Below are 461,373 nucleotides of genomic sequence, written 5' to 3'. Positions count from 1 at the left end.
CAGGATCGAGCAGGCGGACAGGAAAAAGCCGAAGCTGTTCTGCAGCGTCAGCGCGCCGCCGATCTTGTCGGCGGGACAGGCCTTCACGGACAGCGCCGAAAATTGCGGCGAATCGGCGATCACGCTGATGCCCCACACGAGTAGCAGCGCCAGTTGCGCGGCGGTGCCGAACCCCGTGGTGAGCGGATAAATCGCGCACAGCGTGCCCGATATCGTCAGCGCGAGAGCGGCGGTACGCGCGCTGCCGACCACCTGGCTGAGCCTGCCGCCGAACAGGCAGCCGAGCGCACCGATCGCGATGATCAGGAACGACCACAATGCGACGGTGCCCGGCGCCGCCGGCGCCCCGCTCGCGAACGCGCGCTGCACGAGCAGCGGTGTCAGCGTCCAGAACGCGTACAACTCCCACATGTGACCGAAATAGCCGAGCGCGGCCGAGCGAAACTCGCTGATGCGCACGACCTGCCCGACGCCCGCCGACAAACCGAAGCGTCGGCTGCCCGAGCGCCGCGCGTGCGGCCCTTCGCCGAGCACAAACACCAGCAGCGCGCCGATCACCGCGAGTCCCGACGAAGTGAGCACCACGGTTTGCCACGGCACGCTCGACAGCAACGCACGAATCGCATGCACCGACGCCGTGCCGAGCGTCAGCATCGCAACGAGCAACGCGAGCGTCTGCGCGGCGCGGCGCGGGTCCCACGTAACGAGCAGCTTCATGCCGAGCGGATAGATGCCGGCAAGCGCGACGCCCACGCCGAAGCGAAACACGAGCGCCGACGCGAGCCCGCTGCTGCACAGCGCGAACAGCGCATTCAAGGTCGCGCCGAGCACGCCGCAGACGGCGAACACCTTGCTCGCCGACACGCGATCCGCGAGTCCGGTGGTCGCCGACAGCAAAGTCCCGACGATAAAGCCAGCCTGCACCGCATTCGTCAGCCAGCCGATACCGGACGCGCTCAGATGCCAGGCGATCTGCAGATCGCGCATCGCGCCGTTCGCGCTGAACCACAACGACGTACCGAGCAATTGCGCAATCGCGATCACGAGCACCGCGCGTCTCGCGCGCGCGATGTCGTGCGCCGCGTCGCCGGACTTCGTTGCGTCGGCGTCCAGCCTGTTCTGCATCGTGGCTCCTCTGCGTCGGGACTGAGTCGGCCGCTGGGCGTGGTTATGGGAGCGCGGCCGGAGCGGCCATTGTAGACGACGCGAAGGTTTGCATCGGCAAAGGCGGCGGCTGCGGCGCGCCTGGATCGGGGAGTCAACGGAACACGAGCCGCGTCCACGTCACGCCGCTATCGCGGTTGGCCTTCTGAACCGACGACGTGCGCAACTCGCGCACGAGTCGCAGGCCGTGCTCGCTCGCCAGCCGGATCGTCTCATCTGCGGTAACGTCGAACATGCGGCGCCCGGCCGGAACCGGCCCATGCCGCAGCGACAGGATCAACACGCCGCCATCGCGCAACAACGACGCGACGCGCGGCATCGCTCGTTCGCGCTGCCGCGCATCGAGATGCATCCAGACGGCGGTGAGCATGACGAGGTCGAAAGCGGTGCGCTTCGGCTTCGCTAGCACGAGAGCGAGATCAGGCAGGCTGTCGTCGAGCCATTCGATGCGCGTCGACGCATGCAGCTCGCGCGCCGCGTTGCGCAATACGTCGACCGGTTCGACCGCGAGCACCGTATGCCCCATCGCCGCGAGCGCGGCCGCATCCGTGCCGATGCCCGCGCCGATATCGACGATCCGCGACGGCGCCTGCGGTATCCAGTCGAGAATCGGCCAATGCCGATCGCCGAACGACAGCGTCCGCCATCGTTCGATCAGCGCGGCGGCCTGCTCTACGTAGCCTTCCGTGCCGCTGACGTTGGCCGACATCGGCGCCGCCTCAGCCCTGCCGCGGCACCCTGACCCACCCCTCCATCAACACGCGCGCGCTGCGGCTCATGATCGCCTTCGTGACGACCCACTCGCCGTCCTTCTGACTCGCCTGGGCGCCGACGCGCAACGTGCCCGACGGATGCCCGAAGCGCACCGACTCAAGCTCGCCGCCGCCCGCCGCCTGATTGACGAGCGTGCCCGCGATCGCCGCCGCGGTGCCGATCGCGACCGCCGCCGTGCCCATCATCGCGTGATGCAGCTTGCCCATCGACATCGCGCGCACCAGCAGATCGACGTCGCCCGCGCGCACCGGCTTGCCGCTCGACGCCACGTAGTCCACCGGCTTCGCGACGAACGCGACCTTCGGCGTGTGCTGCCGCGTCGCGATCTCGTCCAGATGTTTGATCAGCCCCATGCGCAGCGCGCCATGCGCGCGAATCGTCTCGAACATCGCGAGCGCCTTCGCGTCGCTGTTGATCGCGTCCTGCAACTCGGTGCCCTTGTAGCCGATCGCCTCGGCGTCGACGAAGATCGTCGGGATGCCCGCGTTGATCATCGTCGCCGTCAACGTGCCGACGCCCGGCACTTCCAGGTCGTCGACGAGGTTGCCGGTCGGGAACATCGCGCCGCCCGCGCCTTCTTCGTCGGCGGCCGGGTCCATGAATTCGAGCGGCACTTCGGCGGCCGGGAAGGTCACGCCGTCGAGCTCGAAGTCGCCGGTTTCCTGCACCGCGCCATCGCTCATCGGCACGTGCGCGATGATCGTCTTGCCGATATTAGCCTGCCAGATACGCACGATCGCGACACCGTCACGCGGCACGCGGCCCGCATCGACGAGGCCCGCGCTGATCGCGAACGGCCCCACCGCGGCCGACAGGTTGCCGCAATTGCCGCTCCAGTCGACGAACGCCTTGTCGATCGACACCTGACCGAACAGATAGTCGACGTCGTGATCGGGCCGGCTGCTGCGCGAAACGATCACGGTCTTGCTGGTGCTCGACGTTGCGCCGCCCATGCCGTCGATCTGCTTGCCGTACGGATCGGGACTGCCGATCACGCGCATCAGCAGCGCGTCGCGCCCGGCGCCCGGTCGCTGCGCGGTCTCGGGCAGATCCTGCAGACGGAAAAACACGCCCTTGCTGGTGCCGCCGCGCATATAGGTGGCCGGAATCTTGATCTGGGGAAGTTGGGCCATGAAGGTGTCCTGAGGTGACATGTTCTTTGATGAAGGGCGATGCGGCCCGTCAAGCCGCCGCTCTGGTCGACTCGAGAAAGTCCTGCGCGAAACGCTGCAGCACGCCACCGGCTTCGTAGATCGACCCCTCTTCGGCCGTATCGAGCCGGCACGTCACCGGCACTTCGACGCGCTCGCCGTTGCGGCGATGAATCACCAGCGTCAGATCGGCGCGCGGCTTGCGCTCGCCGATCACGTCGAACGTCTCGGTGCCGTCGATGCCGAGCGTCAGGCGATTCACGCCCGGCTTGAATTCGAGCGGCAACACGCCCATGCCGACGAGGTTCGTGCGGTGAATCCGCTCGAAGCCTTCCGCAACGATCGCTTCGGTGCCGGCCAGCCGCACGCCCTTCGCGGCCCAGTCGCGCGACGAACCCTGGCCATAGTCGGCGCCCGCGATCACGATCAGCGGCTGCTTGCGCTCCATATACGTTTCGATCGCTTCCCACATGCGCGTGACCTTGCCCTCGGGCTCGATGCGCGCGAGCGAACCGGCCTTCACCTGGCCGTTCTCGACCACCATCTCGTTCTTCAGCGTCGGGTTCGCGAAGGTCGCGCGCTGCGCGGTCAAGTGATCGCCGCGGTGCGTCGCGTACGAATTGAAGTCCTCTTCGGGCAGGCCCATTTTCGTCAGGTATTCGCCGGCCGCGCTGTCGGGCAGAATCGCGTTCGACGGCGACAGGTGGTCCGTCGTGATGTTGTCGCCGAGCACGGCCAACGCGCGCATACCCTTCAGCGTTCGCTCGCCGGCGAGCGCGCCTTCCCAGTACGGCGGACGGCGAATATAGGTGCTTTCTTCGCGCCAGTCGTACAGCGGGTCGGCCTTCGCGCCGGTGTCGGGGGAGACCGCGAACATCGGTTCATACACTTTGCGGAATTGCTCGGGCTTCACGCTCGCGGCGACGATCGCATCGATCTCCGCATCCGACGGCCACAGATCTTTCAGCGTGACCGCATGACCGTCCGCATCGACGCCGAGCACGTCCTTCTCGATGTCGAAGCGGATCGTACCCGCGATCGCATAGGCGACGACCAGCGGCGGCGACGCGAGAAAAGCCTGCTTCGCGTAGGGGTGGATCCGGCCGTCGAAGTTGCGGTTGCCCGACAGCACGGCGGTCGCATACAGATCGCGCTCGATCACCTCCTTCTGGATCACCGGGTCCAACGCACCGGACATGCCGTTGCACGACGTGCACGCATACGCGACCACGCCGAAGCCGAGCTGTTCGAGTTCAGGCAAGAGCCCCGCCTCTTCCAGATACAGCGTGACAGCCTTCGAGCCCGGCGCGAGCGAGCTCTTGACCCACGGCTTGCGCACGAGTCCACGCCGGTTCGCGTTGCGTGCGACGAGGCCCGCCGCGATCATGTTGCGCGGATTGTTCGTGTTGGTGCAGCTCGTGATCGCGGCGATGATCACCGCGCCGTCCGGCATCAGACCGGGCTCGTTCTCGACCTTGCCGCTGACGCCGCGCGCGGCCAGCTCCGACACCGGCAAGCGGCGATGCGGATTCGACGGCCCCGCGAGCGTGCGCACCACGCTCGACAGATCGAACTTGAGCACGCGCTCGTATTCGGCGTGCTTCAGCGTATCGGCCCACAAGCCGGTGTGCTTCGCATACGTTTCCACGAGTTTGACGAGTTCGTCGTCGCGGCCGGTCAGCTTCAGATAGCGGACCGTCTGCTCGTCGATATAGAACATCGCGGCGGTCGCGCCGAACTCGGGCGCCATGTTCGCGATCGTCGCGCGATCGCCCAAGGTCAAATTCGCCGCGCCCTCGCCGTAAAACTCGAGGTACGCGCCGACCACCTTCTCTTTGCGCAAGAACTCGGTCAATGACAGAACCACGTCGGTCGCGGTAATGCCCTCGCCCGGCTTGCCGCTCAGCTCCACGCCGACGATATCGGGCAGCCGCATGTACGACGCGCGGCCGAGCATCACGCTTTCCGCTTCGAGGCCGCCGACGCCGATCGCGATCACGCCGAGCGCATCGACCATCGGCGTATGCGAGTCGGTGCCGACCAGCGTGTCGGGAAACGCGACACCGTCCTTCACCTGCACGACCGGGCTCATGCGTTCGAGGTTGATCTGATGCAGGATACCGTTGCCCGGCGGAATCACGTCGACGTTGCGGAACGCGCGCTTGGTCCAGTTGATGAAATCGAAGCGGTCTTCGTTGCGGCGATCCTCGATCGCGCGATTCTTCGCGAACGCGTCCGGATCGAAACCGCCGCACTCAACGGCCAGCGAGTGATCGACGACAAGTTGCGTCGGCACCACCGGATTCACGAGCGCCGGATCGCCGCCTTGCGCGGCGATCGCATCGCGCAGACCCGCCAGATCGACGAGCGCGGTCTGGCCGAGAATGTCGTGGCACACGACGCGCGCCGGGAACCACGGAAAATCGAGCTCGCGCTTGCGCTCGATGATCTGTTTCAGCGAAGCGGTCAGCGTCACCGGGTCGCAGCGGCGCACCAGGTTTTCGGCGAGCACGCGTGACGTGTACGGCAGCTTGTCGTAGGCGCCGGGCTCGATCTTGTCGACCGCGGCACGCGTATCGAAGAAGTCGAGCCCGGTGCCCGGAAGGCGTTTGCGGTTGGCAGTATTCATGACGTAGGGACAGGACGGTTATCGGCCGCCGGACGGTATGCCGGCGGCGTCGGGTGGCGCTTCGCTCGCGCGCCAGCCAGACAGTGCGGGTAGTTTAGCTCGCGACCTCAGCTCAAACGCGCTTCGCCAGCGGCACGAACGGCAGATCGTCCGGACCGGTGTAATTCGCGCTCGGCCGGATGATCTTGTTGTCGACGCGCTGCTCGATGATGTGCGCGCTCCATCCTGCCGTACGCGAGATCACGAACAGCGGCGTGAACATCGCGGTCGGCACGCCCATCATGTGATACGACACCGCGCTGAACCAGTCGAGGTTCGGGAACATCTTCTTCGCGTCCCACATCACCGATTCGAGCCGCTCGGCGATCGAGAACAGTTTCGTGTTGCCCGCTTCCTTCGACAGCTTCTTCGCAACTTCCTTGATGATCTTGTTGCGCGGGTCCGAGATCGTGTACACCGGATGGCCAAAGCCGATCACGACTTCCTTGTTCTCGACGCGGCGGCGGATGTCGGCTTCGGCTTCGTCAGGCGTCTGGTAGCGCGACTGGATTTCGAACGCGGCTTCATTGGCGCCGCCGTGTTTCGGGCCGCGCAGCGCGCCGATCGCGCCGGTGACCGCCGAGTACATGTCCGAGCCCGTGCCCGCGATCACGCGGCCGGTGAACGTCGACGCGTTGAACTCGTGCTCCGCGTACAGGTTCAGCGACACGTGCATCGCATCCACCCACGCCTTCAACGGCTCGACGCCATGCAGCAGATGCAGGAAGTGGCCGCCGATCGAATCGTCGTCGGTTTCCACCTCGATGCGCTTGCCGTTGTGCGAATAGTGATACCAGTACAGCAGAATCGAGCCGAGCGAGGCCATCAGCTTGTCGGCGATATCGCGCGCGCCGGGCAGATTGTGGTCATCCTTCTCGGGCAGCACGGTGCCCAGCACCGACACGCCGGTGCGCATCACGTCCATCGGATGCGCGGCGGCCGGAATCCATTCGAGCGCGGCCTTCACGTTGGCGGGCAGGCCGCGCATCGATTTCAGCTTCGTCTTGTACGCGGTCAGTTCGGCCTGCGTCGGCAGCTTGCCGTGGACCAGCAGATAAGCGATCTCCTCGAATTCGCACGCCTCGGCGATGTCGAGAATGTCATAGCCGCGATAGTGCAGATCGTTGCCGGTCTTGCCGACCGTGCACAGCGCGGTGTTGCCCGCGGTCACGCCCGACAGCGCGACGGATTTTTTCGGTTTGAAAGCGCCTGCGTTCGGCGTGCTGTTGTCTGCTTCGCTCATCGATTGTCTCCAGAAAGGGTTGGAATTTGGCCATTGCTTCGACTGGGCTGCCTTGTACGCAAAGAACGGGCCAGCCCGCTCACCGCCAGCTAAGTGCCTGATTTGGCGGGAGTCCGGCGAAGCGATGACGCGTCCCCGTCCGACGCTCGATTTCATTAATGAAACTCCGGATTTCAAATCGGCAATGAATGCTCGCATAATGGAGGTCCCGAACCATCCCGTTGCGAGCCGTCCGCCTTGAGCACGCCTCTTTATGAACCGCCGCAGCGTCCGCGCGTCTGGGCGCTCAGCATTAGCCGCCTGCGCGATCTGTTCTTCGACATCGCCGGCGAATACGTGGAACGCGCGGATGTTCGCATCGTGTCGCACGCCTTCGAAGACGCGGTGCGCGAAATCGAGGCCGCGGGCGCCGCGCGGCCCGACGTCGTGCTCGCGGGCGGCTCGAACGGCGCGTATCTGAAGACGCGCGTGTCGGTGCCGGTCGTGCGGATCAGTCCGACCGGCTACGACGTCATGCATGCGCTCGCCCGCGCGCGTCGGGAAGGCGCGCGCGTCGCGCTCGTCACGCACGGCGACACGCCCGACGAAGTGCGGCGGTTCGCCGCCGCGTACGCGCTCGATGTCACGTTCGCGTCGTATCAGTCGGCGCAGGACGCGGAGAGCGTCGTGCTCGATCTCAGCGATCGTGGCATCGACGTCGTGGTCGGCCCAGGCATGGTCACCGACCTCGCCGCGAACGCCGGCATGGGCGCGGTGTTTCTGTACTCGCGCGCGTCGGTGCGGGCCGGTTTCGACACCGCGCTCGAAGTCGCGCAGGCGACGCGCCACGAAACCGTGCGACGTCAGCGGCTCGACACGCTGCTGCAGCACCTGCGCGACGGCGTGGGTCGCGCTCGATGCGCAAGGCCGCGTCGAACTGATGAACCAGCGGCTCGCGAGCGTGCTCGGTATCGATGCCGCGAAGGCCGTCGGCCGCGCGCTGCTCGAACTCGCGCCCGACCTCGCGGGCAGTCTGCCGGACGCGGAGGGCGACAGCTTCTGCACGGTGCGCGGCGCCAGCTATGTCGTGCATCGCGGGCCGCTCGCAAGCAGCGGCGCGGCGCCGGGCACCGTGCTGACGTTTCAGGAATCGCGCGCGGTCGAACGGCTCGATCGGACGCTGCGCGCGCGTCAACGCGTGCAGCAGTTCACTGCGCGCTACCGGCTCGACGATATCGTCGGCGCGTCGGAATCGATCCAACGGGTGCGCGCGCTCGTCGTGCGTTATGCGAGGTCGGACGCGACCGTGCTGATTCTCGGCGAAAGCGGCACCGGCAAGGAAATGGTCGCGCAGAGCATGCATCAACTGAGCGCGCGACGCGACTTCGCGTTCGTCGCGATCAATTGCGGCGCGTTTCCGGAGGCGCTGCTCGAAAGCGAGCTGTTCGGCTACGAGGAAGGCGCGTTCACCGGCGCGCGCAAGGGTGGCAAGGCGGGGCTGATCGAGGTCGCGCATCGCGGCACGCTGTTTCTCGACGAGATCGGCGAGATGCCGTTGCCGTTGCAAAGCCGCCTGTTGCGCGTGTTGCAGGAGCGCGAGGTGGTGCGGCTCGGATCGACGGAGCCGATGCGCGTCGATATCCGCATCGTCGCGGCGACCCATCGCGCGCTGACCGACGCCGTCGCGGAGGGCAGTTTTCGTGCCGATCTGTACTACCGGCTCAACATCCTCAGCATCGCGCTACCGCCGCTGCGCGAGCGGCCGAACGACCTGCTGCCGCTCGCCGCCGAACTGTTGCGCCAGGCGGCCGCGCGCGAGCCGAGGCTGGCGGCGCGCGTGCCCGATGCGCAGACCGCCGCTCGCATGCTGGAGGGTTTGGGCGCGGCGTTGCGGCGCTATGCGTGGCCGGGCAATGTGCGCGAGTTGCAGAACGTGATCGAGCGGATCGCGGTTGAACTCGCCGATGGCGATGCGGACACGGATGCGAGTGCGGCGCTCGTCACGCGCGACATGCTGCGCGCGATCGCGCCGGAAGTCGTCGAGCCCATCGCGCGCGCGAAGCCGGCGGCGCTGACGCTGCGCGAGCGCAGCCGTCATGTCGAGGCCGATGAAATCCGCGCGGTGCTCGCGGCCCACGAGGGCGATCGCGATGCGGCTTGCGCCGCATTGGGCATCAGCAAGACGACGTTGTGGCGCAAGTTGAATGCGGGGCGGTAGAGATGGTTACGGTTTCACTGCCCGCACGATCACGCCGTCCCAACCGAATACGACGCGATGCGCATCCATGCGGAATACGGCCGCGCAATTGTCGCTGTCCAGCAGTAGGGTCTTCGGGGGCAAGCCCGTATCTTCGAGGTTGATACCGTAATAGTCCTTGAGCTTCGGCGCGGTATTGACGGTGCGGACGTTGAAACCGCCGTGCGGACGACAGCGCTCGCCTGCGAATTCGATCTGACCAGTCGATATACTCAGCACCTTGCCGAGCAGTCGTTTTGCCTCGGGTATTCCGCCCGAAACATCGCTGTATCCGACCACATCGGTGACGGTCCATTTTCCGTTGAATGATGACGGGGTGGCCGTGAGCCCGGCGGCAGAGCAGGTGGTCGCAATCAGGCAAATTACTAGCGCCGGGTACAGTGGTTTTAGCATCACGGCCACTGCTTCCCGAAAGGCGCCGATTCCCGTAGTCGCAGATTCACGAGTCGAATCGCCTACTCAGCGTCGATCTCGAGCGTCTCAAATTCCACAGCTAGCTCCGCGCCGGCCGTTGCGAGGACTAGCGCTACTTGAGACCCCGGCGTCTTCGAAAACCGCTCGCTTTTAGAGAGCATGGCGCGGGCGAGATCGTAATTCGTGTCCCCCGGCGTGAGGATCTTCATCTCAAAGACGATGTTATTGGACACGCTGAAATGTTCAACGGTGCAGCGACTGGTTCCGCTAAAAGTTGCCGTCGCTCGCTTCCCTTCATCCTCCAACATGACAATAAGTTTATGCTTATCCCGAACCACGAGAGCGTTGATATACCAGTCGTGGAAGTAACCAAATTCCTTGAGTTTGTCCATCAAAAAAATCCTTTACCAAGGTAGCAGCGAAAATGCATTTCCCTTATCTCTAACGCCATTTTCCCAATTATGGGAGTGTGGAACGCCAAACCCGTGATCGTGACCGAAATCAATATCGACGGCCGCGTTACCGTCTCCGTCATATAAGCGCCATTGTTTCTTGCCCGATGTGTTTTCGACCCATTGGTTAGGTGACCCTCCTTCTGAGGGAAGCCATGCCGTTTGCATTTCACCGCCCGTGGGAATGTCCTCGCTGTACTCAAACGGCTGAGCTTCGCCTAACGAACCAACACGGGGAGAATACGACGGCGTACCGGCACTCTGCGGCACCCGGGGGCTGTTGCCATAGAGGGACCTGAGCATGTCTGCGTCGTTCGGTTGCCGCGCGCACACGGGGCTTGACCGGGACGCCTTTTCCCGCTGCTCCCGTATCGCCTGCACGCACTTGAGCATCTCGTCCCGTCCAGGGACGAAGATCAGGCTACCGTCCTTCACTTCGTTGTACAGGGCCTTGGCAACCTCATCGTCTTTCATCCTGTACATATAAAAGCGGTTGTCACTCCGGCCGAGCATATCGCGTAACTCGTATGACTGGTGCGACAGCAGCACGGATGGGCTATGTTGCAGCCACGCCGCGCGCGCTTCCTCCATGCCCTGCACAATGTCATCGTGTGCTTCGCGGGCTGTGCTCGCCGGCAATGCAAAATGGAACCACCGATCCACGTCAAACAGCCAGCGAGACCTGATGTGAAGGTTGAACGATCTGTAAAGGCTGACCGAGAAGAGATGTCCGTGCCGCCTTTCACGGACCTCATGGTAAGAACCCAGGGAAAGTGAAGTCATCGTGCCTCACAGGCAATAAAGGAGGCCCGATTGTGCATCAAGGTACCATCCCAAAAAACCCCTGGTTAAGCCTTGCAGGAGGGGCACGCCGCGCCTGGCACGGCATGAACGAATGCACCACGAATAAAATAACCGCCACCACATCCCCAACCCAATTCTTCAAAGGAGAAGCCCAGCATGTCGAACAAATACCGGATTGCCGTCATCCCCGGCGACGGCATCGGCGTCGAGGTAATGCCCGAAGCGCTGCGCGTACTCGAAGTCGCGACGCAACGCTTCGGCATCGAGCTCGAATATCGGCACATCGAATGGGCGAGCTGCGACTACTACGCGAAGCACGGCAAGATGATGCCGGATGACGGGAAAGCGCAACTGCAATCGGCCGATGCGATCCTGTTCGGCGCGGTCGGCTGGCCCGACACCGTGCCCGATCACATCTCGCTGTGGGGGTCGCTGCTGAAGTTTCGCCGCGAGTTCGACCAGTATGTGAATCTGCGGCCCGCACGGCTCTTTGCGGGCGTTCCCTCGCCGCTCGCGGGACGCAAGGCCGGCGACATCGACTTCTGGATCGTGCGCGAGAACACCGAGGGCGAGTATTCGTCAGTGGGCGGCGTGATGTTCGAAGGCACCGAGCGCGAGTTCGTGCTGCAGGAGTCGGTGTTTACGCGGCATGGCAGCGAGCGCCTGCTGAAGTTCGCGTTCGATCTCGCGCAGCGCCGCGCGCGCAAGCAAATCACCGTCGCAACGAAGAGCAACGGCATCGCGATCAGCATGCCGTGGTGGGACAAATGCGCGGCCGGCATCGCGGCGCAGTATCCGGACGTCACGTGGGACAAGCAGCACATCGACATCCTGTGCGCGCGTTTCGTCCTGAACCCGGACCGTTTCGACGTGGTCGTCGCGACCAATCTGTTCGGCGACATCCTGTCCGATCTCGGCCCCGCGTGCACGGGCACGATCGGCCTCGCGCCGTCGGGCAACCTGAATCCGGACCGCAAGTTTCCGTCGCTGTTCGAGCCGGTGCACGGCTCGGCACCCGATATCGCCGGCAAGCACATCGCGAATCCGATCGCGATGATCTGGTCGGCCGCGATGATGCTCGACTTCCTCGGTCATTCGAGCGGCAAGGAGCGCGAAGCGCACGACGCGATCCTGAAGGCGATCGAGGCGACGCTGATCGAGGGTCCGCACACCGGCGACCTCGGCGGTAAAGCAAGCACGAGCGAAGTCGGCGAGGCGATCGCGGCAAAACTCGCCTGATATGAACGGCGCGCCAGGCCCATCAAAGCGCGCTGCGAATGCCTGGCCGCCGATCGTTCGACATGAAGGGATGACGGCGCAACGCCGGATGCGCCGCTATCGACAGTTGCGCCGCTCGTAGAGCGCTCGACGGCCACACGCTGCCTTTCGAGCAGGGCGAATTCAATCTCGCCTATGCGATGTGCGTGTTCCATCATATCGATCACGCCGAGCATGTTGATTTGTTGGGCGAACTGAAACGCGTCGTGGGTCCGCGGGGTACGGTCGTCATCTTCGAGCATAATCCGCTGAACCCGCTGACCGTCAGGGCGGTCAACACCTGCGAGTTCGATGTGAACGCCAAACTGATCACCGCGCGCAACATGAAGCGGGCGTGCCTCGATGCAGGCTTTTCCGACGTTGTCGTGCGCTTCCGGATTTTCATTCCTCACATGCTGGCCAAACTGCGTCCACTCGAAAAATATCTGACCCATGTTCCGCTCGGCGCCCAATACGCCGTCGACGCGAGCGCCGCATGAAGGCGGCCATTCGATGAACAGTCTACGCACGACAGCATCGCGTACCGAACCTCTTCGCCAGTTCATCAAGTAACTTCTGGTTGGCGGCCTCAATACGGTGATCTCGGCCGCCATCATCTTTATCGTGCAAGCGGCGGGCGCGATTCCTGTAGTTGCCAACATAGTCGGCTACGCGATGGGTGTGGGACTGAGCTTCGCGCTCAACAGCAGGTTCACGTTCAGGACGGAGGCCACGCGGCACACCGCCATCCGCTTTCTGATCGTCGTGCTGATCTCGTACCTGGCCAATCTCGCGACGATGGTTTCGGTGTTGCATCTCACGCACGCGCCCTATCTCGCGCAACTGTGCGGCATTCCCGTCTACGTGATCGTGGGCTTTCTCGGCAACCGGTATTGGGCGATGCGCGGGCGCGCACGCTGAAAATGCGCCTCGTATCCGCACGTCATTGATATCTGTTCACGATTTTGTCGACGTGGCGGGATACGGTAAGCACATGTCGGAAGAACATTTACTATCTTTTGCGGAAGGCGCCAGGAATAACAACGTCTTACGAAAAGATTACCAATGCCATTCACCGAGGACGCCGCCATGAGCCGAGAAGCCTATCCGATCGAAGTCGCATTTCCCGATATCGCGCCGCACGAGCCATCGTCGTCGGGCGTTGCATACGTCCACACGTTCGATTCGGGCGTGCCCGGCCCGCACGTGATGATCAATGCGCTCACGCACGGCAACGAAGTGTGCGGCGCGATCGTCGTCGACGAACTGCTGCGCCGCGCGCTGCGGCCGCGACGCGGACAGCTCACGCTGTCGTTCGCGAACGTCGCCGCGTACCGGCGCTTCGATCCGGCGAATCCGGACGCCGCGCGCTTCGTCGATCAGGACTTCAACCGCGTGTGGACGGCGGCGGTGCTCGACGACACGTCGCGCAGGTCGAGCGAACTGCAGCGCGCGCGTGCGATGCGCCCGGTGATCGATACGGTCGACGCGCTGCTCGACCTGCATTCGATGCACGAGCGGTGCAAGCCGCTGATAGTCGCGGGACCGCTGCAAAAAGGCATCGACCTCGCGGTGCGGCTCGGTACGCCCGCCACGGTGATCTGCGACGAAGGGCATCCCGAAGGCCGCCGCATGCGCGACTACGAAGGGTTCGGCGATGCCGCGAGCCCGAAGAACGCGCTGCTGATCGAATGCGGCCAGCATTGGGAGCGCCGTGCGGTGGCGGTCGCGCGCGATACGACCGCGCGCTTCCTGCTGCTGGCCGGCGTGATCGACGAAGCGGATCTGCCGCCTGGATGGCTCGCGCCATTGCCGCCCGAGCAGAACATCGTGCGCGTGACACAGCCGGTCGTCGCGACCAGCATGGACTTCAGCTTCGCCGCGGCGTACACCGGCCTCGAGGTTTTCGCCGAGGCGGGCGCCCTGATCGGCTGGTCGAACGGCGAAGAGGTGCGCACCCCCTACGACAACTGCATGCTCGTGATGCCGTCGCTGCGGCAGTTACGCCCCGGTGTGACGGTGGTCCGGCTGGGGCGAATCGAGCGGACGGTGGCCAATCCCGGGGTGACGGCCTGACGGGCTGATGTCTCGACGCCGTTCGCCGGTTGTTTTGGCGCGTTGAGCCTGGCGCGCCTCGTCCTTTCTGCGGCCCTATTGCAGCGCGCCGCCTCCCACGCATCGGCGGGCACGTCCGCCACTGCGAAGCTCGGGTATTCCCCCGTTGACCGCATCGATTTCATTCCTTACAGTGGCGCGCGTTCGCATAGAGAATCACAGTTCTTTATTCGAACAAATTCCCTCGCCCGACGCGATTCCGTCAAACCGATCCGTCCGGGATGATTCATTGCCGGTGAACGGCCAGTTGGCCCGCCGCAGGCATCGTACGCCGTTGCCAGACGGCGTACAGTCTTAGAGAAGAATAGCTCGTCGTGTCGGGCCTTTCGCTGCCAGGAGACCATCATGAACCGCAGCCCCGCTGTGAACGTTCAAACCTTCATCAACGAGCATCCGTTTTCGCCGTTCCAATGGCTGATCTTTTTCATGTGCTTCATCATCGTCCTGCTGGACGGTTTTGACACTGCTGCGATCGGCTTCATCGCGCCTTCACTGATCACCGAATGGGGTATCAACAAGCCCGCGCTCGCGCCGGTGCTGAGCGCCGCGCTGTTCGGCCTCGCGTGCGGCGCGCTCGGCTCGGGTCCGTTGTCCGACCGCCTCGGGCGTCGCTCGATGCTGGTCGGCTCGGTGCTGCTGTTCGGCGTCGCCTGCCTCGCGTCGGCGTTTTCGACCGGCATCGACCAACTGACCGTGCTGCGCTTCGTCACCGGCGTCGGCCTCGGCGCCGCGATGCCGAACGCGGTCACGATGATGGGCGAGTACTGCCCGGACAACCGACGCGCCACCGTGATCAACCTGATGTTCTGTGGCTTCCCGCTCGGCGCCGCGTTCGGCGGCTTCCTCGCCGCGTGGATGATTCCGCATCTGGGCTGGCGCAGTGTGCTGATCCTCGGCGGCGTCACGCCGCTGCTGCTGTTGCTGCTGTTGCTCGCGAAGATGCCAGAGTCGGTCCGCTACATGGTCGCGAATAACAAGCCGGCCGAGCGGATTCGCGCCGCTCTCGCGCGCATTTCCGGCGACGCGGTGCAGGCCGTCGGTTTCACGATGACCGAAACCGCGCCGCAAACCGGCGGCAAGGGGCTCGGCGTCGTGCTGTCGCGCTCGTACATCGTCGGTTCGGTGATGCTGTGGCTCGCGTACTTCATGGGTCTCGTGATCTTCTACGCATCGATCAACTGGATGCCGATCCTGCTGAAGGACGCCGGCCTCACGCCGCAACGCGCGACGCTGATCTCCGCTCTGTTCCCGCTCGGCGGCGTCGGCGCGGTAGTGGCCGGCGTGCTGATGGACCGCTTCAACGCGAACCGCGTCATTGCGGTGTGCTATGCACTGACCGCCGTCAGCGTGTACTTCATCGGTCAGGCGGCCGGCAACGTCGGCGCGCTCGTGCTGATCGTGTTCATTGCCGGCGTGCTGATGAACACTGCGCAATCGTCGATGCCGGCGCTCGCCGCCGCGTTCTACCCGACCGTGGGCCGCGGCACGGGCGTCGCGTGGATGCTTGGCGTCGGCCGCTTCGGCGGCATTGCGGGTTCGTTCCTCGTAGCCGAGTTGGCGCGCCGCCACTTCTCGTTCGGCGGCATCTTCGCGACGATCGCGGTGGCGGGTCTGCTGTCGTGCGTCGCGCTGCTGATCAAGCAGGCGGCACGGCCGCAGGCGGCGGAAGCGGGTGCGTCGAAGACGGAGTCGTTCGGCCATTGAGCGTGCAATGAAATGTGCGCGCCAGCGGACCGGTAACGGTTCGACCGAGTGGTGACCCGGAAGCCGCCCTGCGAATCGCAGGGCGGCTTTTTATTTCACTAAGCGCCTGGAATCTCTCGCTTACCTGAACGCGAGCAGTTGCTCGACACACAGCAGCACGGCAATCAGAACCATCGCCGCGCCTGAAACCTGGCTAAAGGATCGGCCGCTGCCGCTGTGACGCATCGACGTCCCACCCGTTCGCCTGCGGCATGTGATCCACGGCGGCAAAAGCGCCCCGGCCTACTTCCCTATACACTACGCAACAATTTTTCCGCGCGCGGCTCGGCGCGGCGATCACCGCCGCTTCCGCGCCGCCGCCGTCTCATGTCAGGACTCCGGTAATGAAACGCGTAGTCGTATCCGCGCTCGTCGCGCTGTGCATCGCGCAGCCGGCCGCTCAGGCCGTCGCGCAGACCGTCAGCGATCAATGTTTCGCGCTCGGCGATATCGCCGGCCAGGTCGCGTCGTGGCGCGCACACAAAAAGACCAAAGCTCAGGCGCTCGAGCAGGCCGCCCACTACTACAAAGACCCGTCCGACCGCGCTGCCGTCGACGCGATCATCGAAAAGATCTACAGCCCCGACGCGCCACACATGACGCCCGATCAGGCGAGCATGGCGATCACGTCGGACTGCGTGAACCAGCACAAGGGGCATGCATCGCCGGCACAGTGATGCCGGCGTGTCCCCATGCGCGTAGCGGCTGGCGCGCATTCGGCCGCGCGTCACCCGCGATGCGCTAGCGCCGCCGGAACGCATCCAGCGACGACAGTGCGTTGCCGTGGAAATCGAACAGCGTGTTGTTGTCCCACTGGTCGCCAGCGCCGACTTTCCACCCGACGTTCGGCGTCGGAATCCACTCGGGCTCCCACCAGAACACACCCTTGCCGTGTCCGTCGGGGATCCCCTTCACGATATCGGTCACCGCGCCGAGAAACTGCGCCTGGCCGGCGGGCGTCTGCGGGTACGGCGAGGTGCCGACGTTGGTCATCGAGTCCGGTTCCGGATCGCCGTCGCTGGTCGTCCACGGATACGCGGTCTCGACGACGATCACGTCCTTGTCGTAGCGCGTCGCAAGATCGTTCACATTGCCCTGCAGGTCGCTGAACGAGCCCTGCCATTGCGGGTAATACGACAGGCCGATCACGTCGAACGTGACGCCACGCTGCGTCATGTTGTCGAACCACCAGCGGCTCGTCGCGTTGTTGCCGCCGCTGTCGATATGCAGCATCACCTTGATGCGCCCGTCGACGGATTTGACCGCGTCGTGCCCGGCCTTCAGCAGCGCCGCGAGGTTATCGAGCTGATCGTACTTGCCGAGCGGCCACAGCATGCCACCGGTGATCTCATTGCCGATCTGCACCCACTCGGGATGCACGCCGTCGCGCTCGAGCATCCGCAACACGTTCGACGTATACGCGGACAGCAGCGCGCAGGTCTCGGTGATGTCCTTGCCGGCCCAGTCGTGCGGCGGGTACTGCTTGCCCGGATCGGCCCACCAGTCGCTGTAGTGGAAGTCGATCAGAATACGCAGGCCGAGCGCGGCGGCGCGGCGCGCGAGAATGCGCACGTGCCCGGCATTGTTCCAGCCGGCCGCGGGGCTCTGATTGGCCGGAAAGAAGTCAGGATTGCCGGGATCGTTCCACACCTTGATACGGATCGAATCGACGCCGTGACGCTTCAGAATATGCAGGCAGTCGTGCGCCTCGCCATGCTCGTAATACTTCGCGCCGTTCGCTTCGAGTTCGAGCAACGTCGAGACATCCGCGCCCATCGCGAAGCGGCTCGCGCGCGCGGCGGCGTCCTGCGCCGTGGCGTTGCCGGGCGCCCCACCTTGCTCCACCGCAACAGCGGGCGCGCCGAGCGTCGCGCCGACACCCGCCGCCGCAGCGACGCCCGCCAGCCATCCCAGCATTTCTCTTCGGTTCATCCGTCATCCTCCATCGATTAAATGGCGGCTCCTTGCGGGTCGCCTGGTCCTGGTTTGATGCGTCCGTGTTGCAACCTACGAGTTTTGAACTGCGAGTTTTCAGGCTGCTGCTACCGCTTCCTCCCTGGTTGACTTCCTGACGTGACGTGACAACCACACCACGTCACGCGTCTTTCCACGCGCAGACGTCGCCGGTATTCAGGCGCGGCTCGCCGAGCACGAACGTCGCATTGCGCGGTGCTGGCGCCTGCACTGGTTGCGCGCCGAAATTGAATGCGAAGGTCAAGCCGCCGCGGCGGCGCAGCCTCAGTCCGTCGGCGAGTACCTGCGTATCGAGGCCCGCGTCGCGCGCCGCCTGCCGCAACAGCGTGCGATGCAGTTCATGCGACAGCCAGCCGGCCACATAGCGCACGTTGCCGTGCGTCAGCAGCGCGGGCCAGGTATCGTCGAAGCGCGCGGCAATGCGTGTCTCGCCATTGGCGCGCACATGCTCGCGCCAGTGCAGCGCGTGACCGTCGGTGCCGTCGATCGACAGCGCGGGCGCGAGCGTCGAGCGCAGCGTTTCGACTTCGAGCACCTGGATCGGCAGCGCGCGCTGCAACGCACCGGGCGGCAGATTGCCGGGAATCGCGAACGCGTCGGTTTTCGAGCCGCTGCGTGGGCCGAACACCCATTGCGCGTTCGAACGCGCGATCTGCTCGACGAGCGCGGCGTCGATCACCGCGAGACTCGGCACCACGACTAGCTGGTAGCGCGAAAGATCTGCCCGGCTCGACACGATATCGATATCGAGCCCGAGTTCGCGCAGCGACTCGTAGTAGTCGAACGCAAGCGTCTGGTAGTCGAAGCCCTTGCCGTGACGCTGGATTTCGAACATCCACTGCGTCTCGTAGTCGAATACCAGCGCGGTGGCCGCGCGCGCGGGCGCGGCGAGCGTCGACAGCGCCGTACTGCCCGCGATCTCACGCGCGGCCCGTTGCACCTCGAGACCGCCCGGCGACAGTTCGTCGTTCGGCAGATTGAGCCCGGAATGCATCTGCTCCTGCGCATACGGGCACTGACGCCAACGGAAATACGACACCAGCTCCGCGCCATGCGCGAACGCCTCGTACGCCCAAAGCCGCACCATGCCCGGCGCCGGAATCGGATTCCACGACGCCCAGTTCACCGGACCGGCCTGCTGCTCCATCACCCAGAAGCGCCCTCCGCCAATGCCCCGGTAGCGGTCGTGATCGAACGCGGACACGTCGGGATGTCCGGTACGCGCGAAGCGCGCCTTCTGCTCCTCCGGCAACGCGATCGACTCAGTGCGCGCAATCGGATAGCTGTCCCATGCGGCGACGTCGATCGCGTTGTCGGCGGCGAAACGATAGTGATCGAAGGTCGTGAAAAAGCCCATGAAGTTGTGCAGCAGATCCGCGTTCGGCGCATGCTCGCGCAGTACGTCGATCTGCTCGCGATGGAAGCTCGCCACCTCGTCGGACATGAAGCGGCGGAAGTCGAGCAGATGGATCGGATTGGCGTCGGTGGGTGTCAGCGTCGGCAGCCCGATCGCGTCGAACGACGGGTACTCCATGCTCCAGAACACATTGCCCCACGCGTCGTTCAACGCGCCGATCGTTGCGTAGCGCCGCTGCAGCCACGCGTGAAAGCGCTGCAACGCCGAGGCCGAATAGCTCGGCACCGTGTCGTGGCAGCCGAGTTCGTTATCGGTCTGCCATGCGACGATCGACGGATGCCGGCCATAGCGCTTCGCCATCGCGGTGACGATGAGCACGCATTCGCGCCGGTACGTGTCGCTCGAAATATCGTAGTGACGCCGCGAGCCGAAATTCCAGCGCGTGCCGTCCGCGCGCACCGGCAACACGTCCGGGTGGGCGTCGACGAGCCACTTCGGCGGCGAAGCGGTCGGCGTGCCGAGCACGAGTTTGAGGCCCGCTTTCGCGAGCGTTTCGATCGCTTCGTCGAGCCATTGCCAGTCGAATTCGCCGGCGCGCGGCTCCATACGGCTCCACGCGAATTCAGCGATCCGCACATGCGTGATGCCGAGTTCGACCATACGTTGCGCGTCGTCGGCCCACATCGCGCGCGGCCATTGTTCCGGGTAGTAGCAGACACCAAGTTGCATGTGAAAGTCTCGTGGTGAGTTGACGTCGAGCCGTCGTTTCAATCGTGTTTCAAGCGCCGTTTATCCCTTGCTCGCCCCGAAGGTCAGTCCGGCGACGAAGTGCCTCTGCATGCCGAAGAACATCAGCACCGAAGGCAACGCGGCCAGCACCGAGCCCGCCGCGACGAGGTTCCACGCGGTCGTCCACTGCCCTTTCAGCGCGGCGACGCCCACCGTGATCGGCGCGGCGTCGTCGCCTTGCGTAAGGCACAGCGCCCAGAAGTAGTCGTTCCACACGAACGTGAACACGAGGATCGCGAGCGCGGCGAGCGCGGGGCGGATCAGCGGCAGCACGATGCGCAGATAGATCGTCCACTCGCCCGCACCTTCGACGCGCGCGGCCTCGATCATCTCGAACGGCAGTTGCTTGATGAAGTTGCGCAAAAACAAGGTGCAGAAGCCGGTCTGAAACGACACATGAAAGATCACCAGCGCCCACACGGTGTTGAACAGGCCGAACTTCAGCGCCATGTCGCGCACTGGAATCATCAGGATCTGGATCGGCACGAAATTGCCGGCGACGAACGCGAACAGCACGGCCGTGTTGCCCGGAAAGCGATACGTCGCCAACGCGAAGCCCGCCATCGACGCGAGCGCGATCGCGCCGATCACCGACGGCACCGTGATCAGCACGCTATTGGCGAAGTAATGCAGCATCGGCGTTTGCGTGAGCGCGGTGCCGTAGTTCTCCAGCAACGCGAAGTGTTTCGGCCACGTCCAGTAATCGCCTTGCGACAATTCATCCGTCGAGCGGATCGAGGTCAGCAGCACGGCGAGCATCGGCAGCAGCCAGATAAACAGCGCCAGCGGCAGCGAGGCCTTGTAAAGCGTGCGATTCAGCGGTTTCCAGCGTTCGACGGGAAGCGGATACATGACCGGGTACTCCTGAGGTTCAGAGAATCAGCGTTCCTCACGCAACATGCGGCGCAGATGGAACACGATATAGACGAGCATGATCGCGAACAGCACGACCGCAATCGCGGCGGAATAGCCTTCGCGGTAGTACTTGATCGCCTGGTCGTACATGAAATAGGCGAGCACGGTGGAACTGTCGAACGGACCGCCGCCACTCATCACCGCGATCAGATCGAAGCTGCGCAGTGCGCCGATCACGGTCAGCACCACCGCCATGAAGGTGGCGGGCCGCAATTGCGGCAGGATCACGTGCCACAGCAGTCGCAGCCCCTGCGCGCCTTCCATGCGCGCAGCCTCGACCACTTCGGGATTGATACCGGTGAGCCCGGTCAGATACAGGATCATGCAGAACGGCGCCTGCGGCCACAACGCGGCGAAGATGATGCCGAACGTGACCGTATGCGGATCGCCGAGCACCGGGATGCCACGGCCGACGATCAGCCGCAGTAGCCCGAACGTCGGATCGTAGAACCAGCTGAATACGAGACCGACCACGACGCCCGACAGCACGAACGGCGCGAAAAACAGCGACTTCACGACGCGCATGCCGCGCACCTGCTGGTTCAGATACAGCGCGAACAGCAGACCGAGAGGCGGCGCGAGCAGAAACAGCGCGAGCCAGATCAGGTTGTTCTTCAGCGCCGTATAGAACGTATCGGACTGAAACAGCTCGACGTAATTGGCGAGACCGGCGAAGGTCTTCGGCGTCATGCCGTCCCAGTTGTAGAAGCTCAGCGAAATGCTGCTGATGATCGGATAGATCACGCACAGCGCGAACAACGCGCAGCCCGGCAGCAGAAAGAAAAACGCGGCGCGATGCTGATGTCGGCGCGTCGTCGAGACGCGACGGTGCCGCGCCGCGGGCAGGCGGCGCGCTGCGGTATGAGACATGGAACGGCCTCGTCGGAAATCGAAGGCGGAATTGGGACCCGGAAGCCGGCCGCGCTCAGGCGGCCGGCGCGGCCGGACTTACTTCTGGTAGATGCGCTTGCGCGTCGCTTCGAGATGAGCGAGCACGCTGTCGAGTTGCGACGGATCGCTGTAGAACTGCTGCATGGCCTTCATGCCTTCGTCGGCCATTTCCTTCTGCATATCGCGATCGTAGAACTGCGCGATGCCGCCCTTCGTGTTCGCGAGCGTCTGGAAGCCGACCTTCGAGATCGCGTCCTCAGGCGGCGCCGCCTGGCTGTTCGACGGCAACTGTCCCCAGCCCTTCGCGAGTTCGGCGTTGATCTTCGGCGTCTCCATGAACGCGAGCAGCTTGCGCGCGTCGGCCTTGTTCTTCGCCTTCGCCGGAATCAGCAGCACGTTGACGGGGCCGTCCTCGGCCATCGGCACGTTCGCGTCGAGCACCGGGAAGCGGAAGAAGCCGATCTGGTCCTTGATCGACGGCGGGAAGCTCGCCGAGAAGAACGTGCCCATCAGCATCATCGCGGCTTTGCCGTTGTTGAGGATCGGGCCGATCGAATCGACGTCGTACGACAGCGCATTGTCGATAAAGTCGTGATTGTCGAGCAGAGTCTTCCACGTCGTGTAGACCTTCTTCACGCGCGGATCGGTGTACGGAATTTCGCCGGCCATCAGTTTCTGATGGAACTCGTTGCCGTTGATGCGCAGATCGAGATAGTCGAACCAGGCGGCCAGCGTCCAGCTGTCGCGTGCGGCCACCGCGATCGGCGCGACGCCGATCGCCTTCAGCTTCTTGTTGGCTTCGAGCAGTTCGTCCCACGTTTTCGGCTCGCTCTTGATGCCGGCCTTCTCGAACAGATCCTTGCGATAGAAGAAGCCGTACGCGTCATAGCCGAGCGGTGCCGCATACTGCTTGCCCTTGTACGTCGACGCGTCCTTGACCGACGCATACTGCTGCGACCAGCCATTCTTCGCCCAGTCCGAGCTCAGATCTTCGAGCAGACCACGTTGCGCGTAATAGGCCATCCGCTCGCCGTCGTGCCACGAGACGACGTCGGGTGGATCGGTAGCGAGCCAGCCGCCCATCTGCACCTTGTATGCTTCCTCGGTCACGTAGGTGATTTTCAGGTCGATGTCGGGATTGGCTTTCTTGAACTGGTCGAACGCATCCTGCCAGGTCGAGCGCTGATTACCGCGCGCCGATACGTTGACGTTCAGCGTGGCCGCGTCGACCGCGGCGCTGCCGAGCGCGCTGGCCACCACGGCGGCGGCGATCGACACCTGTGCAAAACGGCGAAGGCGAAGAGCAATCATCTGTGTCTCCTTGTCTACCTTGTTGACCGGCCTACGTAGCGTGGCCGGCGATGTAACCCGCTCTATGGCGGAATTCAGCTTGACGAACCGTTGAAGCAGGTCCGCCGTCGACGATCGATCAGGCGGCCGCGCGTTCCGGCTCGAACGTGCTACGCCGCAGCGCGAGTCCCTGTTCGTCGAACAGATGACAGGCAGCGGGCGGAACATGGACGCGGATGCGCTCGCCCGCACCGAGCGGCGTATCGCCGGGCGCCTTCGCGATCAGCGTGCCTCCCGCGTGGTCCGCGTGGATATAGCTGTGCTCGCCAAGCCGTTCCGATAGCACGGTCGCGCACTGAATGAACTGTTCGTCGCCATCGAGCCGCAGATGCTCGGGGCGCACGCCGAGCGTGACGCGCTGGCCGCGTTGCAGCCGTTTACCGTCGACGTGCGCGACCAGCTTTTCCGCGCCGGCCACGAGCGCCACCGTCACACGCCCCGGTTCGATCGACTCGACGGTCGCATCGACGAAGTTCATACGCGGCGAGCCGATAAAGCCCGCGACGAAGCGCGACTTCGGGTGGTGATACAGCTCGAGTGGCGCACCGCTCTGGGCGATGCTGCCGTAGCGCTCGGCATCCGCGCCCGCATGCAGCAGCACGATGCGATCGGCAATCGTCATCGCTTCGACCTGATCGTGCGTGACGTACACGACGCTCGCATTCGCGAAGCGCTGATGCAGACGCGCGATCTCGACGCGAGTCTGGCCGCGCAGCGCGGCATCGAGATTCGATAGCGGCTCGTCGAACAGAAACACGCCCGGCTCGCGCACGATCGCGCGGCCGATCGCGACGCGCTGCCGCTGGCCGCCCGACAGCGCTTTCGGATGTCGTTCGAGCAAGCTTTCCAGTTGCAGAATCCGCGCGGCTTCGCGCACCTTGCGCTCGATCACGTCCTTCGGCTGCTTCGCGAGCTTCAATCCGAACGCGATGTTGTCGAACACGGTCATGTGCGGAAACAGCGCGTAGCTTTGGAACACCATCGCGACCCCGCGCTCGGCTGCCGGCACGTCGTTGACGAGGCGGCCGCCGATATGCAGCTCGCCTTCGCTGAGGTCTTCGAGACCGGCAATCATCCGTAGTAAGGTCGACTTGCCGCAGCCCGAGGGGCCGAGAAACACGCAGAATTCATGCTGGGCGATCTCCAGATCCACGCGCCGGATCACCGGCGGATGGTCGCCGTAGGCCTTTTGCACATCGCTCAAGCGAATCGTCGCCATGCTGTCTCCGCCTTGATTTAACCGCTTAAATTTTCGCCGAAATAAAACGCCTTGGCCTTGTGCCGGCGGCATTTAATCGCTTAAATTCGAGTGCGACGGATAAAGTCATGGTGGGTGTCTCCGTTACGTTTTTGAGAAAGTTAGCAATGTCGCAGGCCGTTTGCAACATTTGAATTGATCTCCCCAAATATGGGATAACCCGACATGGTCACGTTGTCCGAAGTCGCGAAACGCGCGCAGGTTACCGCCGCCACGGTCTCCAACGTGCTGCGCAATCGCGAGAAAGTCCGCCCTGAAACGGCTGAGCGCGTGCTGCAGGCGATCGCCGAACTCGGCTACCGGCCGAACCTGAATGCGCGCGCGCTCGCCGAAGGCCGTTCGTCGACGCTCGCGCTCATGCTGTCGAACATCTCGAACCCGTTTTACCCGGAGTTCGTGCTCGCCGCCGAGCGCGCGGCGCGCAAGACCGGCCACTTCCTGATGGTCTGCAATACCGATGACGATGCCGAAATCGGCCGCGCGTATCTGAACCAGATCGCCGGCACGCTCGCCGACGGCGTGCTCGTGATGAACACGGACATCACGATCAACGACCTGTGCGCGTCTGCGACGCATAGCGCGCCGATTCTGCTCGCCATGTGGGAGCACCCCGAGTCGCCGCCCGAGCTACCGTGCATCGCAGTCGACTTCGCGCGTGCCGGCGAGCTGGCCGCGGGGCATCTGCTCGGACTCGGCCATCGCGAGATCGGCTTGCTGATCGGCGACGGCTGCGGCGGTTTGCAGGACGCGCGCTCGAACGGCTTTCGCGCCGCGATGCGCATGGCCGGCATCGAAGCCGATGCGGCCGCCGTGCTGCAGATTCGCGACTCGATCGACGCCGGATTCGCCGCCTGCATGGAACTGATGGCGAACCGCCCGCAACTGAGCGCGATCTTCGCGACCAACGACCTGCTCGCGATCGGCGCGATTCAGGCGTTGATCACGCTCGGCCGCTCGGTGCCCGACGACGTGTCGGTGATCGGCATCACCGACATTCAGCTCGCGCATCAGGTGCATCCCGCGCTGACCACGGTCGCGATTCAAACCGCGGCCGTCGCGGAGTTGTCGATCAAGAGCCTGATCCGTTTGATCCAGACGCCGGAGCGGCAGCCGTCGATGGTGCTCGGGCCACCGCCCGAGCTCGTGGTGCGCGCCTCGACCGGGCCGCGCAGGAAACGCTGACGCGTTAGTTCACGCGCTCGGTCGCCATCCGCGTGACGATGTCGAACGCCTTCTGCGTCGCGCCGACGTCGGCCTTGCCCTGGCCGTGGATGTCGAACGCGGTGCCGTGCGCGGGCGTCGCGATCGGAATCGGCAAGCCGCCGTGCACGGTCACGCCGCGCCAGAAACCCATCAGCTTCATCGCGATCTGGCCTTGATCGTGGTACATCGTGACGACGCCGTCGAAGGCCTTCTGGTCGCGCGCGCGCACGAAGATCGTGTCGGCGGGAAACGGTCCCTGCGCGTCGTAGCCGAGCTCGCGCGCGGCCTCGACGGCCGGCGCGATCACGTCGATCTCCTCGCGGCCGAACGCGCCGTTGTCGCCGTTGTGCGGATTGAAACCGCATACCGCGATACGCGGCTGCGGATGGCCGGCTCGCTTCAGGCCTTCGTGAATCAGCCGCACCGCGCCGACGATGCGCTCCTCCGACAGCTTCGCGCTGACGTCCTTCAACGCCATATGCGAGGTCACGCGCGAAGTCCATAGCTCGTCGAGCACGTTGAACTCGCAGAAGCTGCCCGTGTAGCCGAGCTGCTTCGCGAACCACTCCATCTCGTCGCCGGTTTCCATGCCGGCCAGATGCAGCGAGGTCTTGTTGACCGGCGCGAACAGCATGCCTTGGGTGACGTTGCTTTGCGTCAGCGCGAGCGCGTGCCTGAACGCGGCGAGACTATAGCGGCCGCCGCGCTCGGTCGCCACCGCACGCTCGAAAGCTTGATCGCCGGGCAGACGGAAATCGATCAGCGACGGCACGCCGTCGCGTTGAAACGCGGCATGCGCATCTTCGACCACCTCGTAATCGAAGCGCTGCTGCGCGATCTTCATGCCGGTTTCGAGCTCGCGCCGGTCGCCGATGATCAGCACCTCCGCGCGCGCCCGGTTCACCCGCTGCGCGAACAGACGCGCGATCAGCTCGGGACCGATACCGGCGGGGTCGCCAAGAAGGACTGCGATGCGTGGCTTCATGTGCTTTCCTCGGATCGGTCCACTCATTCGACGATGTTGAAGTCGGCAAGATACCTGTCGCTCAACTTGATGCCAAGACCCGGCACGTCGTCCGACAGTTGCAGATAGCCATTTTCCGGCTGCGGCTCGCCTTCGAAGATGTAGTAGAACAATTCGTTGCCAACTTCGACATCGAACACCGGGAAGAACTCCGACATCGGGCTCGCGGTGCTCGACATCGTCAGATGATAGTTGTGCATCTGTCCCGCATGCGGAATCACCGGCACCGACCACGCTTCGGCCATCGCGTTGATCTTGCGCGCCGCCGTGATCCCGCCCACGCGATTCGTGTCGTACTGGATCACGTCGATCGCGCGGCGTTCGAGCAGATCCTTGAAGCCATAGCTCGTGAACTCATGCTCGCCACCCGACACCGGCATCAGGTTCATCTTCTTCAACTCCTGATAGCCTTCGACGTCGTCGCCGATCACCGGCTCCTCGATCCAGCGTGGATTGAATTCGGCGAGGCGCGGCAGCATTCTGCGCGCGTATTCGAGCGTCCAGCCCATATAGCATTCGAGCATGATGTCGACTTCGTCGCCGACCAGTTCACGCAACAGACGCACCTGTTCGATGTTCTTCGCCATGCCTTTCGGGCCGTCTTTCGGACCGTAGCCGAAGCGCATCTTCATCGCGGTGAAGCCGCTGTCCAGATAGCTTTCCGCTTCGCCCAGGAAAGCGTCGCGATCGTCGTTGTTGTAAAGCTTCGACGCATAGCACCAGATCTTTTCTTTCGTGCGCCCGCCGAGCAGCTTGAACACCGGCTTTTTCACGGCCTTGCCCATGATGTCCCACAGCGCGATATCGATCGCGGAGATCGCCGCCATGCCGATGCCTTTGCGGCCCCACGCGAGCGTGCGGCGATACATCTTCTGCCAGATGTATTCGTTGTCGAACGGGTCTTCGCCGATCGCGATCGGCGCGAGGTATTCGTCGATGATCTGCTTCGCGATGCGCGGCGCGAGCGCGCAATTGCCGATGCCCACGGTGCCGTCGTCGCATTCGACTTCGACGACGAGCCAGCCGTGAAAGCGGAACGACCCCATCGCATCGCCACGCTCGTACAGAATATCGACCGCGTTCGTGCAGAAATGCGCTTGCGGCGGCACGACTTTGCCTTTCCACTCGAAAACACGCGTTCGGATATGCTTGATTTTCATGTTCGACGATTTCCTTCAGAGAGTCAGTGGCCCGGGCGTTCGCCGAGCGGGCCGCTGCGATGAGAGACGGAATGGGAGGCGGCCGGGGCGAAGCGGAACGTCAGCAGCAGCAATGCGCCGATCAGTCCGACCACCGCGAGCGAGAACATACCCGCCTGCGAAGAGCCGATCGCGCGCTCGGCCAGCCCCTTCAGATTCGGCGCGACGAAGCCGCCCAGATTGCCGATCGAATTGATCAACGCGATGCCGCCCGCGGCCGCGGCGCCGCCCAGGTAACCGGTGGGCAGCGTCCAGAACAATGGCTGCACGCAGACGAAACCGATGGCGGCGAAACAGAAGGCGGCAATTGCAAGCGTGACCGACGACGTCATCGCCGACGCGGCAATGCCGAACGCCGCGAGCGCGAGCATCGCCGCGGCCCAGGTGCGGTGATGACCGTGGCGGTCGGCGTAGCGCGTCACCCAGAACGTGCCGATGATCGCGGCGATCCACGGAATCGCTGTCAGCATTCCGACCTCGACGCCGACATGGCCGCCGCTTGCGAGCCCGGCGATGCGGGTTGGCAGATAGAACACGACGCCATACACGCTCATCTGCACCGCGAAGTAGATCAGGCCGCAGGACAGTACGCGCGAATCGCGCAGCGCCGCGAGCACCGAAGCCGGACCATGCGCGAGCTTCTGGCGGTCTTCCTGGCGCAACGCGTGATCGAGCGCGTCACGCTCTTCGGCATCGAGCCAGTGCGCCTGCACGGGCCGGTCGGTCAGATAGAAGTAAGCGACGACACCCACCACCGACGCCGCCAGCCCCTCGACGACGAACAGCCATTGCCACGGATGCATGCCGAACGGATTGCCCGCATCGAGCAGCAGACCCGAGATCGGGCTGCCGAGCAGGAGCGCGAGCGGGAAGCCGAAATAGAACATGCCCATCGTCTGCGAGCGCGTTTTGGCGGGAAACCAGTTCGACAGGAACAGGATGATGCCGGGAAAGAAACCGGCTTCGGCGATGCCGAGCAGCGTGCGCAGCACATAGAAGCTCGTGGCGCTGTCGACGAAGGCGGTGCACGCGGACACGATGCCCCACGTGACCATGATGCGGCTCATCCAGACGCGCGCGCCGAAGCGGTACATCAGCAGGTTGCTCGGTACTTCGAACACCGCATAGCCGATGAAGAAAATGCCGGCGCCGAACGCGAACGCCGCATCGCTCAAGCCCGTGTCGGCCTGCAGCACGTTCTTCGCGAAGCCGACGTTCGCGCGGTCGATGAACGCCAGTACGTACATCAGGATCAGAAAAGGCAGCAGCCTCGTGCGCGCTTTGGTAATCGCGCTGTCGAGCGCGGGGCTCGCGGTCATCGTCATGCGTCGTCTCCGGTTTTGTCTTGTCAACGCGAACGGCGTTGCGATTGCCGTCCTGCGATAACCGCTAGTGTGCGAAACTATCCGATAACTGACCACTGAATAATTCGAATCGGCCGATTCGCTAAAGTTATCGCTCATGATCCCGCCCGCCTCCACCATTCGCAAACGCTTGCGCCTGCGTCATCTGCAACTGATGGTCGCGCTGTCGGAAACGGAATCGCTGCGGCGTGCCGCCGACGATCTCGCGATGACCCAGCCCGCCGCGACCAAGGCCTTGCAGGAACTCGAAGACACGCTCGGCGTATCGCTGTTCGTGCGCCATGCGCGCGGCATGGAGCCGACAATCTTCGGCGAGGCCGTGATGCGCTATGCGCGCGTCGTGTTCCAGGATCTCGACGAGCTGCGCGAGGAGTTGGCCGGCATCGAGGCCGGCGACATCGGCAAGGTGCGCATCGGCGCGGTGATGGCGCCGTCGCCCGAATTGCTGACAAACACGATCGTCAAGCTGAAGGAAGCGCACCCGCGCCTGCAGATGGCGGTCACGATCGACACCAGCGACGTGCTCGTGCAGTCGCTGCAACAGGATCAGCTCGATATCGTGATTGGCCGGATTCCCGATGGCTTTCCAGCGCTCGATCTGAGCTTCGAGACGTTGGCGGAAGAGGCGTTGTCGATCGTCGTGCGGCCCGATCATCCGGCCGTGAAAACAGGCAAACAAACGGGCACGCGGCCGAAGCTCGCGGACCTCGCGCGCTATCCGTGGATCGTCCAGCCGCATCCGAGCCCGATGCGCCAGGTCATCGATCAAACGTTTCGCGAGTCGCGCGTTGCACCGCCGGTCAGCACGGTCGAGACGTCGTCGATTCTGACCACGCTGTCGTTGCTGCGCGATTCGGACATGCTCGCTGTGCTGCCGAGTTCGGTCGCGCAGTACTACGTCGCGCTCGATGCGATCGCCGCCATCGCGACACCGCTACGCGGCCGGCTTGCACCGTATGGGCTGATTCTGCGCAAAAACCGGCGCATCACGCCGGCGATGCAACTGGTCATCGATTCGATTCGCGCGGCGTGAGGTTTTCTGCGAAGCGCAATTCGCCGCCCGCATTGATGTCCGCGAGATCCGGGTGAGCGCGAGCCGCGTCGAGCGGAATATCCGGCCGCATGAAGAAGGTCGCGACGATGCCGAGCGCGAGCAGTCCGAGCGAGCCCGCGAAGGGCAGCGTCCAGCTACCCGTGCGGTCCACGATCAGGCCGAACACGATCGGCGTGAAAATCCCCGCAACCGCCGAGCCCGCATTCACGAGCCCGCTCGCGACACCGACGTGCCGCGGGCTGATGTCCATCGGCACGGCCCAGATCGGCCCGATCGTCATTTCGAGGAAGAAGAACGACAGGCTCATGCACGCTGCCATGACCGGCAGCGACTTCACGACCATCACCGGCGCGAGGAACACCAAAGCGCCGAGAAACGCGCAGATGATCACGTTGCGGCGCGCCGCGACGACGTTGCGCGTTCGCTTCAACACGCGGTCGCTGAGCACGCCGCCCGCGGTATTGCCGACCACGCCGGACAGAAACACGCCCGCGGAGAACATCGCCGAGCTTTTCAGATCGAGGCCGCGACCGTGCATGAAGAACGTGGGCAGCCAGGTGAAGAACAGCCAGCCGGTCCAGCCGTAGCAGAAGTAGACGAGCATCGTTGGTGCGATGCGTTTGAGCAGACGCCGCCACGGCGTGGGCTCGCGCGTCGCTTCGACCGCGGATTGACGGACCGGCGGCAATTGCGTTTCCTGCTCCGCGGTCATATGGCGATGCTTGCGCGGGTCGTCGGTGAAATACCATGCGTAGATCACGACCCACACGAAGGTCAGCGCGCCGACCGCGAGAAACGACACACGCCACGACGAATACGCGACCAGCAGCGCGATCAGCGGCGGCGTAATCGCATTGCCGAGCCGCGAGAACGAATGCGTGAGGCCTTGCACGAAGCCGCGCCGGTTCGACGGGAACCAGTTGGTCAGCGCCCGCGCCTGCGCGGGCAGCGCCGCGCCTTCGCCGATGCCGAGCAGCAGCCGCGCGCCGAACAGCGACGCGAGCCCGCCCGCGAGACCGGTCGCGACCGTCGCGACGATCCAGATGCTTGCGCAGGTCACGAGCGTGAGCTTCGCGCCGAAGCGGTCGCTGACCCAGCCGCCGATCACCTGGCACAGCGCGTACGTGTATGCGAACGCGGCGAACACGAGGCCGACGTTGGTATTGCTCAGATGCAGATCGTCGCGGATCAGCCCGGCCGCTGCCGACAGGTTGACGCGATCGAGATACAAGATGAACGACATCGCGCACATGAGTGCGAGAACCGCCCGGCTGACCTTGGGTCGCAGCATCGTCTCCTCCGGATTGTCGCGTGAGCCCGCGCCGATGCTCCGACGGTAGCGTCCGCTATGGCTTGTTTTGTGCGCACATTATCAGAAGACGGGTGATAGTTGACTAATGAATTGTTTGGATACAGCGATCACTGGGGGTTATCGCTTTCATCCTTCGCCCATAGCCGAGCGTTGACTATCAGGTATAGATTTGGGCTCCATGCGACCGACCCGCAGTACGGCGCAAAACTGATCAGCATCATTCGCTCACGCCATCTCGATCAATATGATGTTCGGTAAAACAGACAAAACCTTGAGGACACGATTGGTGACCTTCGCTCCGCTTCTCGCCAGCGTGCACGCAATGGCATCGGGGCAGACGACCGCCACAGCGGATCAGGCAGCGGACCGGGCAGCGAAAGTTACCCAGAGCCACCATCTATCCTCCAACCGCACCCAATGCCTGATGTTCGACGTATCCGATGAGAAGCGCTATTTCATCGTCGGGGTTCATGAGAAACACACCCCCGAATGCGGTGGCGATCCGGCTACCGCACCGGTGCTGTTCTTCCTGAAGATACGCAAGCGAGATGGCTACGTCGTCACCAATCAACGTGACGGGGATCATTTCGCGCCGCTCCCGCCGAAACAATGATCCCGGACCCGCCACCACCACGGCGGGTTCCGCCTCTGTTGCCTCGCACCCCGCACTGGTTGTGCTCGCTCTTGCCCAGCATGAACCTCGGGGCTCTACAGTGCTTCGTCATTCTCGCGGAGGTACTCAACTTCAGCCGCGCCGCGAAGCGGCTGCATACCGCGCAGCCCGCGCTGAGCCAGCAGATCCGCTCGCTCGACGAACTGCTCGGCACGCGGCGGCGTCGACCGCACGCGGCGGATCGACTCAATCACAACTTAACGCACATTGGATGTAAGCGCTATTGACCCGTACAACACTTGTTAGGACAATCGGGCTCAAACGATATTTCAACACGCCGGCCGTTTTCGACATCGTTCTTCGAATAGACGCGCGAACTGGTCTTTACCGTTCCACGCAAGAAGCCAAATTGATCCAGCACCGCTTTACCCGCTATCAGGCGAGCTTGGGCCAATTGGGTTGCGTTCTGTTCGCGTTCCTCAGCATGCCCACTTACTAGCGTTGTTTCCTTGACTTTGTGATTCGCATATGTAATCTTTTGATCGACTACCCAGTTAGCAAGCCTTAAAACCTCATCAGCGGGGATAACGGCACTATTCGGTGGAAAGTAGATATCGAAATTCTCGCCAGGCATACACGCAAAAACATGTCCCGATATCAGAGCCGAAATGATGACGTAAAGTTTACGCATGGTAGATAACGTATCCGGCGATGCTGTCAGCGTTATCGATTGCCTGTTCGGGATTCGTTCCTCCCCACGAAAGGCACTCGTTCATGAAGTACTTCCAATCTTTGGTTCCCATAGTGTCTTGAAAGTGACTCGCCTCATGAATGAGCGTAGAAACAATTGAATCCTTGTCCCAAGAGAAGTCACGCATTGAACAAAAATCCAGGTGTATAGCGATCGTGTGTGTTTTGGTGTCTGGCGCGCATACTTCAGCGACCACGCCAGATCTTACGGGGTTTGGTACGCATCCCACGTATCTCGACGTATCAGGTTCCCATCGGACGAAATTGTCACCGGATAACCCTCGCAACACGCGAACAATTGATGTTAAACCATTCGCAAGCCGGTTTCTTGCTGACTCGTCGCAATAGCCAAACCATGCTCGCACGCGGTCCTGATCTGATGCTGACCAGCGTGCCAAATCCCCCAGGCGAGTCCCAACGTAACCAACAGCACGATCCCGGTACTTCAGAACCATGTCGCGAAAAACTTTGTTTGACATTTTCGGGCAAATCTTGTCTGTATTGATTGTTACATGGACCATTGAACCGGGGTTTGTATTCGTAATAGCACCAGTGTGTACCTCGAACCATTCTTCATTTTCGTCGGTCTTGAACCCGTATTTATTCCGATCATCAAAATCATTCATCCCTGATTGCCTCTGCAATATAAAACCTCAAGCTCGATTCAAAAATAGTCGCGATACGCCCGGTTTTCCCTTGCGCATTCGTAGTTCCCGTTTTCACCCGCTCACCGTCAAGAATGATCCGGTAACGCACATTAGCGAGCGGTTTGCCGTCGCGATCTTTGAGCGCGTATTGCTCGTCGTGAGTGAAACGCTTCGACGCTGGCTCTAGCGCTGCCTTGCGTCCGCGGCAATCGCACGCCCATGCGTAACCGAGGGCTTCGGCCATATCGTAGCCGTTTGAATACGACCGAAGCCTATCCATCGGAAACCATTCGCCGGTTTCGACGTTCAGAGCCATTGCGGACGGCATTGGCGGGAAGTTTGAATATATTGGATATGTCACGCGGCAAAGCTGGCATTCTTCCTTGCCCCCGGCGTCTTCCTGTTTCTGTTGCTCCATTTGACCTCTGCTGGTTCTCCAGAACATACCCGACGAATTAACCATCTAAAACGAATCACAGTCAATGACTTTAATCTGAGATAAAACCGTTTTTACAGATATTCACGATCGTTGCGGGTATCTGATTTTCAGGTCCATCTTTCCGGTATCGCCGCTCAACAAGAAAAGACGGCATTGAGCCGCCTTCTCCGTCAGTGATCGACGCCGGTCAGTGCCAGCGAGAACCGCTGCCGCGCCCGCCGGTGTCAGTCGTCGGTGGGAAAGCCTCTCGGCCGCTCTGCGCGCCATTGCGCCGACCGATGTCGACGCGGTCATCGAAGGCGCGCGGCGTCAGCGGGTCAAGAAAGCGGCGGTGCTCGCGTCGATTGCCAGCAGCACGTTCGAGCGCGGCTGGGTCAACGTGCAGCGCGACCCGGATGATGAACAGCTTATGAGCGCCTTGCCACCAGCCACATGGCGCACTACCTGAACGCTGCAAGCCTTCTCGATCTCGCGCGCGCGGCGCAGCGGCGCCCGGTGCGACAACGCGCCGCCGCGCCTTGCGAATGCACGGGCACTCCCCTCGACGGCTGGCAATCGCAACCGCTGTCGCTCGACGAAACGCTGTTCGAGAAGACCGGCACACTGGTGCCGGGGGATGATCCCGAGCCGACCTTCAGCGAATATCTGTCCGATAAAACGAGCTACTGGTCGGCCGATGCGCCGGTCGCGCCGCGCTATTTCCCGTACAACCGCTGCGGCGTATGGCAGTGCTCGACCTGCGGGCGACTGTACATGCGCTATGTCGAAGCCGGCCGTATTTTGTCGATCGCAGGATTCGCGCGGTAAATGCTGATCTGATCGAGGACGTGCCACTGCCGGCATAACGCGGTTCGCCATAGCCGCGCTTCACGCATCGTCCTTCCCCGTGGGCGCGACGCTCAGCAGTTCTCTAACGCGTCGCGCGAGATTCGACAATGCGCCGCCGGACCGCGCGACGGCCTGCTGTCTGTGTGGCATACGTTGCAGATCGTGCCAGTCGTCATCGAGCGCTCTTGCGTGAGCGTCCGCGCCATATGGCCATTCGACCACCACCGCGCGCAAGCGGGCGGCGCGCGAGCTTCTGTCGGCGCGATCGATATACGCATTGATCTGCGACGCCTCGTACCGCGCCGATTCCTCCGAATCCACGGCAATGAAGTCGTTCAGTCCTTCGATATGGACGCACCATAACTGTTCGCTCACGTCGCGTCTCCTACGTTTTTTTGGCCTGCCCGATCAGCCCAGTGACAGCCGTGCAAACTCAGGTTCGGCCCTGAGCCGTTCCCAGTTCAGATCCGCGAAGCACGGGCCTTGCGTCGCCTCGCTGAATTTGACGTCGTTGTGCTTGCCGTTCCACTCCATCACCTTGACCTGGCCGTCCGCGTCGACCGTGAGATCCCAGCCGATGCAGCGCGCAAACGGAATCTTCCTGTGCAGGCGTAGCACGGTGGCCATGCATTTCTCGAAACATGGAATCTTCACGCCCGCAAAGCGCGCGCCCGAGTCTGGATGCGCGTCCACCGCGGCCCAGTCGCTCATATACCCCTCGTCACACAGTTCGCCTGTTTCGAGTTCGACCGGCACGCATACCTCGCGATCGCTCAGCACATGTGTATCGTCCGCCCTGCCGAGTCGCAAGTAGCAGGCTCGAATGGAAATTCGACCGGCCTCGTCCACCACGGTCGTGAAGCGCAATGTCGCCACCGGCTGCGCAGCAAACGTAGTGAACAGACTGTGCTGGTTGATGAACGTCTGAATCACGCCATTGCCGAGCGATCTGATGACCGCTGGGTCGAAGTTGGCACGGTCGAAGAAGTAGACGCCGTTGCCCTGTCCGGAACCGTCGAGCTTGAATACGACGCGTTCGGTATGCTCGAACACGACGTCTGTCAGATCGCGCTCGGGCACCACGACGCCTTTGTCGGTAAAGAACAGCCCATTGGCAAAGTACGCGACGTCCGGCAATTCGTCGCCGTCGAAGATCAGCCGTGAAATCGGCTTGAGGCTCGAAATCTTGCCGTACCAGCCTTGCATATGCGGCACGACGACGATGCCGTAGTAGTTGTCCGGAATCCAGCCTTCCTTGAAGGTGCCGCAAAACGCGGTATAAACGCGCAGCCAGGGTGCGTAGACCGGGTCGCCGAACACGTCTCGCGCATAGGTGTCCGCGAGCCGCAGTTTGTTCCGATCGGTCTTGCCATACCTGCTTTCGAGTCGCTCCAATATTTTTCTCGCCTGCAATTCGTGATCGTGGTGAAAGCGGTAAAGCGAGACCCGCTTCGCAGATCGTCTCACTATGTTTTCAACTCCGGATAGCATCATGCTCAGTACGCGTTTGGATGATGAAGCCCCTTGAAAATCGTGGCCAGAATGATCTTCATGTCGAGCCAGAACGACCAGTTGCGCAGGTAGTACAGATCGTGTGCGACGCGGCCCTCCATCTTTTCCAGGCGATCGGTTTCGCCGCGATAGCCGTTGATCTGCGCCCAGCCGGTAATGCCGGGTTTGATCCGATAACGGTGGATATAGCCCGACACGATGTTCTGGTAGAGATCGTCATGTTCGAGCGCATGCGGGCGCGGCCCCACCACCGACATATCGCCGCGCAGCACATTGAAGAACTGCGGTAGTTCGTCGAGACTCGTGCGGCGCAGGAACGCGCCGACGGTCGTGATGCGTGGATCGTCGCGCGTGGCCTGTTCGAGAATGCCCGGCTTCTGCTCGTGCAGGCGCATCGTGCGGAACTTGTAGATCGTAAATACGCGGCCGTCGGCGCCTTTGCGACGCTGCGTGAAGAACACCGGCCCGCGCGAACTCAGTTTGACGGCGATCGCGCAGCCCAGCAGTATCGGCGAGATCGCGATCAACGCGACGAGCGCGAACAGACGATCGAACAGGTCTTTTTGCACCAACGCCTTCGGCGGCAGCGGCGACACGGCAAGATTGATCGTCGGCAAGCCGAGCAACTCGGTCATGCTCCCTTCGAACAGCGCAAGCGAGCGCACGTCGGGCATGAAGCGCACATTGATCAGGTCGTTGCGAAACTCCGCCACCAGCTTGAGAATCGCGCGCTCCTCGGTGAGCGGCAGCGCCAGCCACACTTCGCCGATCTGCTGTTCGCGCACGTAGCGAGCGAACGCACCCTGTTCTTCGAAGACCTGCACCGACGAGCGCGGCGGAATGCAGCAGCCGGGGTGCAGGTTATACAGCGCATTCGCGCGAAAGCCGGCCGCGGGCGACGTCTCGATCTTATGGATGATCTCGTCGCAATGTTCGCCGCACGCCGCCACCGCGACCTGCTGCAAGTTCATCCCCGCATGACGCATGCGCCCAAGCAACGCATGCGTGACCAGCCGGCCGGCCATTATTGCCGCGCCCGAAATGCCGGTCCAGTACACGAACCAGAGTCGCGACACGAAATCGATCCGGTGCAGCGAGAACATCAGCACCATCGCGCAGGCCTGCACGACGAGCCAGCCGAGCGCCACCTGGCTCGCCAGCACTCTTTTCGAGCGGCCACGCCACGATTGGTAGACGCCGAGCGCCGGAAAGACCGCGAGAGCAAACGCCGCGGCAAAAGCGACGAAGGCGAAATAAAAGCTCCATTGCGAGCCGCTGTCGAAGCGGATCTGGGAGGCCGCAAATGCCCCAGCCACGATCATCGCGACGTCGAACGCTCTCGCCAGTAGACCAGTCAGCAATCGCATCACAGCTCCCTCATAGGACGTAGCAGGTCGACTCCGTCGCATCAGCCACAACGCCCGTACTTGTCGTCGAAACGAACGATGTCGTCTTCGCCGAGATAAGTACCCGACTGCACCTCGATGATCTGCAGCGGCACGCGGCCCGGATTTTCGAGCCGATGGCGAACACCCAACGGGATATAGGTCGATTCGTTTTCGCCAAGAAGAAACTGCTCTTCCCCACGCGTGACGTGCGCGGTTCCACACACCACGACCCAGTGCTCGGCGCGATGATGATGCATCTGCAACGACAGACGGCCGCCGGGCATCACGACGATGCGCTTCACCTGAAAGCGCTCGCCATGATCGATCGAGTCGTAAAAGCCCCACGGGCGACGCACTTTTCTGTGCGCATCGGCCTCCGGCGACTTCTCGGCCCTGATCCGCGACACGAGCCCCTTGATGTCCTGCACATGCGAGCGATCCGCGACGAGCACCGCGTCGTCGGTCTCGACCACGATCATGTTGTTGGTGCCGACGCAGGCGAGAAGCCTGCCTCCTTGCGAGCGTGCGTAGGTCGCGGTGGCCCCTTCGAACAGCACGCGGCCGCTCGCCGCGTTACCGCAGTCGTCCTTCTCCATCGCTTGCCATACGGCATCCCACGAGCCGAGATCGGACCAGCCTGCTTCGAGCGGCACCACCACGCCCGAAAACGCCGACTCCGGTTTGCCAAGCTGCTCCATCACCGCATAGTCGATCGAGTCGGACGGCGAACCCAGAAACCCCTCGGCGTCCGGCACGATGCATTCTTCAGTCTTCTTCGCGTCGCGGTATGCCTGAACGCAGGCCGCGTGCATGTCCGGCTGAAACTGCTCGATGATGGAGAGCCAAACCGACGCTCGCACGACGAAGATGCCGCTATTCCACCAGTAATTGCCCGACGCGACGTACTGGGCCGCGAGTTCCGTCGCGGGCTTCTCGACGAAGCGCTCGATGCGGCGCGCGCCGTCTGGCAATGCGTCGCCGAGCCGGATATAACCGAAGCCCGTGTCCGGCCGTTCGGGCGGTACGCCTAGCGTGACGATCGCGCCGTCGCGCGCATGCCTCGCAGCGATGTCCAGCGCGTGGTGAAGCGCTTCGAGATTCGCGATCGCATGGTCGGCGGGCATTGCGACCAGAATGGCGTCTTCGTCTTCCGCGCATGCCGTCAACGCGGCAAGCGTCAATGCCGGCGCCGTATCGCGACGCGCGGGTTCGACCACGATCCGCGCCTTCACGCCGATCTCGCGCGCCTGTTCGTAAGTGGCGAAATAATGCTCGGTTCCGCAGACGATCACGGGATCGGCCGCGACGTTCCATGCGCCATCAAAACCCGCCATGCGCCCCATGGTTGCTTGCAGCAAAGTCTGATTGCCGATCACGTCGATCAGTTGCTTTGGAAACTGTTCGCGCGACACCGGCCACAACCGGGTGCCGGAACCACCGGCGAGAATCACCTGCACCAGCGTCGGAAACTCCGCCTCGGCAGAATCCTGTCGTATCGTTTCGACATCCGCTGCGGCTGCTGCCGCGGTAACCTTGCCCATCGCTAACTCCTTCGCATTGAAACCGGCTGGGAACGCGTCTCCCTCGAGGACACCGCATAGCGCGGTGTGCCGCGATCCACGCAAATACCGTCTGATGTGATTGATGACAGGCGTCCGCGTCAAACGGACCAGACCAGTAGTTCAGTTCGCAGTGAAAGATGCATGCGCCTACGGCGAATCCGGCTCAATCGGGAAGTACCGAAACTGACTGGCCGAATCGCAATGGTCTGCTCGACAACGACGACCGGAAAACGATTGAAACGAAAGATCGAATGCGGCCAACGACCTGCATCGGATCTGGTCGACATCGTGCCCCGATGAATTCATCATAGTGAGACCGCATTACGACGCAGCCCATCTGGCGCGAAGCGCGGAAGTTTTGGCGGTGCTCGCGGACTGGATTTAACAAGCTTGCGAACGAGCTTGCACTTCTATTGCAGGGCGCGCGATTGGAAATAAGCAGCGACACGTGCTACCGTTTAATGAACGTCCCGTGGCATTCATGTCAAAGATACACTGCGGTGTGATCCCCGCGCGGGCCACACTGTGAGTTTTCCGCTGTTCCCAACCTCGCCATCATCCAGCGCATGGGCACAACCCCAACCGGCGCGCCACTCGTTTTTCTGGAGTTGCAATGGCCTATATTTCGCTACTCGCACTTTTCCTGACGGTCACGAATTTTGTGCCCATCAGTGCGATCGGCTTTGTCCCGTTGCTATTGCTGGCATGGCGCTTTTACGGCCGCAGTTATCCCGCGTTCATCGCGCCGCTTACCGCTTTCACGGTGCTCGCGACGGTCTCGACGCTGCTCTATGATCCGCAGTCGTTCCTCGACTTCGACTTTTATCGGCGCGACGGCAATTTTTTCATTTCCTATGCGCCCATTTTTGCGGGTTTCGTGTATGCGCACCGCTGGGATCTGAACAAGGTACTGCGTGCGCTGTTCATTTTCGCGGTCATCATCAATCTGCCGATGTACGTCTACTACATCGCCACGAACGGGCTGTTCAGCATCTTCGTTAATCCGACCGACAGTTTCGGCAGCTACTTCATTGCGCGCAACGCAGCCGGCGGCTTCCTGGCGATGCTGTTCTGTCTCGGCGTAGCGTGCTACCTGCAAAAACGCAGCAAGCTGCTGATCGCGCTGCTCGCCTGCAATGTGCTGATGCTGTTTTCGACCTACAGCCGTGGCTCGCTGCTTGGCGCGGCGGCCGTTCTGCCCTATCTGTACTTTGGCCGCAAGCGCTGGATTCTCGGCACGCTGATAGCCGTGCTGCTGCTCGCCTCGGTCGCCATCGCGATTTACCATACCCAGCCGAACGTCGACTACATGGGCTATACGTTCGCGATTCACGCCAATGACGCCAAGGTCAACAACCTCAACATTCGATACGAGTGGTTGTGGCCGCGAGCGCTCGCGTATTTCGTGCAAAGCCCGCTCGTCGGTCTCGGCTTCGGCTCCTTCGACGACCACATCGGCAGCCTCACCTCGTACTTCCATCTGTTCGCGGTGCCGTCCGACGTGGTGATCGAGCACAGCGACTCGCACGCTCACAACTCGTATCTGAATATCCTCGCCGAGCTCGGCGTAGTGGGCTTGACGCTGATCCTCGCGTTCTTCTGGAGACTGATCGAGTGGAGCAGGCAGGGGGCGGCGCATGCCGCGTTGGTCGAGGGCGGCCGCCAGTTCGCGGCGTTCCGCTTCGTCGAGATTTCGTCGGTTTGCCTGCTGGTGATGTCGGCAACCGAGCATCGGCTGGTCACGCCGTCGAATGTATTGATTCTTTCTCTGGTGATCTCGCTGCTGCTAGCCGCGCGTCCGCTGGCGGCCACCGCATTCAGGCCCGGCCCGCGCGGAGCGCGCAAGGCGGGCATCGTGGGCACGCGGGCTGCACAGCCCGTGCCCCAGCGCCCGACTCAGGGCGTAACGTCGGCAAGATGACGTTCTTCGGCCGGCAGCGACTGACTCGGTGCATAGGGAAGAAACTGTTCGACGCACGCATACGGGAGCCGCGCGTCGACAAAGCCCATCAGCGCCTTCTTGAAGTTCTCCGACGAAAACCGCTCGGCATTCTTGCGGCACACGCGTGCGTCGAATAGGGCTGCGTTGCTCTCGAACCGGGTAACGGCTTCGAGCAACGACGCGGTGCTTTGCTCACCGAAGAAAACCCCGGTGGGTCGCTCGAGCGGCAATCCCACCACCGATTCAAGCGCGCCACCGCGGCCGAAGGCGATCACCGGCGTGCCGCATGCCTGCGCTTCGACCACCGAAATGCCGAAGTCTTCTTCCGCCGCGAACACGAACGCGCGCGCGCGCCGCAAATGATCGACCAGCACATCGGACGGCTGATGCCCGAGAATCTGGACGTTGTCGCCGGCCACCGATTTGATCTTCTTCATCTCGGGACCGTCGCCGATCACGACCAGCTTGCGTTCAGGCGTTTGCGAAAAGGCCTGAACGATCAGATCGATACGCTTATAAGGCACCATCCGCGACGCCGTCACGTAGAAATCCTCTTTCTCCGTACCAATAGGCATGTTCACCAGATCGACCGGCGGATAGATCACGGTCGCTTCGCGCTGATAGGCCTTTCTGATACGCCGCGCAATGAACTGAGAATTCGCGACGAGATGATCGACGCCGTTCGCGGAGCGCGAATCCCAGCCTCGAATGTAATGAAGCAGCACGCGCGCCAACGCGGAGCGCAGCCCTGTGTCCAGATGGGATTCACGCAGGTATTGATGTTGCAGATCCCACGCATAGCGGATCGGCGAATGAATGTAGCTGATATGCATCTGGTTCGGCCCGGTCAACACGCCTTTCGCGACCGCGTGCGAGCTCGAAATGACGAGATCGTAGCCTGACAGATCCACCTGCTCGATCGCAATCGGCATCAACGGTAGATAGGCGCGGTATCGTCTTCGCGCAAACGGCATCTTCTGGATGAATGACGTGTTGACAGACTTCCCCTTCACGCAATCGCGGTCTTCGAGAAAATCGACAATCGAAAAGACGTCCGCATCCGGGAAGCACTCGATGATGTTCTTCAATACTTTCTCGGCGCCGCCGGACACTACCAGCCAATCGTGAACAATAGCGACTTTCACTTCGACCTCCTGTGACAATCCACCCAAACTCCCACACACTCACGCGCCACTTCAATCGTCCTTTGCGCCGTCCGCCTGCGTACGAAGCCCGCACACCACCCGCACCCGCTCGAGCGCCCGCTCGGCGCCGGGCACCAGCCCGACCAGCTCGAGGCGAATCAACACGCTGAGCAGCGTCACCGACAGCGCCGCTTCGCCAATCACCCGAGCAGAGGCCATGCCAATCGCGCCGAAACGCGGCGCGAGAAAGAGCGCCGCTGCGAGATTGACCAGCGCCGAGGCGACGCCGGCAATCGCGAGCACCCGGTCTTTCCTGCGCGGCACGAATACATAGAGCGCGACGAAATCATTGAAAGCCGCGAACGGGAACATCCATGCAAATACCTGCAATACGTGCACACTCGGCTCGAACGCGGCGCCGAGAATCAGCGGCAACACGAAAGGCGACAGCGTCAACGCGCCGCACAGCACGAGCACGCCATAGCCGAGCAGCAAGATGGCGCCGCGCCGCGTCGTGACATGCGCGCCCGCCTTGTCGCCCTGCGCGAGTTGCCGGGATATCGTCGGAATAAAGACTTGCGCCGCGGGGGCCATCAGGCTGAGTCCGATCGACGCGAAACGCTCGGCCGCGCCGAAATAGCCGACCTCCGCGGGCGTCGAGAACAAGGTCAGCAAATACGTCGACGATGCCGTCAGGACGACGGAGCCGGACGAATAGCAGAACAGCATCGTCGACCTGCGCACGAGCGGCAGGACGCCGGCAAACGCCAGACGCGGCCAGCCGAGTTGCCACGTCGTCAAACCGTGGGCAATGATCAAGGACGCGACACCCGCAACCAGCAGACTCGCCAACACCCATACGGCATCGTTCGGTCCTTTGACGAGAGTCAGCACCAGCACGAGACTCAGCGCGAAGCCGAACACTTCGATCACGATCGGCGTTCGAATCTGTTGCCGCCCCTGAAACAGCCAGCCGAGATTGCATGCCGACACGATACCTAGCAAGGTCGCGAGCAGGCCGATCAGCGGCCGCTCCGACAATAACGGTGAACAGAACGTCGCAATGATGCCGATGCCCGCGCCGATCACGGCGAGTGTCAGCCGCGCGCTGACCTGCAGCGAATAGATCGCATTGCATTCCTGGGTCGACTGCGCTTTCGCCACCTCGCGGATGCCGACGAAGGTAAAGCCGAAGCCGACGAGCATCCATATCACGTTCATCAGCGACATCGACGCGAGTACCCGGCCGTATTCGGCCACGCCGAGCACCCGGCCATAGAACGGCACGACAATCAGGAGGTACACGTACCTCATGAAATAGCCGGCGTAAACAAATACGATCAGGTTGGCGCTCGTTCGTCTATCCATGCCGTCCTCCTTCGCCTCAGCGTCCTGCGACGCGACGGCGCGCGAGCGGGTTCGCGATATAACGCACCGCGAAATCCGACAGCGGCGAATAAGGCACGAGACACAGGCTCGACAGTACGAGCGTGCCGAGCTTCTTCTTCAGGCTCCAGAACGGATTCGCAATGATCGTGTGCAGATAGTTGCGCGAATCGAGGATCATCCAATGCCAACGCCGGAACAGGGTCGCGCGATAAACGGAAGAGCAGAATGTCGCTTTCTCGTGTGAGAAGTCGAGAAATGTTGCCGGTAGTTCTATGTCGAGCCGGTCTTTGGCGATATTGCGCAGAATGGCCCAGCGCATGTTGAACGCGCGGGGCGCTTTCGTCAGTTGTTCCGAGTTCGCGAACGACACCGTTTGACTGCCCGCGTTATGCACCCGGTAGCCGCCTAGCGACTTCGACACGGTAGCGATCGGTCCAGCCAGCGCGACGCCATAAATCGCATAAAAGTCCGCGCCATAGCGATTCACGCCCTCTTCGGGAACCGGGAAGATCTGCTTGAGCGCGCTCACCCGGTATGCATTGCCAGACGCGGGCGGCGACGGATAGAGCCACCCGCCGCGCAGCAGCCTGCCGCAGTCGCGTGGCGGCTCGCTATTCGGCACGTAGGCACCCGTCAATGCGCCTTCGTTGTCCATCACGTCGAGCCGGAATTGCACCTTGGCCCACTCGCCGCCCTCGAAAAAGCGCATGACTTCGGTAACCGCGGATGGGTACAGCACGTCATCGGAATCGAGAAGGATCACATACTCGGTGGTGAGCGACGCGATTGCATAGTTGTAGGCGGATACCTGCCCGCCGTTTTTCTTGCACAACGTCAGTACGCGATCGCCATAGCTTTCGATGATCGCGCGCGAACCGTCGGTCGAGCCATCGTCGACGACCATGACGGTGGTCGCCGGATAATCCTGCGCGAGCGCCGAGTCGATCGCCGCGGCCAGATAGTGCTCGTAGTTGTAATTGCAAATCGCAATGGTGACCTGCTTCATGATGTGTCAACGCTATCCATCAGGTTCGATCCGCCGGCTCCCGGCGGTCGTCATGCTCGCGAAATATCGCTATGCCACTGCCTGCATCACACGACGTACCACGAGATAAGCCAGATGTTTGGGCGGATTATTACCAGCGCCGTTCACCTGGTCGGGTACCTTGAATCGCACGTTCATCAAATCGTTGTCCCAACTCAATGCAACCTTGTCCGGTGCGCTCGCCTCGCCGCTCAGCGCATCGATGAAATCGACCTGCACCGCGTGCGAGCGCAGCGGCTGCAGCCCGCCGATGGAAATGTTCTGCCAGCCCGCGCTGCTGCTCACCTGCATCACGAGGTCGTTGCCGGAAAGCAAGGCATTGGCAGCAACACCCGGACCGCATTGCAGCGGCTTCGAAAAACTCGCCAGATGCCCACCCGCTGTTTGACGCAACACGACCAAGCTTCGACCGGAAACGTTGTAGGTTCGTTCAGGCGGACCGGGATGCGTGAGACGAAACGGTTCATAGCCGTCCCAGTGATAGATCATCGACAGGTACTTGTTCGGGTCGTCCCAATTCCTGCCGAGCGCCCACACCGCGAAGTCGAAGAAATAACGCGGCAAATAGTGCGGGTCTTTCATGTACTCGTTGCCGATCTCCGTTTGCCAGATGCCGCGCGCGGGACCGCTCTTCACGTATCGCTGGTACAGCGATTCCATATCGGCAACCGGCAAATAGTGCGTGTCGATGTAGTCGACCCAATCGAGCATGCGCTCTTTCAATACCGGACTGCGATATTCGAGCCAGCGGTGGAAGTTATCGAGGCCGCCCTGGTCCGGCCAGCCGCCATACACCACATATGCGCGATAACTGCGAATGATGCGGGCCGCCGGAATATGAATCCGCTCGACGTAATCCTGCATCGCGCGCTCATACGGTTTCGAGCGTTTTTCGTCCTTGCTGAACTCCGGGCCGTGCCAGAACACGGACTGAGGCAAGCCGCCGGACAACTTGCCGGCCGCCTCGTTCCAGATCTGGAAATAGCGCAGGTTATAAGGCGGCGCCGAATACTTGCGAACCACCGCGTCGACATACTGCTTCCACGCATCCACGTCGACGGGTGCCGAATTGCTGTCGCCCGGCACAGTCGCATTCCATCTCGGCGTATAGCCGAGCATCAACAGCGAACCGATTCCATTGCGTTCGTTTCGCAACAGTGCCGACGGCAGATCGATATCGAACGCCGAGCTCGTTTTGTCGATGCGCATCGCCTCGCCGGGCCGATCAGGTTGGCCAGGGCCGACCGTGTCACGGCCCCAGCTAATGCCCATCGCTCGCCACATCTCGATGTCGGCGGCCGATCCGGCCCAGCCGTTCGTGCCGATCAGATCGGTCATCATGCGGGCGCGCGCGTTCGCGGGCGCTGGGTCCGGTACCAATGCGAGAGCGGGCCGAAGACTCGACAACGGCGCGGCCGCACCCGCCGCCAAGGCGGCGAATGTGCGCAATGCTCGTCTTCTGCCAGCACGGGTCTTCATGCGATCCATGTTCGTGCCCACCCATCGCTAGCTCGCGGACGCGCGCGGCGTCAGTTCGGGCAGCCGCTCGCCAGTCTTGACATCGAGGATTTCGAGCACCGTTTGCGCCGCGCGCTCCCAGCGAAACTCGCGCGCATGCAGCAGCCCCGCACTGCGATAACGTTGGCGAAGATCGGCGTCGCTCATCATCTGCGCGATCTTTGCGGCGATGTCGTCCGCGGAGGTCGCGTCGCAGTACATTGCGGCATCGCCGCACGCTTCCGGGATCGACGTGCGCGCCGACGCGATCACCGGACAGCCGCAATACATCGCTTCCAGAGGCGGCAGGCCGAAACCTTCGTACAACGACGGAAACACGAGGCAGCCAGCGCTCTCGTACAGTGCCTTCAGCTCCGCGTCCGACACGCAACCTGCCCACACGACCTGCCGCGAATGCACAGGATGCTCGACGCCTGCACCGCTGAAGATGCGCGGATACTGTTTTCCCACGATGACGAATTTGACGTCGCGCAGATGCCCGAGCCGCACGATCGCATCGAGCACGCCGCGCAGATTCTTGCGCGGATCGAGACTGCCGACGATCACGCAATAGGCGTCCTTGTTCAATTCGAGCCGTTGCAGCACCGATGGGTCGGCAACGATCCGGTCGAAATGATCCGCGGCGGGCGCCACCACTTTCACACGCGATTCGTCGATTTTCAGGTGATGGCAGATACGCATTTTCGAAAACGTCGAGACCGTCAGAACGATCGGATGCGTGCGCGGCAAGAACGCGAAACAGATGCGATACCAGAGCCGGAATTTCCTCGAAAATCCTTGCGGCACGTCAAAGACGGCCATGTCGTGAACCATCACAACCTGACTGTGCTTGAACAGCGGGTTCGTATTGCACAGACTCAGCAGCGTGATGCCGCGTGCGGCGATTGGCAGCGTGATCTGCTCCCACAGCGTGCCGCGCAGCCACGGAAAGCGCCGTTGCGGTTTGAGCAGCGCCCCCGGCTCGACGGCGTTTTGCGGCACGAACACTTCCGGTTCATCACCGGGCGCGGCGCGCATCTGCATGGCCCGCGTCAGCTCATACGCCACGCGTTGAACTCCCGTGACGGACTGCGAAGTAAACTTTCCGTTGATTGCAAAGGCCATCTGGTTCTCCGTTTTACGCCATCGCGAACGCGCTTTACCGCGTTGGGATCTCCACACGCTCAGGCGCCTCGCGGCGCTTGCTGCCCGACGTCGTTTTCGCCGAAATCGCTGGCATAGTTCGTTTCGTAGCCATAGTTCTTCGTGCTTCGACGCAGCGGAATGCCGTTGAACACCGCGCCCGCGATGCGCCCTTCCGCGCGTTCCACCTTTCTGATCGTGTCGGCGATCTCCTCCTCGCTTTGCATGCCCGAGCGCAGCACGAGCAGGGACGCGCCCGCCTCGTTCGCGACGATCGAGGCGTCGGTGACCGCGAGGAAAGGCGGCGTATCGATGATCACCAGATCGAACTGGCTCGACAGCCGCTCGAGTACATCCTTCAGGCGCGGCCTCATCAGCAGCGCGGCGGGGTTCTCCGGGCGCACGCCGCATGACAGGAACGTCAATCCGTCGATGCGGGTCGAGCGCAGCGCATTGCGGAGCGGCAGGCGTTCGGACAGTACTTCGGAAAGACCTCCACGATTGCTCTCGTTGAATAGCGAGGCGAGATGACCGCGTCGCATGTCGGCATCGATCAGCACCACCCGTGAGCCGATTTCAGCGTGCAGGATCGCCAGATTCGCGGCGACGAAGCTCTTGCCGGCCGATGGCGTGGGCCCGATGATCATCACAATGTTGTTGCGTGCATGCGCGAGATCGCGCGTGACGGCGGTCCGTACGCTGCGCAGCGCTTCGACCGACGTGTCGTGCGGAAAGCGCGCGGCGAGAATCCTGTTCTGAACGCCGGAATCGAACTGAATCTCGTGCAGACTCTTCTGCATCGGCGGATGGGCGCGCCCGGCCGCTGCCGGCAGCGATTTGCGCCCCGCGGTCGCATCGCGGTCGAGCAGCAGTTGCTGATGGCTGAACAGAATCTCGCCAAACACCGGCACGCTCATCTCGCGCTCGACGTAGCGCGGGTCGGTCACGCCGATCATCACGTGGCGGCGCATGAAGACCAACACGACGCCGGACACGATACCGAGCACCAATCCGCCGCCGAGCACGAGAATCGGCTGTGGCTTGACCGGCATATGCGGTCTGATCGCGCGATCGAGAATATGCGCGCCGCCCGTCGTGCTGGCGCGGCGCACCTGCAATTGCTCGGCCTTCTGCACCATGCCGAGATACACCGTTTCCGCGACCTTCTGCGCGCGGATCAGATCGACGCTCGCGCGTTCCGACGCGGGCATGCCGTTGAAATGGTCGGAGAATTTTGCTTTCGCTTCTTTCAATTGCGCCAGTTGCTCGTCGACGTTCTGCACCCAGCGGCTCTGTTCCGTATAGCGCTCGAGCATTTGCGTGCGCTGCAATTGCAGCGCCGCGATCTGCTTGTCGAGATCGAGGCCGCCCTGCAAATAGGCTTGCGCTTCGTTGGTCGGCTGCATCGATTGCGAGCTTGAGCGGAAGTTCTTCAGCGCTTCCTCGGCTTTTCGCAGATCGCCGAGTAGACGCGGGAGTTCGCCGTTAATAAACGCGAGCGTCTGCGTGTCGTTCGCTTGCCGGCTCGCCACCGCGTATGCGAGGTATTGCTCTCCCAATGCATTGGCGACGGTCGCGGCTTTGTCCGGACTCTTGTCGCGGTACTGGATTTGCAGCAGCCCAGAGTCTTTCACCTTGTCGCCAATCTTGACGAGACTGGTGAAGCGCTTGATGGCATCGAGCTCATTCCAGCGGATCACCTCGAACTTCGTGCCCGGCCGCGCAGCGAGTTCCTTCACGAGCATCGACACGCCGTTCTGCTTGAGCGGCATGCCGACCGTGCCTCTCGCCAGCAACTCGCCGGACGGGCCGTGCAATTCGAAGGCGCCATTGTCGAGCGCGGTCAAGGTCAGCTTCTCTTCCTCGAGTTCGCGCGGCACGTCGAGCGCGGCGATCTGCACACGCTCGCCGCCCCATGCAAACGATTTCAGCCCGAGCCACGGCGCCGCGGGCTGTCCCGGTGTAGCGAATTTCTCGGCGATGTCGCCGAGAACTGGAAGCTTGTGCGGCTTCACCGAAATGTCGAAACGGAACTGGTCCATCACCGGCTGCAAAACCGACCGGCTTTCCATGACCGCCATTTCGGTTACCGACGACGGCGTCGGTGGCGGCAACAGTTCCTGGTTCTGCAACGCGAGTCCGAGGGCATTTGGCTCGGGTGGGTCCACGCGAACGATTACGTCAGCGGAATAGATAGGCGTGGCAATCAGAAGATACGCGACCGCGAGCGTGAGGACGACGACCGTCGTCACCACGATCTCCCAGATGTGGTCGCGCATTAGCGTGAGCATCGCGCTGGCACTGAGTTGTCTACGCTCGGTATCAACAGCGGGATAGAGCGAGTTTTGCGGATAGTAATCCACCGGTCTGATCCTTGCAGGTTGATGAAACAAAACGATCGGTGATCGCTTTGCGTCGCCACGTCGCTATTTATGCCGCCGGCCGGATATACCCTCGATTGGCTGGCAGCACGGCGAAGCGACGTGCTGTGTCGGGTTAGGTCGGGGAGCCGTGTTCGGGGACCTCTCGAACCACGGAAGGCTACACACCTATTGCTTATCCACCGCGGCATTGCCGATTGTTCTTCTCACGAATCAGCGAATGCGAAACCCGCCATTCACGTAATCCGCGATTGACAATTTCTCTCTCGATGTTGCGGTGAAGCATAGTCCGCAAAGGATCGAGGCATTCGCCGGCGGCCCAAAGTAGGGTGCTATTGGCCGATAATGCGGAGCCTTTTACAAATGAAACAGAAGCCGGAAAGGCTTGTTGCGATCTGCAAGTGCTGTAACAGAGTTATACGACAGGTATCGTACATCGCGACAGAACGCCAATTGCACGGCTCAAGTGCCAAGAATGCCGTTGTTAACCCGCAAATCGCGCCGCATCCAGGCCACTCGGCGCATTCCGCCGATACCCCAGCGTTTCGCTTGCAAGAATCGCGCTAATTGATCGGGAAAAAAATTCCGCGCAACGTTAATTAGTAGCACGCATTTCCGCGAATAGCGAGGTAAGAATTTCTTGCATCCTGACGATTACGCCAAAACACCCACGCATGCCGGCCAAGCTCGTCTCGCACAAATCGATGCGCTAATCTCAATGCGTAGATTTTCCTGACTGGAGAAGCTCGCGTGATGAAGCACATTGGTCTATTCGTCTTTCAGGATTGTTCGATGGCAAGTACCGGCGCGATCGGCGACGCGTTCCGGCTTGCCAATGAGTCCAAGAGAACGGCTGGCGAAGAGGCGCCATACCGGTTTACCGTGGTATCCGACGGCGGCGGTCTGGTGACCAGTTCGTCCGGCATATCGATCTGGACGCAAGGCCTCGAACGCTACTGCCTCGCTGATTTCCACGCGCTCTTCGTGGCCTGCCGCGACGTCACCGAAGTCGCGGAATCCAACGACCGCTTTCTGTCGTGGATCTCGCTGCAAGGATCGATTGCATCTTTCGGCATGCAACAGGGTGCGAATCTCGCGGTCGTCTGCAACGATCCGCTGCAATCGATCGTGCCGATTTTTCTGTTCGACGACAGCGGTGACGCCGCGCGGACGCAAAGCAATGTGACGCCGACCGATCTCGCGCTCGCGCAGATCGAACGCGACATCAATACCGACACTGCCCGCAAGATCGGCCGCATCCTGCAAACCGGCTACGCCGAGAAAAACCGCTCCGAGTTCGACGACGTCAACATCACGACGACGACGGAGAAGATTCGCGAATCGGCGCGCTGGATCAAGGAAAACTACAGCAAGGCAATTTCGGTTGCGCAGGCGGCCGAATCGGTGGCGATGAGCAAGCGCAATTTCCAGCGCCGCTTCAAATGCGAGTTCGGCATGACGCCGCTCGAATATCTGCTGCGCACGCGCTTCGAGATCGTTCGCTCGATGCTGAAGAACACCGATCTGCCGGTCGACAAGATTGCGCGCCGCTGCGGAATGGGCGACGGTAATCGGCTTGGGCGGCTATTCAAGGAGCGTTATGGCATGTCGCCGACGCAATTCCGCGCGCAACAGCATGTGGATGCGGAGGAACAACGATGGCTGACGCCGGAGGAAAGCTGGAGTGCCGCGACCGAGATGTTGCGGCAAGCGCCGCTGACGCTTTGATTTCAATTCCCGTTACTCCGAGGACGACTCGTCGACTCGACCGCAAAGGGATTAGAACATGACGATCATCAAATCCGCCGAACTGGCCGCGCAGGACGCGGCCGTCGCGCCGGAAAACATGGCCTCCCTACAGCCCCGGGACAGTGCTCTGGCCGCGCCCTGCGGGCAGCCGGGCTTGCACAACGGTGCGCACGCGGCGCACGGGCAATCGCCATCTACCGCGAGAAAAATCAAGGAAGCGGCGAAAACGCTGTTGCCCGACGCCCTTTTCCTAAGCCTGTTACATCACAAATGCATTGGCCGCTATCCGAACCTGATTCGTCCGGTGACGTTCAATGAGAAGATCCTGCAGCGCAATCTTCATCCTGATCCGCGCTATATCGACCTGACCGACAAGCTTCTGGTGCGGGAATATGTTGCCCGGAAAATCGGCGACAAGCATTTGATACCGCTGATCGCAGTACCCGATGCATTCACGCCCGAAGTCTTCGACGCACTGCCGGATGCTTTCGTAATGAAAGCCAATCACGGCAGCAGCTACGTCGAAGTGGTGAGAAACAAATCAGAGACCTCGTTCGAGAAGCTGAAGAAGCTCGCCGACCAATGGTTGCGCGCCGAATTCTATTACGTTGGGCGCGAGCGGCACTATCGGACGATCGAGCCGCGCGTTTTTTTCGAGCAGCTGCTGCTCGATCGGCGCGGCCAGATTCCGGCGGATTTCAAAATGCACTGCTTTGGCGGCCGTCCTGGCGGGCCGATCATCTATATCCTCGTGATCTCGGATCGATTCGGCAACGCGACGCACGGCGACGTGTACGACGCCGACTGGAACCACCTCGATATCGCAATCGGCGACTACAAGCGCAGCGCGTTGCCCGCTCCGCGGCCGCCGCATCTACACGCCGTGCTCGATGTCGCGGCCCGTCTGTGCGAAGACTTCGACTATGTGCGCGTCGACCTGTATGCGCCGGACGACCTCGTTTATTTCGGCGAACTTACATTTACGCCCGGCGCGGGCGTGCTGCCCTTCACGCCGGACAGTATCGATTATGAGTGGGGCAAGCTGCTGGCTTGAATCCGCTTTCATTCGTAGCGTTTTGCCTCCTCCATCCGATCGGGCATGCCGGTCAGCGCTTTCAGCGTTTCGACGCCGAGCATGCGCTCACGCAAAGAGATGGAGGCGGAAGAGGCAAGGACACAAGCCTGGGCGGCGAGCGCCGCCCGCCATCAAGCCGGCGACATGCCGTTTTGCAGCTTTGCGCCGTCGGCCTCGCGCGAGGCCAGAAACGCCAGCAACGCCTGCGCTGCTTCACGCTGGCGCGCCACCGTGCAGATCGCGGCGGTGAAAGTCGTGCTGGACTGGGTGGCGGCCGGAAGCTCGCCGAGCACGTCGATGCCCGCCACGTGAATCAATTCGCTCATCTGCTGAAAGCCGAGCGCGACTTCTCCGCGCGCGACGAGCGTGCCGACCGGCACACCCGGCGGCGCCTTCACGATACGCGAAGCGATCTGCCCGGCAATGCCCCAGCGTTCGAACAGCTTCAGCAGATGCGTGCCACTCGGCCCCGTCGAGTAACCGATGCTGCGCGCACCGAGAATCGCGTCGCGCAGCGCTGCTTCGGACGCGATGTCCGGGTGCGTTTCTCCGGCCGCGACCGCGACCGCGATGCCCGAGCGCGCGAGCCCGACGCGGCTCGCCGCCTCGACACAACCCGTCACCACGAGCCGCTCGATCGCGTCGGCGGCAAGCACGACGATGTCGAAGACTTCGCCATCCTCGACCCGGCGCGCCGCATCGACGCCGCCGACCGATTCGATGACGACGCCTTGCCCCGTGCACCGCTCGTAGAACGCGGCGAGTTCGGCCAGCACCTGGCGCGTGGCCATCGACGAAATGCAGGTGATCGGCGCGCGCGTGGCTTGATCGTTGCTCATCGCGACCACGCCTGTCAGTCCTTGTAACGCAGTCCGGCCTGCTCGAGCGGCCCGCGCATGTTGTACATGTCGAGACCGAGCACCCCAGAGGCGAGTTTCGCGCGCTTCCCGGCTTCATTGGCCTCGCGCGCCGCAGCCTTGTCGAACACGGCTTGCGCCGCGGCCACCGGCACCACGACCACGCCGTCCTCATCGGCAACGACGACGTCGCCCGGTGTGACCAGTGCACCCGCGCACACGACCGGAATGTTCACCGAGCCGAGCGTCGCCTTGACCGTGCCTTTCGCGGAAATCGCCTTGCTCCAGACCGGGAAGTTCATTTCGGTCAGCACGCTGACGTCGCGCACGCCGGCGTCGATGATCAACGCATGAGCGCCGCGCGCCTTGTAGCTCGTGGCCAGCAGATCGCCGAAGTAACCGTCGGTGCTCTGCGTGGTGACGCCCGCGACGACGACGTCGCCCGGCCGGATCTGTTCGGCCGCGACGTGCAGCATCCAGTTATCGCCCGGTTGCAGCAGCACCGTGACGGCCGTGCCGCTCGCGCGCGCGCCGGTATAGATCGGGCGCATATACGGTTGGAGCAGGCCCGTGCGGCCCATGGCTTCATGCACGGTGGCCGAACCGAGCGCGCCGAGTTTCGCTGCCACCTCCGCATCCGCGCGCTGGATGTTGCGATAGACGACTCCGATTTCATACATGATCACAGCCCCTTCGTTTTCAGCAAGGCGTCGAGACGCGGATAGACGCGCCGCGCGTTACCTTCGTAGATCTTGTAGCGCTGCTCCGGATTCATATCCGCGGCTTGAACGTAGCGCTTCGTGTCGTCGAAATAGTGACCGGTTTCCGGATCGACGCCGCGCACCGCGCCGATCATTTCGCTCGCGAACAGGATGTTGTCCACGGGAATCACGCGCGTGAGCAGGTCGATACCCGGCTGATGATAGACACAGGTGTCGAAGAACACGTTGTTCAGCAGATGGTCTTTCAGCAAGGGCTTTTTCAGTTCCTGCGCGAGGCCGCGGAAACGACCCCAGTGATACGGCACCGCACCGCCGCCGTGCGGAATCACGAAACGCAGCGTCGGGAAATCGCGAAACAGGTCCGAGGTCAGGCATTGCATGAACGCGGTGGTATCCGCATTCAGGTAGTGCGACCCGGTGGTGTGGAAGCACGCGTTGCAACTCGTGCTCACGTGAATCATCGCGGGAATGTCGTACTCCACCATCCTCTCGTAGATCGGGTACCAGGAACGGTCCGACAACGGCGGGCTGGTCCAGTGGCCGCCCGACGGATCGGGATTCAGGTTGATCGCGACATTGCCGTACTGCTCGACGCATTTGACGAGTTCAGGAATACAGGTGGCCGGATCGACACCCGGACTTTGCGGCAGCATCGCGGCCGGCACGAAGTTCTCGGGAAACAGCCGGCTCACGCGATAGCACAGTTCGTTGCAGATCGCGGCCCACGTGCTCGAGATTTCGAAGTCGCCGATGTGGTGCGCCATGAAGCTCGCGCGCGGACTGAAGATCGTCAGATCGAGGCCGCGTTCGCGCATCAGTTTCAACTGGTTGTTTTCGATCGACTCGCGCAGCTCGTCGTCGCTGATCTGCAATTCCGACCCCTTCGGCAATCCGGAAGGACTCTTGATGCCTGCGATCTGGCGGTTACGCCACGTCTCCAACGCTTTCGGCGCGGTGGTGTAGTGTCCGTGAATGTCGATGATCACCGTGATTCCCCAGTAGATGAATTTATCCAGCGGCGCCCGCGAAACGCACGCGCGCAGCGTTGCCTCACGCCTCAATGCGCGATATTCGGCTGCGCCACCCTTTCGGCGCCGCCCACACGCTGGCTCATCAGGATGGCGATAGCGGCGAGTGTGGCGGGGATCGCGAGCATCGCCAGGATCGCGCCGAACTGCCAGCCGAAGCCGAGCAGCGCGCCGCCGATCGCCGAGCCGAAGATACTGCCGAAGCGGCCCATGCCGAGCATCCAGCTCACACCGGTCGCACGCGCAACGGTCGGGTAGCGGCCGGGTGCAAACGCGTTCAGACCGGTTTGCGCGCCGCTCATGCAGAAGCCCGCGGCAAACACCAGCAATGCGAGCGACGAAGACAGCGCGCCGATGTAGCCGAGCCCGAGCACGCACAGTGCGCCGCCGATATACGCGGCGCTGATGACCGGCGCCGGACGCGCCTTGTCCATGAGCCAGCCGACGAGGATCGCGCCGATCGTGCCGCCGATCTGGAACATCGCCGTGACGTTGGCCGCGGTCGTGACCGACAGGCCCGCATCCTTCATCAGCGTCGGCAGCCAGCCGGTCAGCAGATAGATGACGAGCAGGCCCATGAAATACGTGACCCACAGCGCGATCGTCATCGAGCCATAGCCTTGCGAGAACAGCACGCCGATCGGCTTGCGCGTCGGCAGCGGCGGTTCGTTCGACACGAACACTTCATTGCCTGCGAAGTGCACGCCGCACACACGGCCAAGCACCTTGCCGACGCGCTGCGCGGGCGCGCCGCGCACCGCGAGCAGACGGGCCGACTCAGGCAGAAGCCAGATCTGGAATGGGATCAGCACGAGCGGCAGTGCGCCGCCGAAAATCAGCACCGCGCGCCAGCCGTGAACCGGAATCAGCCAGCCGGCCGCGAAGCCGATCAATGCCGAGCCGAGATTGAAGCCCGTGAACATCACGGTGATCAGCAGCGCGCGCTTGCGTTGCGGTGCGTACTCGGACAGCAGCGTCGTCGAGTTCGGCATCGCGGCGCCGAGGCCGACACCGCTGAGCAGACGCAATGCTGCCATCGAAAACGGCGATTGCGTGAACGCAGTCGCGATCGTGAACACGCCGAACAGAAACACCGACGTAATCAGCACCCACTTGCGGCCGATGCGGTCCGATGCCGGACCCGCGAACAATGCGCCAATCACGAGACCGATCGGCGCCGCGCTCATCACGAGTCCGAATTCGGGGCGCGAAATCGCCCAGTCATGAATGATGGAAGGCGCGACGAAACCCATGATCGCGACGTCCATGCCGTCGGCGGTCACGATCAGAAAACACAGCACGACCAATAGCCACTGGTAGGGCGAAATCGACCGTTCGTCGATGAACTTCTTGATATCAATCCTGTTACCGCTGGAAGTACTCGTCATCAACACTCTCCTGTCTCCTTCATTGGTCTCATCGCGCGCTCGAAGCGGGTAGCTTCGCAAAGTACGTCGACTCCGTAACCATCGTGGCGATGGGCCCCTACACGGCTTACTCAAATAACTGGCGTGAAGGTACGTTTCGTCCTTCGCGGGCCAAAGCGCGGGTTAACCATAGGATCGATGCGAGTATCCGCATTCTCAGCGTTACGCATAGCATCGACGAAGCCCGTGCGATTCGCGCAAAGCCCCGCTGGACAATCGTTCAAACTAGAGTCACGGCCTTTCGAAGCGGGCTTTTCGAACGCCTGCTGGCGCACACCCTGATAAACAGAACAGATGAAGCGGGAATGAACTCGCATAGAATGGCAGTGAGACGCCCCGCTTTTCCGATCAACGTGGATGCGCCGCGCTGGTAGCGGATTTGCCCCGCGCAAAAAGGGCACAAAAAGAAAAAAACGGCATGAGCGTGCTACGGCCATTCCGCTTCGGGATGAGCGGCCTCGCGAGACCTGGACGCGGCGCGATCTTGCGTTGAAGCGCGCAATCGCACGCGTCGGCTTGCATACGCACTTCTGATTCAAGAAGTATTCGTGAATGGCCTGATGGGCGAATCCGCCCTTCAGGCCATTTTCATTTTGCGGCGGGACAACGCGCCCCATCGCCCGGTGAAACCACCGAACCTTCCGCGCTGCAACCTTCGAGCCAGCGTCCGCCCGTAGTCAGGAATGTCGCATGCTGCGTTTCCCATGCGGCGGGACGGCCTTCCTGCGCGATGTGCATCGTCATTGAAAGTCGATAGCAAGAACAAAAAGATTTCAGACACGACGGAATAACCATCGATCGATCGCGTTACCGCTTCGGGCGCAATGCCAGTCTGACGCTCGCAGCGTAACTCGTCGCCTGATCTTGCAAGCGCCCCCGGACCGGCGCCGACGGCATCCGCGTTGACGGCTCCAGCGGCACCGGAATGATTGTCAATGATCATGGAGTGGTCTTGAGGCACAACATGGTTCAACCCGGATGGGTGCGAATCACGCACTGGATCAATGCTGTCGCGGTCGTGCTGATGGTAATGAGCGGCTGGCAGATTTACGACGCGTCGCCGATCTTTCCCGCAATTGAGTTTCCACCTTCGATCACGCTTGGCGGCTGGCTCGCCGGAGCGCTGCAATGGCATTTCGCAGTGATGTGGCTCGCCATTTGGAAGTCGGTGCAGTTCCCGCTGCTGCGCACGCTGATGGGCGGATATGACAACGCGCGCGTGGTGCACTTCATGTGTATGAGCGTCCTCGTCGCGTTTTTCGTCATTCACGTCGCGATGGTTGCGCTCGTGCCCCGCTCGCTGCTGTTGATGCTACGTGGACGGTAAATCATGACGATCCGAAAACGAACCGCGCAACAAGGCACCTTCCGCGCGACGCATGGCGAATCGATCATTCGCGATGCTCAGCGCGAACTCAAATCGCCTGCGCGCCGGCTGTTCGGCCGGCGGCTGCTGACGTTAGGCGGCATCGCGTTGCTGTCCGGTTGCGATCTGACCGACGACAAGGCGGTGAACACCGCGCTGCGCCGCATCTCGTTCTTCAACGACGACGTGCAGGCACTGCTGTTCGATCCGAACAAGCTGGCGCCCACGTATCCGGCATCGATGATCACACGGCCATTTCCGTTCAATGCGTTCTATGGCGTCGACGAGGTGCCCGAGATCGATGCCGCGACCTACCGTCTGCAGGTCAGCGGCCTCGCGCACGGCAAGCGTACGTGGGCGCTCGACGAACTGCGCGCGCTGCCGCAGGAAAGCCAGATCACGCGTCTTATCTGTGTCGAAGGATGGAGCGCGATCGGTCGCTGGGGCGGCGTGCGCTTTTCCGAATTCCTGCGCCGCGCGGGCGCGGACACGAGTGCAAAGTACGTGTCGCTTCATTGCGCGGACTACAACTACTGGACGAGCATCGACATGCCGACGGCGCTCCACCCGCAGACGCTGCTCACGCTGACTTACGACGGCGACGTGCTGCCGCCGAAATATGGCTTCCCCATGAGGCTGCGCGTGCCGACCAAGCTCGGCTTCAAGAATCCCAAGCATGTCGTCGCTATCGAGATCACGAACCAGTATCCGGGCGGCTATTGGGAGAACCAGGGCTACAACTGGTTCAGCGGCTCGTGACGCAATGATGTTTTTCTCCTTCCATCAACCATCCAGTTGGGAGTTCCTATGTCGTTCCTCATCAAATCAGGCGCAGCCTTGATGACCGCAGCGCTCGTGAGCGCTGCTTTCGCGCAGGCGCAGGCCACGAGCCCCGCGCGCATCCGGGGCGAAATCATGTCGCACGACGGTGACACGCTCAAGGTCCATCGACGCAGCGGCGATACTGTGTCGATCGATGTGAAGCCGGCAGCGAGCGTTTCGGCTGTCAAGACGATGCAGCTATCGGATATCAAGCCGGGTACATTTATCGGCACGGCTGCAACCACGGGCGCCGACGGCAAGCTGACAGCATCGGAAGTGGTCGTGTTCCCAGAGTCCGCGCGCGGCACGGGTGAAGGACATTACGCGTGGGACCTGGGCCCGAAAAGCTCGATGACGAACGCGAACGTCGACACCGTCGTGCAGAGCACGAGCGGCCGAGATCTGAAGCTGTCGTACAAGGGCGGCAGCAATGTGGTGACGGTGCCGCCCAACGTGCCCATCGTCACGTTCACCCCCGCGGAGCGCAGCGACCTTACGCCGGGCAAGAAGGTGTTCATTGTCGCTACGCCCGCGTCGCAGGGGACTTACGTTGCGCAACGCGTCGTGGTCGAAAAGGACGGTGTGGCGCCGCCGATGTGAAGGCTGACCTGGGCCTCGGATAGCGCCACGCACGGCGTCATGTGTTGACGTGAAGCGGGCTGGGTCGTGTCAGGATCATTGCGCGCGGACCAATACGAGCAGTTGACGGGTTGACAAAATATTACGTTTTTCACTGTGGTAGATCGCGTAGCATAGTGGGGGTATGTCCTGCGAGCGCCCCCACTCGCATTCGTCATTCAACCGCGGAGATTTCGGAAATGAGTATTTTTGGTGACATCGTGCACAAGCTGTTCGGCAAAGCGAAGCCGGACCAACCTCCCCCCGCGACGGAACCCACCCCCGACCCGGCCGCCGCGCAAGCCGCGACGCCCAGCGCTCCCGCCGCGCCCGCGCCGCTGACCGACGTCGACGTGGCCGCCGTGATGGATCAGCTCGTCAGCGAAAGCGGACAGACGTTGAACTGGCGTACGTCGATTGTCGACACGATGAAGGCACTCGGCGTCGACAGCAGTCTCGAACACCGCAAGCAACTTGCGCAGGAATTGAAGTACAGCGGGGACATGAACGACTCCGCGAGCATGAACATCTGGCTGCACAAGCAGGTGATGCAGGCGCTCGCGGCAAACGGCGGCAAGCTGCCGCCCGATCTGGCAAGTTAAGCAGGACGAAGCAGGCGTTTCGCAGTAAGCGAAACGAAGCAGGCGTTTCGCAGTAAGCGAAGCGCAGTGGAAGTCGCGCAGTAAAAATCACGCAGTAAAAATCAAACACTCAGTCCAGGTTGCCCGGTCGAAGCACGAAACCGGGCAACCGGAAACTTCTCCGCTCGGCAATCAATGCTCGCACAATCGACTATCGAGAGCGCGCACTGCACGCGCCCGCGACAGCACGATTGCCATCAGCCCACGTATCGAAACGCGGGTGACGGAACCCATTGCGATGGAATATACGCGGCTATTGCGCCGCGGTGAGCTTGAGTCCCGGCCGCAACGGCTGGGGAGACTCCAGAGGAGCCTTGCGTTCGTCCGATACCTGTTCGATTCCCTTTCTCGTCACTTCTTCGAGGAAGGTCAGGCGAGCCCGATAGTAATCGGCACGCAGCTGTGCGTCGAGCACGAGCTGTTCGGCCTGAAACAGTTCCATGCGCAAGTTGTTCAGCGCGCGTTCGGCCTGTTTCTCGGGAGTAGGAGCATGTTGTGAAGCCCAGTTAGCAAGCCACCTTATCATGGTGAAGCCCTCCTTGAGTTCAATGCTCTGCTGCGACAAAGGCTATCAAATTATGGATGCGGCGTGTGTTAAATCGCTTCAGGCGTTGCTTATTGTGCGAGCTACCGTGGATCATCGCACGATCGACTTCACCGCCGCGCCTTACTACTGATACCACAACACGCGCGAGGCGAAAAAAGCCCGCACAGCAAAGGCGGGCAATCCCACTCTCTTTGAAAGCGTGTCACGAGGATGACACGCCACAAGTTTAGATCTCGTGCAACCCCAACGTCCGTGTGCTGGCGATCACTTTGCGCGAATATATCGATCTCCAATCATGCGTTGCGCGTTATTGCAGCTCTTGAAGCGCTGCCACATTTTTCGCAATGGCCCGCGCAAACTGCGCGATCTGCCGGCCCTGCTCGATCAGATCCATGGCGATCCGGAACGTGACCACGTCCGCCTTGTCCGCCAGCTGAAGCTTCGCAAGCACGACCTGACGCGCGGTCGCGGCGAGCTTGTCGATGCCGGCCTTTGCGTCGACGACCTTCGCGACCTCTTCCGGATCGCGCGTCTCGATCGTGCGGATCGCCTGCTCGAGATTGCGGATCACCGCCTCGGAAAACTGCGTGGTCGCCGCATCGCGAAGACGCAGCAGATCGATCTGCTGCGTCATTCGTTGTTGTCCGACCGTCATCAGCGTCATGCCGACAATGCCGCTGATGCTCTCCAGATGACTCGTGACCTGCGTGTAGCCGACCACCTGCTGACCTTCTTCCTCCGAGTGCTGCCGCTGCGACAGCCGGCCGATATATTGAAGAATCTCGAAGGCCAACCGGTCGCTTTCCTTGTCCTGATCGAGCATCTGATTGATCTCTTCCATCGTGCCGGTCGACACCATCTGCGAGCCGCGTTGCACAACGTCGAGCACCTGCGCGCCGAGCCGGGTCAGCTCGATACGCACGCGTTGCAGTGCAAGCGCCGGCACCGTCAGCGACGTCTCGTCGAGATACTGCGGATCGCCCGCGGGTTTGGCGGCCTTCGCGCGCTTCGGCACGACCAGTTGCGCGAACCGCGCGATCGGACCGGCAAACCAGATCAGCAGCAGCGTGTTCGCCACGCTGAAAAGCGTATGCACATTGGCAACCTGGCGCGGCGCCTCCGCCGCGAGGCGCGCGACGCCCTGCAGGTCCGCATGCGACGGCGATATCCAGCGCACGAGCTCCGCCATCTGCGGAATCAGGAAGAGCGCGATCACGACGCCGAGCACATTGAACACCAGATGCACGACGCCCACCTGCACCGCCTCCGGTGGCTTGCCGATGGAGGCGAGCAATGCCGTGCCGCAGGTCCCGACATTCGCGCCGAGAATCAGCGTGATGCCGGCTTCGAGCGGCATCAAGCCCTGGCCGCTCAACGCAATCACGACCGCGAGCGTCGCCGCCGAGCTTTGCACGATCGCAGTGAAGACCGCCCCCACGATGACGCCGACGAGCGGATTGCGCATGTCCTGCATCGCGTCGATGAACGGCTGATAGGTGCGCAGCGGATGCGTGGACTCGCCCATCAGCTGGATGCCCATGAACAGCAGTCCTAGCCCCATTACGACGCGGCCGAGCTGCCGCAGCAGCTCGCGCGGGGCAAACGCGTGCAGCACGAAGCCGATCGACAGCATGTACGGCGTCAGACGCGAAACGTCGAAGGCGATGATCTGCGCGGTGATGGTCGAGCCGATGTTCGCGCCCATGATCATCGGCACCGCCTGGGTCAACGTCATCAGGCCGGCGGACACGAAACCGACCATCAGCACCGTCGTGATGGTCGAGGAATTCAGCAGCGCGGTCACGACGGCGCCCGCCACCACGCCGCGAAACCGGCTTGCGGTCAGCACGCCGATCAGTGACTGCAGTTTCGATCCCGCGATCGCCTTCAGGCCGCCGGTCAAGAACTCCAGACCGAGAAGAAACAGCGCGAGGCCGCCAATCAACAGCCCGAAGATCCCAAGGAAGTTCAACCTGTCGGGATCGATGTCAGCAAGATAATCAGTCATCCTGATGTGCCTCTGATGATCACACGAATAGACGCGGGAGCGAGGGACGGCTTCGCGCCCCGCATCGACGACCGTGCAGGCAGTCTGCCGCACGGTGTCCGGGGCAGGTACTTAAGGCTAACGCTAAGGGTAAGAGGAAGATGGCGCGCAGGCAAGGACGGGAGGGCGGCCGGCAGTCTCGAGCGACCCCGGAGTTCGCAAAGCATGCAACCCGCAATCGACGTAATTCATTGCCCCGTCAAGCAACGATTCCCCCCTGATTTGGCAGTTAACCCGTAGGTGAAAATGCCCATCGTCCCAGCCATTGGCCGCTGCCAATAATAGGTCCATCCTCCAATCAAACTTGCTCAACTTACCCAAACAAGAAGGAGGACTTATGGCAAACCGTGTTGCATACGTAACCGGCGGCATGGGCGGTATCGGAACCGCCATTTGCCAGCGCTTGCACAAAGAGAACTACACCGTCATCGCGGGCTGCGGCCCGAACTCGGCGCGCAAAGCCCGATGGCTGGAAGATCAGAAAGCGCTCGGCTATAACTTCGTCGCATCGGAAGGCAACGTCGCGGATTGGGAGTCCACCGCGAAAGCGTTCGAGAAGGTCAGGAAAGAAGTCGGTGAAGTCGACGTGCTCGTCAACAACGCGGGCATCACGCGCGACGGCATGTTCCGCAAGATGACGTTCGAAGACTGGGAAGCGGTGATCGACACCAATCTCACGAGCCTGTTCAACGTGACCAAACAGGTCATCGAGGGCATGGTCGGCCGAGGCTTTGGGCGCATCATCAACATCTCGTCGGTCAACGGCCAGAAAGGCCAGTTCGGGCAAACCAATTATTCGACCGCAAAGGCCGGCATTCATGGCTTTACGATGTCACTCGCGCAGGAAGTGGCGACCAAGGGCGTGACCGTCAACACCGTGTCGCCGGGCTACATCGGCACCGACATGGTCAAGGCCATCCGTCCGGACGTACTGGAAAAAATCGTCGCGACGATTCCGGTACGGCGTCTCGGCACGCCGGAAGAGATTGCGTCGATCGTCGCGTGGATCGCGTCGGATCAAGCGGGCTTTGCGACCGGGGCGGATTTCTCGCTGAACGGCGGTCTGCATATGGGCTAACGGGAACGGCGCCGCGCGGTACGCGGCGCAGCCGTTTTCCGTTATGGACGTTGTCAGGTTCCGTGCTGGTGTAGCGGCCGGCGCGAGCCGGCCGCCTCAGTGAGCTTATGACCAGAAAAGCGAGCCCTGCTCGCGCTGCACCCGCGAAGTCGCAGCGCACGCGCCCGAAGGCTATGCTGCGCCCGATCGTACCTGCCAAAGCAGGCGAAATTTCGCTCGACTATCACATGACGCTCGAGGCATTACGCAGCGGCGTCGCCAATCAATATCACGTCGGCAGCATGGCGCAGGCCATTTACATGGCGATGCTGCTGAATCAGCGCGGCTATGGTTCGGCCGTACCCGAGCTGTTTCGCGACGCGGAGGGCGCGATTCTGCGCTGCCGGCAGGCGGGACTCGAAACGGGCATCTGCGTGGTCGATCACGACGCCTACGCGCTACTCGGTCAGGTTCTCACGCTCTTCGATCAGCAACTCGCGGCGGCGCCAGTACGGGAGTTGATCGCGGTCAATGCGAAGCTGAAGACGCTGTTCAGCGCCGCCAATGGCCACTGCGACGGCAACGAGAACACCGCATGACGAGGCGCGTTGGCATTTACTTGCGCAATGCGCCGCGCACGCTCGACACATCGTTTCGCGTGACCGGTCCGGCCGTATTTCCCCATGTGGTCCGAACAAACGTGAGCACGCGGGCCATTTCGGTGTCCGTCAGCTTGCCGGCGAAAGACGGCATCTTGCGCGGCTCCGGTCCCGACTCGGTATGCGGACTGCCCCCGCCTTCGACCAGCAAGCGCACCAATGACGCGCTCGACGCCGACAACACCGCGGGGTTGCCCGCGAGGCGCGGATACTTGTTCGGCACCCCCGCCCCATCCATCTGATGACAGCGCGCGCAATATGATGCGTAAATGCCCGCGCCGGGTCGTTCCACATCCCCGGTTTTCAGCGCCTGCACGGTTTGCTGCGCGGCGGCGGAGCGGGCGTTGAAATAGCCGCTTGGCGCGCGCGGTGGCAGGCTCTTCAAATACGTGGCGATCGCCGCGAGATCGTCGTCGTTCAGGTACTGCGTGCTGTCTTCGACGACCTGCACCATGCTGCCGAACGGGACGAGTCCGCCGCCGTGGCCGTTTCGAAGGAACTCGACGATGTCGGTCGCGGAACTGCGGCCGAGCCCCGAGCCCGGGTCGGCGCTCAGGTTCGGCGCGAACCAGTGATCGTTGGTGCCTCCCGTCAGATAGGCCGATGCCGACTCGTCATAGCCGCGCTCTTCGTACGCCGGTCCGCGCGGCGTGTGGCAGGCGCCGCAATGGCCGAGCGATTGCACCAGATACGCGCCGCGATTCCATTGCGCATCGCGTTTCGCATCGGCTTTGAACTGGCTTTTCGGCGCGAATGCCCAGTCCCAGAACATCAATACCCAGCGCTGATTGAATGGAAACGGCAAGCGCGTTTGCGGGGCAGGCGCCGCGACCGGTTGCACGCCGTGCATGAAGTATGCGTAGAGAGCATGCATGTCGTCATCGGTGATCTTCGCGAACGACGGGTACGGCATCGCCGGATAAAGCCGCTTGCCCCCCGGCGCGATGCCCTCGCGCAACGCGCGCACGAAGTCGTCATAGCTATAGCGGCCGATGCCGTATTGCGGGTCCGGCGTGATGTTCGACGTATAGATCGTGCCGAACGGCGAACCCATGCCGAGGCCGCCGGCAAACGGCGGTGTGGCCTCAGGCGCCGCGCCCGGATGCGGGACGCGCGGCGCGGCGGTGTGGCAACCGGCGCAATCGGCGGCTTTGGCGAGATATGCGCCGCGCGCGATCTGCGCGGCGTCGGTGGAGGCGCTGGCGGCGTTTGCGGTCGCTGCTATCGTCAGCGGGCATGCGGCCGCGATGGCGAACCTGACCGCGTTGAGAACGTCGCGCTTCATTACCACCACCTGCACGGCGACACGATCGCGACCGCGGCATCCGTTGCGAGCAATGCGAACAGAAACAGCGTGCTGCACATCACCGCGACGTGCGTCAGAAACCAGTCGAGTTCGGCACGCGTGCGGCGCTCGCCGTTCAGCGCACCGAACTTCAGGGGCGCGACGCGGCGCAGATTGCGCCACGCGACCCAGGTGCCGAACGCGCCCGCGATCAGACACACGGTGCCGAGCGCGACGAGCGCCGGACGCATCCACGAAACGAGCGGCGCGCCGAGCGGATGGTTGTACGGATAGCAGGCCTGCGCCGCGAGCGCTTCCGCGAGCATCATCTGCAACAGCCACGCGAACGGCGCCGCGAGCAGACCGATCAGCACGTAGGGCATCGAGATGTGCGAGTCTCTGGGCGCTGTCGTCATGACCACTCCCGGAACAGATACGGCGTCAGATACAGCGTGCTGAAAATGAACAGCCAGACGACATCGACGAAGTGCCAATACAGCCCACCGATCGACAGCGCCGCGCAGCGTTTGTCGTCGAAATAACCGAGCGCGGTCCAGATCGCCAGCAGCGTCAGCACGACGATCCCGACCAGCACGTGCGCCATGTGAAAGCCGGTAATCGTGAAGTACAGCGAACCATAGAGATGCGAGGTCAGCCCATACGGGTGGTTGTGCCATTCGCGCAACTGAATGCCCATGAAGATGCAGCCCAGCACGATGCCAACCGCCATCGACGCGACACCGAGCCGCAGCCGACGCCGACGCACGCAGCGCTCGCAGAACCAGACGAACACGCTGCTCGATAGCAGAATGACCGTATTCGCGCTGCCTAGCCCGAGCTTCGGCAATCCTTCCGGCGGCCAATGCTGCTGGCTTTGCGAGGCCAGATACAGATACGAGAAGATCAGATAGCCGAACAGCGCGCCTTCGGTCGCGATCAGCGTGAAGCAGCCCCACCAGCCGCTCGATCGCTCGCCCGCGCTGCCAACCGGCAACGCACGCGCGGTCTCGTCCGGTTCGCTCGACGAGCGATTGAGATCCAGTGCATCGCTCATGTCAGCCTCCCGCATCCTCGACCGCGACCGGCTCGCGCTGGATCAGCGCGCGCTCGGGCCACAGCCACGTGATGATCGAGACCGCGCAGCCGGCCAGCATCGCCCCCACGAACACCCAGGCGGTCAACGCGAGCCCCGCGAACAGTAGCGCGGCAAAGACCGCGAGCCAGAACGGCGCGTACGAATCTTCGGGCATCTTCAGGATCACGTCGGGACTCGCCTCGAGCGCGGTCGTGCCCAGCGCTTCGCGACCTTGCGCGAGCAGATAGCCTTCGTCGAGTCGCGAGCGTGTAAGAACCGCGTCGCCCGGCTCGTCGATCCGGCCTTCCCACAACGGATGCCGGCTCGCGAGCGTCGGCACCACCGCGAAGTTGTACGGCGGCGGCGGCGAGCTGATCGACCATTCGAGCGTCGGCGCGTCCCACGGATTGTTGCCGGCGAGTTTGCCGCGCTTCAGGCTCACCGCGATATCGATCAGAAACAGCAGCACGCCGGCCGCAAACAGGAACGAACCGAGCGACGTGACGAGGTTCACCGTGTTCCAGCCCATGTCGGCGGGATACGTGTAGATGCGGCGCGGCATGCCAAGCAGTCCCGCGATATGCATCGGAAAGAACGCGACGTTGAAGCCGATGAAGAGCACCCAGAACGTGAGCTTGCCGAGACGCTCGTTCGTCATCCTGCCGGTGAATTTTGGAAACCAGAAGTAGATGCCGCCGATCACCGGAAATACGTTGATGCCAAGCAGCACGTAGTGCAGATGCGCGACGACGAAGTACGTGTCGGTGAGTTGCCAGTCGAACGGCACCGCGGCCGTCATCACGCCGGAGACGCCGCCGATCACGAACAGCAGCACGAAGGCCGCGAAAAACAGGAACGGCACGCGATACACGGGGCGACCGGTCCAGATCGTCGCGACCCAGGCGAACGTCGCGACCGCGCTCGGCACCGCGATGACCATGCTGGCCGAGCCGAAGAACGACAGCGCGAGCGCGGGGATACCGGTCGCGAACATATGGTGAATCCACACGGCAAAGCCGACCACCATCGTCGCGACCGTCGCCAACGCGACCGGCCCGTAACCGACCAGCGGCCGGCGGCAAAAGACCGGCAACGCATCCGACACGATGCCCATGGCCGGCAACACGACCACGTAGACCCACGGGTGCGCGAAAATCCAGAACAGGTGCTGCCAGAGCAGCGGCCGCCCGCTATTGAGCACGTCAAAGAAATGCGTGCCGATGCGGCGGTCCATCCACAGCATCAGAAACGCGAGGCTCACCGACGGCACCGCCAACAGATTGCCGCCCGACGCGGTCAGCGTGCCCCACACGAGCACCGGCACGCGATCGAGCGACATGCCCGGCGCGCGCATCCTCAGCAGCGTGACGACGAAGTTCATCGCGCCGACCGTCGTCGAAATGCCGAGCAGCACCATGCCGAGCGCGTACACGTCGATATTCGGGCCGTTGCTGTACTCGAGGCCGGACAGCGGCACGTAGTTGAACCAGCCGGCGTCGGGGGCCTGGCCCGTCGGAAAACTCGCATACAGGAAGATGCCGGCGAACAGGAACACCCAATACGACAGCGCGTTCAGGCGCGGAAAGGCCATGTCGCGCGCGCCGAGCACGAGCGGCCACAGATAGTTCGAGAAGCCGGACAGAACGGGCAGCGCGTACAGAAAGATCATCGTCAGTCCGTGCATCGTGAACAGCTGGTTGTACTGTTCGGGCGTCAGCACCGTTGCGTTGGGGCGCGCCAGTTGAACGCGCATGATCAGCGCTTCGACGCCGCCCGTCAGCAGAAAGATGAACGCGGTCACCAGGTAGCGCAAGCCGATGGTCTTGTGATCGACCGTCGAGAACCAGCCGCGCCAGCCGGGCCGCGACTCCCAGATTTCGCGCAGCCGCTTTTCCTGCTCGCTGCCGGGCTCGACACGGCCGCGCCGCGGCGTGCGGGTCAGCGCGGGTAGCGAAGCGCAAGCGGGATGATCGGACATTGAACGGGCTCCTCGAGTGCGATGCGCTTCAATGCAGCGTCGCGAGATACGCCGACAACGCGGCGGCCTCGCTGGTGGTCAGCGCGATACTGGGCATCAATGCATCGGGTTTGATCCGCTGGGCGTGCTCGATCCAGTCGAGCAGATGGTCGGGCGTGTTGCTGAGCGCGCCTGCCGCGATCGTGCGACGCGAACCGAGATGCGTCAGATCGGGCGCCTGCACGCCAGTCGCCTTGGTGCCGCGAATCGTGTGGCAACCCGCGCAGCGCTCCTCGAACAGATGCTGGCCGGCCGCGACGGCCGCGTCGCCCGTGGGCACGGTGGCCGCGCGTCCCTGCGCGTCACGCCACGCGTTGAACGCCGCGGCGTCCTGCGCGATCACTTCGAACGCCATATGCGCGTGCTGCGCGCCGCAGAACTGCGAGCACTGCCCACGATAAATACCGGGACGGTCCGCCTGCAGCCACTGCTCGTTGGTTTGGCCTGGAATCGTCTGCGTCTTGCCCGCGAGTTGCGGTACCCAGAATGCGTGCACGACGTCCGCGCTTTTGAGCTCGATCTTCACCGGCTCACCGACCGGAATATGAATCTCGTTCGCCGTGCTGAAGTTGCGGGCGGGGTTCGGATCGTCGCGGTAATCGGCTTTCCACCACCAGTCGTAAGCGGTCACGGTGATCGTCAATTGCGGATACGACGCGGGCGACGCCACCGATTCGAGGGTGATCAATGCATAGACCAGCATCGCCAACAGTACGACCGACGACACCGCAGTACCGATGAACACCCAGCGGATGCCGCCGGGCTCGGCGCTCAGCGCATCCGGTTGCGCTGCGGGACGCTGGCGGACCATCGCGCCGATCAACAGGCCAGCGACGATCAGCGTGACCAGCGTCACGATCGCGGTGAAAACCCAGCCGAGGTACAGCGTCGGACGAGCCGCCGGGCCAGCCGCGTGCAGGAAGTAGTTCAGCGGCGCCACGGCGTCCGCGTGCGCGGCGTGCGCGGAAGCGATGGCCAGCGCTGGTAACCACGTGACGCTGCCGCGCGTGACGCGCCGCCTTGACGTTCCGGATGCTGCCGCTGCTGCCACTGAGGACCCCGCTGATAGTGATGAGCTTTCAACACGCGTCGTCCCCTGCGAACGAAGCGACGCCCAAGCAGGTCAGCAAAAATCAGGCCGCGTATGGCGCGGGTGCGGGGGAGGTTCGCGCTGACTGCGGCATGTCAGCAGAAGGGTGCATTCGCTCGGTTATGGGAATGCGTAAACCAGTCGTTGCATAGCCGTGGATTGCTGCCGCAAGATTTTATTTTGTTATTGGTCTTCTCAAAATAAATGGCCTTTAAAATGCGCGCTCGGCACAACTTGACTATCTATTAGTTCACTGTTATCGGTCGATCTGGAGGACTGATGTTTCAATGCTCGTTCGAATTGAATGGCAAGCCAATGAGCGAATTTCGGATTGGCGCGCTATCGTTTCCTGCATACTCTGGACAAGGGAGTTATATCAATAAAGCGGCGGGAATGTGTACGCCGACGTATGGTGCTATCCCCGTGGGCAGGTATTACATTTTTGACAGAAGGTCCGGAGGCGCTCTCGGCCGGTGGAAAGATCGGCTTAATCTGAATGGCAATAACAAGAGCGAATGGTTCGCGCTGTACGCTATCGACGGCGATATTGACGATGACAAACTCTTATGCGACGGCATCATTCGTGGCCGATTCCGATTGCATCCTAAGGGACGATTGGGGAAAAGCGAGGGCTGCATAACTATCGACCAACTCGCAGACTGGCATCATATACGTTCTATATTTACCAACACGCCGAAAGTATCCGTGCCTGGATCGGAACTTAAAGCGTACGGTGAAGTGATTGTGAGATGAAAAAATTCCTCATCTGCCTCTCGGTCGGCTTGAACTTACTGTTCGCAATCGTTGTCAATGCGCTGTGGTGGATGATGTATCCAGAAGCGCCGTTGAACTTTTCGAATCCGATATGGAAATGGGCGGTTCGCATGTACGGGGTCACGACGGCATATCAGGAATCCGACTTGGCGTTCTTCATGTCGTCGGCCGCTATCGTGCTAGGGTTCGCCGCAGTCGTGCTGGTTTTCCGATGGAGCATGAAGCGCGGTCAGCGAAAAGTTGGCGACTAGCCATCTCCGGTGGAAATAGTCGCTGCGTCAGCATCAAAAGATTCGCCCGAAGCCCGCCGCCCAGCGGGCTTCGCTCGGCTAGCCCTCTCGCACGTCCGGTCGCGCAGTTCTGAAAAACGTGTCGTGCCATTGCCGGCGCCCAGCGCTTTCGACAAGGCTTCTTGCGCTCGTCGACTGTGAACATTCCGCTTTCGACAAGGCTTCTTGCGCTCGTCGACTGTGAACATTCTTCAGGGTAGTTTTGCCTTGACACGGTCCCACCATGACGGCGGTAGCTCGATTTCTCCATCCTCGCTCGCCGCCGATGTGTCATATATCAGATAGTCGTCGGTCCATAAAAGCCTGATTCGCCCGGGATATCGATAGACTCGCTCGGCAAGCAACTCCTTCGGAGCAGTCCGGTAGAGCCTCAAGGCAATGCGGTCGCGGGGCGGGTATGCATAGCAGGCGATGTATTTCCCGTCATCCGATCTCTGATCATGAAAAGTGGCTTCTGTCATTTGCTTGACCGCGGTTCAATAGCCGAGCGCCGCCAGCGCGAGAATCACAGTCAGGGTGACGATCATCAGCCTGGCGGGAACCGACCGCGATGTCTTGATCTTGCAGACAAAAATTTCATTAGGCACGGTATAGCTTCTCGCTTTAGATTCAACGTTCGTCAATGACCTATGACCGGAATGCAGCACCACTGCTTCTAGCCACACGACATTAATAGCTAACTGACGGTTCGAAAGAAATCAGAGCACGCCTAAACGGCGATGATTCACAATCTTCTTCGCACGCTCGTCACCGCTCAACGTTCGCCCAACCACAAAAAGCCATGCGTTCGAACGTCTCTCTGCTCCGCCGCCTCGCCGCCCTGCTGATCGCCCTGCCCGTCGCCGCCGCTCTGCAAAGCTGCGCGAGCCCCGATGCGGACGACGTCGCGCACACCGGCCCGTATCGCGCCGATATCCGCCGCACCGCGCTCGGCATTCCGCACATCAACGCCGACAACTGGGGCAGCCTCGGCTACGGATACGGCTACGCGCAGGCGCAAGACAATCTGTGCACGATGGCCGAAAGCTTCGTCACCTATCGCGGCGAACGCTCGCGCTTCTTCGGCGCCGACGCGCGGCCCACGCTCGGCGCGACGTTCGGCCAGCCCAACAATCTCAATTCGGATTTCTTCTTCCGTTTCATCGTCGACGATGCGACCGTCGCGCGTTACCGCAAAAGCCAGACCGACGACATGCGCGCGTTGATCGACGGCTTCGTCGCCGGCTTTAACCGGTACGTCGCCGATCTCGCGCATGGGGATTTCCCGGGCGCGCATGCGGCCTGCCGCGCTGCTCCGTGGCTCGGCAAGATCAGCAACGCGGACTTGTACCGGCGTCAGATCGCGGCGAATCTGGCCGGTGGCGAGGCGCGCTTCGTCAACGCGATCGCGACCGCGCAACCGCCCCAGCCGATGCCGGTGCCGCCGCAAAGCGCGTTGCACGACGACGCCCCCGTCGATCCACCGCTCGCCGAATTCGGCGGCCATGCGGGCATCGGCAGCAACGCTCTCGCGTTCGGCGCGGACGCGACGCACACCGGCAGCGCGCTGCTGCTCGGCAATCCGCACTGGTTCTGGACCGGCCCCGATCGCTTCTACCAGGCTCAACTCACTATTCCTGGCAAGCTGAACGTCAGCGGCGTGTCGTTTCTCGGCGTACCGCTGATCATGATCGGCTTCAACGACAACGTCGCCTGGACCCATACCGTCTCCACCGCGAAGCGCTTCGGCCTCTTCAAGCTGACGCTCGAACCTGGCGCGCCAACCCGGTATCAGGTCGACGGCGACAGCGAAGCGATGACGCCGACGCGCGTGAACATCGAGGTACGCGCCGCCGACGGTTCGCTGCATACCGTGTCGCGCACGCTGTATCGTTCGCGCTTCGGACCGCTGGTCAATCTCGGCACGATGTCGCCCGCGCTCGCGTGGAATGCGCAGCAGGCGTTCGCGCTGCGCGATATCAATGCCGACAACTTCCGCGTGTTCGAAAACTTCCGCGCATGGAATCAGGCGGCCTCGCTCGACGATTTCATCGCCATCCAGAAGAAGAACGCGGCGGTGCCGTGGGTCAACACGCTCGCGATCGGCCATGACGATCCGCGCGTCTGGTACGCGGATATCGGCGCGACCCCGGACGTGCCCGACGAACTCACGCAGCGTTGCACGCCGCCGGTCGGCCGGGCACTGGCGCAGGTCATGCCCGGCGTGCCGGTCCTCGACGGTTCGCGCAGCGACTGCGACTGGCGCGACGAGGCCGGCGCGGTGCAGCATCATGCGTTGCCGGTCGCGCAGATGCCGTCGCTGCTTCGGCGCGACTATGTCGGCAATTTCAACGACAGTTACTGGCTCAGCAACCCGGCCGCACCGATGACCGGCTATGCGAAGATCATCGGTGCGACCGCGACGCCGCAGACGCTGCGCACGCGACTGGGCCATACGATCGCGGCGCAATTGCAGAGCGATCCGCATGGCGTTTCCGCCGATACACTCGGCCACGCCGCGCTCGACAGCCGCTCGATGTCGGCGTTGCTGTTCAAGTCACCCGTGCTTGACCGTCTGTGCGGCAGCGACGCGCTCGCGGCCCTGCCGGCCGGCCCGAACGCCGACCAGCAGCGCGCGGCGTGCAAGGTACTCGCCGCATGGGACGATACGGCCGCGGCCGACGCAGTGGGGGCAACCTTGTGGGACGAACTGTGGCGACGTCTGCTGACGATACCGCCCGCGCAGCTATACGCGGTACCGTTCGATCCCGCGAAGCCGTTGACCACACCCGCGGGCATCGCCGCCGATCCGGCGCTGCTCACCGCCGCGCTGCATGACGCGCTCGCGGCACTGCAACGCGCCGGCATCGCGATCGATGCACCGCGCAGCGCGGCGCTCTACGTGCAACGCAACGACGAGCGCATTGCGCTATTCGGGGGTTGCGACGCGGGCGGCTATTTCACCTCGGCGTGTGCCGCGCATCCCTTCGATGCGAGCGGCTATTCGATGAACGTAAAGCCAATGGGCGACACCTATCTGCAGATAGTGTCGTTCGCCGGCGCTCAGGTGATCGCGCGCACGCTGCTCGCACCGTCAGAATCGGATGACCCGGCGTCGCCGCACTATGCCGACGGGACGCGCGACTACGCGGCCCAACGCTGGGCGATTATTCCGTTCTCCGAAGAAGCGATTGCGCACGATCCGGCGTTGAGTGTGCGCACGGTAAGTTCGTCGGATTCTGAGGGAAAAGCGCAATAAATAAGCGGTACAACGGGCATCAGGCCCGTCGTACCGCGGAAAATCACAGATCGAGCACCAGCAGCGGCGATTTCGCGCGCGAGCAGCACGGCAGGAACTGATCGTTTGCCGCGCGTTCCTCATCGGTCAGATACGAATCCAGATGATCCGGCTCACCGGACAGCACCCGCGTCAAACAGGTACCGCACACGCCCTGCTCGCACGACGTGATCACTTCGACGCCATGCGCGGCCAGCGCCTGCACGACCGTGCATTCGGGCGGCACGTCGATGGTCGCGCCGCTGCTCGCGATGCGCACCTGGAAGCTGCCGCCCGTCGCCTCCTGATTCGCGGCCGCGCCGAAGAACTCGTAGTGCAGCCTGTTTTCCGGCCAGCCCTTCGCACGCGCGGTCTCGAGCACGAACTCCATGAAGCCGCGCGGACCGCAGACATACAGGTGGGTGCAGGCCGGCGCATCGCTGAGCGTCTGCTCGATATCGAACGTCGAGCCGCCCGGTTGGTCATCGTGATGAAGCTGGACCGACTTCGCGAAGCCAGCTTGTGCAAGACGCTCGACGAACGCCGTGCGTTCCTTCGAGCGCGTGCAGTAGTGCATGCCGAACGAAGCCCCCGTGGCGGCAAGCCGCTCGGCCATGCAAAGAATCGGCGTGACGCCGATCCCGCCCGCGAGCAGCAGATGATGAGCCGCATCGTCAGCGAGCGCGAAATGATTGCGCGGCGCGCTGATCTGCAGGCGATCGCCTTCGCGGACCAGATCGTGCACCGCTTTCGATCCGCCGCGTCCCCCTTCGTCGCGCAGCACCGCGATCAGATAGCGATGCGTTTCGCGCGGATCGTTGCACAACGAGTACTGACGCACGAGCCCGTTTGGCAAACGCACGTCGACGTGCGAGCCGGCGTCGAAGGCCGGCAACGCCTGACCGGTTTCGCTCGCGAGTTCGAAGCTCGCGATACCGAGCGCTTCGTCGCGCCGGCGCGAGACCACCACATTCAGCACGGGATGATTCATGTCGCCGTCCGCACGGGAATGACGCGCGTCACTTCAGCCTGCGGCGCGCCCGTCTCCGCGCGTTCCTGCGCGACGAGCCGATCGATCACGCGGCGGGACATCACGCCGCCCGCATCGATATTGAGCTTCAGCAGATTGCGCTCGGGCCAGCGCAACAGGTTCTGCTGCTGACGTTCGAGCATCTCCAGATCTTCACTGAAGATCTTGCCCTGCCCTTCGCGGATACTCGCGGTCAGCGCCGCATCGTCGGGACGGAAATTGCGCGCCATGCCCCAGAAATACCAGATCGACGTTTCCGTTTCCGGCGTGATGAAATCCACCACGATCGACGACGCTTTCTTGTCGGCCGGCGCGTGATAGCCACCATGCCCGGCATGCGCGACGCCCACCTCGATCAGCACGTGACTCGGCGGCGTGAAGTGGCAGATCTGCCAACGGTCGACGGGCACGTCGTCGGCGAGGCCATTGCCGCGCAACGCCATCTTCCAGAACGGCGGCGCCGCGACGTTTTCCATGAAACGGCTCGTGCGCACGGTATCGCCTTCGGCCACGGTTTTCGGCGCGGCTTCGTCGATCTCCCTTTGCCCGATGCTGTTCGCGTGCACATAGGTCTCGTGCGTCAGATCCATCAGGTTGTCGATCATCAGCCGGTAATCGCAACGGATGTGATAAAGACCGCCGCCGTACGCCCATTCGGCACTCTCGGCCCACTCCAGATGATGCAGCTTGGCGGCATCGGCTTGCGCCGCATCGCCGGGCCACACCCAGACGAAGCCATAGCGCTCGATCACTGGATAGCTGCGAATCGATGGAAAGCCGTTGACGCGTTGCCCCGGCATGCCGGTCGCCTTGCCCTGACAGCCCATTTCGAGGCCGTGATAGCCGCACACGAGCGTGCCATCGCGCACGGAACCGAGCGACAGCGGCGCGCCGCGATGCGGACAGAAGTCTTCGAGCGCCACCACGGCGCCTTCCGCGTTGCGATAGAAAACCATCGGCTCGCCGCAGATCTGCCGGCCGAGCGGCTTATCCGCGACTTCATCGGGCATACATGCGACGTACCACGCATTCTTGGGAAACATGTCAGTCTCACTCCCTGGATTATTCATCGATTGCATTCAGCCTACTCATTGAGATTCAGTATACTCAATGCGTCTTTAATGATTAAATGAAGGTTTTCCCCTAGACGAACTTTCAATCAGGTAACACGAACGCCGGTTCGCCATTTCCATTCGCAACGAAAAGGCGCGAGGTCTTCAGAACTAATATGGTCACTTCAACCGATACCAGCACTTCCGCGATCAGCATCGATCTGTACGACCAGCCCGGCCATTTGATCCGACGCGCGCATCAGATTTCCGTGTCCATGTTTCATGATCTGATCGGACGCGAGGTGACGCCCGTTCAGTATGCGGTGCTCAGAATGCTGCAGGAATTGCCCGGACTCGATCAGGTCACGCTCGCGCAGCGAGTCGGCCTCGACACGTCGACCACCGCCGATATCGCGGTACGGCTCGAAGCGAAAGGTTGGATCGTGCGCGAAGTTCTGCCGCGCCGCCAGCGTCGTCTATTGCTGACGCCGGCTGGAGAGCAGTTGCTCGACGAATTGATCCCCGGCGTCAACGCGCTCAATCACGGCCTGCTCGACGGGATGGGAGACGAGGATGCGCGAGAGCTATTGAGACTGTTGAGAAAGTTCGTGCATTTGAATAACGATCAGAGCCGCGCGCCCCTGCGCAGCGCGAGCGACGACACGAATCCGAACTAGCAGACAGCGCGCTCTCCCTACTACGACGCCACCTCCACCACGATCTTGCCGCGCACGTGACCTTTCGCGAGCCGCTCCAGCGCCTTGGCCGTCGCATCGAACGCAAACCGTTCGGCGACCACGACGCGCACGCTGCCCTTGTCGAGCAACGACGCGATCTCCGTCAATTGCCGGCCGTCGGGTCGCGCGGTATAACGCGTGGCCCGTGCGCCATGGCTCGACGCCTCGGTTTGCGACGGCTCGTTGAGCGTCGAGATCAGCGCGCCACCGGACGCGACGGCCGACCACGAGCGGCGCTGCGTATCGCCGCCGATCAGATCGAACACGAGGTCGATGTCGCGCGCGACGTCTTCGAAGCGCTGCGCGTGATAGTCGATCACGCGATCCGCACCGAGCGAGCGCACGAACTCGATGCCGTCGCCGGACGCCGTAGCGTACACTTGCGCGCCCTTTTGCTTGGCGAACTGCACGGCGAAATGTCCAACGCCGCCCGCGCCCGCATGGATCAGCACGCGGCCGCCCGCTTCGAGGCAGCCGTGATCGAACAGGCCCTGCCATGCGGTCAACGCGGCGAGCGGCACGGCGCCCGCGGACCCCACATCCAGTTTTTCCGGCGCATGCGCTAGCGCGCTCGCGGGCACGACGACGAATTCCGCGTACGCACCCTGTCCCTGGCCAACGAAGCCATACACCTGCTCGCCCGCGCGCCATTGCCCGACGCCCTCGCCGACCCGTTCGACCACTCCGGAAAAATCGCGCCCCAGCGTATAGGGCAGCTTCTCTTCGCGAATCAACGGGTACTGGCCCGAGCGCGTCTTCAGGTCCACCGGATTGGCGCTGGCCGCGCGCACGCGCACCAGCACCTGGCCGGCGCCAGGCTCGGGGATCTCGATCTTCTCGGCCTTGAACACCTCGGGACCGCCGAAGCGGTGAATGCGATATGCGAGCATCGTGCTCATGATGGCCTTCTCCTCGAAAGGTCCTGTGTCAGCAGCGCTACCTTGCGGGCTGCGCGCAAGCCGCGTTCCTCATCGCTGGGTTCTTTTTCATCCGCACGACGTGCGCGACGGGCACGCGTGCTGCTCGTGTGGACGTGACGGCCGTGTCCGGGTGATCACGACCACCGCGCGCCGAGGCACGACATATGCGACAGGTACCGGTAGGCGCGCAGTCGTGATGTACTCATTCAAGGAGGAACCATGTCACAGCACCCCGCCCATTCCCAGGATCACCGCCACCCCGGTCAGCCGAATCCCGCTGACGTCGAAAAAGCACTCAGTGGTGTGAATTACCCGACCACACGCGAAAAGCTGGTCGCGCAGGCGCGCAAAAATCACGCGAATACCGACATCGTCGATCTGGTCGACCGTCTGCCCGATCACAATTTCGACAGCCCGGCCGCGGTGGCGAAGCAAATCGCGCGTATTCAATGACGCTGCGATCCGTCGAGTCGGAGCCGGACTCCGAACGTCATTCCGCCGGACCCGACGCGCGAATGAAGAAAACCGGCGATGTGCGTATCGGCATTTCCGGCTGGCGCTACCAAGGTTGGCGCGGCAGCTTTTACCCAGAGGATCTCAAACATGCAGCGCAATTACAGTACGCGTCGGCGCTATTCGGCACGATCGAAATCAACGGCACGCATTACAGCCTTCAATCGCTCGATAGCTGGCAGCGTTGGTACGCGCAAACGCCTGACGGCTTCGTGTTTGGCATCAAAGGCGCGCGCTATCTGACTCATATGCTGCGGTTTCGCGATGCGAGCGCACGTGTCGGCATCGCGAACTTCTTCGCGCAGGGGCTACTCGCGTTGAACGAAAAGCTTGGTCCGATCCTATGGCAATTTCCGCCGTCGTTCCGATTCGAGCCCGAGGCAATGGAGCGCTTTCTGAGCGTGTTGCCGTCCGACATCGCGAGCGCATCGGCGCTGGCGAAGCACCATGATGCGCGTGTCAAGACGCCTTATGTCGACATCGATCGCAAGCGGAAGTTGCGTCACGCGGTCGAAGTGCGCCACGCGAGCTTTGTCGATCCGGCGTTCGTGACCTTGCTTCGGCAATACGGGGTCGCGCTCGTCGTTTCAGATTCCACCGAACCGTGGCCCGTCGCCGAAGATCTGACGGCGGACTTCGTCTATATTCGCCTGCACGGCAGCGAAGCCAAATACTCGGGTTCGTATGGGGACGACGCTCTGCAACGATGGGCCGAGCGAATCGATGCATGGCGCGGCGGCTCGCAACCGGCCGACGCGCGATTGATCGCGCCGCAACTCCGGCCGCCTCGCCGAGCCGCGCGAGACGTCTACTGCTACTTCGACAACGATGTAAAAGCTCGGGCGCCGTTCGACGCACAACGATTGATGAAAGGCCTCGGATTACGAGCGACGCACGCGCCGGCGTCATCCTGAGCGCTTGCCGCCGTGGGCCAGCTTCTGTGCGGTGCGCAACGCTGCGACGATGCGTTCGTACACCTCGCGACGCGTTTCAGGGTCCGGCGCGCGCAGCGCAAACGACGGATGGTACGTCGCGACCACGCGTTGCTCGCCGCGCTCGAGCGTTTTGTCGAACGCGTCCTGCAAGCGCGCGTGCGAGTCGTGAACAACCGCTTTCAACGCGGTCGCGCCCAGTGCCACGACCACGCGCACATGCGGCATGTCGAGTTCCTGCTCCAGCCAGTAGCCGCAAGCATCCACTTCACGCTGAGCGGGCGTTTTGTGCAAGCGACGCTTGCCTCGCGCGATCCACTTGAAATGCTTGACGGCGTTCGTCACGTAGACGTCGTTACGCTTGACGCCCGCTTCTTCGAGCGCGCTGTCGAGCAACGCGCCGGCGGGCCCGACGAAGGGCTTGCCCTGCAGATCTTCCATGTCGCCGGGTTGCTCGCCGACCAGCACGATCGACGCATGCCGCTGCCCTTCGCCGGGCACGGCCTGAGTCGCATTGCGCCAGAGCGCGCAACGGCGGCAATCGTCGAGCTTCGCCGGATGCTGATCGGGTTCGACATCCGCTGGCTCCGATTGCGGGTCGTCATGCGCGCGCTTTTTCTGCGGCCTGTCGGTCATGGGTACGACCGCGCGTGCTGAAGCAGCTCATTTCTCACTCTTCTTCGGAATCTTCGCGCCCGACTTGCGCGCCTGATTCAACGCGATCGCGACAGCCTGCTTGTGCGGCTTGCCATGCTTCGACTCGGTCTTGATGTTGTGCGACACGGTCTCTTTCGATGTACCTTTCTTCAGCGGCATGATCTTCTCCGGGTGTAGATGACAAGAGGAAAAATCAGGACCCGCACGGAATGGCGTCCCTGCACCGAAGCTACGCAGCATATGCTGTGCCCGGGAGCCTCGTAGGCCGGATCGGCCGCGTCGAAATCAACCGGAAACGCCCGCTGCCACCGCGTTCAACGCCAGCGACACGCCCCCCACCAGAATCAGACTCGACGCCCACACCGCATCGAGATTGAACCAGCTGCGCGACACGAACCTGAGCCCGAGGTAGCGATAAACGAGCCATGCGAGCACGCCGCCGGCCATCGTCATCGCGGCCGCATGCACCGCGGAGACCGACAGCGCCATGCGCAGACTCGCTTCGATCAGCGTTTGGGCGGCTTGGTGCGCGCTGTCCATTGCGTCTGCGCGGCACAGACCGAGGTAGATCGGCACCAGCATCAAGCCAGCGCCGTGCGCGATCGCCACCGCGAACGACCAGAGCGCGAGCCGCGACGGCGGAATTCTCGCCAGTACGCGCGGATGGCGCCGGCGCATCAGCAACACCAGACCGAAGCCGATCACCAGCACGCTGGCGCCGATCTGCATCTGACGCTGCCACGCGAGCACACCGGCCAGCATCGCGAACGGCAGCATCATCAGCAATATGGCGAGCGCGTGCCCCGCCGCGAGATAAAGAAGCGCTACGACCAGCGCTTGCGAGCGCCGCTGCATCAGCGCGTTCGACACCGCGAGCGGCCACCCCATCGCCGGATTGAGTCCGTGATACACACCGCTCGCGAGGACGGCCAGCCACAGTGCCGCTTGCGGCGACACCGCGCCGCTCAAACGCCCACCGAGGGATAGCAGAACGAATCGGTCGAGCAGTCGCCGCCTTCGAGGCGAATCTGGTGCGCGCGATAGCCGGTGGCAAACTCGACGAAGTAATCTTCGGCGAGCTCGAGACCGCCATTGGGGTCCGCATGCGCCATGACTTGCACGCCGGGCACACCATCCGGGTAGAACTGGTCGTCCCACGTCGAATAGAGCGAGTTGGTCCAGTAGATGCGCTTGCTGTCGCGACTGATCTCGACCATCTGCGGGCCGCCGGCGAAAGCCTTGCCGTTCGGATGCGGTGTGCAACGTTCGATTCCACCGATGTGCACCGAGCCCGTCAATTTCGGCTTGCGCGGTTCGCTCACGTCGTACTGGCGCATCTCACCGGTGCCCCAGCAGGAGACGTAGAGGAATTTATCGTCGATCGAAAGATCGATGTCGGTGACGAGCGGCGGCACCGCGCCGAAACCTTGCAGCAGCGGCGGCAATTCGTCGGCATGAGCGGGCTCCGGTGGAATGGTCGCGGTCTTTTCGATGTGGAAGTGGCCGCCTTCGCGCCACCAGGTCCAGATCGACCCTTCCAGATTCGTCGTATCGACCACGACGCCGATAAAGCCGTACTCGCGGCTCGGGTCGTGCGCGGGCCGCACTTCGAGCGCCATCTGATGATTCGCGCCGAGATCGAGCGTCTGCACGTTGCGCCTCGCGCGGAGATCCCAGAAGTGCACGCGGTGGCCGTATTTGTTTGCGAGCAGGTCTTCGGGCACGATGCCGTTTTCGAATTGCGGGGGCAGCGCCCATTCGGTCGACACCATGTAGTCGCGCGGCAGATTCCACCAGAAGTCGTAATGCTTTTCCTGCGCGCCACGCTCGATTTCCCAGCGGCCCAGCACTTCGAATGTTTGGCAGTCCATGATGAAGATTCCGGGCGGCCCGTCGGTGCCGTCCTTGCCCCCACCGCCGAGCGTGCTCACGTAGATGCCCTCCGGTCCGCAATGCACGGTGTGCGGGCGCGAATAGCCGGTCTTGCGGAAAATTTCCTCCGGCTCGATGATCTTGTGAATCTTCGCCTGGGTCGGATGCGGCTTCGTATCGACGATATAGATGCGCGACGAGCGCATGCCCGGAATGATCAGATAGCGACGTTCCAGAAACGCGTGGCCTGTCAACGGCGACAACGCGGACGAACACGCGTTCCAGCCAAAGTGATGGAATTCGTCGCCCTTGTTCGGCACCGGCACCGCGTGGACCACCTGGCTATAAGTCGGCGAACCGGGCTTCACGTCGATCACGGCGAGCGCGTCGGGCTGCGAGGAGTCCGGACTTAGCAGCACCGTGTACGCGTATTCTTCCGCCGGCGCATCCATCGCGAGCTTCGGCGATGCATGAAAGGTAGGATCGGGGCGCATTCCCATGACGGCACTCTCCCTGTCGTTCTGAACGGTTCTGAACGGAAGCCCGGCCCGCCAAAAATCGAGCCAGCGCGTAACTTTAGTTTGTAGTTCACGATAGCGACGGACGCAACCGCAAATATGCACCCGAACGCAGGTTCGATCCGACTGCCGGGCCGCATCGCACGAGAGCTGCCAATTTGGTGGGGGTGAAGAGGCGCGGGGAAGGCGGTATGGCGGGGTGGTATTGGAGGAATGAAGGATGCTAGCCGCTTGGGGATATCACGCTATCTCGCACGCCGAGCCTCGACAAAGGCCTCGACATAACGCAGCGCCTGTTCGCACTGCTCGGGCGTGAACGCGTGAATGCTCGCCGGAACCGGATCGAAGCCAAGCTCGGTCGCGACCCACCGGATCGCTTTCGAGCGGGCTTCGAACGCGTTGACACCATCGCGGCGCACCTTCCCGGCAACGAGCGGTTCGAGCGCATCGTGCAGCTTGCTCTTCGACTCGCGCAACGTCGCGTCGGCGAGGCGGCCCAGCGGCAGGTTGTGTTTGCTGCGCGAATAAATGCCGATCCACGCCTGACATGCGGTGCAGATCCACAGCGGCCCTTGATCGCTGCGATAGGGGTAGGACTCGTCGCCGTAACGCGCGAGCAACGCACGGTTGCCGCAGTAGTCGCATGACGGCTGCGGCAGTGCCTTGACGGGCTTGCCTACGCGCATGGGGAGTGCCCCGGGGAAAATTCGCCGTACTTCATCGCATCAATCGGACTGGCGGAAACGGGTAGAGCCACACAGTTTAATGGAATGGCCGTACCCGCATGCAAAACTTAGCCTCTCTCCGCGATCTCCATCACTACCCGGCGCCGCGCGGCCAGGCCTTCCGCCGACCGTCGCCGGACCAGTTCCACCAACGCTTGCGGCGCCAACGCCGGATCGCCCGCGTCGAACGGCGGGGCTGGCGCGTATTCGAGTTCGAGCTGGATCGCCTGCGCCTCTTCTACGCCCGCCAGTTCGGCCGCGACGGTCAACCCGAAATCGATGCCCGCCGTCACGCCGCCGCCGGTAATCAGATTGCCATCGCGGACCACACGCGCATGTGTCGGTATCGCGCCGAGCGGTTCAAGCAGCGAGTGAAACGCCCAGTGAGTCGTCGCGCGCCGCCCGCGCAGCAAGCCGGCCGCGCCAAGCAGCAACGCGCCGGTGCAGACCGACGTCACGTAGCGCGCGCTGGCGGCCTGTCGGCAAACGAAGTCGATCGTTTGCTCGTCTTGCAACAGGTCGGTCACGCCGCTTCCGCCTGGCACACAGATCACGTCGAGCGGCGGGCAGCTTTCGTAGGTCGTGCTCGGCGTCAGCACGAGCCCGTTACTCGACACCACGGGCTCCCGTGTCTTCCAGATCAGATGCATCGTGGCGCCCGGCAACGATGCAAGTACGTCGTGCGGGCCAGTCAGATCGAGTTGCTGTACTTTCGGAAACACCAGAAAACCGATTTGCAGGTTCATAGGGATACCTTATTCAGGGAGTCGAAACACGTGATCCGCCGCGTCTTCCAGGTGGACGGATTGATTCTATGCGCGTAGGCTTTGGCAAGACTGCTATAAACCCCAGTTTTTCTGCCACGCGCGCGCTCTCTCTCACAGCCCCTATTACACACGACATGTCCAGCGCTCCCCCCTCCATCGTGCTGCTCGCCTTCCCCAACATGCAACTGCTCGACGTCAGCGGTCCGCTGCAGGTATTTGCGTCCGCCAATGAACTCGTCGCGCAGCGTGGGCTCGACGAACTCTACTCACCCCGCGTCGTGGCAGCCGAAGCCGGGCCCGTCACGTCGTCGTCGGGACTTGCGGTACTCGCCGGTTCGCTACGCTCGGTGAAAGCGCGGGTCGATACGCTGATCGTTCCGGGCGGCTGGGGGATTCGTCAGGCATCGGCCGATCAGCGTCTGATCCGCTGGACGCAGCGCCATGCGCCGCATTGCAGACGCGTCGCCTCGGTCTGCTCGGGTGCGTTCCTGCTCGCCGAGGCGGGACTGCTCGACGGCCGCCGCGTCGCCACGCATTGGGGGCGTTGCGACGAACTCGCGCAGGCGTATCCGCAACTGCGCGTCGAAGCCGATCCAATCTTTATTCGCGACGGGGCTATCTGGACATCGGCGGGCGTCACCGCCGGCATCGACCTCGCGCTGGCCATGCTCGAAGAAGATCACGGACGCGCATTGGCGCTCGATGTCGCGCGCGAGCTCGTCGTGTTTCTGAAGCGGCCGGGGGGTCAGTCGCAGTTCAGCGCGATGCTGTCGCTGCAACATGCCGACGACCGTTTCGGCGAATTGCATGCATGGATGACGTCGCATCTCGCATCCGACCTGTCGGTACCCGCGCTCGCGCGAAGGCTTCATATGAGCGAGCGCAGCTTCATGCGCCACTACAAGGCGCATGCGGGCCGCACGCCGGCCCGCGCGGTCGAGCAGTTGCGCATCGAAGCGGCACAGCGCTTGCTAAGCGAGACATCCTGGTCGATCAAACGAATCGCGGCGCGGTGTGGATTCGGCAGCGAGGAAACGATGCGATGCAGCTTCGTGCGTCAGCTGCGCGTGGCGCCGCAGGTGTATCGCGAGCGCTTTTCGTCGACGTGACTCGTCGACGTGACATGCGCGGCCGTCCGACATCACTCAGTAGCGACGTTTGACGATCAGCGTCGCGCCCGTATCGTGAGAATGCAGAATCGCGACGCGCGCGGTGCCGGAGAACACCCAGTCGTCGATCGTCAAGGACAAGCGTCGCTGCGGTGACGCGCCAATCGACAACACTGAACTGTTCATCTGAACGATGGACAATTGCGGCGCGGTAGATGGACCCAGTTGCAAAGGATTCGAAGCATTTTGCGCGGCAGGTTTTGCACCCGGTTCGGACACCGGTGCGAACTCCGGTCCGGACGACACCAATGCCTTCGCCGTGCCGAGCTGGACATCGCGCGTCACGTCCACACTATAGTAATTCTCCATTTGCGCGAAGAACGGCTTGCCCTGATCCCCGTGATACTCCATCGCATAGCGCTGCTGCTCGAAGTAGCGCCGAGGCTCGGGAATCGGCGGCACGACTTCGACGGGCGACGCGACGATGTTGGCGACCATCATCGCTTGCGGCACATCGCCAAAGGGGCCGCCCGCAAACGCGTAGCCGCTCATCAAGACGAGTACCGCTCCGACAATCCTCTCGTTTTGGCACGTCATCGCATGCCTCCGGTGAAGGAATTGAAATGTCACATGACATGGCGCTCCCGTCGAACCGAGCGCCTTGCAGCGTCGCTTGCATTCAGACATTGTAGTCAGTCATTGGCGTACTGCTAGGTCAAAGTGTGAGGTATCTCGCGTGTGTGGCGAGCGCATGCGCCTTCGCGACTCAGCGCTGGAGTCGACGTCGAAGTGGACCGATTGAGAATGATTCCTGGCAACGCTCTCCGGCCTCGAAGACCGGCAAAAGCTTCTGGCGCAAGCCTCGTGAGTCGGTCGATCCCGGCAACTCTTGCGAGGTTTCGCAAGCAACTACGCGGCTCGATTGGATACCTGCACCTTCAACCGTTGCGGCGCCAACGGTCGCGCTCGCGTGAGTCAGTCGACTCGTGTCGGCCGGCTATTGAATGCCGGCGCGATGAGCAATACGATCGTTCGAATGCGCTTTCGCCAGGCGCGCGGCCATGCGAGAACGGCATCCGGCATGAAGCGCGCGACGAGCAGCAGCAACGCGAGCAGCGCTGGACACCAGCGCAGATCGGTCGGCACCGGTTCGCGGCGAGCGAAGCGCGCATCGAGCAGCGCATCGCCGAACGACGTCACGTTCAGCAGGCGCCGGTAGTCGAGGCCAGTCTGCCCCGCCACCGACGCAAGGTACTCGCCGCGCAATTCGGACAACTCCTCGTGCGTTTGCGCCTCGACACCGGAGCCTGGCGTCGGCGGCACCTGGATCACGTCGTCGGCCTGCCAGTAGCCGATCCGGTTACCGTTGGCGTCGGTCTTCGGAATGGCCGCGGGCTGGTCGCCGCCGACGCCTATCAGCCAGCCCCTGATTCGCGCGGCATTGATGCCCTCCATCAGCGGGCGCGACGCCGATACCGGCGGCGCCTCCTGACCATCGGTGACGAACGCGATGGCCGCGCCGCCGCCGACCTCCTGCGCGACCCGCACGGCCGAATACACACCGCCCTCGGCAATGCGGCTCCAGTTGGTCCAGCGCATGCGCCCGTCGATGCCCTCGAGCGACACCAGCAGCGCGTCGTAGTTGCCACAGACTTCGACCGGCGCCATCAGCAGCAACACCCGCTGCCCCGTGAACACGCTCCAGCCGACCTTCGAGCCGCACGGCAAGCGCCCGAGCGCGTCGCGCATCGCGGCCTGCGCGAATTTGAGCCGGCTGACCGGAGCGCCGTCGAGCACCACGTCCTCGACGTCCATGCTTTGCGTGATATCGAACGTCACGATGTAGTTGAACGTGTTGCGCGGCAAAGTGACATCCGGCATCGCAACCGCCGCGATCAATGCGACGAGCGCGAGCGGCGTCAACGCGTGACGCCATCTTGCGAAGCCGCGCTCGCGCGAGACGCCGCTCATGGCAAGTCCTGACTCTGCGGGTCACGCAGCTTGACGTTGTGCTGCTCTTTCACATCGGGCCCGGCGAGCGCGGACGGCGTTTCCGGCGCAAGCCACAGCGCGCGCTCGAGGTTGTAGCGCGCGTCCCAATCGTCGGGCGCCGCGCGCAGCGCGAGCCGGTAGCGCGCCTTGGCCTCACCGATCATCGCGAGAGACCTGACCGTCTGCGCCGTGTCGCCGCTGCCTTCGCGCAGGTACAGGTTGCCGAGATCGAACAGCGCCGCGCGGCCGACTTCGTCAGTCGGGCCGCCCTCGGGGATCAGACCGTTATAGAGCCGCGCCGCCGCGTCATACGCGCCCGCTTTCGACAGCGTTATCGCGCGGGCCAGTTGAACCTCGCGCGCGTCGTCGCCGGCAGCCTGGTCGCGCGAAGCGGCGTTCGTCGCGAGAATGGCCTGATCGACGCGCTCCGCGTGCTGCAGACGAACGAAGCCATACGCGGCCCACGCGGCGCAACAGATCGCCACGGTGCCGAACAGCGTATGGATCAGCGTGCGCTTCATGCCCAGCTCCTGACCTGCAACTGGTGCAGCAGCACCAGCAGCGCCGAACAGAACAGCGCGAGCGCGAAACAGTACAGACTCAGGTCCTGGCGAGGCAGATGCTCGACGAACGTCGTCGTCGCGTTCTGCTGCCGGTTGATCTCCGCGATCGCCGCCATCATCGCCTTCGGGTCTTCGGCCTGAAACAGCCTATACGGTGTCCTGAGCGTCAGAAAGAAGCGATGCAGCTGCGCTTCGGCCGAGGTTCCGCTGACGGGCTGCGTCGCGTTCAGATCGGGACTGAAGACGCTGCTGCGCAAGTAGATGAAGTACAGGGCGATCCGGTTGCGTCGCAGTCCCGCCTCGATGCGCCGTTGCATCGTTTCGTCGAGCAACGCGCCGCCATCGGAGACGAGCACGATCGCGCGGCGGCCCGACGACAGGCGCCCGTCGAACTGCGCGATCGCCGCGAGCATGCCGCGATCGAGCTCGGTGTCCGGCATGCCACGGCCAATCGCCGTCGCCGCGACAGCGGCCTCGATCACGCGATGGTTGTACGTGAACGGCATCGCCAGCACGGGGTTGGTGCCGAACATCATGAACGCGAGCCGGTCGTTGGGCCGCTGCTCGACGAAGCGCGTCAACGCGGCGCGCGCCACGTGGTTCTTGGAGTCGCCGCGCGGCGCCTCGACGCCCTTGCTGCCCATCGGCTCGTCCATGCTCGCGCTGCGGTCCATCAGGATCAGGATCTGCGCGCCGCTGCCGGTGCGCAGCACCTGCAACTGCGAGCGCCCCGGCCCCGCCAGCCCGACGACGATCGCGGCGATCGCCAGTGCCGCGCCGCCGCGTACGAGCCAGCCGGCCGCGCGCCCGAGATCGTCGGCGGGCAGCCACGCGACGCTCGAAAACACCAGCGTGTCGCTGCGTCGCCGCAGCAGCGGCAGCGCGGCGAGCGGCAGCAGCACCAGCATCCACGGCAGAGCGAAATCGAGGCTCATGGTCATCGCTGATGGCGCCTCTCCGCCCGATACAACGCACGGCACAGCGCGTGCAACGAAAGCTCGCCGGGATTCCCGACGGCCTTCGGCGCCGGTGTGAAAAAGCGCTCGGACGACGCCAGATAGAAACGTTCGAGCTGCGCGCGCAGCGGTTGCAGATAGGGCGCGCGCGCGAGCAACGCGGATAGCGAAGCCGCATGCACGACCTGGCCGGCGGTTTCGTTCAGTGCGCGATGCAGGCAGACCCACGCATCGTTCGATGAAGCAGCGGGCGCCTCCGGCAGCCGTTGCATCTGCCGCCATGCACGCGCGAACGGCAGCCGTGCCGCCTCGCGTCGGTTGCGCGCCCGCCACCAGCTCGCCCACGCGAGCAGGGTCACGAGCAGCAGGCCGAGCGCCCACGCGATCTGCCGACGCCAGCCGGCCGTGCCCAGCATGGGCGCCTGACGATCGGGCCGCAGCGGCTGCAAATCCCCTGCGGCGAACGCGGTTTGCGGCGTCAACGGTCCGATGCTCGCCGGCCATTCGGCGACCTGCAATTGCGTGCCCGCTGCCGACGTCAACGTCAACGCGGGCAACGTGATCTGCGTGAGCGTCTGCGGCGCGTTGACGACCTGATACGCGATCACCATCCACTTGCGGCCGTTGGCATCGGTTTCGAGCGTCACGGGCCGGCGTTCGAGCCACACGCCCGTGCGTCCGACCGAAGGCGGCGTGACCGCGCCGATGTCCCGATCGTTGGCCTCCAGCAGCACGCGCTGCGTCAGCACATCGCCGAGCACATAGCCGAACGCGCGCGGCTCCTGAACAAGCGCGGTCACCGCGGCGGCGCTGGCCGTCGCGCTCGCGGCGCCGCAGAGCGACGCGATCAGCATATGCAGCGCCGCCCGACGAGCGACGCCACCGCGCACACCGCGCGCGCTCATACCGTCATCTCCAGAAAGTAGCGCGACATCGCTTCCGGATCGAACGCGCCTTCGACATAGAACGGCCGGATGCCGCGCGCGCCGAACCCCGCGGCGAGTTCGTCGCGACGGCGCGCGACGCCTTCGCGCCAGCGCTCGCGCACATCGCGGGAAAGCCACACGCGACGCTCCTCGCCGGACTCCGCATCGTTGACGGCCAGCAGCGACGCGTGGTGCGGCGGCGTGATCTCGGCCGCGTCCCACACGACCATCGGCACCACGCACGCATGCACCAGCATGTCGAGTACCGACGACAGTCGCGCGAGCGGCCAGTGGAAATCGGACACGACGAACACGAGCGCCTGGCGTCCAGCGATACGGATCGCGCAACGCCGCAATCCTTCCACGGCCGCGCGTCCGGCCTGACGTTCTGCCTGACCATTCGCCTGACGATCAGCCGTTTCACCGGCGCGTTCGCGCAGCATGCTCGCGAGCAGCGAGCCGGTGCCTCGCCCCGTGCGCGCCGGCATGAACAGATCGTCGCGTTCGCCGCCATCGAAGGCCAGCATGCCGAGCCGGTCGCCGACCCGGAACGCGCTATGGCCGAGCGCTTCGACGAAATCGGCGGCGACCTCCAGCTTCGTTTTACGGCTGCCGAACCGCATCGACGCCGATACGTCGACGATCACGAACACCGGCACCGCGACGCGCTGCAAATGCACGCGCACGAGCCACTCGTCGCGCGCCGCGCGCAAGCTCGCGCGCAGATCGAGCCGGCGCGGGTCCGGGTAGTCGAACAACCGGCCGTGCATCGCGAACTGCTGACCCGAGCCGAAGCTCGAGCCCGGATGCGAGCCGGGCCGCGCGCCGGCCGCGCGCATCGGCAGACGGTAGTGGAATTCCGCGGTGTCGTTCATCGTGGTGCGCGCGCCGCCGGTCAGCGAGGCACGGCGACGTTCGCGACGATCCGCGCGATCAGCGCCTCGGCCAGCTCCTGGCGGCGTAGCTCGTAGATCGGCGTGAAGAACACGCGATGCCCCAGCGCCGGCAGCAGCACTTCGTGAATGTCCTCCGGAAGCAGATGCGTGCGTCCCGCGAGCCACGCGACCACGCGCGCCGCCCGCAGCAGCGCGCTCATGCCGCGCGGACTTGCGCCCGCGAGAATCAGCTGCTCCATGTCGACGCCGTCGAGCGCAATGCCGAAGCGCGCCGGCGTTTCCGTCGCCAGCCAGATGTCGTGCACGTAGCGCTCGATCGTCTCGCTCGCCTGCACGCCCTGCTGGATCGCCGCGCCGATCCGGTTCAACTGCTCCCACGGCACGGTCGACGGAGTCAGCTGCGCGAGCAGGCCGTCGACGTCGTGGAACCTCGTGTCGAAGACGAGGCTGCGCCGCGCCTCCTCGTCGGCCGGCGTCGGCATGTTCAGCTCGAACAGGAAGCGGTCGCGCGCCGCCGACGCGAGCTCGAAGGTCTCTTCCTTCTCGACCTTGTTGCGGTCGGCGTATACGGTCATGTGCGGAAAGCGGTGCTCGCGGTCGAACGCCCACACGGAACGTTCGGCCATCGCGCGCAACAGCAGCGATTGCACCTGCGGACGCGCGCGATTGATCTCGTTGAAGAAGAAGGTGGTCAGCTGCTCGCCGTGGCGCAGCAACGGGCCCGGTTCGATGCGCGGCTTGCCGTCGGCATCGACGTAGGTGTGATAGACGAGGTCGCCCGGCATCAGATCGATCGTCCCTTCGACGCGCTCGAAATCGCCGCCGACCACGCGCGCGAACGCCCGCAACACGGTCGTCTTGCCGACCCCGACGCCGCCTTCGAGCAGCACGTGGCCGCGTGCGAACAACGCGACGTTGATGAGCCTCAGCGTTTGCTGCTGACCGACGACGACTCTCGCGACTTCGTTTTCGATCTGCCGGGCGTGAGAACGCCAATCCTGGAGCTGCTCGCCAGAAACCATCGCTGCGATCCCCTTCCGTGGTGGCTGGCGTTTATTTGCACGACGCTGGAACGTCGACGCGCGCTTCAAGCGCTCGCCAGCCTTCCGTTCAAGCATGGTTTATGCCGATCGTGCGCAAGGGACCCAAGAGTTAAATCGAATGCGAAAAGTTGGCAGCCTGTCACGACAGCCGGGTACAGACTGTGCCATCGACGCTGCCTGGGACGCGTCGTTCACCAGCAAGCCGACGAGCGCAGTCGCGCAACGCGCGCATGACGCTACCGCTCCGCGCCGACCGGCGGTTTCGCAAACACCCCTGCAAACTGCGCATATTCCTGCTCCAGATGCACCGCCGCATGCTCGAGCAGAAACTGCCGGAACATCATGCTGGTCGGCGAAAGCTGCTTCGTGCGCAGGTGCACGACCTGCCACGTGCGTTCGATCGGCGTGCCGTTCACGTCGAGCAGCGCGATCTCGCCGGTGCGCAACTCCAGCTGCAACGTATGCAGCGAGATCAGACTCACGCCCATGCCCGCCATCACCGCCTGCTTGATCGTTTCGTTGCTGCCGAGCGTGACGGTTTTCGCGGGTGTGAACAGATGCTGCCGGAACATCGCCTCGGCGGCCATGCGCGTACCCGAGCCCGGCTCGCGCAGCAGGAAGGTGTCGCGGTGCAACTCCTGCAGATCGAAGCGGCGCGCGCCGCACAGCGGATGATCGAGCGGCGCGATCACCACCTGAGGATGACTCGCGAGCGGCTCGGCCGTCGTATCGAGTTCAGGCGGCGGGCGGCCCATGATCGCGAGATCGATCGCGTTGTCCTGCAACAGACGCAGCAACGCATCGCGATTGCCGACCGAGAAGTGCACGTCGACCTTCGGGTATAGATGCGAGTACATCGCCAGCAGTTTCGGCGCGAAGTAGGTCGCCGAACTGACGATGCCCACGTTGATCGAGCCGCTGTCGGCCTGCTTCAGCGACATCATCGCGTCTTCGGTGTCCTTGATTTCGCCGAGAATGCGGCTCGCGTGATGGGTCAGCACCTCGCCCGCTTCGGTCAGCGCGAGCTTGCGCGCGATGCGCTCGAATAGCCGCAGGCCGACCGCCTCTTCGAGCTGATGAATCTGCATCGACACCGCCGGCTGCGTCAGATGCAGCTCCTCGGCCGCGCGCGCGAAACTCGTATAGCGGCTCGCGACGACGAAAATCTGCAACTGCCGCAGGGTCAGCGTGCGAACGAAATTCAGCTTGACCCGGTTCGTCGCGAAACTCGCGTTCTGCATTTGATTCAGCGACTCGCTCGCGGCGCATTCGATGACGGTTTCGCCGGCGCCTTGCCCGAAGGCAACTTGTTCAGTGCCGATTGAAAGCTCAACGACTCCGTATGCGCCGGATGCGCAAAGTCGTTGTTGGGGCCCGGCACGTCGGTGCGGATCTGCACGACCTGGCCCGGCACGCCGTCTGCGAGCAGGAACGTGTAGCGCTTGCCCGTGTATTGTGCGAAGCGCTCCGCGTTCGGATCGTTCAGATAAGGCTGCACGACGATGCGCCGCGCGCTGACCGGCTTGCCGCCGACCTCGCTCGGCACGCTGTCGATCTGCGGCCCCGCGGCGAGCGCGAGACGCAGACGCTGCTGGAAATAGCGGCGCTGCCCGCCGGTGAGACCCTGCATCTCCGCGATGTCGTGTTCGAGAAAATAAATGATTGCCGGATTGCACTGCAGGCCGCCGATCGGCAGGTTCACGCTGCCGCTATGGTCGGACACCTGTGCGTCGCCTTTCGCGTTGTTCTCGCTCAGCACCAGCACCTTGACGACATCGGCACTGCGAGACGGTTGCCCGGAATCGATCAGCGCGTAGTCGAGTTCGGTCTGCGCGGCGACGCCGTGCAGATGATCGCTCAGAAAAATCAGCCGCTCGGCCGGCGTGATCTCGTCGCCGCCCGGCGCCGACGCCGGACTCGCCGCACGCGCGGCGGCTGGCGCGAGGCACAGCACACACAGCGTGCCCATCAGCGCGGCGCGTGCCGCGCGCAGCCAGGCGCCGCGCGCGCGCGTCATTGCGACGCGTCGCCAGGCTTGCCCGCCGGCGCGTCGACCGGTTTGAGCATCGGCACCTGGTAGGTCGCGAGGATGCTGTCGATCTTGTCGTGATTCGCGCCAATCCATTGATCCACCTTGTCCTTCCAGTCCTTCTCGCCGTAGCGCACGCCCATCGAAATCGTGTAGTCGAAGCGGATGCCCGGCCCCGGTGGGAACGGCACGAGTCTGACCGAATCACCGGCGCGCTTCGCGAAGTAGCCCGCAATCGGCCCCCATAGGAACACCACGTCCACGTTGCCCGCGTGCAGGTCGTGTTCGATCATCTGGCCCGGGTACACGGCCGGATCGCCGCTTTGCACCTGGTACGACACCGCCTGGTCGATCAGGTTGTGGCCGAGCAGCCAGTCCACCGCGGGGGTTTGCGAAAAGATGCCGAAGCGCAGCTTGTGCAGTTGATCGGGCGGCAGCTTCAGCAGGTCGTCGGGCGTCTTGATGCTCGCGAACTCGGGGCGGTTCGGCAGCACCATTGCGTAGGTCGAGCGCAGATACGGCTGCGTCGTCGACGTCATGTCATAGCCCTTCGGCACGCCGATGATCAGGTCGCAGCGATAGCGCTCGCTGCCATCCTCCTTCTCGCGCAGCGTGTGGCGCACGAAGCCCATGCGCTGCGGAAAGTACGTGTATTCGAGCTTGTAGCCGAAGTCGCTCGCCATCTGGGCCGCGATGCGGTTCTCGTAGCCCTCGCCCTTGTCGTTCGACAACGGCATGTTGTTCGGGTCCGCGCACACCCTGAGCACGCCGTCCGCGCCGTCGTTGTTCGGCAGCGCGGGGCCGTCCGCCCGGACCGCGGCGCTCGCGAGCGCCGCGCCACACAACGCGGCCGCGATCACGCTGACATGCACGGACATGCTTCTCTTATCACGCATCGTGAGCCTCCGGAAGAATGACGACACGGCGTTATTTGGCGTCGATGGCCTGCAGATCGCCCGGCTTGATCTGTCCATCGGAGCGCCCTTTCAGGTACGCGTAGAGGTTTTCCCAGTTCTTCTGCATCATCTGGCTCGTGCTGAAATCGGGCATGCCCTTGTCCACCCGGCCGCCGAACACCGTGCGATGAAACTCGGTCTTGTCCAGCGTCTTGAACGCGTCGATCAGCGACGGCCCGACCATGCCCTGCTGCTGCGCGCCGTGGCAGCGTTCGCAAGCGAGCGCTCGCCACGTCTTCCAGCCCTGCAGCGTATTACTGTCCACCTTGGTGCCGTCGACCACCTTGTACGCGACCTGCGCAATCGAAGGATTGTTCTGCGCGTATCCGACGGGCAGCGCGACGAGCGCTGCGGGCAACACGGTGAGCAACAGGATAGATCGGCCTTTCATGCACATGTCTCCATCTGGGAATAAGCCGCGCCCCGATGCGTGTCATCGACGCATCCATCAACGGGCGCGATCTGGGGGTGATTCAATGCTTGCGCGAGGCTGACGGGGCGGCCGTGCCTGTTCAAGCCGCCCCGCTCGTTCAGCCTTTCATTTCAGCCGTTCGTTCAGCTCTTTTCGCCAGGAATCGCGAACACGAACAGCGTGCCGCCGAGCGCGGTGTACTTCGCGAGATCTTTGTAGCCGCCGACCGCACCCAGACCTTCGGTCGGCTTCTCCAGACCCGCCGCCATGCCGATGCCGGCCCAGCCGCCGATGCCCGAATACACGCCGACGTACTGCTTGCCCTGATACTCATACGTGAAGACGTTGCCGATGATTCCCGACGGCGTCTTGAAGCGCCACAGTTCCTTGCCGTCCTTGATGCGCACCGCCTTCAGGTAGCCTTCCAGCGTGCCGTAGAACGCGATGCCGCCCGCGGTCGCCAGCACACCCGACCACACCGAGAACCTCTCCGGCTTCGAGTAGACGATCTTGCCCTTGCTCGCATCCCACGCGATGAAGTTGCCCATCGAGTTGCCCTCGTTCGGGCCCGGATACATCGACAGCGTGGCGCCGACATACGGCTGTCCCGACACGTAGTCGACATCGAACGGCTCATAGTCCATGCAGACGTGGTTGGTCGGCACGAGGAACAGATGCGAGTTCGGATCGTACGCCGCCGGTTGCTGGTCCTTCGAACCGAGTGCCGCCGGGCAGATGCCCTTCACGTTGTGATCGGACCCGGCCGCCTGCGTCGAGTACGCCGCGTTGCGGATCGGCAGGCCGCTTTTCAGATCGACACGGTCGGCCCAGTTCACCGCCGGGTCGTACTTCTGCGCGACCAGCAGCTCTCCGGTTACGCGATTGAGCGTATAGCCGAAGCCGTTCCGGTCGAAGTGCACGATCGCGGGCACCTGCTTGCCGTTGATCGTCAGATCGGACAGGATCATTTCGTTGACGCCGTCATAGTCCCATTCGTCGTGCGGCGTCATCTGGTAGACCCATTTGGCCGTGCCGGTATTCAGGTCGCGCGCGAAGATCGACATCGACCATTTGTTGTCGCCCGGACGTTGCGTCGGGTTCCATGTGCCCGGATTGCCAGTACCGTAGTAGACAAGGTTGAGTTTCGGATCCCACGCATACCAGCCCCACGTGGTGCCGCCGCCAAGCTTCCACTGGTCCCCCTTCCACGACTTCACCGACGAATCCGCGCCCACCGGCACCATCTGGCCATTGGAGTACGTCATCGTCTTTTGCGGGTCGAGCAGCATGTCGTTGTCGGGGCCCGTGCTGTACGCGGTCCAGACCGGTTTGCCGGTCTTGATGTCGTACGCGATCAGACGTCCACGCACGCCGAACTCGCCGCCCCGAGATGCCAGTCAGCACCTTGTCGCCGAATACGTGCGGCGCGTTGGTGTTGGTTTCGCCGGCTTTCGGATTGCCGTTCTGCGCGCTCCACACCACCTCGCCCGTCTTCGCGTTCAGCGCGACGAGCTTGGTGTCGGCCTGCTGCAGGAAGATCTTGCCGTCGCCATATGCGAGACCGCGATTGACGGTGTCGCAGCACATCACCGAGACGACCTGTTCATCCTGCTTCGGCTGATACTGCCAGATGAACGTCTGATCCTTCAGGTTGACCGCAATAACCTTGTTCGGAAACGGGGAGTGGATATACATCGTGTCGCCGATCACGAGCGGCGCGCCTTCATGGCCGCGCAGCACGCCGGTCGACATGGTCCATGCGACCTGCAGTTTGCCGACGTTGTTCTCGTTGATCTGCTTGAGCGGGCTGTAGCGGTGATTCGCATAATCGCCCGCCTGGGTCGCCCAGTTGGCTGGGTTTTTCATCAGTCCGTCGAGCTGCGAATCGGCCTGCGCAGCCAGAGAGCCAAAGGCTGCGGATGCGAGGATCGCGAGCCCAAGAACTACAGTGCGTAAGTTCATGTCCCCTCCAGAATTGTCCTGCTGTTCAACTCACGAATGACCCACGCTACCTCATCGCATCGTGCGCGCCTTCTCGAGTGCAGGTAACGATTAACGCGCTATCCCGATTCGATGTCGGGCTTCGCGACGCATGAACGGCCGACGCATATTCCATGCCGGAATAGCGGCAACGTTCGCCGCTATTGGCTGCGCTGGCCCGGCGACTCGGCACGCGCGACGTGTCGCGGCACTCGGGCGTTGCACGCCGATGCTTGCATGGCGGTAAGCTGAAGGGCCCTGCGTCACGCGATGCGGCACATACTGTGTCACTTGCGTGATACGAATCGTGTCCTTTGCGAATCACACGCCGCGGCACGGGCCTGTCACTTGCAACGATGCTTCGTTCGGCGATCGATTCGCGCATTCGAGGAGCAACAGCCATGGCAAACACCGAGCACGTCTATACCGACGAAGAGATCCAGCAGCGCCTCGTCGGTCCGCTGCAGCACTGGTATCTGGAAGATGGCTGGCTACGGCGCAAATACCGCACCGAGGGCTGGAAGGGAACGCTGATGGTGGTCAACACCGTCGGCCACCTCGCGGAAGCCGCCTGGCACCACCCCGATCTGACGGTCTCGTACGCATTCGTGACCGTGAAGCTGAAGACGCACAGCGCCAAGGGCATCACCGACAAGGACTTCGCGCTCGCGACGAAGATCGAATCGGTGGTCCACTGGCAGCCCGGGCTCGAGGACGGCCCGCTCGAAGGCACGCCCGCCGACGATCAGCGCTTCCGCTATATCAAGTACGACGCGCCCAAACCCGCGCAAGGCAGTTGACACGCGTTCCTGTCGCCGGATGAAACAGCGCGTGACACAGTGCGCCTTCGGCGTCACACAGCGTCCATGCGGCGGCGAAACCGCGTGGGGCGAGGCGTGCCCGTTTAGAGGTTCCAATGGGCCGAACCCGCGGCGGCGGCCGTTGCGCGTGCCTGGTACGGCTTTCGCTTGACGTCGCCGGGCGCACTATCGCTGGAACCCGCGACGCGTTGCGGACGCCTCGCGGCCGAACCCGGTCTTGTGCACCCGCAAGGACACCTGAGGACACTCGAGATGCCGCTTCAGCTCCGCCGCCTGCCGCCACGCGCCCCCATCACGATCGATGCGCCCGCGCGGCTGCATCTGGGCTTTCTCGATCCGAACGCGTCGCTCGGGCGTGCGTTCGGCAGCCTGGGGCTCGTCATCGATACGCACGGCACGCGGATCGAAGCGCGGCTCGCCGAACGCGAGCAGATCGGCGGCGTGGTCAGCGAGGCCGAGCGCGAGCGCATCGCGCTGAGTCTCGCGCGGCTGCAGGCCGCCTATGGACCGGCGACACTCGCGATCGACGTGCTGGAGGCGCCGCGCGCGCACACCGGCCTCGGCTCCGGCACGCAGCTGGCGCTGGCGGTCGGCACCGCGTTCGCGCGCCTTGTCGGCCAGCCGGCGAGGAGCGCCGAGCTCGCCAGTCTGCTCGGGCGCGGCGCCCGCTCCGGCATCGGCATACTCGGCTTCGAGTGCGGCGGCCTGCTGCTCGATGGCGGCCCGCCCCGCGATCTGCGCCAGAGCATGCCGCCGCTGCTGTCGCGCCAGCCGTTTCCGCAGCCGTGGCGCGTGCTGCTCGTCAGCGACAACAGCCGCGAGGGCTTGCACGGTACCGAGGAACGCGGCGCGCTCGCATCGCTCGCGCCGTTTCCGCAGCGGCTCGCCGCGCATCTGTGCCATCTGGTGCTGATGCAGATCCTGCCCGGCGCCGCCGAACATAACTTCGCACCGTTCGCGCACGGCCTCACCGAGCTGCAGCAGACCATCGGCGAATATTTCGCGAGCGCGCAAGGCGGCGTGTTCGCGAGTCCCGACGTCGAGCGCGTGCTGCGCGCGGTCGCCGCCGAACGCACCGCCGGCATTGGCCAAACCTCGTGGGGCCCGACTGGCTTCGCGGTGCTCGCGAGCGCGCGCGAGGCCGACCGCGCGCTCGCGACCGCGCGCGCCGTCGCGAGCGCGCTGCCGCATATTGAATGCAGCGTCGCCGCGGGCCGCAACAGCGGCGCGGCGATCAGCGGCGCCGAGGCGCGCGCGCCGCACATCGACGCCGCATGATGCGCTGCACCGCTCAGGCCGCCGCTTACGTAAGGCGCTGCCACGAGCGGCGCGGCTTTGTCTTGCGCCGTCCCCGAGATTGCCACTAAAACGAGCCCTGCCATGTCAGAAACCATTGAAAGGCCCTACATCCTGCACATGTTCACGGCCACGCCGCAGATGAGTCCGTTCGACGTCAACATGGCCGCCGACGCCGGCTATCAGGTCATCGTGCCGTATTGCAACGTCGAAGCGGGCATGGTCGCGAATCTGACGCAGGACGCGATCTTCTCGCGCGGCCCGAAAGGGGTGTCTCGCACCGGCATCTTCATCGGCGGACGGGACGTGATGCAGGCCGCCGACATGCTCGACACCGCGCGCCGCGCGATGGTCCCGCCGTTCGAGGTCTCGGTGTTCGCCGATCCGAGCGGTTCGTACACGACCGCGGCCGCGCTCGTCGCGCTGGTCGAGCGGCATCTGGGCAAACAGCACGGCGTGGAGCTGGGCGGCAAGCGCGTGCTGATTCTCGGCGGAACGGGCGCGGTCGGGCGCATCGCGGCGGCGATCGCCGCGTCGCGCGGCGCCGACGTGACGATCGCGAGCCACCACGACCGCAATCGCGCGCTCGGGGCCTCGGCCGAAGTCAACAAGCGCTTCGGCATCTTCACGAACGGCATCGGCGCCACGACGCCCGACGAACTGCGCGGCGCGCTCGCCGACGCGGAAATCGTGCTCGCCACCGCCGTCGCGGGCGCGCGGGTGGTCGGCAGGGACGACCTCGTGCATGCGAAGCGCCTGCTCGTCGCCGCCGACGTCAACGCGGTGCCGCCCGAAGGGATCGCCGGCGTGAACGTGATGAACGACGGCAAGCCGATCGACGGCGTGCCGAACGCGGGCGCGGTCGGCATCGGCGCGCTGGCGATCGGCAACGTCAAATATCAGGTCGAGCATCGCCTCTTCATGCGCATGCGCACGGGTGGTAAGCCGGTCTACCTGGGCTTCCCTGAAGCCTACGACGAGGCCCGCGCGGTCGCGGGCGGTCTCGGCTGAGCGCGGTCGTCATGAAGTCGCACCGCCCGCTCATGCATGCGCCGTTGGTCGCGGTCGTCGGGCAGTCCGCGCGCTTGCTCGCGCAGTCCGCGGCGCGCGCCGGCCTGCATGTCGCCGCGCTCGATATCTTCGGCGACCGCGACACGCGCGAGGCCGCCGAGCTATGGTTCGACATCGGCCGTGGTGATGGCGCGCTCGGGATCGACCGGGCGCGGCTCGTCGATGCGCTTGCGCGTGTCGCGCGCTTGCCGGGTTTGCTTGGCTGGATCGGCGGCAGCGGGCTCGAACCTTTGATGCCTCAGTTGTGCCGCGAATCCGGCTTGCCGCGCTTTCTCGGCAACGCTGCCGAGGCGATCGCGGCCGTGCGCGAGCCGCGGCGTTTCTTCGCGCTGCTCGACGCGTTGCGGATTGCGCATCCGGCTGTGTCGTTCGAGCGGCCCGCGACGGCCGAGGGCTGGCTGTTCAAGCAGGCGGATGGTTGTGGCGGTACGCATATCGAGACGGCCGACTCGTTCCATTTAACGACCGACTCCGCGCACGGCTACTTCCAGCGCATTGGCCACGGCCGCTCGCTGTCGGCGCTTTTCATCGGCGCGCACGGCAGCGCGCATCTGATCGGTTTCGCCGAGCAATTCATCTGCGCGATCGGCGATCTGCGCTTCGTGCATGCGGGCTCGATCGGGCCGATCGACTTGCCGCCAGCGTTCATCGCGCACGTGCAGCAAGCGCTCGACGCGCTGTGCGCAAACACCGGCCTCGTCGGCATCAACAGCTGCGACTTCCTGTCGGACGGCACCTCGTTCGACGTGCTCGAAATCAACCCGCGCCCTTCGTCGACGATGGCGCTCTACGAAACCGCGTCGCCCGATGCATGGCCTGCCGGCCTGCTCGCCTGCCACCTCGACGCGTGCCGCCACGGCCGCGCGCCGTCGGCCGCGAGCCTCGCGCTCGCCCGCGCGCCGCGCTGGCGCGCCGGTCAGCGCGTGCTGTTCGCGCAGCGGCCGTTCAGCGTCTCGGCCGCGTTCTCGGACGCCTGCCTGCGCGACCCGCAATGCCGCGACGTGCCGATGCCGGGCACTCGCATCGACGCAGGGCAGCCGGTCTGCACGCTGCACGCGCGAGCGGCATCGGTAGACGCGGTGCTCACCGCGCTCGACGCGCAGCACGAACGCGTCGTCCAACGAATCGAAACCTGCGATGAACCCGACCATGCCTGCCTCCACGCCCACAGCTGAGACTTCCCCGCCCGCCGCGTTGCCGAGCGTGAACGCGCTTTCAGAGCGCCTCGTAGCACGGCTCGTCGATCAAGCGGCACAGCTCGGCGTCGCGCTGACGCGCACGCGCGATGGCACCGTGATCGCCGACGCCGGCGTCGACGCGCGCGGCGGCCTCGACGCCGGCGTGCTGATCGCGCGCATCTGCATGGGCGGTCTCGGCCGCGTCGCGGTACGCGCGAACTTCGACGCCGCGCCGCTGTGGCCGACGATGCTCGAGGTCAGCACGTCGTCGCCGGTGCTCGCCTGTCTCGGCAGCCAGTACGCGGGCTGGAGCCTGTCGGCGACCAGCGAGCAAACCGGCGGCAAGAAATTCTTTTCGCTCGGCTCTGGGCCCGCGCGCGCGCTCGCGGTCAAGGAGCCGCTATTCGACGAACTCGGCTATCGCGACCGCCACGAGCGCGGCGCGCTGGTGCTCGAAGTGGACCGCCTGCCGCCGCAGGTCGTGATCGACAAGGTGCTGCACGATTGCGGCCTCGCGCCCGAACACCTGACGCTGATCGTCACGCCGACACACTCTGTCGCGGGAACGGTACAGGTCGTCGCCCGCGTCGTCGAAGTTGCGCTGCACAAGGTGCACGTGCTCGGCGTACCGCTCGATGAGATCGTCGCGGGGACGGGCTCGGCGCCGCTGCCGCCGCCCGCCCCCGACGGCATTCAGGCGATGGGCCGCACCAACGACGCGATCCTGTACGGCGGCCGCGTGCACCTGACCGTCCAGCACGACGAGATCGCGCAACGTCTCGCCGACACCCTCCCCTCCGCCAATTCGCGCGACTACGGCCGGCCGTTCGCGGACGTCTTCACGGCCGTCAACTTCGACTTCTATCAGATCGATCCCGCGCTGTTCGCGCCCGCCGAAGTGTGGGTCAGCAGCCTCGAAAGCGGCGCGACCTATCATGGCGGCCGGCTCGACGGCGGCCTGCTGCGCAAACAGTGGGGCGGCGAGTCCGTCGCGCGATGATGATCACATCAGGCGTGCGCATCGCGATCATGACCGACGAAACCGGCTGGCACACCGGCCGGCTGAAAAAGGCGTTCCGCGCGCGCGGCGCCGAAGCGCGTTGCGTCGATCTCGCGGATTGCCGCATCGACACCACGTGGCTGCCGCACGGCCTCGCGATCCCGGGCTTCGGCCGCACGCTGCCGGACGCGGTGTTCGTACGCGGCATCGCCGGCGGCAGCTTCGAGCAGGTGACGCTGCGGCTCGGCATCCTGCACGCGCTGCGCGAATCGGGCGTGCCGGTGTACAACGACGCGCGCGCGATCGAGCGCAGCGTCGACAAGTCGATGACGAGCTTCCTGCTGCATCGCGCGGGCGTGCCGACACCGGCCACCTGGGCCGGCGAATCCGCCGCGTTCGCGCAACGCGTACTGATGCGCGAAGCGGCCGCCGGCCGTCAGGTCGTGCTCAAGCCGCTGTTCGGCTCGCAAGGCCACGGGCTCAAACGGCTCGGCGTGCGCGGCGGGCTGCTCGCGCCGTTGCCGTCGCTCGCCCGTTATCGGCAGGTCGCTTATCTGCAGCGCTTCGTCGCGAGCAACCGGCCCGGTTTCGACTGGCGCGTGCTGGTGATCGGCGGCAAGGCGGTCGCGGCGATGCGGCGCAGCGGCGGCAAGGGCTGGATTCACAACGTCGCGCAAGGCGCGCGCTGCGAGCCCGCCGAACTCACGGTCCCGCTTGCACAGACGGCAGTGCGCGCAACCGCCGCGCTCGGGCTCGACTACGCGGGCGTGGACCTGATCCCGAATGCCGACGACGCCGCGCTGCCCCTCGTGCTCGAAGTCAACGGCGTGGCCGCGTGGCGCGGTTTGCAGTCGGTCGTGCCGCTCGATGTCGCGGCGGCGCTCGTCGACGATCTGCTCGATCGCAGGCTGGCCGAGCAAGCCGCTAGCGCCGGATTGCCTGAGCAGTCTCCGCAGCGCCGGGCTTGAGCGCGATGCCGGACACTCATGCGATTCCCGACGAGCACGCGCGCGCTGCCTTCCTCGAAGCCTGCGCGCTCGACATCACCACGCCGAAACCCGGCAACGTCAGCACCCAAAGCCCCGGCCACGGCATGCACGCGGCCCAGTTCCTCGCCAGCGCGGAGGCGTCACTCGACGCGCTATTCGCGCGCGGCGAGCGCGTCGGACAGCGCATTCTCGACGCGGTCACGCGCACGCGCGCGGCCGTCGGCTGCAATACGAATCTCGGCATCGTGCTGCTGGTTGCGCCGCTCGCCGCGGCCCTCGACGAAACCGGCGAACCGCCGGTGTCGGCGCAAGCGTGGCGCGCGGCCGTCGGCGACGTGCTGAGCCGGCTCGACGTCGAAGACGCTCGGCTTGCTTACCGCGCGATCGCGCTCGCCAATCCCGGCGGCCTCGGCGACGCGCCCGAGCAATCGGTCCACGCACCGCCGACGATCGGCCTGCGCGACGCGATGCGGCTTGCCAGCCGGCGCGACAGCATCGCGCGGCAGTACGCGAACGGTTTCGCCGACCTGTTCGACACCGGCCTCGCCGCTTACTTCGAAGCCTCGAGACCAACGCCCGAACCCGCGCCCGCCGATCCAGGCGAAATCGCGATGCTCAACGTGTTTCTCACGTTCCTCGGCGGCTGGCCCGACTCTCACATTGTGCGCAAGCACGGCCGCGCGCTGGCGCAGAGTGTCACGCTCGTGGCACGCGAACAGCACGCGCGCTGGCGCCAGGCGCGACCCGCCGCGCGCCGCCCGGCGGGCGATCCGCAACTCGATGCCTGGGATGCCGAATTGAAGGCCCGCGCGATCAATCCCGGCACCAGCGCGGACCTCGCGGTGGCCACGCTGTTTCTTGCGCGCTGCGTCGAAGGGCGCGGTTAACCCTGAATCGTCTGGACTGAAGAAGACCCGAACAGCCGCGTCAGCAGGCCCTTGGCGACAACTGGCACGGAACCTGTTAGTTAGTACCGCCGTGCATTCCCGCACCGCTCTCGCGATGCTGATCTGGACGATCGCGGGCGGCGCCTCGTTAGCAGGTCCATACCTACTCATTGGAGGAACAGAATGGCCAAGATCAACCGCGTCATGATCGGTGAATCGCTCGTCGGCGACGGCAACGAGGTCGCGCACATCGACTTGCTGATCGGACCGCGAGGTTCGGCTGCGGAAACCGCGTTCTGCAACGCGCTCACCAATAACAAGGACGGCTTCACGTCGCTGCTCGCCGTCGTCGCGCCCAATCTCATCACGAAGCCCAATACGATCCTGTTCAACAAGGTGACGATCAAAGGCGCCAAGCAGGCCGTGCAGATGTTCGGCCCGGCGCAGCACGCGGTCGCGCTCGCGGTGGCCGACAGTGTCGAGGACGGCACGATCCCGCAGGAAGAAGCCGACGATCTGTTCCTCTGCGTCGGCGTGTTCATTCACTGGCAGGCCGAGGACGACAAGAAGATCCAGCAGTTCAACTATCAGGCGACGCGCGAGGCCATCAAGCGCGCGGTCAGCGGCGACCCGAGCGCGGCTGAAGTGATGGCGAAGAAGGGCAGCGTCGCGCATCCGTTCGCGCCGAACTGACGGCGCATGCAAGCGCAGGAGACGCGGCGCCGTTGCCGGCACCGCCTCCTCGCGCCTCCCGTCGCCTCGCGGCCGCAAGGCACGCATCTCGCGCAGCGGTTCGCGAAGCAGGCTCAATGCTCTCGCAGAGGCATTCAATGACCAACAGATGTCGCGCGCTTCTCGCCTTTACCTCGCTCCTGCTCGCCGCGCCGCTCGCGTGGGCGGGCGGCTACAACTATCCGACCGAGGGTCGCGTCGAATACGTGCTCAGCTGCATGGACGATAACGGCCACGATTTCGCGAACGTCTACAAGTGCTCGTGCGTGATCGACAAGATGGCCGCGTCGTTGCCGTACGACGAATTCGTCGACCAGTCGACCTTCTCGAAGTACGCGACGCTAGGCGGCGAAGGCGGCGCGGAATTCCGCGTCGACCACGCTAAGGCGCAAACCAGGCACTTCCGCGCGCTGCAAACCAGCGCATATCAGGCGTGCGGACTCGGTCCGCAGAAAACGTCGACCGTGGCGAAATGACCACGGCCTGAAACACGCCGGGCGTTCTGCGCGCCCGGCTCGGCGCCCCCGGCTCGGCGCCCCCCGCTCGGCGCGCCCGGCTCGGCGCCCCCGGCTCGGTGCCCCCCTCAATTCGGCACCAGCCCCTCGCCCAGCGACGCGTACCGCGCGAGACCCACGGCCAACGCCGAGCCATCGCCGCGACGCCGCTCGATCTGCACGCCGACGGCCGCGAGGTCGGCGAACTTGGCCGGCTTCGCGAGCGACACGCGCACCCAGTGCGCGCCGAAGTCGGCGATCAGCAGTTGCGCAATCGTCTCGGCAAGCGCCTCCAGCAGCCGCACGCGATGCGACGCGAACAGCTCGAGCAGCGCCAGGCGCACGGCCGCGTAGTTGACCGTATCTTCGATCCGGTCCGTCGCGCAGGCGCGAATCGCTGGCACGCCGATAGCCAGGTTCACACGCACCGGTTGCGCAAACATGCAACTCACTGCTATCGATACCGATGACCGTCTGGCCGATGAAATTCTCGATGAATACGATGTCGAGGCGCTCGGGCAACGCGCCGACTTGCGGGCCGGGATTGGCGCCGAGGCTGGAAAATGCGGCAAGGCGAATAGTATCGAAACGATCCATGATTTGCTCTCCGCCGCGGCGCGGCCCAGGATTGAACAGCCAGTGATGACGAGCGAAACGATGCAACAGTAGAACAGTAGAACTGAACGACGCGCGGCACACTCTGTGCCGAAGCTGCGACAGGCATGCAACCTGCAAACCGTTTAACGCGTCGCGCATCGAGAAAAGCAAATTCCGGGCACAGTGAGGTAAACCCAGTGTGACTTTCTGTTGAACCAATCCTGCATCGGGCGTACAGTTTTAAACACCCGCCTCGTAGTAGGGCGCGGTCGGGAGGGCCCAGGCGAACCGAAATTCCGCCGCACCAGGGGCAGGCAGGCTTGATAAAGCGGCATTCGCGGCGTGCGAAGCAGTCACGCTTCCGAAATGACGCAACGGAGACAAATCCCATGTCGTTGCTCGCTGACAGCAGTACGCACGTCCGGGAAGTTCTGAAGGTGGTCAACCATCAGTTGACCACGCGCCCGACAAGCGAACCCGTAGCTCAGTCGTGGACGCGCTGCATCAACGAATTCCAGCTGGACCCCGCGCGTTTCGTGCCGCCGCCGGTGCTCACCGAGTACGAACTCAGCGCGCGCCGTGAGGCGCTCGGCGATCTGATCGCGTGTTCGAAGCTCGAGATGACGACGCTCTATCAGCAACTGGCCGATCCCGAGCTCGCGGTCGTGCTCGTCGATTCTGGCGGCGTGATCGTGCATCAGGTGTCGTCCGTGCCGTTCGCCGAGGCGGTCGCCGTCGACGGCTTTCGCGTCGGCGCGCTGTGGAGCGAACGCGAAGCCGGCACCAACGGCATGGGCACCTGCCTCGCGGAGCGCGACTGCATCGCCGTCTGTCAGCACGAGCATTTCTATCCGCGTTATACGTCGCTGACGTGCTCAGCCGCGCCGATCTTCGACGACGGCGGCGAAATCGCCGGCGTGCTCGACGTCACGAGCCGCTCGAAGCTGCTGCAGCAGCACTCGCTGGTGCTGGTCGGCATGTCGCGTCAGATGATCGAAAACCGTCTGCTCGATGCGCGCTACCGGCACGCCAACATGATCCATTTCCACAGCCGCCCGGAATTCGTGGGCACGCTGCACGGCGGCAAGCTCGCGGTCGGCGACGACAGCACCGTGCTCGCCGCGAATCGCAGCGCGCTGTTCCAGCTGGGCTTCCGCTCGCTGAGCGAGCTGCGCGGCCGGCGCATCGAGGAAGCATTCAACGCGTCGCTCGAAGACATGATCGCGCGCAGCATTCGCGGCTCGTTCCATCCGGTCACCGTCTACAGCGCAAACGCGACGAACCGCTTTTTCCTCGTCGCGCAGACGCCGCAAAACGCCACGGGGCGCGTGACGCGCGTGCTCGTCCCCGACTCCGCCATGCGCGCCAACGCCTCCGAAAAACACGAGAAACATCCGCCGGTGCCGAAGCTCGACGAGATCGCGCACCTCGAATTCGGCGACCCGCGCATGGCCTCGCAGATCCAGTTGGCCGCGCGCGTGATCCAGCGCAAGATTCCGATCGTGCTGCGCGGCCAGACCGGCACCGGCAAGGAAGTCTTCGCGCAGGCGTTGCATAGCATCAGCCCGCACGCCGACGGTCTGTTCGTGCCGGTCAACTGCGCGTCGCTGCCGGAGAACCTGATCGAGAGCGAGCTGTTCGGCTACCGCGCGGGCGCGTTTACCGGCGCGCAGCGCGAAGGACGGCGCGGCAAGATCGTGCAGGCCAACGGCGGTACGCTGTTTCTCGACGAGATCGGCGACATGCCGCTCGTGTTGCAGGCTCGCCTGCTGCGCGTGATCGAGGAGCACGAGGTCACGCCGCTCGGCGCCGAGACCACCGTCAAGGTCAATTTCCAGCTGATCAGCGCGAGCCACCGCAATCTGCTCGAACTCGTGCAAAGCGGGCAATTCCGCGAGGATCTGTACTACCGGCTCAAGGGCGTCGAGCTGAATCTGCCGGCGCTGCGCGAGCGCGTCGACAAGCTGCCGCTGATCCATCATCTGCTCGCGAACGAAACCGACGATCCGCCCGATCTGACGCCGGAAGCCGAACACGCGCTGCTCACCTACGCGTGGCCCGGCAACATCCGTCAGCTGCGTCACGTGTTGCAGATGGCCATCGCGCTGTCCGACGGCGAGCCGATCCGCTGCGAGCATCTGCCGCCCGAGGTCACGCAACGCACGTCGGCGGTCGACCTGCCGATCGCGCTGCGCCTCGCGAACGCGGACATGGACGGGCATCTCGCCGACGAAGCGGACATTTCTTCGCTGAACGCGATCCAGCTGAACGAGCGCGAAACGGTGCTGTCGCTGCTCGACGAGCACCGCTGGAACGTCAGCAACGTCGCGAAGGCGCTCGGCATCAGCCGCAATACGCTGTATCGCAAGATGCGCCGGCTGCACATCCGGCTGTCGCATGAAGGCTCGCCGCCCGACGGCATGCCGTTCGATCTCGACGCATGACCGGGTCGTCCCTCAGGTCCCCCAGCGAGTCTGCTCGCAAGGGCGCCCGCGATCTCGCCGACTTCAAGCCGGATGCGCACTTCGCGTGGTGCGTGACCGGCTCCGGTCATATGCTGGAAGAATCGATCGCGCTCGCGCGGCGCTTGCCGCGCGTCGATCTGTTTCTGTCCGCGGCGGCCGAGGAAGTGCTGCCGCTCTATGGCTGGTCGCTCGACAAGCTGCGCGAACACTTTCGCGTACTGCGCGACAACAGCGCGAGCGGCGTGCCGGTCGGCATGCTGTATCACGGCGTCTATCACACGGTCGTGATCGCACCCGCCACCAGCAACACGGTCGCCAAATGTGCTTACGGCATCTCGGATACGCTGCCGACCAATATGTACGCGCAGGCCGGCAAGCAATGCATCCCCGGCATCGTCTTTGCGTGCGACACCGAACCGAGCGTGATCACGCATAGCCCGGACGAATGGGTCGAACTGCGGCCACGGGCGATCGAACTCGACAACGTCGAGCGTCTGGCGCGCTTCGAATACACGACGCTCGCGCGCTCGCTCGACGAACTCGAAGCGGCGCTCACCCAACGCCTCGCGACCCTCGACCTCGCATGGACCACCTCCTCTTCCTGACCGGCCGGCTTGCCGAACCGAGCCTGCGGCGCGTGCTCGACGGCATGGCGCCGACGCCGTTCAGTTGGGAGGTGCGCGAAATCGGCCTGCAAGTGGCCGCGTTGATGACCGCCGACCTGATTCAGCGCCGCGTGAGCGCGCCGCTCGCCGCGCAGCGCGTGATCGTGCCGGGCCGCTGCCGTGGCGATCTCGACGCGCTGAGCACGCACTACGGCGTGCCGTTCGAACGCGGTCCCGAGGAGGTCAAGGACTTGCCGCAATTTTTCGGCCGCAAGGCGAAGCCGTTCGATCTGAGCCGCTACGACACGGAGATATTCGCGGAGATCGTCGATGCGCCGCGCCTCGACCTCGACGGCATCGCGGCAAGGGCGTGCGAGTATGCGACCCAAGGCGCGGACGTGATCGACATCGGCTGTCTGCCGGACACGCCGTTTCCGCATCTCGAAGACGCGGTGCGGCGGCTGAAGGCCGAAGGCTATCGCGTCAGCGTCGATTCGATGCGCAACGACGAACTACTGCGCGGCGGCCGCGCGGGCGCCGACTATCTGATGAGCCTGAACCTCGATACGCTATGGATCGCCGACGAAGTGCCGTCGACGCCGATCCTCGTCGCGCGCGAACCGGCCGACCCCGCTTCGCTCGACGCCGCGATCGACGCGCTGTCCGTGTGCGGCCGCGCGTTTCTCGCCGATCCGATTCTCGATCCGATTCCGTTCGGGCTGGCCGCGTCGATTGCGCGCTATGTGCGCTTGCGCGAGCGCTATCCCGACATCGCGATCATGATGGGCATCGGCAACGTGACCGAACTCACCGAGGCCGACACGAGCGGCATCAACGCGGTGCTGCTTGGCATGGCGGCTGAATTGCGCGTTGGCGCGGTGCTGGCGACGTCGGTGAGCCAGCATGCGCGGCGCGCGTTGCGCGAAGCCGATGTCGCGCGCCGCGTGATGCATGCCGCGCGCGATGCGCAGGTGCTGCCGAAGGGCATCAGCACCGAACTCGCGACGGTCCACGCGAAACGGCCGTTTCCGTACAGCGCCGAAGAAATCGACGAATTCGCGCGCGGCGTGCGTGACCCGAATTTCCGCGTACAGATCAGCGCCGATGGCATTCACGTGTACAACCGCGACGGCCATCGTCGCGGCGACGATCCGTTCGCGCTGTACCCGCAGTTGAAGCTCGAAACAGACGGCGGCCACGCGTTCTATATGGGCGTGCAGCTTGCGCGGGCCGAGATTGCATGGCGGCTCGGCAAGCGCTTCGATCAGGACCAGCCGCTCGACTGGGGCTGCGCGGTCGACCGGCCTGAAGAAGATCTCAGCGCATGGTGCGCGCCGGGCGAGACGATGAAAGAGCGCTGAAACAGCAGCGCCATCACTGCATGGCCGCCACCCGCGCGTGTTCGTCGACAGTAGCCAGTTCGCCGCGCATGCCGCGAATCGCCTGCGCGCGATCGCCCGCACCGAACACGGCCGACCCGGCAACGAACACGTCCGCACCTGCCGTGGCGGCACGCGCGATGTTCGACGCCTTCACGCCGCCGTCCACTTCGATCAGCAAGGGCCGCCCGGTGCGCTGCATCGTCGTGTCGACACGCTCGCGCAGCAGCCGCAACTTGTCGAGCGTTTCGGCGATGAATGCCTGGCCGCCGAAGCCTGGATTCACCGACATCACCAGCACGACGTCGAGCATCTCCAGCACGTGATCGAGCGCCGCGAGCGGCGTGGCCGGATTCAGCGCCAGCCCCGCGCGCGCACCGTGCGAGCGGATCAGTTCGATGGTCCGATGCACGTGCAGCGTCGCCTCCGGATGAAAACTGATCAGGTTCGCGCCGGCCTCGGCAAACGCCGACACCAGCGGATCGACGGGCGTGGTCATCAGATGCACGTCGAACGGCAGCGTCGTGTACGGCCGGATCGCCGAGCACACGAGTGGGCCGACCGTCAGGTTCGGCACGTAGTGGTTGTCCATCACGTCCAGATGAATCCAGTCCGCGCCGGCCGCCGTCACGTCGCGAATCTCGTCGGCGAGCCGGGCGAAATCCGCCGACAACAGCGACGGCGCAATCAGGAATTCGCGCATTGCGTTCTCCGTCCGGTGGCGTTAGTGGTAGCGGCTCGCCATCGTGTCGAGCGGCAGCGGCCTGATGCGCGCCGCCTGCCCCGCGCAACCGAACGCCTCGAATCGCTCGACGCAGATCGCGCTCGCCGCGGCGGTGGCGGCCTTCAATGCCGCGCGCGGATCGAACTCCGCGCGGGCATTGGCGAGCGACTTGCGCATCGCGCCGCTCATCGCGAGACGGATGTCGGTGTCGATGTTGACCTTGCGCACGCCCTGCGCGATGCCGCGGCGGATTTCGTCGACGGGCACGCCGTAGGTGGTCGGAATCTCGCCGCCATATTCGCGGATCAGCGCGAGCCATTCCTGCGGCACCGACGACGAACCGTGCATCACCAGATGCGTGTTCGGAATCCGCGCATGGATATCGGCGATCCGGTCGATCGCGAGGATGTCGCCGGTCGGCTCGCGGCTGAACTTGTACGCGCCGTGCGAAGTACCGATCGCGATCGCGAGCGCATCGACGCCGGTCGCGTCGACGAAGCGCCGCGCTTCGTCCGGATCGGTCAGCAGGTGCTCGCGTGTGAGCTTGCCTTGTGCGCCGACGCCGTCCTCTTCGCCTGCCGTGCCGGTTTCGAGCGAACCGAGACAGCCGAGCTCGCCTTCCACCGACACGCCGACCGCATGCGCGGCGTCCACCACGCGCCGGCTCACCTCGACGTTGTAGTCGTACGCGGCGGGGGTTTTCTGATCGGGCAGCAGCGAGCCGTCCATCATCACCGACGTGAAGCCCGAGCGGATCGCCTGCTGACACACCGCGGGGCTCGCGCCGTGATCCTGATGCAGCACGAGCGGAATGTCCGGGTGCGCTTCGAGCGCGGCGAGCACCAGATGGCGCAGATACGGCTCGCCCGCGTACTTGCGCGCGCCGGCCGACGCCTGCAGGATCACCGGGCTATCGGTGGCCTCGGCCGCGCGCATGATCGCGTGAATCTGCTCCATGTTGTTGACGTTGAACGCGGGCACGCCGTAGTCATGTTCGGCCGCGTGATCCAGCAGTTGCCGCAGGGTGATGAAGGCCATTGCGTGCTCCTCGATATGAAATGAAATCCTGGCGAACGGCGGGCTCAACGCGCGCGGTCCGCGACGCGCCGTGCTTCGTCGATCACCGCCTGCGCGTTCAGCCCGAAATGCCCGAACAACGCGGCGGCCGGGGCCGATTCGCCGAACGTATCGATGCCGACCACGCCACCCTCGAGCCCGACGTATTGCCGCCAGAACGCGCGCACGCCCGCCTCGATCGCGACACGCGGCACGCCCGGCGGCAGCACGACGTCGCGCCAGGCGCGCGGTTGCCGGTCGAACGCGGTGGTCGATGGCATCGATACGACGCGCGCGGCAATACCGGCGGCCGCGAGCGGCGCAATCGCATCGAGTGCGAGGGAAACTTCCGAGCCGGTGGCGATCAGAACGATGCGCGCCGGTGGCTCTTGCCCTTCTTCGGCGGGCCAATCGCGCAACACGTAGCCGCCACGCGCAATCGCGGCGACCTGTTCGGCGGAGCGCGTCACGAAGCGCAGGTTCTGCCGGCTCAGCAACAGACACGACGGTCCGTCCCGTTCCACCGCGCCGACCCACGCCTGCGCGGTCTCGACGGTGTCGCACGGACGCCAGACGTCGAGCCCCGGAATCAGCCTGAGGCTCGCCGCGTGTTCGACCGCCTGATGCGTGGGTCCGTCTTCGCCGAGTCCGATCGAGTCGTGCGTGAACACGAAGATCGAGCGCGTCTTCATCAGCGCGGCCATACGCAACGCGTTGCGCGCATAGTCGGAGAACGTCAGGAACGTGCCGCCGAACGGCAGGTAGCCGCGATGCAGCGCGATGCCGTTCATCACCGCGCTCATGCCGAACTCGCGCACGCCGTAGTGCACGTAGTTGCCGCCGCGCAGACCGTTTTCGTCACAGCGGATATCGACCGCGCCCGCCCAGTCCGTCAGGTTCGAACCGGTCAGATCGGCCGAGCCGCCGAGCAGCTCCGGCAGGCAGCGCGCGAGCGCGGCGATCGCTTTTTGCGAGGCCTTACGCGTCGCGATCGATTCGGCCGCGCAATCCGCATCGCGCAGCAGCGCGCGAACCGTGTCGTGCCAATGCGCGGGCAAGCTGCCTTCCATACGTCGTTCGAATTCGGCGGCCTCCATCGGATAGTGCCGGCGATACGCGTCGAAACGCGCGCGCCACTCGGCTTCAGCAGCGGCACCGCGCTCGCTCGCGTCGAAGTTCGCGCGAATCTCGCCGGGAATCCCGAACGGCGGATGCGGCCAGCCGAGCGCGCGGCGTGTGCGTTCCACCTCGTCGGCGCCGAGCGGCGCGCCGTGTACATCGTGCGTGCCGGCCTTCGACGGCGCGCCCTGGCCGATCACCGTGCGGCAACAGATCAGCGTCGGCCGGCCGGTGGCGCGCGCCGCGTGCAACGCGCGATCGACCGCATCGACGTCGTGGCCGTCCACCTCGCGCACCACGTGCCAGCCATAGGACGCGAAGCGCGCGGGCGTATCGTCGCCGAACCATTGCGCGACGTGGCCGTCGATCGAGATACCGTTGTCGTCGTAGAGCACCGTCAGCTTGTCGAGCTTCAGCGTGCCCGCGAGCGACGCCGCTTCGTGCGAGATGCCCTCCATCAGGCAGCCGTCGCCGACGAAAACGTAGGTGCGATGATCGACGATCCGATGCCCGGCCCGGTTGAACTCGCGCGCGAGCAAGGCCTCGCCGAGCGCCATGCCGACGCCGTTCGCGAGCCCCTGACCGAGCGGCCCGGTGGTCGTCTCGACGCCTGGTGTCACGCCCACTTCGGGATGCCCCGGCGTTTTGCTGTGCAACTGGCGAAAACGCTTCAATTCGTCGATCGGCAGGTCATAGCCCGTCAGATGCAGCAGTCCATAGAGCAGCATCGAACCATGCCCGTTCGACAAAACGAACCGATCGCGGTCGGGCCACGCGGGATTGCGCGGGTTGTGCTTCAGATGCCGGTCCCACAATGCGACCGCGATCTCGGCCATGCCGAGCGGCATGCCAGGATGTCCCGACTTCGCGGCTTCCACCGCATCGATCGCGAGCATGCGCAGCGCGTCGGCCATCGAGCGCGTGGCGGGTGCGTCAAGCGGTTGCGCGACTGCACTCATCGAATCTCTCCTTGCGAAATGAACCTCGGTATCCGTCTGGTACCGCTCAGGCGCGCGAGCGTCGGTCGATCAGTTGCAGGATCATCGGCGTGAAGATCAGCTGCATCGCGAGTCCCATCTTGCCGCCCGGCACGACGATCACGTTCGGGCGCGACATGAACGAGTCGTGCAGCATCGTCAGCAGATACTGGAAATCGATACCCTTCGGCCGCGCGAAGCGGATCACGACGAAGCTCTCGTCCGGTTGCGGAATCTCGCGGGCGGTAAACGGATTCGACGTGTCCACGGTCGGCACGCGCTGGAAGTTCACATGCGTGCGCGAGAACTGCGGGCAGATGTGGTTCACGTAGTCGGGCATGCGCCGCAGGATCGTGTCGACCACCGCTTCGTGCGTGTAGCCGCGCATCGTCTGATCGCGGTGCAGCTTCTGGATCCATTCGAGGTTGATGATCGGCACGACGCCGATCAGCAGATCCGCATGCCGCGCGATATCGACCCTGTCGGTCACCGCCGCGCCATGCAGCCCTTCGTAGAACATCAGGTCGGTATCGGGCGCGACCTCCTCCCACGGCGTGAAGGTGCCGCCGTCCTGCTTGTACAGTTGCGCTTCGCCCGCGTCGTGCACGTAGTGGCGAAACTGCCCGCTGCCGTTTTCGCCGTAGCGCGTGAACAGCGTTTCGAGTTCTTCGAGCAGATTCGCTTCCGGCCCGAAGTGGCTGAAATTCGGCACATCGTCGCGTTCGCGCTCCTGCATCGCCGCGCGCATGCCGTTGCGGTCATAGCGATGGAACGCGTCGCCTTCGACGATCTGCGCATTGATGTGCTCGCGTCTGAAGATATGCGTGAAACTCTTCATGACGGTGGTGGTGCCGGCGCCGCTCGAGCCGGTCACCGCGATGATCGGATGTTTGACTGACATGCGTTTGTCTCCGGATGACTGTGTTCTGTGCGCTGAGCGCGCCGTCAGTCGCTGATCACGCCGTGAAATCCGGCAGGAACAACGAGCGCGTGCCGAACAGCGGCGACGTGAACGGCTTGTCCTCGCCGCGGTCGTATTCGCCGTGATAGCGCGCAATGCGCTCGACCTCGTTCTTCGAGCCGAGAATCACCGGCACGCGGCCATGCAGCGCGCGCGGCGCGACGTCGAGAATGCGTTCCCGGCCGGTGATTGCGAGGCCGCCCGCCTGCTCGACCAGGAAGCTCATCGGGTTCGCTTCGTAGAGCAGGCGCAGGCGTCCTTCCATCGCCGGCGTTTTCGAGTCGCGCGGATACATGAACACGCCGCCGCGCATCAGGATGCGATGCACTTCCGCGACCATCGACGCGATCCAGCGCATGTTGAAGTCGCGCGCGCGGCAACCGCTGCGGCCGTCCTTGCACTCCTGCACGTAGCGGCGCACGGGCGGCTCCCAGAAGCGCTCGTTCGATGCGTTGATCGCAAACTCGCCGGTTTCCTCCGGAATCCGGATGTTCGAATGCGTGAGCACGAAGTTGCCGATGTCGCGCTCCAGTGTGAAGCCATGCGTGCCATTGCCGACCGACAGCACCAGCATCGTCGACGGTCCATACACGGCATAGCCGGCCGCGACCTGTTCGCAGCCCGGCCGCAGGAACGCGGCTTCGCTGGTTGCATCCGCTGCCGGGTCGCGCGTGCGCAGCACCGAGAAGATCGAGCCGACCACGCCGTTGATGTCGATATTCGACGAGCCGTCGAGCGGATCGAACGCGAGCAGATACTCGCCGCGCGGATAGTCCGGCGGAATCGCGTAGACGTGCTCCATTTCCTCGGACACCATCGCGGCCAGCAAGCCGTCCCACTCGCATTGCTGCACGAAGATCTCGTTGGTCGAGACGTCGAGCTTCTTCTGTTGCTCGCCGTGCGTGTTGAGCGTTTGCGCGGAACCGTAGTTGCCGCCTAGCGCGCCCTTGGTCAGCATCGCCGAGATCGACTTGATGGCCGCCGCTACGTCGATCAGCAGCCCGGAGAGTCCAGCAGTGTCGCGCGTGTCGTCCGTACACGGCGGGCGATCGAGCGTGTCGATCAGGAACTTCGAAAGTGTCGTGCGTCCGTCCTGCATGGCGTTCTCCGTCGATGGTGTCGTGATTCAGCCCGGTGGCGCCGTGACGGCGCGCGCGGTGGAAGGCGATTGCGAGGACTGCGGCGGCTCGTCGAACACGCGGCTCGCGCGCACGTCGGCGGCATCGATCAGCGTCAGCGTGGCGGCGTCGATCGGCTCGCCGCCTTGCAAGGCGCTCGCGAACAGGCGGTTCGCCTGGCGCAGCCGCGCGCGATCGAGCGCGTTGCGCACCGAGCGCGCGTTGGCGAAATTCGGTTGGCGGATGCGGCGCGCCAGATAGTCGGCGAACGCGCGGCGCGACGCGGCATCGAAGCGGTAATGCATGGTGCCGAGCATCCGTTCGGCGATTTCGAGCAACTCCGTTTCCTCGTAATCGGGAAACGTAATGTGATGCGCGATGCGCGAGCGGAAACCCGGATTGCTCTCGAAGAACACTTCCATTCGCGACGCGTAGCCGGCCAGAATCACGACCAGGTCGCTGCGCTGGTTCTCCATCGTCTGCAACAGAATTTCGATCGCTTCCTGCCCGTAGTCGCGCTCGTTCTCCGGGCGATACAGGTAATACGCTTCGTCGATGAACAGCACGCCGCCCATCGCGCGCTTGAGCACATCGCGCGTTTTCGGCGCCGTGTGGCCGATGTACTGGCCGACCAGATCGTCGCGTGTGACCGACACCAGATGATTGCGGCGAATGTAGCCGAGCCGGTGCAACACTTCCGCCATGCGCAGCGCAACCGTCGTCTTGCCGGTGCCGGGGTTGCCGGAGAAGCACATATGCAGGGTCGGCGCGCCGCCCACGAGACCCAGCGAAGCCCGCGCGCGCTCGACCAGCAGATGCGCGGCGACCTCGCGAATGCGCGTTTTCACGGGCGCGAGCCCGACCAGATCGCGATCGAGTTCGCCGAGCACGTCGCCGATGCCCGAGTCGCGGTACAGCGCCGCGAGGTCGATGTGGGGCGCGGCGGCGTCGCTGTGCGCGGTGGACGCGGGCAGTGCGTCCACGATGGCGGCGTCTGTCATGGTTCCTCCTCGCTGCGGGTCGTCGTGTGCGTTGTTGCGCGATCAGCGGCGTCAGCCCGCCGCGCCGTAACGCTCGCCCGCTGGCCGGTCGCCCGCGTAGCCCGTCATGCTGTAGCGCTGCGTGCGCCCCTGCGCGTCCTGCCGCAACAGCCGGAAGCCCGGCTCCAGGTCCGGCCGGTTGACGATGAACGACAGGCGCATCGTCTCGAAGCTACGCACCGAATCGAACGCGTTGACCTTGATGTAGTGCTGCGGCCGCGCCTCGCGGCAAGCCCTGACCTCCTGCAACACGCCGGCCGCGTCGTGCAGGTCGAACATCGGCAGACCCCACATTTCCCAGTAGGTGTTGCGCGGATGCGGGTCGTCGGTGAATTCGACCGAACAGGCCCAGCCCTGGCGCAGCGCGTAGTCGATCTGCAAGCCGATTTCCTCGTCGGTCAGCTCGGGCAGAAAAGAAAACGTTCCTTGAGTAATACGCATGACGAACCTCGTGGATGGATGTCGCGTTCGGAACGGCGTCAACGGTGCCCCGCGCGGTGCCGTTGCACCGCGTTGCGGATGCGCTCGTGAGGCGCTCGCGGGAACAGCTCGGCGTTGCTAGGCCGCCGTCGGCGTGGCGGCGAAATCGGGCGTATCGGTCGATGCGTAGTTGAAGCTCACGTCGCGCCACGTATCGAGCGCCTGCTTGAGCGGCGTGCACCAGCGTGCGGCGGCTTCGAGCACGTCGGGCCCTTCGCGCAGAAGGTCGCGGCCCTCGTTACGCGCCTTCACCATCGCTTCGAGTGCGACGCGGTTCGCGGTCGCGCCGGCCTGGATGCCGGCCGGATGGCCGATCGTGCCACCGCCGAACTGCAGGATCGCGTCGTCGCCGAACAGCTCGAGCAGCTGATGCATCTGCCCCGCGTGAATCCCGCCCGAGGCGACCGGCATCACCTTGCGCAAGCCGGCCCACGGCTGGTCGAAGAAAATGCCGCGCGACAGATCGACCGCGTTGTGCGCGTCGCGGCACACGTTGTAGTAGCCCTGCACCGACAGCGGATCGCCTTCGAGCTTGCCGACCGCGGTGCCTGCATGCGCGTGATCGACGCCCGCCATGCGCAGCCATTTGGCGATCACGCGAAACGAGATGCCGTGGTTGCGTTGCCGCGTGTAGGTGCCATGCCCCGCGCGATGCAGATGCAGGATCATGTCGTGCCTGCGGGCCCAGCGCGACATCGACTGGATTGCGGTCCAGCCGATCACGAGGTCGATCATCACGATGCACGAGCCGAGCTCCTTCGCGAATTCGGCGCGCTCGTACATGTCCTCCATCGTGCCGGCCGTCACGTTCAGGTAGTGCCCTTTGAGCTCGCCAGTCTCCGCCTGGGCGCGGTTCACCGCCTCCATCGCGAACAGGAAGCGGTCGCGCCAGTGCATGAACGCCTGCGAGTTGATGTTCTCGTCGTCCTTCATGAAATCGAGGCCGCCGCGCAAGCCTTCGTAGACCACCCGTCCATAGTTTTTGCCCGACAGACCGAGCTTCGGCTTGACCGTGGCGCCGAGCAGCGGCCGACCATACTTGTCGAGCCGTTCGCGCTCGACGACGATGCCGGTCGGCGGCCCCTGAAACGTCTTCAGATACGCGACGGGGATGCGCATGTCTTCGAGCCGCAATGCCTTCAGCGGCTTGAAGCCGAACACGTTGCCGATGATCGACGCGGTCAGGTTCGCGACCGAGCCCTCTTCGAACAGATCGAGTTCATAAGCGATATACGCGAAGTACTGCGGCTCGTCGGCGCGAGACACCGGCACCGGCTCGACGCGATACGCCTTCGCGCGATACATGTCGCAGGCAGTGAGCCGGTCGGTCCACACCACCGTCCACGTCGCGGTCGACGATTCGCCGGCCACCGCGGCGGCCGCTTCCTCGGGTTCGACACCGGGTTGCGGCGTGATGCGAAACAGCGCGATCACGTCGGTGTCTTTCGGTTCGTAGTCCGGTTGCCAGTACCCCATCTCGCGGTATTTCATCACGCCCGCCGCGTACCGCTCGCGCGGATTGTGCGGATCGCGCGCTTGAGGTTCGGGCTGGATCGGCGGTTGACTGAAATCGTTCATGACGTGTCCTCGAAGGTGGCAAGCGCACTGCCGGAAGAACGAAGCGCTTGAGTTGCACTGTAGGCACGGACACGCCCAAGGTGAATTCACGATTTTATTTGGCAGACTTAACGGATCGGTTATCGCTACCACATCGTGGGGTTCTTTTTCGAGCCGTGCGACGCGAATGGGAGCAGAATGTGTTGGTGAGCGAGGCGGGCGCGGCGTGACAGCGCAATCGAATCAGGGAATCGCGATGGCACACTTTGCTTCGTTTTCGCCACACCGCGCGGCTCTTTGCGTCTTGCAACCCGCGCGAGCGCCACGGCGTGGCGCAATTCGCCGAGCGCGGTATTAGCCCTCGAACGAACGCACGCCCGCCTGACCGGCCGGTACCCGAACAGGCATAAAGCTTGCGTGATGCCGGCTGCCGTCGACACCGGGCATTACGCCGGGCCGGCGGCGCAACGCTGTTCCACCCGGTGTTTCAACCGAAGGAGAAAGCACGTATGCAATGGACGACTCCGAGCTACACCGACGTACGCCTCGGTTTTGAAATCGTGATGTATGTCGCTACGCGTTAAGCCCGCAACCGGGCCGCACGCCGCGGCCCCTTTGCGGTTCCCGTTTGTGTTTGACCTCTGCTGACGGCCGGCCTTCCGGCGCTGTCGGGACACGCGTTCCCAGCCATGATCCACGAAACGATCGTCACCACGGCAGCGTGCGATGGCCGTCCACACATCGCGCCGATGGGCGCGCGCTACGAGGGCGAGCGCATCATCCTCGCGCCTTTCCGCCCGTCGGTCACGCTCGACAACGTGATCGCGACGCGCGCGGCGGTGCTGAACTTCACCACCGACGTGCGTATCTTCGCGGGCTGCGTCACGCACTGCGCAACCGATTGGCCGACCGTGGCCGCGAGCCGCGTGCCGAGCGTACGTCTGGCCGAGTCGCTGGCCCACGCCGAGCTCGAACTCGACGAGCTGCGCGACGACGCCGAGCGCCCGGTGCTGGTGATGAAATGCGTGCACCGTGAAAACCACGCGCCGTTCGCGGGCTTCAATCGCGCGCAGTCGGCGGTCGTGGAAGGCGCGATTCTGGTGAGCCGGCTCTTCATGCTGCCGGCCGACAAGGTCGATCGAGAAATGGCGTATCTGCAGATCGCGATCGACAAAACCGCCGGCGACAACGAGCGCACCGCATGGAGCTGGCTCGTCGCCGCGATCGCGCGATATCGCGCGAGCCTCGAAGACGCGGCGCATCAGGCCGCCGCTTCGGCCCATCACTGAAAACCCTTTCCTCCGCGGAGAACCCCGATGACCGCATTGCTCGCGAGCGTCCGCTCGGCTGACGAAGCATTCGACGCCGCCCGCGCCGGCGCCGAGCTGATCGACCTGAAAGAGCCGGACGACGGCGCGCTCGGCGGCCTGTCGATCGGCGCCATCACGAACATCGCGCAACAACTTCGCGCGCGCTACCCGGTCAAGCCGATCAGCGCGGCGATCGGCGACGTGCCGGCCGACGCGTTCGACGAGATCGCCGCGCGCGTGATCGACGTCAGCGATGCCGGCGTCGACTATGTGAAGGTCGGCGTCGCGCGCGGACCGGCCGCGCGCCGCTGCATCGAGCAGCTCGCGAATCTGCCGGCTAGCGTCGTGCCGGTGCTGCTATGCGACGGCGGCATGGACGACGAACTGGTCAGCCACACCGCGGCGCTCGGCTTCGCCGGTCTGATGTTCGATACCGCGAGCAAGGACGGCGGCACGCTGTTCGATCACGTCGACGTCGACTCGCTCGCGCGCTGGTTGCGGCTCGCGCGTCAGCGCGGCGCGATGGCGGGCATCGCCGGTGCGCTCGGCTGGGCGCAACTGCCGCAGATCCGCGCGCTGGCGCCCGACGTGGCCGGTTTTCGCACCGCGCTGTGCGCCGACGGGCGCCGCTCGCGGCTCGACCCCGAGCGCGTCGCGCAATGGGCGAGCGCGTTGCATCGGCCGGCTGGAGAGATTCGCGTCGATGGCGGCGCGCCGTTGCCGGGCACGAGCAACGCGACGCGGCTGTAGCAGCCGATCACATCACCGGAATATTCAGCAAACGGTCGCGCATCAGCGCGACGTTGCTCTTGTCGAGCAATTCGACCACATAGTTCGCATCGTTCACGTAGTCGACGAACTTGCGGTCGATCACCCCCGACGCGGCCAGCGTTTCGAGCGGATCGTCGACGGCGATCGGACAGGATTTGACGACGACCAGCCGCTCCGCGTTGAGCATCGTCGATAGCCAGGCGGCGAGGCTGTCCGAGGTCGTGTCCCAGTTGCTCATCGCGTCGGGCGTATCACGCATCAGTGCGGTCGGCGCCCACACGGCGACATGACCGTCACGCAGGGTGCGGCGAATCTTCGCCTCGCTCGACGCGATCACCAGTTCGGGCGAAACGCCTTGCATCAGCAGCGCATATTGCGTCATCGCGAGCAGACACATGTTGTGCGCGGCCAGATCGTCGAAGTTCCACTCGCCCTGGTACTGGCGGACCTTGTCCGCGAAATCGCCGCCGCCGGGCACGATCACGACCCGTCCGCCGCCGACTTCGCATAGCTCACTGAGCCAGTGGCGCAGTGCCGGGTCGTGACTCAGGCTGCCTCCGATCTTGACCACCCACATGACTGTTGCCCTCGCGTCCAGTTGAGTGCCCGGCCGGGTCGCGTCGTTTCGCAACCTCGTTCATCACCGAACTTGTCCCGCTCGCCTTATCGTGTCCCCTGCCCCTGTTTGCGCTACTCGTGCGCCGGCGCGCCGCGTCCCCGGATTGCGCGCCGCGCCTCTCACCTCATGCCGCGCGCGCCGCGATACCACGCGCGCCGCGCCGTTGGGCGCCCGGCTCGCGCGCCGCGAGCAGCGCGACCGCCACGCTCGGCGCGCAGGTCGCTGCCCATGCCGCGCAAGCATCGGGCACGCCCGCCAGCGCGCCGAAGTCGATATAGCCGCGCGCCTCGTCGCGCGCCAATGCGGCGACGAGGAAGCGGCCGCAGCCGGCGCCCACCAGCGGCGCGGCCGCGAGCGCCGGCTGCGCGGCGACCACCCGCATCAGGTTCGCGCCGATTTCGCGCACCTGCAGCGCGCGCCAGCGCCGCGCAAAGTGCAGCCATTCGACGTCCGACGCATCGTGCGCGTCGTGCCCGATCATGCGCGCGAGCCGCGCGCGGCTCGCCGCCTGTGTCTTCGGCCCCTGGTCGGCGCTCGGCTGCACGTCGTGCAGCGGGTCCAGTTCGCCCGTCAGCCGGTAGACGTCGGCGGTCGTCGCAAACCATTCGTTCATCACGTTCAGCATGGCGCCGCCGAATTCGATCCGATGCGCGATGCCGCACAACGGCGTGCGCACGACGCCGTGATACACGAGTTCGCCGGTCGCGAGCCGGCCCGCATCGGTCGCGGCACGCGCGACGACGCGGCCGTCGACGATCGGAATGATGTCGGTGGTGGTGCTGCCGATGTCGATCAGCAGCGCGTTCGCCATGCAGGTAGCGACCCAGCTCGCGGTCGCGAGCCAGTTCGCCGACGCGACGTGACGCCAGCCGGCCGCGCAGTCGGCGGCGGCGAGCCAGCCGGCGTCGCCAGCGTAGAAACGCAGTGATGGACCGAGCCGCTGCGCGAGCGCGGCCACGATCGCGCGCACGCCTTCGGCGCGATCCGCGAACAGGTCGACCATCTCGCCGGTCATCGTCACCGCATGCTGCGCGGCGTCCGTGCGGGCCTGCGGCCAGCGCTCGAAGACGAGGTCGATCGCGCGGTGCAGATGGTCGAGCCCCTGCCAAAGCGGACACGGCCATTGCACGACGTCCAGCACGGCGCTGCCGTCGACGAGCGACACCTTCACGTGCGCGCCGCCGACGTCCCAGCCGAACCGCGCCGCCGGGTTCGAACGGGCCGGGCTCAAGGGCGCACCTCGCACGTCGGCGAATTGGCGCGCGCCGCGCCGCAGCGCTCGATGCGCACGCCATGCGCGGCCAGCAGCGCGCGCGTCAGGCCGCTGCCGCGCGCCGCCGACAGCCCCGCATAAGCGACCGTCAAACGCGGATTCACTTCGATCACGACCGGCCCGAGTTGCGGATGCCACACGACATCGATGCCGACGAAGCCGCGCAAACCCGGGATGGCCCGCGCGACGCGATGCGCGAGCGTGTCGAGCGCGCGGCCCATGTCGCTGTGCTGGTCGATCTGATCGACCAGCACGCCGTCGAACTCGACGATCCGCGCAACATCACCCGACGCGTCGCCGCCGCTCAGCCCGATCTGCTGACGGTTGATGCTGAGGAGCTTGGTAGCGTCGCCGCGGCAGATCAGCGACAGGCTCAACGGCTCGCCATCGACCCACGCCTGCAGCACCGGATTGCGCGCCGCCGCCGCGCGCGCCTCGTACTCGGCGCAGGCATCGGCGAAGCGCTCGTACACGATCGTGTCGAGGCCGCCCGCGCCGTCGTCCGGTTTGACCACCCACCGGCCGTCGTGCTGCGCTGCTGAGTCGCCGGGTTCTAGCGCCGGCGTCGTGGCAATGCCATGCGCCGCAAGACACGCCGCGGTCGCGCTCTTGCTCGACGCGACGCGGATCGCTTCCTTCGCGCAGCCGAGCCAGCGCGCAGTACCGACCGCATCGTGAAAGCGCAGCAGCAGCCCGTCGCATTCCGGCGCGACGACCCACGCGTAATCGTGCTCACGCGCCGCGCGCGCGACGAACGCCGTCATCGATTCGCCGGGCGCGGCCATACAATGGGCCTCGCCCGCCCCTGGCGTTTCGAAGCGCGAGGTCGCGAACGTGACCTGCACGCCGTCGAGTTCACGCAGAGCGCCGACCAGCGCGTCGCGCATCACGCGTCCTTCAACGATCAGCGCGCTCAAATCGGCGAGACTGCCCGGGCCGGCGAGCTGGGGGTCGATGCCGCCGCCAGTGAGATACTCGTAGACAAAGATTCTGGTCAAAGGAAAGCGCCCCTATGCAGGTGATACCTGTTCTCGATCTGCTCGACGGCCAGGTCGTACGCGCGGTGCGCGGCGAGCGGAGCGCCTATCGGCCCATCCAGTCCCGCCTCGTCGCGACGAGCGACCCACTTGCCACCGCCCGCGCGCTGCTCGAAGCCAGCGGCGCGCGCACGCTCTATATCGCCGATCTCGGCGCCATCCTGCAGCGCGGCGCGCATGCTTCGACGCTCGCCGCATTGCGGGCCGCGCTGCCCGGCATCGAACTGTGGCTCGACGCGGGTTTCGCGGACTACGCCTCGATGCGCGCGCTATTCGAGCGCATCGACCACGCCATCGATCAACACGACAGCCCTGCTGCCGCTTCCCATCTCGCGACTCTCGTGCCTGTCTTCGGCTCGGAGACGCTGCGCGATATCCACGCACTGCACGCGGCTCAGCGCGCCGGCCTCGCGCCGATCCTGTCGCTCGATCAGCGGGCCGGCGAACTGCTCGCCGCGGCCGCGCTCGACCGCTCGTCGGCGTGGTGGCCGCCGCGCGTGATCGCGATGACGCTCGACCAGGTCGGCAGCTACGCCGGCCCCGATCTCGCGACGTTCGAGCACGTGCGCGCGCAAGCCGCCGCGCACACCACGCTGATCGGCGCGGGCGGCATCCGCAATCGCGACGATCTGGCCGCCGCGGCCCGCACCGGCGCAAGCGCCTGGCTGGTGGCGTCCGCGCTGCACGATCGACAGATCGACTACGCGCATTCCGATTCCGCGTAGGCCTTCCATACAATTTCCATGCCACGCGTTCCGACAGCGCTGTCGGTAAACGCAACGCAAGCCGGACTGTTCGCGTGTGACACTCTGCTTGACACTCTGCTCCAGAACGGCACACATTTTGTATGGCGCAGCGGGCCTTTGACGCCGCGCGACGACGCAGGATCAGGCACGCTTGCCGCAGGGACCCCGCGCAGGTTCATCCGCTGAATGCAAAGCAGTGCGCCCGTAGGCGCGGCCCGCTTCAACGCGGCGCTTGCCCGCCGAGGCGTGTCGAAAGATCGGCATGGAGTTTGCTAAACCTGCCCCATGCATAGCCCCTCCATCGATCCATCGACCCCCAGCCCGAGCGCAACGCGCGCCGCGGCGCTCACACGCGACTGGATCTGTCCGTTCTGCCCTCTGCTGTGCGACGACCTGGTCGCCGCTGCCCACGACGACGGCACGCTCGATGTGCCGGACACCGAATGTTCGCGGCTCGCTCACGCGCTCGCGCAGTACGGCGTGACGGACGCGCAATGCGCTTGCACCGTCGATGGCAACGAAGTGGACAAGGATGCCGCGCTGGCCAGCGCCGCGCAGTTGCTCGCGAACGCGCGCCGCCCGCTATTCGGCGGACTCGCCACCGACGTCGCCGGCATCCGCGCGCTGTATCCGCTTGCCGCCGCCTGCGGCGCGATCCTCGATCATCTGCACGGCGATGCGCTGACGCCCGCGACGCTCGCTTTGCAAGACCGCGGCTCGTTCTTTACGACGCTCTCCGAAGTGCGCGCCCGCGCCGACCTGCTGGTGTTCTTCGGCTGTCAGCCGTCGCGGCGCTATCCGCGCTTTTTCACGCGCGCGCTGGCGGGCACCGAACTCGCGCGCGAGCTGGTCGAGCTGGTCTTCGTCGGCTGCGAAGCGGACCCGGCCGCAGCCGGCTTCGCGCAAACGCGTATCGACACGCTGCTGCCGGACACCGATCCGTACGACACGCTCGCGCTGTGGTCAGCGCTCGCGGAAGGACGCGACGCCGCCGCGCTGAGCCACGGCGATGGCAGCGCAGCCAACGTGGCAACCGCGCTCGCGTCGTTGCACGCACGCATCGCCGGCGCGCGCTATACGGTGGTCGTCTACGAACCGGCCGCACTGCCCGCGCCGCACGCGGCGCTGCTGATCGAAGCGCTGAACCGGATCGTGAAGGCCGTGAATCGCACGACGCGCGCGGCATGTCTCGCGCTCGGCGGCGACGACGGCGCGTTGACGGTCAATCAGACCGTCACGTGGCTGTCCGGCTTGCCGCTACGCACGCGCGTGTCGATGCCGGCGCGCGCCGCGGGCACCGTGCCGCTCGATCACGATCCGTACCGCTATCGGACGGCTCGGCTGCTCGCCGAACGCGAAGTCGATGCGCTGCTGTGGATCGCGGGCTTCGCGCCGCACGCGTGGCCCGCGTCGCTCGATCCCGCGCTTCCCCTGATCGTGCTCGGTCATCCGGCGCTCGCCGATGCCGCCAGGGCACGCGGCGCGAACACCGTGTTCGTGCCGGTCGCGACACCGGGCGTCGATAGCGGCGGGCATCTGTTTCGCATCGACGGCACGGTCGTGATGCCGCTCACCGCCGCGCGTGGTGCCGCGCTGGAGTCGGTGGCGTCGATTGCCGCGAAGTTGAGCGGGCGATTGAGCGAACGCTCGAGTACGCGCGAGGATCAGCCATGACTCTCGTCCGGCTCAAGGGCGGCACGTTGTTCGACCCGATCCACAACGTCAACGGCGAGCGCCGCGACCTGACGTTCCGCGACGGCCGCATCGTCGACGTGCCCGCCACCACGCCCGTCGATCGTGAATACGACGCGACCGGCATGATCGTGATGGCGGGCGGCATCGACCTGCATTCGCATATCGGCGGCGGCAAGACCAATCTGTCGCGCCTGCTGCTGCCCGAGGACCATCGCGCCGATGCGCCGCGCGAGGCCGCCTACGAAGCCGCGCGCGACGGCAACGGCCGCTACCTGCGCCTGCCGTCGTGCGGCGTCTGCACGCCGGGCACGCTCGCGACCGGCTACCGCTACGCCGAAATGGGCTACACGGCCGCGTTCGAGCCGGCGATGATGCCGTCCAACGCGCGCCACACGCACCTCGAAATGGGCGACACGCCGATCATCGATCACGGCGCGTACGTGATGCTCGGCAACGACGAGCTGTTCCTGCGGATGCTCGCCGCGCGCGACGACTTCGAACGTCTGCGCGATTACGTCGGCTGGACGATCGACGCGAGCAAGGCGCTCGGCGTCAAGGTGGTGAATCCCGGCGGCATCTCGGCGTTCAAGTTCAATCAGCGCTCGCTAAACGTCGACGAGCCGCACGCGCACTACGGCATCACGCCGCGGGACGTGCTGCGCACGCTGACGCGCGCGCTGACCGAGCTGCGCGTGCCGCATCCGCTGCACGTGCACACGAGCAACCTCGGCGTGCCCGGCAACCTCGCCTCGACCATCGCGACGATGGACGCCGCCGACGGCCTGCCGATCCATCTGACGCATATTCAGTTTCACAGCTATGGCACCGAGGGTTCGCGCAAGTTTTCGTCGGGCGCGCGGCAGATTGCCGAGGCCGTGAACGCGCGGCCGAACGTGTCGATCGACGTCGGCCAGATCATCTTCGGACAGACCGTCACGGCCTCCGGTGACACGATGATGCAGTTCCGCAACGCGCCGCTCGCGCGGCCGCACAAGTGGGTGGTGGGCGATATCGAGTGCGACGCGGGTTGCGGCGTGCTGCCGTTCCGTTATCGCGAACAGAGCTACGTGAACGCACTGCAATGGATCATCGGCCTCGAAATCTTCCTGCTCGTCGACGACCCGTGGCGCGTCGCGATGACCACCGATCATCCGAACGGCGGACCGTTCACGAGCTATCCGCATCTGATTCGCCTGCTGATGGACAAGCCGTTTCGCGATGAGCAGCTTGCGAAGCTGCATCCCGAAGCGCAGGTCGCCAGCGCGCTGCCGGAACTCAAACGCGAATTCTCGCTGTACGAGATCGCGATCATCACGCGCGCCGGTCCCGCGCGGCTGCTCGGTCTGCGCGATCGCGGCCATCTCGGCGCGGGCGCGGCGGCGGACATCGCCGTCTATCGCGACGAGCCGGACCGCGAGCGGATGTTCACGTCGCCGGCCTATGTGTTCAAGGACGGCGAACTGGTCGCGCGCGACGGCACGCTGGTCGCGACGCCGACGGGCGGCATCCATTTCATCGCGCCGCAATTCGATCGCGGCATCGAGACAACGCTGCGCGCGTATAGCGACGCGAACCTCGCGAGCAACTTCGTGCACGCCGCGATCAGCGACGACGAAGCCTGCCGCTGCTGCCGCGGCGGACGGCTATTGCCCGTCGAATGTCTAACCTGACGCGTCCACGATGAACGCTCCCGCCCCGCTCGACATCAACGGCACCGCGATCGACGCGACCTTCGCCGAAGCCTTTCCGATGAAGGCGACCCGGCTCGTGATCACCGCGCACACGCCGACGTGGGCGATGCACGCGGCGAACTCGCTGGCGGGCTTCGCGACCTCGGTGATCGGTTGCGGCTGCGAGGCGGGCGTCGAGCGTGCGCTCGCGCCCGCTGCCACGCCCGACGGCCGGCCCGGCGTCGCGGTGCTGTTGTTCGCGGTGTCGTCGAAGGAGCTCGCGAAGCAGATCGGGCGGCGCGTCGGACAGTGCGTGCTCACCTGTCCGAGCACGGCCGTCTACGGCGGCATCGATCCGGCCACGAGCCGCGCGCCGCTGTCCGACCCGGCGCCGCTTGGCAGCGGGCTGCGCTTTTTCGGCGACGGCTGGCAGATCGCGAAGATGATCGACGCGGGGAACGGACCCACGCGGTACTGGCGCGTGCCGGTGATGGACGGCGAGTTCGTCTGCGAAGACACGGCGGCGACGGTCAAGGCCGTCGGCGGCGGCAACCTGCTGCTGCTCGCGCGCGACCTGGGCGCCGCGCTCGCGGCCGCCGAAGCCGCGGTCGACGCGATGCGCCGGCTGCCGAACGTGATCATGCCGTTTCCCGGCGGCATCGTGCGCTCGGGCTCGAAGATCGGCTCGAAGTATGCGGGCGCGACCGCGTCGACCAACGACGCGTTCTGCCCGAGCCTGATCGGCCTCGCGCGGCGCAGCGAGTTGAGCGCGGACGTTGGCTGCGTGCTGGAGATCGTCATCGACGGTCTGACCGACGCCGACGTCGGCGCGGCGATGACGGCCGGTATCGGCGCGGCCGCCGGACTCGGCCGCGCGGCCGGCGTGCTGCGCATTTCGGCGGGCAACTACGGCGGCAAGCTCGGGCCGTACCACTTTCATCTGCACGAACTGGCGGCGGGGCTCAACGGGAGTCACGCATGAGCACGACCACGTTGCGCGTGAAGACACCACCCGGCTTTCGCGTCGATGCCGCAGCGCTGTCACCCTCGGCGCTGGCCAGCATGAGCGTGGCCGAGATCGAGCGCATCGTGCTGCCGGCCGGCAACGAGCGCTGCGTGGTCGGCGACGTCTTCGAGGTTTCGCGCGACGACGCGCCTGCGTCCGGCGACGACATGGCCACGCTGCTGATCGACGACGCCGCGCGGTGGCTCGACCGGCTCGGCGCGCAGATGGATGGCGGACGGCTCGTCGCGCGCGGCTCGGTCGGCGACTACAGCGGCTTCAGAATGAGCGGCGGCTTGCTTGAAATCGACGGCGACGCGGGGCACTTCACCGGCTGCGAAATGCGCGGCGGACGCGTGACGGTGCGCGGCGACAGCGGCGACTTCGCCGCCGGCGCACTGACGGGCGATATGGAAGGCATGAGCGGCGGCACGCTGACGATCCACGGCAACGCGGGCGCGCGGCTCGCCGACCGGATGCGCCGCGGCCTCGTGCTGGTCGGCGGCAACGCGGGCGACTTCGCGGCGTCGCGGCTGGTGGCGGGGACCGTCGGCGTGGCGGGGCAACTGGGCGCGCATTATGCCTATGCAATGAGGCGTGGCACGCTGCTGCTCGCGCAACGGCCAGAGCCACTGCCGCCCCCTACTTTCACCGGCGGCGGACACGGTTTCGACGTATTCTGGTCATTGCTCATACGCAGTCTCGCGGCCGAAATCGCGCCGTTTTCGCAGTGGCGCGCGGACCGTCTGCCGGTCCGCTTCACGGGCGACCTCGCGGTCGACGGCCGCGGTGAAATACTGATCGTCGGCTGACGCAGCGCTATGTCAGCCAGGACTGAAACGGTGTTCGGCAAAAAGAAACGTCCCGCAACGATGTTGCATGGAGACAGGGCATGACGACAGCGGATTCTGCAAACGCGAAGCCTGATATCGACGTCAACGCAAATGCCAGCGCCGGCGGCCCGCGCTATGCCGGGCTGCTGATCGCGCTGCACTGGCTGATCGCGCTCGGCATCGTCGGGCTGCTCGCACTCGGGCTTTATATGGTCGGCTTGCCGAAGGGCTTGCCCGTCAAGGCGACGTTGATCAATCTGCACAAGTCGCTCGGACTGACGGTTTTCCTGCTGGTGCTTTTGCGCATCGGCGCGCGGATGGTCCTTCACCGGCCTCCGCTGCCGCCGATGCCACCGTGGCAACGCGCCGCCGCGCGCACTACGCAGGGTCTTTTATATGTCGGCATGGTGGCGATGCCCCTTGCCGGGTATCTCGGCTCGTCGTTCAACACCTACGGCACGCGCTTCTGGGGCATCCTGCTGCCGAAGTGGGGCTGGGACGACGCGCATCTGCGCGCGCTGTTCTTCGGCCTTCACCACGCCATCGGCTTCGCGCTGATCGTGCTGATCGTGCTGCACGTGGCGGGCGCGTTCAAGCATCAGTGGATCGATCGCGACAACCTGCTCGCGAGGATGCTGCCATGACGATGCGAAGCTTATCGCGCCACACGCAGGCGGCCGCCGCACTCGAAGTCCATACGCTGCGCACGCGCGACGGCCATCGCGTGTGGTACGCGCTCGCCGGCGCGCGCGACGGCGTGCCGGTCGCGGTGCTGCACGGCGGCCCGGGCAGCGGCAGTCAGCCCGGCGTGCTGCGGCTGTTCGATCTGCAGCGCTTTCGCGTCGTGCTGATCGACCAGCGCGGCACCGGTGCGTCGACGCCGCTCGGCGGCGTGCGCCACAACCGCACCGACTATCTGATCGCCGATCTCGAAGCGATTCGCGCGCGGCTCGGCTTCGCGCGCTGGGGCGTGCTCGGCGGATCGTGGGGCGCGGCGCTCGCGCTCGCGTATGCGGGGCGGTGTCCGCGGTCGGTGACGGGCGTCGTGCTGCGCGGCCTGTTCCTGACGTCCGCGCGCGAAGTGCGCGGTTTGTTCATCGGGTCACGCAAGCGTGCGCCGCGTGCGTGGTCGAGACTGCGTGCCGCTGCTCGCTGCGAGCAGCCCGCGACACTGGCCGCGCGTTGCGGCGACACCTTGCAATACGGCGCGAATGAAGCGCGGCAACGCGCGCTCGCGCTGGCCTGGCGCGGCTATGAAAACGCGGTGCTCGCGAGCGCATCGCCGCGAGGCGCCGCACAACGACGTGCGACCCTGCGAAACCCACGCGAATCCCAACGCCACGCGCGCAAGCTGATCGGCAAATACCGGATTCAGGCGCACTACCTCGCGCATCGCTGCTGGCTCGGCGAGACGCGTTTGCTGTCGCTCGCGCGCCGCGCGGCGGCGGCTGGGGTATCGATTGCGGCCGTGCATGGTGGGCGCGATCCGGTGTGTCCGCGCGGCAATCTGCGACGTCTGTCGCGCGCGGTTCCGTCGGCGCGCGTCGAGTCTGTCAGCGCGGCGGGTCATCTGGCGAGCACTCCCGCGCTGCATGCATGCGTCGCGCAGGCGCTCACCGCGATGTTCACTCCCACCGTCGAAGAGGGGCGCAGCAGCATGCGTCGCGCGGCATGAAGATCAAGGTACTCGGCTCGTCGGCGGGCGGCGGCTTTCCGCAGTGGAACTGCAATTGCCGCAATTGCGACGGAGTGCGTCGCGGCACGGTGAAGGCGACGCGCCGCACGCAGTCGTCGATCGCGGTCAGCGCGAACGGCGAGGACTGGCTGCTCGTCAATGCATCGCCCGATCTGCTCGCGCAGATCGCCGCGCATCCCGAACTTCAACCAGCGCGGCGCGCGCGCGACAGCGGCATCGCCGCGGTGCTCGTGATCGACGCGCAGATCGACCACGTGACCGGCCTATTGATGCTGCGCGAACGCGACACCCCGCTGCCGCTATACGCGACCGATGCGGTCTGGCAAGACCTCCGCTCCGGCTTTCCGGTCGCGCCGATCCTGTCGCACTACTGCGGAGTCGAGCACCGCCGTATCGCGCTCGACGGCGCGCCGCTCGCCGTCGACGCGCTGCCCGGCATCCGCATCGACGCGCTGCCGCTGTCGAGCAAGGCGCCGCCGTACTCGCCGCATCGCAATGCGCCGGAGCGCGGCGACAACATCGGACTCGTGCTGACGAACCTGCAATCGGGCCGGCGCTTGTTCTACGCGCCGGGGCTCGGCGCGATCGAGCCGCACGTGCTGGCGGCGATGCGCGAGGCCGATCTGCTACTCGTCGACGGCACGCTGTGGACCGGCGACGAAATGATCCGCCTCGGCCTGTCGAAGAAGACCTCGGCGGATATGGGCCATCTGCCGCAGAGCGGCGCGGGCGGCATGATCGAAACGCTCGATTCGCTCGGCGCGAAACGCAAAGTGCTGATCCATATCAACAACACGAATCCGATCCTGATCGAAGACGGCCCCGAGCGGCGCATGCTAGGCGAGCATGGCATCGAGGTCGCGTACGACGGAATGAGCTTCGAGCTTTGAGGCGCGCAGTGAAGAGTACGGAGCGATGCGGTAACGAGGCGCGGCTGTGAACGACGATAAAACGGAGACGGCATGAACGCGAAAGACATTCAGGACACGACACCAACACGCGACGCGAGTACAACGGGAACTCAAGGCATCGACCGACCCGCCTGGAGCCGTGAAGAATTCGAGGCGCAGTTGCGCGCGAAGGGCACCGCCTATCACATCCACCATCCGTTCAACGTGAAGATGAATAGCGGCGGCTGCTCGCGCGAGCAGATTCGCGGCTGGGTCGCGAACCGCTTCTACTACCAGATCAACATTCCGCTGAAGGATGCGGCCGTGCTGTCGAACTGTCCGGACCGCGAGACGCGCCGCCGCTGGGTGCTGCGCATTCTCGATCACGACGGCTACGATGGCGCGCAAGGCGGCATCGAAACCTGGGCGCGTCTCGCGGATGCGGTCGGCCTCACACGCGACGAACTGTGGTCGCTCGAACACGTGACGCCGGGCGTGCGCTTCGCCGTCGATGCGTATGTGAATTTCGCGCGCCGCGCGCCATGGCAGGAAGCGGTGTGCTCGTCGCTGACCGAAATGTTCGCGCCGCAGGTGCATCGCGACCGGCTCGCGAGCTGGCCCGAGCACTATCCGTGGATCGAACCCGAGGGCCTCGCGTACTTCCGCTCACGCATTTCGCTCGCGCAGCGCGATGTGCAGCACGGACTCGAGGTCACGCTTGCCCATTTCACACGACGCGATCAGCAGGAACGGGCGCTCGACATCCTGCAGTTCAAGCTCGACATTCTGTGGACCATGCTCGACGCGATCGAGAAGGCGTTTCCGCAATGAACGACTCGACACGCGCCGACCCCGCCACGCCGCTCGCGATCGCGAAGCCATTCCGCCTGCAATGGGAGCCCGCGCAGAACGCGCACGTGCTGCTGTACCCCGAGGGCATGGTGAAGCTCAATCAAAGCGCGGGAGAAATCCTCAAGCGCTGCGACGGCACACGCGACATCGATACGCTGATCGCCGACCTCGAACAGGCGTTCAACACGACCGGCATCGGCAGCGAGGTGCGGGCCTTCATCGCCGACGCGCATGGGCGCGGCTGGCTGGAGTAGCGCGATGACCGATCTTTCTCAACCTGGCTCTCAACCCGGCGCGCAAGTGCAAAGCGACGCGGCCGCCGTCGTGCCGCCGCCGCTGTGGCTGCTCGCGGAGCTGACCTATCGCTGTCCGCTGCATTGCGCGTTCTGCTACAACCCGCTCGACTACACCGATCACAACCGCGAACTGACCACCGGGCAATGGCTCGACGTGCTGCGCGAGGCGCGCGCGCTCGGCGCGGTGCAGCTCGGCTTTTCGGGCGGCGAGCCGCTGGTGCGCGACGACGTCGAAGTACTCGTCGAAGAAGCGCACAGGCTCGGCTTCTACACGAACCTGATCACGTCGGGCGTCGGTCTCACCGATCAGCGCCTCGGCGATCTGAAGGCCGCCGGGCTCGATCACATCCAGCTGTCCTTCCAGGATTCGACGCAGCAGTTGAACGACTTCCTGAGCAGCACGCGCACCTTCGAGCTGAAGCAGCGCGTCGCCGTTGCGCTCAAGCGGCACGGCTTTCCGATGGTGATGAACTGCGTGCTGCATCGCTACAACCTGCCGCATGTCGACAAGATCATCGAGATGGCATTGGCTCTCGGCGCCGAATATCTGGAGCTGGCGAACACGCAGTTCTACGGCTGGGCGCGCGAGAACCAGGCGCAACTGATGCCGACGCAACAGCAGCTCGAAGAAGCCGAAGCGGTGGTCGCGCGCTATCGCCGCACGCATGGCGAGCGCTGCAAGATCTTCTTCGTCGTGCCCGACTACTTCGAGCGCCGCCCGAAGCGCTGCATGAACGGCTGGGGCGCGGTGTTCCTCGGCGTCGCGCCCGACGGCGCCGCGCTGCCGTGTCACGCGGCGCGCGGCCTGCCCGGCCTGACGCTGCCGAACGTGAAGGACATGCCGTTGCGCGAGATCTGGTACGACAGCGACGCGTTCAACCGCTTTCGGGGTTTGCAGTGGATGAAGGAGCCGTGCCGCAGCTGCGATGAAAAGGACCGCGACCTCGGCGGCTGCCGCTGCCAGGCCTACCTGCTGACCGGCGACGCGGCCAACGCCGACCCGGTCTGCGACAAGTCGCCGTTTCACGACACCGTCGTCAAGATCGTGCGGCACGCGGCATCCGCGACCGAGGCGACAGCAGCGGCCCGCGAACAGCCGATCCTGTTCCGCAACGACGCCAACTCACGCAAGTTCGCGGCCGCTGCCCGCGAGCCCGACGCCGGCGGCGATAACCGGACGTCACCCGGAGTCCAATCATGAGTGCCGACACCATCTCCGTTCTGCTCGTCGACGACCATGCGGTCGTGCGCGAAGGCTACCGGCGTCTGCTCGAACTAAATGCCGACGTCGAGGTGTGCGGCGAAGCGGGCGACGCCGCGCAGGCCTACCAGCGTTTTTGCGCGCTGCGGCCCGACGTGGTCGTGATGGATGTGTCGCTGCCGGGCGCAAGCGGCATCGAAGCGATGCGGCGCATGCTCGCGCGCGAACCGGACGCGCGCGTGCTGATCTTCAGCGTGCACGAGGAATCGATCTTCGTGCGGCGCGCGCTCGACGCGGGCGCGCTCGGCTACGTGACCAAGGCAAGCGCGCCCGACGTGCTGGTCGAAGCGGTGCGCTCGATTGCACGGCGTGCCGGCTACCTGAGCCCGGACATCTCGCAGGCGCTCGCGCTGCGCACCGCGTTCAACGAAGGGCCGCCAGGGCGTCAGTTGTCGGCGCGCGAGTTCGAGGTGCTGCGGCTGCTCGTGCAGGGCTATACGCTGCCGAGCATCGCCGAAAAGCTGGGCTTGAGTCAGAAAACGGTGGCCAACCATCAATCGGTGATCCGGCAGAAGTTCGGCGCCGACAACGGCGTACAGCTCGCGCAGATGGCAAGCCGCCTCGGGCTTCAGTTCACGGGCTCGGCCAGCCCCGCCTGAGCGGGCACGCGCGCGCAGAACAGAAAACCGCGCTGCGGCTCGCTCGCGATGTGAAATTCGCCGCCGAGCGCCTCGACGCGTTCGCGCATACCGATCAGCCCGAGCCCGCTGCGCGGCCTGGTCAGATCGGTGCCGGGGCCGTCGTCGGCCATCGTGACGACGATCTCGTCGATCTGCGTGCCGTTGTGTTCGCGCGGCGCGCGCACCATGAACAGTTCGACGCGCGAGCGGCGCGCGAACTTCGACACGTTCGTCAGTCCTTCCTGCACGAGCCGGTACAGCGTGATCGTCAACGCATCGCTGAGGCCGCTGAAATCCCCTTCGATCGTCATCGAGAACGACGCCTCGGGCAAGCGCTCGCGCCAGCCGTCGACGCAATGTTCGAGCGCGGTCGGCAGGCCGAATTCGTCGAGACCGATCGGCCGCAGGCGGCGGATCATGCCGCCGATCTCGCGGTACACATGCGTCGCGCTCTGCATCAGCCCAAGCGCGATGCGATGAATTTCCGGCTCGCGCTCGCCCGATAGATCGCGGATGCGCGCCGCGTCGAGCGAGATCGCGTTCAGGTATTGACCCAGCTCGTCGTGCAGCTCGCGCGCCATATGGCGGCGCTCCAGTTCCTGCGCCTGCAGCGCCTGACAGGCAAGGCGCCGGTTGTCGGCGAGCAGCCGTTCGGCCTGTTCCTCGAGCATGCGGCGATGGCGCGCTTCGCGGCGCGCATCGCGATAGCGGCGCCACGCGAACCACGCGAGCGCGATCGACAGCACGAACAGCGCGCCCGGCAACTCGTCGAGCTGGAAGCGCTCCATGCCACGCGTGAACCGGTAGACCTTCTCGCTGAGATCGAAGGCGGCGCCGAGCACCGCCGCGAGCACGGTCACGGCGACGACCCAGCCGAGGTCGCGCCATATCGGCGACGATGGCGGCGCTCGGTCAGCGGAAGAGGGATGGATCGGTTCGCTTGACATGACGCTTGCATTCTACTCAGCGCCGGCACACGCAGCGGGATTTGCGCGAGTTTGGGAACGCTTCCCCGGCAGATCGGGAAAAGCTCCCGCGCGTCTTACAGACGCGTATGCGAAGCTTTACACCAACGTCAAACAACGCGCGACGCGCGTACAAATCAAGCCGGCAGGAGACAATAACGATGAGCATGCGATCACAAGCACGCCGCAAACGCCGGCTTCAGCGGCGTGCCGGCATCACCTTCTGCGTCGGCGGCGCGCTCACCGGTCTGTCCACGAGCGTATGGGCGCAGGCGGAGCCGCCAGTCGCGGCGTCGGCGCCGGCCTCGGCGTCTTCCGCCGCCTCTTCCAAGGCAGCAGACGGCAACGCCAACAGCAACACGACACCCACCACGACCCTCGCGCCGATCGTCGTCGTAGGCACCACGCCGCTGCTCGGCATCGGCACACCGCTCACACTGGTGCCGGCCAACGTGCAGACGGTCCACGCGGCCGATATCCAACGGCAGGGCCGCCAGACACTCAGCGACTACCTCGCGGCGAATCTGCCTAGCGTCACGATCTCCGACGCGCAGGGCAACCCGTATCAGATGAACCTGTTCTATCGCGGCTTCACCGCGTCGCCGCTGCTGGGCACGCCGCAAGGTTTGTCGGTATTCGTCGACGGCGTGCGCGTGAACGAACCGTTCGGTGACGTCGTGAACTGGGACCTGCTGCCGCAACAGGCGATCGACACGATGCAGCTGATCCCCGGCTCCAATCCGACTTTCGGCTTCAATACGCTCGGCGGCGCGCTGTCGATCACGACGAAAAACGGCAAGGACAACCCGGTCGGCGAGGCCGAAATACAGGGCGGCTCGTGGGGACGCAAGGCCGCGCAGATCGAACAGGGCGGCACGATCGGCCAGAACCTCGACTACTACTTCACCGCCAACGCCGCGAACGACAACGGCTGGGCCGAGCAGAACGAGAGCCGCATCCGCCAGGCGTTCGGCAAGCTGCGCTATACCGACGCCGACACGACGCTGTCGTTATCGGCCGGCGGCGCGGACAACGATCTGCACGGCGCGCAAACCATTCCGCGCTCGTTCCTCGGTAACCCCAGGCAACCGTACACATATCCCGATCAGAATCAGAACAGCGCCGGCTACCTGACGCTGTCGGGCGATCATTACTTCAACGACAATATCGAGCTGAGCGGCAACGCGTACTACCGGCACTTTCGCAATGCCAACACCAGCAGCAACGTCAACAACGACTACGGCAAGATCGGCGACGACGGCACCGTCGATACGTTGCAGGCGACCAACGTACAGTCCACCGTGACGACCGACAGCTACGGCGCGAGCCTGCAACTGACGCTGCTCGGCAAGCTCGGCGGCATGCAGAACCAGTTCATCGCGGGCATGGCCGTCGATGCCGCCGACTCGCGCTTCACGCAGTCGTCGCAGGACGCGACGTTTACCGATTCGCGCGCGACGGTCGGCATCGGGAATTTCGCACAGCAGACCAACGCGAACACGCACAACACGAACTACGGCATCTACCTGACCGATACGCTTTCGCTGACGCCGCAGTGGTCGCTGACGCTGTCGGGCCGCTACAACTGGGCCGATGCGACGATCGGCGACGAATCCGGCACGCAGCCGCAGCTCGACGGCCACCATACGTTCTCGCGCTTCAATCCGGCGGTCGGCATCAACTGGAATCCGACGCCGGCGCTCACCGCCTACGCGACCTACAACGAGGGCATGCGCTCGCCGACCGCGATCGAGCTGGCCTGCGCCGATCCGAACGCGCCGTGTTCGCTGCCGAACGACTTCATCTCCGATCCGTCGTTGCAGCCGGTCATTTCGAAGACCTATGAAGTCGGCGCGCGCGGCAGGATCGGCGGCAACACGACATGGAGCGCGGCTGCCTACAGCACGACGCTCGACAACGACATCGAGTTCATCAGCAGCAACGGCGCGGGCAGTTCGCAGGGGTTTTTCCAGAACGTCGGGCGCACGCGCCGGCAAGGCGTCGAACTGGCTGGGCAGACGAAGTACGGTCCGTTCACGGTGACCGGCAGCTATAGCTACGTCAATGCGACCTACCAGTCGACATGGGTCGAAAGCAGCCCCAGCAACTCGAGCGCCGACGCGAACGGCAACATCACCGTGCATCCCGGCGACCACATCCCGAGCATTCCGGCGACGACCGTCAAGCTGCGGCTCGATTACGCGGCCACCGCGAAATGGCGAATCGGCACGAATCTGACGTGGCGCGGCAGCATCTACGCGCAGGGCGACGAAAACAACCAGGACGTGAACGGCAAGATCTCCGGCTATCTGTTGATCGATATGGACACCAGCTACCAGGTGACGAAACAGTTGCAGGTGTTCGCGTCGGTGTCGAACCTGCTCGACAAGCGCTATGCGAGCTTCGGCGCGCTCGGGGAGAACTTCTTTACCGGACCCGGCAATACGTTCAACGGCGCGGCGCCGGTCAACGAACAGTTCGTCGGGCCGGGTGCGCCGAGGGGGTTCTGGGTGGGGATGAGGTATGCGTGGAAGTAGTGGCGTCTGGCGTGGCGGATCGCATGGCTTCGCTCTTTCCGCCGCCTGAGGCTTCGTCACGAGCGCAATGCCGGGGAACGCGGCGCGGATTTTGAGGAATATGTACGCCTCGTCGCGGCACCCGTGAGCCCGACGTCTCACAGGATCGAGTTCATGAGCGACGTGGCCTATGCTCAGTCGTGGTGGTGCCAGGTCGCTTCGTGACCCGGCTTTGCGGTGCCCCGCCGAAGTGAGGCATGGTTGGTGTGTGCATAGCTATGACATTCAACCCGTCTTGATCGAATAGAGGTCGCGCAGGAATTCGTTTTGCTGCTTGCGAATTGAATAATAGCAACGCGCCCCCATGACATCGTACATATCCACATGTGTTTTTGGCGGTTCTTCAATATTCCAATCGTAAGCTAGTTTAGGGGCTAGATCGCAAGCCTTTGCCGATTCATCTTGTGCGCGCATGTACCGGTCGAGCTCAGCCTTGCTCGCGCCTTTGATGCCACGTGCGGATTTAATTGAATTTGCCAGTTTCCTGTTGTCGACGTCAAGGGATTTTGCATGATGCTCATAGCAATCAAGATCTCCAAATCCGCCACCGCCCAGGTACTGCATGCAATTTGAATCGTTGATGACCTCATCGGCAAATATCGACCGAAAGTTACAAAGCGCCATGACTAGCAAGAAGCACTTCCAAAATTTATTCAATGTCGATACCTCTGCCATGTCGAGCATCACCTGACGATTACCAGGAATACCGGTAATGAGGGGACGCTCAGTGTCCAGTCTCTCCTTACGACAAGGACCAGGGATCGACCTTGCCACCCTCAATCACGAAATGCTTCGCATCGGGATTCGAGGGGAATAGGCGCCAGTCCTCATCATCAGGTATCGCATCCGCAAGAATGACTAGTCGCATATCTCTCGCCAGCAAAATGGCGGCATCACCGTTCTCGCCCGCCTCGATATTCAAAACAGCCGTTGGGCCATGTGCCACAAGGAGATCGCGGATTCGTTCCGTTGTCACTCTCGTACTCTCTTCAGACGCTGCGAAGTCCGAATAGGACGCAACGATCGCGTGTCCCTGCTCGATGCGCCAGTCGCACTGAATATGGAGCGCCCAATCGCCCAGATACTTGATGGTTCCTCTGCTGGTCTTTACCTCCCGAAGCGGACCGAACTGTAACGTAAGCATGTCGGCCGCGTGCGCCACTCCGCTAACGTCAAGCCCGATCAAGGCGGAAAGGTGAAGTCCTACCTGCTCTTTCGTATCGATCATTCCAATTTGTCTCCAAACAGGTCCAGGGCGCGCTCCATCATGCCGTGATACTCAAGATCGTCCATCTGACTATCGTAGTGAAGGCGGCGTGCTTGATTCCTGCTTAGTCCAAGTGCTTTGACCACCGCCTTAAATTGCTTGTTCTGCGCCTGATTGTTACCGGGACGACCATCGGCGCCGGCGAGCTGCACAGCGTCGCCGTCCGGCATGTCGGGCTGATAGACGAACGACTGAGCATTGCCGAGATTCTCCGGCATGCGCGGGCTGCTGCCATAGAGCGAGCTTGTCATGCTCGCGTCGTCCGCTTGTCGTGAGCGCCCGCGACAATCGCACGCCCATGCGGTGCCCAGGGCTACGGCCATCTCGTAACCGTTTGAATACGACTTCAGCCTATCGAACGGAAACCATTCGCCAGTTTCGATGTTCAGCGCCATTGCGGATGGCATTGGCGGAAAGTTTGAGTAGATCGAATAGATGATACGGCAAAGCAGGCATTCTTCCTCGTCCCCAGTGCCGTCCTGTTTCTGTTGTTCCATTTGACCTCTTATGATTTTCCAGAAAACACCCGACGAATTAACCATCCGAAGGAGTCACGGTCAACAGTTTTAATTTAAGATAGATCCGTTTTTACAGAAATTGACAATAAACGTTAAAAAAATGGCAGACCCGTGACTCCTGGCTTTACCACGACAAAACACTAACCGGTTCTGTCGGCATTCCAATGAAGGTGGCTTGATGGCGCCTTTTTCAATTACACGGCGAGCAGCAGACGTTTATTCGTTTGCATATCTCGTCTTCGCATAGTGGCGCTTTGCGTCCATCAGACAATTCCTGTTTTTGATTTCTGTTGTTGCTTCGCACTGCATTGACAATATTTAACTTACCCGAGCGGTGGTATGCGGTATTTTTCGGCAGGTTAAAAAAATACGCTACGCAGAATGAATAAGAACATGTTCAGGCTGGTTTTCAGCCGGTGCCGGAGTATGCTCGTCGCTGTTGCGGAAACCGCCATTGCCCACGGCAACGCAAGTCAGGGCGAGACCCATTCATCGGCCTCACGGCGCCCGATCACACTGTTCGCCGTGCATCACGCAGCATTCGCCGCGCTGGTTCTGTGCGGGCTCGCACCTGTTCTCGCGGATGCGCAGATCGTGCCCTCGGGCGCGCACGCGCCGAATGTCATCCAGACGCGCAATGGCCTGCCGCAGGTCGATATCAACAAGGCGTCGAATGCGGGTGTTTCGGTTAATACGTATTCGCAGTTCGATGTGCAGAAAAACGGCGCGATCCTGAACAACTCGCCGGTTATCACGAACACGCAACTCGCAGGACAGGTGAGTGGTAACCCGAATCTTTCGCCAGGCCAGTCCGCGCGGATCATTCTCAACCAGGTCAACAGCAATTCGCCCAGCCAGTTGCGCGGCTATCTCGAAGTGGCGGGCAACAGGGCCGAAGTCGTCGTGGCAAACGGTTCCGGGATCGTGGTCGATGGCGGCGGCTTCATCAATACCACGCGCGGCATTCTCACCACCGGTACGCCGATGCTCGACGCGGGCGGCAACCTGAGCGGTTTTAACGTAACTGGCGGCATGATTACCGTCCAGGGCGCGGGCCTGGATGCGACCAATATTGATCAGGTGGACCTGATCTCCCGCGCGGTGGAGGCTAACGCGGCCATCCGTGCCAACGGCCTGAATGTTATCGCCGGCGCAAATCAGGTCAGTCACGACACGCTGGCCGCGACGCCCATCGCAGGCCGCGGCGCAGCGCCAGGTGTGTCCATCGACGTGAGCCAGCTTGGCGGCATGTACGCCAACCGTATCCTGCTGGTGGGCACCGAGAACGGTGTCGGCGTATCGAATGCGGGCGTCATCGCCGCTCAGGCGGGTGACCTGACGCTCACGACGCAGGGGAAGCTGGTTCTCACCGGCAAGACAACCGCGAGCGGCAATCTTGCGGTGTCAGCGGCGGGCGATGTAGACAACGGCGGCTCGACCTACGCGCAGCAGAACCTGACCATCAGTGCGGAGAACGTCACGTCAACCGGCACCCTCGGCGCGGGCATCAATGCGGATGGCAGCGTTGGCCAGAGCGGCGATCTGAATCTGAGCGCGGCAGATACCCTTTCCGCAACCGGCCAGAACATCGCGGGTGGCAATGCCACGCTTCAGGGCAACAACGTAACGCTTGCGGGCAGCCAGAGCGCTGCTAACGGCGCGCTCACTGTTTCCGCCGCGCAGATGCTTGACACCAGTGCGGCAACGCTCAACGCGACGCAGCTATCTCTTGCGGCAGCGAACCTCACCAACCACGGCGGCACGCTAACGCAGACCGGCACCGGGCCGACAACCGTCAATGTATCCGGTACGTTCGACAACACGAACGGATCGCTGGCGACAAACAGTTCCAGCCTCACGCTCACGCCCGCTGCGCTCATCAACGACGGCGGCAGGATTACGGATTCCGGGACCGGCACCCTGTCCATTGCCACCGGTTCGCTGTCGAACAACGCGGGCACCATCGCCACGAATGGCTCGCTGGATGTCCACGGGGGCGTGGTATCGAACCGGGGCGGGACGCTGGCGGGGCAATCGTCCGCGACGTTTCAGGTGGCCTCGCTCGATAACAGCGCAGGCGGCTATGTCGGCGCACGCGACGTATCGATAAGCGGCACGGGCACAATGAACAACGAGGGCGGCACGGTGCAGGCCGACGACGTGCTTGACGTGTCAGCGCAGAGCGTTGCGAACGACGGCGGCACGATAGCGAACGGCGGCACCGGGGCTACGACGGTGAGCGCCAGCGGTGCACTCACGAACACCGGCAACGGTCTGATCGGCGGCAACGGTGACGTGTCCGTCGCGGGAGGCAGCGTCAACAACGCGGGCGGCACGCTCACCGCGTCCGGCGCGACAACTGTCCAGTCCGGCAGCACGCTCGACAATTCAGCAGGTCTGATGCAGGGCAACGGCAGTGTATCGGCCGCGGCATCCGGCGCGCTCGTCAATACCGGCGGCCAGATCGAATCGGACGGCCCGGCTACGACATTGCAGGTGTCGGGCGCATCGGTGGACAACACGAATGGCCGTATCGCCAATGTCGGCACAGGCGCGACGACCATCAGCGCGGCAACCATCACGAACGCCAACACGGGCGGCTTGAGCGGTGCCGGCACGATCGGCGGCAACGGTGACGTGACTGTGAACGCGCAGACGCTGTCGAACACAGACGGCGCACAGATTGTGTCAGGTCACGACCTGACGCTTGACGCGACGCAGTCGGTGAGTAACACGGGCGGCACACTCTCGGGTGCGAATAACCTCACGCTCGACCAGGCAGGCGCGACGCTGGTGAACCAGAATGGTTCGATCCACGCCAACGGTGCGCTCGGTCTGAACGTGGCGACGCTCGACAACACGTCGGGACGGATCGGCAATGACAACGGTAGTGGTGGCAGCGTTGCCATCACAGCTGGCACGCTGGCAAATCAGGGCGGCGCAATCGGTAGCGACCAGGACCTGAGCGTCGCGACGAACCAGCTGACCGGTGACGGCCGCATCGTGGCGGGCCGCGACGGCGCAGTAACCATCAATGGCGACTACACGCTCGACACCGCCAACCTGATCCAGGCGAATCACGATCTGAGCTTCACCACAGCAGGCAGCTTCACGAACCAGGGGACGCTCGGCGCGGTCAACGCGCTGACAGTCAATGCGGCGAACGTGGACAACCAGGCGGGCGCGGATCTCAATTCGGCCAGCACCACCGTCAACGCGGCGAACGCGATCACAAATGAAGGCCGCATCGAGGGCGACACCGTTACGACGCATAACGCCACGCTGACCAACACCGCCACCATCATTGGCAATACCGTCACGGCGAACGCCAGCCAGTCCATTGCGAACACCGGCCCCGCCGCCATCATGGCCGCCGCTTCGCAACTGAACCTGCACTCGCCCGGCGATATCTCGAACACGGGCGGCGCAAACATGTTCAGCCTGGGCGATATCAACATCGCCGCCGATGCGACGCGCGACGGTAACGGCCTGCTCGCGAACCGTAGTAATTCAGTCACCAACGACCAGTCCACCATCGAGGCGCAGGGCAATATCGAAGTCGCGACGCAGACGCTGACGAACTCGCGGCCCGCACCCACGGTTGAGACAGTGACAACCGATGTTGAGACTGAACACCAGACCAAGCGCGACAAGTACATCATCTGTCCGACCGGTGGTCCGATTCCGGCCTGTTCCGATCCCACCTGGAGCGATGGCTACAAGAGTCCGCTCGACGCAACGTTCAGCGCCTCGCAGATCGTGTCACAGACCTCGGGGGCGAATGCGACCGACAACGTGCTGGTCGTCAACGTCAACGGCCAGCAACAGACGATCCGGTACAACACGCTGACGAAGAACGCTGACGGTTCGGTCACCGTCAACTACTGGGACGACTACGACCCGAACATCAACTACCTGCCATCGACCGAATACCCGACGTTCAGCGGTGGACATAATGGTTATCAGGTCGTCGAGGTCGCGAGAGACACGACGACCACCACGCAGCGGGACCAGGTAACCGGTCCGCAGGGCCAGCAGGCGCAACTTCTTGCGGGCGGCAACATGACGCTGGCGAACGTCGGTACGCTCAACAACAGCTATAGTGCTATCGCAGCGGGCGGCTCGATCCAGATCGGCGCCAGCCAGCAGGACGGCGAGATTGCCAACGGGAGCGGCAATTACGGCGGCACGCTGGTGAACAATACCGGACAGACGCTGTACCAGTACCAGCGTCAGGACATCGTTTCCACCTATGCGTGGAACGTGGACACCAGCCAGGACCGGCAGACGGTGACGGAACCGTCAATCGTCCTGACGCCTGTGGCGATCGGAGGCACGGGCGGCACGATCATCGCGAATAACGCTGTCCAGATCAGCGGCACCGACATCAACAATACGAATGTTGCAGCGGCGAATTCGGCCACGGGCGCGACAGGCGGCACGCTCGGCGCGAATCAGGCGCTGACGGGCCAGCAGGCCAAGGCCCCACAGACGGTCGCGAGCAGCACCGGCGCGCTGAACGTCACGTTGCCAAAGAGTGGTCTTTACACGTATCAGACCGCGCCCGGCGCATCGTATCTGGTGGTGACCGACCCTCGCCTGACCAGCTACACCAGCTTCATTTCCAGCGACTACATGCTGCAGCAGCTCGGCCTGAACCCGCAGACCGTGGAGAAGCGCCTGGGCGACGGCATGTACGAAGAGCAGCTTGTACGCGAGCAGATCACCCAACTGACGGGCCGCGTGTACCTCCAGGGCTATACGAACAACCTCGACGAGTATCAGGCGCTGATGACGAACGGCGTAAACGTTGCGCAACAGTTCGGCCTTGAGCCTGGTATCGCACTGACGGCCGCGCAGATGGATGCACTGACGAGCGATATTGTCTGGCTGGTCAACCAGACCGTCACACTGCCGGATGGCAGCACGCAGCAGGTCCTCGCGCCCGTTGTCTATCTCGCGCAGACCCATGCGAACGACCTGCAACCGACCGGCGCGCTGATTTCCGCCGATGACGTCGAGATTCATGTGACCGGCAGCGCGACCAACTCAGGGGTCATCAAGGGCGGCACGCAGACGGTGATCACCGCGACCGATATCCTGAACCGTGGCGGCACCATCGGCAGCAGCGGAACGAACGGCACCACGGTTGTGGCCGCGACGAACGATGTGGTCAATGCGTCTGGGATGATCGGCGGCAACCGCGTTGCGGTGCTGGCGGGCAACAACATCATCAATACGACGCTGGTCGACACGGTGGGCGCCAGCAACGCGACCAGCGACAGCAGGATGAACACCACGCTGCTTGGCGCACAGGGCACGATTGCCTCGACCGGCGACATGGTGATTGCAGCGGGCAATGACCTGACCATGCACGGCGCGAATATCACCGCAGGCGGTGACGCGCAGATCACGGCAGGACATGACATCACAGTTGACGCGGTGCAGACCACAACGTCGCAGTCCGGGATGCAGAACCCGCAGCACCATTGGGAGGCCAGCAGCACCGTCAATGAGACGGGTGCAATCACGGCAGGCGGCAGTCTTGCGATGCAGAGCGGCAACGACACGACGCTCAGGGGCGCGACCGTTGCGGCGGGCGCCGACATGGCGGTGGTCGCGGGCGGCAACCTGACGGCTACCACGGTGACGGACACCGCCACTTTCAACAACGTTGCCACCGACGGTCCCTCCCGCAAGGAGGTTGACGATACGTACGACGAGCGGGCGGTCGGCACGACCTTTACCGCGGGCGGCAATGCGACGCTTGGCGCGGTCAGCACCGACGCGGGCAAGGGCAATGTGACGCTGACCGGATCGACACTCGCGGCGGGTACGGGGGCAGCGACGATTGCCGCAAGCGGCGACGTCACGCTGAACGAAGCCCGCGAGGAACATGACAGCTACGTGGCGACCGAATCGAAGCGCGGTAGCGCGTTTCACGGCTCGACCACGGACACGACACAGAGCACGCAGGCAAATATCGGCGTGGCAAGTATAGTGGCAGGCGATACCGTCAACATCGGCGCGGGCAAGGACCTGACCGTGAAAGGCTCGACGGTGGCAGGCACGAACGACGTGAATCTCGCAGCGGCTGGCAACGTCAACATTACGACCTCGCAGGATACGCAGACTACGTCCACGTACTACCAGAAACATGAGTCGGGATTCGGTACGAGCGGCGGCGTCGGTATCTCGGTCGGCAGCAAGACGCAGACCGATACCACCAATACGTCGCAGGTGACGAACACGGGCAGCACCGTTGGCTCGCTCGCGGGCAATCTGAGCATCGTCGCGGGCAACGATCTGCATGTGACAGGCAGTGATCTCATTGCTGCGAAGAACGTCACCGGTACGGGCGCGAACATCATCATCGACGCCGCCACCGACACCACGCACTATGACGAATCGCATGCGGTCAAACAGAGCGGGTTCACCCTTGCCGTGAAAGCGCCGGTAATCGATGCCATATCGAATGCGGTTGACCAGACACATGCGGCCAGCAACAGCAAGGATGATCGGGCGGCGGCATTGCACGGCATGGCGGCAGCGAGCGCGGCGTGGGACGCGAATATGGCCGCCGGCGGCCTGGCCAACGATCTTGCTACGGGCGCCACGCCTCAGATGAAGGTCGAACTCAGTTTCGGGTCCAGTAGCTCGAAAAGCACGTACGCGGAGGACTCCACGACACACGTAGGGTCGAACGTGACGGCTGGCGGAACAGCGGCGTTTGTCGCAACGGGTAACGCCACGCCCGGCAGCGGCAACGTGACCATCGCCGGTTCGAACGTGAATGCCAGCGACGTGATTCTCGCGGCGCAGAATCAGGTGAATCTCGTCAATACGACCGACACCGATTCGACGCGCAGCACGAACCAGTCGAGCAGCGGCAGCGTCGGCATATCCTATGGCAGCAGCGGTTTCGGCGTCGATGCCGCCATGTCGCGGGCGCACGGCGACGGCAATACCGATGCGGCCACGCAGAACAACACGCATGTGACGGCCGCTAATACGGCGACAATCATTTCGGGCGGCGATACGAACATCATCGGGTCCAACGTGAGCGGCCAGCAGGTGAATGCCAGCGTTGGCGGTAATCTCAATATCGCAAGCGTACAGGACACGATGACGAGCGCCGCGCATCAGGAAAGTACGGGCGGCGGATTCAGCATCAGCCAGGGCGGCGGCAGTGCGAGCTTCAGTCACACCGACGCGAACGCGAGCGGCAGCTATGCGGGTGTCAATGAACAGGCTGGAATCTCGGCCGGTGACGGCGGATTCAACATCAGTGTCGTGGGTAACACCGACCTCAAGGGCGGCCTGATCGCCAGCGAGGCCGATCCGTCGAAAAACACGCTTTCGACGGGTACGCTGACGTTCTCTGACGTTCAGAATTCATCCAGCTATGACGCACATTCCAGCGGAATCGGCGGGGGCATCACGGCGGGCGATGGTGGCGCGAACTACAGCACGCACGGCAGCACGTCAGGCATCAACGGGGGCGGCGTCGCGCCGATGCTAAGCCAGAACGACAGCGGAAGCGACAGCGCGACGACGAAAAGCGCGATCAGCGCGGGAACGATCATCACGACCGATACGGCGAAGCAGACCCAGGACATTGCAAGCCTGAACCGGGGCACATCGAACACGAACGGCACGGTGACGAAATTGCCGGACATGAACGACCTTCTCGACAGGCAGTCCGACATGATGGCGGCAGCGAGCGCAGCGGGCGAAGCCGTTTCCCGGCGGATTGGCGACTATGCGAAAACGAAGTATGACGAGGCAGCCGCCGCAGGCGATCAGGCAGGCATGGACGCGTGGAAGGAAGGTGGCACAGATCGCGCGATGATGCAGGCGGCGGGCGCGGCCCTTGTGACCGGCCTGGCAGGTGGCAATGCCATCGGTGGCGCTGCCGGCGCTGCGATTGCGTCGATTGCGGCCGGACAACTGAACAATCTGAGCGACGCAATTGCCGGTTCGAATCCGACTGGCAATGCGGCAATGAATGAAGCTCTCGGGAACATCGTGGCCAATGCGATTGCCACGGGCGCAGGCGCGGCGGTCGGCGGCAACGCAGGTGCAGTCTCGGGGTACAACGTGGATCGTTTTAACCGGCAACTGCACCCTGAAGAAAAGACTCTCGCCAAACAGCTTGCGGACAAGAGCGGCGGTAAGTACACCGAAGCGCAGATCGAAGACCAGATGCGTATCATGGGGGTGACGGTAAATGGTACCTACGAAACGGGCACAGCTACCACGTTAGTAGGGCAAGTCCCCACTGATTCGGGGGCTCAGTGGATTGGGGCTCCCGCAACGAGTGACGGACAGCCGGTTCTCACGCAGAAGACTGCGCAAGCAGATTCGCAATTGCAATCGTACATTCTTGCGAACTACAACTCTGCGTCGCCGGGTGGCGTGCCGAGTCAATTCAGCTATCAACAGAGCGGTAGCAGCTCTGTCAATATAACGGGACCGTTTACAAAGTTCGACCAATCGGATGCGCAATTTATGCGGGATACGACCGGCGCCATGGCTGGTTTCGGTGCAACTCAACTTGACCGCACGTCGGCAATTGCGACTACCTTGGCGGCTGCGGGCTCGTCGATTCCCTACCTGTCGATTCCGGCCGAAGGCATTGCAGTCGGAGCCTCGGTCGGTTCATGGTTGCTTAATGGTATTCAGCAGGCGGCCTCCCCGAACTTCGGGAACTATGCGGTTTCAACGGCAATTGGCCAAGTAACCGGCGCAATGACTGGACGTTACCCGTTAGCTGCGCCAGTAATTAACGAGTTCGGCAACATAACCGGCAATAGTGGACAAGCACAGAGCGCGCAGGACTGGGTGAATACGCAGTGGTCTAAGCTAAAAGGGAAGTTTCAGTGAGCAAGATTAGATTGATCGTCGACGGAAACATCGCGGAATGGGGACGAATTAGCCTCATAGTTTTGGGCATCGGAATGTTTGCCTGTGGTCTTGCGCTTGACTTTCTTCCACGCGTTATAGCCCTTGCATTGGTGATCTTAGGCTTGCCAGTTGCCGCGGTAGGCGGATACGCCTCACGCGCGAAAGCGTTAGGTCTAAAGCCCTTTGACAACAGCTACAAGAAGGCGCGCACGAGTTACAAGACGAAGGACGACAAGAATAATGAATGAAACGCAAAGTCAGCCAGCTTTTCGCCGCCATGTGACTAGCAGAATTCACGCTTGAACCAAAATGAAAGTTCCATGGAGTCGGTTTCGGTGCTGGTATCGGCGCAGGGAAATCCACTTCATCAACGTTCGTTGTTCCGTCAATCAATGACATTTTTGGACGCAAACAATGAAACCACGCGCCCTTCACCTAGTCGTCTATTGGGTCGAGCTTGCAGTAATCTATGCGATCGCGTTTTGCGTCGTCTACTCCGTGGATGCATCAAAGGCGGAATTCCAAGCTGGCTTGTCGTTATTCTTTGTAATCTGTGCATGTTTGATTGGTCGCCCCTCGATGCCGCATGAGTTGGCAAAGCTGCTGGCTCGTCCGATGGTTCTACTCATGTCGATTGTCGTAATGGGATTCGGAATATTTGGAACGCGTCAGCCAGACCTAACGATTCTCGCACCGGGGGTTGGCCTGTGTCTCTTGGGGGCGGCGTTCGCTGATCGCGTCGAACGTTCACGCACACGTAAGTAGTCGAAACAATATAGATGTATGAAAGTATGAAAATCAGAAAAAGGCTGGTGGCCCTGCCCCTCACGTCCTTGGCATCGCTCGCCTTCGCGCAACAAACGCCGACGCCAACACCAGCGGACGCCGCAGCAGCGGCACGCGCCAACGCAGAACAGAACCATCAGGTGCACCTGTAGCGCGCAGTGCACTGGAACGCAAGACCAGGGTGTACGCGCGTCCGGCATGCGCTCAACTGCACTGCAGAATAGGACGGGTTGTTTGTGCAAAAGAATACCGATTTTCCGCTGATTGTAGACCTGGACGGAACGCTGACATTGACCGACACGCTGGCTGAGTCCGTCATCAAGGTCGTGAAGCAGAATCCATTGAATCTCATCCGTTTGCCAATATGGCTGTTGAAAGGACGTTTGGCATTCAAGCGAGAGATTGCCGCCCGCTCCACTATTGCAGCCGAGCACCTGCCGTATCGCAAAGCGTTAGTCGACTATCTGATTGCCGAAAAAAAGCGTGGCCGTAAGATCGTTCTCGCCACTGCCGCGCACAGTTCGATTGCGGAACGCGTGTCCGCGCATCTGGAACTCTTCGACGCGGTGCTGGCCACGGAGGGCGACACCAACCTGAGAGGACGGACGAAGCTTGAGAAAGCGCGCCTATGCGTCGGCGAGCGGTTCGTCTACGCCGGCGACAGTCGTGCTGACCTGCCAGTATGGCTCGGTTCCCAGGCGGCCGTTCTCGCTGGCGTTTCGCCACGTCTTGCCAATCTGGTTCGCACGAATGTCCCTGTTGAGCGGGAGTTCCCAAACAGCAAAGCCGACCTTTCGCTCTGGCTGAAGGCGCTGCGCGTTCACCAGTGGCTCAAGAACCTGTTGCTTTTTGTACCCTTGCTGACGGCATTTTCCTTCTTTGATACAGGCAAACTGGTGATGCTCGCGCTAGCATTTGTCTCGATGTCGCTGGGCGCATCAGCGACCTACATCGCGAACGATCTCTGGGATCTGGATAGCGACCGACGGCATCCCCGCAAGCGGCAGCGGCCCTTCGCGAGCGGGGCACTATCGATATCGAGCGGCATCCTGTGTGCGGTTGCGCTACTCGTCACGTCGCTCGCGCTGGCGTTATCAACATCGGCAGCGTTTGCGGTGATGCTCTTGTTCTACCTGATCTTGACCACCGCCTACAGCCTGTTTCTAAAAAGGCGCGTGATGATCGACGTCATCGCGCTCTCACTGCTGTATACGCTGCGAATCTTCGCGGGATCGGTGGCGGTAAACATCAGCACGAGTCACTGGCTACTCGCGTTTTCCTTCTTCACATTCCTGAGTCTCGCGCTCGTCAAGCGCTGCGCCGAACTGGTGTCCCTGCGCATAAGCGCCGACGCCGTCACGGTGGGGCGCGACTATCGTGTTGCGGATCTTGAAGTGCTGTGGCCGCTGGGTATCGGCTCGTCCTTCGCGGCAGTGATTGTCTTCGGCCTTTTTATAAACGCGGCGGAGACGATCGACCGGTATGCGGTACCCGGACTGCTGTGGTTCGTCGCAATCGGCCTGATCGCCCTGTTCGCGCGCCTGTGGATCAAGACCGTGCGGGGCGTAATGGACGACGACCCGTTAGTCCATCTGATCGAAGATCACGGCAGCCTCCTTACCATTCTGATCATGGTCGCCACCATGATGACGGCCCACTTTGTGCAGCTTTGACAGGTCCCTGCAAAATGAATTTGAAAAACAGAAACAGGATGCTGGCGTTCTGCCGGTTCTCGATCGTATTCGTCCTGCTGCTCGTGTGCGCAGGAAACATCACGAACAGCGTGTTGCTGAAGTTCGGATTTCGCGACGATCACAAGCTGGACGGCTATGCGCAAAGCCTCACGCTGGTCAGCATGATCGAGGGGACGGCTCCGCGGCCGTACGTCTACCGCTCCACGTTTGCCAAAGCGGCGAAGTACATGGCCGGGCAATTGAACCCTGCGCTCCAGCAGAAACTGTTCAAGTCCATCAGTCGCTATGATTCGCTGCACCATAGCTACTTCAGCGGCGTCCCGGACACGTACTGGACGCCGATAGTCGCCATCACGTACCACATCGTCTATTTCTTCGTGGTGCTGTCGATGGCGCTTGCGCTATTACTGATCTACAAGCTGGCGCGGATGCGTGGCCTGTCGTTCGGGCAGGCACTCGGGTTTCTGGCTGGCTTCAGCTTCATCTACCCACTTACGTTCCAGGCGGGCGCGTACTACTACGACTTCATCGAAATACTGGGCGTGTTCAGCGCATGCTATTTCATGCTAAAGCGCTGGATGATCCCCTGCACGCTGGCGATTGCGTTTTTCTCGTTCAACAAGGAAACGTTCTTTCTTGTGCCACTTGCGTTGTTCTTCCTGCACCAGCGGGACGTCCCGATGCGCAGCCGGTTCGGCTGGCTGGCGCTCCAGTTGGTATGCTGTTTCGTCAGCCGGGATTTCCTCATGAACGGCTACGAAGCGAACAGCGGCGGTTTCATCGAGTTTCACGCGAAGGAAAACCTGCTGTTCTGGCTTAACCCGGCTTCATACGTTCGTTTCTATAACCTGGTTGCCAAGGGCATCCTGACCCCGAGCCTTCAGAATCCGCTGATCCTTGTGCCCACGATTGTGTTCTTTCGCCGTGCGTGGCTGGAGACCAGTGTGAGCGACAGACGATACTTCCTTGCCGCGTTCCTGCCGCTCCTCGTTCTGTTCGTGCTCTTCGGCTATACCGACGAGATCCGCAACCTTTCCCTTGCTTTCCCCGCGATCGTGCTCCTCGCATTGAATGGCGCGAGCCGTTTCGGGCAGATCTTCTCGAACGCAGAAAGCGATCAGGCGCACGTTGAGACGCGCGTGCGTTCCAACGTGGCGGGCTAGTCATGTCGTTGATCGCGTTGATTGCCAGCGGTATGTTGAGCGGACTGGCAAGTGTTCTGCTGCGGCTCGCCGCACTTCGGGCGGCGACACCGTCAGTAGGTGAATGGGTGCCGCTTCTGCTCCGCGTGGCCGCAATAGGCTCTTACGGAGTCGGATTTGTTCTCTATGCGCTTGCGCTTCGCAAGGCCAGTCTGGGCGTCGCCTATCCGTTGATGGTCGCTGTCTCGATCCTGGTCGCACTGGCGTTCACGGCGCTGCATGAGCAGGTGTTAAAGCCGACTCAGCTGGTCGGCGCGGTAGTGATTCTTGGTGGTGTGTGGTTAGTTACAAGGCCGGCATGACAAAACAACAACCTCTGCAGGTCAGCAGGGCGGCGCTGTCTGTCCTTCCGTTGGCGGCAGCGCTCTTTGCGCCAGGTAGTTCGACTTCACTCGCGCAGCAGGCGCCGACTCCGGCAGATACAGCCGCAGCGGCGCGCGCCAATGCCGAACAGTACCAGCAGCTCCAGCAGCAACGCGACGCGCAGCAGCGTGAGAAGACCGTCAACGCGCCTTCGGTACGCTCGAGCGCGCCGAAGGCCAGCGTCTGGCCGGAACTGCCTGCTGAAACGCCATGCTTTCGCATCGAATGGTTTTTGCTCGACGTACCTGCCACGTTACCTGATGCCGTTCGCAAACAGGGTGCATCCGCGTTACCGCTCGACCGCTTCGCCTTCGCCCGCGAATGGCTCGACCATTACCGGGGGCAATGCGTCGGCAAGGCAGGACTCGACACGCTCACCAAGGGATTGCAGCAGACGATTCTCGGTCGCGGCTACATCACGACGCGCGTATTGCTTCCCGAGCAGGACCTGTCAACCGGCACGCTGAAGTTTGCACTGGTGCCCGGTGTCGTGCGTGCGATCCGCTTCGCCGACCCCGCCACGCGCGGCACGTGGAAAACGGCTTTCCCGGCCCGCGGTGGCGACATGCTGAACCTGCGCGACCTCGAACAGGGACTGGAACAGATGAAGCGCGTCAGCAGCCAGGACGCGGACATGAAAATCGAACCCACTGACATACCGGGCGAAAGCGATGTGGTCGTCACGGTAAAGCGCGCGAAGCAATGGACGGTGGTCGCCTCGGTGGACAACTCAGGCACACGAGCCACCGGCAAGCTGCAAGGCAACCTGAGCCTCGGCATCGACAACCCGCTTGGCCTGAACGACATTTTCAACGTCGGTGTGAGTCAGGACCTCGAATTCGGTGACAAAGGTCTCGGCTCGCACGGCTGGAACGGCTTCTATTCGGTTCCATGGGGCTACTGGACCGGCACGCTATCGGCCTACACGAACACGTACTACCAGCAGATTGCGGGCGCGAATCAGACGTTCGTGTCGAGTGGCAACGCGCAGACCGTTGACTTCAAACTGCAACGGGTGCTGATGCGCAGCCAGAACAACGTACTTGGCGCGCAGTTCCGCCTGACGAAGCGCTTCGGTGAAAGCTTCATTGAAGACACCGCTATCCCGCAGCAGCGGCGCAACAACACGTTCATCGAGGCGGGACTTACCGATCGCCACTACTTCGGCGCGTCGCAGTTCGACGGCAGCCTCGCGTACCGTCAGGGCGTGGGCGGACTAGGGGCGACACCAGACTTCTACGAGAATGGCCCGACTTACCGCTTCCGCATGGCCATCTTCGACGCGAACCTGTCGGTGCCGTTCAAGGTCGCAAGCCAGCCATTGCGTTACGTGACGAGCGTGCACGGCCAGTTCACGAACAACACGCTGAACTATATCGATGACCTGACCATCGGCAGCCGCTACACGGTGCGCGGCTTCGACGGCGAAACGATGCTCGCGGCCGAGCGCGGTTTCTTCTGGCGCAACGAGTTGCAGCTACCGGTTGGATCGACGGGACAGTCACTTTACGCCGGCATCGACTACGGGCACGTATTCGGACCGAACGCCGCATATCTCGCCGGGACACAGCTGGCAGGTACGGTGATCGGTGTGCGCGGTAGTGGATCAGCAAAGGCAGGCGCGCTCGCCTATGACCTGTTCGCCGGGACGCCAATCTACAAGCCGTCAGATCTTCCCACTGCGCGCGTGACGATCGGTTTCCAGTTGACCGCTCAATTCTGAAATTCACCCCGTCGACGCTATCCGGGTTTTCGGCGTTTCAACAAAGAGGAAAACAAAATGAAGTTATCGAAAACTTATGGGCTTGGAGCCGTTGCTGTTGCCGTTGCCGTGGCACTGAGCGGCTGTGCAACTGAGTCGTCGCACTCACTGCCGGTGCCCCCCGTCGCCAGTGCGCAGAAGCCAACGGTGAGCCAGCCCATCGGCATTTCAGTCGGCAAGTTCGACAACCGGTCGAGCTATATGCGCGGCATCTTCTCGGATGGCGTTGACCGCCTGGGTGGGCAGTCCAAGACCATCCTGATTACGGCACTCCAGCAGACAGGGCGTTTCAATGTGCTCGATCGCGACAACCTCGACGAAATCCGCCAGGAAGCAGGCTTCCTCAAAAAAGCACAATCGATCAAGGGGGCGCGCTTCGTCATCACCGGGGACGTAACGGAGTTCGGTCGCAAGGAGGTTGGCGACCGGCAGCTATTTGGCATCCTCGGCCGTGGCAAGAGTCAGGTGGCCTACGCAAAGGTCAGCCTGAATGTCGTCGACACGACGACATCGGAAGTCGTGGCGTCGAGCCAGGGGGCAGGTGAATTCAGCCTTTCGAACCGTGAAGTCATCGGCTTTGGCGGCACCGCCGGTTACGACTCGACGCTGAACGGCAAGGTGCTCGATCTGGCGATTCAGGAGGCCGTCAATCACCTGGTCGAGCAGGTCGATGCAGGCACGCTCAAGGCCGCACAGTAAGTGCGCCGGGCCATTGCGGCCATCCACTTTCAACCGTAGCTGCAATAAACATAATGACGCGATTCACGATGAATCATAGCCGCATGATGCGGGGACTCTGTCTGCCAGTAATGGCAACAGCCATACTCCTTACGGGATGCGCGGCGAATCGCCCGCAGCCTCTTTACCAGTGGACCGGCTACCAGCCGGCCGTGTACGACTATCTCAAGGGAGAAAAGGCTCCGCAGGAGCAGATCGACGCGCTGGAAAAAGCCCTCCAGGACATCAGCGGCAAGGGGCACACGCCGCCGCCGGGATTTCATGCGCAACTGGGCATGCTGTACGCGAGTGTCGGGAACGACACCCAGGCCATGCAGGAGTTCGAGTCCGAGAAGCAGCTGTTTCCGGAGTCCTCGACCTACATGGACTTCCTGATGAAGAAACCGAAACAGCCCTGAGCGAGCCGCCATGTCCAAGATCCTTTCCTTCAAACTCTGGTTTGCGCTATCGACTGTTGCACTGCTGTCCGCGTGCGCGCAACCTGTGAAGCACGCCGACTACACGGCATTCAAGAACAGCCGGCCGCGCTCGATCCTGGTGCTGCCGCCGACCAATGAAACGGCGGACGTTCAGGCGACCAACAGCATGCTCTCGCAGATGACAATGCCGCTCGCCGAATCCGGCTACTACGTGGTACCGGTGGCGGTGATGGACGAAACGTTCAAACAGAACGGCCTGACGATGGCGGCCGAGATCGAGGCGACCTCACCCGCGAAGCTGCGCGAAATCTTCGGTGCCGACACGGCCCTGTATTCGAAGATCACACAGTACGGCTCCGTGTACCACATCGTCGACAGTGCAACAGTAGTAACGGCGTCCGCCAGGCTGGTCGATCTCAAGACCGGTGACGTGCTATGGCAGGGCAGTGCGAGCGCCAACAGCAATGAGGGCAACAACAATGCTGGCGGTGGCCTGATCGGCATGCTGGTCATGGCGGCGATCAAGCAGGTTGCGAATTCGCTGACGGACAGGGGGCACGATATTGCCGGAGTGACGAGCTATCGGCTTCTGCATGCCGGGCCGCCGAACGGGCTGCTTTACGGGCCACGGTCACCTCAATACGGCACTGATTGAACAATCCTCGATCAGCAGGGACAGGCTGTGGCGGCAGATGGCTCGTACGGTACTGGGTTGTCGAGTTAATACATGATCTGGAAGGCGTGCCACTACTCTTCGCGGGTCATACGGCGTGTGATCAGGCCGGCTAGCGCAACGTCCGCAAGACCGAAGCCGAGCGACTTAAAAATTGTCACGTCGCCTCGTGCGCGATCCGCAATCTGGGGATTCGTGAGTACCACGCCGAGTTCGACGACGCGGTCCCAGTCGACAACACCCGGCGCGGCCATCAGCAGACATCGCCGTGGACGATCGACGTCAATTGTCCGTCTTCGCTCGAGAAGAGCGGAACGACGAAATCGAACCGGCCGCGATGCGTCGAATAGATCTTCGCGCCGCACACACCCGCGCTCGGCAGGATTGCACCCATCGCACTGATCGATACATGCTCGCCCTTTCGTTCTGACGCGCGGCTGAACCGATGCACGGCCCGCGCCGTGTTCGATCAGCGCAAGGCGTAGTTCGGCAATTGCGTCGCGCATGGTGATCAGACGGCGCACATGGTCGTCGGTAATGAAATGCATGATGTTGTGTCGGCTCAGATGAGAGTTGGTCGTCAGGAACGGCGGTTTCAATAGCGCTCGAACGCGGCCTGCAACGTCTTCGTGTCGCAGCCTTGCGTGAGTGCCAACGTGAGAAGCAGTCGGGCTTTCTGCGGAACCTGGTCGTCGACGGTCAGCCAGCCATACTCGTCGTCGGGTTGCGCGCCGTTGCGCAGCACGATGCCGTTGCCGGTGCGCGATGCCCGAACCACGTGCACGCCGCGCCGTGCTGCTGCCCGAAGTGTCGTGAGCAGATGGCTGGCGACGTTGCCGTTGCCGGTGCCTACAAAGATCAGCCCGCGCGCGTTCGCGGCGATTGACGCGAGCGCATCGGACTCGAGTGCGCCGTATCCGTAGGCGATGTCGACTTTGGGCAGGCAGGCAAGCCTGTCGAGCGACCACGGCGTGTCGACCGTATGCGCGCGCGATGGGCGGCGATAGTAGTGCGGCACGCCTTCGATCACATATCCAAGCGCACCATAAGGCGAACGAAACGCTTCGAGCTTGAAGCTGTTGCTCTTCACGACATCGCGCGCAGTGTGTATTTCGCTATTGGCGACGACCAGCGTGCCGATGCCGCGCGACGACGGGTGCGCCGCGACCGCGATTGCATCGTAAAGATTAAGCGCCGCATCGGAACTCATCGCCGACGGTGGACGCATCGATCCGACTACGACGACCGGTTTTACGCTTTTGAGCGTCAGATGCAGAAAATATGCGGTTTCTTCGATCGTGTCGGTGCCGTGGGTGATTACCACACCGTCCACATCCTGCTGGGCAAGCACATTGTCAACGCGCTTGCCGATTGCGAGCAGATGTTCGTTATTGAAGTTCTCGGAGCCCGTTTGCAGCAACTGCTCCGAGCGCAGATTGGCCAGCGCCAGGGCATGAGGGATGGTATCGAGAACCTCGTCGATGCCAAGCACCGAGCACAGGTAGGCAGACGTGTTGACGGCGGCTTTGCCCTGGCCGGCAATGGTGCCGCCGGTGCCGATTACCAGGATGTTGGGCTTGGCTGTCATGCGGATTCGATCGGGTAAGGGGAACGCGCTCGCGAAACGCATCGCATCGCGGCATTAATTTGAAAGGGCGAACGTGCGACGCAGTTCGTGGCCGGCACTGCTTGCCAGCCAGTCAGCGAGCAGCGCGGCGGAACCCGTCGCGAGCGTGAATCCGAGCGCGCCGTGGCCGACGTTGAGCCACAGGTTGCGGTAACGTGTCGGTCCGACAATCGGCGTGCCGCGCGGGGTAGCCGGGCGTAGGCCGGTCCATTCGCGGGCAGTGATGGACCCGGTCAAATCAGGGAGCAAGGCGGCTGTCTCGGTATGCAGTGTCCCCAGCCGGATGGGATCGGCTTCGAGCGAATAGCCTTCAATGTCGGCAATGCCCGCAACGCGTAATCGATCACCCAGTCGCGCATAAACGACTTTGCGGCTGAAATCCGTGACGCTGAGGCGCGGCGCGACCGTCTCCGGTTGCAGATCGAACGTGAGGCTGTAGCCCTTGAGCGGATAGACCGGCACACGGATATGCAGCGCCTTCAGAAGGTGGGCCGCCCCGGCGCCCGATGCGACGACGATATGATCCGTCGCGAGCGGCGCGCCTTTCTGGAGAGCTTCCACGTCGCCGTTCGCGTTGAGTCTCAAAGTGTCGATCGGCGTATTCATCAGCAAGCGAACGCCGCGTTCGCGCAGCACGGCCGCGAGGCCTTCGCAGAAGCGCAAACAATCGGCGGTTTCCTCGCTCGGTGTATGAATGCCGCCCGCGAGAAGCGGCTTGACGTGTGACAGCGCCGGTTCGAGTTCGACGCAGGCGTCAACGCTCAGCGCCTGCTGTTCACAACCGAGCGCGCGCTGGAATTCGAGCAGACTCAGGGCATTTTGCATGGCGTTCGCGTCACGGTGCACCACGAGCTTGCCCGAGCGAACGAAGTCGAAGTCGAGCGTGGGTTCTGTGCCGATCAGCTCGTGCATGAGCGTTCGACTCAGGAACGAGAGCGACAGCAGACTTCGTGTCGTCAGTTCGCAGCGTTCGCGAGTGCATGCTGAGAGAAATTCGAAGCACCAGCGCCATTGCTCGAGGCTCAGCTTGGGCCGCAGACGCACAGGCGAATCGCGCTGCGTCAGCCAGCGCGGCAGCTTCGAGACGACGCCAGGGCCGGCGAGCGGCGCGACATAGCTGTACGACAGTTGGCCGCCGTTGCCGGAACTGGTCTCGCCCGCGACGTCCGCGTGCCGGTCGGCGACCGTCACGTCGTGGCCCGCGCGACTCAGGTAATACGCGCTCGACAAGCCGATGACGCCTGCACCGACGATCAATATCCGCATGCTGTCGTACTCGCTCTCTAGGGTGATTTGCGTTGGGCGTGTGCCACGCGATGCATGGCTTGCCCGATAACTACACTGTACGGTGGCATCGATGCAGAGGAATTGCACCGATCTGCCGGAAAATAGAAGAAACGCGACAGATGCCTGAGGGACGAGACGAAATGCGCCGCGCGCGGCCCGCGAGGGTCAGGCCGTGGCGGCGCTCCGCGACGCGCGTAGCTTGCCCGGCGTCACGCCATAAGCCTCGCGGAACACGCGGATGAAATGTGCGGAGTCCGCGAAGCCGCACTCGTACGCAATGTCAGTAATCTTGCGTGCCGTGTTGACGAGCATCCAGCGCGCGTAGCGCAGGCGCATGCGCCGATAGAACTCGTTCGGCGATGTGTCCATCTCCGCCATGAACGCGCGTTCGAGATTGCGCACGCTGGTGCCGATCATCTTCGCGATGACCGCAATGTTCAGCGGTGCTTCGAGGTTCTCTTCCATCAGCAGCACCGCGTGACGGACCGTGGCATCGTCGACGGAAAGGTAGCCGAGCGCCGCGCGCCGCTCGACAAACGAGGAGCCGCCCTGACGGCTCACTGTCATCTGATGAATCACCTTCGACGCGCGATCCGGCCCGCAGTGCAGGCTGATCAGGCGCGCGGCCAGTTCGACCACGGAAATCCCGCCCGCACAGGTGATGCGGTCGCCGTCAATCAGATAGTCGGCGTGCGTGATGACACGCAAGGCCGGAAACATGCGCCGGTAGTCGTCGAGATGGAAGCTGTGCACACAGGCGACGCGATCTTCGAGCAGGCCCGCACGCGCCAGCACGAAGCTGCCGGTGCACATGCCGACTAGCGGAACGCCCGCGTGGACGGCCTGTTTCAGATAGTCCCAGTAGCGACGGTCGACGTGATCGAGATGCGGCAGCAGGCCGCCTATCACGACCAGATAGTCGAATTGCGCGACGTCGGGAAACGCGGACTGCACCTGCACCGGAATACCGCAGCTCGCCTCGACCGATTCGCCTTGCACGCCGACGATCGTCCACAGGCAGCGCAACTGACGGCTCTGGTCGCCGCGATCCGCGGCATGGCGCAGCGCATCGCAAAGGCCGGCGAGCGACAGCATGGGAAAGCGCGGCCATAAGAGGATGCCAACGCTCAATTCCGCTTCGGAGCGGCTTGCGCGTTTCTGGAGCGTACGCGGTAACGCGTCCAACTGCTCGACCAGTTCGTGAGCCGCCTGCGTATGGGGCTGGGAAACGCTAGAAGGAGGGTCAGCAGTCGGCATGCGCGAACTCGTGGGCGGTTCGTTCGGATTATACGGTGACGGGTTGCGAATCGGTGTGGCTGGCACTTGCCGCAATTCTTCTATTTTCCGGCAGATCGATTCAATGCCGCGGCATTCTGGCTGCATAAATTTGTAACCGCTAACGAACGACGCCGCGCCCCGAGGTGCGGCTCGCTCCAGCGAAGGCAGGCATACCGGCCGCATTGAGACGCGTGCGGTTTGTGCGTCCGGTCGACGGACGGCGCTGGCCGCTCGTCCCGGCCAACCACAACTACTTTTTCGGGTGAAGCATGAGCAAAAGCACAGCCTTGGGTCGCGTCATGGCGACTGTCGGCATTCTGGGAACGTTGGCGGCCGCTGCAATGGGCGTCGCCCGTGCCGACGAGATGGTGAAAATCGGCGAAGCCGCGCCCGTGACCGGACCGGCTTCGTACCTGGGCAAGGACACCGAAAACGGCGCGCGCCTCGCGATCGAGGAAATCAACCAGAGCGGCCTCATGATTGGTGGACGCAAGGTGACGCTGGTGTTCGACGCACAGGATGATGCCGGCGACCCGCGTCAGGCGACTCAGGTTGCCCAGAAACTGGCGGACGACAAGGTTGTCGCGGTGGTCGGGCACATGCAGTCGGGCTCGACCATTCCCGCTTCAAAGATCTACAACGATGCGGGTATCGTGCAGGTCTCGCCATCCGCGACGAATCCGGCGTACACCCTGCAGGGATTCAAGACTGCGTATCGTGTCGTCGCGACGGACGCTCAGCAAGGTCCGACGCTTGCCGACTACGCGGCAAAAACGCTGAAGGTGAAAACGGTTGCGATCGTCGACGACTCGACCGCCTACGGTCAGGGACTTGCCGTCGAATTCGAGAAGCAGGCGAAGGCGGACGGCATCACGGTGTTGTCACATGACGCGAGCACCGACAAGGCGGTCGATTTTCGCGCGATTCTCACGAAAATCAAAGGCGAAAAGCCCGACGCGATCATGTACGGTGGACTTGACGGCACGGGCGGCCCGTTCGCGAAGCAGGCGAAGCAACTCGGCATTACGGTGAAAGTACTGGCCGGCGACGGCTTATGTGCCGACGATCTCGCGAAACTTGCCGGCGACGCATCCGATAACGTGATCTGCTCGATTGCCGGCGCGCCGCTGCTGAACATGGCCGAAGGACCAGCTTTTGTCGAACGTTACAAGAAGCGTTTTGGCTATGCTCCGGTCTTGAACTCACCGTTCGCATACGACGCGGTGGGCGTTATCGTCGCTGCGATGAAGCGTGCGGAATCGACCGACTCCGCGAAGATTCTCGCCGCGATGCCGGCCACCGACTACCACGGTGTGCTCGGTGAAACGCAGTTCGATTCGAAAGGCGATCTGCGGCACGGCGTAATTTCGCTGTACAAATATGTTGGAGGCAGACAGACGTTACTGGGCGTCGTGGAGAAGTAATCGCGTTTTAGCAGTCTTTTTGTTTCCTTATAACCCGCTTCCAGACTTGTCCCAAACTGGCTAGACGGAGGAACCGAGCTGTTGAGCATGCTCGGCATTCGTGAGAAAGCCGCCCTTCCAAGGCGGCTTCCTTGTGCCCATTCTTGTACAGCGGTACAAGACAGGAAGTTAATAGCAACTCGGCAAAGCTAACGGACCCCGGATCTGCAACAGCTCATTCGCCCGCTTGCTCAATGCGATTCGATCGAGCCGTCGCTGTGCGGATACGTGACGATGCCCCACGCGAGCGGCAGCTCACCGATCTGCTTGAGCGGCTGATAGCTCTTCGCGTCGAGCACGTAGACCGCGTCGGAGCGACCGCACGCGACCATCAGCTTCGAGCCGTCCGGCGTGAAGCTGAAATGCCAGCAGCGCTGGCCGACCGGCACATCGGCGACATGTTCGTACGTGTGGCCGTCGAACACCTGCACCACCTTGTCGCGCGCGGCGGCCACGAAAAGCCGCTGACCGTTCGGGCCGAACGCCACGCCATAGGGGCCAAGCTTGGTGTCGACGGTCTTGACTACCTCGAACGTGTGCGCGTCGATCACGACGAACTTGCTGAGCGACTCCAGCGTGACAACATAATGCTTGCCGTCAGGCGACAGCCGGATGCCGCGCGGCCGCCCGCCCGCCGCGAGCTTCACGGTTCGGATCGGCGCGCCGGTTCGTGCGTGATAGATCGACACCGTATCGTCGCCTTCGTTGGTGACCAGCATCATCTGGCCGTCGCGCGAGAATTCGATGCCTTCGGTTTCGTGGCCGCTCGTGACCGAACGGATCACGTGCCAGTTTTTCATATCGATGATCGCGATTTCGGCGGGCGGCTTGTTCGCGTCGTCGTCCGCGCCGGGCTTGTTGCCCGCGTTCGCTTCGGGCTTATTGTCCCCCTTCGCGTCGGGTTTGGCTCCCGGCGGCCCGCCGTCCTCGCCGGGCTCGTAGGTCACGTACGCGTAGCCGTTGCGCACCCGCACATATTCAGGGTTTTTGCCGATCTTCACGCGCTGGACGACCTTGCCCGTGGCGGTGTCGATCACCGCGAGATCGTTGGTGTTCTTGTTGGCGACCAGCAGACGCGTGCCGTCGGCGTTCAGGCTCAGGCCGCGCGGGCCACCGGCGCCGACCGGAAAGGTCTGCGTGAGCGTCATCTGGTCGAGATCTATCACGCCGACGCCGGCCTTCTCGCTCGTCACGTAGGCGAGCGGCGCGGCCGCGGCATGCGCGGCGCTCGCGGCCAGCACGAGCGCGCAGGCCAGCGCGAGGGAACGGCGTGGCGGTCGGGGGAAAATCCGTGTCTCCAGCATCGTTGTACTCCGGGTTGATATGGCGGCGCCGCGATGGTTCGCGTCATCGTTTCAAGGTAGCCCACCGGGCGATTGTTTGACAACGCGGATCGGCGGGAGATTTTCCCGAATTGCTTCGCGCCGGCCGTCGCGGGTTTGAAAAGCGGGGTCGGCGGGGGACAATGAGCGCGGAGGTGGCGATGATGCTGCAAGTTGCCATGGCGAACCCAAGAAGTCCTACCCATGCCGCGGCCGGCTACCGTCGCGCGGCCATCGTGCTGGGCGCCGTGATCGTCGCGCATCTGGTGCTGCTCGCCATCGCGTTGAGCGCGCGTAACCGGATCGTCGAGCGTCCGGTCGAGCCGCGCACGATCACCGCGTCGCTGCTGAGCCCCGAGCCTCCCGCTCCGGTTGTTTCACCTCCCGCGCCGCCCCCACCCGCCGCTGTCGTTCCGACGGCGCCAACGCCGCCGGTCACGCACCCCGCCGTGCGCGTCAAACCGGCGCCGCAACCTCGCGCGCAGGTGCCGCGCAGTGTGGAAAAGCCTCTGCCGACTCCGCCTCCGACACGCGAAAGCACCGCGCAGCCCGTCACGCAAGCCGCCGCCCCATCGGCTGCACCGCAGGCCGCCGTGCCAACAGCCGCCGCGCCGTCGGCGGCATCGGCTTCCGCCGTCCGTCCGGCGGTGTCCGCGTCGACCGAGCCGCGCAACGTGTCGCACGTCGACTGCTCGATTCCGAAGCCCGACTATCCCGACATCGCGAAGCGGCGCGGCGAGCATGGCACAGCGATCGTGCGCTTCGTCGTCGGGCTGAGCGGGCATATCGAAACGGCGCAGCTGCAAACCAGCAGCGGCTCCGCGCGGCTCGACGACGCGGCGCTCGCCGCCGTCCATGCGGGCGCCTGCCAGCCGTACACCGAAAACGGCACGCCGGTGCGCGCCGCGTACTCGCAGTCGTTCGTGTTCGGACTGACCGAGTGACGCAACAGGGTGAGCGCACCGCCAAATAGACCAGGGACACCAAACGAAGGAACTCGCCATGCAACACTACGGACTCGCAAACGTCTGGGATTCAGGTGATATCGTCACGCGCGGCATTCTGAGCGTGCTCGTGATCATGTCGGTGCTGTCGTGGACGGTGATCATCGTGAAGCTGTGGCAACTGATCCGCCTCAGGCGCGCAACCCAGAGCGACGCGCGCTTCTGGAGCGCGGACCGCTTCGACGACGGGCTGCGCAGCCTCGGCCATCCGGAATCGGGCGCGCACGACAACCCGCTGCTCGCGCTCGCGCTGGCGGGCCATGAAGCCGCGACGCACCATCGGCAGACGCAGCAGCATCTGCACGACCGTATCGACGTGTCCGACTGGATCACCCGGCGTCTGCAGGACACGATGGACGAGACGATCGCGCGCCTGCAAAGCGGCCTTGCGATTCTCGCGTCGATCGGCAGCACCGCGCCTTTCGTCGGGCTCTTCGGCACGGTTTGGGGCATCTACCATGCGCTGATCGTGATCGGCGAGACCGGTCAGACCTCGATCGATCATGTCGCCGGCCCGGTCGGCGAGTCGCTGATCATGACGGCGTTCGGGCTCTTCGTCGCAATTCCCGCCGTGCTCGGCTACAACGGTCTGACGCGCGCGAACCGCTCGATCGTCGCGCGCCTGAAGCGCTTCGCGCACGGCTTGCACGCGTACTTCGTGACCGGCTCGCAGTTGCCGTCGAGCGCCGGGCCGCAGATGCGCGTGGTGCCGCGCGGCACCAACGCGACGAACGCAACGCGCGACGGAGACCTCGAATGGCAATGAGCCCTTTCTCCGACGACGACGAACAAGGTCTGATGAGCGAGATCAACATGACGCCGCTCGTCGACGTGATGCTGGTGCTGCTGATCATTTTTCTCGTCACGATTCCGGCGCTGCAACACGCGGTCAGGATCGATCTGCCGCACGCGAGCAGTCAGCCGGAAGCGCTCAAGCCCGCGCACGTGGACGTCGTGGTGCAGGCGGACGGCACGGTGCTGTGGGACGGTCAGCCCGTGACCGACGACGCCTTGCGCGCGCGCATCGCGCAAGCCGCCCTCGCGACGCCGCAGCCGGAGCTGCATTTGCGCGCCGATCGCAAGGTGCCGTACGAGCGGGTGGCGATCGTGATGTCGGCGGCGCAGCGTGGCGGGCTGACGAAGCTGGGCTTCGTGACCGATCCGCAGTTGGGCAACTGACGCGGCGCGGCGTGCGTGTTCGGTGCGTGCCGGCACATAAAGTCCCGCTTATCGGCGGCGAAAGAATCTCTGAATTTGAATCGGCGGACGGCTCGGCTATCGTGGTGCGTGTCTGAACGGCACCCCACCCTCGCGAGGACCGCACGATGCAAGCCCTCATCTTCGACGTCGACGGCACGCTCGCCGACACCGAGACTGCTCATCTGCACGCATTCAACGCCGCGTTCGCGGAAGCGGGCCTCGACTGGTTCTGGGACGAAGCGCTCTATTCCAGCTTGCTGAAAGTGGCGGGCGGCAAGGAGCGTCTGCTGCATTACTGGCGCACGGTCGAGTGCGAGGAAGCCGGGGGCCCGCGAGCGCGAGAGGCCGTCGACGCGCTGCACGCGCTGAAAACGCGCCACTACACCGAGCGCATGCGCGAGCGCGGCGTGCCGCTACGACCCGGCATCGCGCGTCTGATCGACGAGGCGAACGAGGCCGGTCTACGCGTGGCGATCGCGACGACCACGACTCCCGCCAACCTTGACGCGCTGCTGCAAGCGCATTTCGGCGCCAGTTGGCGCCATCGCTTCGCGGCAATCGGCGACGCCGGCACCACGTCGGCGAAAAAGCCCGCCCCCGACGTCTATCGCCACGTGCTCGAACAGCTCGGCTTGCAGCCCGCGGCCTGTCTCGCCTTCGAGGACTCGCGCAACGGCCTGCTGGCGGCGCGCGCCGCGCGCGTGCCCGTCGTCGTCACGCCGAGCGCTTTTACCGCGCACGAGGACTTCGACGGCGCGCTGGCCGTGCTGCCTCATCTCGGCGATCCGCACGCGCCGATCGTTCCGATGGTGCGCGGCGAATGGCATCGCTGGGTGGATCTGGCGACACTGCGCCGCTGGCATCAAGACGCCACGCGTCGTCCCGATTCGGCCGCGCACGGCGCACTGAACGCGGACCAGGCGAACGCGAGCGCGTCATGGCAATGAACCGCGACTACCAAGCTGTCCTGATCGATCTCGACGGTACGATGGTCGATACCGCGCCGGACATCGTCGCGGCTGCCGGCCTGATGCTGACGGACTTCGGCGCCACGCCGCTGCCTTACGACAGGGTGACCGGCTTCATCGGCAACGGCGTGCGCAAGCTCGTGCAGCGCTCGCTGGATGCGGCGGGCCTCGGCGAGCGCGTCGAACTGGACCATGCGCAGGCCGTGTTCGAGCGGCATTACGCGGTGACCAGCGCGGAGCTGGGTCGGGTTTTTCCTGGCGTGATGGCCGGGCTGCGCGCGTTGCGGCAGCACGGGTACCGCTGCGCGTGCGTGACCAACAAGCCGCAGGCGCTGGCGGCGGCGCTGCTCGACAAAACTGGGCTTGCCGCTTTTCTGGACGGGCTGGTCGGGGGCGACACCGTGGCGAGCATGAAGCCGTCGCCCGAGCCGCTTTGGCACGCGTGCCGGCTGCTCGACGTCGAGCCCGAACGTTGCGTGCTGGTCGGCGATTCATCGGTCGATGTCGCGGCGGCGCGCGCGGCCGGTCTGCCGGTCTTCATCGTCAGCTACGGCTATGGCAGCGCGAGCGGCGCCGCCCTGCCGCGCTGCGACGCGCTGATCGATTCGCTCGAGACATTGCCGACGATTCTGGCGCAAGCGCGACCGGCATTGCGCGTGTGATTCAAGCCGCTAACCCGCCGACAACAACCCCGCGACGCGCTCCGACTTCGTCTGCACCGCGATATCTTTCGCGGTCATCCCGCGATTGTCCTTCAACGACCGGTTCGCGCCGCGCGCGAGCAACATCTGGGCGGTCTCCGCGCGATCGTATCCCGCCGCCCACATCAGCGCGGTCAGATCGTTCTTGTAGGTCCGGTTCACGTCGACGCCCGCATCGAGCAACTGACCGACGACCTTCGTTTGTCCCTGGCCCGCTGCATATTCCATCGCGGTCTTGCCGACGCGATCGGTCGCGAGCGGATCGGCGCCATGCGCGAGCAGCAGCGCGACGATCTCGTCGAAGCCGCCGTAGGCAGCGGCCATCAGCGGTGTATCGCCCGGCGCGTTCGCATGCTGCACGTTCGCGCCGCGCTCGATCAGCGTGCGCGCCATCGCCGTATCGCCCTTCTTGCACGCGGTGACGAGCGCGGTGTCGCCGATCCGGTTCATCGCATCGACCGACGCGCCGCGCTGCAGCGCCGCGACGACCGACTGCTGATCGTCGTCCTTCGCGGCCGCGAGCAGTTGGCGGTTGATTTCCCCCTGGTCCTGCGCGAGCGCCGGCACCCATGCGCCGAATGCGGTGGCGAGCAGAACGGCGGCCGCAAGCGGCCGAGCGAGCATGTCTGTCATGGTGTCTTCCCCGTGCTACTGCAGATTGTTGATATAAGCGGCCAGATGATGGATGTCGTCGTCGGTCAGATTACGCGTCACGCTGGTCATGTTGCCCGCATCATTGGTGCGTGTGTGCGAGCGGAAGTCCTGCAATTGCTTGACGATGTACTGATAGTGCTGGCCCGCGACGCGCGGAATCTCGTTCTGTCCGGAAAAGCCGCCCAGATGACACGTCGTGCACAGCACCTCGGCCGCCTTCTTGCTGCCCGCCTCGATGCTCGCGCCATCCGCGTTGAACGGCACCAATACGGGCTTCTGCGCGGCGAAGTAGTCGGCGAGGTCCTGCATGTCCTCGCTCGACAGGTTCGCCGCCATCGGCGACATGCGCGGATCGCTGCGCCGTCCCTGCTTGAAGTCCTTCAGCTCCAGATACAGATAGCGCGAGGTTTGCCCGGCCAGAATCGGATAGTCCGGACTGGTCGAATTGCCCATCGGCCCGTGACAGGCCACGCACACCTGCGCTTTCGTCTTGCCCGCCTCGGCGTCGGCGCGCGCGCCCGACGGCAGCCATGCGGCGATCAATCCGCCGCACAGCAGTGCCACCCTTGCAGCGCGCGCCCCACCCGGCGCTCCCCGCAGCGCCGGCCGCCTCATGGCACCGCGAACACGACGACGCTATTGCCGCGCTTGAAGTCGATCTGGGTGTTGCCGCCCGCTGCGACCGCGATGTACTGCTTGCCGTTGACCGTGTACGACACGGCCGGCGCGTTGACGCCCGCGCCGCACTGGAACTCCCACAGCTTCTTGCCGGTGGCGGCATCGAACGCGCGGAACAGGCCGTTGCCCTCGCCGTTGAACACGAGACCGCCCGCGGTCGCGAGCACGCCGCCGATCAGCGGCTGGTCGGTCTTGTAGTCCCACGCGACCTTGCCGGTGTCGACGTTGACGGCCGACAGCTTGCCCCATTGCGCCTCGGACGGAATCACCTTGAAGGCGCCGCCGAGCCACAGCTTGCTGCCGCCCGGATAGGCGGCGTCCTCGACCTGGTACGTCATCGGCTGATGCAGGTTGGCCGCGTAGACGAGACGCGTTTGCGGATCGAACGCGATCGGCGACCACTCGACGCCGCCGTTCGCGCCCGGCAGCATGCGCGCGCCGGCTGCTGTCGGCAGGGTCCACATGTTTTCCTGCGGAATCATCGCCTGCGAGAAGCGGATCAGACGGCCGGTCGCACGATCATGCACGTACACGTGACCGGTCTTGCCCGCATGCACGATGCCGGGGATCATCTTGCCGTCGTTGTCGCGCACGTCGATCAGCACCGGCGGGCTCACTGCGTCGAGGTCCCAGACGTCATGCGGCACGTACTGGTAGTGCCATTTGTACTTGCCGGTGTCGAGATCGATCGCGACGAGCGAATCCGTATAGAGGTTGTCTCCCGGCCGGATCGCGCCATACAGGTCCGGCGACGGGTTGCCGACCACGAAGTACACCGTGTGCGTTTTCCGGTCGACCGTCGGCGTCATCCACACACCGCCGCCGAGCGTCTTGTAGAAGTCGCCGCCCTTGTCGGCCAACTGCTTCTTCTCCGCGTCGATGTCGCGCTTCTCGTCGCGGCCGGTCGCGTCTTTGGTGGCCCACACGCCTTCCTGGCCGGTTTCCGGAATCGTGTAGAAGGTCCACAGCAACTGGCCGGAATTCGCGTCGTACGCCTTCACGAAGCCGCGAATGCCGTACTCGCCGCCGTTCGTGCCGATCAGCACCTTGCCGTCGACGACCGTCGGCGCCATCGTTTCCGAGTAGCCCTCGTCGGGATTGGCGATCTGGCTTTGCCACAGCACGTTGCCGGTTTTGGCGTCGAGCGCGACGAGCTTGGAGTCGAGCGTGCCCATATAGAGCCGGTCACCCGAAATCGCGACGCCACGATTGTTCGGCCCGCAACAGAACGTCGTGACCGGACCCATCTTGTGCTTGTAATGCCAGAACTCTTTGCCCGTCGTCGCATCGATCGCGTAGACGTGATTGAACGACGTGGTCAGGAACATCACGCCGTCCTTCACGATCGGCGCCGTTTCCATCGACTCGTTGACGGCCGTCTGGAAGATGAACGCCGGCCTGAGCTTCGCGACGTTCGTCCGGTTGATCTGCGAGCCGGGGTAATAGCGCGTCTGCGCGTACGAGCCGTTCGAATGGAGCCAGACCGCCGTCATGCTGCCGGCGCGGTCGAGCTGATCCTGGGTCACGGGCTGAAGCGTCGATGGCACCGGCGCGGCGGTGGTGGTCGAGCTGTTCTGTACTTCGTCGGCGGCATGAGCCGCAGGCAAGCCGAACGCGATGGCGAGCAGTGGCAGGCCGACAATTCCCTGAATACGGTTGAATGGCATGAGCGTCTCCTAGCTTTTTATTGTTCCTATGAATTGCAGCGCTGGAGTGCGACATGGATCCACGCGGACGACAGCGTGAAAGAGCACGATGGCGCAACCCTCGCAGACAACAAAAGCGTACGACTTCGAATCGTTGTTAGCTTTGTCAGGACGGGTCGGCTTCGCAGAGTGGGGAGAAGCAATGCACGGGTCCGCGGAAAACCGGCTCGATTAAGGGTAGGCGATGTGTTGTGGATTTTCTAGATTAAATCGTTAAGGAATGGGAATCGACCAGCGTGCACCAGCGGGTTCATCACGAGGTTGCCCGCGAATCAAGCCTGGCCCGGCAGTGCGCCGGGCGACATCAGAAACGGCCGCCGCGCGAATCGGCACCCTTCAGATAGTTCCGGTTGGTCTGTTCCGGATTCCGGTTCACCAGCGCTCGCGCGTAGAGCGGATGATGCAGGCTCCGCACTTCGTGCTCGAGCCTGAAGCAACGCTCTCCGGACGACAGATCGACGAGGTCGGCAAATCGGTATTGGTGTGGCTCTTCTCCATATACGAGGCCTTTTGCGTTGAGGCGCTTGAACGGCTCCGAAAAAGCAGCGGTGTAAATGGCGATGTGGTGTCCGTCGTATTCAGGAATGGGCTCGGTCGTTTCCGCATACAGCAGCTGCTGATGCGTGCCGATGTCGATCACCGCGCGGTGCAATCCATGCTTCTCTTCGATGTCGACGGTCGCATCGAACATATCGCGGTAGAAGCGCGCGATCGGCAACGCGCTGCCGACCGGTACATCGATCTTCACGAACGCGATGCCAAGATCGATTTCCGACCAGGGGTCCGACGCGGATCGACTGGAGGGATTGAGACACTCGTAACGGTTGCCCCACGGACAGGTGACTTCTATGCTGCCGGCGCGCTCTGTCCATCCGAACCCGGTGCCGGCCAGCAGTGGCTCGACCGAGCGCAGACGCATCACGAGCGCTTCGAGTTCGCCCACCACAAGACCGACACTGCCGCGCAGACGTTGCGCCACCCCGTGCGGCAGGTGAATCTGCGACCGGCCAATGTTGATCCACATATTGTCGATACCGGTCATCACGAACGGGTCGCGCGTGAGCCCGAGTCCGGTGACGTAGAAGGCGGTCGCGAGTATCTGGTTGGGAATCTTCAGGTTCACGTGCTCGAGCAGGATCAGATTGCCGGTATCGTCGTTAGCGTAAGAGTTTTCCATGTGTTTGCCTTGTGCATGAGCCGCGAAACGCTGGACAATTATGCATCAACCTGGCAGGCATTTCGGGGACAGCTCGCAGTGCGCCGTCGCTCACGACTCACTAATGCGGCGGCCCGCGTTGGCCGATAGCAGCTGTGCATTTCCTTGCCCTGTTGCGCCAGCTCGAATACGAGCAACGCTCCGACAAGCTAATTGAGCTTGCTCTTGCATCGCACGTTGTGTTCCAGCTTTTCCGCGAACATCGCCGCGGCGTGCATGCGCCGGGTGGCATCGGACCACCCTCGCGCGGCGACCAGGGGATTACTCGCTCAGAAGGCGCTTCAACTCGTCAAGGAATGAGGCTGCAGTGTGGCCCCACAGATTGGGATCAAACCCTGAACCGTAATCTCTTTCGAACGCAGAATCCAGGTCGGACGGATGTTCATTGATGAACGAATTTATTTCATCAATTATTTCTTTTCGATATTCCAGTGGGATAACACTTTTATAGCATGAGACAATTTCAGGGATCGTGTTTCCCCACAAATCGTAATCCTCATTGAAATACGCGCCGAAAAGCTCGTACATTCTAGGGTAGCGCTCTGATAACATTGGTTATCCTTAGCCGACGTGGGCGGTCAATATGTAGTACGGCATATTGTTATATACCTGAAACTTCAGAATTACGGTTACTTCGTTCATCTTAGTCAGTTTATTGGTTTTTCTTGTTACCCCGTATCCTATATCGCCAGAAACTTTCTTGACTAATGTAAGAGGGATGCGGTTTCTCGGAGATTGTACCCAGCTCTGAATTTTCAAAGTATTTGAATTCATTACATCAGATATCGCCAATTCTGCCACCTGAAGACTATGAAACGATGAAGCAACCCTTTTTTGGGGTTCCCGTTCGAGGCGCTCCCGTAGCCATGCCTCATCCTTCTCAACGTGTTTCAGAATCGTATGCCCACCAAGCCTTGGATTAATGGCCTTTGCCTCATGCATTTGCAGATTGATTCGGCCCATCGTGACGCTGGCCACGCGTGCAGCCTTGATCGAGCCAGCGAAGCCGAACGGCACGATCATATCAACTGACAGGCCGATATTGTTCGCCATGTCAGGACTGGCCTTCATCGCCTCGGCCAGTTTCGTCGTACCTTGCTGGGTCAGCGTGGCCGTATCCCGGCCCGTCCAGATTTGACGCACACCTGCCGACGCCGTATCTGAGCCATGCACGCCGAACACGACACATCCGGCCTTGCTCGCCATCGTCGGTTCCGGCAGCACACATAGAGCCGCCGCCCCGACCATTTCCAGCACCCCGCCCACAACCTGCAAACCGCCCCATAGCCGGTTGGAAAGCATCTCGGTGGGGCTGATCGACTGGCGGGAGAGTACCGCCGCCAGTTGCGGCGCACTGAGCACCACGCGCACGCCGTCCGAATCCTGTTGATACGACATTCCGAACTCCTCTGTAGCTGTTGGGCCTGCCAAACTAGCAGGCGACCACAGGGGTATGGAATGGGCGATGGATGATTTTAGGGTCTCGCTGCGATCAGCGAAATGTCAACATTTGTCCGCGTGGGAATGCACATCGTGACGCGTGTGGAGCTTCGGCAGGATGTGATCGACCACGCTAACCGTGTTGGCCGCAATATGGCCATGTGCCCACGCCCATTGCATGACGGCGTGCATGCGTTGGCGGGTGCCACTCAATGCAACAAACACGGCAATCGCCGCCGGGGCACGATGCTGCCTTCCACCTCAGTCTTCGCGATAGCCCCGGACGTCCCGTCTGTCACGCTCAGCACTTGCTCGGCGTCTCCTGCCCCGCCGCGTGCCTGTGCAACTCGGGCGGCGTCGCGTTGCCGCCATGTTGTTCGAGGTATTGGCACGCGCTGACGATGTCGTTGGCAAGCAGTCCTTCCACGGTCCGGTTGACGTGCGGCCCCACCACGACCCGCAGACTGTTGACCGATTCCGCGTCGGGCGGCATCGAATAGGCCGAGAGCACCCAGCCTTTTTCGCGCACCTTGTTCGAAACGTCGAACTCGTTGAAATTTTTGATCTTGCTGTCGAGCGTCACGGCCACGACCGGAATCCGCTGCGTTTCGTTCATCATCGTGAAGTATCCGCTTTCGACGAGAACCGCCCGCAACGCGATCGCGTTATCGAGCGTGTGCTGCATGATCCTTCGATAGCCTTCGAAACCGTGCCTGAGGAACATGTAGTACTGCACGGCGACCTGAAACGCGTTACGGCTGAAGTTCAACGTCGCGGTCGGCATTTCGCCGCCCAGATAGTTCACGTAGAAAACCAGCTCTTCATTGAACACTTTGCGTTCGCGAAACACGACCCAGCCGAGGCCCGGCGGCACGAGCCCGTATTTATGCCCCGATGCGTTGATGGACTGCACGCGCGGCAGCCGGAAATCCCATTGGTAGTCGGGATAAAGGAACGGATTGACGAATCCTCCCGATGCGCCGTCGATATGCATCGGAATCGAAATGCGGGTGCGCTTCTCCTAGTCGTCGAGCCAGTCGTGAATGCCCTGGATATCGTCGTCCTCACCGGTGAACGTTTGCCCCGCGATTGCCACGACGGCAATCTTGTTTTCATCCACGTACTTGTCGAGATGTTCGGCCGTCAACCGGTAGTTGCCTGGCATCAACGGCACGATGCGCGGCTCGACATCGAAATGACGAAGGAATTTCTTCCATACGATCTGCACGTTGCCGCCCGTCACCATGTTCGGTTTGCTGCCGTCATTGCCCTGCGCTTCCCGGTTCTTGCGCCAGTTCCATTTGTGCGCGAGACCAGCCAGCATGCAGGCCTCCGAGGAACCCACCGTCGCGGTGCCATACGGCTCGACGCCTTGCGGTCCGTTCCATAGCTGATGCAGCCATTTGACCATGCGCGCTTCCATCGCGAACACCTGCCGGTATATGTCATGGTCGATATAGTTCTTGAAGATGTTGCGCTTCGCGGTCTCCGCCGCTTCGGGTTCGGCCCACGTCGTGACGAACGACGACATGTTCAGCATCGGATTGGCGTCGGTCCATTCCGAGCTGATCGCGATGGCGGCCGCCGCGCGCGCGGACATTCCGTCCTTGGGGAATTCGTTTTCTGCAATTGCGTAGTTGAACTCGTCATACGGCGTAATCTTTTCGATTGACGTGGTGATGTTCTGCTCCTCAGTTCGCGGGCGTTTCATGCGAACGCCGGAGTGGCTCGCGTGAAACGCCCGGCTGGCTCCGGTTCGAGATCTACAGGACCTTGTTCTTGTCGAGGGTGCTGCCGGTCGCCGCGTTGTAGCGTTCGACGTAATCGCCGAGCAGTGCGCGGATCGCCTGGCCGATCGCGCGGTAGTCCGACTCGTTCAGATTCGCGAGCGATACGCGGCCGGACGGATGCTGCGTGCCGAATCCGCGTCCCGGCAGCAAGACCACGCGCGCTTCCCGCGCGAGTCTGAACAACAGCTCGGACGGCTCCGTATTCTTCAGCAGCCACTCGACGAAATCGCGTCCGTACGCGCGCTCGCCCAGATATTCCATGTCCAGAATCGTGTAGTAGTCGACCTGGTTGATGTCGACGTCGTCGAACGTAACGCCCATCCCGTCGTACAGAGCGCGCTTACGGCTGCGAATCAGACGCTTCAGCGCATTCTTGTACGCGTCCGGCGTATCCATCAGCGAGAACAGCGAAAACAGCACCATCTGCACCTGCTGCGGCGTCGAGAGCCCTGCGGTGTGATTGAGCGCCACGGTGCGGCTATCGGCCACGAGCCGATCGATGAACTTGAGCTTGTCGGGCTCCGTCGTGATCGACTCGTAACGGTGATGCAGTTCCTTCTTCACGTCCTTCGGCAACTCGGCGATCAGCCGATCGAAGATATTGTCGCGGTGCGTGGCGATCGTGCCGAGACGCCAGCCGGTCGCGCCGAAGTACTTCGAATACGAATACACGAGAATCGTGTTCTTCGGCGCCAGCGCGAATAGCGACACGAAACCGTCGGCGAACGTGCCATACACGTCGTCGGTGAGCAGGATCAGATCGGGCCGCTCCTTCACGATTTTGGCGACATACTCAAGGCTCTCGTCGCTGATCCGCACCGAGGGCGGATTGCTCGGATTGACGAGGAAAAACGCCTTCACGGCCGGGTCGCGCAGCTTGTCGAGTTCCTTCTTCGAGTACTGCCAGTTATTTTCGACGTCGGCATTTACCTCGACGACTTTGAGCTGGTAGTCGTTCAGCGCCGGGATCTCGATATAGGGGGTGAAGATCGGCATGCCGAGCGCGATCGTATCGCCCGCCTTGATCAGGTGGTTCTGGCGCATCGTGTTGAAGATGTAGGTCATCGCGGCGGTGCCGCCTTCGACCGCGAAAATATCGAACTCGCCGATGAACGGATGCTTGCCGACCATCTCGCGGCGCAAATACTGCCCGACGATGATTTCCGACAGCTTCAGCATCCGGTCGGGCACCGGGTAGTTCGACGCGAGAATGCCCTCGCACATCTCGTACAGAAAGTCGCTCGCGGACAACCCGAGCTGATCGCGCACGTACGAGACGGCGCTCGCGAGAAAGGCGATGCCCGGCACGCCCTTGTTCTCGCGCAGGAACAGGTCCAACCTCTCGACGAGCCCGTCACGCTTCGGAAAGCCGCCGACGCCTTCGGGCATATAGGCAAACGAGCGCTCGGATTCGCGCATCGCAAAGAGGCCGAGTTGCCAGAACCCGTGGCGTGGGATCGTCGCGACGAAGTTGGGATTGCCGCGTCCGGCGTTGAGCATCGCAAGGTTCGCGGGCCGCTCGACCGCACCGCCGCCCGCCGCCTTGATCAACTCGTCTTTCAGTTCGAACGGACTGAGTGCCGCCAGCTTCGCCTTGTCGGCGTCCTGCTTGTCCCGCTTGCTCATGTCTCCTCCTGAACCATGTTTTGCGCGCCGTGTTCCGTGCGCAGTTCGCCGATAGAGCATCGCCGGCAGCGACGCCCCGGGGGTCAAGCCAGCATCATCACGACGACCATGCCCCAGATCGTCAGCAGCGTATTGCCCACCGCATTGGTCACGGTATAGCCGAGTCCTGGGACCTGGCTTTGCGCGGCATCGCAGACCGTGCCGAGCGCCGCGGTCGTCGTTCTCGAGCCCGCGCACACCGACGTGAGAGCGGGTGTGTCGTAAATGGGTAGCGGCCGCCCGGTTTTCTTCAGAGGTCAGTCGACCTCCGGAATCGGTCTCTTCCGGTGAATACGTCTCTTCCGGTGAATACGTCTCTTCCGGTGAATACAATGGTTCTTCCGGCGAGGCAAAACAATACGACCTTGGTCTCACGAAAATTTACGCACTGATTACGCGCGCGTCCTTATTTCTTGAGAACCTTCCACGGCCCATTGCCAGTCTTGCAGGCGACCGGCGTCCAGCTCTGGGTCTGCCCTTTCGCGACCGCGACGAGCGTCGCGGTCCGGCAGGTTCGATCGCCTTCCTTCGTCGTATCCCGCGGCGTCACCGTGCCCGTGATCGAAACGGGATTGCCGGTCCCCGCATTGCTCCAGTCGAGCGATTCGCCATCCTTTTTTGTGTCGAGTGCCTTTTGCGCCGCATTGTTGAGCGCTTTACGGTCGGCGTCGCGCATGTACGTAATGGGCGTGTCTTTCAGAAAGTTCAGGTTCGATGCATGACCCAAAACGGGGCCGGCTAGCAGCGCCGCCGCGAGCCACCGCGTGAGCGCACGCGCGCCGGGACGAAATTGGCATGACATGGGTATCTCCTCGATTTCATCTGGACTTCGCGTCGTCCGCGAAATCGCCGTTTTGCTGGAATGCGTCGACGACGTCGGCCACCGAACCGCGCCGGCCGATATGGCCGACACGAACTTCGAGCCCCTCGGCGCGCAGCATGTCGCGCACGTCCGCGTGCGCGCCGACGACCTTCATCGCGGCGCCCGCGGCCTCCAACGCGCCGTGCATCGCTTCGAGCATGCGCGCGCCCGCCAGATCGACGACCGCCGATGCGGACAGATCGCAAATCACGAGCCGGACCGGTTCGGGTGCGGTGTGGATCATGCGCCAGATCGTCTCGCGCACGTGCTCGACGTTGAAGTACAGCAGCGACGCCTCGACACGCACCGCCAGCACATGCGCAATCGTCTCGTTCTCGGCATGACGTTCGAGATCCGAGAAATAGCGCGTGCCGGGAATACGCCCGAGCATCGCGACGTGCGGATGCGCGGCGCGGCGGATGATCAGCAGCATCGACACGAGCACCGCGACGATGACGCCCTTCAGGATGCCCAACAACAGCACCGCCGCGAAAGCCACCATCGAAATCGCGAATTCGAAGCGGCTCACGCGCCACACATGACGCAGTTCGCCGACGTCGACGAGGCCCTTCACGGCCACGAGCACGATCGCTGCCAGCACGACGTTGGGCAGATTCGCGAGCAGTCCGGTGAGGAACATCAGACAGAAGCCGATCGCGAGCGACGCGAATACCAGCGCAAGCGCGCTTTTCGCGCCGGCCTTGTCGTTCACCGACGATTGCGAAAGCCCTCCCGCAACCGGGAAGGCCTGGAACAATCCCGTGGCCAGATTGGCTGCGCCAAGACCCAGCAATTCCTGGCGGGCGTCGATCTCGTAACCATGTGCCTGCGCGAGCGCGCGCGCGGCCGAAACGCTCTCGACGTATGCCAGCAACAGGCACGCGAACGCGAGCGGAACGATGCCGTCGACATCGCGCAGCCGCAGCGCGGGCAGACGGAATTCAGGCAAGCCCTGAGGCAGCGCGCCCACGAGCGTGAAGCCGCGGCTGGCCAGCGGCGTGACGGACAACACGACGATCGAGGCAGCGACGACGGCGAGCGCCACCGGACGCCCCGGCAAAAACTTTTCGCCGAGCAGCAGCAACGCGATGCAAACGAGGCCGAAACCGAGCACGCCGAGGTTGGTCAGCGGAAGCTGCCCCCACAGCACGGCGATCCGTTCGAAGAAGAATTCGCCGCCGCCTTTCACCCCGAACAGCTTCGGCAGCTGGGTCATCGCGATCGTCAGCGCGGCGCCCGCCTTGAAGCCGAGCAGGATCGTCTCGCTGATGAAGCTGACGAGCGAACTCAAGCGCAGCAGCCAGCCGATCACGCACATGCACGCGATCAGCACGGACGTGAGCGCCGCGATCGAAGCCCAGCGCGACGGGTCGCCCCCGGCCATCGGCACGAGCGTCACGCCGACGAGCATCGAGATCGCCGAGGTCGGGCCGATCGCGAGCTGGCGCGACGAGCCGAACAGCGCATAACAGAGGCCGCCGACCAGATAGCAGTAGATGCCGTATTGCGGCGGCAAGCCCGCGAGCGACGCATAGGCGAGCGATACCGGAATGCCATAAGCCGCGAGCGTCACGCCGGCGACCGCGTCCTTCGCGAGCCATCGAGGCTGATAGCTTCGCAGCCACTGCGCGGGAGGAAACGCGGAGCGCCACCCGCGCGCGGGTGGCGTGGAAGACGCACGGCCGGTGACGCTGGGTGGATGGTTCAACTTGGCGCCTCGAGTACGGAAGCGGACCTGACGGAAGCACGGGCGCGCTGTACGGCCATCGCCTCAGCCAACCCGGAGCGGCTCAGAGCGAATCCTTGACGCGCTGCCACGTGTGATCCGGATTGAACTCGGTCACAGGCGGCGCGTGCGCGCCACGGTCCTTCTGGTAGATGACGCCGTTGTTGCTGACCACGAAGGTCATCACGCCGCTCGTGCCGTACTGCGCCGGATAAGCGACCATCGCGAAACCCGCGATCATGTGGCCGTTGATCACGTAGCTGAACGCGCCGCCCGGCGCGTTCTTGCCCTGCCGCGTCAGGATGTGGAAATGGTAGCCCCGGTAAGGATCGCCCGCCGCGTGGCCTTTCAGATATTCGGAACTCGCGGCGACGAGCGGGCCGAACGGACTCTCTTCTTCGGCGCTGTTTTCGTCGCTGTGCCAGTAGAGACCGTCCTGCTTGCCGGGTGTGCTGGCCAGCTTCTGCGCGTATTCGAGCAGGCCGTCGTGGTTCCGGTCGCGCGACGCGTACTGACGCTGCGCGTCGATATAAGCGTGCAGCACCTTGATCGCTTCGAGTTCGTTGGCGCCGATCCGTCGATTGATCAGTTCTTCTTCGCCCTGCTCGGTGGCGAAGCGCCAGGTGCCGTCCTCTTTGACGATCGGTATCGGCATCGGCCACGCCTCGTCGCCGACCAGCAGAATCCGCCGGTTCGGTCCCCTGTCGTCGAGCACGTGATAGGCCTCGAGCTCCTTGCTCGCCCTGGCCCAGTTCGCCTCGTTCTCCGCCTGATCCGGCGATACCACGAGGCTCTTGTGCGCTTCGCCGAAGATCGCGACGAGCGACGCTTCGTCGTCGGTCTTCAGTGCGCTGGACAGCGCGGCGACCGCGTCTTCCGGGGTGGCGAAAGTGCGCTGCCCCGCGGCGAGCGCGGCCAACGGAACCGACAGCGCGAGCACCATCGCGCACAGCCGGCGCGATCTGGCCACACGTCGCCGCGAATCGTCGCGTGCGCGCTTTCCGGTGATGCTTTGCCCGCTCATGGCTGCTCCTTATCGCCGTCCGCCGCCGCGGCCGCCGCCGCCACCGCCGGCCCGCGGCGAGAATCCACCACCGCCACCGCCGGAAAATCCGCCACCACCGCCGCCACCGGAGTATCCGCCGCCACGCGTCGATTGGCGGCTCGCCGCGCCGCGCGCGCTATTGGCTTGCGCGTCGCGCGCCGAGCCGTAGCCGCTGAACGCATCGCCGCCGCCCGCAGGCGCCGCGCGCTGACTCACCTCGCGTGTGCCCGCCGACGCCGTCGGACGCTGGGACGGCTGCGGCCGCCCTTGCGCGCCAGCACCGCCGCCTGCGAAGTTTGCGCCGGCGCCGCCACCCGCGCCGCCACCTGCATAGTTTGCGCCGCCGCCCGCGCCGCCGCGGTTGCCGCCCGCCACCCCACCGCCCGCGCCCGCGCCTGCACCCGCGCCGCCGCCGCGCGACGGCGGATCGCCGACCCGTTGCGTGCGCGCCGAGCGATCCGAGATACCACTGACCTGGCCCGGCTTCTTGTCCGAGGTCCACGCGGAGGTGCCCCCTCCCTGCCCGCGACCACCGCCGCGGTTGATGTCGCCCGTGTTGATATTGCCGCGCTCGACGTTTCTATCGCCCCGCTCGACGTTTCTATCGCCGCGCTCGACGTTTCTTTCGCGGTTGATGTTGATGTTGTTGTTGCCGCCGCCTCCGTAATTCGTTTCATAGTGCCCGCCGTTCCAGGCGGCGGTAATCGCCGCGCCCCAGATCAGCCCCGTCGCGAGCGCGGCGCCGGGCGCGTACGGATAGTAGTAGGCCGGATATGGCGTGGGCGCGTAGGCGTAGGTCACGGGCGCACTGGCCACCACGATGGTCTGCGGGTTGTACTGCGGCACGTAGATCACCTGCGGATCGGCCGGCTGGATCTTGATCACTTCCTTCTCGACGACCACGACCTGCTTGTCGTCGGATTTCAGATGCCCCGCCGACTGCGTTTGCCGCCGGAAGCGCTGAATCGCTTCGAGCACCGAGCCCTGATCGGCAACGACGGCCTCGCCGAGATCGATCGTCCAGTCGAGATCGGTGCTCATGTTCTTGACGATGTCGGGGTAATTCAGCAGCGCCTTCACCGGATCGTGCCACGCGTCGTTGAGCTTCAGCGACTTGTTGTTTTTGTACTGATCGAGAAAGCGATCGGCCTGCACGACTTCCACGGGATAGGTTGAGGCCGGAAGAATGATCGCGATCAGGTCGTCCGGATATAGCGCGATCGGTCCGACGAGCTTGTCGAGCGTCGCCGCGGAAACGGGTGCGTTCGGGGCCGCGTTCGCCGGGGCGTTCGCGGCCGGCGCCTGCGCCAGCGACACCGCAGTGGAGAACGCGCCGCAGCACGCCAGAAGCGCGGCACCCAGTACATGGCTGACGCGTCGCGCGCGCTTCGCCTCGTCGTCGAGCGCCGGCATGCGCCAGCGCCTGTCGAGCGCCGTTGCAAACGGGATGATGCGTGTACGAGCACGCGAATCGCGGTCCATCGATGCTTCCCCTTGCGCTTCGTCAGCGGCCCCGGGCTGCATGGCCAGGCGGCAGTCCACGGCCATGATCTTTGACAGACAGTTGTCCGAAGCAATGAAAACGACCTGCACCTGTTGCATGGATACAGTTTGGAAACCATGGACGATATTGCAAATACGACCTTGGTCCGATTGCGCGCGACAGGCCCGCGACACCATGATGAAAGCGAACCTGCCATTGCTGCGCATCCACCGCGCGGCAACCGGTCCCACCAGAATTCCCATTCACGGGTGCCGGTTGCGCCCTCACGCCTGAGCAAACAGGCAGCCGGCGACTCGCACCCGCGTGTGCCCACGCAAGGAGCTGTCGTGAACAAGTCTACGAAATATGCCGTTATCGCCGCGTTGAGCGCGTCGCTATCGCTGGAAGGCCTGGCGCAATCGAGGCCGATTGCCTATCCGGCCAAAGGGCAAAGCCCGCAGCAACAGCAGCAGGACGAAGGCGCCTGCTATTCGTGGGCGAAGAGCAATACCGGCATCGACCCGACCATGGTCGCCAATGCCCCGCCCCCGCCTTCCGGCCCCGCGGTGGGAGGCGGCGAGCGCGTGCAGGGCGCCGCGCGCGGCGCGGCGGGCGGCGCGGTCATCGGCGCGATTGCGGGCGACGCCGGCAAGGGCGCGGCGATCGGCGCGGCGACCGGCACGATGGTCGGCGGGTCGCGCGCGCGGCAGAACCGGCGCGCGGCCGCGGCACAATCGCAGTCGCAAACGCAGGGCTCGATGGACACGTTCAATCGCGCTTTCGCCGCCTGCATGTCAGGGCGGGGTTACACGGTCAATTGATCGCGAAGGAGAGCAGCATGATTAACCGCAAACTGATCATCGCGGGGGCGCTCGTGTGTCTCGCGAATACGGGGTTCGCTCAGACGGAGTCACCACAAGTCACGGTCAAGAGCGAGCCCGGCAAAGTCACCGTGTCGGGCACGGTCAAAACGACCGCGACGGTCGTCGGCATCGAGCCGGCAACGCGCACCGTCTTGCTCAAGGACCCGAAGGGCAAGGTCGTGCAGGTCGTGGTCGGAGAGGAAGCGCGCAACTTCGATCAGATCAAGGTCGGCGACGTGGTCAAGGCCGAGTATTCGCAGGCTCTGACCATCATGCTGAAAAAAGGCAACGCGCCGCTGACCGCCAACGAAACGCAGACGCTCGAACGCACACCGGCGGGCGCGAAACCCGGCGGCTCGGCCTCGCGCGAAGTCACGATCATGGCTAACGTCATCGCGGTCAATCGCCAGAGCGGCGTGGTCACGCTTAAGGGACCGCAAGGCAATACGGTGGATCTGATCGTGCAGGATCCCGAACAGCTCAAGCGGATCAAAAAAGGCGACCAGATGCAAGCGGTCTATACCGAGGCCGTGGCCATCTCCGTGGAGCCGGTCGCAGGCAAATAGCGGGCATGACTCGCGTCAGATCAGGCGGTGCGCTTGCGCGAGGCCGCTGAGGGGAGGCGTAAAGTCCGCGCGTCGAAAACGCACCGTCGAGAAAACCCGTATCACATTGGGACTCGCCGGCAGACGCGCAAGGCGAAACTCGATTTCGTGCGCGGGCCGCGTATCTCCCTCTTCCAGGACGACGTTCATCCGGTCGAGCCGGTACATGCTCTTGCGCACGTAGAAATGCGCATCCGGCGCCCCCAGTACACCGCACATCACGTCGAGATGCCGCTCCAGCGCCTCTGTCTTCAGGCCCAACTGCGCCAGAGCCTGATCGTTCTCTTCGATCTGCGCCTGCAGCTTCGCCACTTCCGCGTAATTCGACGTCGCGTCGCTACCAAGCAGCGAGCGCACGCCCGCTCCTTGCCGTTCGAGAATCGTCAGGCGCGTTTTCAGCAGCGCCCTTTCGCGTTGCAATTCGTCCTGCCGCGAGGTGTCGGCCTCGATCTTGCCGAGGGCTTCGAGCACGAGCTGATCGACGATCCGCAACACGATTTGGCGCCGCAACGCGGCTTCGGATTCTTCGCACACGCGCACCTGGTGATCGCTGAAGTTGATGGTCGTCTGCGCGAGATCGGTTTGCGTCGTTTCGCCGTGTTGCCCGACGCCGAAAATACGCCGCTCGTCCATGGCCATGCCGAGCACCGCGAATACCTGATCGGCAGCGGGATGGTCGCTGAAGAACGTGTTCAGCTCGTGTGAGCGGTTGAAGACCGGGCAGACGTCGTCGGGTGTGGCGAAAAAGGCGTGGATATACGGGTCTGTCGCCCACGCCGCCGCGTTCGCTTCGCGCGTCGGCGGCACTTCATCGGCGAGCCGGAGCAGATAGGCGGTCGTGTGTTGCACGGCGGGCCGCAGGCGCGACGCATAATTGCGCGCAAGCCGCAACGACGGACAGAGCCCGACGATCCGCTCGACGATTTCCTTCGTCTGCTGATCGTCGCTCTCTTCGGAAGCGGTGCGCCTGGTCAGCCACCGCGACAGCAGACCCATGCCCGGCTCCCGTCGCCCGTCACGATTCGTCGCGCTCCGGCAGCAGCTGCGCGACGATCGTGTGGTTCTTCCAGAACAGGTTATGGACGCGGTTTTGCAGTATGCGCAGCCCGTCCGTGGGCACGTCGTCGAAGACGACCACCGCGCCTGGCCGCGAGCCGGTGCCGTGCACCCGTTGGATCGAGCTGAAGCGCGGGAACCCGTAGCGAATCAGGAACTCGCCGATCTCTTCGTCGGAGACGCTTTCCTCGACGTTTCCAAGAAACAGTTCAGCCATGATGCTTACTCCTCCAGATCCTAGGCCACGATGTTCAATCCGCCGTCGATATACAAGGTGGAACCGGACACCCGCCGGGCATACGGCGTGGCCAGAAACGCACAGGTATAGCCGACGTCCATGATGTCGACGAGTTCGCCGAGCGGCGCGCGCTGCACCGCTTCGTTGAGCAGCAGCTCGAAATCCTTCAGGCCCGAAGCGGCTCGGGTCTGCAGCGGCCCGGGAGAAATCGCGTGCACGCGGATGCCCCTCGGTCCCAGCTCGAACGCCAGATAGCGCGCGCAGGCTTCGAGCGCCGCCTTGACGGGGCCCATCAGGTTGTAGTTCGGCACGACCTTGTTTGCGCCGTAATAGCTCATCGTCAGCATGGTGCCGCCGTCTTTCATCAGCGGCGCGGCGAGGCGCGCCATCCGCACGAACGAATGGCAGGAGATGTCCATCGCGCTCAGGAAGCCCTCGCGCGACGATTGCAGCAAGCCGCCCTGCAGATCCGCTTTCGGCGCCCATGCAACGGCGTGAACGAGAATATCGAGGCTTCCCCATGTCTTCTCGATCCGGTCGAACACGGCCTCCATTTCGTCCTCGCCCGTTACGTCGAGCGGCATGAAGATCTCGGCATCGAGTGCTTTGGCGATCGGTTCCACATAAGGAGCCGCCTTGGCGTTGGCATAGGTGAGCGCAACGCTCGCGCCGAGGTCGTGAAACGCCTTCGCGCATCCGTACGCAATCGAATGCTCGTTGGCGACGCCGGTCACGAGGGCCTTCGCTCCTCGCAGAATCAAACTCGGTTGCTCGACAGACATGGTGAAACTCCTCTATGGGGCGACAGCGCGCGTATGGCTGGCGATCATCAGTTCCTCGTTGGTGGGCACGACCCAGACCGGCAGTTTGCTCGAGGCGCGGGTGATCAGCGGGCCGCCCGCCCGATTGGCCGCTTCGTCGAGTTCGGCGCCGAGCCACGCGGCATCGCGCACGATGCGCTCGCGGATCGCGACGGCGTGCTCGCCGATGCCGGCCGTCAGCACCAGTGCGTCGAGACCTTGCATCGCCGCGGCGAGACTGCCGAGTTCGCGCCCGATGCGGTACGTGTAGACGTCGATCGCAAAGCGGGCACGCGGGTCGTTGCTGTCGAGCAGCACGCGCATGTCGCCCGAGATGCCCGACATGCCGAGCAGCCCCGAGCCCTTGTAAATGAGGTCCGCGATCGACTGCGTATCCATCTTCAGCTCGTCGAGCAGATAGAGCATCACGCCGGGGTCGAGGCTGCCGCAACGCGTGCCCATCGGCAGGCCTTCCACCGCCGTGAAGCCCATCGTGCTCGCCACGCTCTTGCCCGCGACCATCGCGCACATGCTCGCGCCGTTGCCCAGATGCGCGACGACGGTGCGCCCCGCCGCCGCGGCCGGCGCGATCTCCGGCAGCACGCTCGCGATGTATTCGTACGAAAGCCCGTGAAAACCGTAGCGCCGCACGCCGTGGTCGGTAATCGAGGGGGGCAGCGCATAGGCCTGCGCGGTCTCGGTCTGCGTGCGATGAAACGTGGTGTCGAAGCACGCGACCTGTGGAAGGTCGGGACGCAGCTGCGCGAGGATGCGGATCGGGGTCAGGTTATGCGGCTGATGCAGCGGCGCGAGCGGGCTCAGGCTGTCCAGCTGGTCGATCACCTCGGAGGTCGCGAGGACGGGGCCGGCAAAGCGCTGCCCGCCGTGCACGACGCGATGCCCGACCGCCTTCAGTTGATTGCCGCCGCCGTGGTCGTGCAAAAAACCGCCCAGATATTCGATCGCGCCCTGATGGCCGAGCCGATGGCCATCGCCCCATTCGTGCGAGCTGGCATTACCGTCGCGGTCCGTCACGCGAAAACGCGGGCTCGTGTAGAGCGCTTCGATCTGACCGCGCAAAATGAGCTCGAGTTGCGCTTGTTGCGCGTCGAAGGCGCTGAACTTGAGGCTCGACGAACCTGCGTTCAATACGAGGATCACATCCGCCATGACGTCACCCGACCACCTTGCCGGCCTCGCGCCGTGCCTTGGCCACCAACGCGGCGACCGCGCACGACGCGAGACGCGTCGACAGCGAATCCGCGCGGCTCGTCAGAATGATCGGCACGCGCGCGCCGAGCACGATGCCCGCCGCGTCCGCGCCGGCGAGAAACGACAGGCTTTTCGCGAGCATGTTGCCCGCCTCGAGGTCCGGCACCATCAATACATTGGCGCGACCGGCCACCCGCGACTCGATCTGCTTGATGCGCATGGCTTCGATGCTGATCGCATTGTCGAGTGCGAGCGGACCGTCGACGAGCCCGCCGGTGATCTGCCCGCGGTCCACCATCTTGCACAGCGCCGCCGCTTCCACCGTCGATGGAATTTTCGGATTGACGCTCTCGGTCGCGGACAGGATCGCCACGCGGACTTCGTCAAATTTCAGCGCGTGCCCGAGATCGATCGCGTTCTGCAGGATGTCGACCTTCTCTTCGAGCGTCGGCAAGATGTTGATCGCGGCGTCGGTGATGATCAGCGCGTTCTCGTACCCGGGCACGTCCATCACGAAGCAATGGCTGATGCGCCGCTCGGTGCGCAGGCCGGTGTCACGGCGAATCACCTCGGCCATCAGCTCGTCCGTATGCAGGCTGCCTTTCATCAGGGCCTCCGCCTTGCCTTCGCGCACCAGTTGCACGGCTGCTGCCGCGGCGGCATGGCTATGCGGCGCATCGACGATCGTGAAGTTCGAAATGTCGATGCCGTGTTCGGCGGCAATCGCTTCGATGCGCGCGCGCGGCCCGACCAGCAGCGGCGCGATCAGTCCCATCCCGGCTGCTTCGACCGCGCCATTCAGCGAACTGTGGTCGCACGGATGCGCGACCGCTGTCGGCATCGCCGGCAGCGTCCGGCAGAAATCGATCAGACGTTGATACTTCGCGTGCTTTTCCATCGGCGTATTCCTCGTGTGTACGGTGCGTTGGATTCGTGACGCGTGGCACGCCATGCTGACGGGCGCTGTGCACACGGGCGCCGTGCATACGGGCGCCGTGCATACGATTCCGCCACGCTTGCGTCGTGCCGCGCATCGCGCCGGTTGCTCACGTGCGAGCGGAGTCAGGCAAACGTGCGTTGCGCTGGCGGCTCACGCGCGAATCCAGCACCGCGCGGAGGCGTTCGAACGCCTCCTTTTGCGCGGCGTCGGGCGCGGTGTTCAACACGCGCTCGTCGCTCGCCAGCTTGTCGAGCAGTTGTAGAAAGCGCTCGCGGTCCTCGCTGTGGGAAAGCAGCTTCGGCAGCGTGGCTATCGCCTCGTCCGGTTCGAAGCTGACGATGATTTCCTGCTCGCCCCGGATCCGCCGCCAGTGATCGGGGCTGATGTCGGGCAGGTACTCCGCGTAACTTTCGGCGATCTCCTTGCGCATCTCCAGGCGCGCGAGCGGCAACGAGCCGCCCTTGCGCGACAACAGATAGGCCGCGCGCGCGAGCGCCTCCGTGTAGCCGCCGTCGCCGATCGCCTGCAACGCCGTGCGCACGAACGGCAGCTCGCGCGGATCGACCGCGCCGGCTTGCGCGGCCACGCCATCGGCGGCCGGCTTGCTCAGATACGTCGCATACAGATTCGCGTACACGCTGAAGAAGCTGGCCTCGGTCGCCGCGTCGCGCATCGCGCGGTAATACTCCAGCGACGCGCTGATCATTTGCGAGCCGTTGTGTTCGAGCTTGCTCCACGGGTTATCGGCGGCGGCCCGCTGGCGATTCTCACGAACCGACTGCGCGGTCGCCGGCAGCCAGCCAAGCCACGGGTTCATCGCGGACACGGCCCAGCGCTGCCAGCGCAGCGGATGAAACTGGCGCAGCAGGCGGGCGCTCGTTTCGTTCGACATCGCCTGTACGAACGGCTGCGCGAGCAGTTCATACATGCGCTGATTCAGATTGGACACCGCGGCGACCGCTTCGAACGGCTTTTCGTCGATGCGGCCGAAGCGGTTGTAATGCGCGGAAATCTCCTCGAGCCGCCGCTCATGAAATTCGACTTCGTATTCGATCTCTCCGGCCGCGTTCCTGGCCTCGTTGATGGTCATGCCGTAGAGTCCCGGCGGAAAGGTTTCGATGGTCTCGAGCACGGACATGATCTGCTTGTGCTCTTTCTTCGCGACTTTCCCGGACACGAAAATGCCCAGATGCCCGATGTTCTGGTGCGTCAGACCGACGATCACCTGGCCGCGCGCCTTGATCTCCTCGGTGCTGCCGTACAGGTCCGCCACCCAGTTGAACGCCTGTTGAGGCGGCGTGATGTTGTCCCCCATCGACGCGAACAGGATGATCGGCGAGCGGATTTCACGCAGATCGAAAGCCTGGCCGCTGCTGTTCGTCACTCCGCCCGACCACAGCTTGTTGCCGACGAACAGGTTGCGCGTGATCCATTCGATCTCCTCGCGATTCATCAGGTAGTAGCTGCCCCACCAGCGCTCGAATTCCAGAAAGCGTGGCGGCTCGGTATCGACGTTCGAGAACAGGTGGTAGTACTTGTCCCAGAACGTGTTGGCGGGATTCAGGTTCTCGAAGTTCTCCACCAGATACGCGCCGTCGAACTTGCCGTTGCCAAGATCCGCCGCGTACGACGCGAGCCACGCGCCGCCCAGCATGCCGCCCGCGTAACGCATCGGGTTGTCGCCCTCGCCTTCGCTCCAGGCCGCGCTCCAGTAAGACATCGGCGCACCGTTGATGACGATCGGGCCGGTCTCCTCGGGGTCGGAGCTGGCGAGCATCATGGCCGCCCAGCCGCCCTGGCAATTGCCGATGATCGCGGGCTTCGGACTGTCGGGATGCAGCGCGCGCACCTTGCGCACGAATAGCTGCTCGGCGTTGCACACGTCGAGCAGGGTCTGACCGGGCTCGGGGTCGCGAAAGAACACCACGAAGTAGACGGGATAGCCCGCGCGCAGCGCGATGCCCGCCTGCGAATCGTCCTTGAAGCCGCCAATGCCGGGGCCGTGCCCCGCGCGCGGATCGATGATCAGATACGGACGTTTGCGCACGTCCACGCCCACGCCTTCGAGCGGACGAAGTTGCAGCAGCGCATAGTTGACCGGCCGCTCGAACTTGCGGCCGTCCAGCACCATGTCGTACTCGAAATGCAGCACCGGCGTGGGGCCGCTGACGCTGCGTTCGACGAACTCGTTGCCGCGCCGGTACAGCGTGTCCCAGAACAGCAGCGAGCGCTGCGCGGCATCCACCGTGTATTGCCACGCACTGAGCGGATCGAACGGTGCGGGCATCGCGCTTGCGGTCGGCGCGCCATCGTGATCGAGCCCCAGCGTTTCGGTGACCCGTTCGTTCAGATGCCGCTGGGCGATTTGCGTGCGCTTCTGCAGCACGTGGGTGATTTTCGAGGCAATGTCCTGGCTTTGTGACAACAACGTTTCAGCGTCCATCGGGAGACTCCTGAAAGGTGCGCGTCACGATCGGTGCCGAGGCACGCGCCGTGCATTGATTGAATCGTGGAGTTGACCCAGAGCTCTAGCAATCGGACCAAGGTCTTATTATGCGCGCGACCCGGTGCAGCGCACGGGTTCGGGCGCGGCGCGTGTCGACGTGACGCAGCGCGACGTCTCATTGATCGGGTTTCGCCTGCACCGCTGCGGCGATATCGCGGCTCACCGAGGCGAGCGCGCGATCGTGGGCGGCGATGATCGGCTCGAATCCGGGACCGGACACGCTCTCGCGCGCGACCGAGCGGCCGGTGACGGCGCGGACCTTGCCGGGCGGCCGCACGGCCCACAGCACGTCGACGGTGACGTCGCGCCCCGGCACGGACTCGAAGCGCATCACGTCGATCCGCACGCGCCAGACGACGGACGGATCGCGTACCGCATCGAATACCGAAATCTGCTGCGAGTTCAGCAGCGCGCCGAGATCGGCCGCGATCACGCGGCCGATGTCGCCACCGAGCGGCTGCGCCCAGCGGTCGAATTCGTTGACCGCGACCTCGTTGTTAGCGATCCGCGTGACGATCTGCGGCCGGTCCACGATCTCGGGTATCGTGACCGGACCGATCACCGCCGCGATCGGCCGGCTCGCGCCGGTGCTGCTCAACGACTCGTCGGGGCTCAGCGTGTAGAAGTTCGTCGCCGGCGACTTGCAGGCGCCGAGCAGAGCGCCGGCGAGCGCGAGCATCAGGCCGGCCGCGAAGCGGCCCATCGCATCTGTCATGGCTTCTTGTCCTCGGACTTGCCGCGCACGAGCGATTCCGGATGCTGCGCCAGATAGTCGGCCAGCGTGCGCAGCGAGGCCGCGGTGCGGGTCAGTTCACGCATTGCGTCCTCCGTCGATTGCTGCAGCGACGAGTCGGGCTGCAGCGCGGCGTTCGCGGAATCGAGCGTGGATTGCGCGGACAGCAGCGTGTCGAACGCTTTCGGCACGACCTGCGTGTGGAGCTGCCCGAGCATTGCGTTGGTGGTGCGCAGCGTCGAGCGCGCGTCTTTGCCGATATCGTCGAACGGTATGTTGTTGATCTTGGCGAGCAGTCGCGTGACCGATTCCTGCAGCGATTGCAGCGTGCGCGGAATCGCGGGCATTTCGGGCGGCGTCTTGCTCCAGTCGATCGACGCCTTCGGCGCGTCGGGGAAATAGTCGAGCGCGAGATACTGCTGGCCGGTCAGCAGATTGCCGCTTCTCAACTGGAAGCGGAAGCCGTGCTCGACCAGATAGTTCGCGAGAGCGCGCGGGTCGTCGGTGAGGTGTCCGCCGGCGCCGTCGTTCTGATAGCGCGACGTGAACCGCTCCGGATAGATATTGATCTGGACCGGAATGCTGAAGCGGCGCGTCTGCGGGTCAAAGCGCGTGTAGATCGCCGTGACTTCGCCGATCTCGACGCCGCGGAAATCGACGGGCGCGCCCACTGCCAGACCGCGCACCGAATCCGTGAAGTCCACCACGTATTTGACAACGATGCGATCGTGCATCTTCATCGCGTCGGCGCGCGTGGTGTACAGCTCGAACCGGGTGCTGGTATCGGCGCTCGTCTCTACCCGCGAATCGGGCGGCGATTCGAACGCGATCCCGCCGATGATGATCGACACGATCGACTGCGTTTCGACGCGCAAGCCGCTGCTGTCGAACGCCATATCGACACCGCTGGCGTGCCAGAAGCGCGTGTCGGTTCTGACGAAGCGGTCATACGGCGCGTTGACGAAGACCTTCACCGTGACGCCGTGGCCGTCCGGGTCCAACTGGTACAACGCGACCTGGCCCACCTGAATTCTGCGGAAAAACACGGGCGTACCCACGTCGAGCGAGCCGAGTTCCGTGCCGTGCAACGTGTACTCGTGCCCCGGCACGTCGCTTGCGATCACGGGGGGCTCCTCGAGGCCAACGAAACTGCGGCGCGCTTTTGGCGAATTGCCGACGTCGACGTCGATATACGAGCCCGACAGCAGCGTGCCGAGCCCCGACACCGTACCGCCCGAAATGCGCGGACGCACGACCCAGAAGCGCGTGTTGTCGACGAGCAGGTCCGACACGTCGCGCGTCACCTCGGCCTTGGCCACCACGCGCTTGTGGTCCGGCGTCAGCGAGACCGCTTCGACCACGCCGATATCGACGTCCTTGAACTTGAGCTTCGTCTTGCCCGCTTCGAGACCGTCGCCGGTCTTGAAGCTGATGCTGATCTGCTCGCCGCGCTCCATCACCGCCTTCACCGCCAGCCAACCGCCGATCAGTATCGCCACGATCGGCACGAGCCAGACCAGTTGCATCCGCCAGCGCGAGCGCGGCACCGGCTCCGCGGCGGGCAGCTCGGGCTCTTCAGTCGGAGTGGACACGTTCGGTCTCCAAAGCGTCCCACATCAGGCGCGGATCGAACGCCATCGCGGCGAGCAAGGTCAGCACGACGACCGCGCCGAACGCGATCGCCGCCGGCCCGGCCTTGATCGTCGCCAGCGCCTGGAATTGCACCAGCGCGACCAGCATCGTGATCACGTAGATGTCGAGCATCGACCAGCGACCGATCAGCTCGATCAGGCGATAGATCCGCGTGCGCTGCCCGGGCAGCCATTGCCAACGAAGCTGGGTCGACAGCGCGAGATACCCGATGCCGAGAATCTTCAGCATCGGCACGACGATGCTCGCGATAAATACGAGCACTGCGAGCGGCCACGAGCCCGATACCCACAGATACACCACGCCGCTCAGGATCGTGTCCTTCTGCGTGCCGAACAGCGAACTCGTGTCCATCACGGGCAGCACGTTGGCCGGAATGTAGAGCACCATCGCGGCCACCAGATACGCCCACGTGCGCGACAGGCTCGCGGGCTTGCGCTGGTGCAACGGCGCCCTGCAGCGCGGACAGACGTGCTTGACCGCGCCGCTGGGCTGCTTGAGCAGCAGGCCGCATTCTTCGCACAGCACGAGCCCGTAGGCAGACGCCGTGATGGCGTCGCGGCGCGCGCGGATCGGCGGTAATGGCCATGGCTGCGCGCCACGCGCTGCCGTGATGCGCGCCCACACCTCGCGCGGATCGAACGTCGCCGCCGCGGCCGCGAGCAGCAGCATTAGCGCGATGAACGACCACAGCGCAGTGCCCGGCACCACCTTGGCGATATGCGCGAGCTTGACGAGCGCGACCAGCAAGCCGAGGATCAGCACCTCGGTCATGCCCCACGGCCGCGCGAGCTGAAACAGACGAAAGCACCCGGCCGGCCGCCACGGCACGCGCCCGAAGCGCAGCGGCAGCAGCAGCCACAGCATCGCCGCGGTTTGCAGCACCGGCGTGACGATCGTCGTAAGGCCGACCAGCAAGGCGAGCGGCCACGAGCCGTGGCTGTACAGCATGCGCACCGAACCCGCGAGCGTCGTCTGCACGACATGGCCGTTCAGCGACAGACCGACGATCGGAAACACGTTCGAAATCACGAGCAGCACCGCGGACGCGCACGAGAATGCGAGCGCATACTCCGGCCCGTTCGAGCGTCCGCGCCTGAGCTCCGCGCGGCAACGCTGGCAGCGCAACGCATTGCCGGCGGCGGGCGGCGCGCCGAGCTGAAGCAGGTCGCACTCTTCGCACGCCATCAGCTCGTTGCCCGTCATCTCGCCTCCACTGCACCCGACGTTCCAGCCGGCGCGGGCGCGTTCTGCGAGACCGGCGCGATCGCCGGCGAGTTTTGCTGCGCGGGCGGCGGCGCCGTCAGTTTTTCCGCCTCGGCCACCCAGCCACCGCCCGTCGCCTTGTAGAGCGTGACGTACGAGGCCAGCACCGCGCCTTGAGTTTGCGCATAGTTCAGTTGCGCGTTGAACAGGCTGCGCTCCGCATCGAGCACTTCGATGTAGCTCGTATAGCCGCCTTCGTAGCGCTGCCGCGCGAGGTGCGCATAGGTGTGCAGCGCCTCGACCTGGAGGTTTTGCGCATCGAGTGCCTGATGCGTCTTCTGCACGGAGATGAGCGAGTCCTCGACCTCCTGGAACGCTACCTGGATCGCCTTCTCGTACGAGTACAGCGATTCCTGCTGGCGCGCTTCGGCCTGGTGCACCTGGCCGGTGATGTTGCCCGCCGTGAAGATCGGCTGCGTGACGCTACCGGCAAACGACCACACGCGCGCCGGGCCGGTGAACAGATTCGAGAACTGCGCGCTGACCGAACCGAACAGCCCGGTCAGCGAAATCGACGGAAAGTACAGCGCGCGCGCCGCCCCGATCAGCGCGTTTTGCGCGACCAGCGTCTGCTCGGCCTCCAGCAGGTCGGGACGGCGTTCGAGCAGATCGGACGGCAGCCCCTCGGGAATCGGCGGCGTGCCCATCTGCGACAGCTCACGGCCGCGCAGTATCGCGCCGGGATTCCTGCCGATCAACACCGACAACGCGTCTTCCTGCTGGGCGATCTGCGCTTCGAGCTGCGGAATCGTGACTTGCGCGGCTTGATACTCCGACTGGCTTTGCGCGAGTTCCATCTGCGAGACCTCGCCGTAGCGGAAGCGCGCCTCGAACACGCGCACCGATTCCGCGCGGCTTTGCACGGTCTCCTTCGCGATCTCTAGCTGCCGGTCCAGACTGCGCAGATTGATGTAGGCCGACGCGACCGAGCTCACCAGCGTCAGAATCGTGGCGCGGCGGCCCTCTTCGCTCGCGAGCAGATTCGCGCGTGCCGCCTCGGTTTGCCGGCGCACCTTGCCGAACAGATCGAGTTCCCAGGACACCGCCAGCGTCGCGTCGAACTGGTTGTAGACGGGGCTCACGCCCTTCGGCACCGGCACGCCTTCGTCCTGCGAGACCCGTTGACGCGACGCGTCGGCGCCTGCCGAAAGCTGCGGGAACAGCCCGGAGCGCGTGGTCACGAACTGCCCGCGAAACTCGTCGACCCGCGCGGCCGCGATCTTCACGTCGCGATTGTCCTGCAGCGCGGCGGCGATCAGCTGATCGAGCACCGGGTCCTGAAACTGCTCCCACCACACGGCGTTGGCGATGCCCGCGGCCTCGCCCTGGGCGAAACGATAAGTGGCCGGCACGTCGACCGCCGGGCGCTGATAGTTGGGGCCTAGCAGGCATCCGCTCAGCGCGAGCAGCATGACGGATGCGAGCAAACGCGCCGGTGCCGTGCCGTGCATGTCATTCACCTGCCTGCGGCGCGGACGGCGCCTCGCTCGACGCACCGGGCCCCGGCACCGCCGAGGGTTCGCGTCCTGCGCCACCGCTGGGCTCGACGCCCGGCGTCGGCTTTTTGCCTCCTTTCGAGCGCGACGACATGGTTTCGAGCAGGTAATAGAACATCGGGATGAAGAATACGGCGATCGCCGTCGCGCCCAACATGCCGCCGATCACACCGGTGCCGATCGAATGACGGCTGTTGGCCGACGCGCCCGTCGCGATCGCGAGCGGCACGCAGCCCAGAATGAACGCGAGCGAGGTCATCACGATCGGGCGCAGCCGTTCTTCCGCCGCAGTCATCGTCGCGTCGAACACCGAGGCGCCGGTCTCGCGATTGAGCACCGCGAACTCGAAGATCAGGATCGCGTTCTTCGCGGCGAGCGCGACCAGCATCGTCAGCCCGATCTGGAAGTAGACGTCGTTGGACAGGCCGCGCAGCATAATCGCGAGCAACGCGCCGAACAGCGCGAACGGCACCGCCATCAGCACGCCGAACGGCAGCGTCCACTTCTCGTACTGCGCGGCGAGGATCAGGAACACCATCACGAGACCGAATACGAAGACGAGCCCGGACGTGCCGCCCGACTGCCGTTCCTCGAATGCTTCGCCGCTCCATGCCACGTCGTAGCCTTCCGGCATCTGCGCGGCGATCTGTTCCAGCGTCGAGATCACCTGTCCGGAGCTGTAGCCCGGCGCGGCATTCGCCGTGACCTTGATGGCCGGGAAATTATTGAATCGCGTGACGAGGTCTGGGCCCGTCGTAAAGCGGTAGCTTGCCACCGACTTGATCGGCACCATCGTGCCGTTCGTGCTGCGCACGAAGATCTGATCGAGATCAGTAGGCTTCAGGCGATACCGCGGGTCCGCCTGCAGGATCACCTGCCACAGCCGGCTCGAGCGGTTGAACTGCGATACGTACAGCGAGCCGAACATCGTCTGCATCGAGCTATAGACGTCTTCGACCGGCACGCCGAGCGTCTCCGACTTGTCGCGATCCACGTCGACCAGCAGTTGCCGCGACGCCGCATTGAAGGTCATCGTGACGCCGGTCAGCTCCTTGCGCGCCCGCGCTTTCTGCACGAACTGGTCGGCCACGCCCGCGAGCTGTGCGATGGAAGCGTCCCCCTTGCTCTGAATCCACACCTCCGTGCCGCCTGTCGTGCCGAGCCCCGGAATCGACGGCGGGTTGACCGGCACAATAATGCCCTCCTGGACGTTCGCGAAGTGGCGATACGCGTCGAGCAGCACCTGGCGCGCGTTCTGCGTCGCGCGGTTGGCGCGCGTATAGCGTTCGTCGAAGCTCTTCAGGCCGACGAAGAAGGTGCCGGCATTGTTCTTGTTCTGGCTGTCGAGCAGGCTGAAACCATCGACCGTGGTGATGCTGCCGACCGCCTCCTGTTTCATGAAATAGTCAGTGATGACTTGCGACACCTGGCCGGTGCGGTCGAGGCTAGCCGCGTCCGGCATGATGACCGCGCCGAGCAGATAACCCTGGTCTTCAGGCGGCAGGAACGCCGACGGAATCGAGCGCATCATCAGCACTGCCAGCACGATCATCGCCGCGAAGAACACGAGCCCCATGACAAAGCGCTTGATGATGAGCTTGACCGCGCGTGAATAGCCCGACGTCATGCGGGCGAACTGATTGTCGAACCAGCGGAAAAAACCCTTCTTCTCGTGGTGCGCGCTTTTCAGCAGCAATGCGGCGAGCGCCGGTGACAAGGTCAGTGCGACGATGCCGGACAGCACCACCGAAATCGCAATCGTGATCGCGAACTGCTTGTACATCTGACCGGTGATGCCGCCGAGAAACGCGACCGGCACGAACACCGCGCACAACACCAGCACGATCGCCACGACTGGCCCGGCGACTTCGTCCATCGCCCGTTTCGAGGCCTCTTTCGGCGAGAGCTTGTGCACCGTGATGTTGCGTTCAACGTTCTCGATCACGACGATCGCATCGTCGACGACGATACCGATCGCGAGCACCATGCCGAACAAGGTCAGCATGTTGATCGAAAAGCCCAGCGGCAGCATGAACATGCAGGTGCCGACGATCGACACCGGCACCGCGATGATCGGAATCAGCGTCGCGCGAAGGCTTTGCAGGAATACGAACACGACGATCACGACGAGCACCAGCGCTTCGAAGAACGTATGGATCACGTCCGAGATCGACGCTCGCGTGAACTCGGTCGTGTCCATCGCGATTTCGTAGGTCATGCCTTCCGGAAACGACTTTTTCAGTTCCGCGAGTGTCGTGCGCACCTGCTTCGCCACGTCGAGCGCGTTGGCGCCCGGCTGCTGATACACGGCGAGCACGGTGGCCGGCTTGCCCTGGAAGCGGCTGCGAATGGAGTAGTCTTTCTGGCCGAGCTCGGCGCGGCCGATGTCCTTGAGCCGCACGATCGCCGCGCCGCCGCTCGCGGCGCGCACGATGATGTTGTCGAACTGCGAAGGCTCGGCGAGGCGCCCCGTGGTCGTGACCGCGAACGATTGCTGGACCGCTCCGCTGGTCGGCGACTGTCCGATACTGCCCACCGCGAACTGCTGGTTCTGGTTCGCGACGACCCGTTGCACGTCGGCGGCCGTCACGCCCAGCTGGGCCATCCGGTCGGGCTTCAGCCAGATCCGCATCGCGTAGTCTGGCGTGCCGAAGATACTCGACTGGTTCGCGCCCGGAATCCGCTTGATCGCGTCAAGCACGTAGATGTTTGTAAAGTTCGCGATATACGTCGCATCGTAGCGGTTGGTGGGCGAATAGATCGCGATCACCATCATGAACGCCTGCGACTTTTTCTGTACCTGAATGCCCTGCGCCTGGACCGATTGCGGCAGTTGCGGCAGCGCGAGATTCACGCGGTTCTGCACGTCGACCTGGGCCAGTTCGGGGTTCGTGCCGATCTGGAAGTACACGTTGAGCGTCATACTGCCGGTCGACGAACTCGACGAGTTCATGTAGATCATGTTGTCCGCGCCATTGACCTGCTGCTCGATCGGTGCGGCGACGTTGTTCGCGACGACCTCGGCGCTGGCGCCCGGATAGGTGGCGGACACCGTGATCTGCGGCGGCGTGATGTCGGGGTATTGCGCGATCGGCAGCGAGAACATGGCCAATGCGCCGCCGAGCGTGATGACGATCGAAATGACTGACGCGAAAATCGGCCGATCGATGCAGTAGCGCGAAATGTTCATGGCGACTGCCCCGTCACTCGGCGGCGGGCGCTGCCGCGGCGCCTTGCGATGCAGCCGTCGCCACCGCCGCCTGGCTTTTCCCGCCGGCCGCGAGGGTTTTGATGATTTTCAGCTGCGAATCCGCGGTAACGCGCTGCGCGCCGTCCACGACGATGCGCTCGCCCGCCTTGAGTCCGTCGGAAACAAACCAGTTATCGCCCTGCCAGTCGCCGACTTCGACGACGCGCTGATGCGCCTTCGAGTCGCTATCGACGACCCACACGAAGTGGCTCTTCGCGCCCTGCAACACCGCGCGCTGCGGCACGAGCGTCGCATGGGGCCGGATCGCGCCGGAAACGCGGGCCCGCACGAACTGGCCGGGGCGCAACGTGCCCTTCGGGTTTTCGAAGGTCGCGCGCACGAGGAAGGTTCCCGTTTCGGTATTGAACGCCGGGTTCGCGAAGTCGATCTGGCCTTGCTCGGCATAGGGCGAGCCATCGGCGAGAATCAGATGCACGACGAATTCGTTGTCCGCGGGAAACCTCAATAGTCCTGCCGCGATGTCGTCGCGGTACTTCAGCATTTCGTTCTCGGAGATGCTGAAGTTCACCCACATCGGATCGAGCTGATACACGTAGGTCAGCAAGCCGTTCGAGGTGGCCGTCACGTAGCTGCCATCCTGTAGACGCGCGAAGCTCGACAGGCCGTTCAGCGGAGACTTGATCGTCGTGTAGCCGAGGTTCAGCAGTGCGGTGTCGACTTCGCCCTGGGCGGCGATCACCGCGGCGGCGCTCTGCTTCTCGTTGCCGACCGCGTCGTCGAGATCCTTCTTGCTCAACGCGTTCTGCGCCGCCAGCGGCTGCACGCGCCCGAGATTGGCCTTGGCGACTTCGAGACGCGCCTCCTGCTGGGCCAGTTGCCCTTTCGCGGTCCGCAGCGCGGCCTCGAATGGCTTACGGTCCATCTGGAACATCGTTTGTCCCGTCTTGACCAACCCGCCTTCGGTGTACATGCGCTTGTCGAGGAAGCCGTCCACCCGCGAGCGGATCTCGACTTCACGCGAACTCTGCGTTTGCGCGGTAAATTCGAAGTCGACCGGCGTGTCCTGCTGCGTCACCGTCATCACGGTCACTTCCGGCGCGGCGACGACCGGCGGCGGTGGTGCCTTCTTGCACGACGCGAGCCACGTGAGCAGCGTCAGCGCCGCGATGATGGCGAGCAATGGGAGAGCGCCGCGAGAATGTGGCCGCGGCGAGGCCAGGGACACGGGTACGGTTTTCATCGCGCACTCCGTCTGATCACAAAGGCGTGCAATTGCCGAACAGCACGAAGGCATCATTTCTGTTGGCAATCGTCAGCGTCATCTCGCCGTCCGTCGAATCGACGACCAGCGTCCAGCCAAAGCCCAACTCATTGCCGAGGATCAGGAGCTGATCCGCCTCCTTGGTGACCGACAGCATCGGCGTCGTGCGCGCGGGACCGACGACCGCGCGTTTGTCGAAATCGAGAGTCAGGAATTTCGGCAGACCGAGATCCGCGGGCAACGCGCGCGTGCAGGCGATGCCCGGATCGCAGGCGTGCGCGTCGATCGTCGCGCAGATCAGCCGTTTGCTGCCGTCGAAGTCCGCCGCGCCCACCTGCATTGCAGCGGTACCGAGAAGAATCGCGAGACAAACCGAAATTGATTTCATCACGTGCGCTCCCGCTTTTATCCTTGAACGCTGCCGCACTCCGCGCGGCGCATCGCACGCGCAAAGGCACGCACGCGCCGCAACCTGTCCGGTTTCGAGTTCGGTGCGGCGCAGCCGGCATTCGGTTCGACGCGTTGACTGAGTTCAGTTTGGTGGTCCGAAGAAACGGCGACAATCGGACCTTGGTCTCATATCATCCGGCGCGAAGACGCGCGTTCAGGGTGTCGGCGGACCGCCGATGGCCACCTCGACCGCCTTGAACAGAATCGCGCTGGTGAAAGGCTTGCGCAGATACGCGGCCGCACCGGCCGCGAGCGCGGTCTGGCGGACGGAGAGATCGTCATAGGCGGTAATCACGATGACCGGCACGCCCATTTGCGCGAGCTGACGCTGGACTTCCAGGCCGTTGGTTCCCGGCATCTGGACATCCAGAATCACGCAGGCTGGCCGATACGACGGAATTGCCACAAGCGCATTCAAGAACTCGTCGCCGCTGCAAAACGTCTCCGCCCTGATACCTTCGGAATGCAGCAAACGCTTGATGGCTCGGCACACCGACTGGTCATCGTCGACCACCGCAACGAATTGGTTAGGGTTGACCATATGACAGCGCGAACGCGCAGTCGCTCCGGAAAGTGGACCACTGATGCCTTAGCGTACTGGTTGAAACCCCGATGAGATATAAGACTTTGGTCCACTAGCGGTGTCGGCCAGCACCGCTGAAAGCGGCGCGCAACGCGGGAGTCGGCGCCTGGTTCGGGCGATTATTCTTCGTCGGCCGTACAAACGCCGCCCTTTCGCACCAGATGAACGAGGTCGACGATCGATCGGGCCTTCATCTTCTCCATCACGCGGGCCCGATGAATCTTGATCGTTTTTTCGGCCGCGCCCAGATCGCTCGCAACCTGTTTGTTCAGGCGGCCAGTCACGACGAGTTCCATGACTTCGCGTTCGCGGCGGGTCAGATGCCGCATCCGCTCTTCTATTTCCTCGCGTTCGTGGCGCCGCCTGCTTTCCATACACGCGCGCGCGAGCGCGCGATCCAACGCGGCGAGCAACAGCGAGTCGCGCACCGGCTTGGGCAGAAAGTCGACCGCTCCGCCTTTCATCGCGTCGACGCTCGAGCCGATGTCGCCGTGCCCGGTCAGGAACACGATCGGCAGCCGCTGATCGAGCTTGCGCTGCACTTCGAGTCCCGACATGCCCGGCATCTGCAGATCGAGAACGAGGCAGGCTGGCATGCTCGTCAAATCGGCTCGTTCGAGAAAGGCCTCAGGACTGTCGAAGCATTCGACCTGGTAGCCGGAGGCGCGCAGCAAGCGGGCGAGCGCGCTGCGCACGCTGTCGTCGTCGTCGACGATGAAGACGCGAGTGTTGGTCTGGTTCATGATGATCAGGGCACGAGTCTCTGTCGGATATCGGTCGCGACGGGAAGCGTGACGTGAAACGATGCCCCTTTGCCCTCGTTGTTTTCCGCCCATAGCCGGCCGCGGTGCGCCGTGACGATCGTGCGGCTGATCGAAAGACCCAGTCCGAGTCCCTGCGGTTTGGTGGTGAAAAATGGCCGGAAAATCCTTTCCATGCTGTCGACGTCGAGGCCCTGGCCGCGATCTTTTACCGTTATCCGTATCAGTCCGTCCGATTCCTCACGCGCTGTCGTTTCGACGAGGCGGTCCGCGGCAGGGCAATCCTTGACCGCGTCGAAAGCGTTGAGCAGCAGGTTCAGGATCACCTGCTGAAGCTGAACCTTGTCGCCGCAAATCAGCGCCAGATTCTTCGGAATGTCGAAGCTCGTGCGCACGCTGCGCGTCAACGCATCGCTGTGCACGAGGATCGCGATGTCGCGCACGACGTTGCCGACGTCCAGCAACTGCAACTGGACATCGCCTTTGCGCACCAATGCGCGAATCCTTTGCAGCACCTCGTTCGCGCGGCAATTGTCGGCCACGATGTCTTCGAGCGCTTCGCGCAGCTCCACTACGTTGGTCGTCTCCGCATCCATGAATTTGCGTGCGGCTTGCGCGTTGAACAGGATCGCGGTAAGCGGCTGCTTCAACTCGTGCGCGAGCGATCCGGCGAGTTCGCCCAATGAAGAAACGCGCGCGAGATGCGCGAGATCCCTCGTATTTCCATCGACTTCGCCGCACGCACTGCATTCCGATATCGCGGTGATCCGCAATTCCTGATTTTGCACGCGGCATCGCGTGGTTTCCGCCTCCGCGTGAAAGCCGCCGCCATCGCGCCGCCGCGCGATCAGAACCTGCGTGGTCGTGACGCCGGGGATTTGCATCTTCGCGCCGTGATTGCCGGGGCCCGACCGATCGGCATTGATGCCGTCGATCGGAAACAGCTTGGCGGTGGGCGCGCCGATCAGCTCTTCCCTCGTGTAGCCGAACAGTTGCGCCGCCCGCGCGTTCGCGAAGATGATCCGGTCCCGCTGATCGACCGTGACGATCGGAACCGGCAACATTTCGAGCGTCTCGCACAGCGGCATTCTCGTGTCGAGCATGCGCCGCGTGCTGCTATCGCCTTCGCCTCGCAGCCACGACGCGCAAGCGGCGACATGGCGCCGCCATGCCGGCAACGCGTACGGCGGCTCGCGGGTATCGCGGGTACTCTGTCGGCTCGACACGCCGGAGATACTGCGAGCGCGCTGAAACCGGTGATGCCTGGGTGAAATCTGTCTGGAACGGTCGTGCCCGGATAGTGGAGCACCGTCGTTGCGCGCATTGTCGATCTGTGACGGGACGCTTTGACCCATGTGGCGCGGTTGCGCGTGCAGCGCCGTGAGAAATCCCGCTACCCCGATCGCCAGGTGTCTGCCGTACACGATCAGATTAATCATTGGCACCTCCGGGTCCAGTGCGAACGGATTCCGTACAACTGCGATGTCTTTATCTTTGGGCTTCGAACCACATAATTGACTTCACAATCGTTACTTCGCACGTCTGGTGGCTGGAAGTCAGTATAGGCTATCCAGAATCACTTACCGAAGGGTGACCTTAATTTATGCCGCTTACTCGGGAAACTACTCAATAGTGTTCTGCGTTGTCCGCCATCAATCGGAAAATGGCGACAGAGTTTGTTAGGCAGTTAATTCTTGCCGGGCGGGGCAGTGTCCGTGCCGTCCGTTTGTACGCACAGGAAGGTTAGCAAACTGGCAACGTCGCAGTAGGAGCCATAATGTTCCCCTGCGCCGTGACGGATTTGCACTAGCCCGTGAAGCCCGGCGAGATAGCGCTTTCAGATGAAAACTTCCAACCGTAAAGCTTTCATGCATTGCGAATCGCAGAGTCAGCGGGTATACCCAACGCTAATTCTCCAATTTAATTAATTGGTCGGCGATAGGTATTTTTGACGCAAGTCAACGCTTTTATCGCCCGCTATTCCAGTGCGAATCATTTGCATTCATCGACCACAAAAAATAAAATTATGCCAGGCAGATGACTAAACGCAGCACCGCGGCGAGAACGCTGTTTCGGCTTCGTCTTTTCTACCGGTATTGAATAAACAGGACGGTCAGTGCAGATTACAGGCAGCGTCGGTGCGAGTCGCCGTGCCAAGGCACGCGTAGCGTGTCGCGCGGCCTCGCTGTAACGAAACCGCGCAACACGCGATAGACGCGCCACCGTGTGACAGCGCCATGACAAACGATCGAATGCCCTGCTTGCCTCGCCCTGCTACAGATTCATGGGTGTAACCTTGGTGCCGGCCAGCGACAGGTCGGCCATCAAGCCCGTATTGGTCAAGACCATCGCGACGACCGCGGCGGTCGCCGACGAGGTATCGACCGTGCCGGTAGCTCCGACTTTCAGCAGTGAAACCGTAGCATCGGCGCCCACCGCCCAGCCCTTCGCGTTGCGGAATTTCTCGAGCGAATCTTTCGTCATGAACAGGAAGAACACGGCGGTCGACTGCGCGCCGGCCTGCAATCCGAACGATGCCGTGGCGGTGCTGTAAAAGCCGACCGTCGCTCCGCCGACGCGCAATGCCCCTTCGCCGTACTCGCCACCGACGATGAACGCCGCCTTCCTCACCGAAGGAAACACCAGCACGCCCTGCGCCTTCGATACGAGCTCGTGCGAGCCTTGCACCGTATCGAACAATTTCGACAGCGCACCGTTCACGGCCGCGTCGATCTCCTGCCGTTTGGCGGCGTCGGTAGTGGCGCTCTGGCCACTGCCTCCGGTCGTCGTGCAACCCGCCAAAGCCAGACTCGCGGCCATGGATGTAAGCGCGAGCGTGTGCACAAAGTTCCGTCTGTTCACTATCGACTCCGTTCTGGTTACGATCCGAGTCGCCAGTCCTGATGGCTGGAAGCCTCGATCTTTTTTCTCCGCCGTGAAGCGGCATAGCCGCCCAAGGAACCATCAATGCCATCGCCGCGCGTCGATCTTCTTCGGTATCCGGATGCGACGACTACAACGCTTGCAGATACATGATGTCACGCTGAAACCGCCGCGGAATCGGACCTTGGTCTTACAGGTAGCGCGGTGTCGATGATGAACGAAACGCGAAGCCAGCGAAGCTGATTGGCCGGGCCGGCCTCGATCATCCGCCGAGCGCGATGATCGCCACGGTGAGCAGGACGCCGACCGCCGCCATCGCAAGGCCGGCCTGCCAGCCGCGAAATCCCGCGTAATGCCCCAGCGCCATGCCGCTGCCGAATAGCATCGCGACGGTCAGGACACGGGAGACGATCAGCGCCGTCGGAACGTTCGCGAACAGCACGAAGGGCAACGCGACCGGGAATGTTGCGGCTACTACGAGCACAAAGATAGCCGCGGCGGCGATGAAATCGTCGCGCACGAATACTGCTTGCTGCGGCAGATCCGGCCGCGCCGCAACACGCCTGCGGATGGACTCGAGCTCCGTATCGCCGATCAACGGTCTGAGCCACGCGGCCATTGCGTCGCGAAGCGTCCGAACGCCCGCGGCCGCATTCGGCTGGTTTCGCACGGAATGCGCAAGCGTCACACGCCTGCCGCGAGCCACCAGCGTACGCACGAGGAACATCACCGCGTCCGCGAGGCCCCATGCGAGATTGCAGCCGAGCGCCGTGTAGAACATCTTGTGCCCCGCGTCGGCACCCGCGCCGACGGCCGAGACGGTGCCGACGAACGTCAGCGCCATGAAGAGGCCGAAACATAACTCGCACACTCGATCGACGACATCGAGAACCGGCTCCCTATCGCCGAAGTTTTCCTGCTCCGTGTGACCCGTGGCATCCATGAGGCCTCCCGTGGCGATGACGTGAACCGAACCCGCCCGTTGCTGGCATACGGATGAGGCGCGACGAGGACAGTCGGATCGGGCAGGCGCGAGCAGACGCCCGCAGCATACAGCGCGCCCTGTACCGACGATATTGGACCAAGGTCGTATGGCCCTGCTTCGCGTCGCGCTCTACCGTGGGAATGGATCATTGCGTAGTACGCTGGAACAGTCCGCGCTGGGGAGAAGATAATGGCCAAAACGAAGTCGGAAAACGAGCAGCCCGAGCAAGACAGGGCGCTGTCGTACAAGGAATATCGCAAGGCGCTTTTCGATCTGCATGTCGAGCTCGTCAAGCTGCAGGAATGGGTCGTGCAAACGGGAAGCAAGGTCTGCGTCGTCTTCGAGGGACGTGACGGCGCGGGCAAAGGCGGCACGATCAAGGCGATGACCGAGCGCGTCAGTCCGCGCGTCTTCCGCGTCGTTGCATTGCCCGCGCCTAGCGAACGTGAAAAAAGCCAGATGTATGTGCAGCGCTACGTGCCGCACTTGCCGGCCGCGGGCGAGATCGTCATTTTCGACCGCAGCTGGTACAACCGCGCGGGCGTCGAGCGCGTGATGGGTTTCTGCTCCGAGGATGACGTGCAGACGTTCTTCAAGGCCGTGCCGCTCGTCGAGCGGGCGATCGTCGAATCCGGGATCATCCTGCTCAAGTACTGGCTCGAGGTCAGCCCCGAGGAACAGACCCGACGTCTCGAGGCACGCATCCACGACGGTCGCAAGATCTGGAAACTGACCGAGATGGACCTGAAATCCTATAGCCGATGGTATGACTACTCGCGTGCCCGCGATGAGATGCTCGCGGCGTCGGACACCGACTATGCTTCGTGGTTCATAGCGAATTCAAACGACAAGCGGCGCGCGCGACTGAACATCATCAGCGACATGCTTCAGAGGATTCCGTACAAGCAGCCTGCCCGCAAGAAGGTCTCTCTGCCGAAACGGCAAAAGCCCGACGGTTATAAGGAACCAGACTATCCGTTTAAATACGTGGCCGAGCGGTATTGATCAGGCAGGTGTTGCTCAAGCTGACTTTCAGACGTACGGCAGCGTTGCCTCGCACCCGGCTTCAACGAGGCTGCGGCGATAAGCGAAGGCCGCGAGCGGGTAGTCGAAGAAGAAGCGGCCCGTCTCCCGCTTCTCCACATAGAACGTTTCCGCCTCGCATTGCGGCGTCGCAATTCGCAGCGTGCGCGCCCATGCGAACGCCAGCAGCATCCAGCCAAGCATCGCGAGATAGTCGTCCGCGACCCGGTATGCCGTCTCCGGGTCTTGCGCGTGGCGTGCCTTGATCGACCGTGTCGTGCTCTCCACTGTCTGTGCGAGCTCTGCGAGCTTCGCGCCGGCGGCACGTACCGGCGGATCGGACTCCTGGCACAGCCGCGCTTCCCCGCGCACGTGGCGAAGCAGCATATCGAACGCCACCGCCCCATCGGGCAGCACCTTCCGAATCAGCAGATCGATCGCCTGAATTTCGTTGGTGCCTTCGTACAACATCGACACGCGACTATCGCGCAACGTCTGTTCAATGCCGTACTCGTGGATGTAGCCGTAACCGCCGAACACCTGCAGCGCGTTCGATGCAGCGCCAAAACCGTTGGCCGTAAAAAACGCTTTTGCAATCGGAGTCAACAGCGATGCGAGTTGCGCCGCCTGCTCCCGTTCGGCGGCATCGGCATGACGTGCGGCGATGTCGAGCCAATGCGCGGTCCAGTAACCGATCGCGCGCTCGCCTTCGACGATCGCGCGCAGCTCCATCAGAATCCGCCGCATGGCCGGATGAAACGCAATCGGCGCAGCCTTCCCCGGTGCGACGTTCGCACCGGACGGCACGCTCACTGCACGCATCTGCGCGCGTTCCTGCGCGTAAGCGTGCGCGCGTTGCCACGCGGTGTGCGCATGCCCGAGGCCCTGCATCGCAACCTGCAGCCGCGCCGCGTTCATCATCACGAACAGGCACGCGAGACCGCGATGCGCTTCACCGACGAGCCAACCGAATGCGCGTTCGAAGCGCATCGTGCAGGTCGGGCTGCCCTTCAGGCCCATTTTCTTTTCGATGCCTTCGCAATAGACACCATTGCACGAGCGCCCACCGTCGCCGTCTTCCAGCCATTCCGGCACCACGAACAGCGACAACCCTTTCGTGCCGGGCGGCGCATCGGGCACTCGAGCGAGCACCAGATGAACGATGTTCTCCGTCAGATCGTGCGCGCCGCCGCTGATAAAGATCTTGCTGCCGTCGATGAAATACCCGTCGGTGCCCGGTGCTTCAGTCGCGCGCGAACGGATCAGGCCGACATCGCTGCCGGCCTGGGGCTCGGTCAGACACATCGTCGATAGCCACTCACCACTCGCGACTTTCGGCAGCAATGCCTTTTTCACGCGTTCGCTGCCATACGTCTGCAAGCATGCCGTCGCGCCGTGCGTGAGCCCGGGCGACATCAACCACGCATGGTTGGCGCCCGCGAGCATTTCCTGAAGTGCGACGTCGAGAAGCTGCGGCAGGCCCTGTCCGCCGTGCCCGGTGTCGAGCGATAATGTCGGCCAACCCGCTTCGACGAATTCCGCGTAGGACTCGCGAAAGCCCGCGGGCGTCGTCACCTTGCCCGTGTCGAAACGACATCCTTCGAGATCGGCGCTCGCATTGAGCGGCGCGATGCGCTCCTCGACGAAACGCGCCGCTTCCTCCAGCACCTGCTGCGCGGTCTGCGAGTCGAGGTCTTGCCAGTCGGGCACGTCGCGCCACCACGAAGTGGCGTCGAGCCACTCTTCCATCACGAAGCGCATGTCGCGTAGCGGCGCCTTATAAGTCAACGTCATTTTCTTCCTGTCCTTGGACTAGCTGCCTCTGCGCGCGTGGATCACGGTCGCGTCGGCGGCGTCGGCTTCGTGCATCGCTTCCACGAGCGCGGCCCGGTGCTGGAGCACGGCGCGCTGATTGATCGAGCCTTTGTCGGTGATCTCGCCGAGGTCGAGCGACGGCGGCACGCTCAGCAGGTGCATGCGGGCAATGAACGAGGCACTGCCTGTCGCACTCCGATTCAGCCGCGCGACGAGCTCGCTGAAGAAAGCGCGCACGGCGGCCGTGTTGAGCACGTCCTCGGCGCTCGCATCCGCGGGCAAACCCGCCAACGAGCGACACGCTTCGAGGCGCGGAAAAATCATCGCGCCCACTTCGTCGCGATTCATCCCCGTAATGACGGCATCCTGAACGTAGGGCGCCCCTTCGCTGATGATGCGCGCGCGCATCGGCCCGACGCTGACGAACGTTCCCGACGCAAGCTTGAAGTCCTCCGCAATGCGGCCATCGAACATCAGGCCCAGTTCGGGACGTTGCGGGTCGACGAAACGGACGGCGTCTCCTGTGCGGTAGTAGCCTTCATCGTCGAACACGCTGCTCTGAAGCGCCGGCGATGCTCGCCAGTATCCGCCCATCACGTGAGGGCCGCGAAAGCGCGCTTCGAATTTGCCATCGACGGGCGCGACCTTGACCTGGCACCCGGGCGGCGGCAAGCCGATATAGCCGGCGCACGATACTGGTCCCGTCGTGAACAGACACGACGGCGCGGTCTCGGTCATGCCGAGACCGGCCATGATGCGGATGCGTTCTCCGCAATGTTCGAGCGTTACGCGCTCGAGACGCTCCCACGCCGCCTGCGACAGACCAGCGCCCGCGAAGAAATACATCTTCACGCGCGAGAAAAACCGCTCGCGCAGCGCCGCATCCTTTTCCAGCGCGATGGTCAGTTCTTCCCAACCCTTCGGCACGTTGAAGTAGATGGTCGGCGCGACATCACGCAGATTGCGCAGCGTCTCGTCGAATTTGCCGGCCACGGGTTTGCCGTCGTCGATGTAGAGCGTGCCGCCGTTGTACAGCACGATGCCGACGTTGTGGCTGCCACCGAACGTGTGATTCCACGGCAGCCAGTCGACGAGGACCGGCGGCTCGATGCCGAACTGCGGAAAGGTTTCGAGCAGCATCTGCTGGTTTGCGCCCAGCATGCGATGCGTCGTCGGCACGGCTTTCGGCAGGTTCGTCGAGCCGGACGTGAACAGGAACTTCGCAATCGTGTCGCCGTTCACGCGCGCGTTGGCAGCATCGACGTCGCGCGGGGCCGTGTCGAACAATGCGTCGAAGCGCGTCACTCTCGACGCGTTTGGCGCGGGCACCGCGCTGACACGTTCGACGTCGCTTCCCAGCGCGGCATCGAGCGCCGCTGTGTATGCGCCGATATCGTCCGCGTAGACCAGACCCGGTTTGAGCAGTTCGAGGACATGGCGCAGCTTTCCGTAATCGCCCGACATCAACGGAATAGGCCGGCGAAACGGGTGCATAAGCGATACCCGCCCACATCGCGCCGAGCGCGAGTTGCATATGTTCGACGCTGTTGCCCGAAAGGATCACCAACGGGCGTTCCGCGCTGAGATCGCGATCGAGCAGCGCCTGCCCGATCGCACGCGCGCGCTCGAGCATCTGCGCATACGTGATGCCCTGCCACGCGCCGCCGGCATCGCGTCGTGCGACGAGCAGCCGGTCGGGATGCGCGCGTGCGCCGCTCAGCAGGCGGTCCGTAAAGCGCTCCGGAAACGGACCCAGAGGTTCAAGTGTCTCGAGGTACCAGCAGTCGCCGCGTTTCTCGATCCGCGCTGAAGGTGCTCCGATGGCGACGCTCCGGTATCCGGTCGCCAGAGAGCTTGCGTGGCTGTGCTCCGATTCCAAAACCTGTCTCCTGTGTCGACCAGAGTTAGCGCTTTAGCGCTTACTCTGGTCCCATGTTGCTTGTATTCCCTTTCTCCCGCGCTGTGGAGCAAGGAGAAACGGCGTCGCTTTCTCATGCAAGGATGGGCTGGCCGCAATCGTTGCGGCCGCGAGCCGACGCCTAGATCGGATAGTGACGCGGACTCGTCTGCACCGTGATCCAGCGCAACTCGGTGAACTCGGGAATCGACGCCTTGCTGCCGAAGCGTCCATAACCACTCGCCTTCACGCCGCCGAACGGCATCTGCGCCTCGTCGTGCACGGTCGGGCCGTTGATGTGGCAGATGCCCGACTCGATCCGTTTCGCGACGTTCATCGCGCGCGCGATATCGCGGCTGAACACGGCGGCCGATAAGCCGTACTCGCTGTCGTTGGCGACCGCCAGCGCCTCTTCGTCGCCGTCCACGCGCTGCACCGTCAGCACGGGACCGAACGATTCATCGGCATAAAGCTTCATCTCGCGCGTCACGTTCTCGACGATCACCGGCTGCATGATCGCGCCTTTCACCTCGCAACCGAGCGGCAGCTTCGCACCCTTTTCGCGGGCGTCTTCGACCAGCGCGCGAATGCGCCGCGCGGCGGCTTCGCTCTCGAGCGTGCCGAGGATCGAGCCCGGCTGTGTCGGATCGCCTGCCTTCAGCGTGCGCGCTTTCGCGACGAGCTTTTCGACGAACGCATCGGCAACCTTGCGATCGACGATCACGCGTTCCGTCGACATGCAGATCTGCCCTTGATTGAAGAACGCGCCGAACGCGATGCCCTCGACGGCAGCGTCGAGGTCCGCGTCGTCGAGCACGAGCACCGGCGCCTTGCCGCCCAGTTCGAGCAGCGCGGGTTTCAGATGGCGCGCGGACAGCTCGGCGACGATGCGGCCGACACGCGTCGAACCGGTGAAATTCACACGCTTCACGGCAGGATTCGCGATCAGACGCTCGACGATCGCGGGCGCGTCTTCCGGCGCATGCGTGAGCACGTTGACGACGCCTTCGCCGAGACCCGCGTCGTTCAGCGCTTCGCCGATCAGCGCATGCACGCCGGGACAACCTTCCGATGCCTTCAGCACGACCGTGTTGCCACACGCGAGCGGCATGGCGAGCGCGCGCGTCGCGAGAATCACGGGCGCGTTCCACGGCGCTATGCCAAGCACGACGCCGCACGGCTGGCGCACGGCCATTGCGAGGCTGCCCGGCACGTCGGACGGAATCACCGCGCCGTCGATCTGCGTCGTCATCGCCGCGGCCTCGCGCAGCATGTTGGCCGCGAGCATGACGTTAAAGCCGTACCAGTTCGCCATCGCACCCGTTTCGGCCGCGCCGATCTCGATGAACTCGGCCGTGCGCGCGTCCATGCGGTCGGCGGCGGCGAGCAGGCGTTTGCGGCGCTCCGTGGGCGTGAGCGCCGCCCATGCCGGGAACGCGCGCGCCGCCGCGGCGACGGCCGCATCGGCATCCTCGACGGTAGCCGCCGCGGCGCAGGTGGCCACCGCGCCCGTCGCGGGATTGATGCGCTCGAAGGTCTTGCCGTTCGACGCGGCACGTTTCGCGCCGCCAATCAACAGGTTCGTTTGATGCATGTGTTCGTCTCCTCGGTCGTCCCGCTGAAGTGCGCCGCTTAGCGCTTATAGGTCTGCAAGCCCGGCTTGATGCTCTTGTCGTCGAGGAACTGCTTGAGGCCCTGTTCGCGGCCGCCTTCCGGATCGCGATAGTTCGCCTGGTCGAGCTTCGCGTACAGGTAGTCTTCGTTCTGCTCCCACGTGAATTCGCGCGAACGCTTGAAGCCGTGCTTAGCGTTGCGCAGCACGACCGGGTTCTTGTTCAGCAGTTTCGCCGCGAGAGCGATCGTTTCGTCGCGCAGTTGCGCGAGCGGCACGCTTTTGTTCACCAGACCCATCTTCGCGGCTTGCGGACCCGTGAAGGTGTCGCCCGTCATGATGTAGTACAGCGCTTCACGATGACCGACGGTATCTGCCATCGCCTTGCTCACGAGGTTGCCCGGCGGAATCCCCCAGTTGATTTCGGACAGGCCGAACACGGCTTCGTCCGCGGCGATCGCGAGATCGCAGGCGACGAGCGGAGAGAAGCCGCCGCCGAAGCACCAGCCGTTGACCATGGCGATGGTCGGCTTCGAGTACATGCGCAGCAATTGCCATTGCCAGCGGCTCGCGTCGCGGCGAATCCGCTCCTGCAGCACGTCCGGGCCCGCGTCCACTTCGCGGAAATATTCCTTCAGATCCATGCCGGCCGTCCATGCACTGCCTTCGCCGGTCAGCACGAGAACCTGGGCTTCGGCGTCGAGTTCGAGCGTCTCGAGAACGTCGATCATTTCCTTGTTCAGCGTCGGGCTCATCGCGTTGCGCTTGTCCGGACGATTGAACGTGACCCAGGCGATTCCGCCTTCCACCGCGACCTTCACCGTTTTCCAGCGTCCTTCGTAACTCATCTGCTTCTCCGTATCAATGCCGCCCTCGCGGCCTGAACTCAATTTAATATCAGGCGACCTGATAAGTAAAGTACAATATAGAAGTCTTGGTACAAACCCCTAACCGCCTATGCCGACGATCACGAGTAAGCCGTCAGGGTCTGAAACGACACCGCGCGCCACGGCGCGGCGCAACCTGCCCGATCGAAGGCACGCTGCCGCTCCGGTGCGTCTCAGCTACCTGGCCGGGCAGCTCGACAAGATTCTCACGCGGCAGCTTTCCGAAGCGCTTGCCTCGCATGGTCTGACGTTGCCGCAATACACCGCGCTGTCGGTGCTGCGGGCGCGCGCACGTTCGTCGAACGCACAGCTCGCGCAGCGCTCGTTGATCACGCCGCAAGCGGCCAGCGCGGTCGTCAAATCGATGGAAGCGAATGGATGGGTGACGCGTGTGGCCGATCCGCTCAACCGTCGCGTCGGGCTGCTGTCGCTGACGAAGGCCGGCGAAACATTGCTGGCTCAGTGCGACGGTGCCGCTGACAGGGTCGAGCAATCGATGCTAGGCGAAATCGATGAACACGGTTCACAGATGCTGAAAAACCTGCTGTCGACGTGCGTGCGCAATCTTCGCTCAGCCTGACGCATCAGCGTTAATTACACATAGGAGACCCCATTGAACATCGATCAACTGAAGGCCATCGACACCCACGTGCATGCCGAGGTGTCGTGCTGCCAACCACCGGACCTGTTTGCAAAAGAATTCGACGAAGCCGCCGACAAATACTTCGGCACCGTGCTCAAACAGGGGCGCCGCCCGACCATTCCCGAAACGATCGAACACTATCGGGAGCGCAATATCGGCTTCGTGATGTTTACCGTCGACTGCGAAGCGAACATCGGGCGCCGTCGCATTTCGAACGAAGAGGTCGCGGAGTTCGCGCAGAAAAACTCCGACATCATGATCGCGTTCGCCAGCATCGATCCGCACAAAGGCAAGTTCGGCGCGCGCGAAGCGCGGCGGCTCATCGAGGAGCACGGCGTGCGCGGTTTCAAGTTTCACCCCACGATGCAGGGTTTTTTCGCCAACGACCGCATGGCATACCCGCTCTACGAAGTGATTGCCGAGTACCGGCTGCCGGCGGTTTTTCACAGTGGACACTCGGGCATGGGCTCGGGCATGCGCGGCGGCGGCGGTTTGCGCCTCAAGTATTCGGAGCCGATCTACCTCGACGATGTCGCCGCCGACTTCCCCGACATGAAGATCGTGATCGCGCATCCCTCCTGGCCCTGGCAGGAGCAGGCGCTGTCGATCGCGCTGCACAAGCCGAACGTGTATATCGATCTGTCGGGCTGGTCGCCGAAGTACTTTTCGCCCGAGCTGGTCAAGTATGCGAACACCCTGTTGCGCAACAAGGTGCTGTTCGCGTCCGACTTCCCACTGATCCGCCCGGACCGCTGGCTCGAAGACTTCGATACGCTCGACATCAAGCCCGAAGTAAAGCCGCTCGTTCTGAAGGAGAACGCCGTCAGGTTGCTTGATCTGCGGGCCCGAGGCACGACGAATCACGAATGACGCATGAAAAATGGCCCGGCGCGAAAACGCCGGGCCAGCTGGGTCCATCAACGAAGAGTTAGCGTTTCGCGGCGTTGGAGCGAATGACGAGCAATGCTGTAATCGCCGCGATGACCGTCACCGGCACGCTCGCGCCGATGACGAGCGTCGAGCTCTTTCCCATCGCAAGCAATTGCCCGGCGGCTACGGGGCCGACAATCGAGCCGACGCGTCCCACCGCCACCGCGGCGCCGACTCCCGTACCACGCACGCTGGTCGGATAGCTGGCGGCGGACAGCGAATACAGCATCGACTGCGCACCGACGACGCCCATTCCGGCAAACAGCACGGCAACGGACAGTGTCTCGATGCTGGCGACTTGCGAAAGCGCGACCAATGCACCGACGATGCACGCATAGATTGCCGTGACTGACAGGCCTTGTCTGAAGCGGTCCATCAGCAGACCGATGCCCAGTACGCCGATTACACTGCCGACGTTGAAAAAGATCTGGGCAATCCCCGCCTGCGAACGGCTCATGCCGCGCCCCACGGTCAATGAAGGCAGCCAGTTCAGCAGGAAGTAAAGAACGATCAGCGTGCAGAAGAAGCTGAACCAGATACCGATCGTCGCGGCGGCGCGCCCCTCGCCGAACAGGACTTCACGCGTCGAAAGGAGCGGTTTGTCCGCCGTCGCGAATTCTCGCGATTCGGTGGCGAATTCGCGCGATTCAGGCAGCAATGCCATCAGCAGCGGAATGATGATCAGCGGTCCGGCTCCGCCCACGTAGAAGATATGACGCCACGCGGTAGCACCCGCGCTCAGTACGGCGATCAATGCGGCAAGCGCGCCGCCGAGCGGCATACCGCAATACATGACGCTAACCGCGGTGTTGCGGTGACGCGGATCGACCGCCTCGGACGACAACGCGATCAGGTTCGGCATCGCGCCCCCGAGCCCGATGCCCGTCAGCACGCGAGCAATCAGCAGACTTTCGAAACTCCAGACTTGCGCGGTCGCGATCGAGAAGATGCCGAAAATCGCCATCGAGATCATCAGAACGCGCTTGCGGCCGATCCGGTCGGCGAGTCTGCCGCCGATCATCGCGCCCGGCAAAAGCCCCAACATGCCGGCGCTAAAAGCGAGCCCCAACTGGCTGACCGACAAGCCGAACTCGTGCGCCATTCGAGGCGCCGCAACGCCAGTGGACTGCAGGTCGATACCCTCCAGCACCGCGACGAGAAAGCACAATGCCAACGTTAGTGCAGTACTGGAGCCCACCGCACTCGACCGATTAGCAACACTTGACATGACGTCTCCTTCACCTTTGATTGAATTGCCAGAGGCGAGCCACGCTTCGTTCTTCGACGAAGCGGCCATGGGAAGGAGAAGATTTCTGACAATGATCTCGCGCCACTTATCAGAATCCTTCCCACAGCGCCCCCGGAATTGATGATGAGTCTAGTCTCAGGAGGCCTGATATTGAAAGTAGAATATGATATGCCTGGTAGAAACACCTAAGGCAAACCTGATAATGATCAAGACAATGGAGAAGCGGCGAACGCCCCTTGCCAAACAGGCCGGTTCAACGAAAACCGGTGCGCCACCTGCCCGCGTTTCCTATGTGGTCGGCCAACTCGACCGCCTGCTCAAACGCAGTTTGATCGATGTACTGGGTGAATTCGGGTTGACCTTGCCTCAGTTCACCGCGCTCTCCGTGATCAGCGCCAGCGGCGCGATGACCAATGCGAAACTCGCCGAACGCTCGTTCATCACGCCGCAGTCGGCCAACGAAGTTGTCAAGACGATGGAAGCCAACGGTTGGGTCGGACGCGTGGGACATCCTACCCACGGTCGACTGATTCATCTGTTTCTGACCGACGAAGGGCGTCGGGTACTGCAGGAATGCGATTCGGCGATCGACGCGCTCGAAGCGTCCATGCTGGACGGAGTAACGGAAATCCCGGTCGATACGCTGCGCAAGGTGCTGCAGCGATGTGTGTCGAATCTGCGCGGTTGAATGGACGTTCCCAATGACAAAAGAGTCGCACTCGAATGGAGCGCGACTCTTTTTCTTTCGCCTGATGGAAGTAGGAAAAACTCAGTGACCGCCAGCGTCGATCTCGCTGAGACGCAGGCCTTTGGTTTCCCTTACCGAGCGCAGAATCACGATGGCCGCCAGAGCCGCAACCACCGTGAAAACCGCGATGCCGAGGCTGTTCGGCCAGATCATGGCGACACCGATCGCTCCACCTACCGCGATCGTCTGCCGCATTCGGGCTGAGTTCCGTTCAGCTCAGTGAAAACCCTGGTCGGCATTTAGCCGCGTATTACCTGGCCCACTGCGTCGATCGCTATATTGCTTCTCAACGGCCGCCGCCTTCACACCGCGATATAGCGCGTCCGCCTCGCCATTTCCCACCCCATTCGAGAGGAGACGAAGCATGTCAAAGCGCATTCTTATCATCGCCGGCGATTTCGTCGAAGATTATGAGCTGATGGTGCCGTTTCAGGCACTGGCGGCAGTCGGGCATTCGGTGGACGTCGTCGCGCCCGACAAGCGCGCGGGCGACGCGATTCGCACCGCAATTCACGACTTCGAAGGCGATCAGACGTACACCGAAAAGCGTGGCCATAACTTCACGCTGAACGCCGATTTCGCGTCGGTGAACCCCGCACAATATGACGCGCTGCTCGTGCCCGGCGGCCGCGCCCCCGAATATCTGCGGCTCAACGACGAGGTGATCGGCTGGGTGCGCCAATTCGCCGAAGCGAAGAAGCCGATTGCCGCGGTCTGCCACGGCGCGCAACTGCTGGCTGCGGCGGGTGTAATCGAAGGCCGGCGCATCTCGGCGTATCCGGCCTGCGCGCCCGAAGTGAAGCTCGCGGGCGCGGAGTACGTGGCGCTCGACTGGCCTGACGCGATCACGGACGAGAACTTCGTGACCGCGCCCGCATGGACCTCGCACGTGAACTGGCTTGCGCAGTTCCTTGCGCTGCTGGGCACGCGCATCGCGCATTGACGGAGCGCGCCTCGACCGAGGCGCGGCATCGCGGGCGACCAACCGTGTTACGCTCGATCACGACGGCATGAGCGCCCGCGCCGCGCGCTTCGCGTCCTGCGTCATCATTCGCGAGAAAGGCTGAACGTATGTGCAACGTCTATGTCAACGCTGATCCGATCCTCTACGAGTCGCGTACGCGCGCGCTGCGCATTCATGGCGTCGTGACCACGGTGAGGCTCGAAAATCTCTTCTGGGACGTGCTTCGGGAAATCGCCAACCGCGAGAACGTGACGACGACCCAGTTCGTCGTGAAGCTTCACGACGAACTGGTCGCCTTGCGCGGCGAAGAGCCGTTGAATTTCGCGTCTTTTTTGCGCGTGTGCTGTTTGCGCTATCTATCGACGAGCGCCGCCCGCAACGAGGCCGCTGGCGACGTGCCGCTCAACGCCCCGTTTCAACCCAGAGTCGTGAAGACGGCTGTTTGACGGATTCCGTCGCCTGGCCGTCGCCACGGCTGGCTAGCGCGGTGGGCTCCAGTCACGCGACGTACTGTCTCGACGCGTCAGTCAACCGACGCATCGCAGGCGCAATCAAGAGAAGCCGCCGTGGCCGGTCGTTCCAATACAGCAAGCCGTTGCAGTGTCACGAGGCCCAGTAGCGCGAGTCCAAGTCCCAGCGTGAAGTCAGCGTGAACGCCCGCACGGTCGACAATGGTGCCCCCCACTGCCGAGCCCACCGCAATCGCCACCTGGATGATGCTGACGAACATGGCCGACCCCGCTTCGGGCAGGTCTGTCGTGCCGCGCTGAATCCACACGCTGAAGCAAAGCGGAAGCGCTCCGAACGCGATTCCCCACAGCAGCATCCCCGCGGTCTCGCCGATCGGCGAATGTTCGAGCAGCAACATCGACGACATCGCGCCCAATAGGAGCAGAACCATCGCGGCGACGGATTTCTTTAGATGGTCCGAAATCACCATCGATGTCAACGCATTGGAGAAGAAGCCGATCAGACCGAATCCGAACAGCAGCAGCGTGATGGCGCTCAACGAGAAGTCGTGTTCGAGCAGCGGCGCAATATACGTATAGGTCGAGAAATGCGCGCCGAAGACGAGCGCGACCATCACCATGCTCAACCTCGTATGAGGCCGGCCAAGCAGGGTTTTGAAATCGGCGATCCGCAACGCCGATGCCGACGGCAACGAAGGCACGAGGAACGCCTGCGCCAGTAAGGCGAGCGACACGAGGCCCGCGGTGGCGGCGAACGCCATGCGCCACGATGCAAACGACGCGATGAACGTCCCGAGCGGCACGCCGATCACGGTTGCGCAGGTCACGCCGGTCAGAATGGTCGCGGTCGCTTTGGCGGCATCCTTTGCTTGCACGAGTCGAGGAGCCGCCGCCGTCGCCAGAGTCCAGAACCCACCCAGCGCGCCGCCAAGCAGAGCCCGTCCTACGAGCATGATCGCGAGGTTCGGTGCGATCGCACACACGACGTTCGCGATCAACAGTACCGCAGTGAGGAGCAGGAAAACGTACCGGCGGTCCATGCGGCCCGCGCTGACTATCAGCGTAGGCGCCAATATCGCGGCCATCACGCCGGGCGTGGTGACCATGAGGCCGGCGACACCGGTCGACACGCCGAGGTCGAGTGCGATTTGTGGCAACAGCCCGACAGGCAAAAACTCGGCCGTGACGAAGGCGAATGCGCTTACCGCTACAGCGATGACGGATAGCCACTGGGCCGCCGACGTTGAATTTGCTTCCAGGGATGCTGGATTAGTAGGTGTATCGATGTGCATGATGACCCTGATGCCAGGTTGAAGTCTGACACTTTAGACGGGGTCTCACGTCGGAAAAAGAGTCGTCCGCTGAAAAGACTAGCTAACGCGGCTGAACAATGCGCAGAGGGTCACGGCCGCGTCGTCTCGTGACTTCAGCAATTCATGTCGCCACCAGGAGCGTTGGCGCGGGTAACGTGCCGCGCCATCAGCGTTGAGCGAAGCGGGAAGCCGCGCGCATCATTCGAGGCGCTGCACCGCGAACACGAGCCCGTGCTCCTCGTTGACGATGTGCCGCCGATAGCGTTCGGGAAGCAACGCGCTGACGGCTTGCCAGACGGGCAGTGCATGATGCCCGATGTCTTCCACCACGACCCAACCGCCGCGCCTCACATTTTTCAGCCCGAAGATCAGCGTCTGGATGTTGGCATTCGGAGAATGCAGACCGTCGTCGATGATCAGATCGCATTCGCCGTCCACCGATCGTGCGAGCTGCTCGAAAGTGGCGGACTCGGTCTGGTCGACGAAGAACGTCTCGATGCGCTCCTCCTTGAAGAGGACCCGGCGGTCGATGTCCGCTCCATAGATCCGCGCGAAAGGCAGAAAGTCCCTGAACGCCCTGAGCGATCCGCCGGGCTTGCCCGCGACCATATACGAAACGGTGTCGGAATGTTGGGTCCCGATGCCGATTTCGATCACCGAGCGCATGGCTTCGCGATTCGCAAGGATCGCGCCGTACAGGTGGTGGTAGCTGTGGTGGTTCGACTTGTCGCTGCCTTGAGCGTCGAAGTGCTGCTTGAGCGCGTTGGCGGCCTGCCGTTGTTCGTCGTTGGCCGGAAAGTCGACGATTTCCGTGACGGGCGTCTTTGGCTTTCCGACGGAGGCCGCCAGCTCGCTCAACAGGGGGATCGTCTCGTTGATGGCCTGGACCGTGAGCTTCGATCGGGCCTTTAGCTGCCTTCGCTGTACGGAATGAACTGCGGGAAGGTGCGCAGCACGTTCAGCACGCTGAAGTTGCTGAGCCTGCGTTGGGCGGCGCGCGCGTAATGATCGACGAGGGCGAAACTCGAATTGTGGGAATTGCTGCGGGAGCGGGACTCGGTGCTAGCGACGGTATCACGCATGGTCGACCTCCTCAGTCGGGTAATCGTGTCGTGCATGGAGTAGCAAGCCTTAAGAGGATTCACGCAAGACTCGACCATGAACTACTTAGTCGCCCGGCGCAAGCCCTCGCATGTTCCGGGCCAACATGACAGCGGCATTGCGACGACCGCGTGAAGTACAGGGCCGTTTTTCGCTCACTCCTGAGATTGCCGGGCGCGGAGGCCGCGCGGAAGTTCCGTACTCATTCCAATGCAATCCAGACGTCAACTTTCGCTAAGCGAATAAAACACAGCTGCAGAGAAAAAGTCACAGCAATTTAGTAAAGACCATGTCCGTCTCGTGTAGAGAAATCGGAAAATTCGGGCGCTCATCTGCGAAATCGTCTCGTCTTGCAATCTGCGCTCAGTAACATATGCTCCTTGTCAGAGCGCTTTTCAGGTCCTTTTTCCGGGGCCACGGTGCAAACGGTCGTCCACAGGCGCGAGGCGGTCCGACAAAGCAAAACAGCGCCGTCGCAGCGCGCCTGACGTTTCTCCGTTCACCCCGGGTCGATGCTGTGTGGGCGGCACCATCTTGAGAGCCGAGATGTCACGCGCAACGAAACCCGTTTTGCGCATACCGGTGACGAGCGCGACCTTATTTGGCTTTCCTGAGTTTCTGTCACCGACGCTTTTGTAACGTGCGCCGCTCACAAGTGGGTGAGCGGCGTGAGCGGCAATGGTGCCGACCGCACGTGTGAATGTTGCGCTCACGCGGCTCGAGTCGAGCCACCTCAGGCGAGCGTCAATGTACAAGGAGTCTTGGCGATGAAAGCTCCTCAGCGTCCTCAGCGCATCGGGTTGATGGCGCCACTGTCGGGCGTACTGGTTCCTCTCGAGAGCGTGCCCGATCCGGTCTTCGCCCAGAAGATGGTCGGCGATGGCGTGTCGATCGATCCGACCTCGGATGAACTGCTGTCGCCGCTTGCCGGCAAGGTCACGCAACTCCACAGCTCTGGCCACGCCACGACGATCACCGGCGACAACGGTCTGCAAGTGCTGCTGCACATCGGGCTCGACACCGTGTTGCTGCGCGGCGAGGGCTTCATGCCGTTGGTCAAGGAAGGCGACGCCGTCGCGACGGGCACGCCGCTGATCCGCTTCGACCCAATCGTGGTCGGCGCAAGAGCAACCAGCCTGCTCACGCAAATGGTGATCGCCAATGGCGATCTCGTCACGCGCTACGTTCCCGCGAAAGGGCTCGTCGTCGCCGGCACCGACGTCGCGCTGTACGTCGAGCTGGTCGGCAGCATGGAGGACAAGGACACGGCGAGCGCCACCGGCGCGATCCTCTCCGACGAGATCACGCTGCCGAATCCAGTGGGCCTGCATGCACGGCCCGCCGCGGTCGTCGCGGTCGAGGCGAAGAAATTCAAGTCCGAGATCCGGCTGCTGCGAGGCGATGCCAGCGCCAATGCCAAGTCCGTCGTCGCGATCATGGGGCTCGCAACGAAGTTCGGCGACAAGCTGCGCGTCGAGGCCCGCGGTCCCGACGCGGCGGAGGCGGCCAGCACCGTCGCGCGTCTGCTTGCCGAGGGATCGGGCGAAAAGCCCGGCGATGCGCCCGCACCCGCGGCGGCTGCGCCAACCGCACCGGCTGCGCCGGTGCCAGCGCCGACCGAAGCGGCTCCCGCCGACACCAACGAATTCATCGGCGTATCCGCTTCGCCAGGGCTTTCGGTCGGCAGGATCGTGCAGTTCCGCCAGCAGGTCATCGAGGTGAACGAAGCGGGCGAGTCGCCGCAACGCGAACGGGCGCAACTCGAAGCGGCCCAGCATCAGGCGCGTCAGCAGATCGAGGCGCTCAAGGCGACGCTCACCGATCCGTCGAAAGCGCAGATTCTCGACGCGCATCTCGAACTGCTGGACGATCCTGACCTCAACGATGCCGCGATCAGCAGCATCAGCGCGGGAAAGGGCGCGGGGTTCGCGTGGCGCGATGCGTTCCAGAACCAGGCAAGCACGCTCGAAAGGCTCGACAATCCGCTGCTGCGCGAACGCGCCGGCGATATCCGCGACGTCGGCCGCCGTGTACTCGCGCTGCTCGCCGGCGTGAAGCAGGCGCAGATCGACGTGCCGGACGAATCGATCCTGATTGCCGAGGAGCTCTCGCCGTCCGACACCACGTCGCTCGATCGCAGCAAGGTGCTCGGCTTTTGCACGACGAGCGGCGGCGCGACGAGCCACGTCGCGATCCTCGCGCGCTCGCTCGGTATTCCGGCGATCTGCGGTATCGACGCGCGCGCGCTGCAACTCGCCGACGGCACGCCCGTCGTGCTCGACGGTTCGCGCGGCAGCTTGCGGCGCAACCCGAGCGCCGAGGAACTCGAGAAGGCGCGCGAACGCATCAGCCGCCAGGCCGCCAAACGCGAAGTCGAAAAGCTCGCGGCAACCAAACTCGCAATGACGGCCGACGGCCACCGCGTCGAAGTCGTCGCGAACATCCGCAATGCGCAGGAAGCACGCGATGCGGTCGCGGCCGGCGCCGAAGGCGTGGGCCTGTTGCGCTCCGAGTTCCTGTTCGACGCGCGAGACACCGCGCCAACCGAAGACGAACAGGCCGCCGAATATTGCGCCGTCGCCGAAGCGCTCGGCCGCGAGCGGCCGCTCGTGGTCCGCACGCTCGACGTCGGCGGCGACAAACCGCTGTCGTATCTGCCGCTGCCGAAGGAAGACAACCCGTTTCTCGGCCTGCGCGGTGTGCGCGTGAGCCTGGAGCGTCCCGACATCTTCCGCACGCAACTGCGCGCGATCCTGCGCGCGGCGCCGCTTGGGCATCTGCACGTGATGTTCCCGATGATCGCCGCGATCGAGGAGGTGCGGGCAGCGCGCAAGATCCTGCTCGAAGAAGCCGGCGATCGCGCGGCGAGCGTGAAAGTCGGCGTCATGATCGAAGTCCCCGCGGCCGCGCTGATCGCCGAGCCGCTCGCACGCGAAGTCGACTTCTTCTCGATCGGCACGAACGATCTCACGCAATACACGCTCGCGATGGACCGCGGCCATCCGCAACTCGCGAAGCAGGCCGACGCGCTGCACCCGGCGGTGTTGCGTCTGATCGGCATGACGGTCGACGGTGCGCACAAGCATGGCAAATGGGTCGGCATTTGCGGCGGCATCGCGTCGGATGCGATGGCGGTGCCGGTGCTCGTCGGCCTTGGCATTGACGAGCTGTCGGTGAGCATTCCGGCGGTCGGTTCGATCAAGGCTCAGCTTGCACGCGTGACGACCGAAGAAGCCAGGAAGCTCGCCGCCGAGGTGCTGTGTCTGGGCACCGCCGCGGAAGTCCGCGCGCATCTGTCGCGCTTTGCCGAGTGAGCGGATCAACAGGAGATCAGCCATGTTCTCGCATGCCTTCGGAGTCTTGCAGAAGATCGGCAAATCGCTGATGCTGCCCGTCGCCGTGCTCCCGGTGGCCGGCCTGCTGCTCGGTCTCGGCGCCACCGACTTTCACGGTTACGTGCCGGTCGTCGTGCTCGCGCTGATGAAGAACGCGGGCGACGTGATCTTCGGCAACCTGCCGCTGATCTTCGCGATCGGCGTCGCGCTTGGCTTCACCGAGAACGATGGCGTCTCGGGCATCGCCGCAACGATCGGATATCTGGTGATGACGGCCACGTTGGGTGTGATCGGCAAGCTCCAGGGCGTCGAAACCGACACGATCATGGGCATACCGTCGATCCAGACTGGCGTGTTCGGCGGCATCCTCGCCGGTGGTCTTGCGGCATGGATGTTCAACCGCTACTACCGGATCACGTTGCCGGCCTATCTCGGCTTCTTCGCCGGCAAGCGCTTCGTGCCGATCGTGACCGCGATCGGCTCGATCGTGCTCGGCGCGATCCTGTCTTTCGTGTGGCCGCCGATCGGCAGCGCAATCAAGGCTTTTTCGCATTGGGCGGCGGTTTCCGACCCGCGGACCGCCGCGACGGTCTACGGTTTCGTCGAACGTCTGCTGATTCCGTTCGGCCTGCATCACATCTGGAACGTGCCGTTCTTCTTCGAAATGGGCAGCTACCTCGACCCGACGACCGGCAAGACGGTTCACGGCGACATCACCCGTTATTTCGCGGGCGACCGGACCGCGGGCATCCTGGCGGGCGCGTTCCTGTTCAAGATGTTCGGCCTGCCGGCCGCGGCGATCGCGATCTGGCATTGCGCGAAGCCGGAGAAGAAGGTGGCCGTCGGCGGCATGATGGTCTCGGCCGCGCTGACTTCTTTCCTCACCGGCATCACCGAGCCGATCGAATTCGCGTTCCTGTTCGTCGCGCCGGTGCTTTACCTGATTCACGCATGCCTCGCGGCGTCGGCGCAGTTCGTGGCGAACACACTGGGCATGCGCATGGGCTTCACGTTTTCGCAAGGCGGCATCGATTTTCTGATGTTCAACCTGATCGGCGGGAAGGCCACGCACGCGTGGTACGTTTTCATCCTTGGTCCAATTTACGCGGTGATCTATTACGGCGTGTTCCGCTTCGTCATCACGCGCTTCAACCTCAAGACACCCGGTCGCGAGGACGATGCGGCGGAAACAGCGGCGGTTGCCGCGAGCGGCGCGGGAGGACGTTCGCGCGAAGTCGTGCTCGCCTTTGGCGGCCGCTCCAATATCACGAGTCTCGACGCTTGCATCACGCGCCTGCGCATCTCCGTGAAGGACCCGGCGCGCGTCGACGAACACAAGCTCAAGGCGCTCGGTGCCGCGGGTGTGGTGCGCGTGGGCAACGGCGTGCAGGCGATCTTCGGGCCGTTGTCGGAGAACATGAAAACCGACATGCAGGACTATCTGAAAACAGCGGGCGCCGAAGCGGATTTGCCGGCGGCCGGGGTGCCTGGTGTGGAAGGCGCAGCGGCGGCGGCTCCAGCGGGTGTGGCCGCCTCGGTGCAAAACTCGCCGCAAGAAACGGAGCGCGCGGAAAAGATTCGTGCGGCGCTGGGCGGCGCGGCCAACATCAGGAAGCTCGACGCGCTGGCGGCCACGCGGTTGCGTGTCGAGCTATCGGACGCGTCGCGCATCGACGCGGCCGCATTGAAAGCGGCGGGCGTGGTCACGACGCAAGCGTTGAAGAACGGCGCACTCGATCTGATCGTGGGTCTCGGCTCGGGCAACCTCGCAGGCGCAATGCGATAGCAGCAACGAGTATCGTCAGCAACTGCCGCGCGTCGAACGCGAGTCCTGCCCGGAGGAAGCGCTCAGTCGCGTTGCTTTGTCCACCTATAGAGGGCGGCATGGAAGCAGTCAGAACTTTCCTCGAAACTCAGCCGCTGTTCGCGCTTTTTCTGACCATCGCGCTCGGCTACCTGGTCGGCGAAATCACTATCAAGGGCGTGGCTCTAGGCTCGGGGGCCGTGCTGTTCGTTGGACTGGCGCTCGGCGCGTTCGCGCCGAAATCCGCGCCGCCGGCGTTGCTGGGCACGCTCGGTCTGCTGCTGTTTCTGTATGGCATCGGCATTCAGTACGGCGCGCAGTTCTTCCGCGGACTCACGAGCCGGGAAGGCGTGAAGGCCAACGCGGCCGCATGTCTGGGCGTGATCGCTTCGGGTCTCGTGGCGTGCGCCTTCATCCATTTCGGCATCACGCTCGCCGATGCGCTCGGCATGTTCGCCGGCAGCGGCACCAGCACGGCGAGCCTGCAGGTTGCCATCGCATCGATGAAAAGCAGCAATGCCGCCGTGGCTTATAGCGTCACCTATCCGTTCGGCGTGGCCGGGCCGATCCTATTCCTCTATGTGCTGAACTCAGTCCTGAAAGCCAAAATACCGAAACCGCCCGCGAAGGTGCTGGAGACCGCGGAAATCGCGCTGCGCAATGCCAGTCTGTTCGGTCTCAAGCTGTCGGAGCTCTCGACTCGCCTGCCTGCCGGCGTAGTGATCGCGGCCGTGCGGCGCGCGCATCACAATCAGTTGCCCAGCGACGACTTCACGCTGCGCGCCGACGACGTCCTCCTTGCCACCGCCACCGAGCGCCGCCCGCTCGACGAAGCAACGGCGCTATGCGGCGAGCTACAGCCCGGGCGCATCTCGAGTCATCGGGAAGACCTGGACTATATGCGCGTGTTCGCATCGAGTCCGTCAGTCGTCGGCACGGCGCTCGGCAATCTGCGCTTTCCGGATGGCGTGAACTGCGCGATCGCGCACGTGCGGCGCGGCGACGCCGATCTACTGTCGACGCCAGACCTCATTCTCGAAGCAGGCGACCGCGTCGGCCTGCTCGTCAGTAACGCGCATCGCGCGAGGGTCCGCGCGTTTTTCGGCGATTCGATCAAGGGCACGGCCGACCTCAGTTTCATCTGTCTGGGCATCGGCGCGGCAGCGGGGCTGCTGGTCGGCGCGATCCCGCTGCGCGCGCCCGGTCTCGGCGCGTTCAGCCTGGGTCTCGCGGCGTTGCTACTGGTCGCGCTGTGCCTCGGCAATGCGCGCCGCAACGGACCGTTCGTGTGGGTGATGCCGCTCTCTGCAAATCTCGTGCTGCGCAATCTCGGGCTGACGATTTTTCTCGCGCAGGTGGGCCTGTCTTGCGGACCGAAATTCGTCGCGACCGTCGGCACCGCCGGACCGCTGCTGCTGCTTTATGGCGTGATCACGCTGCTCGTGCTCGTCGGCGTCACGGCTGTGTGCTGCCTGTGGGTCTTCAGACTGTCTTTCGATACATCGGTCGGCGTGATCTGCGGGGCCACCGGCAATCCCGCGATTCTCGCCTTCGCCAACCGCATCGCGCCGACGGATCAGCCCGACGTCATGTACGCGATGATTTTTCCGTCGATGACCATCGTCAAGGTGCTTTTCGTGCAGATCGCCATCGCGATCGCAGCCGGCTAGGCGAGACCGTTATCGCGACCTGCCGCTGTTCGACCCTAACGCTTCCGTCCTCGTAGACAGCGGCCAACCGCGGAGCGGCGGACAGCCGCAGACTTCCGTGAATATCAGGAACGCCGCTTGCGCCACCTGGAGCCGCGCGACGTAGTCTGGAACCATGATGCGGACGGCTCGGCGATGGAGGCTAGATGAAAGGACGGGTGGCGAGTGCAGGCGTGGCCGTTGTTCTGGTTGCCCTCATGGCCGCATACCGCGGACCCACCGCGCATGCTTGGGAGCCCGCGCCGGCTGCCGTGACCGCACCCTTCGCGGCCGGCAGCGATACCGCGGCCGCGGCGCGCGGCGCGAAGCTCGCGGCCGTTGGCAATTGCGTCGCGTGCCACACCGCGACGGGCGGCCTGCCCCTCGCGGGCGGACTGCCACTGCATACACCCTTCGGCATCATTTACTCGACCAACATCACCCCGGACAACGAGACGGGTATCGGGGGCTGGTCGCTCGACGCGTTCGCGCGCGCGATGCGGCGCGGCGTGTCCAGCGACGGCCATCTGCTCTATCCCGCGTTCCCCTATCCGCACTTCACGCACATGAGCGATGCCGATATGGGCTCGCTGTATGCGTGGCTGATGAGCCGCGCTCCCGTCAAGGCGCCTGCGCCGCACAACGAGCTGATCTTCCCGCTTGGCTTCAGGCCCCTCATCGCCGTGTGGAATCTTTTTTACCTGCATACCGGTACCGAAGCAGCGCCGGCCCCGCCCGAAGCGCCGGACGTCGCACGCGGACGATACCTGGTCGAAAGCCTCGGTCATTGCGGTGCGTGCCACACGCCGCTCGACCGCCTCGGTGCCGAGCGCCGCGACCGCAGGCTGCAAGGCGGCACGATCGACGGATGGGATGCGCCCGCGCTGACGGACCTCGCTTCACGCCCCACGCCCTGGACGCAGGCACAGCTCGTCAGCTATCTGCGCACGGGCCTCGCGAGCGCCCATGGGGCGGCGGCGGGTCCGATGCGCCCCGTCACGCGCATGCTCGCCGACGCATCCGCCTCCGACGTAGAGGCAATTGCCGCGTATCTGCTGGCGTTGACGTCCGGGGGCCCAGGCATGCCGGAGCATCCGGTCGCCTCGCCCTCCGCTTCCGCCGCGCCCGTGTCCACCGCGCCCGGCGGCGGCGCGAATCTATTCGCCGCGGCCTGTGCATCGTGCCATGCCGAAGGCGCGCCGATGTCGAGCGGGGATGCTCGACCGTCGCTGTCCCTTTCCACGGCCGTCAACGCCGACAGCCCGCGCAACATGGTCCGTATCATCCTCGATGGAATCGACTGGCACGAAAGCGATAGCGCGCCCTTCATGCCATCATTCGCCAACACATTCACGGATGCCCAGATAGCGGAGCTCGCCAACTACACGCGCGAACGCTTCACCGCACGCGACGCGTGGCCTTCGCTCGACGCCGGCGCGGTCGCTCATTTTCGCAAGGACGGCCTGCCACGATGATCACGCTCAACGTCAACGGAGTCAGTCATACGGTCGATGTCGACCCGTCAACGCCGCTGCTCTACGTGCTGCGCAACCAGTTGCAGCTCGATGGCGCGAAGTTCGGCTGCGGTCTCGGTCAATGCGGCGCATGCACGGTCAGCGTCGGCGGCGAACCGGTGTTCTCGTGCCTCATGCCGGTCGTGGCCGTTGGCGACCGGCCAGTGCGAACCGTCGAAGGACTTGGCAGCGCGGAACATCCGGGACCACTTCAGCAAGCCTTCATTGACGAGCAAGCCGCGCAATGCGGCTATTGCATCGCCGGCATGATCATGCGCGCGCACACGCTGCTGGAGCGAATCCCGCACCCAGGCGATGAACAGATCCGCCGCTACATGCAGCCGAACCTGTGCCGCTGCGGCACGCACATGCGCATTCTCGCGGCGATCCGGCAAGCCGCGACGGGTTCGCCGCGAACGGACGAGGGAGCGCAGTCGTGAGCGACGGCCACCCGTCCTCCGTCGCTCACGGCAGCGGCCCCGATGACCCCGCGCGGCGCCGCTTCCTCGTTGGCGGCTCGCTGATGGTGAGCTTCGCGATCGTGCCAGGCATGGCCGCGCTTGCGCAAACCACCACCGAAGCGGGCACCCTCAACGCGAGCGCCCCGAAGCTGCCGGGCAGTCTCAAGAGCACGCCGTTGCTCGATGCGTGGATCAAGGTCGCCCGTGACGGCCAGGTGAGCGTATTCACGGGCAAGGCGGAGCTTGGCACGGGCATTCGCACCGCGCTGCTGCAGGTCGCCGCGGAAGAGCTGGATCTCGCGCCTCATGCGATCGAGCTGATCACCGCCGACACCGCCGCAACGCCGAACGAAGGCTACACCGCAGGCAGTCACACGATGGCGGACAGCGGCACCGCGATCCTCAACGCCGCCGCTCAGGTACGCGCGCTGCTGGTCGCGAGCGCGGCGTCGCAACTGGGCGTCGACGCAGCGGCCCTCACGACCCGCGACGGCGCCGTCATTGCCGCCGACGGAAGACGCGTGAGCTATGGCGAAGCCGTGCAATACGCGGACCTCCATCAGAACGCGCAGCCCGACGCGCCGAAAAAGCCGCCATCGGCCTACGCGCTGATTGGCCATATGCTGCCTCGCGTGGATATACCGGGCAAGGTGACGGGCGGCGCGAGCTATGTCCAGGATCTCCGGCCGCACGGCATGCTGCATGCCCGCGTCGTGCGGCCGCCGTCTTATGGCGCGAGCCTCGTCGCAGTCGATAGAGGGCGCGTCGAGGCGCTGCCCGGCGTCATCAAGGTCGTGCGCAACGGCAACTACCTCGCGGTGGTCGCCGACGACGAATGGCGCGCGATCCTCGCGATGCGTGAGCTTGCGCTTGCCGCGCAATGGCAGGCCGGGCCGCCGCTGCCCGATCCGGCGAACGTTCACGCCTTGCTGATGAGTCTGCCTTCACAGGAAATCGCGGTGGCCGATCAGGGCACAGCGACGGGCGCGGCCGCGCCTGTGGCGACGCTGCGGGCGCGCTATTCGAGGCCGTATCTGACGCATGGCTCGATTGGGCCATCGTGCGCTGTCGCGCAGCTCGACAACGATGTGATGACCGTGTGGACGCACACGCAAGGCGTCTATCCGCTGCGTGCGGGCATCGCCGAAATGCTCGCGATGCCACCCGACAAGGTGCGCTGCGTGCATGTGGAAGGTTCGGGCTGCTACGGACACAACGGCGCGGACGATGTCGCGGCCGACGCCGCCCTCGTTGCACGCGGGCTGCCTGGCCGCCCGGTGCGCGTGCAATTGATGCGCGAACAGGAACACATGTGGGAGCCGTTCGGCCCGGCCATGACAGTCGAGGCGAATGCAACGCTCGATGCGGCAGGCAAGATTGCCGACTGGCGTTACGAGCTATGGAGCAACACGCATAACAACCGCATCGAGAATGCGGGCCGCCTGTTGCCCGCGCAGCTCCTTGCGCAACCGTTCACCCCCGCGCCGCCGAAGCCGATTCCGATGCCGGAAGGCGGAGGCGACCGCAACAGCATTCCGCTTTACCGCGTGCCGGGCCTGCACGTGCAGCATCACTTCGTGCCGACGATGCCGATACGCGTCTCTGCCATGCGCTCGCTCGGCGCGCACATGAACGTGTTCGCGATCGAGAGCTTCATCGACGAGCTCGCCAGAGCCGCGCACGCCGACCCCGTGGCGTTTCGCCTCAAACATCTCGATGATCCACGCGCGCATGGCGTCATTGGCGCCGTAGTCGATCAATTCGGCTGGCGAGCCCGCAGCGCGCGAACGGGCGACTCGAGCCCGCGCTCGCACGGTACCGGCTTTGCGTTTGCCCAATACAAGAACCTGATGGCCTACCTTGCCGTCGCGATGGACGTGACGGTCATGCGCGATACCGGCGAGCTCAGCATCGAGCGTGTCGTAGCAGCCGTCGATTGCGGACAGATCGTGAATCCGGACGGCGTGCGCAATCAGATCGAAGGCGGCATTTTGCAAACCACGAGCTGGACGCTCTATGAAGAAACGCATTTCGACCCGCAACGCATCACGAGCTATGACTGGAGCACTTATCCGATCATGCGCTTCTCGTCCGTACCCAAACGCGTGGACGTGCTATTGATCGACCGGCCGGGCCTGCCATTCCTCGGGGTCGGAGAAGCGGCGCAAGGCCCGGCCGCCGCGGCGCTCGCGAATGCGATCGACGACGCGACCGGTGTGCGGATCCGCGACTTGCCGTTGCTCGGGACGAAGGGGAAGAACGTGCTCAAGGCATGAGGCTTTCGTTCCGCAAAAGTACAGATACTGGCGTGTAAAAGCCAAATAAGCCTATGGCTGGGTCCAGGCCCCTGTCAAACGAACGCGACGCGCGCGACCTTCGGCGCGGCGTCGGGACCGCGCTCAGTGGGTGGACGGAAACGCGAACGTCGCACGCGCGCTGCCATTGCCGCGGACGTTCACGGTCTCCCTTCTGGTCACGCTGCCGTAAGTGGCGTTGACCGTATAGCGCCCTTGAGGCAGCCGCACGAGCATGTACGGCCCCTTCGACGTGGCCTCGAACACGCTCGCGCCGCCAGCTTTGGCAATCTTCACCTGGACGTCGGCCACATAGCTCGACCCGGGACCGGTGAACTGCAGAGACAACGGCCACTGCCTTCGTGCCTGCCGCAGCGCAGTCGACTCGTCGCGACCGACTCCGCCGGTCACGAACGATATGTCGCCCTGCTGCTGCGTCTCTGGCATGCCGGTCCTATGGATCTCGCTGGCGCTCTGCGGAGCAGCCGTCTGCGACACTGCGACGCCTGCCTGAGCCAGTGTGAACGCCGCGGCGAGCATCATGGACGCGATCCGGGGAGCGTTTCGTTGCATTTTCATCTTGACTGCTCCTTACAGTATTGCCGACGGTTCGTCGGACGGAAGAACGCTTGCAATAGGTTGGAAACGCAATGCGCGCCGGGTATCGGCCACGAGCGAGGGTGCCTCACGACTCGAGTAAGAATACCCGTCAATTCTGTTTGGCGTCTCCATGGACCGGAGTTGGGGGGCCGCCTGCCGTTGAGGTCCCGGCTTGCGCAGGAGGGACGCGTGGCATGCGGATACCCGCGTAGGCGATCGCCACCGTCAGTAGCGGACTTACCACGCAAAATACGGCAAAGGGCGCATAGCTGAGCGTCGGCACGCCAAGGGTCACTGCCATAAACGCGCCGCAACTGTTCCAGGGGATCAGCGCGCCTGTGGTCGTGGCCGAATCACCCACGGAACGCGATAACACGATGGGCGCATACCCGCGTGCCGCGAATGCACTCCTGAACATCCGGGCCGGCAGCACGGCTGCGATGAACTGGTCTGCCGTAACGATGTTCGTCGCGATGGTCGCCAGGACCAGGGAGCCGACCAGCGCCCCACCGCTCCTGGCCCAATCGACTACCGGGGCAATGAGGCGTTCTATCGCACCGCACTTCTCGACCACCCCTCCGAATGCCAGTGCCGTGATGATCAGCCAGATAGTATTCAACATGCTGTCCATACCGCCGCGAGTGAGGAGCGTATCAAGCACTGGATTTCCAGTCGTGGACTTGTAGCCGCTCCCAAGCGCAAGCCATACGCCTTTGAGCATCGCAATCGGGATCGGCACGCCCTCTCGCGCGGCGGCAAATGCGAGGACTCGCGCTGGCTCGACGAAAACGGCAACCACGCCACCCGCCAATGCGCCAAGAAAGATGGTGGTAAATGGCGGAAGCCGGAACAGCGTCAGCACGACGACAAGAATGAGCGGCAGGAACAGCACTGGCGATATGTAGAATGCGCTCTGCATTGCAGCAACCTCCGCGCTCGCATCGAAGGCGCCCGGGCGGCCAAGCAGATAAAACACGGCCAGCGTGATGACAATCGCGACGAGTGATGTCAGCAGCGTCTCGCGCACGTGTTGATACAGATCGACACCCGCGGCAGCGGCCGCAAGATTCGCGGTGTCCGAGAGCGGCGAAGACTTGTCGCCGAAATAAGCGCCGGAAATCACTGCACCGGCCGTTATGGCGGGGCTCAGGCCCATGCTGTGCGCAATGCCCATCAGGCCGATTCCGATCGTACCCGCGACAGTCCACGAGGTCCCAATGGCGAACGAGATCACCGCGCAGATTCCAGCCGCCGTGACGTAAAAGTAGTCCGGGCTCAGCAATTTCAGCCCGTAATAGACCATGGCGACGATCGTGCCGCTGAGCGCCCACGTGCCGATCAGCGCGCCGACTGCGAACAGGATGAGAATCGCGCCAATACCGGAACTGACACTGGCATTCGCGGCCTCGCCCAGCGAAGCGAGCGAATGACCGCGACGCCAACCGACAAATACGGCCAGCATGGTCGCCACGACGAGTGCCACCTGGTTCGGCCCGTTCGCACCACCATCGCCGAACAGGTAGAAGGACAGACTGACGAGAAAGACGAGGCCAGCGATCGGTATCAGTGCTTCGAGCATCGTGACCGGCTGGGGTGACCCGCTCCGCTTCATCGCCACGCTCCGTTCGTTTGCTGGGTAGCCCAAACGTTGCCATCCAGACCGCCCGGTAGCCGGTGAATCATCGAAACATGCGCGAACGGCTGCTTTGATTCGATGTCACGGCGCAGGCGTGCGGCCCTCGGTCCTGCGACTCGGCAATGGCAGCTCCGGCGGGCTCGCCGTTGCTTCAAGCATAGGAAAGAATCGTCGCTGCGTGAAGAATTGCAGAATTCGTGCCGAACATCCCGCCTGCGGTTACAGGCTGCCGTACCTACTCTCCCTCAGCGCGAGACCTGCAGTCAACGGCAGCTCACCAGGCGTAGCGAAAACCGACGTCGCCCCAGACGCCCTTTTGGCTGCCACTGACCGAATCGTTGATCGAGAACTGATAGCCGAACTGTCCATACAGGCTCATACGCGTGTTGAGCTTCGCCGTCACGCCTGCGGCGAAGTCCATACGCGTGAACTGCTGTCTGAGTGGCACCTGCTCGGCGCCGGAGTATGTCGTCGCAGCCTGAGCCCCCCAGTCCCGCCAGAGATTGGTGCGCACGTATGGCTGCCATACGTCTCCGCCGGCGCGTTCGATGGTCCACTGACCACGCAGCCCGAGCCGCCCGGTCACGCCTGACGTGGAGCCGGGATCGACCGGACCCAGCCCGTCATTGGCTTCGTTCAACCCGACGTGCTGCCAGATAACCTGCATCTGAGGTTCAAGCACGAAGCCCGGTCCAAGCGGCAAGGGGAACGGATAGCCAGCTTCCAGCGAAGTGGCGAACCCCGAACCCGAGACGGGCAACCGGGCGTCCTGTGTCGTCGCATCCCCGTCGTAATAGGTGCCCTGCAGTACCGCGTCGATATACCATCCGCCCGGGCCGTAATGTGTCCAGTACGCGCCGCCGGAATATCCATTGAGATTGACCGAGCCGGTGTGGTTCAGCACATAGCCAGTCGCAGCCGCATTGGTGACGAGGCCGTCCACGTCGGCGTTACTGTTGCCGTAGGCAAAGTAGATGCCCGCTGAATCGTGATGGCCGGACATGAAGCTGCCGCGCCAGAGATCGACGCCGGCCTGAACGCCGAGCACATGGCCGTTAGCGCGCGCATCGGTGAAGGTCTGGTACCGATTGTCGATCTGCTGGCCGAATAGTCGCGCCCACGCCGAGCGGCCCACCCCTTCGCTGCCGGTACCGCCCGCGGCCTGTGTCAGCGTCCCTTCCGACTGCAAGTCCAAGGCTTGCCGCCCCTACACAACCCAGCCGAGGTTTCAAATTTTCATAACCGATCGTGGTTATTCATGCCTTGCAAGGATTATGGTTTTTCGTTAATTAACTGTGCGCTGATTGTGTGGGTCTACCCGCATAGACAGAACAACGACGGAATAATCCGACACTAATTCGAGAAAAAAACGACCGTTTTTTTCACCAGGCAGAAGTGAATATCCATCGGGTAACCGCAAAATTCCAGGTCAGTGAAATTCCATTTTCAATGATCCGCGGCGGCAGAAAAACTCGAACTCGCCAATCGTTCCGGCCAGTAACAACTGGCCGGTTTTAATGGCGCGATTCATTTGGCATAAAGCGGCCGGATTGAGTTAATCGGCCGTCCCGCGAATTTTGTCGGCGGCGCATCCGCGTTCGCAGCGAGGAACTCCCGTGATCGCTGACATCACCCAAGCCGTCACCAAAACACCAAATCGATTAACTTCCAGACGGAAGTTTTATGATTATCCGGTTCAAGTCGATGACTCTCACCGGTCGACGTATCCAATATAGTCAACGGGGTGCGGCGGACTTGCGCTGCTGCTTTGGTAAGAGCAAAGCGGGCGAGCGCCATGCCGCAACCATGTCGCCCGACCGCCCACGTGTTGGACGCAGAGGGTAGTCGAACAGGCAGCGAGCGCTACTTAGGTATGCCGCTTGCGCAACCCAGTAGGATCCTTCCAACATGTCGTGTCATGTCCACCGTACTGCTCATCGACGATGACCTTGAAAACCGATGCGCGCTGCAACTGGCGTTGGAGAGCCGCGGACACCGTGTTGTGCTCGCGGAGAACGGATGGGACGCACTGCAGAAGGCCCACACGGATTTTCCGGAACTCGTTATCACCGATTTGGAGATGCCGGAAATGGACGGCAAGGAGCTTTGTCGGCGTCTGAAGTGTCAGGCGGTATTTTCCGGCTTACCGGTGGTGCTGCTGTCGGCTATGCCGGAACCTACGGAAGAGATTCGCTGCTGGACAGCGTTCCTGCGAAAGCCGGCCTCAATCGCGGCGTTGCTTGACGCCGTCGACAGGTTCATTGCAGCGCGCCTGACCTATGCGCGGGCGCCACGCGACTCCGAGTACCCCGTCCCGGCGCGCTGGCGAGCCATCGATTCGCGATGCTGGCCCTAAGCCCAAGCTGTCGGAATGCGAAGCCACAGGTTACACATGCAGCCAGGCGGTGTTTGCTGGACGGCCGGTCCCGTTCTTAGCGGATGGCCTGCAAAGCGGCGAGATTGCTGAAACCCGGGTTGAGCCATCCACCTGGTTTTTCAGATTTGACTGGAATGATGCAACGGTCGTGACCCATCACGTCGTCAGCAATGAGCCCGTACAGGCACCGTCGCTACAGAGCAGCGCCTGCACGCTGACACAAGGTAAAAGATGGCAAGAGATTTCGATCCCCTTCTCGCGGGCGGCAACAGCGCACGCTTATTGTTCGCCACTTCCTCCGGGCATGCGTCATGCTGCACGCAGGTCAGAGATGGAAAAGCAGGTCCCGAACGGGAGACGATCATGAAGTTGATAATGGCAGGAATCAGCGCAATTTCCATCATCGCTAGCACTTGCGCATTTGCGCAGACCAACACCGGCAACGCTGCGCCAGCACACCGTGATACTCAAAACGCGCAGCCGGGTGCCGCTGGCCAGAGCATGGGCCGTGCTGCGGACGCCGGCAACAGCAAGCCCGCCAGTGGCACATTGATGCAGAAGCGTGAGCACGCGATGTCGCCTCAAGGCGCGTCAAACTCGAACGCAACTGGCGCGATGAAACAATAATGGCGACGCAAGACCCCGTTGGCGGCGACTGACACCTTGGTCTTCCCGCTTCAGCCGTTGCGATCCTTGCTGCGCGGTCGGGCACTTCCAGGCCGAATGCCGTGAGCCGGAGTTCGTCCGCGCAACTCCATCCTGGTCTGATATGACGGCGAAGCGTGCACGAGCGCGTTTTCTCGATGAGATCTGACCGGGTTTTAATGATCGCGGCTGATCGCGCGCATGGAGCAGCACGAACCGAATAGGTAATCGGGGCGCGCACCCTTGCTATTGCCACGATGCTGCGGATTTGCTTCATGCGGTCGTGGTCGGTCTGTGAGGACCGGCGATGGAATAGGCGCGTCTCGGCAGGTGTAAAACCACCAGCAGATCCCCACATAATTCGTGGCATGCCCGTTTCCAAGCCGGGCTCCCCTGCTACGCCCGGCGCGGCAGACGTACGGCGAATGCGGTCTCTTCTTTATCTGACCGCGCCTCGATCGCGCCGTGATGCGCCTTGGCGATTTCGCTCGCGATATACAGCCCGAGTCCAAGGCTGCCTTGCGCGTCCTCGTTGATTTTTCGCTCTGGACCTCGCTGAAGAGGATCAAAGATGCGCTCCAGCAACAGTCCCTCGATGGCTGGTCCGCTATTGCAGACTTCGAAGCGCACCTCGGCCTCCTCGCCAGTCACCACGACGCGAACGGGCGCGTCGCGCGCGCCATATCTGAGCGCATTCAGAACGAGATTGCCGAGCAGTTGCTGCAGACGCGGACCGTCCCAGACACCCTGAACGTCACCGTGCACCTCAAGCTCGATCTGCCGGTCTGGATGGACTGCGCGCAACTGGTCCAGCTCATCAGTGAACACGTTCGTCAGATCAACGGGAGCAGGTATGACGTTAATACCTAGCCCGAGCCTTGTTCGGTTGAAATCGCACAGATCATCCAGAAGTGCCTGCATCCGGGCGCCGCTGCGCACCAGACGGGCTGCAGCTTCTGAAACGCGCTCCCCCGCATTGAGCGCGGACAGATATGAAGCTGTCACCTGGATCGTCTGCAGCGGGCTCCGCATGTCGTGTCCGAGCATCCCAAGCAACAGATTGCGAGCCTGATCGACTTGTGTGCTGAAAAAACCGAGTGATTCGGCCAGCGCCTGATCGATGGCCTCGTTGAAGCGGATGATGTCATCCAGATGAGGCGCATCGGGCTGACACTCATCCATCCACAAACGCAGCACGCTTGCACGCAAAGCGCGGTATTCCGCGGCCAGCTGGTTGATGTTGAAACCGCCTCGAGCGCGCAGGACCGCATGGGATTGCGCAGCTGTCTCCGGCGCATCCGTCAGCCAGGGTGCCCTCCCCAAGGATTTTTCGTGCTGCGCTTCCCTGGTCTGCGAAGTCTGCAAATCCCTGGCTACTGCTTCCAGAATCTGCTGCGCGTGGTCGCGCAACGCGAGGGAGCCCATGTTGCCAGCGGCTGGCAGCAGCGTGGCGGCAAACGCCTCCCACTGCGCCAGAATGGGCTCCATTTCCTGCACGATAAAATCGGACAGTCGCATGCCTACTCCGGCGAAGAAATTGAGGAGATTTTTAGCCGAACCGATATTACGCGCCAGTTCGTCGCGGGATCCATCGGGTTTACACCGTCTTGGACTACCCGGAGGTAGTCCATGTACTCGTAATCAACCGCCTGGATTTTCTGGACAGTGGTGAGCGTTCGTGTCCGGCCTTTCATGAAACGCCACAACGATTCGCCGCACACCCCTGAGCGGGGAGAACTGGAGCGGCAGGTCGAATCGCTTCGACGCGATATCCGCCAATTGCAGCTTGAACACGACATCCTGGAGAAGACCAATCAATTGCTAAAGGAGACCTGGGCGTCAACCTGCAGCTCCTGACCGACCGGGAGAAGACGTTGCTGGCCGGGGTGGCTCTCACGTATGCGCGACGCGAAGCTGATTCGGTCGATGTCGCGCAAAGGGTGCTCGTCCGACAATGCGGCCCACGCGGTCCCGCCGATACGCTGTGTGCTCGCTCTCGTTCCGACGGCTCTTTCTCTTTAGACCTGACGCTTAGGTGATCCGATGTCCGTACGGCCCCTGCTATTCGAGTTCTACTCTCTCGGGTACTGTGGCCGTCAAGCAGAGGCACCGGTTTACCAGAACCGATGGGCAAGCGATTGGATCGAAACGCGTGACCAACATCCCGCTGCATCTTCCTCTGATGGCGAATGGCCGGCCTGCACGCCAATCCCTCTCTCGTTGCGTCCGTAGGTGAGACGTCTGTTACCCGAAGCACGCGTGCAGCCAGTCCTGCGCCCAGTTCTTCGCATAGGCGATCGCGTCCTCGCGTGCGTCGAAGCCTGCCAGATCGCCACTCGAATGAATCTCGTACCCGGTGCCGTCGGCACGGCTGCCGCTGATGCGTGCGTGGGCCATGTACTCGCCGTCGGCCCGCCGGGGGGTGGGGTCGATAACGATCAGGGTGGAATTGAAGCGCATGGTATTCCTTTGGGGTTATCGCTCGATTGCGACTGTCTCAGAGGGGCGTCGAAAAGCGCGGAACTTAGGTGCTCAGCATGGCCATGATTTGTCCGGCCTCGCGATCCGACTCGCAGCTTGCCATGCCGCGTTCGCATAGAAGCGCACGAATCGACATGAACATCAGAAACGCGCCCGCATCGATCTCGTGACGGCGGTCATGGATGAGGCTATCCAGTTCGCCCTGCGCGCCGGGCGGCAGAAACCGATCGACGATGTCATCACCATTGCACCGAATCCATTTCAGCAGGTCGTTTCTTTCCATACCAAACTCCAATGTTTGCAACGGCTCTGAGTCAACCACCAGCGGATGAAGTTCGAGCCTGCGGTAGAGACGGGAACCGGTCGTGATCGGTACCTTTGAGGCTGTCTCATTGTGTAGCGGAAAAGACGGAGCGTAGCGACGTGTGCCACTGCGTCCGCTGCCCTTCAGGAAGTCGGCCACGTTTCGGTTTTGGGTGAAAGCGGATCTCCGGTTCCGTCGGGTAAGCAGCTTAGGGACGCGAGGACCGGTCGCAGGTCGAGTGACGATTTCATGCTACGCCCATTGATGGATTTGTACAGAACAACCCGTGCTCCAGGCGCCGTCAGAGAAGCACAGGGAACATGCAAGTCAACCCGGCACTTACGTACCGCAGCGCCGGTAGGCGGCGGCGATCCGAAGATCCACATTGGACTGCCTCTCTTCTCCGGTTCATCATGTGGCGACGCAGAGTGCGCCTCCGACATGCGCGGCAAGCAGTCTCGACGTCAACAATTCAACGACGGCGAAACGAAGCGCGCGAAACTGCATTGCAGCCCCGTTCGCCCTTTTTGGCGGAAATCGATTCACCCTTTCGTCAGGTCATAAGGAGTTCCAGCGTTACCCGACCGCCTGCGAGGAGACCAATGCGGTGTTTGCGCCTCTGGCTCGACGCGGACGCACCCGCGACCACGCGATTGCCGAGCGTGACACGCAACGGCTATCCGGACCGACTTCATTTCGGGGGTATGTGTTCGTCGCGGAACAGCCGGGAACGCGGGGCCCGATTGGGCGACGAGACGGCGTGAGCCAGCGACGCCAATGGCTGCTCGACTTGCAGGTCTGCGGTACGTTTTTGCAGCCGGCCACATCGAATCTTCGGGGAAGGCAAAATCGCGAATCGTTCGGGAGGGTGATCGCCGGCGAGCGTCCCGAGTAGCATGTCGATCGCAGCCCTGTCCCGCTATTCCGGCAATGAGGTATGCTCACCGCCGGGTAAAGGGTCCGTTGCGCAGCGGAATGCGGCCATACCGGTCGCCAAAAGCTGGAGGCGCTGGCCGCCTTTTATGTGGGAGCGACGGTCAGATCAGCCATCAGGCAGACAGCAATTCGTCGCACGATCGAGCACATCGATGAATGCTGTCCGTCAGCGGCGTTTTCATATGTCGATGACCGAAGCGCCGCTCACCTTTCCATCGACGATGTCCTTTCCCTGCTGCCGGGCGGCTCGCCTTGCCGTACCGAAGTCAGAGAATGTATGCGTTTGGTTCAGCCTGAAGACCCGGCTTGCGGAGGGAATTGCTGTCGCCGCCGGACGACATATCCGTACCGCAATTTCGTAACCTTCCGCGTAACGGGAATGTCCGTCAAAGCGACTGAATGTGCGGGGAAAGACAAGGGGATGAAGTTCGTACCCCTTGTAGAGAAGAATCGGGTGTGTCGACATGTTGGTCACTCCACAGGGTATGGCTCACTATACGCTGGAACGGGTTACATCGGGCGGCGCAGACGCAGAGACTGTTACCAGAATTGTATTGACCGATAGTACTGTCGCGCGTACCTTGAAACGTGGGGTCGGCAAAGCGGGGCACTGCCCGGATTGTCATAGCGTTGGCTTAGATGGCCGGCGACGGCTGTCTGCCTAGTTCCACCTCCACGCTTACGTTGCAAACTCTTCAAGAACACCACGATCAACAGCGTCTGCTTGCCACGCGCGATGAGGCTGGCCAAGGATACGGGAGCGACCCACTTCGTGAGTTCGGGACAGTGCGGTGCCCGATCGGACAAACGTGAGCGGAATGCCGGGTGAGGGAACGCTTGCGGACGTTAAGCGCGAAGCTCGGGTATCCGCGTACCGGACAGCTAGCCAGGAAACTTCGTTCCGGTCGCCTCGTCGGTGTGGCTCGGGGCGTATCTCCTTCGGCCAAACCTGCACAACGATCAAAAACGTGCTGCTTGCTGCGGCCAAAAGGAGTGACCTGATGACAACCATTCGCCATTATCGCGGTCTCGATATTTCCTTACTCGTGTATCCGCATCGCACGACTCAACCAGGATATGGTCACAATTACGAGGAAGGATTCGATGCGTCGATTCGCATCAGCGACCCGGATTCCATGACGGACAACCCGCGAAGTCGCTTATTCCGTGTGCCCGGCAAGAGGCCCTTCGTGAATGCCGGCGACGCAAGGCGCGCGTCGGTGGCCTACGCCGAAATGCTGATTGATACTGACGGCTTTGATCGCGCCATCCTGGAATCCCCCTGAGCGCTAGAGCCAGAACCCGAGTCTATGCAGAAGGTACCCGTGTTCGCGCGCGCCAGCGGCACGCCATCAACAATGTGTGTGATAAAGAAGTTGACCTTCTGATCGTCAGTCGCCACATGCTCGGCAGGCTATGCCAGTGCGACCGCATTGCTGCCAGTTCCTGTCATCGCCTCCTCAGGCGTCGACCACGAAGTAGATACCGTCATGCCCGAAGGGAAGCCATGTCCATTCCATCTCGGCCGCATAGTGACCGATGGGTGATTGCCGTCCGCCCGCGCCTGCGTTCACACTTCGACCCATTCTGAAAGCTCAAGAGCGTCGTCGACTTCGATGCCGTGTGTAGAATGCCGAAGACGTCGATAGAGAAAATCCAGAAGTTCGCACTGAGCGCCCGGCTCAAACCGGAAGGTAACCGATCGATCGCGCGTGATGGTTGCGGGCGCCTAATTGCACGCGTCCTGACACCTAAGATGCGTTGAGCGTGCAGAACTGGCGCGTCTCCGTTAACCGCGCGTGTCGACCCAGTTGCGTGCCCAGCGTGTCGAGTGCTGCAACGCCTGCTCCTCACTCGTGAAGTAATCGAGCGAATAGAACTGGTATCGGCCGTCCGCGCGCTCGCTATCGGCGCGTTCTAGCAGCAGGTTGGAGGAAAAACTGCCGTCGGGCAAACGATGCGCCGAGGGCTGGACGGCATAGCCGTTGTATTGTTGAATTTGTTTGTTCTGCATTTTAGTTTTAATAATGTCGAGTGCGCGCGCGCCTTGCGAAATGTGCACAGGTACGCCGATTCAAAGGCATCTCAGGCCGAATCTGAAGCAGTCGGAAAGCGAAGACGTGGCGCTAATGCCAGAGGGGAAAATGAGCGCAATGAGACGTATGGCGCTTGGCAAGCTGCCGGCGAAACCGATGCAGCCAGGAGGGAACGCGCCACTTCAGGAAACAACGCTCCGTAAGGATGTCCCTGCAACCCGGCGTCCGTCGCGGAACGCCGGGCTCTTCAAACTTTACAGCGGCTTGATGTTAGCTGCCTGCAGACCCTTCGGGCCTTGCTTCGTTTCGAAGCTCACCTTCTGATTTTCAGCCAGCGTCTTGAAGCCGTCGCCGCTGATTTCGGAGAAGTGAGCGAAAAGGTCGTCACCGCCCTTGTCCGGGGTGATGAAGCCAAAACCTTTGCTATCGTTGAACCACTTAACGGTACCGGTATCCATGAAGAATCCTTGAGAAAAAACGGGAAAATGTGCTCCGTTGAAGAGCGTATGAAGCGTCAAGGAGGGAGAGGACAACGAATACCGCTGAGGAGCGAGCAATTGATGAACAGCAATCGAACTTCTTGAACTTCATGCGACACACTAACCGCCAAGTGGTACCAGCGTCAATACTTATCTTGTAACTGTTTCACGAGGCGGGGCCGTTTTGCAGACGAAGCGATCCAAAGACCGGGTGCGCTGCACGAAGCTGCGAACCGGCACGCCTCGAACGATTTACGGATTGGCATACGATTTCGCTGTGCCTGTATGGCCGACATGCTCCATATGCAGAACGGACGCCATGTTGTCGCAATCGCAGTTAGCACGAGACACGCTCCCGAGCAAATTGAACAGACGCTATCGTTGAAGGGCTGTCCCCCCACCCGTTACGGCTTGGCAGCAGAAATCTGCGAACGTCCCAAGCTGGACACAACGCATACACCTTCTGAATTTTTGAATTCGCGCAGTCACAGCTACTGCGCCATCTGCAGATCCACGATCGCCGCGGCGAGAAACCGTGCTGCTTCGCCGCCCGTGACGACCCGATGGTCGAACGTCAGACTAAGCGGCAAGATCCGATGCACGGCCGGAACGCCACTTACCGCCACGACCTGCTCGTGAATGCGCCCCGCTCCAAGGATCGCGACAGTGGGCGGCACGACCACGGGAGCTGCGTATTTGCCGGCGATCATGCCGAAGTTCGACAACGTGATCGTATTGCCGCGCAGTTCCTCAGGTGGAATCTTGCGCGCCCGGATGTCGACACGCATCCGGTCGAGGCCGCCGCGCAGATCCGCTGCGTTGCGGTGCGCAATGTCGCGCAATACCGGTACAAAGAGGCCATCCGGTAGATCGACGGCGATGCCGAGGTCGATCTTTTCCAGTACGTGGCGCCGTCCCGCATGTCCGTCGAACCATGCGTTGAGCCCGGGTTCGGCGCTGCATCCTGCTACCAGCGCACGGATCAGACGGATCGTCACATCGGTATGTGGCGGCCACTCATGAATGTCGGCGTCGTCGATGACGGTCGCGGCCGCCACTTCGCTCTGCGCGCGCGCCATGTTCTGCGCCATCGCGCGCCGCACGCCGCGCAGCACTTCGGGCGGACCGAGCTGAGCGAGTATCTTCGCGACGCGCTGCACGTCAGCCGCCGTGATGACACCCTCCGCCCCCGACGGTGTCACCATCGCAAGATCGACATCAAGCTTGCGCGCGAGCGCCCGCACCGCCGGGATCGCCTTGATTGTGCCGACACCCGTGCCCGGGCTGCCGCCGAGCGCCGCCGGCGCTTCGTGCACCACATGCTGGCCGACCTCCATATGACCGACCACGGTACCAGCATCGGCTTCGTCGGCCGCTCCTTCAAATGCGACGAGCGGCGCCCCCAGATGCACGATATCGCCGGGCTGGCCGAACAGCTTCGCGACTCGGCCGGATTGAGGCGACGGAATATCGACGATCGCCTTCGCCGTTTCCACCGACAGCAGCCGTTGATCAGCGCGAATGTCTTCGCCGCTCCTGACGTGCCACTCGACGATCTCCGCTTCCTGCAAACCTTCGCCGAGATCAGGCAGTTTGAAGATTTTCATGGCATCCCTACGCTTCCAGCGCCTGCCTGACCGCGCCAACGATGCGCTCAGTGCCTGGCATGTATTGATTCTCGAGTCTGTACAGCGGCACCACCACGTCGTAACCGGTGACGCGCTGCACCGGTGCGAGCAGCGAGTACAGTCCGCGCTCGGCGATGTTGGCGGCGATCTCCGCGCCGACCCCTCCGGCATGCGAGCCCTCATGCACGATCACGCAGCGTCCGGTTTTCGCCACCGACGCGAGAATGGTGTTCATGTCGAGCGGCTTGAGCGTCGCCACATCGATCACCTCGGCCATTACGCCTTCCTGCGCGAGCAGATCGGCCGCGGCCTGCACGTCTTGCAACGCGCCTCCCCAGCCCACCAGAGTGATGTCTGCCCCATCGCGCAACGTAAAGCAACTGTCGAGTGGCAGCGCTTCGCCGTCATCCTCCACCGGCTGCCTGAAGAGCCGGTACAGCCGCGTCGGCTCGAAGAAGATCACCGGGTCCGGGTCCCGGATCGCCGCCAGCAGCAAGCCGTACGCGCGTGCTGGCGACGACGGCGTCACGACGCGCAGCCCGGGTATGTGGGTGAACAGCGCTTCAGGGCTTTCGGAATGGTGCTCCGGTGCGTGAATGCCTGCGCCGCATGGCGCACGGATCACCAGCGGACACGTCAGTCGTCCGCGCGTTCGATGCCGCAGACGCGACGCATGATTCAGGATGTGATCGATGGTCGGATAGACAAACCCGGCGAACTGGATCTCCACAACGGGCTTAACGCCCATCGCCGCCATGCCGATCGCGCAGCCGGCGAGGGCGGTTTCGGCCAGCGGCGTGTCGATCACCCGCTGAGCGCCAAAGCGCGTCTGCAACCCGACGGTCGCGCGAAATACGCCGCCGTTCACGCCAATGTCCTCTCCGAGCAGCACAACGGCAGGGTCGTGCGCCAGTTCATATGCGAGCGCCTGATTGAGGGCGTCGACCATGTTGAGATCAGCCATCGCCGTTCCCCTTAGCCGGCGCGAAACGTTGCGCCATCGCCAATTGCTCACGCATCGCTGGGGGCAACGCCTCATACAGGTGATCGAACATCGCGGATGGGCCCGGAGGCGGTATCGCAAGGTACGCGTCGACGGCCTGCTCGACCTGCGCACGGCACGCCTTCCCGAGTTCCTCGTCCTGCGCCTTGGTCCAGACGTTCACGTGCATCAGGTAGGTGCGCAAACGAAGCAGCGGTTCGTATTCCCATTGCTTGCCGATGACCTCGGCGTCGCGATAGCGCGTCGCGTCATCGGCCGTCGTGTGATCACCGAGGCGATAGCTGAGCGCCTCGATCAGCGTCGGGCCATCGCCGCGGCGAGCCTTGGCGAGCGCCGCGTGGACAACCTGATGCACGGCGATCACGTCGTTGCCGTCGACCTGCAGCCCCTCTATTCCTGCAGCGATCGCTTTTTGCGCGAGCGTTTGCGCAGCGCTCTGGTGGTTGCGTGGTACCGAAATCGCCCACTGGTTGTTATTGACGACGAGCACAAGCGGCGCCTGCCAGACGCCGGCCATGTTCATCGCCTCGTAGAAATCGCCCTTGGATGTGCCGCCGTCGCCGAAGATCGCCACCGCAACGCGCGGCTCGTGACGCAGCAGGAACGCGTAGGCTGCGCCGGCCGCATGGCACACCTGTGTGCCGATCGGCACACAGTTCGGAAAATCGTTACGGGGCACGCTGAAATCGCTGCCGCGCTCGTCGCCGCCCCAATACAGGAGACTTTCCGTCATCGTGACGCCGCGCAGCAATTGCGCGGCGTGATCGCGATACGAAGGGAACAGCACGTCGTCGGGCTGCATCGCGCTGGCGACACCGACACCGATCGCCTCCTGGCCAACCGACGACGCAAAGGTGCCGAGCTTGCCGGTACGCTGCAGGGCGACCGCCTTCGTGTCGAACGCCCGTGTCAGCACCATCGCGCGATAGAGCGGAATCAGCGCCGCCGGGTCACGTGCGAAGGCTGGCAATGACTGGACAGGCTCGCCATCGGGGCCAAGGTATTGCGTATAGCCGATATGAAAGCTGACAGCCGTCGTCATGTCCGCCCCCCATGTTCTTTCAGATTTCAAATACGTGCCGGAGTTCGCGCGCGAGCGCTACCGCGCTTGTGCCGTCAGAGTTCGGCGCGTACCAACTTGAGTTTAGGCAAGGGAAACACGTACGGGGGGCCAATTCCTCGCGGCCTCAACCACACGCAGCACGGCAACCAGGAATACGAACGCCCGATTGTCGCAATGCAGCAGCGGGTGGCCGGTTGCGCGGCCCCGGAAGCAGACGGGAATTGGGCCGGCATCCCGCCGGCCGCGGCCGCTCCAGGCGAATATCGGCCGGGCAGAATCGGACGAAGACCGGAACGCGCTCGCTCAGAGCACCTTGCATCCAGCGAGGAAGATGCGGACCGCCTCACGCGCGATTCTGTTGCGCTCCGATGCGCTGGGGCGCCTCCTGGTGGCGCCAAGCAGCAGCCGCGCGCGGACCCCGCCGAGTACCAGGTGTAGAAACTGCTCGGTAGCCAGCGCAACGTCATCGAGTTGCAATGCGCCATCGGCGACTGCCGAACGAAGATAGTCCGAAAGCGGCTCCATGCCGCGTAGTCCACCCGCCTTGTTGTAATACCCGCTGATGAGTTCGGGAAAACGATAGGCCTCGATCAGAAGCAGGCGATGCAATGCGATCATGTCAGGCCGCGTGCACACATCCAGCAGATGGAGCGCGACCTTCTCGAGGACGTGCTCTGGACGGCGCGCATCGAGCACGATATCGCCGAGCTGCGTGATCCATGAACGACGCAGCGTCTCGACGATTGCGCTGAACAGGCCTGCCTTGCTGCCGAATCGATCGTACAGCGTTTTTTTTGCAATACCCGCCTCTCGCGCGATGGCTTCAAGGCTGGTCTCGCGATATCCAGCGGCAAGAAAATGGCGCTGCGCAACATCGAGCAGGCGCTGCAGACGAATTTCGGACTCTCGCAGCGTAGGACGCCCGCCTGATCGGATAGGTTGAATCTGTGTTTCGCGCGTCACGATCAAGGCCTATTGACAATGTCTACCGACGGCGGAAACTATACCGGCGCGTTTCCGTCAAGCTACCTGGGACTCGGGGCGAGGTCAATGGTCGATTTCTTTATCGAGCGTCCGATCTTCGCATCGTCGATCGCCATCATCATGGTGCTCGCGGGACTCATTGCCTGGTTCAACCTGCCGGTGGAGCGGTTTCCGCAGATCACGCCGCCACAGGTTCTGGTCAAGTCGACCTATACGGGTGCGAGCGCGCAGGTCGTGGCGGACACCGTCACCGCGCCGCTCGAAGAGCAGATCAACGGCGTGCCGGGTATGAGCTACCTGTCGTCGGTGAGTGCCAACGATGGCACGTCCACGATCACCGTCACGTTCAACGTCGGCTACAACGTCGACATCGGCGCGGTCGACGTGCAGAACCGCATCTCGCAGGCGACAGCGCAACTTCCCAGCATCGTCAATCAGGCCGGCATCACCATCCAGAAGCAGAACCCGAACTTTGTTCTGGCGGTGAATCTCTATTCGCCAGACGGCTCGATCGATCCTGTCACCCTCAGCAACTACGCTTATCTCCAGCTCGTCGACTCGCTCAAGCGCCTGCCCGGCGTGAGCGATGTCACGATCTTCGGCGAACGCCGCTACTCGATGCGCATCTGGCTCGACCCCAACAAGCTCGCCGCGCTCGGCATGACAGCCACCGATGTCCAGCATGCGATCGCCGAGCAGAATGTGCAGGTCGCCGCAGGCAAGTTCGGCGAGGCGCCGGCGCCGTCGGGCACGACGTTTCAATACCAGATCAACACCCACGGCCAGTTGGCGGACGCGCAGCAATTCGGCAATATCGTGCTGCGCGCCGGCACGGCGAGCGACGCAACTGTGTATCTGCGCGACGTGGCGCGCATCGATCTGGGCGCACTTCAGTACACCTCTAGCGCCTCTGTGAACGAACACCCGGCGGCGCTGCTCGCCGTCTTCCAGTTGCCGAGCGCTAATGCGCTCGACCTCGACCAGCGTGTCAAGGCCACGATGCAGACGCTTGCAAAGCGCTTCCCGAAAGGGATGGCGTGGGGCATCACCTACGACACCACCATGTTCGTGTCCGCCTCGATGGTCGAGGTGATGAAGACGCTGACCTTTGCGCTGCTGCTGGTGCTGGGCGTCGTGTTCCTGTTCCTGCAGAGCTGGCGGACCACGTTCATTCCGATGATCGCCATTCCAGTGGCGCTCATCGGCACCCTCGCGATCATGCTGGTGCTCGACTTTTCGCTGAACACGGTCAGCCTGCTCGGCATGGTCCTCGCTATCGGCCTCGTCGTCGACGATGCGATCGTCGTGGTCGAGAATGTCGAACGCCAACTCGAGAGCGGGCTTACGCCCATGGCTGCGGCCAAGGCGGCGATGCGGGAAGTGACGGGGCCGATCGTTGCCACCTCGGCAGTGCTCGGCGCCGTGTTCGTGCCGATCGCCTTCCTGCCGGGCGTGACGGGCCGTCTCTACAATCAGTTTGCGTTGACCATCGCCATTTCGGTGGCGCTCTCGGCGTTCAATTCCCTGACGCTCAGTCCGGCGCTCTGCGCGTTGCTGTTGCGACGGGACAGGCCGCCACGGTTCATCCTGTTTCGCAAGTTCAATCAAGGCTTTAACTGGGCGCGCAACCACTACGCGAATTCGCTGCGCGGCTTGATCCGACTGCGCTGGCTCGCGCTGGCGGTCTTCGCGTGTGGCCTGGGTGTGACCTGGCTGCTCCATTCGACGATCCCTTCCGCCTTTTTGCCGGTTGAAGATCCCGGCTATTTCTATGTGATTACGCAACTCCCGAACGGCGCTTCGCTGCAACGCACCGAAGCCGTGGTGGAGAAGACCCGCGCGATCCTGAGGGCGACGCCCGGCGTGGCGAACGTGCTGTCCATCAGCGGTCTGAATTTCATCACTCGCAGCACGACGTCGAACAGTGCGGCCCAGTTCGTGATCCTGAAGCCGTGGGACGAGCGAGGTGCGAAGCAGAGCGTCGCCAACCTCATCGCCACGGTACAGCCGAAGCTCAATCAGATTCCGGAGGCGGTGGCGCTTGCACTGATTCCACCGACTATTGCCGGCCTCGGCACCTTCGGCGGCTTCGATTTCGAAATCGAGGACCTGAGCGGCCGGGGCAGTGCCGCACTCGGCGAGGCGACCCAGGCCTTTCTCGCCCAGGCGCGGCAACAGCCTGAACTCGAGCGGCGCACCCTGCTCACCAGCTACAACACGTCGACGCCGCAATACGATTTCAATCTCGACCGCGTGAAGGCGAAGCTGCTCGGGCTCAACCTGAGCGATGTGTTCAATACGATGCAGATCTATCTCGGCTCGCTGTACGTGAACAATGTGACGCTGTTCGGCCGCACCTTCGAGGTGTTGCTCGAGGCCGACGACAACGCCCGCGGGAACCGCAGCGACCTGTCACGGCTCTACGTGCGCAACGCCGCGGGAAGCATGGTGCCGCTGGGCACGCTCGGCCGGCTCGAACCGACGGTGGGGCCGGACACGGCGCCTCATTACAACCTCTACGGTGCCGCGGAGATCACCGGCAGTGCGGCGCCGGGCTACAGTTCGGGCCAGGCGATCGCGGCGATGGAGCGCGCGGCGCGCGTTTTGCCGGCGGATTTCGGCTATGACTGGACGGGCATTACCTATCAGGAGCTGCAGGCCGGCTCGGTCGCGGGCATGGTCTTCGCGCTCGCGCTGTCCTTCGTGTTCCTGTTCCTCGCCGCGCAATACGAGAGCTGGACGTTGCCGTTCACCATCATCCTCACGGTGCCGCTAGCCCTGTTCGGCGCGCTGGGGCTGCTGTGGCTGCGCCACATGCAGGTCGACATCTATGCGCAGATTGGTTTCGTCCTGCTGATCGGGCTGGCGGCGAAGAACGCGATCCTGATCGTCGAATTTGCCAAGCGGCGCCGCGAAGCCGGCCTCGATATCGTCGCGGCGGTGACCGAGGCGGCCCGCCTGCGTCTGCGCCCGATCCTCATGACCGCGTTCGCGTTCATCTTTGGCGCCGTCCCATTGATGATCGCCGCCGGCGCGGGCGCCGCGAGCCGCCGGTCGATCGGGACGACGGTGGTAGGCGGCATGCTCGCCGCCACCTTGCTCAGCCTGGGATTCGTGCCGATCTTCTACACGGTGATCGAGCACTTGCGTGAGGCCGTGCTCAAACGTATCGGTCGCGCGCCTCGCGATGGCGGCGAGGCGGCGTCCGGGGATTGATCGGGGAGCAACGGCGCAATGAGAGTCGGCAAACTTCGCGTTGTAGCCACAGGCCTGGCGATCGCTGTAGTCGTCTGCGTCCTGTCGTTCACAGGTGGGGGAGCGCGACAGGCTACCGGCCGCCCGCCCGCGCCGGACCCAGCCGCCCCCACCGAGGTGCCCGTAACCCAGGTGGTCGAGCATACCGTGCCGGTTTACCTCGAATATGTCGGCACCACGGACGCGATCCGCACCGTCACGCTTCAGGCGCAGGTGACCGGCTACCTGGCGAAGCAGGGGGTGTCCGATGGCTCGGACGTGAGCAAGGGCACACTCCTGTATGAGATCGATCCGCGCAGTTATCAGGCGGCGCTCGATCAGGCGAGGGCGCAGGCGGCAAAGGATGCGGCGGCGCTCGAATATGCCATCGCCAGCCATCGCCGCAATACGCTGATGAGCGAGACGGGAGACGTGTCGATCGATACGCTGCAGCAGTCCGCGAGCACCGAGCATCAGGACCTGGCCGCACTCGCGGCGGATCGTGCGCTCATCGAGACGGCGCTGCTCAATCTCGACTTTACGAAGATCCGCGCGCCGTTCTCCGGGCGTCTCAGCCTGAGTCAGGTGCATGAAGGTGCGCTCATCAGCAGCACGGGGACCCAGCTCAACACCCTCGTGCAGCTCGACCCGATCTATGCCACCTTCAATCCGCCGGACACCGATCTCGCCACTATCCAGCAGGATCAGGCGAAGGGGACCATCGCGGCCGAGGTCATCGTCGGTCAGGGCGCGAGCCCGCAGTACCGTGGCAGGCTCACGTTTCTCGACAACAACGTGGGGCGCAGCAGCGGCACCATCACCGCGCGCGCGACCGTCGAGAACCCGGATCACACGTTGCTGCCGGGGCAATTCATCCGCGTGCGCCTGCACGTCGCGGACGCACCCAACACGCTGCTGGTGCCACAAGTGGCCGTCGGCTCCAACCAGCTTGGCAAATACGTCTACGTCGTCGGCGCAGACAAGCGGGTCGAGCAGCGCTACGTGACCCTCGGCTCGGACTACGGGCCACTTGTTGCGGTCAGGAAGGGCGTCGTTCGGGACGATTCGGTCGTTGTCGGCAATCTCCTCAAGCTCAGCCCCGGCATGGCCGTGAAACCGGTTGCGGCGAAGCCTTCGTAAACGGCCCGTAACATGAGGAGCGCGCAGCAATGACATCGAACCCCGGCTTTGCGCGTCACCCACGGGCAGCATGTTGCCGCAGCGCCGCCTGCGCGGCGCTTTCGGCGGCGACGCTGCTTGGCGGCTGCGAAGTCGGACCTGACTTCGCGCCACCCGGGCCGCCGCAGGTCAGCGGCTATACGCGGGAGCCGCTGCCGGAGCGAACCGTCGCGTCGGACGTCCACGGCGGCGAGGCGCAGCGTTTCGTGCAAGCTCTCGACATTCCGGGGCAATGGTGGACGCTATTCCACTCGGCTGCGCTGAACGCACTCGTAGAACGTGCGCTTGAGGCCAACCCGAGCCTGCAGGCGGCGCAGGCCACCCTTCGCGAGGCCAACGAAGCGCTTTACGCAGCACAAGGGGCGCTGTTCCCGACGGTGAGTGCGGACATCTCGACTGCTCGCGAGAGGATTTCGGGCTCGCCGTTCGGGATCTCGACCACGGTGCCGGTCTTCAGGCTCAACAACGCCTCGGTGAGCGTCACCTACCTGCTCGATATCTGGGGCGGTACGCGCCGGCAGATCGAATCGCTCGCCGCGCAAGCCGAGTACGAACGCTTCGAACTCGAGGCGAGCTATCTGAGCTTGACGTCGAACGTCGCCACGGCCGCCGTACAGGAGGCTTCGTTGCGGGCGCAGATTGCAGCCACAGAGGAGATCGTCGACATCGAGACGCAGCAACTCGCGGGATTGAAACGGCAATTCGCGATCGGCGCCGTCGCCAATGCGGCGGTACTCGCGCAGGCGGCCACGCTGGCGCAAACACGCGCGCAGTTGCCGCCGCTGCAAAAGCAACTGGCGCTGACCCGCAATCAGCTCACGGCCTATCTTGGCCGCTTCCCGAGTGACGAGCTGGTCGAGACGTTTGATCTCGCGTCGCTGCAGTTGCCCGACACGTTGCCGGTCAGCCTGCCGTCGACACTCGTCGAGCAGCGTCCGGACATTCGCGCGTCGAAAGCGCAACTGCACGCCGCAAGCGCAGAGATCGGCGTCGCCACCGCCAATATGTTGCCGCAACTCACGCTCAGCGCCGCCTATGGCAGCGAGACCAACGATGCGCTGTTTTCGCCGGGAAGCGCGATCTGGAACCTGGGAGCGGGACTCACGCAGCCCCTCTTCGAAGGTGGAACGTTGCTGCACCGGCGCCGCGCCGCAATTGACGCTTTCGATGCAGCAGCGGCGCAGTATCGCAACACCGTCATCTCGGCGTTTCAGAACGTGGCTGATGCGTTGCGAGCGCTGCAATCAGATGCGGACGCAGTGGTGGCCGAGGCAGCAGCCGAGCGGGCGGCGGCGGACAGCCTCGCTGTGTCCCAGCGCGAGTTCCACGTTGGCGCGATCAGCTATCTTGCGCTGCTCGACGCGCAGCGGACGTACCAGCAGGCCCGCATCAGCCTCGTCCAGACTCAGGCCACCCGGTATTCCGATACCGTCGCACTCTTTCAGGCTGTCGGCGGCGGATGGTGGAACCGCAGCGATGTGGTGCGTGACCGCGGCTAATGATCCTCATCGCGGGCGTGCCCTCCCGTCGCCCGGAACCATGCGGCACAGTCATGGTCCCGGCAAGCCATTCCGGACGGCTCGGATTGTCATCCTGTCGGCCCGCAAGCAGACCGTGGCAAATCTGGTTCGAGTGGTTCAGAGTGGCCGTAAGTGGAGGGTCGACCTTCTCTATAGCGGCCGTTCGCTGCCACGCAAAATCATGGCTTCTCGAATGGCCGGATTGGCCGATTATGCAAAGCTCGTGATTATGCAAAGCTGCCTCGGAAAGCCGCAAAATCTGCCGAGGCGGTTCGACTAACTGGCCTCGTATGCTTTGCATAATCGCGGTGTCTGTCGTAGCCGGGACCGCGATCGGAGCTGACGTCAGACGGCTAATCAAAGCCCTCGAATTTCGGAGCCGTCGAAGTTATGCGTATTTTTGCCGGGCTTTGTGAAATCAGCTGTAGCTCGAAGCTCTTGGAACGTCGCGGACGCATCACCGCCGACAAAACGCAAATTGTGGCGCCCAGTGAAAGCCGAATCAGGAACGCCATGCTCACCGCACGGCGATCCGGGAATCAAACCTCAATCGGCGTTTGTGCCATCAAACTCCACGAGTTCAACCCAGTTCGCGCCCTTGCCGACCGGATACTGTCCGATCGCACTCAACTTGCCAGTCTTGCGATCGATGTTGTAAACGCTAAGGCTCGTCGATAATTGCCCGACAGCCAGCAAGTACTTGCCGGACGGATCGATATTGAATCCACGCGGTTGCTTTTCGGTCGGGTATGTACCGATACGCGTCAGCTTGCCAGAGGCAGCGTTCACCTTGTACGCCGCGAGCGTGCTCGATGTGCGCTCCGATGCAAACAGGAATCGCCCGTCCGGGGTCAGGTGGAGATCGGCCCCCCACGGATTGCCGCCGGAAAAATCGGGCGGCAGGATCGAGACTGTTTCGACCGGCTTGACGGTGTCGCGGGTGCTATCGAAGGCGAGTACGTGCAGCTTGCCGTCGAGTTCATCAATCAGGTACGTGAAGCGATGATCCGGCGAGAATACGAAGTGACGTGGTCCCGATTTCGGCGGCAACGAATAGGCGGGCGCGGTGTCCTCCGTCAACTGCCCATTCGAGGCGTCGAACTTGAGACGAAGCCAGGCATCCGCGCCGAGAACCGACGCGAATACGAAACGGTTGTCCGGAGCGTTGCGGATCGCATGAGCCATCGGGCCGGTCTTGACGGTCTGCTGTACGTTGCCGACCACACCATCCGCGCCGACCTGGTTCACCGCCAGAAGATTGCCGCCATATGACGCGGAAAAGAGGTAACGGCCGTTTGCGTCCGTCGAGATATACGCCATGCTATCCGCAAGCGGCGCCCTGCCGAGTTCGATCAGCCGGCCATCGAGCGGATTGACCGCAAAGCTCACCACGCGATAAGGCTTCGAGCGCAGTCCTGCGTAGAGCCGAAGGTGATCCGGCGAAAACGCCATCGGCATCACCGTTGCACCGACAGACACAGTCTCCACGGGCGCAAGCGAGCCGTTCGACTTGTCGAAACTGAAAACCGAGATATCCTGACTATCTGCATTCGATACATATGCATACGTCGCGGCCTGTGACATGCCGGAGACGGAAGCACCGAAAATCAGAATTGCGGTGGCGCCCAGCACGCCTTTAACGTTCATGTTCATACCCCAGCTAGAAACGGTTTAGATTGTCTGAATCGACCAGCGTTTTGCGTCGGTCAATCGGAGCTTCTATTGCGCGGCGAGGCGGAATGCCGAGACTGCATTCGTCATTGACTGCGCCTGCTGTTCGAGCGCGCTCGCGGCAGCGGCGGCTTCTTCGACGAGTGCCGCATTCTGTTGAGTCACCTGGTCCATCTGCGTAACCGCCTGGCCGACCTGTTCGATGCCCGTGCTCTGCTCGATCGTTGCTGCCTTGATTTCATTCATGATGGTGGCCACGCCGCGCACGGCGCTAACAATCTCCTTCATCGACTGACCCGCCTGCGCGACCAGACTATTGCCGTTAGCCACGTCCTCGACCGAGGCGCCGATCAAGGCCTTGATTTCTCGGGCGGCGTCCGCGCTGCGCAGAGCTAGACTGCGAACTTCGCTTGCGACCACGGCGAAGCCGCGTCCCTGCTCACCGGCCCGTGCCGATTCGACCGCCGCATTCAGCGCAAGGATATTGGTCTGAAACGCGATGCTGTCGATCATCCCGGTGATCTCGGCGATCCTCCGCGAACTCTGGCTGATTGAATTCATTGTCTGGATGGCGCGCTCGACCACTTCGCCGCCATGCTCGGCGACATCGGCTGCGCTCGAAGCCTGTGCACTTGCCTGCTGCGCGTTATCCGCGTTCTGTTTGACGGTGGACGTCAATTGCTCCATGCTGGCCGCGGTTTCTTCCAGTGCCGCTGATTGCTGCTCTGTGCGGCTCGACAGATCCACATTGCCCGCGGCAATCTCGCGCGCGCCGCCGTGAATGGCCTCGCAACTGTTGCGCACGTTCGCCACTGTCTGAGCCAAACCACGCTGCATCCGCTGCATCGCCGCGAATAGCTGACCGATCTCGTTGCCGCTCGCCTCGGGGATGCGCGCTGTCAGATCATTCGCCGCGATTCGATCGAGCAGATTGGCGGCGTCGTTCAGCGGAGTCGTCACGATGCGCCGCAGCGCGAAATGCGCGGCGACGATCAGGACCAATGCCGCGCTCACTCCGAAAATGACCAGGCTGACGACCCACGTATATTCGCGATCGACCTGCGCGATGGCATCGTTCGACAACGTGTTAGCCATGCTCTGGAATTTCTCGACATTCACCGAATACGCCACACCGGTTGACGTAATGTCGTGATCGTTGATAGCGGCGTAGGCGTTCGTATCGCCGGCACGCAGAGCATCGGAGGCTTTCTTCAGAATCGCGGCGAGGTTGACTGACGATTCGATCAACTGCTGCTTCAACCCGTCGTCCTGGCCACGAAAAACGGCGGCGCTTCGAAACGACTCGGTTTCCGCAGCCGCCCGGTTCATCGTCGTTTCGGCGCTCTTCAATGCCGAGTCTCGCGTCGTCTCGTCATTGCGCTCCTTTAGAGCTGAGTAGGCTCGTGTCAACGCGGCTCGAGTGCGTGTGGAGTCCTTGTATGCGTCGTTGACGAGAATTTCCTGCGTCGCAATCTGATGGATGCGGTTGAGATTGGCATTCGCGCGGCTGAGCGTGGCGACACCGATCACGCCGCCCAGCAAAATCATCGCCGCAAAGATCAGGAAGACAGTCAGGAGACTATTTCGAACCGATACGTTTCTCATGCCGCTTTTCAACCCGGTGTTGTACGATGACCTCTTTATCGGCAGATTCCGCGATCTCTTTAGAAAATGGGCATGCAGATAAACTTTATGCCGGGACATCAGACTTCTGGTGGAGCGCTTCAAGGGTCTTCGTTGCCCCCGTGCGGCGCTTTGACCAGCGGACCGATGACAGTGCGGTACCCGCTTGCCCCGAAGCCGCCTGACGCGCTGCGGTCATTCGGCTCAGCCTGCCGAGCGTGTGATCGCAGGTGGTTCAACGGGGCTGCGCTACCCGGTAGATAGGTCACCTCGGACAGCACAAGTTCGCGATCACTGCCAGACATTGGTATGCGTTCAAGCACCCTCCGCGTGACACCTTGAAACCCGCTCGCCCGGGTATTGGCAGGATTGACAGGCTCAGACATGGGAAAACTTCTTCAGATACCGTCCTCGGCTAACGTATGCAGTTCGTGGGAAACTGCAATGGCGATAGTCAGATACTCGTTCTCTCGTACCTGCGCAATTGCTACGCCTGATTCGCCTCGCCAAATCGACGCGAAGGGTTGCCCTGCCAATACAGGTAGCTTGTAAGCCGAGATGCGCCGTATCCCTTCGCCACTCGGCCCGCTTTTCAGCCCACCATTTAGCGCTTATCGAATCAGGATTTCATAGCCGACATGCGAAACGCGCCATACATCAAAAGCCGACTGCTGATCGTCGCGGCGTTTGCATTGCCAGCGTTCGCGTTCACCAGCGGCTGTAAGTCCACGGTGACGCCGCCCTTGACAGCGCCGGGGAAGATCGCCACTGATGACGCTGCGCTCGCCGCCCGGGTGAAGCAGGCGCTCGTCGCGACCCCGGAACTGAGACCCTTGCCGATGAGCGTCGCGACATACCGAGGCGTCGTGCAGTTGTCAGGATACGTGGATTCGGAGGCACAGATTCAGAAAGCGCTTGCCGTGACGCGCGGCGTGCCGGGGGTGCAATCCGTGAGCAACGATCTGCACCTCAGGCCGCAATGATACGGTGGCTATTGCTGGACCAGATCGTACGCCGCAAGCGCCGCAATCTGCGTCACGCCACCGTCCACGGGTAAGCACGTGCCAGTAATGAATCGCGATTCGTCGCTGGCGAGAAACAGCGCGGCGGCCGCGACGTCCCATGCATCTCCCTCCAATGGGAGGGGCGCGATCTTGCGGCGACGTTCGCGAGCCTTATCGTCAAGCATGCTTTCCACCATTGGCGTAAAAATATGCCCCGGAGCAATCGCGTTGGCACGAACCTGATCGCGGCCGTACATCACCGCGAGTTCACGCGTAAAGCCGACCATTCCCGCCTTTGACGAGCCATACGCGGCCGACCCGTGGCTGCGGATGCCTGCGACCGAACCGATGTTGACGATGGCCCCGCCCCCGCGCGCCACGATCTTCGGCACCGCACTTCGGCTCATCAAGAACGCACTTTTCAGATTGACGTCGATCACACGGTCCCAGGACGCTTCGTCGACGTCCTGCAATCTCCCCGGCGCGCCTGAGATACCGACGTTGTTGATGAGAATGTCCAGACCTCCATACCGCTGAACGGTCTCTTCGACAATGCGCGCACAGACAGCGCCGTCCGTGATATCGCCGGTCGATACGAACGCTCTGCCGCCCGCTTCCGTGATCAGCGCGAGCGTTTCCGCCGCCCGCTCGTACTGCTGATCGACGAGACAGACGGACGCGCCCTCCGCCGCAAAAAGACAGGCAATGGCCTTGCCCGTGCCAAAACCCTGACCGAGCGATCCTGCGCCGGTCACGATCGCGATCTTGCCGCTTAAACGTTGATGAAAGATTTTCGGAACAGGCATGCTGTAATCGGTTGATGAAATTCGATTGTCATCTTGAACGTTCGAGCGAGCACCTGCACGTTCAAGCCATAACTCGCCAGGAGGCTGCCGATGGTCGAGCTTAGTCTCCCTATGCCAATAATGCAACGTACGGTTGCATTATTGGCTTAGATCATGTCGATTCGCCCACCGTGCCGTGATCCACCAACGCCGCGCCAAAGCGGGCCGCATACGCGGTGTTCACTGCTTCGGTCTGGAAGCGGGTTTCGTTAATCGCAAAGATGAAGTATCCATACGCGAGATCGCGTCGATAGTCGTTCCACGCTTCGTCGAAATCGGGCGCCTCGACCCCGCCAATCGCCAGCTGCGAAAGATAGTGTTCGAGCAGCGACCGCTCCCATGAGCGACGGTCCTCGATATCGAGTGCGCACCCTATGTGATAGGCGACCTCGAGGCTCCAAGGCGCCCGACTGACCTGGGCATCGAAAAAACCTGGCGTCCCGTCAGCTTCGACGTACAGATTTCCCAGATGCGTATCGCCGTGAATGAGGCATACCGGTTTGCTCTTATGTTCGCGCGCAATGCGCGCGAGAGATGCCATCATCCAGTCCCGATCGTGCAGATACCGACTTACTGCCGCTCCTCTCGGCAGCGATATGTAGTGGGCCCAGACGTCCGGTTCGAGGTATCGGTTCTGGTATTCCAGCGACCAGTCCGAAAAACGCTCTCCGACCCATTCGAGCCGACCGCCCTTGTCGAACTCCCGGCTGTTCCATGTTTGCGCGTGATAGCGCGCCATCGCACTCAACCGTAGGGCGACTTGTTCGTAGCCCTGCGATTGCTGAGCACGGCAAAACTGAACGTTACGCTCGCTCAGGTCTTCCATCACTACGACCGATTGCCAGGCGTCAGGATCCGTGCCGGCAAAAAAGCATCCAGGCGCGTTCATGTTGATGAACGGTAGAACGTCGCGATAAAAACGCATTTCGTTGCGATACATGTCTCTCATCGAAGGACTGTGATCCTCGAAACCGCCCTTGACGATCATGCGCGCCGGCAGCGCCATTGCCTGTCCCGCCTCGTTGTACTCGAGTGCGACGCGTACCTTGGTCGACGTACCCGGCAATACCTCCACGTGCCTGCACGAAGTTACTTCGGCGCCGGGAAATCGGAACGCGATCGCGGAGGTCAGCCACTTTGCGGTCACTTCCTCAACAGCGACAGGCATCGCCATGTCACTTACCACACCAGATTCCGACATGGTCCCTCCCGAAGATTGCAAACAAAAAGACGCGTGCGCATCGTCGCGCATACCTGCTCCCCGTCGCAACATGGGGAAAACCACACCTCGCCTATCGTTGCATATTTCGAATGGCGTGCATATAGTTGCCTGCAAATGCAGCTACTTTTTTGGCAGGAAATCGATGAATCTACCCGACTCCGTCACGCTCGAGCGAGAACCGGCTGGCGCCGAACTCGCACAGAGACTTGCGCCAGAGGAATACCGTACTGAAGATAGTGTCGCGTTCAAGATGAACCTGGTTCATCTTCTACTTGGGGCGGAAATCGACGGAAAGCTCGCTGCGAGCGAGCTCTCAGCAATACAGTGGGGAATCCTGAAAGCACTGTACGACCGACGTGCTCGCACACCTACTGCCTTGTGCCAGATGCTGCTCGCTGACAGCAGCATCATGACCCGCAAGCTCGATTCGCTTGAAAAAAGAGAATTGATTGAACGAATTCGCAGCACTTCCGACCGACGCTGTGTCGAGCTCACACTGACTGCAAAGGGCCGCCAGTTGTTGCGCGGAACCCTGCCGCACATCGTCGATGCAAGCAATCGGCAGCTTCGCGGCTTCACGGTCGAAGAAGTCCGAACCGTCAAACATTTACTCGATCGGATGATCGTCAATCTGAGCTGACTAGCGATAGCAAGCTCGGAATCGACCAGCGTCTGCGCCCGAAGTCAACGCGTATCGATATTTGAAAAGGAGCTTTTATGGAGCACCCCGAAACAACAGAAAGGCAACGCGGGAACCCGGCGCAGGAGCCCAGCCTCGTGCCGCTGCCGGTTCCTCACGTATACCGCGGTCGCACTGTCACCGGAAGCGCCATCAGGCACGTGTCGCGTGATCTTGGCCAAGGTTTCTGCACACCCAGGATCGACCTTGACGACCTCGTGTGGCCGCGAGCTGAGTCAGGCCCCGCCTTCGATATGCCGATTGCGAAGGTTATCGACTTTCTTGTCGAGCTGGGGCCGCGTTTGCATCTGGACGTCAATCCGCTGATGCAGGCCGCGCTCGAGTCAATGATCAAAGTGAGTCCGCTCGGGCGACGGATTCTCGAAAACTGCTATCGCGACATTCCCAATGCTTTTCGCACGCGAGGTGATCGAGGACGAGTTGCGCGTAAGTCTTGGCGACGCGCGCCTCGTCGACGGTTGGGTGGCACGCACGCTGCGCGGGCGCCCGAGTCGTCTGCGCGCGTTTCCACCGCGCCTCGTACATGTGCTCGCCGGCAACTCGCCGATGGTGGCAGCCATGACGGTCATGCGCGCGGCGCTGACGAAAGGCGTCCACCTGCTCAAGCTGCCTTCGAACGATCTGTTCACGGCCACTGCGGTTCTGCGCACGATGGCCGACATCGACCCGGATCATCCCGTCACCCAGTCGTTTTCGGCTGCGTATTGGCGCGGTGGAGACGAAAATGTCGAGTCGATTCTTTACCGTCCGCAGTACTTCGACAAGATTGTCGTATGGGGCGGCGACAGTGCGGTTCGGCACGTGATGCGCTACGCTGGCCCCGGGCTCGAGCTGGTCGCGTTCGATCCGAAGGTATCTATCTCGCTGGTCGGCCGTGAAGCCTTTGCATCCGACGAGGTGCTGCGCGACGTCGCGCGTGCCGGCGCAGCCGATGTGCTGTCGTTCAACCAGGACGCGTGCAATGCGAGCCGGTATCAATTCATCGAAGGCGACGAAGACGACGCCGACCGCTATGCCGAGCAACTGGCGCTGGCACTCGGCCAGGACTTTCGCTATGGCGACGGCCAGGGCCCGCTGGTGCCCAGCGACATTCGCGAAGCGGTTGATGTGCTGCGTGAGATGGAGCCGCTCTACCGGGTGTTCGGCGGATACGACGGCAAGGGGCTCGTCATTCGCTCCGAAGAAATGGTCGATTTTCATCCCATTTGCAAGACCGTCAACGTCGTTCCCGTGGCAAGCCTGCGCGACGGTGCGCGCTATGCGACCGTCGCCACGCAAACGGTCGGCATCTATCCGCCGCACCGGGTCACAGAGGTGCGCGACGCGCTCGCGTGCGCTGGCGTCCAACGCATCGTGGCGCTGGGCGAGTCGATTTCAGATGGGGTTGGCGGCTATCCGCATGACGGCATGTTCCCGATCCATCGATTCATGAAATGGGTCTCGGAGGAATCGGGCCCGAATCCGGAGGAGACGCAATAATGCAAGCCCTTTCCACGCTGCTTCACCTCACGGATCTTCGAGACCCCTTCCGCAATGCGCCGGAAAGCCTCCATGCCGCGCAACTGCAAGCCGTGCGCGAGCGCTTCGCGCAGCGGCGGCAGCAGATTCGCATTCTCGACAGGCGGGCCAGCGAAGCCGGCGTGACGGAAGTGAAGAGCATGAGCGACGCCGTGCCATTGCTTTTTGCCGACTCCGTCTACAAGAGCTATCCCGATTCGTTCATCGAGCAGGGAAAATGGCGCCACCTCACGGCGTGGCTTCAAACGCTCACAACCCGCAAGATCGACGGACTCGACTACGGCACGATCGCCGATCTCGACGACTGGATCCATGCGCTGCGTCGAAACGGCCATTATGTGATGAGCTCGAGCGGAACCTCGGGCAAGCAGTCCTTCATTTACCAGAGCGAAGCCGACCGCGAACTCGGCTGGCGCCTCCTCTCCCAAGGCATTCGCTGGGCGGCGAGCGGCATGCGCGATCCGTCGCGTCGCTATCCCGTGTTCCTTCTGACGCCCTCCTCCGGCTCTTACACCGGAACGGAGCGCATGGCGAAATTCGCCGAATCGATTGCGATGCCGGGCGACCTTCATTACATGTCGGATGTGCCGCAAAGCGCCGCGCACACCACGCGCATGGCGCGCATGCGGCGGGCCATCGCGGACGGCACCGCGCTCCCGAGTGAAATCGAAGCCTTCCAGAACGAAAGTCGAGAACGCAGCGAACGCGTACAAGCCGATTTCCGGAAGTTCATCGACCAACTGCTCGAACGGCGTCACGAGCGCATGTTCATCATGGGCATGATGGGCATGCTTTATCAGATCGTCGCCACGGCACGCCAGCGTGGCATTCCCGACGCCGACTTTCACCCCGACACGATCATTAGCATCGGCGGCGGCAAGAAAGGTGCGAACCTGCCAGAAGATTTCCAGCAACAGTGCGAGCGCTTCTTCAACTTCAACGCGACCAACTTCAACGACGGCTACGGCATGGGCGAAGTATCGGGCTTTTGCCCGTGGTTTCACGAAGCGAAGGCGTGGGCGGTCCCGCCCTGGCTCGTCCCGCTGGTGCTCGACTCGACCGGCGAACAACTGCTTAATCCTGCGGACGGGAAAGGCATCGTCGAGGGACGGCTCGCCATGATCGACCTGCTCGCGGATGGGCGCTGGGGCGGCGTGATCAGCGGCGACAAGGTCACCGTGGAGTTCGGTCACGGCATCGACGGCGTACGCACGCCCATCATTCGCGACGTGGTGCGCTACAAGGATTTGCCCGGCGGCGACGACAAGCTGTCCTGCGCGGGAACGATCGACGCCTACGTCCGCGGAGAGATCGCCGACATGACCGAGGCCCGCACCGCCAACTAAATCGATGTTTGCTACTCATCTGAAGGCCAATCGACAATGACTGAAACACAGACAAGCCCAGCCGTGTGGTTCATTACCGGCGTTTCGTCCGGCTTCGGCCGTTCCCTTGCGCAGGCGGTCCTCGCCCGTGGCGACAAAGTGGTCGGGACCGTTCGGAATGACGCACAGATCACGCCGTTCGAAAATCTCGCACCCGGACGCGCGCACGGCGTGCTGCTTGACGTGACCGACGCGGCAGCGGTGCCTCGCGCCGTCGCGCAGGCCATCGAGCGCGCGGGCGCCATCGACGTACTCGTCAACAATGCCGGCTACGGTCTGTTCGGCGCACTCGAAGAGGTCTCCGACGCGGAAGCACGTCAGCTGTTCGATACCAACGTGTTTGGGACGGTCAACGTGATACGCGCCGTACTGCCTCATTTTCGCGAGCGCAACCACGGTCATATCGTGAACTTCTCGTCGGTCGCGGGCGTGATCGGCATCGCGGGCTGCAGTTTCTATTGCGCTTCGAAGCATGCGATCGAAGGGCTTTCGGAATCGCTCGCTCGTGAACTGAGCCCGTTCGGGATTCGTGTGACCGTGGTCGAGCCGGGTGGCTTCCGCACCAATTTCGCAGGTGGATCGCTGAAGTGGAGCGAGGTCGAATCACCCGTCTATACGGAAACCGTGGGCAAGATGCGTCGTTACATGAGCAGCTACCACGGCACGCAAACGGGCGATCCGGCAAAGGCTGCCGACGCCATCGTGCGCGCGGTTTCCGCAGACACCCCACCGCTGCGGCTACCACTAGGTCCGGACGCCGTCGACATCGTTCGGAAGAAACTTTCGTCCGTGCAACACGACCTCGAAGCCTGGCTCGACGTGTCGAGTTCCACCAACTTCGAGCACTGACGCCTGGCAACTCATAGCCCTGGAGACGACATGTCCGCTTTGGACCCGTTCTACGCAATGCTGCGCGGTGAAAGCGACCCGTTTCGCAATCACCCCGAGAACCTTTGCGAGCTTCAGCTCGCTGCCATGAAAGAGCGCTTCGCCGAGCGCCGCGAACAGATCAGGCTACTGCGTCGCAGAGCGGAAGATGTCGGCGTCAACGAGGTGACCCGCCATGAAGATATGGTGCCCCTGCTGTTCGCGCATCAGATCTACAAGAGCTACCCCGAGTCATTCATCGACAACGGCCGCTGGAAGCATCTTTCGGCATGGCTGCAAACGCTATCGAGCAAACGGGTAGCCGAAGTCGATCTGGACGGCGCGGACAACGTCGACGCATGGATGGACCGTCTGCGCACAGCGGGACACCATGTTTTCAGCTCGAGCGGCACATCCGGCAAGTGCAGCTTCATCAGCCAGACGCAAGCCGATCTCGACAATGTCACCGAGTCGTGCGTGAAGCTGGGCGTCTACGGCAATGCAATGATCCGAAGAGATTTCGGCAAGCGCCCGGCTTTCCTCATGATGCCTCCTGCCGGCGCGCATCGGCATATCGAACCGGTACTGAACGCAGCGCAACGGCTCGGCGCGGAAACCACGCTGATGTTCGACGAACCGGTGCTCGCATCCGCAACGATTTCGATGGGCCGCATGCGCCGCGCAATCGCCGACGGCTCCGCGAAACCGAGCGAGGTCGCGGCGTTTCAGGAGCAGGCGGTGGCGCGCCAACGTCATACCGGCAAGATGATCGACCGGTTTCTCGACAAGCTAACCGCGCAGCGCGAAGTTCCGGTGCTCGTCCAGGGTAACTGGTCGTTGCACTGGACGCTCGTCGAGCGCGCCCGTCAGCGCGGCATCGCCGATGGCATCTGCCATCCGGATACGGTAATCACCGCCGGTGGCGGCTTGAAGGGCACCTCGGCCCCCACCGACTATCGGGAGCAAATCATCCGCTTCTACGGTATTCGTGCCGAGAACGTCCAGAACAGTTATGGCATGTCCGAGATGATCGGAACCGGCCCCTGGTCGGAAGTTGCGCAGGGCTATGCAGTCTGCCCGTGGATCGTCCCGTTCGTCCTCGACAAGGCGGGAGAGCAACTGCTGAATCCTGCGGATGGACTGGGCGTCGTTGAGGGGCGCTTCGCGTTTTTCGACCTGCTGGCCGAGGGATACTGGGGTGGTTTCATCACCGGCGACAAGGTCGTGGTCGACTTTTCACCGGCGGGGAACACCGACGGCCTGCAAGGGCCGCTGGTCCGTCAAGTCGGCCGCTACGCCGATCTCGAAGAAGGCGAAGACAAGCTCTCGTGCGCCGGCACGATGGAGTCGTATGTACGTGGCATGATCAACGTTTGAGCCCTGCTGCGCGCGGTCCGAGCCCAAGGGGGCGCCATTACTGGCGCCCCCTTGGGCTCATGAGTATACTGATGTCCTGATTCCGTCATCAAACACTCCCCGATGTACAAACCTATGTCAGTTCAGGCTCCCAACGGAGCCTCGCGGCTCGCTGCGGCGGACAAACCTCGAACGGCTGGCCGGCCCACCCACGACGATGCAGTTCAGTTGCGCGAGCGGCTGCTCGACGCCGCCAAATCCGTGTTCATCAGAGAAGGTTTCGGCGCCGCCAGGGTCGAGGAAATCGCATCGCTGGCTGGCGTCAGCAAAACGACCGTGTATCGCCAGTTCGGCACAAAAGAAGAGCTTTTTCGCTCCATCGTCTGGCGCGGGATGGCCGATCTGCGCGGCAAGATCTCGGAGCACCTGGAACCGGGCCGCGATTTTTCGACGAATCTGGCATCCCTTATCGATGCGCTTGTCGAACACATGGCAATACCGGACAGCATGCACACTTCACGCATGGTCATTGGCGAAGCGATTCGCTTTCCCGATGTCGCAAAGCAGTTTCTGCGGTTCGTGGTGACGATGCTGGAGCCGCTAACCGGCGTTCTGGAAGCCGCCGCGGTCAGCGGCGTAATCGCCATCGACGATCCCTCGAACGCGGCGCGCGATCTTCTCACACTGGTCACAGGCGCGCCCGAAGTGCACCTCGCGGTTCAGACCACCCGTTCCGAACGGAAACGCCGGGCTGAGCGGATTCATCGGCTTCTGTTGACCGCGTGGAGGTACCGTGCGGCACTGGATAAGGTTCGAGCCCGGTCAATGCCGTAACGTTCGCGCGGCCATCCAGGTCTCGCAGACGCACTAGTTGTCAATTTCACCCATCACCTGGAATTGCCCCGACGCCTGGGCGATGCATTTTGCATTCGCCCAGATCTGGCAGTCGGAGAAAATCACCCGCTTTCCCGAACGTAGAACGTCGACGTGTGCTTCCACCCAGTCGCCGGGCTCCGCGTTTCCCATGAAATTGACCGTCAAGCCCGTCGTCAACACCCTGACGGCCGGTTGACGCGAATACTTGCTCGCCCACGTGATGGCGGTGTCTGCCAGCATGCAAACAGCGCCCCCGTGCATCATCTGGCCAAGGTTGCGATGCGCTTCGCGAACGTACATGCCGACGACGTGTCCGCGTTCGCTCTTGCGAAAGTAGGTAGGTCCGAACATCCGATGGAAGGGACCGAACTCCGGCATCAATGCAAAGCCCTCCGGGATGAGCTTTGCGCCGCTCTCTTCGAGCGCGTCTACCGCCAATGAGTCTGCTTGCTCCAATGCAATCCTCCTGTTCAACGCCGCCTGCGAGACGGCGCCAATAGTGCTTTTTCATCGATAGAACATAGCGTATCATTATCCGCACACAAGTCAACTATGCGAATGACCAATGGATGCCACTTCGCTCTTTTCGCCTCTCACCGTGCGCGGGGTCACGCTTGCCAACCGTATCGTCATGTCACCCATGACTCGCGGCTTTTCGCCGAACGGATTGCCCGGTAGTGACGTCGCCGCCTACTACAAGCGGCGTGCGCAGGGCGAGACAGGCCTGATCATCACAGAAGGCGTCGGCGTCGATCACCCGGCGGCGCTCGGCGAAGCCGGACTCGGAGAAAATTCGATTCCAGTGCTCGCCGGAGAGGAATCAGTTGCCGCTTGGCGACGCGTGACGGACGAAGTTCACGCTAGCGGCGGAATCATCTTTCCTCAGTTGTGGCATATGGGACCCATGAAAGAGGCGAATACGGGCCCCTTCCCTGCCGCCTCGCCACTGCGCCCATCGGGACTGTGGGGACCGGAAGGACGAACGACATCGCTGAACGCAGGTTACATGGAGCGCGTCATGCCGCCAACCCGCCCCATGACCGATGCCGAGATCGCGGACGTCATTGCAGCCTATGGTCGAAGCGCGCGCTATGCGACGGCCGCCGGCTTCGACGGCATCGCGATTCACGGAGCTCACGGCTATCTGATCGACGCTTTTCTGTGGGCAGAAACCAATCAACGCACGGATCGATGGGGCAAGGATCTCACGGCGCGCAGCCGCTTTGCCGCCGAGGTTGTCCGTGCCATCCGCGAAGCGATCGGCGCGACGATGCCGATCACGTTCCGCTTCTCCCAGTGGAAGCAGCAGGATTTCCGCGCGCGTCTCGCCAACGACCCGCACGAACTCGAGCACATTCTCGCGCCGCTCGCGGATGCTGGCGTCGACATCTTCGAGGCGAGCACCCGCTATTTCAACCGGGCGGAATTCGCGGGCTCAGAGATGAATCTCGCCGGTTGGGTGAAGAAGGTAACCGGCAAGCTTTCGATGACTGTTGGTGGGATCGGCATTAACAAGGGCTACTACGATTCAATGGCCGGGGCCGCGACAGCGGCGCAGCCCGACCTCACCGCCCTGCTCGATCGTTTCTCACGCAGCGAGTTCGATCTTGTTGGCGTGGGACGCTCGCTCCTACATGATCCGAACTGGGCGCGGCGCGCACGGCTTGGCGAGCCGTTCCTCGGGTTCAACAACGACTCGCTCGCACACCTCACCTGAAACGCGATTTGCAGTTGGCGCCGTTGACTCGGGCGTCAACTGCTATTTCCGGTTCGGGATCTTTACGTACGCCCGGTGACAGGAATCAAAGCACCGGTCACCCCCGACGCGGCGCCAGACGCGAGAAAGAGAATCACCTCGGCGATTTCTTCAGGCCGCACCCAGCGGGAAAAGTCAGCGTCGGGCATATCCTCGCGGTTCTGTGGCGTATCGATGATGCCTGGCAAGATAGCGTTGACGGTAATGGAACGGCCTTTGAGTTCTTCGGCCAGCGCCTCGGTCAAACGCATCACCCCCGACTTCGAGGCCGCATACGCTCCCATGCCCGCGCCCGCCTTCAGCGCAGCGCCGGCTCCAATATTGATGATGCGTCCGCCCTCCGCGCTGTCGGCAATATGGTCGAGTGCCGCTTTCGACGCAGTCGCCGCCGTGCGCACGTTCGTCCGGTACATCAGATCCCAGGTGTCGAGACTGCCGTCCGCCAGCGTTTCCCAGCGAAAGCCTCCCGCTACATTAACGATCGCATCGAGCTTGCCAAGCTGCTCGACGACCGCGGAGAGCGCCGAGCGCGCCGCATCGAGATCAGTCAGCTCGACGCCTCCTCGCCACCAGGAAGCGTGCAGCTGCTCCGCGCTCGCCTTCTCCGGCTCGAGCGCCTTGTCGATCAGCGCGACCTTCCAGCCGTTCTCAGCAAACACGCGACCAACCGTGCGCCCAAGCGTGCCGAATCCACCTGTTATCGCCACTACCCGTTGCATGTGCATCGCTCCCTCGCCGCGCCCGGCGCCGCGGGTATCGCTAGCGCCGGACACTGTAAAAGCTCAACGTCCCTTGAACACCGGCTCGCGTTTCTCGCGAAACGCGTTGACCGCCTCTTGATGATCTTCCGTCAGGTTCGACAGCGCCTCGTATGCAATCGACGCGTCGAGAATGGAATGCGCAAGTTGCTTCAGGCCGATGTTGATCGACGCCTTGGTCCACTGGATGGCGCGCGAAGCGCCGTTTGCGAGACGCTTCGCCATCGCGTCGACCACGGCATCCAGCTGGTCGGCCGGTACGGCATGATTGATGAGACCCAGTCGTGCCGCCTCTTCCGCGGTGACGAGATCCCCCGTCAACAGGTATTCCTTGGCCTTCGCATAGCCCACGAGCTGCGGCCAGATCACCGCGCCACCATCGCCCGCCACGAAGCCGATTTTCACGTGCGGATCGCCAATCTTTGCATGATTGGCCGCGTAGCTCAGATCCGAGAACAGCGCGATCGTCGCGCCGAGACCAATTGCATGACCGTTGATCTTGGCGATGACCGGCTTCGGACAATCCAGCATCGAGAAGACAATTTTCTTTGCACGCTGCATGCCTTCGAGGAACAGCGTGGGGTTGTCGATGACCTGCTGCATATGCTCGATATCGCCGCCCGCGCTAAAAGCCCGCCCTGCGCCCGTCAACACCACGACACGGGTCTCAACATCCTCGGCGACATCGAGAAAAAGCCGCGACATCTCAATGTCCATTTGCTCATCGAACGCGTTCAACGTTTCCGGGCGGTTGAGCGTAACGGTCAAGACGCCGCCTTCGCGTTCGAGCAATAGCGCCTTATAGTCCGAAATATTCATGGCTAACCTGTTCATAATGAAGAAATCGCGCGGGACGGACAGACCGTCTGCCGCCGTCGACCGGTGCAAGGCCGATTACACGTGCAGCGGAATGAACCGGCGGCCGTTGTCGTACATGATCTTGAGCGTGTCTTCTTCCGAGAGCCCATTGCATGCTTCCGACGCGAAGTCCTTCGGTTCGGGCACGCCTTCCGCGTGCGGATAATCGGAGCCCATCAACAGGAAGTCCGACGATCCCGTTTGAGCGATGATCTGGGCTATGTCGTCCTCCGGATACGCGACCACGAAGACATTTTCCTTGAAGATCTGGCTCGGGCGTTTCTTCAGCTGACCGCACGGCCAGTAGCCATTCTTCGCCATCCCCCGGCACTTGTCCATTTTGACGAGCAGCGAAGGCACCCATTCGGCACCGTTTTCGGCGCTGCACAGCTTGACCCGCGGGAAACGCTCGAAGAAGTTGTAGAAGATGAACGACGACAGCGTTTCCATGACCGGCCGCTCGCCGTAACCGTGCATCCAGACAAAGGCGGTCTGACGCTGGCGCGACTGCTGCACGGGCTCGCCCCACACCGCCATATGATCCTTCATGTAGATCGCTTCCGACACATGGAAGGTGACTCGCACGCCCGCTTCGTTGAGGACCGACCAGAACGGATCGAAGTACGGATCCGCAGGTGCACGGCCATTGGCCGGCCCCATCGGCATCAGGATCACCCGCACACCGTTCGCAACCAGCCACCTGGCCTCCGCGACAGCCGCAGCGAGATCGTCGAGCGTGACGACCGGCGTCGTGTAGATGCGGTCTTTGTAGTTGAAGCCCCAGTCGTCAAGCATCCACTGGTTATACGCATGCAACACCGCATTTGCCGCAACGGGCTCGTTGAGGTAGGAAATACACGCGACCATTTCGCCGATGTACATCGTGCAGGCTTCAACACCGAAATCGTCCATCTTCTTCAGGCGCGCGTCGCGGTTGAACATGTCCGGCGTCGGCGAAACCCGCATATCGACGTTATCCTTGCCATCCTTCATCGCGCGCAGCCATTCATGCAGCTTGCCCGGCGGCGGAACGTGCCCCTCGGCCGATGTGTATCCCTCGCTGATTTCCACCTTCCGGTCGCCCACATACATGCAGCGGTTGCCGTCTGCCGTGATGCGGCTGGTAAAAGACCAGTCCTTCCTGAACTTCTCGGGCAAATGACGGTTGAACGCGTCCTCGACTTCGTAGAAGTGCGTGTCGGCGTCGTAGATCTTCCCTTGATATGTTTGCATGAGCTCTCTCCTGATTGTGCGGAGCGCTGCTGAACGTGCGCGCCCTTGAGAGAAGTATCGGCTCAAGCCATCGACCAAAAAACTCTCATATCGAACTCGAAAACGTCGATATCGATTTGATATCGCGCGGTGGCCTCGCGATCCTTTCGGCCTGCATCGCAATCTTCGATAAACGCCAATGCGAACGTCGTTCGTATATAAGTATAATCGAAACGAATACGCACAACCGGAGACGTTTATGCAAGCCGAAGTACTCTCCCAGCCGGCACACCGAGCGCAACCCGTGGCGGGTCCTCCGCGCGGGTTCACGATGGCGATCCTGCTTGCCGCGGTAGCGGCCTCGTCCGGCATCACCGTCATCTACACCGTGCTGGTCACGCTCTACAAGGCTTTTCCTGCGTCGAACTCCGTAAGCTGGACCGTCACCGCGTACTGGCTCGGCTCTGCCGTCTTTGCCGCGGTGAGCGGGCGACTCGGCGACCTGTTGGGCTACCGCCGCATCCTGCTCGTGGTGATGTCGGTCGCTGCGGCGGGCGCAGTCGTGGCCGCATGCGCGACCGATGTCGGCATGCTCGTCGCGGGGTGTGCGATGCAATCAATCGCGGCAGGCATTACGCCACTCTCCATCGGTCTGGTTCGTGAGAATCTGCCACCCGCCAGGCTGCCTGCCGCGGTGGGGTTGATCAGCGCGGCAGGCATGGTGTCGGCGGGGCTGATCTACATCTGCGCGGGCGTTGTCGTGGATCACTATTCGTGGCAGGGCGGCTTCTGGTTCAAAGTCGCGCTTTGCGTCGTGGCCGTCGCGGCGGTACGCGCGTGGGCACCGCCATCGCCACCGAATCCCGGCGTACGGATCGACTACATTCGAGGTCTCGCGTTCGCTCCAGCACTTTGCGCCATCCTCTTCGCCGTGCAGCAAATCCGCACGTGGGGGCTCGGCGATCCGCGGCTGTGGGGCTTGATCGCTGGCGGGATGATCGTGCTCGGACTCTGGGCACGCCATCAACACGGGGCGCGTCATCCGCTCATCAATGTGCGTCTGCTGAAGACGCGCGAAGTCGTGTTGGCCAATGCATGCATGGCATTCCTCGCGGCAGGCGCCATGCAACTAGGACAGGTCTTCTCGCTGCTCGCCCAGCAGCCTGCCGGCACGCACGCCGGATTCGGGTTGAGCGCGACGGCAGCCGGATTACTGATGTTCAGCATCAACATCGTCGCGCTGGTCGCGAGCCCATGGAGCGGCCGGGTTGCGGCCCGCTACAAGGCCCGGCCCGCTGCCTTGATTGGCATGCTCGTACTGGCCTTGGGCTGGGCCTCGCTGATCGTGCTTCATCGCAGCCTGCTGCTCTTCGTTCCAGGTGCGGTGCTGTGCTCGTTCGGCCTCGCCTTCGCAAGCACGGCGCTGTACAACCAGATCGTGGAAGCGACGCCTGCACATCAGACAGGCGAGGCAACGGGCATGCTCTACGTTTTCTTCTCGTGTTTCTTCGCGGTAGGTGCCCAGGCGGTATTTGCGCTGCTGCGCAGCGCGACGGCGGGACACGACGGTGCATCGTTTCCGGCCGATAGTGGCTATGTTTCGGTATTCGTCTACATCGCCTGCAGTTCGATCGCCGGACTGCTGGTCGCCTCCATGCTGCCGAAGCGTCGTAAACACTGACGGTCGTTGCGACCGATCCGTTGCGCGCGGGTGCAACGCTTCTTCGACCGCACCGCGACCGCGGCGCATTGAAGCACCCGCTTCACTGCGCCGCCGACCGACTGGCGAGTCACTCCTCTTCTGCCTGACCCAACGCAGACGCCCGCTGTGCGACTCTGATCATGTTCTCTTCGAGCCGGTGACGTTCGCGGTCGAAGCGTTCGAGCGGCGCACCAATTGCCATCGCCGCGATGACCTTGCCATTCGGCCCGAAGATCGGCGACGACACGCCGGCCGAATCCGGCAGTAGTTCACCGCGACTCACCGACAGGCCGCTTTCGAGGATGTGATCGAGTTCGTCACGCAACGCCTTCTTCGTTGCGATCGTTTGCGGCGTGCGGCGCTCGAATTTGACCGTCTTCATGTAGTCGGTAACGAAAGCGTCCGGTGCATGGGCCAGCAGCACGCGGCCCGCAGCCGTGCAGTAGAGCGGGCGACGCAAGCCGATGTGCATTGAATAGCGCACCGATTGCTCGCTCTCGATCACGTCGACATAGGTGATCTCTTTGTGTTCGGCGTCAAGGACACCGACATACACGGTTTCATTGGTGCTCTTCGAGAGATCCACCAGGAATGGGTGCAGCACCTTCGAAAAATTCCACGAGGCCATCACGCCCGCCGACAACCGGAAGATCGACGGCCCCAGGCGATAGCGGCCTACGTCGTGCATCAAGTACCCTTCCGCCACCAGAGGTCGCAGCAGATTGAGCAGGCTGCTCTTCGGTGACTCGAGAGCGACATTCAGTTCTGCTAGCGACATCCCGTCCGGAGACTTCGCCAGCACATCGAAAATTCCGAGGAGTCGGGTCAGCGAGCGTGGCCCGCTCACGTCCCGATCCGCCGGCGCTGAGGTCTCTTTCAACATGATTTTCCCCATGAATTGACCGTATCGATTATACGGGAACTATTCACATAGTTTTACATCGATCGTAGTTTGGCACATCTTTGCACCCCCGAATTCGGGAATACGCCAGGGCGCTCTCTCACACAGCTTGCGATATATTTGAACGTCGTTCGAAAATCTGGAATGAAGAAGCATCGTCTTCCAGACCATTTACGCAATACGCTCGCGTGTCGAACAGCAACATCAACCTTCACTTCTGGATTTACTCATGTACACGAAAAAACTGGCAGAAAAGGTCGCCATCGTGACCGGAGGCGGGCAAGGCGTAGGACTCGGCATCGCACTTGCGCTTGCCACCGAGGGGGCGAATCTGGTCCTCACTGGTCGCACGGAGGCCAAACTCACGCGGGCCGCTGAGGAATTGAGCGCCCTCGGTTCGCAAGTGCTGGTCGTGCCCGGTGATACGCGCAATCGTGCCGACGCCGTGCGGACAGTCGAGCTTGCCGTCGAGCGATTCGGACGTGTGGACGTACTCATCAACAATGCACAAAGCAGCAGCCCGGGGGTGCCGCTCGAGTCCGTTACCGACGATGACTGGAGCAACACGCTCGAATCGGGCTTGTACGGCACGCTGTATTTCATGCAGGCCGCATTGCCGCGGATGAAGTCGCAGGGCCGCGGCGCCATCATCAACTTCGGCTCGCGCACCGGCATCGAAGGCCTCAAGGGATTCGGCGCGTACGCCGCAACCAAGGAGGGCATTCGTGGGCTCTCGCGTGTTGCCGCGCGCGAATGGGGCGTCTACGGCATTACCGTCAACGTCATTTGCCCGGCAGCGCTCACGCCTGCCGCCGAAGCCTACCTCGAAGCCAATCCTCAGGAACGCACTCGCTATCTCTCTGAGATTGCGCTTGGCCGCTTCGGCGATCCTCAGCGCGATATTGGACGAACAGTTGCATTTCTATGTAGTGACGACGCTAATTTCATAACCGGGCAGACTATCAGCGTGGACGGCGGACAGTCAATGCTTTAGTGCGTCTTTTTGAACACGGTGCAATATATGAAACGTCCTGTTGCATTATCGCGAGCCTCGATCCGAGGAGTGAGCTTCCCGCCGGGCGCGTACCACGAAGCTTGAAGAGCGATCAGTTGTTTCTCCTCTCACACACTTCGCGAGAGCGTGTGGAGTTTGGCCTTGGCTACGGGATACCGAGCCAAGGCGTTTTTTCGCCGTTACCTTTGGGACTCGATCGCGTCTGTTGAGAAATTTCTTAAAACCATTCCGACGTGAAGAACGGCAAGTGGACGTCCATCCAGTCGAACTCGCTGCGGCAGTTCGCCCAAGCCCAATGAGGTGACTTTCCGCTGCGCACGGGCGTGTCCGAACGTTGATGCGGACGCGAGATATTCGGGGCGTCCCTACCGGAGTGGATACACCCCACTTCTACGTGGTCTGTACATACGATACGGCTGTTGCTTCTCTCAGTCGTCGTGACTCCCCCTTAGCTGCAACTTTTCACCATCTCCTCGATCACCTTCTTCGCGTCGCCGAACACCATCATCGTCTTGTCCATGTAGAACAGGTCGTTGTCGAGCCCGGCGTAGCCCGCCGCCATCGAGCGCTTGTTGACGATCACGGTGCGCGCCTTGTACGCCTCGATGATCGGCATGCCCGCGATCGGCGACTTCGGATCGTTCTTCGCGGCCGGATTCACCACGTCGTTCGCGCCGAGCACCAGCACCACGTCGGTCTGGCCGAACTCGCTGTTGATGTCCTCCATCTCGTAGACCATGTCGTACGGCACTTCGGCCTCGGCGAGCAGCACGTTCATGTGGCCCGGCATGCGGCCGGCCACGGGGTGAATTGCATAACGCACGTCCACGCCCTTTTCGACCAGTTTGTCCGTCAGCTCTTTCAAAGCATGCTGCGCGCGCGCCACCGCCAGCCCGTATCCCGGCACGATCACGACCGTTTCCGCATTGCCGAGCATGAACGCGGCATCATCGGCCGAACCCGGCTTCACCGGACGCTGCTCCTGTCCACCAGCCGCCGCGGCCGCGCCCGCGTCGCCACCAAAGCCGCCCAGCAATACGTTGAAGAATGAGCGGTTCATCGCGTGGCACATGATGTACGACAGAATCGCGCCGGAAGAGCCCACGAGCGAGCCCGCAATGATCAGCATGGCGTTGTTCAGCGAGAAGCCGATGCCCGCCGCCGCCCAGCCCGAGTACGAGTTCAGCATCGAGACGACCACCGGCATGTCCGCGCCGCCGATCGGGATGATGATCAGCACGCCCAGCGCGAACGCGATCAGCGTCATGATGATGAACGGCGGCCACGACTGCGTGAGGAAGAACAGGATGCCGAAGCCGATCATGCCGAGCGCGAGCATCAGATTGATCAAGTGCTGGCCGGGGTAGACCACCGGCGCGCCCTGAAACAGGCGGAACCTGTACTTGCCGGAGAGCTTGCCGAACGCGATCACCGAACCGCTGAACGTGATCGCCCCCACGAAAGTGCCGATGAACAGCTCGATACGGTTGCCGTACGGCAGGAAGCCCGGATACGGCGCGTCTGCTGCAACGAGCCCGAACGCCGCGGGCTCGGAAACTACCGCGTACGCAATGCACACCGCGGCAAGACCGATCAGCGAATGCATGGCCGCGACGAGTTCGGGCATCTTCGTCATCTCGACGCGCGCGGCGACATAGGCGCCCAGACCGCCGCCGACCACGAGCGCCGCGAACAGTAACGCAAGTCCAAGCCCGAGGTTCGAGCCAAACTGACCGGACTCTTTCACGATCAGCATGAGGGTGGTGAGAATGGCGATAACCATGCCTACCATGCCGAACACGTTGCCGGCGCGCGCGCTCTTCGGATTCGATAGCCCCTTGAGCGCCTGGATGAAGCAGACCGACGCGACCAGATAAAGCAGCGTAACGACGTTCAGGCTCATTTACGCGCCCTCCTTGCCGGTGAGCTTCTTCGGCTCCTTCTTGCGGAACATCTCCAGCATCCGCCGGGTGACCAGGAAACCGCCGAACACGTTGACGGCCGCGAGCAGCACGGCGAACGTGCCGAACAACTTGCCCGCGCCGCCCACGGTCAGGCCCGTGGCGAGCATCGCACCGACGATCACGATCGCCGAGATCGCATTGGTCACGGCCATCAGCGGTGTATGCAGCGCCGGCGTGACATTCCAGACCACGTGATAGCCCACGTACACGGCCAGCACGAAAATGATCAGGTTGATCACCGTATGGTTGATGACTTCCATTCCTGTTTTTCTCCTCGTCATGCCTTGCGCGTGACCTGGCCATCGCGGGCCAGCAGCGTGGCCGCGACGATGTCGTCCGCGAGATCGATGTTCAGCGTGCCTTCCTTCGTGACGATCAGCTTCAGGAAGTCGAATAGATTGCGCGCGTAGAGCGCGGAAGCGTCGGCGGCGACCATCGAGGCAAGGTTCGTGTAGCCGCAGATCTGCACCCCATGATGCGTCACAACCTTGTCGGCCTCGCTGAGCGGGCAGTTGCCGCCGCGCCGGCCCGTGGCCTGCTCGGCGACCGGACCGCGTCCTGCCGCGAGGTCGATCACGACCGAGCCAGGCTTCATCGCCTGCACGGTTTCGGAAGGCAGCAGCGTCGGCGCGTCGCGGCCCGGAATCAGCGCGGTCGAGATGACGATGTCGGCCTGCTTCGCGCGCTCGTGCACCAGCGCCGACTGGCGCGCGAGCCACGATGGCGGCATCGGGCGAGCGTAGCCGCCCACGCCTTTGGCTGCCTCGCGTTCCTCATCGCTTTCGTAGGGCACGTCGAGAAATTTCCCACCGAGCGACTCGATCTGCTCCTTGACCGCAGGGCGGACATCGGAAGCTTCGATCACCGCGCCCAGGCGCCGCGCCGTGGCGATGGCCTGCAGGCCCGCCACGCCCGCGCCAAGAATCAGCATGCGCGCGGCCTTCACGGTGCCGGCGGCGGTCATCAGCATCGGCATGAAGCGCGGATAGAGGTTCGCAGCCACGAGCACCGCCTTGTAACCGGCGATGTTGGCCTGCGAGGACAGCACATCGAGGCTCTGCGCGCGCGTGGTGCGCGGCGCGGCCTCTAGCGCGAACGCAGTCACGCCCGCTTCGGCTAGTCTGACGGCGTTCTCCGCATTAAAGGGGTCGAGCATGCCGACGAGCACCGCGCCGCGTTTCATGAGCGGCAATTCGCTCATCGTTGGCGACTGAACCTTGAGCACGAGCTCCGTGCCAAAGGCTTCAAGCGCATTGGCGAGCTGCGCGCCCACGGCGGTGTACGCGTCGTCGGGATAGCTCGCGCCGGCGCCCGCGCCGGCCTGGATCGTCACCCTGTGGCCCTGGGCGACGTATTTCTTGACTGTCTCGGGCGTCGCGGCCACACGGCTTTCGTTCGCCCGCGTTTCCGCGGGTATTCCGATGTGCATCAAAGAACCTCTGATTACATAAGCGTGATACGAAAATACCGACGAGGCCGCTACGGGATGCGGCAATCATTCAACCGTCGAACGAAAAGCGCGTCCAGCCAGGTTGCGCGTCGCAGGCTTTGCCCTTTCTATAGAATTTTCTTTTCGCGCAGGATATCGATATCCGACTGCGACATACTCAGCACATTACGCAGCACGTCGTCCGTATGTTGTCCGAGCATCGGCGGCGCCCCGTACGAATCGATAGGCGTGCCCGACATCTTGACCGGGTTGGCGACCATCCGAACCGCCTTATCCGTGAGCGGGTGCGCAACTTCGACGCACATCGCGCGTGCCTGCACATGCGGATCTGCGAACACCTGCTCCAGATTGTTGATCGGTCCGGCCGGCACCCCGGCGGCGTCGAGTGCTGCGAGTAGTTCATCGCTCCGCCATTGAAGGATCAGCGGCTCGAATACTTCGCCCAGCGCGCGACGATTCTTCACGCGCAGCGCAATCTCGCTGAATCGTGAATCGCTAGCGAGCTCGGGGTGCCCCAGAACGTTACACAATCGCGCGTATTGCTCGTTGTTGCCCGCCACGATCATGATGTCGCGATCGGCGCAGCGGAACATGCGGGACGGCATACCACCGTTGCCCTCGGTACCGCGCCGGACGGGAATCTGGCCGGAAACGAGATACTGGCTTGCATAGTGCGATGTGGCAGCAATCATCGCGTCCAGCAATGCAAGGTCGATGTACTGTCCCTGCCCGGTGCCGCCTTGCGCCGCGTCGCGATGATAAAGCGCTGCGATGATCGCCGAAGCGGCGTACTGACCACACAGGATGTCCGCAAGACTGGGCCCGGTTTTCATTGGCCCGCCGCCCGGCACGTCGTCGCCGTTTCCGGTCACGCTCATCAGGCCACCCATCGCCTGGAAAATCGAGTCGTAGCCGGGGCGCGGGCTATACGGTCCGGTCTGACCGAATCCGGTTATCGAACAGTAGATCAGGCGCGGATTGACCAGCTTGAGGCTGTCGTAGTCGAGCCCGTAACGCTTGAGGTCGCCAACCTTATAGTTCTCGAGCAACACGTCGCAGTGCGCCGCCAACGAGCGGATCAGCGCCTGGCCTTCGGCCGTGGAGATATCGCACGTGATCGACTTCTTGCCTCGGTTCGCGCTGATAAAAAACGTCGACTCGCGCGTGGCCTTTCCCTCCCGATCCATCAGGAACGGGGGGCCGAATTGCCGCGAATCGTCGCCCTTGCCCGGACGCTCGACCTTGATGACCTCCGCGCCGAGATCCGCCAGCATCTGAGCCCCCCAAGGCCCCGCGAGAATACGGCTCAGGTCGAGTACGCGAACACCCGCCAACGCGCCTTTTGTCATAGCAAACGATCCCCTTGAATTCACGCCGGCTGCGCCGGAAGCCTTGCATCAGCGTCCGACGAACTTCGCCGTACGTTTTTCGATGAAGGACTGAACGCCTTCCTTCGCGTCTTCAGTGTTGTAGAGAAACTGCTGGGTCGACTGAATCGTCGCGTAAGCATCCTGCCAGCCTTGTCCCAGCGAAACGCGCGCGTTCTGCATCGTGGCCTGCACGGCTAGCGGTGCCTGCGCTGCGATTCGCTCGGCGATCGCGAGCGCCCGGTCGAACTCCTGCCCCGCAGGCACGACATCCTGCACGAAGTTCATGTGCCGCGCCTCGTCTGCGGTGAATTCGTCGCCGGTAAGCAGTACCTTCATTGCGTTGCCCCAGCCGGCTCGCTGCACCATGCGGAACGTCGCACCACAACCTGCCATGATTCCCCGCTTGACTTCAAGCTGGGAGAAACGGCAGTTGTCGGCCGCAACAGCCACTTCCGATGCAAGCATCAATTCGACCGCGACCGTGAAGCAGATTCCCTTCAGCGCAATGACGACCGGCTTGGTACGCAGCGGTGCGCGCAAGTTGAACGGATCGACCTCGCCTTCAGGAAGCAGCGGTTTCCCTTCGCGGCGCAACGGCGCGACCTTTGGCATGTCGAGCCCTGCCGTAAAGTGATCGCCTTCGGCGTATACCAGCCCGCAAAAAATATCGCCGCTCTTCTCGAGCTGCGTGTAAGCCATGGCAAGCTCTCTGAACATTTTCGGCGTGAAACCATTGCGCTTTTCCGGCCGGTCAATGCCCATCAAGAGCAGATTCCCACGCTGCTCAACGCGAATCTGTCCGTCCTCGTGACGAGTGGTCATGCAGTGTCTCCTCGCGGTGTTTTCCGTTAGCAATTCTGACCTCGCGCTCAATTGACAAAGCTGGGTCGCACATTCAGAATCATAAACGTCGTTCACAAAATTGGCAACGCACGATACGCTCTGACGCTGCCGAGCGGCGCACTGCAGACACGCAAATCATCGGCGAGCAGGCCCCATCCGGGCCTAGGTGTTCACCCTCATTCGTTCAAGGAAGAACCATGGCCTACGAGACGATCATCGTCGAAACGCACGGGAAAACCGGCTTGATCAAGTTGCACCGTCCGCAAGCCTACAACGCACTGAACAACCAGCTGATGGACGAGCTGACGGCGGCACTCGACGACCTCGACGCCGACCCCGCCATCGGCGCCATCGTGATGACCGGTAGCGAAAAGGCGTTCGCCGCCGGCGCCGACATCAAGATGATGAACGAATGGACGTACATGGACGTGTACAACAATCAGTTCATCACGTCGAACTGGGAACGCACGTCGCGTTGTCGCAAGCCGGTCATCGCCGCGGTCGCGGGTCTTGCGTTAGGCGGAGGCTGCGAACTGGCCATGATGTGCGACTTCATTCTCGCCGCCGACAACGCCCGTTTCGCCCTGCCCGAAATCACGCTCGCGACCATTCCCGGCGCTGGCGGCACGCAGCGCCTTACGCGCGCGCTCGGCAAATCGAAGGCGATGGAAATGATCCTCACCGGCCGCAGGATGGACGCCATTGAAGCCGAACGATGCGGCCTCGTGAGCCGCATCGTGCCCGCCGACACGCTCGTCGAGGAAGCGCTGAAAACGGCCGATGAGATCGCGCGATACTCGCAACCAGTCGTAGCGATGGCCAAAGAGTGCGTCAACCGCGCCTACGAATCGAGCCTGGCAGAAGGCATCCTGTTCGAGCGGCGTATGGCGTATTCGACCTTCGCCACAGAAGATCGAAAGGAAGGCATGGCAGCCTTCGCCGAAAAGCGCAAACCCCAGTTTCGCGATTGTTGAATTGCTAAAAAGCGCCACGCTGTCGTGGCGAACAGAGCCCGCCAGGTCACGCGCGTCACGCGCATTTCTCTGGCACCCATACTTCCTATCCAGGCTACAGGCGCGCGATGAAACCGTATGTCAATCGCATTACTGAATTACTCGGCATTCAATATCCCATCATTCAAGGCGGCATGCGCTGGGTGGCGCGAGCCGAACTGGCGGCGGCCATGGCCAATGCGGGCGGTCTCGGCTTCATCTCCGCGCACACCCATGCAAGCGCCGATGCACTCGCGCGCGAAATCGACAGGGTGCGTTCGCTCACCGACAAGCCCTTTGGAGTCAACCTGACCGTTCTCGGCGCCAATGTCGGTCTCGACTATGACGCGTATGTGCGCACGATCGTGTCTCAAGGCGTCCAGGTCGTCGAGACAGCAGGCAGCAATCCGGCGAAATACATCGCCGAGTTCAAGGCGCAGGGCGTCAAGGTCGTGCACAAGTGTGTGACGGTTCGCCACGCGGTGAAGGCCGAATCGCTCGGCGCGGACGCCGTCAGCATCGACGGGTTCGAATGCGCCGGGCACCCTGGCGAAGACGACATCCCTGGGACTGATCCTGATTCCCGCCGCCGCCGACAAGCTGAAGGTGCCGATTCTCGCGTCTGGCGGCTTTGCCGATGGGCGCGGGCTGATGGCGGCTCTCGCGCTCGGCGCGGACGGCATCAACATGGGAACCCGATTCATGCTCACGCAGGAGTCCCCCGTCCACCCTGCGATCAAGCAACGGCTGCTGGAAGCGAGCGAGCGCGATACGGTGCTGGTTGGCCGCTCGATCGGCGATTCAAGCCGGGTGGTCAGGAACAGCGTGAGTCTCGCCGCGCTCGAACTCGAGCGCGCCGGCAACGTGACGCGCTCGGACCTCTACGCGCTGACCGGAGCACAGCGCTGGATGGACGCATTCGTGACAGGAGAAGTGGAAGGCGGCGCCTTCCCCGCCGGTATCGTGACCGGCCTCATTCACGACTTGCCGACCTGTGCGGAATTGATCGGTCGCATCGTGAAGGAAGCCGCCGCGATTGCGCAACGCCAGCTCGGCTTCAGCGCTGCTCTGGCATGAAACTGACCGGCCTTCGCGTCGTGGACCTGTCGCAATTCATGCCGGGTCCGTTCCTCGCCGCCAACCTCGCCGATCACGGCGCGCACGTCGTCAAGATCGAACCGGTCACCGGCGACCCCACCCGCGGCGCACCGGGCACCGACGGCGCGTTCTTCGCCGCGATCAACCGCGGCAAGCGCAGCATCGCGCTCGATCTGAAACATCCGGACGCACGCGAGGTCGCGCTCAAGCTGATGAACGAGGCCGACGTCGTGATCGAATCGTCGAGGCCGGGCGTGGCCGCTCGGCTTGGCATCGACTACGACACGATCAGCCGGACCAACCCGGGAGTCGTTTATTGTGCGATTACCGCATTCGGCCAAACCGGCCCGCTCTCTCATTTGCCCGCACACGATCCGGTAGTTCAATCGCTTGCAGGCACGCTGCCGCGCGATGGCCGGGGAATCCCAATTGCCACGGGACCGTCGCTCGCTGCGCTGGCCGGTTCATTGACGGCGTTGTCCGCCGTGTTGATGGCGCTGCTGCGCGCGCGGGAAACGGGGCGCGGCGACTACATCGACATGGCGCTTTTCGATGCGGCGCTCACCTCGCAGCCGTATCTGAGTGGCCGCTTGCTCAACGCGCCGGACAGCCAATTGCGAGGGCCGACTGAAGGCGACAGCGGGCTCGCGTTGCTCGACACCTATGAGACCGCCGATTCGAAGTGGCTCTGCCTTGGCGGCCGGGAACACAGCTTCGCAGCCAACCTGCTTACACCACTCGGCCGTCCGGATCTCGTCGCCGACGCGATCGGCCCAGCCGGTGAAGGCCAGATACGAGTCCGGGCGTTCCTGACGCAAATCTTCCTGACTCGCACACTCGATGAATGGCTCTGCTGGTTCGAAGGCCGAAACATCAGTGTTTCGCCGGTGCTCTCGCTCGCCGAAGCGCTCGACCATCCGCATGCGCACGAGCGCGGGATGGTCCAGATGGATCCGTCCGGACGCAACCACGTTGCAAGCCCGATTCACTTCCGTTTGGAGCCTGGGTCGCCACCGCTCGCCGTTCCACACCTTGGCGAGCACACAGAACTCGTGCTGCGGAGCATCGGCTACAGCGACGAACGGATTGCGGAACTCGTCGCGACAGGCGCAGTACGTGGGCAGCACGACGAAGCCCAGGCCCTTGCGCAACCCGCCACCTGACGCAAACAACACCATGCCCTTACAGCTAGAGGCGGACGCCGTCGATTTCGCGTCCATCATCCGCCCCGGCGATACCGTCGCATGGGGCCAATCGAACGCAGAGCCCCTTGCGCTCACGCGCACTCTACTTCAGCAGCGGCACAGCATCGGCGCGTTCCGGGTCTTTCTCGGCGCCGGCAACTACGACACGTGCCGGCCTGAGCACGCGGACTGCATCGATTTCGTTTCGTACTGCGGGAGCGGCTCCAACCGCGCACTGGCCAAGGCTGGCGCGCTTGATATCCTGCCCTGCCATTATTCGCAGTTGCCAGAGATGATGGAGTCGGGTCAGCTATCGATCGACGTCCTGCTACTGCAGTTGGCGCCACCCGACGCGCACGGCCGCTACAGCTTGTCCGTCGCGCATGAGTATCTGATCCCGGCGCTCGAGCGCGCGCGCGTCATCATTGCGGAAGTCAACGAACAGGCACCCTGGACTTACGGCGAGCGATATCTTCACGACGACGACATCGACTTCATTGTCCCGACGTCGCGCGCTTTGCCCGAGAGTTCGCCCAGCGCAGTCAGCCCGACGGAGCTGGCGATTGCACAGCACACGGCCGGTTTGATCGAAGACGGCGCCACCATTCAACTCGGCCTCGGCGCGATTCCAGAAGCGATCCTCGCTTGCCTCGGCGATCGGCGAGACCTTGGCATCCATTCCGGCACGATCGGCGACAAAGTCGCCGATCTGATGGAAAGCGGCGTGATCAATAATGTGCGCAAGACCATCGACACGGGCAAGACCATTGCTGGCGTGATGATGGGGGGCCGCCGCATACACGAGTTCGCGCATCGAAACGACGCGGTGCAGTTTCGTTCGACCCGCTACACGCACGATCCGAACGTGCTCGCAAGCATCGACCGCTTCGTCGCCATCAATTCGGCGGTCGAGGTCGATCTGAGTGGCCAGATCAACGCCGAAATTGCCGGTGGCGTGTATGTGGGCGCGGTGGGCGGCGCACTGGATTTCCTGCGCGGCGCGCGGCGCTCGCGTGGTGGCGTTCCTGTCATCGCATTGCCGTCCACAGCGGGCAAGGGCTTGACCCGCATCGTCGCGTCGTTGAACGGACCGGTCAGCACGCCGCGCAGCGACGCCGCTATCGTGGTGACCGAATACGGCGTGGCCGATCTGCGCGGCCTGACGCTGCGCCAAAGGCGCGAACGCATGCTGGCAATCGCCCATCCGGACCATCGCAGCGCTCTCGATCAGATGGCGGGCGTCCCGCCTTCCAATCGCTTAAGAAGCGCGACGCTCGTCGGCTGATTGCAACCCGGCCGAATCAGAACTTTCAAACTTTGCAAGGAAACGTCCGATGAAACGCGCGGCAATTGTCTCCCCTGTACGAACGCCCGTCGGCACCTTTGGCGGTAGCCTGCGCGGCGTTTGCGTCGAAGATCTCGGCGCGCTCGTCGCGAATGAAACGATCCGGCGCGCAGGACTCGATCCCGCTCGCATCGACGACGTCGTCTTCGCGCAATCGTACGCGAACAGCGAAACACCTTGCGTGGGCCGCTGGATTGCGCTGCAGGCGGGTTTGCCCGTGGAGGTGCCGGGCATGCAACTTGACCGACGTTGCGGCGGCGGCCTGCAGGCGCTCGTCACCGCCTCGATGATGGTGCAGACCGGCGCCGCCGACGTGGTGTTGGCCGGCGGCGTGGAAAGTATGAGCAATATCGAGTACTACAGCACGGACATGCGCTGGGGCGCCCGGTCGGGCTCCGTCCAGTTTCACGACCGGCTCGCGCGGGGCCGCGAGCGCTCACAGCCGGAATCGCGCTTCGGCTTTATCTCCGGCATGATCGAGACCGCGGAAAATCTGGCCACCGACTATGGCATCAGCCGCGAGGCCGCCGACGAGTTCGCGCTGCGCAGCCATCAGCGCGCGGCCGCCGCATGGGAGTTCGGCCATATGGCCGAAGAGGTCGTGGCGGTCAGCGTTCCTCAGAAAAAAGGCCAGCCGCTTCTGTTTTCCAAAGATGAAGGATTCCGCGCCGACGCCAGCATGGAAAGCCTCGGCAAGCTTCGCGCCTTGATGCCGGGCGGCACAGTCACCGCAGGCAACTCCAGCCAGCAAAACGATGCCGCTGCCGCTTGCCTCGTCGTCGCGGAAGACCGCCTCGAAGCGCTCGGACTCGAACCCATGGCCTGGCTGACCGGCTGGGCCGCAGCCGGATGCGAGCCATCACGCATGGGCATTGGGCCCGTGCCCGCAGTGCGGAAGCTGATGACGCGCATCGGGCTTACGCTCGAGCAGATGGATCTTGTCGAAGTAAACGAAGCATTCGCGTGTCAGGTGCTGGCAGTCCTCAAAGGCTGGAACTGGCACGATACCGACCGGCTCAACGTGAACGGCTCTGGCATATCGCTGGGCCACCCGATTGGCGCAACGGGCGTGCGCATCATGACAACGCTGTTGCACGAGTTGACGCGCCGGAAAGGACGTTATGCACTCGAGACCATGTGCATCGGCGGTGGCCAGGGTATTGCCGCCGTGTTCGAGCGCGCCTGATCCTGAGCGATGAAGCGCACGGCCTTGCGCCGTGCGCGCGCCCGCGCTCAGGCCTCCACTTCGAACATCACGAAGTCGGCCTTGGTCGCACCGCACTCGGGGCATGCCCAGTCATCCGGGATGTCTTCCCAGCGAGTGCCAGGCGCGATACCCTCCGCGGGAAGTCCCGTTGCTTCGTCGTAGTAAAAACCGCAAAAAATGCATTGCCACTTTTTCATGATCGTCGATGAGTCGTTGAGGGTGGGAATACTTCAGGGCGCTACGTCCCAGACGAGCGGCAGATAGAGCATGCCGTTGACGGAGCCCGAGCCGCATCGCGGCTTGTCGCCCTCGCGAATGCGAAAATCGGGAATGCGTTTGAGCCACTCCTGGAGGAAAACCTTGATCTCCGTACGCGCAAGGAACGACCCCGGGCAGCGATGCGGGCCGTTGCCGAACGCGGCGTGCAGCACTGGCTTGCGCGTCAGGTCGACGGCGAGCGGATCGCTGAACTTGCGGTCGTCGAGGCCAAACAGGGAGTTCGGCAGCTGGATCTGGTCGCCCTTCCTGAACTGGATGCCCTTGTATTCCATGTCCTGCGTGATGAGCCGCGCGGTGTTCGCCACGCCAAAGCGACGAATCATCTCATCGACCGACGACACCATCAGATCGGGATTCTCGATCAGCTGCCTCCGGTGCGCCGGATTCTCCGCCAGAAAGCGCGCGATGAAACCCATCATCGACGCGACGGTATCGAGGCCTCCGAACAGCACGACGATAAACATCCCAAACATGCGCTCGGGGCTGATCGGCTTGCCGTCGATCTGCGCGTTGGCGATGAGGCTGACGAGATCGCCGCCCGCCTCTGCCTTGCGCTTCTCCACCCAGGTGGAGATATAGCCAATCAGCCGGTGCTGGGATTCGTTGCGCTGCTCGAAGTTGCCGCGCACGGCCCATTCCGCCCATTCGAGCAATTGTCCTCGATCGCTCAACGGAAGATCGGCAAGACGCAGGAAAATCACGATCGGCAGGATCTTCGAGAACTCCGAGACGAACTCGCATTCGCCTCGTGGAGCGATTTTTTCGATCAGCTCGATTGCGAGGCTGCGCACGTCGCTTTCCAGCGAGGAGATAGCTTGCGGCAGGAAAGCGGGCGTGATCAGGTTGCGGTACGCGGTATGTTCGGGCGGGTCAAGCTCGAGCGGCACGAGCTGCGTTTCGTTGAGCGGCGGGATGTTGACACTGCGATGCGAAAAATGGGTGTGGTCCTTCTGCATCGCCTCGATGTCTTCGCCGCGCGTGGCGATCCAGTGGCCGCCATGGTACGGGGACCAGACGATATCGGGCCCGGTATGCAGCCTCTTCCACGCCAGATGGACGTCGTCTTGCGCACCGGGCGGATTCATATAGTCGAAATCGACCACGAGTTCTCGCGGAACATGGTCCGGCACGGTCCAGTCTTTCGTAGGGTTCATCTCGCGTCTCCTATCATTTGGTCGTCTTCGAATGGATGAATCGTCACACTTTGCATCAACGTGCCATCGTTCATATTATGCAACGCCGTTCAGTTTTGATATTATACCGAAGCGAGCTTTTTTACATCAACGCCTATCGATCGGAGACAAGAGTGAGCGATTTCGTCAAGGACAAGGTGGTAGTGGTAACGGGTGCGGGTGCCGGCATCGGGCGCGATTTTGCGTTTCAATTTGCCGCGAACGGCGCAAAGGTCATCGTCAACGACCTTGGTCGCAACGCCGAATCCGGCCAGTTCGCCGCAGAGCGCGTCGTCGAAGAAATCAAGGAGGCCGGCGGGCAAGCGCTTGCCTCGACGGATAGCGTCGCTGAATGGGATTCCGCGCAGAAGATCGTGCAGGCCGCGCTGGACACGTTCGGCCGCATCGACTGTGTGGTCAACAACGCCGGCATCGTGCGTGACCGCATGTTCTTCAACATGAGCCTCGACGAGTGGAAGGCCGTAGTCGACGTGCATCTGAACGGGTCGTTTTTCGTGGCACGCGCGGCGGCTCCGCATTTCAAGGCACAAAACGGCGGCAGCTTCGTTCACATGACCTCCACCTCGGGTCTGATCGGCAACATCGGACAGGCCAACTACTCCGCCGCCAAAATGGGGGTCGTCGGTCTGTCGAAGTCGATTGCCCTCGACATGGCGAAATTCAACGTGCGCTCGAACTGCATCGCGCCGTGGGCATGGACCGCAATGACGGCCTCGATCCCCTCGGAGACGCCTGAGCAAAAAGCACGCGTCGAAATTCTCAAGCGCATGGAATCGCGCAAGATCGCACCGCTCGCGGTCTACCTTGCGTCCGACCAGGCCGCAAAGGTTTCGGGTCAGATCTTCGGCGTGCGCGCCAACGAGATCTACTTCTTCAACCAGATCCGCATGATCCGCTCGCTGCATCGCGACGGCGGCTGGACGCCCGAAGCAATTGCCGAGCAGGTCATGCCGGCGTTCGAATCGAGCTTCTTCCCGAACGTGCCGTCCATGACGCTCACGCCCTGGGATCCGGTGTAAGCGATACCGTGTCACGCCTGCGCCACATGATGCGGTGGTGGCGCGGGCGGTGCGGTGCTCACCCGCCGCACCACTTACCCTTCCTCTGAACGGCGCACGCTTTCAGATAAGCCAACGATGCGTCTTGCCTTGAGCAATACCGGCAAGTCCACCATCCGTCCATCTAGGGACACCGCCCCGCCTTCTGCCCGCTCACACGCGTCGACGATTCGCCGCGCCTTGGCAAACTCATTCGCGCTCGGGCTGAACGCCGCATTGACCGCTGCAACCTGGCGCGGATGAATGCACAGCTTCCCGCCAAAGCCCAGCGATCGCGCCTTCGACGAGTCGTGCGCGAGCTGTCGTTCGTCATCGATTGCCACGGTAACGCCATCCACTGGAGACTGAATGCCCGCTACGCGGGAGGCCAGCACGATACGCGAACGCGCGAGCAACAACGCGTCCCATGAACCGTCACAATCCAGATCGAGTTCGAAGTCAACCGAGCCGAATATCAGTCGCTCGACGCCGGGCGTGCGCGCCACGTCCAGTGCGTTCCAGACGCCCTCGGCAGATTCGATGATCGGCAATATGGGTTTCGCCGTTGCCGCCGCGACAGCGGTCAAAGCAGCCGGATTCTCTGCCTTGGGCAACACCACGCCATCGATACCATCGAACGCTGCGAGCGAGAGGTCACGCTGGAACCACTGCGTCCCCGCGCCATTGATGCGCAAAAGTACCCGAACCGTCGATGCCAAAAATGTACGTACCGCGTCGGCAACATATGCACGCGCCGACGCTTTGTCCGCATCTGCAACAGCGTCCTCGAGGTCCACGATCACCGCATCCGCGCCTGCCGCGAGCGCCTTGGCGAATCGTTCAGGCTTGCTGCCCGGCACAAAAAGAAACGAACGCATAAAGTCTCCCATTCAGCGTCCGGTCCGACTACGGCGACCCCGCCAGCGGACCGGCTCGACGATCAGATCAGAACAGCCGTGGCTTCCATGCGCAACGATCCGTCGCTGCCGGCGATCCACAAGCTCACCTTGCTTTGGTCCGATTCGTGTTGCTTTCCGCAAACATAGAAAGGCGAAGTGTCCACCACCGGTTTGATTGCGCGGAACGAAAACGCTCCGACGCGCGCGCCCGGCAACTCCGATCCGAGCGAGTCCATCAGTAGCGTGGCGAGCAGCGGGCCATGCACGACGAGTCCCTCGTATCCCTCTGCGCCGATCGCGTAAGGCCGGTCGTAATGAATGCGATGACCATTCAACGTAAGCGCTGAGTAGCGAAACAGCAGCACCGGATCGGGATTGACCTCGCGTGTCCATTGAGCGCCCATGGTCGCGGCCTGTAGTGCTGCAGGCTTTTCGCTGGCAGCCGGATGATCGCGATACACGATATCCTGGCGTTCGACGATGGCAAGGCCAGCAGCGTCGCTGACCTCGTGCTTGACCTTCACGAACACGAGATCGCCGGTACGTCCATGCTTGTGCGCAACACTCTCGATGCATGAAAGACGCGTGATCGCGCTACCCGCTTTCAGCGGCCGTAGAAACTCGAGTTGACTGCCCGCCCACATGCGGCGAGGCAAATCGACTGGCGGCAGAAAGCCGCCGCGTTTCCGATGACCGTCCGTCCCCACCATCGACTGGCGATGAACCGGCAGAAAATAAAGCCAGTGCCACAACGGCGGCAAGTCATCGCCACGTGCTGAAGGCGCGTCATCGTGGTCAAGCATGGCGCTGAGGGCCGCCATCGGCGTGGAGGTGACCTGGTCCTGCACTTCCTCAGTGCGCCCAGTCCATTGCTGCAGATACTCGATATCCATGCGCATCGTGCCAATCACTTCAGATCCAGTGCGTCGCGAATTGCCGCAGCGATCGGAAGCAGCGGATCTTCTTCCGGCGTGGTCGGGTTGAACAGCTTGTTATGGCAGATCGCGACGGCGAGCCCGGTATCCGGGTCCGCCCAGCCGATCGAATTGCCCTGCCCCGGATGGCACAAAGCGCGCGGTGAACGTGCCGCCGTCACCGGCGGGTGGTTGCCGCCGAACCAGAAGCCACCGATCGTGATTGGAATCGGAAAGCCGAACATCACCGGGTCGGGCTCCTCGCTATTGGCGCGTGGCGTGTTCAGCGTGGCGACGAGCTCCTTGGAGAGGATCCTCACGCCGTTCAACTCGCCGCCGCATGCCAGCATTGCCCAGAAGCGCGCCTCGCTGCGCGCGTTGAAGATCCCGCCAACGCCCGCGACTTCCGCGCGCCGCACGTCCGGGCGCTCGAACACTTGTGGCGCCAATGCGACCTGTTGCGGCATCGAGCGCAGGAACAGCGGCGGCAGGTATTCCGCGGGAACCGGCACCATTGCATCGGTGAGACGTGCGATGCGCGGCTCGACTTCGTCGGGAATGCCGATCCACAGATCGTCGATGCCGAGTGGCATTGCAATCTCCTCGCGGACAAAACGGCCCAGCGAGCGCTTCTTCGGATCGGCGCGCCGCACCAGCTCGCCAACGATCCAGCCGAACGTCATCGAGAGGTACAGCGTCTTCGTCCCCGGCTCCGCAAGCGGCTCAAGATTGGCAATGGCGCTGGTCATCCACTGCCAGTCACACATCAGCTCCGGCGTGACGCCTTCGGGCATTTGCGGCACACACGCGCGATGAGTCAGCACATCGCGCACCGTCGTTTTCTGCTTGCCGCGGGCACCGTACTCTGGCCAGTAGCGCATTACCGGCGCGTCGTATTCGATGAGCCCGCGGTCGGCCAGGATATGCAACGCGGTTGCAGCAACCGCCTTCGTCACCGAATACACATTGAACAGCGTTTCGCCGTCGACCAGACGGCCGGTGGACGGATCGGCCACGCCGCTCCATGCGTCGATCATGAGCTTGCCGTTCAGATAGGCCGCCACCTGCACGCCGATCTCACCGCCTTCCCGTGTGGCGCGGTCGAGCGCCTGCTGAACGATCGCGTTGCGCTCCGTTGATGCTTGCACTACCAAGGTCATATCGTGTCTCCCATTCGTGAACATTCGCGTTGACCGACTACGTCTTGCCGGACTGCGCGGCAATACCGGCGAGCCCTTCTAGCGCGAGCCCGTAGCCCAGTTCGTCGAGCATGCGGCGCTTGAACGGCTGCGTGAAGACCGCGCGCGTGTATCGCAGCGTTTCGATCGGCTTCGCCGCGAGTTCGTGCGCCATTTGCCACGCACGTTCGAGCAAGGTGTCGTGCGCGACGACTTCGCCGACGACGCCAAGCTCCCACGCGCGCTGCGCCGTGATGCGCTCGCCGCTGAGAAGAAAGTAGCGGGCGCGGTTGTGACCAATCAGCATCGGCCAGACGATCTGCACGCCGTCCGCCGGCACGACGCCGTGAACAAAGTGCGCCTGGTCCGAGATTTCGGCGCGACTGGAGGCCAGCACGATATCCGACAGCACGAGCAACTCGGCATGAATGAGTGCCGGCCCGTTGATCGCGCCGATAACCGGAACCGGAATGTCCAGCAGTTGCATCAGCAGGTCCTGCCCTTCACGCTGCAGGCGCGGCCAGCCTTTCGCAAGCGGCTCCGTCGGCAACTCGGCGTAATTCATCGCGTCGCAGAACGAATCGCCGGTGCCGGTCAGGATGACTACGCGATTATCGAGGTCGCGTGCGATCTGGTAGAACGCCTCGCCTAGCTGGCTGTGAATGCTGCGATCGAGCGCGCCCCACTTGAGCGGGCCGCCATCGGTATGCAGGCGCACTTGCAAAACACCGTCGCGTCGCTCGAAGTCGATGTTCGTAAAGCGCCCGCTGTAGGCTTCAAGGCGGCTCATCGCGCGTCCTCCAGGATCAGGCCGGCGGCGCGCCATGCCATCGCCATCATGGGGCCATTCGTGTTGCCGGAGATCATCGTGGGTGTTATGGAGAGATCCATCACGCGCAGGCGTTCGACACCGCGCACGCGCAGCCGCGAATCGAGCACGGCAAGCGTGTCCGATCCCATCTTGCAGGTGCCGCAAGCGTGATAGCCGGATTGGCCTTCACGCCGGTAGAGGTCGAGAATCTCGTCATCGGTCTGGACGGCGGGGCCTGGGCGTGTCTCCCCTGCCAGCAGGCTGGCAAGCGGCTCGGCGGCCAGCACGCTGCGCATGAACCGGAATGCAGTGACAGCCATCTGCCGGTCGTACGGATCGGCAAGGTAGTTCGCGACGACTTCGGGCGGCACGCGGGGGTCCGCGGACTGGATCCTGACGTGCCCTTCGCTGCGCGGGCGCAGCGGGTAGCTGAAGAGCTGCATGCCTGGGAACGACTCGAACGCGTAACCGGCCGCGCCGAAATCCATCGAGTACGGCGCCATCATCAGTTGAACATCGGGACGCATCGCATCCGCCGCGGTCTTGACGAAGCCGCCCACCTGGTACGAGCCGAGCGACATCACGCCACGGCGGAACAGCAGATACTGCATCGCGTTGCGCCATAAGCGCATGCCGCTGAACTGGCGGTTCTGCGAATCGCGCCAATGCCGCAGACGGGCTTGAAGCATATATAGATAGTGCTCGCGCAGGTTCCGTCCGACCCCCGGATTCGCCGCCACGACAGGAATGCCAAGCGACTGCAGATGGCCGGGATCGCCAACGCCCGACAACTGCAAAAGCCGCGGCGACTCGATCGCGCCCGCCGAGAGCACGACCTCGCGACGCACACGGTAAGCGATCTGCTGCCCCGCGCTTTCGCACTGCACGCCGACGGCGCGCGTGCCGTCAAACACGATTCGCGCGGCTTGCGTGCCGGTAGCGACTGTGAGGTTCTTGCGCGCCCTCGCAGGCTTCAGAAAGGCTTCGGCCGAGCTTTGCCGACGACCGTTGCGTATCGTGTAGATCAGATAGGCGACGCCCTCATGATCGAGCCTGTTGATATCTTCAACGCGCCGCACGCCGAGCGACCGGCACGCTTCGAGTACGGCCTCGCCAATTCGATTGCGCTGCGCGTACGGTGACACTTTCAGCGGGCCGCCCTCTCCTCGCAGCTCATCGGCGCCGAGCGCGTGATCTTCGATGCGCCGGAAGCAGGGCGCCAGGTTCTGCCAGCTCCAGCCCTCGACACCGAATTCGGCCCATCCGTCGTAGTCCTCGGGATGACCTCGCATATACACCATGCCGTTGATGCTGCTGGAACCGCCGAGCATCTTGCCGCGAAGCCAGATTTCGTTGCGATGCCCGTTGCCATGATCGGGCTGCACCGGAATGAACCAGGCATGAGCCGGGTCGCCCAGCAGCTTGCCAAAGCCTTTTGGCATCCGGATCAACGGATTGCGATCTTCTGGACCTGCCTCGATGAGTAGCACGGTATGGTGCCCGCTCTCCGAAAGACGATTGGCTAGCACGCAACCCGCCGCACCCGCGCCAATCACGATAAAGTCAAACTCGGTCATCTATGCGTTCTCCACCGTCCGTGCCTTGTCGGCCAGCCCCATCCATAGCACGCGAGGCCGGCGTTGTTCCTGTTAGCCGAAGATGACGGGAATCGAATGCGGAACGCGCATCATGATCCCGTTGATCGGTGGCGCTGGCGCGGCCGGATCGAGCCGAAGATTGGGCAGGCGATCGAGAATCGCGTCGAGCGCGCGCGTCATTTCCACGCGCGCCAGGTGCTGGCCGATGCACACGTGGGGGCCATAGGCGAATGCAAAGTGCCGGTGACCCGCCTTGCGATAGATGTCGAACCTGTCCGGATCGGCGAAACGGCTGGGGTCGCGATTGGCGCTGCCCGCCACCACGTCGAGAAATGCGCCGGCAGGAATCTCGACACCGCCGAGCGTGACATCACGCGTCGCCATACGCGACTGCATCAGCACGGGGCCGTCCCAGCGCAGAGCCTCTTCGATCGCCGCCGCGACCAGCGTGCGATCCTGGCGCACCGCTTCGAGCTGTACCGGATCGCGCAACAACGCAAGCAACAGTACGCTGGTCGCGCGATAGGTCGTGTCGCCGCCCGCATTCACCAGCTGGCGAAGAAACGAAATGACGACCTCGTCCGGTAGCCGCTCGCCGTCCACCTCCGCGGTGGCCAGCGAGCTCACCAGATCGTCGCCGGGATTACTGCGGCGCTCGTCGACGAGCCGCGCGAAATAGGTGCCCAGCTTCGTTGATGCCTCCACGCCATGCTCGACATCGATCGAAACCAGCGTCTGTGCGATTGCGAGCTTGTGAAAGATCTTCACATCTTCCGGCGGCAATGCCAGTTGCCGATAGATGATGTTGAACGGGTAGTGAAGCGTGAACTCGTTGACGAGATCCGCATGTCCGCGATCCATGAACTTCGACATCAGCTCGCTCACCACTGGGTCGACCAGCGTATCGCCCCATGCCGCGACGGTGTGCGGCAAAAAGGCCTTCTGGAAGATGCGGCGGTAGCGCGGGTGCTCGGGCGCATCCATCGTCGAGATACTGCGCCCGAAGCTGATGCCGAGATTGCGCTCGTACGACTTGTTCGAAAACGTTGCCGGGTCGCCAAGCACCTTCGAGACCTCGTCGTATCCGAATACGGAATAGTGCGCGACATCGGACATGGTCAGGTCCGCCGCGCCGCCCATCAGCACACGGTAGTCACCTTCCTGAACCGCAGCCTTTTCCCGCAGTTCCGCAATGCGTGGATAAGGGTCCGCATCGGCACCGTAAGCGAGTGAATCCTCGAAAAAGGGGTTGAACTTAGGATCGTCGAAGTCCTCAAGTCGCAGCGCGCCGGCCATGGTTCCTGTCTCCATTAATCGTTTGTTTGCAGGCACCTCTGCTTTTGCGCGAGGTACCAATAGTTGAACTATGTTCTATTTTGCACAAGTGTGCAAGATCGATTTATCATTCGCGGAAGGGGATGTTGCGCGCTTTCTGGCTCGCGCCCGCCATCAAAGGGAAACCATGCCGTCCAGCACCACGCACGCCGCCAGCAGACGGGCGACTGCCATCAATGAGCCGCGTGCCACGGCGCGCAGCACGACGCCAGAGCGCATTCTCGATACGGCCGAGCGGCTGTTCGCGATGCACGGCTACTTCGGCACGTCGATTCGCGACATCATGCAGAGCTGTGGCATGGAGCTGAGCCTCGCGCGGTACCACTTCGGCAGCAAAGACGCGCTGTTTCAGCAGGCGATCGGCCGTCGCGCCGCGGTGATCAGCCGGCAGGTCATCGAATCGCTCGAGGCCGAACTGGCACCCCTGCAAGGCGAGCGCCCCGACGTGGAAGCAATCGTGACCGCACTTTCCGCAGCGGCCTTCGCGCATCTGAAGAGCGGCGATCCGGGGTGGCGAAATTACTTGCGCCTGCTAACCCAGATTGGCTGTCTTCTGGAGCGCCCCGATCTCACGGCGCCGTTTTATGACCAATACGCGCCTGCGGCCGCGCGCTACCGTGACGCCTTCGCCAAGGCACTTCCCCGCGTCACGCGGGAGACCGTCGAACTGGTGCAGCATTTCGTCGAGTCCGTGTTTCATCTCGTGCTCAACGAGCTTTACGCGCAGGAAGCACGCTCCGGAGCCAAGGCACTCACGACAGCACATATCGAGCGCATGCGCACCTATCTGATTCGTTTCGCGGTTGGCGGCATCGAGGCGATGGTCAGCTCCGCCTCGGCCCAACGGGGTTCATGAGCATTGACAGTCGCAGCGACCGTCGTTCACAATTTAGAACATTATTCAGACTTACTGTGGCCGCAGCGAGCCTGCGACCGTGCGAGATGGAGTTAGCCTCATGACAGCTGGAGACGCAGAGAACATCGCGCTGATCGTCGGGGCGGGTCACGCAGCAGGAGAATGCGCGACCGCGATCCGCGAACAGGGATGGACGGGACGCATCGTGATGGTGGGAGAAGAACCGCATTTGCCCTACCAACGGCCGCCGCTCTCCAAGGCATTCCTGTCGGGCGAATCGACCGCCGAGCAGCTGTACCTGAAACCGCTGTCGACGTACGACAAAGCGCATGTCGAGTTCATCCCGAACACGCGCGCGCAGCGCATCGACCGTGACGCGAAACGGGTCACGCTGTCCAACGGCAGCGAAATCAGCTATACGAAACTGGTTCTGGCCACCGGCGGCCGCGCGCGGCGCCTAGCGTTGCCGGGTATCGAAGCGACCGAGAAGCTGCAGAATTTTCACTACCTTCGCACGCTCGATCACGTCGCGCGCATTCGAAACCAGTTTCATGCCGGCTCACGCCTCGTGATCATCGGCGGTGGATATGTCGGGCTGGAAGTGGCTGCGGTAGCCGTGAAGCGCGGCTTGCGCGTCACCGTGCTCGAGGCGTTGCCGCGCGTCCTCGCGCGCGTCACGGCTCCCGAGCTTTCCAGGTTCTACGAGGAAGTTCACCGCGAAGCCGGAGTCGATATCCGTACCAACGCGATCGTGAGTGGCTTCGAACTCGACGCATCCGGCGACGCCGTTGCCGCCGTGTGCTGCGCGGACGGCACGCGCGTCGCCGCGGATCTCGTCATCGTCGGCGTGGGACTGGAGCCCGCCACCGAACTCGCGCAAGCGGCCGGCCTTGCTGTCGACAACGGCATCATGGTCGACGAACACACGCGCACGTCCGACCCGGACATTTTTGCGGTCGGGGATTGCACCAACCACCCCAACCCTTCCCTTGGACGCCGCCTGCGTCTCGAGTCGGTCCCTAACGCGCTGGAGCAGGCCCGCACCGCCGCTGCGTCGTTGTGCGGCAAGGAGCGTGTCTACAACAGCGTGCCGTGGTTCTGGTCCGACCAATACGATCTGAAGCTCAAGATGGTCGGCTTGTCCCTCGGCTACGACGAGTTCGTCCTGCGCGGCGATCCCAAAGCCCGCTCTTTTTCGGCGTTTTATCTTAAGGACGGCGTCATGCTCGCGGCCGATACGGTCAGCCGTATACCCGAATTCGTGCTGGCCAAGCGTTTCGTTGCCGAGAAAATTCCGGTCCGCGCCGCCGATCTCGCCAACGAATCGATCCCGTTGAAAAGTCTGCTTCCCTAGTCCAATTCATTTTTCAGAGGTTCAGAAGCCATGCCGCTCATTCGATTCATCCAGCCGGACGGCAGCGAGGCCGCCGTAAGCGCCAACGTTGGCGATTCAGTCATGCAAACAGCGGTGAACAATCAGATCCCAGGCATTCTCGGCGATTGCGGGGGCAGCTGCAGCTGCGCAACCTGTCACGCGTATGTCGACGACACCTGGAGCAGCCACATGCCAGCGGCGGAATCCTATGAAGTCGACATGCTCACCTGCGCGATGGACGTGCGCGAAAACAGCCGTCTGACATGCCAGATCTTCATGACGCCGGAACTGGACGGGCTGGTGGTGCGTCTGCCCGATCTGACGGCGTAAGCGCGAGGAGCACGGAGGCCTGCCGCACGACGCCGATCCCCGACGCTGCCTCAGGCATCGGCGCGGCTGGCGCGGTATCTGACGACGCTCGGCGAACAGGGGATCGGCGTCGATCTCCACGATGCGGAAGTTTGCGCGGACCTCACTCCTTGCATACCTCGCCAGTCCCACGAATGGCTACGTGGCGGGCCAGGAGCCGAAGACGAGACCGCGCTTACGGCGCTTTCGTCAACGCGTCGATCGCGTGCTGTTCGCTGTTGCTCCAGAACGCCGCCCACGTGGGAAATCCTTGCGGAAGACGCGGCTGATACCGATCGCCTTCATACTTGCCGGGCCAGTTCTGCAAGCGCGGCGCACCGGGGCGAGCGAGCCAGTCCGTCGAATACCAATGCTGTTCGTCGCGACGCTCGAAGCACCACTGCCCGTCGCGCCGCACATAGTGATCAAAGTAGCAGATCGCCATCACCACCCACGCTCCGTTGTCCTCGTGCTCCGCGCGACAATAGACGCTTCCCGTCGCATGGTCGGCATCGATGAAATCGACGACGTGGCCGCAGATCTGGTGAACGCTGCGATAAAAGCCGCGCAGAATATGCTCGGACCCGTAGAACGTCTTCAATGCCGCGCGCCCTACGCCCCATCGGCCGCAATCGACGTCTTCGGCGAACAGTTGCACCAGGCTGTCCAGATCGCGCGAATCGACCGCGAGCGCGTATCGGACGGGCAACTGCTGGATGGCGAGCTGCGCCTCAATGCGCTCGATACGCGCGAGCAGCGCTGAATCCGTCGTCATGCCTTCCCCTTCGTAGCGTTGGCCATCGCGGCCGGGCGCGCGCGGATCTCGTCGGCATAGTAAGGCTGGTGTGAAAGAAGTCCGCCATCGACGTTGAACACCTGGCCCGTGACGAACGCCGCCTCATCCGAAGCGAGATACACCACCGCGTGTGCAATGTCTTCGGGCTGCCCGAGGCGAGGCGTGAGATGGTGGCTCAGCATCATCTCTCCGGTCTCCCCCGCGTAGTACGCCTGGGTCACCGGCGTGACGATCAGGCCCGGAGCGATCGCGTTGCAGCGTATCCCCTCCTTGCCGTGCTGCGCGGCGACGTAGCGCGTCAGCGCCTCGATACCGGCCTTGCAGACACCGTACGCGCTGTACCCCAGCGCGCCCGCCTGAGCGGCACCGGAAGAGGTATTGATAATCGAACCGCCGCCTCGTGCGCGCATCAGCGGCAGCGCGCACCGTGAGGCCAGCATGGTGCCGCGAAGATTGATGCGCATCGTGTCGTCCCAGACCCCGACGTCGAGTGCCTCGACTGCCGCATCGACCGTACTGGAAAGCGATGTGGCCGCGGCGTTGTTGTGCAGGATATCGAGCCCGCCCCAAGTCTTGAGCGTCAGATCGAACAATGCATCGATCGAACTTTCGTCGCCGATATCGACCTGCGCCGGGACCGCGTGCCCCCCCGCTTCGTTAATACGACGAACCTGTTCCTGCGCGCCTTCGAGATTCAGGTCCGCCACGACGATCAAGGCGCCCTCCTGCGCGAGCCTGGCGGCACAGGCAGCGCCGATACCGGATGCGGCCCCGGTCACGATGGCAATCTTTTGCTTCACGCGTTGCATGATCTGCTCCCTGTCTCAGACCGTTATCGGTGTCCGGCCGCCTGCTGCAACGCGGTCGAGATGAAAGTCGATATCGCCGAACATCTTCTCCATCATCGTCATCTTGCGGAAGTAGTGCCCTACCGGATATTCCTCGGTGAGCCCCATGCCTCCGTGCAACTGGATGCCCTGCGCGCAAACGAAGCGATTGGCGCGCGCGGCAACGGCTTTGGCCGCCGAGATGACGCGGCTGCGTTCGGCCGCCGGGCCGTTCAGGTGCGCGATCCCGCAGTACAGCATCGAGCGCGCTTCCTGCGTGGCGACGAACATCTCAGCCATGCGATGCTGCAACGCCTGGAACTTGCCGATCGGCTGGCCGAACTGCGAGCGTCCCTTGATGTACTCCGAGGTGATCGCCATCACGGCTTCCATCATGCCAAGGCTCTCGGCCACGCTCGCGAGACTGGCGAGTTCCGTTGCCTGCATGAGCACCTGCAGCGAGCGTTCGGGTCCGACGATCAATGCATCTTCACTGAGCTCGACGTTATGCAGGTCGATATCCGCGGCACGCGATCCATCGAGCAAGCGGTACGACCGGCACGTCACGCCCGCGGCCCGGCGATCGACAAGAAAAACGCCCACGCCTTGCGACGCGCCTTCGACTCGCGCGGTCACGAGCAGCTGGTCCGCCGACGCGCCGGCGATCACCAGTGTCTTCGCGCCGCTGATCAGGTAACCCGAGGCGCTCTTGAGCGCGCGCGTTTGCGCGTGGCATCCCAGCTTGTACCGGCTGCCCGCTTCGCTGTCCGCGAGCGACAGCAGCAGCGTGCCGTCGATGACGGCGGGCAGCAGCGTCTCACGCCGGCGCCGCGCATCGCCTCGTTCGATGATCGTGGCGCAAAGCAGCGCCGTCTGCACGACCGGCTCGAGCGCCATACCGCGGCCAAGCGACTCCATCACGATCGCCGTTTCAACGAACGAGCACCCGAGACCGCCGACGTCTTCCGGCATCGTCAGCCCCAGCCAGCCAAGTTCGGCATAGGCGCGCCAATGTTCGCGGCTGAAGCCCTCTTGCTCCGATGCGATGCGCGTGCGCGCCTCGAATCCATACTCCTGCTGAACGTAGCGCTCTGCGCCGTCCTTCAGCATCAATTGTTCTTCGGAGAAGTTGAAGTCCATGGCTACAGTCCAAATGCCAGCTTGGCAATGATGTTCTTCTGCACTTCGCGCGCGCCGCCATAGATCGTGGATGCGCGAGCGATCAGATAGCCCGACGTGCGGCCGCCCATGTAATCCGGCCAATTTTCGTCGACCGCCAGATCACCCTGCGGCTCGCCGTGGTCGTCGAAACGCATCGCGCGGGGACCGAGTGCGTCCATTTGCAGCTGCGTCACGCGCTGTTGCATCTCCGACCCGCTGATCTTCAGCGCAGAGACGACCGCATCGAGATTGCGCTCGCTATTCTCTTCCGCAAGGATGCGGAGCACCGACCATTCGAGCGCCATCAGGTCCGCTTCGACCTCCGCGACCTTGCGCGCGAACCCGGGTGTATCGATGAGCCGCACGCCGTCCTCCCGCTCCTGCCCCGCGATGTCTTTCGCGCGTTGCAGCTCGCGTTTGTTGAAATACAGGAACGCGCTCGCCGTGCGCTCCTTCTCGAGGAGGTACTTCGCATAGGTCCATCCCATGCCGGCCTCGCCCACCAGATGCGACTTCGGCACACGCACGTTTTCGAGGAACACTTCATTCAGGCCCTTGCCGCCCTCGATCGAAACGATCGGACGCACCGTGATGCCCGGTGTGTCCATTTTGACCAGCAGGAAGGAAATGCCTCGTTGCGGCTTGACGCTCGTATCGGTCTTGACGAGGAAGAAGCCCCAATCGGCAATCGTTGCGTCGCTGGTCCAGATCTTCTGGCCGTTGATCACGTACTCGTCACCGTCGAGCACGGCCGTGGTCTTCAGTCCAGCCAGATCCGAGCCCGCGTTCGGCTCCGAAAAGCCCTGGCACCAGAACTCGTCGCCACGCAGAATAGGCCCGAGAAAACGCTCCCTCTGCCAGTCCGAGCCGAACGCGATGATGACGGGCGCCACCATCTGCGTCGACTGCCACCCATAGTCCATGGCATCGGCGTTGTACAGCTCTTCCATGAAGATGTGCTTGCGAAGCGCGCTCCAGCCGGTGCCGCCATGTTCGACGGGCCAATGGGGCGCACCCCAGCCGCGCTCGTACAGAATGCGCTGCCATCTGCGGATGTCATCGCGCGCAGGCGGATGCACGCCGACACGCCAGCGGCGTGAAATGTCGGCCGGCGCATGCTCACTGAAAAACGTTCTGACTTCCCGACGAAATGTTTCGTCTTCCTCGCTGTAGCCGAAATGCATGCCTGACTCCTGAATCTCTTGCGCCCTCGTTTGTCTGCTCTGTCGCGCCACTGCGCCGCGCTCGTGCGGGTGCTCCGCCTAGCGGCCTCTGAAAGCCGGGGCGCGTTTTTCTCTCGCGGCGAGCCGGCCCTCCGCGGCGTCCTCGGAGTTCACCGCAAGCGCCACCGCGTTCAGTTCCTGCGCAAGAAACTCTTCCATGCCACCGGGGTTCAACCTGAACAACTGCTTGGTCAGCCCGAGCGAGAACGTCGGGCCAGCCGCCAGTTCGCCAGCCAGCTTTTCGGCGGCCGCGTCCAACTCGCCGTCCTCGACGAGATGACTGGCAAGACCCATATCGAGTGCTTCCTTGCCGCTCAGCCGGCGATTCAGATACATGATTTCCTTGGCGCGAAACTCGCCGCAATGACGCGCAAGCAGATACACCATGCCGCCTTCAGGTAGGGTGGCGCGCATCAGGAATGCGGGAATGAACTGCGCCGTATCGGAAACGATCAGCTGGTCCGCGCACAGCGCAAAGCTCCAGGCAATTCCCACGGCAACGCCTCGTACCGCCGCGACCACTGGCTTGTTCAGGTTGTACAACCGAAGCGCGATCTTCTGATACACCGCCATCGATGCGCGCGCATGCGCCACGCTCATCTGCGGTGGCGCGGCACCGCTGCCCTTGATGTCGGCGCCGGCGCAAAATGCGCGGCCTGCGCCCGTGAGAATCACCGCGCGAATCTCCGGATCCTTTTCGATGCGATCGAGGTGGCCGAGAATCAAATCAAGCATTTCCGGCGTCAGCGCGTTGAGCTTCTCGGGGCGGTTCAGACACAGCGTCGCAACCGCGCCGTTCAAAGTGAGTTCAACATCCATGATGTTCGGATCTTCGTTTGAGTGTGGTTCGTCCGTTCGACGGTCTGGTCAACTGCCGCGAGCATGCAGGCGGATCATCCCGTCGCCGAACGGCTCGTCGCGGCGCTTGAGCGCTTCTTTCAGGCCAACCGCTTCCATGTCCGCCTTGAACTGCGAGCGGCGCGGCCCCTGGCTCTGGTGGGCCCGCGAGTCGTTTTCCACCGCGAGCCGCTGAAGCGTGCGCGAACCGGCCAGCTCCAGCCCGATGTTGACAATGCGCTTGTTGGCCGCAAGCAGATCGGCATCGACAAACGACAGACGGCGTGCCAACTCGCCCACCTCCGCTTCGAGCTGCTCTGCCGGCACCGCATCCATGACGAGCCCGATCTTCGCGGCATCGCGGCCCGTCAGCGAGTCGCCAGACAGCAGCAGGCGCTTCGCCCACTGCGGGCCGACGTGATAGAACCACATATGCGCAGGTGGCGAGCCGTTCGCGCGCGTGGCGGGAAAGCCGATCCTTGCGTTGTCGGCGGCGATCACCATGTCGCACGCTAGCGCGAGATCCGTGCCGCCCGCAAGACAGTTGCCATGCACCTGCGCGATGATCGGCTTGTGGATATCGGCCATCAGGTTGACCGTCTCCGACTGCCGCTCCATCGACCAGCAGTCGTCGTCGAAGCTGCGAATCGTTCCGCGATAGTCCCCCGGATCAGCGGCGTCCGCGGCACGATCCGAATACGTCGTCACCAGATCGTAGCCTGCGCAGAAATCGCGGCCAGCTCCCGACAGCACGATCACGTTCACCGATTTGAGGTCGTCGGCTTCGAGCAACGCCGCCTTGAGTTCCTGCAGAAGCGGATTGTTGATGGCGTTGCGCTTGTCCGGACGACTCAGCGTGATGCGCGCAATGCGTTCCGCCACTTCAAACTTCACGCATTCCGAAGTTTTCAGCCATTTGGCCATGGTCGATTCTCTCCAATTGAGGCGATTGCCGCTCACTGGGCAAACTGCCTGCGCAGACTCACCTTGCTGATCTTGCCCGTCGGCAGCCTCGGCAATTCGTCGACGAATGCAATGGCTTTCGGACATTTGTAGCTCGCGATCAAGCCGCGACAGAACTCGATCAATTCGGCTTCGCCGGCTTGCTCGCCACGGCGCAAAACGACGATCGCCTTGACGCACTCTCCCCACTTCTCGTGCGGCACGCCGATCACCGCCACGTCGATGACTGCCGGATGCTGGAGCAGCGCATCTTCGACTTCACGGCTGTAGATGTTCTCGCCGCCGGAAATGATCATGTCCTTCTTGCGGTCGACGAGGAAAATGTAGCCGTCCTCGTCCTGGTAGCCCATGTCGCCCGAGCGATACCAGCCATCGCGCAGTGCTTCCACCGTCGCCACGCTGTTGTTCCAGTAGCCACTCAACTGCGTCTGCGAGCGCAGCCAGACCTCGCCGGTCTGGCCTTGCGGCAGATCGTTGCCGTGGTCGTCGACGATGCGCAGGTCGATGCCGGGGCACGGGCGCCCCACCGATGCGAGACGCCGCACCTGTTCCGGAGACCCAAGCGGCTTGACCTCATGCGCGGGCAACCAGCAGGCGTTGCTCTCGGTCATGCCGTATTGGACCGAAAACACCGGGCCGAGCGCCTGAATGCCGCGCGACAGCAGCGGCGCAGGCACCGGCGCTGCCGCCGTGACTATGTTCTCGATGCTGGACACGTCATAGCTCGACAGCTCGGGCACATCGAGGACCGCCTGAAGCATCGCGGCAACCATGAACGTGAAGGTGATCCGTTCTTCGGCGATCGTCTCGAGCATTTGCTTCGGCTCGAAGGCGCGATGCACGACCGTCGTGCCGCCCATCCAGGCCACCGAATTAACGAAGCCAATCCCGCCGACGTGGAACGCCGGCGTCGTCTGTAGCACGCGGGTATTGCCCGAAAACTCCGTCACGAGCGCGCAGCTTTCCGCAGTGACGCACATGGCATGGTGCGTGCGCACGACGCCCTTGGGACGCCCCGTGGTGCCGCTCGTGTACATCAGGTACGCGTAGTCTTCCGGTTTCGAACGGATCGGCGGCCCTTCCATTGGGCCGGCTTTCATCACCGCCTCGAATGAAACGGCCCATTCCGGCGCGTCGCCAATGCAGATGTACTGCTCGATTTCCGGCAGTTGCGAACGCAGCCCGTTCACGACGTCGGCATACTGAGCTTCGAATACGAGCGCTTTAGGCGCCGCATCCTGAAGAATATAAAGAATCTCCGCGGGAGCCAGCCTGAAATTGACGGTTGCCAGAATGAAGCCGGCCCACTCGCATGCACGGTAACTCTCGTAGTACTCCGCGCAATTCATCGCGAGGATCGCAACCCGGTCCTGGCGCCGCAGGCCGCGCTGATATAGCGCTCCCGAAAAGCGGCGTGCACGCTCCGCCAACTGACTGTGCGTCAGACGCCGGTCGGCGTACACGAGCGCCGTGTGATCGGCATGCAAGCGAGCGTTTCGCTCGATCATCTCGCCAAGGGTTCTCATCTCAATCCCGTCGTTGTTTTGTCAGATCGACTGTTAGCCAGCGAGCGTCTGCGGATCGGCCAGCACGGTTCCAATGAATGCGGCGAAGCGCGCCGCGTCGGCTCCGTTGATCACGCGATGGTCGTAGCTGAGCGACAGGGGCAGCATCTTGCGCCAGCTGACGCCGCCGTCATCCGCCGGCGCGGCCGCCAGCCGGGTTTTAGTCACGCCGAGAATCGCCACCTCCGGCGCATTGACGATAGGCGTAAAACCAGTACCGCCAAAGCCGCCGAGCGAACTGATCGAAAAGCAACCGCCCGACATCTCTGCCATCGATAAACCCTTTTCGCGAGCCTTCTGCGAAATTGCTGCAAGTTCCACCGAGAGTTCTTCGACGCTCTTCCTGTCGCAATCGCGCAGCACCGGCACGAGCAATCCGAAGCGCGTGTCCACGGCGACCCCGATGTGGAAGTACTTCTTCAGAACGATGTTTTTGCCGTCACCGTCGAGCGACGCGTTGAATTGCGGGAACTCCTGCAAAGCCCGCACCACGGCTTTGATAAGGAAGACGAGCGGCGTCAGCTTAACCGCCGTGCCCGCCTCGTTACGGGCCTTGCGATAGATTTCGAGCGACGTAATATCAGCGTCGTCGTGGTGGGTCACATGCGGGATCGTCAGCCAGTTGCGCGACAGGAAGGCTCCTGTGAGCTTCTGGATGCGCGACACCGGCTTGACTTCCACCTCGCCGAATTCGGCGAAATCGACCTGCGGCCAAGGCGGCAGATTCGCGCCGAACGCGGGGACTGCGGCCTCGCCGGGGCCGGTATTCACATTGGACTGCGCTCGCGTAGTAACGGATTCGACACTCATCGCGGATGCCTCTTCGAACGACTGTTGGATGGCGTGACGGCCTGCGGCCAATCAGACGATTTCCGCCAGCACCGTGCCGACGGGATACACCTCGCCAACCTGGGCAACGATGCGCAGCGTGCCCGATGCGGGCGACTCGACTTCCTGAATCGATTTGTCGCTCTCGAGCGCGTAGAGAATCTGCCCTTCGCTCACGGTTGCGCCGTCGTCCGCCAGCCATTCGGCTAGCGTGCCTTCGTTCATGGAAAAGCCCAGTTTGGGAAGCAGAACTTGTGTGGTCATGACCTTGCTCTATTGATGATGGAATTCCGGGTGTTCGTGCCTGTCATTTCAGCGTCGCGCGAACCGCCGATTCGATTTCGGCCACGCCCGGTACGAACGCATCTTCGAGCGGCTTCGAGAACGGCACGGGGCAGAATTGCGCGCCTACGCGCTGCACGGGCGCCTTGAGCTCGCGAAACAGGGCTTCGTAGATACGGGATGCGATTTCCGCACCCACGCCGAACGGTTTGACGGCTTCGTGCACGACAACGGCGCGCCCGGTTTTTGCAACCGAAGTCAGAATAGTTTCGGTATCCAACGGAGAGACGGTGCGCAAATCGATCACTTCGCAGGCGATACCGTCCTTCGCGAGCGCCTCCGCGGCAACCATCACCTCCTGCACGCGGCGGCTGTAACTGATCAACGTGACGTCCGTGCCTGCGCGCACGACGTTGGCCTTTCCAAGCGGGATCGCCACGCCCCGCTCCGGCGCACTGCCCGGATTCCAGTAGGTCGGCATGTTCTCGATGAAAAGGCAAGGGTCGTCATCACGGATGCAGGACAGCATCAAGCCATACGCATCGGCAGGATTCGACGGTGTGACGACCTTGATGCCGGCAACGTGCGCAAACCAGGCCTCGAGGTAGTCGGCGTGCTGACCACCCGTGCCGAAGCCCGCGCCCGTCATGGTGCGGATGACGATCGGCACATTGGTCTGTCCGCCCGACATGAACCGCAGCTTCGCGGCGTGATTCACGATCATGTCCATCGCGACGGTCGTGAAGTTCATCAGCATGATTTCCGCCACAGGACGCATCCCGACCATCGAAGCGCCGATTGCCGCACCGATGATGGCCTGCTCCGAAATCGGCGTCGAACGCACCCGCGACGTGCCGTATTTCGACGACAGTCCCTTCGTTACGCCGACAATGCCACCCTCCTGGCCGTCGGCAACGTCTTCACCCAGCACGATTACGTTGGCGTCGGCGGCCATCGCGTCGTCGAGCGCGAAGTTGACCGCCTGGATGGTGTTGATGTTGGTTGGCTGCTGGCTCATGCAAGCACCTCGTCCTTGAAGATGTCGCGCCGAAGCTCCGCGACATCGGGATATTCGCTCGACAGCGTGAATTCGACCGCAGCGTCGATCTGCGCCTCGTGTTCGGCTTCCATCGCAACCAGTTGCTCCTCGGTCGCATGCTTCGCATCGATGAGCCACTGACGGAACAGCGGCACCGGATCCTTCGCGAGCCAGGCGGCCTTTTCGTGCTTGTCCATATAGGCGTCCGGGTCGCCGAACACGTGCCCCTGAAAGCGGAACGTGTTCGCTTCGATCAGCGTCGGGCCGCCGCCGTTGCGCGCGCGCTCGACCGCTTCACGCGCCGCCCTGTGCATCTGAATCGGATCGTTGCCGTTCACCGTGATGCCGGGCATCTGGTACGCGACGGCGCGCTGGGCGATGTTCGGCACGGACGTGCCATACGCGTATTTGGTGTGCTCGGCATAGCCGTTGTTCTGGCAGACGAAAATCACCGGCAACTTCCACACGGACGCCATGTTCAGCGACTCGTGGAAGGCGCCAATGTTTGATGCGCCGTCACCGAAGTAGGCCACGGCCACGCGCGATTCACCACGAATCTGCGCGGCGAGCGCAAGCCCATTTGCGATCGGCATCGAACTGCCGACAATTCCGGTCGTCACCATGACGCCCGACGCGGGATGCGTGACGTGCATCGGGCCGCCCTTGCCTTTGCACGTCCCCGTCACTCGCCCTCCGAGCTCGGCCCAGAGTTCCTTGAGCGGCACACCTTTGGCGATCATGTCGTGGACGCCGCGGTAGATCGTGCAGATGTAGTCGTCGTCGGTGAGACACACCGACATCGCCGACGGAATCACTTCCTGCCCGCGCGGCGAGTAGTACGGCATCACCAGCTTGCCTGCCTTGATAACGGCACGAAAGCGCTCATCGTTCTGCTTGATGAGAGCCATGCGCCTGTAGATGTCGACCAGGACTTCGCTGCTGGGCGGCTGATAGGCATTCATTCGTCACTCTCCTGTGTCACCAGATCTTTTGCGCGCCGCTCGCATGCAGCGCCGCGATATAACCGAACACGAACGATGCGCCGATGCTGCTGCCGGCGCCCGGATAACACCGGCCAACCACGGATGCCGTGCAGTTGCCGGTGGCGTACAGTCCAGGGATTTGCGAGCCGTCGTCCTTCAGCACACGTCCGAACTCGTCGGTCACGAGACCGCCTGCCGTGCCCACATCCCCTGGATACATGCGCACGGCGTAGAACGGCCCCTCCTCGATCGGCCCGAGATTGGGGTTCGGTTTGATGGTCGGGTCTCCATGACAGCGATCGAATGCGCGCGAGCCGCGACCGTAATCTTCGTCGACGCCCGTTTCGCAGAAGCCGTTGAAGCGCTTGACGGTCTCGAGCAGCCCAGCACGGTCGATACTGCATTTCGCGGCCAGTTCTTCGAGTGTGTCAGCCTTGATCATGTACCCACTGTCGAGCCACTTCTGCGGAATCTGGCCCGGCATCGCCGTGCCCCACGGGTAGTACTTACGCTGCCGGCTGTCCATGACGACCCATGCGGGAACGGCCTTACCCGTCTGCCTGTGGCGCTGGTACATGCGTTGACCGATTTCCATGTACGCTCCCGCTTCGTCGCAAAAGCGCTCGCCGTCCTGATCGACCATGATCGAAAACGGCAGCGACAGGTCGAGGTGATGCATGAACGGCAGCGGCGAGCCATCCGGCGCGCGTGCACCTTCGGGCAGTTCCTCGTTGGGACCGAGCGACGTCACGACCCACCACGCTTCCTCCATGCAGTCCACTGCGCCGCCGAGCGCAATCGCGGCTTGCAGGATTTCACCGGTATCGCCCGGATTCGCATTGGTCCAGTCCGCGGACGACGGCTGCGGCTGGTACCTGCGGCGCATTTCCGCGTTGTGTGAAAAGCCGCCGGTATTCATCAGGACGCCTTCGCGAGCGCGCACGCGCAACTCGCGGCCGCTGCGTACCGCGACGATGCCGGTCACGCGTCCGTCCTCGACGATGAACTCGCGCACCGGCGTGTCCGTCCAGATCGGCACGTTCGCGCGCAGCGCCATCTGCAGCATGCGCCCTTGAATCGCCGCGCCGTTGGCCACGAGCTCCTTGCCGGTGATCTTCTGATAGAGCATCCGGCCACCCAGTTGCATCGCCTTGCGCTTGCCGCCCCACGTCCGCTTCATCAGAAACAGTTGCGGATACTCGTCCGAGTTGGCCGGCATCGACGGGCCCTTGTAGCGCGACAGACGCGGCGCCCATTCGCCCAGTTCCTTCACGTCGAACAACCTGGCCAGCAGCGACCGGCCACGCGGCTCGCCGCCGGGCAGCGTGTCGTAGTAATCGGACCAGCCGTCCGCGTACACGAACTGCATCCCCTGCTGCTCGAGAAACTCGGCCATCTTCGGGCCGGTGCGCAAGTAAGCCTCGCGTCGCGCGTCAGAAGTCCCCGGCCCTTGATAAGTAACCGCCGCATCGAAGTACTGGCGCGCGCGTTCATAGGAATCGCTGACGCCGTGACGCTTCATCACATGATTGTTCGGAAGCCACCAGACCCCGCCCGAATATCCGGTCGAGCCACCGACCTTCGCCTGCTTCTCGATGATCAGTGCTTCTTTGCCCACCGACTTGCAGGCAAGCGCCGCACACATCGAACCCCCGCCGCTGCCGACCACCACGAAGTCGTAGGTTGCGTCCCAGTTTGTCGACATCACTCATCCCGCGCGATGAATTCGCGCAGCGCGCGATGAAAGTTCGAAACCGACGATTCCTGCAGCGGATTGGTGCGCAAACCCTTGAAGCCGCGCGACTTCATGCCCTGCTGAACGTTGGTCATGTTCTGGAAGTCCTGCCACAGGATCAGGCCGAAGTTCTCCTGCGAGTTCTCCTTCCAGTCGTCCACGCCGTAATAGAACTCGCGCTTCAACGGCGGCTCCGCCCCAGGCGCGAAGCGCTGCAGCGACCAGATGTCGTAGATGCACGAATCCGGGTTGTCGCCATCCGGCCGCGCGCGATAGAACAATGCGCCGTCCGGGTACGGCAGGAACACCAGATTCGGAAACACGTGCCAGTCCGCTCCCGCGCGACCCAGTTGTTCGAAAGAGATCTCGGGCCAGCCCGCACCCTCGGCGATGGCCGCCTCGCGCTGAAATTCCATCGCCTTCCCGAGGACTTCGAACTGGTTACCCGACGGCGACATTTCGGTCATCAGGCGCTTCGCGGCTTCGTAATCGCGCGCGGTATTGATCGCTTTCAGAGTCTCTTCCATTACCCGGAAAAAGTTCACGAGCCCCTGGCGTACGTCTTCCGGCATCGGCTTGCCGGTTCGCGGCGAGGGCGCGCCGATCATCCGCGTAGCCGTCGAATAACCAAACATCCCATGGCGGCCATAGGAGAAACTGCGCGTCACGTCATCGCCGGCGACGTCGAGCAGTTGCGGATGGGTTGCCGCTACGTGATAGCCCTCGTTGAACGCTTCGAGTGCGACCTTCCAGTTGCACGGCAGACGAATCGACTTGTACCAGCGGTAGCGCATCTTTTCGAACTCGAAGCAGTTCGTGATCTCCGGCACCGGGTCGAGAAATTTCGCGAGCGGCTCTGCATCCGGATCCATATTGATGAACACGAACCCGCCCCACGTATCGACCAGCACGTCCTTGAGACGAAGGTCCCCGTCAGCCATTTCCGGGCAACCTTCCCAATCTTGCCTGTCGAGCACACGCGCAAGACTGCCATCCAGATTCCACTGCCAGCCGTGATAGGCGCAGTGAAATTTCGCGGCCTTGCCACAGCCATTAGTCAGGCGCCGGCCACGGTGCTGGCAGACGTTGAAGAAGGCCTTAATCTGATCTCCCGCGGTTCGCACCACGATGATCGATTCGCCGGCCACGTCAAAGGTCACGAAGTCGCCCACGTTGGGAATCTCTTCCAGACGGCAGGCGACCTGCCAGATTCGCGGCCAGAGGCGCTCGTTCTCGCGCTCGAGAAACTGCTTCGACAGGTAACTGTCCTTCGGGACAAAATCGAGGCGGACAGTGTGCTCACCCGAATCGGGACTGGTGTTACCCATTGTTATCTCCTTCGTCATATGGCCGGCGTAGGCACCGGTTCCGGCTTTTTATGTGGCGGCCGCGCAGTCGACGGCCCTATTGCAACTATCAGTTCAATTATCTTGAACAGCGTTCTGGCCAGTGTCAATCCGGGCGAACGTCAATCGAGCGCCGCGGTCAGTGCCGGCACGGCCTCGAAGAGGTCGGCGCTCAGACCGTAGTCGGCCACCTGAAAGATCGGCGCCTCGCTGTCCTTGTTGATCGCGACGATGACTTTCGAGTCCTTCATACCGGCGAGATGCTGAATCGCGCCCGAGATACCCACCGCGATATACAACTGAGGCGCGACGATCTTGCCGGTCTGGCCGACCTGATAGTCGTTCGGCACGAAGCCGGCGTCGACCGCGGCGCGCGACGCGCCGACTGCGGCGCCAAGCTTGTCCGCGAGCGCGTCGAGCAGTTTGAAGTTGTCGCCGTTCTGCATGCCTCGGCCTCCCGACACCACGATGTTGGCTGCCGCAAGCTCCGGCCGGCTCGATTTCGTCAGTTCCTGGCCGACGAAACGGGCCTTGTCGAAAGCCGCTGCCGATGCGACTGCGCGCGACGGCGCGGCGGCCGAACCGGTAGCGGCCGCATCGAAGGCGGTCGGACGAATCGTGACGACCTTGATTGCGTCGGACGATTGGACCGTGGCGAGTGCATTGCCGGCGTAGATCGGACGCACGAACACATCGGGGGCCTTGAAAGCGATCACGTCGGAAATCTGCGCACTGTCGAGCAGCGCGGCCACCCGTGGCATGAAGTTCTTGCCCACGGCCGTGGAGGCCGCGATCACGTGCGTATAACCGCTAGCCAGCGAAACGACGAGTGCGGCCAGATTTTCCGGCAGCCCATGCGCGTATTCGGGTGCATCCGCGACGAGCACTTCGGCGACGCCGGCAACGTTCGCGGCCTGCTCTACCACCGCCGACGCGCCGTGGCCTGCGACCAGTACATGAATGTCGCCGCCCGCAGCGCCCGCCGCCGTGATGGCGTTGAGCGTGGCGCGCTTGAGGCTTGCGTTGTCGTGTTCGGCGATTACGAGAATAGTCATGATCAGATCACCTTCGCTTCGTTACGAAGCCTTTCAATCAGCGCTGCAACATCGGGAACCATCACGCCGCCCTTACGCGCCGGCGGCTCGGTCACTTCGAGAACCTTCAGACGAGGTGCAACGTCGACCCCCAGCGCGTCTGGGCTCAGCGTCTCCAGCGGCTTCTTCTTCGCTTTCATGATGTTGGGCAGCGTCACGTAGCGCGGACTGTTCAGACGCAAGTCCGTCGTGACCACCGCCGGCAGATCGAGCGCGACACGCTCGAGTCCGCCATCGATCTCACGCGTGACGAGTAGTTGTTGACCGTCCACCTCCGTCTTGAACGCGAACGTGGCTTGCGGCCAACCGAGCAACGCGGCGAGCTTCTGGCCGGTTTGTCCCGCGTCGTTGTCGATGGCCTGCTTGCCGAGCAGCACCAGTTGCGGAGTTTCCCGCGCGGCCACGGCGGCCAGCAGCTTGGCGACCGCGAGCGGTTGCAGATCCGCATCGCTTTCCACCAGCACCGCGCGATCAGCCCCCATCGCGAGCGCCGTACGCAGCACCTCCTGCGATTGCGCGGTTCCCGCCGACACCACGACGACTTCACTCGCCACGCCCGCTTCCTTGAGGCGCACCGCCTCCTCCACCGCGATCTCATCGAACGGGTTCATGGCCATTTTCACGTTGGCCAGATCGACGCCCGAACCATCGGATTTCACCCGAGGTTTCACGTTGTAGTCGATCACGCGCTTCACCGCGACCAGTATTTTCAATTTGACGCTCCGAACGCTTTGTTGAACAATGTTCTACATTCTGAACTCATTTTTTTGTAGCTGTCAACGAGAAGAATGAGGAGAACGTCGCTTTTCGCTCAATTCGACGCCCTCGTTCGACACCATGGAGACGACCAATGAAGCTCTATAGATGTGAACGGTTTGAAGGTATTGCGGGTCTGGCATTGCGCGAGGAACCCGATCCGGCGCCGCCCGGCGCTCATCAGGTACTGGTACAGGTCAATGCGAGTTCGTTGAATTTCCGCGAGTTGCTGCTGATCAACGGTGCGTATCGCGACTGGATGGCGCCTAACTTCATTCCGGCCTCGGACGGCGCGGGCGTCGTGCTTGCCGTCGGCCCAGGCGTGCGGCGCTTCCGACCCGGCGACCGGGTGATGGCCAATTTCGCGCAGAACTGGCACGGCGGCACTCGCCCGCAACACGCGGATACGCTGGGCCGCGGCGCTATCGTCGAAGGCATGCTGCGCGACAAGGCGGTGCTGAGCGAGGAAGAACTGGTTAGCGTTCCGGATCATCTTTCCGACGAGGAGGCCGCAACGCTGCCTTGCGCCGCGCTCACCGCATGGAACGCGCTGTGCCAGCATGCGCCGCTGCTGCCGGGCCAAACCGTGCTCGTACAGGGCTCTGGCGGGGTATCGCTGTTCGCTCTGCAGCTCGCCCGTCTGTTCGGCGCGCGCGTGATCGCGACTTCGTCGAGCGAAGCGAAGCTCAAACGGCTTGCCGAACTCGGCGCCGACGCCACGATCAACTACCGCGACACGCCGAATTGGGATGACGCCGTGCTGCGCCTGACCGATGGCTTTGGGGTCGATCTGGTCGTCGAGGTGGGCGGCGCCCAAACCTTCGGCAAGTCCATTGCCGCCACTCGCGACAGCGGGCGCATCAGCGTGGTCGGACTGCTGACCGGCGCCCCTTCTCCCGGCGAAGGATTCTTCACGCGCGGACTGTCGATCGCGCCGATCCGCGTCGGCTCCCGTCAGGATTTCGAAGCGATGAACCGCGCGATCGGACTGCACAAGCTCAAGCCCGTCATCGACTCGGTTTATGACTTTGCGCGCGTACCGGATGCGCTGCGGCACCTCGAAAGCCAGCAGCATTTCGGCAAGATCGTCATTCGCCACCAGTAACCAGCCTTCGCATGATCCACGGAGTCAGACTATGAAACTCTTTTCACTGGAAGGACAGATTGCGCTCGTCACCGGCGCGTCGCGCGGCCTCGGCTTCGCCATGGCTAACGCGCTGGCGGCAGCGGGTGCGACGGTGATACTGTGCGCGCGTTCGCGCGCGAGCCTCGAAACCGCTGCGGAATCGATTCGTAAAGCGGGCGGCGACGTCGATATCGAACCGTTCGACCTCACCGATCAGGGCGCAATCAGAAACGGCGTTCGCAACGTCCTTGCACGCCACGGACGCATCGATGTCCTGCTCAACAATGCCGGCATTTGCGAGTGGAGTGATTTTCTGCAGTCGAACCTCGACATGTGGCAAAGAACGATGGATACCAACGTCACGGCCGCCTACGTGCTCGCGCAGGAAGTTGCGCGCCCGATGATCGAACACGGACACGGACGCATCATCAACGTCGGGTCTTATGTGTCGGTGCTCGGTCGCGAGAAGCTGCAGGCATACGTGGCCAGCAAGCACGCGATTGCCGGACTGACGAAATCGCTCGGCGCGGAACTGGGCCGGCACGGCATTCGTTGCAACGGCATCTGCCCCGGCTACTTCCTCACCGAAATGGCCGAGCCTGTCACGTCCAACCCGCGGATGAAGGAAATCGTGCGCTCGCATATCTCGGTGGGACGCTGGGGGAACCCCGAGGAACTCGGCGGCGTCGCGGTTTTTCTCGCCTCCGAAGCGAGCTCCTACATGAATGGGCAAATGCTGATGGTCGACGGCGGGGTCTCGGAGATCCTGAGCTTCTCGATGTCCGTGGTGTAGCGCAACGAGTGGTTCGCCCCAACGCGCCGCGTGACCTGCAGGCAAACCGGCCCGCTATCTCCACGGATAGCGGGCCAATTCTTTTGTCCTGCCAGGGTGCCGCGCGAAGAGCGACACCCGTTACGCAGTCACGACCGCAGCGTTGCCTCACCGCTACAGGCCTCGACCTTCGTGGAACCGGCGGCGCCGCCCTTCGCCACTGCTTTACGCGAAATGCCTTGCAGCAGGAAATGCGACAGCGCCGGAATGAGGATCAGCGCGCCGATCATGTTCCACAGGAACATGAACGTGAGCAGGATGCCCATATTGGCCTGGAACTTGATCGGCGAGAACGCCCACGTTATGACGCCGGCAGCCAACGTCACACCGACCAGCGCCACGACCTTCCCGGTGAACTGCACCGCGTGCCGATAGGCTACACGCAGCGGCTGCCCTGCGCGCTGATACGCGAGCTGCACACTCAGCAGATAGAGCGCATAGTCGACGCCGATGCCCACGCCCAGCGCGATCACCGGCAGCGTTGCCACCTTCACGCCGATGCCGAGCTTGACCATCAGCGCCTCGCACAGCACCGACGTGATCCCGAGCGGCACGACCGCCACCACGACCGCGCGCCAGCTGCGGAACGTGATGAAACACAGCAGGATCACCGCTGCATACACCATCAACAGCATCGTGCGGTTCGCCTTGGCAACAACGACGTTCGTCACCGCGTCGATGCCCGCCGACCCGGCGACCATCAGGAACTGATGATCGGCGTCGCTATGGGTTTTCGCGAATGCCTCTGCAGCCTCCATCACGCGCGACAGCGTCGCCGCTTTGTGATCGGTCAGATAGGCGATGACCGGTGCGGTGCCGCAGGTCTGGCTCAGCAGATCAGGATGATCGAGCAGGATCTGCCACACCGTCTTGTTCACGATCGAAGGCACGCGGTCGATCGTGTACCACTTCGGGTAGCCCTCGTAGAACCCGGACGTCACCCAGCGCGCGAGACCGCCGACCGAGGTGGTGGTCTGCACCCCCGGCACGCCCCGCAGTGTGGTTTCGAGCCGGTCCGCCTCGAGCACCAGCGGGAAGTTGTTGGCGTCGCAGGTGCCGTGCGACGACTTGCCGATCACGACGAACAGGTCGCTCGACAGACCGTAGTGCGCGTTGGTGTACGCGTTGTCGAGGTTATAACGCGACTCCGGCCTGAGTTCCGGCGCGCCCGAATCGAGGTCGCCGATCTGCAGGTGCTGACTGATCGACAAGCCGAGCACCGTGAGCGCCGCCGCACAAGCGATCGCACCGACAGCCCAGCGGCGCTCGGTGAAGCGATCAAGCAGATTCCACAACGCGCCCGCCGACGAGGTGCCACGTGCGTCGTTCTGCTCGCCACGCACGCTGCGTCGTGCAGCCGACGGACTCACACCAACGTATGACAGTAGTACCGGCAGCAGCAGCAGGTTGGTGAAGACCAGCACGCCCACGCCAACGCTCGCGGTAAATGCCAGATCCCTGATTACCGGAATGTCGATTACCATCAGCACAGCGAAGCCAACCACGTCCGCAAGCAACGCCGTGAGACCGGCGAGGAAAAGCCGCCGGAACGTGTAGCGCGCCGCCACGTAGCGATGCGTGCCACGCCCGATGTCCTGCGTGATCCCGTTCATCTTCTGCGCGCCGTGCGAGACGCCGATCGCGAAAACGAGAAACGGTACGAGCACCGAGTACGGGTCTAGCACATAGCCGAGCGTGCGAATGATGCCGAGCTGCCAGACCACCGCAATCAGCGAACACGCCACCACCAGCAGCGTGCTGCGATAGCAGCGCGTATAGAGAAAGATCACGACGAGGGCGATCCCCGCGGCCACGCCGAAGTACATCGCTACCAGCTTGAGTCCGTCGATCAGGTCGCCGATCAGTTTCGCGAAGCCCACCACGTGAACCTGCACCTCGCCGCGGCCCTCCGCTTTGATGACCTCGTCGATCCGGTGCGAGAGCTTCGCGTAGTCGAGCGGCTTGCCGGTATCGGCGTAATGATCGAGCAGCGGCAGCTGGATCATGCTCGAATGCAGATCGTTCGACACGAGGCTGCCCACGATGTTGGCGCGCGCAACGTTGGTGCGCAGCTGTTCGACTGCCTGCGCGGACGCGTCGAAGCCGTCCGGCATCACCGGTCCCCCTGCGAAGCCGCGCTCCGTGACCACGTTCCAGCGCACGATCGGCATCCAGAGCGACTTCACGCCAGGCCGGTCGACGCCCGGAATCAAAAACAACGCGTCGTTGATACGCCGCAGCGCCGCGAGATATTTCGGATCGTAGATGTCACCCGACGGATTCTCGACGACGATCCGCAGCGAATTGCCGAGTCCTTTCAGATCCGCCTTGTTGGCGAGGTAGTTTTTGATGTACGGATGCGACAGCGGAATCATCTTCTCGAAGCTCGCATTCACATCGAGCCGCAGCGCCTGAAATCCCAGCACCGCCGTAATGATCGCGCAGATGACGATGAGCCACGGACGCCGGTTGAAGATCAACCGCTCGAGCGCGTTACCCGAGCGCGTATCGAACTCGGCAAGATCCGCCACCACGGGCATCTTGTCGAATTGGGCATTGTTGCCGCCAGCCATGTCTGCTCCCCCTTAGTGCAACTTCGACAATGCGATCCGCGACAGGCCGGCCGCACCGACCAGCACCGCGGTGTCGCCGCGCAGCGCCATGGCGAAGATGCCGCCTGGCTGGCTCGCGCCAAGTGTATGAAAGCTTGCTCCGTGGTCCGCGCTCTCGAGCAGTTCGCCCGCCTGCGTCGCGAGAATCAGATGACCGTTCGGCAGTTCGCCCGAAGCCAGAACGCTGGCGCCGGTTGGCAGCGTCAGCTTGTCCCACGTCGCGCCGCCGTCGGTGGAGCGATAGGCGCTGCCGAGCATCCCGTAGGCGATCAGCGCGTCGCCCGACGAAGCGAGACCGAAAAAGCTGCCCTTCGAAGGCGTCGGCACCGCGACGAAACGCTGCTTGTCGGGATCGAGCCTGAGCAGCAAGCCCTGCTCGCCCGCGACATAAAGCGTCCCGTTGATGCGGCGCATCGCATGCAGATTCAGTGCGTTGGGATTGTCGACGCGGTCGAACCAGGGCACCCAGCTCTTGCCGCCGTCGTCGGTATGAAAAATGATGTTGAACGAACCGATGACCCAGCCGGAACGCTCGTCATCGAACCAGACGTCGAGAAACGGACGGCCTCCCTGGTCTGCTTCAAAGCGCTCGGCCTCTTCGCGCGACGCCTTGAGATCAGGTGAATCGCCCTGTTGCTTCGCGTAGTACTCGCTCATCAGCCTGGCCGCCTGCTGGCCGTCGAGCTGTCGCGTCCAGCTATTGCCACCGTCGGTGGTATGGAGCACCTCGCCGTCGTGACCGACCGCCCAGCCCAGCGCGGCCGACTTGAACGTAACGGCCACCAGATCGGAACTCACCGGCACCGGTACCTGGCGCCAGTGCACGGCGGCGTCGTCCGATACGAGAATTGCTCCGCGCGGACCTACCGCGACCAGGCGCTGTCCTGCCTGCGCCAGCGCCATCAACGGTTCATGCGCGGCCTGCGGGTTGATGACGGCGGGCGAGCGCATCGGGTCGGCGAATTCGGCGTAGACCGCCCCGCTCGCGGCGCATGCCGCGGCGACGATTGCCAGCCAACGAAACAGGGTCTTGCGCATTGTGTCTCCTTCACAGTAACTGGCGATCGATCACGCGAACAGTCCTGAGCTTTTTATGAAAACTTCTTTGTGCGCCATGCCATAGCCGGCACGGCGCACGTGCTGCGTCCTTCCTTGTGCCTGGGCCGGCAGTACAGTGAACTCTTGAATTGGGCAGCGAGGATCGGCGTGCCGCTCGAGTCAACCAGCCACGTCTTCACATTATTGCGCTGCGCCGTACCCACGTAGCGCAGTTCCCAAACCCACGACGCTTCCTGACCGTCCTTCGGCACCGGGAACGGCTTGCCGCCGAATGCGCCGGAAACGAACAGGCCATTCTTTTCGAGCTTTGCGTTCTGCTGGTGATGCGTCCCGCCAGGCAAGCCGGGCAGGACGCATCACTCAATACCTCATCCTCAACTCGGCGCGCAATTAGCGCACACCCGCGGATTGCATACGCTCCGGCGTGAAGTAGTCGTTCGGAAAGTTCACGTTGAAGAAAATCCCGGGCGAGTCCGCCGGATGGCTGCCGAAGATATAAATGCCGCTGTTGAAGTCGTAGAACCAGTTACCGAGCGAATACGGCACCTTGTAGTCGTACGCGGGAACCGTGGTCTCAAAGCCGGCGCGATAGAGCTTGCCGGACTGGTCGTAGGCATCCATCATTCCCCCGCCGCCATCCTCGTCGAAGTACAGCGTCTTCTTGCTGTAGATGTGACGCGCGCCCGGCTTGAGCGTCAGCTCCACGACCCATACGCGGTGCAGTTCCCACCGGACATAATCGGGATTCACGAAATGCGGCGTGGTGATCTTGCTGGCCGGCGTGTCGTACTGCTGCTTGTAGTCGTTGTACGGAATGTACATTTCCTTCTTGCCGACCAGCTTCGCGTTCCAGCGATCGATCTTGCCGTAGAACAACTGGATGTCGTCCATCGTGATCGCGCCGGAATAGCCGGGGTTCGGCGTGTCGTAGGCGAGATCGGGCGCCACGCGCACGCGGCGTTGGCCCGGGTTGTATTCCCACGATTGCTGATCGTGATCGGCCGAATCCGTGAAGTACCAGAAGAGCGACGTGTCGCCAATCAGGCGGGCCGGTGCCGCGTAGTCGTTATATACCTGATACCAGATCGCGAGGGGACCCTTCTTGCGAAACTCCGCTTCGTACTTCGGCTCGAAATACGGATAGAGCAGCGAACTCTTGAACTGCGCAGCAAGAATCGGCGTGCCGCTCGAATCGACGAGCCACGTCTTCACGTTGTTTTTCTGGGCCGTTCCGACGTAGCGTATTTCCCAGTCCCACAGCGCCTCCTGACCGTTTTTCGGCACCGGGAACGGCTTGCCGCCGAACGCCCCATCGATATAAAGGCCGTTTTTATCGAGCTTGGCACTTTCCGCGTTCTTTTCCGAGTTCTGAAGGTACCAGTCCGGATACGAAGCCGAGCGGTGCGTCGGGTAAACGTCCATCCGGTAAGTCGGATAGCGCTTGAACAGCTCGATCGAGGCGGCGCTCAGTTTGTCGGTATATTGCTGATAGTTCTGAGCGGTGATTTGCAGAACCGGCTTTTCACCAGGAAACGGGTCCGCCCATTTACCGGAGTCGGCCTTGAACCCGGTCGGAAAGTCCTTGATGCCCCCCGTGTATGCCGGAATCGTGCCGTCCTTGTTGCCGGCAATTTCCGCGCCGAACGGGGTGATCCCACTCTCGATTGCCAGCGTATACGGCGAGGCCCAAACCGCGGCGAGTATCGCCAGCGCCTTAAGAAGCTTTGGGAATCTTTTCACACGTGCCTCCGTCATCAAAACGTTGTCTGATAGGTGATGCCGATCCACGACTTGTCGCTGTACGGTGCACCGAGCGCCGTCGCGGCTCCCGCCGTTGAGTACCCCTTCTTGTTCAGGTAGTAGGTGTAGGTAATGTCCACCTCATGCTTGTTGTAGATCGTGAAATCTAGCCCGATCACGAAGGTGTTCTGCCCCTGTGATTCGGCCGCTGGCGCGATGACAGATGAGTAGCCCTTCAGATTCAGATTAACGAACAGCGGCATCGTCAAATCAACCCCAGGGAATACCTGATACCACTGCGGGCTCGCACCAATGCCGATCCCGGCCCAGAAGCGCGTCGAGCAGTTGTTAAACGCGGAGTTGCCCGATGCCGAGCATTGGCCCGTGGTGTCATAACTGGAGTTGGCAAAATTCCGCGCATTCGATTGCACGCTTAGCAGCTCGTTGAACGCGAATTCCGCCTGCAGGAACATGTTGTCCCACAAGGGCGTCTTGCCGAACGACTGCGTGACGTTCAGCAGACCGTGCAGCGTGCGACCCGTCGGCGCATCGTTGACCGTGGTCGTGTTGACGGCGTTGAGTGGCATGTTCCAGCGATACGACAGCTCGCCTGCCACTGCCGCGCTGCCGATCGCACTGTTGAAGCCAGCGCCGATCAGGTTCACGTCGTTGCCGTACTTCGCCGTAACACCAGGAAGGTTGGTGCCTGGGAAGAGTTCCGGTCCGGCACCCGGGAGTAGCACCGCCGCCCATGGCATCTTCATGGCGAAGTGGCGGTACGTGAATTCATAGGTCGTTGCGAGCGAATCGACGCGCCACTTGCCGTTGACGCCGATATCGCCGATCTGGCCTTTCGTCGGCGCGATGCGTGGAATCGCGAATGTGCCCAGCCCCGGAATGTTTTGGTAGCTGGCGATCGGAGGGCCGTAAAGAATAGGATCGGCACCGCCGAAGTATGTGCCGCCTTCAGGCAGCCGATCGTGATTCCATTCGAACGTGTACTGCGCGCCGAGGGAGAACGTGTCGGTAATGTTCGTCGTCACGTTGGCCTGAGCCGTCGGCAACACGATTTCCTTGAGCGAAGCGCTCGGGCTCTGCGTCAGTTTCATCAGGTCGAGCGGCTGCTGACCGATGGCCACCGAGTTCGCGCCACCCAGCGTAGCAAACGCCGACTGCCCCCAGGTGACTGCCGTCCGGCCGAGCTTGACGTTGACAGAGTGACCACCGAGGTCAAAAGTGTGGAACACGAACGCATCACGCAGCTCGGCGCTCGGTCCCTGGTAGTACTTCTTGATGTAGCTGGTGTACTCGTTGTTCGGATAGTTCGGCGGAAATGCAGGATTGCTCGTATTGTGATTCTTGAACGTCGGGTCGTACCACGCGTCCATACTGATGCGGAAGCCGGACGTGTCCTTGTACTTGAAATCGAATTCGCTGTAGAGGTTCAGCATCGACTGGATCGTGCTGAACTTCGGCGTCGATAGATCGCCTTCGTCGTAGGTCGGGCTGTTCGTGTAGAAGTGGCTCGGGTTCTGAAGCCGGATGCCGTAGTCCGCACGCACCGTGTTGTCCCATTCCATGTCGATGTCCGGGTTCGGCACATCGAAGTGGAAGGCGTTGGCGTTCGCGCTCCACAACCCGCACGCTGCAGCGATGCAGGTCGCGTGCACGCCAAGGCTGATCGCACTTGGCTTTAGACTCTTCTGTTTCATGCGTCTCCTCTTGTCTTTGTCGAGCTGCCGCAGAAAAGGCCCAGGCCGTTGGACTGCCGCAGACTTTTGCAATGAAGCGAAACCGGCCTCCCTACCTCGTCAGCATCGCCTCAGATCCTTCCAACCGCGTCACCAGAATGCGAATGCTGTTCGGAAAGATAAACGCTCGAAACTCGACTGTCAACGCTCGCTCACCCCTAAGTGATGCAATTTTCCGAACGACTTTCTAAATGCGGGGTAAACGTGGATTTGAGTTCGATGATGAACTCGAAGCGGTCCGCGCATGGCCAGAATCGCACTGGTGCCCAATGCGTGCAGAGTGCGTGACGCTGACGAGACAGTGGTGACGCTTCCATTTGCGAGGTGTCCGCTTCGACTGCGCAGATTGGCGATGCAAACCATGGATGGCTTTCGGAAAACCGTCAGAGCGGATGATGAATCGATAGGCAGGCCGGACGCAGCCCGGATTCTTCGGCTTTAGTCCGGTACCCAGTACAGGCCACGATGAGCCGGTCTTTCGTCTTTCTATTCAGGCGCGAAAGCAGGACGAATCGCGGAAGCAGCCGAAAACGCTTGTGCGATCGGATCAGTTTCCTTGGCAGTCCTTTTGTATAGGCTGGTCATGAACCGCGATCAGACGAATCCCTTATCCCGTTGCTGCGTAGAAGTGCCTTTCTGGTTTGCGGGGAGGAGGCGGGAACACGCGCCATGCCCCGTCGTCGTGCCGAAAGAAGAATATCGCGAAAGCGTTCTCAGCGGCGGACGACCGCGCAAGTACACATTTCGTCTGGCCTGAATTTGCGAAAGTACATCGGCTGATGTGCACCGGGGTGGTTGCAGTGGGCGCAATCCACTTGTCGATCAGCGAACGCAAAGAACCTTCCGCAACCTTCATGTCCAGCTCCTTCTACGGCCTGTGCGCGCTGCTGGCATCACAACCGCGAACGCAAATTGGCGACTCTAACCGGCCAACCCGAAACCCTGCGAATCTGCTGCTTCGGCTTGCGACACGGTGGGAATGGTCGGGTTCCGGCGTAATGTGTCGGTTGACTAAATAATAGTAGTCAGCCGACCCATTATCAAGCCCAGATGACACCAGGGGAAATGCTGGTATGAACAAACCTGCCCTTTATTCGTGTAGGATATGTGATGTCGGGAGTGTCTGGATCAGACTCTATCTAAAAGCTAATTAGTCGGCAGACACATATTTATTCGTCATCTGACTATCATCAGATTAATGCCGGCGCTGCCCGATCAGGATCGAACGCCGCTCGTATCAGGCGGGTATAGCCCGCAGATACACATCCCGGACTGGCAACAAGCGAGAGGACAGCAGACGCCAAGGAGACCACAACAGATGAAAGACATGACCATCTCATCGGCAGACCTCGGCAACACGGCAGCAGACGGGCCCAGACGGCGCGGGAACAGAACGACCCGCGTGCCCGCCATCATCGAAGTGGCGATCGAGGTCTTCGCATCCGAAGGTAACGCTGGTTTCACTCAACGCCGCATTGCCAGCGAGGCAGGGATTCGACTGAGGACCTTGCAGCACTACTTCAGCACCCGCGAAGAACTATTGCGGGCCACGATCGAGGCATACACGGATCGCTATTTCGAGCACTATCGGGCGATCGCCCAAGACAAATCCCGGTCACCGGAAGCGCGACTGGATGTCATCGTCGACGAGGCGTTCTCTGTACTGACGGCGAGCGGCGGAAAACGCGTTAGCGCCTTTGTGCTGGAATCCTGGAGCCTCGCAGAGCACGAGCCCTTTCTGCATGCCCTGATGGCGAAATCTACTGCGGATTTTCAGGGTCTCCTGGCGGAACTGATCGCGCAGATAAACCCAACCTTGCCTTCGGGAGAATGCACGTTGCGCGGCGCCCTACTCCTTTCACATCTGCACGGTCTGGTCGTCTTTCTTCGCCGGTCCGGCGCGGACACCGTTAATGCGGACTCATTCCGTCACGCCATGAAGGTCGTCTGGCGAGCGTTGAGCAAGGCATCTCCATAAAACTGCAAGGCAGCTGCTTGTGCCAGAATCGCGCCCGTTTGGAGCGGTCGGCGCGCCATGTGACGGGCGCACCGAGCCGCAGATCGCCTTCTACAGACGCACATGGTCACAATGGCCTGCTCAGGCCATTGTGACCGATCCTCAGCGGACCACGTCCCAGACAAGAGGCAAGTGGTATAGCGTGCCGTTCACACCTCCGTGGACACCCGCTTTCTCGCCAGGCTTGATCTGGAAATCGGGAATCCGCTTAAGCCATTCCTGAAGGAAAACCTTCAACTCCACGCGCGCAAGGAACGAGCCGGGACAACGATGCGCGCCATTGCCGAACGTCGAATGAATCGGCGTAGGCCGAGCGAAATCGACGCTCAGCGGATCGTCGAACTTCCTCTCGTCCAGACCGTGCAGTGTGGTCGGCATGATTATCATGTCACCCGCCTTCATCTGCACGCCGTTGTACTCGAAATCGTGTGTGATCCGCCGCCCTTGATTGACCACCGGGAAGCGCCGCAGAAGCTCGTCCACGGCCTTCTGCGTCAGTTCGGGGTTGTCGATGAGCTGCTTCCGGTGGGCCGGGCTCCCAGCGAGGAATCGCGCGATAAAGCCCATTGCCGAGGCAACCGTGTCGAGGCCGCCAATCAGCACGAGACCACAGAGCCCCCGCACTTCTTCGTCGGTGAGCGCGCGCCCGTCGATCTTCGAATGGACAATCTTGCTGATGAGATCGTCACCCGGGTTCGCGCGGCGTTCCGCAATCTTCACCCCCAGGTACTGAAAAATCGCACCGAGCGCCTTGAGCTTCTCGTTGGCATCGACCGGGCGCACCATCTTGTCAGCGAGGCCGAGCAAGTACTCGCGATCCTCGGCGGGCAGCGCCACCATGTTCATGAAAATGCCGATCGGAAGATGCTGCGCAAACCCCGATACGAATTCCACCTCGCCCTTAAGATAAAAGCCGTCGATCAATTCGATCGCCATTTCGCGCGCCTTCTCCTCGAGCTTGCCGATTGCCTGTGGCATGAACGCAGGCGCGATCAGCGCGCGATAGGCGGTGTGCTGCGGAGGATCGAAGAAGATCGGCGGCAACGGTTGATGCTCGACGAGCGGCACTGTCAACTGCTTCGACGAGAAATTCTCATAGTCCTTGAGGATGTGATAGATGTCATCGCCGCGCGTCGCGATCCAGTGTCCGCCGTTGCGGGGTGTCCAGAGAATGTCGGGAATGCCTTCGGCGTGCAACTGCTTGAGCGAGAGATGGTAGTCGTCTTCGGCACCCGGCGGATTGTAGATATCGATGTCGAACACTCGTTCAGGCGATACGTGTGCGGGAATTGGCGCCAGCTCCGGAGTCGCGCCATGAGAAGCTACTGACATCAGTTGTCTCCTTTCTTCGAATCGACCGGCATGTGCGGTCGGGACCATTCTTGTCGTCTGATTAACTGCAATTACAGGAACGCACCGTACAGCTCGATATGGTGTTCGGTGTTTCCCCAAGTCATGTCGATGCAGGTGAGCCGCTTCACGTACCACCCCACCGCCAGTTCGTCCGTCATACCCATCCCGCCGTGCAGTTGTACCGCTTGCTGCGCCACGAAGCGTGCACTACGGCCAATGAGCGCCTTTGCGGCCGTAACAGCACGATGGGCCTCCAGGTCATCGTCCTCGCCAAGTTTCGCGGCAGCAAAGAAGACCATCGATTTCGCTTGCTCTACCGCGGTCAAAATATCGGCGGCGCGATGCTGCAGCGCCTGGAATTTGCCGATCGGCGAACCAAACTGCTTTCGCGTGCGCAGGTATTCAAAGGTCAGATCGCTCAGCCGCGATATCGCGCCGACCGCTTCCGCACACAGCGCGAAAATACCTTGATCGACGGTCCACTCGAGCAAGGGATAGCCCTGATCGATGGCGCCGATCACAGCCTGTGCATCGACGCGCACGTTGTCCAGCACCACCTCGGCGACACGCTGGCCGTCGAGTGCCGGAAATCCCTTGACGCTGACGCCTTGCGTTCGCGCATCGACGGCGAAGAGTGTGATGCCGTGCTTGTCGGTCCGCTCGCCTGCGCTACGCGCCGAAACCAGCAGAATGTCCGCGCTGTCGCCGTGAAGTACAACGCCTTTGCGTCCATTCAGGATGAACCCGTCACGCGTTGGCTCGGCCCTCATCGCAACATTCCACAAATCGAAACGCGCGCCCGGTTCAAGCGTCGCCAGCGCGGTCTTCAGGCTGCCGTCCGCGATACCAGCCAGCCACTCCGCCTTGCGCGCCTCGTGTCCCGCGCGCCCGATCAGCTTCGCGCCGATCACGGCCGTCGAAACAAACGGCTCCAGTACGAGCCCACGGCCGAAGGCCTCCATCACGAGCATGGTCTCGACCGGCCCCGTGCCAAGGCCGCCATGATCCTGCGGCACGTTCAGCGCCAGCACGCCCATTTCGGCGAGCGTAGTCCAGTGCGCAGCCGACCACCCCTCGGGAGTAGCGGCGAGTCGGCGCCTCGCCTCGAAATCGTATTCCTTTTCGACGAAACGGCCGACCACGTCGGCCAGCATCTGTTCCTCTTCAACCAGCGTGAAGTCCATGGCGTGTCCTCAGATGCCGAGCGCCTGCTTGGCGATGATGTTTTTCTGCACTTCAGTCGAACCGCCGTAGATCGAAATCTTGCGCCAGTCCAGGTAGTGCGCGGCCAGCGCGTTGAGCAGCTCGCCGTTCGCGGTTTCGCCGCGCCAGTGCGCCTCCAGCGCTTCGCTTACAAAAGGCACCGCATAGGGGCCTGCGCATTCCATGATCAGCTCCGTAAGCTCCTGCTGAATCTCCGAACCGCGGATTTTCAGCACCGAAGCCTCCGGTCCGATGGGACGTCCTGCAGTTTCGGCTGAGACGACGCGCAGCAGCGACCATTCGTGCGCGATCAAATCGATTTCCACCCTGGCGATGCGATCGCGAAAGCGAACGTCCTCGATGAGAGGCTTGCCGTGCTTACGCTCGGTGCTGGCAATCTCCTTCAGACGTCGCATGAAACGTTTGCAGTTGCCGAGGCCGGCGATATTGGTCCGCTCGTGGCCGAGCAGATACTTGGCGATCGACCAGCCGCGATGCTCCTCACCGACGAGATTGCTCACTGGCACTGCCACATTGTCGAAGAACACTTCGTTGACGTCGTGGCCGCCGTCAAGCGTGCGGATGGGTCTGACCGTAATGCCGGGCGTCGACATATCGATCAGCAGGAACGAGATGCCCTCCTGTGGGCGGCCGCTGCCATCCGTGCGGACCAGGCAGAAAATCCAGTTCGCCCATTGGGCAAACGAGGTCCAGATCTTCTGGCCGTTGACGACGTAGAACGGTTGATCGTCGCGCTCGACGCGGTCCGCACGCGTCTTGAGCGACGCCAGATCGGAACCCGCACCCGGCTCGGAGTAACCCTGACACCACCAGTCCTCCATCGAGATGATGCGCGGCAGGAACCGTTCGCGCTGCGCGTCGGTGCCGAACTTCTGGATTACAGGTCCAACCATCGAAAGGCCAAACGGCATCTGGCGCGGCGCGCCGGCGGTAAAGCATTCCTCGTCGAAAATGTTGCGCTGCGCGGCATTCCAGGCGGCGCCGCCGAATTGCGCGGGCCACGCAGGTGCGCCCCATCCCTTCCCGGCCAGAATGCGTTGCCAGCGCACGTAGTCTTCGCGCGGCACATGGCGGAAGTTCAGCACCCGTTCACGAATGTCGTCGGGCAAATGAGTCGCTACGAATTCGCGCACCGTGGCGCGAAATTTCTTGTCGGCGGGACTCTCTTTCAGGTCCATCGTCAGGCTCCAGTCGCGGCCCGGCAAAGCGCGTCGGCGCTGCCGGGCGCGGTTTCAGGCAATTTCCACGATTCCGTTGTTCAGCACCACCACATCGCGTGCGTCGACGCGCGCCCGCAGATGCAGACGCGTGTCACTGTCCCGCCAGAACTGGAAGCGCACTTCTTCGCCGGGGTACACCGGCGCGGTCAGGCGCAAGGCGAGTCGCTTCAGACGCTTTGCATCGTTGCCCGCGAAGGTGCGAATCGCGGCGTAACCCGCCATGCCATAGGTCGCGAGGCCGTGAAGAATGGGCCGGTTGAATCCGGCTTTCGACGCCACCTCCGGGTCCGCGTGCAGGGGGTTGGCGTCGCCCGAAAGGCGGTAGATTAACGCTGCATGCGCGCCGGTCGAAAAGACGTATTCCGCGTCCGGCGCGCGCTCCGGCACAGCCGGAAGCGCTTCGGGCGGCGCGTCGCTCGCGCCCGACTCGGCGCTGAACCCTCCGTCGCCGCGCAGAAAGGAGACCTGCCGGACTTCGGCAAGTTGTTCGCCCGTCGAGGCGTCGATGATGTCACGCTTGAGTTCGACGATCGCGCCCTTGCCCGCGCCCTTGTCCGAGATGCGGCTCACCCGCGTCTTGCTGACGATGGTCGCTGCAACCGGCATCGGGCGCATGAAGCGAACGTCCTGCTCACCGTGCACGAGCTTCAGGTAGTCGATGCCCGTACGCGAATCGCGCATCCACGATTTCGGCCACGCGAACGCGGCCGCGCAAGTTGGCATCGCTTGCAGGTCCTTTTCATATACGTAGCGCAGCTGTTCTGCGTCCAGCGGGTCTGCGCCCAAACCGAGACCCAGCGAATACAGCATCACGTCGCGCTCGCTATATGTCTGCGTGACATCTTCGATCGGCCAGTTCCTGACGACTTCGTAGTTCAGCATGAGGTGGTAGTCCTATGTGTGCTCAGTAGTCCGTGAAGTTGGGCTTGCGCTTCTCGAGAAAGCTCGCCATGCCTTCCTTGTAGTCATCGCACTGGTTGGCGATCGGCATGTCCAACCCGGCGTGTATCACCGCCTCGTGGGGCGTCTGGAACGGCACCTTCCCAGACCTGCTCCTTCATGATGCGCATCGAGCGCGGCGAGCAGTACTCCGCCATTTCACGCGCGTACGCATAGGTCTCCTCGACCAGCTTGTCCGCCGGAATTGCCCGATTCACGAGTCCCATACGTTCGGCTTCGCGCCCCTTGATCTTGCGTCCCGACAGCAGCAGGTCGAGCGCGTGCGCCTGGCCGACGTGACGCGCGAGTATCCAGGCCATTCCGTATTCCGCGCTCAGGCCGCGGCGCGCGAATGCCGTCGTGATGGTCGCGTCTTCGGACGCAAAGCGGATGTCGCAGAAAAGGGCGTGGATCAGGCCAATGCCGACGGTGGCGCCATTGAGCATCGCGATCACCGGCTTCGGAATGGCCGGGTAGTAAGAGCAGCGCGTTTGCCAGTCGGCGCGCTTGCGCATATCGAACGGACGCGGGAGCTTCGTCATGAGCGCGGCGGGATCACCGCCGAAGCTGTGAATATCGCCGCCCGCGCAAAACGCCTTGCCCGCGCCGGTGAAAACGATGACGCGCACGCCATGGTCCGAGCCCGCCGCCTGCATCGACTCGTACACTTCGGTCGCCACCTGGTCGTTCCAGGTGTTCATGTGTTCCGGACGGTTCAGCGTGATCGTCGCTACACGGTCCTTGACGTCGTACAGAATGGTCTCGAAGCGCATCAGATCCCTCCAAAGCTCAGAATGAACGCGGCAGGTCGAGCACGTGCTCGGCGACGTAGGACAGAATCAGGTTCGTCGAAATCGGCGCCACCTGATAGAGCCGGGTTTCGCGGAACTTGCGCTCGACATCGTATTCGCAGGCGAAGCCGAAGCCGCCATGGGTCTGCAGACAGGCATTCGCGGCTTTCCACGAAGCCGTGGCCGCGAGATGCTTCGCCATGTTCGCTTCCGCGCCGCACGGTTGATGGTTGTCGAACAGTTCGCAGGCCTTGTAGCGCATCAGATCCGCCGCGCGCACGTCGATGTATGCCTCGGCGATCGGGAACTGGATGCCCTGGTTCATACCGATGGGCCGGTCGAACACGATACGCTCGCTGGCGTACTTCGCCGCGCGCTCGACGAACCAGTAGCCGTCGCCGATGCACTCGGCCGCGATCAGTGCGCGCTCGGCGTTGAGTCCGTCGAGGATGTACTTGAAGCCCTTGCCTTCCTCGCCAATCAGGTTCTCTTCGGGAATCTCCAGATTGTCGAAGAACAGTTCGTTCGTCTCGTGATTGACCATGTTCGGAATCGGCCGCACGGTCAGGCCATTGCCGATAGCCTGGTGCAGGTCCACGAGAAAGCACGACAGCCCATCCGACTTCTTCTTCACGTCCGACAACGGCGTGGTGCGTGCGAGCAGGATCATCATGTCCGAATGCTGCACGCGCGAAATCCATACCTTCTGGCCATTGACCACGTAGCGGCCGTCTTTCTTCATGGCGGTGGTCTTCAGCTTCGTGGTGTCCGTTCCCGTGGTCGGCTCGGTCACGCCCATCGACTGCAGGCGCAGTTCGCCGCACGCGATCTTGGGAAGGTACTTGCGCTTTTGTGCTTCCGAGCCGTTACGCAGCAGCGTATTCATGTTGTACATCTGGCCGTGGCAGAACCCGGAGTTGCCGCCGTTGCGGTTGATCTCCTCCATGATCACGGACGCCTCGGTCAACCCCAGACCTGAACCGCCATACTCCTGAGGGATCAGCGCGGCCATCCAGCCGGCCTTCGTCAGCGCGTCCACAAACGCCTCGGGATAGACGCGCTCGTGATCGATGCGGCGCCAGTACTCGTCGGGGTACGCCTTCGAGAGGTCGCGCAAGGCGTCGCGCAGTTCCTGATATTGATCGGGTGTGGAAATTCGGCTCATGAATGGTTTCCGTTTGCTTGGCTGGACGCGCGGCTCACGCTGCTGCATCGATCAGTCCGCCGGCATTGGCGAGCTGGGTCAGATGATGTTCGGTCGAACCGAACTGGATGTCGATCACGCTCAGGCGTCTCAGGTAGTGACCGATCTTGCACTCCTCGGTCATGCCGATGCCGCCGTGCAATTGCACGCCTTGTTGACCGACGAAGCGGCCCGAGCGTCCGATCTGCACTTTCGCCGCCGACATACTGCGATCGCGTTCCGCCGCGTCCGGCTCCTCGCTCATCATGGTCGCGAAGAGCGCCATGCTGCGCGCCTGCTCCACCATGACGAGCATGTCGACTGCACGATGCTGGAGCGCCTGGAATGATCCGATAGGCACCCCGAACTGCTTGCGGACCTTCAGGTACTCCACGGTTTCTTCGTGCGCAGCTGCCATTGCACCTACGGCTTCCGCGCTCACTGCCGCGACCGCGTGAGCAACGACCGTTTCGATGAGCGGCAAGGCAGCGCCCGCCACGCCCAGAACGTCGCTATCCGGAACGCGCACCCCCGACAACTCGACGTCCGCCGCACCCAGCCGGTCTTGCGTCGGATACGTGTGGCGCGTCACGCCCTGCGCGTCGGCCCTGACCACGAACAGCCCGATGCCGTCACGCTCGCGCCTACCACCGGACACGCGCGCCGACACCACGAGAACGTCGGCGCTGCCGCCGTGGAGCACAACGCGCTTGGCGCCGTCGAGCACCCAGCCGGCGGCTTCGCGCCGTGCGGTAGTCGCAACGTCCGCGAGGTCGTACCGCGCCTGCGCCTCGCTGTGCGCGAACGCCATCTGCAACTCGCCCTGCGCAATCCGCGGCAGAATCGCCGCGCGTTGCGCCGCGTTGCCGCCAAGCCGCACCAAGCCGCCGCCCAGCACGACCGTCGCGAGATACGGTTCGACCGCGAGAGCGTGGCCCAACGCCTCCATCACGATCATCGTCTCGACAGGGCCGCAGTTGCTGCCGCCGTATTCCTCGTCAAACGAAAGGCCCAACAGACCCATGTCGGCGTAACGCGCCCAAAGCTCGCGGCTGAAACCGTCCGGCTCAGCGAGATACTTCGCGCGCTGCTCGAACCCGTACTCGTCTTTGACGAGCCGGTCGACGCTGTCCTTGAGCATGCGTTGCTCATCGGTGAAATCAAAGTCCATATCTCATGCTTCTCCGCAGTTCGCCCGTCGCTCAAAGTCCGAGTACGGACTTGGCGAGAATGTTCTTCTGAATCTCGTTGGAGCCGCCCACGATCGAGACGTGGCGCGCGAAGTAGTGATTCGGCGCAACGGTGAGCGCCCATTCGGGTTCGCGAACCGGATCGGCAAGCCCACGCAGGAAGTCGAGGTCGAGCGGTAGAGCATCCGGCCCTGCCACCTCGAGGAGCAATTCAGCTGCGAGTTGCTGCAGCTCCGAACCCTTGATTTTCAGGATCGAGGTCTTCGGGTCGGGCACATGGCTCTCCTGCGAGCTGCTCTCGGCGATCACGCGCATCTGCGTCATCTCCAAGGCCTTCAGTTCCACCTCGACAGCCGCGACACGTTCGCGAAAACGCGGGTCGTCCCACAGCACACCGTCGCCGCAGGGCACGCGCTTCGCAAGATCCTTCGCGTGACGCACGCGCATCTTCGAAACGCCCACGCGCGCAATGCCGCTGCGTTCGTTGCCAAGGAGATACTTCGCGTAATCCCAACCCTTGTTCTCCTCGCCAATTCGGTTCGCAACCGGCACGCGCACGTTGTCGAAGAACACCTCGTTGGTTTCATGGTGGCCGTCGATCGTGATGATCGGGCGCACGGTCAGGCCCGGCGTCTTCATGTCGATCAGCAGGTACGTGATGCCCTGCTGTTTCTTGCCGCTCGAATCCGTGCGCACGAGACAGAACATCCAGTCCGCGTGATGCGCCGTCGAAGTCCAGAGCTTCTGGCCGTTGATGACATAGTGGTCCCCGTCGCGCACCGCCTGGGTCCGCAGCGCGGCCAGGTCCGAACCGGCGCCGGGCTCGGAGAATCCCTGGCAGAACCAGTATTCGAGGCTCGCGATGCGAGGCAGGAAATGGCGCTTCTGCTCCTCGCTGCCGAACGCGATCAAAACCGGACCGATCATGTTCACGTTGAATGACAGCGTCTCGGGCGCCGGGGCCATGTGCAGCTCTTCCTTGAAGATGTATTGCTGCACCGCGCTCCAGCCCGTCCCGCCCCACGCCTTGTCCCACGCTGGCGTCGCCCAGCCGCGCTCGTAGAGCATGCGTTGCCAGCGGCGCAGGTCGGCCGCCGAATAGCGCTGCCCCAAGGTAGCCTTGCGTCGGATGTCGGCCGGCAGCGCTTCCTTGAAGAAGGCTCTGACCTCATTGCGGAACGCCAGCTCGTCGTCGGTATATCGCAGATCCATGAGTGTCTCGTTTCGTCTTTATGGGTCGCCTGTCGGGTGCGGCTCAGGCCAGCGTTCCCGCTTCTTTCAACTCGCCAATGCGGCCCGGTTCGAGCCATGCCGCCAGCGCGGCGTCGATCGTGGTCGCGTCGGGTGCCTCGGGCGCCGTCGGCTTCGCGGGCACCGTGGCGGAGAAGCGCGGCGCCGGCGCGGGCTGCACGATGCCGTCCACTTCGATGAACGTGCCGCGCGCCTTCAGATGCGCATGCTCGGGTGCCTCGGTCCACGACAGAACCGGTGCGAAGCACGCGTCCGTGTGTTCGAGCACGGTGGTCCATTGCTCGCGTGTGCGTCTCTTGAATTTCAGCGCGAACAGTGCGCGCGCGGCGGGCCAGTTGCTTGCGTCGAGCTGCGTACCCAGCGTTTGCGGATCGATGTCGAGCAGGCGGAGGAGTTCGAGATAGAACTTGTCCTCGATGGGACCGACCGTAATCCACTGGCCGTCCGCGCATTCATAAACGTCGTAGAAGTGCGATCCCGAATCCGTGATATTCGTCCCGCGCCCGTCGCGCCAGATGCCGGCAGCCTGCATGCCGAAGAACGTGGTAGCAAGGTTGGCCGTGCCGTCGACGATCGCGGCATCCACGATCTGTCCGGCGCCCCCGTTCCGCGCATGCAGGATCGCCGACAGGAGCCCCATTGCAAGGTACAGCGAACCGCCCGCATAGTCGCCGATCAGATTCAGCGGTATCGACGGTGGCTGATCGCGGCGGCCAATTGCGTTGAGGACGCCGGTGATCGCGATGTAGTTCAGGTCATGCCCGGCGTACTGCGCGAGCGGACCTTCCTGGCCCCATCCCGTGATGCGTCCGTAAGCGAGCTTCGGATTGCGTTCGAGGCAGGCCTGCGGACCCAGCCCGAGTCGCTCGGTTACGCCGGGTCGGAAACCTTCTATCAGGGCATCGGCGCGCTCCACCAGCGTGAGCACGAGTTCGACGGCCTCCGGGTCTTTCAGGTCGAGCGCAATCGTCTTTCGGTTGCGCAGCAACAGGTTGTAGCGCAGCGGACGCTCGATACCGAGCTTGACCGGCTGGCGACGTTCGATGCGCAACACCGTCGCACCCAGATCGGCGAGCAGCATCGCCGCCATGGGCCCCGGGCCGATGCCGGCCAGCTCGATGATTCGAACTCCTGCGAGCGGACCCATGGTTCAACCCTTGCGAGCGTGGGCGCGCATGGCGTCCCATTGCTCGTCGGTCCAGTCCTGCATCGCGCGGAAGGTCGGGCCGCCAACACCCTGCATCCAGCGGCCGCCGTCGATCACGATCATGTCGCCGGTGATGTAGCCGGAGCCATTGGACGCCAGATAAGCGTAGAGATTGGCAAGTTCCGCGTGATCGCCGAAGCGCCTCAGCGGCACCGAGCGCTCCTGCGGCTCGACCTGCGAGCCCGGCGGGTACAACTGCTCCCATGCGCCCGGCGTCGGGAACAGTCCGGGCGCCACCGCGTTCAGGCGAATGCCCTTCGGGCCCCACTCGACCGCAAGGCTGCGGGTCATGGCGAGAATACCCGCCTTCGCGGCCGCGGACGGCACGGTAAAGGCCGAGCCGGTCATCGTGGGCGTCGATACGGTACTGATCACGTTGCCCGGGTGACCCGCGTCGATCCAGCGCTTGCCCGCCGCGATCGTGCAATAGAAGCTGCCGTGCAGCACGATGTCGAGCACCGCATCCACCGCGCGCGCCGACAGGCTTTCCGTGCGCGCGATGAAGTTGGCCGCCGCGTTGTTCAGCAATACGTCGAGCGGACCATCCCGCCAGATGGTCTCCATCATCGACTCGACGGACTCGGCGCTGCGCACGTCCGCCTGCACCGTCGTGACACGCGCGCCAGCCACGACGCCGCGAAACTCGTCGGCCGTCGCGTCCAGCACTTCCTTGCGGCGACCGCAGATGACGAGATCGGCGCCCAGTTCGAGGTAGCGCAGGCCGATACTCTTACCAAGGCCGGTGCCTCCCCCGGTGATGAGGATTCTTTTGTTCTTCAGCAGGTCGGGCGTAAACATATGCGTTGAACTTCCAGTAGAGACAGCAACGGAGAATGGCGGCGTCAGGCACCCGTGAAAACCGGCTTGCGTTTTTCCATGAAGGCCGTCACCGCCTCCGCGTGGTCGCTCGTTTGACGGGTCAGCGGATTGAGGTCAGTTTCGAGGCGGCATGCGTCTTCGATCGAATTGCCCGCATTGACGAGGCTCGCCTTCAGGAGCGCCAGCGTCACTGGCGGATAGTTCGCGAAGCGCGCCGCGGCCTCGATCGCCGCATCGAGCGCGCCGCCGCTCGCGACCACCTCGCTGACCAGGCCGATGCGGCGCGCCGTGGCCGCGTCGATGACATCGCCTTTCAGCATCAACTCACGCGCCTTGCTGCCGCCGACCTTTTGCGGCAGTGTCCATAGAATTCCAGTGTCGGGAAGCAGTCCGACCTTGGCGAACGCACACGAGTACTTCGCGGTATCGGCACCGACCACGACATCGCATGCAGCCGCCAGCGACAGCCCCGCTCCATAGCACGTGCCCTCCACCGCCGCGACGACCGGCTTCGTGCCCGTATAAATCAGCTTGAACAGACGCACGCCCACCGCGATACGCTCACGAAGCGCCAGCAACTGTAGAGTGGTCGCGTGCATTTCGGACAGGTCGCCGCCCGCGCAAAAATGGCCGCCCGCGCCTGTCAGCACAATGGCGCGCGTTTGCGGATCGTCGTGCATTAGCCGGTGCAAGACCTCGGTCAGCGCAACGCGCATCCTCATGGAGAACGCGTTGCGGCGCTCGGGATAGTTCATCGTGACAATGGTCACGTCGCCTTGACGGCGCACCTGCACGATCTCGTCGGCGCCCGCGGCATTTTCCTTCTGCTCGATACTCATCGCATTGCTCCCCGCGCTCACTCACCCGTGAAGACCGGTTTGGTCTTTTCCATAAACGCCTTACAGGCAGCCTGATGGTCTTTCGACTGACGCAGGATGGGCTGATAGTCGATCTCGGCTCGCAGCGCGCCTTCCATGGTCGTCGCGGCGTTGGTCAGCGCGTCCTTCAGCAGCGCCACGCCGAGCGGCGGTAAGTCGGCAAGACCGCGCGCAACTTCGATTGCCTTTGCGCGCGCAGTACCCGGCCCGACGACTTCGTTGGCAAGGTGAATCGTTCCGGCCTTGTCTCCGTCGATTTCAGTGGCGAGCGAGAGCATCTCCCTCGCGCGAGCCATGCCGATGCGCTTCGGAAGCGTCCACAGAATACCGGTGTCCGGAATCAGGCCGACGCGCAGAAACGCCGCGCAAAAGCGTGCATTCGATGCAGCCACGACATAGTCGGTCGCGACCACGAGCGACAGCCCGGCGCCGAAGGCTACGCCTTCCACGGCCGCCACGACCGGCTTGGGTCCCGCCTGCATTTCACGCACTACCACGCACGACTCCGCCAGAATCTCGCGGCTTTGCAGGATCGTGCGCTTCGTCATCTCGGAGATGTCGGCGCCGGCGCAAAAGTGCTCGCCCGCGCCCGTCAGGACGATTGCCCGCGAGTCCGGATCTTCCACCATCAGCCGATGCATCGTGTCGCGCAACAACTGACGCATCTGACGTCCCATCGCGTTGCGGCGCCGGGGATTGTTTAGCGTCACGATCGCGACCGGTCCCTCGCGGGTCACCTCGATCAGCGACGTCGTATCGTTTTCTGCCGTTTCTTTCTCGCTCATGTTGGCTTCCTTCAGTCGGCCACGAACACCGGCTTGCGCTTTTCCATGAAGGCGCTCACTGCCTCCTGGTGTTCGCGGCTGCGGCGCAGGATGGGCTGCAGGTTGACTTCCGCTTCGATGGCTTCGTCGAGCGTACGGATGCCCGTCGCGAGCGCGGCCTTCAGGTGCGCGGTGGCCACCGAGGGCAGTTCCGCGTACTGTTGCGCCACCTTCGAGGCCGCGTTCAGCGCCTCCCCAGGCTCGACGACCTGATTGGCAAAACCGGTCTCGCCCGCTTCGACGCCGTTGAACTCCCGGGCACTCAGCATGAGCTCGCGTGCAAGGCCGCCGCCCACGCGCTGCGACAACGACCAATAGAGCCCCGTATCGGGCAGCAGCCCGACCTTGACGAACGCGCTCGCATAGCGCGCGGCCGATGATGTGACGACATGATCGCAAGCAGCGGCGAGCGACAGTCCAGCGCCAAACGCAAACCCTTCGACAGCGGCGACGATCGCTTTCGGGCCTTCGACCATCAGTCTGAAAATATCGAGCGGCAGTTCATTGCGCTGTCTATACTCGAGCACCTTGCGCGTCTGCATCTCCGAGATGTCCCCACCCGCGCAAAACGTATTGCCCGCGCCGGTCAGTACGATCGCACGGCAGGCTTCCTCATGATGCATCAGGCGATAAAGCTGCGCGTACAACGTCTCGCGCATCTTTAGTGAAAACGCGTTTCGCCGTTGGGGATAGTTCAATGTGACGATCGCGATTGCACCGTCTTGCCGGACCTGTACGATCTCCGCTGCATCGTTGCTGGTCTCTTCGCTCATCTGTCCGTCTCCTGTCGATCGGGGTTAGCGCTTTAGCGCTTACTCCGATCCCATGCAAAGCTGTTGACAGTGACCCTGGCGGGCGGCGTGTCTCACAGCGTGTCTTTACAGGGTTTCCTGCGTCCCGAGAATCACCGTGGCCTGGCTCGAGAGCACACCACCGTTACCGTGCGCGATCGCCAGCTTCGCACCGGGTATCTGGCGCTCACCAGCGCGGCCCGTCAATTGCCGCATCGATTCTTCCATCAGGAACAGCCCATACATGCCGGGGTGAACGCACGACAAACCCCCGCCGTTCGTATTGACCGCGAGCCGGCCGCCCGGCGCGATGCCGCCGTCCGAAACGAAGCGGCCGCCTTCGCCTTTAGGGCAAAAGCCGAGGTCTTCGAGAAACAGAATGGTGTTGATCGTGAAGGCGTCGTACAGCATCGCGACATCGATATCGTTCGCCTTCACGCCCGCCATTTGATACGCACGCCTGCCCGATTCCGCTGCGGCAGTCACCGTGAGATCCGGCATGCTCGCGATTTCGCGGTGCGAAGTGGCCGAAGCCGCGCCGAGCAGATACACCGGCTTGTCGGTGAGATCACGCGCTCGATCGGCGCGCACCATGACGATCGCTGCCGCGCCATCCGTCACGAGGCAGCAATCGCGCACGGAAAGCGGATCCGACACGAGGCGCGCGCCCATCACGTCGTCGATCGACATGGGCGTGCGCATATACGCATCCGGATTCAGTTGCGCCCACTTGCGCGCGGCGACGGCCACCTCGGCCAGATGCTCACGCTTCGTGCCGTACTGGTACATATGACGCGCCGCCGCAAGCGCATACGACGACACCGGATTCATCGGCTTATACGGGCTCTCCCACGGCGAAGGACGCGACGACTGCACGAGCTTGCCCGCCGCGCTGCGCTGATTGCTCCCATATGCAATCAAGGCAACATCGATCTGTCCCGTACACAACGCCATGGCCGCCGTGTGCGCGTAGATTTCGAACGCCGATCCGCCGCTTCGGTTGTTGTCGGTGAACTTCGGGTTAATACCGAGGTATTCGGCAAACGTGAGACCCGACAGCATGTCGTCCGGCGTGCACACGAAAAGGCCGTCCACATCGCCAGGCGTCAGTCCCACCTGGGCGAGCGCGTCAACGGACGCACGCGCAGCAAGGTCCAGCGACGACAAGCCAGGTGCTTCCCCAATCCCATAGGTGGCGCCTGCCACCAGTGCGGTACGCCCGCGCAAGTTGAATTCCATTCCATCTACCTTTCATCGGTGTGACCGGCTGTTGACGGCCGGCTGCGGGTTAGCGGGCGTCAGGCTGGTTCGAACACAAGCAATGCCGCATCCCCTCGGTACACGATCTTCGCCTGCACCGGCATGCCAATGCGCACGGCCTCCGGCTCGATGCCCTCCACACAACTCAGCATGCGCACACCTTCTTCCAGATCGATCACTGCGACGTTGTAGCTGGGCGTGGGCGATTTCTGGCGCACGACGGTAGTGGAATAAACCGTACCCTTCCCGCAGGCTTCGACCCACTCCAGATCGCGCATCCCGGTAACCGGCTCAGCCACCCGCGGGTAGAAGACATAGCGGCCGCTGCCGCGGCTGCGCTGGATCATCAAGCGGCCCTCGGCCAGGAATTTCTGATAATCGACTTCAGGACAAAGAGAGTCCATTCCCCGCTCCTTCAAATCGTTTTGCCATGGGCTCGCGCCGAATCGAGCCGCTCTGTCGGGCCAAAATGGAACAAATAACCGAACACTGTTCCAAATATTAAACGCACTGGGAGCGCGCTGTCAACGGCGGGAAAGCCCTGCCGTGCCCCGCCGCGCAAGGCTGAAACTACATCCCGACCAAATTCCCGACGCACCTCGGACAAACCCGCGGGAGCCGGTTTCAGCGCTTGACGATCACCTGGCCCATCGTTTAATTTATCGAACATTGTTCATAAACGTGAAGACCTCGGATGTCATCAGGAAGTGGTCGGCGGGGGCGACGTATCCCCACTCCGGAGACGAATCCGGGGGGCCGGCCCGAAAAAACCGTTAGCAAGAGAGCTCGAAGTGACATACGAACTAACAGACGACCAGCTTCAGATCCGCGACCTCATCCGTCGCGTCGCACGGGAGCGCGTGGCGCCGCGGGCCGACGAGATCGACCGTACGGCCGGGTATCCGCACGACATGTACGCACTGCTCAAGGAACTCGGCCTCTTCACGTTGCCGTTTCCTGAAGCGTATGGCGGCGCCGGCAGCGTGATGTCGGCCTGCATCGCGGTCGAGGAGTTCGGGCGGGTTTGCTACAACACGGGCTATCTGCTGGTCGTGCAATGGACACCGTTCGGAGCCATTCTCGAAGGCGGCACGGAAGAGCAGAAGGCCCGCCTTCTGCCGGGGCTCGCCTCCGGTGACTTACGCGGTGCTCTCTCCATTACCGAAGCGCAAAGCGGCTCCGACGTTTCGGGCATTCGCACGACAGCGCGCCGCAAGAACGGCGGCTATGTGCTCAACGGCTCAAAGATCTGGTGCACGAATTCGCATATCGCCGACTTCATTCTCGTCGCCGCCAGGACGCTCGACGAGGAAGGACAGGCGCTGGGCATCAATCTTTTCATCGTCGATCGCAACACGCCGGGCCTGACGATCGGCAATGAAGAAGACAAGATGGGCGCGCGCGGCGTGGCGTCGTGCCCCCTTTATTTCGACGATGCCTTCATCCGCGCGGAAGACCGTCTCGGCCCGGAAGGCGGCCAGGGGTTCAAGGTGGCCATGGAGGCGCTCAACACGAGCCGTCCCATCGTGGCCGCGCGCGCGGTTGGCATCGCGCAGGGCGCGATCGATCACACCGTCAAATTCATTCAGGACCGCGTTGCATTCGGCCAGAGCATCAGCAACTTTCAGGGTGTGCGCTGGATGATCGCTGACATGGTCACCCAGACCGAGGCCGCGCGCCAACTCGTCTATCGCACGGCGTCGCTCGTCGATGCGGGCGTTAGCGGCCGTGAACTCGCCCCAATGGCGGCGATGGCGAAGATGTTCGCGTCGGATGTCGCCATGAAGGTCGCGACCGATGCCGTGCAGCTATTCGGCGCCGCAGGCATCTCCAACGAGTACCCGATCAACCGTTATTTCCGCGACGCGAAGGTGGTGCAGATCATCGAAGGCACCAACCAGATCCAACGCAACATCGTCGCGGACAGCGTGCTAGGCCGCATCAAGAAGAACTGACAACGACAGCTCAGCTAACAGCCGAGCCGACAACGACAGAGGACAGGCAATGGAAGAAATCGAAACGGTTGGTCTGGGAATTCACTGGGAGGACCTGCCCGTTGGACGCAAGTTCAAGACCGTGGGCCGCACGGTGACAGAAACGGATGTCGTGAATTTTGTTTCGGTGACCGGCATGCTGGAAGTTCTGTTCACCAACACCGAGTTTCTTCGCGAGCAGTCGGCCATCAAGGGGCGCGTCGCGCCGGGCGCGCTAGTCTTCACGCTGATGGAAGGGCTGCTCACGCAGGCCACCATGCAGGGCGTCGGCTTCGCGTTCCTCAACATGGAACTCGACATCAAAGGCCCGACCTATGTGGGCGACACGATTCACGTGGAATGCGAGGTGATCGAATGCAGGCCTAGCAAGGGGCGCCCCGGACTTGGGCTGGTGCGCACCCGTAACCGCGTGATCAGGCAGGACGGCACGGAAGTGATGGTGTACACGCCGCTCAGACTCGTTAAAGGCAAGGAGTACAAGGCCTGAGCATGGAAAATCCCCAACAACCCCTCGAACCGGCGACCGGCCCGTTAGCCGGTGTCCGCGTGATCGACCTGACCATCAACGTGCTCGGTCCGGTCGCCACGCAGCTACTCGGCGACATGGGCGCGGACGTCATCAAGATCGAACCGCCCGAAGGCGACCAGAACCGCAAGAATGGCCCTGGCCGCAACCCCGACATGGCAGTGTTCTATACGATCATGAACCGCAACAAGCGCAGCGTGATCCTGAACCTGAAGCAGGCCGAATGCCGCGAAGCGCTGCTCAAGCTCGTCGAGACCGCCGACGTCATCGTGCACAGCATGCGCCCGAGCGCCGCCGAGCGCCTCGGCATCGACTATGAAACCGTGCGGGCGCGCAACCCACGCATCGTGTACGCGTCGGGTGCCGGCTATCGAATCGACGGACCCTACAAGGACCGCCCCGCTTTCGACGACGTGATTCAGGGCGAAACCGGCATTGCCGCGATGAACCGCGACGCGGACGGCTCGCCGCGATACTTCCCCACCGTGATCGTCGACAAGTTCTGCGGCTACGTGCTGGCGTCGTCAATCGGCATGGCGCTCTATCACCGCGAGCGGACCGGTGTCGGCCAGCTCGTCCATGTGCCGATGTTCGAAACGATGCTGCAATTCAATCTTTTCGAGCATCTTTGGGAAGGTGCGCTGGGCTCCAATGACGGAACCGGCCTGGGCTATCCGCGCATGTTCTCGCCGCACCGCCGGCCCTACGCGACAAAAGACGGGCATATCTGCCTGCTCGCCGTGAATAACGAGCAATGGCGCCGCGTGCTGTGCGCAATCGATGCAGCGCATCTGCTCGACGACCCGCGCTTCCACCACATGGCCGAGCGTATGCGCAACATCAGCGAGCTGTATCGCATCGTCGGCGACGCCATCCGCAACAAGACGACTGCGGAATGGAATGCGATCTTCGCCTCGGCGGACGTGCCGCACGGTCCCGTGCGCGACCTGAAAGACCTGATGCACGACGCGTACATCAAGGAGACCGGGTTCTTCCAGCGCTTCGAGCACCCGACCGAAGGCGACATGGTCATGACTTCGATACCGGTGCACTTCTCCGAGTCGCCCGGCAACGTTCGCTATCTGCCGCCGAATCTCGGCGAGCACAGCATCCAGGTTCTGGTCGAAGCGGGATATAGCGCGGACGAAGCGAGCGCGCTCCTCGCCCGGGCCACAGGAAGGGGCGAAGCCGTATCGGAAGCGCTGAGCAAGGATTAACTGGCGCGACAGCGCCTCGCACATCACGGAGGGAATCAATGAAGGGGCTCAAGGAGAAGGTCGTCGTCGTCACTGGCGCGGCAGGCGGGATCGGAAGCGCCATCAGCAGACGATTCGGCGACGAAGGTTCGACCGTCGCGCTGTTCGACCTGAACGAAGAAGGCGCCGCGCGTGTCGCGGCGGAAATCGAAGCGGCGGGCGGCAAGGCGCGAGCCTACCGCGTCGACATCACGGATCACGAAGGTGTGCATGCCGCGGTGGCGAGAGTCGAGGAAGAACTGGGACCGATCGAGGTTCTCGTGAACAACGCCGGCTGGGACATGGGTGCGTTCTTCCTGCAAACCGAAAAACCGTTCTGGGACAAGGTGGTGGCGATCAATCTGTACGGACCGCTGAACATGCACCATGCCGTGCTGCGACGGATGGCCGAACGTGGCCGTGGCCGCGTCGTCAACATCTCGTCGGATGCGGGACGCGTGGGCTCCTCGATGGAAGCGGTGTACTCGTTCTGCAAAGGCGGCCTCATCGCCTTCACGAAGACGATGGCACGCGAAATGGCCCGCCAGATGATTCCCGTCAACGTCGTTTGTCCTGGCCCGACCGCGACCCCGCTTCTCGACAACCTCGCGCAGGGTGAGAAAGGCGAGCGCATCAAGGCCGCCCTCGTGAAGGCCGTGCCGTTCGGCCGCATGGGCGAACCTGGCGACATCCCGGGCGTGGTTGCCTTTCTCGCGAGTGACGACGCCGCGTTCATCAGCGGTCAGGTCATCAGCGTGTCGGGCGGTCTGACGATGGCTGGATAAACGGCTCCGCGAACGCGATCAACCAACAACATTGGAATATGACATGGAATTCAAGGACATCGGCTATCAGGAGGCGGACGGGATCGCGACGATCACCATCAATCGCCCGAAGGTGTACAACGCGTTCAGCGCCGACACCGTTGAGGAGCTCATCAAGGCCTTCGGCCTCGCGGGATGGAACAAGGATATCGGCGTCGTGGTGCTCACGGGCGCCGGCGACAAGGCGTTCTGCACGGGCGGCGACCAGTCCGGCGACGGCTACAACGGGCGCGGCACTGTCGGCCTGCCGATCGAGGAACTGCAAAGCATCATCCGCGACATTCCGAAGCCCGTGATCGCACGCGTGAACGGCTATGCAATCGGCGGCGGCAACGTGCTGGTGACGCTCTGCGATCTCGCCATCGCTTCCGAGACCGCGGTCTTCGGTCAGGTCGGCCCGAAGGTCGGGTCGGTCGATCCAGGCTTCGGCACCGCCTACCTCGCGCGCATCGTCGGCGAGAAGCGCGCGCGGGAAATCTGGTACCTGTGCCGCAAATACAGCGCGAAACAGGCGCTCGACTGGGGTCTCATCAATGCCGTCGTGCCTGCGGAACAACTCGACGCCGAAACGAAGAAGTGGTGCGACGAGATTCTGCAGATGAGCCCCACCGCTATTGCGCTCGCAAAGCGCTCGTTCAATATCGATACCGAGAACATCCGCGGCATCGGCGCGTTCGCGATGCAGGCGCTTGCGATGTACTACGACACCGACGAATCGAAGGAAGGCGGCAATGCGTTCCGCGAAAAGCGCAAGCCGGAGTTTCGCAAGTACGTGAAGTGACCGGCGGAAATGCCGGCAGGGCGACGCTCAGCTTCGGCGTCGCCCTTTGCGCATCCGCGCGCCGAAGTTCAGTATTTGCGGAAGTTCACGCCGACACGCGTGCCAAGCCCCGGGAGCCGGTCCATCGGGCGGCTGCCATGCTCCGGGGCGGCTTCGCCCCATGCGAACCACACGTCAGGCTCGCGCGCATCGCCCACGCGCCGCCAGCGGCCGTCCACCTGCGGATTCTTGAGCGTCCCGAGACCGACCAGACGCCCGCGCGGATCGGGCATGAACTCCCACTCTTCGCCGAACGCTGAGTAACGGATGCCTTCCTGCCAATACCCATTCGCGCCGAAATCGATGGTGCCCGTCACGTCATAGGTAAAGCGCACCTCGCCCTTCTCGTTGCCGAGAATCGCGAAGCCGAACATGTCGTTACCGAGCGTGAAGTGCCCGAAGTCGATGCTGCCATCCTTATAGCGCGTCGCCCACGTGTACCAGACGAGTTCCAGCTTCTCCTGCACCAGCGCATCTTTCGTCTTGTAGATCTCGCCGCCCTCGTACATATGGATCGGATCGAAGCCGATCATGCCGCGCACCTTCTTTCCGAGTATCGTCCCTTCCATCTCGAAGATGTTCGCGACGTAGTACATGCCCGCGTCGCGGCCCGGCAGATACCAGTGCATGCCGGGCTTGACGAGCTTGCCCTTGATATCCATGCCGTTCTCTTCGTACCAGCTGCAATCCTCGGGCGTCCAGGTGACGTGAAAGCGATTGCCGCGCGCCTGCGGGTGGCTTCGCCAGTGGATGCGCCCCTCTTCGAGCGTTCTTGCGAATCCATCGTTCGGCACCGATTCCTTGCCTACCGGATGCATATGCATGCCGTCGTCGTGGCCGAGCGTCGTGCACAGGTAGAAACGCCGCCGCGTGTCCTTCGCGTCGGTCCGCAGGCCAGCGGGAATCCGCCGCATCGGGCAATAGATCTCGCCATCCTCGTCGCGCAGCGTTCCCCACAGGTAGAGTGCTTCGGGCGGCATGCCGAAGTATGCGCGGTTGGACAGCATGTCCTCGATGGTGGGCTCGAAGGCGCTGACAAGAGGCTGCCAGCCAAAGTCGCCGCGGCGCGGCATGGATAGTTTGGTGTCGCTCATGGTCGTTACACCCGTCACGATGGTGAAGTGGTTGGAGCGGCTCACTATAGGTATCCTCGCGCGTGGCTGAAAACCGGTCGATCCGCTCGTCTGGCCACGAGCACGCCCGGCGCGCGATCAGCACAGGGGCACAGGAGCTAACGTATTGATTTACCGGCTTTCTCTGCGGTCCGGAAACGCACGCTGCCTGCGCGCACGAAAGCTTCGTTACACGTAACGATCATGTGCGATATATTGAACGCCGTTCGCATTTAATACTGAACTCGGACATGCCAAAGTCGTCTGCCGAACGCGTCGCCGCTTATCGCACCCGCAAGAAGGCCGAAGGCATGGTGAGCCTGACACTGGTCGTCCCGGCAGCCGACGTCGCCCTCTTCAGCCAGTTCGCCGCGCAACGCCGCGAAAAGCTGCGCGACAACAGACATCCTGCCCAAGCCCCGCGCCAGCAGTGGCTCTCGATGCTGACCGCGATGACGCCTGCGCTGCCCCAAACTGCCGGGTCGCGCCGCAAGCGCAATGCGATCGGCGCACCGATCACGCGGACGCAGACGCTCTTCATGGCGCTGCTGAAGCACATCATCGATCTGGGATGGCCGGCAGGACTACCGCTCGGCTCCGAGCAGGAATTAATGAAGGTCCATGGAGTAAGTCGCGCTGCGTTGCGCGGAGCGATCCGCTTGCTCGAGCACCACTCCATCGTGAGGGTGCAGCGCGGCACCGGAGGCGGCGTGATCGTCGCCCAGCCGGACCTGAGCGCGACGATGCAGGCAGTCAGCGTCTTTCTGGAGTATGCGGGCATCGCGCCGCGCGATATTCTCGCGACGCGCCGCACGCTCGAACTGGCCGTCCTGGATCTCGTCATCGAACGGCTCGACCATGAAGGTGAGCGACGCGTGCACGACCAGGTTCAGGCCGAGGCGCCACTCGACGGTCGTGCCGGCGCCGATGAGTTGCTGCGATTTCATTTCCTGCTCGCCGAACTTTGCGGCGATCCCGCACTGCGTCTCTTCGACGGCATCGTCCTGCAACTTGCCGATGCGCATTCCACGTTTCATCGGCGCAGCCGAACGGACCGCGACCGCGTCGTGGAGAGGATCAAGGAATATCATCGCGAGATCGCGCGCGCGATCATTGCCCGCGATAAAGAGGAGGCTCGCAGGCAAATGGCCGACTACATCGCGGGGATCAGGACGTGGCTAGAGTAGCGGCAGCGCTGCGCTTGCCTGCCCGCCTCAACGGTCACCGATCTTGAACCGTGGCCGTGCTAGCCGTCTACGTCGTCAGCCTGCTCAACCGGTTCGACGCCGCCACCGCGTCGTCGATCATCTCGTCGAAAATTGCCTCGACTTTCCTGACCGCGTCGGCAAACACCGCAGCATGGCCATAGTCGATCATGCCCTTGCGCGTGTCACCAGTCACGTAAGCCTGATGCGCGAGTGCGCCCATCACGTGAGGGCGGAACTGCTCGAACTCGCTCACCTGCGCGCGATCCAGTTCCATGACCACCTCGGCGCTCTCGTTGCGCAGCACGCGATGATGATCGCGAATCGCAGACTTGACCACGACGCTTTCGCTGCCGTCGCCCGCCACCACCTTCGCCTTGACTTCAGGATGAATCCACAGCTCCTCGGCGACCATCATGCGCGTGCCCATGATGACCGCGTCGGCGCCCATCGCCAGCACGCCCGCAAGCTGTCGCCCGATGCCGATGCCGCCGCCGATCACAACCGGCAAGCCGATTTCGCGCGGCGCCTGCGCGGCCTGCACGATGCTGCCGATCTGGTAGATGCCCGGATGGCCGCCGCACTCATTGCCGACGACGATCACACCGTCGACGCCCATCCGCACCGCCGTATGTGCATAGCGCACGGCGGGCACCTTGTGCAAAACTTTGATGCCCGCCTCCTTGAGCAACGGCACGACCGCGTCGGGGCTCGCACCGGCGGTCTCCACGCAGGCAACGTTCTCTTCGATCAGAATGCGGATCTGTTGCTTGACGCGCTCCACTCCGCCCGCTTGCCGCGATATGTAGAGATTGACGCCGAAGTTCTTTGCATCGGTGAGTTCACGACAGGTGCGCAACTCGTTGCGGAATTCGTCGGAATCGGGAAAGCCCGCCCCGACAATAAAGCCCATGCCGCCTGCGTTAACGACGGCCGCGACATACCGCGCGTCGGACACGCGCGGCCCAAGACCGCCGCAAAGTATCGGGTGACGAATGCCGAGCAGATCGGTGATTCGCGTTCTGAACATCTGGGGGCGCACGATGTCCTTCCCTCCTGCAGGTCAGCGAAACGAGATCGTGTGGCCGCCATCCACCGCGATCGTCTGGCCGTTGATATAGCCGCCCGAACGCGATGCGAGCATCACGGCTAGCCCAGCGATCTCGTCGACCTCGCCGAAGCGCTGTGATGGATTGCGACCACGGTACCATTCGACCATCGCCTCGTCCTCCCATTGCGATCGCGCCATCTCGGTCTTGAAGGTGCCAGGCGCGATGCAATTGGCGGTGACGCCCTTTGCGGCGAATTCCATCGCGAGGTTTCTCACGAGCTGCATGTCGGCGGCTTTGGTGAGCCCGTAGGTTCCCGTCACGGCATCGCCGAACAGGCCAACCACGGATGCCACCGAAATAAAGCGCCCATAGCCACGCTCGATCATGCCGGGCACAGTCATCTGCGCGAGCCAGATATTGCTCTGGACGTTGACCTGCATGAACTTGTTGAACGTTTCGTCTTGCAGATCGAGTGCCGAGCCTATCCACGGGTGAATCGCGGCATTGGCCATCACGATGTCGACTCTGCCCCACTCGCCGTTCGCCGCAGCCACGAGACCTTGCAATTCCGCTTTACGGCCGATGTTGCAGGCAAACGGCAAGGCCACCCGAGTTCCGACCTTTTCGTTGATGGCTTGCGCGGCAGTTTCGCAGGCGTCGGCGTTACGGCCGGAAACGACGACTTTGGCGCCATGTTCCGCCATGCCGAGCGCACTGGCATAGCCAATGCCGCGACTCGATCCGGTGACGATTGCGACCTTGTCCGTGAGGTCAAAAAGCGATGAGGGCATACGTACTCCGCAAAGATGGAGGCTTGTCGATGAAAGCAAGGTTCACCGGGCAGGATCAGGCTTGCTTGCGTTTCTGCTGGGCGATGAACGCCGACGCGATCTCGTGATGCTCGTCGCTGAGCGTCGCCTCCAGTTGGCGTGCGAGGGTCGTGTCGAGCATCTGGGCCGCACTGCGATGGAGATGCAGGTTCATCAGCTTCTTGGTTTCGCGCAGTGCGTGGCGCGGTTGCTTGAGCAGCTTTTGCGCAAGCGTCATAGCCTCTTCCATCAGCTTGTCGGGCTCGACAACGCGATTGGCCAGACCGAAATCAACGGCTTGCTGCGCTGTGATGCGATCTCCAGTAAAGATCAGTTCTTTCGCCCGCAGCAGACTGGTGTAGAGCGGCCACGACACGGAGATCCCATCACCGACGACGAGACCAATGTTGATATGCGGCTCGGCGAGAAAAGACTTCTCCGACATCAGAACGATATCGCACAGCGTAGCCATCGTCGCGCCCCAACCGACGGCTGGCCCGTTGACGGCGGCAATCAGAGGAATCGGCACGTCGATGAAACCGTGGATCGTCTGCCGCGCATTCTCCTGCACGCTGCGAGCAAAGTCGGGGTCGTCGAGCGTCTTGACGAAGTGATTCATGTCTCCGCCGGCGCTGAACGCCCTTCCCGCACCGGTGAGAATCCCGACGCGCGCCTCGGGATCCGAGGCTAGCGCAGCAAAAAGCTTGGGGTAACTGAAGAGCATCTCGGTGGTCGACGCGTTCAGATCGTCTGGTCGATTGAGCGTAATGATCCGCAGGCCGCCGTCGGCCGTCACCTGAATGTCGTCTGGAAGATCGTAGAAATTTGCCATGCGAGTCCCCTCAGGGCGAAATTGTTGATTGAGCCAGCGTCACGGCCCTCGCGTCGCGCGCTTCGGTCAGGCAAGCGATTATTTCCCCACCTGCCACGCCATGCCGCCGCTTTGCCTTCTTTGCGCCAAAGCAGCCTTCTCGATCCGCAACGCCTCTTCCAGCGAAGCTAGCGCACCCTGATCGATCACGCGCTTGACCGTCGCGACGAGGTCGGGTCGGCGGCTCGCGATCGTCTTCGCTAGTGACGCTGCCCGCTCCATCAGTTGATCGTGGCTGAGCACCTCGTTCACGAGGCCGATGCGCAACGCGGTGGCCGCGTCAATCGGATCGCTCGTCAAGCTGAACTGCTTCGCCCACCGCGGACCCACGATATACGGCAACCTCGCGGTCATGCCGCCCCCCGCGAGCGCGCCGATTTTCGTGTGCGTGTCGGCAAAGCGCGCACGCTCGGACGCGATGATGAAATCGCACCCCATTGCAAGTTCCAGCCCGCCTGTAACGGCAGCGCCGTTGACCGCCGCGATTACCGGCTTGGTGATGCGCGGCCACATATCGATCATGTCCGCGACCCGCGTGCGCGGCGCATCGGGCGCGGAAAAATCATTCAGGTCGAGCCCAGCACAAAAGGCCGGATCGGCGCCCGTCACGATGAGGACGCGCAGGCTTTGGTCCGCTTCGAAACGATGCAATGCGTCGACCAGCGCTTCGGTCAATGCGAGGTTCAGTGCGTTGCGGGCCGCGGGCCGGTTCAGTGTCAACGTGAGAACCGTTCCGTCACTCTGCACGCCGAGCAGATCGGTTGCTTTCGCGTTCATGGCAATGCCTCAAAAGGGTTCACGCCGCCGCGACCATTGCCTCGTGCTGAATCTGGCGTGCGTAGCGATTCAGGTGATAGTCCGCGTTGCCGAACAATGCGTCGAGCACCAGATGACGGCGATAGTGATGTCCCACCTTGTATTCATCCGTGATGCCGTAGCCACCGTGCAACTGGATACCCTGTTGCGTGACGAACTTCGCGCTACGAATGGTCTGTGCCTTGCAGCCCGAGATTTCGACGCTCCGGTTCTCCCTGTCCTCGCTGATAGAGAGCAACGCACGGTGCAGTGTTGCGCGCGCCTGCATCGCTTCGATCGCCATGTCGGCCATCCGGTGTTGCAGCGCCTGGAAGCTGCCAATCGCCACCCCGAACTGCTTGCGCGTTTTCAAGTATTCCGACGCGAGCTCGATAGCGTCTTCCATATCGCCCACCAGTTCGGCACAGATCGCAACGACCGCTTCGTCAACGGCGGCCTGCAGTCCTTCGAACGCTCGCCCAGCCTCACCCAGAACATTCGATTCTGCGACGATCACACCATCGAGCAGCAAGTCGGCAGATGGCGTGCCGTCGAGCAACGCGCAAGTCTTCAGCGCCACGCCTGCCTGCTTCGGATCGACGACGAAAACCCCGATGCCGTCCGTGGCATCGGCTGCACCCGCCGCTCGAGCGACGACGAGCAGACGGTCTGCAACGGGCGCTCCAACCACGAGCGTCTTATAGCCGTCCAGCCGCCACGACCCGTCCTCTGTCTTCTTCGCGGTGGCCGTCACGTAATGCACCTGACCCCGCGCTTCACGTTCACTTTGCGCGACTGCATAGACAGTCTCGCCCGAAACGATCTCGCCAAGTATCGCCTCGCGCTGCCCGTCTCGCCCGCAGCACGTGACAAGTGACGCAGGAAACACACCACACATCACGTACGGCTCCAGCACCAGCGCGCGCCCGATCTGCTCGGCCACGATGGCGCTTTCGACTGACGAAAAACCGAGCCCGCCCAATTCATCCGGCACCGCGACACCGAGCCAACCCATTTCGCCGAACCTACGCCACGTCTCGCGCGAAAATCCGCCTCCTTGCGAAGCAAGATTGCGACGATGTTCGAACGTATAACTCTTTTGCAAGAAGCGTTGCGCGCTTTCCTGCAACATCCGCTGTTCGTCGCTCAACTCGAAGTCCATGCTGCACCCTCTTTATGCCGGCAATTGATGCGATCCCACGTCTCGGGGATCGAAGACCGTTCGTGACTCGATACGGCGTCAAAGATCGAACAGTGCTTTGGCGATGATGTTTCGTTGAATTTCGGCCGTCCCGCCATAGATCGAGCAAGCCCGCCGATAGAAGACCTCTGCCGCCAGGCCTGGCGCGTATTCAGGTCCGATGAACTGGGCCACGCGCAGCTCTCGCTCTTCATTCGGATCGGGATAGAACACGGCGCCATAATCGCCGATCACCTCCAGCAGCATCTCCGTGAGCTTCTGATGGAGTTCAGATCCGCGCACTTTGAGCATGGATCCGATCGCCATACCGCCGCTGCGCTCGTCTATCCCTTGATGCAGGATTTTCTGCACCGCCATGTCGATAGCGCGAACCTCCAATTCGTGCTGCGCGAAACGTGCCGCAAACGTCGGATCCTGAATCAATGGCTTGCCGGCCATCCGTTCGCGCGAGGCGTAGTGCCGGATCTTGCGCAGATAGCGCTTGAGGGCAGGCGCTTCAGCGCCAAGAAACGCCCGCTCGTTAAAGAGCAGAAACTTGGTGTATCCCCACCCCTTGTTGACCTCGCCGATAAGGTTTTCAGCGGGCACACGCACGTTGTCGTAGAAGACTTCCGCCAGATGATGGCAGCCATCGAGCGACGCGATCGGCCGTACGGTAACGCCCGGCGACGACATGTCGAGCAGCAGGAAGGAAATGCCCTTTTGTGGCTTCGCTTCGCTATCCGTGCGGACCAGCACGAAATTCCATTGACCGTAGGCGCCGAAGCTGGTCCAGATCTTCTGTCCATTGACGATGTAGTGGTCTCCATCGCGAACCGCCGTCGTACGTAGCGATGCAAGATCGGAACCCGAGCCCGGCTCTGAAAAACCCTGTACCCAGAACACTTCACCACGCTGGATAGGAGGAAGAAAGCGCCGCTTCTGCTCTTCGTTGCCAAACTCGCAAATCACGGGTCCGACGAGCGACACGCCCGCCTGATTCTGTATCGGTGCGCCTGCCAGATAGCATTCTTCCTCGAAGATGTAACGCTGCATCGCGGTCCACCCCGTGCCGCCGTCAGCAACCGGCCAATGCGGCACCGACCAGCCGTGCGTTTCGTGCAAGATGCGAGTCCAGCGCTGTGAATCGTCGTCACCTGCCAGAAAGCCCTGCTGCCCGCGAAAGGCCAGGTCGGCCGGCAAATGCTCGTTGAGGAACGCACGAACTTCTCTGCGGAACGCGATGTCCGCGGGATCTACGCGAAAATCCATTGTTTAGCTTCCAGCGTTTTCAGTACGTTGAACTCGATCAGCGCCCGCTGCTGCGCCAGCGTTGCCGACCAATGTGCGCGGCGTGGGCGGCACGCAATAAAGCTCGTCCACGACACCGCGCCGTCGCTCGAGCACATTGCGTTGGCTGATTGCGCTCTTTGCACTCAATTCGCCGTTATCGAGCGTCGGCTGCTCGCTTTCGAGCACGATGCGCGCAATGCGCGTAGAGCTGCCGCCAGGACGCGCGGCGAGCTGGTCGAGTCCGGTCTGGAAGAACGCGCGCACGCCGCGGCTGTTGACGATCTGGTCGGCGCCCGGCATCGGATCGTGAAGGTCGTCGCAAAGCGCACGGCACGCTTCGATGTCAGGGAAGACGAGCGCGGTCAGGTAGTCGCGGTCGTGCCCGGCAATCACGATATCCCGCGCATACGGGCCCAATACGTTCAGCGCGTACAGTCGCAACTCGGCGACGTTGACCCAAGTGCCCGAGGACAGCTTGAAATTTTCCGCAATGCGTCCGTCGAAGCGCAGTCCCAGTTCGAGGCGCTGCGGGTCGATGAACGTTGCTGCGTCACCGGAGCGGAAATAGCCTTCCTCGTCGAATGCGGCGGCGGTGCGCTCGGGATCTTTCCAATAGCCGGGCGTCACACAGTCGCCGAGGAAACGGATTTCCAGCTTCGCGCCGACCGGCGCCACCTTCACTTTGACGCCGGGCACGGGCAACCCCGCAATCGCTTCCCGTCGCGGATCCCAGGCCGCCGATAGCGGCGTTGGGCCTGCTTCCGTGCTGCCGATGCCCGACATGATGAGCACACGCTGGCCGATGGTACGCACTGCGAGCTCGTCGAGTTGAGCCCAGATGTATTTCGGCAGACTTGCGCCGCCGTAGTAGATGAGCGCGAGTTTGCTAAAGAATTTCTCGCGCAGTGCCTTGTCCGCCTGCAGATGCGGAATGAGCGAGGCCAACCCTTGCGGCGTATTGAGGTAGACCGCCGGCGCGATTTCACGCAATGCCTGCACCGTCGGGCCAATTTCCTCCGGCGTTGGCTTGCCTGGGTCCAGGTAGTAAGTCCCCCCGCCGTACAGCACCATGCCGAAGTTATGCGTGCCGCCAAAAGTGTGATGCCAAGGCAGCCAGTCGACGAGATCCGATGGCCCGTCCTGAAGAAACGCGAACACCTGGGCGACTTGCTGTCGATTGCTGCACAACATGCGCTGCGGGTAGATCACGCCTTTCGGTGCGCCTGTCGTTCCCGAAGTAAACATGATCTTGCCCACCGTATCCGGGCCGACTGCCTTGAATGCCTTGTCGACGTCGGCTGTAACCGGCGTCTTCAGCCACTCCGCGACGCGCGAACCGCCACGACCCTCCGGCAACGGACCAACGACGACACATTCCACGTCGCCGAACACCTCACGCAATGCGCGGCCATACTGCGCGCCGTCATCCGCGAAGACGAGGCCGGGCGTGCATACGGCCGCGAGTTGCCTGAGCTTCGAAAAGTCCTGCGATAACAGCGAATACGCGGGCGTCACCGGGATATAGGGAATCCCGACGTGCAATGCGGCGAGCGCGAAGAGCGCGTGTTCAAAGCTTCGATCGGAAAGAATCATCAACGGACGAGACGGCGACAATCCTCGATCGAGCAGCGCCTGCCCCAGCGCACGCGCACCGTCGAACGCCTGGCGGTAGGTCAGAGACTCCCACGACTTGCCGTCCGGCGTCCGCCGCGCAAGCAACGCGCGCTCGGGCGTGACGCTCGCCCAGTGTTCGAGCCGCTCCGTCAAGCGGATCGGATACGCCTGGAGCGGTTCCTTCAGTTCATACACCACGCTTCCGTCTGGCCTTCGCTCGACGATGGCATCCATGCTGCCGACGCGAATCGGGCGAAACGGCACATCCATCAGAGCGTCGTGCGAAGCCGTACCTGCATCCATCTGAGTCGTCCTGTTGTTATCTGGCAAGTCATGTCCCGCGAGCGCTCGCATCGCCTTCCGATACCTGGAAATGTTGCGGGCCAAGTTCAACCAATAATTGAACGTCGATCATCTTGCTGAACCAGAATAACGCGAAATCCCAGCCACGTCTATCCGTTGTCACCCACAAGGAAGGCCTGATAGCACACACGCAATCTGGCGCGAATGACGCGCGCAATGTCCGGCACGATCGCAGCCTTGCGCATCGCACAACAACGTGGACAGAAAACAAGAAATGCGCTACTTTCCGAACACCATTCGTATTGTTAAACACGACACCGGATCGTAACCGATTACCGGAACCAAGGAGCCATCATGTCGGAAGAGGTTGTCGTCACCGCTGCCGTTCGCACCGCTATTGGAGACTTCGGTGGCGCGCTATCGAGCATTCCGCCCACGACGCTAGGCGCAACGGTCGTTCGCGCGCTGCTCGAGCGTTCGAATCTGCCGGGTGACGAGGTGGGTCACGTGGTGTTCGGCAACGTGATCCATACCGAGCCTCGCGACATGTATCTCGCGCGCGTCGCCGCGATGGAAGGCGGCGTCAGCGCGGATGCACCGGCGCTGACGCTCAACAGGCTATGCGGCTCCGGCCTCCAGGCAATCATCTCCGCTGCGCAAGCTATCGCGCACGGCGACACGGAAATTGCGATCGGCGCTGGTGCAGAAAGCATGTCGCGCGCAGCATACGTTGCGAGCGGCGCGCGTTGGGGTTCGCGCATGGGCGACATCCGCCTGATCGACATGATGGTCGGCGCGTTGACCGATCCGTTCAGCGCTTGCCATATGGGTGTAACCGCGGAGAACGTCGCGAAGAAGTACGGCATTTCGCGCGACGACCAGGACCTGCTCGCCGTCGAATCGCACCGGCGCGCTGCGCAAGCTATTCATGACGGCAACTTCCGCGAGCAGATCGTGCCCGTAGCACTGCGCACGAAAAAGGGCGAAACCGTATTTGACACCGATGAGCATGTGCGGTCGGGCATGACCATCGCCGATCTCGCCAAATTGCGCCCGGCGTTCCAGAAAGACGGTACGGTGACGGCCGGCAATGCGTCGGGTCTCAACGACGGCGCGGCTGCAGTCCTGCTGATGGCCCGTCGCACCGCCGAACAACGGGGCCTTCGTCCGCTTGCGCGACTCGTTTGCTGGGCTCACGCGGGCGTTGATCCGCAATACATGGGCATCGGCCCGGTCCCTGCGACACGCAAGGCGCTGCAGCGCGCGGGTTTGACCGTCGCAGATCTCGATGTGATCGAAGCGAACGAGGCGTTTGCCGCTCAAGCTTGCGCCGTGGCGAAGGAGCTGGAATTCGACAGCGCAAAGGTCAACCCGAACGGATCGGGCATCTCGCTCGGCCATCCGATCGGCGCAACCGGCGCCGTCATTGCGGTCAAGGCCATTCACGAGTTGCATCGTTGCGGTGGCCGCTATGCGCTCGTGACAATGTGCATCGGCGGAGGTCAAGGCATCGCGGCCATCTTCGAGCGCATTTAGGGCTTCTTACAGCGTTATCCATTCAACCACAGGGACATACGTGGTACGCCCCGAACAACTGCTCCACCTGCAACGGCAGCCGGTGGCACCACGCCCCGCTGCGACGATGCTCTTGCTACGCGACGCGCAATACGAGCGTTCGCGCGCCATTGAAGTGCTGATGACACGACGTTCGGCGCAAGCGAGCTTCGCGCCGGGCGCGTTCGTCTTTCCTGGTGGCGCAATCGACCCGTCCGATGAACGAATCGCCGGCGGCGTACGACGGCGCCCCACGCAAGACGATACTCAAGCGGTTCAGGCCGTGGCCGCCATTCGGGAAACATTCGAAGAGCTCGGTGTGCTGCTGGCATGGCGACACGACGGCGGTTTCGTCGACGACCACGATATTGCGAGGCTAGGCCGCGCAACAGCGACCGAAGACCATTGCTCGCAGCACGGCCTCTCACTCGCCGCGGATCGGGTCTATCCGTTTGCGCATTGGATCACCGATCGTGACCTGCCGCGGCGCTTTGACGTGCAGTTTTTCGTGGCGCGCATGCCCGTCGGTCAAACCGCTGTCGCGGACGGCGCCGAGCAGTTCGAACCCGTGTGGCTCCGTCCCGACGAGGCACTGGCGCGTCATGCCTCGGGCGACTTCACGATGATCTTCCCGACCGTGCGAACGCTCGAACGCCTTCGCTCGTTCAACTCGGTTGATGCACTGCTCACGGCTTGCAGGTCCGAAAGGTCGCTGTGGAGCAGTTGTCCGCGCGGTGGGTTGAGCTCAGGCAGTGTCGTGCGCTGCATGGAAGGTGACCCCTCATACGGGGAACTGCGTCTCGTGTGCCCCGACGGTCAGGTGCTCCACTCTCTGGATTGGCGATCGACGGAAACCGCCCCGCTTCTGAGAAACGTGATGCGGTTGACCGCCAGCAACAGCGGCTTGATGACGGGCCCCGGCACGAATAGCTACATCGTCGGCACGGTGGCGACCGGCTTCATCGTGATCGATCCGGGGCCGGACGACCAGGCGCATCTTCAACGCATCTTCGCGGCTACGGGCGGCGATATTCGAATGATCGTCTGCACGCACTCCCACGTGGACCACGCACCCGGGGCGAGGCCACTGCAGTCCATGTGTCCGCACGAGCCACCAGTCCTCGGTCGTTCGGCCGGGCTTGCCGACAGGGCCAGCCATCACTTCGTTCCGGACCGCGAATTGCTCGATGGCGATTTGCTGACACTCGCGCATGACGGCGAGACGCATCGATTGCTCGTCGTCTCGACACCGGGGCACGCAAGCAACCATGTGTGCCTGGTCCTTCTGGAAGACGGACTGCTATTCAGCGGCGATCACATTCTGAATGGCAGCACGACCATCATCGATCCTCCCGACGGCAACATGACGGCGTACCTTACGTCACTCGACCGGGTGAACGCGATTTGCACCGAACGTGAGATCGACTTTATTCTGCCCGCACATGGGTACGTGCTGGACCGACCGCATGACCAGATCGCCCGCCTCAAGGCACACCGTCTCGCCCGGGAAGCAAAGATCGCCGGCGCGGTAAAGGCACTGCCGACCGGTTCGATCGACGACTGGCTGCGTCTTGCTTATACCGATGTTCCCGAAAGGCTCTGGCCAGCGGCATCCCGGTCGCTGCTGGCGCACCTCGAACGACTCGACGAACAAGGTCGTCCGACTTCGCAGGCCTGATTGCGATCGTAATACATGCATCGGCTGCCACGCCCGCTAAGACCGGGGGCGCGGGCAGCCTTGTTCGACGGCCGTCCTGTTGCGGACTCAGCTCTCTTCTACAAGCGCGGCCAGCCGGCCATGAATGAGTGCGCGCGCCTCGGCGACCATCCGACTCACGAGTTCCGCGCAGGTGGGAATATCCTCGATAAGCCCGATTGCGAGGCCAGCCGGAAACGTTCCGTCCTCGGTGTCACCCGTCTCGTACACTCGCTTACCGCGCTCACCGCTCACCAGCGGCTTGAGATCCGCAAACGTCACACCCTCTTTTTGCTCGAGTTCCAACACTTGCTCCGCTACCGAATTCCTGAAGATACGCGACGTGTTCTTCAGCGTGCGGAAGATCAGCGCCGTATTGCGCTCGTCATGCTCTACGAGCCTGCGCTTGACGTTCTCGTGAATCGGTGCCTCCCGCGTTGCCATGAAGCGCGTACCCATATTGATCCCATCCGCGCCGAGCGCGAGCGCGGCGACCATGCCGCGCGCATCGGCAATGCCGCCTGACGCAAGCATCGGAATATGCAGTTTCGCGGCCGCGGCCGGCAACAGGATCAGATTGGGCACGTCGTCCTCGCCCGGATGTCCGGCGCACTCGAATCCGTCCACGCTCACGGCGTCGCAGCCCAACGCCTCCGCTTTCAGCGCGTGACGCACCGACGTGCACTTGTGGATGACCTTGATTCCCGCAGCCTTGAATGCAGGCATATAGGGCTCGGGATTGCGTCCCGCCGTCTCGACGATCTTCACACTGTTCTCCACGACCGCTTGCACGTACTCGTCGTACGGCACTGGCTTGATCGTCGGCAGAATGGTCAGGTTGACAGCGAACGGCTGATCCGTCATTGAGCGAACCCGAGCGATCTCGTTGCGCAGCGCCTCGGGCGTGGGCTGCGTCAGAGCAGTGATGGTGCCGAGCGCACCGGCGTTCGAGACGGCGGCGGCAAGTTCAGCGCGACCCACCCACATCATGCCCCCTTGAACAATGGGGTATCGGATCCCAAGCAGCTCTGTAATGCGCGTTTTCATGTGCTGATCCCTGTGTAAGTGCAACCTGATCTTTCGATCCGCAATGGTCGAACCTCGCGTGTAAGATGCGCCGGACGTTTGTATTTACGAACACCGTGCAATTATATACACTTCCTCCACATCGCCGACACTCGTGTGCCGCACTCGCGGACGCCGATGCGATTGCACGAGGCATGAATGATCAGGAGAGTTGATGAACAAACGAGACAATCAGATTGGCGCTGAGGAAGTGTCGATTCGCCCCACGCGGGATCAGGCGGAAGAAGCCGTGCGTACGCTGATCCGATGGGCCGGTGACGATCCCGAAAGGGAAGGTCTCGTTCAAACACCTGCACGCGTCGCGCGCGCATACCGCGAGTTCTTCTCGGGCTATGACTCCGATCCGATGCAGATTCTCGCCACCACGTTTTCCGAAGTGGATGGCTACGACGAGATGGTGGTGCTAAAGGACATCCGTTTCGAGAGCTACTGCGAACACCATATGGTGCCTATCATCGGACGTGCGCACGTTGCCTACTTGCCCGAGCATCGCGTGGTCGGCATCTCCAAACTCGCGCGCCTCGTCGATGTCTATGCCAAGCGCCTACAGATTCAGGAGAAGATGACCGTTCAGATCGCCGATGCGCTGAACACCGTGCTGCAGCCGAAGGGAGTCGCTGTCATTCTCGAAGCTGCGCATCAGTGCATGAGTACGCGAGGCGTGCACAAGCCCGGCGCATCGCTGGTGACGAGTCGAATGCTGGGCGCATTCCGTGACGATCCTTCCACCCGCCGCGAGTTTCTGTCGATTGTCGGTCACGGCACGATTGCGCCATTACCCAATAGCTGAAAGCCAACGTCGGCTTCCTGCCGACGTTGGCTTTCATGGCAAATCGATCCTGGTATCCGTGGCAAGCGTCGTTGCAGGCTTGCGTCTGGCCTTAAACCTCGCTGGGTTGGCGCGTCTTTAAAGGCCGTTCGTAAGAGACGTCTTCACGATTTCGTGCACTGACGCCATTGCCCATCAGGATTTCGCGCCACGCAGTGGGCACTTGCGCAGGGGTCAGTTCGTTGATCGCTTCGGAGATGCAGACACGGGCGGCAATCGCCCATACGCCATCACGCTTTTCGAAGCGGTCGATATAGCGCCCCACCGCTAGCGTGTCTGGCTTGACGCGATTTTCTCCGAAGAAAAGCCAGTACGTCTCCCCGTGCGCCTCGTCGCCCTGCAATTCGACGCTGTGATTGAACACCATATGGTGGTGCGACAACTGATGCTCGGTATGATACGCAAAGGCCCAGTCAACGAATTCCTCTGCATCCCCGACGAATGCGCCGTGGTCGTCGATTGCGTCCGGATGGTACGCCGACAGCGTCAACTTCCGGTCCATGCGATCGACCCCGCGGCAATAGCGGTGCACGCATTCGAGTATGTCCTGCTTATCCAACAGTGCTTCGACGCGTGCGCTCAGTTCTTCATTCATGGCTTCTACCGTTAGATAGTCATGGCGACAAAAAAGACGACCGCACCGATCACGGCGCCAATGAAGCAACAATCCTCGCCTGTCGACAAATCGGCTTCCTGCGCTCGCGCACGGCTCGCAATCGCACATCCGATGATGCCCGCCAATGCCGTCGCCCCGAGCACGGCAAACATCATCACGACGTCGAAGAGTGCGGACCGGCCTAGCTCTTCCATGCGCAGATCGCGTTGCAGCAGCCAGACCGCGGCCGCCGAAATCGATAGGAGAATGAGTGGGAGCCATACTCTACGCGCTTCTCGAGCGCTCTCGCGAGTCAGCGTTTTCATCGCGCCCGGCCCTCCGTCCGCAGCTTGCCCAGAATACGAGGCGCCATTGCGCCCAGCACGCGCGCCGCCCAATTCGATTGCTTTGCGCGAGCCAATTCGTCCGACGACGGAGCGCCCTTTTCAGCGCGCTGGCGACGATAGTCGTACGTATAGTCCGCAAGAGGACCACGTAAATCGCTGTCGAGAAAGTACATCGCATGTCTCCGATCAGGCTAATGCCTCTCGGGCGCTTGCATGGCGCCTCTTGATGGACATCCTAGGTCATGGAATATGGTTATGCAACAGGTCGTTCAATTAATGACGTCGGTGTTTTCACTACCCGACCAGGCACAGACCGACGCGCATGCGCGAGCGCCCGCTGCACACATGGACGTGTGTGCGAACGGGTCGGCAATCAATCGGGGAAAGGCAATTGCAGCGCTAAGCCGCGTTCTCGACGCAGCTTGGCGATTCGAACATGACACGCAGACGAGTAATCAGGAGACCTGGAAGCCGCCGTCGACAGCGAGAAGCTGACCGGTGACATAGTCCGATGCCGGCGACGCGAAAAACAACACTGCCCTCGCGATATCGGAGGCGACGCCGATGCGGCCCAGCGGCATGCGACCAGGTTGGGTGATCGGGCCGTGAGCCTGATGAACCTTCGTCGATGCGGCCGCGCCCTCGGTTGCCACGCCGCCGGGCAGCACGGCGTTCACGCGAATTCCGTCTGCTGCGAATTCGAGCGCTGCCACCTTGGTGAGGTTGTTGACACCCGCCTTCGACGCGCCGTAGTCACCGTTGTCGAAAATCACCGGCTGCAGCGAAGCCACCGACGAAATATTGATAATGGAACCGCCGTTTTTGGCACCTTGCATTCGCTTGATCGCTTCGCGCATGCAGAGGAAGGTGCCGCGCAAGTTGATGCCGAGCACCTTGTCCCACTTTTCTGCCGACGTCTCGACGAATTGCGTCTTCGGATAGATGCCCGCGTTGTTCACGAGAATGTCGAGGCGCCCAAGTTTGGCCTGCACCGTTTCGTACATCGCAAGAATCGACGATTCATCGCCGATGTCCACTTTGATCGCGATAGCCTTGCCAGACGCACTTTCGATTTGCCTGGCCGTGTGCTGCGCCGCTTCCTCATTCAGGTCCGCCGCGACCACCGCCGCGCCGGCCGACGCCAGCAGCAAAGCCGTCTCGCGGCCGATGCCTGAGCCTGCCCCTGTTACCACCGCCACTTTCTGATCGAGATTGAAAAGACTCGCCACATTCGTGCTCATTGCTCCTCCTTTGGCTCGCCGCGCGAGCGGGTTGTTTTCTGAACGTCATTCGCAAAGATAAACACACCACTTTGGAGTGTCAAGATGAATGAGAAGCGGATGACGAAAGGAGCAGCATGGACGAAGCTGTCGAGCAGTGCGATTGCGCGTATCACCCCGCCGGCGGCGACGCGATATCGCGCATGATGTCGAGCATCGAACGGTGGTAGGGCTTGTGAGGTCTATCGGCCCACACCAGCGACACCTCAGTTTCGCCTGAAGCCGGAACATCCTCGATGTCGACGAAGGCGACACCCTCCACGGGCAGGTATCGCGCCGAGTCCAGCATCAGACCGATGCCCAGTTCATGAGACACGAGGTTGAGCATCGTGTATGGATGGCGCGCTTGCTGGGTCACCCGCGGCGACAGCCCCGCCTCGCGGCGCGCTGTCTCGAACGCAGCGAACAGCGGCTGCGACATCTGCTGAGGGAACATGATGAGCGGGTATCGCGCGAGATCCGCGATACGAATTGAAGGCTGCGCCGCCACGGGCCACTTCGCCGGAACCGCGGCCACCACACGCAGACGCTCGATGACCACGCTTTCCAAACCGGAGACGTCCGCCGAGCTGGTGACTACCACGCCCAGGTCGATGCTGCCGTTTTTCACGCTGGCGACGGTCAAAGCACTGCCGCGCTCGATCAACCGGACGTCAACGCCCGGCCATTGCTTGCGAAGCCCCTGAATGGCTAGCGGCATGATTCGCAGCGCACACATCGGCACGAACGCTACGCTCAGGCTCGCCAGTTCGTCGGCGGCTTGCCGCACGCGCCGCTCGGCCAGCTCCGCTTGCGCGATCAGTGGCTTCGCTTCCGCGAGCAACGCGGCTCCGGCGGCTGTGAGCGAAACGCCTCGCGGTGTACGTTCGAGCAGCTTGATACCAAGCTGCTCCTCCAGCCGCATGATCGACTGGCTGAGCGGCGGCTGCGCCATGCCCAGGCGCGCAGCCGCACGGCCAAAGTGCTGGGTCTCCGCAACCGCAACGAAGTGTCTGAGATGCCGCAATTCCATGACGTGATATGGCTTTGATATCGGGTGTCCCCAGCATATCGCCTTTGTCCCGTTGCGGTGCACTACGGACGAACCCTAGTCATATCGGGTGCGCACTATCTTGACGTCCAGCACCGTTCAACATACATTTTGGAATGTCGTTCTATAATACGAACAATGACCAAGGCGGCTCGGGTGAACTGGAACAGGTATGGGTAAAGAGAACTTTGGGTTCGACAACATGGCAAATCTCGATTACGTCGATTGATGTAATTTTTTTCATTAATTGACGATGCCCGAAATCCGAAACCTGCAGCCTTTCGTTCAGGCCGTCCGTTGCGGCAGCTTCATCGCCGCAGCCACCCGGCTCCAGGTCACACCGCCTGCCGTCAGCAAGAGCATTGCCACGCTCGAGCGTGAACTGGGCGTGCGTCTTTTCAACCGGACCACCCGCAAGCTCAGTCTCACGAGCGAAGGGCGGCAGTTCTTTCAACGCGTGGCGCCGTTGTTAAGTCAACTGGACGAAGCCGTCGCGGATGTGCGGCGCAGCCCCGAGCATCCTGAGGGTTTGATCAAAGTTTCGGTGACGCCCACGTTTGGAAGGCATTGTCTGACTCCGGTGATCGCGGAGTTTCTTCAACGCTACCCACTCGTCGAAATCGACATCAGCTACGACGAAATTGCGCCATGCCTGGTCAATGACGGTGTCGACGTCAGCATCCAGCACGCGCGGGGACGAGGGACCAACCATGTCTGCCGTCCGCTGTGTGACTACTCTATCGTACTGGTCGCGAGCCCGGACTACCTCGAACGCAAGGGCGTGCCGCAATCACCGGATGAACTGGCGGAACATGACTTCGTCGGCATCCGGATGCCTTTTGGACTCGCAGCGCTTCATCTCGAACGCTTGCCCGGAAGCACACGCAAAGGCGCCACGCGCAGGGAAAAAACGTTCGTCCATCATCCCCGCGGCCGCCTCACCGTGGCGGGTCAGCCGGATACCGGCCTTATCGCTGCGATCAGCGGCGCGGGCATCACGCCGTCCTCTGTGCCTGTGGTGCTGCCGCATCTGCATTCAGGAGCACTCAAGATAGTCCTTCCCGAATACAGGGTGCGCGTAGACGATGCGGAGGGTGTGGGGCCACGCATTTACGTGCACTATCCCCACCGCCAGTATCTGCCCGCGAAAGTCAGGGTTTTCGTGGACTATCTCCTTGAACGCTTTCGGACAACCGATATCGGCAAAGCGGAGCTCGACAAATACTCGGCCTAGAACCCTGGCCGCCTTCATTCGCGGTCCGTGCTACGCCGCCGGTACGCGGAAGGACTTGTCGAAACCTGCTTGTGGAAGATATTGCGAAATGCGCGCACGTCCGAATAACCGACCATCACGGCGATCTGCTCGATGGATATCTGCGTGTTACGCAACATTCGCTTTGCAGACTCGATGCGCAGTGAGCTCGCATAGGCACGTGGCGTCATGCCCAAGCTCCGTGTAAAGCGCCGCAGCAACGTCGCGTGACTGACGGCGAGGACGTCCGCCAGCTCGCTGATCTTGAAGTCCTGAGCGAAGCGCTGCGCGAGCCAGAATTGCGCGCTGCTCACGAGCGGATCGTCGCTCGTCAGGCGGCCTTCCTCGCGCTGGCCGTCCGTTCCGGTCGTCGATGCGAGCCATTGAGCGGTATGTGGAGATATTGCACGATCGACGAGGCGGGCCACCAGTTGCCACTCGCTTGCGGGCACGCTGCAAGTGTGCACGCCGTCGTGCTCGGCGATCGTGGCGCCAGTGTCCACGCGCACCTTTGGAAAGCGCGATCGGAACAGGCTTCTGAGCACTCGCGGGACCGCTGCTGCGCCGCCGTCGAGCAGCCCCGCCTGCGCGAGCAGCGCTCCTCCCGTGCCGCTCGCGGCCAACACCGCTCCCCGCGCACGCTGCCAGCGCAACCACTCCGTCACGGGCTCGGCGTGATCGAGGAGCATTGCGAGTGCCTCTTCACTGGCCACGGCGAAAGCCGGTACATAAACGATGCGGTACTCCGTATCGCCCAGCAGGTTCCCGTCACTCTCCATCCTTCGCCCGCCGGCGAACTCCAGGCTGTTTCCGTCGGCGCCCAGAAGGCGTACCTGGGTCTTCATCGTGTGCCGGTACGGGGGCGCGAACTGGGTGAATATGTGTCGTGCAATCAGCGCGAATCCGTCTACCAGCGCGCCGACGCTCGACAGATAACTGCCTGGCAGCACGAGCGCGGCAACGTCCTTCACTGGCTCGGTCGGGGCGGTGGGCTTGCGAATTTCGATCCCCCAATATGCAGATTTTGATCCTCTTTCGCCGCGATCTTAGCACGCATCATCGTCGGTATCGCCGGCGACAGGAACGGCGGGGAACACGGAGTCGCATCCGCTATCAATAGCCGCGCCGCCGCGGTTAAACAGGAGACACAAGTGAAGAGCCTCGAAGAAAAACTTGCCTATGGTTTAAAGGTATTCGGCGAAATCATGGGTGAAGACAAGGCAGCCGGCTTACGGGCCGCAAGCGAGTCCACCGGCTTCGGATCCGACATTTCACGCCTTGCCATCAACTACGCGTTCGCTGATGTCTGGGGCGACGACAAACTCGAGCGCAAGCAGCGCAGCCTCGTCACGCTGGGCATTCTCATCGCCAACCGGCAGACGCTCGAACTGAAGAACCACGTCCGCATTGCCGTGCGCAACGGTCTGAGCGCACGCGAACTCGAAGGGGTGCTCATTCAGGCGCTTCCGTATGCCGGCTTCCCGGCCGTCGCTTCCGCTACCACGGCCGTTCTGGAGACGCTGCGGGAACTTGGCATCGACACCACGACCCGCACTTCGGAAGAACGCGGATTGCTGTGAGCCGACATCAGAGCGCCCCCCGCGACCAAAGGAGACAATTTATGAGCACACCAAGCGTGGATATCGTGCCGACGATGCGCGAATTCAACGTTTCCAATGACCTTCTCGGCAATCACGCCGAGTTGCAAGAACGCTGGAACGAAGACGGCTACCTGTTCTTTCGCGACGTTCTCGACCACGAGCCGCTGGAGCGCATGCGCGGTCTGCTTGTTGATCACCTCGACAGCAACGGCTTCGTGGACCGCAACGACCGAGACGTGCGATGGACTGGCAAAGACCGCGAAAATTTCAGCTTTTTTCCCGTGAAGGCGATGAACGAGCAGCGTGCGGCACGCACCGTGATGGACGACCCCGCGGTTCGTGCATTCTTTCAGCGGCTCTTCGGCGTACCGCTTTATTGGGTACCTTTCACCGAATACCGCACGTCGCCGCCCGCTATCGACAAAAGCCGCACCCGCTTCGACTTCATTCATGAAGATGCGATCTACAGCGACCGCCTCGATTTCATCATCTGCTGGATTCCGCTGAGTGATATCGATGCGCAAGTCGGCGGACTGGCCGTGGCCGAAGGATTGCATAAGCTTGCGTGCCTGCACAGGAAGGACGGCGACAAAATCGTCCCCATCGATCTCGCGAGCGTGCCAGAAGACGCATGGCGCCGGACGAATTACCGCTTGGGCGACGTCCTGTTGATGAGCCGACGCACGCCGCACTCTGGCCTCAGCAATCATTCGGACCGTTTTCGTCTGTCACTCGACACGCGCGTCCTGCCGCACGGCGGAAGTTTCCCGTTTGAGCCCCGCTTGCCCTATGTGGGCACGCTAACGTCGATCGCATCGGACCAGATCGTCGTGCGCGACGCGCAGGGTGAACATGTGTTGCGACTCGACGACACGAGTTATCTGCGCGGCCTCCAGGGCAACCGCCTGCGCGGAGACGAAATTGCCGGGGTTTATCAGCCGGGATCCGAGGTGATCGTTGCGCATGAAGGCGGCCTCGTTCAAACGCTGCGCCCGCAGCATTGATCGTCGTGTCAGGCGCAAAGACGAAGCTTCGTCTTTGCGCCTCGCGGCATTCGCCTTGCTCTTTGGCCTAGCAATTCTGAAGCATCGACACGGGCAGCCTTTGCTCGCGGTTTTATGAACATCGTGCTAATATCAGAACGAATGCTTGTGAGCACCAGGCCGCGAGCCTGCAATGGCTGTCACAGGGTTAGCGGCATCGCGCGACAAGCCGCCTAGGCGTGACACGCCTGGCCAACGTCTAACGTTCGACCTCGGGACAAGTCATGATCGATTCATCCGCCGCGGTACTCGTCATTGGCGCCACTGGCGCACAAGGAGGCGCCGCGGCTCGCCATCTTCTTGCGGCTGGACGCAAGGTACGCTTCCTGACACGAAATCCAGACTCGCCGGCTGCGCGGGCACTCGTCGAAATGGATGCGCAGGCGCTACGGGGAGATCTGGACGACCGCCACTTGCTCGCAAAAGCGATGGAGGGCGTCGGTTCCGTCTTCTCCGTTCTCCTGCCTGATTTCGATCGCAGCGACAGGGAACGCCGCCAGGGTTTTGCGCTCGTCAACGCAGCGCGCAACGCGGAGGTCCCGCAGTTCGTTCACACCTCCGTGGCGCAGGCCGGCAATCATGAGACGTTTCCTGGCTGGAGCGAGAAACGTTGGAACCGAAAATACTGGACGGACAAATGGGACGTGGAAGAGGCCGTTCGCGCCGCGGGTTTCGAATCGTGGACGGTCTTGCAACCGGCATTCATGATGGACAATCTCGCTGAGCCGAAAGCGGGCGCGATGTTTCCGCACCTGCGCGAAGGCTTGCTGCTCAGCGCGTTGCTACCCGACGCACGACTCGACTGGATTGCCGCCGACGACGTGGGCGCGCTCGCGGCCAGCGCGCTAAACGATCCGCAACGCTGGCACGGTGAGACTGTGCCGCTGGCGTCGGAAAGACTCACGATGTCTGAAGTTGCGAATCGCCTGAACAACGTTCTGGGCGCACAGATCAACGTTTCGCACGTGTCACCGGATGAAGCCCGAGCAAAAGGTCTCGCACCCGGATGGGTGAATGCACAGGAATGGATCAACGCGGTCGGGTACCGCGTCGATATCGATTCGCTTTCCAAACGTGGTGTCCAGCTCACCCCGATGGTGGACTGGATCGATGCGAATCGACAGCACATCGTACTCGCATAGCTGGTCGGTGGATCGCGTGGGCAAGCCTCAGGTAATGGAAAATTCGCAATGAATGATCGTGTCCCCTCATGGTTCGACCACGCCATGGCCCAGCCGCGTCGATCTCACTTCACCGAAGGCGGCGGGGTGACTGTCCATTATGTCTCGTGGAACGCCGCAGACACCGGTAAGCCGCCACTTGTCTTCGCACACGGTTTTCTCGGGCACACGCACTGGTGGGACTTCATTGCGCCCTTCTTCACCGATCGCTTTCGCGTCTTTGCTCTGGATTTCCGCGGCATGGGCGACAGCGCCTACAGGCAGGAATACAGCGCCGACGTTGTTCGTGCGCGACCTCGTCGCTGTCGTGGATGCAATCGGCTCTGGACCGTGCGTCGCGGTGGGCCACAGTTTCGGCGGATCGCGTCTGCTCCAGGCGTGCGCGACCTTTCCCGATCGTCTCTCGCATGCAGTCGTGCTCGATTCGTATTTCATGCTACGTGGCGAAACCTTGCCTGCAGTGGAACGACGCCCGCCTCCCCGTCCCTATCCGGACTGGCATACTGCACTCAGTCGCTTTCGACTCATCCCGGAACAAGATTGCGAGCCGTGGCTGCTCGAGCATCTCGCGCGGACATCACTTCGTCAAACCGCCGACGGCTGGGTATGGCGCTTCGACCCGAAGTTGCGGAATCTCCAGCCGGTCGAAGGCGAAGAAGACCTGCTGACCCGCATCGCGGTTCCCGTCAGCTACGTGCACGCCGAGTGCAGCAGCGTGGTCAGCGTCGATCGCGCGCGCCGCATCGTAGCTTCGATTCCCGGCGCGAAGGGTCCCATCACGATGCCACGCGCAGGCCATCACATGATGCTTGACCAGCCACTCGCGCTGGTGAGCCTCTTGCGAGCCTTGCTAGCATGAATTCCAATCTGCGCGAATCGAAAACTGCGCCGTGGTCGAGCGGTTTGCCTCTCGCGGCCCTGATTGCGCGCGCCGTCGAAAAGCACGGCGCGACGCCACTCCATTTTCATACCCAGGCGGGTGCCTACACTTGCACCACCGAGTCCCTGCTGCACGACGCGAAGGAGATTGGCAAGGCACTCACAGCCGTCGGTCTGCGTCGAGGCGATGTGATCGCGATACAGCTTCCCACACAGCGCGAGACTGCGCTTCTGTATCTGGCTGCACTGGAGATCGGTGCGGTACTCGTGCCGATCGTACACATCTACGGTCCCGCCGAAGTCGGCTTCATCCTTCGACAATCCCGCGCCCGCGTTCTGTGCGTGCCCGATTTCTGGTCCCGAACCGACTACCTGGAGCGTGTCGCCGCGCTCGGCGACACGCCACCGACCTCGAGCGCGTTATCGTCGTTGGCGATCGGGCGCCCTCGAACGGCATCACGTTTGGCGCGCTGCAACGACTCGCCGCGACAACGCATGAACAACGCCCTGCTGACCCGCCAACGTCGGAAGACATCTGCCTGCTGCTGTACACGTCAGGAACGACAGCTTCGCCCAAAGGCGTGCAGCACTCTCATCGCACAGTAGGCGCAGAGTGGCAGATTCCGTTCATCGACGGGCCTGGGCCGTATCTCACGCCCTTCCCTGCTGGCCATATTGCAGGCTTCAATTTCCTGTTGCGTCCATTCATTACAGGCACCGAGATGGTGTTCATGGACCGATGGGACGCCTCGCTTGCCGCGCGACTGGTCGACGAGTATCGCGTGCGCCTCTCGGGCGGCACACCGTTTCATCTCCAGGGGCTCCTCGAAGCCGCCCGCCGCCACGGGCGCAGCCTGGCGTCCCTCGCTTCTTACGGTCTCGGCGGCACGGGTGTCACGCCCGAGCACGTCGCCATGGCCGATCGGGCCGGCTTCGCGGGAACCCGCGCGTACGGGCTGACCGAGCATTCGACAGTGAGTGTCGGCTGGGCCGATTCGCCTTTTGATATCCGGGCCTGCACGGACGGTCGCATTCAACCCGGCTCGCAGGTGCGCATTGTCGACGAGTTGGACAGCGACATGCCTGCCGGACGCGACGGCGAGATTCTGATCAAAGGACCGGAGCTGTTTGTCGGCTACACCGACCCGGCGCTCAATGCGGCCGCGTTCACTCACGACGGATGGTTCCGGACCGGCGATATCGGCCGTCTCGACGCAAACGGCTGCCTGACCATCACGGACCGAAAGAAGGACATCGTGATTCGCGGAGGAGAAAATATATCGTCGCTCGAAGTAGAGCGAGTACTTGCCACTCACCCGGCCGTGCGCGATGTCGCCGTCGTGGCGCAGCCAGACGCACGATATGGAGAAAGAGTCTGTGCGGTCGTCGTCTTGCACGAACGCACGTCGCTCGACCTGATCGCAGTCCAGACCCACTTTGCCGGCGCGGGCGTGGCCAGGCAAAAGACGCCCGAGCAACTTTGCATCGTTGCAGAGCTGCCGCGCACGCCTTCGGGAAAGGTGCGAAAAGGCGATCTGCGCAAGCAACTTTCCGCGTAGTAGCAAATCAGCTGGTACTTATCGAGCGGAGCCGTCCCGGCGCGACTTGAAAAACCGATCTCGTTGCATTGACACCTGATCGGACGAAACGAGCCGATCGTAGATTGCACGCGCTGCGGCCATGCCGGCATCGAAATCGGGCGACTCGGCTGCGGCGGCGATGGCATCCAGACACTGGCTTTCTATTGCATCGCTACAGCTGAGGCGTGAGCGCGCTTCAGCGACAATGGAAACCGGATCGCCATCAGGCAATGGCAACCGGCGAATCAATGGCAACGATGTACCGCCTATCTTCTCACGCGCAAGCTCGATCGCAAGGCGCGACATTTCATGCTCATCGCCATCGACGATCCGGTCAAATAACGCGGTGCCCCGGAAGGTTCCTGCGCGCACGATTTGAGCACCAAGAATGAATTCGATCGACTTCGCGAAGCCCAGCACACGCGGCAAGCGCTGCGTGCCGGACAAAGGGATCACGCCGAGCTTGCATTCGGGCAGGCCGATCTGCGCATTGTCCGCGACCACACGGTAGTGGCACACCAACGCGGTTTCCAGACCACCGCCAATGGCAAACCCGTGGATAGCGGCTACAACCGGCTTGTCGCTCGCCTCGATCATCGGATGAACGTGCAGCGACAACGCTGGCGAAGCTGTGGCAGCGGACGTGCCGAACTCGCGAATATCACCTCCCGCGGAAAAGCCGCGTCCACTACCATTGAGTACGATCGCGCGAACCCGCACGTCGCACCGGGCCGCTTCAAACGCGGCAACGAGTCCGCGACGGATTCCCAGACCTAATCCGTTCACTGGCGGATGGCTCATCGTGACGATAGCGATTTCGTCTTCTACACGATACTCGACGTCGGCGAAGCGATGTGGCTTGCAATGCGTCATCGGTTATCCGCTGTGGCGTTTGACGATGGCGGGCACTGTGCGCCTAACGGTTGTTAGCAAGCCAGCTCGGCATATCTGCCGGCCACGGATCGGCATACACCGCGTGCACACCCATCGCGGTCGTGTAGGCCAGATTCAGTATGTTGCAAAACGCGATGAAAGCCAGCACCCGAAGCGCCGTGCGCACCGCTGGATGGCAACCGACACGATCGACACCTCGCTCGATGGCCGTATATCCGTCTTCGTCGACGTTCAGCAGAAGGAAGGCCGACGCCACGAAAGCAGACGGAAACAGCAGGAACTCATAGACCGGAAACTGGTAGTAGTGACCGCCCCAGAAGGAGACACTCTGGAACGCACCCGGCCACGCGTCGAAGCCCATGAAGCGGCTGGCCGCGATGTCGAGCAACCCCATTGTCATCCAGATGGCGGCAAAACCAGCGAGTGCGAGTCGTACGTTGCCCGCGCGGGGCCAACGCTTACGGACCGCGCGCATGGCCCACACCGCCACTACGGCGGTGCCTGTAAAGGTATAGAAGTAGCTTGGCGCATCGATCAGGATAGGCTCAGCGATGCGAGCATGGGACGATTGCCAGAATGGAATGAAGCGACACCAGCAGCCGTAGTTCAGCGCATAGGCGTTATAGGTGAACATCGGGCGAAGAAAGTCCAGCCATGGATCAAGCCAATATGCCGAGAGCCAACCGATCATCATCAAACGCACCGCGTCGATGCGACGACTTTTGACGATTCCGTAGACATACCAGATCGCTACGGGAATCAGGATCAGCACGCTGACCCACTGGTAATGGTCGATCGTCGCCTTCACGGATTCCGGTAGTGGATCCGCGCCCAACTCGACGGGGCGGAAGTCCTCCGAACGAATCCATGCGACGTAGGTGCGGATTTGTGCAAAAGCGAAAAGGGCACCGAGCCCTGCCCACGCATACACGCTGGGCCAGGTTGTGCTGCGTCGAGCGACCATTTCCGACATGCTTTGCCTCCTTTATCATTCCCGCCATTCACATTTTTGAATATCGATCGTAAAAATGTACTCCCGCGGAAGTGGCGACGTCAAGTGCGTGTCGCTCAACGCCTGGTGGGTTATCGGCCCATGAGGTCATGAATCTCGTGATCGAGTGCCGCCATCGCGAACCGAGGCGCAACTGCACAATTGTTGACTTCGACCTGCCACTCCACCGGATTCACGAGCCAGAAGAACAGCCCATAGACGATGTGGCGCCGGTAGGCATCTAGCGCGCTTTCAAATGACGGCGGGTTGTTGACGCCGTGAAAGGCGAGCCGCTCAAGATAGTATTCGAGCAACGCGCGCTCCCATCTCGGCCGATCCGCGATATCCAGAGCCGATATCAGGAAGTACGTGACGTCATGAGCCCACGGTCCGCGTCGATATGACTGCCAGTCGAGAAAGCCGGGCGTGCCGTCGCGGTCGAAATACAGGTTTCCGAGATGAACATCGCCATGGAGAAACGTCATCGGCCCGATGCGGTCGAAAGCGCGCAGATCAAGGAGCGCCCGCTCCATCCAGTCACGATCGTGAAACCGCTTTGGCAGGGCGGCCCCGCGCGGCAACTGTGTATAGCTGGCGAACACCTCGGGTTTCAACTGGCCCCAGTGATAGGTGCCGGACTCGCCATCGGGCAGCGGGTCCTGCGGCGCGAGCCACGCCAGTTCGCCATCGCTTTCGAGCGCAGGCGATTGCCAGAACTGCGCGTGCCACCGCGCTTGCGCGTCCAGGTTTGCCGCCGCCTGCGCAAACGTCAGCGTCCGCTGCACGCGACAGAATTCCACTTCCCGTGAACGTAGATCCTCGAGGATCACGATCGACTGCCCGCTTCGACTTTCGGTCTCTGCATAGAAGCAGGCAGGCACATTTGCACGCAAGCAGGGATGGACTTCCTTGAAGAACTTCGCCTCGTATTCGTATATGTAGGCGTTCAAGTTCCGGTACTCGGGAACGAAACCGCCCTTGACGATCAGAGACTCCGGCAAGCGAAGCTCGCGCCCTGTTGCGTTGTAAGCAAGACGCACCCTGACTTTGGTAGCCGTGCCGTACATCACCTCGTCGATGGCCAGTGATTCGACGGCTACCCCTTCATGGCTGCGCGCGAGCGCCGACGTCAGCCACGAAGAGGTGATGTCCTCAACCTGCAAAGGAAGCGTGCCGGTACCTGGCCGCGGTCGGTGCGATTCCATCTGGACGGGGCTTCTTTTCGCAACATTCATCTTGGCGCCCTCCTGTGAGGTTGTATGTGCGTTCGCGCCGACATCATCATTGCCGGACCGACGTTCTCCACGCACATGTTGCGCGGCACGTCCGAAGACCCGCAACGAGGGAAATCCCGGCTGGTATAATCGTTGCGGTTTTAGAACGGCGTGCGTATTTTCGCCCACCGTTTCCACGAGGCCCGCTAGCACGGCGCTGAGTCGTTTCATTCCTGCCGTTCGTTAGAGCGCGGGATTAGTGAAACCAGCTCACTCTAATTGTTCCCCACGGTAACCATTGCGCGTCGGACGTTGTCGCTAGAATTCATCAAAAGCGAAATACAGCCCCCTGGAGACAACTCGATGACCACATCCTTGCTTGAGCGGCTATTCGGCATTAGCGGAAAAATCGCTGTCGTGACTGACAAGGGATGCAATTCCAGCATCGATGTCGCCCCTGTGCTGGCCGAGGCTGGCGCACGGGTCGTAGTCGCCGATCACAGCGCAGCGCACATGCACTCGGTCGTCGACAAGATCGTTTCGGCGGGCGGCGAAGCAATCGCTATCGAGGCAGACGTGGAACGTGAAACCTCCGTGATTGCGTTGTTCAATCAGGTCAGCGCAGCCTGGGGTAGCCCGGACATCGTGGTCAATTGCGCGGCCATGACCAATAACGGGCCGCTTACGGAGTTCTCCGAAGCCGCCTGGGACGAAGTGATGGCGATCGAACTGAAGTCTGTGTTCTTTTGCATGCGAGAAGCGATCAAGCGCATGCTCGCCGCAGGCCGGGGTGGACGCATCGTGAACGTGACTTCCATGGGAGCCACGCATGCCGTACTGAATGGCAATGGCGCCTACGGTGCCGCGCGAGCGGGCGTAGCGGGTTTAGTGCGCTCCGCAGCGCTGGACTATGCCCGCGACCAGATTCTCGTCAACTGCGTGCTTCCCGGTGCAGTGCCCGGCAAGGTTCAGTTTCATCCGGATATGCAGGCTCGCCTGAAAACAGAAAAGCTCACGGGACCCGGTACGGATGCGGAGCGACGTCTGCCGCTTGGATGGGGCGATCCCGCCGATATTGCCGCCGCGGTGCTGTACCTCGCAGGGCCGTCAGGCCGCTACATGACGGGCCAATCGATTACGCTCGACGGCGGATTTCTGATTAGCTGAAGACGTCCGCACCCAATCATCTTCACTGTCTGGTGAATTCCGATGAACTACAAACGATTGGGCCACAGCGGCAAGACTGAAGCGAACCGGACAGCGCGACCTTCATCGACACTCAAAACGGAGCATTCCATGTTTAGTGAAACACAGATTGGCGCGCACCTCGCGCAGAGGTTCAATCTCACGGGCAAGACCGCCGTTGTTACCGGCTCTGCGCAAGGTCTCGGTCGCGAGACTGCGCGACTGCTCGCCGAGGCCGGCGCCAAGGTCGTGATTGCCGACTTGAACCCCGATGCCGCGTCGGCAACAGCGTCGGATATCGATGCGGACGGCGGCATTGCGATGCCATGCAAAGTCGACGTGGCCGACGAAGCATCCGTCAAGGCACTATTCGCAGCCGTAGATACGAAGTTTGGCGGTGTCGACATTCTGATCAACAACGCGGCGCACCGTTCGAAGGCCGAATTCTTTGAAATGTCCGTCGAACAATGGGACCAGATGCAAGACGTCACGCTGCGGGGCACGTTCCTGTGTTGCCGAGAGGCTATCACGCGCATGAAGGCGAACGGCGGCGGTTCGATCGTCAACATCTCCTCCGTCGGCGCGCTTCGACCCACGCTGTGGGGCGTCAACGCCCATTACGACGCCGCGAAGGCCGGCGTGGACAGCATCACGCGATCACTGGCCAGCGAGTTCGCGGCCGACGGAATCCGCGTCAATTCAATCCTTCCAGGCGGCATGGCCAGCGAGGGCGGCAAGAACATCAGCGCGACGTTCAAGATTCGAGGGCCGATCGTAGGCGCAGGACGGATTCCGATGGGACGAATGGCCGCCCCGATCGAGGTTGCACAGAGCGTATTCTTTCTCGCAAGCCCTGCCGCAAGCTATGTCACCGGGCAGATCATCGCCGCGGACGGCGGCTTCACGGTGAGCTAGGCAGACTCCACGACCATGTTCGCTCGACCGTGGAACCGTGGGACACTGAAATGCCAGATTCAATTGACCAATGACCTCGAAGGACTAGTCGTCCGGTTACCCGTTTCGCAAATCTGACTGACGCCGACCCGGCTGTCTTTGCCCGGTGGCTTGCGCCGCTGCGTGACTGCGAATGGGTCGTGTATGCCAAGCGTCCCTTTGCGGGACCCGAAGCGGTACTCGCGTGCCTCTCCCGCTCTACACACCGCGTGGCGATCTCCAGCCAGCGCCTGCTCGCGTTCGATGAACGCGGCGTGACGTTCCGCTGGAAGGACTATCGTTCGAAAGGGCGCACCCGCTCCAGGACCATGACGCTGGAGGCCGGCGAGTTGATGCGTCGCTTCCTGCTGCATGTGCTTCCCGGTGGTTTTCACCGCATCCGTCACTATGGACTGCTTGCGAACCCGGTGCACCGCGCCAACCTCGCGAAGGTGCGTGAACTGCTGCAAGTCGCGGCAGAGGTCAACGCATCACCCGAATACACCGTCATCGAAACGAGACCGGCCTTCATCTGCCGGCGCTGCGGCGCATCGATGATCATCACCGATATCCTTGCGCGGACCGCGCCGATTCGCGCGCCACCCATCCTACCCATACTTCGCGGCGGCAGCCGTTCGACCTGGCTCCGATCGAAGGGCTACCTTGAAGGTGCAGCCGCCATCGCTCGGTTGCGGATAGCTAATCGCCCAATTCGACCCTTCGTACACGTTCGAGCCTGTTCGTCGCGCCTGGAACCCAGCCATTCGACGTCGGTCGAACTGGGCAAAGCTTTGTGGCAAAGCGATTCGTGACATCGGTGCCGGCCACCGTTAGTGTGTCGAGAACCATCGGTCGACGTCGATATCCCGATGACCCCTGGCAGGACACGGGCAACCGCAGTATTTCCGTGCATGCGGCGGTGCGTCATCTATTGGCGACGTGACTCTTTGGAATGCAAAAATGCAGGCATCCGAGTTGTCCGACGACCAGGTCGCGGAACTGGTAGAGATGTTCCGGCAGATGGGCGATCCGACCCGCCTCAAAATAACTGCGGCATGCCTTCGCGTGCCGATGTGCGTTTCCGACATCGCGGCAAAATTTGGTCTGTCGCAAACGCTCGTCAGTCATCACCTGCGGTTTTTGCGAGCAGCCCGGGTGCTGCGCGCCGATCGGCGCGGACAACAGATTTTCTGTGTAGCAGCTGACGAGCACGTAAAGCGTGTCATCAGCGACATGGCTGAACACGTGTGTGAACATCCGCCGTCCGAATTTGATGAGCCACCGAAGGAGGAATGACGCGTTTTGCCGCTGACCTGCCAGGCAAGCCCCGATGTTTTCCGACTATCGAATCCGCCGCGCCAGTTAATTAAAGCACGGACGCGTTTACTTTATTGGGGGTATGGCATCATCTAGGGGGGAAACAAAGGGCGTTGGCTTCGCCGTGCGTAAGGAGGATCGCTTACCATCTGGCCGGATTAACCGTTGCCCATTGCGGGCACGCCGCGAAGCCCACGTCATGCGTTCACTATCACGTGAGTCGAGGAGCATTGCTATGAGCACCTGCAACGAACCGCATCATGCCCATCATGACCATCAGCATGGTCCGAACTGCGGACACACTGCGATCAGGCATGGCGATCATATTGACTATCTGCATGATGGTCACCTGCACCATCCCCATGGCGATCACGTGGACGAACACCGGCTGGAGGTGAGCGGAAAAAATCCGGATCAATGTACTTCCAGCTGCGGCGGTCATGAGCCGGGACATGTCCACGGGCCGGCATGCGGCCACGAAGCGGTACCGCATGGCGATCACGTCGACTACCTGGTCAACGGCCACCTGCACCATCCGCACGGCGATCATTGCGACGACCACGGCCCGGTTGAACTCGCCTGAGTGCCCCGCACCAGGCAGGCGAAGTACCTCAATGCGATTGAGTATGCATGGTGCCAGGTTACTGCCTGGGTGGACACACCTTACTGTGTCCACTCAGGGAACGGGTCGGTAAATTTGTGCCACGCGACTTCATCACGGGCCAGTTCGTCCTCGCTTAGCAGGCAGGCATCAAAGGACGCACGCAAGGTTACCTCGTCCATTCCGGTGCCGATCAGGACCAGCTCCTGTTGACGATCCCCGAAACGCTCGTGCCAGCGGCTTCGGATCATCGCCTGTGCTTCGGGCTCCTGCGGCCAGGCGTGCCTGGGCACGGCCGCCCACCAGGTCCCGGCGCGTCCGTGACGCGAGATCGCGCCGGCTTGCGACCATTCGCCGACCGCATGGTTGCGCGAGGCCAGCCAGAAGTACCCCTTCGAGCGCACGACGCCCGGCCATTCGCACTGAATCCAGTCGAAGAAACGCTGCGGATGAAACGGACGGCGCGCGCGGTAGACGAAGCTGGTGATGCCATATTGTTCGCTTTCGGGAATGTGTTCGCCGCGCATCTCCTTGAGCCACCCAGGCGCTTGCGCAGCGGCTTCGAAGTCGAACAGGCCGGTATCGAGAACCTGCCCGATCGGCACCTGGCCAAAGCGGCTTTCGACGATCTTCGCGCGGGCGTTCAGCACCCGCAGCACGCCTTTGACCAACTCCAAATCGCTTGCGCTCACAAGGTCCGTCTTGTTCAGCACGATCACGTCGCAGAACTCGATTTGCTCGGTCAGCAGATCGACCACGGTGCGGCGGTCTTCCCCGCCCAACGTTTCGCCGCGATCCGCCAGGAAGTCGTGGGAACCGTAGTCGCGCACAAAGTTATAGGCGTCGACGACCGTCACCATCGTGTCCAGGCGAGAGATATCCGAGAGGCTGTGACCTTGTTCGTCGCGGAACGTGAAGGTTTCCGCCACCGGCAAGGGCTCCGATATGCCCGTGGATTCGATCAGCAGATAGTCGAAGCGCTTCTCCCGCGCGAGCCGCTGGATCTCGATCAGCAGGTCCTCGCGCAATGTGCAGCAAATGCAACCGTTGCTCATTTCGACGAGCTTTTCGTCGATGTGCGAGAGCTGGCTGCCGCCGTCACGAATCAGTTGAGCGTCGATGTTGACTTCCGACATATCGTTCACGATTACGGCCACCCGCTTGCCTTCGCGGTTATTCAGGACGTGGTTCAGGAGCGTGGTCTTGCCCGCGCCGAGAAAGCCGGACAGTACGGTGACGGGGAGCTTGTGCATGGAAAAAGTGGAGCCTCATACGTGGTGAAGAAGATCGCATGATCGACACGGCCAGCCTGCTGGCCGAGGCGTGTGCGCGGCAAGCAGGCTTGCGATCCTTCGTGTCAGTTCTGCACGACTTCGCCAACCATACAATTGTCGAGGCCCGCCTTGAAAAGATCATGTGGCAACTGTTTGCCGATGAAAACAATCCGGGTTTCGCGCGTTTCATTCGCGCCCCAGGACTTACCGATATCCGCGCCAAAAATCATGTGTACGCCCTGGAACACTGCGCGGCGGTCGACACCCGCCAGGTTCAGCACACCCTTGTAGCGCAGCATCGCGGCACCATAGATCGCAACCGTGGCGCTGAAGAACGCCTCGAGCTTGTCCCGATCCAGAGGCGCAGTAATGCGGTAGACGAAGGACGTCACATCGTCGTCATGCTCGTGCGAAACGTCTTCAAGGAAATCGGGCTCGATGTCGACGATGGCATCCAGACTGAAGCTGCGGATGTCGAGCAGTTGCTTCAGGTCCGTCTCGCCAAAATGTACCGGCCTGATCGTCGCGCGCGGGTTCATCTGCCGCAACCGGCGCATCAGTTGCTGCGCCTGCTCTTCGCCGACGAGGTCCACCTTGGATACGAGGATACGGTCCGCGAATCCGACCTGCTCCTGCGCTTCGTGATGTTCGTCGAGCTGCTCGCCGCCATGCCGCGCGTCGACCACCGTCACGATGGCGTCGAGCAGGTATTTCTCCTGCACGACATCGTCAACAAAGAACGTTTGCGCGACGGGCGCCGGATCGGCAAGACCCGTTGTCTCGATGATGACCCGCTCGAACGCGAGTTCTCCTGTCTCCCGTCGCGCGGCGAGTGTCGAAAGGATACGCACCAGGTCGCCACGCACCGTACAACAGATACAGCCGTTGTTCATTTCGACAATCTGCTCGTTACCGTCCTGCACCAGCAATTCGTTGTCGATGCCCGCTTCGCCGAACTCGTTTTCAATGACCGCAACGCGTCCGCCGTGATGCTCGGTCAGGATGCGGTTGAGCAAGGTCGTTTTTCCGGCACCGAGGAAGCCGGTCAGGATGGTCGTAGGGATACGCTGGAAGCCGGTTGCATCTTGCATTGCATTCTCCTGTGAGCGGCACGCGCTCAAGCATGTTCGCCCACCGAGGTGCGCGGGTGCTGAGCAAATGGTTACGGTCGAGATGCCCCAATGCGTGACAGCCCGCTTCGCTGATGCCACGGTCCGGGACGGCCAGTCTGTCCGGTGGAAACGTTAGACGCCACAGTTGTTATGTTATAACGTATCTAAATCTATCGGAACTTTATTTTTCGTGACCAGGAACGCCAATGAAAAAAATCGCCGCCGCGCTTTACAACTCCGTTCAGCACCGCGTATCCTGGAATTCAGGACAGCCAAACCGGTTTGTTTGGCGCGGCGCACGAACGCCCATCGGTAGCCTTTCGGCTGCATTGGTACTGCTTGCCGTGCATCAGGGAAGCGCCATGGCGGCATCAGCGGCGGCTGGCGTAATCAACGCCATCGGTGTGGAAAACGAGTACGCCGACGCGGGTTTCGCGTGCTGTCGGGCAGGCCGAGCAGGTGTTGGGCGTCGATGACCTTGCGTTTGCTATTGGGCGCGGCTGCGATGATCTTGTCGGCCCAGGCGTCGTATCCCACGCCGTTCTTGACGATCAGATCGGCGGAAGCAAGCTGCGCTGCCACCTTCGGGTTGACCTCGAAGGCGTGTGGATCCGTATTGGGATCCGTTTCGATCGCGCTCACCTGAACGTACTGAGTCCGACCGTCCGTACCCGCACGCCCATGACCGCAGCCAGCTCTGGGTCAACGGAGCTGAGCAGCAAGGGACGATAAAGCACGCCCACGGCAATCAACGCTCCCGTACCCACCGCCAGTGCGAGCGGAATGATCGCACCTGCTGGTATTGGCGCTGGCCGTTTCCCTATCAGCTATTACCGTCGGCGCCATCCTGTCGACCGCACTCCTGATAGGTCCGGCGGCGATCGCCTTGAGGGTGGCAAGGCGGCCAGCCTGGGCCACGGGTCTGTCCGCGTTATGCGCGCGGATTGCCCTGAACACCCGTGAACCGGGTGAGGCCTGACCATGTTCTCCAGCTTCATGACCAACACATGGATCGTGGCGGGCATCGTAGCAGCGGTCGCCGGACTCATCGGATTCTTCGTGGTGATTCGAGGCGCCTCGTTCGCCGCGCACGCCTTGCCGCTCGGCACCTTTCCCGGTGCTGCAGCGGCAAGCCTGCTCGGTATCAATCCGCTCTTCGGCCTGATCGTCTTCGCTGGTCTCGGCGTGATTGGAATCAGTTGGCTGGGCCGGCGCGGAAGACCCGAAGTCGCAACCGCCCTGTGCCTCGTCACGCTGCTAGGCCTCGGGGCGCTGTTCCTGAGCATGACGAGCGAGTATTCACAAGCGGTCTATGCCCTTCTCTTCGGCGAAGTATTGGGCGTGAGCAACACCGATCTCGCGCCGGTTGCCGCGATCAGCGGGTTCTCGATTGCGGTTACGGTTGTGCTCTTCCGGCCACTCCTGCTCAGTTCGGTATCGCCCGATCTGGCGAAGGCGAGAGGCGTATCGAGCCGCGCGATGGAACTTGCGTTCATGAGCATCCTGGCGCTTGCGACGGCAATGGCGCTCCCGGTAGTAGGCGCGCTGCTGGTGTTCAGCCTGATGATTGGGCCCGCGGCTGCGGCCCGCTCGCTGACTGACCGGCCGATTCTTGCGATATGCGTGTCGGTTGGAAGTTCGCTCGTCACGGTGTGGACGTCGATCGCCCTCTCCTATGTCTCCAACTGGCCAGTCGGTTTCTTCGTTGGCATGCTTGGGGCCGCCTGTTACGGAGTGGGGCAGGTGTGGACCCGGGCACGAGCCTGGTCGCTGGCAGGTGTTTCGCGAACCCAGGTTCATGCAGAATGAACGCGCCTGATGCAAGCAAGGGGGACGCGGGCCCAACCGATATGCAGGCAAGGCTCGTAGCAGCACAAGTGCAATGTGAGCAGCGCGGAGCCCGTTTCACGCCGATGCGCGCAAGGGTGCCGGAGTTGCTGTTACAGCACAATCGCTTTGTGACTGCTTACGAACTTCTCGACAGCATTCTGGAAACACACCCGCGCGCAAATCCAGCGACCGTCTATCGGATTCTCGGCTTCCTGATGGAGAATGGTCTGGCGCATCGGCTTGCCACGGTAAACGGCTATATCGCGCGCGCCGGTGCCACGGGTAACGGCTATCGTCTCTTTGCAATTTGCGGGCGCTGCAGCAAGGTCTCAGAAGTCGAAGCAAATGGAGTAAGGGATCTGATCGCGGCGTCGGTCGCTCGCGTCGGCTGTGCACCGGACGATGGAGCCGCCGAAATCACGGTCGTGTGTCGGGACTGCCGACAGGGTTGACTGGCCTGCTCCCTTTGACGGCCGCTCATCGGACCGGTTTCAGGCTTCTGAAGTAGGCCCGTTCCTCAAAGCGCATCCCCGCCAATGACCGGGCGTCAATCGAGACGAAGCAGCACGCGACGTACGGCGATACAGTACGGCTACGCAGGCAGCTTGCCAATCTGTGTCCATCAACGGCTACGTGCGTGCGGAAAAGCCTCGCCCCCTGATATCCTCGACTATCACCCAACGACCGCTAGCAAACCGACTTCAGCCGTTTGCCGGCCGTTCATCAACGGCTCTTGTTGGCCGGCAGTACGCATTCGCGCAAGTCGCCGGAAAGCTGCCGTTGAGGATTCCGATGTCGGCTCTGTAAAACGTTCATCGAACAGGTCCTATCGGCCAACTACGGACGCTGGGCCATACTTTGTCACGGACGTTCGAGCGTCCGCTTCGCCCAGACGACGGACGTTTGTGCGCCGATCACGTCTATCGCGTTGGCTACAGTGGTCCCGTACCCCATCGCATACGACCGACCGCCGGGAAGTGTGGCTCCGGGCGCGTGACGCCCCTCGGGCTAGTTTTGCTTAAAGGCGGTTGTAAAGAATTGCACGAGGTCGTCACGCGCCTGCTGACGCGCCTCGGGATCGGGCTGGACATGAATTACCCCACCTTTTCGCCGATTCGCACCCGGGTCGTTGAATTCACGACGACCGTCAAACACATCGAATTCGTGCGTCGCGCCCGGGAAGGCTCGCAGTGAGACGTGTGCGGCATCGGCCGGCGCGAGACTATGCAAGAGCGCCTGGCAAGCGGCTGCGCCACCATCGTAGTCGTCCGCCGTGCCGACGAAGATCCGGATCGGCGCGTCAACGAGGTCGCCGAAGTCGGCGCCTGGCACATGGTTATAAAGCCAGCATACGGGGTAGAACGCCACGGCTGCTTTCAGGTGGATATCCTTGCCGAGAAGTGCATCGCTGTGGCGGTGCGTCATCATGAGCAGAGACTCGATGCCGCCCATCGAACTGCCCATGATGCCGATGCGCGAGGCGTCGATTGCCGGTCGTCCTTCAAGCAGGCGATACGCGCCGACGATGTCGGGCAGATTGTCGCCAAGCGCCTTGGGACGACTGGACGCCCCTCCCGGAAGACCCCGGCCGCCCCATTGATCGATTTCGAGCGTGGCGATACCGGCGCGATTGAGCGCGGCGGCGTAGTAGACGCCACGGTAACTTAGACCGGAGGTGCCATGCATGAGGATCACAGCAGGAAGCTTGCCGGACACGTTGACTGGCACCTGCAGTCGCGCGCCGATCATGATCGGCTTGCCGTTCCAGTCGACCGGGTAGGCCAGATAGTTGATTCGCAGCGGCGGCGTATCTTCCCAGGCGTGCCCGGTTGAAAGATGACCGAGCAGGACAATCGCTCCAAACAGCGTGCGCAAAAGCGTTCTCATGTCGGCCCTCCAGGGATGTTTCGCCCGTGTTGGTTCACGACCGCCCCCTCCTCATAATAGGACGTCTGATAGGGCTGGAGTTCGATTGAGGCCGGAACCGCGGACGGACGCGTGACGCCGGCGGTGAAGGTCGCTCGGGATGAACAGTGTTCGTTGTCCAGCGAACGGCATGTAGGCAAGCAGACCGGCGGGCGGTCGACGACGCGTGGATGACAGTTGGGCCTCGAAAGCTGTCGCTCATCTGACGCGGCATCCAACGGCAGAAGTGGGTCGGTCGCCGTCCGTGCTGCACATCGCTCAATTGACGCTCGCACACGCTGCCATTCGGTATTTGTAATGCGGCCTGTTGCGGCCGTCCATGCCACGACGCCCCTCTACTTATCACGGCCTTCGTCGGTGCCAAGATTTCCCACCGGAGGTTCCACTGTCAGAAAGCGACTCGCGGAAACGTCATCGCCATCGTGGACCAGTTTCGCGGAAACCGACACCTTGCTGCCGAGCGGCAGCACGATTCCCCTAGCATCGTCAAAATCGGCGCCGGGAGCGAACACGTAGCCTTCTTTCGGGAGAAGGCTTATTTCCTTTATTAGATCGCGCGTGTTGGAATCGTCGTCAGGATTAATGACGCTACTGGCCGCAAAACCGTCTGGAATCCGCTTTATCTTCAGCTTGAAACTGTCATCGGGTGGTTCAACATCGACTTCACTGCCGCGTGCGTTCTTCGACCGCACATGCACTACAAGCTATCCGAGATTGTCGCTGTATGGCAAGACCTCGGTAGACAGGGATAAATTGATCGCCCAGTCTGAACCGCCAGCGAGGTCGAACTGGTAATACGCGAATATTGCCCCGCCGATCACGGCGACGGTTCCGAGCGTGGTTGCCCATTTCGACACGGGGTCCGCGTTTCTCCACAGCCATGCGAACACTGAACGAAGCCAACCACCTGCGCGCACGGCGAAGTGCCGGAATCGCAACCCCACGTTCCCGCTACGCATGGAGTCTCTCCTAACCTGTTTTCATTCAAGACGCCATGCGGCGCTCGTAGTACGGCCTGTCGCTACCGCAGAAACTCGTAGCGTTCGATGTCAGGGCATACGCTAACTGCCGGCACCATTGAACATACTGCGGACGGTCGTGAGTCGCTCCCAGATGTCTCCAGTGGGTCAACATGAGTGTAAGCGCCTCATCTCGGCCGTTCTCTAAGCAGCCATAAATGGAGGTAATTTGGTTCCCACCAAATTTTTTGGCGGGAACCAAAGTGGCCGACATAGTAGATGGCAAGAACGAAGCGCCCGGTAGGCGCCCGAACTTTCCGCGCGAATTCAAGCGACAGCTGGTCGAACAGACCTTCGAACCGGGAGCTTCCGTATCGCTGGTCGCGCGTCGCAACGACATTAACACCAACCTGCTGTTCAGATGGCGTCGCCAATATCTTCAAGGCGTATTCGGAGCACCACATCCGGCGCATGTGCAACAGCAGTCAGAGGTTGACGTTGCACCGTTTCTTCCGGTGAGCGTTGTCGCCGAAACCGAGACATCGATGTCCATGCGCGAGGCTGTGTCGGAGAACGTCTGCGAGATCGAATTTGACCGTGCACGCCTGCGCATCCGCGGCAACGTGTCGCCTGATATGCTGCGGTTACTGGTACGAGAACTGTCCCGATGATCGGGCTGCCGGCGGGCACCCGCATCTGGATTGCGGCTGGCGTCACCGACATGCGTTCCGGATTTCAGGGCCTGGCGGCGAAGGTGCAAACTGCACTGGAGGAGAATCCGTTCGACGGGAACGTCTTCATCTTCCGGGGCAGGCGCGGTGACCTCATCAAAATCCTGTGGGCCACGGAGGACGGGCTATGGCTCCTGGCGAAGCGGCTTGAGCGAGGGCGGTTTGTCTGGCCGCAGGCCGACGGCGGTAAGGTCCATCTGACACAGGCACAACTCTCGATGCTACTCGAGGGCATTGACTGGCGGCAGCCGCGTCGAACCGCGGCGCTATCGGTGTTGTAAACGCTTCGGGGCACGCGTAAACTCCGGCGCATGACCGATGATGCCCGTCTTCCGGATGACGTCGATGCGCTTAAGGCCTTGCTGCTGGAGGCTCGTGCCCAGCTTGCCGAGCGCGATATCGAGATCGAACAGCTCAAGGCCCAGATCGACAAACTCAAACGGGTGCAGTTTGGCCGCAAGTCCGAGCAGCTGGACCGGCAGATCGAGCGGCTCGAAACGGAACTGGATGAGCTGAGCGGTGGGCGCGGTGTCGCGGATGTTCGCCGCGACCGCACATCGGGCACAAGTGTGCCCGCCGGCGCAGCAGCCTCGAAGGAGGCGTTGCCGCCCCATCTGCCGCGTGAAGAGCGCGTGCTCGAACCCGATCCGAGCTGCCCGAACTGCGGCAACACCATGCGGCCACTCGGCGAGGACGTGTCCGAGCAGCTTGCCCGTGTCGCCGCCATGTTCAAGGTGATTCGCACGATCCGCCGCAAGGCGGTCTGCACCTGCTGCAATCACATCTCGCAGCCGCCGATGCCGGGCTTGCCAATTGAGCGCAGCATCGCGCATCCGGGCCTGCTTGCTGACATCCTCGTTTCGAAGTTCGCTGATCATCAACCGCTGTACCGGCAGTCGGCAATTGCCGCGCGTGACGGCGTTAAGCTCGACCCCGCCAGCATGGGGCGCTGGGTCGGCCAGTGCGAGGCTTTGTGCGAGCCGTTGACCGAAGCGCTGCGCGTCTACACGATGGCAACGTTCAAGCTGCACGCGGACGACACGCCGATCCCGGTGCTTGCACCGGGCAACAAAAAGACGCGCACGGGTCGCCTGTGGGTGTACGTTCGCGACGACAGCCGTTCGGGCTCGACGGACCCGGCCGCAGTCTGGTTTGCCTACTCGCCCGACCGAAAGGGGATACATCCGCAGACTCATCTGGCCGGATTCAAGGGCGTCCTGCAGGCCGACGCCTACGGTGGTTTCGACGAGCTGTATGCAGGCGGCAAGATTCGTGAGGCGGCTTGCTGGGATCACGCGAGACGGTACATATACGACGTTCATGTCCGCACGCCGACTGAGTCGACAAGGCACGTACTCGAGCTGATCGGCGAACTCTACGACATTGAGGCTGATATCCGGGGCGAGCCCGCCGCCGAACGATTGCGCGTACGGCAGGAGAGAAGCCTCGCGGTGCTCGCGACCATCAAGGCGTGGATGACGGACAAGATCGCGACCCTGTCGGCAAAATCCGAGTTGGCCAAGGCGATACGCTACTCGCTCAATCAATGGAACGCACTCGTTCTGTACTGCGAAGACGGTCGTATTGAGATCAGCAACGCTCTCGCCGAAAACGCTCTGCGCTGTGTAAGTCTGGGGAGGAAAAACTTCCTGTTTGCAGGCTCCGACAGTGGAGGCGAACGGGCCGCTGCCATGTACGGTCTGATCGGCTCGTGCAAACTGAATGACATCAACCCCCGTGCATATCTGGAATACATCCTGACTCACATCGCGGACCACAAAATCAGTCGCATAGACGAACTGCTGCCCTGGAACATGGTCGGCAAGTTGCCCACGCAATCCACTCCGCCGTCAGCGACAACCTGATCGCCGCAACGTCTCCTGCCGGTATCCGCGAGGTATCGATCAACGCGTTACCGATAGCGTGCCACATGCGCGCGACACATCACGAACGGCCGACGCGAGGCGCTTACACATGAGTCAACACGCATCGGACAGCGCGCGGCCCAGAGCGTGTCAAAACGGGCAGCGACTGGGAATTAACGAAACCTGGCTTGACGCAGGTCTCGACTTTTCGATTGCGGCGATCCGAGCGTCAAATCACAGCGAAAGTATTGCGAAGGCGCAGCACCTCCCAACAGGGCTCACGCCCGCATCGCTGTCATCAACGCTTCTGAACCGAGTAGCTTGATCACCCGCTTCATGTTGTACGCAAGCACGTGCAAGCTCATTTCTGTGCTCACCCGCTCGATGGTCCGTGTCAGGAAATGAGTGGCGCCCATCCATGCCTTGATCGTCCCGAACGGATGCTCGACAGTCTGTCGCCGGATGCGCATCATCTCAGGCGCATGATCAAGTCGCGCCTGCATCTCATCGAGAACATCTTCGTGTTCCCAGCGTGCCACGCGACGTTGAGGGCCTGGAGTGCAATCCCCCTTTAGTGAGCATTGCTGGCAATTTGAACTCCAGTATTTACTGATCTTCAGACCGCGCTCAACAGTTGAGAATCGTCAGATTAGCCGCTGGCCCGCCGGGCACCGATATTCGTCCGTCTGTGCGTTGTAAATGAAGTCATCCTTGCCGAAGCGGCCATTAGCCGTTGCGCTCGATGTCACCGGTTTCGGAACGAGCACGCTTATTCCAGCCTCATGGCATGCGAGTATTTCCTCGCTCTTGTAGTAGCCCCGGTCCGCAACTGCAGTGAGCTTGTCCACGGCCATCTCTGTACGGGCAAGCTTCGCCATTGACGTCAACTGATCACGATCGATCCCATCATTGATAACGACGTGCGCGACGATCAGGTGGTGCTTTGCGTCAACTGCAGTCTGCACGTTGTAACCAACAACCCCCGTACCTCGAGTCTTCATCGAACGGGCATCTGGATCCGTGAGCGATACCTGTTTGTCGGGTGCTGCGTTGAGTTGGACCTCGATCTCCTTGAGGCCTCGCATCTGCTCCTTCAAGGCCGCAATCTTGTCTTGCAGTCGCTCCGTCCTGACCTTCGCGATTGCAGGCTCCTGACGATCCGCTGTGTCCATCGCCTCAAGATAGCGAGCAATACTTGACTCGATGTCGCGCATGCGTCGTTCAAGCTTCGCGCTCGTGAAGTTACGGTCACGGTGGTTCACCGCCTTGAACTTGCTGCCGTCAATCGCAACGATCGCTTCGGCGAAGAGGTCCAGACGCTGGCATAGCATGACGAACTGACGGCAGACGCTACGGATCGCTTTGCCGTTGTCTTTACGGAACCGCGCAATGGTCTTGAAGTCCGGTGCAAGGCGGCCTGTAAGCCACATCAGTTCGACGTTGCGCTGGGCCTCGCGTTCAAGGCGGCGGCTCGACTGAATACGGTTCAGGTAACCGTAGATATAGATCTTGAGCATCACCTCGGGGTGATACGACGGCCGACCGGTCAATGCTGGTTCGACGCCTTCAAACCCAAGCTTATGCAGATCAAGCTCATCGACAAAGACATCAACTACGCGCACGGGATTGGTGTCCGTCACGTAGTCATCGAGGGCTTCGGGGAGGAGAAAGCTTTGCGTACGATTGTCGCCTTGAACGAACCGTTTCATCTTGCTCATCCTTCGCTATCGGATGGCAAATTCTAGCGCTCCAAAATGCGTTTTGACACAATCTGGGCCATGAGGGGACGATCGCTGTGAGGAATAGTCGGACATCCGAGCGTCGCTAGTACTCCAAAAGCGGCCTTGGAACCTGGTGGATTGATAGCCTTTATCTGGGCAAGGTCGGAGCCCATATTGGGTTTCTCAGTACGCGGAGTGACCGACAGATTCTCGCACTGACGTGAATTCAAAGTAGCGGGAATAGGAGATGCTTAGCTCTGCAGGATAGCCCGACGAGTGCTGTCTGATTGCGTCGCAAGTATTGATCGGATGCCACCCAACCAGGAGATGTCATGAAACCAATCCTCTACCGCCGGCTTCTCGCGAGCGCGATCACGATAGCTATCGCCGCGATGTGCGCGGGCTGCAAGCCCGCCGATAAGGCGGGTGGAACAGCCAACGCGGATTCGGCGGCGAGCAGTTCGCCGTCCGCCGCAAGTCAGTGACAAACAGATGACCGCATTGCCGTGCGTGGACGTGGCAGTCCTGTCCACGCACGTCCACCCTGCTTCACCGCTTTGCTATTGCGGCAACGCATAGGCAATCACGTAGTCGCCGAGCTTCGTACCGAATGAGCCATGACCGCCTGCCGCAATCACCACGAACTGACGTCCGTTGACCGAATAGCTCATCGGCGTTGCCTGCCCGCCGGCGGGCAGACGCGCCTGCCAGAGTTGCCTGCCGTTGTTCACGTCGAAGCCGCGAATGTAGTTGTCGGCCGTCGCGCCGATGAACGCCACGCCGCCCGCCGTGATGATCGGGCCGCCGAGCATCGGCATCCCCATCTTGAACGGCAACGGAATCGGCGAGCTGTCCCGCACCGTTCCGATCCGCTTCTTCCATACGATCTGGTTGGTCTTCAGATCGATCGCCGAAATGAAGCCCCAGGCAGGTTGCTTGCAAGGAAGACCGAACGGCGACATGAACGCATTCAGTGTCACGCCGAACGGAACGCCGTATTGCGGCTGAATTCCGGTCTCCGTCCCCGAACCTTTCGCGCCCGGTACCGGCTGAATCGGATTGCCCGGGCCACGCGGAATCAGCCGCGAAACGAACGGCAGCGCAATCGGATTGGCGACCGCAATCTGGCGATCTGTGTCGACCGCCATGCCGCCCCACTCGAACATGCCGAGATTGCCCGGAAAGACCAGCGTTCCTTGCTCTGATGGGGGTGTGAAGGTGCCTTCATAGCGCAGCTTGTGGAACATGATCCGGCATACCAGCTGGTCGTACATCGTGGCGCCCCACATGTCGGCATCGGTGAGATCCTTCGATGGCCGGAATGTCAGTCCGGAGAACGGCTGGGTAGGCGAAACATGGTCGCCGGGCGCCGCACCCTGCGGCACCGGGCGCTCCGGAGCCGGCACCACCGGCACGCCCGTGCGCCGGTCGAGCACGAACAGGTTGCCGGTTTTGGCCGGCGCATACACGACAGGCACGGTATTGCCCTTGACGTCGGTAATGTCCGCAAGCGTGGGCTGCGATGGCAGGTCCATGTCCCACAGGTCGTGGTGGACCGTCTGATAGAACCACGCGAGCTTGCCCGTCGACGCGTGCAGCGCGAGCAGGCCGCTCGCGAAACGCTCCTGATCCGCCGTCCGGTTGCCGCCCCAGATGTCCGGCGTGGTCACACCCATCGGCAGATAGACGATGTCCAGCTTGGGATCGTATGCAGCGGGCGCCCACGAGTTTGGGGAATTGAGCGTGTAGTGACCGCCGGCGGGAGGATTCTGATTCGGGTCCTTCGCGCCCGGGTCGAACACCCACAGCAGTTCGCCGGAACGCACATCGAAGCCGCGGATCACGCCCGACGGCTCGCGCGTCGAATAGTTGTCCTCGACCGCGCCCGCGACGACGATCACGTCGTTCGTGATGACCGGCGGCGAGGTCGGCTCATACATGCCGGGGGTCGTCACCGGCTGGTTGTGCTGGAGATCGAGATCGCCGCCGTTGGCAAAGGTTTTGCACAGTGCTCCTGTCTCAGCGTCAAGCGCATACAGGTGGCCATCGTTGACGGGCAGAAAGATGCGGCGCATGCAGGCCTCGGCGGTCGTGGCAGTCGCAGCGGGCGCAGACGCTGGTTGCTGAGCGGGCGCCGCGGCCGACGCTGCCTGCTGATCCGGCGCGGCGGCCGATGCGCCCGAGGGCTGATCAGCCGTCGGCGCGGGACCGGCCGCGGAAAGATCGACGTAAGACACACCACGGCAGGTCACGTGCTGGAACGACGGATCGGCCTTCAGCTGCGGATCGAATTTCCATTTCAACTTGCCGGTCCGCGCATCCAACGCCCATAGGATCTGATGCGGCGAGCATAGAAACAAGGTCTCGCCGATCTTGATCGGCGTGACTTCGTCCGTAATCTCGACGGGGTCGTTGGTGCCTTTGCTATCCCCGGTCCGGAAGGTCCACGCGACCTGTAAGTCCTTGACGTTTGCAGGCGTGATTTGAGTCAGCGGGGAATAGCGGGTACCGGCCTGGGTGCGCGCGTAGGTCGGCCAGTCGGCGGCGTCATCACCGGTCTCTGCGGGGGCCGCCGATGCCGCACTGAAGCTCCCGTTGACCGTTTGCGGGTCGTTGAAGTTCGCGTAGATGAGCACGCCCGCCCAGACAGCCAATGCAACGACGAGCGAACCAATGCCGAGCCCGCGTGCGCCCTCCATCCGCCAGCTCACGAGCAGCAGTAGCCACACGCCGAAAATGACCAGCACCCCGGAGCGCGGAGCCAATGCCCAGAAGTCCGTGCCGGACTCCCACAGTGCCCAGACCGCCGTCGCAATCATCACGAGCGCGTAGAGAACGAGCGCAGCGGGCTTGCGCCGGTAAAGCAACCACGTCACTACCGCGAGCAGCAGGCCCGTGATCAGGTAGTACCACGACCCGCCTACGGCAATCAGCCATGCTCCGCCGATCACGAGGTAAAGCGAAGTGAGCGCGAGAAACACAAGTGTGATTGCACCGATGACGACCGACCAACCGGGCTGTCTCGACATGATGATCTTCCACCCTAATCAAGAACGACGTGCGCGCGCAGACCGCAAAAGATGGGCCTGGTCTGTCCTGTTGTTCGATGCAGGCGCCTGACTTATCGTGGGTTATCGCGCGTGCAGCGATGAGATCGAACCTGCCGCGGACGTGCAACCGATACCTCGCTATCTGACCTGTTGGCCCAGGTGGTCGAGAGCGTAGCGTCGGCAATGCTCAAGATATGCCGCTTCGTTGGCGACGGTCAATTGAATCATGCTGCGCCACAGCGATGATGACGCATCGAGCGATCTGGGCCCCTTGCCTGTCAGCCCCGCATAAAAGCCCTTGGCGCCCGCTGGGCAGGAGGCGGGAGATCTTTTGAGGGCGCCTTTTTCACAACTGTGTTCCTTCCTGCAACGGCCATCTGCAACAACGGTGTAGCTAGAATCGTGCCGCGCTTGTCTTTCTGCAGGATGAATTCGACTGATTTTCGGTCAGGTGCAGCCCTCGCCTCCATTCGCAGCAATGCGCGACGAAGAGCGCTGTTCACATGCTTTCCGCGGGGTTGGCGGACCGTGTGAAGACCGTTGATAGCAGGATCCGGGGTGATTGCCTCTCGAAGCTCCTCGCGTCCCTCGCTCCGGCGTCCCCACTGTCAATCGGCTCAAAGATTTCCGAAGCAGACGTATTTGGCTTCGAGGTATGCCTCGATTCCGGAATGAGCGCCCTCACGCCCCATGCCTGATTCCTTAATGCCACCAAACGGTGCTACCTCGTTAAACACAAGGCTATCGTTGACTCCAACAACGCCGGTCTCGAGAGACTCCATCACACGGAAGGCGCGGCCGATATCCGAGGTATAGAAATAGGCGGCAAGGCCGGTCCGCGTATTGTTTGCCAGTTCGATCACTTGCGCCTCGTCGGTAAAACGAAGCACATTTGCAATCGGAGCCAGAACTTCGTCGCCGCAAACGCTCATCTCTGGCTCAACGTTCGTCAGCACAGTGGGTCGGAAAAAGTTTGATCCGGGAGACAGACGCGACCCGCCAGTCAAAATCGACGCACCCGACTGCACCGCGTCGTTCACGAGATTTTCGACGCGTGTCACTGCGTCATCATTGATGAGTGGGCCGATCTGAGCACCTTCGGAGAGGCCGTCGTCGACTTTCAATGCAGCGACTCTGGACACCAGTTTAGAGACGAAGCATTCGTAAACATCTTCGTGGACGAAGAACCGATTCGCGCACATGGCTGCCTGGCCAGAGTGCCTGAAACGCGCATCTAGCGCTCCTTTGACAGCCAGATCGACGTCAGCGTCATCGAACACAATGAACGCACAGTTCGCTCCCAGTTCGAGCGACACCTTTTTGACCGTGGAAGAGCACATGGCCATCAAACGCTTGCCATCTTCAATGGCCCCGGTAAAAGAGACTTTTCTGACCGTCGGGCTCGACGCAAGCGCACGGCCGATCGCATCGCTCTCACCTGTGAGCACCGATAGCACGCCTCGGGGCAAACCTGCGCTTTCGCCAAGCAGGCATAGCGCAAGCGCCGAGAATGGCGTCTTCGGATCGGGATGATGTATTACGCTGCAGCCTGCAGCGAGTGCCGCTCCTAATCGTCTCGCTACCATCGACGACGGAAACGTCCAGTAAGTGAGCGCGCCGCAAACTCCGATGGGCTGATGTAGCACCCGGATACGCTGATTGCGGCGAGGCGCAGGAATGTTGTCACCGTAGATTCGACGCGCTTCTTCCCCAAACCACTCAAGATAGTTAGCGGCTTGCGAAATCTCCGCACGGGCTTCGTGCAGAGGCTTGCCCTGTTCCAGGCACAAGACCATTGCCAGGTCATCACGATGAGCCAGGACTAATGACGCCCACTCCTTCAGCACGGAAGCGCGTTCGCGGCTACTCCAGTCACGCCACTCCTGAAATGCGGCCGCACCGGAGGCAATAGCCTCCTCCACATGTTCCATGGTTACTTGCGGTACGGAGCCTAGCACTTCCCTCGTTGCCGGATTCGTGACTGGAATCCTGGGAAGATCGGTGTCATCAACCCACGAGCCGGCGACGTAGGCCGATTGCTGGAATAGACTCGAGCACTGGAGTTTCATGAGCGATCCCCACGCTGCTTGTTGCACCTTGATGATGTCCCGACAATTCGACGTGCGACTAGCCGGTTCGTTCTGAGGGATCAGCGACCTGGATTGATCGCGCCCCCGTCCAACTGCTGCGTTGCTACGCATTTCTTCGCGATCCTCGGCTGGGCGTGGCGACACGAGCGGCACAAAGTCGGCAATGCTGATCAAGTCCACCACTCATGCCGTTACAGCATCTCCAGCGCGAGCGCCATACCCTGACCGCCGCCGATGCACAGCGTGACGATGCCGCGCTTCAGGCCGTCGCGGCGCATCGAATGGACGAGACGCGTGGTCAGGACCGCGCCCGTTGCTCCGATCGGATGACCGTGCGCGATCGCGCCGCCTTCGACATTGACGATGTCGTGCGCGAGTCCGAGCTGCTGGGCAACCGCGAGTGGCACGGCGGCGAATGCCTCGTTGATCTCGATGCGTTCGATATCGGTGAGCTTCCAGCCCGCTCGCTCCAACGCGATATGCACGGCCGGCACGGGACCGAGACCGAACATGCCGGGCTCGACGGCGGCGATGCCGAAAGCCGCAAGGCGCGCACTCGCTTCGATCCCCTTGGCGTCGGCATAACCGCGCTCGGCCACGACCATTGCCGCCGCACCGCTGTTCAGGCCGGGCGCATTGCCCGCCGTGATCGTGCCATCGGGACGGAACGCGGGACGCAGCTTTGCCAGCGTTTCCACGGTCGTTTCCGGACACGGCTGCTCGTCGCGCGTGAACTGGATGCTGCCCTTGCGCCCTTCTATTTCGACGGCGACGAGTTCGGCGTCGAATGCGCCACGTTCCTGCGCAGCCGCGAACCGTTGCTGCGAACGCGCCGCCCACTCGTCCTGGGCGCGCCGCGTAAGGTCGGATTTCGTCACCAGATCTTCCGTGTGCCAGCCCGAGTGCTCACCCGAGAATGCATCTACAAGACCATCGCGTAGCATGCTGTCGTGCATTTGCGCATTACCCATGCGGCTGCCCCACCGTGCAGTGTCCAGCAGATACGGCGCGCGCTCCATGCTTTCCATGCCGCCGGCAACCGCCACCTCACCGTAGCCAAGCGCGATTTCCTGAGCCGCCGAGACGATCGCCTGCGCGCCCGAGCCACAGACACGGTTGACGGTGAGCGCGGGTACCGATACGGGCACGCCGCCGCCGATGGCGGCCTGTCGTGCCGGATTCATCCTGTTGCCGGCCTGGACGACGTTGCCCATTACAACGGACGACAGCGCTTTCGGATCGAGCGCGGCGCGCCGCAACGTTTCCCTCACAGCGAGCGCGCCGAGTGCAGTTGCGGGGACGTCCTTCAACGATCCGCCGAATGCGCCGATCGGCGTGCGAACGGCATGGGCAATGACAACTTCACGGGTATTCATCGCTATTCCTTTGAATGATGTGCTGCACGGATGAGCCTCCGTCGGAGGCAAGTGGAGTTTCTGTAGTCGCAATTCGCGGCGAGCCCGCCGATTTCGCCGCCGATGAGGACGTCGTCGCGTCCTGTCGATTTCACGAGCACCGATCCACGATCAATGATCGACCGCCTTCATGGGCAAGAGACCCGTCTGGCCATAGAACTCCTGCATGGCGAAAGCTTCGCGCTCCCGCTGGGCGCCCGCGCCGCGATCCAGCATCGAGAAGATCCATATGCCCGCGAACGCAAGCGGCACTGAAATCACCGCCGGGTTGTCGAGCGGCACGAGCGCATGCGCCTGATGCAGCACGTCCACCCATACCGACCTGGAAAACAGCGTCAGAAACACTGCGGACACGGGTCCGAGGCCGCCCCCGACGACAGCACCGCGAGTGGTCATGCCGCGCCAGAAAATCGACGATACCAGCACCGGAAAATTCGCGCTGGCCGCGACCGCGGCGACCAGACCGACGAGAAACGCCACGTTGACATGCTCGAAGAGAATGCCGAATCCGATCGCGACGACGCTCAGCATCAACGTTGCCGCGCGCGATATGCGCATTTCGCGAGCTTCGTCGCCCTTGCCGCGCGCGAGCCAGCACGCGTAGAGATCGTGCGAAACCGTGGTCGCACCGGAAAGCGTGAGCCCGGCGAAGACCGCGAGAATCGTCGCGAAAGTCACGGCAGCGATGAAGCCGTAGAACAGACTGCCGCCCAAAGCATGAGCCAGATTGACCGCGACCATGTTCGAGCCGCCGAGCAGATCGCGCGTGAGATCGAAATGGCCATCGACGGCGGTTTTGAAGTACTCGGGATGTTGGGCGAGCAAAGCGATCGCCGAGAAGCCGATCACGAATGTCAGCAGATAGAAGTACCCGATGAAGCCGGTCGCGACGCATACGGACTTACGCGCTTCCTTCGCGTCGGGAACGGTGAAGAAGCGCATCAGGATATGCGGGAAACCGGCGGTGCCGAACATCAGCGCGATGCCGAGCGAAAGCGCATTGAGCGGATCCTTCAGCAGTTTGCCGGGCGCCATGATGCTGAGCGCGGCGGGATGAACGTCGACGGCGCGCCTGAACATCTGATCGGGACTGAAGCCGAATTGCGCGAGCGCGATGATAGCCATGAACGTGGCGCCACACAGCAGTAGCACCGCCTTGATGATCTGCACCCACGTCGTCGCCGTCATGCCGCCGAAAAACACGTAGATGACCATTAGCGCGCCGACGATCACTTCGGCCACCCAGTAAGGCAAGCCGAACAGCAGCTGGATGAGCTTTCCCGCGCCGACCATCTGCACGACGAGATAGAAGATCACGACGACTAGCGACGTGCTGGCAGTCAGCAGACGAATCGGCGCTTGCTCGAAACGATAGGCGACCACGTCGACGAACGTGAACTTGCCGAGATTGCGCAAGGGCTCCGCGAGCAGGAACATCACGAATGGCCAGCCGACGAGAAAGCCGATCGAATAGATCAGACCGTCGAAGCCGAACATGAAGACCATCCCGGAGAGACCGAGAAACGAGGCCGCGGACATGTAGTCGCCCGCGATGGCAAGCCCGTTCTGAAAGCCGAACCATCCGGGCAACCACCTGGAACACGCCGGCGATCCTCACAGCCATCGCATGCGGCTGGATCGAAGACGGTACGGTCGACATGCTCGCGGCCGACAAACGCCGCGACGCCGCGTTGCGCCAGACGATCGCCGGCCGTTTGCCAGGCGGCGTGAAGCGGATTGGCCATCCAGTGTCGTACTTTCTCTGGCTTCCGCTTGCCCAGGGAAGTGCGCGCGGACGTGATCGCCATGGCCCTGAGGCGCGAGAAGATCGCCGTTTCGACCGCGCATCCGTTCGCCGCGTCGGCGCACGTACCGCACGCGATCCGGCTCGCGCTCGGCTCGGTCAGCTTGACGACGCTCGAGCAGTCGCTGCAAACGGTCGCGCGGGTCATTGCCGAGCAGACCTACTGGTCGAAGACTGCGCTGCGCCGCACCCATCATCCCGGTGCGGCCCAGCGAGCATTGCGACGTATCGCCTGTGGCGGTTGTCCGAACGCTCGAGTGAACGCATCGCGCATGCGGCGCGGGTCGGAAAATCCAGTCTGCTGGGCGATCTGTTCGACCGTATGGCGGCTCCTTTCCAGCATGAGCCGCGCGGCTTCGAGACGCAGTCTCTCGACGGCCTTGGCGGGCGATTGCCCCGTCTCCGCCCGGAACGCGCGGCTGAACTGACGCGGGCTGAGCCGCGCGACTTCAGCCAGTTGTTCCACCAGCAGCGGTTGCGCGAGATTCTTCCGCGCGTACGTCAGCGCGGACTGAATGCGATCCGATTTCGCATCGAGTTCCAGCAACGCCGAATGCTGGGACTGACCACCGGCGCGTCGATGGGAAACGACGAGCGTTTGCGCGACCGATCTCGCAACGTCCACCCCCAGATCGGCCTCGACCAGCGCCAACGCGAGATCGATTCCCGCCGTCATGCCCGCCGACGTCCAAATCGAACCGTCGACCGCGTAAATCCGGTCTTCCTCCACACGGATGCGCGGAAATTTCTTCCGCAGCGCGGACGCATAGACCCAGTGCGTGGTGGCGCGCTTGCCGTCGAGAAGGCCCGCTTCCGCCAGCACGAAGGCGCCCGTGCAAATAGCGGCGACGCGCCGGGCCTTCGCCGCGCTGTGACGTGCGTAGGCGAGCAGCCCATGGGACGGCCGCACCGCGCCGGGATCGCCGCCCGTGAAAAGAACCGTGTCGAAGGTTCGCTCTTCGAAGGGTTCGGTCATCACCGTGGGACCACCGATCGGTCTGACCGGCGCGCCATGTTCCGACAGCGTGTGTACTTCGTAGAACGATTCACCGAATTTCTGATTAGCAAACGAAAACACCGGCTGCGCAGCGAGCGACATGGCGTGAAACCCATCGAACACGACGAACGCGACTGACGGCACGGCGATTCCTTTGAGTGGTGTCCTGAAACCGTAGTTTCTACGTCCTTTGCGATCTCGGCGGCCGCCCATATAAATGCGCTATGGATGCGCGGATTTGATTGAACGCGAACAAGCGGACCTCGACGATCCTTCCGCACCAGCGGTCGACCGACTCTTTCAGTTCCCATTCTAGTCACCGTTTCCTTATCGCAGGTCAGGAGAACTCCTCATGAAAGTCCTCAAATCCCTACTCGTCACCGCGCTGATGGCGGCTCCCGCCATCGCGAACTTGCCGGCGACCGCGCTTGCGGCCGAGGCGCCCGCGACGTCGGCTGCGTCGACGGACGACACGGCGATCCGCCCGTTCACGGCGCACTTTTCCGACGCGCAACTAGCCGACCTGAAGAAACGCATCGCGCAGACGCGCTGGCCGCAACCGGAGACGGTGACGGATCGGTCGCAAGGCGCGCAGCTCGCGAAGCTGCAGGCGCTCGTGCAGTATTGGGGCACCGACTACGACTGGCGGACCGCTGAAGCGAAGCTCAACGCGCTGCCGCAGTACGTGACCACGATCGACGGGGTCGATATTCACTTCATCTGGGTACGCTCGAAAAATCCCGGTGCGTTGCCGCTCATCATGACGCATGGCTGGCCCGGCTCGGTCTTCGAAGAGCTCAAGGTGATCGGACCGTTGACTGACCCGGTAGCGTACGGAGGACGGGCGGAGGATTCGTTCGATCTGGTTCTGCCATCGATGCCCGGATATGGGTTTTCGGGCAAGCCGGCAACGACCGACTGGACGCCTGATCACATCGCGCGAGCGTGGGAAGAACTGATGCGGCGGTTGGGCTATCAGCACTACGTCGCGCAGGGCGGAGACTGGGGCTCGGTGATCGCCGACAAGATGGCCGCGCAAAAGCCGCCGGGCTTGCTCGGCATTCACGTCAACATGCCGGCGACCGTGCCGCCCGAAATCGCAAAGCGGCTGAAGGCAGGCGATCCGCCGCCGCGCGGACTTTCCGACAAGGAGAAAATCGCCTACCAGTCGTTGAACAATCTGTACACGCGCGGCGGCGGCTATGCGGCGATGATGGTCACACGTCCGCAGACGATCGGCTATGCGCTCGCGGACTCTCCGGTCGGGCAGGCTGCGTGGATGTACGACAAATTCGCGGACTGGACCTACAGCGGCGGCGATCCTGAACGGTCATTGAGCAAAGACGAGATGCTCGACGACATCACGTTGTACTGGCTGACCAATACCTCCACGTCGGCGGCGCAGCTTTACTGGACCAACAACGCGAACAACTTCAATAGCGTGAACATCTCGATCCCAGCCGCCGTGACGGTGTTTCCCGGCGAGATCTATCAGGCGCCCCGCAGTTGGACCGAGCGCAGCTATCACAACCTCATCTACTTCAACGAAGTGAACAAGGGCGGCCACTTCGCGGCATGGGAACAACCGCAACTTTTCTCGGAAGAAATTCGCGCTGCCTTCAGGTCGCTGCGATGATCGCTGTCGCGCACAGCGTAACGTTCGAAGGAGATTCGCAATGTCGGATGAAATCAATAGGCGTCGTCGACGCCTTCTCGGGAGCGTCGCCATCGGCGCCGCCGCGCTCAACCTCGGTTTGAATGGCTGGGCGAATGCGCAGTCTGTTGCAGGAGATACAAACGGTAGCGCTGCGCCGCGACCAACATCGTTCGCGACGATCAAGCAGATCGACGCCGGCGTTCTGAACATCGGCACGCAACGTACCATCGGAGGCGGCATCGGTCACAATTTGCCGCAAGAAGCACCGCAGGCGTTTGCGGAGGCGATAATCGACGTGGCGCGCTACTAGCGTCGAAGCCAATGTGCATGTTCGCGCACCTCAGTATGCGGCGCGCGAACATGCATTCGATCGAACTCATTTTCCCAGGGACTTGCACCCGGCGACGCCGAGCGAGCATGAACACGCAAAGCCCATTCGCCGCAAGGATGTCTACCGCCGGATAAAGCCACGGCCACGTTCCATTTCGCCACCGTATGAAGCCGATGGCTCCCAGGGTGCGCTGCGTGGCGAGTGAGTCGTGCAGGGCAAGCAGATCTGCACCGCTTCCTGGTCGTTGTCGGCGTCAAGCGCGCGGGCCAATCCAACCGCAGCCCGCACGATTTTCGCCCGCTTCCTTTCGAAGTGCCGACATGCCTGATATGCCTGATATGCACTAAGGTATCAGTTGAGCGGCGAACTGGTGCCTGCGTGGCCCGAGCATGTGTGAGGCAGGCGTTTGAGCCTCGGCGGTAGCGCCGCGAGTCGCACGATCCGATGGAACTGCATTCCGACGCGCCGCTAACCGCCTTCTTGCACGTTACGGCTGGCCACGGGCCGGCTTGGCGGGTGCCGGCATTCCTTTTTCAGTGAGGAGTTGACCATGGCAAAGCAGACGATCGCTGAATATCTGGCAAAAACGCTTGAGGCCGCAGGGGTCGAGCGCATCTGGGGCGTGACGGGCGACAGTCTGAATGGACTGGCGTTTAGCCTGAGCCGACTCGGCTCGATCCGCTGGATGCACACACGTCATGAGGAGAGTGCCGCTTTTGCGGCCGGTGCCGATGCTGCATCGACAGGGCGGCTCGCCGTGTGCGCGGGCAGCTGCGGTCCGGGCAATCTTCACCTGATTAATGGACTGTTCGACTGTCATCGCAATCATCAGTCCGTGCTCGCGATTGCAGCGCATATTCCGTCGACGGAAATCGGCCTCGGCTACTTTCAGGAGACGCATCCTCAGGAGTTGTTCAGGGAATGCAGCTATTTCGCCGAGTTGGTGTCGAACGCGCAGCAGTTTCCTCGCGTCCTCGCGCGCGCAATGCACACTGCCGTCGAGCAGCGCGGAGTCGCCGTCATCGTCTTACCGGGCGACGTAGCGTTGAGCGATGGGCCCGTGGAAACCGCGAGTTGGACCGAATCGGCTCCGCCGTCCATCGTTCCGGCAGATAACGACCTCGACCGACTGGCGGATCTTCTCAACACGTCCGCGGCTGTGACGTTGCTGTGCGGCAGCGGCACGCAAGGCGCCCATGACGAAGTCGTAGCATTGGCGGACACGCTGGCTGCGCCCGTGGTTCACGCTTTGCGCGGCAAGCAGTTCGTCGAATGGGACAATCCTTTCGACGTCGGCATGACGGGCCTGATTGGTTTCAGCTCGGGCTATCACGCGATGCAATCGTGCGACACGCTGCTCATGTTGGGCACGGATTTTCCGTATCGCCCGTTTTATCCGAGCAACGCAAAGGTTGTCCAGATCGATTGGAAGGGCTCGCAACTCGGCCATCGTGCGCCGCTTGCACTTGGACTGGTGGGAACGGTCAAGGATACGATCAAGGCAGTACTGCCGCGTTTGCACAGAAAGACCGATCGTGGATTTCTCGACAATGCGCGCAAGCACTACGCTTCGGCAAGAAAAGGGCTGGACGACCTCGCTGTCGCGTCCGCTCCAGGCAGGCCAATTCATCCGCAATACCTGACCAGGCTCATCGACGAAGCGGCCGACGAAGATGCCATTTTTACCGCGGATGTCGGCACGCCGACACTCTGGGCGGCCCGCTATCTGACGATGAACGGCAAGCGGCAGTTGCATGGCTCGTTCAATCACGGATCGATGGCGAATGCCATGCCGCAGGCGCTCGGCGCGCAGGGCGCGAATCCTGGGCGCCAGGTCGTCTCGCTTTCCGGCGACGGCGGATTGTCGATGCTACTCGGCGATCTTCTATCGGCGCGACAATTGGATCTGCCGATCAAGGTTGTCGTGTTCAACAACAGTTTGCTTGGCTTCGTTTCGATGGAGTTGAAGGCTGCCGGATTCGTGGATACCAACGTGGATCTGAGCAAGACCGATTTTGCGGCGATTGCGAAAGGCGCCGAGATTTTCAGTATCAGGGTTGAGGAGTCGGAAAGTCTTCCGGACGCGCTGAAAGCCGCTTTTTCACATTCGGGGCCGGCGCTCGTCGATGTGGTGACATCGAAGTACGAACTTGCGATGCCGCCCAAGGTCGAGCTCGCGCATGCGAAGGGGTTTAGCCTGTTCATGCTGCGCGCGATCCTCAGCGGGCGAGGCGATGAAATCATCGAGCTTGCCAAAACGAACTTGCGCTAGTGCACGCGCACCGCAGAAAGCACGCCGCGGAGATGACCGATCAGAGTGGTCGACCGTTTTTACGGGCAGGTCGAAGGCGCTGCGCGGCGATTCAACAGAATAGGCCAGTCTTGGTTCCCTTCATCGATCGCGCGCGAATGGCAGCCGATGCGGGACCAACGGCCTCGCGGCTCCAGCTAGCGAGGGTCTCTTCACGGTCGACATGAACCCGACTCATCCGGCAGCACGCGGGTGCTTCGGACATCCGCCGCGCTTCACGAGCAAGGTATCGTCGGCAACGCGCGAACACCGTTCGAGCGATGCGGGGCTATGCCAGCAAACGGTCGTGGAGCTTGCGCAAAGTCCGTGCCGCGTCGAGCGTGCATCGTCCCGAGGCGATACGTGTCACAAATAATCAATGTGGTGGAATAATGGCGCGCCGTGGGCGTTTGTAGATTAGGCGTCGCGTGCGAGACCGCGAAGCCGTGGAACCGCGAAACGGAATCGTCGGCCGCGCACAGCGGTTGCGTCTCCGTTTTGCAGGAGGTTTGTCTGTCCTTTTTGTAAACGTTCACCGGCGTCGCGGCACTTGCCGCCAGCGATCCGCGACTCACCGGCTCAACGCGTGGCCGCGCGACAAGTCAGTCGCGTTGGCCGTGCAGGAGAGTTCTAAATGAAAGTATCAAGACTGCTATCGGCCGTATGCGTGATCATCGCGCTAGGAGTCGCATCGTTGTCGTTGGCCGCGTGCCAGTCCACGGGCGACACGAGCTCGTCGGGCAGCAGCAGCGGCACCAGCAGCAGCAGCGGCTATTGATGCGCGCTCGCGCGACCGTCAGCGCCGCGCGAACTTCGAAGCGGAAGTGATATCGCGGCTCCCGCAGCCGCGGCGCTATGCGCGTGCGCTGACGGGCGACTCAGTCTGGGCTGACCATCTGGTTCACGATACGGCCGAGCGGGCGCTCGCGTGCTGGAAAGGCTTTTGGCCCGACCGCAATCTGCGTGCGTGGCTGCTGACGATCCGGCGACACATTGTCTGACAGGCTCGTGAGGAAAATGCCGACATCTTCTTCTGGGACGAATCTGGCTTTCGGGCCGCTTCTTGAGTAGAGCAGCCGGTTGAATGACCATTAAGCGCAAGGGCGAACGACCGTAGGTGGCCGACTGAACCTGCTGAGTTGCAGTGCCGCAAAGCTGCCGCTGGCCTACGCGGGGTCTTTTGGATGGCAGCTTGCGGTCAACCCGGCCGAATGCGTACAGCCGGCCATGAAGCGCCGCTCGCCCTTTATCGACAGGTGTCGCGTTACGCGCCGAAACCGGTCATTTGACCGACGCGCACGCTGGCTGTTCGATCAGATTTGCGAGGCTGGTTGGAGCGAGCGCGTTATGAGCGCTGATAGAGAAGCGTCGGGTCCATACATGCACGAAATAGCCCAATATAGATCTGACCCAATGGAGCAGCCGCTGGGGGATCGCGGCTCGTACATCTGCTCGGCAGTGAAACGTCGCTTTGGTGCCCACTTTTATCCCACTCACGTCGCTTTGGCTGACGTTCGTATCGACCTCCCATCTTCGTGAGGGCGTGCTTCTCGTGCGACGGGCCGTCGCGAGGCCCGATGTCCCCGCCGGGGCGCGGCGTGCCGGACTTGCGGGCAGCGGCGCTCGCAACAGGTCGTCGGGCTATTTTGTCAAAATATGAACGTCGTTTATAATAGCGAATGGACGGCCGCAATCTGGCGGCGATCTAACGCTAGTCGTATGCGGGTGCTCTGTCATCGCGCAGGTATCCGGCTCGGCTTTAACCTTTACGCCGAAAGTTGTGGGCGGTTACGAGGTGTGGGCCACACTACAGGAGGAGCTCGCCGTGCCACGCGAAGCCGTCACCGCCTGCCGCATCTGCGCCGGCAACTGTTCACTGCGCTTGACCCTGGACAACGCCGGACGCGTCGTTGCTGCGCGCGGCGACCGCGACAATCCGCTCACGCGCGGCTACGCCTGCATCAAGGGCGCGTATCTGCATGAGGCGCATAACAGCGCGGAGCGGCTCTTGCACCCGCTGAAACGGCAGCGCGATGGCAGTTTCGTGCAGATGCCGCTTGACGTGATGCTGGCCGAGATCGCGGTGCAACTCCAGGCACTGATCGAGCGCCACGGCGCCGATGCGGTCGCAGCCTATCGCGGCACCATGAACTACTCTAACCTCGCCGCCAATCATATGTTGCCCGCCTTCCTCGCGGCGCTGGGTTCGAATTCGTTTTTCTCTACAATGACCATCGACCAGTCGGCCAAATGGGTGGCATTTGAGCGACTGGGCGGCTGGGCTGCCGGCAAAGATCCGTATGCGCTCGCCGACGCGCTATTGTTCGTCGGCACCAATCCGCTGGTGTCGCTAGCCACGTTCAACTTTGCATTGCAGAATCCGGTCAAGCAACTCCACGAAGCGAAGGAGCGCGGCCTGAAGCTGGTGGTGATTGATCCACGAGAGACAGAGACCGCCCGCCATGCCGATGTCTTCCTGCAGGTGCTGCCGGGCGAGGACCCGAGCGTCCTGGCTGGCCTGCTGCGCATCATTCTGTGTCGCGGCTGGCACGATGCTGAATTCTGCGCGCGCTACGTCAAGGACCTGCGACGACTGGCGCGCGCGGTCGAGCCGTTCACGCCCGAATACGTCGCCCAGCGCGCCGGCGTAAGCGTCGAAGGGCTCGAAGCCGCCGCTGCGGCCTTCGCGGAACCCGTCCGGGAGGCCGGCGGCCTGCGCCGCAAGCGTGGCTCGGCCGCGTCGGGAACCGGGCCCAACATGGCGCCGCACTCCAATCTGGCCGAGCATCTGGTCGAATGCCTCAACGTCGTGTGTGGCCGCTTCGCTCGCCCCGGCGACCCTGTACCGAATCCCGGTGTGATCGCCCCACGCTACCAGCGCCGCGCCGAAGTGATTCCGCCACGCCGTTCCTGGGAATCCGGCTGGAAGAGCCGTGTCGGCGGCTATGGCATGCTGTTCGGCCAGAAGATGAGCGGCACGCTGGCTCAGGAAATCACTACGCCTGGCGCCGGCCAGATCCGCGCGCTGTTGGTCGACGGCGGCAATCCAGTCGATGCCGTGCCCGACCAGCGCCGCATCGCCGATGCACTGCGCCAACTGCAACTGCTGGTATGCATCGAGCCTTTCATGACTAACACTGCGCGGCTCGCGCACTATGTGATTCCACCGAAGCTGATGTTCGAGCGCGCCGACCTGCATTCGCGCGACTATGAGTCCTACATCATGTTTCAGCCTTACGCACAATACTCGGCCGCCGTGGCGACGCCGCCGGAGGGATCCGAAGTCGTGGACGACTGGTTCGTATTCTGGGATCTGGCGCGGCGCCTGGGCAAGACCATCATATTCGACGAAGTTCCGCTCGATATGCGCGCAGCTCCGACCACCGAAGAGCTGCTTGCGATCCTGGTTCGCCACGGCTCGATCTCATTTGACGAACTGAAGCTGTACCCACAAGGGAAAATCTACGAGATCGAACCGATGATCGTGCAGCCCGGCGAGCCAGGGAACCCCGCGCGCTTCGACGTGATGCCGGACGACGTCGAGTGCGAACTGGCGGGCGTACTGAACGAAGCGGGGGCGCCGCCGGGGTTCACGCATCGCCTGGCGGTGCGGCGCGTGCGGGACGTGCAGAACACCATGTACCACCACTTGCCCGCGGTCCGCCGACGCATGCCGTTCAATCCGGCCTTTGTGCATCCCGATGACCTGGCTGCTCAAGGACTGACCGAAGGCCAGTGCGTGGCCATTGTTTCGCCGCACGGCCGCATTCGAGCTATCGTCAAAGCGGACGCCGCACTGCGCCGAGGCGTCGTTTCCATTCCGCACGGCTGGGGACCGATGCCCGACGAGGAGCCCGAAACCTACGCCGGCGCCAATCCAAACCAGTTGCTCAGCACTACAGTTGGTCTTGATCCGATCAACGCCATGCCGGTAATGAGCGCGATGCCGGTACGCATCGAAGCTGTAGACTGAATCGCAAGAGAGAACCCCCGTTCGAATCGAACGATTTGCTTCCGAGCACGACGATGCAGCTACGCTCACTTTCCGGACCTGTGTCGAGAGATTGCGAAACCGACCCACGACAAGCGCAACAAGATGTTCGAAGAAGCTCGCCAAAAGCGAGAAGCGTTCGTTAGCGAGAGTGTATCGATCGAGGCGACTCGCATGATTTCAGAAGGGGAGTATCCGACCGTTAAGCAACTCCTTCAGTTCGCTAAGTTGCTAAGACTTGGCGTCGAAAAAACGACAGACCGTCGTTGCATCCGGCAGGCGCAATTGAGCGCGCTTGAGCAAGGGTAAGTAGGCACCCGGCCCCGGAGGGGAAACACATCCAAACCGTAGCCAGCGCTTCCTCAAAAACAGATAAAAGGGCGTTGCCCGCTGTCCTCGCCTACCACAACAGCGGACAGAAACGTGGTGCATAGCAAATTGAAACCGCTTCTGGCAGTGACATCCGCTAGACCACATACGACGGAGGACGAGGCGCCAGCGCCCTCCTGAGCGTGCACCTCGGATGCTGGGCTCATGCGAGACGGTATCTGGTCAAGGCCGAAGATAACGTGCCCAAGGCGGCCCGCTCCCCCGATCTGCTCGCCACACGCTTCATCAAACTGATCGGCAAGCTGTTCGCAGCGGAGGCGCGCAGTGAAACGTGGCCGGCTGAACGACGACAGCGATTGCGACGACGATACAGTCCACGCGTGCTGGATGCCATCGAAAAGCTGATGCTTGAACAGTTGCCCGGCGTCGTGCCGCAAAGCTTACTCGGCAAGGCGCTGACCTATCTGTATGGACAGTGGCCCAAGCTGATCCGATACGTCGAGAACGGCAACTGGCCCATATCGAACAATCCCTGCGAAAATTCCATTCGCCCGTTTGTCGTCGCACGCAAAAGCTTCCTGTTTACCGATACAGTTGCTGGCGCACATGCGAGTGCGAATCTTTATTCGCTGGTCGAGTCAGCAAAAGCCAACGGCATCGACCCGTACTGCTACCTCACCTGGCTGTTGCAACGTCTGCCACTGGCGAAGACCGTCGACGACTACGACGCGCTGTTGCCGTGGAAGAAGCCCGCCAATCTCCGCTGACCCTTCTCCCGGCCACACAATTTACGCCTCAGAGCACCTCTGAGTGGCGTCGTTCGTGGACCGCATACAGACAATACTTCCCGAAAGGCATCGACCTGTCGGTCTACTCACAGGCCAAACTCAATGCCGTGGCTCGAAGGCTGAACGAGCGTCCAAGGAAGACACTGGACTACGAAACGCCGGCTGAACGGTTCCATCGAACTATTGCATCGACCGGTTGAATCCGCCACCCTGAACCGCCGTTCAACTCAAATCACCGGAACGGCTCCTTCGGAGGCGCACCTGCCGTCTGCTCATCGCATGCGCCGAGCGGACGCTCAGCCGCCAGCAATTCAACAACAGCGAAATTTAAGGCTGCTACCAAGGCTCAGGCGAACGGTCTGGTTTCATGCGCTCCGACCCAATCCATCGGTCCCTCCGAACACGCGCACAAACTTAAATCACCATGGGATCGTTTCCCCTTTCCAGCGCGTGAACGTCCCTGTGGGGCCGTCCGGACCCAGCAGCGCAACGCGCACCACCTCGCGAGCGCCTTCCTCGACGGTCTCGGTGCCCGCATATCCGTTGAGGTTCGTCCTGGTAAAACCCGGGGAGACGGCATTGACCTTGATACCTTCTGGCTCAAGTTCGATCGCCATGGCGACCGTCAAAGCGTTGAGAGCCGTCTTGGATGCCGGGTAGACGGGGCCGAAGATCGCGCGGTAGGGGAAGGCCGAGTCCGAGTTCGTCGTCAACGACCCAACGCCACTCGACACGTTAACGATGCGGGAGCCAGGCGTCTTGCGCAAAAGTGGCAGCATCGCCTGGTACACAGCGAGCACGCCAAACACGTTGGTGTCCCATATCGCGCGCATTTCATCTAGAGCCACATTGCTCGGGCGCGTCGTCTTTGCGTACTCCTCGACGGACTGACCGGGTTGCTTCTTCGTATTCGAGATGGCCGCGTTCTGGATGAGCACGTCAAGGCGGCCAAACTCGTTTCGGACGCGCTCCGTCGCATATGTGATCGAAGTCTGATCCGTCACGTCGAGTTGGAGCGCGAACGCGCCCCAGCCCAACTTCCCTGGCCGCAACCTCGCCGCGTTCGAGGCTGCGCGACCCTACCAACACAGTCAAGCCGCGTACCGCGAGATCCTTTGCAATCTGGAGACCGATTCCTTGATTAGCCCCGGTTACGAGAGCGACGGGTTTGTCCTGCATAGCAATCTCCTTATCGTAATGCGCTCGCGCGAGTACAAGCCGTGATCCATCCACGCCGCCCGCTCAGCGAAGCTCAGCCGCCCATGCTTCGGCGTCAGCGCCGGCCGGGATGCGCATTGGAGACGAGGGGTCGGTCGCCGCGCGCCACACGGCGTCGGCGACGTCCTGTGCCCGGGTCACCGGTGTAGAGGTGTCCTGAAACCGCGCGAAGACATCCCTGACGAGATCAGCGTAGGCCTCGTGGTCGAGGCCATGCATCTGCGCGCGGGCGTTCTCTGCGAACCGGGTGTCGGGCGCGCGGCCCGGCAGCACCAGCCGCGCTCGCACGCCGAACTGTTCGAGCTCCAGCGCCATTGACTCGGTAAATGCGTTCACCGCCGCCTTGCTCGCGCGGTAAGCGGCGATGAGAGGCAGGGCCTTGAGTGTGACGCTCGATGTGACATTCACCACGACGCCGGCCTTACGCTGCCGAAACTGCGGCAGCACCGCCTGCGTCAATGCGATCGTGCCAAAGGTGTTGGTTTCGAAAATCTCGCGCACCGTCGCCATCGGGACCAGTTCCGCGGGGGACGCCGCGCCGAAGCCCGCGTTGTTGACGAGCACGTCGATCGGGCCGGCCGCCTCGACAGCTTGGCGGATGCTTTCCGGATCTGTGACGTCGAGCGCCAGCACGCGCAAGCGCTCGGAAGCCCGCAACACGTCTGCGCCCGGCGTGCGCATCGTGGCGACGACTTGCCAGTCGCGCGTCAGAAAGTAGCGGGCGATTTCGAGACCAAATCCGGAAGAGCAGCCGGTGATCAGCACGGTTTTCATGCGAACTCCTAAGTGAGATGGTTTGCGTATGCCCGTACGATAGACTGCGGCCACTGTACTCGCTACAATCGGAAGTCCGAATTTCGTTTGCAGGAGTCCGGCAGTGATCGATCCATTGGCGGAAGTCGTGACCTTGCTGCAGCCGGGCGCCCGGTTTTCCAAGCTGGTCCTCGGCGCCAGTCCCTGGCGCGTTAGCCGCTCGGATGCCGGTCAGCCGTTCTATTGCGTGATCCTCGACGGCGCGTGCCGCATGGCGATCGACGGGCACGAACCCATTGAGCTGGTCTCGGGTGACTTCGTGCTGATTCCCGCGGCCTATGGCGTCGCGATGTCCAGCCTCGTGCCGCCACCGCCAGCCGTTCAGACGCCGCAGCCAATCGCGCTCGGCAACAATGAATTCAGAATCGGGGAGTCCGGCAACCCTGTCGATTCGCGAATGATGGTCGGCCACTGCAGCTTCGGTTCACCGGATGCAGCCTTGCTGGTCTCATTGCTACCGCAACTCGTGCATGTCCGCGGTGAAGAGCGGCTGGCCACCCTCGTACAACTTGTACGGGATGAATCGCGCGAGCAGCGGCCCGCGCGCGAGCTCGTGCTGTCACGACTGCTGGAAGTGCTGCTCATCGAGGCGCTGCGGTCCACGGCGGGAACGACTGCGTCACCGGGCCTGGTTCGCGGGTTGTCCGATTGCCGCCTCGCGGCCGCGATCCGCGTTATGCACGAACACCCTACGTGCGCGTGGACGGTTGCTGAACTCGCGAAAGAGGCCGCACTGTCGCGCTCAACCTTCTTTGAACGCTTTAACCGCGCGGTCGGCGTGGCGCCGATGGAATATCTGCTCACCTGGCGCATGGCGCTAGCAAAGGATCTGCTACGCCGCAACGGAGGCCGCGTCGCCGAGATTGCACAGCGGGTCGGCTACAGCTCCGCCAGCACCTTCAGCGTCGCCTTCACGCGCCACGTAGGGCGGCCGCCTTCACAGTACGCGCGCGAAGGTCAGCCGGCCACCGACGATACGTAAGCCATCGGAAACATGCTGTTTCTGATGGCGCTAAGGCCAGGGAACTCGTTGGGTCAAGGCAATTCATCAATGACGGCTGTTTGAGGATACTGTTGAAAAAGTCGCTGGCTGTCTCTGTTGCAAGGTTTCAGGGGGTCTTCTTACCCTTGACCGACGTGTGCCAGCGGTTTGTAGGCCGATCTGAGAGGTCAATTTTCGTGCAGGAGAACTGAAAAAGCCACGCAGCGACTTTTTCAACAGTACCTGAGCGGAGCAGCCATCTGAATATCCGAGCGACGGGATAAACGAATGGCGCTTCGTGGTCGCGAGCACGTATCCAAAGTCTGACCGTGCATCTGCCGTCCGCCGCATGAAATAGCCACTCGGTTCCATGGGCGTGGAGTGGAATGCCACGGGCGGCCGGGCGTTACACCGGCTGCTATGTCCGCGCCACTGTGTCGGGCGATTTTTCCGACCATACGCTGGCGAGTGATGCACACCTTCACACCTGCGGTGCAGGCACCCGTGGGTTTGGTCATTGTGCCCTGTTCGCGCCAGCATGGTACGGACGGGACATCGCCGGCTGGCTCCCTATGCAAAGGACCTCTCACGACCCTGAACTGCCCTTCTGCCCAGTCTAGCTGCAACGGCGGCTTTGAAACCAGAACGGCCGAAAGATCAATGAAAGCAGCAGGGCGACTTTCCGGCGAAGACGCTTTGAAGGGGGCAAACTAGGATGCTTTCCGGCAACGCCCGCTCAGCGACACCACGGCTCGCAGACGAGGCCACAACCGGTTCTGCCCCCCCGCAACTGAGGAGTTCCACGATGCCAGCTCATTCGCTCAACTTAAACGATCGTGTCGCCTTGGTGACCGGCGGCTCGCGCGGAATCGGACGCGCCATTTCGATCGCGCTTGCCTCAGCCGGCGCAGCAGTCGTCGTCAACTATCGGCAACGCGAGAACGACGCGGCCGACGTCGTCGCGGAAATCGAACGCGCCGGAGGCCGCGCGATCGCGGTATGCGCCGACGTATCGGTCGGAGACGACGTCGAAGCGATGATCGCCGAGGTGGAAAACCGCCTCGGCCTGATCGACGTGCTCGTGAACAACGCGGGCACCGCGACGATCGTCGACATCGACGATCTCGCGGAAGCGGAGTTCGATCGAACGCTCGCCGTCAATCTGAAATCGGCGTTTCTCTGCACGCAGGCAGTGCTGCCCGGCATGCGCGCGAGGCGCTGGGGCCGCATCGTCAACGTCTCGTCGGCCGCCGCCCGCGGCCCCGGCTTGGTTGGCGTTCACTACAACGCATCGAAAGCCGGCCTCGAAGGCTTGACGCGCGGCTATGCTGCACGGCTCGCCCGCGAAGGGATCACCGTCAACGCCGTTGCACCGGGACCGATCGACACCGAAATGGCTGGACCGCTTAAGGCGTCCAATGTCGCAGAAAGGCTGCCCGTCGGGCGCTTGGGCGAAGCAAGCGAGGTCGCGGAGGTCGTGCTGATGGTCGTCGGCAACGCATTCATCACGGGCCAAACGATCCCCGTCAACGGAGGCGCAAGCTTCATATAGATCCTTGGCCGCATCGCGCGCGGGCAAGATCCGCTGCGCGAGCGTTGCGCCCGCTCAGTGCACCGACGTCCTTTGTTGTCGCCGGATCGTGGGCCGCTTCGGCGGCGAGAATGGTCGCGCGAGCAACGCAGTACACGCCCATCTAACGACGCATGTTGGCCGAACCCGGAAGTTCGTCGTCGGTCGGTGACCCGCGGTCCTCTCGTGGTGCTGAGCTTCCGCAGTCGACCCCGTATAGATAGTCCGTCCCGGTTTCATTAATACTGGTGGCACTGGCAGCTTGCTGCCAGTGCAAGCGGGACATGCACCTGCGGATTACGAATAAGTCGACCCAAACGCCTGGACGTTTGCCGTTTTAGCGTCGAGTCCGCGGGTGCGCTTGCGCTCGTCAACGAATACTCAGGGTTCGCCGTCGCACCGGCTCACTATATTGCCTTAGCAGAGCACAAGCATGCATGTCCCTGCTGGATAATCTATCACTTGCAGAGGCTCACATGTCACCTCTGTCGGATCAGCAGTTCGCTGCGTATGTCGGCATCGACTGGGCGGACACCAAACACGATGTCCGCCTGCAGGCGGCGGGCGACACCCGGCGCGAGTTCAGTTGCGTTCCCCATCAGGTCGCATGCATTGATGAGTGGGCAAAGGGATTGCATCAGCGTTTTGATGGGCCGATCGCAGTTGCCCTCGAACTGGCGAGGGGACCCATTGTCTCCGCGCTGCAGAAATATGATTTCTTTGTCCTCTTTCCGGTTAATCCCTCAACCCTCGCGAGGTACCGTGAGGCGTTCAAACCGAGTCGGGCCAAAGACGATCCCACCGATGCCGAACTGGCACTCGATCTGCTGCTTTGCCATCCCGAGCGGTTCGCTCCGCTGAGGCCGCAAAGCGCGGGTATGCGTTGTCTGATGAGCCTGATCGAGCAGCGCCGTGAAATGGTCGGCGACAAGACGCGATTCACTAACCGTTTATGCAATACGCTCAAACAGTATTACCCGCAGGCGCTGGAGTGGTTCGAGCACATCGACACGGTACCGTTCTGCGACTTCATCACCCGCTGGCCGACGCTTCCAGCCGTCAAACACGCCCACCGCAGTACCCTTGAGACATTCTTCCATGCGCACAACTGTCGCCGCCCAAGGCTGATCGAAACGCGTCTGGAATCCATCCGCTCGGCTACTTCACTCACCGAGGATCCCGGCATCGTCTCACCCTGCCGGCTACACGCGCTGGCACTGGTCGCACAACTGCGAGCCGCGCTGGCTGCGATTGATGTGTTCGACAGGGAGATTGCGACGATCGCGCGAACGCTACCGGACTTCGCCCTGTTTGAATGCCTGCCGGGGGCGGGCCCGCATCTGACACCGCGGCTGCTTGCCGCATTCGGCGAACAGCGTGAGCGCTTCCGGCACGCGGCTGAACTGCAGAAGTATTCGGGCATTGCACCGGTCACTGAGCGCAGCGGGAAGAAATGCTGGGTGCATTGGCGCTGGCAATGCCCAAAATTCCTGCGCCAGACCTTCGTCGAATGGGCCGGTCACACCATCAACAAATCGTTCTGGGCCGGCGCCTACTACCGGCAGCAGCGCGCGAAGGGCAGCTCATATCAGGCTGCCGTCCGGGCGCTGGCATTCAAATGGATACGCATCCTCTACCGTTGCTGGCAGACCGGGACCCGGTACGACGAAAGCATCTATCTGAATGCACTCAGGAAGCGGGGCTCCCCCCTTCTTGGAAGCCTCGCGCTTCCCGCCTCGAAACGCTTGACGGACTGACTCAGGGCGTGAATCGGCCGTCGAACTTCACGGCGGTTATGCCGTTGATTTGCTGCGGTCTGGAACGAGCCGCCCGGAAGGTAGGCACGGCAACGCATTACGTGATGCCGCAACGACTACTGATCCGCCGCGCGACCTTGGCGTCGTAGCCATCCGGTCGCGACTGAGTCCACCAGTCGTCCTACTCATGCGTACCGGTCGCCCCAGTTTTGCAACCGAAGATTGGTCGCTCGTCAATGAAGGCCGACGACAGCTGCGATTTCAGGCAAATGCCGGCTGGCTCTTGACGCTCGGGCGTTCGCGCATTCTCGCGTACCAGGCGAGAAGGGCTTCGCACTCTGCGGGCACCCGCAGCTTCACGATCGACGCAAAGACCAGGCCCCCAATGACGGTGATGTCGGCCATCGAGAACGCATCCCCGGCGACAAACGGCTGCTTTTTCAGGACGTCATTGAAGTACTGCATGCCCCTGAGGGCTTTGTCGCGCTGACGAAACCCCCATTCGGGGTTCTGATAAAGCTCGACTTCGGGCCCGAGCCCAGGCGTGGCGTGGTGGAAATAGACACTGATGGCGTCGAGCAATTCCAGCTCGGCGCGCTTGCTCATCATGTGGATCACGCCCTTGTCGAGCGGTGTTTTGCCGGTCAGGGTGGGTGCGCCATCGAGCGTATCGAGGTATTCGGTGATGGCGGTGCATTCGGCGATGCAGGTTCCGTCATTGAGTTCGAGGACCGGCAGCGTACCCGAGTAGTTTTTCCCTGAGGTGAACTCGGGCCTTTTGTGCTCTCCCCTGTAAAGATCGACCATCACGAACTCGACGCGCGATTGCAGATTCTTTTCGGCCAAGGCGATGCGCACGCGTGTCGGATAAGGTCCCCTGGGGAAATCGTAAATCGTCATGATGGGGAGTTGGGTTACATCGGAATGAATGATGCTTGATGTCATGCTTACCTCTCCAGGTGGCTGTTACTCGGGATCGGAGGTTATGGGGAAGTATCTCCATCAACCTACCTAACGTTTGTTAGGTTTAACATAGAGGGTATAATTCGCTGTGTCAACAGTCATCCCAGTTTGCGGAGGCGGTCGTAGTGAAGAACGATTCGGGCTTGAGCTCCAGGGAACGAATCCTGGTGGCTGCTACAGAGATTGCGCAAGCGCACGGCTACAGCGGCCTGAATTTTCGTGATCTTGCTGAGGCTGTCGGCATCAGGGCCGCGAGCATCTATCATCACTTCGCAAGCAAGTCCGATCTCGGAGCGGCGGTGGCGAGGTGTTACTGGGAGGACTCGGCAGCCACGCTGGATGCACTTTGGGCCGAATCCGCGAATCCGATCGACTGTCTGCGCCTGTATCCGGATACATTTCGCAAGGCACTGGAGCGTGGTAATCGCATATGCCTCTGCAGCTTCATGGCCGCCGAATCTGATGACTTGCCGGACGCGGTGACGAAAGAGGTCCAAACCTTTGCTGATGTGAATGTTGCATGGCTGAGCAAGGTGCTATCCGCCACGGCCATTGTCCGCGCCGAGGAGCGCGAGGGGCGTGCTCGCGCCATCTTCGCAGCCGTCGCTGGCGCTCAACTCATCGCCAGAAGTCGCGCGGATATCTCTGTCTATGATGGGTTAATTGAAAGCTATCGTATTGCTGGTCTTTTGCCGGCATAGCGGCAGAAAAAAGTCGGTACGACGCCTCCTGGCCTTCGAGGTGCAGGTGCCGGTGTGCCGGATGGGCGAAGCGAGCGATATCGCCACAGCGGCGCTATTTCTGGCGACTGACGTTTCGCGGTACATGTTGGGCGCGGAGTCGGTGGTCGACGGCGGCATCTCGCTGCTCTAATGTCTCAGCCCAGGATCCTCGCATTGGTGATCGCACATGTATTGCTATCCGAAGATCGAACAGTCCGATTTGCCGCCGGCCTCACAGCTGAGATGGTCGTACGGCCTGGCTGATTTCGCGGACGCGTTCTCGGTGGACCTACCAGAAAGAGCCTGCCACGACGCAGAGGCTCTCGCACGACACGTCTTTGCCAGGCAGCCGGCATGGATTGGCATGCTGCTGAGATTCCGGGACATTCTCGTGCGGCCGTTCGGCTTGAAGACAGCAGTTGACCTCAAGGAGAAAGGAGGCGACAGGATAAGCCTATTTCACGTATTCGAACGATATGACGACGAGATCGTTCTCGGCGAGGATGACACGCATCTGAACTTCCGCGTGTCGGTCCTCGTGCAGCCGTCATCTCACAAGCGATCCCGCCTCATAGTGACGACGCTCGTCTTCTACAATCGTCCGCTGGGGCGAGCCTATATTACGCTCATCGCACCTTTTCATCGGGTTGTCGTACGAGCCTCGCTTCATCGAGCGCAGCGGCTAGGATGGCCCAATGCATAACGGCGATCCACTGAGCCGTCTGCGCGGCGCAGCCAGAGACTTCAACCCGCTCGCGATCCGGCAGTCATTCCGTGCCTGGTTGTCATCAAACTGCTGACGATCGATTTCTCGCACAGGGCAAAGGTTTCGCCAACACCCGATGAAGTGTGTGACCGCGCGGTGCTAGCCGTGCCGACTAACTGTCAGAATTAGTTTCTCTCGCCATTGCCATGACTACGCGCCGCGATGGCTGCATTGCGTTTCACGCGAGTGAAGCGACGAAGCGGGCGCGACGGTGGAAGAACTGTCGGTGGCACTCGCCATTGCCATCAACCTGAATGTAGGTGCAGCGCTTGCCCATTCTGTGCGCAACTTAGACGGCTTTAGCAAGACCTTATCAGAAGCAGACAATTTGCAGCGACGTTTTCGCAGCAGGCGGTGGCACCGCCGCCTGCCGTCGCCGTTGATATCAACTGCTTGAATTCCGAGGTATCGAAGGGCGGCACCAAACGGCCGAAACGAGATGCGTAGCCGACGTTTGAGCGACCGACTACTACCGTGGGCAACTGACGCCTCTTGGCCGGACAGCGACCGATAGTCGATCGCCATCCGGCGGTGCCTGCGCTTAAACCTCAGTCTGCTCCGCCATCTCCAGTGCATCGTCGACCTCGATGCCAAGATAACGTACGGTGCTCTCGAGCTTGGGATGCCCAAGGAGCAGTTGAACAGCGCGGAGGTTTTTCGTGCGGCGATAAATCAGCGACGCCTTCGCCCGACGCATCGTGTGCGTGCCGTACGCCGCGTCGTCCAGTCCGATCGACGCGACCCAGCGATGCACCAGGCGCGAATACTGGCGCTTCGAGAGGTGCGGCGATTCACGCAGCCGGCTTGGGAAGAGGAAGTCTGGCGCCGCCAGCCCCGCCGCCTCGATCCATGTCTCGACGCTATCCCGCGTCTGTTCGGTAATCTCGAACTGAACCGGTCGTTGCGTTTTCTGCTGCATGATCGTTGCCCGACTGGTGACGTACTCGCCGTGGCATACGTCGCGGACCGTCAGCTTCGTCAGGTCGCATGCACGTAGTTTGCTGTCGATAGCCAGATTGAACATGGCGAGGTCGCGGACGCGCGCCGAAAGCTGCAGGCGGATGCGAATGGCCCAGATTTCTTTAAGCTTCAGCGGGGGTTTCTGCCCAGTCAACCGGCCTTTGTTCCACGGCACTCTGGCAGCGGTTCCTTTCTCAGGTGTTTCCATGGCGATCTCCTTTCAATTGAAGGGAGATCCAGTCTGTGCCCGCAGTCAGCGGGCGCTGTCCGACCCACTCCGGACTCTAAACCAGACGCCACCTCATCGGCAGCTTTTTGGGGTGCAGCGGTCATTTATTCCTTCGAGTCGCACGGCACGTCAACGTGAGAACCGGCATTGCTGTTCAGGCCCGTTGCATACTGAATTCCGTTAGTGCGTTTGCCAGAATGTCCACGGCTTGTTCTGTAACGGCGTTGTATAGAGACGCACGCAACCCGCCAATTGAACGGTGCCCCTCTAGTCCAACGATACCCTGTTCACGAGCCGCCCCGATAAACGCATCGCCGAGCCGAGAATCACCGAATTTAAAAGCCACGTTCATTTGTGAGCGCCAGCGACGGTCCGCGTGGACGGTGACGACCCCCTCCAAAGCGTCCAGCGTGTCATACAGCCGCCGCGCCTTTCTCTCATTGATGCTCTGCATCGCGTGCAGACCGCCAACATCGAAGCGCAGCCAGCGCGTAATCAACGTCAGCACATAGATCGCGAATACCGGCGGCGTGTTGTAGTTGGAACTGTGCGAGACGTGGGTGCGAAAATCGAGGATCGCCGGCAAGCCGTCGGGGATCCGTTCAAGCAGCGAACGCTTGATTACCGCTACCGTTACCCCAGCCGGACCCAGGTTTTTCTGGGCGTGGGCATAAATCATCGAGTATGCGTCTGGCCGAATGGGCTTCGACAGAAAATCGGACGACATGTCAGCGATCAGCGGTACCCGCGTCGCCTCTTCGCAAACCGGAAATTGCAAACCTTCCACGGTCTCGTTCGACACGTAGTGCAGATAGGCGGCAGAGCCGGAGATGTCCAGTTTATCGAGGGCGGGCAACTGCCGGTAGCCCGTCGCGTGGCCGTCCCACGCAACTTTCCTCTCAGTCACCTTGGCCGCCTCCGAAGTCGCCCGACCGCTCCAGTAGCCGGACGTCACATATTCGGGCGGGGCGAATCCCTTCGCGGCAAAATTCATCGGGATCATCGCGAACTGCAGACTACTGCCGCCCTGCTGAAAGGTAATGGCGTAGTCGTCGGATATACCGAGCAGAACGCGCAGATTCTGTTCCGCTTCGTCCAGTATGGAGCGAAACCAGTCCGAGCGATGGCTCATGCCGAGTACGGAGATGCCGGTTTCCGGTAACGCGGTAATCGCTATGCGCGTCTGTTCCAGCACCGTTTCAGGGAGCGCTCCGGGACCACCGGAAAAATTCAATGCATTGGACTTCACTATGCCTCCGAGGCCAGCCGTGGGATTTTGTATGCGTTCGCAGCCGCGCGGCGCAGCATTTCATGAAAGGCGTCAGCAACCCGGCGAATTTGCGGAACCTTATAAGGAAAGATGCTCTGGTCGTCCAAGTCATGCACAACCATGCCCGTCGCGATCTCGAATATGAGCAGCCGGCCATCGCTCGTTTCAGCGCAATCGAATCCTACGTAATCGAGACCGGTCAATTCCGCGACGTTGCGAAACGCCTCGCGGTGACGCACAGCAAAATCGGTGTCAAAGCTCGCCATCAGGTGCGATTCTTCCTCTCGCCGGTCGGGATGCGTCGACATTTCCGCGTAAGGGTAGTGAACCATCCATTCCTTCGAGATGCCCATATGGCACACGAATGGCGTTCCCTCGATCATCACGATCCGGTATTTGCGAAACAGACCGTCGGCGCTGCTGTAGTCGATAAAAGGCGCCATGTAGTATTCCACGGCGTCAGACTCAGCCATGTAGCGCGCGAGTTCCTGAGCGTCAGACACTTTTGCCAGACCTTGTCCCGCGTGCGATCCTATCGGCCGTATGATGAGCGGATAGTTTGCGCCTAGTACCTCGGACAACTGCAACGCTCCCGAAACCGCTTCGTTGACCCGCTCACGGGAAAGGCGCACCGTGTGGGCCATACAGATACCGGGGGCAGCGCCCAGCAGAGCATAGGCGGTGTCACGCATTGTCTTCGCAATGTGTTCGGACCGGTTTAGTACGCGGCAACCCCTCCCGCTCGTCAGCGACGCGATTTGGGCAAGAACGGCCGCGGTTTCATCCGACGCGCATGCCGCAACGAAGATAACGTCGTGCTCGGGCAACTCGGCATCCCCCAGCGGCCGCGCGTCGACATACAGGACCTCTATCTGCAGGTCGGCGTTCTCAAGCAGGCACTCAAAAGGCGTGTTCGCCATCAGATCGCCCGGAGCCTTGAGCACCAGCACCTTCAAAGGAGTCTTGATCGTCTGGGCGCTCTTTAACCGATAATGTCTGGTCATTTGAAGCGCTTGCTGCTGGACGGCGAGAGCGGCCACCTTCTGGTATTTCAATTGCAACACTAGCGACAAATCGAGCAGAGCGTACGGGTCGTCATGACGCTTTACGTGCTCGAGCAGGCTTTCCCCCAGCGGCGTCAGATCGCTCCCGGCCGTTGCCGCCCGGAGCAACGCAGCCAGTCCCAGTGGCTGATGCATCGATGGAAGGCCGGCATCACCCGTTAATTCAGTTCGAACAGTATTCATGAATGGCGCGTTTCGGTGGAGCGATACCCGGGGCGAAAGAATGCGCTCGCCGGCATTACTTTTACGTGAAGTTCACTCAGGTCATTGACGGTGGGTGTCAGTCGGGATGCAGGTACACGCCGGCATTTCGCCGATGTAGCCGATCTCTTCCTCGAACCATGCTTCTGGGATCGGCCCGGATGTCGTTGCTTTACAGTCCGCGGGAATCGCGACAGCACTCGATGTGTTGGCTACGAGGGACAATCTGGCCGAGCTCGCGCGTCGCTTTGCAATTGACATGTATCTTTTCCTTCGATAGAAATGTCAGGATTTTGTAACCCACAACGTGTCCGACATACTGCATTAACCCCAATGTGCAGCCCATGATACGAGCTTGGGGCTGAACCAAACGAGGGAAAAGAGGGGCGATTGACCACCTATTCAGAGGACTTTGAGGCGACGACAGGTCAACGGTGACCGTTTTCCGTCCCTACACTCAAGCATGGTTCACGACCCGCAGTGTGAATCTCACGGGGCTGACCGCTGTTAGCGGCAATCCTGAATAAACGGGTGGATCTGCGGCTTCCCGGCGACTTCCCACGCTGTCCAACCAATTGAGAAGGGCGACGGCACGTCGGGCGTCGTCGAAACGCAAAGTCCGGTACCTGGGGCGAAGCCGACATTCAAATGTCCGCGCGGGAGCGCGAACGATCGTCCGCAGATGGCCGGCTACGGCCGGCTACACCAAATGGCGGTGCGGTGGCGGTCTCTTTGACAGCCTCCTTTTCGATTATTCCGCCGCAGGTTTCGACCCGCCGCCTACCATTGCGCGCTCGTCGGCAAGCGGACAGTTCTCAACTTCGAGCGCCGACGGCAGCAGGTGATCGCGGAACTGCTCGCGCAGCTTCAGTTTGTGCAGCTTTCCAACGGCCGTATGCGGCAATTCGTTGACGAAGACCACGTCATCGGGCATCCACCACTTCGCGACCTTTCCCTCGTAGAACGCGAGCAGTTCGTCGCGCGTGACCTCCGCGCGTTTGCGTTTGACGACGACGAGCAGCGGCCGCTGCAGCCACTTCGGATGGGCGCAGGCGATGCAGGCCGCCTCTGCGACGGCCGGATGCGCGATCGCGATGTTCTCGATTTCGATCGAACTGATCCACTCGCCTCCCGACTTGATCACATCCTTGCTGCGGTCGGTGATCCGCATGAAACCGTCCCGGTCGATCGTGGCCACGTCGCCAGTCGGAAACCAGCCGTCGATGAGCGGCGAGTCATCCTTCTGGAAATACCGCTTGATCACCCACGGACCGCGCGTGTGCAGTTCGCCGAACGCGACGCCGTCCCACGGCAGGTCGCGCCCATCGTCGCCGACGATCTTCATGTCCACGCCGTAGATCACGTGCCCCTGCTTTTCGCGCAGCCTGCGCTGCTCTTCCGACGGCCGCTGTGATTGTTCCCAGTTGAGTTTTGCGAGCGTGCCGAGCGGTGACATCTCGGTCATGCCCCATCCGTGAATGGCTTCGACGCCGTATTCCTCGAAGGTGCGCAGCATCGCCGGCGGGCACGCGGACCCGCCGATCACCGCGCGTTGCAGTGACGACAACCGCACCCCCGCTTCCTTCATGTAGTTGAGCAGGCCAAGCCAGACGGTTGGCACGCCGGCGGAATACGTGACGCGCTCCGCCTGCATCAGTTCGAACAGGGATTTACCGTCGAGATCCTTGCCCGGAAGGACGAGTTTCGCGCCCGTGAGCGGCGCGGCATGCGGCATGCCCCATGCGTTCGCATGAAACATCGGCACGACGGGCAACACCGAGTCGCGCGCCGATAGACACATCGCATCCGGCAGCGCACCGGCGTACGCGTGCAGCACCGTGGAGCGATGCGAATACAGCGCGCCCTTTGGATTGCCCGTCGTGCCCGAGGTGTAACAAAGGTACGATGCCTGGCGCTCGTCGAGGAGCGGCCAGTCGAATGCGCCGTCGTGCGGCTTGAGAAACGTCTCATAGCTGATGAGCGGTATGGGCGTCTGCACCGCAGGCAGATGCGCGTCGTCGGCAAGCGCGATCCACCTACGCACCTTAGGGCAGAGGGGCGCAAGGTAATCGATCAGCTGTGCGAACGTCGTATCGAACAGCACGTAGCTGTCATCGGCGTCGTTGATGATCCATGCGATCTGCTCGGGGAAGAGCCGGGGGTTGATGGTATGACAGACGGCCCCGAAGCCCGTCGTGCCGTAATAGGCTTCCAGATGGCGGTAACCGTTCCATGCCAGCGTGCCGATCCGTTCGCCCGGCTGCACATCCAGCGCGATAAGCGCCTGCGCCAGTTGCTTCGCGCGCTTTTCGCAGTCGCGATACGTGTAGCGATGCACGTCGCCTTCGATGCGCTTTGACACGATCTCGGTCGTGCCGAAGTGACGTGACGCATGGGCCAGCAGTGAGGAAACCGTCAGCGGCACGTCCATCATCTGTCCGAGCAGCGGTGTCGTCATAGCCGAGTCTCCCTGCTATTGCCGCGAACTCGGAATCGCGTAAGAGTGCTAGAAATATCGGACGCGGCACCCGCCCGGTAGCCGAGCCTTCCGGCTATTCAACATAGTTGAGGCCTGCGAGTGTTGCAAATAGATAAGATGGATATTGCTAATGTCTCGCGTCTGTAGCACCCGCAATCCGCACACGGAGACTAGCCCCACGCGCATGTCAGACCGTAGCCGGCCATGAAGGGACCGTCACCTGTGCACAGTCAGCGACGTTCGAGTGTCATAACGTGTTTCGGCAGCGGTCATTCGCGATGTGCGTCGCAGCGTGGCTCATTTGCAAAACAGGTCGCTGGTCGAGTTCGTCGCAGCCTTTACTTTCGAGCACCGTTCCTGTGAAGTCTGTATTCAAGCGGGTGGCTGGACCTTTTGCCGTTTCGGCTCATCTACTTTGGTGACCAGGTACTTGCCAAAATGAGCGTGCACAAAATCCACGAATACCCGCACCTTTGGCGTCATTTTCCGACTGCTGGGCCACACCATATGGATACTGTTGGAGTCGGTGACGTACGGGTCCAGCATGGTTTTCAGGCGTCCATCGGCGAGCGCGTTCTTGACAGAGAAGTCAGGCACGCATGCGATCCCGCGCCCTGCCAGAGCCATATAAAGCAACATGTCCAGGCTGTTGCACACCACCGTCAATGGCAGCGACGAGCCTGCCGCTGTGAATGTCGAATGCCGCAGCGGCCATTGGTACAGTTTTCCAGTGGGTGTCCAGCGATAGTGCAGACATGCATGATTCAAAAGGTCATCCGGATTCGTGGGAGTTCCCTTTTGTTTCAGATACTCCGGCGCGGCGACCAGACAGGCGCGCCAGTAACCCAGCGGGCGAGATACTAGCCGTGAATCCCGAAGCGCGCTCCCGCGAATGACGACATCAAATCCTTCATCGATTACATCGACCATTCGATCGGTGAAATCAAGATCGAGTTCAATCTCGGGATGTTGCTCCATAAAGGCTGAAAGCACTGGAAATGGTAGTCCCGCCGAAAGTGACAGCCCCACCCTTAGCCTCCCTCGCGGATGTTGGGCCATTGCGCTGAGTTCGTCTTCGGCCGCCTGAACTTCCCCGAAAATCCGTCTGCACCTTTCCAGGAACACCTCGCCTTCGGACGTAAGCCGGACGCTTCTCGTGCTGCGTTGGAAGAGCCGCACGCCAACGCGCTCTTCAAGCCTCGAAATGCTTTTGCTGATGGCCGACGCTGAGATGCCGAGTTCCCGCCCAGTGGCCGCAAAGCTCCGCGTTCGCGCAGTGTGAACAAAGACTTCCAGCCCGCCCAGCGCACTCAGGTTTTCCACATCAGCCCCCCACGCGGTATTCGTGACATTTTTGTCATGACCAATGTGAACGCTACCCCGATTAATGATGATGGGTCAATGGCTTTACGATGGATTTGAGAGGCGGGCGGCATGAGCACCATGCCGGCCGCGCTTCAACCAGTCCTTGGCGCACCGGTGTGCAGTGATCGAACAACGGGAGCGCCAGTGTTTTGGCAACTCAACGCGCCGTGCCGGCGCACCGGTTCTATCAGGAGAAAATTTTTATGACCACCGCTGAACATCTCGACGCTTACCTCAAAGCCATGGGCAATCGCGACGTCGGAGGGACCAGGATCCATATGGCAGATAATGTCGTCCTCAGAAGTCCAATCGTGCCCGCGCCGTTCGTTGGGAAGGAGCGTGTCGCAGACGTCCTGACGCAGCTTCTCGCTACTGTGGACGCCTTCGAGCCGAAGCTTCTCTTGCGCGATGGTGCTGACTTTGTCGCCGTGTTCACGATCCGACTCGGTGACCACGCAATTGACGGAATGGATCACATGCATCTGAACGAAGAGGGCCTTGTCGATAGCATGACCGTGGCATGGCGCCCGCTTCCGTCGGTGGTCGCGGTCCAGCAGAAGCTTGCCCCGAAATTGGGAGGAAAGGCGATGATGCTGGTTCCAGCGGATCAATCGGCCTGAATCATCGGTCCCGACCGCAATGGCATCGCGGCGTTGGCTGCGCATGGTGAAGGTGCGTGGATCGGTCGTGAAGGCTGACGGTGGAATCAGTACAAAGGTTAGCTCGTAGCCATCGAGAGGGTGTTCGCGATGAACGATTGGCGGCTTTCGCCTTCAAAGCGGTCCTGGGTAGCGCCGGTAGTTGAACGGCCGATAGGGGTCGGGAAGGCTCATTCAGACTTTGTGAAAGCCGACGTTCGTTGGCGCCTGTTTGTGAATGTCAGTGAAGCGATCGTCAGCCGCCGCACAACGTCCGACCGACGACCGGCGGCATTTGGAAGGCATTACCCTATGGCAGCGAGGGAGTGGATGTCGCTGGCAAATTCAAAGGGAAAGTTGGCCGAGATGTGGGTCGATAGCCTGAATCGAATGGTAGGCCGTAGCGATCTTAAGTTTCTTACGTTGCTGCCATGGGCGCAGCGCTTCGGCCCATTTGCCCGCTTGATGAACGAGAATCGTCAGTGGTGTGCACTGTGCCTCGAGGAGGATCTTCAATCTGGTAGCACGATCAACGAACGCCTGATCTGGTCAGTTCAATGGGTCAAGATTTGCGAGCGTCATCGATGTCGCCTTATCGACGCTTGTCCCACGTGCGGATACCGGCAACCATCCCAGATTTCTCCGCGACAGTTGTGCGGCTTTTGTTCCCGATGTGAAGGATGGCTTGGAGCAGCAAACGCACAGCCTCTTCTCCCGCGACAAACAACGGCACTGCGATACGAAGAATGGGCGGCAAAATGCTCCGCAGATCTTGTAGCCCGCGCCCCACCCTCAACCAGGATCGACGCCAGAAGATGCATTTCGCAAGTAATTGAACGAGGCATTTCCCGCTACTTCGACGGGGATGCAGCGGCGTTTTGTGAACACATAGGCGTGTCGAAGAGCTGCCCTCAATATTGGCGAACTGCGGGGCCGCCGCACGCAAGCACGCTTATGGCCATCTCGTATTGTCTGCAAGTTCCCCTCCACGAGCTCGTGGTGGGAGTTGATGCTTTCAAACGCAGTCGGCCACTTCCCTTACCATCGCAGCTAACACGTAAGCATATACGTGCCATCGCCCGGCCAATAGACTGGGAACAAGTCGAGCAATTCCTGACGGAAGTCGCAAACGGGATACTCGACTTTGATAGCCTTACGTCCGCCTTGGAGGCAATACATCTACAGCCCACCCGGGCGTACGCCCACTTTCCGAACCTATGTCGCCACGTAACGAAAAACACCAAAGCTAAACGTAAGGAGGCTATCCAAGGTGCTCGCGAAGAACGGAGAAGCCGGCTTGATAACGCCATTTTTCATAAGGTGACACGCATGATTTCGGGTGGCGAGCACCCACCATCGATAAGCTGCTCAGATTCGCACAATCACACGGTCTTATATGGACACCGCCCGGTTTGCCAGATCGATCTAGATGTGATCTTGAAGCGAGGTACCGGCTGCAGACTTATATCCGACCTTTCATGCAAGCCGAAGCCTGCGGGCCCTGATGGAATTCGCCGGGAACGTCCTCATCTGGGTCACGCACTTTTAAGCGCAAGGCCGTGTTCAGGTTTGCGTTCCTGCGGTCCGACCTGTTTCGCCATCACATGTGAACCTCAGCAACCTATCGGTACTTTAGTCTTTCCTTTGATGCTTGCCTGTTAAGCGGCTTTTACGCTGACATGATTCTTCTCGTACGCGCTGTTGTGCGCAAGAATAGCCTAGGCCGTGCGCGCCATCTTGTTGGCCATGGCCGCCGCGACGACGTTAGCTCGTCGTCGCTCCTGGATTGCCTTCTGCCATTCGCCAGACACTTTGGTATGACACATCATCGAGCGTGCACCATGGATTAGCAGTATGCGCAGGTACGGGTCACCCCGCTTCGATATCCCTCCCAACCATACCTTGCCACCGGTGCCGCTTTGCCGCGGGACCAGTCCGAGGAAGGACGCAAACTCACGGCCGGATTTGAATGTCGTTGCGTCCCCAATCGTGGCGACCAGTGCAGTTGCAGTGAGCTTGCCAATCCCGGGTACTTCAGCGATTGCCTGACAGGCCGCTTCCTGCCTGTGCCAGCCGTTGATCTGCGTCTCTAGTAGATTGATATCCTGCTCGATGCCGTCGATACGCTTCAACTGGTCTTGCAGGCTGTCGATCATGATTCCTGGCAAGGAGCCTTCGAGTTCGGCCATATGCGCACGGATCTCATTGAGTCCAGCCACGCGTCCCGCCCGAAACGACACACCGAACTCATAGAGGAGGCCGCGTATCTGGTTCACTTGCATGGTCCGAAACTTGATCAGCAGGGAGCGCATTCGGTGCAGACCGAGCATGGCCTGCTGGTCTTCCGTCTTTGTTGCTACGGTGCGCATCCCCGGTTGCTGCACCGCGGTCCAGATCGCCCGCGCATCAGCTGCGTCGGTCTTGTTCGTCTGGACAAACGGCCGAATGAACTTTGCATGCAACAGCACCCCCTCGTGCCCGATCGCCTTGATCTTGCGGGCCCACCAGTGCGCACTGCCGCATGCTTCAAGCGCGACACGACCTCCAGGACGCTGCGCCAGAAACGCTATGAGCTCGTCGCCTCGAAACCGCCTATTAGCTATCTCGCCGGTTTGTGTGTCGACCCAGTACATCTGGAAGATCTGCTTTGCAACATCCAGTCCGTATGTCGTAGCATTCATTTGGGCCCTCCGTTCCTCAAGTGGACGTGTTGAAACTCCACTCTGGCACATTGATGCCGATCGGTTCAGGAGGGCCTCAACGTTCGTACAAGGCCCTTCGTCCCCGAGGGGAGGACGGTGTCCATTCCATCTGGGTCCGGACAAACCGGCAGACCGTACTTGCATCCGGCAGGCACAGCTTCGCGCTCTCCAAGGCACCCCCGTAGTGCCGGAGGCATAGCGGGGAAGACTTCGCGGGGAGGCAACCAGCCCGCCCCTGAAGGCAGACGAAAACCACTCGTCGGACGGAGTTCCCGTCGCTGCCGCCGGCGCCTTTTTGCCGCCAACGTTGCCTGTTACAACTGGCGGCGCAAAATTCACCATAAAGCTTCCAAACGGAAGTTATATGGTTTCTTCCACAAGGTGTCGGAATACCCCGGAAGGCTTGCCGGGCGGAAGGCAGCCGACTCCAACAGTTGCCCGCAAAGCGCCGCCAGGTTTGACTCCCACTCTGCCCGACTACCACATACCCATCATCCTACCCATACTTCGCGGCGACATGCCCAGAGCGGCATCTACGCTGGTCTCCACCGCATCAGCCGGCACCACCCACTCTCCTGAGTGCGTCGGTCGACCACGCGACGCGCGACCGGTCCGTGCCCGCGACAAGGTCACCGGGCCGGCCACCTTGAAATCCATTCTCCGCTCGACTTCTTCGCGTTTCGTGTTTCGTGTTTCGTGTTTCGTTATGCTGATAGCATGCGCCGTCAATCGCCTGAATGAAACTATCCCCACTCGATCGTCAATCGGTGACGGGGACCCTTGTGTATACGGCTTCTCCGGCTGGTCTGGAGTGACGATACCGTCAGCCATACCGAAAAATCCATTCGGCAGTTTCCAGCTCTGGACAGACCGCAACAGAGAATCCACGCGCACTTTCGTTCAAACATCGCGAACACAGGGCATCCGAATGCCGACTTCTTCAGGAATACCGTCTTCGATACCGTCAGGCACTTTCCAGCGCGATCCTGGCAAAGCTTGAAGAAGCCATGATCCCAACTGCGGCCACGTTACCGACCGGAAACGATGCAAACCGTGCTGCAACCCCGGCGAGCGCAGCGCAGCGGCCGCTCGACCGGAAGATGCTGCGCAACCACGACTGGCAAGTGTCTCAATCTTCAGCAGGCGCGATCAAACTCATGTCAAGGGCAATTGTGCGTATCGCGAAACCCCGCATCGGAGAGCCCGCGCGATTCTCAGAGCCGATCAGGACACGCTAGCACGCGTCGGGCTGAGTCGGAGTTCGCCTCCATGGCGAGCCGTCGTCCCGGCGCGCTCCACGTCGGCATTCAAGGGCGGGTCGTTAGCTGACTTTGACACGCACCTTGGCTGAGCCGCTCGGACATTCTTGCTGAACGTGGTTCCGCGCCGATGTAATCGGGCTGTTCTCACCTAGTGTGGGCCCGTTCTCATCGAATGGGGTCCGGAGTACGGCGAGATTCTCAACTAATGCGGTTCCGACGTCAGGACGACCCGAACTGGTATCAGGAGGCGCCCTACATCGCAGAGGTGGTCGTGTTCAATGAGCATGAGCTGGCGCACTGTCATCCTCACGAAAACAATACATTCATACTCGGGGCTTGCCATATTCAAGACGGGATGCACTGACGCTTATCGAATAGGAGTCCTGACAGAATTGGATGCAGGCGGGGAGACGGAAGCTGCAACAACTTTCCGTGTCGACTCACCCGGCAGCGGAGCTATAAAGCCCCGCCTGGAACGCCCCGCATCTTCAGATTTGCCTGGCAGCTTGCGATCAGGGGGCGAGAACTTGCCACTGCTGGCTTTGCAAACCTTCGTATTGCCAAAGGTCTACATTTGCACCAGGGGCCGTCGAGCCACCCTTGACATCGATGCACGAACCGGGCGCGTGGGCCGGACACAGACGGTAATACTGCGAGCCGGTCGAGATGACACGCCAGATCTGATTGGCGGCACCGCGGTAATTCCACACCAGAACCTGCGCCCCATCTCCGGTACCCGCTCCGCTCACGTCCATCGCCAGGCTGCTACTGGCGGCGGCGACCTCATATTCGCCATTGCCCAGATTGACGAAGCTCCACAGTTGGCTTGTCGACCTCGTATAAGGAGTTTGCATCAGCAAGCTGCCGTTTGCCTGGCCGGCCGGTGCCAGCGCCAGCCCGCTCGATCGGGATACGATCTGATATGTCCCGTCCGGAATCGGACCGACACCTCGTGCACTACCATGACCCTGCACTGAATAGTTCGCACCGACCGTGTAGGAGCCGAAATTGTCGATCTGCCACCAGCTATTGGCGAGCGCCGTATTGCCGGCGAGCGTGCCGGTTCCACTGCGGGTGATGATGCCTTCATTGGTATTGCCGATGGCTGTATTGCCGACTATCGTTCCAGTCGTGGACTCCATGTCGAGACCGCTCATGGACAGACCGTTGTAGTTCGCAGTGCCTGGCGCGGTCGAGCCGTTGAAACTCAGGTCGTTGTTCGAGACGGTGAGATTGGCAGGAGTTTGCTGGGCATGAATACCCAGCCGATAGTTGCCGACGAATGTCGAGTTATCGACAGTGATCGCGTTGCTCCCCGGTCCGTTGATATGCAAGCCATCGCCCGCCCACGAGTTCAAGAAGCGCGAGTTGGTAATCGTCACATTCGTCGAGCCCCATAAATACGCATTGTGCCAGGCAAGGCCGTCGTTACCGTGCACCATAATGCCGCTATCGTGAAAGTAGGAGCGATCGATGGTCAGTCCATTGATGGACCCGGTTGCCATTCCTTCCGCCGTGTTCCTCACCTCGACGTTCAGAATCTTCAGGTTGCTCGCGTCGACAAGCTCCAAACCCTTCGCGGCTTCGTTGAGACCACCGCCCGCCACCGAGTAGGCGTTGTTAGGATCAAAAGCCGCCGACTTCGGAACCTGTCCGTCAAGCACAAGGTTCGAGATGGTAATGTCGTGCAGGCTCCCCTGGCCATTCACAAGGATTAGGTTCCATACATAGGGCGTCGACGGTCCTTGAATCACCGTTGCGGCACCTTGGCCCGTCAACGTGATGTTGCTGCCCGGGATCTGGATCGAACTGCTCAAGGTCCAGACGCCCGCGCCGAGCGTAACAGTGCCGCCACCCGCTGCCGCTACCGATTGAAGTGCGCTCTGAATGCTCTGTCCGGGCTGAACGGTGGCGTCCAGCGCGTGCGCGCCCTGCATCGGCAACAAAGCAGAGAGAGCCAGAAACGTTACTAGACTAATTGACCATCGTTTACTTTTCATGGAGAGCTCTGAAAAAATCGACGTATTGAGATGGAGGCGCCGTGGGGTGGCGGCAGAAGAGGCCAGGAAAAGGAGCACGATTGGGACCGTCAAGAGCCATGCTTCGTGCTCGATGCGTCGTCGCGATCAAGCGGTTTATCGTCATCCGCGGGCCGGACTTTAGGGGCCTTTCATAAATTTTGTGTTCAAGGCATAACATGTAGCTCAAGGAGCATGTATGCCACGCAAACCCAAAACGGCCCCCGCAGGCCCAGCCGGCCTTACCGTCAATTCCAAAGGAACTAAGGAAACCCTGATTTATCTAGCTCGGTCGCGACAGCATTGCGTTGCGCGCCATTCCTCGCTGACCCCTGATAGGGCTGAAGATCCGCTGTATTGGCCGGTCATTGCAGTGAAGCACTTCCCACAGCAGACGGCAGTAATCTTCGGCCAATAGTTCACGCGCTTCTGAACGTCTTCCTTCAACTCGCCGCATTCATCGCAGCGATCCAGGACACTGACCTGCAGCGGTCGGGAGCGCCACTGTTCGAGCGCGTTCATGTCAGCAGCCCGCGTGTTGATCTGCGACGCCGACGGCGATGATGTTCGCGGCCATCTTCCGCAGTTCTGACGACGTTGGATCATCTCGGTGCAGCTCGAGTAAATCACTTGCGTTCATGCTCATCGTGGCCCTCACTGGATACAGATGTGGCTAAGGTCAACAGTCCGGCGATACACGTTCTTGTTCAGTCAGGGGACGAACGTGTACTCGTCGTACGCGTTGCTACCGATATGAATCCAGTGCAGAACGTTTAACATGGCGCCACTTACTGTAAATGAAATCGCAAAGTCCATGGAATCAAGATAGATGGACGACCCAAAGAAAACCATTCTACGAACGGTCACTGCAATCCTCCGTTGGCATAGCGCATTCATACGTTTGGATACCTCGAGGCATCCAGGAAGTGAGTGTTCGAGTCGGCGATGTAACGGGAGCCAGTCATACGCAGGTGACCGTGCCGACGTTGCCGGGAGACAGCATGCCACTCACGAAGTCTGAAGGCGACGTGGTTGCCGATCTTGATGTTGTGGGCCTGTCAGATCTGTTGTCCAGTGTGGCATTTGCCGCCAGCGGGGAATCGACATTCGCATGTTGCTCGAGACGCAGATCACCGACAACACGATCCGATTCAAGCCGTCAAAGACGGCCGGCACGAGTGGCAAGGTACTGGACGTTGAGATCACGCTGCAGATCCGCGCGGTGATCGATCGCGCGAAGGCGATCAAGAAGAAGTACTTGATCACCAGCCCATACCTGTTCCCCACGCAGAAAGGCGGGGCGTATTCGAAGACCGGGCTTCATTCGATGTGGCGCCGCGCAAAGGATCGCGCCAACGTCACTGACAGCATCCAGTTCAAAGACCTGCGGGCGCTCGGTGCAACAGACGCCGCAAAGGCCGGGAAAGGTCGGTGACTGTCACGCTGACAGCATCCGACGGGCCGACATCATGTCCGTGCTGGATACCGTCAAGGCGTGCGGTGCCGCGCGTCTGGCCAACCGGCTGCCCGCCGAACTGAGGCAGATGTTCGGCTTGGCACTGGTGCGCGAGATTGTGGCGGCCGATCCGACGACCGGCATCGAAAAGAAACACGTTGGTGGTCAGGAGGAGGAACGCGAACGTGTGCTGTCGGAGGCCGAAATCCGCGCGTTGTCAGCCAGACTCGCCGACGCCAATCTGCTCAACTCGACGCAGCACGCTGTATGGGTCATGCTCGCGACGCTCACGCGGATCGGCGAACTGACCCGCGCGCGCCGTGCCGCCATCGATCTGGCAGCGGGCACCTGGATCATTCCGGCGGACCACTCGAAAAACGCGAAGGAGCACACGATCTACCTAAGGCAACACTGATTAAGTCCACCAATCTGGCACGTCAAGCGTTATAGAGATCGGATTAAACGAGGAAGGCAGAACAGGATGAAACAGCAGACGCTGGCGATGGCAGCCGATCAAGGTGCGGGTTTCGAGACCCACCGCAAACGCACGCGGCGCGACGAGTTTCTCGACACGATGAATGCGATCGTGCCATGGGCGCAGTTGTGCGCGGTGATCGAGCCGCATTATCCGAAGCGCGGCAATGGCCGCCCGCCAATTGGTCTGGAGCGCATGCTGCGGATCCACTTCGTGCAGCACTGGTTCAATCTGGCCGACTTCGCTTGCGAAGAGGCCCTCTACGACAGCGCCAGCCTGCGTCGCTTTGCCGGAATTGACCTGGGTTGCGAAGCTGTGCCCGATGCGACGACGCTGCTCAAATTCCGGCGCCTGCTGGAGACGCACAAACTGGGCGAGCAATTGTTTGCCGAAGTCGGCCGGGTCCTTCAGGCCAGCGGCATGAAGCTCAAAAGCGGCACCATCGTGGACGCGACGATCATCGGCGCGCCGAGCTCGACGAAGAATGAGCAGAAGGCGCGCGACCCCGAGATGCATCAGACCCGCAAGGGTCGCCAATGGTATTTCGGCGCCAAGCTGCACATCGGTGTGGACAGCCAGAGCGGCCTGGCGCACAGCGCGGTGCTCACGCCCGCCAATGTGCATGACAAGCATCCACTGCCGCAATTGCTGCACGGGCAGGAGCGGCGCGTCTACGGCGACAGCGCCTATGCGAGCCAGAAGGCACTGATCCACAGCAAGGCGCCCAGGGCGCGCGACTATACCAATCAGCGCACGCGCCGTGCGGGCGGCGAAGTCGACGAGGTGCAGCGCGGCAAGAACCGCAACAAGTCGAAGATCCGGGCGCGAGTCGAACACGTCTTCGCGGTTGTGAAGCGTCTGTGGGGATTTACCAAGGTGCGCTATCGAGGGCTGGCAAAGAACGCCAACCGGACGTTCGTCGCGCTCGCACTGGCGAACGTCTACCTGTCGCGCAAGAAACTGATGGCACCGGTACGCCCATAGTGGGCGAAAGGCGGGCAAAGTGCCCGCCCAACAGGCCTGCGAGGGCCGAAAAGCAAGGGCTTAAGCTCGGCCTCATCACTTGGCGAAGTTCAAATCGCTGACACGTCGCCGATTTACCCGCTTGTTCAGCTTTGCCCTAAGCGAGTTTGCCAAGACCCACATGCGGGCGCTGCTCGAACTCGGCGGCGATGAAGTCTGGCTCTTCCCGGCCGCCCGGCACGACGGGCCAGTGTGTTCCAAGTCCATTACGAAGCAGATCTATGACCGCCAAGGCGCGGCAAGCGGCACGCCGTTGCAGCACCGCAGCCAGCACATCGACGCGCTTATCTTGCCAGGCGGACGGTGGACCCCTCACGATCTGCGCCGAGCGGGCACGACGCCGATGGGCGAGCTCGGCGTCCATGGCCACGTGAGCGAGAAGTGCCTGAACCACCTCGAACAGAACAAGATCAAACGCACCTATCAACGGGCGGTCCGGCAGCAGGAACAGTCGGACGCATGGCGCCTGCTCGGCGCACGCCTGGAACTCCTGATGGATACCCCGTCGAACGTCGTGCCACTCCGGCATGACGCCGCGCTCTCCGTGGCCGCATAAAACCTACGGCGAAAGGTGTTCTGCGCGCCGTACGCGCGGACGCTTGCAGTCTTCGTCTGGCGCTCAGGCGATTCGCCGCTCAGCCCCATAACGGCCTGCCTAGTGCTCAGAGACTTGCGAACGAATTCGGTCAAACCTTTGATGACGCGGAACCGAATAAATTGGACTTGCCGGATTTGCGACGCGAATTTGTTGGATTCGCAGAAGGGTAAGATTGGCACACGTTGCGCCCGTTGCGAATGGCTGCCTGCGGGCCATAAACGGTCCTTCGCAGTCGCATGGCGAACGTCCGCTGACGAGCGACGAGGTGCCCTTTTGGCGAAGCGACGGCGACCGACAATTCGTCGGACGAGTCAGCTTCACTCTCAAGCGCCGCGGGCAGCTGTTCCGATTTGGACGGCCGTTCTGGCCGATGACGCCTTCCGATGGAACAAGTGCCCAGAACCAACACCCGCGTACCCAGCGCGCTCACTGTCTTCGTGTTGGCGTTCACGAGCTTGCGCATTTGTTCAAGCGCGTCCGCTGGCATTGTCCATTTTTCTGATCTGCTCAGAATGCCTGCCAGTCCACAGCACCTATATCCGTCGCAGTCACAGTGCCGCTCCCTGCGGTAGTGGCTGGCATCGTCTTTGTTAACGCTACAGGACGGGACGTGCGAACCTTGGGTACCGGCCGGCGCGGTTCGCTGAGCGGGGCGATTAATCGTGACGCAGATGCCCCCCGGTCGTCGACTTTGAAGACGGCCACTGCGTCACGCAACCCTTGGGCCTGCTGGGCCATCGACTGGGCTGCGGCCGAGGCCTCCTCCACCAGCGCGGCGTTCTGCTGGGTCACCCCGTCCATCTGGGTGACGGCCGTATTGACCTGTCCGATGCCGGTGCTCTGCTCTTCCGATGCCGCCGCGATCTCGCTCATGATGTCGGTCACGCGCTTCACCGACTGGACAATTTCGTTGATCGTGGCACGGGCTTCCTCAACGAGCTTCGAGCCGACGTCAACCCGGGTCACCGAGTCGCTGATCAGATCCTTGATTTCTTTGGCCGCCGTTGCGCTGCGCTGGGCGAGCGTGCGAACCTCGCCCGCCACGACGGCAAAACCACGCCCCTGTTCGCCGGCGCGGGCGGCCTCAACCGCGGCATTGAGCGCGAGAATGTTGGTCTGGAACGCAATGCCTTCGATCACGCTAATGATCTCGGCCACCCTGGCTGAGCTGTCGGAGATCCCGTTCATCGTTTCGATCACCCGTCCGACCACTTCGCCGCCCCGTTGTGCGATCCCCGACGCCGTGCTGGCGAGTGTGGTCGCCTGCTTCGCGTTGTCCGCATTCTGACGGACCGTGCTCGTCAGCTCCTCCATGCTCGAGGCAGTTTCCTCGAGTGAGGCCGCCTGTTCCTCCGTGCGCTGTGACAGATCCGTATTGCCCTGCGCGATTTCGTCTGCGGCGACCGAGATCGACTCGCTGGAGGTCTTGATGCCCTGCACGATGGCGGTCAGCTGGTCTTTCATGGCGCCCAGCAAAAACATCATGCTGGAACGGTCTCCTGCTTTCAGCCGCACCGCGACGCGCAGATTGCCGGCCGCGATCTCGCTGGCCAGTGCGGCCGCCTCCCGGGGTTCGCCGCCCAGCTGTCGTGTGAGGGCTCGGGCAATGACCAGCGCCACGCCCAGCGCGACTGCCGCCGCAGCGATAACCAGTCCGATCACGAGTGCTATCGCCCGTGAATACGCCTGACTCGCCGCCTCGCCTTCGCGGGCCGCGCCCGCCACGTTGACGTCGACGATCGTCTGGATGTCTTTTTCGATGGCATTGCGGGCCGTGTTGGACTGACCGCGCATCAAGTCCATTGCATCGCCTGTCTTGTTCTGTTCCGCCAGTGTCACAACCTGCCGATCGAGGTCGAGGTACTGCGGCATCAGCGTCTGGATGTCTGCGAAGGCAACTTTTTCTTCCGGTTCGCCGATGAGCTTCTCGTATTCGGCTGACACGCGCCGGTAGTCGGCAATGCCGGCAGCGATTACCGTTTCCGCATGCTGTATTTCGGCGGGGGTAGGCGCGCCGACAGCACGAAATTCACCGAGGCGTATAGCGCGGAGGGCGGCCTGCATCTGCAGGCTGGTGCGCACGCTCGGCAACCAGTTGTCGCGGAGTTCCGCGACGTGACTGTTCTCGCCGCTCACCTCGAATAGCGATACTGCGCCCAGTCCGACCATCAGGACGACAACAGCAGAAAAACCCAGGATGAGCTGGGAAAACACCTTCAAGTTTTTGAGAAACTGCACGATTGCCCCATTGGAATTTATATCACGCAGCGGATCCCGACCGGCCAGCCGGGAAATGCAGCAGGTCGTTCAGTCTGTTATCGGCAACGCGAATGATATATTTAATCTAAAGTGATTTTTTTATCATCAGGCTTTCGCGCAGGTTCTGCCTGTGGTCAGTCCCGGCATCAGCCCGTCTTTACATAACGGTGGCGTCGACAAGCTACCAGGAGCCGATGGATCGACAACCGGCTCGTCCAACGTGGCCAGAAGAGTCCTTCGTGAGCATGGACGGGAGCGAACACGAATCGGCAGCCTCCAGAAAGTCAGACCGGGCGGCGCGGGCGGAACAGCGGCTTTGGAGCGCAGCGGTGACAATCGCAGAAGCTAGCTGAAGGGGCAGAAACGGATCGCCTACGGAAGTTCGCCACGCGACCGGGGCCGAATACCTATATCGCGAGGATCGGTTCTCGCGCGGAACGTTGCACATCGACGGCCGGTTGGCCGCGCCGGCTCACATCAGCGCGCCGGTGTTGGCCGTATTCAATCCGCGCAGCCGCGTCATGCCGCCGGTATCCATCGTGCCTGCCGTTCATCGAGGCTTTGGCGATGCCCAGTTGCGCACCCTGCAGCGCCGCGTGAAGGCACGGCGCTCGAACCGCGCGAGAGAACTTGCACGCATGGAGCAGTTGCCGGTGGTGCTTTGCATTGCCGATACGACAGAGCTGAACTTTAACGGTCAGGACATCGATGGGGTCGTCCCGCTCAGTTATGAAGCACAGGTGGGCATGTATGCGCGCTGTGCTGCGCAACGGCTACTTGCCGGAGCGCGAAGTGTTGATGGCCGACGGCCCGATTGCCGTGAACGTGCCGAAGGTTCGCGATCGGTCAGGATCAGGCGTGAAGTTCAATTCTACTCATTAAAGTTTGGGTAAGGCGATGTCTGGAATTTCAGAAGATTCGAGGCCGGCTTTTACGGATACCCGGAACGCCCCTGCGCCTGTCTCCGTGCAAATGCGCGTCGAGCATGCTTCGAGCGCTTCGAAACGCATGGCATAATTCTTGCGGTTGGCCCATCTCGCAGGTCATCGCGACTGGCTTCTGCTCGCTTCGGGCTCGCGACATTACAAAATTTATTTTCGGGTTCAGGATTTTCAGAATGACAATTATCAAACACTTGGTCTTTACCCTGTCGATGGCGCTGATGGCGCTGACCTTACCGGCAGCTACGGCCTACGGCAGCTCTACCAGGCGCAGCAATGCTTCGAGGCCGTGCAGAACGGCGCGATTCCCGGCATGAAGGATCTGGCAGCGGCCAACTCTGCAATGACAGGTTCGAGCCGTGCGGCTTTCCGCCCACTTGTTGCATCGGCGTCATTGTTGCTGCCGGTGCGTCGGTCTATCTGTTGCGGGCCATATCAATTCCGCTGAATAAGGCGGTGGACGTTGCAAACCACATCGCCGACGGCAAGCTTGAGAATCAGATTGTCGTGGATTCACGGCTCTTTGCCGAAGCCATTCGGCTGGAAGTCCTAGCAAATATGTTGTGAAAGTTCAGAAAGGTTAGTCACTGTGATCAAAACGATAACGGCAGTTTTGTTGGGCGTGGTTCTTTCCGTGACCGCGTTTTCCGCGCAAGCCGGCGACACGAAAAAGGTAGATGTCCTGCTGGTGGGCGGCGGCATCATGAGTTCGACGTTGGGCGTGTGGCTCCATGAGCTCCAGCCTGACTGGTCAATGATGATGATCGAGCGTCTGGACGGTGTGGCCAAGGAAAGCTCGAATGGCTGGAACAATGCCGGCACAGGGCATTCCGCGTTGGCCGAGCTCAACTACACACCCGAGAAGCCGGACGGCACAATCGACATTTCGAAGGCCGTCGAAATCAACGAGGCCTTTCAGGTGTCGCGCCAGTTCTGGGCTTGGCAGGTCAAGAACGATGTGCTCAAGAATCCGCACTCGTTCATCAATTCGACGCCGCACATGAGCTTCGTCTGGGGTGACGACAATGTCCGTTTCCTCAAGAAACGCTACGATGCGCTGCAGGCGAGCCCGTTGTTCCGCGGCATGAAGTACTCGGACGACTTCGACCAGATCAAGCACTGGGTTCCGCTGATGATGGAGGGGCGCGATCCCAGGCAGAAGGTCGCGGCAACCTGGTCCCCCGTGGGCACCGACATGAACTTCGGCGAGATTACGCGCCAGTTCGTCGGCTACCTGCAGAGCCAGCCCGGCTTCAATCTCTCGCTCAACAGCGAAGTGCGCAGCATCAAGCGCAACGCTGACGGCACGTGGCGGGTGTCCTACGTGAAGACCCAGACCGGTGATTCCGAGCAGGACGTCGACGCGAAGTTCGTGTTCATCGGCGCAGGCGGCGGCGCGCTGCACCTGCTGCAGGCTTCGGGCATCCCGGAGGCCAGGGACTATGGTGCCTTTCCGGTCGGCGGCTCGTTCCTGGTGACGGAAAATCCGGAGGTCGTGAGCCGGCACCTGGCCAAGGCTTACGGCAAGGCTTCCGTTGGTTCGCCGCCGATGTCGGTGCCGCACCTGGACACCCGCATCATCGATGGCAAGAAGATCATTCTGTTCGGACCGTTCGCGACCTTCTCGACCAAATTCCTGAAGAACGGCTCGTACTTCGATCTCCTGACCAGCACCAATGTGCATAACGTCATGCCTATGGCGCACGTGGGCATCGACGAGTTTCCGTTGGTCGAATACCTGGCAGGTCAGCTGATGTTGTCGGATGACGATCGCTTCAATGCCTTGAAGGAATACTTCCCGCAGGCCCGGAAGGAAGACTGGCGCCTGTGGCAAGCCGGTCAGCGTGTTCAGATCATCAAGCGCGACGGTGCGAAGGGCGGTGTCCTCAAGCTCGGCACTGAAATCGTGAGTTCGCAGGATGGCAGTATCGCCGGTCTGCTGGGCGCGTCGCCGGGCGCCTCGACCGCTGCGCCGATCATGCTCAGCCTGCTCGAGAAGGTCTTCAAGGACAAGGTGGCTACGCCGGCATGGCAGGAGAAGATCCGGCAGATCGTCCCGAGCTACGGAACCAGGCTCAACGACAGCCCGGCCAAGGTCTACCAGGAATGGACCTACACCAGCGACGTGCTGCAGCTGACGCCGCCGCCGCAGATCGACCTCGCCACGACGCCGGGTTCGAAGCCCGAGGCCACGGCACCGCGGCCGGCCAAGGCTGCGACTGACATGGCGCTATAGCCCCGGACGGACCGGGGGCGACCGCGGGCCACACGCCGCTGGTCGAAACAGAGTATGCATGGACAGCCGGCGGCAGATGGCGAGTTTCGCGACTGGCCAGCGGTTGGCCAGCCACCCGTAAAGCCCTGCATCCCATCCTGTCTGTCTGAACACACGAGAAACTGGCGCGAGCGGGACGCATTTTTTATATAGGTAAACGGTGAAATCATGGTCGATGGCGCCGTTGCCGCCCTTATTGCTGTCGCAGCGGCGTCCGGTGCCGCGCGGGCGCAGGAATCCCCGCTGTCGGGGGCGTGGCGTTTGGTCTCCTATAAGGTCGAATCCAAAGTCACTGGCGGCAAGATCGCAGCAATGGGCGAGCACCCGAGCGGTCGCGTAATTTTCACCGCGGACCACCCGGTGGCGTTCATGTTGACTCGCGACGGGCGCAAACCCGGAAAGGGCGACGCCGAGAAGGCGGCTCTGTTGAACACCCTGGTGGCGTACACTGGCATCGAGCGCGCCGAAGACAATCAGTGGTGCACCAAGGTTGAGGCCGCCTGGAATTCCGAGTAGGTCGGCACGACACAGTGACGGGAGTTCCACGTCGCCGGCGACCGTCTGCAGGTGCTGACCCCATGGCGACAGATGCCGAACTGGGCCGGCATCGCCCGGTCCATCATAACCTTCGAGCGCGACAAGTAAGTTTCCTCGACCTGCGACGCCGGCACGCGTTCCTGCAAGCATCGGCAATTCGGGCTAACCTGCGTATCTCTTCGTTGCGGCCTTTGGGCTGCCCCTGCTCGGTGTGATTAGGGAGCCGATGTTCACGCTCGTCAGTCGACGAATGACTGGCTTGACGAACGCTGAAGGACTGCCAAGGTCGCTTTATGCCAAAGGCCCGCCGGTGGCGAGCGGGCGCCGTCACCTCATGAGGGCAGAGTGCGGCCAGTTAGAGCCGTTCACGGAACGGTGCATGAACGGCCGTTGCTCGGCTGATTGCTGTCGATCGCGATGCCGCTGGCCATGACACGAAGGCGCAGAGTATCTCTGGATTGTCCGTCTAGTTCGAACGTTGCCAGACTAGACCCCAACAGAGCAAGCGGCCACTTGGATCTATACTTGGGCAGTTGGAGACACCCATGGCTAATCACGACAGGCTGCATCCGCTACGTCCGCTCCTGAAGAATTGGGTTTGGGAGCATGGCCGAATCGGTACTCGCTATCTGGACTGCATCGATGGCGGAATCAAGTTTGACGAAGGGAAGAAGTCGCGCTTCGCGGCCGAAGAATACATTTTCGTGCCGCTCGACAAGGATGCTGACGACGATGCGTCTGTGGAGGGTCCTCCGATCCAGGAGGCGGGTCTTGCCCGGTTTTTGAGGGCAGCGCAGTTGGGCAAGCCGGAGGAAGCCGGCTCTATGGTGGAAGTCCAGCGCGCAGTGCAGGACTGCGTGGAACTTGGCCTGTTCAGCTCATATCAGATTGACGCTCAGGAAGCCTCTGCACGCTATGCGCAGGAGCCCATGTTCGACGATGAAATCCGCGCCGCGGTTGTCGACGATATCCGGCGTATCTACGCGGGCGCGCGCGAGCAACTGTCGCTGTACGATTTCAGTGTGCTTTACGGCTTGCCCACTCCGTTGCTCATCAACGAGGCGCCGTTCATCGACTGGCGCGTGCGCGGTAGTCCGGCCCTTCCGTTCGTCTCGCTTCCTCTTGGACCTTACTGCCTGCTGGTGGGTGCGCCGTCGGGCCGGAGCAGCCGAATTGGCCCAGTGGCCTGGAAGTCCGCTGCCACAATGGGACCGTTGAAGGACCACAACCGCCAAATCGCGGAGCACTCACGTTTGTGGCTGGTGGCGACCACCGATGACCAACTCGTCGATGTACAAAGCCGCTTGGCTGCGGCCTGGAGCCCCAAGCCGGAGGATGCGAAACCCTGACGAAGTCGGCGGGAAACGCGCGGCCGGCAGTGGCCGAATCATGAGGGCCCAGGCGTTAGCGAGACAACAACCTTGCTGTAGGAAGACCCATGAAGAAAGGAAAGACAAAACTTACCCGCCATGATGCTGAGCGCCTTTTCGAGGGATTGCCCGGCGGCAACGTGAGAGTATCGGGCCGGCCCGAGAACCCATTCGAAGCAGGAGCATTCGACGTGGTCGAGCGCGTCGACGACGAAACCAAACTCTGGAAAGACAACCTCATTACGCTTCCGATGGCGATCGAGTTGCCTGTTGGCTACGAGTCGGTGTCTCGCATGCGCGAGGCGATGGTCCGGGCATGGCGCGTGAAGTGGGTGAGGGAAGGTAAAAACGAGGTTGTCACCGAGTTTCCCGAAGGATGGACGGCCGTTCGCCCGGAAAGCGGCCCCATAGAGCTGAGAGATCCGTCTGGCGTGGTCCGCGCCTTATACGGTTGGGCTGCGGATGCTGAACTCAAAATTCTGCCGCGGTATCTTATTGAGTCACAAGCGAACAGTTCAAGCGGACTAGGCAGCCTGCTTGTCCGTGATCGCGGGAACGGTCAAATTCTTGAGCGGTCATCGATCTGGTCCGCTCAGACCGGTACCAATCATCCAGATTGGACCAGGCTGTCAGCGTGGCTCAACTTACGCTATCCACAACATCGCGACCCGCTGCGGTACTGGAACGATTGCGAGGAAAACATCCAGAATTGAGCCGCTTTGGCGGCGCTGTTCCCGAGGCAAACTACTGCACCCGGCTTGACGGAGGCGAAAGCAGGGCTCATCGCTTGATTGCGGCTTCCGCGATCGGCCACGAACGGTCATTCCACAGGGCCGCATAAATTGTCGACAATTTTGGTTCGACGTATCCTCGCAGATCAGTTGTTCGAAATCCCCAAACCAACGACCTGTATAACCATTCGATGCAAGCAAAGCTCCGAATCGCCAGACCTGTCAGCGACATTTCCCGGTCTGAAAGCATGTATTGCGCGGCCCTCAACCTGGTCGTGCTGGCACGATTCCAAGATCATCAGGGGTTCGATGGGGTGATGGTCGGACGTTTCGGGATGGACTATCACTTCGAGTTCACGCAATGCCGCGAACACCCGGTAGCGGCCTCACCGACGCATGAGGATTTGCTGGTGTTTTATGCTCCGGACCGAGAAGAGTGGGAGTCGGCATGCGACCGGCTTGTCGACAACGGATTCGTTCGCGTCAGGTCGTTCAACGGCGCTGATAATCATATAGCCGGCCTGCTTTCGGTCCAGCAGCGACGGCCAGCGTAAAGTCAAGGTCCAAACCGACTTGATGCACGGGAGGTCAGCATGGACAAGTTTGGCGGAATCGACCTGCACTCGAACAACAGTGTGGTGGTGATCTGTGATGAGGTTGACCGGGTCCTCTACCAGCGGCGATTACCCAACGATCCGATCCAGATTCGGGCCGCTCTGGCACCGTACCGCGCCGAACTGGTCGGGGTGGTCATCGAAGCGACGTTCAACTGGTACTGGCTGGTGGACGAGTTGATGGGGGATGGCTATCAGGTCCATCTGGCGAACCCGGCGGCAATCAGGCAGTACGAGGGTCTGAAATACAGCGGCGACTTCACCGATGCAGCCCATCTTGCGCAACTCCTGCGTCTGAGGCTATTGCCAGAAGGCTACATTTATCCAGCAGAAGAGCGGCCAGTGCGGGACCTCTCGCGCAAACGAATGCAACTGGTGCGCTGCCGGACCGCACAGATACTCTCAATCGAAAACCTGCTTTCCCGACAGACAGGTCAGCGGATGACCGGAGAAGTGATCAAGCATCTGAGCGACGAGCAGGTAACCGCGCTCGGTTTTGCGCCTGATGTGACGCTCGCCATGCAGGCCAGTCAGGCGGTGATGCGCACGCTGCAGGAGGAAATCATCATCTTGCAGAAGCGACTCATGGAGCGTGTACAACTGCGCCCGGATTATGCGCTGCTGAAGTCGATACCCGGTGTCGGCCCCGTACTGGCGACAACGATCATGCTAGAGACGGGGACCATCACGCGCTTTGCCGACGTTGGCAACTTCAGCTCGTATTGTCGCTGTGTGGATAGCCGACGGGAAAGCAACAACCGCAAGAAAGGGGAAGGCAACACGAAGAATGGAAACAAGTACCTCGCCTGGGCGTTTGTCGAGGCGGCGAACTATGCTATTCGCTACTGCCCGCAGGCCAAGCGTTTTTATGAGCGCAAGATGCGCGCAAGGAATGGAATCCTCGCAATCAAGGCGCTGGCGCACAAGCTGGCGCGCGCGTGCTATCACATGTTGCGTGAGCACCAGCCGTTTGACGTGAAGCGATGTTTTGCCTGACGGGTCGACGCATGGAGGCGAGCCAGTAACGTGACTGGCCTGCAGCCAGGGCTACTGATTGGACGTGCTCCTGCGCCGGCCCCACTGTTTGCGAAAAACCGGATCGCCCGGGCGATGAGCCATAATTGACTGGCGTCGCGAAAGTGACAGCCACGGCTCTGCGATGCAACCCATTGGACGTCGCCTGGCACCAACGTTTCTCTGGGGCGGCAATAGTCGCCAGGGCGGCTGCAGACCTGCGGCATGCTTGATCCCGATGGGTGTCTGGTGCGACCCGGTTCGCAACCAGCTGAGAGATAACGGATGTGATCAGGCTTCGTAGACAGCACGACAGACAACGGAAAAGCATCGCCAGATTGCAGTGTCGATGGTATTTCCGTCGGCACTGCAATCTGGCGATGGATGAATTCGTGCCTTGACTTGGGCCGGCGTAAGCGCCTCATCTCGGCCGTTCTCTAAGCAGCCATAAATGGAGGTAATTTGGTTCCCACCAAATTTTTTGGCGGGAACCAAAGTGGCCGACATAGTAGATGGCAAGAACGAAGCGCCCGGTAGGCGCCCGAACTTTCCGCGCGAATTCAAGCGACAGCTGGTCGAACAGACCTTCGAACCGGGAGCTTCCGTATCGCTGGTCGCGCGTCGCAACGACATTAACACCAACCTGCTGTTCAGATGGCGTCGCCAATATCTTCAAGGCGTATTCGGAGCACCACATCCGGCGCATGTGCAACAGCAGTCAGAGGTTGACGTTGCACCGTTTCTTCCGGTGAGCGTTGTCGCCGAAACCGAGACATCGATGTCCATGCGCGAGGCTGTGTCGGAGAACGTCTGCGAGATCGAATTTGACCGTGCACGCCTGCGCATCCGCGGCAACGTGTCGCCTGATATGCTGCGGTTACTGGTACGAGAACTGTCCCGATGATCGGGCTGCCGGCGGGCACCCGCATCTGGATTGCGGCTGGCGTCACCGACATGCGTTCCGGATTTCAGGGCCTGGCGGCGAAGGTGCAAACTGCACTGGAGGAGAATCCGTTCGACGGGAACGTCTTCATCTTCCGGGGCAGGCGCGGTGACCTCATCAAAATCCTGTGGGCCACGGAGGACGGGCTATGGCTCCTGGCGAAGCGGCTTGAGCGAGGGCGGTTTGTCTGGCCGCAGGCCGACGGCGGTAAGGTCCATCTGACACAGGCACAACTCTCGATGCTACTCGAGGGCATTGACTGGCGGCAGCCGCGTCGAACCGCGGCGCTATCGGTGTTGTAAACGCTTCGGGGCACGCGTAAACTCCGGCGCATGACCGATGATGCCCGTCTTCCGGATGACGTCGATGCGCTTAAGGCCTTGCTGCTGGAGGCTCGTGCCCAGCTTGCCGAGCGCGATATCGAGATCGAACAGCTCAAGGCCCAGATCGACAAACTCAAACGGGTGCAGTTTGGCCGCAAGTCCGAGCAGCTGGACCGGCAGATCGAGCGGCTCGAAACGGAACTGGATGAGCTGAGCGGTGGGCGCGGTGTCGCGGATGTTCGCCGCGACCGCACATCGGGCACAAGTGTGCCCGCCGGCGCAGCAGCCTCGAAGGAGGCGTTGCCGCCCCATCTGCCGCGTGAAGAGCGCGTGCTCGAACCCGATCCGAGCTGCCCGAACTGCGGCAACACCATGCGGCCACTCGGCGAGGACGTGTCCGAGCAGCTTGCCCGTGTCGCCGCCATGTTCAAGGTGATTCGCACGATCCGCCGCAAGGCGGTCTGCACCTGCTGCAATCACATCTCGCAGCCGCCGATGCCGGGCTTGCCAATTGAGCGCAGCATCGCGCATCCGGGCCTGCTTGCTGACATCCTCGTTTCGAAGTTCGCTGATCATCAACCGCTGTACCGGCAGTCGGCAATTGCCGCGCGTGACGGCGTTAAGCTCGACCCCGCCAGCATGGGGCGCTGGGTCGGCCAGTGCGAGGCTTTGTGCGAGCCGTTGACCGAAGCGCTGCGCGTCTACACGATGGCAACGTTCAAGCTGCACGCGGACGACACGCCGATCCCGGTGCTTGCACCGGGCAACAAAAAGACGCGCACGGGTCGCCTGTGGGTGTACGTTCGCGACGACAGCCGTTCGGGCTCGACGGACCCGGCCGCAGTCTGGTTTGCCTACTCGCCCGACCGAAAGGGGATACATCCGCAGACTCATCTGGCCGGATTCAAGGGCGTCCTGCAGGCCGACGCCTACGGTGGTTTCGACGAGCTGTATGCAGGCGGCAAGATTCGTGAGGCGGCTTGCTGGGATCACGCGAGACGGTACATATACGACGTTCATGTCCGCACGCCGACTGAGTCGACAAGGCACGTACTCGAGCTGATCGGCGAACTCTACGACATTGAGGCTGATATCCGGGGCGAGCCCGCCGCCGAACGATTGCGCGTACGGCAGGAGAGAAGCCTCGCGGTGCTCGCGACCATCAAGGCGTGGATGACGGACAAGATCGCGACCCTGTCGGCAAAATCCGAGTTGGCCAAGGCGATACGCTACTCGCTCAATCAATGGAACGCACTCGTTCTGTACTGCGAAGACGGTCGTATTGAGATCAGCAACGCTCTCGCCGAAAACGCTCTGCGCTGTGTAAGTCTGGGGAGGAAAAACTTCCTGTTTGCAGGCTCCGACAGTGGAGGCGAACGGGCCGCTGCCATGTACGGTCTGATCGGCTCGTGCAAACTGAATGACATCAACCCCCGTGCATATCTGGAATACATCCTGACTCACATCGCGGACCACAAAATCAGTCGCATCGACGAACTGCTGCCCTGGAACATGGTCGGCAAGTTGCCCACGCAATCCACTCCGCCGTCAGCGACAACCTGATCGCCGCAACGTCTCCTGCCGGTATCCGCGAGGTATCGATCAACGCGTTACCGATAGCGTGCCACATGCGCGCGACACATCACGAACGGCCGACGCGAGGCGCTTACGGGCCGGCTAATGGGTGTCACGTTGCTGACTCCATGACGAGATATCGGCAAGGACAGTCGTGTCTCAGAACACGGTGGACGGAGCTTGGGCAATGCCGGTGAAGAGACGCCAGGCTTCAAATCGCGCGGCGAGCTGTTTGCGATAGAGCGAGGCGCTCAGCAGATGACGCTTGAGCGCGAAGTGGTGGCGGATCGGACCGAAGCACGACAGGAATGACTGCGTGCGTTCGGGCAAGCGAAACCCTCGCATCCGGCGCTCGCGTTCACGCGTGGGTTGATGGCTTCTATGAGCAGAAAGTTGTCAAGGCCATTTGCGAACTGGCTTACAAAGGATAGGTCAAGTCTCCTTCTCCTCGCTGCAAAGTGGTGACATGCTGGCGTATGGCGGCAAGCGCGAGTGATGGCGCTCGCCGCCATACAAGCCGCATTTTCGCGGCATAGTCCGGCGGATTCCCACCGCCCTCAACTTCAACCATGGCTACAGTCCGGTCAACGTCGTTAGCCTGAAGCCGCTTATCGCGCGCGTAAGACAGCAACGTCTCACCAACTTCTATCCGCTGGCGTATGGCCAGCCTCATCCTTTATGCGCGTTACGCCGGAACCTGTTCCGGGAGCATGCCCCATCTGTTTAATCGGTCGCGTTAGCAACCCGCCATCAACACGGGCATGTTCACTGCAAACTCTCTATCGACAGGTATCGTACCTCCCTTGATTGCGTTGTCGCGATACCTTTCGGGCTCAGACTGACTTCAGTTGTGCGCCTTCGGGTATCACGCCGTCCTGCAAGTAACGCCACAGCGCGATCGCGAGGCGTCGTGCTACTGCGACGATCGCAATGCGCCGCACGCGGCGATTCGGTCCCGTGCCTTGCGTGCGCTGGTTGAACCACTGCGTCAGTGCACTGCCAGGCTGGTAACGGATCCAGCACCACGCCATCTCAATCAGCAGTGCGCGCACGCGACGGTTGCCCTGCCTGCTGATCCCCTGGTCCACCTGGCTCTCGCCACTGTCGTAGGGTTGTGGAACCAGCCCTACGCAGGCCCCAACTTCGCGCCGGTTATGGAAGTCCCGCCAGAACAGCTCGAGCGCCAGACGCGAGCCACCCACCGGGCCAATGCCATTTAGCTGCGTCAGAAGATCGATCCTTTCGCGTGCGGGTGCGGGCAGGCCAGCGTGTTGCGTTTTCTCGAGTGCCGCGAGTTGCTGCACGGCCAGCGCCAGCCGTTCGCACTCGCGCAGCAGCCGCTCCCGCAGCTCGCGCGGCAGTGGCGCACCGTCGTGACACCGCACCTGGTCACGGGCGAGGCGGGCGGCGAAGGCCTTGTGGTCAACCTCATCCCAGCAGCCGAGCGTGACAAGCAGTTTGCGCATCCGGTCACGATGCTGTAGCACCTCCTTCTGCAGTTCCCCTCGGTCGCGCATCAGATGGCGGGACGCTTCGTCCTGCGGTGACGGCACGTGCACCACGTGCATGCGGTCGCGCTCGCCGCAGCCACGCGCGCAGGCTGATCACCAGCCTGATTGCATCAAGCCGGTCAGTCTTGGCACGCCGCTTGGCGCTCGACCGGAATGCTCGCTGGATCGACCACATGACACTCGATACCGCGTGCCCGTAGCGCCCGATAGATCCAGAACGCGTCCTGGCCGGCTTCATAACTCACGACAAGGTGCACGCCCGCGGGCAGCGACCACTTCAGCTTCTGTTGTTCGATCACTTCCAGCACGGCCTGTAGGGGCGCGCGGGGGCTTGCGGTTGCGCTACGGTATACACCGCCGGCTGCTCCCGCTGCCCGTCGTGCAACGCTACCTTCCACTTCGCCGCGGCGAGTTCGAGTGATACCGCCAGCGCCGGTTCCTCAGTACGCGTGTATCCCTGATCTGTACGCATGATGCTCTCCCGTGAGCAAACCTCGGTACGCCGATTCTAGGCATTAGCCAGTCGACGACCTGGATGCTTCATAGCTTCCCAAGGCCGCCAATCGTCCCCGGTGTTCCGGAAGAAACGATGATGGGCTATAACACAGGCGGCAGCGCCGTGATGACCGGAAGATCACTTGTGCGCGCATGCGACGTCCCCGGACGCCGTGCGGCGAGCCCGGTACATAGCATGGTCCGGGAATCGTCGGTGACATTGGTGAGCGGCGCGAGCTGCATCCCGTTTGAGAGATCGAGTCGATTCAGACGCTTCCCCCTGGTGCTGCCCTGAACCAACCAGCCAGGAGCAGGCCATGGCCATGCGCAAGCGGGAAGACGATGAGGTGTATCCGAACGCCGCCGGGATCGATGTGGGCGCGTCCAGCCACTGGGTGGCAGCCCCCCGGACGGCCGACGACCAGCCGGTGCGCGAGTTCGGCACGATGACCGGTGACCTGCACGCGATGGCCGACTGGCTGCTCGCGTGCGGCGTCGATACCGTGGCGCTGGAATCCACCGGCGTCTACTGGATCCCGGTGTATGAGGTGCTCGAGCAGCGCGGGCTGACAGTCTGGCTCGTCGATGCGCGGCAGATGAAGTACGTGCCGGGGCGCAAGAGCGACGTACAGGACTGCCAGTGGCTGCAGAAGCTCATGAGTCTCGGACTGCTGCGTGCGGCCTGGCGCCCCGCTGGCGAGGTCTGCGTGGTGCGCGCGGTGGTGCGGCAGCGCGAGCTGCTGCTCACCGAACAAGGTAGCTGGGTGCAGCGCATGCAGAAGGCACTGCTGCAGATGAACCTCCAGCTCACCGAGGTACTCACGGACGTGATGGGTACGACCGGACAGGCGATCATCCGCGCGATCGTGGCCGGCGAACGCGATCCGAAGGTGCTCGCGCGTTTCCGCCACAGTCTCGTCAAGGCCAGTACCGAAGACATCATCAGGGCGCCGACCGGCAACTGGCGCGAGGAGCACCTGTTCGTGCTCGCGCAGGCGCTCGCAATGTTCGACGGTCTCGCCGAGCGTATCCTCGAGTGCGATGCGAAGACCGAGGCGCTGCTGGTCCCCCTGGGGCGTCACGACGTCCAGCTGGCCGGGCCGGACAAGAAACGCCAGAAGAACGCCCCCCGGTTCGACGCGCGTACCGCGCTCGCGCGCTGGACGGGCGTGGACCTGACGCGCATCAACGGCCTGTCCGTGGCCACCGTGATGACGATCCTCTCCGAGATCGGCCCGGATCTGAGCCGCTTTGCCAGCGTCAAGCACTTCTGTTCGTGGCTGCGCCTGTGCCCCGCCACGAAGATCAGTGGCGGCAAGACGCTGTCTTCCGGCACACGACCCTCCGCCAACCGCGCCCGGCAGGCGCTGAAAATGGCAGCCATGAGCCTGTCGCGCAGCGACTCGGCGCTCGGCGCGTTCTACCGCCGGCTGTGCTCACGCATGGACAAGCCGCGCGCCAATACCGCGGTCGCCCACAAGCTTGCCCGCATGGTGTACTTCATGCTCACGCGCGGCGAAGCCTTCGTCGACCAGGGGCAGCAGCGCTATGAGGAACAGCAGCGCCAGCGCAGCATCGCAGCCCTCAGGCGACGTGCTTCCGCCCTCGGATTCCAGCTCCAGCCAAACGCGCCGACTCCATGAAAACCAACCTTTTCCATTGGGTTTCTTGAGAGGATCTGTTTTCAGCGCGGTTGTTCACGCGCGCACAGGCCTTGACGAACACGTGCTTCACATTCGCCAGCTCAGGGATCTCTGTTTTCGCGGCCGAGTAGCTGCGCAACTGGTCGGTGACGATTTTCTTTGGCGCCGCAGGACAGGCCGCCAACACCCGTTTGAAGAAGCGTTTGGCAGCGGCCTTGTCGCGGCGCTTCTGAAGCAGGATGTCGAGTTCAATGCCGTGCTCATCGACTGCACGCCACAGCAGCCAGGGCTCGCCGCGCAGCGTCACGAACATTTCGTCGAGATGCCATGTGCTGCCCGGCTTGCGACGGGCAGTCCTGACCTGATGCGCAAAACTGGCGCCGAACTTGTCCGTCCACCGCCGGATCGATTCATGGCTGACAACCACGCCGCGCTCGAACAGTAGCTCCTCGATGTCGCGAAGGCTGAGTTGAAAGCGGAAATACCACCGAACCGCGTGGCTGATGACTGACGCCGGGAATCGATGGCCATGGAAGAGCGATTTCGTCTTCTTCATCACGTCATCTTAGCTGACCAGCGCGCTAACGTGACAACGCCTACTGGCCCGCTTCTCGGCCATTGCAGACATTGGCACGGTTGGTGTTCTACGTCGGCAATGTGGCGGACCGCTGACGGTGACGTCATCGAGCAACCCTACGGCAGCTTTCCGCATCAGCGAACTCACACTCTCGACCCTCAAGGGACGGTGGACGCAGGTAGGCCCGATTGACCGGTCCAGGCTGCAAACGATCATCGGCTCGCTAACCAGCGTATACCCCTGGACGGGGGCCGCCTCGTGCTCGGGGCATGCGCTGCTTGAACTTCCCAAGGGACGCAGTCCGTAACTCGCAACCCAGCGCTGTCCCTCGTACTACACGACGCTGAAGGGCCGCAGTCAAATCTACGTCGACAGTGTGCCCTGGCGCTCGATCTCGTTGCCGACGCAACCTGTCAGTTAGCCAGATCCTATAAGTTTGGAAGGTTGCGGCAATCATTCTTTCATTAAGCATAGCTAAAGCCACAGCAGTCGTACCCATGTTGTGCCATGCAGAGAGCCAGAAAACTCAACCGATTTCTTCAAAACATTCGGAGTCTGTACATGCAAACAATTTTCCTGCGACCCGCGACTGCCCTCACCCTGATCGCCGCCAGCGTGGCGACACAAGCGGCCCATGCACGCGAGTTCCAGCCCGGCAACCTGGTCGTCAGCCGCAGTGTTTAGAGCAATCTGTCGAGCAACGTTCAAACCGGCACGGTGCTGCCGCCGGGCTGCGCAACCACGCAAAGCGGCTGCTCGGCAGCGACCGGCGCGCCGAACGGCGGTACCTATCCGTACGTGTGGAACAACGTGATCTATGACCCGAGCTTCGGCATCACTGCGCGAGCCTACCTCGACCAGATCACGCCGCGCGGCGAACTCGTCAACACACTTGAGGTGCCGAACAGCGTGCATCCGGGCCAGGGTGGCGACCAGATGGTGACGAGCTTCACGTCGAAGTCGGAAATGGCGCTGAATCTGTCGACGGACGGCAAGTACCTGACGTTCATGGGTTACGTCGCTCCGGTGAGGTGCCGAACAGCGTGCATCCGGGCCAGGGTGGCGACCAGATGGTGACGAGCTTCACGTCGAAGTCGGAAATGGCGCTGAATCTGTCGACGGACGGCAAGTACCTGACGTTCATGGGTTACGTCGCTCCGGTCGACATGATCGATGCGTCTAACTCGAACACGCCGGGCGCGGTCGATCCGACCAACCCGGTCGGCCAGAACGTCTATCGCGCAGTGGCGCGTGTTGATGAGAACGGCCAGTTCAAGTTCACGGAAACCAACGCGTACAGCGGCAACAACGGCCGTGCCGCAATCCTGAACGACAGCAACGGCCAGAACATCATCTATACGGCTGGCAACGCAGGCAATGGCGGGAACCCGCAGCCGAACGGCATCGTGCTTGGCGCTGGCGCGCAGGTGCTCGACGCATCGAGCCAGCACGAAGCACAGCAAACGCCGGGCACGCCGACGCCCGTCGGCAGCTTTTCCGTTACCGAACTCGGTGCAAAGGCCGACAAGATCGGCAAGGACGACAATTTCCGCGGTCTGACGATCTACAACAACGTGCTGTACTACACGAAGGGCAGCGGCAGCAACGGCGTGAACACCGTGTATTTCCTCGATACGACGGGGACCGCGTGCCCGTCGGGCGTGGGCGTGCCGGCCCCGAACGCGACGCTGCCGACCAGGCCGCTCACGTTTAGCGCCGCGACGCTGCAAACCAACGGCCTTCCGAGCAACATGTGCGTGCTCGCCGGCTTCCCGACCACGCCGAACAAGTCGGCGAACCCGACGCACTACCCGTTCGGCCTGTGGTTCGCGGATAAGAACACGCTGTACGTGGCGGACGAAGGCGACGGCTACGCGGGCGGTTCGGACCTGTACACGCATGCAGCCGCGCAGCCGCTCGCTGGCCTGCAGAAGTGGGTGTACAACGCGGGGACGAAGAGTTGGACGCTGGCGTACACGTTGCAGAAAGGCCTGAGCCTCGGCCAACAGTACACGGTGAACGGCTATCCGACCGGATCGAACGTGGCAACGGGTCTGCCGTGGGCACCGGCAACCGACGGCCTGCGTAACCTGACAGGCACTGTCGAGAGCGACGGCACTGTAATGCTGTGGGCGATCACGTCGACCGTCAGCGGCAACGGCGACACAGGCGCGGACCCGAACAAGCTGGTGGCAATCCGCGATTTGCTGAAGAACACGACCGCTGCGGGCGCCGCCCAGGAACAGTTCGTCACGGTGCGTAGTGCAGGGTTTGCGGAAGTGCTGCGCGGCGTTTCGTTCACGCCGACGCACTGAAGCCGGCATGGGCCGTATGACGGTCCTGGCTTGACGGGAGGGTGGCCGGGATTTTCCTGGCCGTTCTTTCGTTCAGCTTCTTTCCCGAGGGGCACGCCGCTTCGGCAATCGCCTGCCCGAATCGAGGCTGCGTCTCATTGAGTATGCTCATGTGAGAATGCCGCCCGGTCGTTTCGAATTCCCGCCACGTGAACTCATCCACACAAGCCGCCCGAAAGCGGCCCTCGACGATTTTCAACGGGTCGCTCTACAGGACATTCATTGAACTGGTGCTCTCGGCCAACTACGGTCGTTGGTCCGAGCTTCCAAACGGACATTCGAAGGTCTTCTCCGCCCCTGCCAACAGACGTTCGGATTCAAGACACCATCATTGCGTTTCCGGCCGAAGCAGGAACTCGCCCCCCGCATCCGCAGCCCGTGTCGAGCACCCGCTTTCACCGCGCGGGTGCTTCAGTAACAGCGTGTTTGACCCTCCCGAACTACGTCGCGATGGTCGTCCCTGATCTAGCAAACGACAGTTCAGATTGCCGCATCGCAAGCGTGGCCAAAAAGCGTTCGATAGACCATTCGACGGTTGCAGCCAAACGTATCTCTTGCCGATGATTTCTGCTGGTTACGCTTCGCAGGCAATCCGAACATGACATCAATGTAATGTGAGCGTCAGCGTGCATCAACCTTCGTTGTACAGAATGAAGCTTACTCACTCCCGTTTCCGACGAGATGGTGAGATCGGGGGCTTCAATCATCGCGCGTGAAGCTCACCATACCCTAAATTCAGGAGGTGATTCACTATGAAGGCTCTTATCTATGCAGCGCTGGTTGCCGGCGTACTTGTCGCTCCCGCGGTCTCTTTTGCACAGGACGCTACCGCGCCGTTGTCACGTGCCGAAGTGCGCGCTGATCTAGTTCGGCTAGAACACGCCGGGTACCGGCCGGCCGCCAATGATGTGCACTACCCGGCAGATATCCAGGCGGCTGAGGCGCGGCTTCAAGCGCAGAACGTCACGATGTCGGGGAGCACAGGCGAAGGCGGAGTGTCGGATGGCTCCTCGCAGGCGGGTGCGCCAACGGCGACCGAAGGTACTCACTCGATCTACTTCGGTCACTGATGCCCGGATGTCCTGCGAGCTATGATCGGCGATTTTACCTCGGCCTGCTAAGGGCGTGATCGTTCACGCGGGATGCTTCGAGTCGAACAATCGCGTCGGCGAGCGGAGTCAGAAATGTGCGACCCGCCCGGTTAGGGCAGTGCAACGTCCGTCTGAAAGACGGACGTATAAATAACATATTATCGTTATCGTAAAAAACATTAACTATCGTAAATTGACGTCCGGCCCTACGCTTTAATCATCCCGTCGCATTGTGCTCAGGTCGCAGCGCTTGAGCCGCTAGCAGGCTGAGGGACGCGATCGAAGGAGATGGTCATGAACACTGCCGAGAAGTCCCTGCATTATCTGGTGGAAAAGTGGCTTGCGCCCGCTCCGCACACGCAAATTCGCGTACTCCAGTTTGGGCATATACGGGAAGACCGGAGGCGCTACGTGCAGGTCGAGGCATCAGCGCCGAACGGCTCGCATGCAATCTTTTTCTTTCGGCACGACGACGGTTGCTGGTGCGTATTTCCGCCCCGGATCGCGCGACCCTCAATGACCGATAATCGGCGTGCAGCTTGAAGTGCATAACGGGCTCGACAAAGCGGCAAGAAATAAAAAAAATGGGCAATTGCAGTTCGAATAGATTTACGGCAACTGCTTCGAATCGCTCGGCGTCGGCTCCAATGTGGATGCCCCATGCGCACATATTCGACGTTACTTCCGAATGTCCTATCTCTATAGTCAGCCATTTCAACGGGCCGCCCTCGCCAACCGCTGAGATGCGACGTTGATCCGCTGCTAGGCGGTCCGAACCATTGTTCGTGATCGCCAGGATCAGACATGGATGACCGGCTGCAGTCCAAGGAAGACACTGGATTACGAAACACCGGCTGAACGGTTCCATCGAACTATTGCATCGACCGGTTGAATCCGCCCATTGGCAACTGACGTTGAGTTCGCGCCGGATCGAAGGGCTGCTCCGGGTCGGGTACCGCCAATCGCAACCGGCGGTGCTGAGCCCCCTCACAGAAGCGCCGGAGCCGTGCCTGGAACATGAATCTGTGCTCTGGCGCGACTTGGCTGTAGATCGGCCCCGCCTGAAATGCTCGTGTCGATTCTTGCCGAATGACAGCGGCGAAGAACGGCGTAACGTTGCCAACGCTATTGCAAATCGAAGGCGCTAAAGAAGCGCGTGAAATTTCACGAAGCGTCGGCTCCTTGCAATATTCACGGCTGAAAACGGTCAGTACTTCCCGGCGCCGCCTCGAAGGGTCAATACCCTTTCGTATAGAGCGTCAGATGGTTACTCACCGACGTTACACCCGGCACGCCCTTCGCCACTTCCGCGGCCTGCTGGATCTGAGGACCGTCCGACACGCTGCCGGATAATGTCACGACACCGCCGCGCGCCTTGACGAATACGTTCGACACGTTGAAGTTGGGCGCTTTCGACAACGCCTTGCGTACATCCCGAGCCAGCTTCCTGTCCGCTGGCGTCGCCTTGCCTGAACTTGCAGCCGGACCCGAGCCCATCGGCATAACAGTGCTGGCTTGCGCGTAGACGTTCGACGTCAACGTCACGCATCCCACGACGACGAGCAGATTCACGACGTTCCATGCTTTCATGATTGCCTCCCTCGTTCGGCCTTGCAGATGGTGAGTCAAAGATAGCCAACATTCCGCTTCTAACAAAGCTGCTTGCACGATTAAGGGAAAGCCCGTATCCAGACGCGCGCCCGCTGGCAGGCCGATCATCGGGCGAGTTCGCGAATGAGCAGCCGCGGTATCGCTGGCGAGGCTTCACCGCAGATCCGAACGCGTGACGCATTGGAAGCCACCTCACCACGTGCACGATCAGCGTGCTGAAAGGTTACGCCTCAACGCGCTGCACAGAGGCGCCCGACTCCAGTACACATGGCAAGGAACGCTGAACGCCTCAACTGGCGCGTGTTTGCGCTCCAGCTAGCGCCCGCGTGATTATGACGCTCGTAGTATTTGTATCGGACGTTGAAGCTGAGTACTTCGAGGCAGGCGGTCAAGGCTCTCCTTTTGACCGTCGCGCGCGCCTTGTGTGGGCATAGACATCCGCGTGAACAGCCGCTACTTTGGAAGCTGCTGCTGCGGTCTTGCCAAGTCGAAGGGTAAAAGTGGCTCGCGTGCCGTCGATCGACGTCGGACAAAGATCGGCCATGAGCGGTTACGCACCACGGCGCTAAACCAGCCATCCGATTGACTGATTTCGACCGGCGGATTCAACCGGTCGATGCAGTACCGCAGCAGACGTGTCCATTCAATGGTTTGAACCGGAGGCGAAAGATGATCCCGAGCCGCAAAGCCGCCGCGCTGGTGTTACTCGCTGCATTGTCGCTGCGCATGTATGACGTACACGCGCAACACACTGACCAGCAAATCGCCGCCATCCTCATGGTCGCGAATCGAGCCGAAATCGAGGCGGGCAACCTCGCGCTAAGCCGAAGCCAGAGAAGAAGCATCCAGAATTTCGCTGGAAAAATGGTTGCAGAACACAGGGACTTGTATCAATCAGCCGTCGAATTGACGCAGAGGCTGATGCTCCACCCCGAAAATAGCAGGATGAGCGAGGCGTTCCGGAACGAAGGGGATGACAACCTCGCCAGGTTGAATGCGGCCGATGAGTACGCGTTCGACGGAGACTACCTCTATCAAGAGATCACATATCACCAGCAATTGGTTCATGCGGTGGACAACGCGCTGCTTCCCTCCGCGAAGAACGCGGAACTGAAGGCGCTGCTCGTCAGAGCGCGCGTGATTTTCATCTTGCATCTCGACTATGCGATTCGACTGCAATCGGCTCGGGTCTGGTAATCCCCAGGGGATTCGGGTGAGCCACCCGGCCATTTCTTCAGCCTGACCAGAACAAGGGTGCAGCAACCACCCGCAGCCATAATGGAGGCAATGGCGAAAGCCCAGCCGAAATACAGGCCGTGATCAATGAGCGCCCCCGCAACAAGTGGCGCAATGACGTTGCAGACCGCCATCAGCGACGTATTCAAGCCCATGATTGCACCCTGCTGCTGAGGTGACGATGTCATGGACAACGCGGCCATCAGTGTTGGCCTGGTCATCGCCGTTCCTACACTTGCCATGACAAGGCCGACGGCCAGCGGCGCAAGCCCTGGTAGAAAACTGAAAATGCTCAACCCTATGGAAAACAGTAGCAGGCTGACAGCAGCAAGCAGGTTCTCAGGAATCACTTCATCGAGTTTTTTCATCGCGACGGTCTGAACGATGATGTTGATGGCCCCGGATGCGGTGAAGATATAGCCCACCTCACGCGGTCCAAAAGCGGCTCCGTTCCAGACGTAGTGCGCCTGAAGAAACAGCGCGAACTGCGAGACGTACATGGAAAAGCCAAAATAGAACAGTGCCAGCACAAGAAGCACCGGCGCAGCGCCCGGAGACCGAAGCGTGCGCCATAGGGACAGCACCTGACGCTTTCCTTTACTCGGCGCTGATTTATCGTCGCCCGGCAGGAAGATCAGGTTGACCGTCGCGCTCAACGCCGACAATAACGCCGCAGCCAAGATCGGAGCGGAGATCGAGATACGCGATAACCCCGCTGAGAGTGACGGGCCAACCATCATACCTACCCCGACGGCTGCGCTGACGAGTCCGATAGCGCGACGCCGGTTTTGCGGTGAGCTGTGATCAACCGCATAGGCACTCGCGACCGAAAGATTTCCAGAAGTGATGCCGTCCAGGATACGCGCCAGAAAGACAATCAGAAGGTTGCCTGCGCAGGCGAGCAGCACGAGGCTGACAAACGTGCCGATCTGGCTACCCAGCAGGACCACTTTGCGTCCAAAGCGATCGGAAAGTCTGCCGAGCATCGGGGCGGCGATGAACTGACCGAGCGAAAAGATGGCCACCAGCGCGCCGAGGGCGAACGGGCTGGCGCCAAAGTGCTGCGAATAGAACGGCAGCAGCGGCAAAATGACCCCCATGCCGATGGCGTCGATAGCCACCACCCCAAACAGGGGGGCCATGACGCGCACTGGCGGGCGGTCCGCATCGGCTGACATGACCCACCACACTCATGGATGACTGACGTGATGCCCGCCGTGTGCCCGCTCCTGCACAAACTCGCCGGCCATAGTGCGCTCATGGATCTGCTCCGGCATAACGCCTGCGAGACGCGCGGCGACCAGCTTGTCGGGATCGACGACGCTCCGCCGTGCATGCCCCTGCGGGGGGTTGCGCATGTGCTCGGTTGCGGTCCAGTCGTTGCCGTAGTTGTTGACGTTGAGTTCGACCGCGTTGCCATCCGGGTCCGCGTAATTGAATACGGTTTGGAAGCCTTCACCTGCAGCAAACAGAGGCATGATGCCAAGGCCCTTCAGGCGCACGTAAGTGCCCAACAGGTCGTCCAGCGTGCGGTATTCGAATGCAACATGCTGCATGCCGGCCCGTCGACTGGCATCCGGCGCATGGCCCGGCAGCTCAAAGAACACGATGCGGTGGTGCACCTCATCGTTACTGACAAATGCTGCCCGGAAAGGCGGCCCACCCTGTGCGCCCCCGTCGTTGCCGAAGCGATGATTGATCGTCATGCCCAGCACCTGGCGATACCATTCGGTCATCGCATCGAGGTTGCCGGTGACCAGCCCGAAGTGCTGAAGCTTCGGGCGAATGGTGATTTCGGTATTCATTTGACACGCTCCTTTGAACCAGTCGGTGGAAACTGAACGAAACGGTTTCGTTCTATTAACGTAGCAGGCGCAGTTCGACGCGTCAAACATTATCGAAACGAAATCGTTTCGTTTCTTTACAGCCCAACACCCGTCGTGTTACATCAGTGATGTTCCATTACCCAGGCCACGTCCGCCCCACGCATGCCAAACCCTAAAATCGTCGTCCCCAAAAAGGAGGGACATGTTGCCTCCGCGAGCTCTTCCGGGCGCACCGGACGCCCTCCGGGAACGCTCTCCGGCGAGGTTGACGAACGTATCCTGGACGCCGCCTACCAGGTATTCGTGGAGCGCGGCCTCCACGGCGCGAGCATTGACGAAATATCCCGCCTGGCGCGTGCCGGCAAACCCAGTATTTATGCGCGGTTCGCGACCAAGGAGGCGCTCTTTGCGGCGGTGGGCATGCGCAACGCTGCAAGGGTGAGCGCGCATTTCGGCAACTATGGGAACACCGGGGCAACCCTCGAGGCGAGGTTGAGCAACATCGGACAGGAGATGCTTGGGCAACTGCTCGCAGGCGAGGTCATCGACTTCA

At 62.5% G+C, this 461,373-nt stretch carries 404 protein-coding genes and 26 pseudogenes (2 of these 430 only partly in view); 186 read left to right on the top strand and 244 right to left on the bottom strand.

All coding sequences use genetic code 11. From position 1 onward, the window contains the following. The 5 genes from OKW28_RS12435 to prpC all read right to left on the bottom strand — a co-directional run. Positions 1 to 1,125 carry the 5' portion of an MFS transporter gene (locus OKW28_RS12435; protein WP_429445873.1) on the bottom strand. Its footprint begins 117 nt before the window's first position, so only the first 1,125 of its 1,242 coding nucleotides appear in the window; its start codon is at positions 1,123 to 1,125; its stop codon lies off the left edge, out of view. A 133-nt stretch (positions 1,126 to 1,258) separates the two neighbouring features. Beyond that, complete coding sequence (locus OKW28_RS12430) at positions 1,259 to 1,873, bottom strand: class I SAM-dependent methyltransferase (protein ID WP_429445871.1); 615 nt, start codon at positions 1,871 to 1,873, stop codon at positions 1,259 to 1,261. A gap of 10 nt (positions 1,874 to 1,883) precedes the next feature. Next, positions 1,884 to 3,071: a 2-methylaconitate cis-trans isomerase PrpF gene (gene prpF, locus OKW28_RS12425; RefSeq protein ID WP_429445869.1), complete on the bottom strand. Its 1,188-nt coding sequence runs from the start codon at positions 3,069 to 3,071 to the stop codon at positions 1,884 to 1,886. 49 nt (positions 3,072 to 3,120) lie between these two features. Then, complete coding sequence (acnD, locus tag OKW28_RS12420; protein WP_429445868.1) at positions 3,121 to 5,718, bottom strand: Fe/S-dependent 2-methylisocitrate dehydratase AcnD; 2,598 nt, start codon at positions 5,716 to 5,718, stop codon at positions 3,121 to 3,123. 112 nt (positions 5,719 to 5,830) lie between these two features. Next, positions 5,831 to 7,000, bottom strand: coding sequence for a bifunctional 2-methylcitrate synthase/citrate synthase (gene prpC, locus OKW28_RS12415; RefSeq protein WP_429445866.1), 1,170 nt, complete (start codon positions 6,998 to 7,000; stop codon positions 5,831 to 5,833). A gap of 237 nt (positions 7,001 to 7,237) precedes the next feature. Here prpC and prpR point away from each other — a divergent pair. Then, positions 7,238 to 9,197 (top strand): annotated as a pseudogene (gene prpR, locus OKW28_RS12410) (propionate catabolism operon regulatory protein PrpR). A 6-nt stretch (positions 9,198 to 9,203) separates the two neighbouring features. Here prpR and OKW28_RS12405 read toward each other — a convergent pair. From OKW28_RS12405 to OKW28_RS12395, 3 genes are all read right to left on the bottom strand, one after another. Further along, a complete protein-coding gene (locus OKW28_RS12405) occupies positions 9,204 to 9,629 on the bottom strand; it encodes a hypothetical protein (protein ID WP_429445865.1) in 426 nt (141 codons plus the stop codon). A gap of 62 nt (positions 9,630 to 9,691) precedes the next feature. After that, positions 9,692 to 10,042: a hypothetical protein gene (locus tag OKW28_RS12400; protein WP_429334274.1), complete on the bottom strand. Its 351-nt coding sequence runs from the start codon at positions 10,040 to 10,042 to the stop codon at positions 9,692 to 9,694. A gap of 12 nt (positions 10,043 to 10,054) precedes the next feature. After that, positions 10,055 to 10,885 (bottom strand): hypothetical protein, encoded by an 831-nt coding sequence (locus OKW28_RS12395; protein ID WP_429445863.1) that lies wholly within the window; start codon positions 10,883 to 10,885, stop codon positions 10,055 to 10,057. A 177-nt stretch (positions 10,886 to 11,062) separates the two neighbouring features. On the opposite strand from OKW28_RS12395, the gene OKW28_RS12390 reads away from it, so the two are divergent. From OKW28_RS12390 to OKW28_RS12365, 6 genes are all read left to right on the top strand, one after another. After that, complete coding sequence (locus OKW28_RS12390; protein WP_429445861.1) at positions 11,063 to 12,145, top strand: tartrate dehydrogenase; 1,083 nt, start codon at positions 11,063 to 11,065, stop codon at positions 12,143 to 12,145. Positions 12,146 to 12,243: 98 nt separating this feature from the next. Continuing rightward, entirely contained in the window at positions 12,244 to 12,663 is a 420-nt protein-coding gene (locus OKW28_RS12385) for a class I SAM-dependent methyltransferase (RefSeq protein ID WP_429446937.1), read from the top strand. Positions 12,664 to 12,739: 76 nt separating this feature from the next. Further along, positions 12,740 to 13,084: a GtrA family protein gene (locus OKW28_RS12380; protein WP_429446935.1), complete on the top strand. Its 345-nt coding sequence runs from the start codon at positions 12,740 to 12,742 to the stop codon at positions 13,082 to 13,084. Positions 13,085 to 13,252: 168 nt separating this feature from the next. After that, positions 13,253 to 14,239 (top strand): M14 family metallopeptidase, encoded by a 987-nt coding sequence (locus OKW28_RS12375; protein ID WP_429445859.1) that lies wholly within the window; start codon positions 13,253 to 13,255, stop codon positions 14,237 to 14,239. Between the two features lie 384 nt (positions 14,240 to 14,623). Further along, positions 14,624 to 15,982, top strand: coding sequence for an MFS transporter (locus OKW28_RS12370; RefSeq protein WP_429445857.1), 1,359 nt, complete (start codon positions 14,624 to 14,626; stop codon positions 15,980 to 15,982). A 383-nt stretch (positions 15,983 to 16,365) separates the two neighbouring features. Beyond that, positions 16,366 to 16,698 carry a hypothetical protein gene (locus OKW28_RS12365; RefSeq protein WP_429445856.1) on the top strand — a complete coding sequence of 111 codons (333 nt, stop codon included), beginning with the start codon at positions 16,366 to 16,368 and terminating at the stop codon, positions 16,696 to 16,698. Between the two features lie 64 nt (positions 16,699 to 16,762). Here the strand turns inward: OKW28_RS12365 and OKW28_RS12360 are convergent, their stop codons facing one another. The 6 genes from OKW28_RS12360 to OKW28_RS12335 form a co-directional block, all read right to left on the bottom strand. Continuing rightward, complete coding sequence (locus OKW28_RS12360) at positions 16,763 to 17,953, bottom strand: glycoside hydrolase family 53 protein (protein ID WP_429445854.1); 1,191 nt, start codon at positions 17,951 to 17,953, stop codon at positions 16,763 to 16,765. Between the two features lie 163 nt (positions 17,954 to 18,116). Further along, positions 18,117 to 20,081, bottom strand: coding sequence for a beta-galactosidase (locus OKW28_RS12355; RefSeq protein ID WP_429445852.1), 1,965 nt, complete (start codon positions 20,079 to 20,081; stop codon positions 18,117 to 18,119). A gap of 60 nt (positions 20,082 to 20,141) precedes the next feature. Continuing rightward, entirely contained in the window at positions 20,142 to 20,993 is an 852-nt protein-coding gene (locus tag OKW28_RS12350) for a carbohydrate ABC transporter permease (protein ID WP_429445850.1), read from the bottom strand. Between the two features lie 27 nt (positions 20,994 to 21,020). Further along, positions 21,021 to 21,926, bottom strand: a complete 906-nt coding sequence (locus OKW28_RS12345; RefSeq protein WP_184039648.1) for a carbohydrate ABC transporter permease — start codon at positions 21,924 to 21,926, stop codon at positions 21,021 to 21,023. Positions 21,927 to 22,004: 78 nt separating this feature from the next. After that, positions 22,005 to 23,258 carry an ABC transporter substrate-binding protein gene (locus OKW28_RS12340; protein ID WP_429445848.1) on the bottom strand — a complete coding sequence of 418 codons (1,254 nt, stop codon included), beginning with the start codon at positions 23,256 to 23,258 and terminating at the stop codon, positions 22,005 to 22,007. Between the two features lie 118 nt (positions 23,259 to 23,376). After that, positions 23,377 to 24,516, bottom strand: coding sequence for an ABC transporter ATP-binding protein (locus OKW28_RS12335; RefSeq protein WP_429445847.1), 1,140 nt, complete (start codon positions 24,514 to 24,516; stop codon positions 23,377 to 23,379). A 204-nt stretch (positions 24,517 to 24,720) separates the two neighbouring features. On the opposite strand from OKW28_RS12335, the gene OKW28_RS12330 reads away from it, so the two are divergent. Then, on the top strand, positions 24,721 to 25,737 hold the full coding sequence (locus OKW28_RS12330; RefSeq protein WP_090809209.1) for a LacI family DNA-binding transcriptional regulator: 1,017 nt from the start codon (positions 24,721 to 24,723) through the stop codon (positions 25,735 to 25,737). A 4-nt stretch (positions 25,738 to 25,741) separates the two neighbouring features. Here the strand turns inward: OKW28_RS12330 and OKW28_RS12325 are convergent, their stop codons facing one another. From OKW28_RS12325 to OKW28_RS12315, 3 genes are read right to left on the bottom strand one after another with little or no spacing between them, the layout of a single operon-like run. Further along, positions 25,742 to 26,743, bottom strand: coding sequence for a 4-hydroxythreonine-4-phosphate dehydrogenase PdxA (locus OKW28_RS12325; protein ID WP_429445845.1), 1,002 nt, complete (start codon positions 26,741 to 26,743; stop codon positions 25,742 to 25,744). Between the two features lie 23 nt (positions 26,744 to 26,766). Then, a complete protein-coding gene (locus OKW28_RS12320) occupies positions 26,767 to 27,942 on the bottom strand; it encodes an L-rhamnonate dehydratase (protein WP_429445843.1) in 1,176 nt (391 codons plus the stop codon). Positions 27,943 to 27,965: 23 nt separating this feature from the next. After that, entirely contained in the window at positions 27,966 to 29,306 is a 1,341-nt protein-coding gene (locus OKW28_RS12315) for an MFS transporter (protein WP_429445842.1), read from the bottom strand. Between the two features lie 136 nt (positions 29,307 to 29,442). Between OKW28_RS12315 and OKW28_RS12310 the strand changes: the two genes are divergently transcribed. Continuing rightward, the gene (locus OKW28_RS12310) at positions 29,443 to 30,378 is read left to right on the top strand and encodes a LysR family transcriptional regulator (RefSeq protein ID WP_429445841.1); all 936 of its coding nucleotides are present in this window, start codon (positions 29,443 to 29,445) and stop codon (positions 30,376 to 30,378) included. On the opposite strand, the gene OKW28_RS12305 is transcribed toward OKW28_RS12310, so the two are convergent. Further along, the gene (locus OKW28_RS12305) at positions 30,353 to 31,690 is read right to left on the bottom strand and encodes an MFS transporter (protein WP_429445840.1); all 1,338 of its coding nucleotides are present in this window, start codon (positions 31,688 to 31,690) and stop codon (positions 30,353 to 30,355) included. The two genes, OKW28_RS12310 and OKW28_RS12305, sit on opposite strands and share 26 nt — an antisense overlap. 265 nt (positions 31,691 to 31,955) lie before the next feature. On the opposite strand from OKW28_RS12305, the gene OKW28_RS12300 reads away from it, so the two are divergent. Beyond that, complete coding sequence (locus OKW28_RS12300) at positions 31,956 to 32,324, top strand: hypothetical protein (protein WP_429445838.1); 369 nt, start codon at positions 31,956 to 31,958, stop codon at positions 32,322 to 32,324. An 80-nt stretch (positions 32,325 to 32,404) separates the two neighbouring features. After that, a pseudogene (locus OKW28_RS12295) lies at positions 32,405 to 32,584 on the top strand (LysR family transcriptional regulator); the annotation flags it as partial. A gap of 20 nt (positions 32,585 to 32,604) precedes the next feature. Here OKW28_RS12295 and OKW28_RS12290 read toward each other — a convergent pair. Genes OKW28_RS12290 through OKW28_RS12280 form a run of 3 tightly spaced genes read right to left on the bottom strand, consistent with a single transcriptional unit; the run spans position 32,605 to position 34,139 of the window. Then, a complete protein-coding gene (locus OKW28_RS12290; RefSeq protein ID WP_429445837.1) occupies positions 32,605 to 33,015 on the bottom strand; it encodes a hypothetical protein in 411 nt (136 codons plus the stop codon). Continuing rightward, complete coding sequence (locus tag OKW28_RS12285; RefSeq protein WP_429445835.1) at positions 33,008 to 33,700, bottom strand: M35 family metallo-endopeptidase; 693 nt, start codon at positions 33,698 to 33,700, stop codon at positions 33,008 to 33,010. Before OKW28_RS12285 ends, OKW28_RS12290 begins: the two co-directional genes overlap by 8 nt. Next, entirely contained in the window at positions 33,693 to 34,139 is a 447-nt protein-coding gene (locus OKW28_RS12280) for a hypothetical protein (protein ID WP_429445833.1), read from the bottom strand. Before OKW28_RS12280 ends, OKW28_RS12285 begins: the two co-directional genes overlap by 8 nt. Positions 34,140 to 34,350: 211 nt before the next feature. Here OKW28_RS12280 and OKW28_RS12275 point away from each other — a divergent pair, with 211 nt between their 5' ends. Together OKW28_RS12275 and OKW28_RS12270 are read left to right on the top strand one after the other, a co-directional pair. After that, a complete protein-coding gene (locus OKW28_RS12275) occupies positions 34,351 to 34,608 on the top strand; it encodes a hypothetical protein (RefSeq protein ID WP_429445831.1) in 258 nt (85 codons plus the stop codon). Beyond that, positions 34,593 to 35,005 (top strand): annotated as a pseudogene (locus OKW28_RS12270) (hypothetical protein). The gene OKW28_RS12275 and the pseudogene OKW28_RS12270 overlap by 16 nt, the downstream one beginning before the upstream one ends. A gap of 22 nt (positions 35,006 to 35,027) precedes the next feature. Here the strand turns inward: OKW28_RS12270 and OKW28_RS12265 are convergent. The 4 genes from OKW28_RS12265 to OKW28_RS12250 are packed head-to-tail and all read right to left on the bottom strand — an operon-like array spanning position 35,028 to position 39,429. Then, positions 35,028 to 35,363 (bottom strand): hypothetical protein, encoded by a 336-nt coding sequence (locus OKW28_RS12265; RefSeq protein WP_429445829.1) that lies wholly within the window; start codon positions 35,361 to 35,363, stop codon positions 35,028 to 35,030. 33 nt (positions 35,364 to 35,396) lie between these two features. Beyond that, positions 35,397 to 36,482, bottom strand: coding sequence for a sugar-transfer associated ATP-grasp domain-containing protein (locus OKW28_RS12260; RefSeq protein ID WP_429445827.1), 1,086 nt, complete (start codon positions 36,480 to 36,482; stop codon positions 35,397 to 35,399). A gap of 2 nt (positions 36,483 to 36,484) precedes the next feature. Then, the gene (locus OKW28_RS12255) at positions 36,485 to 37,867 is read right to left on the bottom strand and encodes an undecaprenyl-phosphate glucose phosphotransferase (protein ID WP_429445825.1); all 1,383 of its coding nucleotides are present in this window, start codon (positions 37,865 to 37,867) and stop codon (positions 36,485 to 36,487) included. Between the two features lie 41 nt (positions 37,868 to 37,908). After that, on the bottom strand, positions 37,909 to 39,429 hold the full coding sequence (locus tag OKW28_RS12250) for a mannose-1-phosphate guanylyltransferase/mannose-6-phosphate isomerase (RefSeq protein WP_429445823.1): 1,521 nt from the start codon (positions 39,427 to 39,429) through the stop codon (positions 37,909 to 37,911). A 634-nt stretch (positions 39,430 to 40,063) separates the two neighbouring features. On the opposite strand from OKW28_RS12250, the gene OKW28_RS12245 reads away from it, so the two are divergent. Then, entirely contained in the window at positions 40,064 to 41,371 is a 1,308-nt protein-coding gene (locus tag OKW28_RS12245) for an O-antigen ligase family protein (protein WP_429445821.1), read from the top strand. On the opposite strand, the gene OKW28_RS12240 is transcribed toward OKW28_RS12245, so the two are convergent. The 6 genes from OKW28_RS12240 to OKW28_RS12215 all read right to left on the bottom strand — a co-directional run bounded on the left by OKW28_RS12240 (position 41,347) and on the right by OKW28_RS12215 (position 49,974). Continuing rightward, positions 41,347 to 42,537 (bottom strand): glycosyltransferase family 4 protein, encoded by a 1,191-nt coding sequence (locus OKW28_RS12240; RefSeq protein WP_429445819.1) that lies wholly within the window; start codon positions 42,535 to 42,537, stop codon positions 41,347 to 41,349. The two genes, OKW28_RS12245 and OKW28_RS12240, sit on opposite strands and share 25 nt — an antisense overlap. 51 nt (positions 42,538 to 42,588) lie before the next feature. Beyond that, entirely contained in the window at positions 42,589 to 43,905 is a 1,317-nt protein-coding gene (locus tag OKW28_RS12235; protein WP_429445817.1) for a lipopolysaccharide biosynthesis protein, read from the bottom strand. Between the two features lie 16 nt (positions 43,906 to 43,921). Then, positions 43,922 to 44,932 carry a glycosyltransferase family 2 protein gene (locus tag OKW28_RS12230; protein WP_429445815.1) on the bottom strand — a complete coding sequence of 337 codons (1,011 nt, stop codon included), beginning with the start codon at positions 44,930 to 44,932 and terminating at the stop codon, positions 43,922 to 43,924. A 69-nt stretch (positions 44,933 to 45,001) separates the two neighbouring features. Next, positions 45,002 to 46,459: a hypothetical protein gene (locus OKW28_RS12225; RefSeq protein WP_429445814.1), complete on the bottom strand. Its 1,458-nt coding sequence runs from the start codon at positions 46,457 to 46,459 to the stop codon at positions 45,002 to 45,004. 18 nt (positions 46,460 to 46,477) lie between these two features. Beyond that, on the bottom strand, positions 46,478 to 47,593 hold the full coding sequence (locus OKW28_RS12220; RefSeq protein ID WP_429445812.1) for a glycosyltransferase family 4 protein: 1,116 nt from the start codon (positions 47,591 to 47,593) through the stop codon (positions 46,478 to 46,480). A gap of 59 nt (positions 47,594 to 47,652) precedes the next feature. Then, the gene (locus OKW28_RS12215) at positions 47,653 to 49,974 is read right to left on the bottom strand and encodes a polysaccharide biosynthesis tyrosine autokinase (RefSeq protein WP_429445808.1); all 2,322 of its coding nucleotides are present in this window, start codon (positions 49,972 to 49,974) and stop codon (positions 47,653 to 47,655) included. 810 nt (positions 49,975 to 50,784) lie between these two features. Between OKW28_RS12215 and OKW28_RS12210 the strand changes: the two genes are divergently transcribed. Together OKW28_RS12210 and OKW28_RS12205 are read left to right on the top strand one after the other, a co-directional pair. Next, positions 50,785 to 51,720, top strand: coding sequence for a GlxA family transcriptional regulator (locus OKW28_RS12210; protein WP_429445806.1), 936 nt, complete (start codon positions 50,785 to 50,787; stop codon positions 51,718 to 51,720). Between the two features lie 58 nt (positions 51,721 to 51,778). Next, entirely contained in the window at positions 51,779 to 52,795 is a 1,017-nt protein-coding gene (locus OKW28_RS12205) for an ATP-grasp fold amidoligase family protein (protein WP_429445804.1), read from the top strand. A gap of 152 nt (positions 52,796 to 52,947) precedes the next feature. On the opposite strand, the gene OKW28_RS12200 is transcribed toward OKW28_RS12205, so the two are convergent. From OKW28_RS12200 to OKW28_RS12180, 5 genes are all read right to left on the bottom strand, one after another. Next, positions 52,948 to 53,655 carry a substrate-binding domain-containing protein gene (locus OKW28_RS12200; protein ID WP_429445802.1) on the bottom strand — a complete coding sequence of 236 codons (708 nt, stop codon included), beginning with the start codon at positions 53,653 to 53,655 and terminating at the stop codon, positions 52,948 to 52,950. Positions 53,656 to 53,669: 14 nt separating this feature from the next. Next, entirely contained in the window at positions 53,670 to 54,353 is a 684-nt protein-coding gene (gene ligK / locus OKW28_RS12195; protein ID WP_429445800.1) for a 4-carboxy-4-hydroxy-2-oxoadipate aldolase/oxaloacetate decarboxylase, read from the bottom strand. Between the two features lie 2 nt (positions 54,354 to 54,355). Further along, positions 54,356 to 55,381, bottom strand: a complete 1,026-nt coding sequence (locus OKW28_RS12190; RefSeq protein ID WP_429446933.1) for an amidohydrolase family protein — start codon at positions 55,379 to 55,381, stop codon at positions 54,356 to 54,358. A gap of 71 nt (positions 55,382 to 55,452) precedes the next feature. Beyond that, positions 55,453 to 56,811 carry an MFS transporter gene (locus OKW28_RS12185; RefSeq protein WP_429445798.1) on the bottom strand — a complete coding sequence of 453 codons (1,359 nt, stop codon included), beginning with the start codon at positions 56,809 to 56,811 and terminating at the stop codon, positions 55,453 to 55,455. 616 nt (positions 56,812 to 57,427) lie between these two features. After that, positions 57,428 to 57,793, bottom strand: a complete 366-nt coding sequence (locus tag OKW28_RS12180; protein WP_429445797.1) for a hypothetical protein — start codon at positions 57,791 to 57,793, stop codon at positions 57,428 to 57,430. Between the two features lie 21 nt (positions 57,794 to 57,814). Here OKW28_RS12180 and OKW28_RS12175 point away from each other — a divergent pair, with 21 nt between their 5' ends. The 4 genes from OKW28_RS12175 (at position 57,815) to OKW28_RS12160 (ending at position 60,258) form a co-directional block, all read left to right on the top strand. Next, a complete protein-coding gene (locus OKW28_RS12175) occupies positions 57,815 to 58,177 on the top strand; it encodes a hypothetical protein (RefSeq protein WP_429445795.1) in 363 nt (120 codons plus the stop codon). Between the two features lie 3 nt (positions 58,178 to 58,180). Then, on the top strand, positions 58,181 to 58,975 hold the full coding sequence (locus OKW28_RS12170; RefSeq protein ID WP_429445793.1) for a molybdopterin-dependent oxidoreductase: 795 nt from the start codon (positions 58,181 to 58,183) through the stop codon (positions 58,973 to 58,975). A 48-nt stretch (positions 58,976 to 59,023) separates the two neighbouring features. Beyond that, a complete protein-coding gene (locus tag OKW28_RS12165) occupies positions 59,024 to 59,638 on the top strand; it encodes a hypothetical protein (RefSeq protein ID WP_429445792.1) in 615 nt (204 codons plus the stop codon). Positions 59,639 to 59,856: 218 nt separating this feature from the next. Then, positions 59,857 to 60,258: a DUF3597 domain-containing protein gene (locus OKW28_RS12160; RefSeq protein ID WP_090809158.1), complete on the top strand. Its 402-nt coding sequence runs from the start codon at positions 59,857 to 59,859 to the stop codon at positions 60,256 to 60,258. Positions 60,259 to 60,550: 292 nt separating this feature from the next. On the opposite strand, the gene OKW28_RS12155 is transcribed toward OKW28_RS12160, so the two are convergent. Both OKW28_RS12155 and OKW28_RS12150 read right to left on the bottom strand, forming a co-directional pair. Continuing rightward, complete coding sequence (locus tag OKW28_RS12155; protein WP_084754487.1) at positions 60,551 to 60,823, bottom strand: hypothetical protein; 273 nt, start codon at positions 60,821 to 60,823, stop codon at positions 60,551 to 60,553. 328 nt (positions 60,824 to 61,151) lie between these two features. Then, positions 61,152 to 62,852: a Na/Pi cotransporter family protein gene (locus OKW28_RS12150; protein WP_429445790.1), complete on the bottom strand. Its 1,701-nt coding sequence runs from the start codon at positions 62,850 to 62,852 to the stop codon at positions 61,152 to 61,154. Positions 62,853 to 63,228: 376 nt separating this feature from the next. Between OKW28_RS12150 and OKW28_RS12145 the strand changes: the two genes are divergently transcribed. Together OKW28_RS12145 and OKW28_RS12140 are read left to right on the top strand one after the other, a co-directional pair. Continuing rightward, positions 63,229 to 63,969, top strand: a complete 741-nt coding sequence (locus OKW28_RS12145) for a 3-ketoacyl-ACP reductase (RefSeq protein WP_429445788.1) — start codon at positions 63,229 to 63,231, stop codon at positions 63,967 to 63,969. Positions 63,970 to 64,142: 173 nt separating this feature from the next. Next, positions 64,143 to 64,547: a Fis family transcriptional regulator gene (locus OKW28_RS12140; protein WP_429445786.1), complete on the top strand. Its 405-nt coding sequence runs from the start codon at positions 64,143 to 64,145 to the stop codon at positions 64,545 to 64,547. A gap of 16 nt (positions 64,548 to 64,563) precedes the next feature. On the opposite strand, the gene OKW28_RS12135 is transcribed toward OKW28_RS12140, so the two are convergent. From OKW28_RS12135 to coxB, 5 genes are read right to left on the bottom strand one after another with little or no spacing between them, the layout of a single operon-like run. Then, on the bottom strand, positions 64,564 to 65,892 hold the full coding sequence (locus tag OKW28_RS12135; protein WP_429445784.1) for a c-type cytochrome: 1,329 nt from the start codon (positions 65,890 to 65,892) through the stop codon (positions 64,564 to 64,566). Further along, positions 65,892 to 66,308 carry a hypothetical protein gene (locus OKW28_RS12130; protein ID WP_429445782.1) on the bottom strand — a complete coding sequence of 139 codons (417 nt, stop codon included), beginning with the start codon at positions 66,306 to 66,308 and terminating at the stop codon, positions 65,892 to 65,894. Before OKW28_RS12130 ends, OKW28_RS12135 begins: the two co-directional genes overlap by 1 nt. Beyond that, positions 66,305 to 66,946, bottom strand: a complete 642-nt coding sequence (locus tag OKW28_RS12125; RefSeq protein ID WP_429445779.1) for a cytochrome c oxidase subunit 3 — start codon at positions 66,944 to 66,946, stop codon at positions 66,305 to 66,307. Before OKW28_RS12125 ends, OKW28_RS12130 begins: the two co-directional genes overlap by 4 nt. 1 nt (position 66,947) lies before the next feature. Beyond that, the gene (gene ctaD, locus OKW28_RS12120) at positions 66,948 to 68,945 is read right to left on the bottom strand and encodes a cytochrome c oxidase subunit I (RefSeq protein ID WP_429445778.1); all 1,998 of its coding nucleotides are present in this window, start codon (positions 68,943 to 68,945) and stop codon (positions 66,948 to 66,950) included. A 28-nt stretch (positions 68,946 to 68,973) separates the two neighbouring features. Continuing rightward, positions 68,974 to 69,963, bottom strand: coding sequence for a cytochrome c oxidase subunit II (gene coxB / locus OKW28_RS12115; RefSeq protein ID WP_429446931.1), 990 nt, complete (start codon positions 69,961 to 69,963; stop codon positions 68,974 to 68,976). 390 nt (positions 69,964 to 70,353) lie between these two features. Here coxB and OKW28_RS12110 point away from each other — a divergent pair, with 390 nt between their 5' ends. From OKW28_RS12110 to OKW28_RS12100, 3 genes are all read left to right on the top strand, one after another. Further along, positions 70,354 to 70,827 (top strand): DUF2778 domain-containing protein, encoded by a 474-nt coding sequence (locus OKW28_RS12110; protein ID WP_429445776.1) that lies wholly within the window; start codon positions 70,354 to 70,356, stop codon positions 70,825 to 70,827. Then, complete coding sequence (locus OKW28_RS12105; RefSeq protein ID WP_187633268.1) at positions 70,824 to 71,099, top strand: hypothetical protein; 276 nt, start codon at positions 70,824 to 70,826, stop codon at positions 71,097 to 71,099. Before OKW28_RS12110 ends, OKW28_RS12105 begins: the two co-directional genes overlap by 4 nt. An 820-nt stretch (positions 71,100 to 71,919) precedes the next feature. After that, positions 71,920 to 74,376 carry a penicillin acylase family protein gene (locus tag OKW28_RS12100; RefSeq protein WP_429445773.1) on the top strand — a complete coding sequence of 819 codons (2,457 nt, stop codon included), beginning with the start codon at positions 71,920 to 71,922 and terminating at the stop codon, positions 74,374 to 74,376. 43 nt (positions 74,377 to 74,419) lie between these two features. Here the strand turns inward: OKW28_RS12100 and OKW28_RS12095 are convergent, their stop codons facing one another. Both OKW28_RS12095 and OKW28_RS12090 read right to left on the bottom strand, forming a co-directional pair. Then, positions 74,420 to 75,385, bottom strand: coding sequence for a PDR/VanB family oxidoreductase (locus OKW28_RS12095; protein ID WP_429445771.1), 966 nt, complete (start codon positions 75,383 to 75,385; stop codon positions 74,420 to 74,422). Next, entirely contained in the window at positions 75,382 to 76,467 is a 1,086-nt protein-coding gene (locus tag OKW28_RS12090) for a Rieske 2Fe-2S domain-containing protein (protein WP_429445770.1), read from the bottom strand. Before OKW28_RS12090 ends, OKW28_RS12095 begins: the two co-directional genes overlap by 4 nt. A gap of 185 nt (positions 76,468 to 76,652) precedes the next feature. On the opposite strand from OKW28_RS12090, the gene OKW28_RS12085 reads away from it, so the two are divergent. Continuing rightward, complete coding sequence (locus OKW28_RS12085) at positions 76,653 to 77,153, top strand: MarR family winged helix-turn-helix transcriptional regulator (RefSeq protein ID WP_429445768.1); 501 nt, start codon at positions 76,653 to 76,655, stop codon at positions 77,151 to 77,153. A 20-nt stretch (positions 77,154 to 77,173) separates the two neighbouring features. On the opposite strand, the gene OKW28_RS12080 is transcribed toward OKW28_RS12085, so the two are convergent. Then, positions 77,174 to 78,112: an NADP-dependent oxidoreductase gene (locus tag OKW28_RS12080; RefSeq protein ID WP_429445766.1), complete on the bottom strand. Its 939-nt coding sequence runs from the start codon at positions 78,110 to 78,112 to the stop codon at positions 77,174 to 77,176. Between the two features lie 240 nt (positions 78,113 to 78,352). Between OKW28_RS12080 and OKW28_RS12075 the strand changes: the two genes are divergently transcribed. After that, the gene (locus OKW28_RS12075; protein ID WP_187629707.1) at positions 78,353 to 78,586 is read left to right on the top strand and encodes a DUF2795 domain-containing protein; all 234 of its coding nucleotides are present in this window, start codon (positions 78,353 to 78,355) and stop codon (positions 78,584 to 78,586) included. A 62-nt stretch (positions 78,587 to 78,648) separates the two neighbouring features. Beyond that, entirely contained in the window at positions 78,649 to 79,560 is a 912-nt protein-coding gene (locus tag OKW28_RS12070) for a DUF72 domain-containing protein (protein ID WP_429445764.1), read from the top strand. On the opposite strand, the gene OKW28_RS12065 is transcribed toward OKW28_RS12070, so the two are convergent. The 6 genes from OKW28_RS12065 to OKW28_RS12040 all read right to left on the bottom strand — a co-directional run bounded on the left by OKW28_RS12065 (position 79,552) and on the right by OKW28_RS12040 (position 84,096). Next, positions 79,552 to 80,214 carry a UdgX family uracil-DNA binding protein gene (locus OKW28_RS12065; RefSeq protein WP_429445762.1) on the bottom strand — a complete coding sequence of 221 codons (663 nt, stop codon included), beginning with the start codon at positions 80,212 to 80,214 and terminating at the stop codon, positions 79,552 to 79,554. The two genes, OKW28_RS12070 and OKW28_RS12065, sit on opposite strands and share 9 nt — an antisense overlap. Positions 80,215 to 80,241: 27 nt before the next feature. After that, a complete protein-coding gene (locus OKW28_RS12060) occupies positions 80,242 to 80,394 on the bottom strand; it encodes a DUF6496 domain-containing protein (protein ID WP_018437257.1) in 153 nt (50 codons plus the stop codon). A 126-nt stretch (positions 80,395 to 80,520) separates the two neighbouring features. Beyond that, positions 80,521 to 81,204, bottom strand: coding sequence for a hypothetical protein (locus OKW28_RS12055; protein ID WP_429445760.1), 684 nt, complete (start codon positions 81,202 to 81,204; stop codon positions 80,521 to 80,523). Continuing rightward, on the bottom strand, positions 81,201 to 82,607 hold the full coding sequence (locus OKW28_RS12050; RefSeq protein ID WP_429445758.1) for a selenium-binding protein SBP56-related protein: 1,407 nt from the start codon (positions 82,605 to 82,607) through the stop codon (positions 81,201 to 81,203). Before OKW28_RS12050 ends, OKW28_RS12055 begins: the two co-directional genes overlap by 4 nt. A 263-nt stretch (positions 82,608 to 82,870) precedes the next feature. Beyond that, entirely contained in the window at positions 82,871 to 83,311 is a 441-nt protein-coding gene (locus tag OKW28_RS12045) for a zinc-finger-containing protein (RefSeq protein ID WP_429445756.1), read from the bottom strand. Positions 83,312 to 83,418: 107 nt separating this feature from the next. Then, positions 83,419 to 84,096: a DJ-1/PfpI family protein gene (locus OKW28_RS12040; protein ID WP_429445754.1), complete on the bottom strand. Its 678-nt coding sequence runs from the start codon at positions 84,094 to 84,096 to the stop codon at positions 83,419 to 83,421. A gap of 155 nt (positions 84,097 to 84,251) precedes the next feature. On the opposite strand from OKW28_RS12040, the gene OKW28_RS12035 reads away from it, so the two are divergent. Next, the gene (locus tag OKW28_RS12035; protein WP_429445752.1) at positions 84,252 to 85,226 is read left to right on the top strand and encodes a GlxA family transcriptional regulator; all 975 of its coding nucleotides are present in this window, start codon (positions 84,252 to 84,254) and stop codon (positions 85,224 to 85,226) included. Between the two features lie 36 nt (positions 85,227 to 85,262). On the opposite strand, the gene OKW28_RS12030 is transcribed toward OKW28_RS12035, so the two are convergent. The 12 genes and pseudogenes from OKW28_RS12030 to OKW28_RS11975 form a co-directional block, all read right to left on the bottom strand. After that, complete coding sequence (locus OKW28_RS12030) at positions 85,263 to 85,823, bottom strand: hypothetical protein (protein ID WP_429445750.1); 561 nt, start codon at positions 85,821 to 85,823, stop codon at positions 85,263 to 85,265. Positions 85,824 to 86,201: 378 nt separating this feature from the next. Beyond that, positions 86,202 to 87,197 carry an MxaL protein gene (locus OKW28_RS12025; protein WP_429445749.1) on the bottom strand — a complete coding sequence of 332 codons (996 nt, stop codon included), beginning with the start codon at positions 87,195 to 87,197 and terminating at the stop codon, positions 86,202 to 86,204. Beyond that, positions 87,194 to 87,739, bottom strand: coding sequence for a tetratricopeptide repeat protein (locus OKW28_RS12020; protein WP_429445747.1), 546 nt, complete (start codon positions 87,737 to 87,739; stop codon positions 87,194 to 87,196). The genes OKW28_RS12025 and OKW28_RS12020 overlap by 4 nt, the downstream gene beginning before the upstream one ends. After that, the gene (locus OKW28_RS12015) at positions 87,736 to 88,722 is read right to left on the bottom strand and encodes a vWA domain-containing protein (RefSeq protein ID WP_090809112.1); all 987 of its coding nucleotides are present in this window, start codon (positions 88,720 to 88,722) and stop codon (positions 87,736 to 87,738) included. The genes OKW28_RS12020 and OKW28_RS12015 overlap by 4 nt, the downstream gene beginning before the upstream one ends. Further along, positions 88,719 to 89,642: a calcium incorporation protein MxaA gene (locus tag OKW28_RS12010; RefSeq protein ID WP_429445746.1), complete on the bottom strand. Its 924-nt coding sequence runs from the start codon at positions 89,640 to 89,642 to the stop codon at positions 88,719 to 88,721. Before OKW28_RS12010 ends, OKW28_RS12015 begins: the two co-directional genes overlap by 4 nt. Then, positions 89,639 to 90,538, bottom strand: a complete 900-nt coding sequence (locus OKW28_RS12005; protein WP_429445745.1) for a DUF58 domain-containing protein — start codon at positions 90,536 to 90,538, stop codon at positions 89,639 to 89,641. Before OKW28_RS12005 ends, OKW28_RS12010 begins: the two co-directional genes overlap by 4 nt. 20 nt (positions 90,539 to 90,558) lie before the next feature. Beyond that, positions 90,559 to 91,581 (bottom strand): AAA family ATPase, encoded by a 1,023-nt coding sequence (locus OKW28_RS12000; protein WP_429445743.1) that lies wholly within the window; start codon positions 91,579 to 91,581, stop codon positions 90,559 to 90,561. A gap of 257 nt (positions 91,582 to 91,838) precedes the next feature. Next, positions 91,839 to 92,843: a LysR family transcriptional regulator gene (locus tag OKW28_RS11995; protein WP_429445742.1), complete on the bottom strand. Its 1,005-nt coding sequence runs from the start codon at positions 92,841 to 92,843 to the stop codon at positions 91,839 to 91,841. A gap of 5 nt (positions 92,844 to 92,848) precedes the next feature. Then, positions 92,849 to 93,619 carry a hypothetical protein gene (locus OKW28_RS11990; protein WP_429445740.1) on the bottom strand — a complete coding sequence of 257 codons (771 nt, stop codon included), beginning with the start codon at positions 93,617 to 93,619 and terminating at the stop codon, positions 92,849 to 92,851. Next, the gene (locus OKW28_RS11985; protein WP_429445738.1) at positions 93,616 to 94,527 is read right to left on the bottom strand and encodes a substrate-binding domain-containing protein; all 912 of its coding nucleotides are present in this window, start codon (positions 94,525 to 94,527) and stop codon (positions 93,616 to 93,618) included. Before OKW28_RS11985 ends, OKW28_RS11990 begins: the two co-directional genes overlap by 4 nt. A 31-nt stretch (positions 94,528 to 94,558) precedes the next feature. Then, complete coding sequence (locus OKW28_RS11980) at positions 94,559 to 94,978, bottom strand: c-type cytochrome (RefSeq protein WP_429445736.1); 420 nt, start codon at positions 94,976 to 94,978, stop codon at positions 94,559 to 94,561. Positions 94,979 to 95,142: 164 nt separating this feature from the next. After that, positions 95,143 to 96,961, bottom strand: a pseudogene (locus tag OKW28_RS11975) (methanol/ethanol family PQQ-dependent dehydrogenase). Between the two features lie 419 nt (positions 96,962 to 97,380). Between OKW28_RS11975 and OKW28_RS11970 the strand changes: the two are divergent. From OKW28_RS11970 to OKW28_RS11930, 9 genes are all read left to right on the top strand, one after another. After that, positions 97,381 to 97,779, top strand: coding sequence for a 4a-hydroxytetrahydrobiopterin dehydratase (locus OKW28_RS11970; protein WP_090809095.1), 399 nt, complete (start codon positions 97,381 to 97,383; stop codon positions 97,777 to 97,779). 273 nt (positions 97,780 to 98,052) lie between these two features. Then, positions 98,053 to 99,078: a beta-ribofuranosylaminobenzene 5'-phosphate synthase family protein gene (locus tag OKW28_RS11965; RefSeq protein ID WP_429445735.1), complete on the top strand. Its 1,026-nt coding sequence runs from the start codon at positions 98,053 to 98,055 to the stop codon at positions 99,076 to 99,078. A gap of 102 nt (positions 99,079 to 99,180) precedes the next feature. After that, positions 99,181 to 100,107 (top strand): NAD(P)-dependent methylenetetrahydromethanopterin dehydrogenase, encoded by a 927-nt coding sequence (locus OKW28_RS11960; RefSeq protein WP_429445733.1) that lies wholly within the window; start codon positions 99,181 to 99,183, stop codon positions 100,105 to 100,107. A gap of 11 nt (positions 100,108 to 100,118) precedes the next feature. Further along, entirely contained in the window at positions 100,119 to 101,342 is a 1,224-nt protein-coding gene (locus tag OKW28_RS11955) for an ATP-grasp domain-containing protein (RefSeq protein WP_429445731.1), read from the top strand. After that, the gene (gene mch / locus OKW28_RS11950; RefSeq protein ID WP_429445729.1) at positions 101,305 to 102,345 is read left to right on the top strand and encodes a methenyltetrahydromethanopterin cyclohydrolase; all 1,041 of its coding nucleotides are present in this window, start codon (positions 101,305 to 101,307) and stop codon (positions 102,343 to 102,345) included. Before OKW28_RS11955 ends, mch begins: the two co-directional genes overlap by 38 nt. Further along, entirely contained in the window at positions 102,342 to 103,313 is a 972-nt protein-coding gene (locus tag OKW28_RS11945) for an ATP-grasp domain-containing protein (protein WP_429445727.1), read from the top strand. The genes mch and OKW28_RS11945 overlap by 4 nt, the downstream gene beginning before the upstream one ends. A 5-nt stretch (positions 103,314 to 103,318) precedes the next feature. Next, positions 103,319 to 104,221: a triphosphoribosyl-dephospho-CoA synthase gene (locus tag OKW28_RS11940; RefSeq protein WP_429445726.1), complete on the top strand. Its 903-nt coding sequence runs from the start codon at positions 103,319 to 103,321 to the stop codon at positions 104,219 to 104,221. A 183-nt stretch (positions 104,222 to 104,404) separates the two neighbouring features. Continuing rightward, on the top strand, positions 104,405 to 104,914 hold the full coding sequence (gene fae / locus OKW28_RS11935) for a formaldehyde-activating enzyme (RefSeq protein ID WP_184067342.1): 510 nt from the start codon (positions 104,405 to 104,407) through the stop codon (positions 104,912 to 104,914). 137 nt (positions 104,915 to 105,051) lie between these two features. Beyond that, entirely contained in the window at positions 105,052 to 105,429 is a 378-nt protein-coding gene (locus tag OKW28_RS11930; protein WP_429445724.1) for a hypothetical protein, read from the top strand. Between the two features lie 107 nt (positions 105,430 to 105,536). Here the strand turns inward: OKW28_RS11930 and OKW28_RS11925 are convergent. Next, positions 105,537 to 106,044, bottom strand: a pseudogene (locus OKW28_RS11925) (dihydroneopterin aldolase). A gap of 389 nt (positions 106,045 to 106,433) precedes the next feature. Here OKW28_RS11925 and OKW28_RS11920 point away from each other — a divergent pair. From OKW28_RS11920 to OKW28_RS11910, 3 genes are read left to right on the top strand one after another with little or no spacing between them, the layout of a single operon-like run. Further along, complete coding sequence (locus tag OKW28_RS11920) at positions 106,434 to 108,488, top strand: sigma-54-dependent Fis family transcriptional regulator (RefSeq protein ID WP_429445722.1); 2,055 nt, start codon at positions 106,434 to 106,436, stop codon at positions 108,486 to 108,488. Continuing rightward, entirely contained in the window at positions 108,485 to 109,114 is a 630-nt protein-coding gene (locus OKW28_RS11915; RefSeq protein WP_429292271.1) for a flavoprotein, read from the top strand. Before OKW28_RS11920 ends, OKW28_RS11915 begins: the two co-directional genes overlap by 4 nt. Further along, positions 109,093 to 110,475, top strand: coding sequence for a DUF6513 domain-containing protein (locus OKW28_RS11910; RefSeq protein ID WP_429445720.1), 1,383 nt, complete (start codon positions 109,093 to 109,095; stop codon positions 110,473 to 110,475). The genes OKW28_RS11915 and OKW28_RS11910 overlap by 22 nt, the downstream gene beginning before the upstream one ends. Positions 110,476 to 110,488: 13 nt before the next feature. Here the strand turns inward: OKW28_RS11910 and rpe are convergent, their stop codons facing one another. The 8 genes from rpe to OKW28_RS11870 form a co-directional block, all read right to left on the bottom strand. Next, positions 110,489 to 111,196: a ribulose-phosphate 3-epimerase gene (rpe, locus tag OKW28_RS11905; protein WP_429445718.1), complete on the bottom strand. Its 708-nt coding sequence runs from the start codon at positions 111,194 to 111,196 to the stop codon at positions 110,489 to 110,491. Positions 111,197 to 111,217: 21 nt separating this feature from the next. Then, a complete protein-coding gene (gene fba, locus OKW28_RS11900) occupies positions 111,218 to 112,255 on the bottom strand; it encodes a class II fructose-bisphosphate aldolase (RefSeq protein ID WP_429445716.1) in 1,038 nt (345 codons plus the stop codon). Positions 112,256 to 112,299: 44 nt separating this feature from the next. Beyond that, positions 112,300 to 114,351 carry a transketolase gene (gene tkt / locus OKW28_RS11895; RefSeq protein WP_429445714.1) on the bottom strand — a complete coding sequence of 684 codons (2,052 nt, stop codon included), beginning with the start codon at positions 114,349 to 114,351 and terminating at the stop codon, positions 112,300 to 112,302. Between the two features lie 46 nt (positions 114,352 to 114,397). Continuing rightward, complete coding sequence (locus tag OKW28_RS11890) at positions 114,398 to 115,270, bottom strand: phosphoribulokinase (protein ID WP_429445712.1); 873 nt, start codon at positions 115,268 to 115,270, stop codon at positions 114,398 to 114,400. 55 nt (positions 115,271 to 115,325) lie between these two features. Further along, the gene (locus tag OKW28_RS11885; RefSeq protein WP_429445710.1) at positions 115,326 to 116,429 is read right to left on the bottom strand and encodes a class 1 fructose-bisphosphatase; all 1,104 of its coding nucleotides are present in this window, start codon (positions 116,427 to 116,429) and stop codon (positions 115,326 to 115,328) included. A gap of 27 nt (positions 116,430 to 116,456) precedes the next feature. Then, positions 116,457 to 117,449 (bottom strand): CbbX protein, encoded by a 993-nt coding sequence (cbbX, locus tag OKW28_RS11880; RefSeq protein WP_429445708.1) that lies wholly within the window; start codon positions 117,447 to 117,449, stop codon positions 116,457 to 116,459. Positions 117,450 to 117,500: 51 nt separating this feature from the next. After that, a complete protein-coding gene (locus OKW28_RS11875) occupies positions 117,501 to 117,929 on the bottom strand; it encodes a ribulose bisphosphate carboxylase small subunit (protein WP_429445706.1) in 429 nt (142 codons plus the stop codon). 117 nt (positions 117,930 to 118,046) lie between these two features. Beyond that, positions 118,047 to 119,546, bottom strand: coding sequence for a form I ribulose bisphosphate carboxylase large subunit (locus OKW28_RS11870; protein ID WP_429445703.1), 1,500 nt, complete (start codon positions 119,544 to 119,546; stop codon positions 118,047 to 118,049). Positions 119,547 to 120,034: 488 nt separating this feature from the next. On the opposite strand from OKW28_RS11870, the gene pqqA reads away from it, so the two are divergent. The 3 genes from pqqA (at position 120,035) to OKW28_RS11855 (ending at position 121,585) form a co-directional block, all read left to right on the top strand. Then, positions 120,035 to 120,109 carry a pyrroloquinoline quinone precursor peptide PqqA gene (gene pqqA / locus OKW28_RS11865; protein WP_113062024.1) on the top strand — a complete coding sequence of 25 codons (75 nt, stop codon included), beginning with the start codon at positions 120,035 to 120,037 and terminating at the stop codon, positions 120,107 to 120,109. Between the two features lie 105 nt (positions 120,110 to 120,214). Beyond that, on the top strand, positions 120,215 to 120,814 hold the full coding sequence (locus OKW28_RS11860) for a DUF447 domain-containing protein (RefSeq protein WP_018424590.1): 600 nt from the start codon (positions 120,215 to 120,217) through the stop codon (positions 120,812 to 120,814). Positions 120,815 to 120,841: 27 nt separating this feature from the next. Then, positions 120,842 to 121,585: a (5-formylfuran-3-yl)methyl phosphate synthase gene (locus tag OKW28_RS11855; RefSeq protein WP_429445701.1), complete on the top strand. Its 744-nt coding sequence runs from the start codon at positions 120,842 to 120,844 to the stop codon at positions 121,583 to 121,585. A 7-nt stretch (positions 121,586 to 121,592) separates the two neighbouring features. On the opposite strand, the gene OKW28_RS11850 is transcribed toward OKW28_RS11855, so the two are convergent. From OKW28_RS11850 to OKW28_RS11840, 3 genes are all read right to left on the bottom strand, one after another. Beyond that, on the bottom strand, positions 121,593 to 122,183 hold the full coding sequence (locus tag OKW28_RS11850) for an aspartate/glutamate/uridylate kinase (RefSeq protein WP_018424588.1): 591 nt from the start codon (positions 122,181 to 122,183) through the stop codon (positions 121,593 to 121,595). A 166-nt stretch (positions 122,184 to 122,349) separates the two neighbouring features. Further along, complete coding sequence (locus OKW28_RS11845; protein WP_429445699.1) at positions 122,350 to 123,456, bottom strand: hydantoinase/oxoprolinase family protein; 1,107 nt, start codon at positions 123,454 to 123,456, stop codon at positions 122,350 to 122,352. Continuing rightward, positions 123,453 to 124,496: an ATP-grasp domain-containing protein gene (locus OKW28_RS11840; protein ID WP_429445697.1), complete on the bottom strand. Its 1,044-nt coding sequence runs from the start codon at positions 124,494 to 124,496 to the stop codon at positions 123,453 to 123,455. Before OKW28_RS11840 ends, OKW28_RS11845 begins: the two co-directional genes overlap by 4 nt. 14 nt (positions 124,497 to 124,510) lie before the next feature. Between OKW28_RS11840 and OKW28_RS11835 the strand changes: the two genes are divergently transcribed. The 12 genes from OKW28_RS11835 (at position 124,511) to OKW28_RS11780 (ending at position 136,076) form a co-directional block, all read left to right on the top strand. Further along, on the top strand, positions 124,511 to 125,260 hold the full coding sequence (locus OKW28_RS11835) for a HisA/HisF-related TIM barrel protein (protein WP_429445695.1): 750 nt from the start codon (positions 124,511 to 124,513) through the stop codon (positions 125,258 to 125,260). Between the two features lie 306 nt (positions 125,261 to 125,566). After that, the gene (locus OKW28_RS11830; protein WP_429445693.1) at positions 125,567 to 126,955 is read left to right on the top strand and encodes a formylmethanofuran dehydrogenase; all 1,389 of its coding nucleotides are present in this window, start codon (positions 125,567 to 125,569) and stop codon (positions 126,953 to 126,955) included. Further along, positions 126,952 to 128,646 (top strand): formylmethanofuran dehydrogenase subunit A, encoded by a 1,695-nt coding sequence (locus OKW28_RS11825; protein WP_429445691.1) that lies wholly within the window; start codon positions 126,952 to 126,954, stop codon positions 128,644 to 128,646. Before OKW28_RS11830 ends, OKW28_RS11825 begins: the two co-directional genes overlap by 4 nt. Positions 128,647 to 128,656: 10 nt before the next feature. Then, on the top strand, positions 128,657 to 129,628 hold the full coding sequence (gene fhcD / locus OKW28_RS11820; protein WP_429445689.1) for a formylmethanofuran--tetrahydromethanopterin N-formyltransferase: 972 nt from the start codon (positions 128,657 to 128,659) through the stop codon (positions 129,626 to 129,628). After that, a complete protein-coding gene (locus OKW28_RS11815) occupies positions 129,625 to 130,461 on the top strand; it encodes a formylmethanofuran dehydrogenase subunit C (RefSeq protein WP_429445687.1) in 837 nt (278 codons plus the stop codon). Before fhcD ends, OKW28_RS11815 begins: the two co-directional genes overlap by 4 nt. An 80-nt stretch (positions 130,462 to 130,541) precedes the next feature. After that, the gene (locus OKW28_RS11810) at positions 130,542 to 131,126 is read left to right on the top strand and encodes a cytochrome b (RefSeq protein ID WP_429445686.1); all 585 of its coding nucleotides are present in this window, start codon (positions 130,542 to 130,544) and stop codon (positions 131,124 to 131,126) included. Beyond that, positions 131,123 to 132,157, top strand: a complete 1,035-nt coding sequence (locus OKW28_RS11805; RefSeq protein WP_429445684.1) for an alpha/beta fold hydrolase — start codon at positions 131,123 to 131,125, stop codon at positions 132,155 to 132,157. Before OKW28_RS11810 ends, OKW28_RS11805 begins: the two co-directional genes overlap by 4 nt. Continuing rightward, on the top strand, positions 132,154 to 133,068 hold the full coding sequence (gene pqqB, locus OKW28_RS11800) for a pyrroloquinoline quinone biosynthesis protein PqqB (RefSeq protein ID WP_429445682.1): 915 nt from the start codon (positions 132,154 to 132,156) through the stop codon (positions 133,066 to 133,068). The genes OKW28_RS11805 and pqqB overlap by 4 nt, the downstream gene beginning before the upstream one ends. A 72-nt stretch (positions 133,069 to 133,140) precedes the next feature. Beyond that, complete coding sequence (gene pqqC / locus OKW28_RS11795; RefSeq protein ID WP_429445680.1) at positions 133,141 to 133,899, top strand: pyrroloquinoline-quinone synthase PqqC; 759 nt, start codon at positions 133,141 to 133,143, stop codon at positions 133,897 to 133,899. Beyond that, a complete protein-coding gene (gene pqqD / locus OKW28_RS11790) occupies positions 133,896 to 134,174 on the top strand; it encodes a pyrroloquinoline quinone biosynthesis peptide chaperone PqqD (RefSeq protein ID WP_090809033.1) in 279 nt (92 codons plus the stop codon). The genes pqqC and pqqD overlap by 4 nt, the downstream gene beginning before the upstream one ends. Positions 134,175 to 134,178: 4 nt before the next feature. Then, positions 134,179 to 135,417 carry a pyrroloquinoline quinone biosynthesis protein PqqE gene (gene pqqE / locus OKW28_RS11785; protein ID WP_429445678.1) on the top strand — a complete coding sequence of 413 codons (1,239 nt, stop codon included), beginning with the start codon at positions 134,179 to 134,181 and terminating at the stop codon, positions 135,415 to 135,417. Then, positions 135,414 to 136,076 carry a response regulator gene (locus OKW28_RS11780; protein ID WP_429445676.1) on the top strand — a complete coding sequence of 221 codons (663 nt, stop codon included), beginning with the start codon at positions 135,414 to 135,416 and terminating at the stop codon, positions 136,074 to 136,076. Before pqqE ends, OKW28_RS11780 begins: the two co-directional genes overlap by 4 nt. Here OKW28_RS11780 and OKW28_RS11775 read toward each other — a convergent pair. Continuing rightward, positions 136,046 to 137,044 carry a histidine kinase gene (locus OKW28_RS11775; protein WP_429445674.1) on the bottom strand — a complete coding sequence of 333 codons (999 nt, stop codon included), beginning with the start codon at positions 137,042 to 137,044 and terminating at the stop codon, positions 136,046 to 136,048. The two genes, OKW28_RS11780 and OKW28_RS11775, sit on opposite strands and share 31 nt — an antisense overlap. A 179-nt stretch (positions 137,045 to 137,223) precedes the next feature. Here OKW28_RS11775 and OKW28_RS11770 point away from each other — a divergent pair, with 179 nt between their 5' ends. Further along, positions 137,224 to 139,599 (top strand): TonB-dependent receptor, encoded by a 2,376-nt coding sequence (locus OKW28_RS11770; RefSeq protein WP_429445672.1) that lies wholly within the window; start codon positions 137,224 to 137,226, stop codon positions 139,597 to 139,599. Positions 139,600 to 139,863: 264 nt separating this feature from the next. Here OKW28_RS11770 and OKW28_RS11765 read toward each other — a convergent pair whose 3' ends face one another. From OKW28_RS11765 to OKW28_RS11755, 3 genes are all read right to left on the bottom strand, one after another. Further along, on the bottom strand, positions 139,864 to 140,313 hold the full coding sequence (locus tag OKW28_RS11765) for a hypothetical protein (RefSeq protein WP_429445671.1): 450 nt from the start codon (positions 140,311 to 140,313) through the stop codon (positions 139,864 to 139,866). A 67-nt stretch (positions 140,314 to 140,380) separates the two neighbouring features. Further along, positions 140,381 to 140,866 carry a hypothetical protein gene (locus OKW28_RS11760; RefSeq protein ID WP_429445669.1) on the bottom strand — a complete coding sequence of 162 codons (486 nt, stop codon included), beginning with the start codon at positions 140,864 to 140,866 and terminating at the stop codon, positions 140,381 to 140,383. Beyond that, the gene (locus OKW28_RS11755) at positions 140,863 to 141,402 is read right to left on the bottom strand and encodes a hypothetical protein (RefSeq protein WP_429445667.1); all 540 of its coding nucleotides are present in this window, start codon (positions 141,400 to 141,402) and stop codon (positions 140,863 to 140,865) included. Before OKW28_RS11755 ends, OKW28_RS11760 begins: the two co-directional genes overlap by 4 nt. 402 nt (positions 141,403 to 141,804) lie before the next feature. On the opposite strand from OKW28_RS11755, the gene OKW28_RS11750 reads away from it, so the two are divergent. The 10 genes from OKW28_RS11750 (at position 141,805) to OKW28_RS11705 (ending at position 157,949) form a co-directional block, all read left to right on the top strand. After that, a complete protein-coding gene (locus tag OKW28_RS11750; RefSeq protein WP_429445665.1) occupies positions 141,805 to 150,309 on the top strand; it encodes a hemagglutinin repeat-containing protein in 8,505 nt (2,834 codons plus the stop codon). Continuing rightward, positions 150,306 to 150,578 (top strand): hypothetical protein, encoded by a 273-nt coding sequence (locus OKW28_RS11745; protein ID WP_429445664.1) that lies wholly within the window; start codon positions 150,306 to 150,308, stop codon positions 150,576 to 150,578. Before OKW28_RS11750 ends, OKW28_RS11745 begins: the two co-directional genes overlap by 4 nt. A 543-nt stretch (positions 150,579 to 151,121) precedes the next feature. Then, entirely contained in the window at positions 151,122 to 151,268 is a 147-nt protein-coding gene (locus tag OKW28_RS11740; protein WP_429445661.1) for a hypothetical protein, read from the top strand. An 84-nt stretch (positions 151,269 to 151,352) separates the two neighbouring features. After that, a complete protein-coding gene (locus tag OKW28_RS11735) occupies positions 151,353 to 152,789 on the top strand; it encodes a UbiA family prenyltransferase (RefSeq protein ID WP_429445660.1) in 1,437 nt (478 codons plus the stop codon). A gap of 14 nt (positions 152,790 to 152,803) precedes the next feature. Next, positions 152,804 to 153,973, top strand: coding sequence for a hypothetical protein (locus OKW28_RS11730; protein ID WP_429445657.1), 1,170 nt, complete (start codon positions 152,804 to 152,806; stop codon positions 153,971 to 153,973). 2 nt (positions 153,974 to 153,975) lie between these two features. Next, positions 153,976 to 154,314: a small multidrug resistance protein gene (locus OKW28_RS11725; RefSeq protein WP_429445656.1), complete on the top strand. Its 339-nt coding sequence runs from the start codon at positions 153,976 to 153,978 to the stop codon at positions 154,312 to 154,314. Continuing rightward, on the top strand, positions 154,311 to 156,098 hold the full coding sequence (locus OKW28_RS11720; protein WP_429445654.1) for a ShlB/FhaC/HecB family hemolysin secretion/activation protein: 1,788 nt from the start codon (positions 154,311 to 154,313) through the stop codon (positions 156,096 to 156,098). Before OKW28_RS11725 ends, OKW28_RS11720 begins: the two co-directional genes overlap by 4 nt. A gap of 57 nt (positions 156,099 to 156,155) precedes the next feature. After that, positions 156,156 to 156,836, top strand: a complete 681-nt coding sequence (locus OKW28_RS11715; protein WP_429445652.1) for a CsgG/HfaB family protein — start codon at positions 156,156 to 156,158, stop codon at positions 156,834 to 156,836. A gap of 53 nt (positions 156,837 to 156,889) precedes the next feature. After that, positions 156,890 to 157,273, top strand: coding sequence for a DUF4810 domain-containing protein (locus OKW28_RS11710; protein WP_429445649.1), 384 nt, complete (start codon positions 156,890 to 156,892; stop codon positions 157,271 to 157,273). A gap of 10 nt (positions 157,274 to 157,283) precedes the next feature. Then, positions 157,284 to 157,949 carry a DUF799 domain-containing protein gene (locus OKW28_RS11705; RefSeq protein ID WP_429445293.1) on the top strand — a complete coding sequence of 222 codons (666 nt, stop codon included), beginning with the start codon at positions 157,284 to 157,286 and terminating at the stop codon, positions 157,947 to 157,949. A gap of 271 nt (positions 157,950 to 158,220) precedes the next feature. On the opposite strand, the gene OKW28_RS11700 is transcribed toward OKW28_RS11705, so the two are convergent. The 4 genes from OKW28_RS11700 to OKW28_RS11685 all read right to left on the bottom strand — a co-directional run bounded on the left by OKW28_RS11700 (position 158,221) and on the right by OKW28_RS11685 (position 162,138). Beyond that, positions 158,221 to 158,361, bottom strand: coding sequence for a hypothetical protein (locus tag OKW28_RS11700; RefSeq protein WP_429445647.1), 141 nt, complete (start codon positions 158,359 to 158,361; stop codon positions 158,221 to 158,223). Between the two features lie 201 nt (positions 158,362 to 158,562). Then, complete coding sequence (locus tag OKW28_RS11695; protein WP_429445644.1) at positions 158,563 to 159,555, bottom strand: asparaginase; 993 nt, start codon at positions 159,553 to 159,555, stop codon at positions 158,563 to 158,565. A 54-nt stretch (positions 159,556 to 159,609) separates the two neighbouring features. Continuing rightward, positions 159,610 to 160,860: a D-amino acid dehydrogenase gene (locus tag OKW28_RS11690; protein ID WP_429445642.1), complete on the bottom strand. Its 1,251-nt coding sequence runs from the start codon at positions 160,858 to 160,860 to the stop codon at positions 159,610 to 159,612. 186 nt (positions 160,861 to 161,046) lie between these two features. After that, positions 161,047 to 162,138 carry a GlxA family transcriptional regulator gene (locus tag OKW28_RS11685; protein WP_429445640.1) on the bottom strand — a complete coding sequence of 364 codons (1,092 nt, stop codon included), beginning with the start codon at positions 162,136 to 162,138 and terminating at the stop codon, positions 161,047 to 161,049. A gap of 320 nt (positions 162,139 to 162,458) precedes the next feature. On the opposite strand from OKW28_RS11685, the gene OKW28_RS11680 reads away from it, so the two are divergent. Further along, positions 162,459 to 163,583 carry a branched-chain amino acid ABC transporter substrate-binding protein gene (locus tag OKW28_RS11680; RefSeq protein ID WP_429446929.1) on the top strand — a complete coding sequence of 375 codons (1,125 nt, stop codon included), beginning with the start codon at positions 162,459 to 162,461 and terminating at the stop codon, positions 163,581 to 163,583. 230 nt (positions 163,584 to 163,813) lie between these two features. On the opposite strand, the gene OKW28_RS11675 is transcribed toward OKW28_RS11680, so the two are convergent. Beyond that, the gene (locus tag OKW28_RS11675) at positions 163,814 to 164,926 is read right to left on the bottom strand and encodes a beta-propeller fold lactonase family protein (protein WP_429445638.1); all 1,113 of its coding nucleotides are present in this window, start codon (positions 164,924 to 164,926) and stop codon (positions 163,814 to 163,816) included. A gap of 179 nt (positions 164,927 to 165,105) precedes the next feature. Between OKW28_RS11675 and OKW28_RS11670 the strand changes: the two genes are divergently transcribed. The 5 genes from OKW28_RS11670 to gph all read left to right on the top strand — a co-directional run bounded on the left by OKW28_RS11670 (position 165,106) and on the right by gph (position 168,778). After that, positions 165,106 to 165,888: a TonB family protein gene (locus OKW28_RS11670; RefSeq protein WP_429445636.1), complete on the top strand. Its 783-nt coding sequence runs from the start codon at positions 165,106 to 165,108 to the stop codon at positions 165,886 to 165,888. A 58-nt stretch (positions 165,889 to 165,946) separates the two neighbouring features. Continuing rightward, positions 165,947 to 166,714: a MotA/TolQ/ExbB proton channel family protein gene (locus tag OKW28_RS11665; protein ID WP_429445634.1), complete on the top strand. Its 768-nt coding sequence runs from the start codon at positions 165,947 to 165,949 to the stop codon at positions 166,712 to 166,714. Then, positions 166,705 to 167,127, top strand: a complete 423-nt coding sequence (locus OKW28_RS11660) for an ExbD/TolR family protein (protein WP_429445632.1) — start codon at positions 166,705 to 166,707, stop codon at positions 167,125 to 167,127. The genes OKW28_RS11665 and OKW28_RS11660 overlap by 10 nt, the downstream gene beginning before the upstream one ends. A 146-nt stretch (positions 167,128 to 167,273) precedes the next feature. Continuing rightward, positions 167,274 to 168,095, top strand: a complete 822-nt coding sequence (locus OKW28_RS11655) for an HAD family hydrolase (protein ID WP_429445630.1) — start codon at positions 167,274 to 167,276, stop codon at positions 168,093 to 168,095. After that, positions 168,086 to 168,778, top strand: a complete 693-nt coding sequence (gene gph / locus OKW28_RS11650; RefSeq protein ID WP_429445628.1) for a phosphoglycolate phosphatase — start codon at positions 168,086 to 168,088, stop codon at positions 168,776 to 168,778. Before OKW28_RS11655 ends, gph begins: the two co-directional genes overlap by 10 nt. Before the next feature lie 9 nt (positions 168,779 to 168,787). Here gph and OKW28_RS11645 read toward each other — a convergent pair whose 3' ends face one another. The 13 genes and pseudogenes from OKW28_RS11645 to OKW28_RS11585 all read right to left on the bottom strand — a co-directional run bounded on the left by OKW28_RS11645 (position 168,788) and on the right by OKW28_RS11585 (position 183,081). Beyond that, positions 168,788 to 169,450: an ankyrin repeat domain-containing protein gene (locus tag OKW28_RS11645; protein ID WP_429445626.1), complete on the bottom strand. Its 663-nt coding sequence runs from the start codon at positions 169,448 to 169,450 to the stop codon at positions 168,788 to 168,790. 15 nt (positions 169,451 to 169,465) lie between these two features. Beyond that, complete coding sequence (locus tag OKW28_RS11640; protein ID WP_429445624.1) at positions 169,466 to 170,086, bottom strand: c-type cytochrome; 621 nt, start codon at positions 170,084 to 170,086, stop codon at positions 169,466 to 169,468. Continuing rightward, positions 170,083 to 171,816, bottom strand: a complete 1,734-nt coding sequence (locus tag OKW28_RS11635) for a pyrroloquinoline quinone-dependent dehydrogenase (RefSeq protein ID WP_429445622.1) — start codon at positions 171,814 to 171,816, stop codon at positions 170,083 to 170,085. The genes OKW28_RS11640 and OKW28_RS11635 overlap by 4 nt, the downstream gene beginning before the upstream one ends. 343 nt (positions 171,817 to 172,159) lie before the next feature. Then, positions 172,160 to 173,032, bottom strand: a complete 873-nt coding sequence (locus OKW28_RS11630; RefSeq protein ID WP_429445620.1) for a VOC family protein — start codon at positions 173,030 to 173,032, stop codon at positions 172,160 to 172,162. 300 nt (positions 173,033 to 173,332) lie between these two features. Further along, positions 173,333 to 173,599 carry a contact-dependent growth inhibition system immunity protein gene (locus OKW28_RS11625; RefSeq protein WP_429446927.1) on the bottom strand — a complete coding sequence of 89 codons (267 nt, stop codon included), beginning with the start codon at positions 173,597 to 173,599 and terminating at the stop codon, positions 173,333 to 173,335. A gap of 33 nt (positions 173,600 to 173,632) precedes the next feature. After that, a complete protein-coding gene (locus OKW28_RS11620) occupies positions 173,633 to 174,469 on the bottom strand; it encodes an RNase A-like domain-containing protein (RefSeq protein WP_429445618.1) in 837 nt (278 codons plus the stop codon). 343 nt (positions 174,470 to 174,812) lie between these two features. After that, positions 174,813 to 176,192, bottom strand: a pseudogene (locus OKW28_RS11615) (glutamate decarboxylase). Positions 176,193 to 176,274: 82 nt separating this feature from the next. Further along, positions 176,275 to 177,927: a bifunctional aspartate transaminase/aspartate 4-decarboxylase gene (locus OKW28_RS11610; protein WP_429445616.1), complete on the bottom strand. Its 1,653-nt coding sequence runs from the start codon at positions 177,925 to 177,927 to the stop codon at positions 176,275 to 176,277. Between the two features lie 83 nt (positions 177,928 to 178,010). Next, positions 178,011 to 178,181: pseudogene (locus OKW28_RS11605) on the bottom strand (hypothetical protein); the annotation flags it as partial. A gap of 191 nt (positions 178,182 to 178,372) precedes the next feature. Further along, positions 178,373 to 178,768: an RT0821/Lpp0805 family surface protein gene (locus OKW28_RS11600; protein WP_429445614.1), complete on the bottom strand. Its 396-nt coding sequence runs from the start codon at positions 178,766 to 178,768 to the stop codon at positions 178,373 to 178,375. Positions 178,769 to 178,784: 16 nt separating this feature from the next. Further along, positions 178,785 to 180,536 carry a SulP family inorganic anion transporter gene (locus OKW28_RS11595; RefSeq protein WP_429445613.1) on the bottom strand — a complete coding sequence of 584 codons (1,752 nt, stop codon included), beginning with the start codon at positions 180,534 to 180,536 and terminating at the stop codon, positions 178,785 to 178,787. A gap of 82 nt (positions 180,537 to 180,618) precedes the next feature. After that, complete coding sequence (locus OKW28_RS11590; RefSeq protein ID WP_429445611.1) at positions 180,619 to 181,578, bottom strand: DUF2950 domain-containing protein; 960 nt, start codon at positions 181,576 to 181,578, stop codon at positions 180,619 to 180,621. 9 nt (positions 181,579 to 181,587) lie between these two features. Next, positions 181,588 to 183,081 carry a DUF3300 domain-containing protein gene (locus OKW28_RS11585; protein WP_429445609.1) on the bottom strand — a complete coding sequence of 498 codons (1,494 nt, stop codon included), beginning with the start codon at positions 183,079 to 183,081 and terminating at the stop codon, positions 181,588 to 181,590. Between the two features lie 348 nt (positions 183,082 to 183,429). Between OKW28_RS11585 and OKW28_RS11580 the strand changes: the two genes are divergently transcribed. Together OKW28_RS11580 and OKW28_RS11575 are read left to right on the top strand one after the other, a co-directional pair. After that, positions 183,430 to 183,903 (top strand): glycine zipper family protein, encoded by a 474-nt coding sequence (locus OKW28_RS11580; RefSeq protein WP_184006818.1) that lies wholly within the window; start codon positions 183,430 to 183,432, stop codon positions 183,901 to 183,903. A gap of 17 nt (positions 183,904 to 183,920) precedes the next feature. Continuing rightward, on the top strand, positions 183,921 to 184,511 hold the full coding sequence (locus tag OKW28_RS11575) for a hypothetical protein (RefSeq protein ID WP_429445607.1): 591 nt from the start codon (positions 183,921 to 183,923) through the stop codon (positions 184,509 to 184,511). 15 nt (positions 184,512 to 184,526) lie between these two features. Here OKW28_RS11575 and OKW28_RS11570 read toward each other — a convergent pair whose 3' ends face one another. The 18 genes from OKW28_RS11570 to OKW28_RS11485 form a co-directional block, all read right to left on the bottom strand. Continuing rightward, the gene (locus tag OKW28_RS11570) at positions 184,527 to 185,546 is read right to left on the bottom strand and encodes a hypothetical protein (protein WP_429445605.1); all 1,020 of its coding nucleotides are present in this window, start codon (positions 185,544 to 185,546) and stop codon (positions 184,527 to 184,529) included. A 19-nt stretch (positions 185,547 to 185,565) separates the two neighbouring features. Next, positions 185,566 to 185,823 (bottom strand): RNA-binding protein, encoded by a 258-nt coding sequence (locus tag OKW28_RS11565; protein WP_184006824.1) that lies wholly within the window; start codon positions 185,821 to 185,823, stop codon positions 185,566 to 185,568. Positions 185,824 to 185,843: 20 nt separating this feature from the next. Further along, positions 185,844 to 186,626 carry an enoyl-ACP reductase FabI gene (gene fabI / locus OKW28_RS11560; protein WP_429445604.1) on the bottom strand — a complete coding sequence of 261 codons (783 nt, stop codon included), beginning with the start codon at positions 186,624 to 186,626 and terminating at the stop codon, positions 185,844 to 185,846. A 12-nt stretch (positions 186,627 to 186,638) separates the two neighbouring features. Beyond that, positions 186,639 to 187,814, bottom strand: a complete 1,176-nt coding sequence (locus OKW28_RS11555) for an acetate/propionate family kinase (protein ID WP_429445602.1) — start codon at positions 187,812 to 187,814, stop codon at positions 186,639 to 186,641. 4 nt (positions 187,815 to 187,818) lie between these two features. After that, entirely contained in the window at positions 187,819 to 188,808 is a 990-nt protein-coding gene (locus OKW28_RS11550; RefSeq protein WP_429446925.1) for a phosphate acetyltransferase, read from the bottom strand. Positions 188,809 to 188,902: 94 nt separating this feature from the next. Beyond that, on the bottom strand, positions 188,903 to 191,239 hold the full coding sequence (locus tag OKW28_RS11545) for a DUF3141 domain-containing protein (protein ID WP_429445600.1): 2,337 nt from the start codon (positions 191,237 to 191,239) through the stop codon (positions 188,903 to 188,905). 178 nt (positions 191,240 to 191,417) lie between these two features. Then, positions 191,418 to 192,017, bottom strand: coding sequence for a PqiC family protein (locus OKW28_RS11540; protein ID WP_429445598.1), 600 nt, complete (start codon positions 192,015 to 192,017; stop codon positions 191,418 to 191,420). Continuing rightward, positions 192,014 to 193,627 carry an intermembrane transport protein PqiB gene (locus tag OKW28_RS11535; protein ID WP_429445596.1) on the bottom strand — a complete coding sequence of 538 codons (1,614 nt, stop codon included), beginning with the start codon at positions 193,625 to 193,627 and terminating at the stop codon, positions 192,014 to 192,016. The genes OKW28_RS11540 and OKW28_RS11535 overlap by 4 nt, the downstream gene beginning before the upstream one ends. Continuing rightward, positions 193,611 to 194,891 carry a paraquat-inducible protein A gene (locus OKW28_RS11530; RefSeq protein WP_429445594.1) on the bottom strand — a complete coding sequence of 427 codons (1,281 nt, stop codon included), beginning with the start codon at positions 194,889 to 194,891 and terminating at the stop codon, positions 193,611 to 193,613. Before OKW28_RS11530 ends, OKW28_RS11535 begins: the two co-directional genes overlap by 17 nt. Beyond that, positions 194,888 to 196,402: an efflux transporter outer membrane subunit gene (locus OKW28_RS11525; protein WP_429445592.1), complete on the bottom strand. Its 1,515-nt coding sequence runs from the start codon at positions 196,400 to 196,402 to the stop codon at positions 194,888 to 194,890. The genes OKW28_RS11530 and OKW28_RS11525 overlap by 4 nt, the downstream gene beginning before the upstream one ends. A gap of 1 nt (position 196,403) precedes the next feature. Continuing rightward, positions 196,404 to 199,637, bottom strand: coding sequence for an efflux RND transporter permease subunit (locus OKW28_RS11520; protein ID WP_429445590.1), 3,234 nt, complete (start codon positions 199,635 to 199,637; stop codon positions 196,404 to 196,406). 13 nt (positions 199,638 to 199,650) lie between these two features. Further along, a complete protein-coding gene (locus tag OKW28_RS11515) occupies positions 199,651 to 200,898 on the bottom strand; it encodes an efflux RND transporter periplasmic adaptor subunit (RefSeq protein WP_429445588.1) in 1,248 nt (415 codons plus the stop codon). 16 nt (positions 200,899 to 200,914) lie between these two features. Further along, positions 200,915 to 201,307, bottom strand: a complete 393-nt coding sequence (locus tag OKW28_RS11510) for a hypothetical protein (protein WP_090808966.1) — start codon at positions 201,305 to 201,307, stop codon at positions 200,915 to 200,917. A gap of 216 nt (positions 201,308 to 201,523) precedes the next feature. After that, a complete protein-coding gene (locus OKW28_RS11505; protein ID WP_429445586.1) occupies positions 201,524 to 201,910 on the bottom strand; it encodes a response regulator transcription factor in 387 nt (128 codons plus the stop codon). A 161-nt stretch (positions 201,911 to 202,071) separates the two neighbouring features. Then, a complete protein-coding gene (locus OKW28_RS11500; RefSeq protein WP_429445584.1) occupies positions 202,072 to 202,695 on the bottom strand; it encodes a response regulator transcription factor in 624 nt (207 codons plus the stop codon). A gap of 5 nt (positions 202,696 to 202,700) precedes the next feature. Then, entirely contained in the window at positions 202,701 to 204,152 is a 1,452-nt protein-coding gene (locus OKW28_RS11495; protein ID WP_429445582.1) for a PAS domain-containing sensor histidine kinase, read from the bottom strand. An 835-nt stretch (positions 204,153 to 204,987) separates the two neighbouring features. Further along, on the bottom strand, positions 204,988 to 205,575 hold the full coding sequence (locus tag OKW28_RS11490) for a BPSL1445 family SYLF domain-containing lipoprotein (RefSeq protein WP_429445579.1): 588 nt from the start codon (positions 205,573 to 205,575) through the stop codon (positions 204,988 to 204,990). A gap of 283 nt (positions 205,576 to 205,858) precedes the next feature. Continuing rightward, the gene (locus tag OKW28_RS11485) at positions 205,859 to 206,539 is read right to left on the bottom strand and encodes a hypothetical protein (RefSeq protein WP_429445577.1); all 681 of its coding nucleotides are present in this window, start codon (positions 206,537 to 206,539) and stop codon (positions 205,859 to 205,861) included. Positions 206,540 to 206,770: 231 nt separating this feature from the next. Here OKW28_RS11485 and ppk2 point away from each other — a divergent pair, with 231 nt between their 5' ends. Beyond that, positions 206,771 to 207,586, top strand: coding sequence for a polyphosphate kinase 2 (gene ppk2 / locus OKW28_RS11480; RefSeq protein WP_429445575.1), 816 nt, complete (start codon positions 206,771 to 206,773; stop codon positions 207,584 to 207,586). A 27-nt stretch (positions 207,587 to 207,613) separates the two neighbouring features. Here ppk2 and OKW28_RS11475 read toward each other — a convergent pair whose 3' ends face one another. The 4 genes and pseudogenes from OKW28_RS11475 to OKW28_RS11460 all read right to left on the bottom strand — a co-directional run bounded on the left by OKW28_RS11475 (position 207,614) and on the right by OKW28_RS11460 (position 213,776). Next, the gene (locus OKW28_RS11475; protein WP_429445574.1) at positions 207,614 to 209,398 is read right to left on the bottom strand and encodes an acyl-CoA dehydrogenase family protein; all 1,785 of its coding nucleotides are present in this window, start codon (positions 209,396 to 209,398) and stop codon (positions 207,614 to 207,616) included. Between the two features lie 18 nt (positions 209,399 to 209,416). Next, a pseudogene (locus tag OKW28_RS11470) lies at positions 209,417 to 211,298 on the bottom strand (feruloyl-CoA synthase). Between the two features lie 160 nt (positions 211,299 to 211,458). After that, positions 211,459 to 212,910, bottom strand: a complete 1,452-nt coding sequence (locus OKW28_RS11465) for an aldehyde dehydrogenase (RefSeq protein ID WP_429445572.1) — start codon at positions 212,908 to 212,910, stop codon at positions 211,459 to 211,461. A gap of 38 nt (positions 212,911 to 212,948) precedes the next feature. Then, the gene (locus OKW28_RS11460) at positions 212,949 to 213,776 is read right to left on the bottom strand and encodes a p-hydroxycinnamoyl CoA hydratase/lyase (RefSeq protein WP_429445570.1); all 828 of its coding nucleotides are present in this window, start codon (positions 213,774 to 213,776) and stop codon (positions 212,949 to 212,951) included. Positions 213,777 to 213,981: 205 nt separating this feature from the next. Between OKW28_RS11460 and OKW28_RS11455 the strand changes: the two genes are divergently transcribed. Both OKW28_RS11455 and OKW28_RS11450 read left to right on the top strand, forming a co-directional pair. Further along, positions 213,982 to 214,395, top strand: a complete 414-nt coding sequence (locus tag OKW28_RS11455) for a MarR family winged helix-turn-helix transcriptional regulator (RefSeq protein WP_429445568.1) — start codon at positions 213,982 to 213,984, stop codon at positions 214,393 to 214,395. A 33-nt stretch (positions 214,396 to 214,428) separates the two neighbouring features. Next, positions 214,429 to 215,328, top strand: coding sequence for an amidohydrolase family protein (locus tag OKW28_RS11450; protein ID WP_184052141.1), 900 nt, complete (start codon positions 214,429 to 214,431; stop codon positions 215,326 to 215,328). Between the two features lie 58 nt (positions 215,329 to 215,386). Here OKW28_RS11450 and mhpT read toward each other — a convergent pair whose 3' ends face one another. Continuing rightward, complete coding sequence (gene mhpT / locus OKW28_RS11445) at positions 215,387 to 216,616, bottom strand: 3-(3-hydroxy-phenyl)propionate transporter MhpT (RefSeq protein ID WP_429445566.1); 1,230 nt, start codon at positions 216,614 to 216,616, stop codon at positions 215,387 to 215,389. Between the two features lie 235 nt (positions 216,617 to 216,851). On the opposite strand from mhpT, the gene OKW28_RS11440 reads away from it, so the two are divergent. After that, positions 216,852 to 217,325: a MarR family winged helix-turn-helix transcriptional regulator gene (locus OKW28_RS11440; RefSeq protein WP_429445564.1), complete on the top strand. Its 474-nt coding sequence runs from the start codon at positions 216,852 to 216,854 to the stop codon at positions 217,323 to 217,325. An 81-nt stretch (positions 217,326 to 217,406) separates the two neighbouring features. Here OKW28_RS11440 and OKW28_RS11435 read toward each other — a convergent pair whose 3' ends face one another. Beyond that, complete coding sequence (locus OKW28_RS11435) at positions 217,407 to 217,580, bottom strand: hypothetical protein (protein ID WP_429445562.1); 174 nt, start codon at positions 217,578 to 217,580, stop codon at positions 217,407 to 217,409. A gap of 169 nt (positions 217,581 to 217,749) precedes the next feature. On the opposite strand from OKW28_RS11435, the gene OKW28_RS11430 reads away from it, so the two are divergent. After that, positions 217,750 to 218,328, top strand: coding sequence for a DJ-1/PfpI family protein (locus OKW28_RS11430; RefSeq protein WP_429445560.1), 579 nt, complete (start codon positions 217,750 to 217,752; stop codon positions 218,326 to 218,328). 128 nt (positions 218,329 to 218,456) lie between these two features. Continuing rightward, positions 218,457 to 218,795 (top strand): ribbon-helix-helix domain-containing protein, encoded by a 339-nt coding sequence (locus tag OKW28_RS11425; protein ID WP_018424506.1) that lies wholly within the window; start codon positions 218,457 to 218,459, stop codon positions 218,793 to 218,795. A 77-nt stretch (positions 218,796 to 218,872) separates the two neighbouring features. On the opposite strand, the gene OKW28_RS11420 is transcribed toward OKW28_RS11425, so the two are convergent. From OKW28_RS11420 to OKW28_RS11410, 3 genes are all read right to left on the bottom strand, one after another. Beyond that, the gene (locus OKW28_RS11420; protein WP_429445558.1) at positions 218,873 to 220,111 is read right to left on the bottom strand and encodes an MFS transporter; all 1,239 of its coding nucleotides are present in this window, start codon (positions 220,109 to 220,111) and stop codon (positions 218,873 to 218,875) included. A gap of 219 nt (positions 220,112 to 220,330) precedes the next feature. Further along, positions 220,331 to 220,990 (bottom strand): hypothetical protein, encoded by a 660-nt coding sequence (locus tag OKW28_RS11415; protein ID WP_429445556.1) that lies wholly within the window; start codon positions 220,988 to 220,990, stop codon positions 220,331 to 220,333. Between the two features lie 50 nt (positions 220,991 to 221,040). Next, on the bottom strand, positions 221,041 to 221,214 hold the full coding sequence (locus OKW28_RS11410; RefSeq protein ID WP_429445554.1) for a hypothetical protein: 174 nt from the start codon (positions 221,212 to 221,214) through the stop codon (positions 221,041 to 221,043). Between the two features lie 786 nt (positions 221,215 to 222,000). Here OKW28_RS11410 and ptsP point away from each other — a divergent pair. The 6 genes from ptsP to OKW28_RS11380 all read left to right on the top strand — a co-directional run bounded on the left by ptsP (position 222,001) and on the right by OKW28_RS11380 (position 232,311). After that, positions 222,001 to 224,547, top strand: a complete 2,547-nt coding sequence (gene ptsP, locus OKW28_RS11405; RefSeq protein ID WP_429445552.1) for a phosphoenolpyruvate--protein phosphotransferase — start codon at positions 222,001 to 222,003, stop codon at positions 224,545 to 224,547. A gap of 22 nt (positions 224,548 to 224,569) precedes the next feature. Beyond that, a complete protein-coding gene (ptsG, locus tag OKW28_RS11400; RefSeq protein ID WP_429445550.1) occupies positions 224,570 to 226,354 on the top strand; it encodes a PTS glucose transporter subunit IIBC in 1,785 nt (594 codons plus the stop codon). 98 nt (positions 226,355 to 226,452) lie between these two features. Then, a complete protein-coding gene (locus OKW28_RS11395) occupies positions 226,453 to 228,042 on the top strand; it encodes an aspartate:alanine exchanger family transporter (protein ID WP_429445548.1) in 1,590 nt (529 codons plus the stop codon). A gap of 185 nt (positions 228,043 to 228,227) precedes the next feature. After that, positions 228,228 to 229,535 carry a c-type cytochrome gene (locus tag OKW28_RS11390; protein WP_429445546.1) on the top strand — a complete coding sequence of 436 codons (1,308 nt, stop codon included), beginning with the start codon at positions 228,228 to 228,230 and terminating at the stop codon, positions 229,533 to 229,535. Next, the gene (locus OKW28_RS11385) at positions 229,532 to 230,014 is read left to right on the top strand and encodes a (2Fe-2S)-binding protein (protein ID WP_090808921.1); all 483 of its coding nucleotides are present in this window, start codon (positions 229,532 to 229,534) and stop codon (positions 230,012 to 230,014) included. Before OKW28_RS11390 ends, OKW28_RS11385 begins: the two co-directional genes overlap by 4 nt. Further along, positions 230,011 to 232,311, top strand: a complete 2,301-nt coding sequence (locus OKW28_RS11380; RefSeq protein ID WP_429445544.1) for a molybdopterin cofactor-binding domain-containing protein — start codon at positions 230,011 to 230,013, stop codon at positions 232,309 to 232,311. Before OKW28_RS11385 ends, OKW28_RS11380 begins: the two co-directional genes overlap by 4 nt. Before the next feature lie 123 nt (positions 232,312 to 232,434). Here the strand turns inward: OKW28_RS11380 and OKW28_RS11375 are convergent, their stop codons facing one another. The 3 genes from OKW28_RS11375 to OKW28_RS11365 form a co-directional block, all read right to left on the bottom strand. Beyond that, positions 232,435 to 232,908: a carboxypeptidase regulatory-like domain-containing protein gene (locus tag OKW28_RS11375; protein WP_429445543.1), complete on the bottom strand. Its 474-nt coding sequence runs from the start codon at positions 232,906 to 232,908 to the stop codon at positions 232,435 to 232,437. Between the two features lie 130 nt (positions 232,909 to 233,038). Next, entirely contained in the window at positions 233,039 to 234,508 is a 1,470-nt protein-coding gene (locus OKW28_RS11370; RefSeq protein ID WP_429445541.1) for a Na+/H+ antiporter NhaC family protein, read from the bottom strand. Positions 234,509 to 234,839: 331 nt separating this feature from the next. Next, the gene (locus OKW28_RS11365; protein WP_429445539.1) at positions 234,840 to 235,760 is read right to left on the bottom strand and encodes an autotransporter domain-containing protein; all 921 of its coding nucleotides are present in this window, start codon (positions 235,758 to 235,760) and stop codon (positions 234,840 to 234,842) included. A gap of 723 nt (positions 235,761 to 236,483) precedes the next feature. Between OKW28_RS11365 and OKW28_RS11360 the strand changes: the two genes are divergently transcribed. Then, positions 236,484 to 236,921, top strand: a complete 438-nt coding sequence (locus OKW28_RS11360; protein ID WP_429445537.1) for a response regulator — start codon at positions 236,484 to 236,486, stop codon at positions 236,919 to 236,921. 252 nt (positions 236,922 to 237,173) lie between these two features. After that, positions 237,174 to 237,569, top strand: coding sequence for a hypothetical protein (locus OKW28_RS11355; protein WP_429445535.1), 396 nt, complete (start codon positions 237,174 to 237,176; stop codon positions 237,567 to 237,569). Between the two features lie 414 nt (positions 237,570 to 237,983). On the opposite strand, the gene OKW28_RS11350 is transcribed toward OKW28_RS11355, so the two are convergent. Continuing rightward, positions 237,984 to 239,105: a sensor histidine kinase gene (locus tag OKW28_RS11350; RefSeq protein WP_429445533.1), complete on the bottom strand. Its 1,122-nt coding sequence runs from the start codon at positions 239,103 to 239,105 to the stop codon at positions 237,984 to 237,986. 174 nt (positions 239,106 to 239,279) lie between these two features. On the opposite strand from OKW28_RS11350, the pseudogene OKW28_RS11345 reads away from it, so the two are divergent. After that, positions 239,280 to 239,467, top strand: a pseudogene (locus tag OKW28_RS11345) (IS3 family transposase); the annotation flags it as partial. A gap of 364 nt (positions 239,468 to 239,831) precedes the next feature. On the opposite strand, the gene OKW28_RS11340 reads toward OKW28_RS11345, so the two are convergent. From OKW28_RS11340 to OKW28_RS11325, 4 genes and pseudogenes are all read right to left on the bottom strand, one after another. Further along, on the bottom strand, positions 239,832 to 240,047 hold the full coding sequence (locus OKW28_RS11340) for a hypothetical protein (RefSeq protein WP_429445532.1): 216 nt from the start codon (positions 240,045 to 240,047) through the stop codon (positions 239,832 to 239,834). Positions 240,048 to 240,111: 64 nt separating this feature from the next. Continuing rightward, a complete protein-coding gene (locus tag OKW28_RS11335) occupies positions 240,112 to 240,531 on the bottom strand; it encodes a hypothetical protein (protein WP_429445531.1) in 420 nt (139 codons plus the stop codon). 313 nt (positions 240,532 to 240,844) lie between these two features. Beyond that, positions 240,845 to 241,116, bottom strand: a pseudogene (locus OKW28_RS11330) (translation initiation factor IF-1). Positions 241,117 to 241,486: 370 nt separating this feature from the next. Beyond that, complete coding sequence (locus tag OKW28_RS11325; protein ID WP_090810393.1) at positions 241,487 to 241,774, bottom strand: hypothetical protein; 288 nt, start codon at positions 241,772 to 241,774, stop codon at positions 241,487 to 241,489. Between the two features lie 535 nt (positions 241,775 to 242,309). On the opposite strand from OKW28_RS11325, the gene OKW28_RS11320 reads away from it, so the two are divergent. Continuing rightward, positions 242,310 to 242,594: a hypothetical protein gene (locus OKW28_RS11320; RefSeq protein ID WP_090810391.1), complete on the top strand. Its 285-nt coding sequence runs from the start codon at positions 242,310 to 242,312 to the stop codon at positions 242,592 to 242,594. Positions 242,595 to 243,097: 503 nt separating this feature from the next. Here the strand turns inward: OKW28_RS11320 and OKW28_RS11315 are convergent. The 6 genes from OKW28_RS11315 to OKW28_RS11290 all read right to left on the bottom strand — a co-directional run bounded on the left by OKW28_RS11315 (position 243,098) and on the right by OKW28_RS11290 (position 248,480). Next, complete coding sequence (locus tag OKW28_RS11315; RefSeq protein ID WP_184032310.1) at positions 243,098 to 243,322, bottom strand: hypothetical protein; 225 nt, start codon at positions 243,320 to 243,322, stop codon at positions 243,098 to 243,100. Positions 243,323 to 243,598: 276 nt separating this feature from the next. After that, positions 243,599 to 243,802 (bottom strand): cold-shock protein, encoded by a 204-nt coding sequence (locus OKW28_RS11310; protein WP_012428559.1) that lies wholly within the window; start codon positions 243,800 to 243,802, stop codon positions 243,599 to 243,601. Between the two features lie 512 nt (positions 243,803 to 244,314). Then, entirely contained in the window at positions 244,315 to 245,430 is a 1,116-nt protein-coding gene (locus tag OKW28_RS11305) for a dihydrolipoamide acetyltransferase family protein (RefSeq protein ID WP_429445529.1), read from the bottom strand. Positions 245,431 to 245,437: 7 nt separating this feature from the next. After that, positions 245,438 to 246,415 carry an alpha-ketoacid dehydrogenase subunit beta gene (locus OKW28_RS11300; RefSeq protein ID WP_429445527.1) on the bottom strand — a complete coding sequence of 326 codons (978 nt, stop codon included), beginning with the start codon at positions 246,413 to 246,415 and terminating at the stop codon, positions 245,438 to 245,440. Next, positions 246,408 to 247,496 (bottom strand): pyruvate dehydrogenase (acetyl-transferring) E1 component subunit alpha, encoded by a 1,089-nt coding sequence (gene pdhA, locus OKW28_RS11295; RefSeq protein WP_429445525.1) that lies wholly within the window; start codon positions 247,494 to 247,496, stop codon positions 246,408 to 246,410. The genes OKW28_RS11300 and pdhA overlap by 8 nt, the downstream gene beginning before the upstream one ends. 324 nt (positions 247,497 to 247,820) lie before the next feature. Next, positions 247,821 to 248,480, bottom strand: coding sequence for a TetR/AcrR family transcriptional regulator (locus OKW28_RS11290; RefSeq protein ID WP_429445524.1), 660 nt, complete (start codon positions 248,478 to 248,480; stop codon positions 247,821 to 247,823). An 87-nt stretch (positions 248,481 to 248,567) separates the two neighbouring features. On the opposite strand from OKW28_RS11290, the gene OKW28_RS11285 reads away from it, so the two are divergent. Genes OKW28_RS11285 through OKW28_RS11275 form a run of 3 tightly spaced genes read left to right on the top strand, consistent with a single transcriptional unit; the run spans position 248,568 to position 254,413 of the window. Beyond that, complete coding sequence (locus OKW28_RS11285) at positions 248,568 to 251,717, top strand: efflux RND transporter permease subunit (RefSeq protein WP_429445522.1); 3,150 nt, start codon at positions 248,568 to 248,570, stop codon at positions 251,715 to 251,717. Between the two features lie 18 nt (positions 251,718 to 251,735). Beyond that, positions 251,736 to 252,875 (top strand): efflux RND transporter periplasmic adaptor subunit, encoded by a 1,140-nt coding sequence (locus OKW28_RS11280; RefSeq protein WP_429445520.1) that lies wholly within the window; start codon positions 251,736 to 251,738, stop codon positions 252,873 to 252,875. Positions 252,876 to 252,904: 29 nt separating this feature from the next. Next, a complete protein-coding gene (locus OKW28_RS11275; protein WP_429445518.1) occupies positions 252,905 to 254,413 on the top strand; it encodes an efflux transporter outer membrane subunit in 1,509 nt (502 codons plus the stop codon). Positions 254,414 to 254,980: 567 nt separating this feature from the next. Here the strand turns inward: OKW28_RS11275 and OKW28_RS11270 are convergent. Then, positions 254,981 to 256,081, bottom strand: coding sequence for a lactonase family protein (locus OKW28_RS11270; RefSeq protein ID WP_429445516.1), 1,101 nt, complete (start codon positions 256,079 to 256,081; stop codon positions 254,981 to 254,983). Positions 256,082 to 256,153: 72 nt separating this feature from the next. After that, positions 256,154 to 257,710, bottom strand: coding sequence for a methyl-accepting chemotaxis protein (locus OKW28_RS11265; protein WP_429445514.1), 1,557 nt, complete (start codon positions 257,708 to 257,710; stop codon positions 256,154 to 256,156). A 656-nt stretch (positions 257,711 to 258,366) separates the two neighbouring features. On the opposite strand from OKW28_RS11265, the gene OKW28_RS11260 reads away from it, so the two are divergent. Then, a complete protein-coding gene (locus OKW28_RS11260; protein ID WP_429445512.1) occupies positions 258,367 to 258,711 on the top strand; it encodes a BON domain-containing protein in 345 nt (114 codons plus the stop codon). A gap of 8 nt (positions 258,712 to 258,719) precedes the next feature. Here OKW28_RS11260 and OKW28_RS11255 read toward each other — a convergent pair whose 3' ends face one another. Both OKW28_RS11255 and OKW28_RS11250 read right to left on the bottom strand, forming a co-directional pair. Next, complete coding sequence (locus tag OKW28_RS11255; RefSeq protein ID WP_429445510.1) at positions 258,720 to 259,664, bottom strand: SDR family NAD(P)-dependent oxidoreductase; 945 nt, start codon at positions 259,662 to 259,664, stop codon at positions 258,720 to 258,722. Between the two features lie 25 nt (positions 259,665 to 259,689). After that, positions 259,690 to 260,829 carry a phosphotransferase gene (locus tag OKW28_RS11250; RefSeq protein ID WP_429445509.1) on the bottom strand — a complete coding sequence of 380 codons (1,140 nt, stop codon included), beginning with the start codon at positions 260,827 to 260,829 and terminating at the stop codon, positions 259,690 to 259,692. 112 nt (positions 260,830 to 260,941) lie between these two features. On the opposite strand from OKW28_RS11250, the gene OKW28_RS11245 reads away from it, so the two are divergent. The 6 genes from OKW28_RS11245 (at position 260,942) to OKW28_RS11220 (ending at position 267,459) form a co-directional block, all read left to right on the top strand. Continuing rightward, complete coding sequence (locus OKW28_RS11245; protein WP_429445507.1) at positions 260,942 to 261,439, top strand: MarR family winged helix-turn-helix transcriptional regulator; 498 nt, start codon at positions 260,942 to 260,944, stop codon at positions 261,437 to 261,439. 447 nt (positions 261,440 to 261,886) lie between these two features. Next, entirely contained in the window at positions 261,887 to 262,978 is a 1,092-nt protein-coding gene (locus tag OKW28_RS11240; RefSeq protein WP_429445505.1) for an acyl-CoA reductase, read from the top strand. Then, on the top strand, positions 262,978 to 264,363 hold the full coding sequence (locus OKW28_RS11235) for a hypothetical protein (protein WP_429445503.1): 1,386 nt from the start codon (positions 262,978 to 262,980) through the stop codon (positions 264,361 to 264,363). Before OKW28_RS11240 ends, OKW28_RS11235 begins: the two co-directional genes overlap by 1 nt. A gap of 36 nt (positions 264,364 to 264,399) precedes the next feature. Continuing rightward, the gene (locus OKW28_RS11230) at positions 264,400 to 265,251 is read left to right on the top strand and encodes an oxidoreductase (RefSeq protein ID WP_429445501.1); all 852 of its coding nucleotides are present in this window, start codon (positions 264,400 to 264,402) and stop codon (positions 265,249 to 265,251) included. 30 nt (positions 265,252 to 265,281) lie between these two features. Beyond that, the gene (locus OKW28_RS11225) at positions 265,282 to 266,646 is read left to right on the top strand and encodes a hypothetical protein (protein WP_429445499.1); all 1,365 of its coding nucleotides are present in this window, start codon (positions 265,282 to 265,284) and stop codon (positions 266,644 to 266,646) included. A gap of 114 nt (positions 266,647 to 266,760) precedes the next feature. Further along, positions 266,761 to 267,459, top strand: a complete 699-nt coding sequence (locus OKW28_RS11220; RefSeq protein ID WP_429445497.1) for a TetR/AcrR family transcriptional regulator — start codon at positions 266,761 to 266,763, stop codon at positions 267,457 to 267,459. Positions 267,460 to 267,492: 33 nt separating this feature from the next. Here the strand turns inward: OKW28_RS11220 and OKW28_RS11215 are convergent, their stop codons facing one another. Beyond that, a complete protein-coding gene (locus OKW28_RS11215; RefSeq protein ID WP_429445495.1) occupies positions 267,493 to 267,957 on the bottom strand; it encodes a PaaI family thioesterase in 465 nt (154 codons plus the stop codon). A gap of 109 nt (positions 267,958 to 268,066) precedes the next feature. Between OKW28_RS11215 and OKW28_RS11210 the strand changes: the two genes are divergently transcribed. Continuing rightward, positions 268,067 to 269,218, top strand: a complete 1,152-nt coding sequence (locus tag OKW28_RS11210) for an NADH:flavin oxidoreductase (RefSeq protein ID WP_429445492.1) — start codon at positions 268,067 to 268,069, stop codon at positions 269,216 to 269,218. A 62-nt stretch (positions 269,219 to 269,280) separates the two neighbouring features. Here OKW28_RS11210 and OKW28_RS11205 read toward each other — a convergent pair whose 3' ends face one another. The 3 genes from OKW28_RS11205 to OKW28_RS11195 form a co-directional block, all read right to left on the bottom strand. Continuing rightward, positions 269,281 to 269,976 carry an SDR family NAD(P)-dependent oxidoreductase gene (locus OKW28_RS11205; RefSeq protein WP_429445490.1) on the bottom strand — a complete coding sequence of 232 codons (696 nt, stop codon included), beginning with the start codon at positions 269,974 to 269,976 and terminating at the stop codon, positions 269,281 to 269,283. A gap of 63 nt (positions 269,977 to 270,039) precedes the next feature. Next, positions 270,040 to 270,834: an enoyl-CoA hydratase/isomerase family protein gene (locus OKW28_RS11200; RefSeq protein ID WP_429445488.1), complete on the bottom strand. Its 795-nt coding sequence runs from the start codon at positions 270,832 to 270,834 to the stop codon at positions 270,040 to 270,042. Between the two features lie 75 nt (positions 270,835 to 270,909). Further along, the gene (locus tag OKW28_RS11195; protein ID WP_429445486.1) at positions 270,910 to 272,106 is read right to left on the bottom strand and encodes an amidohydrolase family protein; all 1,197 of its coding nucleotides are present in this window, start codon (positions 272,104 to 272,106) and stop codon (positions 270,910 to 270,912) included. A gap of 238 nt (positions 272,107 to 272,344) precedes the next feature. Between OKW28_RS11195 and OKW28_RS11190 the strand changes: the two genes are divergently transcribed. Beyond that, positions 272,345 to 273,766, top strand: coding sequence for an MFS transporter (locus OKW28_RS11190; RefSeq protein ID WP_429445484.1), 1,422 nt, complete (start codon positions 272,345 to 272,347; stop codon positions 273,764 to 273,766). Between the two features lie 109 nt (positions 273,767 to 273,875). Here the strand turns inward: OKW28_RS11190 and OKW28_RS11185 are convergent, their stop codons facing one another. Further along, complete coding sequence (locus OKW28_RS11185) at positions 273,876 to 274,670, bottom strand: IclR family transcriptional regulator (protein ID WP_429445482.1); 795 nt, start codon at positions 274,668 to 274,670, stop codon at positions 273,876 to 273,878. A 247-nt stretch (positions 274,671 to 274,917) separates the two neighbouring features. Between OKW28_RS11185 and OKW28_RS11180 the strand changes: the two genes are divergently transcribed. Then, entirely contained in the window at positions 274,918 to 275,682 is a 765-nt protein-coding gene (locus OKW28_RS11180) for an SDR family NAD(P)-dependent oxidoreductase (RefSeq protein WP_429445480.1), read from the top strand. Between the two features lie 469 nt (positions 275,683 to 276,151). Here OKW28_RS11180 and OKW28_RS11175 read toward each other — a convergent pair whose 3' ends face one another. The 5 genes from OKW28_RS11175 to OKW28_RS11155 all read right to left on the bottom strand — a co-directional run bounded on the left by OKW28_RS11175 (position 276,152) and on the right by OKW28_RS11155 (position 281,309). Continuing rightward, positions 276,152 to 277,606, bottom strand: a complete 1,455-nt coding sequence (locus OKW28_RS11175) for an NAD(P)(+) transhydrogenase (Re/Si-specific) subunit beta (protein WP_429445478.1) — start codon at positions 277,604 to 277,606, stop codon at positions 276,152 to 276,154. Continuing rightward, complete coding sequence (locus OKW28_RS11170; protein ID WP_429445476.1) at positions 277,607 to 277,927, bottom strand: NAD(P) transhydrogenase subunit alpha; 321 nt, start codon at positions 277,925 to 277,927, stop codon at positions 277,607 to 277,609. Between the two features lie 17 nt (positions 277,928 to 277,944). Continuing rightward, positions 277,945 to 279,096: a Re/Si-specific NAD(P)(+) transhydrogenase subunit alpha gene (locus OKW28_RS11165; protein WP_429445474.1), complete on the bottom strand. Its 1,152-nt coding sequence runs from the start codon at positions 279,094 to 279,096 to the stop codon at positions 277,945 to 277,947. A 128-nt stretch (positions 279,097 to 279,224) separates the two neighbouring features. Next, positions 279,225 to 280,466, bottom strand: a complete 1,242-nt coding sequence (locus tag OKW28_RS11160) for a CaiB/BaiF CoA transferase family protein (RefSeq protein WP_429445472.1) — start codon at positions 280,464 to 280,466, stop codon at positions 279,225 to 279,227. Between the two features lie 48 nt (positions 280,467 to 280,514). Further along, positions 280,515 to 281,309 (bottom strand): crotonase/enoyl-CoA hydratase family protein, encoded by a 795-nt coding sequence (locus OKW28_RS11155; protein WP_184032260.1) that lies wholly within the window; start codon positions 281,307 to 281,309, stop codon positions 280,515 to 280,517. Positions 281,310 to 281,527: 218 nt separating this feature from the next. Between OKW28_RS11155 and OKW28_RS11150 the strand changes: the two genes are divergently transcribed. The 5 genes and pseudogenes from OKW28_RS11150 to OKW28_RS11130 all read left to right on the top strand — a co-directional run bounded on the left by OKW28_RS11150 (position 281,528) and on the right by OKW28_RS11130 (position 287,135). Next, positions 281,528 to 282,304: an enoyl-CoA hydratase gene (locus OKW28_RS11150; RefSeq protein ID WP_429445470.1), complete on the top strand. Its 777-nt coding sequence runs from the start codon at positions 281,528 to 281,530 to the stop codon at positions 282,302 to 282,304. 107 nt (positions 282,305 to 282,411) lie between these two features. Beyond that, a pseudogene (locus OKW28_RS11145) lies at positions 282,412 to 283,399 on the top strand (NAD(P)H-dependent flavin oxidoreductase). Beyond that, positions 283,396 to 284,583 (top strand): CaiB/BaiF CoA transferase family protein, encoded by a 1,188-nt coding sequence (locus tag OKW28_RS11140; protein WP_429445469.1) that lies wholly within the window; start codon positions 283,396 to 283,398, stop codon positions 284,581 to 284,583. Before OKW28_RS11145 ends, OKW28_RS11140 begins: the two are co-directional and overlap by 4 nt. Positions 284,584 to 284,596: 13 nt before the next feature. Further along, positions 284,597 to 285,889 (top strand): acetyl-CoA hydrolase/transferase family protein, encoded by a 1,293-nt coding sequence (locus OKW28_RS11135; RefSeq protein ID WP_429445467.1) that lies wholly within the window; start codon positions 284,597 to 284,599, stop codon positions 285,887 to 285,889. A gap of 49 nt (positions 285,890 to 285,938) precedes the next feature. Further along, positions 285,939 to 287,135 (top strand): acetyl-CoA C-acetyltransferase, encoded by a 1,197-nt coding sequence (locus OKW28_RS11130; RefSeq protein WP_429445466.1) that lies wholly within the window; start codon positions 285,939 to 285,941, stop codon positions 287,133 to 287,135. 47 nt (positions 287,136 to 287,182) lie between these two features. Here OKW28_RS11130 and OKW28_RS11125 read toward each other — a convergent pair whose 3' ends face one another. Further along, entirely contained in the window at positions 287,183 to 287,353 is a 171-nt protein-coding gene (locus OKW28_RS11125; protein WP_429445465.1) for a rubredoxin, read from the bottom strand. A 33-nt stretch (positions 287,354 to 287,386) separates the two neighbouring features. Then, positions 287,387 to 288,589 (bottom strand): cytochrome P450, encoded by a 1,203-nt coding sequence (locus tag OKW28_RS11120; RefSeq protein WP_429445463.1) that lies wholly within the window; start codon positions 288,587 to 288,589, stop codon positions 287,387 to 287,389. A 152-nt stretch (positions 288,590 to 288,741) separates the two neighbouring features. Between OKW28_RS11120 and OKW28_RS11115 the strand changes: the two genes are divergently transcribed. Continuing rightward, complete coding sequence (locus OKW28_RS11115; RefSeq protein ID WP_429445461.1) at positions 288,742 to 289,647, top strand: SDR family NAD(P)-dependent oxidoreductase; 906 nt, start codon at positions 288,742 to 288,744, stop codon at positions 289,645 to 289,647. A 74-nt stretch (positions 289,648 to 289,721) separates the two neighbouring features. On the opposite strand, the gene OKW28_RS11110 is transcribed toward OKW28_RS11115, so the two are convergent. From OKW28_RS11110 to OKW28_RS11085, 6 genes are all read right to left on the bottom strand, one after another. Beyond that, entirely contained in the window at positions 289,722 to 290,543 is an 822-nt protein-coding gene (locus OKW28_RS11110) for an HpcH/HpaI aldolase/citrate lyase family protein (RefSeq protein WP_429445459.1), read from the bottom strand. 62 nt (positions 290,544 to 290,605) lie between these two features. Further along, a complete protein-coding gene (locus tag OKW28_RS11105; protein WP_429446923.1) occupies positions 290,606 to 291,463 on the bottom strand; it encodes an FAS1-like dehydratase domain-containing protein in 858 nt (285 codons plus the stop codon). A gap of 8 nt (positions 291,464 to 291,471) precedes the next feature. Further along, positions 291,472 to 292,638 carry a serine hydrolase domain-containing protein gene (locus tag OKW28_RS11100; protein ID WP_429445457.1) on the bottom strand — a complete coding sequence of 389 codons (1,167 nt, stop codon included), beginning with the start codon at positions 292,636 to 292,638 and terminating at the stop codon, positions 291,472 to 291,474. Between the two features lie 37 nt (positions 292,639 to 292,675). Beyond that, positions 292,676 to 293,446 carry an enoyl-CoA hydratase/isomerase family protein gene (locus OKW28_RS11095; RefSeq protein WP_429445455.1) on the bottom strand — a complete coding sequence of 257 codons (771 nt, stop codon included), beginning with the start codon at positions 293,444 to 293,446 and terminating at the stop codon, positions 292,676 to 292,678. Then, the gene (locus OKW28_RS11090) at positions 293,443 to 295,044 is read right to left on the bottom strand and encodes a GMC family oxidoreductase (RefSeq protein ID WP_429445453.1); all 1,602 of its coding nucleotides are present in this window, start codon (positions 295,042 to 295,044) and stop codon (positions 293,443 to 293,445) included. The genes OKW28_RS11095 and OKW28_RS11090 overlap by 4 nt, the downstream gene beginning before the upstream one ends. A 72-nt stretch (positions 295,045 to 295,116) precedes the next feature. Beyond that, positions 295,117 to 296,361 carry a cytochrome P450 gene (locus OKW28_RS11085; RefSeq protein WP_429445451.1) on the bottom strand — a complete coding sequence of 415 codons (1,245 nt, stop codon included), beginning with the start codon at positions 296,359 to 296,361 and terminating at the stop codon, positions 295,117 to 295,119. A 166-nt stretch (positions 296,362 to 296,527) separates the two neighbouring features. Between OKW28_RS11085 and OKW28_RS11080 the strand changes: the two genes are divergently transcribed. The 3 genes from OKW28_RS11080 to OKW28_RS11070 all read left to right on the top strand — a co-directional run bounded on the left by OKW28_RS11080 (position 296,528) and on the right by OKW28_RS11070 (position 298,961). Next, complete coding sequence (locus OKW28_RS11080; RefSeq protein WP_429445449.1) at positions 296,528 to 297,256, top strand: TetR/AcrR family transcriptional regulator; 729 nt, start codon at positions 296,528 to 296,530, stop codon at positions 297,254 to 297,256. Between the two features lie 100 nt (positions 297,257 to 297,356). After that, a complete protein-coding gene (locus OKW28_RS11075) occupies positions 297,357 to 298,610 on the top strand; it encodes an NAD(P)/FAD-dependent oxidoreductase (RefSeq protein WP_429445447.1) in 1,254 nt (417 codons plus the stop codon). 30 nt (positions 298,611 to 298,640) lie between these two features. Continuing rightward, positions 298,641 to 298,961 carry a 2Fe-2S iron-sulfur cluster-binding protein gene (locus OKW28_RS11070; RefSeq protein WP_090808834.1) on the top strand — a complete coding sequence of 107 codons (321 nt, stop codon included), beginning with the start codon at positions 298,641 to 298,643 and terminating at the stop codon, positions 298,959 to 298,961. Positions 298,962 to 299,175: 214 nt separating this feature from the next. On the opposite strand, the gene OKW28_RS11065 is transcribed toward OKW28_RS11070, so the two are convergent. From OKW28_RS11065 to OKW28_RS10995, 15 genes are all read right to left on the bottom strand, one after another. Continuing rightward, positions 299,176 to 299,754: a nuclear transport factor 2 family protein gene (locus OKW28_RS11065; RefSeq protein ID WP_429445445.1), complete on the bottom strand. Its 579-nt coding sequence runs from the start codon at positions 299,752 to 299,754 to the stop codon at positions 299,176 to 299,178. Then, positions 299,751 to 300,584, bottom strand: coding sequence for an SDR family oxidoreductase (locus tag OKW28_RS11060; protein WP_429403726.1), 834 nt, complete (start codon positions 300,582 to 300,584; stop codon positions 299,751 to 299,753). Before OKW28_RS11060 ends, OKW28_RS11065 begins: the two co-directional genes overlap by 4 nt. Positions 300,585 to 300,599: 15 nt before the next feature. Continuing rightward, complete coding sequence (locus OKW28_RS11055) at positions 300,600 to 301,742, bottom strand: acyl-CoA dehydrogenase family protein (RefSeq protein ID WP_429445443.1); 1,143 nt, start codon at positions 301,740 to 301,742, stop codon at positions 300,600 to 300,602. A gap of 2 nt (positions 301,743 to 301,744) precedes the next feature. Further along, complete coding sequence (locus OKW28_RS11050; RefSeq protein ID WP_429445441.1) at positions 301,745 to 302,947, bottom strand: acyl-CoA dehydrogenase family protein; 1,203 nt, start codon at positions 302,945 to 302,947, stop codon at positions 301,745 to 301,747. 78 nt (positions 302,948 to 303,025) lie between these two features. Continuing rightward, positions 303,026 to 303,805, bottom strand: a complete 780-nt coding sequence (locus tag OKW28_RS11045) for an enoyl-CoA hydratase/isomerase family protein (protein ID WP_187617215.1) — start codon at positions 303,803 to 303,805, stop codon at positions 303,026 to 303,028. Positions 303,806 to 303,853: 48 nt separating this feature from the next. Beyond that, the gene (locus OKW28_RS11040) at positions 303,854 to 304,747 is read right to left on the bottom strand and encodes a crotonase/enoyl-CoA hydratase family protein (RefSeq protein ID WP_429445439.1); all 894 of its coding nucleotides are present in this window, start codon (positions 304,745 to 304,747) and stop codon (positions 303,854 to 303,856) included. A gap of 32 nt (positions 304,748 to 304,779) precedes the next feature. After that, positions 304,780 to 306,312: a class I adenylate-forming enzyme family protein gene (locus OKW28_RS11035; protein WP_429445437.1), complete on the bottom strand. Its 1,533-nt coding sequence runs from the start codon at positions 306,310 to 306,312 to the stop codon at positions 304,780 to 304,782. 33 nt (positions 306,313 to 306,345) lie between these two features. Then, a complete protein-coding gene (locus tag OKW28_RS11030; protein WP_429445435.1) occupies positions 306,346 to 307,161 on the bottom strand; it encodes a 2-oxo acid dehydrogenase subunit E2 in 816 nt (271 codons plus the stop codon). Positions 307,162 to 307,212: 51 nt separating this feature from the next. Further along, positions 307,213 to 307,443 carry a biotin/lipoyl-containing protein gene (locus OKW28_RS11025; RefSeq protein ID WP_018425497.1) on the bottom strand — a complete coding sequence of 77 codons (231 nt, stop codon included), beginning with the start codon at positions 307,441 to 307,443 and terminating at the stop codon, positions 307,213 to 307,215. A gap of 43 nt (positions 307,444 to 307,486) precedes the next feature. After that, positions 307,487 to 308,479, bottom strand: coding sequence for an alpha-ketoacid dehydrogenase subunit beta (locus OKW28_RS11020; protein WP_429292146.1), 993 nt, complete (start codon positions 308,477 to 308,479; stop codon positions 307,487 to 307,489). Further along, positions 308,476 to 309,462: a thiamine pyrophosphate-dependent dehydrogenase E1 component subunit alpha gene (locus OKW28_RS11015; RefSeq protein ID WP_429445434.1), complete on the bottom strand. Its 987-nt coding sequence runs from the start codon at positions 309,460 to 309,462 to the stop codon at positions 308,476 to 308,478. Before OKW28_RS11015 ends, OKW28_RS11020 begins: the two co-directional genes overlap by 4 nt. A gap of 16 nt (positions 309,463 to 309,478) precedes the next feature. Next, entirely contained in the window at positions 309,479 to 311,188 is a 1,710-nt protein-coding gene (locus tag OKW28_RS11010) for an FAD-binding protein (RefSeq protein ID WP_429445432.1), read from the bottom strand. Then, positions 311,188 to 312,546 carry an aromatic ring-hydroxylating oxygenase subunit alpha gene (locus OKW28_RS11005; protein WP_429445431.1) on the bottom strand — a complete coding sequence of 453 codons (1,359 nt, stop codon included), beginning with the start codon at positions 312,544 to 312,546 and terminating at the stop codon, positions 311,188 to 311,190. Before OKW28_RS11005 ends, OKW28_RS11010 begins: the two co-directional genes overlap by 1 nt. A gap of 140 nt (positions 312,547 to 312,686) precedes the next feature. Then, the gene (locus OKW28_RS11000) at positions 312,687 to 313,619 is read right to left on the bottom strand and encodes an electron transfer flavoprotein subunit alpha/FixB family protein (protein ID WP_429445429.1); all 933 of its coding nucleotides are present in this window, start codon (positions 313,617 to 313,619) and stop codon (positions 312,687 to 312,689) included. A gap of 2 nt (positions 313,620 to 313,621) precedes the next feature. Further along, the gene (locus tag OKW28_RS10995) at positions 313,622 to 314,371 is read right to left on the bottom strand and encodes an electron transfer flavoprotein subunit beta/FixA family protein (RefSeq protein ID WP_429445428.1); all 750 of its coding nucleotides are present in this window, start codon (positions 314,369 to 314,371) and stop codon (positions 313,622 to 313,624) included. Between the two features lie 137 nt (positions 314,372 to 314,508). On the opposite strand from OKW28_RS10995, the gene OKW28_RS10990 reads away from it, so the two are divergent. Together OKW28_RS10990 and OKW28_RS10985 are read left to right on the top strand one after the other, a co-directional pair. Next, positions 314,509 to 315,519, top strand: a complete 1,011-nt coding sequence (locus OKW28_RS10990) for a zinc-dependent alcohol dehydrogenase family protein (RefSeq protein WP_429445426.1) — start codon at positions 314,509 to 314,511, stop codon at positions 315,517 to 315,519. A gap of 31 nt (positions 315,520 to 315,550) precedes the next feature. Next, positions 315,551 to 316,333: an SDR family oxidoreductase gene (locus OKW28_RS10985; protein WP_429445424.1), complete on the top strand. Its 783-nt coding sequence runs from the start codon at positions 315,551 to 315,553 to the stop codon at positions 316,331 to 316,333. A 128-nt stretch (positions 316,334 to 316,461) separates the two neighbouring features. Here the strand turns inward: OKW28_RS10985 and OKW28_RS10980 are convergent, their stop codons facing one another. From OKW28_RS10980 to OKW28_RS10960, 5 genes are read right to left on the bottom strand one after another with little or no spacing between them, the layout of a single operon-like run. Then, entirely contained in the window at positions 316,462 to 318,945 is a 2,484-nt protein-coding gene (locus OKW28_RS10980) for an efflux RND transporter permease subunit (protein WP_429445422.1), read from the bottom strand. Between the two features lie 12 nt (positions 318,946 to 318,957). After that, positions 318,958 to 320,022 (bottom strand): WD40/YVTN/BNR-like repeat-containing protein, encoded by a 1,065-nt coding sequence (locus tag OKW28_RS10975; RefSeq protein ID WP_429445421.1) that lies wholly within the window; start codon positions 320,020 to 320,022, stop codon positions 318,958 to 318,960. Positions 320,023 to 320,075: 53 nt separating this feature from the next. Next, the gene (locus OKW28_RS10970) at positions 320,076 to 320,384 is read right to left on the bottom strand and encodes a DUF1329 domain-containing protein (RefSeq protein WP_429445419.1); all 309 of its coding nucleotides are present in this window, start codon (positions 320,382 to 320,384) and stop codon (positions 320,076 to 320,078) included. Between the two features lie 49 nt (positions 320,385 to 320,433). Next, positions 320,434 to 321,783: a DUF1329 domain-containing protein gene (locus tag OKW28_RS10965; RefSeq protein ID WP_429445416.1), complete on the bottom strand. Its 1,350-nt coding sequence runs from the start codon at positions 321,781 to 321,783 to the stop codon at positions 320,434 to 320,436. 14 nt (positions 321,784 to 321,797) lie between these two features. Beyond that, entirely contained in the window at positions 321,798 to 323,495 is a 1,698-nt protein-coding gene (locus OKW28_RS10960) for a DUF1302 domain-containing protein (RefSeq protein WP_429445414.1), read from the bottom strand. A 1,357-nt stretch (positions 323,496 to 324,852) separates the two neighbouring features. Here OKW28_RS10960 and OKW28_RS10955 point away from each other — a divergent pair. After that, the gene (locus OKW28_RS10955; RefSeq protein WP_429445412.1) at positions 324,853 to 325,512 is read left to right on the top strand and encodes a TetR/AcrR family transcriptional regulator; all 660 of its coding nucleotides are present in this window, start codon (positions 324,853 to 324,855) and stop codon (positions 325,510 to 325,512) included. A gap of 141 nt (positions 325,513 to 325,653) precedes the next feature. On the opposite strand, the gene OKW28_RS10950 is transcribed toward OKW28_RS10955, so the two are convergent. From OKW28_RS10950 to OKW28_RS10880, 15 genes and pseudogenes are all read right to left on the bottom strand, one after another. Beyond that, positions 325,654 to 326,883 carry a cytochrome P450 gene (locus tag OKW28_RS10950; RefSeq protein ID WP_429446921.1) on the bottom strand — a complete coding sequence of 410 codons (1,230 nt, stop codon included), beginning with the start codon at positions 326,881 to 326,883 and terminating at the stop codon, positions 325,654 to 325,656. Between the two features lie 71 nt (positions 326,884 to 326,954). Then, positions 326,955 to 328,058 carry an acyl-CoA dehydrogenase family protein gene (locus tag OKW28_RS10945; protein WP_429445411.1) on the bottom strand — a complete coding sequence of 368 codons (1,104 nt, stop codon included), beginning with the start codon at positions 328,056 to 328,058 and terminating at the stop codon, positions 326,955 to 326,957. Between the two features lie 39 nt (positions 328,059 to 328,097). Continuing rightward, positions 328,098 to 329,306, bottom strand: coding sequence for an acyl-CoA dehydrogenase family protein (locus tag OKW28_RS10940; protein ID WP_429445409.1), 1,209 nt, complete (start codon positions 329,304 to 329,306; stop codon positions 328,098 to 328,100). A gap of 54 nt (positions 329,307 to 329,360) precedes the next feature. Beyond that, positions 329,361 to 330,230 (bottom strand): MaoC/PaaZ C-terminal domain-containing protein, encoded by an 870-nt coding sequence (locus OKW28_RS10935; RefSeq protein ID WP_429445407.1) that lies wholly within the window; start codon positions 330,228 to 330,230, stop codon positions 329,361 to 329,363. A gap of 22 nt (positions 330,231 to 330,252) precedes the next feature. Further along, positions 330,253 to 331,060: pseudogene (locus tag OKW28_RS10930) on the bottom strand (enoyl-CoA hydratase). A gap of 16 nt (positions 331,061 to 331,076) precedes the next feature. After that, entirely contained in the window at positions 331,077 to 332,243 is a 1,167-nt protein-coding gene (locus OKW28_RS10925; RefSeq protein ID WP_429445405.1) for an acyl-CoA dehydrogenase family protein, read from the bottom strand. A gap of 34 nt (positions 332,244 to 332,277) precedes the next feature. Further along, a complete protein-coding gene (locus OKW28_RS10920; protein ID WP_429445403.1) occupies positions 332,278 to 333,432 on the bottom strand; it encodes an acyl-CoA dehydrogenase family protein in 1,155 nt (384 codons plus the stop codon). A gap of 31 nt (positions 333,433 to 333,463) precedes the next feature. After that, positions 333,464 to 334,663 (bottom strand): acyl-CoA dehydrogenase family protein, encoded by a 1,200-nt coding sequence (locus OKW28_RS10915; protein ID WP_429445402.1) that lies wholly within the window; start codon positions 334,661 to 334,663, stop codon positions 333,464 to 333,466. Between the two features lie 43 nt (positions 334,664 to 334,706). Continuing rightward, a complete protein-coding gene (locus OKW28_RS10910; RefSeq protein ID WP_429445400.1) occupies positions 334,707 to 335,849 on the bottom strand; it encodes a CaiB/BaiF CoA transferase family protein in 1,143 nt (380 codons plus the stop codon). 3 nt (positions 335,850 to 335,852) lie between these two features. Continuing rightward, positions 335,853 to 336,707 (bottom strand): SDR family oxidoreductase, encoded by an 855-nt coding sequence (locus tag OKW28_RS10905; protein ID WP_429445399.1) that lies wholly within the window; start codon positions 336,705 to 336,707, stop codon positions 335,853 to 335,855. Positions 336,708 to 336,751: 44 nt separating this feature from the next. Then, positions 336,752 to 337,567 (bottom strand): enoyl-CoA hydratase/isomerase family protein, encoded by an 816-nt coding sequence (locus OKW28_RS10900; protein WP_429445397.1) that lies wholly within the window; start codon positions 337,565 to 337,567, stop codon positions 336,752 to 336,754. Positions 337,568 to 337,584: 17 nt separating this feature from the next. Then, the gene (locus tag OKW28_RS10895) at positions 337,585 to 338,391 is read right to left on the bottom strand and encodes an enoyl-CoA hydratase/isomerase family protein (RefSeq protein WP_429445395.1); all 807 of its coding nucleotides are present in this window, start codon (positions 338,389 to 338,391) and stop codon (positions 337,585 to 337,587) included. An 11-nt stretch (positions 338,392 to 338,402) separates the two neighbouring features. Next, the gene (locus OKW28_RS10890; RefSeq protein ID WP_429445393.1) at positions 338,403 to 339,203 is read right to left on the bottom strand and encodes an enoyl-CoA hydratase/isomerase family protein; all 801 of its coding nucleotides are present in this window, start codon (positions 339,201 to 339,203) and stop codon (positions 338,403 to 338,405) included. Positions 339,204 to 339,308: 105 nt separating this feature from the next. Next, on the bottom strand, positions 339,309 to 340,460 hold the full coding sequence (locus tag OKW28_RS10885; RefSeq protein WP_429445391.1) for a thiolase: 1,152 nt from the start codon (positions 340,458 to 340,460) through the stop codon (positions 339,309 to 339,311). Positions 340,461 to 340,519: 59 nt separating this feature from the next. Beyond that, complete coding sequence (locus OKW28_RS10880) at positions 340,520 to 340,885, bottom strand: Zn-ribbon domain-containing OB-fold protein (RefSeq protein ID WP_018425526.1); 366 nt, start codon at positions 340,883 to 340,885, stop codon at positions 340,520 to 340,522. A gap of 387 nt (positions 340,886 to 341,272) precedes the next feature. Between OKW28_RS10880 and OKW28_RS10875 the strand changes: the two genes are divergently transcribed. Genes OKW28_RS10875 through OKW28_RS10855 form a run of 5 tightly spaced genes read left to right on the top strand, consistent with a single transcriptional unit; the run spans position 341,273 to position 345,841 of the window. Continuing rightward, complete coding sequence (locus tag OKW28_RS10875; protein WP_187611767.1) at positions 341,273 to 342,436, top strand: acyl-CoA dehydrogenase family protein; 1,164 nt, start codon at positions 341,273 to 341,275, stop codon at positions 342,434 to 342,436. A 49-nt stretch (positions 342,437 to 342,485) separates the two neighbouring features. Next, entirely contained in the window at positions 342,486 to 342,962 is a 477-nt protein-coding gene (locus OKW28_RS10870) for a MaoC family dehydratase (protein ID WP_090808761.1), read from the top strand. A 2-nt stretch (positions 342,963 to 342,964) separates the two neighbouring features. After that, a complete protein-coding gene (locus OKW28_RS10865; RefSeq protein WP_184032199.1) occupies positions 342,965 to 344,218 on the top strand; it encodes a CaiB/BaiF CoA transferase family protein in 1,254 nt (417 codons plus the stop codon). Positions 344,219 to 344,256: 38 nt separating this feature from the next. Beyond that, positions 344,257 to 345,021 (top strand): glucose 1-dehydrogenase, encoded by a 765-nt coding sequence (locus tag OKW28_RS10860; RefSeq protein WP_429445389.1) that lies wholly within the window; start codon positions 344,257 to 344,259, stop codon positions 345,019 to 345,021. A gap of 43 nt (positions 345,022 to 345,064) precedes the next feature. Continuing rightward, positions 345,065 to 345,841, top strand: coding sequence for an enoyl-CoA hydratase-related protein (locus OKW28_RS10855; RefSeq protein WP_429445387.1), 777 nt, complete (start codon positions 345,065 to 345,067; stop codon positions 345,839 to 345,841). 68 nt (positions 345,842 to 345,909) lie between these two features. Here the strand turns inward: OKW28_RS10855 and OKW28_RS10850 are convergent, their stop codons facing one another. Then, positions 345,910 to 347,019, bottom strand: coding sequence for a hypothetical protein (locus OKW28_RS10850; protein WP_429445385.1), 1,110 nt, complete (start codon positions 347,017 to 347,019; stop codon positions 345,910 to 345,912). Between the two features lie 224 nt (positions 347,020 to 347,243). Between OKW28_RS10850 and OKW28_RS10845 the strand changes: the two genes are divergently transcribed. Next, positions 347,244 to 348,179: a FadR/GntR family transcriptional regulator gene (locus tag OKW28_RS10845; RefSeq protein WP_429445383.1), complete on the top strand. Its 936-nt coding sequence runs from the start codon at positions 347,244 to 347,246 to the stop codon at positions 348,177 to 348,179. Positions 348,180 to 348,246: 67 nt separating this feature from the next. Here the strand turns inward: OKW28_RS10845 and OKW28_RS10840 are convergent, their stop codons facing one another. From OKW28_RS10840 to OKW28_RS10810, 7 genes are all read right to left on the bottom strand, one after another. Beyond that, entirely contained in the window at positions 348,247 to 349,227 is a 981-nt protein-coding gene (locus OKW28_RS10840) for an NAD(P)H-dependent flavin oxidoreductase (protein WP_429445381.1), read from the bottom strand. Positions 349,228 to 349,260: 33 nt separating this feature from the next. Beyond that, positions 349,261 to 350,040 (bottom strand): SDR family NAD(P)-dependent oxidoreductase, encoded by a 780-nt coding sequence (locus OKW28_RS10835; RefSeq protein WP_429445380.1) that lies wholly within the window; start codon positions 350,038 to 350,040, stop codon positions 349,261 to 349,263. A 55-nt stretch (positions 350,041 to 350,095) separates the two neighbouring features. Further along, positions 350,096 to 350,890 carry an enoyl-CoA hydratase/isomerase family protein gene (locus OKW28_RS10830; RefSeq protein ID WP_429445378.1) on the bottom strand — a complete coding sequence of 265 codons (795 nt, stop codon included), beginning with the start codon at positions 350,888 to 350,890 and terminating at the stop codon, positions 350,096 to 350,098. A 78-nt stretch (positions 350,891 to 350,968) separates the two neighbouring features. After that, on the bottom strand, positions 350,969 to 351,706 hold the full coding sequence (locus tag OKW28_RS10825; RefSeq protein ID WP_429445376.1) for an enoyl-CoA hydratase: 738 nt from the start codon (positions 351,704 to 351,706) through the stop codon (positions 350,969 to 350,971). A 19-nt stretch (positions 351,707 to 351,725) separates the two neighbouring features. After that, positions 351,726 to 352,886: an acyl-CoA dehydrogenase family protein gene (locus OKW28_RS10820; protein WP_429445374.1), complete on the bottom strand. Its 1,161-nt coding sequence runs from the start codon at positions 352,884 to 352,886 to the stop codon at positions 351,726 to 351,728. A gap of 78 nt (positions 352,887 to 352,964) precedes the next feature. Further along, positions 352,965 to 354,176 (bottom strand): acyl-CoA dehydrogenase family protein, encoded by a 1,212-nt coding sequence (locus OKW28_RS10815; RefSeq protein WP_429445372.1) that lies wholly within the window; start codon positions 354,174 to 354,176, stop codon positions 352,965 to 352,967. A gap of 3 nt (positions 354,177 to 354,179) precedes the next feature. Beyond that, a complete protein-coding gene (locus OKW28_RS10810) occupies positions 354,180 to 356,114 on the bottom strand; it encodes an AMP-binding protein (RefSeq protein ID WP_429445370.1) in 1,935 nt (644 codons plus the stop codon). Between the two features lie 354 nt (positions 356,115 to 356,468). Between OKW28_RS10810 and bktB the strand changes: the two genes are divergently transcribed. Both bktB and OKW28_RS10800 read left to right on the top strand, forming a co-directional pair. Further along, the gene (gene bktB / locus OKW28_RS10805) at positions 356,469 to 357,650 is read left to right on the top strand and encodes a beta-ketothiolase BktB (protein WP_429445369.1); all 1,182 of its coding nucleotides are present in this window, start codon (positions 356,469 to 356,471) and stop codon (positions 357,648 to 357,650) included. A 40-nt stretch (positions 357,651 to 357,690) separates the two neighbouring features. Further along, entirely contained in the window at positions 357,691 to 359,346 is a 1,656-nt protein-coding gene (locus OKW28_RS10800) for an MBL fold metallo-hydrolase (protein ID WP_429445368.1), read from the top strand. Positions 359,347 to 359,433: 87 nt separating this feature from the next. Here OKW28_RS10800 and OKW28_RS10795 read toward each other — a convergent pair whose 3' ends face one another. After that, positions 359,434 to 360,411 (bottom strand): NAD(P)H-dependent flavin oxidoreductase, encoded by a 978-nt coding sequence (locus tag OKW28_RS10795; RefSeq protein ID WP_429445366.1) that lies wholly within the window; start codon positions 360,409 to 360,411, stop codon positions 359,434 to 359,436. Between the two features lie 193 nt (positions 360,412 to 360,604). On the opposite strand from OKW28_RS10795, the gene folE reads away from it, so the two are divergent. Continuing rightward, complete coding sequence (folE, locus tag OKW28_RS10790) at positions 360,605 to 361,240, top strand: GTP cyclohydrolase I FolE (protein ID WP_429445364.1); 636 nt, start codon at positions 360,605 to 360,607, stop codon at positions 361,238 to 361,240. Positions 361,241 to 361,331: 91 nt separating this feature from the next. Here folE and OKW28_RS10785 read toward each other — a convergent pair whose 3' ends face one another. The 5 genes from OKW28_RS10785 to OKW28_RS10765 form a co-directional block, all read right to left on the bottom strand. Next, a complete protein-coding gene (locus tag OKW28_RS10785; RefSeq protein WP_429445362.1) occupies positions 361,332 to 361,874 on the bottom strand; it encodes a nuclear transport factor 2 family protein in 543 nt (180 codons plus the stop codon). Positions 361,875 to 361,885: 11 nt separating this feature from the next. Beyond that, positions 361,886 to 362,200, bottom strand: a complete 315-nt coding sequence (locus OKW28_RS10780) for a hypothetical protein (RefSeq protein WP_184064245.1) — start codon at positions 362,198 to 362,200, stop codon at positions 361,886 to 361,888. Next, positions 362,197 to 362,394, bottom strand: coding sequence for a hypothetical protein (locus OKW28_RS10775; RefSeq protein WP_429445360.1), 198 nt, complete (start codon positions 362,392 to 362,394; stop codon positions 362,197 to 362,199). The genes OKW28_RS10780 and OKW28_RS10775 overlap by 4 nt, the downstream gene beginning before the upstream one ends. 282 nt (positions 362,395 to 362,676) lie before the next feature. Then, the gene (locus tag OKW28_RS10770) at positions 362,677 to 363,462 is read right to left on the bottom strand and encodes an SDR family NAD(P)-dependent oxidoreductase (RefSeq protein ID WP_429445358.1); all 786 of its coding nucleotides are present in this window, start codon (positions 363,460 to 363,462) and stop codon (positions 362,677 to 362,679) included. Between the two features lie 151 nt (positions 363,463 to 363,613). Continuing rightward, entirely contained in the window at positions 363,614 to 364,513 is a 900-nt protein-coding gene (locus OKW28_RS10765) for a LysR family transcriptional regulator (RefSeq protein WP_429446919.1), read from the bottom strand. A gap of 271 nt (positions 364,514 to 364,784) precedes the next feature. On the opposite strand from OKW28_RS10765, the gene OKW28_RS10760 reads away from it, so the two are divergent. Next, positions 364,785 to 365,765, top strand: a complete 981-nt coding sequence (locus tag OKW28_RS10760) for a LysR family transcriptional regulator (protein WP_429445356.1) — start codon at positions 364,785 to 364,787, stop codon at positions 365,763 to 365,765. Between the two features lie 14 nt (positions 365,766 to 365,779). Here the strand turns inward: OKW28_RS10760 and OKW28_RS10755 are convergent, their stop codons facing one another. Then, a complete protein-coding gene (locus tag OKW28_RS10755) occupies positions 365,780 to 366,754 on the bottom strand; it encodes a GlxA family transcriptional regulator (protein WP_429445354.1) in 975 nt (324 codons plus the stop codon). 180 nt (positions 366,755 to 366,934) lie between these two features. Between OKW28_RS10755 and OKW28_RS10750 the strand changes: the two genes are divergently transcribed. The 7 genes and pseudogenes from OKW28_RS10750 (at position 366,935) to OKW28_RS10720 (ending at position 372,046) form a co-directional block, all read left to right on the top strand. Further along, positions 366,935 to 367,363 carry a carboxymuconolactone decarboxylase family protein gene (locus OKW28_RS10750; RefSeq protein WP_429445352.1) on the top strand — a complete coding sequence of 143 codons (429 nt, stop codon included), beginning with the start codon at positions 366,935 to 366,937 and terminating at the stop codon, positions 367,361 to 367,363. Between the two features lie 74 nt (positions 367,364 to 367,437). Beyond that, complete coding sequence (locus tag OKW28_RS10745; protein ID WP_429445350.1) at positions 367,438 to 368,388, top strand: phytanoyl-CoA dioxygenase family protein; 951 nt, start codon at positions 367,438 to 367,440, stop codon at positions 368,386 to 368,388. Between the two features lie 263 nt (positions 368,389 to 368,651). Further along, positions 368,652 to 369,569 (top strand): NmrA family NAD(P)-binding protein, encoded by a 918-nt coding sequence (locus OKW28_RS10740; protein WP_429445348.1) that lies wholly within the window; start codon positions 368,652 to 368,654, stop codon positions 369,567 to 369,569. A gap of 48 nt (positions 369,570 to 369,617) precedes the next feature. Beyond that, positions 369,618 to 369,803, top strand: a pseudogene (locus tag OKW28_RS10735) (alpha/beta fold hydrolase); the annotation flags it as partial. Between the two features lie 91 nt (positions 369,804 to 369,894). Next, the gene (locus OKW28_RS10730) at positions 369,895 to 370,467 is read left to right on the top strand and encodes an alpha/beta fold hydrolase (protein WP_429446917.1); all 573 of its coding nucleotides are present in this window, start codon (positions 369,895 to 369,897) and stop codon (positions 370,465 to 370,467) included. Then, a pseudogene (locus OKW28_RS10725) lies at positions 370,464 to 370,832 on the top strand (AMP-binding protein); the annotation flags it as partial. The gene OKW28_RS10730 and the pseudogene OKW28_RS10725, both read left to right, overlap by 4 nt. Continuing rightward, entirely contained in the window at positions 370,826 to 372,046 is a 1,221-nt protein-coding gene (locus tag OKW28_RS10720; RefSeq protein WP_429445346.1) for a class I adenylate-forming enzyme family protein, read from the top strand. The pseudogene OKW28_RS10725 and the gene OKW28_RS10720, both read left to right, overlap by 7 nt. An 18-nt stretch (positions 372,047 to 372,064) precedes the next feature. Here OKW28_RS10720 and OKW28_RS10715 read toward each other — a convergent pair whose 3' ends face one another. The 3 genes from OKW28_RS10715 to OKW28_RS10705 all read right to left on the bottom strand — a co-directional run bounded on the left by OKW28_RS10715 (position 372,065) and on the right by OKW28_RS10705 (position 375,397). Beyond that, entirely contained in the window at positions 372,065 to 372,940 is an 876-nt protein-coding gene (locus tag OKW28_RS10715; RefSeq protein ID WP_429445344.1) for an enoyl-CoA hydratase-related protein, read from the bottom strand. 43 nt (positions 372,941 to 372,983) lie between these two features. Continuing rightward, entirely contained in the window at positions 372,984 to 373,934 is a 951-nt protein-coding gene (locus OKW28_RS10710) for a spirocyclase AveC family protein (protein ID WP_429445342.1), read from the bottom strand. Between the two features lie 110 nt (positions 373,935 to 374,044). Further along, positions 374,045 to 375,397 carry an aminoglycoside phosphotransferase family protein gene (locus OKW28_RS10705; protein ID WP_429445339.1) on the bottom strand — a complete coding sequence of 451 codons (1,353 nt, stop codon included), beginning with the start codon at positions 375,395 to 375,397 and terminating at the stop codon, positions 374,045 to 374,047. Between the two features lie 132 nt (positions 375,398 to 375,529). On the opposite strand from OKW28_RS10705, the gene OKW28_RS10700 reads away from it, so the two are divergent. The 4 genes and pseudogenes from OKW28_RS10700 to OKW28_RS10685 all read left to right on the top strand — a co-directional run bounded on the left by OKW28_RS10700 (position 375,530) and on the right by OKW28_RS10685 (position 378,580). Next, positions 375,530 to 376,333: an SDR family NAD(P)-dependent oxidoreductase gene (locus OKW28_RS10700; RefSeq protein WP_429445337.1), complete on the top strand. Its 804-nt coding sequence runs from the start codon at positions 375,530 to 375,532 to the stop codon at positions 376,331 to 376,333. 129 nt (positions 376,334 to 376,462) lie between these two features. Continuing rightward, positions 376,463 to 377,266, top strand: a complete 804-nt coding sequence (locus tag OKW28_RS10695; protein WP_429292100.1) for an SDR family NAD(P)-dependent oxidoreductase — start codon at positions 376,463 to 376,465, stop codon at positions 377,264 to 377,266. Between the two features lie 107 nt (positions 377,267 to 377,373). Further along, positions 377,374 to 377,889, top strand: a pseudogene (locus OKW28_RS10690) (IS91 family transposase); the annotation flags it as partial. A gap of 355 nt (positions 377,890 to 378,244) precedes the next feature. Further along, on the top strand, positions 378,245 to 378,580 hold the full coding sequence (locus OKW28_RS10685) for an ArsR/SmtB family transcription factor (RefSeq protein WP_429445335.1): 336 nt from the start codon (positions 378,245 to 378,247) through the stop codon (positions 378,578 to 378,580). A 232-nt stretch (positions 378,581 to 378,812) separates the two neighbouring features. Here the strand turns inward: OKW28_RS10685 and OKW28_RS10680 are convergent, their stop codons facing one another. From OKW28_RS10680 to OKW28_RS10665, 4 genes are all read right to left on the bottom strand, one after another. Then, the gene (locus tag OKW28_RS10680) at positions 378,813 to 379,151 is read right to left on the bottom strand and encodes a hypothetical protein (protein WP_429445333.1); all 339 of its coding nucleotides are present in this window, start codon (positions 379,149 to 379,151) and stop codon (positions 378,813 to 378,815) included. A 113-nt stretch (positions 379,152 to 379,264) separates the two neighbouring features. Next, the gene (gene zigA, locus OKW28_RS10675; protein ID WP_429445332.1) at positions 379,265 to 380,455 is read right to left on the bottom strand and encodes a zinc metallochaperone GTPase ZigA; all 1,191 of its coding nucleotides are present in this window, start codon (positions 380,453 to 380,455) and stop codon (positions 379,265 to 379,267) included. Positions 380,456 to 380,559: 104 nt separating this feature from the next. Continuing rightward, positions 380,560 to 381,567, bottom strand: a complete 1,008-nt coding sequence (locus tag OKW28_RS10670) for a CobW family GTP-binding protein (RefSeq protein ID WP_429445330.1) — start codon at positions 381,565 to 381,567, stop codon at positions 380,560 to 380,562. Between the two features lie 411 nt (positions 381,568 to 381,978). Further along, positions 381,979 to 382,230 (bottom strand): metal ABC transporter solute-binding protein, Zn/Mn family, encoded by a 252-nt coding sequence (locus OKW28_RS10665; RefSeq protein WP_429445328.1) that lies wholly within the window; start codon positions 382,228 to 382,230, stop codon positions 381,979 to 381,981. A 160-nt stretch (positions 382,231 to 382,390) separates the two neighbouring features. On the opposite strand from OKW28_RS10665, the gene OKW28_RS10660 reads away from it, so the two are divergent. From OKW28_RS10660 to OKW28_RS10650, 3 genes are read left to right on the top strand one after another with little or no spacing between them, the layout of a single operon-like run. Continuing rightward, positions 382,391 to 382,567, top strand: a complete 177-nt coding sequence (locus tag OKW28_RS10660) for a metal ABC transporter permease (protein WP_429445326.1) — start codon at positions 382,391 to 382,393, stop codon at positions 382,565 to 382,567. A 2-nt stretch (positions 382,568 to 382,569) separates the two neighbouring features. Beyond that, positions 382,570 to 383,397 carry a metal ABC transporter permease gene (locus OKW28_RS10655; protein ID WP_429445324.1) on the top strand — a complete coding sequence of 276 codons (828 nt, stop codon included), beginning with the start codon at positions 382,570 to 382,572 and terminating at the stop codon, positions 383,395 to 383,397. Further along, a complete protein-coding gene (locus OKW28_RS10650; RefSeq protein WP_429445322.1) occupies positions 383,394 to 383,870 on the top strand; it encodes a Fur family transcriptional regulator in 477 nt (158 codons plus the stop codon). The genes OKW28_RS10655 and OKW28_RS10650 overlap by 4 nt, the downstream gene beginning before the upstream one ends. Before the next feature lie 556 nt (positions 383,871 to 384,426). On the opposite strand, the gene OKW28_RS10645 is transcribed toward OKW28_RS10650, so the two are convergent. Both OKW28_RS10645 and OKW28_RS10640 read right to left on the bottom strand, forming a co-directional pair. Next, a complete protein-coding gene (locus OKW28_RS10645) occupies positions 384,427 to 385,305 on the bottom strand; it encodes a dienelactone hydrolase family protein (RefSeq protein ID WP_429445321.1) in 879 nt (292 codons plus the stop codon). Between the two features lie 374 nt (positions 385,306 to 385,679). Beyond that, positions 385,680 to 386,042 (bottom strand): hypothetical protein, encoded by a 363-nt coding sequence (locus tag OKW28_RS10640; RefSeq protein ID WP_429445319.1) that lies wholly within the window; start codon positions 386,040 to 386,042, stop codon positions 385,680 to 385,682. Positions 386,043 to 386,566: 524 nt separating this feature from the next. Between OKW28_RS10640 and tnpA (OKW28_RS10635) the strand changes: the two genes are divergently transcribed. From tnpA (OKW28_RS10635) to tnpC (OKW28_RS10625), 3 genes are read left to right on the top strand one after another with little or no spacing between them, the layout of a single operon-like run. Beyond that, complete coding sequence (gene tnpA / locus OKW28_RS10635) at positions 386,567 to 386,974, top strand: IS66-like element accessory protein TnpA (protein ID WP_429444462.1); 408 nt, start codon at positions 386,567 to 386,569, stop codon at positions 386,972 to 386,974. After that, positions 386,971 to 387,315 carry an IS66 family insertion sequence element accessory protein TnpB gene (gene tnpB, locus OKW28_RS10630; protein WP_429444458.1) on the top strand — a complete coding sequence of 115 codons (345 nt, stop codon included), beginning with the start codon at positions 386,971 to 386,973 and terminating at the stop codon, positions 387,313 to 387,315. The genes tnpA (OKW28_RS10635) and tnpB (OKW28_RS10630) overlap by 4 nt, the downstream gene beginning before the upstream one ends. Positions 387,316 to 387,345: 30 nt before the next feature. Then, complete coding sequence (gene tnpC, locus OKW28_RS10625) at positions 387,346 to 388,899, top strand: IS66 family transposase (RefSeq protein ID WP_429444456.1); 1,554 nt, start codon at positions 387,346 to 387,348, stop codon at positions 388,897 to 388,899. Positions 388,900 to 389,177: 278 nt separating this feature from the next. Here the strand turns inward: tnpC (OKW28_RS10625) and OKW28_RS10620 are convergent. Then, positions 389,178 to 390,608 (bottom strand): annotated as a pseudogene (locus OKW28_RS10620) (IS1182 family transposase). Positions 390,609 to 390,952: 344 nt separating this feature from the next. Here OKW28_RS10620 and OKW28_RS10615 point away from each other — a divergent pair. After that, positions 390,953 to 391,105 carry a hypothetical protein gene (locus OKW28_RS10615; protein WP_184010528.1) on the top strand — a complete coding sequence of 51 codons (153 nt, stop codon included), beginning with the start codon at positions 390,953 to 390,955 and terminating at the stop codon, positions 391,103 to 391,105. A 75-nt stretch (positions 391,106 to 391,180) separates the two neighbouring features. Here the strand turns inward: OKW28_RS10615 and OKW28_RS10610 are convergent, their stop codons facing one another. From OKW28_RS10610 to actP, 4 genes and pseudogenes are all read right to left on the bottom strand, one after another. Beyond that, positions 391,181 to 393,649, bottom strand: coding sequence for a glucose/quinate/shikimate family membrane-bound PQQ-dependent dehydrogenase (locus OKW28_RS10610; RefSeq protein WP_429445317.1), 2,469 nt, complete (start codon positions 393,647 to 393,649; stop codon positions 391,181 to 391,183). A 638-nt stretch (positions 393,650 to 394,287) separates the two neighbouring features. Next, positions 394,288 to 395,739: an NAD-dependent succinate-semialdehyde dehydrogenase gene (locus tag OKW28_RS10605; protein ID WP_429446915.1), complete on the bottom strand. Its 1,452-nt coding sequence runs from the start codon at positions 395,737 to 395,739 to the stop codon at positions 394,288 to 394,290. A 212-nt stretch (positions 395,740 to 395,951) separates the two neighbouring features. Beyond that, entirely contained in the window at positions 395,952 to 397,136 is a 1,185-nt protein-coding gene (locus OKW28_RS10600) for a thiolase family protein (RefSeq protein WP_429445315.1), read from the bottom strand. A 150-nt stretch (positions 397,137 to 397,286) separates the two neighbouring features. Next, a pseudogene (gene actP / locus OKW28_RS10595) lies at positions 397,287 to 398,759 on the bottom strand (cation/acetate symporter ActP); the annotation flags it as partial. Between actP and OKW28_RS10590 the strand changes: the two are divergent. After that, positions 398,750 to 399,143, top strand: a pseudogene (locus OKW28_RS10590) (PLP-dependent aminotransferase family protein); the annotation flags it as partial. The pseudogenes actP and OKW28_RS10590 overlap by 10 nt on opposite strands. A 29-nt stretch (positions 399,144 to 399,172) precedes the next feature. Here OKW28_RS10590 and OKW28_RS10585 read toward each other — a convergent pair. Further along, a complete protein-coding gene (locus OKW28_RS10585) occupies positions 399,173 to 400,120 on the bottom strand; it encodes a GlxA family transcriptional regulator (protein WP_429445313.1) in 948 nt (315 codons plus the stop codon). A gap of 208 nt (positions 400,121 to 400,328) precedes the next feature. On the opposite strand from OKW28_RS10585, the gene OKW28_RS10580 reads away from it, so the two are divergent. The 8 genes and pseudogenes from OKW28_RS10580 to OKW28_RS10545 all read left to right on the top strand — a co-directional run. Further along, the gene (locus OKW28_RS10580; RefSeq protein ID WP_429445311.1) at positions 400,329 to 401,612 is read left to right on the top strand and encodes an epoxide hydrolase family protein; all 1,284 of its coding nucleotides are present in this window, start codon (positions 400,329 to 400,331) and stop codon (positions 401,610 to 401,612) included. Between the two features lie 40 nt (positions 401,613 to 401,652). Beyond that, the gene (locus OKW28_RS10575; RefSeq protein WP_429447010.1) at positions 401,653 to 401,943 is read left to right on the top strand and encodes a hypothetical protein; all 291 of its coding nucleotides are present in this window, start codon (positions 401,653 to 401,655) and stop codon (positions 401,941 to 401,943) included. Positions 401,944 to 402,514: 571 nt separating this feature from the next. Further along, positions 402,515 to 404,236, top strand: coding sequence for a ubiquinone-dependent pyruvate dehydrogenase (gene poxB, locus OKW28_RS10570; RefSeq protein WP_429445309.1), 1,722 nt, complete (start codon positions 402,515 to 402,517; stop codon positions 404,234 to 404,236). 652 nt (positions 404,237 to 404,888) lie between these two features. Beyond that, positions 404,889 to 405,032 (top strand): hypothetical protein, encoded by a 144-nt coding sequence (locus OKW28_RS10565; RefSeq protein ID WP_184062066.1) that lies wholly within the window; start codon positions 404,889 to 404,891, stop codon positions 405,030 to 405,032. Then, positions 405,028 to 405,249 (top strand): annotated as a pseudogene (locus OKW28_RS10560) (sigma factor); the annotation flags it as partial. The gene OKW28_RS10565 and the pseudogene OKW28_RS10560, both read left to right, overlap by 5 nt. 830 nt (positions 405,250 to 406,079) lie before the next feature. Beyond that, a complete protein-coding gene (locus tag OKW28_RS10555) occupies positions 406,080 to 408,227 on the top strand; it encodes a molybdopterin-containing oxidoreductase family protein (protein ID WP_429445307.1) in 2,148 nt (715 codons plus the stop codon). A gap of 530 nt (positions 408,228 to 408,757) precedes the next feature. Further along, positions 408,758 to 409,342: pseudogene (locus OKW28_RS10550) on the top strand (IS66 family transposase); the annotation flags it as partial. Between the two features lie 68 nt (positions 409,343 to 409,410). Next, positions 409,411 to 409,563, top strand: a pseudogene (locus OKW28_RS10545) (IS30 family transposase); the annotation flags it as partial. A gap of 219 nt (positions 409,564 to 409,782) precedes the next feature. Here OKW28_RS10545 and OKW28_RS10540 read toward each other — a convergent pair. Next, positions 409,783 to 410,542: pseudogene (locus OKW28_RS10540) on the bottom strand (SDR family NAD(P)-dependent oxidoreductase). Between the two features lie 63 nt (positions 410,543 to 410,605). Beyond that, positions 410,606 to 411,355 (bottom strand): SDR family oxidoreductase, encoded by a 750-nt coding sequence (locus tag OKW28_RS10535; RefSeq protein ID WP_429445305.1) that lies wholly within the window; start codon positions 411,353 to 411,355, stop codon positions 410,606 to 410,608. A 103-nt stretch (positions 411,356 to 411,458) separates the two neighbouring features. Here OKW28_RS10535 and OKW28_RS10530 point away from each other — a divergent pair, with 103 nt between their 5' ends. The 3 genes from OKW28_RS10530 to OKW28_RS10520 all read left to right on the top strand — a co-directional run bounded on the left by OKW28_RS10530 (position 411,459) and on the right by OKW28_RS10520 (position 415,703). Continuing rightward, positions 411,459 to 412,376 carry an AraC family transcriptional regulator gene (locus tag OKW28_RS10530; protein ID WP_429445303.1) on the top strand — a complete coding sequence of 306 codons (918 nt, stop codon included), beginning with the start codon at positions 411,459 to 411,461 and terminating at the stop codon, positions 412,374 to 412,376. Between the two features lie 805 nt (positions 412,377 to 413,181). Further along, the gene (locus OKW28_RS10525) at positions 413,182 to 413,928 is read left to right on the top strand and encodes an SDR family NAD(P)-dependent oxidoreductase (RefSeq protein ID WP_429445301.1); all 747 of its coding nucleotides are present in this window, start codon (positions 413,182 to 413,184) and stop codon (positions 413,926 to 413,928) included. Positions 413,929 to 414,422: 494 nt separating this feature from the next. Next, entirely contained in the window at positions 414,423 to 415,703 is a 1,281-nt protein-coding gene (locus tag OKW28_RS10520; protein ID WP_429446913.1) for an IS110 family transposase, read from the top strand. Between the two features lie 261 nt (positions 415,704 to 415,964). On the opposite strand, the gene OKW28_RS10515 is transcribed toward OKW28_RS10520, so the two are convergent. Further along, positions 415,965 to 416,603 carry a glutathione S-transferase gene (locus OKW28_RS10515; protein ID WP_429446912.1) on the bottom strand — a complete coding sequence of 213 codons (639 nt, stop codon included), beginning with the start codon at positions 416,601 to 416,603 and terminating at the stop codon, positions 415,965 to 415,967. A gap of 188 nt (positions 416,604 to 416,791) precedes the next feature. On the opposite strand from OKW28_RS10515, the gene OKW28_RS10510 reads away from it, so the two are divergent. The 4 genes from OKW28_RS10510 to OKW28_RS10495 all read left to right on the top strand — a co-directional run bounded on the left by OKW28_RS10510 (position 416,792) and on the right by OKW28_RS10495 (position 418,551). After that, entirely contained in the window at positions 416,792 to 417,367 is a 576-nt protein-coding gene (locus OKW28_RS10510; RefSeq protein ID WP_429445298.1) for a TetR/AcrR family transcriptional regulator, read from the top strand. Next, entirely contained in the window at positions 417,330 to 417,539 is a 210-nt protein-coding gene (locus OKW28_RS10505) for an SDR family oxidoreductase (protein WP_429445296.1), read from the top strand. The genes OKW28_RS10510 and OKW28_RS10505 overlap by 38 nt, the downstream gene beginning before the upstream one ends. Positions 417,540 to 417,575: 36 nt before the next feature. Next, on the top strand, positions 417,576 to 418,091 hold the full coding sequence (locus OKW28_RS10500) for a DUF2867 domain-containing protein (protein WP_429445294.1): 516 nt from the start codon (positions 417,576 to 417,578) through the stop codon (positions 418,089 to 418,091). Between the two features lie 274 nt (positions 418,092 to 418,365). Then, the gene (locus OKW28_RS10495; protein WP_429445292.1) at positions 418,366 to 418,551 is read left to right on the top strand and encodes a hypothetical protein; all 186 of its coding nucleotides are present in this window, start codon (positions 418,366 to 418,368) and stop codon (positions 418,549 to 418,551) included. A gap of 144 nt (positions 418,552 to 418,695) precedes the next feature. Here the strand turns inward: OKW28_RS10495 and OKW28_RS10490 are convergent, their stop codons facing one another. The 5 genes from OKW28_RS10490 to OKW28_RS10470 form a co-directional block, all read right to left on the bottom strand. Next, complete coding sequence (locus tag OKW28_RS10490; protein WP_429445290.1) at positions 418,696 to 419,322, bottom strand: tyrosine-type recombinase/integrase; 627 nt, start codon at positions 419,320 to 419,322, stop codon at positions 418,696 to 418,698. A gap of 175 nt (positions 419,323 to 419,497) precedes the next feature. Continuing rightward, positions 419,498 to 420,592 (bottom strand): phosphoserine transaminase, encoded by a 1,095-nt coding sequence (locus OKW28_RS10485; protein WP_429445288.1) that lies wholly within the window; start codon positions 420,590 to 420,592, stop codon positions 419,498 to 419,500. Next, on the bottom strand, positions 420,592 to 421,860 hold the full coding sequence (locus OKW28_RS10480; RefSeq protein ID WP_429445286.1) for an ATP-grasp domain-containing protein: 1,269 nt from the start codon (positions 421,858 to 421,860) through the stop codon (positions 420,592 to 420,594). Before OKW28_RS10480 ends, OKW28_RS10485 begins: the two co-directional genes overlap by 1 nt. A 769-nt stretch (positions 421,861 to 422,629) precedes the next feature. Continuing rightward, positions 422,630 to 424,336 carry a 3-(methylthio)propionyl-CoA ligase gene (locus tag OKW28_RS10475; RefSeq protein WP_429445284.1) on the bottom strand — a complete coding sequence of 569 codons (1,707 nt, stop codon included), beginning with the start codon at positions 424,334 to 424,336 and terminating at the stop codon, positions 422,630 to 422,632. A 393-nt stretch (positions 424,337 to 424,729) separates the two neighbouring features. Continuing rightward, positions 424,730 to 425,680, bottom strand: coding sequence for a LysR substrate-binding domain-containing protein (locus OKW28_RS10470; protein ID WP_429445283.1), 951 nt, complete (start codon positions 425,678 to 425,680; stop codon positions 424,730 to 424,732). A gap of 191 nt (positions 425,681 to 425,871) precedes the next feature. Here OKW28_RS10470 and OKW28_RS10465 point away from each other — a divergent pair, with 191 nt between their 5' ends. Further along, positions 425,872 to 426,342, top strand: a complete 471-nt coding sequence (locus OKW28_RS10465) for a nuclear transport factor 2 family protein (protein ID WP_429445281.1) — start codon at positions 425,872 to 425,874, stop codon at positions 426,340 to 426,342. Between the two features lie 129 nt (positions 426,343 to 426,471). Next, positions 426,472 to 428,022, top strand: a complete 1,551-nt coding sequence (locus OKW28_RS10460; RefSeq protein ID WP_429445279.1) for a TniQ family protein — start codon at positions 426,472 to 426,474, stop codon at positions 428,020 to 428,022. A gap of 56 nt (positions 428,023 to 428,078) precedes the next feature. On the opposite strand, the gene OKW28_RS10455 is transcribed toward OKW28_RS10460, so the two are convergent. Next, complete coding sequence (locus OKW28_RS10455) at positions 428,079 to 429,041, bottom strand: IS110 family transposase (RefSeq protein ID WP_429445278.1); 963 nt, start codon at positions 429,039 to 429,041, stop codon at positions 428,079 to 428,081. Positions 429,042 to 430,836: 1,795 nt separating this feature from the next. Next, positions 430,837 to 432,324 (bottom strand): RICIN domain-containing protein, encoded by a 1,488-nt coding sequence (locus OKW28_RS10450; protein WP_429445276.1) that lies wholly within the window; start codon positions 432,322 to 432,324, stop codon positions 430,837 to 430,839. A 1,132-nt stretch (positions 432,325 to 433,456) separates the two neighbouring features. On the opposite strand from OKW28_RS10450, the gene OKW28_RS10445 reads away from it, so the two are divergent. From OKW28_RS10445 to OKW28_RS10430, 4 genes are all read left to right on the top strand, one after another. Continuing rightward, complete coding sequence (locus OKW28_RS10445; RefSeq protein WP_429445274.1) at positions 433,457 to 433,777, top strand: hypothetical protein; 321 nt, start codon at positions 433,457 to 433,459, stop codon at positions 433,775 to 433,777. Continuing rightward, positions 433,740 to 434,213, top strand: coding sequence for a tyrosine-type recombinase/integrase (locus OKW28_RS10440; protein WP_429445272.1), 474 nt, complete (start codon positions 433,740 to 433,742; stop codon positions 434,211 to 434,213). The genes OKW28_RS10445 and OKW28_RS10440 overlap by 38 nt, the downstream gene beginning before the upstream one ends. A gap of 66 nt (positions 434,214 to 434,279) precedes the next feature. After that, positions 434,280 to 435,257 (top strand): IS5 family transposase, encoded by a 978-nt coding sequence (locus OKW28_RS10435; RefSeq protein ID WP_429445270.1) that lies wholly within the window; start codon positions 434,280 to 434,282, stop codon positions 435,255 to 435,257. Between the two features lie 79 nt (positions 435,258 to 435,336). Next, positions 435,337 to 435,852, top strand: coding sequence for a hypothetical protein (locus OKW28_RS10430; RefSeq protein ID WP_429445268.1), 516 nt, complete (start codon positions 435,337 to 435,339; stop codon positions 435,850 to 435,852). Positions 435,853 to 436,401: 549 nt separating this feature from the next. On the opposite strand, the gene OKW28_RS10425 is transcribed toward OKW28_RS10430, so the two are convergent. Further along, positions 436,402 to 438,132: a methyl-accepting chemotaxis protein gene (locus tag OKW28_RS10425; protein WP_429445266.1), complete on the bottom strand. Its 1,731-nt coding sequence runs from the start codon at positions 438,130 to 438,132 to the stop codon at positions 436,402 to 436,404. Between the two features lie 461 nt (positions 438,133 to 438,593). On the opposite strand from OKW28_RS10425, the gene OKW28_RS10420 reads away from it, so the two are divergent. From OKW28_RS10420 to tnpC (OKW28_RS10370), 11 genes are all read left to right on the top strand, one after another. Next, the gene (locus tag OKW28_RS10420) at positions 438,594 to 439,046 is read left to right on the top strand and encodes a hypothetical protein (protein ID WP_429447008.1); all 453 of its coding nucleotides are present in this window, start codon (positions 438,594 to 438,596) and stop codon (positions 439,044 to 439,046) included. Between the two features lie 133 nt (positions 439,047 to 439,179). Then, entirely contained in the window at positions 439,180 to 439,542 is a 363-nt protein-coding gene (locus OKW28_RS10415; RefSeq protein ID WP_429445264.1) for a hypothetical protein, read from the top strand. A gap of 141 nt (positions 439,543 to 439,683) precedes the next feature. Then, complete coding sequence (gene mqo, locus OKW28_RS10410; RefSeq protein ID WP_429445262.1) at positions 439,684 to 441,330, top strand: malate dehydrogenase (quinone); 1,647 nt, start codon at positions 439,684 to 439,686, stop codon at positions 441,328 to 441,330. Positions 441,331 to 441,537: 207 nt separating this feature from the next. Then, complete coding sequence (locus OKW28_RS10405) at positions 441,538 to 441,885, top strand: lipocalin-like domain-containing protein (protein WP_429445260.1); 348 nt, start codon at positions 441,538 to 441,540, stop codon at positions 441,883 to 441,885. Between the two features lie 566 nt (positions 441,886 to 442,451). Continuing rightward, entirely contained in the window at positions 442,452 to 443,255 is an 804-nt protein-coding gene (locus OKW28_RS10400; RefSeq protein WP_429445258.1) for a hypothetical protein, read from the top strand. A gap of 89 nt (positions 443,256 to 443,344) precedes the next feature. Further along, positions 443,345 to 443,989 (top strand): hypothetical protein, encoded by a 645-nt coding sequence (locus OKW28_RS10395; protein ID WP_342963573.1) that lies wholly within the window; start codon positions 443,345 to 443,347, stop codon positions 443,987 to 443,989. A 209-nt stretch (positions 443,990 to 444,198) separates the two neighbouring features. Further along, complete coding sequence (locus tag OKW28_RS10390) at positions 444,199 to 444,561, top strand: VOC family protein (RefSeq protein ID WP_429445256.1); 363 nt, start codon at positions 444,199 to 444,201, stop codon at positions 444,559 to 444,561. 39 nt (positions 444,562 to 444,600) lie between these two features. After that, entirely contained in the window at positions 444,601 to 445,617 is a 1,017-nt protein-coding gene (locus tag OKW28_RS10385; protein ID WP_429445254.1) for an IS110 family transposase, read from the top strand. A 514-nt stretch (positions 445,618 to 446,131) separates the two neighbouring features. Beyond that, a complete protein-coding gene (gene tnpA / locus OKW28_RS10380; RefSeq protein WP_429444462.1) occupies positions 446,132 to 446,539 on the top strand; it encodes an IS66-like element accessory protein TnpA in 408 nt (135 codons plus the stop codon). Then, positions 446,536 to 446,880 carry an IS66 family insertion sequence element accessory protein TnpB gene (gene tnpB, locus OKW28_RS10375; protein WP_429444458.1) on the top strand — a complete coding sequence of 115 codons (345 nt, stop codon included), beginning with the start codon at positions 446,536 to 446,538 and terminating at the stop codon, positions 446,878 to 446,880. The genes tnpA (OKW28_RS10380) and tnpB (OKW28_RS10375) overlap by 4 nt, the downstream gene beginning before the upstream one ends. Before the next feature lie 30 nt (positions 446,881 to 446,910). Further along, positions 446,911 to 448,464: an IS66 family transposase gene (tnpC, locus tag OKW28_RS10370; protein ID WP_429444456.1), complete on the top strand. Its 1,554-nt coding sequence runs from the start codon at positions 446,911 to 446,913 to the stop codon at positions 448,462 to 448,464. Between the two features lie 171 nt (positions 448,465 to 448,635). On the opposite strand, the pseudogene OKW28_RS10365 reads toward tnpC (OKW28_RS10370), so the two are convergent. Both OKW28_RS10365 and OKW28_RS10360 read right to left on the bottom strand, forming a co-directional pair. Further along, positions 448,636 to 448,863 (bottom strand): annotated as a pseudogene (locus OKW28_RS10365) (IS6 family transposase); the annotation flags it as partial. Positions 448,864 to 449,309: 446 nt separating this feature from the next. Continuing rightward, positions 449,310 to 450,459 (bottom strand): annotated as a pseudogene (locus OKW28_RS10360) (IS110 family transposase). Positions 450,460 to 450,799: 340 nt separating this feature from the next. Between OKW28_RS10360 and OKW28_RS10355 the strand changes: the two are divergent. Continuing rightward, positions 450,800 to 452,125, top strand: coding sequence for an IS110 family transposase (locus OKW28_RS10355; RefSeq protein ID WP_429445252.1), 1,326 nt, complete (start codon positions 450,800 to 450,802; stop codon positions 452,123 to 452,125). A 16-nt stretch (positions 452,126 to 452,141) separates the two neighbouring features. Here OKW28_RS10355 and OKW28_RS10350 read toward each other — a convergent pair. Further along, a pseudogene (locus tag OKW28_RS10350) lies at positions 452,142 to 452,681 on the bottom strand (IS6 family transposase); the annotation flags it as partial. A gap of 582 nt (positions 452,682 to 453,263) precedes the next feature. On the opposite strand from OKW28_RS10350, the gene OKW28_RS10345 reads away from it, so the two are divergent. Genes OKW28_RS10345 through OKW28_RS10335 form a run of 3 tightly spaced genes read left to right on the top strand, consistent with a single transcriptional unit; the run spans position 453,264 to position 455,017 of the window. Next, positions 453,264 to 453,386, top strand: coding sequence for a hypothetical protein (locus OKW28_RS10345; protein WP_429445250.1), 123 nt, complete (start codon positions 453,264 to 453,266; stop codon positions 453,384 to 453,386). Between the two features lie 33 nt (positions 453,387 to 453,419). Then, on the top strand, positions 453,420 to 453,779 hold the full coding sequence (locus tag OKW28_RS10340) for a hypothetical protein (RefSeq protein WP_429445248.1): 360 nt from the start codon (positions 453,420 to 453,422) through the stop codon (positions 453,777 to 453,779). Then, a complete protein-coding gene (locus OKW28_RS10335) occupies positions 453,746 to 455,017 on the top strand; it encodes a hypothetical protein (RefSeq protein ID WP_429445246.1) in 1,272 nt (423 codons plus the stop codon). Before OKW28_RS10340 ends, OKW28_RS10335 begins: the two co-directional genes overlap by 34 nt. Here OKW28_RS10335 and OKW28_RS10330 read toward each other — a convergent pair. Beyond that, complete coding sequence (locus tag OKW28_RS10330; RefSeq protein ID WP_429445245.1) at positions 455,001 to 455,255, bottom strand: hypothetical protein; 255 nt, start codon at positions 455,253 to 455,255, stop codon at positions 455,001 to 455,003. The genes OKW28_RS10335 and OKW28_RS10330 overlap by 17 nt on opposite strands. Before the next feature lie 553 nt (positions 455,256 to 455,808). On the opposite strand from OKW28_RS10330, the gene OKW28_RS10325 reads away from it, so the two are divergent. The 3 genes and pseudogenes from OKW28_RS10325 to OKW28_RS10315 all read left to right on the top strand — a co-directional run. Next, a complete protein-coding gene (locus tag OKW28_RS10325) occupies positions 455,809 to 456,126 on the top strand; it encodes a DUF4148 domain-containing protein (RefSeq protein WP_429443982.1) in 318 nt (105 codons plus the stop codon). Positions 456,127 to 456,441: 315 nt separating this feature from the next. Continuing rightward, positions 456,442 to 456,690, top strand: a complete 249-nt coding sequence (locus OKW28_RS10320) for a hypothetical protein (RefSeq protein WP_429445243.1) — start codon at positions 456,442 to 456,444, stop codon at positions 456,688 to 456,690. Between the two features lie 496 nt (positions 456,691 to 457,186). After that, positions 457,187 to 457,329, top strand: a pseudogene (locus OKW28_RS10315) (XdhC family protein); the annotation flags it as partial. A 54-nt stretch (positions 457,330 to 457,383) separates the two neighbouring features. Here the strand turns inward: OKW28_RS10315 and OKW28_RS10310 are convergent. After that, positions 457,384 to 457,737, bottom strand: coding sequence for a BON domain-containing protein (locus tag OKW28_RS10310; protein ID WP_429445241.1), 354 nt, complete (start codon positions 457,735 to 457,737; stop codon positions 457,384 to 457,386). Between the two features lie 603 nt (positions 457,738 to 458,340). Here OKW28_RS10310 and OKW28_RS10305 point away from each other — a divergent pair. Continuing rightward, complete coding sequence (locus tag OKW28_RS10305; RefSeq protein WP_429445239.1) at positions 458,341 to 458,955, top strand: DUF4142 domain-containing protein; 615 nt, start codon at positions 458,341 to 458,343, stop codon at positions 458,953 to 458,955. On the opposite strand, the gene OKW28_RS10300 is transcribed toward OKW28_RS10305, so the two are convergent. Then, a complete protein-coding gene (locus OKW28_RS10300) occupies positions 458,919 to 460,172 on the bottom strand; it encodes an MFS transporter (protein WP_429445237.1) in 1,254 nt (417 codons plus the stop codon). The genes OKW28_RS10305 and OKW28_RS10300 overlap by 37 nt on opposite strands. Before the next feature lie 12 nt (positions 460,173 to 460,184). After that, the gene (locus OKW28_RS10295; RefSeq protein ID WP_429445235.1) at positions 460,185 to 460,799 is read right to left on the bottom strand and encodes a VOC family protein; all 615 of its coding nucleotides are present in this window, start codon (positions 460,797 to 460,799) and stop codon (positions 460,185 to 460,187) included. 183 nt (positions 460,800 to 460,982) lie between these two features. Between OKW28_RS10295 and OKW28_RS10290 the strand changes: the two genes are divergently transcribed. Further along, positions 460,983 to 461,373, top strand: partial view of a TetR/AcrR family transcriptional regulator gene (locus OKW28_RS10290; protein ID WP_429445234.1) — the 5' portion only. It continues 311 nt past the right edge of the window; only the first 391 of its 702 coding nucleotides appear in the window; it begins with the start codon at positions 460,983 to 460,985; its stop codon lies beyond the right edge, outside the window.

Origin of the sequence: Paraburkholderia sp. 40 (genome assembly GCF_050434105.1) — a bacterium.
Classification (GTDB): domain Bacteria; phylum Pseudomonadota; class Gammaproteobacteria; order Burkholderiales; family Burkholderiaceae; genus Paraburkholderia; species Paraburkholderia tuberum.
The sequence above is the reverse complement of the archived record's forward strand: the minus strand, read 5'-3'. Positions and strand labels throughout refer to the sequence as shown.

Coding starts and splice junctions, on each gene's coding strand:
- OKW28_RS10645 (WP_429445321.1), bottom strand. CDS start 385,305: ATGAGAACGCTTTTGCGCACGCTGTTTGGAGCGATTGTCCTGCTCGGT.
- OKW28_RS10450 (WP_429445276.1), bottom strand. CDS start 432,324: ATGAAAAGTAAACGATGGTCAATTAGTCTAGTAACGTTTCTGGCTCTC.
- pqqE (WP_429445678.1), top strand. CDS start 134,179: ATGACCGATCTTTCTCAACCTGGCTCTCAACCCGGCGCGCAAGTGCAA.
- OKW28_RS12155 (WP_084754487.1), bottom strand. CDS start 60,823: ATGATAAGGTGGCTTGCTAACTGGGCTTCACAACATGCTCCTACTCCC.
- OKW28_RS11965 (WP_429445735.1), top strand. CDS start 98,053: ATGCCGCTTCAGCTCCGCCGCCTGCCGCCACGCGCCCCCATCACGATC.
- OKW28_RS12310 (WP_429445841.1), top strand. CDS start 29,443: ATGATCCCGCCCGCCTCCACCATTCGCAAACGCTTGCGCCTGCGTCAT.
- OKW28_RS10325 (WP_429443982.1), top strand. CDS start 455,809: ATGAAGGCTCTTATCTATGCAGCGCTGGTTGCCGGCGTACTTGTCGCT.
- OKW28_RS12220 (WP_429445812.1), bottom strand. CDS start 47,593: ATGGCCTTTGCAATCAACGGAAAGTTTACTTCGCAGTCCGTCACGGGA.
- OKW28_RS10745 (WP_429445350.1), top strand. CDS start 367,438: ATGCGCGAATTCAACGTTTCCAATGACCTTCTCGGCAATCACGCCGAG.
- fae (WP_184067342.1), top strand. CDS start 104,405: ATGGCCAAGATCAACCGCGTCATGATCGGTGAATCGCTCGTCGGCGAC.
- OKW28_RS11995 (WP_429445742.1), bottom strand. CDS start 92,843: ATGCAGAACGCGAGTTTCGCGACGAACCGGGTCAAGCTGAATTTCGTT.
- OKW28_RS11320 (WP_090810391.1), top strand. CDS start 242,310: ATGACAACCATTCGCCATTATCGCGGTCTCGATATTTCCTTACTCGTG.
- OKW28_RS11970 (WP_090809095.1), top strand. CDS start 97,381: ATGGCAAACACCGAGCACGTCTATACCGACGAAGAGATCCAGCAGCGC.
- OKW28_RS11620 (WP_429445618.1), bottom strand. CDS start 174,469: ATGTCGTATCAACAGGATTCGGACGGCGTGCGCGTGGTGCTCAGTGCG.
- OKW28_RS11520 (WP_429445590.1), bottom strand. CDS start 199,637: ATGAACATTTCGCGCTACTGCATCGATCGGCCGATTTTCGCGTCAGTC.
- ptsP (WP_429445552.1), top strand. CDS start 222,001: ATGAAAGCTCCTCAGCGTCCTCAGCGCATCGGGTTGATGGCGCCACTG.
- OKW28_RS10500 (WP_429445294.1), top strand. CDS start 417,576: ATGTATTGCTATCCGAAGATCGAACAGTCCGATTTGCCGCCGGCCTCA.
- OKW28_RS11775 (WP_429445674.1), bottom strand. CDS start 137,044: ATGTCAAGCGAACCGATCCATCCCTCTTCCGCTGACCGAGCGCCGCCA.
- OKW28_RS10300 (WP_429445237.1), bottom strand. CDS start 460,172: ATGTCAGCCGATGCGGACCGCCCGCCAGTGCGCGTCATGGCCCCCCTG.
- OKW28_RS10535 (WP_429445305.1), bottom strand. CDS start 411,355: ATGAAAACCGTGCTGATCACCGGCTGCTCTTCCGGATTTGGTCTCGAA.
- OKW28_RS11155 (WP_184032260.1), bottom strand. CDS start 281,309: ATGACCACTCGTCACGAGGACGGACAGATTCGCGTTGAGCAGCGTGGG.
- OKW28_RS10885 (WP_429445391.1), bottom strand. CDS start 340,460: ATGGAATTCAACTTGCGCGGGCGTACCGCACTGGTGGCAGGCGCCACC.
- OKW28_RS11675 (WP_429445638.1), bottom strand. CDS start 164,926: ATGCTGGAGACACGGATTTTCCCCCGACCGCCACGCCGTTCCCTCGCG.
- OKW28_RS11700 (WP_429445647.1), bottom strand. CDS start 158,361: ATGGGTGCAATCCTGCCGAGCGCGGGTGTGTGCGGCGCGAAGATCTAT.
- OKW28_RS11150 (WP_429445470.1), top strand. CDS start 281,528: ATGGCCTACGAGACGATCATCGTCGAAACGCACGGGAAAACCGGCTTG.
- OKW28_RS11705 (WP_429445293.1), top strand. CDS start 157,284: ATGTCCAAGATCCTTTCCTTCAAACTCTGGTTTGCGCTATCGACTGTT.
- OKW28_RS11210 (WP_429445492.1), top strand. CDS start 268,067: ATGGATGCCACTTCGCTCTTTTCGCCTCTCACCGTGCGCGGGGTCACG.
- OKW28_RS11200 (WP_429445488.1), bottom strand. CDS start 270,834: ATGAATATTTCGGACTATAAGGCGCTATTGCTCGAACGCGAAGGCGGC.
- OKW28_RS11525 (WP_429445592.1), bottom strand. CDS start 196,402: ATGCACGGCACGGCACCGGCGCGTTTGCTCGCATCCGTCATGCTGCTC.
- OKW28_RS11510 (WP_090808966.1), bottom strand. CDS start 201,307: ATGAAATCAATTTCGGTTTGTCTCGCGATTCTTCTCGGTACCGCTGCA.
- acnD (WP_429445868.1), bottom strand. CDS start 5,718: ATGAATACTGCCAACCGCAAACGCCTTCCGGGCACCGGGCTCGACTTC.
- OKW28_RS11245 (WP_429445507.1), top strand. CDS start 260,942: ATGAATCTACCCGACTCCGTCACGCTCGAGCGAGAACCGGCTGGCGCC.
- OKW28_RS11980 (WP_429445736.1), bottom strand. CDS start 94,978: ATGAAAGGCCGATCTATCCTGTTGCTCACCGTGTTGCCCGCAGCGCTC.
- OKW28_RS12085 (WP_429445768.1), top strand. CDS start 76,653: ATGGTCACTTCAACCGATACCAGCACTTCCGCGATCAGCATCGATCTG.
- OKW28_RS10890 (WP_429445393.1), bottom strand. CDS start 339,203: ATGAGCGAAGAGACCAGCAACGATGCAGCGGAGATCGTACAGGTCCGG.
- OKW28_RS10810 (WP_429445370.1), bottom strand. CDS start 356,114: ATGGATGCAGGTACGGCTTCGCACGACGCTCTGATGGATGTGCCGTTT.
- OKW28_RS11740 (WP_429445661.1), top strand. CDS start 151,122: ATGAAAATCAGAAAAAGGCTGGTGGCCCTGCCCCTCACGTCCTTGGCA.
- OKW28_RS11885 (WP_429445710.1), bottom strand. CDS start 116,429: ATGCAGGACGGACGCACGACACTTTCGAAGTTCCTGATCGACACGCTC.
- OKW28_RS10320 (WP_429445243.1), top strand. CDS start 456,442: ATGAACACTGCCGAGAAGTCCCTGCATTATCTGGTGGAAAAGTGGCTT.
- OKW28_RS12045 (WP_429445756.1), bottom strand. CDS start 83,311: ATGCGCGTAGGCAAGCCCGTCAAGGCACTGCCGCAGCCGTCATGCGAC.
- OKW28_RS11265 (WP_429445514.1), bottom strand. CDS start 257,710: ATGAGAAACGTATCGGTTCGAAATAGTCTCCTGACTGTCTTCCTGATC.
- OKW28_RS11530 (WP_429445594.1), bottom strand. CDS start 194,891: ATGACGGGCAACGAGCTGATGGCGTGCGAAGAGTGCGACCTGCTTCAG.
- OKW28_RS10700 (WP_429445337.1), top strand. CDS start 375,530: ATGACCACATCCTTGCTTGAGCGGCTATTCGGCATTAGCGGAAAAATC.
- pqqD (WP_090809033.1), top strand. CDS start 133,896: ATGAACGACTCGACACGCGCCGACCCCGCCACGCCGCTCGCGATCGCG.
- OKW28_RS11985 (WP_429445738.1), bottom strand. CDS start 94,527: ATGCGTGATAAGAGAAGCATGTCCGTGCATGTCAGCGTGATCGCGGCC.
- OKW28_RS11890 (WP_429445712.1), bottom strand. CDS start 115,270: ATGTCAGTCAAACATCCGATCATCGCGGTGACCGGCTCGAGCGGCGCC.
- fba (WP_429445716.1), bottom strand. CDS start 112,255: ATGGCCTTCATCACCCTGCGGCAACTGCTGGATCACGCGGCCGAACAT.
- OKW28_RS10385 (WP_429445254.1), top strand. CDS start 444,601: ATGGACAAGTTTGGCGGAATCGACCTGCACTCGAACAACAGTGTGGTG.
- OKW28_RS12000 (WP_429445743.1), bottom strand. CDS start 91,581: ATGGTTTCTGGCGAGCAGCTCCAGGATTGGCGTTCTCACGCCCGGCAG.
- OKW28_RS12305 (WP_429445840.1), bottom strand. CDS start 31,690: ATGCTGCGACCCAAGGTCAGCCGGGCGGTTCTCGCACTCATGTGCGCG.
- OKW28_RS12320 (WP_429445843.1), bottom strand. CDS start 27,942: ATGAAAATCAAGCATATCCGAACGCGTGTTTTCGAGTGGAAAGGCAAA.
- prpC (WP_429445866.1), bottom strand. CDS start 7,000: ATGAGCGAAGCAGACAACAGCACGCCGAACGCAGGCGCTTTCAAACCG.
- OKW28_RS11930 (WP_429445724.1), top strand. CDS start 105,052: ATGACCAACAGATGTCGCGCGCTTCTCGCCTTTACCTCGCTCCTGCTC.
- OKW28_RS11715 (WP_429445652.1), top strand. CDS start 156,156: ATGAAGTTATCGAAAACTTATGGGCTTGGAGCCGTTGCTGTTGCCGTT.
- OKW28_RS11690 (WP_429445642.1), bottom strand. CDS start 160,860: ATGCGGATATTGATCGTCGGTGCAGGCGTCATCGGCTTGTCGAGCGCG.
- OKW28_RS11250 (WP_429445509.1), bottom strand. CDS start 260,829: ATGCGCGACGATGCGCACGCGTCTTTTTGTTTGCAATCTTCGGGAGGG.
- OKW28_RS12365 (WP_429445856.1), top strand. CDS start 16,366: ATGAAACGCGTAGTCGTATCCGCGCTCGTCGCGCTGTGCATCGCGCAG.
- OKW28_RS11220 (WP_429445497.1), top strand. CDS start 266,761: ATGTCAGTTCAGGCTCCCAACGGAGCCTCGCGGCTCGCTGCGGCGGAC.
- OKW28_RS12035 (WP_429445752.1), top strand. CDS start 84,252: ATGTCCAGCGCTCCCCCCTCCATCGTGCTGCTCGCCTTCCCCAACATG.
- fhcD (WP_429445689.1), top strand. CDS start 128,657: ATGAACGCTCCCGCCCCGCTCGACATCAACGGCACCGCGATCGACGCG.
- OKW28_RS10580 (WP_429445311.1), top strand. CDS start 400,329: ATGAAAGTCCTCAAATCCCTACTCGTCACCGCGCTGATGGCGGCTCCC.
- OKW28_RS11375 (WP_429445543.1), bottom strand. CDS start 232,908: ATGAAAATGCAACGAAACGCTCCCCGGATCGCGTCCATGATGCTCGCC.
- poxB (WP_429445309.1), top strand. CDS start 402,515: ATGGCAAAGCAGACGATCGCTGAATATCTGGCAAAAACGCTTGAGGCC.
- OKW28_RS11025 (WP_018425497.1), bottom strand. CDS start 307,443: ATGACCACACAAGTTCTGCTTCCCAAACTGGGCTTTTCCATGAACGAA.
- OKW28_RS11015 (WP_429445434.1), bottom strand. CDS start 309,462: ATGAATGCCTATCAGCCGCCCAGCAGCGAAGTCCTGGTCGACATCTAC.
- OKW28_RS11870 (WP_429445703.1), bottom strand. CDS start 119,546: ATGAACGATTTCAGTCAACCGCCGATCCAGCCCGAACCTCAAGCGCGC.
- OKW28_RS10685 (WP_429445335.1), top strand. CDS start 378,245: ATGCAGGCATCCGAGTTGTCCGACGACCAGGTCGCGGAACTGGTAGAG.
- cbbX (WP_429445708.1), bottom strand. CDS start 117,449: ATGACAGACGCCGCCATCGTGGACGCACTGCCCGCGTCCACCGCGCAC.
- OKW28_RS11550 (WP_429446925.1), bottom strand. CDS start 188,808: ATGGCGTGCCACGCGTCACGAATCCAACGCACCGTACACACGAGGAAT.
- OKW28_RS11910 (WP_429445720.1), top strand. CDS start 109,093: ATGGACCACCTCCTCTTCCTGACCGGCCGGCTTGCCGAACCGAGCCTG.
- OKW28_RS12255 (WP_429445825.1), bottom strand. CDS start 37,867: ATGCGATTGCTGACTGGTCTACTGGCGAGAGCGTTCGACGTCGCGATG.
- OKW28_RS10815 (WP_429445372.1), bottom strand. CDS start 354,176: ATGGATTTTCGCGTAGATCCCGCGGACATCGCGTTCCGCAGAGAAGTT.
- OKW28_RS12330 (WP_090809209.1), top strand. CDS start 24,721: ATGGTCACGTTGTCCGAAGTCGCGAAACGCGCGCAGGTTACCGCCGCC.
- tnpC (WP_429444456.1), top strand. CDS start 387,346: ATGACCGATGATGCCCGTCTTCCGGATGACGTCGATGCGCTTAAGGCC.
- mhpT (WP_429445566.1), bottom strand. CDS start 216,616: ATGTCAAGTGTTGCTAATCGGTCGAGTGCGGTGGGCTCCAGTACTGCA.
- OKW28_RS11280 (WP_429445520.1), top strand. CDS start 251,736: ATGAGAGTCGGCAAACTTCGCGTTGTAGCCACAGGCCTGGCGATCGCT.
- OKW28_RS12100 (WP_429445773.1), top strand. CDS start 71,920: ATGCGTTCGAACGTCTCTCTGCTCCGCCGCCTCGCCGCCCTGCTGATC.
- gph (WP_429445628.1), top strand. CDS start 168,086: ATGGCAATGAACCGCGACTACCAAGCTGTCCTGATCGATCTCGACGGT.
- OKW28_RS12050 (WP_429445758.1), bottom strand. CDS start 82,607: ATGGGAATGCGCCCCGATCCTACCTTTCATGCATCGCCGAAGCTCGCG.
- OKW28_RS11645 (WP_429445626.1), bottom strand. CDS start 169,450: ATGACAGACATGCTCGCTCGGCCGCTTGCGGCCGCCGTTCTGCTCGCC.
- OKW28_RS11000 (WP_429445429.1), bottom strand. CDS start 313,619: ATGACTATTCTCGTAATCGCCGAACACGACAACGCAAGCCTCAAGCGC.
- OKW28_RS12405 (WP_429445865.1), bottom strand. CDS start 9,629: ATGCTAAAACCACTGTACCCGGCGCTAGTAATTTGCCTGATTGCGACC.
- OKW28_RS11915 (WP_429292271.1), top strand. CDS start 108,485: ATGACCGGGTCGTCCCTCAGGTCCCCCAGCGAGTCTGCTCGCAAGGGC.
- OKW28_RS10295 (WP_429445235.1), bottom strand. CDS start 460,799: ATGAATACCGAAATCACCATTCGCCCGAAGCTTCAGCACTTCGGGCTG.
- OKW28_RS12095 (WP_429445771.1), bottom strand. CDS start 75,385: ATGAATCATCCCGTGCTGAATGTGGTGGTCTCGCGCCGGCGCGACGAA.
- OKW28_RS10845 (WP_429445383.1), top strand. CDS start 347,244: ATGCCAAAGTCGTCTGCCGAACGCGTCGCCGCTTATCGCACCCGCAAG.
- OKW28_RS11045 (WP_187617215.1), bottom strand. CDS start 303,805: ATGGATGTTGAACTCACTTTGAACGGCGCGGTTGCGACGCTGTGTCTG.
- OKW28_RS12325 (WP_429445845.1), bottom strand. CDS start 26,743: ATGAAGCCACGCATCGCAGTCCTTCTTGGCGACCCCGCCGGTATCGGT.
- OKW28_RS10460 (WP_429445279.1), top strand. CDS start 426,472: ATGAACGATTGGCGGCTTTCGCCTTCAAAGCGGTCCTGGGTAGCGCCG.
- OKW28_RS11130 (WP_429445466.1), top strand. CDS start 285,939: ATGAAACGCGCGGCAATTGTCTCCCCTGTACGAACGCCCGTCGGCACC.
- OKW28_RS11695 (WP_429445644.1), bottom strand. CDS start 159,555: ATGACAGCCAAGCCCAACATCCTGGTAATCGGCACCGGCGGCACCATT.
- OKW28_RS11340 (WP_429445532.1), bottom strand. CDS start 240,047: ATGCGCTTCAATTCCACCCTGATCGTTATCGACCCCACCCCCCGGCGG.
- OKW28_RS12375 (WP_429445859.1), top strand. CDS start 13,253: ATGAGCCGAGAAGCCTATCCGATCGAAGTCGCATTTCCCGATATCGCG.
- OKW28_RS11425 (WP_018424506.1), top strand. CDS start 218,457: ATGTGCAACGTCTATGTCAACGCTGATCCGATCCTCTACGAGTCGCGT.
- OKW28_RS12010 (WP_429445746.1), bottom strand. CDS start 89,642: ATGAGCGCGCGCGGTGTGCGCGGTGGCGTCGCTCGTCGGGCGGCGCTG.
- OKW28_RS11640 (WP_429445624.1), bottom strand. CDS start 170,086: ATGAGGCGGCCGGCGCTGCGGGGAGCGCCGGGTGGGGCGCGCGCTGCA.
- OKW28_RS10565 (WP_184062066.1), top strand. CDS start 404,889: ATGAAAGTATCAAGACTGCTATCGGCCGTATGCGTGATCATCGCGCTA.
- OKW28_RS10840 (WP_429445381.1), bottom strand. CDS start 349,227: ATGTTCAGAACGCGAATCACCGATCTGCTCGGCATTCGTCACCCGATA.
- OKW28_RS12245 (WP_429445821.1), top strand. CDS start 40,064: ATGGCCTATATTTCGCTACTCGCACTTTTCCTGACGGTCACGAATTTT.
- folE (WP_429445364.1), top strand. CDS start 360,605: ATGAACAAACGAGACAATCAGATTGGCGCTGAGGAAGTGTCGATTCGC.
- OKW28_RS11355 (WP_429445535.1), top strand. CDS start 237,174: ATGGCAAGAGATTTCGATCCCCTTCTCGCGGGCGGCAACAGCGCACGC.
- OKW28_RS10600 (WP_429445315.1), bottom strand. CDS start 397,136: ATGAATACCCGTGAAGTTGTCATTGCCCATGCCGTTCGCACGCCGATC.
- OKW28_RS10655 (WP_429445324.1), top strand. CDS start 382,570: ATGTTCTCCAGCTTCATGACCAACACATGGATCGTGGCGGGCATCGTA.
- OKW28_RS12200 (WP_429445802.1), bottom strand. CDS start 53,655: ATGAGCAACGATCAAGCCACGCGCGCGCCGATCACCTGCATTTCGTCG.
- OKW28_RS11120 (WP_429445463.1), bottom strand. CDS start 288,589: ATGAACCCTACGAAAGACTGGACCGTGCCGGACCATGTTCCGCGAGAA.
- OKW28_RS10455 (WP_429445278.1), bottom strand. CDS start 429,041: ATGAATGCTACGACATACGGACTGGATGTTGCAAAGCAGATCTTCCAG.
- OKW28_RS11035 (WP_429445437.1), bottom strand. CDS start 306,312: ATGAGAACCCTTGGCGAGATGATCGAGCGAAACGCTCGCTTGCATGCC.
- OKW28_RS12360 (WP_429445854.1), bottom strand. CDS start 17,953: ATGAACCGAAGAGAAATGCTGGGATGGCTGGCGGGCGTCGCTGCGGCG.
- OKW28_RS11095 (WP_429445455.1), bottom strand. CDS start 293,446: ATGAGCCGCCTTGAAGCCTACAGCGGGCGCTTTACGAACATCGACTTC.
- OKW28_RS11725 (WP_429445656.1), top strand. CDS start 153,976: ATGTCGTTGATCGCGTTGATTGCCAGCGGTATGTTGAGCGGACTGGCA.
- OKW28_RS11855 (WP_429445701.1), top strand. CDS start 120,842: ATGACCGCATTGCTCGCGAGCGTCCGCTCGGCTGACGAAGCATTCGAC.
- OKW28_RS10770 (WP_429445358.1), bottom strand. CDS start 363,462: ATGAGCACGAATGTGGCGAGTCTTTTCAATCTCGATCAGAAAGTGGCG.
- OKW28_RS11235 (WP_429445503.1), top strand. CDS start 262,978: ATGCAAGCCCTTTCCACGCTGCTTCACCTCACGGATCTTCGAGACCCC.
- OKW28_RS11625 (WP_429446927.1), bottom strand. CDS start 173,599: ATGTACGAGCTTTTCGGCGCGTATTTCAATGAGGATTACGATTTGTGG.
- OKW28_RS11185 (WP_429445482.1), bottom strand. CDS start 274,670: ATGTTGAAAGAGACCTCAGCGCCGGCGGATCGGGACGTGAGCGGGCCA.
- OKW28_RS12315 (WP_429445842.1), bottom strand. CDS start 29,306: ATGACGATGACCGCGAGCCCCGCGCTCGACAGCGCGATTACCAAAGCG.
- OKW28_RS11500 (WP_429445584.1), bottom strand. CDS start 202,695: ATGAACCAGACCAACACTCGCGTCTTCATCGTCGACGACGACGACAGC.
- OKW28_RS11385 (WP_090808921.1), top strand. CDS start 229,532: ATGATCACGCTCAACGTCAACGGAGTCAGTCATACGGTCGATGTCGAC.
- OKW28_RS11495 (WP_429445582.1), bottom strand. CDS start 204,152: ATGATTAATCTGATCGTGTACGGCAGACACCTGGCGATCGGGGTAGCG.
- OKW28_RS10610 (WP_429445317.1), bottom strand. CDS start 393,649: ATGTCGAGACAGCCCGGTTGGTCGGTCGTCATCGGTGCAATCACACTT.
- OKW28_RS11275 (WP_429445518.1), top strand. CDS start 252,905: ATGACATCGAACCCCGGCTTTGCGCGTCACCCACGGGCAGCATGTTGC.
- OKW28_RS10520 (WP_429446913.1), top strand. CDS start 414,423: ATGTCACCTCTGTCGGATCAGCAGTTCGCTGCGTATGTCGGCATCGAC.
- OKW28_RS11835 (WP_429445695.1), top strand. CDS start 124,511: ATGCAGGTGATACCTGTTCTCGATCTGCTCGACGGCCAGGTCGTACGC.
- OKW28_RS10830 (WP_429445378.1), bottom strand. CDS start 350,890: ATGGCAAATTTCTACGATCTTCCAGACGACATTCAGGTGACGGCCGAC.
- OKW28_RS11815 (WP_429445687.1), top strand. CDS start 129,625: ATGAGCACGACCACGTTGCGCGTGAAGACACCACCCGGCTTTCGCGTC.
- OKW28_RS12145 (WP_429445788.1), top strand. CDS start 63,229: ATGGCAAACCGTGTTGCATACGTAACCGGCGGCATGGGCGGTATCGGA.
- OKW28_RS12430 (WP_429445871.1), bottom strand. CDS start 1,873: ATGTCGGCCAACGTCAGCGGCACGGAAGGCTACGTAGAGCAGGCCGCC.
- OKW28_RS11360 (WP_429445537.1), top strand. CDS start 236,484: ATGTCCACCGTACTGCTCATCGACGATGACCTTGAAAACCGATGCGCG.
- OKW28_RS11110 (WP_429445459.1), bottom strand. CDS start 290,543: ATGCGTTCGTTTCTTTTTGTGCCGGGCAGCAAGCCTGAACGATTCGCC.
- OKW28_RS11325 (WP_090810393.1), bottom strand. CDS start 241,774: ATGTCGACACACCCGATTCTTCTCTACAAGGGGTACGAACTTCATCCC.
- OKW28_RS11685 (WP_429445640.1), bottom strand. CDS start 162,138: ATGCCGACTGCTGACCCTCCTTCTAGCGTTTCCCAGCCCCATACGCAG.
- OKW28_RS11030 (WP_429445435.1), bottom strand. CDS start 307,161: ATGAGTGTCGAATCCGTTACTACGCGAGCGCAGTCCAATGTGAATACC.
- OKW28_RS12150 (WP_429445790.1), bottom strand. CDS start 62,852: ATGACTGATTATCTTGCTGACATCGATCCCGACAGGTTGAACTTCCTT.
- OKW28_RS11050 (WP_429445441.1), bottom strand. CDS start 302,947: ATGCATTTCGGCTACAGCGAGGAAGACGAAACATTTCGTCGGGAAGTC.
- OKW28_RS11195 (WP_429445486.1), bottom strand. CDS start 272,106: ATGCAAACATATCAAGGGAAGATCTACGACGCCGACACGCACTTCTAC.
- OKW28_RS10780 (WP_184064245.1), bottom strand. CDS start 362,200: ATGAAAACGCTGACTCGCGAGAGCGCTCGAGAAGCGCGTAGAGTATGG.
- OKW28_RS11300 (WP_429445527.1), bottom strand. CDS start 246,415: ATGGCTGATCTCAACATGGTCGACGCCCTCAATCAGGCGCTCGCATAT.
- OKW28_RS12065 (WP_429445762.1), bottom strand. CDS start 80,214: ATGACCGACAGGCCGCAGAAAAAGCGCGCGCATGACGACCCGCAATCG.
- OKW28_RS11665 (WP_429445634.1), top strand. CDS start 165,947: ATGCAACACTACGGACTCGCAAACGTCTGGGATTCAGGTGATATCGTC.
- OKW28_RS11020 (WP_429292146.1), bottom strand. CDS start 308,479: ATGAGCCAGCAGCCAACCAACATCAACACCATCCAGGCGGTCAACTTC.
- mch (WP_429445729.1), top strand. CDS start 101,305: ATGAACCCGACCATGCCTGCCTCCACGCCCACAGCTGAGACTTCCCCG.
- OKW28_RS11010 (WP_429445432.1), bottom strand. CDS start 311,188: ATGTCGACAAACTGGGACGCAACCTACGACTTCGTGGTGGTCGGCAGC.
- OKW28_RS10400 (WP_429445258.1), top strand. CDS start 442,452: ATGGCTAATCACGACAGGCTGCATCCGCTACGTCCGCTCCTGAAGAAT.
- prpF (WP_429445869.1), bottom strand. CDS start 3,071: ATGGCCCAACTTCCCCAGATCAAGATTCCGGCCACCTATATGCGCGGC.
- OKW28_RS10955 (WP_429445412.1), top strand. CDS start 324,853: ATGAAAGACATGACCATCTCATCGGCAGACCTCGGCAACACGGCAGCA.
- OKW28_RS11545 (WP_429445600.1), bottom strand. CDS start 191,239: ATGGACGCTGAAACGTTGTTGTCACAAAGCCAGGACATTGCCTCGAAA.
- OKW28_RS12005 (WP_429445745.1), bottom strand. CDS start 90,538: ATGAACGACACCGCGGAATTCCACTACCGTCTGCCGATGCGCGCGGCC.
- OKW28_RS11410 (WP_429445554.1), bottom strand. CDS start 221,214: ATGCGTGATACCGTCGCTAGCACCGAGTCCCGCTCCCGCAGCAATTCC.
- OKW28_RS10980 (WP_429445422.1), bottom strand. CDS start 318,945: ATGGCTGGCGGCAACAATGCCCAATTCGACAAGATGCCCGTGGTGGCG.
- OKW28_RS11170 (WP_429445476.1), bottom strand. CDS start 277,927: ATGGAAGTCATCAACCATACGGTGATCAACCTGATCATTTTCGTGCTG.
- OKW28_RS10910 (WP_429445400.1), bottom strand. CDS start 335,849: ATGGGTCCGCTCGCAGGAGTTCGAATCATCGAGCTGGCCGGCATCGGC.
- OKW28_RS11850 (WP_018424588.1), bottom strand. CDS start 122,183: ATGTGGGTGGTCAAGATCGGAGGCAGCCTGAGTCACGACCCGGCACTG.
- OKW28_RS10935 (WP_429445407.1), bottom strand. CDS start 330,230: ATGCTGAACTACGAAGTCGTCAGGAACTGGCCGATCGAAGATGTCACG.
- OKW28_RS12250 (WP_429445823.1), bottom strand. CDS start 39,429: ATGGGCAAGGTTACCGCGGCAGCAGCCGCAGCGGATGTCGAAACGATA.
- OKW28_RS10865 (WP_184032199.1), top strand. CDS start 342,965: ATGGAAAATCCCCAACAACCCCTCGAACCGGCGACCGGCCCGTTAGCC.
- OKW28_RS10775 (WP_429445360.1), bottom strand. CDS start 362,394: ATGTACTTTCTCGACAGCGATTTACGTGGTCCTCTTGCGGACTATACG.
- OKW28_RS10695 (WP_429292100.1), top strand. CDS start 376,463: ATGTTTAGTGAAACACAGATTGGCGCGCACCTCGCGCAGAGGTTCAAT.
- OKW28_RS12285 (WP_429445835.1), bottom strand. CDS start 33,700: ATGAATGATTTTGATGATCGGAATAAATACGGGTTCAAGACCGACGAA.
- OKW28_RS12040 (WP_429445754.1), bottom strand. CDS start 84,096: ATGAACCTGCAAATCGGTTTTCTGGTGTTTCCGAAAGTACAGCAACTC.
- OKW28_RS10975 (WP_429445421.1), bottom strand. CDS start 320,022: ATGCGCAAGACCCTGTTTCGTTGGCTGGCAATCGTCGCCGCGGCATGC.
- OKW28_RS11065 (WP_429445445.1), bottom strand. CDS start 299,754: ATGACGACGGATTCAGCGCTGCTCGCGCGTATCGAGCGCATTGAGGCG.
- OKW28_RS11655 (WP_429445630.1), top strand. CDS start 167,274: ATGCAAGCCCTCATCTTCGACGTCGACGGCACGCTCGCCGACACCGAG.
- OKW28_RS11565 (WP_184006824.1), bottom strand. CDS start 185,823: ATGGCTGAACTGTTTCTTGGAAACGTCGAGGAAAGCGTCTCCGACGAA.
- OKW28_RS11435 (WP_429445562.1), bottom strand. CDS start 217,580: ATGCGGCAGACGATCGCGGTAGGTGGAGCGATCGGTGTCGCCATGATC.
- OKW28_RS11670 (WP_429445636.1), top strand. CDS start 165,106: ATGATGCTGCAAGTTGCCATGGCGAACCCAAGAAGTCCTACCCATGCC.
- OKW28_RS10355 (WP_429445252.1), top strand. CDS start 450,800: ATGGCCATGCGCAAGCGGGAAGACGATGAGGTGTATCCGAACGCCGCC.
- OKW28_RS12090 (WP_429445770.1), bottom strand. CDS start 76,467: ATGTTTCCCAAGAATGCGTGGTACGTCGCATGTATGCCCGATGAAGTC.
- OKW28_RS11100 (WP_429445457.1), bottom strand. CDS start 292,638: ATGACCTTGGTAGTGCAAGCATCAACGGAGCGCAACGCGATCGTTCAG.
- OKW28_RS11830 (WP_429445693.1), top strand. CDS start 125,567: ATGCATAGCCCCTCCATCGATCCATCGACCCCCAGCCCGAGCGCAACG.
- OKW28_RS11080 (WP_429445449.1), top strand. CDS start 296,528: ATGCCGTCCAGCACCACGCACGCCGCCAGCAGACGGGCGACTGCCATC.
- zigA (WP_429445332.1), bottom strand. CDS start 380,455: ATGCACAAGCTCCCCGTCACCGTACTGTCCGGCTTTCTCGGCGCGGGC.
- OKW28_RS11760 (WP_429445669.1), bottom strand. CDS start 140,866: ATGATCGATACGAAAGAGCAGGTAGGACTTCACCTTTCCGCCTTGATC.
- OKW28_RS11205 (WP_429445490.1), bottom strand. CDS start 269,976: ATGCAACGGGTAGTGGCGATAACAGGTGGATTCGGCACGCTTGGGCGC.
- OKW28_RS11860 (WP_018424590.1), top strand. CDS start 120,215: ATGATCCACGAAACGATCGTCACCACGGCAGCGTGCGATGGCCGTCCA.
- fabI (WP_429445604.1), bottom strand. CDS start 186,626: ATGTCTGTCGAGCAACCGAGTTTGATTCTGCGAGGAGCGAAGGCCCTC.
- OKW28_RS12080 (WP_429445766.1), bottom strand. CDS start 78,112: ATGAGCACGATGCTCGCATATCGCATTCACCGCTTCGGCGGTCCCGAG.
- OKW28_RS11135 (WP_429445467.1), top strand. CDS start 284,597: ATGCCCTTACAGCTAGAGGCGGACGCCGTCGATTTCGCGTCCATCATC.
- OKW28_RS12025 (WP_429445749.1), bottom strand. CDS start 87,197: ATGAGCGGCGTCTCGCGCGAGCGCGGCTTCGCAAGATGGCGTCACGCG.
- OKW28_RS11285 (WP_429445522.1), top strand. CDS start 248,568: ATGGTCGATTTCTTTATCGAGCGTCCGATCTTCGCATCGTCGATCGCC.
- OKW28_RS11585 (WP_429445609.1), bottom strand. CDS start 183,081: ATGGACCGCGATTCGCGTGCTCGTACACGCATCATCCCGTTTGCAACG.
- OKW28_RS10760 (WP_429445356.1), top strand. CDS start 364,785: ATGCCCGAAATCCGAAACCTGCAGCCTTTCGTTCAGGCCGTCCGTTGC.
- OKW28_RS11055 (WP_429445443.1), bottom strand. CDS start 301,742: ATGGACTTCAACTTCTCCGAAGAACAATTGATGCTGAAGGACGGCGCA.
- OKW28_RS11485 (WP_429445577.1), bottom strand. CDS start 206,539: ATGGATGCCACGGGTCACACGGAGCAGGAAAACTTCGGCGATAGGGAG.
- OKW28_RS10950 (WP_429446921.1), bottom strand. CDS start 326,883: ATGTCAGTAGCTTCTCATGGCGCGACTCCGGAGCTGGCGCCAATTCCC.
- pqqC (WP_429445680.1), top strand. CDS start 133,141: ATGAACGCGAAAGACATTCAGGACACGACACCAACACGCGACGCGAGT.
- OKW28_RS12260 (WP_429445827.1), bottom strand. CDS start 36,482: ATGATGCTATCCGGAGTTGAAAACATAGTGAGACGATCTGCGAAGCGG.
- OKW28_RS11805 (WP_429445684.1), top strand. CDS start 131,123: ATGACGATGCGAAGCTTATCGCGCCACACGCAGGCGGCCGCCGCACTC.
- OKW28_RS11765 (WP_429445671.1), bottom strand. CDS start 140,313: ATGGCAGAGGTATCGACATTGAATAAATTTTGGAAGTGCTTCTTGCTA.
- OKW28_RS12355 (WP_429445852.1), bottom strand. CDS start 20,081: ATGCAACTTGGTGTCTGCTACTACCCGGAACAATGGCCGCGCGCGATG.
- OKW28_RS10650 (WP_429445322.1), top strand. CDS start 383,394: ATGAACGCGCCTGATGCAAGCAAGGGGGACGCGGGCCCAACCGATATG.
- OKW28_RS11770 (WP_429445672.1), top strand. CDS start 137,224: ATGAGCATGCGATCACAAGCACGCCGCAAACGCCGGCTTCAGCGGCGT.
- OKW28_RS11315 (WP_184032310.1), bottom strand. CDS start 243,322: ATGCAGAACAAACAAATTCAACAATACAACGGCTATGCCGTCCAGCCC.
- OKW28_RS10405 (WP_429445260.1), top strand. CDS start 441,538: ATGGTCGATGGCGCCGTTGCCGCCCTTATTGCTGTCGCAGCGGCGTCC.
- OKW28_RS12060 (WP_018437257.1), bottom strand. CDS start 80,394: ATGCCGCTGAAGAAAGGTACATCGAAAGAGACCGTGTCGCACAACATC.
- OKW28_RS10940 (WP_429445409.1), bottom strand. CDS start 329,306: ATGGACCTGAAAGAGAGTCCCGCCGACAAGAAATTTCGCGCCACGGTG.
- OKW28_RS12170 (WP_429445793.1), top strand. CDS start 58,181: ATGACGATCCGAAAACGAACCGCGCAACAAGGCACCTTCCGCGCGACG.
- OKW28_RS10795 (WP_429445366.1), bottom strand. CDS start 360,411: ATGAAAACGCGCATTACAGAGCTGCTTGGGATCCGATACCCCATTGTT.
- OKW28_RS10990 (WP_429445426.1), top strand. CDS start 314,509: ATGAAGCTCTATAGATGTGAACGGTTTGAAGGTATTGCGGGTCTGGCA.
- ligK (WP_429445800.1), bottom strand. CDS start 54,353: ATGTATGAAATCGGAGTCGTCTATCGCAACATCCAGCGCGCGGATGCG.
- ppk2 (WP_429445575.1), top strand. CDS start 206,771: ATGGCCAAAACGAAGTCGGAAAACGAGCAGCCCGAGCAAGACAGGGCG.
- OKW28_RS11040 (WP_429445439.1), bottom strand. CDS start 304,747: ATGGCCAAATGGCTGAAAACTTCGGAATGCGTGAAGTTTGAAGTGGCG.
- OKW28_RS12160 (WP_090809158.1), top strand. CDS start 59,857: ATGAGTATTTTTGGTGACATCGTGCACAAGCTGTTCGGCAAAGCGAAG.
- OKW28_RS12300 (WP_429445838.1), top strand. CDS start 31,956: ATGATGTTCGGTAAAACAGACAAAACCTTGAGGACACGATTGGTGACC.
- OKW28_RS11140 (WP_429445469.1), top strand. CDS start 283,396: ATGAAACTGACCGGCCTTCGCGTCGTGGACCTGTCGCAATTCATGCCG.
- OKW28_RS11430 (WP_429445560.1), top strand. CDS start 217,750: ATGTCAAAGCGCATTCTTATCATCGCCGGCGATTTCGTCGAAGATTAT.
- OKW28_RS11240 (WP_429445505.1), top strand. CDS start 261,887: ATGCTTTTCGCACGCGAGGTGATCGAGGACGAGTTGCGCGTAAGTCTT.
- OKW28_RS11305 (WP_429445529.1), bottom strand. CDS start 245,430: ATGAAAATCTTCAAACTGCCTGATCTCGGCGAAGGTTTGCAGGAAGCG.
- OKW28_RS10740 (WP_429445348.1), top strand. CDS start 368,652: ATGATCGATTCATCCGCCGCGGTACTCGTCATTGGCGCCACTGGCGCA.
- OKW28_RS10345 (WP_429445250.1), top strand. CDS start 453,264: ATGCAAACAATTTTCCTGCGACCCGCGACTGCCCTCACCCTGATCGCC.
- OKW28_RS10515 (WP_429446912.1), bottom strand. CDS start 416,603: ATGACGATTTACGATTTCCCCAGGGGACCTTATCCGACACGCGTGCGC.
- tnpB (WP_429444458.1), top strand. CDS start 386,971: ATGATCGGGCTGCCGGCGGGCACCCGCATCTGGATTGCGGCTGGCGTC.
- OKW28_RS10605 (WP_429446915.1), bottom strand. CDS start 395,739: ATGAAACTCCAGTGCTCGAGTCTATTCCAGCAATCGGCCTACGTCGCC.
- OKW28_RS11780 (WP_429445676.1), top strand. CDS start 135,414: ATGAGTGCCGACACCATCTCCGTTCTGCTCGTCGACGACCATGCGGTC.
- OKW28_RS12105 (WP_187633268.1), top strand. CDS start 70,824: ATGAAAAAATTCCTCATCTGCCTCTCGGTCGGCTTGAACTTACTGTTC.
- tnpB (WP_429444458.1), top strand. CDS start 446,536: ATGATCGGGCTGCCGGCGGGCACCCGCATCTGGATTGCGGCTGGCGTC.
- OKW28_RS12015 (WP_090809112.1), bottom strand. CDS start 88,722: ATGACCATGAGCCTCGATTTCGCTCTGCCGTGGATGCTGGTGCTGCTG.
- OKW28_RS11165 (WP_429445474.1), bottom strand. CDS start 279,096: ATGCACATCGGAATACCCGCGGAAACGCGGGCGAACGAAAGCCGTGTG.
- OKW28_RS12350 (WP_429445850.1), bottom strand. CDS start 20,993: ATGTATCCGCTTCCCGTCGAACGCTGGAAACCGCTGAATCGCACGCTT.
- OKW28_RS11990 (WP_429445740.1), bottom strand. CDS start 93,619: ATGACGCGCGCGCGCGGCGCCTGGCTGCGCGCGGCACGCGCCGCGCTG.
- OKW28_RS11230 (WP_429445501.1), top strand. CDS start 264,400: ATGACTGAAACACAGACAAGCCCAGCCGTGTGGTTCATTACCGGCGTT.
- OKW28_RS10390 (WP_429445256.1), top strand. CDS start 444,199: ATGCAAGCAAAGCTCCGAATCGCCAGACCTGTCAGCGACATTTCCCGG.
- OKW28_RS12280 (WP_429445833.1), bottom strand. CDS start 34,139: ATGGAGCAACAGAAACAGGAAGACGCCGGGGGCAAGGAAGAATGCCAG.
- OKW28_RS11590 (WP_429445611.1), bottom strand. CDS start 181,578: ATGAGCGGGCAAAGCATCACCGGAAAGCGCGCACGCGACGATTCGCGG.
- OKW28_RS10860 (WP_429445389.1), top strand. CDS start 344,257: ATGAAGGGGCTCAAGGAGAAGGTCGTCGTCGTCACTGGCGCGGCAGGC.
- OKW28_RS11540 (WP_429445598.1), bottom strand. CDS start 192,017: ATGACAGATGCGATGGGCCGCTTCGCGGCCGGCCTGATGCTCGCGCTC.
- OKW28_RS12230 (WP_429445815.1), bottom strand. CDS start 44,932: ATGAAGCAGGTCACCATTGCGATTTGCAATTACAACTACGAGCACTAT.
- OKW28_RS11180 (WP_429445480.1), top strand. CDS start 274,918: ATGTACACGAAAAAACTGGCAGAAAAGGTCGCCATCGTGACCGGAGGC.
- OKW28_RS11420 (WP_429445558.1), bottom strand. CDS start 220,111: ATGCACATCGATACACCTACTAATCCAGCATCCCTGGAAGCAAATTCA.
- ptsG (WP_429445550.1), top strand. CDS start 224,570: ATGTTCTCGCATGCCTTCGGAGTCTTGCAGAAGATCGGCAAATCGCTG.
- OKW28_RS11630 (WP_429445620.1), bottom strand. CDS start 173,032: ATGGAAAACTCTTACGCTAACGACGATACCGGCAATCTGATCCTGCTC.
- OKW28_RS10820 (WP_429445374.1), bottom strand. CDS start 352,886: ATGGACTTCGAGTTGAGCGACGAACAGCGGATGTTGCAGGAAAGCGCG.
- OKW28_RS10785 (WP_429445362.1), bottom strand. CDS start 361,874: ATGAATGAAGAACTGAGCGCACGCGTCGAAGCACTGTTGGATAAGCAG.
- OKW28_RS11720 (WP_429445654.1), top strand. CDS start 154,311: ATGACAAAACAACAACCTCTGCAGGTCAGCAGGGCGGCGCTGTCTGTC.
- OKW28_RS12125 (WP_429445779.1), bottom strand. CDS start 66,946: ATGAGCGATGCACTGGATCTCAATCGCTCGTCGAGCGAACCGGACGAG.
- OKW28_RS10915 (WP_429445402.1), bottom strand. CDS start 334,663: ATGGATCTGCGATATACCGACGACGAGCTGGCGTTCCGCAATGAGGTC.
- OKW28_RS11460 (WP_429445570.1), bottom strand. CDS start 213,776: ATGAGTTACGAAGGACGCTGGAAAACGGTGAAGGTCGCGGTGGAAGGC.
- OKW28_RS12390 (WP_429445861.1), top strand. CDS start 11,063: ATGTCGAACAAATACCGGATTGCCGTCATCCCCGGCGACGGCATCGGC.
- OKW28_RS10710 (WP_429445342.1), bottom strand. CDS start 373,934: ATGTCGGAAATGGTCGCTCGACGCAGCACAACCTGGCCCAGCGTGTAT.
- OKW28_RS11570 (WP_429445605.1), bottom strand. CDS start 185,546: ATGGGTCTGCTGTCGCGGTGGCTGACCAGGCGCACCGCTTCCGAAGAG.
- OKW28_RS11730 (WP_429445657.1), top strand. CDS start 152,804: ATGAATTTGAAAAACAGAAACAGGATGCTGGCGTTCTGCCGGTTCTCG.
- OKW28_RS10855 (WP_429445387.1), top strand. CDS start 345,065: ATGGAATTCAAGGACATCGGCTATCAGGAGGCGGACGGGATCGCGACG.
- pdhA (WP_429445525.1), bottom strand. CDS start 247,496: ATGACGACGGCTGTCAGCTTTCATATCGGCTATACGCAATACCTTGGC.
- OKW28_RS11440 (WP_429445564.1), top strand. CDS start 216,852: ATGGAGAAGCGGCGAACGCCCCTTGCCAAACAGGCCGGTTCAACGAAA.
- pqqB (WP_429445682.1), top strand. CDS start 132,154: ATGAAGATCAAGGTACTCGGCTCGTCGGCGGGCGGCGGCTTTCCGCAG.
- OKW28_RS12210 (WP_429445806.1), top strand. CDS start 50,785: ATGGCAAGTACCGGCGCGATCGGCGACGCGTTCCGGCTTGCCAATGAG.
- OKW28_RS11310 (WP_012428559.1), bottom strand. CDS start 243,802: ATGGATACCGGTACCGTTAAGTGGTTCAACGATAGCAAAGGTTTTGGC.
- OKW28_RS10880 (WP_018425526.1), bottom strand. CDS start 340,885: ATGGACTCTCTTTGTCCTGAAGTCGATTATCAGAAATTCCTGGCCGAG.
- OKW28_RS11940 (WP_429445726.1), top strand. CDS start 103,319: ATGCCGGACACTCATGCGATTCCCGACGAGCACGCGCGCGCTGCCTTC.
- OKW28_RS10985 (WP_429445424.1), top strand. CDS start 315,551: ATGAAACTCTTTTCACTGGAAGGACAGATTGCGCTCGTCACCGGCGCG.
- OKW28_RS11920 (WP_429445722.1), top strand. CDS start 106,434: ATGTCGTTGCTCGCTGACAGCAGTACGCACGTCCGGGAAGTTCTGAAG.
- OKW28_RS11635 (WP_429445622.1), bottom strand. CDS start 171,816: ATGCCATTCAACCGTATTCAGGGAATTGTCGGCCTGCCACTGCTCGCC.
- rpe (WP_429445718.1), bottom strand. CDS start 111,196: ATGCGCGAATTCCTGATTGCGCCGTCGCTGTTGTCGGCGGATTTCGCC.
- OKW28_RS11005 (WP_429445431.1), bottom strand. CDS start 312,546: ATGGGTAACACCAGTCCCGATTCGGGTGAGCACACTGTCCGCCTCGAT.
- OKW28_RS10960 (WP_429445414.1), bottom strand. CDS start 323,495: ATGAAACAGAAGAGTCTAAAGCCAAGTGCGATCAGCCTTGGCGTGCAC.
- OKW28_RS11190 (WP_429445484.1), top strand. CDS start 272,345: ATGCAAGCCGAAGTACTCTCCCAGCCGGCACACCGAGCGCAACCCGTG.
- OKW28_RS10715 (WP_429445344.1), bottom strand. CDS start 372,940: ATGACGCATTGCAAGCCACATCGCTTCGCCGACGTCGAGTATCGTGTA.
- OKW28_RS12135 (WP_429445784.1), bottom strand. CDS start 65,892: ATGAAGCGCGACGTTCTCAACGCGGTCAGGTTCGCCATCGCGGCCGCA.
- OKW28_RS11105 (WP_429446923.1), bottom strand. CDS start 291,463: ATGCGCATGGATATCGAGTATCTGCAGCAATGGACTGGGCGCACTGAG.
- OKW28_RS12370 (WP_429445857.1), top strand. CDS start 14,624: ATGAACCGCAGCCCCGCTGTGAACGTTCAAACCTTCATCAACGAGCAT.
- tkt (WP_429445714.1), bottom strand. CDS start 114,351: ATGAGTGCAGTCGCGCAACCGCTTGACGCACCCGCCACGCGCTCGATG.
- OKW28_RS12225 (WP_429445814.1), bottom strand. CDS start 46,459: ATGGATCGCATGAAGACCCGTGCTGGCAGAAGACGAGCATTGCGCACA.
- OKW28_RS12165 (WP_429445792.1), top strand. CDS start 59,024: ATGTCGTTCCTCATCAAATCAGGCGCAGCCTTGATGACCGCAGCGCTC.
- OKW28_RS10925 (WP_429445405.1), bottom strand. CDS start 332,243: ATGAGCCGAATTTCCACACCCGATCAATATCAGGAACTGCGCGACGCC.
- OKW28_RS11060 (WP_429403726.1), bottom strand. CDS start 300,584: ATGCAACGCGTGAAGCAAAAGATTGCCATCGTGACCGGGGCCGCATCC.
- OKW28_RS11465 (WP_429445572.1), bottom strand. CDS start 212,910: ATGCATCAAACGAACCTGTTGATTGGCGGCGCGAAACGTGCCGCGTCG.
- OKW28_RS11370 (WP_429445541.1), bottom strand. CDS start 234,508: ATGCTCGAAGCACTGATACCGATCGCTGGCCTCGTCTTTCTCGTCAGT.
- OKW28_RS10490 (WP_429445290.1), bottom strand. CDS start 419,322: ATGGAAACACCTGAGAAAGGAACCGCTGCCAGAGTGCCGTGGAACAAA.
- OKW28_RS11260 (WP_429445512.1), top strand. CDS start 258,367: ATGCGAAACGCGCCATACATCAAAAGCCGACTGCTGATCGTCGCGGCG.
- OKW28_RS10310 (WP_429445241.1), bottom strand. CDS start 457,737: ATGAAAGCATGGAACGTCGTGAATCTGCTCGTCGTCGTGGGATGCGTG.
- OKW28_RS11825 (WP_429445691.1), top strand. CDS start 126,952: ATGACTCTCGTCCGGCTCAAGGGCGGCACGTTGTTCGACCCGATCCAC.
- OKW28_RS10395 (WP_342963573.1), top strand. CDS start 443,345: ATGAAGAAAGGAAAGACAAAACTTACCCGCCATGATGCTGAGCGCCTT.
- bktB (WP_429445369.1), top strand. CDS start 356,469: ATGTCGGAAGAGGTTGTCGTCACCGCTGCCGTTCGCACCGCTATTGGA.
- OKW28_RS12140 (WP_429445786.1), top strand. CDS start 64,143: ATGCTGCGCCCGATCGTACCTGCCAAAGCAGGCGAAATTTCGCTCGAC.
- OKW28_RS12185 (WP_429445798.1), bottom strand. CDS start 56,811: ATGACGAGTACTTCCAGCGGTAACAGGATTGATATCAAGAAGTTCATC.
- OKW28_RS12180 (WP_429445797.1), bottom strand. CDS start 57,793: ATGATCATTGACAATCATTCCGGTGCCGCTGGAGCCGTCAACGCGGAT.
- OKW28_RS10905 (WP_429445399.1), bottom strand. CDS start 336,707: ATGTTTACGCCCGACCTGCTGAAGAACAAAAGAATCCTCATCACCGGG.
- OKW28_RS12030 (WP_429445750.1), bottom strand. CDS start 85,823: ATGACGTGCCAAAACGAGAGGATTGTCGGAGCGGTACTCGTCTTGATG.
- OKW28_RS12070 (WP_429445764.1), top strand. CDS start 78,649: ATGAAGAAAACCGGCGATGTGCGTATCGGCATTTCCGGCTGGCGCTAC.
- OKW28_RS11075 (WP_429445447.1), top strand. CDS start 297,357: ATGACAGCTGGAGACGCAGAGAACATCGCGCTGATCGTCGGGGCGGGT.
- OKW28_RS11125 (WP_429445465.1), bottom strand. CDS start 287,353: ATGAAAAAGTGGCAATGCATTTTTTGCGGTTTTTACTACGACGAAGCA.
- OKW28_RS12075 (WP_187629707.1), top strand. CDS start 78,353: ATGTCACAGCACCCCGCCCATTCCCAGGATCACCGCCACCCCGGTCAG.
- OKW28_RS11875 (WP_429445706.1), bottom strand. CDS start 117,929: ATGCGTATTACTCAAGGAACGTTTTCTTTTCTGCCCGAGCTGACCGAC.
- OKW28_RS11710 (WP_429445649.1), top strand. CDS start 156,890: ATGACGCGATTCACGATGAATCATAGCCGCATGATGCGGGGACTCTGT.
- OKW28_RS12175 (WP_429445795.1), top strand. CDS start 57,815: ATGGTTCAACCCGGATGGGTGCGAATCACGCACTGGATCAATGCTGTC.
- OKW28_RS10825 (WP_429445376.1), bottom strand. CDS start 351,706: ATGAACGCGAAAGCAACCGATCTGCTCGGCGTGCAGAGTGACGGAACG.
- tnpC (WP_429444456.1), top strand. CDS start 446,911: ATGACCGATGATGCCCGTCTTCCGGATGACGTCGATGCGCTTAAGGCC.
- OKW28_RS10435 (WP_429445270.1), top strand. CDS start 434,280: ATGAAACAGCAGACGCTGGCGATGGCAGCCGATCAAGGTGCGGGTTTC.
- OKW28_RS11175 (WP_429445478.1), bottom strand. CDS start 277,606: ATGAGCCTGAACGTCGTTACGCTGCTTTATCTGGTCGCGTCGGTCTGC.
- OKW28_RS12235 (WP_429445817.1), bottom strand. CDS start 43,905: ATGGATAGACGAACGAGCGCCAACCTGATCGTATTTGTTTACGCCGGC.
- OKW28_RS12290 (WP_429445837.1), bottom strand. CDS start 33,015: ATGCGTAAACTTTACGTCATCATTTCGGCTCTGATATCGGGACATGTT.
- OKW28_RS11960 (WP_429445733.1), top strand. CDS start 99,181: ATGTCAGAAACCATTGAAAGGCCCTACATCCTGCACATGTTCACGGCC.
- OKW28_RS11945 (WP_429445727.1), top strand. CDS start 102,342: ATGATGATCACATCAGGCGTGCGCATCGCGATCATGACCGACGAAACC.
- OKW28_RS10525 (WP_429445301.1), top strand. CDS start 413,182: ATGCCAGCTCATTCGCTCAACTTAAACGATCGTGTCGCCTTGGTGACC.
- OKW28_RS11750 (WP_429445665.1), top strand. CDS start 141,805: ATGAATAAGAACATGTTCAGGCTGGTTTTCAGCCGGTGCCGGAGTATG.
- OKW28_RS10670 (WP_429445330.1), bottom strand. CDS start 381,567: ATGCAAGATGCAACCGGCTTCCAGCGTATCCCTACGACCATCCTGACC.
- OKW28_RS10480 (WP_429445286.1), bottom strand. CDS start 421,860: ATGAATACTGTTCGAACTGAATTAACGGGTGATGCCGGCCTTCCATCG.
- OKW28_RS11810 (WP_429445686.1), top strand. CDS start 130,542: ATGACGACAGCGGATTCTGCAAACGCGAAGCCTGATATCGACGTCAAC.
- OKW28_RS11390 (WP_429445546.1), top strand. CDS start 228,228: ATGAAAGGACGGGTGGCGAGTGCAGGCGTGGCCGTTGTTCTGGTTGCC.
- OKW28_RS11225 (WP_429445499.1), top strand. CDS start 265,282: ATGTCCGCTTTGGACCCGTTCTACGCAATGCTGCGCGGTGAAAGCGAC.
- OKW28_RS10680 (WP_429445333.1), bottom strand. CDS start 379,151: ATGATCGCCGTGCGGATGGTGCAGGTGGCCGTTGACCAGGTAGTCGAC.
- OKW28_RS12335 (WP_429445847.1), bottom strand. CDS start 24,516: ATGGCGACGATTCGCTTGAGCGATGTGCAAAAGGCCTACGGCGACCAT.
- OKW28_RS12130 (WP_429445782.1), bottom strand. CDS start 66,308: ATGACGACAGCGCCCAGAGACTCGCACATCTCGATGCCCTACGTGCTG.
- OKW28_RS12340 (WP_429445848.1), bottom strand. CDS start 23,258: ATGATTGCTCTTCGCCTTCGCCGTTTTGCACAGGTGTCGATCGCCGCC.
- OKW28_RS10575 (WP_429447010.1), top strand. CDS start 401,653: ATGTCGGATGAAATCAATAGGCGTCGTCGACGCCTTCTCGGGAGCGTC.
- OKW28_RS10835 (WP_429445380.1), bottom strand. CDS start 350,040: ATGCCCTCATCGCTTTTTGACCTCACGGACAAGGTCGCAATCGTCACC.
- OKW28_RS11395 (WP_429445548.1), top strand. CDS start 226,453: ATGGAAGCAGTCAGAACTTTCCTCGAAACTCAGCCGCTGTTCGCGCTT.
- OKW28_RS11575 (WP_429445607.1), top strand. CDS start 183,921: ATGATTAACCGCAAACTGATCATCGCGGGGGCGCTCGTGTGTCTCGCG.
- OKW28_RS10705 (WP_429445339.1), bottom strand. CDS start 375,397: ATGAAACGACTCAGCGCCGTGCTAGCGGGCCTCGTGGAAACGGTGGGC.
- OKW28_RS10920 (WP_429445403.1), bottom strand. CDS start 333,432: ATGGACTTTGATTTCACCGATGAGCAACGCATGCTCAAGGACAGCGTC.
- OKW28_RS12400 (WP_429334274.1), bottom strand. CDS start 10,042: ATGGACAAACTCAAGGAATTTGGTTACTTCCACGACTGGTATATCAAC.
- OKW28_RS10895 (WP_429445395.1), bottom strand. CDS start 338,391: ATGAGCGAGAAAGAAACGGCAGAAAACGATACGACGTCGCTGATCGAG.
- OKW28_RS11600 (WP_429445614.1), bottom strand. CDS start 178,768: ATGTCATGCCAATTTCGTCCCGGCGCGCGTGCGCTCACGCGGTGGCTC.
- OKW28_RS10765 (WP_429446919.1), bottom strand. CDS start 364,513: ATGGAATTGCGGCATCTCAGACACTTCGTTGCGGTTGCGGAGACCCAG.
- OKW28_RS10615 (WP_184010528.1), top strand. CDS start 390,953: ATGAAACCAATCCTCTACCGCCGGCTTCTCGCGAGCGCGATCACGATA.
- OKW28_RS11160 (WP_429445472.1), bottom strand. CDS start 280,466: ATGACAAAAGGCGCGTTGGCGGGTGTTCGCGTACTCGACCTGAGCCGT.
- OKW28_RS12020 (WP_429445747.1), bottom strand. CDS start 87,739: ATGAAGCGCACGCTGATCCATACGCTGTTCGGCACCGTGGCGATCTGT.
- OKW28_RS11505 (WP_429445586.1), bottom strand. CDS start 201,910: ATGGTCAACCCTAACCAATTCGTTGCGGTGGTCGACGATGACCAGTCG.
- OKW28_RS11680 (WP_429446929.1), top strand. CDS start 162,459: ATGGCGACTGTCGGCATTCTGGGAACGTTGGCGGCCGCTGCAATGGGC.
- OKW28_RS11090 (WP_429445453.1), bottom strand. CDS start 295,044: ATGACCGAGTTTGACTTTATCGTGATTGGCGCGGGTGCGGCGGGTTGC.
- OKW28_RS11555 (WP_429445602.1), bottom strand. CDS start 187,814: ATGGCGGATGTGATCCTCGTATTGAACGCAGGTTCGTCGAGCCTCAAG.
- OKW28_RS11610 (WP_429445616.1), bottom strand. CDS start 177,927: ATGAGCAAGCGGGACAAGCAGGACGCCGACAAGGCGAAGCTGGCGGCA.
- OKW28_RS10945 (WP_429445411.1), bottom strand. CDS start 328,058: ATGCTGGCCGACGTGGTCGGCCGTTTCGTCGAAAAGGAATACGATTTC.
- OKW28_RS11660 (WP_429445632.1), top strand. CDS start 166,705: ATGGCAATGAGCCCTTTCTCCGACGACGACGAACAAGGTCTGATGAGC.
- OKW28_RS12110 (WP_429445776.1), top strand. CDS start 70,354: ATGTTTCAATGCTCGTTCGAATTGAATGGCAAGCCAATGAGCGAATTT.
- OKW28_RS10870 (WP_090808761.1), top strand. CDS start 342,486: ATGGAAGAAATCGAAACGGTTGGTCTGGGAATTCACTGGGAGGACCTG.
- OKW28_RS11755 (WP_429445667.1), bottom strand. CDS start 141,402: ATGGAACAACAGAAACAGGACGGCACTGGGGACGAGGAAGAATGCCTG.
- OKW28_RS12395 (WP_429445863.1), bottom strand. CDS start 10,885: ATGACTTCACTTTCCCTGGGTTCTTACCATGAGGTCCGTGAAAGGCGG.
- OKW28_RS11475 (WP_429445574.1), bottom strand. CDS start 209,398: ATGACGTTGACTTATAAGGCGCCGCTACGCGACATGCGCTTCGTGATG.
- OKW28_RS11350 (WP_429445533.1), bottom strand. CDS start 239,105: ATGCGACTGTCCGATTTTATCGTGCAGGAAATGGAGCCCATTCTGGCG.
- OKW28_RS10900 (WP_429445397.1), bottom strand. CDS start 337,567: ATGAGTATCGAGCAGAAGGAAAATGCCGCGGGCGCCGACGAGATCGTG.
- OKW28_RS11085 (WP_429445451.1), bottom strand. CDS start 296,361: ATGGCCGGCGCGCTGCGACTTGAGGACTTCGACGATCCTAAGTTCAAC.
- OKW28_RS11270 (WP_429445516.1), bottom strand. CDS start 256,081: ATGAACGTTAAAGGCGTGCTGGGCGCCACCGCAATTCTGATTTTCGGT.
- ctaD (WP_429445778.1), bottom strand. CDS start 68,945: ATGTCCGATCATCCCGCTTGCGCTTCGCTACCCGCGCTGACCCGCACG.
- OKW28_RS11515 (WP_429445588.1), bottom strand. CDS start 200,898: ATGAAAACCGTACCCGTGTCCCTGGCCTCGCCGCGGCCACATTCTCGC.
- OKW28_RS11955 (WP_429445731.1), top strand. CDS start 100,119: ATGAAGTCGCACCGCCCGCTCATGCATGCGCCGTTGGTCGCGGTCGTC.
- OKW28_RS10475 (WP_429445284.1), bottom strand. CDS start 424,336: ATGACGACACCGCTGCTCGGACAGATGATGGACGTGCCGCTGACGGTT.
- OKW28_RS12205 (WP_429445804.1), top strand. CDS start 51,779: ATGACGATCATCAAATCCGCCGAACTGGCCGCGCAGGACGCGGCCGTC.
- OKW28_RS12345 (WP_184039648.1), bottom strand. CDS start 21,926: ATGTCTCATACCGCAGCGCGCCGCCTGCCCGCGGCGCGGCACCGTCGC.
- OKW28_RS11070 (WP_090808834.1), top strand. CDS start 298,641: ATGCCGCTCATTCGATTCATCCAGCCGGACGGCAGCGAGGCCGCCGTA.